General features: G+C 62.8%; 426 protein-coding genes, 2 tRNA genes and 2 pseudogenes (1 of these 430 cut by a window edge). 253 read left to right on the forward strand and 177 right to left on the reverse strand.

Features of this window, described 5'->3' with window-relative positions; translation table 11 throughout:
* The 3 genes in view from C4K27_RS04520 to tldD are tightly spaced (at most 58 nt apart) and all read left to right on the forward strand, a layout consistent with a single transcriptional unit that may run on beyond the window.
* Positions 1-598: the final stretch of a YhdP family protein gene (locus tag C4K27_RS04520; RefSeq protein WP_053259649.1), read on the forward strand. It extends 3,206 nt beyond the left edge of the window; only the last 598 of its 3,804 coding nucleotides appear in the window; its start codon lies off the left edge, out of view; the stop codon is at positions 596-598.
* Positions 599-656: 58 nt separating this feature from the next.
* Positions 657-1,496, forward strand: coding sequence for a carbon-nitrogen hydrolase family protein (locus tag C4K27_RS04525; RefSeq protein WP_053259650.1), 840 nt, complete (start codon positions 657-659; stop codon positions 1,494-1,496).
* 27 nt (positions 1,497-1,523) lie between these two features.
* Positions 1,524-2,966: a metalloprotease TldD gene (tldD, locus tag C4K27_RS04530; RefSeq protein WP_053259651.1), complete on the forward strand. Its 1,443-nt coding sequence runs from the start codon at positions 1,524-1,526 to the stop codon at positions 2,964-2,966.
* Between the two features lie 48 nt (positions 2,967-3,014).
* On the opposite strand, the gene yjgA is transcribed toward tldD, so the two are convergent.
* Positions 3,015-3,536, reverse strand: coding sequence for a ribosome biogenesis factor YjgA (gene yjgA, locus C4K27_RS04535; RefSeq protein ID WP_007929901.1), 522 nt, complete (start codon positions 3,534-3,536; stop codon positions 3,015-3,017).
* A 108-nt stretch (positions 3,537-3,644) separates the two neighbouring features.
* On the opposite strand from yjgA, the gene pmbA reads away from it, so the two are divergent.
* From pmbA to C4K27_RS04565, 6 genes are all read left to right on the forward strand, one after another.
* Entirely contained in the window at positions 3,645-4,991 is a 1,347-nt protein-coding gene (gene pmbA, locus C4K27_RS04540) for a metalloprotease PmbA (protein ID WP_053259652.1), read from the forward strand.
* 174 nt (positions 4,992-5,165) lie between these two features.
* Positions 5,166-5,561: a hypothetical protein gene (locus C4K27_RS04545; protein WP_007929895.1), complete on the forward strand. Its 396-nt coding sequence runs from the start codon at positions 5,166-5,168 to the stop codon at positions 5,559-5,561.
* Positions 5,554-6,930 (forward strand): class II fumarate hydratase, encoded by a 1,377-nt coding sequence (locus tag C4K27_RS04550; protein ID WP_053259653.1) that lies wholly within the window; start codon positions 5,554-5,556, stop codon positions 6,928-6,930. Before C4K27_RS04545 ends, C4K27_RS04550 begins: the two co-directional genes overlap by 8 nt.
* A gap of 27 nt (positions 6,931-6,957) precedes the next feature.
* Complete coding sequence (locus C4K27_RS04555) at positions 6,958-7,407, forward strand: DUF2753 family protein (RefSeq protein WP_053259654.1); 450 nt, start codon at positions 6,958-6,960, stop codon at positions 7,405-7,407.
* A 1-nt stretch (position 7,408) separates the two neighbouring features.
* A complete protein-coding gene (locus tag C4K27_RS04560) occupies positions 7,409-8,020 on the forward strand; it encodes a superoxide dismutase (protein WP_009042191.1) in 612 nt (203 codons plus the stop codon).
* Between the two features lie 32 nt (positions 8,021-8,052).
* Entirely contained in the window at positions 8,053-8,946 is an 894-nt protein-coding gene (locus C4K27_RS04565) for a ZIP family metal transporter (RefSeq protein ID WP_053259655.1), read from the forward strand.
* A gap of 31 nt (positions 8,947-8,977) precedes the next feature.
* On the opposite strand, the gene C4K27_RS04570 is transcribed toward C4K27_RS04565, so the two are convergent.
* The 10 genes from C4K27_RS04570 to C4K27_RS04615 form a co-directional block, all read right to left on the reverse strand.
* Positions 8,978-9,250: an HPr family phosphocarrier protein gene (locus tag C4K27_RS04570; RefSeq protein WP_007929877.1), complete on the reverse strand. Its 273-nt coding sequence runs from the start codon at positions 9,248-9,250 to the stop codon at positions 8,978-8,980.
* 16 nt (positions 9,251-9,266) lie between these two features.
* Entirely contained in the window at positions 9,267-10,124 is an 858-nt protein-coding gene (rapZ, locus tag C4K27_RS04575) for an RNase adapter RapZ (protein WP_009042193.1), read from the reverse strand.
* Positions 10,125-10,126: 2 nt separating this feature from the next.
* On the reverse strand, positions 10,127-10,591 hold the full coding sequence (gene ptsN, locus C4K27_RS04580; protein ID WP_007929873.1) for a PTS IIA-like nitrogen regulatory protein PtsN: 465 nt from the start codon (positions 10,589-10,591) through the stop codon (positions 10,127-10,129).
* 12 nt (positions 10,592-10,603) lie between these two features.
* On the reverse strand, positions 10,604-10,909 hold the full coding sequence (gene hpf / locus C4K27_RS04585; protein ID WP_007929872.1) for a ribosome hibernation-promoting factor, HPF/YfiA family: 306 nt from the start codon (positions 10,907-10,909) through the stop codon (positions 10,604-10,606).
* A gap of 79 nt (positions 10,910-10,988) precedes the next feature.
* Entirely contained in the window at positions 10,989-12,482 is a 1,494-nt protein-coding gene (locus C4K27_RS04590; protein ID WP_009042194.1) for an RNA polymerase factor sigma-54, read from the reverse strand.
* A gap of 182 nt (positions 12,483-12,664) precedes the next feature.
* Complete coding sequence (lptB, locus tag C4K27_RS04595) at positions 12,665-13,390, reverse strand: LPS export ABC transporter ATP-binding protein (RefSeq protein WP_007929870.1); 726 nt, start codon at positions 13,388-13,390, stop codon at positions 12,665-12,667.
* Positions 13,390-13,938 (reverse strand): lipopolysaccharide transport periplasmic protein LptA, encoded by a 549-nt coding sequence (gene lptA / locus C4K27_RS04600; protein WP_009042195.1) that lies wholly within the window; start codon positions 13,936-13,938, stop codon positions 13,390-13,392. Before lptA ends, lptB begins: the two co-directional genes overlap by 1 nt.
* Positions 13,925-14,497, reverse strand: a complete 573-nt coding sequence (gene lptC, locus C4K27_RS04605) for an LPS export ABC transporter periplasmic protein LptC (protein ID WP_053259656.1) — start codon at positions 14,495-14,497, stop codon at positions 13,925-13,927. Before lptC ends, lptA begins: the two co-directional genes overlap by 14 nt.
* 8 nt (positions 14,498-14,505) lie before the next feature.
* Positions 14,506-15,030: a KdsC family phosphatase gene (locus tag C4K27_RS04610; protein WP_007929867.1), complete on the reverse strand. Its 525-nt coding sequence runs from the start codon at positions 15,028-15,030 to the stop codon at positions 14,506-14,508.
* A complete protein-coding gene (locus C4K27_RS04615) occupies positions 15,030-16,004 on the reverse strand; it encodes a KpsF/GutQ family sugar-phosphate isomerase (RefSeq protein ID WP_007929866.1) in 975 nt (324 codons plus the stop codon). Before C4K27_RS04615 ends, C4K27_RS04610 begins: the two co-directional genes overlap by 1 nt.
* A gap of 275 nt (positions 16,005-16,279) precedes the next feature.
* Between C4K27_RS04615 and C4K27_RS04620 the strand changes: the two genes are divergently transcribed.
* The 10 genes from C4K27_RS04620 to hisC all read left to right on the forward strand — a co-directional run bounded on the left by C4K27_RS04620 (position 16,280) and on the right by hisC (position 24,243).
* Complete coding sequence (locus C4K27_RS04620) at positions 16,280-17,089, forward strand: ATP-binding cassette domain-containing protein (RefSeq protein ID WP_009042197.1); 810 nt, start codon at positions 16,280-16,282, stop codon at positions 17,087-17,089.
* Entirely contained in the window at positions 17,089-17,886 is a 798-nt protein-coding gene (gene mlaE, locus C4K27_RS04625; protein WP_007929864.1) for a lipid asymmetry maintenance ABC transporter permease subunit MlaE, read from the forward strand. The genes C4K27_RS04620 and mlaE overlap by 1 nt, the downstream gene beginning before the upstream one ends.
* Positions 17,886-18,353, forward strand: a complete 468-nt coding sequence (mlaD, locus tag C4K27_RS04630; RefSeq protein WP_007929863.1) for an outer membrane lipid asymmetry maintenance protein MlaD — start codon at positions 17,886-17,888, stop codon at positions 18,351-18,353. The genes mlaE and mlaD overlap by 1 nt, the downstream gene beginning before the upstream one ends.
* 10 nt (positions 18,354-18,363) lie before the next feature.
* The gene (locus C4K27_RS04635; RefSeq protein ID WP_009042198.1) at positions 18,364-19,017 is read left to right on the forward strand and encodes an MlaC/ttg2D family ABC transporter substrate-binding protein; all 654 of its coding nucleotides are present in this window, start codon (positions 18,364-18,366) and stop codon (positions 19,015-19,017) included.
* Positions 19,014-19,319, forward strand: a complete 306-nt coding sequence (locus C4K27_RS04640) for an STAS domain-containing protein (protein WP_053259657.1) — start codon at positions 19,014-19,016, stop codon at positions 19,317-19,319. Before C4K27_RS04635 ends, C4K27_RS04640 begins: the two co-directional genes overlap by 4 nt.
* Before the next feature lie 114 nt (positions 19,320-19,433).
* Positions 19,434-19,685 (forward strand): BolA family protein, encoded by a 252-nt coding sequence (locus C4K27_RS04645; protein WP_007929860.1) that lies wholly within the window; start codon positions 19,434-19,436, stop codon positions 19,683-19,685.
* A gap of 22 nt (positions 19,686-19,707) precedes the next feature.
* On the forward strand, positions 19,708-20,973 hold the full coding sequence (gene murA, locus C4K27_RS04650; RefSeq protein ID WP_007929859.1) for a UDP-N-acetylglucosamine 1-carboxyvinyltransferase: 1,266 nt from the start codon (positions 19,708-19,710) through the stop codon (positions 20,971-20,973).
* Between the two features lie 127 nt (positions 20,974-21,100).
* Positions 21,101-21,736 carry an ATP phosphoribosyltransferase gene (gene hisG / locus C4K27_RS04655; protein ID WP_007929858.1) on the forward strand — a complete coding sequence of 212 codons (636 nt, stop codon included), beginning with the start codon at positions 21,101-21,103 and terminating at the stop codon, positions 21,734-21,736.
* Between the two features lie 123 nt (positions 21,737-21,859).
* Positions 21,860-23,188: a histidinol dehydrogenase gene (gene hisD, locus C4K27_RS04660; RefSeq protein WP_007929857.1), complete on the forward strand. Its 1,329-nt coding sequence runs from the start codon at positions 21,860-21,862 to the stop codon at positions 23,186-23,188.
* A 2-nt stretch (positions 23,189-23,190) separates the two neighbouring features.
* A complete protein-coding gene (gene hisC, locus C4K27_RS04665; RefSeq protein WP_053259658.1) occupies positions 23,191-24,243 on the forward strand; it encodes a histidinol-phosphate transaminase in 1,053 nt (350 codons plus the stop codon).
* A 53-nt stretch (positions 24,244-24,296) separates the two neighbouring features.
* On the opposite strand, the gene algW is transcribed toward hisC, so the two are convergent.
* Positions 24,297-25,451, reverse strand: coding sequence for a Do family serine endopeptidase AlgW (gene algW / locus C4K27_RS04670; RefSeq protein ID WP_007929855.1), 1,155 nt, complete (start codon positions 25,449-25,451; stop codon positions 24,297-24,299).
* A gap of 102 nt (positions 25,452-25,553) precedes the next feature.
* Between algW and C4K27_RS04675 the strand changes: the two genes are divergently transcribed.
* From C4K27_RS04675 to cysN, 3 genes are all read left to right on the forward strand, one after another.
* Positions 25,554-26,312 (forward strand): Nif3-like dinuclear metal center hexameric protein, encoded by a 759-nt coding sequence (locus tag C4K27_RS04675; protein WP_009042201.1) that lies wholly within the window; start codon positions 25,554-25,556, stop codon positions 26,310-26,312.
* 249 nt (positions 26,313-26,561) lie between these two features.
* Positions 26,562-27,479 carry a sulfate adenylyltransferase subunit CysD gene (cysD, locus tag C4K27_RS04685; protein ID WP_007929849.1) on the forward strand — a complete coding sequence of 306 codons (918 nt, stop codon included), beginning with the start codon at positions 26,562-26,564 and terminating at the stop codon, positions 27,477-27,479.
* Positions 27,480-27,491: 12 nt separating this feature from the next.
* The gene (gene cysN / locus C4K27_RS04690) at positions 27,492-29,390 is read left to right on the forward strand and encodes a sulfate adenylyltransferase subunit CysN (protein WP_053259659.1); all 1,899 of its coding nucleotides are present in this window, start codon (positions 27,492-27,494) and stop codon (positions 29,388-29,390) included.
* Positions 29,391-29,553: 163 nt separating this feature from the next.
* Here the strand turns inward: cysN and C4K27_RS04695 are convergent, their stop codons facing one another.
* The 3 genes from C4K27_RS04695 to C4K27_RS04705 all read right to left on the reverse strand — a co-directional run bounded on the left by C4K27_RS04695 (position 29,554) and on the right by C4K27_RS04705 (position 32,958).
* Entirely contained in the window at positions 29,554-30,465 is a 912-nt protein-coding gene (locus C4K27_RS04695; RefSeq protein ID WP_007929847.1) for a 1-acylglycerol-3-phosphate O-acyltransferase, YihG family, read from the reverse strand.
* Positions 30,458-32,557 carry a phosphate acetyltransferase gene (gene pta, locus C4K27_RS04700; protein ID WP_053259660.1) on the reverse strand — a complete coding sequence of 700 codons (2,100 nt, stop codon included), beginning with the start codon at positions 32,555-32,557 and terminating at the stop codon, positions 30,458-30,460. Before pta ends, C4K27_RS04695 begins: the two co-directional genes overlap by 8 nt.
* Before the next feature lie 62 nt (positions 32,558-32,619).
* Complete coding sequence (locus C4K27_RS04705) at positions 32,620-32,958, reverse strand: DUF3565 domain-containing protein (RefSeq protein ID WP_081002212.1); 339 nt, start codon at positions 32,956-32,958, stop codon at positions 32,620-32,622.
* Between C4K27_RS04705 and C4K27_RS04710 the strand changes: the two genes are divergently transcribed.
* The 3 genes from C4K27_RS04710 to C4K27_RS04720 all read left to right on the forward strand — a co-directional run bounded on the left by C4K27_RS04710 (position 32,927) and on the right by C4K27_RS04720 (position 35,324).
* The gene (locus tag C4K27_RS04710) at positions 32,927-33,412 is read left to right on the forward strand and encodes an FKBP-type peptidyl-prolyl cis-trans isomerase (protein ID WP_007929845.1); all 486 of its coding nucleotides are present in this window, start codon (positions 32,927-32,929) and stop codon (positions 33,410-33,412) included. The genes C4K27_RS04705 and C4K27_RS04710 overlap by 32 nt on opposite strands.
* Positions 33,413-33,547: 135 nt before the next feature.
* Positions 33,548-34,030, forward strand: coding sequence for a glutathione peroxidase (locus tag C4K27_RS04715; RefSeq protein ID WP_009042206.1), 483 nt, complete (start codon positions 33,548-33,550; stop codon positions 34,028-34,030).
* A gap of 190 nt (positions 34,031-34,220) precedes the next feature.
* Complete coding sequence (locus tag C4K27_RS04720) at positions 34,221-35,324, forward strand: NADH:flavin oxidoreductase (RefSeq protein WP_053259662.1); 1,104 nt, start codon at positions 34,221-34,223, stop codon at positions 35,322-35,324.
* A 91-nt stretch (positions 35,325-35,415) separates the two neighbouring features.
* Here C4K27_RS04720 and C4K27_RS04725 read toward each other — a convergent pair whose 3' ends face one another.
* Together C4K27_RS04725 and cysZ are read right to left on the reverse strand one after the other, a co-directional pair.
* On the reverse strand, positions 35,416-36,615 hold the full coding sequence (locus tag C4K27_RS04725; protein ID WP_053259663.1) for a glycosyltransferase family 4 protein: 1,200 nt from the start codon (positions 36,613-36,615) through the stop codon (positions 35,416-35,418).
* Between the two features lie 40 nt (positions 36,616-36,655).
* Positions 36,656-37,411, reverse strand: coding sequence for a sulfate transporter CysZ (gene cysZ, locus C4K27_RS04730; protein WP_053259664.1), 756 nt, complete (start codon positions 37,409-37,411; stop codon positions 36,656-36,658).
* A 312-nt stretch (positions 37,412-37,723) separates the two neighbouring features.
* On the opposite strand from cysZ, the gene trxB reads away from it, so the two are divergent.
* The gene (trxB, locus tag C4K27_RS04740) at positions 37,724-38,680 is read left to right on the forward strand and encodes a thioredoxin-disulfide reductase (RefSeq protein WP_007929833.1); all 957 of its coding nucleotides are present in this window, start codon (positions 37,724-37,726) and stop codon (positions 38,678-38,680) included.
* 165 nt (positions 38,681-38,845) lie between these two features.
* Here the strand turns inward: trxB and C4K27_RS04745 are convergent, their stop codons facing one another.
* The 6 genes from C4K27_RS04745 to C4K27_RS04770 all read right to left on the reverse strand — a co-directional run bounded on the left by C4K27_RS04745 (position 38,846) and on the right by C4K27_RS04770 (position 41,968).
* The gene (locus tag C4K27_RS04745) at positions 38,846-39,184 is read right to left on the reverse strand and encodes a HopJ type III effector protein (protein ID WP_053259665.1); all 339 of its coding nucleotides are present in this window, start codon (positions 39,182-39,184) and stop codon (positions 38,846-38,848) included.
* Positions 39,177-39,473, reverse strand: coding sequence for a DUF1244 domain-containing protein (locus C4K27_RS04750; protein ID WP_053259666.1), 297 nt, complete (start codon positions 39,471-39,473; stop codon positions 39,177-39,179). The genes C4K27_RS04745 and C4K27_RS04750 overlap by 8 nt, the downstream gene beginning before the upstream one ends.
* Positions 39,474-39,567: 94 nt before the next feature.
* Positions 39,568-39,939, reverse strand: coding sequence for a dihydroneopterin triphosphate 2'-epimerase (folX, locus tag C4K27_RS04755; RefSeq protein ID WP_007929829.1), 372 nt, complete (start codon positions 39,937-39,939; stop codon positions 39,568-39,570).
* Positions 39,940-39,941: 2 nt separating this feature from the next.
* Positions 39,942-40,502, reverse strand: coding sequence for a GTP cyclohydrolase I FolE (gene folE, locus C4K27_RS04760; RefSeq protein ID WP_007929828.1), 561 nt, complete (start codon positions 40,500-40,502; stop codon positions 39,942-39,944).
* A 21-nt stretch (positions 40,503-40,523) separates the two neighbouring features.
* Entirely contained in the window at positions 40,524-41,234 is a 711-nt protein-coding gene (gene folM, locus C4K27_RS04765; RefSeq protein WP_053260043.1) for a dihydromonapterin reductase, read from the reverse strand.
* Positions 41,235-41,395: 161 nt separating this feature from the next.
* On the reverse strand, positions 41,396-41,968 hold the full coding sequence (locus tag C4K27_RS04770) for an antibiotic biosynthesis monooxygenase (RefSeq protein ID WP_053259667.1): 573 nt from the start codon (positions 41,966-41,968) through the stop codon (positions 41,396-41,398).
* A gap of 213 nt (positions 41,969-42,181) precedes the next feature.
* Between C4K27_RS04770 and C4K27_RS04775 the strand changes: the two genes are divergently transcribed.
* A complete protein-coding gene (locus C4K27_RS04775; RefSeq protein WP_053259668.1) occupies positions 42,182-43,141 on the forward strand; it encodes a MerR family transcriptional regulator in 960 nt (319 codons plus the stop codon).
* Positions 43,142-43,172: 31 nt separating this feature from the next.
* Here C4K27_RS04775 and C4K27_RS04780 read toward each other — a convergent pair whose 3' ends face one another.
* Both C4K27_RS04780 and C4K27_RS04785 read right to left on the reverse strand, forming a co-directional pair.
* Entirely contained in the window at positions 43,173-43,778 is a 606-nt protein-coding gene (locus tag C4K27_RS04780; protein WP_009042216.1) for a hypothetical protein, read from the reverse strand.
* A gap of 55 nt (positions 43,779-43,833) precedes the next feature.
* Positions 43,834-44,307, reverse strand: coding sequence for a PAS domain-containing protein (locus C4K27_RS04785; protein ID WP_053259669.1), 474 nt, complete (start codon positions 44,305-44,307; stop codon positions 43,834-43,836).
* A 156-nt stretch (positions 44,308-44,463) separates the two neighbouring features.
* Between C4K27_RS04785 and C4K27_RS04790 the strand changes: the two genes are divergently transcribed.
* Positions 44,464-44,919, forward strand: a complete 456-nt coding sequence (locus tag C4K27_RS04790; RefSeq protein WP_053259670.1) for a flavodoxin — start codon at positions 44,464-44,466, stop codon at positions 44,917-44,919.
* Here the strand turns inward: C4K27_RS04790 and C4K27_RS04795 are convergent.
* Positions 44,900-45,796: a LysR family transcriptional regulator gene (locus tag C4K27_RS04795; protein WP_007929807.1), complete on the reverse strand. Its 897-nt coding sequence runs from the start codon at positions 45,794-45,796 to the stop codon at positions 44,900-44,902. The genes C4K27_RS04790 and C4K27_RS04795 overlap by 20 nt on opposite strands.
* Before the next feature lie 110 nt (positions 45,797-45,906).
* Here C4K27_RS04795 and C4K27_RS04800 point away from each other — a divergent pair, with 110 nt between their 5' ends.
* The 8 genes from C4K27_RS04800 to C4K27_RS04835 all read left to right on the forward strand — a co-directional run bounded on the left by C4K27_RS04800 (position 45,907) and on the right by C4K27_RS04835 (position 56,447).
* On the forward strand, positions 45,907-46,293 hold the full coding sequence (locus C4K27_RS04800; RefSeq protein ID WP_007929806.1) for a CidA/LrgA family protein: 387 nt from the start codon (positions 45,907-45,909) through the stop codon (positions 46,291-46,293).
* Positions 46,283-46,969: an LrgB family protein gene (locus tag C4K27_RS04805; RefSeq protein ID WP_053259671.1), complete on the forward strand. Its 687-nt coding sequence runs from the start codon at positions 46,283-46,285 to the stop codon at positions 46,967-46,969. The genes C4K27_RS04800 and C4K27_RS04805 overlap by 11 nt, the downstream gene beginning before the upstream one ends.
* Before the next feature lie 154 nt (positions 46,970-47,123).
* Positions 47,124-47,906, forward strand: coding sequence for a class II aldolase/adducin family protein (locus tag C4K27_RS04810; RefSeq protein WP_053259672.1), 783 nt, complete (start codon positions 47,124-47,126; stop codon positions 47,904-47,906).
* Complete coding sequence (locus C4K27_RS04815; RefSeq protein ID WP_053259673.1) at positions 47,906-48,808, forward strand: alpha/beta fold hydrolase; 903 nt, start codon at positions 47,906-47,908, stop codon at positions 48,806-48,808. Before C4K27_RS04810 ends, C4K27_RS04815 begins: the two co-directional genes overlap by 1 nt.
* A gap of 214 nt (positions 48,809-49,022) precedes the next feature.
* The gene (locus C4K27_RS04820) at positions 49,023-49,934 is read left to right on the forward strand and encodes an SDR family oxidoreductase (RefSeq protein WP_007929802.1); all 912 of its coding nucleotides are present in this window, start codon (positions 49,023-49,025) and stop codon (positions 49,932-49,934) included.
* Positions 49,935-50,569: 635 nt separating this feature from the next.
* Positions 50,570-52,363 (forward strand): DUF1302 domain-containing protein, encoded by a 1,794-nt coding sequence (locus C4K27_RS04825; RefSeq protein WP_053259674.1) that lies wholly within the window; start codon positions 50,570-50,572, stop codon positions 52,361-52,363.
* A 24-nt stretch (positions 52,364-52,387) separates the two neighbouring features.
* A complete protein-coding gene (locus tag C4K27_RS04830) occupies positions 52,388-53,755 on the forward strand; it encodes a DUF1329 domain-containing protein (protein WP_053259675.1) in 1,368 nt (455 codons plus the stop codon).
* Positions 53,756-53,903: 148 nt separating this feature from the next.
* A complete protein-coding gene (locus tag C4K27_RS04835) occupies positions 53,904-56,447 on the forward strand; it encodes a LuxR C-terminal-related transcriptional regulator (RefSeq protein WP_053259676.1) in 2,544 nt (847 codons plus the stop codon).
* 161 nt (positions 56,448-56,608) lie between these two features.
* Here the strand turns inward: C4K27_RS04835 and C4K27_RS04840 are convergent, their stop codons facing one another.
* Entirely contained in the window at positions 56,609-57,400 is a 792-nt protein-coding gene (locus C4K27_RS04840; RefSeq protein WP_007930806.1) for an IclR family transcriptional regulator, read from the reverse strand.
* A 166-nt stretch (positions 57,401-57,566) separates the two neighbouring features.
* On the opposite strand from C4K27_RS04840, the gene hmgA reads away from it, so the two are divergent.
* The 4 genes from hmgA to C4K27_RS04860 all read left to right on the forward strand — a co-directional run bounded on the left by hmgA (position 57,567) and on the right by C4K27_RS04860 (position 62,443).
* Entirely contained in the window at positions 57,567-58,871 is a 1,305-nt protein-coding gene (gene hmgA / locus C4K27_RS04845) for a homogentisate 1,2-dioxygenase (RefSeq protein WP_007930807.1), read from the forward strand.
* Between the two features lie 3 nt (positions 58,872-58,874).
* A complete protein-coding gene (gene fahA, locus C4K27_RS04850; RefSeq protein WP_053259677.1) occupies positions 58,875-60,179 on the forward strand; it encodes a fumarylacetoacetase in 1,305 nt (434 codons plus the stop codon).
* Positions 60,180-60,194: 15 nt separating this feature from the next.
* Positions 60,195-60,833, forward strand: coding sequence for a maleylacetoacetate isomerase (maiA, locus tag C4K27_RS04855; protein WP_053259678.1), 639 nt, complete (start codon positions 60,195-60,197; stop codon positions 60,831-60,833).
* 230 nt (positions 60,834-61,063) lie between these two features.
* Entirely contained in the window at positions 61,064-62,443 is a 1,380-nt protein-coding gene (locus tag C4K27_RS04860; protein ID WP_053259679.1) for an MFS transporter, read from the forward strand.
* 197 nt (positions 62,444-62,640) lie between these two features.
* On the opposite strand, the gene C4K27_RS04865 is transcribed toward C4K27_RS04860, so the two are convergent.
* Positions 62,641-63,444 carry a SirB1 family protein gene (locus C4K27_RS04865; protein WP_053259681.1) on the reverse strand — a complete coding sequence of 268 codons (804 nt, stop codon included), beginning with the start codon at positions 63,442-63,444 and terminating at the stop codon, positions 62,641-62,643.
* 183 nt (positions 63,445-63,627) lie between these two features.
* Between C4K27_RS04865 and C4K27_RS04870 the strand changes: the two genes are divergently transcribed.
* The 4 genes from C4K27_RS04870 (at position 63,628) to C4K27_RS04885 (ending at position 67,934) form a co-directional block, all read left to right on the forward strand.
* The gene (locus C4K27_RS04870) at positions 63,628-64,647 is read left to right on the forward strand and encodes a Leu/Phe/Val dehydrogenase (protein WP_007932382.1); all 1,020 of its coding nucleotides are present in this window, start codon (positions 63,628-63,630) and stop codon (positions 64,645-64,647) included.
* A 99-nt stretch (positions 64,648-64,746) separates the two neighbouring features.
* Positions 64,747-65,841 carry a pyruvate dehydrogenase (acetyl-transferring) E1 component subunit alpha gene (gene pdhA / locus C4K27_RS04875; protein WP_053259682.1) on the forward strand — a complete coding sequence of 365 codons (1,095 nt, stop codon included), beginning with the start codon at positions 64,747-64,749 and terminating at the stop codon, positions 65,839-65,841.
* Complete coding sequence (locus tag C4K27_RS04880) at positions 65,834-66,820, forward strand: alpha-ketoacid dehydrogenase subunit beta (protein ID WP_053259683.1); 987 nt, start codon at positions 65,834-65,836, stop codon at positions 66,818-66,820. The genes pdhA and C4K27_RS04880 overlap by 8 nt, the downstream gene beginning before the upstream one ends.
* Before the next feature lie 10 nt (positions 66,821-66,830).
* A complete protein-coding gene (locus C4K27_RS04885; RefSeq protein ID WP_053259684.1) occupies positions 66,831-67,934 on the forward strand; it encodes a dihydrolipoamide acetyltransferase family protein in 1,104 nt (367 codons plus the stop codon).
* 350 nt (positions 67,935-68,284) lie between these two features.
* Here the strand turns inward: C4K27_RS04885 and C4K27_RS04890 are convergent.
* Positions 68,285-68,542 (reverse strand): annotated as a pseudogene (locus C4K27_RS04890) (YebG family protein); the annotation flags it as partial.
* A gap of 341 nt (positions 68,543-68,883) precedes the next feature.
* On the opposite strand from C4K27_RS04890, the gene C4K27_RS04895 reads away from it, so the two are divergent.
* A complete protein-coding gene (locus C4K27_RS04895) occupies positions 68,884-69,384 on the forward strand; it encodes a phosphate-starvation-inducible protein PsiE (protein WP_009042237.1) in 501 nt (166 codons plus the stop codon).
* On the opposite strand, the gene C4K27_RS04900 is transcribed toward C4K27_RS04895, so the two are convergent.
* From C4K27_RS04900 to C4K27_RS04910, 3 genes are all read right to left on the reverse strand, one after another.
* Positions 69,381-69,698, reverse strand: a complete 318-nt coding sequence (locus C4K27_RS04900) for a DUF3509 domain-containing protein (RefSeq protein ID WP_007932393.1) — start codon at positions 69,696-69,698, stop codon at positions 69,381-69,383. The two genes, C4K27_RS04895 and C4K27_RS04900, sit on opposite strands and share 4 nt — an antisense overlap.
* 218 nt (positions 69,699-69,916) lie before the next feature.
* Positions 69,917-71,218 (reverse strand): serine/threonine transporter, encoded by a 1,302-nt coding sequence (locus C4K27_RS04905; protein WP_053259686.1) that lies wholly within the window; start codon positions 71,216-71,218, stop codon positions 69,917-69,919.
* A 215-nt stretch (positions 71,219-71,433) separates the two neighbouring features.
* Positions 71,434-72,810 carry an L-serine ammonia-lyase gene (locus C4K27_RS04910; RefSeq protein WP_053259687.1) on the reverse strand — a complete coding sequence of 459 codons (1,377 nt, stop codon included), beginning with the start codon at positions 72,808-72,810 and terminating at the stop codon, positions 71,434-71,436.
* Between the two features lie 135 nt (positions 72,811-72,945).
* Between C4K27_RS04910 and C4K27_RS04915 the strand changes: the two genes are divergently transcribed.
* Both C4K27_RS04915 and C4K27_RS04920 read left to right on the forward strand, forming a co-directional pair.
* A complete protein-coding gene (locus C4K27_RS04915; RefSeq protein WP_023969654.1) occupies positions 72,946-73,893 on the forward strand; it encodes a LysR substrate-binding domain-containing protein in 948 nt (315 codons plus the stop codon).
* 212 nt (positions 73,894-74,105) lie between these two features.
* On the forward strand, positions 74,106-74,513 hold the full coding sequence (locus C4K27_RS04920; protein WP_007932409.1) for an HPF/RaiA family ribosome-associated protein: 408 nt from the start codon (positions 74,106-74,108) through the stop codon (positions 74,511-74,513).
* Between the two features lie 175 nt (positions 74,514-74,688).
* On the opposite strand, the gene fecA is transcribed toward C4K27_RS04920, so the two are convergent.
* The 3 genes from fecA to C4K27_RS04935 form a co-directional block, all read right to left on the reverse strand.
* Complete coding sequence (gene fecA, locus C4K27_RS04925) at positions 74,689-77,049, reverse strand: TonB-dependent Fe(3+) dicitrate receptor FecA (RefSeq protein WP_053259688.1); 2,361 nt, start codon at positions 77,047-77,049, stop codon at positions 74,689-74,691.
* A gap of 243 nt (positions 77,050-77,292) precedes the next feature.
* On the reverse strand, positions 77,293-78,258 hold the full coding sequence (locus tag C4K27_RS04930) for a FecR domain-containing protein (RefSeq protein WP_053259689.1): 966 nt from the start codon (positions 78,256-78,258) through the stop codon (positions 77,293-77,295).
* Complete coding sequence (locus C4K27_RS04935) at positions 78,255-78,743, reverse strand: sigma-70 family RNA polymerase sigma factor (RefSeq protein WP_053259690.1); 489 nt, start codon at positions 78,741-78,743, stop codon at positions 78,255-78,257. Before C4K27_RS04935 ends, C4K27_RS04930 begins: the two co-directional genes overlap by 4 nt.
* A 220-nt stretch (positions 78,744-78,963) precedes the next feature.
* Between C4K27_RS04935 and C4K27_RS04940 the strand changes: the two genes are divergently transcribed.
* The 4 genes from C4K27_RS04940 (at position 78,964) to dacB (ending at position 82,753) form a co-directional block, all read left to right on the forward strand.
* Positions 78,964-79,269 (forward strand): DUF3649 domain-containing protein, encoded by a 306-nt coding sequence (locus tag C4K27_RS04940; RefSeq protein ID WP_053260044.1) that lies wholly within the window; start codon positions 78,964-78,966, stop codon positions 79,267-79,269.
* Positions 79,266-80,840, forward strand: a complete 1,575-nt coding sequence (locus tag C4K27_RS04945; protein ID WP_053259691.1) for a PepSY-associated TM helix domain-containing protein — start codon at positions 79,266-79,268, stop codon at positions 80,838-80,840. The genes C4K27_RS04940 and C4K27_RS04945 overlap by 4 nt, the downstream gene beginning before the upstream one ends.
* Positions 80,841-81,164 carry a DUF3325 domain-containing protein gene (locus C4K27_RS04950; protein WP_053259692.1) on the forward strand — a complete coding sequence of 108 codons (324 nt, stop codon included), beginning with the start codon at positions 80,841-80,843 and terminating at the stop codon, positions 81,162-81,164.
* Between the two features lie 140 nt (positions 81,165-81,304).
* The gene (gene dacB / locus C4K27_RS04955; protein ID WP_053259693.1) at positions 81,305-82,753 is read left to right on the forward strand and encodes a D-alanyl-D-alanine carboxypeptidase/D-alanyl-D-alanine endopeptidase; all 1,449 of its coding nucleotides are present in this window, start codon (positions 81,305-81,307) and stop codon (positions 82,751-82,753) included.
* Between the two features lie 133 nt (positions 82,754-82,886).
* Here the strand turns inward: dacB and C4K27_RS04960 are convergent, their stop codons facing one another.
* Complete coding sequence (locus tag C4K27_RS04960) at positions 82,887-83,762, reverse strand: helix-turn-helix domain-containing protein (protein WP_053259694.1); 876 nt, start codon at positions 83,760-83,762, stop codon at positions 82,887-82,889.
* A 260-nt stretch (positions 83,763-84,022) separates the two neighbouring features.
* On the opposite strand from C4K27_RS04960, the gene C4K27_RS04965 reads away from it, so the two are divergent.
* Positions 84,023-84,994 (forward strand): DMT family transporter, encoded by a 972-nt coding sequence (locus tag C4K27_RS04965; RefSeq protein WP_053259695.1) that lies wholly within the window; start codon positions 84,023-84,025, stop codon positions 84,992-84,994.
* A 200-nt stretch (positions 84,995-85,194) separates the two neighbouring features.
* Here C4K27_RS04965 and C4K27_RS04970 read toward each other — a convergent pair whose 3' ends face one another.
* Both C4K27_RS04970 and C4K27_RS04975 read right to left on the reverse strand, forming a co-directional pair.
* Positions 85,195-86,169 (reverse strand): 2-hydroxyacid dehydrogenase, encoded by a 975-nt coding sequence (locus C4K27_RS04970; protein WP_053259696.1) that lies wholly within the window; start codon positions 86,167-86,169, stop codon positions 85,195-85,197.
* Positions 86,170-86,413: 244 nt separating this feature from the next.
* On the reverse strand, positions 86,414-87,382 hold the full coding sequence (locus C4K27_RS04975; protein WP_007930066.1) for a LysR family transcriptional regulator: 969 nt from the start codon (positions 87,380-87,382) through the stop codon (positions 86,414-86,416).
* A 262-nt stretch (positions 87,383-87,644) separates the two neighbouring features.
* Between C4K27_RS04975 and C4K27_RS04980 the strand changes: the two genes are divergently transcribed.
* From C4K27_RS04980 to C4K27_RS04995, 4 genes are all read left to right on the forward strand, one after another.
* Positions 87,645-89,156 (forward strand): efflux transporter outer membrane subunit, encoded by a 1,512-nt coding sequence (locus tag C4K27_RS04980; RefSeq protein ID WP_053259697.1) that lies wholly within the window; start codon positions 87,645-87,647, stop codon positions 89,154-89,156.
* A 66-nt stretch (positions 89,157-89,222) separates the two neighbouring features.
* A complete protein-coding gene (locus tag C4K27_RS04985; RefSeq protein ID WP_053259698.1) occupies positions 89,223-91,427 on the forward strand; it encodes an FUSC family protein in 2,205 nt (734 codons plus the stop codon).
* Positions 91,417-91,617, forward strand: coding sequence for a DUF1656 domain-containing protein (locus C4K27_RS04990; RefSeq protein ID WP_007930063.1), 201 nt, complete (start codon positions 91,417-91,419; stop codon positions 91,615-91,617). Before C4K27_RS04985 ends, C4K27_RS04990 begins: the two co-directional genes overlap by 11 nt.
* Positions 91,618-91,627: 10 nt before the next feature.
* Positions 91,628-92,488, forward strand: coding sequence for an efflux RND transporter periplasmic adaptor subunit (locus tag C4K27_RS04995; RefSeq protein ID WP_053259699.1), 861 nt, complete (start codon positions 91,628-91,630; stop codon positions 92,486-92,488).
* A 72-nt stretch (positions 92,489-92,560) separates the two neighbouring features.
* Here C4K27_RS04995 and C4K27_RS05000 read toward each other — a convergent pair whose 3' ends face one another.
* The 5 genes from C4K27_RS05000 to C4K27_RS05020 form a co-directional block, all read right to left on the reverse strand.
* Positions 92,561-93,583: an SEL1-like repeat protein gene (locus C4K27_RS05000; RefSeq protein ID WP_238437440.1), complete on the reverse strand. Its 1,023-nt coding sequence runs from the start codon at positions 93,581-93,583 to the stop codon at positions 92,561-92,563.
* Between the two features lie 279 nt (positions 93,584-93,862).
* Positions 93,863-94,894, reverse strand: a complete 1,032-nt coding sequence (locus C4K27_RS05005; RefSeq protein WP_053259701.1) for an SEL1-like repeat protein — start codon at positions 94,892-94,894, stop codon at positions 93,863-93,865.
* A 154-nt stretch (positions 94,895-95,048) separates the two neighbouring features.
* Entirely contained in the window at positions 95,049-96,044 is a 996-nt protein-coding gene (locus C4K27_RS05010) for an SEL1-like repeat protein (protein ID WP_238437439.1), read from the reverse strand.
* Positions 96,045-96,266: 222 nt separating this feature from the next.
* Complete coding sequence (locus C4K27_RS05015) at positions 96,267-97,091, reverse strand: SDR family oxidoreductase (RefSeq protein ID WP_009042258.1); 825 nt, start codon at positions 97,089-97,091, stop codon at positions 96,267-96,269.
* A 36-nt stretch (positions 97,092-97,127) separates the two neighbouring features.
* Positions 97,128-97,592, reverse strand: a complete 465-nt coding sequence (locus C4K27_RS05020; protein ID WP_053259703.1) for a hypothetical protein — start codon at positions 97,590-97,592, stop codon at positions 97,128-97,130.
* A 193-nt stretch (positions 97,593-97,785) separates the two neighbouring features.
* Here C4K27_RS05020 and C4K27_RS05025 point away from each other — a divergent pair, with 193 nt between their 5' ends.
* From C4K27_RS05025 to C4K27_RS05045, 5 genes are all read left to right on the forward strand, one after another.
* Positions 97,786-98,193, forward strand: a complete 408-nt coding sequence (locus C4K27_RS05025; protein WP_081002213.1) for a PAAR domain-containing protein — start codon at positions 97,786-97,788, stop codon at positions 98,191-98,193.
* Positions 98,190-98,732, forward strand: coding sequence for a DUF4123 domain-containing protein (locus tag C4K27_RS05030; RefSeq protein WP_053259704.1), 543 nt, complete (start codon positions 98,190-98,192; stop codon positions 98,730-98,732). Before C4K27_RS05025 ends, C4K27_RS05030 begins: the two co-directional genes overlap by 4 nt.
* The gene (locus tag C4K27_RS05035) at positions 98,720-99,106 is read left to right on the forward strand and encodes a hypothetical protein (RefSeq protein WP_053259705.1); all 387 of its coding nucleotides are present in this window, start codon (positions 98,720-98,722) and stop codon (positions 99,104-99,106) included. The genes C4K27_RS05030 and C4K27_RS05035 overlap by 13 nt, the downstream gene beginning before the upstream one ends.
* A 365-nt stretch (positions 99,107-99,471) precedes the next feature.
* The gene (locus tag C4K27_RS31560) at positions 99,472-99,927 is read left to right on the forward strand and encodes a Tox-REase-5 domain-containing protein (RefSeq protein ID WP_053259706.1); all 456 of its coding nucleotides are present in this window, start codon (positions 99,472-99,474) and stop codon (positions 99,925-99,927) included.
* Between the two features lie 14 nt (positions 99,928-99,941).
* Positions 99,942-100,655, forward strand: coding sequence for an Imm52 family immunity protein (locus C4K27_RS05045; RefSeq protein ID WP_007930050.1), 714 nt, complete (start codon positions 99,942-99,944; stop codon positions 100,653-100,655).
* A gap of 112 nt (positions 100,656-100,767) precedes the next feature.
* Here C4K27_RS05045 and C4K27_RS05050 read toward each other — a convergent pair whose 3' ends face one another.
* The 16 genes from C4K27_RS05050 to yaaA all read right to left on the reverse strand — a co-directional run bounded on the left by C4K27_RS05050 (position 100,768) and on the right by yaaA (position 121,601).
* Positions 100,768-101,043, reverse strand: coding sequence for a hypothetical protein (locus C4K27_RS05050; protein ID WP_238437438.1), 276 nt, complete (start codon positions 101,041-101,043; stop codon positions 100,768-100,770).
* A gap of 229 nt (positions 101,044-101,272) precedes the next feature.
* A complete protein-coding gene (locus tag C4K27_RS05055; RefSeq protein WP_053259708.1) occupies positions 101,273-101,665 on the reverse strand; it encodes a hypothetical protein in 393 nt (130 codons plus the stop codon).
* Complete coding sequence (locus C4K27_RS05060) at positions 101,659-102,858, reverse strand: hypothetical protein (protein WP_081002214.1); 1,200 nt, start codon at positions 102,856-102,858, stop codon at positions 101,659-101,661. Before C4K27_RS05060 ends, C4K27_RS05055 begins: the two co-directional genes overlap by 7 nt.
* Positions 102,859-103,236: 378 nt before the next feature.
* Positions 103,237-104,688 (reverse strand): mannose-1-phosphate guanylyltransferase/mannose-6-phosphate isomerase, encoded by a 1,452-nt coding sequence (locus tag C4K27_RS05065; protein ID WP_007930049.1) that lies wholly within the window; start codon positions 104,686-104,688, stop codon positions 103,237-103,239.
* 193 nt (positions 104,689-104,881) lie between these two features.
* Positions 104,882-105,538, reverse strand: coding sequence for an alginate O-acetyltransferase AlgF (locus tag C4K27_RS05070; protein WP_053259711.1), 657 nt, complete (start codon positions 105,536-105,538; stop codon positions 104,882-104,884).
* A gap of 16 nt (positions 105,539-105,554) precedes the next feature.
* The gene (locus tag C4K27_RS05075) at positions 105,555-106,730 is read right to left on the reverse strand and encodes an alginate O-acetyltransferase (RefSeq protein ID WP_007930047.1); all 1,176 of its coding nucleotides are present in this window, start codon (positions 106,728-106,730) and stop codon (positions 105,555-105,557) included.
* Positions 106,731-106,741: 11 nt separating this feature from the next.
* Positions 106,742-108,307, reverse strand: a complete 1,566-nt coding sequence (locus tag C4K27_RS05080) for an MBOAT family O-acyltransferase (RefSeq protein ID WP_053259712.1) — start codon at positions 108,305-108,307, stop codon at positions 106,742-106,744.
* A gap of 212 nt (positions 108,308-108,519) precedes the next feature.
* The gene (locus tag C4K27_RS05085; protein WP_053259713.1) at positions 108,520-109,644 is read right to left on the reverse strand and encodes a mannuronate-specific alginate lyase; all 1,125 of its coding nucleotides are present in this window, start codon (positions 109,642-109,644) and stop codon (positions 108,520-108,522) included.
* A gap of 7 nt (positions 109,645-109,651) precedes the next feature.
* Positions 109,652-111,100 (reverse strand): alginate O-acetyltransferase, encoded by a 1,449-nt coding sequence (locus tag C4K27_RS05090; RefSeq protein ID WP_007932828.1) that lies wholly within the window; start codon positions 111,098-111,100, stop codon positions 109,652-109,654.
* Positions 111,101-111,111: 11 nt separating this feature from the next.
* Positions 111,112-112,716, reverse strand: coding sequence for a mannuronan 5-epimerase AlgG (algG, locus tag C4K27_RS05095; protein ID WP_053259714.1), 1,605 nt, complete (start codon positions 112,714-112,716; stop codon positions 111,112-111,114).
* A gap of 26 nt (positions 112,717-112,742) precedes the next feature.
* The gene (locus tag C4K27_RS05100) at positions 112,743-114,230 is read right to left on the reverse strand and encodes an alginate export family protein (RefSeq protein WP_007932832.1); all 1,488 of its coding nucleotides are present in this window, start codon (positions 114,228-114,230) and stop codon (positions 112,743-112,745) included.
* Positions 114,227-115,759 carry an alginate biosynthesis TPR repeat lipoprotein AlgK gene (algK, locus tag C4K27_RS05105; protein ID WP_053259715.1) on the reverse strand — a complete coding sequence of 511 codons (1,533 nt, stop codon included), beginning with the start codon at positions 115,757-115,759 and terminating at the stop codon, positions 114,227-114,229. The genes C4K27_RS05100 and algK overlap by 4 nt, the downstream gene beginning before the upstream one ends.
* Before the next feature lie 26 nt (positions 115,760-115,785).
* A complete protein-coding gene (locus C4K27_RS05110; protein ID WP_053259716.1) occupies positions 115,786-116,955 on the reverse strand; it encodes an alginate biosynthesis protein Alg44 in 1,170 nt (389 codons plus the stop codon).
* 35 nt (positions 116,956-116,990) lie between these two features.
* Positions 116,991-118,472, reverse strand: coding sequence for a mannuronan synthase (gene alg8 / locus C4K27_RS05115; RefSeq protein ID WP_009042274.1), 1,482 nt, complete (start codon positions 118,470-118,472; stop codon positions 116,991-116,993).
* Between the two features lie 219 nt (positions 118,473-118,691).
* Positions 118,692-120,008: a nucleotide sugar dehydrogenase gene (locus C4K27_RS05120; protein ID WP_009042275.1), complete on the reverse strand. Its 1,317-nt coding sequence runs from the start codon at positions 120,006-120,008 to the stop codon at positions 118,692-118,694.
* A gap of 813 nt (positions 120,009-120,821) precedes the next feature.
* Positions 120,822-121,601 carry a peroxide stress protein YaaA gene (gene yaaA / locus C4K27_RS05125; RefSeq protein WP_053259717.1) on the reverse strand — a complete coding sequence of 260 codons (780 nt, stop codon included), beginning with the start codon at positions 121,599-121,601 and terminating at the stop codon, positions 120,822-120,824.
* 226 nt (positions 121,602-121,827) lie between these two features.
* Between yaaA and C4K27_RS05130 the strand changes: the two genes are divergently transcribed.
* The 6 genes from C4K27_RS05130 (at position 121,828) to C4K27_RS05155 (ending at position 127,213) form a co-directional block, all read left to right on the forward strand.
* Positions 121,828-122,952 (forward strand): polysaccharide deacetylase family protein, encoded by a 1,125-nt coding sequence (locus C4K27_RS05130; protein WP_053259718.1) that lies wholly within the window; start codon positions 121,828-121,830, stop codon positions 122,950-122,952.
* A 348-nt stretch (positions 122,953-123,300) separates the two neighbouring features.
* Positions 123,301-124,695: a PhoH family protein gene (locus C4K27_RS05135; protein WP_007929389.1), complete on the forward strand. Its 1,395-nt coding sequence runs from the start codon at positions 123,301-123,303 to the stop codon at positions 124,693-124,695.
* Positions 124,696-124,960: 265 nt separating this feature from the next.
* Positions 124,961-125,434, forward strand: a complete 474-nt coding sequence (gene moaC, locus C4K27_RS05140) for a cyclic pyranopterin monophosphate synthase MoaC (protein ID WP_007932096.1) — start codon at positions 124,961-124,963, stop codon at positions 125,432-125,434.
* On the forward strand, positions 125,431-125,673 hold the full coding sequence (gene moaD / locus C4K27_RS05145; RefSeq protein ID WP_007932097.1) for a molybdopterin converting factor subunit 1: 243 nt from the start codon (positions 125,431-125,433) through the stop codon (positions 125,671-125,673). The genes moaC and moaD overlap by 4 nt, the downstream gene beginning before the upstream one ends.
* A gap of 1 nt (position 125,674) precedes the next feature.
* Positions 125,675-126,127, forward strand: a complete 453-nt coding sequence (gene moaE / locus C4K27_RS05150; protein WP_053259719.1) for a molybdopterin synthase catalytic subunit MoaE — start codon at positions 125,675-125,677, stop codon at positions 126,125-126,127.
* A 309-nt stretch (positions 126,128-126,436) separates the two neighbouring features.
* Complete coding sequence (locus C4K27_RS05155) at positions 126,437-127,213, forward strand: ABC transporter substrate-binding protein (protein WP_009042280.1); 777 nt, start codon at positions 126,437-126,439, stop codon at positions 127,211-127,213.
* Positions 127,214-127,306: 93 nt separating this feature from the next.
* On the opposite strand, the gene C4K27_RS05160 is transcribed toward C4K27_RS05155, so the two are convergent.
* The 5 genes from C4K27_RS05160 to C4K27_RS05180 form a co-directional block, all read right to left on the reverse strand.
* Positions 127,307-127,933 carry a helix-turn-helix transcriptional regulator gene (locus C4K27_RS05160; protein WP_053259720.1) on the reverse strand — a complete coding sequence of 209 codons (627 nt, stop codon included), beginning with the start codon at positions 127,931-127,933 and terminating at the stop codon, positions 127,307-127,309.
* Between the two features lie 86 nt (positions 127,934-128,019).
* Entirely contained in the window at positions 128,020-129,147 is a 1,128-nt protein-coding gene (locus C4K27_RS05165) for an NAD(P)/FAD-dependent oxidoreductase (protein ID WP_053259721.1), read from the reverse strand.
* Positions 129,148-129,274: 127 nt separating this feature from the next.
* A complete protein-coding gene (locus C4K27_RS05170; protein WP_053259722.1) occupies positions 129,275-130,228 on the reverse strand; it encodes an ornithine cyclodeaminase family protein in 954 nt (317 codons plus the stop codon).
* 215 nt (positions 130,229-130,443) lie between these two features.
* Positions 130,444-131,922: an ATP-dependent RNA helicase RhlB gene (rhlB, locus tag C4K27_RS05175; RefSeq protein ID WP_053259723.1), complete on the reverse strand. Its 1,479-nt coding sequence runs from the start codon at positions 131,920-131,922 to the stop codon at positions 130,444-130,446.
* A 95-nt stretch (positions 131,923-132,017) separates the two neighbouring features.
* Complete coding sequence (locus C4K27_RS05180; protein WP_007932106.1) at positions 132,018-132,674, reverse strand: alpha/beta hydrolase; 657 nt, start codon at positions 132,672-132,674, stop codon at positions 132,018-132,020.
* Between the two features lie 467 nt (positions 132,675-133,141).
* Here C4K27_RS05180 and C4K27_RS05185 point away from each other — a divergent pair, with 467 nt between their 5' ends.
* The 4 genes from C4K27_RS05185 (at position 133,142) to C4K27_RS05200 (ending at position 137,304) form a co-directional block, all read left to right on the forward strand.
* Positions 133,142-134,173, forward strand: a complete 1,032-nt coding sequence (locus tag C4K27_RS05185; protein WP_007932108.1) for an amino acid ABC transporter substrate-binding protein — start codon at positions 133,142-133,144, stop codon at positions 134,171-134,173.
* 66 nt (positions 134,174-134,239) lie between these two features.
* Positions 134,240-135,421 carry an amino acid ABC transporter permease gene (locus C4K27_RS05190; RefSeq protein ID WP_053259724.1) on the forward strand — a complete coding sequence of 394 codons (1,182 nt, stop codon included), beginning with the start codon at positions 134,240-134,242 and terminating at the stop codon, positions 135,419-135,421.
* Between the two features lie 10 nt (positions 135,422-135,431).
* The gene (locus tag C4K27_RS05195) at positions 135,432-136,529 is read left to right on the forward strand and encodes an amino acid ABC transporter permease (RefSeq protein WP_053259725.1); all 1,098 of its coding nucleotides are present in this window, start codon (positions 135,432-135,434) and stop codon (positions 136,527-136,529) included.
* A gap of 10 nt (positions 136,530-136,539) precedes the next feature.
* Positions 136,540-137,304, forward strand: a complete 765-nt coding sequence (locus C4K27_RS05200; RefSeq protein ID WP_007932116.1) for an amino acid ABC transporter ATP-binding protein — start codon at positions 136,540-136,542, stop codon at positions 137,302-137,304.
* 60 nt (positions 137,305-137,364) lie between these two features.
* Here the strand turns inward: C4K27_RS05200 and C4K27_RS05205 are convergent, their stop codons facing one another.
* The gene (locus C4K27_RS05205) at positions 137,365-137,838 is read right to left on the reverse strand and encodes a type II toxin-antitoxin system MqsA family antitoxin (RefSeq protein WP_053259726.1); all 474 of its coding nucleotides are present in this window, start codon (positions 137,836-137,838) and stop codon (positions 137,365-137,367) included.
* A complete protein-coding gene (locus tag C4K27_RS05210; RefSeq protein WP_053259727.1) occupies positions 137,835-138,146 on the reverse strand; it encodes a type II toxin-antitoxin system MqsR family toxin in 312 nt (103 codons plus the stop codon). The genes C4K27_RS05205 and C4K27_RS05210 overlap by 4 nt, the downstream gene beginning before the upstream one ends.
* Positions 138,147-138,310: 164 nt before the next feature.
* Here C4K27_RS05210 and C4K27_RS05215 point away from each other — a divergent pair, with 164 nt between their 5' ends.
* From C4K27_RS05215 to C4K27_RS05230, 4 genes are all read left to right on the forward strand, one after another.
* Complete coding sequence (locus C4K27_RS05215; RefSeq protein ID WP_007932122.1) at positions 138,311-138,970, forward strand: FadR/GntR family transcriptional regulator; 660 nt, start codon at positions 138,311-138,313, stop codon at positions 138,968-138,970.
* Entirely contained in the window at positions 138,960-140,279 is a 1,320-nt protein-coding gene (locus tag C4K27_RS05220; protein WP_053259728.1) for a CynX/NimT family MFS transporter, read from the forward strand. The genes C4K27_RS05215 and C4K27_RS05220 overlap by 11 nt, the downstream gene beginning before the upstream one ends.
* A 99-nt stretch (positions 140,280-140,378) precedes the next feature.
* Positions 140,379-140,849 carry a nuclear transport factor 2 family protein gene (locus tag C4K27_RS05225; protein WP_053259729.1) on the forward strand — a complete coding sequence of 157 codons (471 nt, stop codon included), beginning with the start codon at positions 140,379-140,381 and terminating at the stop codon, positions 140,847-140,849.
* A gap of 51 nt (positions 140,850-140,900) precedes the next feature.
* Positions 140,901-141,215 carry a GIY-YIG nuclease family protein gene (locus C4K27_RS05230; protein WP_053259730.1) on the forward strand — a complete coding sequence of 105 codons (315 nt, stop codon included), beginning with the start codon at positions 140,901-140,903 and terminating at the stop codon, positions 141,213-141,215.
* 19 nt (positions 141,216-141,234) lie between these two features.
* Here the strand turns inward: C4K27_RS05230 and C4K27_RS05235 are convergent, their stop codons facing one another.
* On the reverse strand, positions 141,235-142,656 hold the full coding sequence (locus tag C4K27_RS05235; protein WP_053259731.1) for a hypothetical protein: 1,422 nt from the start codon (positions 142,654-142,656) through the stop codon (positions 141,235-141,237).
* Positions 142,657-142,808: 152 nt separating this feature from the next.
* On the opposite strand from C4K27_RS05235, the gene C4K27_RS05240 reads away from it, so the two are divergent.
* Positions 142,809-143,744 (forward strand): glutathione S-transferase family protein, encoded by a 936-nt coding sequence (locus C4K27_RS05240; RefSeq protein ID WP_053259732.1) that lies wholly within the window; start codon positions 142,809-142,811, stop codon positions 143,742-143,744.
* Positions 143,745-143,824: 80 nt separating this feature from the next.
* Here C4K27_RS05240 and C4K27_RS05245 read toward each other — a convergent pair whose 3' ends face one another.
* The gene (locus C4K27_RS05245) at positions 143,825-144,178 is read right to left on the reverse strand and encodes a glutaredoxin family protein (protein ID WP_009042296.1); all 354 of its coding nucleotides are present in this window, start codon (positions 144,176-144,178) and stop codon (positions 143,825-143,827) included.
* Positions 144,178-145,182, reverse strand: a complete 1,005-nt coding sequence (yejK, locus tag C4K27_RS05250; RefSeq protein ID WP_007932136.1) for a nucleoid-associated protein YejK — start codon at positions 145,180-145,182, stop codon at positions 144,178-144,180. The genes C4K27_RS05245 and yejK overlap by 1 nt, the downstream gene beginning before the upstream one ends.
* 395 nt (positions 145,183-145,577) lie before the next feature.
* Between yejK and C4K27_RS05255 the strand changes: the two genes are divergently transcribed.
* Positions 145,578-145,859, forward strand: coding sequence for an HU family DNA-binding protein (locus C4K27_RS05255; RefSeq protein WP_007932138.1), 282 nt, complete (start codon positions 145,578-145,580; stop codon positions 145,857-145,859).
* Between the two features lie 102 nt (positions 145,860-145,961).
* On the opposite strand, the gene rlmF is transcribed toward C4K27_RS05255, so the two are convergent.
* The 5 genes from rlmF to C4K27_RS05280 form a co-directional block, all read right to left on the reverse strand.
* Entirely contained in the window at positions 145,962-146,987 is a 1,026-nt protein-coding gene (gene rlmF / locus C4K27_RS05260; RefSeq protein ID WP_053259733.1) for a 23S rRNA (adenine(1618)-N(6))-methyltransferase RlmF, read from the reverse strand.
* A 215-nt stretch (positions 146,988-147,202) separates the two neighbouring features.
* Entirely contained in the window at positions 147,203-150,049 is a 2,847-nt protein-coding gene (locus C4K27_RS05265; protein ID WP_053259734.1) for a valine--tRNA ligase, read from the reverse strand.
* A gap of 217 nt (positions 150,050-150,266) precedes the next feature.
* The gene (locus C4K27_RS05270) at positions 150,267-150,722 is read right to left on the reverse strand and encodes a hypothetical protein (protein WP_053259735.1); all 456 of its coding nucleotides are present in this window, start codon (positions 150,720-150,722) and stop codon (positions 150,267-150,269) included.
* 7 nt (positions 150,723-150,729) lie between these two features.
* A complete protein-coding gene (locus tag C4K27_RS05275; protein ID WP_007932146.1) occupies positions 150,730-151,158 on the reverse strand; it encodes a DNA polymerase III subunit chi in 429 nt (142 codons plus the stop codon).
* Positions 151,159-151,215: 57 nt separating this feature from the next.
* Positions 151,216-152,706, reverse strand: coding sequence for a leucyl aminopeptidase (locus tag C4K27_RS05280; RefSeq protein WP_053259736.1), 1,491 nt, complete (start codon positions 152,704-152,706; stop codon positions 151,216-151,218).
* Positions 152,707-153,017: 311 nt separating this feature from the next.
* Here C4K27_RS05280 and lptF point away from each other — a divergent pair, with 311 nt between their 5' ends.
* From lptF to pdxJ, 8 genes are all read left to right on the forward strand, one after another.
* A complete protein-coding gene (gene lptF, locus C4K27_RS05285) occupies positions 153,018-154,136 on the forward strand; it encodes an LPS export ABC transporter permease LptF (protein WP_007932149.1) in 1,119 nt (372 codons plus the stop codon).
* Positions 154,129-155,190, forward strand: a complete 1,062-nt coding sequence (lptG, locus tag C4K27_RS05290) for an LPS export ABC transporter permease LptG (protein WP_053259737.1) — start codon at positions 154,129-154,131, stop codon at positions 155,188-155,190. Before lptF ends, lptG begins: the two co-directional genes overlap by 8 nt.
* A gap of 168 nt (positions 155,191-155,358) precedes the next feature.
* Entirely contained in the window at positions 155,359-157,158 is a 1,800-nt protein-coding gene (gene lepA / locus C4K27_RS05295; RefSeq protein WP_007932152.1) for a translation elongation factor 4, read from the forward strand.
* 5 nt (positions 157,159-157,163) lie between these two features.
* Complete coding sequence (lepB, locus tag C4K27_RS05300) at positions 157,164-158,018, forward strand: signal peptidase I (protein WP_007932153.1); 855 nt, start codon at positions 157,164-157,166, stop codon at positions 158,016-158,018.
* A gap of 213 nt (positions 158,019-158,231) precedes the next feature.
* The gene (gene rnc / locus C4K27_RS05305; protein WP_009042306.1) at positions 158,232-158,921 is read left to right on the forward strand and encodes a ribonuclease III; all 690 of its coding nucleotides are present in this window, start codon (positions 158,232-158,234) and stop codon (positions 158,919-158,921) included.
* Positions 158,914-159,816, forward strand: a complete 903-nt coding sequence (era, locus tag C4K27_RS05310; protein WP_007932155.1) for a GTPase Era — start codon at positions 158,914-158,916, stop codon at positions 159,814-159,816. Before rnc ends, era begins: the two co-directional genes overlap by 8 nt.
* 122 nt (positions 159,817-159,938) lie before the next feature.
* On the forward strand, positions 159,939-160,628 hold the full coding sequence (gene recO / locus C4K27_RS05315; RefSeq protein ID WP_007932161.1) for a DNA repair protein RecO: 690 nt from the start codon (positions 159,939-159,941) through the stop codon (positions 160,626-160,628).
* A 127-nt stretch (positions 160,629-160,755) separates the two neighbouring features.
* Positions 160,756-161,499: a pyridoxine 5'-phosphate synthase gene (gene pdxJ, locus C4K27_RS05320; RefSeq protein WP_007932164.1), complete on the forward strand. Its 744-nt coding sequence runs from the start codon at positions 160,756-160,758 to the stop codon at positions 161,497-161,499.
* A gap of 121 nt (positions 161,500-161,620) precedes the next feature.
* On the opposite strand, the gene mltF is transcribed toward pdxJ, so the two are convergent.
* Complete coding sequence (gene mltF / locus C4K27_RS05325) at positions 161,621-163,081, reverse strand: membrane-bound lytic murein transglycosylase MltF (protein WP_053259738.1); 1,461 nt, start codon at positions 163,079-163,081, stop codon at positions 161,621-161,623.
* A 287-nt stretch (positions 163,082-163,368) separates the two neighbouring features.
* Between mltF and purL the strand changes: the two genes are divergently transcribed.
* The gene (purL, locus tag C4K27_RS05330; RefSeq protein WP_053259739.1) at positions 163,369-167,265 is read left to right on the forward strand and encodes a phosphoribosylformylglycinamidine synthase; all 3,897 of its coding nucleotides are present in this window, start codon (positions 163,369-163,371) and stop codon (positions 167,263-167,265) included.
* A 5-nt stretch (positions 167,266-167,270) separates the two neighbouring features.
* Positions 167,271-167,582, forward strand: a complete 312-nt coding sequence (locus tag C4K27_RS05335; protein WP_007927731.1) for a YqfO family protein — start codon at positions 167,271-167,273, stop codon at positions 167,580-167,582.
* Between the two features lie 77 nt (positions 167,583-167,659).
* Here the strand turns inward: C4K27_RS05335 and nagE are convergent, their stop codons facing one another.
* The 7 genes from nagE to C4K27_RS05370 form a co-directional block, all read right to left on the reverse strand.
* Positions 167,660-169,378, reverse strand: a complete 1,719-nt coding sequence (gene nagE, locus C4K27_RS05340; RefSeq protein ID WP_053259740.1) for an N-acetylglucosamine-specific PTS transporter subunit IIBC — start codon at positions 169,376-169,378, stop codon at positions 167,660-167,662.
* 26 nt (positions 169,379-169,404) lie between these two features.
* Positions 169,405-171,927: a phosphoenolpyruvate--protein phosphotransferase gene (gene ptsP, locus C4K27_RS05345; protein ID WP_053259741.1), complete on the reverse strand. Its 2,523-nt coding sequence runs from the start codon at positions 171,925-171,927 to the stop codon at positions 169,405-169,407.
* A gap of 30 nt (positions 171,928-171,957) precedes the next feature.
* Positions 171,958-172,980, reverse strand: a complete 1,023-nt coding sequence (locus C4K27_RS05350; RefSeq protein ID WP_125737967.1) for an SIS domain-containing protein — start codon at positions 172,978-172,980, stop codon at positions 171,958-171,960.
* Positions 172,961-174,067, reverse strand: coding sequence for an N-acetylglucosamine-6-phosphate deacetylase (nagA, locus tag C4K27_RS05355; RefSeq protein ID WP_053259743.1), 1,107 nt, complete (start codon positions 174,065-174,067; stop codon positions 172,961-172,963). Before nagA ends, C4K27_RS05350 begins: the two co-directional genes overlap by 20 nt.
* A gap of 44 nt (positions 174,068-174,111) precedes the next feature.
* Positions 174,112-174,843, reverse strand: coding sequence for a GntR family transcriptional regulator (locus C4K27_RS05360; RefSeq protein WP_009042314.1), 732 nt, complete (start codon positions 174,841-174,843; stop codon positions 174,112-174,114).
* Positions 174,844-175,138: 295 nt separating this feature from the next.
* Complete coding sequence (locus C4K27_RS05365) at positions 175,139-175,642, reverse strand: L,D-transpeptidase family protein (RefSeq protein WP_007927719.1); 504 nt, start codon at positions 175,640-175,642, stop codon at positions 175,139-175,141.
* 47 nt (positions 175,643-175,689) lie between these two features.
* Positions 175,690-176,241: an NUDIX hydrolase gene (locus C4K27_RS05370; protein ID WP_053259744.1), complete on the reverse strand. Its 552-nt coding sequence runs from the start codon at positions 176,239-176,241 to the stop codon at positions 175,690-175,692.
* A gap of 147 nt (positions 176,242-176,388) precedes the next feature.
* Between C4K27_RS05370 and C4K27_RS05375 the strand changes: the two genes are divergently transcribed.
* The 5 genes from C4K27_RS05375 to purT all read left to right on the forward strand — a co-directional run bounded on the left by C4K27_RS05375 (position 176,389) and on the right by purT (position 179,627).
* Entirely contained in the window at positions 176,389-176,988 is a 600-nt protein-coding gene (locus C4K27_RS05375; protein ID WP_007927715.1) for a CoA pyrophosphatase, read from the forward strand.
* A gap of 66 nt (positions 176,989-177,054) precedes the next feature.
* Entirely contained in the window at positions 177,055-177,579 is a 525-nt protein-coding gene (locus C4K27_RS05380; RefSeq protein ID WP_007927713.1) for a gamma carbonic anhydrase family protein, read from the forward strand.
* A complete protein-coding gene (locus tag C4K27_RS05385; RefSeq protein ID WP_053259745.1) occupies positions 177,576-177,788 on the forward strand; it encodes a DUF1289 domain-containing protein in 213 nt (70 codons plus the stop codon). The genes C4K27_RS05380 and C4K27_RS05385 overlap by 4 nt, the downstream gene beginning before the upstream one ends.
* 86 nt (positions 177,789-177,874) lie before the next feature.
* Complete coding sequence (locus tag C4K27_RS05390; RefSeq protein ID WP_053259746.1) at positions 177,875-178,342, forward strand: VUT family protein; 468 nt, start codon at positions 177,875-177,877, stop codon at positions 178,340-178,342.
* Positions 178,343-178,445: 103 nt separating this feature from the next.
* Entirely contained in the window at positions 178,446-179,627 is a 1,182-nt protein-coding gene (purT, locus tag C4K27_RS05395) for a formate-dependent phosphoribosylglycinamide formyltransferase (protein WP_007927694.1), read from the forward strand.
* Between the two features lie 96 nt (positions 179,628-179,723).
* Here the strand turns inward: purT and C4K27_RS05400 are convergent, their stop codons facing one another.
* The 3 genes from C4K27_RS05400 to C4K27_RS05410 all read right to left on the reverse strand — a co-directional run bounded on the left by C4K27_RS05400 (position 179,724) and on the right by C4K27_RS05410 (position 183,487).
* On the reverse strand, positions 179,724-181,040 hold the full coding sequence (locus C4K27_RS05400) for an MFS transporter (protein WP_053259747.1): 1,317 nt from the start codon (positions 181,038-181,040) through the stop codon (positions 179,724-179,726).
* Between the two features lie 383 nt (positions 181,041-181,423).
* Positions 181,424-182,662, reverse strand: a complete 1,239-nt coding sequence (locus tag C4K27_RS05405) for a transporter associated domain-containing protein (protein WP_053259748.1) — start codon at positions 182,660-182,662, stop codon at positions 181,424-181,426.
* A 12-nt stretch (positions 182,663-182,674) separates the two neighbouring features.
* Positions 182,675-183,487 (reverse strand): cytochrome C assembly family protein, encoded by an 813-nt coding sequence (locus tag C4K27_RS05410; protein ID WP_007927682.1) that lies wholly within the window; start codon positions 183,485-183,487, stop codon positions 182,675-182,677.
* 199 nt (positions 183,488-183,686) lie between these two features.
* Here C4K27_RS05410 and ffh point away from each other — a divergent pair, with 199 nt between their 5' ends.
* The 6 genes from ffh to C4K27_RS05440 all read left to right on the forward strand — a co-directional run bounded on the left by ffh (position 183,687) and on the right by C4K27_RS05440 (position 187,761).
* Positions 183,687-185,063, forward strand: coding sequence for a signal recognition particle protein (gene ffh, locus C4K27_RS05415; RefSeq protein WP_007927681.1), 1,377 nt, complete (start codon positions 183,687-183,689; stop codon positions 185,061-185,063).
* A gap of 248 nt (positions 185,064-185,311) precedes the next feature.
* On the forward strand, positions 185,312-185,563 hold the full coding sequence (rpsP, locus tag C4K27_RS05420) for a 30S ribosomal protein S16 (protein ID WP_007927680.1): 252 nt from the start codon (positions 185,312-185,314) through the stop codon (positions 185,561-185,563).
* A gap of 5 nt (positions 185,564-185,568) precedes the next feature.
* Entirely contained in the window at positions 185,569-186,105 is a 537-nt protein-coding gene (gene rimM / locus C4K27_RS05425; protein ID WP_007927679.1) for a ribosome maturation factor RimM, read from the forward strand.
* A gap of 2 nt (positions 186,106-186,107) precedes the next feature.
* Positions 186,108-186,860 carry a tRNA (guanosine(37)-N1)-methyltransferase TrmD gene (gene trmD, locus C4K27_RS05430; RefSeq protein ID WP_053260045.1) on the forward strand — a complete coding sequence of 251 codons (753 nt, stop codon included), beginning with the start codon at positions 186,108-186,110 and terminating at the stop codon, positions 186,858-186,860.
* A 45-nt stretch (positions 186,861-186,905) separates the two neighbouring features.
* Complete coding sequence (gene rplS, locus C4K27_RS05435; RefSeq protein WP_009047143.1) at positions 186,906-187,256, forward strand: 50S ribosomal protein L19; 351 nt, start codon at positions 186,906-186,908, stop codon at positions 187,254-187,256.
* Between the two features lie 91 nt (positions 187,257-187,347).
* Positions 187,348-187,761 (forward strand): acyl-CoA thioesterase, encoded by a 414-nt coding sequence (locus C4K27_RS05440; protein WP_007927676.1) that lies wholly within the window; start codon positions 187,348-187,350, stop codon positions 187,759-187,761.
* A gap of 69 nt (positions 187,762-187,830) precedes the next feature.
* On the opposite strand, the gene C4K27_RS05445 is transcribed toward C4K27_RS05440, so the two are convergent.
* Positions 187,831-189,636, reverse strand: coding sequence for a cation:proton antiporter (locus C4K27_RS05445; protein WP_053259749.1), 1,806 nt, complete (start codon positions 189,634-189,636; stop codon positions 187,831-187,833).
* Positions 189,637-189,743: 107 nt separating this feature from the next.
* Between C4K27_RS05445 and xerD the strand changes: the two genes are divergently transcribed.
* The 6 genes from xerD to C4K27_RS05475 all read left to right on the forward strand — a co-directional run bounded on the left by xerD (position 189,744) and on the right by C4K27_RS05475 (position 199,594).
* On the forward strand, positions 189,744-190,640 hold the full coding sequence (xerD, locus tag C4K27_RS05450; RefSeq protein WP_009042324.1) for a site-specific tyrosine recombinase XerD: 897 nt from the start codon (positions 189,744-189,746) through the stop codon (positions 190,638-190,640).
* A gap of 207 nt (positions 190,641-190,847) precedes the next feature.
* The gene (locus C4K27_RS05455) at positions 190,848-191,579 is read left to right on the forward strand and encodes a thioredoxin fold domain-containing protein (RefSeq protein WP_007927673.1); all 732 of its coding nucleotides are present in this window, start codon (positions 190,848-190,850) and stop codon (positions 191,577-191,579) included.
* 131 nt (positions 191,580-191,710) lie between these two features.
* On the forward strand, positions 191,711-193,015 hold the full coding sequence (locus C4K27_RS05460) for a homoserine dehydrogenase (RefSeq protein WP_007927672.1): 1,305 nt from the start codon (positions 191,711-191,713) through the stop codon (positions 193,013-193,015).
* Positions 193,016-193,119: 104 nt separating this feature from the next.
* Positions 193,120-194,529 (forward strand): threonine synthase, encoded by a 1,410-nt coding sequence (gene thrC, locus C4K27_RS05465; protein ID WP_053259750.1) that lies wholly within the window; start codon positions 193,120-193,122, stop codon positions 194,527-194,529.
* A 154-nt stretch (positions 194,530-194,683) separates the two neighbouring features.
* The gene (locus C4K27_RS05470; RefSeq protein WP_053259751.1) at positions 194,684-198,259 is read left to right on the forward strand and encodes an ATP-binding protein; all 3,576 of its coding nucleotides are present in this window, start codon (positions 194,684-194,686) and stop codon (positions 198,257-198,259) included.
* A 90-nt stretch (positions 198,260-198,349) separates the two neighbouring features.
* Complete coding sequence (locus C4K27_RS05475) at positions 198,350-199,594, forward strand: EAL domain-containing response regulator (protein WP_053259752.1); 1,245 nt, start codon at positions 198,350-198,352, stop codon at positions 199,592-199,594.
* 7 nt (positions 199,595-199,601) lie between these two features.
* Here the strand turns inward: C4K27_RS05475 and C4K27_RS05480 are convergent, their stop codons facing one another.
* Positions 199,602-200,264, reverse strand: a complete 663-nt coding sequence (locus C4K27_RS05480; RefSeq protein WP_007923029.1) for a response regulator — start codon at positions 200,262-200,264, stop codon at positions 199,602-199,604.
* A gap of 475 nt (positions 200,265-200,739) precedes the next feature.
* On the opposite strand from C4K27_RS05480, the gene C4K27_RS05485 reads away from it, so the two are divergent.
* A complete protein-coding gene (locus C4K27_RS05485; protein ID WP_053259753.1) occupies positions 200,740-201,024 on the forward strand; it encodes a DUF3509 domain-containing protein in 285 nt (94 codons plus the stop codon).
* A gap of 166 nt (positions 201,025-201,190) precedes the next feature.
* On the opposite strand, the gene C4K27_RS05490 is transcribed toward C4K27_RS05485, so the two are convergent.
* Both C4K27_RS05490 and C4K27_RS05495 read right to left on the reverse strand, forming a co-directional pair.
* Entirely contained in the window at positions 201,191-202,060 is an 870-nt protein-coding gene (locus C4K27_RS05490; protein ID WP_394325634.1) for a TIGR02285 family protein, read from the reverse strand.
* A 66-nt stretch (positions 202,061-202,126) separates the two neighbouring features.
* Positions 202,127-203,326, reverse strand: a complete 1,200-nt coding sequence (locus C4K27_RS05495; RefSeq protein ID WP_053259754.1) for a CaiB/BaiF CoA transferase family protein — start codon at positions 203,324-203,326, stop codon at positions 202,127-202,129.
* Positions 203,327-203,475: 149 nt separating this feature from the next.
* Between C4K27_RS05495 and C4K27_RS05500 the strand changes: the two genes are divergently transcribed.
* The 3 genes from C4K27_RS05500 (at position 203,476) to C4K27_RS05510 (ending at position 207,187) form a co-directional block, all read left to right on the forward strand.
* The gene (locus tag C4K27_RS05500; protein WP_007923023.1) at positions 203,476-204,015 is read left to right on the forward strand and encodes a YaeQ family protein; all 540 of its coding nucleotides are present in this window, start codon (positions 203,476-203,478) and stop codon (positions 204,013-204,015) included.
* Positions 204,016-204,076: 61 nt separating this feature from the next.
* Positions 204,077-205,786, forward strand: coding sequence for a single-stranded-DNA-specific exonuclease RecJ (gene recJ, locus C4K27_RS05505; RefSeq protein WP_053259755.1), 1,710 nt, complete (start codon positions 204,077-204,079; stop codon positions 205,784-205,786).
* 294 nt (positions 205,787-206,080) lie between these two features.
* On the forward strand, positions 206,081-207,187 hold the full coding sequence (locus C4K27_RS05510) for an NADH:flavin oxidoreductase/NADH oxidase (protein WP_009042333.1): 1,107 nt from the start codon (positions 206,081-206,083) through the stop codon (positions 207,185-207,187).
* Positions 207,188-207,403: 216 nt separating this feature from the next.
* Here the strand turns inward: C4K27_RS05510 and C4K27_RS05515 are convergent, their stop codons facing one another.
* Positions 207,404-209,023, reverse strand: a complete 1,620-nt coding sequence (locus tag C4K27_RS05515) for a glucan biosynthesis protein D (protein ID WP_053259756.1) — start codon at positions 209,021-209,023, stop codon at positions 207,404-207,406.
* Positions 209,024-209,214: 191 nt separating this feature from the next.
* On the opposite strand from C4K27_RS05515, the gene C4K27_RS05520 reads away from it, so the two are divergent.
* Positions 209,215-209,748 carry a GNAT family N-acetyltransferase gene (locus C4K27_RS05520; protein WP_053259757.1) on the forward strand — a complete coding sequence of 178 codons (534 nt, stop codon included), beginning with the start codon at positions 209,215-209,217 and terminating at the stop codon, positions 209,746-209,748.
* A gap of 62 nt (positions 209,749-209,810) precedes the next feature.
* On the opposite strand, the gene C4K27_RS05525 is transcribed toward C4K27_RS05520, so the two are convergent.
* On the reverse strand, positions 209,811-210,107 hold the full coding sequence (locus C4K27_RS05525) for a hypothetical protein (RefSeq protein ID WP_053259758.1): 297 nt from the start codon (positions 210,105-210,107) through the stop codon (positions 209,811-209,813).
* 166 nt (positions 210,108-210,273) lie between these two features.
* On the opposite strand from C4K27_RS05525, the gene C4K27_RS05530 reads away from it, so the two are divergent.
* Positions 210,274-210,702, forward strand: a complete 429-nt coding sequence (locus C4K27_RS05530) for a hypothetical protein (protein WP_238437436.1) — start codon at positions 210,274-210,276, stop codon at positions 210,700-210,702.
* 128 nt (positions 210,703-210,830) lie between these two features.
* On the opposite strand, the gene C4K27_RS05535 is transcribed toward C4K27_RS05530, so the two are convergent.
* The 7 genes from C4K27_RS05535 to C4K27_RS05565 form a co-directional block, all read right to left on the reverse strand.
* Positions 210,831-212,255, reverse strand: coding sequence for a gamma-aminobutyraldehyde dehydrogenase (locus tag C4K27_RS05535; protein ID WP_053259760.1), 1,425 nt, complete (start codon positions 212,253-212,255; stop codon positions 210,831-210,833).
* A gap of 142 nt (positions 212,256-212,397) precedes the next feature.
* Positions 212,398-213,225, reverse strand: a complete 828-nt coding sequence (locus tag C4K27_RS05540; protein ID WP_053259761.1) for an ABC transporter permease — start codon at positions 213,223-213,225, stop codon at positions 212,398-212,400.
* Positions 213,215-214,162, reverse strand: a complete 948-nt coding sequence (locus C4K27_RS05545; RefSeq protein WP_007927996.1) for an ABC transporter permease — start codon at positions 214,160-214,162, stop codon at positions 213,215-213,217. Before C4K27_RS05545 ends, C4K27_RS05540 begins: the two co-directional genes overlap by 11 nt.
* Before the next feature lies 1 nt (position 214,163).
* Positions 214,164-215,201, reverse strand: a complete 1,038-nt coding sequence (locus tag C4K27_RS05550) for an ABC transporter ATP-binding protein (RefSeq protein ID WP_053259762.1) — start codon at positions 215,199-215,201, stop codon at positions 214,164-214,166.
* Between the two features lie 161 nt (positions 215,202-215,362).
* A complete protein-coding gene (ydcS, locus tag C4K27_RS05555; protein ID WP_053259763.1) occupies positions 215,363-216,514 on the reverse strand; it encodes a putative ABC transporter substrate-binding protein YdcS in 1,152 nt (383 codons plus the stop codon).
* Positions 216,515-216,601: 87 nt separating this feature from the next.
* A complete protein-coding gene (locus C4K27_RS05560; protein WP_081002215.1) occupies positions 216,602-218,092 on the reverse strand; it encodes a gamma-aminobutyraldehyde dehydrogenase in 1,491 nt (496 codons plus the stop codon).
* 104 nt (positions 218,093-218,196) lie between these two features.
* Positions 218,197-219,111 (reverse strand): LysR family transcriptional regulator, encoded by a 915-nt coding sequence (locus C4K27_RS05565; protein WP_037035125.1) that lies wholly within the window; start codon positions 219,109-219,111, stop codon positions 218,197-218,199.
* Positions 219,112-219,301: 190 nt separating this feature from the next.
* Here C4K27_RS05565 and C4K27_RS05570 point away from each other — a divergent pair, with 190 nt between their 5' ends.
* The 15 genes from C4K27_RS05570 (at position 219,302) to C4K27_RS05640 (ending at position 235,700) form a co-directional block, all read left to right on the forward strand.
* The gene (locus C4K27_RS05570; RefSeq protein WP_053259765.1) at positions 219,302-220,027 is read left to right on the forward strand and encodes a tellurite resistance TerB family protein; all 726 of its coding nucleotides are present in this window, start codon (positions 219,302-219,304) and stop codon (positions 220,025-220,027) included.
* Between the two features lie 232 nt (positions 220,028-220,259).
* The gene (locus C4K27_RS05575) at positions 220,260-221,882 is read left to right on the forward strand and encodes a methyl-accepting chemotaxis protein (protein WP_053259766.1); all 1,623 of its coding nucleotides are present in this window, start codon (positions 220,260-220,262) and stop codon (positions 221,880-221,882) included.
* Positions 221,882-222,418 carry a chemotaxis protein CheW gene (locus C4K27_RS05580; protein ID WP_053259767.1) on the forward strand — a complete coding sequence of 179 codons (537 nt, stop codon included), beginning with the start codon at positions 221,882-221,884 and terminating at the stop codon, positions 222,416-222,418. Before C4K27_RS05575 ends, C4K27_RS05580 begins: the two co-directional genes overlap by 1 nt.
* A complete protein-coding gene (locus C4K27_RS05585) occupies positions 222,415-223,686 on the forward strand; it encodes a CheR family methyltransferase (protein WP_053259768.1) in 1,272 nt (423 codons plus the stop codon). Before C4K27_RS05580 ends, C4K27_RS05585 begins: the two co-directional genes overlap by 4 nt.
* Positions 223,683-224,363: a chemotaxis protein CheW gene (locus C4K27_RS05590; RefSeq protein ID WP_053259769.1), complete on the forward strand. Its 681-nt coding sequence runs from the start codon at positions 223,683-223,685 to the stop codon at positions 224,361-224,363. Before C4K27_RS05585 ends, C4K27_RS05590 begins: the two co-directional genes overlap by 4 nt.
* Positions 224,360-226,696, forward strand: coding sequence for a hybrid sensor histidine kinase/response regulator (locus C4K27_RS05595; protein ID WP_053259770.1), 2,337 nt, complete (start codon positions 224,360-224,362; stop codon positions 226,694-226,696). Before C4K27_RS05590 ends, C4K27_RS05595 begins: the two co-directional genes overlap by 4 nt.
* Entirely contained in the window at positions 226,693-227,706 is a 1,014-nt protein-coding gene (gene cheB, locus C4K27_RS05600) for a chemotaxis response regulator protein-glutamate methylesterase (protein ID WP_053259771.1), read from the forward strand. Before C4K27_RS05595 ends, cheB begins: the two co-directional genes overlap by 4 nt.
* A 48-nt stretch (positions 227,707-227,754) precedes the next feature.
* Positions 227,755-228,756: a response regulator gene (locus tag C4K27_RS05605; RefSeq protein WP_007927977.1), complete on the forward strand. Its 1,002-nt coding sequence runs from the start codon at positions 227,755-227,757 to the stop codon at positions 228,754-228,756.
* Between the two features lie 108 nt (positions 228,757-228,864).
* Positions 228,865-229,960, forward strand: a protein-coding gene (gene prfB, locus C4K27_RS05610; protein ID WP_097136878.1) for a peptide chain release factor 2 whose coding sequence is annotated in 2 segments (ribosomal slippage) — positions 228,865-228,936 and positions 228,938-229,960 — 1,095 coding nt in all. Because the reading frame shifts where the segments join, the coding sequence is not laid out codon by codon here.
* 110 nt (positions 229,961-230,070) lie between these two features.
* Entirely contained in the window at positions 230,071-231,570 is a 1,500-nt protein-coding gene (lysS, locus tag C4K27_RS05615) for a lysine--tRNA ligase (RefSeq protein ID WP_007927975.1), read from the forward strand.
* 101 nt (positions 231,571-231,671) lie between these two features.
* Positions 231,672-232,388, forward strand: coding sequence for a TetR/AcrR family transcriptional regulator (locus tag C4K27_RS05620; RefSeq protein WP_007927974.1), 717 nt, complete (start codon positions 231,672-231,674; stop codon positions 232,386-232,388).
* 63 nt (positions 232,389-232,451) lie between these two features.
* Positions 232,452-232,997 carry a hypothetical protein gene (locus C4K27_RS05625; protein WP_053259772.1) on the forward strand — a complete coding sequence of 182 codons (546 nt, stop codon included), beginning with the start codon at positions 232,452-232,454 and terminating at the stop codon, positions 232,995-232,997.
* A 33-nt stretch (positions 232,998-233,030) separates the two neighbouring features.
* Positions 233,031-234,308 (forward strand): flavohemoglobin expression-modulating QEGLA motif protein, encoded by a 1,278-nt coding sequence (locus C4K27_RS05630; protein WP_053259773.1) that lies wholly within the window; start codon positions 233,031-233,033, stop codon positions 234,306-234,308.
* 151 nt (positions 234,309-234,459) lie between these two features.
* Positions 234,460-235,377 (forward strand): alpha/beta hydrolase, encoded by a 918-nt coding sequence (locus C4K27_RS05635; RefSeq protein WP_053259774.1) that lies wholly within the window; start codon positions 234,460-234,462, stop codon positions 235,375-235,377.
* The gene (locus C4K27_RS05640; protein ID WP_009042358.1) at positions 235,374-235,700 is read left to right on the forward strand and encodes a PA3694 family proteiin; all 327 of its coding nucleotides are present in this window, start codon (positions 235,374-235,376) and stop codon (positions 235,698-235,700) included. The genes C4K27_RS05635 and C4K27_RS05640 overlap by 4 nt, the downstream gene beginning before the upstream one ends.
* Before the next feature lie 108 nt (positions 235,701-235,808).
* Here the strand turns inward: C4K27_RS05640 and C4K27_RS05645 are convergent, their stop codons facing one another.
* The 3 genes from C4K27_RS05645 to C4K27_RS05655 form a co-directional block, all read right to left on the reverse strand.
* Positions 235,809-236,597 carry a lipotoxin F family OmpA-related lipoprotein LptF gene (locus C4K27_RS05645; RefSeq protein WP_053259775.1) on the reverse strand — a complete coding sequence of 263 codons (789 nt, stop codon included), beginning with the start codon at positions 236,595-236,597 and terminating at the stop codon, positions 235,809-235,811.
* A 53-nt stretch (positions 236,598-236,650) separates the two neighbouring features.
* Positions 236,651-237,064: a DUF4398 domain-containing protein gene (locus tag C4K27_RS05650; RefSeq protein WP_007927961.1), complete on the reverse strand. Its 414-nt coding sequence runs from the start codon at positions 237,062-237,064 to the stop codon at positions 236,651-236,653.
* A gap of 286 nt (positions 237,065-237,350) precedes the next feature.
* Positions 237,351-237,695, reverse strand: a complete 345-nt coding sequence (locus tag C4K27_RS05655) for a hypothetical protein (protein ID WP_007927959.1) — start codon at positions 237,693-237,695, stop codon at positions 237,351-237,353.
* A 240-nt stretch (positions 237,696-237,935) separates the two neighbouring features.
* Here C4K27_RS05655 and ppc point away from each other — a divergent pair, with 240 nt between their 5' ends.
* From ppc to C4K27_RS05685, 6 genes are all read left to right on the forward strand, one after another.
* On the forward strand, positions 237,936-240,566 hold the full coding sequence (ppc, locus tag C4K27_RS05660; protein ID WP_053259776.1) for a phosphoenolpyruvate carboxylase: 2,631 nt from the start codon (positions 237,936-237,938) through the stop codon (positions 240,564-240,566).
* A gap of 289 nt (positions 240,567-240,855) precedes the next feature.
* Positions 240,856-241,503: an adenylate kinase gene (adk, locus tag C4K27_RS05665; protein WP_007927955.1), complete on the forward strand. Its 648-nt coding sequence runs from the start codon at positions 240,856-240,858 to the stop codon at positions 241,501-241,503.
* Between the two features lie 98 nt (positions 241,504-241,601).
* Complete coding sequence (gene tsaB / locus C4K27_RS05670) at positions 241,602-242,276, forward strand: tRNA (adenosine(37)-N6)-threonylcarbamoyltransferase complex dimerization subunit type 1 TsaB (RefSeq protein WP_053259777.1); 675 nt, start codon at positions 241,602-241,604, stop codon at positions 242,274-242,276.
* 185 nt (positions 242,277-242,461) lie between these two features.
* Positions 242,462-242,764, forward strand: a complete 303-nt coding sequence (locus C4K27_RS05675) for a hypothetical protein (protein ID WP_053259778.1) — start codon at positions 242,462-242,464, stop codon at positions 242,762-242,764.
* Positions 242,764-243,624, forward strand: coding sequence for a DUF72 domain-containing protein (locus tag C4K27_RS05680; protein ID WP_053259779.1), 861 nt, complete (start codon positions 242,764-242,766; stop codon positions 243,622-243,624). The genes C4K27_RS05675 and C4K27_RS05680 overlap by 1 nt, the downstream gene beginning before the upstream one ends.
* Positions 243,625-243,656: 32 nt before the next feature.
* On the forward strand, positions 243,657-244,484 hold the full coding sequence (locus tag C4K27_RS05685; RefSeq protein ID WP_053259780.1) for an isocitrate lyase/PEP mutase family protein: 828 nt from the start codon (positions 243,657-243,659) through the stop codon (positions 244,482-244,484).
* Between the two features lie 63 nt (positions 244,485-244,547).
* Here the strand turns inward: C4K27_RS05685 and C4K27_RS05690 are convergent, their stop codons facing one another.
* Positions 244,548-245,168: a hypothetical protein gene (locus C4K27_RS05690; protein ID WP_053259781.1), complete on the reverse strand. Its 621-nt coding sequence runs from the start codon at positions 245,166-245,168 to the stop codon at positions 244,548-244,550.
* Positions 245,169-245,262: 94 nt separating this feature from the next.
* On the opposite strand from C4K27_RS05690, the gene C4K27_RS05695 reads away from it, so the two are divergent.
* Complete coding sequence (locus C4K27_RS05695) at positions 245,263-246,045, forward strand: class I SAM-dependent methyltransferase (RefSeq protein ID WP_009047192.1); 783 nt, start codon at positions 245,263-245,265, stop codon at positions 246,043-246,045.
* Between the two features lie 71 nt (positions 246,046-246,116).
* Here C4K27_RS05695 and C4K27_RS05700 read toward each other — a convergent pair whose 3' ends face one another.
* On the reverse strand, positions 246,117-246,761 hold the full coding sequence (locus tag C4K27_RS05700) for a TetR/AcrR family transcriptional regulator (RefSeq protein ID WP_053259782.1): 645 nt from the start codon (positions 246,759-246,761) through the stop codon (positions 246,117-246,119).
* Between the two features lie 93 nt (positions 246,762-246,854).
* Between C4K27_RS05700 and C4K27_RS05705 the strand changes: the two genes are divergently transcribed.
* Positions 246,855-247,955 (forward strand): efflux RND transporter periplasmic adaptor subunit, encoded by a 1,101-nt coding sequence (locus tag C4K27_RS05705; RefSeq protein ID WP_053259783.1) that lies wholly within the window; start codon positions 246,855-246,857, stop codon positions 247,953-247,955.
* Positions 247,956-247,961: 6 nt separating this feature from the next.
* The gene (locus C4K27_RS05710; protein WP_053259784.1) at positions 247,962-251,027 is read left to right on the forward strand and encodes an efflux RND transporter permease subunit; all 3,066 of its coding nucleotides are present in this window, start codon (positions 247,962-247,964) and stop codon (positions 251,025-251,027) included.
* 115 nt (positions 251,028-251,142) lie between these two features.
* Here the strand turns inward: C4K27_RS05710 and C4K27_RS05715 are convergent, their stop codons facing one another.
* The 3 genes from C4K27_RS05715 to plsB are packed head-to-tail and all read right to left on the reverse strand — an operon-like array spanning position 251,143 to position 254,815.
* Positions 251,143-251,832, reverse strand: coding sequence for a DUF4197 domain-containing protein (locus C4K27_RS05715; protein WP_053259785.1), 690 nt, complete (start codon positions 251,830-251,832; stop codon positions 251,143-251,145).
* A 27-nt stretch (positions 251,833-251,859) separates the two neighbouring features.
* Positions 251,860-252,258: a YbaY family lipoprotein gene (locus C4K27_RS05720; protein ID WP_053259786.1), complete on the reverse strand. Its 399-nt coding sequence runs from the start codon at positions 252,256-252,258 to the stop codon at positions 251,860-251,862.
* Positions 252,259-252,310: 52 nt separating this feature from the next.
* Positions 252,311-254,815 carry a glycerol-3-phosphate 1-O-acyltransferase PlsB gene (plsB, locus tag C4K27_RS05725; protein ID WP_053259787.1) on the reverse strand — a complete coding sequence of 835 codons (2,505 nt, stop codon included), beginning with the start codon at positions 254,813-254,815 and terminating at the stop codon, positions 252,311-252,313.
* 244 nt (positions 254,816-255,059) lie between these two features.
* Here plsB and C4K27_RS05730 point away from each other — a divergent pair, with 244 nt between their 5' ends.
* On the forward strand, positions 255,060-255,269 hold the full coding sequence (locus tag C4K27_RS05730; RefSeq protein WP_007927922.1) for a cold-shock protein: 210 nt from the start codon (positions 255,060-255,062) through the stop codon (positions 255,267-255,269).
* A 94-nt stretch (positions 255,270-255,363) separates the two neighbouring features.
* On the opposite strand, the gene C4K27_RS05735 is transcribed toward C4K27_RS05730, so the two are convergent.
* From C4K27_RS05735 to C4K27_RS05750, 4 genes are all read right to left on the reverse strand, one after another.
* Positions 255,364-255,741, reverse strand: a complete 378-nt coding sequence (locus C4K27_RS05735) for a hypothetical protein (RefSeq protein ID WP_007927921.1) — start codon at positions 255,739-255,741, stop codon at positions 255,364-255,366.
* An 83-nt stretch (positions 255,742-255,824) separates the two neighbouring features.
* Positions 255,825-256,634 (reverse strand): putative RNA methyltransferase, encoded by an 810-nt coding sequence (locus C4K27_RS05740; RefSeq protein ID WP_007927919.1) that lies wholly within the window; start codon positions 256,632-256,634, stop codon positions 255,825-255,827.
* Positions 256,634-257,785 carry a succinyl-diaminopimelate desuccinylase gene (dapE, locus tag C4K27_RS05745; protein ID WP_053259788.1) on the reverse strand — a complete coding sequence of 384 codons (1,152 nt, stop codon included), beginning with the start codon at positions 257,783-257,785 and terminating at the stop codon, positions 256,634-256,636. Before dapE ends, C4K27_RS05740 begins: the two co-directional genes overlap by 1 nt.
* A 199-nt stretch (positions 257,786-257,984) precedes the next feature.
* A complete protein-coding gene (locus C4K27_RS05750; protein ID WP_053259789.1) occupies positions 257,985-260,579 on the reverse strand; it encodes a glycosyltransferase in 2,595 nt (864 codons plus the stop codon).
* Between the two features lie 263 nt (positions 260,580-260,842).
* Between C4K27_RS05750 and tcdA the strand changes: the two genes are divergently transcribed.
* Positions 260,843-261,652, forward strand: coding sequence for a tRNA cyclic N6-threonylcarbamoyladenosine(37) synthase TcdA (gene tcdA / locus C4K27_RS05755; protein WP_009042375.1), 810 nt, complete (start codon positions 260,843-260,845; stop codon positions 261,650-261,652).
* A 145-nt stretch (positions 261,653-261,797) separates the two neighbouring features.
* On the opposite strand, the gene C4K27_RS05760 is transcribed toward tcdA, so the two are convergent.
* The 4 genes from C4K27_RS05760 to C4K27_RS05775 form a co-directional block, all read right to left on the reverse strand.
* Positions 261,798-262,208 (reverse strand): SufE family protein, encoded by a 411-nt coding sequence (locus C4K27_RS05760; RefSeq protein ID WP_007924086.1) that lies wholly within the window; start codon positions 262,206-262,208, stop codon positions 261,798-261,800.
* Positions 262,205-263,410, reverse strand: a complete 1,206-nt coding sequence (locus C4K27_RS05765) for an aminotransferase class V-fold PLP-dependent enzyme (RefSeq protein ID WP_053259790.1) — start codon at positions 263,408-263,410, stop codon at positions 262,205-262,207. Before C4K27_RS05765 ends, C4K27_RS05760 begins: the two co-directional genes overlap by 4 nt.
* A 140-nt stretch (positions 263,411-263,550) precedes the next feature.
* Complete coding sequence (dapD, locus tag C4K27_RS05770; RefSeq protein ID WP_007924084.1) at positions 263,551-264,585, reverse strand: 2,3,4,5-tetrahydropyridine-2,6-dicarboxylate N-succinyltransferase; 1,035 nt, start codon at positions 264,583-264,585, stop codon at positions 263,551-263,553.
* Between the two features lie 34 nt (positions 264,586-264,619).
* Positions 264,620-264,928 carry an arsenate reductase gene (locus tag C4K27_RS05775; protein WP_238437447.1) on the reverse strand — a complete coding sequence of 103 codons (309 nt, stop codon included), beginning with the start codon at positions 264,926-264,928 and terminating at the stop codon, positions 264,620-264,622.
* Between the two features lie 280 nt (positions 264,929-265,208).
* Between C4K27_RS05775 and C4K27_RS05780 the strand changes: the two genes are divergently transcribed.
* The gene (locus C4K27_RS05780) at positions 265,209-266,855 is read left to right on the forward strand and encodes a Na+/H+ antiporter (RefSeq protein ID WP_053259791.1); all 1,647 of its coding nucleotides are present in this window, start codon (positions 265,209-265,211) and stop codon (positions 266,853-266,855) included.
* A gap of 112 nt (positions 266,856-266,967) precedes the next feature.
* On the opposite strand, the gene dapC is transcribed toward C4K27_RS05780, so the two are convergent.
* From dapC to map, 3 genes are read right to left on the reverse strand one after another with little or no spacing between them, the layout of a single operon-like run.
* Complete coding sequence (dapC, locus tag C4K27_RS05785; RefSeq protein WP_053259792.1) at positions 266,968-268,167, reverse strand: succinyldiaminopimelate transaminase; 1,200 nt, start codon at positions 268,165-268,167, stop codon at positions 266,968-266,970.
* A gap of 39 nt (positions 268,168-268,206) precedes the next feature.
* The gene (locus C4K27_RS05790) at positions 268,207-270,909 is read right to left on the reverse strand and encodes a [protein-PII] uridylyltransferase (RefSeq protein WP_053259793.1); all 2,703 of its coding nucleotides are present in this window, start codon (positions 270,907-270,909) and stop codon (positions 268,207-268,209) included.
* Positions 270,910-270,955: 46 nt separating this feature from the next.
* Positions 270,956-271,738, reverse strand: coding sequence for a type I methionyl aminopeptidase (map, locus tag C4K27_RS05795; protein ID WP_009042382.1), 783 nt, complete (start codon positions 271,736-271,738; stop codon positions 270,956-270,958).
* Between the two features lie 407 nt (positions 271,739-272,145).
* On the opposite strand from map, the gene rpsB reads away from it, so the two are divergent.
* The 23 genes from rpsB to ispD all read left to right on the forward strand — a co-directional run bounded on the left by rpsB (position 272,146) and on the right by ispD (position 298,435).
* On the forward strand, positions 272,146-272,886 hold the full coding sequence (gene rpsB / locus C4K27_RS05800; RefSeq protein WP_007924078.1) for a 30S ribosomal protein S2: 741 nt from the start codon (positions 272,146-272,148) through the stop codon (positions 272,884-272,886).
* A gap of 204 nt (positions 272,887-273,090) precedes the next feature.
* Positions 273,091-273,957: a translation elongation factor Ts gene (tsf, locus tag C4K27_RS05805; protein WP_007924077.1), complete on the forward strand. Its 867-nt coding sequence runs from the start codon at positions 273,091-273,093 to the stop codon at positions 273,955-273,957.
* 208 nt (positions 273,958-274,165) lie between these two features.
* The gene (gene pyrH, locus C4K27_RS05810; RefSeq protein WP_007924076.1) at positions 274,166-274,909 is read left to right on the forward strand and encodes a UMP kinase; all 744 of its coding nucleotides are present in this window, start codon (positions 274,166-274,168) and stop codon (positions 274,907-274,909) included.
* Positions 274,906-275,463, forward strand: coding sequence for a ribosome recycling factor (gene frr, locus C4K27_RS05815; protein ID WP_007924074.1), 558 nt, complete (start codon positions 274,906-274,908; stop codon positions 275,461-275,463). The genes pyrH and frr overlap by 4 nt, the downstream gene beginning before the upstream one ends.
* Before the next feature lie 14 nt (positions 275,464-275,477).
* On the forward strand, positions 275,478-276,233 hold the full coding sequence (uppS, locus tag C4K27_RS05820; RefSeq protein WP_053259794.1) for a polyprenyl diphosphate synthase: 756 nt from the start codon (positions 275,478-275,480) through the stop codon (positions 276,231-276,233).
* Positions 276,233-277,039, forward strand: a complete 807-nt coding sequence (locus C4K27_RS05825; RefSeq protein WP_053259795.1) for a phosphatidate cytidylyltransferase — start codon at positions 276,233-276,235, stop codon at positions 277,037-277,039. The genes uppS and C4K27_RS05825 overlap by 1 nt, the downstream gene beginning before the upstream one ends.
* On the forward strand, positions 277,036-278,226 hold the full coding sequence (gene ispC, locus C4K27_RS05830; RefSeq protein WP_053259796.1) for a 1-deoxy-D-xylulose-5-phosphate reductoisomerase: 1,191 nt from the start codon (positions 277,036-277,038) through the stop codon (positions 278,224-278,226). Before C4K27_RS05825 ends, ispC begins: the two co-directional genes overlap by 4 nt.
* A gap of 54 nt (positions 278,227-278,280) precedes the next feature.
* Positions 278,281-279,633 (forward strand): sigma E protease regulator RseP, encoded by a 1,353-nt coding sequence (gene rseP / locus C4K27_RS05835; RefSeq protein ID WP_053259797.1) that lies wholly within the window; start codon positions 278,281-278,283, stop codon positions 279,631-279,633.
* Positions 279,634-279,707: 74 nt separating this feature from the next.
* On the forward strand, positions 279,708-282,095 hold the full coding sequence (gene bamA, locus C4K27_RS05840; RefSeq protein WP_053259798.1) for an outer membrane protein assembly factor BamA: 2,388 nt from the start codon (positions 279,708-279,710) through the stop codon (positions 282,093-282,095).
* Positions 282,096-282,140: 45 nt separating this feature from the next.
* On the forward strand, positions 282,141-282,644 hold the full coding sequence (locus C4K27_RS05845; RefSeq protein ID WP_007924063.1) for an OmpH/Skp family outer membrane protein: 504 nt from the start codon (positions 282,141-282,143) through the stop codon (positions 282,642-282,644).
* 3 nt (positions 282,645-282,647) lie between these two features.
* Positions 282,648-283,703: a UDP-3-O-(3-hydroxymyristoyl)glucosamine N-acyltransferase gene (gene lpxD / locus C4K27_RS05850; RefSeq protein WP_053259799.1), complete on the forward strand. Its 1,056-nt coding sequence runs from the start codon at positions 282,648-282,650 to the stop codon at positions 283,701-283,703.
* 109 nt (positions 283,704-283,812) lie between these two features.
* Positions 283,813-284,253, forward strand: coding sequence for a 3-hydroxyacyl-ACP dehydratase FabZ (gene fabZ / locus C4K27_RS05855; protein ID WP_007924058.1), 441 nt, complete (start codon positions 283,813-283,815; stop codon positions 284,251-284,253).
* Complete coding sequence (gene lpxA, locus C4K27_RS05860; RefSeq protein WP_007924057.1) at positions 284,250-285,026, forward strand: acyl-ACP--UDP-N-acetylglucosamine O-acyltransferase; 777 nt, start codon at positions 284,250-284,252, stop codon at positions 285,024-285,026. The genes fabZ and lpxA overlap by 4 nt, the downstream gene beginning before the upstream one ends.
* A gap of 2 nt (positions 285,027-285,028) precedes the next feature.
* Positions 285,029-286,159, forward strand: coding sequence for a lipid-A-disaccharide synthase (gene lpxB / locus C4K27_RS05865; protein ID WP_053259800.1), 1,131 nt, complete (start codon positions 285,029-285,031; stop codon positions 286,157-286,159).
* A gap of 11 nt (positions 286,160-286,170) precedes the next feature.
* Positions 286,171-286,803, forward strand: coding sequence for a ribonuclease HII (rnhB, locus tag C4K27_RS05870; protein ID WP_007924054.1), 633 nt, complete (start codon positions 286,171-286,173; stop codon positions 286,801-286,803).
* A 212-nt stretch (positions 286,804-287,015) separates the two neighbouring features.
* Positions 287,016-290,540: a DNA polymerase III subunit alpha gene (gene dnaE, locus C4K27_RS05875; protein WP_053259801.1), complete on the forward strand. Its 3,525-nt coding sequence runs from the start codon at positions 287,016-287,018 to the stop codon at positions 290,538-290,540.
* A gap of 140 nt (positions 290,541-290,680) precedes the next feature.
* Positions 290,681-291,628, forward strand: coding sequence for an acetyl-CoA carboxylase carboxyltransferase subunit alpha (locus C4K27_RS05880; protein WP_053259802.1), 948 nt, complete (start codon positions 290,681-290,683; stop codon positions 291,626-291,628).
* A gap of 119 nt (positions 291,629-291,747) precedes the next feature.
* Positions 291,748-293,076 (forward strand): tRNA lysidine(34) synthetase TilS, encoded by a 1,329-nt coding sequence (gene tilS / locus C4K27_RS05885; RefSeq protein WP_053259803.1) that lies wholly within the window; start codon positions 291,748-291,750, stop codon positions 293,074-293,076.
* 274 nt (positions 293,077-293,350) lie between these two features.
* Positions 293,351-294,982, forward strand: coding sequence for a CTP synthase (locus C4K27_RS05890; protein WP_007924045.1), 1,632 nt, complete (start codon positions 293,351-293,353; stop codon positions 294,980-294,982).
* 5 nt (positions 294,983-294,987) lie between these two features.
* On the forward strand, positions 294,988-295,833 hold the full coding sequence (gene kdsA, locus C4K27_RS05895) for a 3-deoxy-8-phosphooctulonate synthase (RefSeq protein ID WP_053259804.1): 846 nt from the start codon (positions 294,988-294,990) through the stop codon (positions 295,831-295,833).
* Between the two features lie 157 nt (positions 295,834-295,990).
* On the forward strand, positions 295,991-297,280 hold the full coding sequence (gene eno / locus C4K27_RS05900) for a phosphopyruvate hydratase (RefSeq protein WP_053259805.1): 1,290 nt from the start codon (positions 295,991-295,993) through the stop codon (positions 297,278-297,280).
* A gap of 172 nt (positions 297,281-297,452) precedes the next feature.
* The gene (gene ftsB / locus C4K27_RS05905; protein ID WP_007924039.1) at positions 297,453-297,731 is read left to right on the forward strand and encodes a cell division protein FtsB; all 279 of its coding nucleotides are present in this window, start codon (positions 297,453-297,455) and stop codon (positions 297,729-297,731) included.
* Complete coding sequence (gene ispD / locus C4K27_RS05910) at positions 297,728-298,435, forward strand: 2-C-methyl-D-erythritol 4-phosphate cytidylyltransferase (RefSeq protein ID WP_053259806.1); 708 nt, start codon at positions 297,728-297,730, stop codon at positions 298,433-298,435. The genes ftsB and ispD overlap by 4 nt, the downstream gene beginning before the upstream one ends.
* A 121-nt stretch (positions 298,436-298,556) precedes the next feature.
* On the opposite strand, the gene C4K27_RS05915 is transcribed toward ispD, so the two are convergent.
* Positions 298,557-299,453: a LysR substrate-binding domain-containing protein gene (locus C4K27_RS05915; protein ID WP_007924036.1), complete on the reverse strand. Its 897-nt coding sequence runs from the start codon at positions 299,451-299,453 to the stop codon at positions 298,557-298,559.
* Between the two features lie 106 nt (positions 299,454-299,559).
* Here C4K27_RS05915 and C4K27_RS05920 point away from each other — a divergent pair, with 106 nt between their 5' ends.
* The 8 genes and pseudogenes from C4K27_RS05920 to rpoS all read left to right on the forward strand — a co-directional run bounded on the left by C4K27_RS05920 (position 299,560) and on the right by rpoS (position 306,756).
* Positions 299,560-300,672 carry an S-(hydroxymethyl)glutathione dehydrogenase/class III alcohol dehydrogenase gene (locus C4K27_RS05920; protein ID WP_007924035.1) on the forward strand — a complete coding sequence of 371 codons (1,113 nt, stop codon included), beginning with the start codon at positions 299,560-299,562 and terminating at the stop codon, positions 300,670-300,672.
* Between the two features lie 88 nt (positions 300,673-300,760).
* On the forward strand, positions 300,761-301,606 hold the full coding sequence (gene fghA / locus C4K27_RS05925; protein ID WP_053259807.1) for an S-formylglutathione hydrolase: 846 nt from the start codon (positions 300,761-300,763) through the stop codon (positions 301,604-301,606).
* 52 nt (positions 301,607-301,658) lie between these two features.
* A complete protein-coding gene (ispF, locus tag C4K27_RS05930) occupies positions 301,659-302,132 on the forward strand; it encodes a 2-C-methyl-D-erythritol 2,4-cyclodiphosphate synthase (protein ID WP_007924033.1) in 474 nt (157 codons plus the stop codon).
* Positions 302,129-303,187, forward strand: a complete 1,059-nt coding sequence (truD, locus tag C4K27_RS05935; protein ID WP_053259808.1) for a tRNA pseudouridine(13) synthase TruD — start codon at positions 302,129-302,131, stop codon at positions 303,185-303,187. The genes ispF and truD overlap by 4 nt, the downstream gene beginning before the upstream one ends.
* A complete protein-coding gene (surE, locus tag C4K27_RS05940) occupies positions 303,175-303,924 on the forward strand; it encodes a 5'/3'-nucleotidase SurE (protein ID WP_007924030.1) in 750 nt (249 codons plus the stop codon). Before truD ends, surE begins: the two co-directional genes overlap by 13 nt.
* Before the next feature lie 41 nt (positions 303,925-303,965).
* Positions 303,966-304,601, forward strand: coding sequence for a protein-L-isoaspartate(D-aspartate) O-methyltransferase (locus C4K27_RS05945; protein WP_172963011.1), 636 nt, complete (start codon positions 303,966-303,968; stop codon positions 304,599-304,601).
* Between the two features lie 209 nt (positions 304,602-304,810).
* Positions 304,811-305,644: a peptidoglycan DD-metalloendopeptidase family protein gene (locus C4K27_RS05950; protein ID WP_007924027.1), complete on the forward strand. Its 834-nt coding sequence runs from the start codon at positions 304,811-304,813 to the stop codon at positions 305,642-305,644.
* A gap of 106 nt (positions 305,645-305,750) precedes the next feature.
* Positions 305,751-306,756: pseudogene (gene rpoS, locus C4K27_RS05955) on the forward strand (RNA polymerase sigma factor RpoS).
* Between the two features lie 500 nt (positions 306,757-307,256).
* Here the strand turns inward: rpoS and fdxA are convergent.
* Both fdxA and mutS read right to left on the reverse strand, forming a co-directional pair.
* Positions 307,257-307,580, reverse strand: a complete 324-nt coding sequence (gene fdxA, locus C4K27_RS05960) for a ferredoxin FdxA (protein ID WP_007924025.1) — start codon at positions 307,578-307,580, stop codon at positions 307,257-307,259.
* A 142-nt stretch (positions 307,581-307,722) separates the two neighbouring features.
* On the reverse strand, positions 307,723-310,302 hold the full coding sequence (mutS, locus tag C4K27_RS05965) for a DNA mismatch repair protein MutS (RefSeq protein WP_053259809.1): 2,580 nt from the start codon (positions 310,300-310,302) through the stop codon (positions 307,723-307,725).
* Between the two features lie 187 nt (positions 310,303-310,489).
* Between mutS and C4K27_RS05970 the strand changes: the two genes are divergently transcribed.
* The 43 genes from C4K27_RS05970 (at position 310,490) to recX (ending at position 344,541) form a co-directional block, all read left to right on the forward strand.
* The gene (locus C4K27_RS05970; protein WP_164486162.1) at positions 310,490-311,224 is read left to right on the forward strand and encodes a LexA family transcriptional regulator; all 735 of its coding nucleotides are present in this window, start codon (positions 310,490-310,492) and stop codon (positions 311,222-311,224) included.
* Between the two features lie 554 nt (positions 311,225-311,778).
* Positions 311,779-312,207, forward strand: coding sequence for a tail fiber assembly protein (locus tag C4K27_RS05975; protein ID WP_081002217.1), 429 nt, complete (start codon positions 311,779-311,781; stop codon positions 312,205-312,207).
* A 143-nt stretch (positions 312,208-312,350) separates the two neighbouring features.
* Positions 312,351-312,698 carry a phage holin family protein gene (locus tag C4K27_RS05980; RefSeq protein ID WP_007924020.1) on the forward strand — a complete coding sequence of 116 codons (348 nt, stop codon included), beginning with the start codon at positions 312,351-312,353 and terminating at the stop codon, positions 312,696-312,698.
* A gap of 183 nt (positions 312,699-312,881) precedes the next feature.
* Positions 312,882-313,646 carry an N-acetylmuramoyl-L-alanine amidase gene (locus C4K27_RS05985; RefSeq protein WP_053259810.1) on the forward strand — a complete coding sequence of 255 codons (765 nt, stop codon included), beginning with the start codon at positions 312,882-312,884 and terminating at the stop codon, positions 313,644-313,646.
* 233 nt (positions 313,647-313,879) lie between these two features.
* Complete coding sequence (locus C4K27_RS05990) at positions 313,880-314,404, forward strand: hypothetical protein (RefSeq protein ID WP_053259811.1); 525 nt, start codon at positions 313,880-313,882, stop codon at positions 314,402-314,404.
* A gap of 3 nt (positions 314,405-314,407) precedes the next feature.
* Positions 314,408-315,016, forward strand: a complete 609-nt coding sequence (locus C4K27_RS05995; RefSeq protein WP_007924013.1) for a phage baseplate assembly protein V — start codon at positions 314,408-314,410, stop codon at positions 315,014-315,016.
* A gap of 14 nt (positions 315,017-315,030) precedes the next feature.
* Complete coding sequence (locus C4K27_RS06000) at positions 315,031-315,363, forward strand: phage baseplate protein (protein WP_007924012.1); 333 nt, start codon at positions 315,031-315,033, stop codon at positions 315,361-315,363.
* Positions 315,360-316,355 (forward strand): baseplate J/gp47 family protein, encoded by a 996-nt coding sequence (locus tag C4K27_RS06005; RefSeq protein WP_053259812.1) that lies wholly within the window; start codon positions 315,360-315,362, stop codon positions 316,353-316,355. The genes C4K27_RS06000 and C4K27_RS06005 overlap by 4 nt, the downstream gene beginning before the upstream one ends.
* On the forward strand, positions 316,352-317,086 hold the full coding sequence (locus C4K27_RS06010; protein WP_053259813.1) for a phage tail protein I: 735 nt from the start codon (positions 316,352-316,354) through the stop codon (positions 317,084-317,086). The genes C4K27_RS06005 and C4K27_RS06010 overlap by 4 nt, the downstream gene beginning before the upstream one ends.
* Positions 317,083-317,613, forward strand: coding sequence for a phage tail protein (locus C4K27_RS06015; protein WP_053259814.1), 531 nt, complete (start codon positions 317,083-317,085; stop codon positions 317,611-317,613). The genes C4K27_RS06010 and C4K27_RS06015 overlap by 4 nt, the downstream gene beginning before the upstream one ends.
* A 113-nt stretch (positions 317,614-317,726) precedes the next feature.
* On the forward strand, positions 317,727-318,347 hold the full coding sequence (locus C4K27_RS06020) for a hypothetical protein (RefSeq protein WP_053259815.1): 621 nt from the start codon (positions 317,727-317,729) through the stop codon (positions 318,345-318,347).
* 9 nt (positions 318,348-318,356) lie between these two features.
* Positions 318,357-318,608: a tail fiber assembly protein gene (locus tag C4K27_RS06025; RefSeq protein ID WP_053259816.1), complete on the forward strand. Its 252-nt coding sequence runs from the start codon at positions 318,357-318,359 to the stop codon at positions 318,606-318,608.
* An 85-nt stretch (positions 318,609-318,693) separates the two neighbouring features.
* The gene (locus C4K27_RS06030) at positions 318,694-318,915 is read left to right on the forward strand and encodes a hypothetical protein (RefSeq protein ID WP_053259817.1); all 222 of its coding nucleotides are present in this window, start codon (positions 318,694-318,696) and stop codon (positions 318,913-318,915) included.
* Positions 318,916-318,917: 2 nt separating this feature from the next.
* The gene (locus C4K27_RS06035; protein ID WP_053259818.1) at positions 318,918-320,084 is read left to right on the forward strand and encodes a phage tail sheath protein; all 1,167 of its coding nucleotides are present in this window, start codon (positions 318,918-318,920) and stop codon (positions 320,082-320,084) included.
* Positions 320,084-320,590, forward strand: coding sequence for a phage major tail tube protein (locus C4K27_RS06040; RefSeq protein WP_009042415.1), 507 nt, complete (start codon positions 320,084-320,086; stop codon positions 320,588-320,590). The genes C4K27_RS06035 and C4K27_RS06040 overlap by 1 nt, the downstream gene beginning before the upstream one ends.
* A gap of 153 nt (positions 320,591-320,743) precedes the next feature.
* Complete coding sequence (locus C4K27_RS06045; RefSeq protein WP_053259819.1) at positions 320,744-321,355, forward strand: phage tail assembly protein; 612 nt, start codon at positions 320,744-320,746, stop codon at positions 321,353-321,355.
* A 128-nt stretch (positions 321,356-321,483) separates the two neighbouring features.
* Positions 321,484-323,673, forward strand: coding sequence for a phage tail tape measure protein (locus C4K27_RS06050; protein ID WP_053259820.1), 2,190 nt, complete (start codon positions 321,484-321,486; stop codon positions 323,671-323,673).
* Positions 323,673-324,056: a phage tail protein gene (locus tag C4K27_RS06055; RefSeq protein WP_009042419.1), complete on the forward strand. Its 384-nt coding sequence runs from the start codon at positions 323,673-323,675 to the stop codon at positions 324,054-324,056. Before C4K27_RS06050 ends, C4K27_RS06055 begins: the two co-directional genes overlap by 1 nt.
* Positions 324,049-324,261, forward strand: a complete 213-nt coding sequence (locus C4K27_RS06060; protein WP_009042420.1) for a tail protein X — start codon at positions 324,049-324,051, stop codon at positions 324,259-324,261. Before C4K27_RS06055 ends, C4K27_RS06060 begins: the two co-directional genes overlap by 8 nt.
* A gap of 9 nt (positions 324,262-324,270) precedes the next feature.
* Positions 324,271-325,287 (forward strand): phage tail protein, encoded by a 1,017-nt coding sequence (locus tag C4K27_RS06065; RefSeq protein WP_053259821.1) that lies wholly within the window; start codon positions 324,271-324,273, stop codon positions 325,285-325,287.
* Between the two features lie 139 nt (positions 325,288-325,426).
* The gene (locus C4K27_RS06070) at positions 325,427-326,011 is read left to right on the forward strand and encodes a phage tail terminator protein (protein WP_053259822.1); all 585 of its coding nucleotides are present in this window, start codon (positions 325,427-325,429) and stop codon (positions 326,009-326,011) included.
* A complete protein-coding gene (locus tag C4K27_RS06075; RefSeq protein WP_025806664.1) occupies positions 326,008-326,190 on the forward strand; it encodes a DUF2635 domain-containing protein in 183 nt (60 codons plus the stop codon). The genes C4K27_RS06070 and C4K27_RS06075 overlap by 4 nt, the downstream gene beginning before the upstream one ends.
* Entirely contained in the window at positions 326,190-327,686 is a 1,497-nt protein-coding gene (locus C4K27_RS06080) for a phage tail sheath subtilisin-like domain-containing protein (protein WP_053259823.1), read from the forward strand. Before C4K27_RS06075 ends, C4K27_RS06080 begins: the two co-directional genes overlap by 1 nt.
* Before the next feature lie 66 nt (positions 327,687-327,752).
* Positions 327,753-328,100: a phage tail tube protein gene (locus tag C4K27_RS06085; protein WP_007923973.1), complete on the forward strand. Its 348-nt coding sequence runs from the start codon at positions 327,753-327,755 to the stop codon at positions 328,098-328,100.
* On the forward strand, positions 328,097-328,393 hold the full coding sequence (locus C4K27_RS06090; RefSeq protein WP_007923972.1) for a phage tail assembly protein: 297 nt from the start codon (positions 328,097-328,099) through the stop codon (positions 328,391-328,393). Before C4K27_RS06085 ends, C4K27_RS06090 begins: the two co-directional genes overlap by 4 nt.
* Before the next feature lie 130 nt (positions 328,394-328,523).
* The gene (locus tag C4K27_RS06095) at positions 328,524-330,476 is read left to right on the forward strand and encodes a phage tail tape measure protein (protein ID WP_081002218.1); all 1,953 of its coding nucleotides are present in this window, start codon (positions 328,524-328,526) and stop codon (positions 330,474-330,476) included.
* Positions 330,463-331,701, forward strand: a complete 1,239-nt coding sequence (locus C4K27_RS06100; RefSeq protein ID WP_053259824.1) for a DNA circularization protein — start codon at positions 330,463-330,465, stop codon at positions 331,699-331,701. The genes C4K27_RS06095 and C4K27_RS06100 overlap by 14 nt, the downstream gene beginning before the upstream one ends.
* A 3-nt stretch (positions 331,702-331,704) precedes the next feature.
* The gene (locus C4K27_RS06105; RefSeq protein WP_053259825.1) at positions 331,705-332,745 is read left to right on the forward strand and encodes a phage baseplate assembly protein; all 1,041 of its coding nucleotides are present in this window, start codon (positions 331,705-331,707) and stop codon (positions 332,743-332,745) included.
* Between the two features lie 64 nt (positions 332,746-332,809).
* A complete protein-coding gene (locus tag C4K27_RS06110) occupies positions 332,810-333,319 on the forward strand; it encodes a phage baseplate assembly protein V (protein WP_009042427.1) in 510 nt (169 codons plus the stop codon).
* The gene (locus C4K27_RS06115) at positions 333,319-333,717 is read left to right on the forward strand and encodes a phage GP46 family protein (RefSeq protein WP_053259826.1); all 399 of its coding nucleotides are present in this window, start codon (positions 333,319-333,321) and stop codon (positions 333,715-333,717) included. Before C4K27_RS06110 ends, C4K27_RS06115 begins: the two co-directional genes overlap by 1 nt.
* Positions 333,707-334,747 (forward strand): baseplate J/gp47 family protein, encoded by a 1,041-nt coding sequence (locus tag C4K27_RS06120; RefSeq protein WP_009042429.1) that lies wholly within the window; start codon positions 333,707-333,709, stop codon positions 334,745-334,747. Before C4K27_RS06115 ends, C4K27_RS06120 begins: the two co-directional genes overlap by 11 nt.
* Positions 334,735-335,334 carry a YmfQ family protein gene (locus tag C4K27_RS06125; RefSeq protein ID WP_053259827.1) on the forward strand — a complete coding sequence of 200 codons (600 nt, stop codon included), beginning with the start codon at positions 334,735-334,737 and terminating at the stop codon, positions 335,332-335,334. The genes C4K27_RS06120 and C4K27_RS06125 overlap by 13 nt, the downstream gene beginning before the upstream one ends.
* A gap of 11 nt (positions 335,335-335,345) precedes the next feature.
* Positions 335,346-336,200, forward strand: coding sequence for a glycine-rich domain-containing protein (locus C4K27_RS06130; RefSeq protein ID WP_053259828.1), 855 nt, complete (start codon positions 335,346-335,348; stop codon positions 336,198-336,200).
* 4 nt (positions 336,201-336,204) lie between these two features.
* The gene (locus tag C4K27_RS06135) at positions 336,205-336,846 is read left to right on the forward strand and encodes a hypothetical protein (RefSeq protein ID WP_053259829.1); all 642 of its coding nucleotides are present in this window, start codon (positions 336,205-336,207) and stop codon (positions 336,844-336,846) included.
* A gap of 306 nt (positions 336,847-337,152) precedes the next feature.
* Positions 337,153-338,703, forward strand: a complete 1,551-nt coding sequence (locus C4K27_RS06140) for a hypothetical protein (RefSeq protein ID WP_053259830.1) — start codon at positions 337,153-337,155, stop codon at positions 338,701-338,703.
* A gap of 1 nt (position 338,704) precedes the next feature.
* On the forward strand, positions 338,705-339,175 hold the full coding sequence (locus C4K27_RS06145) for a tail fiber assembly protein (protein WP_274326939.1): 471 nt from the start codon (positions 338,705-338,707) through the stop codon (positions 339,173-339,175).
* A gap of 394 nt (positions 339,176-339,569) precedes the next feature.
* A complete protein-coding gene (locus tag C4K27_RS06150; RefSeq protein ID WP_081002219.1) occupies positions 339,570-340,634 on the forward strand; it encodes a phage tail protein in 1,065 nt (354 codons plus the stop codon).
* 6 nt (positions 340,635-340,640) lie between these two features.
* Complete coding sequence (locus tag C4K27_RS06155) at positions 340,641-341,243, forward strand: tail fiber assembly protein (RefSeq protein ID WP_053259831.1); 603 nt, start codon at positions 340,641-340,643, stop codon at positions 341,241-341,243.
* 21 nt (positions 341,244-341,264) lie between these two features.
* Positions 341,265-341,828, forward strand: a complete 564-nt coding sequence (locus C4K27_RS06160) for a glycoside hydrolase family 19 protein (RefSeq protein WP_053259832.1) — start codon at positions 341,265-341,267, stop codon at positions 341,826-341,828.
* Positions 341,810-342,346, forward strand: coding sequence for a lysis system spanin subunit (locus tag C4K27_RS06165; protein WP_053259833.1), 537 nt, complete (start codon positions 341,810-341,812; stop codon positions 342,344-342,346). Before C4K27_RS06160 ends, C4K27_RS06165 begins: the two co-directional genes overlap by 19 nt.
* A gap of 82 nt (positions 342,347-342,428) precedes the next feature.
* A complete protein-coding gene (locus tag C4K27_RS06170) occupies positions 342,429-342,929 on the forward strand; it encodes a CinA family protein (RefSeq protein ID WP_053259834.1) in 501 nt (166 codons plus the stop codon).
* A gap of 83 nt (positions 342,930-343,012) precedes the next feature.
* On the forward strand, positions 343,013-344,065 hold the full coding sequence (gene recA, locus C4K27_RS06175; protein ID WP_007923942.1) for a recombinase RecA: 1,053 nt from the start codon (positions 343,013-343,015) through the stop codon (positions 344,063-344,065).
* Between the two features lie 8 nt (positions 344,066-344,073).
* Complete coding sequence (recX, locus tag C4K27_RS06180; RefSeq protein ID WP_007923941.1) at positions 344,074-344,541, forward strand: recombination regulator RecX; 468 nt, start codon at positions 344,074-344,076, stop codon at positions 344,539-344,541.
* A gap of 45 nt (positions 344,542-344,586) precedes the next feature.
* Here recX and C4K27_RS06185 read toward each other — a convergent pair whose 3' ends face one another.
* Positions 344,587-345,702 (reverse strand): LOG family protein, encoded by a 1,116-nt coding sequence (locus C4K27_RS06185; protein ID WP_007923940.1) that lies wholly within the window; start codon positions 345,700-345,702, stop codon positions 344,587-344,589.
* 482 nt (positions 345,703-346,184) lie between these two features.
* On the opposite strand from C4K27_RS06185, the gene C4K27_RS06190 reads away from it, so the two are divergent.
* Entirely contained in the window at positions 346,185-346,379 is a 195-nt protein-coding gene (locus C4K27_RS06190; protein ID WP_007923939.1) for a hypothetical protein, read from the forward strand.
* 1 nt (position 346,380) lies between these two features.
* On the opposite strand, the gene C4K27_RS06195 is transcribed toward C4K27_RS06190, so the two are convergent.
* Positions 346,381-346,803 (reverse strand): PA3611 family quorum-sensing-regulated virulence factor, encoded by a 423-nt coding sequence (locus tag C4K27_RS06195; RefSeq protein WP_009042441.1) that lies wholly within the window; start codon positions 346,801-346,803, stop codon positions 346,381-346,383.
* A gap of 189 nt (positions 346,804-346,992) precedes the next feature.
* Between C4K27_RS06195 and C4K27_RS06200 the strand changes: the two genes are divergently transcribed.
* The 3 genes from C4K27_RS06200 to C4K27_RS06210 all read left to right on the forward strand — a co-directional run bounded on the left by C4K27_RS06200 (position 346,993) and on the right by C4K27_RS06210 (position 349,125).
* The gene (locus C4K27_RS06200) at positions 346,993-347,703 is read left to right on the forward strand and encodes a tRNA-uridine aminocarboxypropyltransferase (protein WP_009042442.1); all 711 of its coding nucleotides are present in this window, start codon (positions 346,993-346,995) and stop codon (positions 347,701-347,703) included.
* A gap of 333 nt (positions 347,704-348,036) precedes the next feature.
* Entirely contained in the window at positions 348,037-348,687 is a 651-nt protein-coding gene (erdR, locus tag C4K27_RS06205) for a response regulator transcription factor ErdR (RefSeq protein ID WP_007923933.1), read from the forward strand.
* A gap of 75 nt (positions 348,688-348,762) precedes the next feature.
* On the forward strand, positions 348,763-349,125 hold the full coding sequence (locus C4K27_RS06210; RefSeq protein ID WP_053259835.1) for a diacylglycerol kinase: 363 nt from the start codon (positions 348,763-348,765) through the stop codon (positions 349,123-349,125).
* On the opposite strand, the gene C4K27_RS06215 is transcribed toward C4K27_RS06210, so the two are convergent.
* A complete protein-coding gene (locus C4K27_RS06215; RefSeq protein WP_007923931.1) occupies positions 349,122-350,048 on the reverse strand; it encodes a LysR family transcriptional regulator in 927 nt (308 codons plus the stop codon). The genes C4K27_RS06210 and C4K27_RS06215 overlap by 4 nt on opposite strands.
* A 135-nt stretch (positions 350,049-350,183) precedes the next feature.
* On the opposite strand from C4K27_RS06215, the gene fpr reads away from it, so the two are divergent.
* Positions 350,184-350,963 carry a ferredoxin-NADP reductase gene (fpr, locus tag C4K27_RS06220; protein ID WP_007923929.1) on the forward strand — a complete coding sequence of 260 codons (780 nt, stop codon included), beginning with the start codon at positions 350,184-350,186 and terminating at the stop codon, positions 350,961-350,963.
* Positions 350,964-351,035: 72 nt separating this feature from the next.
* Here the strand turns inward: fpr and tsaA are convergent, their stop codons facing one another.
* The 5 genes from tsaA to rimO all read right to left on the reverse strand — a co-directional run bounded on the left by tsaA (position 351,036) and on the right by rimO (position 355,032).
* On the reverse strand, positions 351,036-351,731 hold the full coding sequence (gene tsaA, locus C4K27_RS06225; RefSeq protein ID WP_053259836.1) for a tRNA (N6-threonylcarbamoyladenosine(37)-N6)-methyltransferase TrmO: 696 nt from the start codon (positions 351,729-351,731) through the stop codon (positions 351,036-351,038).
* Between the two features lie 62 nt (positions 351,732-351,793).
* Positions 351,794-352,255 carry a YehS family protein gene (locus tag C4K27_RS06230; protein ID WP_007923927.1) on the reverse strand — a complete coding sequence of 154 codons (462 nt, stop codon included), beginning with the start codon at positions 352,253-352,255 and terminating at the stop codon, positions 351,794-351,796.
* Positions 352,256-352,321: 66 nt separating this feature from the next.
* Positions 352,322-353,032: an rRNA pseudouridine synthase gene (locus C4K27_RS06235; RefSeq protein WP_053259837.1), complete on the reverse strand. Its 711-nt coding sequence runs from the start codon at positions 353,030-353,032 to the stop codon at positions 352,322-352,324.
* 82 nt (positions 353,033-353,114) lie between these two features.
* A complete protein-coding gene (locus C4K27_RS06240) occupies positions 353,115-353,588 on the reverse strand; it encodes a GNAT family N-acetyltransferase (RefSeq protein WP_007923925.1) in 474 nt (157 codons plus the stop codon).
* Positions 353,589-353,694: 106 nt separating this feature from the next.
* The gene (rimO, locus tag C4K27_RS06245) at positions 353,695-355,032 is read right to left on the reverse strand and encodes a 30S ribosomal protein S12 methylthiotransferase RimO (RefSeq protein WP_007923924.1); all 1,338 of its coding nucleotides are present in this window, start codon (positions 355,030-355,032) and stop codon (positions 353,695-353,697) included.
* A 331-nt stretch (positions 355,033-355,363) separates the two neighbouring features.
* On the opposite strand from rimO, the gene C4K27_RS06255 reads away from it, so the two are divergent.
* Positions 355,364-357,265: a potassium transporter Kup gene (locus tag C4K27_RS06255; protein ID WP_053259838.1), complete on the forward strand. Its 1,902-nt coding sequence runs from the start codon at positions 355,364-355,366 to the stop codon at positions 357,263-357,265.
* A gap of 202 nt (positions 357,266-357,467) precedes the next feature.
* On the opposite strand, the gene C4K27_RS06260 is transcribed toward C4K27_RS06255, so the two are convergent.
* The 4 genes from C4K27_RS06260 to C4K27_RS06280 form a co-directional block, all read right to left on the reverse strand.
* Complete coding sequence (locus C4K27_RS06260; RefSeq protein WP_053259839.1) at positions 357,468-358,763, reverse strand: virulence factor family protein; 1,296 nt, start codon at positions 358,761-358,763, stop codon at positions 357,468-357,470.
* Positions 358,763-361,411: a bifunctional lysylphosphatidylglycerol flippase/synthetase MprF gene (gene mprF, locus C4K27_RS06265; RefSeq protein WP_053259840.1), complete on the reverse strand. Its 2,649-nt coding sequence runs from the start codon at positions 361,409-361,411 to the stop codon at positions 358,763-358,765. Before mprF ends, C4K27_RS06260 begins: the two co-directional genes overlap by 1 nt.
* A 279-nt stretch (positions 361,412-361,690) precedes the next feature.
* Positions 361,691-361,767, reverse strand: a tRNA-Met gene (locus C4K27_RS06275).
* Between the two features lie 187 nt (positions 361,768-361,954).
* Positions 361,955-362,031, reverse strand: a tRNA-Met gene (locus C4K27_RS06280).
* A gap of 298 nt (positions 362,032-362,329) precedes the next feature.
* Between C4K27_RS06280 and dinB the strand changes: the two genes are divergently transcribed.
* Positions 362,330-363,394, forward strand: a complete 1,065-nt coding sequence (dinB, locus tag C4K27_RS06285) for a DNA polymerase IV (RefSeq protein ID WP_009042451.1) — start codon at positions 362,330-362,332, stop codon at positions 363,392-363,394.
* A gap of 65 nt (positions 363,395-363,459) precedes the next feature.
* Here dinB and C4K27_RS06290 read toward each other — a convergent pair whose 3' ends face one another.
* The 4 genes from C4K27_RS06290 to C4K27_RS06305 all read right to left on the reverse strand — a co-directional run bounded on the left by C4K27_RS06290 (position 363,460) and on the right by C4K27_RS06305 (position 368,251).
* Entirely contained in the window at positions 363,460-364,413 is a 954-nt protein-coding gene (locus tag C4K27_RS06290) for a hypothetical protein (protein WP_007923917.1), read from the reverse strand.
* A gap of 17 nt (positions 364,414-364,430) precedes the next feature.
* Entirely contained in the window at positions 364,431-366,146 is a 1,716-nt protein-coding gene (locus C4K27_RS06295; protein ID WP_007923915.1) for a proline--tRNA ligase, read from the reverse strand.
* Between the two features lie 129 nt (positions 366,147-366,275).
* Positions 366,276-367,853 carry an AmpG family muropeptide MFS transporter gene (locus tag C4K27_RS06300; protein WP_007923912.1) on the reverse strand — a complete coding sequence of 526 codons (1,578 nt, stop codon included), beginning with the start codon at positions 367,851-367,853 and terminating at the stop codon, positions 366,276-366,278.
* Positions 367,854-367,897: 44 nt separating this feature from the next.
* On the reverse strand, positions 367,898-368,251 hold the full coding sequence (locus tag C4K27_RS06305) for an MGMT family protein (protein WP_009042455.1): 354 nt from the start codon (positions 368,249-368,251) through the stop codon (positions 367,898-367,900).
* 164 nt (positions 368,252-368,415) lie between these two features.
* On the opposite strand from C4K27_RS06305, the gene C4K27_RS06310 reads away from it, so the two are divergent.
* On the forward strand, positions 368,416-369,423 hold the full coding sequence (locus C4K27_RS06310) for a DUF481 domain-containing protein (protein WP_053259841.1): 1,008 nt from the start codon (positions 368,416-368,418) through the stop codon (positions 369,421-369,423).
* 104 nt (positions 369,424-369,527) lie between these two features.
* Here the strand turns inward: C4K27_RS06310 and C4K27_RS06315 are convergent, their stop codons facing one another.
* Complete coding sequence (locus C4K27_RS06315; protein WP_242627804.1) at positions 369,528-370,910, reverse strand: toxin-antitoxin system YwqK family antitoxin; 1,383 nt, start codon at positions 370,908-370,910, stop codon at positions 369,528-369,530.
* 161 nt (positions 370,911-371,071) lie between these two features.
* The gene (locus tag C4K27_RS06320; protein ID WP_002554837.1) at positions 371,072-371,281 is read right to left on the reverse strand and encodes a cold-shock protein; all 210 of its coding nucleotides are present in this window, start codon (positions 371,279-371,281) and stop codon (positions 371,072-371,074) included.
* Between the two features lie 352 nt (positions 371,282-371,633).
* Here C4K27_RS06320 and dcd point away from each other — a divergent pair, with 352 nt between their 5' ends.
* Both dcd and C4K27_RS06330 read left to right on the forward strand, forming a co-directional pair.
* The gene (gene dcd / locus C4K27_RS06325; RefSeq protein WP_007923906.1) at positions 371,634-372,200 is read left to right on the forward strand and encodes a dCTP deaminase; all 567 of its coding nucleotides are present in this window, start codon (positions 371,634-371,636) and stop codon (positions 372,198-372,200) included.
* A gap of 105 nt (positions 372,201-372,305) precedes the next feature.
* Positions 372,306-372,512, forward strand: a complete 207-nt coding sequence (locus C4K27_RS06330) for a hypothetical protein (RefSeq protein WP_007923905.1) — start codon at positions 372,306-372,308, stop codon at positions 372,510-372,512.
* 77 nt (positions 372,513-372,589) lie between these two features.
* Here C4K27_RS06330 and C4K27_RS06335 read toward each other — a convergent pair whose 3' ends face one another.
* The 7 genes from C4K27_RS06335 to C4K27_RS06365 form a co-directional block, all read right to left on the reverse strand.
* Positions 372,590-373,354, reverse strand: a complete 765-nt coding sequence (locus C4K27_RS06335) for an ABC transporter ATP-binding protein (protein ID WP_009042458.1) — start codon at positions 373,352-373,354, stop codon at positions 372,590-372,592.
* A gap of 13 nt (positions 373,355-373,367) precedes the next feature.
* Positions 373,368-374,486 carry a succinylglutamate desuccinylase/aspartoacylase family protein gene (locus C4K27_RS06340; RefSeq protein WP_053259843.1) on the reverse strand — a complete coding sequence of 373 codons (1,119 nt, stop codon included), beginning with the start codon at positions 374,484-374,486 and terminating at the stop codon, positions 373,368-373,370.
* A 20-nt stretch (positions 374,487-374,506) separates the two neighbouring features.
* Positions 374,507-375,217, reverse strand: a complete 711-nt coding sequence (locus C4K27_RS06345) for an ABC transporter permease (protein ID WP_009042460.1) — start codon at positions 375,215-375,217, stop codon at positions 374,507-374,509.
* Positions 375,214-375,942, reverse strand: a complete 729-nt coding sequence (locus tag C4K27_RS06350; RefSeq protein ID WP_009042461.1) for an ABC transporter permease — start codon at positions 375,940-375,942, stop codon at positions 375,214-375,216. The genes C4K27_RS06345 and C4K27_RS06350 overlap by 4 nt, the downstream gene beginning before the upstream one ends.
* A gap of 56 nt (positions 375,943-375,998) precedes the next feature.
* Complete coding sequence (locus C4K27_RS06355; RefSeq protein ID WP_053259844.1) at positions 375,999-376,781, reverse strand: transporter substrate-binding domain-containing protein; 783 nt, start codon at positions 376,779-376,781, stop codon at positions 375,999-376,001.
* Positions 376,782-377,100: 319 nt separating this feature from the next.
* Positions 377,101-379,524, reverse strand: a complete 2,424-nt coding sequence (locus tag C4K27_RS06360) for a penicillin acylase family protein (protein WP_053259845.1) — start codon at positions 379,522-379,524, stop codon at positions 377,101-377,103.
* Between the two features lie 184 nt (positions 379,525-379,708).
* Positions 379,709-380,353 (reverse strand): glutathione binding-like protein, encoded by a 645-nt coding sequence (locus C4K27_RS06365; RefSeq protein ID WP_053259846.1) that lies wholly within the window; start codon positions 380,351-380,353, stop codon positions 379,709-379,711.
* A 147-nt stretch (positions 380,354-380,500) separates the two neighbouring features.
* Here C4K27_RS06365 and C4K27_RS06370 point away from each other — a divergent pair, with 147 nt between their 5' ends.
* On the forward strand, positions 380,501-381,061 hold the full coding sequence (locus C4K27_RS06370) for a cysteine hydrolase family protein (RefSeq protein WP_053259847.1): 561 nt from the start codon (positions 380,501-380,503) through the stop codon (positions 381,059-381,061).
* Between the two features lie 107 nt (positions 381,062-381,168).
* Here C4K27_RS06370 and C4K27_RS06375 read toward each other — a convergent pair whose 3' ends face one another.
* The 4 genes from C4K27_RS06375 to C4K27_RS06390 form a co-directional block, all read right to left on the reverse strand.
* Complete coding sequence (locus C4K27_RS06375) at positions 381,169-381,369, reverse strand: SEC-C metal-binding domain-containing protein (protein WP_007923047.1); 201 nt, start codon at positions 381,367-381,369, stop codon at positions 381,169-381,171.
* Positions 381,366-381,860, reverse strand: coding sequence for an LEA/WHy family protein (locus C4K27_RS06380; protein ID WP_053259848.1), 495 nt, complete (start codon positions 381,858-381,860; stop codon positions 381,366-381,368). The genes C4K27_RS06375 and C4K27_RS06380 overlap by 4 nt, the downstream gene beginning before the upstream one ends.
* 326 nt (positions 381,861-382,186) lie before the next feature.
* On the reverse strand, positions 382,187-382,663 hold the full coding sequence (locus C4K27_RS06385) for a YchJ family protein (RefSeq protein WP_053259849.1): 477 nt from the start codon (positions 382,661-382,663) through the stop codon (positions 382,187-382,189).
* A 4-nt stretch (positions 382,664-382,667) separates the two neighbouring features.
* Positions 382,668-383,165, reverse strand: coding sequence for a DUF6231 family protein (locus tag C4K27_RS06390; protein WP_007923053.1), 498 nt, complete (start codon positions 383,163-383,165; stop codon positions 382,668-382,670).
* Positions 383,166-383,360: 195 nt separating this feature from the next.
* Between C4K27_RS06390 and C4K27_RS06395 the strand changes: the two genes are divergently transcribed.
* The 4 genes from C4K27_RS06395 to C4K27_RS06410 all read left to right on the forward strand — a co-directional run bounded on the left by C4K27_RS06395 (position 383,361) and on the right by C4K27_RS06410 (position 386,023).
* Positions 383,361-384,053 (forward strand): PA1041 family peptidoglycan-binding anchor lipoprotein, encoded by a 693-nt coding sequence (locus C4K27_RS06395; protein WP_007923054.1) that lies wholly within the window; start codon positions 383,361-383,363, stop codon positions 384,051-384,053.
* A gap of 102 nt (positions 384,054-384,155) precedes the next feature.
* The gene (locus C4K27_RS06400; RefSeq protein WP_053259850.1) at positions 384,156-384,875 is read left to right on the forward strand and encodes a PA1041 family peptidoglycan-binding anchor lipoprotein; all 720 of its coding nucleotides are present in this window, start codon (positions 384,156-384,158) and stop codon (positions 384,873-384,875) included.
* Between the two features lie 118 nt (positions 384,876-384,993).
* Entirely contained in the window at positions 384,994-385,272 is a 279-nt protein-coding gene (locus tag C4K27_RS06405; protein WP_007923058.1) for a DUF1145 domain-containing protein, read from the forward strand.
* Entirely contained in the window at positions 385,265-386,023 is a 759-nt protein-coding gene (locus C4K27_RS06410) for a hypothetical protein (RefSeq protein ID WP_053259851.1), read from the forward strand. Before C4K27_RS06405 ends, C4K27_RS06410 begins: the two co-directional genes overlap by 8 nt.
* Positions 386,024-386,141: 118 nt before the next feature.
* Here the strand turns inward: C4K27_RS06410 and C4K27_RS06415 are convergent, their stop codons facing one another.
* On the reverse strand, positions 386,142-386,606 hold the full coding sequence (locus tag C4K27_RS06415) for a CopD family protein (protein ID WP_053259852.1): 465 nt from the start codon (positions 386,604-386,606) through the stop codon (positions 386,142-386,144).
* Positions 386,607-386,705: 99 nt separating this feature from the next.
* On the opposite strand from C4K27_RS06415, the gene dinG reads away from it, so the two are divergent.
* From dinG to pdxH, 5 genes are all read left to right on the forward strand, one after another.
* Positions 386,706-388,850 carry an ATP-dependent DNA helicase DinG gene (gene dinG / locus C4K27_RS06420; RefSeq protein WP_007923064.1) on the forward strand — a complete coding sequence of 715 codons (2,145 nt, stop codon included), beginning with the start codon at positions 386,706-386,708 and terminating at the stop codon, positions 388,848-388,850.
* A gap of 95 nt (positions 388,851-388,945) precedes the next feature.
* Entirely contained in the window at positions 388,946-391,357 is a 2,412-nt protein-coding gene (locus C4K27_RS06425) for a beta-galactosidase (protein ID WP_053259853.1), read from the forward strand.
* 220 nt (positions 391,358-391,577) lie between these two features.
* Positions 391,578-392,723 carry a serine hydrolase domain-containing protein gene (locus C4K27_RS06430; protein ID WP_053259854.1) on the forward strand — a complete coding sequence of 382 codons (1,146 nt, stop codon included), beginning with the start codon at positions 391,578-391,580 and terminating at the stop codon, positions 392,721-392,723.
* A gap of 140 nt (positions 392,724-392,863) precedes the next feature.
* Positions 392,864-394,036: an OmpA family protein gene (locus C4K27_RS06435; protein WP_053259855.1), complete on the forward strand. Its 1,173-nt coding sequence runs from the start codon at positions 392,864-392,866 to the stop codon at positions 394,034-394,036.
* A gap of 31 nt (positions 394,037-394,067) precedes the next feature.
* Entirely contained in the window at positions 394,068-394,715 is a 648-nt protein-coding gene (gene pdxH / locus C4K27_RS06440) for a pyridoxamine 5'-phosphate oxidase (protein ID WP_007923081.1), read from the forward strand.
* A 13-nt stretch (positions 394,716-394,728) separates the two neighbouring features.
* Here pdxH and C4K27_RS06445 read toward each other — a convergent pair whose 3' ends face one another.
* Positions 394,729-394,965: a hypothetical protein gene (locus C4K27_RS06445; RefSeq protein ID WP_053259856.1), complete on the reverse strand. Its 237-nt coding sequence runs from the start codon at positions 394,963-394,965 to the stop codon at positions 394,729-394,731.
* A gap of 173 nt (positions 394,966-395,138) precedes the next feature.
* On the opposite strand from C4K27_RS06445, the gene C4K27_RS06450 reads away from it, so the two are divergent.
* The gene (locus tag C4K27_RS06450) at positions 395,139-395,603 is read left to right on the forward strand and encodes an outer membrane lipoprotein (protein WP_007923357.1); all 465 of its coding nucleotides are present in this window, start codon (positions 395,139-395,141) and stop codon (positions 395,601-395,603) included.
* Between the two features lie 79 nt (positions 395,604-395,682).
* Here C4K27_RS06450 and nhaA read toward each other — a convergent pair whose 3' ends face one another.
* Positions 395,683-396,870, reverse strand: coding sequence for a Na+/H+ antiporter NhaA (gene nhaA / locus C4K27_RS06455; protein ID WP_053259857.1), 1,188 nt, complete (start codon positions 396,868-396,870; stop codon positions 395,683-395,685).
* Positions 396,871-397,194: 324 nt separating this feature from the next.
* On the opposite strand from nhaA, the gene C4K27_RS06460 reads away from it, so the two are divergent.
* A complete protein-coding gene (locus C4K27_RS06460) occupies positions 397,195-398,289 on the forward strand; it encodes a PLP-dependent cysteine synthase family protein (protein WP_053259858.1) in 1,095 nt (364 codons plus the stop codon).
* 66 nt (positions 398,290-398,355) lie between these two features.
* Here the strand turns inward: C4K27_RS06460 and C4K27_RS06465 are convergent, their stop codons facing one another.
* The 3 genes from C4K27_RS06465 to C4K27_RS06475 form a co-directional block, all read right to left on the reverse strand.
* On the reverse strand, positions 398,356-399,969 hold the full coding sequence (locus C4K27_RS06465) for an NAD(P)/FAD-dependent oxidoreductase (protein WP_053259859.1): 1,614 nt from the start codon (positions 399,967-399,969) through the stop codon (positions 398,356-398,358).
* 110 nt (positions 399,970-400,079) lie between these two features.
* Positions 400,080-400,763, reverse strand: coding sequence for a COG3650 family protein (locus tag C4K27_RS06470; RefSeq protein ID WP_053259860.1), 684 nt, complete (start codon positions 400,761-400,763; stop codon positions 400,080-400,082).
* 166 nt (positions 400,764-400,929) lie between these two features.
* Positions 400,930-401,529 carry a short chain dehydrogenase gene (locus C4K27_RS06475; RefSeq protein WP_053259861.1) on the reverse strand — a complete coding sequence of 200 codons (600 nt, stop codon included), beginning with the start codon at positions 401,527-401,529 and terminating at the stop codon, positions 400,930-400,932.
* 106 nt (positions 401,530-401,635) lie between these two features.
* Between C4K27_RS06475 and C4K27_RS06480 the strand changes: the two genes are divergently transcribed.
* On the forward strand, positions 401,636-402,544 hold the full coding sequence (locus C4K27_RS06480) for a LysR family transcriptional regulator (protein WP_053259862.1): 909 nt from the start codon (positions 401,636-401,638) through the stop codon (positions 402,542-402,544).
* A gap of 169 nt (positions 402,545-402,713) precedes the next feature.
* On the opposite strand, the gene C4K27_RS06485 is transcribed toward C4K27_RS06480, so the two are convergent.
* The 9 genes from C4K27_RS06485 to C4K27_RS06525 all read right to left on the reverse strand — a co-directional run bounded on the left by C4K27_RS06485 (position 402,714) and on the right by C4K27_RS06525 (position 410,524).
* Positions 402,714-403,217, reverse strand: coding sequence for a DoxX family protein (locus C4K27_RS06485; protein WP_053259863.1), 504 nt, complete (start codon positions 403,215-403,217; stop codon positions 402,714-402,716).
* A gap of 2 nt (positions 403,218-403,219) precedes the next feature.
* The gene (locus C4K27_RS06490) at positions 403,220-404,005 is read right to left on the reverse strand and encodes an HvfC/BufC N-terminal domain-containing protein (protein WP_053260049.1); all 786 of its coding nucleotides are present in this window, start codon (positions 404,003-404,005) and stop codon (positions 403,220-403,222) included.
* Positions 404,002-404,886 carry an MNIO family bufferin maturase gene (gene bufB / locus C4K27_RS06495; RefSeq protein WP_238437528.1) on the reverse strand — a complete coding sequence of 295 codons (885 nt, stop codon included), beginning with the start codon at positions 404,884-404,886 and terminating at the stop codon, positions 404,002-404,004. The genes C4K27_RS06490 and bufB overlap by 4 nt, the downstream gene beginning before the upstream one ends.
* A 28-nt stretch (positions 404,887-404,914) precedes the next feature.
* Complete coding sequence (locus tag C4K27_RS06500; RefSeq protein ID WP_007926622.1) at positions 404,915-405,220, reverse strand: BufA1 family periplasmic bufferin-type metallophore; 306 nt, start codon at positions 405,218-405,220, stop codon at positions 404,915-404,917.
* Positions 405,221-405,522: 302 nt separating this feature from the next.
* A complete protein-coding gene (locus C4K27_RS06505; RefSeq protein WP_007926621.1) occupies positions 405,523-406,224 on the reverse strand; it encodes an ABC transporter ATP-binding protein in 702 nt (233 codons plus the stop codon).
* Positions 406,225-406,992, reverse strand: a complete 768-nt coding sequence (gene livG, locus C4K27_RS06510; protein ID WP_009047385.1) for a high-affinity branched-chain amino acid ABC transporter ATP-binding protein LivG — start codon at positions 406,990-406,992, stop codon at positions 406,225-406,227.
* Positions 406,989-408,245 (reverse strand): high-affinity branched-chain amino acid ABC transporter permease LivM, encoded by a 1,257-nt coding sequence (locus C4K27_RS06515; protein ID WP_009042486.1) that lies wholly within the window; start codon positions 408,243-408,245, stop codon positions 406,989-406,991. Before C4K27_RS06515 ends, livG begins: the two co-directional genes overlap by 4 nt.
* The gene (livH, locus tag C4K27_RS06520; protein ID WP_007926616.1) at positions 408,242-409,165 is read right to left on the reverse strand and encodes a high-affinity branched-chain amino acid ABC transporter permease LivH; all 924 of its coding nucleotides are present in this window, start codon (positions 409,163-409,165) and stop codon (positions 408,242-408,244) included. The genes C4K27_RS06515 and livH overlap by 4 nt, the downstream gene beginning before the upstream one ends.
* A gap of 231 nt (positions 409,166-409,396) precedes the next feature.
* On the reverse strand, positions 409,397-410,524 hold the full coding sequence (locus tag C4K27_RS06525) for a branched-chain amino acid ABC transporter substrate-binding protein (protein WP_053259865.1): 1,128 nt from the start codon (positions 410,522-410,524) through the stop codon (positions 409,397-409,399).
* Between the two features lie 339 nt (positions 410,525-410,863).
* Between C4K27_RS06525 and C4K27_RS06530 the strand changes: the two genes are divergently transcribed.
* On the forward strand, positions 410,864-411,175 hold the full coding sequence (locus C4K27_RS06530) for a DUF2288 domain-containing protein (protein ID WP_007926613.1): 312 nt from the start codon (positions 410,864-410,866) through the stop codon (positions 411,173-411,175).
* A 327-nt stretch (positions 411,176-411,502) separates the two neighbouring features.
* On the opposite strand, the gene C4K27_RS06535 is transcribed toward C4K27_RS06530, so the two are convergent.
* Complete coding sequence (locus C4K27_RS06535; protein WP_007926612.1) at positions 411,503-413,686, reverse strand: hypothetical protein; 2,184 nt, start codon at positions 413,684-413,686, stop codon at positions 411,503-411,505.
* 192 nt (positions 413,687-413,878) lie between these two features.
* Here C4K27_RS06535 and C4K27_RS06540 point away from each other — a divergent pair, with 192 nt between their 5' ends.
* A complete protein-coding gene (locus C4K27_RS06540) occupies positions 413,879-414,775 on the forward strand; it encodes an NAD(P)-dependent oxidoreductase (protein WP_053259866.1) in 897 nt (298 codons plus the stop codon).
* On the opposite strand, the gene C4K27_RS06545 is transcribed toward C4K27_RS06540, so the two are convergent.
* Together C4K27_RS06545 and C4K27_RS06550 are read right to left on the reverse strand one after the other, a co-directional pair.
* Positions 414,666-416,954, reverse strand: coding sequence for a putative bifunctional diguanylate cyclase/phosphodiesterase (locus tag C4K27_RS06545; protein ID WP_053259867.1), 2,289 nt, complete (start codon positions 416,952-416,954; stop codon positions 414,666-414,668). The two genes, C4K27_RS06540 and C4K27_RS06545, sit on opposite strands and share 110 nt — an antisense overlap.
* Positions 416,955-417,097: 143 nt before the next feature.
* Positions 417,098-417,457, reverse strand: a complete 360-nt coding sequence (locus tag C4K27_RS06550; protein ID WP_007926609.1) for a YkgJ family cysteine cluster protein — start codon at positions 417,455-417,457, stop codon at positions 417,098-417,100.
* Positions 417,458-417,794: 337 nt separating this feature from the next.
* On the opposite strand from C4K27_RS06550, the gene C4K27_RS06555 reads away from it, so the two are divergent.
* Positions 417,795-419,141 carry a spinster family MFS transporter gene (locus C4K27_RS06555; protein ID WP_053259869.1) on the forward strand — a complete coding sequence of 449 codons (1,347 nt, stop codon included), beginning with the start codon at positions 417,795-417,797 and terminating at the stop codon, positions 419,139-419,141.
* 75 nt (positions 419,142-419,216) lie between these two features.
* Here C4K27_RS06555 and rapA read toward each other — a convergent pair whose 3' ends face one another.
* Entirely contained in the window at positions 419,217-422,063 is a 2,847-nt protein-coding gene (gene rapA, locus C4K27_RS06560; protein ID WP_007926606.1) for an RNA polymerase-associated protein RapA, read from the reverse strand.
* A 219-nt stretch (positions 422,064-422,282) separates the two neighbouring features.
* Between rapA and C4K27_RS06565 the strand changes: the two genes are divergently transcribed.
* From C4K27_RS06565 to ccoM, 3 genes are all read left to right on the forward strand, one after another.
* Positions 422,283-422,630, forward strand: a complete 348-nt coding sequence (locus tag C4K27_RS06565; protein WP_053259870.1) for a hypothetical protein — start codon at positions 422,283-422,285, stop codon at positions 422,628-422,630.
* A gap of 227 nt (positions 422,631-422,857) precedes the next feature.
* Complete coding sequence (locus C4K27_RS31155) at positions 422,858-423,016, forward strand: hypothetical protein (protein ID WP_023968072.1); 159 nt, start codon at positions 422,858-422,860, stop codon at positions 423,014-423,016.
* A 145-nt stretch (positions 423,017-423,161) separates the two neighbouring features.
* The gene (gene ccoM, locus C4K27_RS31565; protein ID WP_007926603.1) at positions 423,162-423,278 is read left to right on the forward strand and encodes a cytochrome c oxidase subunit CcoM; all 117 of its coding nucleotides are present in this window, start codon (positions 423,162-423,164) and stop codon (positions 423,276-423,278) included.
* Positions 423,279-423,435: 157 nt separating this feature from the next.
* On the opposite strand, the gene C4K27_RS06570 is transcribed toward ccoM, so the two are convergent.
* Both C4K27_RS06570 and C4K27_RS06575 read right to left on the reverse strand, forming a co-directional pair.
* Positions 423,436-424,911, reverse strand: a complete 1,476-nt coding sequence (locus tag C4K27_RS06570; protein ID WP_007926602.1) for an inorganic phosphate transporter — start codon at positions 424,909-424,911, stop codon at positions 423,436-423,438.
* Between the two features lie 353 nt (positions 424,912-425,264).
* Positions 425,265-425,465, reverse strand: coding sequence for a hypothetical protein (locus C4K27_RS06575; protein ID WP_009042495.1), 201 nt, complete (start codon positions 425,463-425,465; stop codon positions 425,265-425,267).
* Positions 425,466-426,098: 633 nt separating this feature from the next.
* Here C4K27_RS06575 and pcaR point away from each other — a divergent pair.
* From pcaR to pcaC, 11 genes are all read left to right on the forward strand, one after another.
* Complete coding sequence (gene pcaR, locus C4K27_RS06580; RefSeq protein WP_007926599.1) at positions 426,099-426,941, forward strand: pca regulon transcriptional regulator PcaR; 843 nt, start codon at positions 426,099-426,101, stop codon at positions 426,939-426,941.
* 309 nt (positions 426,942-427,250) lie between these two features.
* Positions 427,251-428,597 (forward strand): 4-hydroxybenzoate transporter PcaK, encoded by a 1,347-nt coding sequence (locus tag C4K27_RS06585; protein WP_053259871.1) that lies wholly within the window; start codon positions 427,251-427,253, stop codon positions 428,595-428,597.
* 312 nt (positions 428,598-428,909) lie between these two features.
* Positions 428,910-429,767 (forward strand): CoA transferase subunit A, encoded by an 858-nt coding sequence (locus C4K27_RS06590; protein WP_009042497.1) that lies wholly within the window; start codon positions 428,910-428,912, stop codon positions 429,765-429,767.
* Positions 429,764-430,546 carry a CoA-transferase subunit beta gene (locus tag C4K27_RS06595; RefSeq protein ID WP_172833204.1) on the forward strand — a complete coding sequence of 261 codons (783 nt, stop codon included), beginning with the start codon at positions 429,764-429,766 and terminating at the stop codon, positions 430,544-430,546. Before C4K27_RS06590 ends, C4K27_RS06595 begins: the two co-directional genes overlap by 4 nt.
* On the forward strand, positions 430,543-431,748 hold the full coding sequence (pcaF, locus tag C4K27_RS06600) for a 3-oxoadipyl-CoA thiolase (RefSeq protein WP_173613334.1): 1,206 nt from the start codon (positions 430,543-430,545) through the stop codon (positions 431,746-431,748). Before C4K27_RS06595 ends, pcaF begins: the two co-directional genes overlap by 4 nt.
* Before the next feature lie 29 nt (positions 431,749-431,777).
* Complete coding sequence (gene pcaH, locus C4K27_RS06605) at positions 431,778-432,482, forward strand: protocatechuate 3,4-dioxygenase subunit beta (RefSeq protein WP_009042500.1); 705 nt, start codon at positions 431,778-431,780, stop codon at positions 432,480-432,482.
* Position 432,483: 1 nt separating this feature from the next.
* Positions 432,484-433,050, forward strand: coding sequence for a protocatechuate 3,4-dioxygenase subunit alpha (pcaG, locus tag C4K27_RS06610; protein ID WP_053259873.1), 567 nt, complete (start codon positions 432,484-432,486; stop codon positions 433,048-433,050).
* A 130-nt stretch (positions 433,051-433,180) separates the two neighbouring features.
* Complete coding sequence (locus tag C4K27_RS06615; RefSeq protein ID WP_007926588.1) at positions 433,181-434,476, forward strand: MFS family transporter; 1,296 nt, start codon at positions 433,181-433,183, stop codon at positions 434,474-434,476.
* Between the two features lie 47 nt (positions 434,477-434,523).
* Complete coding sequence (locus C4K27_RS06620; protein WP_053259874.1) at positions 434,524-435,888, forward strand: 3-carboxy-cis,cis-muconate cycloisomerase; 1,365 nt, start codon at positions 434,524-434,526, stop codon at positions 435,886-435,888.
* A gap of 11 nt (positions 435,889-435,899) precedes the next feature.
* Positions 435,900-436,700, forward strand: coding sequence for a 3-oxoadipate enol-lactonase (gene pcaD, locus C4K27_RS06625; RefSeq protein WP_053259875.1), 801 nt, complete (start codon positions 435,900-435,902; stop codon positions 436,698-436,700).
* A gap of 10 nt (positions 436,701-436,710) precedes the next feature.
* A complete protein-coding gene (pcaC, locus tag C4K27_RS06630; RefSeq protein WP_007926582.1) occupies positions 436,711-437,103 on the forward strand; it encodes a 4-carboxymuconolactone decarboxylase in 393 nt (130 codons plus the stop codon).
* A 222-nt stretch (positions 437,104-437,325) separates the two neighbouring features.
* On the opposite strand, the gene C4K27_RS06635 is transcribed toward pcaC, so the two are convergent.
* From C4K27_RS06635 to emhA, 4 genes are all read right to left on the reverse strand, one after another.
* A complete protein-coding gene (locus tag C4K27_RS06635) occupies positions 437,326-438,591 on the reverse strand; it encodes an OprD family porin (protein WP_053259876.1) in 1,266 nt (421 codons plus the stop codon).
* A gap of 299 nt (positions 438,592-438,890) precedes the next feature.
* A complete protein-coding gene (gene adeC, locus C4K27_RS06640; protein WP_053259877.1) occupies positions 438,891-440,351 on the reverse strand; it encodes an AdeC/AdeK/OprM family multidrug efflux complex outer membrane factor in 1,461 nt (486 codons plus the stop codon).
* A complete protein-coding gene (emhB, locus tag C4K27_RS06645; RefSeq protein ID WP_053259878.1) occupies positions 440,348-443,494 on the reverse strand; it encodes an efflux RND transporter permease subunit EmhB in 3,147 nt (1,048 codons plus the stop codon). The genes adeC and emhB overlap by 4 nt, the downstream gene beginning before the upstream one ends.
* Before the next feature lie 3 nt (positions 443,495-443,497).
* Entirely contained in the window at positions 443,498-444,655 is a 1,158-nt protein-coding gene (gene emhA / locus C4K27_RS06650) for an efflux RND transporter periplasmic adaptor subunit EmhA (protein ID WP_009042509.1), read from the reverse strand.
* A 264-nt stretch (positions 444,656-444,919) separates the two neighbouring features.
* On the opposite strand from emhA, the gene emhR reads away from it, so the two are divergent.
* Together emhR and C4K27_RS06660 are read left to right on the forward strand one after the other, a co-directional pair.
* Entirely contained in the window at positions 444,920-445,552 is a 633-nt protein-coding gene (gene emhR / locus C4K27_RS06655; RefSeq protein WP_053259879.1) for an efflux system transcriptional repressor EmhR, read from the forward strand.
* Between the two features lie 162 nt (positions 445,553-445,714).
* Positions 445,715-446,602 (forward strand): DMT family transporter, encoded by an 888-nt coding sequence (locus tag C4K27_RS06660; protein ID WP_009042511.1) that lies wholly within the window; start codon positions 445,715-445,717, stop codon positions 446,600-446,602.
* A 77-nt stretch (positions 446,603-446,679) separates the two neighbouring features.
* Here C4K27_RS06660 and C4K27_RS06665 read toward each other — a convergent pair whose 3' ends face one another.
* From C4K27_RS06665 to C4K27_RS06675, 3 genes are read right to left on the reverse strand one after another with little or no spacing between them, the layout of a single operon-like run.
* Positions 446,680-447,729, reverse strand: a complete 1,050-nt coding sequence (locus C4K27_RS06665; RefSeq protein WP_007926565.1) for an alkene reductase — start codon at positions 447,727-447,729, stop codon at positions 446,680-446,682.
* A 28-nt stretch (positions 447,730-447,757) separates the two neighbouring features.
* Positions 447,758-448,924: an MFS transporter gene (locus C4K27_RS06670; protein WP_007926564.1), complete on the reverse strand. Its 1,167-nt coding sequence runs from the start codon at positions 448,922-448,924 to the stop codon at positions 447,758-447,760.
* Between the two features lie 13 nt (positions 448,925-448,937).
* Positions 448,938-449,252, reverse strand: coding sequence for an ArsR/SmtB family transcription factor (locus C4K27_RS06675; protein WP_007926562.1), 315 nt, complete (start codon positions 449,250-449,252; stop codon positions 448,938-448,940).
* Positions 449,253-449,283 lie beyond the last annotated feature (31 nt).

The raw sequence follows: 449,283 nt of genomic DNA on the forward strand, positions 1-449,283 counted from the left end.
GGCGGACGTGCTCAAGGGCTGGGGCTTTGCGCCGACCGTGACCAGTGAAGAGTTCCACCTGGATGTGGACGGGCGCTGGCCTGGCTCGCCGGCCTGGGTCGGGCCCAAGCGGTTCTCGGGCAGCCTGGATGCGACCCTGCGCAAAGGCCAGTTCGTGGAAGTCGAAGGCGGGGCGCAGGCCTTGCGGGTATTCGGCCTGCTGAACTTCAATTCCATCGGCCGGCGCTTGCGCCTGGACTTCTCCGACCTGTTCGGCAAGGGCCTGAGCTACGACCGGGTCAAGGGGTTGCTGGTGGCCAGCAACGGTGTCTACGTGACCCGCGAACCCATCACCCTGACCGGGCCGTCGAGCAACCTGGAGCTCAATGGCACCCTGGACCTGGTGGCCGACCAGGTGGATTCGAAGCTGCTGGTGACGCTGCCGGTGACCAACAACCTGCCGATCGCCGCGCTGATCGTCGGTGCGCCGGCGGTCGGCGGGGCGCTGTTCCTGATCGACAAGCTGATCGGCGACCGGGTGTCGCGCTTCGCCAGCGTCCAGTACAGCGTCAAGGGGCCCTGGAAGGACCCGAAAATCACCTTCGACAAACCTTTTTGAAAAACCGCGGCCCGGGCCTATGGAGTAGCATGGCCACATATCCAACCTGGAGTGCGCCATGTCCCTTGCGGTGATTCAAATGGTCAGCCAGAGCGACGTTCTGGCCAATCTACAGCAGGCGCGCCAACTGCTGGAGCAGGCCGCTGCCGGCGGTGCGCGGCTGGCTGTATTGCCGGAGAACTTCGCCGCCATGGGGCGCCGTGATGCGGCGGCCATCGGTCGGGCCGAGGCCCGGGGCGAAGGCCCGATCCTGCCCTGGTTGAAACAGACCGCCCGCGACCTCAAGTTATGGATAGTCGCCGGCACCTTGCCGCTGCCTCCGGTGGACCAGCCGGAGACCAAGGCCCGGGCCTGCTCGCTGCTGATCGACGAGCACGGCGAGCAAGTGGCGCGCTACGACAAGCTGCATCTGTTCGACGTGGACGTGGCCGACAATCGCGGCCGTTACCGGGAGTCGGATGACTATGCTCATGGAGAGCAGGTGGTGGTGGCGGATACGCCGGTGGGCCGGGTTGGCCTGACTGTGTGCTACGACCTGCGTTTTCCGGAGCTGTACAGCGAATTGCGAGCCGCCGGGGCGGAGCTGATCAGCGCTCCTTCGGCGTTTACCGCCGTGACCGGCGCGGCGCATTGGGACGTATTGATCCGCGCCCGGGCCATCGAAACCCAGTGCTACCTGCTGGCGGCGGCGCAAGGCGGCATTCATCCGGGACCCCGGGAGACCTTTGGCCATGCGGCCATCGTCGACCCCTGGGGTCGGGTGCTGGCGCAGCAGGATCAAGGCGAGGCCGTGCTGCTGGCCGAGCGCGACAGCAGCGAACAGGCGTCCATCCGGGCGCGCATGCCGGTGGCCAGTCACCGGCGCTTTTTCTCGCAAGGCGCGCAGCGACTTGCTTAAGAACGACGAATTTAAGGCGTAAAGCATATGAGCGGGTTGTTATCTTCAGTCAGTGAACACCTTCTGGCGCCCGGTGGCGTGACCCTGGAAAGCCTGCAGGGCGTGCTCGGCGATCTGGCCGGCCCGGGTATCGATGCCGCCGACCTGTATTTCCAGGGGCAGATTTCCGAGTCCTGGTCGCTGGAAGACGGCATCGTCAAGGAAGGCAGCTTCAATCTGGACCAGGGCGTTGGCGTGCGGGCGCAATCGGGTGAGAAAACCGGTTTTGCCTACAGCAATGCCATCACCCTCGAAGCGCTCGGCCTGGCTGCCCGGGCCGCACGCTCGATTTCCTGCGCCGGGCAGAACGGTACCGTGCAGGCCTTTACCACCCAGGACGTGGCCCAGCTGTATGCGCCGGACAACCCCCTGGAAGTCATCAGCCGCGCGGAAAAGGTCGAGCTGCTCAAGCGTGTCGACGCCGCGACCCGTGCTCTCGATCCACGTATCCAGCAGGTCAGCGTCAGCATGGCCGGGGTCTGGGAGCGCATCCTGGTGGCCTCCACCGATGGCGGCCTGGCGGCGGATGTGCGGCCTTTGGTGCGCTTCAACGTCAGCGTGATCGTCGAGCAGAACGGTCGCCGCGAACGTGGCGGCCATGGCGGCGGCGGGCGTACCGACTACCGTTATTTCCTCAGTGAAGACCGTGCCATGGGATACGCCCGTGAGGCATTGCGCCAGGCCCTGGTCAACCTGGAAGCCATCCCCGCGCCAGCCGGCACCTTGCCGGTGGTACTGGGTTCCGGCTGGTCCGGCGTGCTGTTGCACGAAGCAGTGGGGCATGGCCTGGAAGGCGATTTCAACCGCAAGGGCAGCTCGGCCTACAGCGGCCGCATGGGCGAGATGGTGGCCTCGAAACTCTGCACCATCGTCGACGACGGCACCCTGGCCGGGCGGCGCGGCTCGCTGAGCATCGACGACGAAGGCACCCCGACCGAATGCACCACCCTGATCGAGAACGGTGTGCTCAAGGGCTACATGCAGGACAAGCTCAATGCCCGCCTGATGGGCGTGGCCCGCACCGGCAACGGTCGTCGCGAATCCTATGCGCACCTGCCGATGCCGCGCATGACCAACACCTACATGCTGGGTGGCGAAAGTGATCCGGCGGAAATCATTGCTTCGGTGAAAAAGGGCATCTATTGCGCCAACCTGGGTGGCGGTCAGGTGGACATCACCAGTGGCAAGTTCGTGTTCTCCACCAGTGAGGCGTATCTGATCGAAGACGGCAAGATCACCGCGCCAGTCAAGGGCGCGACCCTGATCGGCAACGGGCCGGAAGCCATGAGCCGGGTGTCGATGGTCGGTAACGACCTGGCGCTGGACAGTGGTGTGGGGACCTGTGGCAAGGATGGGCAGTCGGTGCCGGTGGGTGTCGGCCAGCCGACCTTGAAGATCGATGCGATCACCGTGGGTGGCACGGGCGCTTAAGAAGTGAAGCGGCGGGTGAGTTGCCGGGCAACCCACCCGAGTCGAGGCTCAGCGCAGGCCGCGTTGAGTCTCGTCCAGCTCGCGGATGTATTTGAAGATTTTACGGCTGGAGGCAGGCGGCTTGTTATGGGCCACCTCATGCTGGGCCTGACGGATCAGGGAGCGCAGCTGCTGACGATCCGCTTGCGGATAGTCGGTGACGAACTTTTCCAGGACCGCGTCATCGCCCGCGATCAAGCGATCGCGCCAGCGCTCCAGGCCATGGAAACGTTCGTTGTACTGGCGAGTCGAGGCGTCGAGTTGGTCCAGCAGCACCAGGATCGCGCTGGTGTCCTGATCGCGCATCAGCTTGCCGATGAATTGCAGGTGGCGTTTGCGCGCGATATGGGCGACATGCTTGGGTGCATCCGCCAGGGCCCGGCGCAGAGCGTCGGTCAACGGCAGTTTGTTCAGCAAGTCGGGCTTGAGTGTTGTAAGGCGCTCGCCGAGGTCAACCAGAGCATGCAGCTCGCGTTTGACCTGGGATTTGCTTTTCTCCCCATCGAGGGAGTCGTCGTAAGAATCAACCATGGTGGCAGTCCGCAAAGAAACGCCGCCATGATAACCAGTCGGGGGCCGCTTGTCCGGCCCGGTCGCTCGAAGGCCTTAACCGAAAGCAGAATTTGAGTGGAGAAAACCATGAGTGCAGCACAAAGCGTCGGCCCGCAGGCTTTGCCGGCACTGCAGGAACAAGTCGAGCAGATCATCGCCGAGGCCAAGCGCCAGGGTGCCAGTGCCTGCGAAGTGGCGGTTTCTCTGGAGCAGGGCCTGTCGACTTCGGTTCGCCAGCGGGAAGTGGAAACCGTCGAGTTCAATCGCGACCAGGGCTTTGGCATCACGCTCTATGTCGGCCAGCGCAAGGGCTCGGCCAGCACCTCGGCCAGTGGTCCCGAGGCGATTCGCGAAACCGTCGCCGCGGCCCTGGCCATCGCCAAACACACCTCGGAAGACGAAAGCTCGGGGTTGGCCGATGCCGCCCTGATGGCCCGGGACGTGCCGGACTTCGACCTGTTCCACGCCTGGGACATTACCCCGGAGCAAGCCATCGAGCAGGCGCTGGCCTGTGAGGCTGCGGCTTTTGCCGCCGACAGCCGGATCAAGAACGCTGACGGCACTACCCTGAGCACCCACCAGGGCTGCCGCGTATACGGCAACAGCCACGGTTTTATCGGCGGTTATGCGTCGACTCGGCACAGCTTGAGTTGCGTGATGATCGCCGAGGCCGACGGCCAGATGCAGCGTGACTACTGGTATGACGTCAATCGCCAGGGCCATCTGTTGACGGACCCGGTGACCATCGGCCAGCGCGCCGCGCAACGTGCTGCGAGCCGCCTGGGCGCCCGCCCGGTGCCGACCTGCGAAGTGCCGGTGCTGTTTTCCGCGGAACTGGCCGGCGGCCTGTTCGGCAGCTTCCTGGGGGCGATTTCCGGCGGCAACCTGTACCGCAAATCGTCCTTCCTCGAGGGCGCGCTGGGGCAGCGACTGTTCCCCGAGTGGCTGACCATCGATGAGCGTCCGCACTTGATGCGCGCCCTGGGCAGTTCGGCGTTCGACGGCGATGGCCTGGCCACTTACGCCAAGCCTTTCGTCGAGAACGGCGAACTGGTGTCCTACGTGCTGGGGACTTATTCCGGGCGCAAGCTCGGCCTGCCCAGCACCGCCAACGCCGGTGGCGTGCACAACCTGTTCGTGACCCATGGCGAGGAAGACCAGGCGGCCTTGCTGCGCCGCATGGGCCGGGGCCTGCTGGTCACCGAACTGATGGGCCACGGGCTGAACATGGTCACCGGCGATTACTCCCGGGGCGCGGCCGGTTTCTGGGTGGAAAATGGCGAAATCCAGTTCGCTGTCCAGGAGGTGACCATTGCCGGCAACATGCGCAACATGTTCAAGCAGATCATCGCTGTCGGTAACGATCTGGAGCTGCGCAGCAACATCCGCACCGGTTCGGTATTGATCGAACGCATGACGGTCGCTGGCAGCTAAGTCGTAACGGCGTCAGCGAAAGCGCGCGTCCCGTCCGGGGCGCGCGCTTTTTTATTGCCCGGCTTTTGAACACTGACCAACCCTAGCCACCTGTGCAGGGACGCTTGGTCTTGAGCTTGTTTTGATTCTCAATATCATATAATAATAAATCTCATTATCGAATGAGCCCAGGTCATGAGTTCTGCCTTGCACGAGCAGCCTTATCTCGAAAGCTGGCGTTGGATGAGTCGCCAGATCCGTTGTGCCCTCGATCCGGACGAGCCGCGGCTGATCGAGCATTACCTGGCCGAAGGGCGCTATCTGGCGTGTTGCACCGCCACCTCGCCCTGGCTGATCGCTGAAACCTCATTCCGCCTGCTGCTCGATACCGCCACCGATACCGCGCTGCCCTGGCATTGGCGCAGCCAGTGCCTGGACCAGGCGTGGCGCCCGTTGCGTGACCTGGAACGCCTGTCTTTCTGCAAATGCCGGCTCAAGCGCTGGCAAAGCCATGCCTGGCAACTGGCGACCTGCTCGTTGCTGCCATCCATTCCTCTTATCGAACTGGTGCAAGGATTTCCCGATGAGTAATACCCGTATCGAACGCGACAGCATGGGCGAACTGCATGTTCCGGAGCAGGCGCTGTATGGCGCGCAAACCCAGCGCGCGGTGGATAACTTTCCCATCAGCCACCAGCGCATGCCGGCGCAGTTCATCCGTGCGCTGATCCTGGCCAAGGCGGCCGCGGCCAAGGCCAACGTCGAACTCAAGCAACTGAGCGAATCCCAGGGCAAGGCCATAGTCGATGCTGCCCAGGGCTTGCTGGAAGGCGACTTCATGCAGCATTTCCCGGTGGATATCTTCCAGACCGGGTCCGGCACCAGTTCCAACATGAACGCCAACGAAGTCATTGCCACCCTGGCCAGCCGTTTGCTCGGCGAACCGGTCAACCCCAACGACCATGTGAACTGCGGGCAGAGCAGCAACGACATCATCCCGACCACCATCCACGTCAGCGCCGCGCTGGGCTTGCACGAACAACTGCTGCCGGCGCTGGTGCATCTGGTGCAAGTCATCGAGCGCAAGGCGGTCGAGGTCCATCCCTTCATCAAGACCGGCCGCACTCACTTGATGGACGCGATGCCAGTGCGTATGAGCCAGGTGCTGGAAGGCTGGGCGCAGCAGCTCAAGGCCAATATCGGTCACCTGCAGGATCTGCTGCCGAGCCTGCAATCCCTGGCGCAGGGCGGCACGGCCGTGGGCACCGGGATCAACGCTCACCCGCAATTCGCCGCGGGCTTCAGCCGGCAATTGAGCAGCCTGACCCAGGTGCAGTTCACCCCGGGCAAGAACCTGTTCGCCCTGATCGGCTCCCAGGACACCGCGGTGGCGGTCTCGGGCCAGCTCAAGGCTATCGCGGTCACCTTGATGAAGATCGCCAACGACCTGCGCTGGATGAACTCCGGGCCGTTGGCCGGCCTCGGCGAAATCGAGCTGGAAGGGCTGCAACCGGGGTCTTCGATCATGCCCGGCAAGGTCAACCCGGTGATTCCGGAGGCCACGGCGATGGTGGCGGCCCAGGTGATCGGCAACGACACCACGATCACGGTGGCGGGGCAGTCGGGCAACTTCGAGCTGAACGTCATGCTGCCGATCATCGCCCAGAACCTGTTGAGCAGCATCGAGTTGCTGGCCAATTCCAGCCGCCTGCTGGCGGACAAGGCGATTGCCAGCTTCAAGGTCAACGAGCTCAAGCTCAAGGAGGCGCTGTCGCGCAACCCGATCCTGGTCACGGCGCTCAACCCGATCATCGGCTACCAGAAGGCCGCTGAAATCGCCAAGACCGCCTACAAGCAGGGGCGCCCGGTGATCGATGTCGCCCTTGAACACACTGATCTGTCACGCAGCCAGCTGGAGATCCTGCTCGACCCGGAAAAACTCACCGCGGGCGGCGTGTAAATCCCGACATTGCTTTGGAGGTTCACCATGGAGCACTGGAAACGCACGATCGAAAGGGCAAACCGTTTCTTCATGCAGGGCGACCTGGTGGATGCCCGCGAGTATTACTTGCAGGCCCTGGCCCTGGCGCAGGTGTTGTTCGAGCGCTGGAGCGATGCCGACGAAGCGGTGGCGGCCTGTGTCATCTCCCATCACAACCTGGCGGACCTGCACCTGCGCCTGAACCAGCCGGAGGAGAGCGCGGAGTACCTCTGCGCCATCCATCAGCGGTTGTTGCAGACCGTGCAGGACAGCCGCCTGGCGCCGGCGCTGCGGGAAGCCGCGCTGCGCCAGAGCAGCAAGACCTATGTCGAGTTGCTCAACTTCATCAGTGAGCACGGTGAATACCCCCGTACGCATCGCCTGCTGGAGAGCAATGTCGCGCAATCGACTGCCGGCACCGCGACCCCGAATGCCCCTCATTACGGAGCACATTGAGATGTCCTTTACCTTGCCTGCATTGCCCTACGCCTACGACGCCCTGGAACCGCACATCGATGCGCAGACCATGGAAATTCACTACACCAAGCATCACCAGACCTACATCAACAACCTCAACGCGGCCGTGGAAGGCACCGAATGGGCCGACTGGTCGGTGGAAAAACTGGTGGCCGGGGTCCAGCAATTGCCGGAGAAGCTGCGTGCAGCGGTGATCAACCAGGGCGGTGGTCACGCCAACCATTCGTTGTTCTGGGCGGTGATGGCGCCGAGCGGCGGAGGCAAGCCGAACGGTGCGCTGGGCCAGGCGATCGACGAGCAGCTGGGCGGTTTCGAGAGTTTCAAGGAGGCCTTCACCAAGGCCGCGCTCACGCGTTTCGGCAGCGGTTGGGCCTGGCTCAGCGTGACCCCGCAAAAGACCCTGGTCGTCGAGAGCAGCGGCAACCAGGACAGCCCATTGATGAACGGCAATACCCCGATTCTCGGTCTGGACGTGTGGGAGCACGCCTATTACCTGCGTTACCAGAACCGGCGGCCGGAATACATCAATGCGTTCTACAACGTGATCAATTGGCCTGAAGTAGCCCAGCGCTATCAGGCCGCACTGGTTTGAGCCCCCTCCTATAAAAAGACCTAAGGCTGACTATGGGCACTGAAACACTGACGATCAGCAGCGGGCGGATGTTTCGTTACGCATTCGGTTCGCTGTTGCTGTTGGCGGGTACTGCATTGCTGGTTGCCCAGGGCTTGTCCTGGCTGGATCTGGAGCCGCGCTTGTTGCGTGCATTGCAGGGTGGGGCAGTCTGTGCCCTGGGAACCGCGCTGGGGGCAGTGCCAGTGTTGGTCATTCGCAAGATGCCGCTGGCGCTGAGTGACACCCTGTTGGGATTCGGCGCCGGGGTGATGCTGGCGGCTACGGCCTTTTCGTTGATCGTGCCCGGGATCGCCGCGGCGGAAAAGCTCGGACTGTCGCCCTGGGCGTCGAGTGGTCTGATCAGCTTCGGCATCATGCTCGGTGCCTTGGGGTTGTTTCTGGTGGACCGCAAAGTCTCGGGGGGCAACCCGGAGAAACTGGTGGGCACCCTTGAGCATCCGGTCATCCCGCCGCGAATCTGGCTGTTTGTGTTTGCCATCATCGCCCACAACATTCCCGAAGGAATGGCCGTAGGTGTTTCCGCGGGTGGAGGCATGCCGGAGGCGGACAGCCTGGCCATGGGCATCGCCTTGCAGGATGTGCCGGAAGGGCTGGTGATTGCTTTGGTGCTGGCTGGCGCCGGCATGTCCAGGGGCAAGGCATTCCTGATCGGCGCCGCTTCAGGCCTGGTGGAGCCGGTGTTCGCGTTGCTTTGTGCGTGGCTGGTGAGCCTGGCCGAGATGCTATTGCCGCTCGGGTTGGCGTTGGCGGCGGGGGCGATGCTGCTGGTGGTGACCCACGAAGTGATTCCCGAATCACGACGCAACGGTCATGAGAAGCTGGCCAGCCTGGGCTTGTGTGTCGGCTTTTGCCTGATGATGGTCATGGATACGGCGCTCGCTTGAGTGCCTTTGCGGCAGGCTTGCCTTGCCGACCTTACTCGCCTTCGTCGAAGAAGTTGTTGATCAGTGCCACCAGCGCTTCCAGCGCCTCCTGCTCCTGTTCGCCTTCGGTCTTCAGATGAATCCTGGTGCCCTTGCCGGCGGCCAGCATCATCATTGCCATGATGCTTTTGCCGTCGACCATCGATTCCGGCGTTCTCCCTGCGCGGATCTGGCAAGGAAACTGACCGGCCACGCCGACGAACTTTGCTGAGGCACGGGCATGCAGGCCCAGTTTGTTGATGATTTCAATTTCCAGAGCAGGCATCGCGGGGTAGATCCTTTCAGCTAAGGTCGCGGTGGCGAACCTGGACGTTCTTCAGGGACTTTTGCAGGACTTGGCCCAAGCGTTCGGTCAGGTAGACCGAGCGATGGTGGCCGCCCGTGCAGCCAATGGCAATAGTGACGTAGGCGCGGTTGCTGGCGGCGAAACGGGGCAACCATTTCAGCAGGTAGCTGGAGATGTCCTGGAACATTTCCTCGACGTCCGGCTGGGCGGCCAGGTATTCGGCAACCGGCTGGTCGAGCCCGGACTGGGCGCGCAACTCGGGTTTCCAGTACGGGTTGGGCAGGCAGCGCACATCGAACACCAGGTCGGCATCGACCGGCATGCCACGCTTGAATCCGAAAGACTCCACCAGAAAGGCGGTGCCCGGCTCCGGTTGGTTCAACAGGCGCAACTTGATGGTATCGCGCAGTTGATACAGGTTCAGGTTGGTGGTGTTGACCTTGAGATCGGCCAGGTCGGCGATCGGTCCCAGCAGGTGGCTTTCGTCCTGGATCGCCTCGGCCAGCGAGCGATTGTTGCTGCTCAAGGGGTGGCGGCGGCGGGTTTCGGAAAAGCGCTTGAGCAGGGTTTCTTCGTCAGCGTCCAGGTACACCACATCGCACTGGATATGCCGGCTGCGGACTTCCTCGAGCAGTTCGGGAAAGCGCGACAGGTGGCTTGGCAGGTTGCGGGCGTCGATCGACACGGCGACCAGTGGCTGTGTCAGTTCGGTATGGATCAGCGCCCGCTCGGCCAGTTCGGGCAACAGCCCGGCCGGCAGGTTGTCGATGCAGTAATAACCATTGTCCTCGAGTACATCGAGGGCGGTGCTTTTACCTGAGCCGGACCGGCCGCTGACGATGATCAAGCGCATGATTACTGACCGTTCTGTTCGTCCAGGACAACCTTGTACAAGGCTTCGTTGCTGGTGGCGCTGCGCAGCTTGTCGCGCACTTCTTTGCGGTCCAGCATGCTGGCAATCTGCCGGAGCAGTTCCAGGTGCGCATCGGTGGCGGCTTCCGGGACCAGCAGTACGAACAGCAGGTCGACCGGTGCGCCGTCGATGGCGTCGAAATCGATGGGAGCGTCCAGGTGCATCAGGGCACTGATGGGCGACTCACAGCCTTTGAGGCGGCAGTGTGGGATGGCAATGCCGTTGCCAAAACCGGTAGAGCCCAGCTTTTCACGGGCAATCAGGCTTTCGAAGACATCTTGCATCTCCAGATCGGGCACTTCGCGGCTGATCAGGTTGGCAATTTGTTCGAGGGCGCGTTTTTTACTGCCGCCCGGCACGTTCACCAGGGAACGGCCGGGGGTCAGGATGCTTTCAAGTCGGATCATGGGAGGGGAGTGTTAGCGACCCGTGCCTTGGAGAAGGTGGAGTTGCTTTTCCTTATGCTTTTTCAGTTGGCGGTCAAGCTTGTCCGTGAGCAAGTCGATTGCGGCATACATGTCGTCATGTTCTGCATTGGCGACGACTTCCCCACCATGGATGTGCAGCGTGGCCTCGATTTTCTGCTTCAGTTTTTCGACGGCCAGCGTTACCTGCACATTGGTAATCTTGTCAAAGTGCCGCTCAAGTCGGTCGAGTTTTTCGCCGATGTAAGCGCGCAGAGGTTCGGTCACTTCCAGTTGGTGTCCACTGATGTTGACTTGCATACAGCTTCTCCTTCGTTGCCAGTGCATAAAGCGGCAGGTCGATTGACCTGCCACTGGAACGCTGTGGCGAGCCCGGCGGCTACATCAACCGCTTCCGTTCGCTGGAAGGCGCGATCCCCAGGGATTCACGGTACTTGGCGACGGTACGACGGGCTACCTGAATGCCTTGTGCCTCCAGTAAACCAGCGATCTTGCTGTCACTCAACGGCTTTTTCTGATTTTCCGCGGCGACCAGTTTTTTGATGATCGCGCGGATCGCCGTGGACGAGCATTCACCGCCTTCGGAGGTACTTACGTGGCTGGAGAAAAAGTATTTCAGTTCATAAATGCCCCGTGGGGTATGCATGAATTTTTGCGTGGTCACCCGTGAAATCGTCGACTCGTGCATGCCGACTGCTTCGGCGATGTCATGCAGGACCAACGGTTTCATCGCCTCATCGCCGTACTCGAGGAAGCCGCGCTGATGCTCGACGATCTGGGTGGCGACTTTCATCAGGGTTTCGTTACGGCTCTGCAGGCTCTTGATAAACCAGCGGGCTTCCTGCAGCTGGTTGCGCATGAAGGTGTTGTCGGCGCTGGTGTCGGCGCGCCGCACGAAGCCGGCGTACTGTGGGTTGACGCGCAGGCGCGGCACGGACTCCTGGTTCAGCTCCACCAGCCAGCGTTCGTTGTCCTTGCGCACTATGACGTCGGGGACCACGTATTCGGCTTCGGTGGACTCGATTTGCGAGCCCGGCCGTGGGTTGAGGCTCTGTACCAGTTCGATGACTTGGCGCAGTTCGTCTTCCTTGAGCTTCATGCGCCGCATCAGCTGGCTGTAGTCGCGGCTGCCGAGCAGGTCGATGAAGTCGCTGACCAGGCGCTTGGCTTCAGTCAGCCAAGGGGTCTTGGCAGGCAGCTGGCGCAGTTGCAGCAGCAGGCATTCACCCAGGTTGCGGGCACCGATGCCGGCGGGCTCGAATTGCTGGATACGATGCAGGACAGCCTCGATTTCGTCGAGTTCGATGTCCAGTTCCGGATCGAAGGCTTCGAGAATTTCCTCGAGGGTTTCGTCCAGATAGCCCTGATTGTTGATGCAGTCGATCAGGGTCACGGCGATCAGGCGATCGGTGTCGGACATGGGCGCCAGGTTCAACTGCCAGAGCAGATGGCTCTGCAGGCTTTCGCCGGCCGAGGTGCGGGTGGTGAAATCCCACTCGTCGTCATCGTTGCTGGGCAGGCTGCTGGCGCTGGTCTGGTAGACGTCTTCCCAGGCGGTGTCGACCGGCAGGTCGTTGGGAATGCGTTCGTTCCATTCGCCGTCCTCGAGGTTGTCCACCGTCGGGGCGGTTTCCTGGTAGGAGGGTTCCTGGATATCGGTATTGGGTTTCTGCTCGGCGTTGTCGGCCAGCGGATCGGTGTTATCGAAGTCGTCGCCTTCTTCCTGGCGCTCGAGCATCGGGTTGGACTCCAGGGCCTCCTGGATTTCCTGTTGCAGGTCCAGGGTCGACAATTGGAGCAGGCGGATGGCCTGTTGCAGCTGCGGTGTCATCGTCAGCTGCTGGCCCATTCTGAGGACTAGCGATGGTTTCATGGCAGGGGCTTAACACCTTATTCGCCGGCGCACATGCGCCATCCACTACAGGGCGCGTGAGCGCCAAACATAAGCAAATTATATGCCTGAAACTGAAGTGTTTGCCTAGAGCGCTGTAACAATAAAAACAGCAGGGTTTTATTGGGGCGGGCGCTCTGGCGACCAGCCAAACACCTCAGGGCTTACAGGCGGAACTCATGGCCCAGGTAAACTTCCTTGACCAGCTCGTTGGCGAGGATGGTTTCGGCGTCGCCTTCGGCGATCAGTTGACCGTCGTTGACGATGTAGGCGGTTTCGCAGATATCCAGGGTTTCACGGACGTTGTGGTCGGTGATGAGCACGCCGATACCCTTGGCCTTCAGGTGATGAATGATCTGCTTGATGTCGCCTACCGAGATCGGGTCCACGCCGGCGAAAGGTTCGTCGAGCAGGATGAACTTGGGGGCGGTGGCCAGGGCGCGAGCGATTTCCACGCGGCGACGTTCACCGCCGGAAAGGCTCATGCCCAGGTTGTCGCGAATGTGGTTGATGTGGAACTCCTGCAGCAGGCTTTCCAGCTCCTGGCGACGGCCGGCCTTGTCGAGCTCCTTGCGGGTCTCGAGGATGGCCATGATGTTGTCGGCCACCGAAAGCTTGCGGAAGATCGAGGCTTCCTGCGGCAGGTAGCCGATCCCGGCGCGGGCGCGGCCGTGCATTGGCTGGTGGCTGACATCTAGGTCGTCGATCAGGATGCGACCCTGATCGGCCTGGACCAGGCCGACGATCATGTAGAAGCAGGTGGTCTTGCCGGCGCCGTTGGGGCCGAGCAGGCCGACGATCTGGCCGCTGTCGATGGACAGGCTGACGTCACGCACGACCTGGCGGCTCTTGTAGCTCTTGGCCAGGTGCTGAGCTTTCAGAGTTGCCATTACTGGGCCTTTTGCTCGTCAGTTTTCTTTTTCGGCTGGATGACCATGTCGATCCGTGGGCGCGACTCGGTGACCTTGCTGCCGGTGGCGCGACCGGCGCTGGCCAGCTTCTTGTTGGTGTCGTAGACGATTTTCTCACCCTGGGTGATGTTGCCGTCCTTGTCGACGACTTTGGCGCGGTCGATCAGTACGACGCGGTTCTGCGCGGCGTGGTACTGGATGGTCACACCGTAGCCCTGGACCGGCTTGGTGTCGCCCTGGGTTTGAATCTGCTCGAAGTAGGCCAGGTTGCCCACCGAGGTCACCACGTCGATATCACCGGTCTGGGTGCGGGTGATGGTCACGGTATTGCCGGTGACCTTCATCGAGCCCTGGGTGATGATCACGTCGCCTCTGTAGGTGGCTACGCCATTCTTGTCGTCCAGTTGAGCGTCGTCGGCCTGGATGCGGATCGGTTGCTGGCTATCGTTCGGCAGAGCCCAGGCGCTCACGCTTCCCAGTGCTGCGCCCAGACCGAGCAAAATAGGGAGGGTTTTAACGAGCCTCATACTGTCCTCTTACGTTCGATAGCAGGTTCATCCTGCCGTCTTTCAAATACGCTTTCATTCCCTTGCCAGTCGTCACGCCGCCGGCGCCGTCGATTCTAACGTCTTGATCGGTCTGCGCATATTGCTTCTGCGGGAATACTGTCATGCGGGTCGTGGTGATCAGCAGGTTGCGATTTTTCTCGTCGGTGCGCGAAACCCGTACCGAATCGATCAACTCGACCTCGGTGCCGTCCGGGTTGACTTCGCCGCGCTCGCTCTGGACATGCCATGGGAAGGTGGTGCCGCGATACATCTGCAGGTCCGGCTTGGTCAGCAGGGTCACCTCGGTGGCCTTGAGGTGCTCGACCTTGTCGGAAGTCATTTCGTACTGCAGTTTGCCGTCGGGGAGGTACTGCACGCTACGGGCGTTGATGGCGTAGTAGTCAATGGCGCTTTCGTCGACCTGCGCGACCGGCTTGTCGAGGAAGCGTTCCGGGCTGATGTTCCAGTACCCCACCGCCAGGAACAGCACGGTGATGATGCCGAAGATCAGTATGTTGCGAATCTTTTTGCTCAGCATGGGAGGCTCTATAAGTAGGCGGCGTGGGCCGCTTCAAGGCTGCCTTGGGCGCGCAGGATCAACTCGCAGAACTCGCGGGCGGCGCCTTCGCCGCCACGGGCCTGGGTGACGCCATGGGCGTGTTCTCGGACAAAACTGGCGGCATTGGCGACAGCCATGCCCAGGCCGACCCTGCGGATCACCGGCAGATCGGGTAGGTCGTCGCCCAGGTAGGCGACCTGCTCATAGCTTAGGCCCAGTTGGGCAAGAAGCCCGTCCAGCACCACCAGTTTGTCTTCGCGACCCTGAAACAGGTGGGGAATCCCCAGGTTTTTCGCCCGACGCTCGACCACCGGCGTCTTGCGGCCGCTGATGATCGCCGTCTGCACGCCGGTGGCCATCAGCATCTTGATGCCCTGGCCGTCGAGGGTGTTGAAGGTCTTGAATTCGCTGCCGTCTTCGAGGAAGTACAGGCGACCGTCGGTCAGTACGCCGTCGACGTCGAATACCGCCAGCTTGATGTTCTTGCCGCGTTGCAGCAGATCCGTGCTCATTACATGACTCCCGCGCGCAGCAGGTCGGACAGGTTGAAGGCGCCGATCGGGCGATCGTCCTTGTCCACCACGACCAGTGCGTTGATTCGATTGTCCTCCATGATCTTCAGGGCTTCGGCCGCGAGCATTTCGGCGCGGGCGGTCTTGCCGTGAACGGTCATGACTTCATCGATAGTGGTGTGGTGGATGTCGATGGTGCGGTCCAGGGTGCGGCGCAGGTCGCCATCGGTGAAGACCCCCGCCAGACGCCCGTCGGCCTCGACAATGACGGTCATGCCCAGGCCCTTGCGGGTCATTTCCATCAAGGCGTCCTTGAGCAGCGTGCCACGCTGGACCTGCGGCAGTTGCTCGCCGGCATGCATGACGTTCTCGACTTTCAGCAGCAGGCGCCGGCCCAGCGCGCCGCCCGGATGGGAGAAGGCGAAGTCTTCGGCGGTAAAGCCGCGGGCTTCCAGCAGCGCCACGGCCAGGGCGTCGCCCATGACCAGGGCGGCGGTGGTCGAGGAGGTCGGAGCCAGGTTCAGCGGGCAGGCCTCTTGCTCGACCTGGACGTTGAGGTTGACCTCGGCGGCCTTGGCCAGTGGCGAATCAGGGTTGCCGGTGATGCTGATCAACTGGATACCCAGGCGCTTGATCAGCGGCAACAGGGTCACGATTTCATTGGTCGAGCCAGAGTTGGATAGGGCCAGGATCACGTCGTCCCGGGTAATCATGCCCATGTCACCATGGCTGGCTTCGGCCGGATGGACAAAAAACGCGGTGGTGCCAGTGCTGGCCAGGGTGGCGGCGATCTTGTTGCCGATGTGCCCGGACTTGCCCATGCCGACCACTACTACGCGGCCTTTGCTGGCCAGAATCATCTCGCAAGCGCGTACGAAATCTGCGTCGATATGTGGCAGCAAGCCTTGTACGGCTTCTATCTCGAGGCGGATGGTGCGTTGTGCCGATTGAATCAGGTCGCTGGATTGGCTCATGTCAGAAATCGTATAGCCTGATGAAAAGGCGGCGATTATAGCGGTAATGATCGATTCCCTCACGCAAGTTCGTCAGCCTTTGTCCTTCTATAGGTAGGAATTGTCCTGTAAAGCCTGTTTTAGGCTGTCGTGATCCTGAACGCGGATGGCTTCGGCCTTGGGGGCTCCGTATCAGCAGTGATATAGTTCGCCGCCAGTTCGGCCTGCCCTGGGTGCATGTACTCCCGGCAGGGAGCCAAGCGTCCGAGTGAGAGGCTGCATCGCAAGGAGTTTAGATGAGTGCCGATAACGCCTACGCGGTCGAGCTGAAGGGACTGTCCTTCAAGCGCGGTGCGCGCAGCATCTTCAATAATGTCGATATCCGTATTCCGCGGGGCAAGGTCACCGGCATCATGGGGCCTTCCGGTTGCGGCAAGACCACGCTCCTGCGGTTGATGGGCGCGCAATTGCGTCCCAGCAGCGGTGAAGTCTGGGTCAACGGCCAGAACCTGCCCAAATTGTCGCGCGGCGATCTGTTCGACGCCCGCAAGCAGATGGGCGTGCTGTTCCAGAGCGGCGCGCTGTTCACCGATCTCGATGTGTTCGAGAACGTCGCCTTTCCGCTGCGCGTTCATACCCAGCTGCCGGATGAAATGATCCGCGATATCGTCCTGCTCAAGTTGCAGGCGGTCGGGTTGCGCGGTGCCATCGACTTGATGCCCGACGAGCTGTCCGGTGGTATGAAACGTCGTGTGGCCCTGGCCCGGGCCATCGCCCTGGACCCGCAGATCCTCATGTACGACGAGCCGTTCGTAGGCCAGGACCCCATTGCCATGGGCGTGCTGGTGCGCCTGATCCGTCTGCTCAACGACGCGCTGGGTATCACCAGCATCGTGGTTTCCCACGACCTGGCGGAAACCGCGAGCATCGCCGACTACATCTATGTGGTGGGCGATGGCCAGGTGCTGGGGCAGGGCACGCCCGACGAGCTGATGGATTCCGATAACCCGCGGATCCGCCAGTTCATGAAAGGCGACCCCGACGGTCCGGTACCCTTTCACTTTCCAGCGCCGGACTACCGCGCAGATCTTCTGGGGAAGCGCTGATGCGCAAAGTATCTTTATTGGAGCGAATTCGTCTGTTCGGCCACTCGGGCATCGACGTTCTCGCGGTGCTCGGGCGTTCGAGCCTGATGCTGTTTCATGTGTTGTTCGGCCGCGGCAGTATCGGCGGCGGCTTCGGCCTGCTGGTCAAGCAGTTGCATTCGGTGGGCGTGATGTCCCTGGTGATCATTGTGGTCTCCGGGATATTCATCGGCATGGTACTGGCGCTGCAGGGCTTCAATATCCTGTCCAGCTACGGTTCGGAGCAAGCGGTGGGGCAGATGGTGGCCCTGACCTTGTTGCGTGAGTTGGGGCCGGTGGTCACGGCATTGCTCTTCGCCGGCCGGGCCGGTTCGGCGCTGACCGCGGAAATCGGCAACATGAAAGCCACCGAGCAGCTCTCCAGCCTGGAGATGATCGGTGTCGACCCGCTCAAATACATTATTGCGCCACGGCTGTGGGCCGGTTTCATTTCCCTGCCGTTGCTGGCGATCATTTTCAGCGTGGTGGGCATCTGGGGCGGTTCGTGGGTGGCCGTCGACTGGCTGGGAGTCTATGAAGGTTCCTACTGGTCGAACATGCAAAACAGCGTGACGTTCAGCGATGACGTGCTCAATGGCATCATCAAGAGCATCGTTTTCGCCTTTGTCGTGACCTGGATCGCCGTATTCCAAGGCTATGACTGCGAGCCCACTTCAGAGGGGATCAGTCGTGCCACTACCAAGACCGTTGTGTACGCCTCGTTGGCTGTACTCGGCCTGGACTTTATTCTGACCGCCTTGATGTTTGGAGATTTCTGATGCAAAACCGCACCCTGGAAATCGGTGTCGGCCTTTTCCTGCTGGCTGGCATCCTGGCTTTGCTGTTGCTTGCCTTGCGGGTCAGTGGCTTGTCCCCGACCTCGAGCACCGATACTTATAAACTTTACGCATATTTCGACAATATCGCCGGTTTGACGGTCAGAGCTAAAGTGACCATGGCCGGTGTGACCATCGGCAAGGTCACGGCTATCGATCTGGACCGCGACAGTTTCACCGGTCGGGTCACGCTGCAGTTGGAAAAACGCGTAGATAACCTGCCGACCGACTCCACTGCATCTATCCTGACCGCTGGGTTGCTCGGCGAGAAATACATTGGTATCAGCGTCGGCGGCGAAGACACGTTGCTCAAGGATGGCGGGACCATCCACGACACCCAGTCTTCACTGGTGCTTGAGGACCTGATCGGTAAATTCCTGCTCAATACCGTTAGCAAAGACGCCAAATGAGGATTTTTTCATGATCTCTACCTTGCGACGTAGCCTGTTGGTATTACTGGCGGCGTTGCCGTTGATGGCTCACGCCGTGGCGGCGCCTTCCGCGCATGATCTGGTACAGGACACCACCAACCGTCTGCTGGCCGACCTGGCCGCCAACAAAGAAAAGTACAAGCAGGACCCGCAGGACTTTTATGCGGCGCTGAACAGCATCGTGGGGCCGGTCGTGGATGCCGAAGGCATTTCCAAGAGCATCATGACGGTCAAGTACTCGCGTAAAGCCACGCCGGAACAGATGCGCACCTTTGAAGAGAACTTCAAGAAGGGCCTGTTCCAGTTCTATGGCAACGCTTTGCTGGAGTACAACAACCAGGGCATCGTCGTTGACCCTGCCAGGGACGAGTCGGGTGACCGTACCAGCGTCGGCATGACGGTCAAGGGCAGCAACGGTGCGATCTATCCTGTGTCGTACACGCTGGAGAAGATCAGCGGTGAGTGGAAGCTGCGCAACGTGATCATCAACGGCATCAATATCGGCAAGCTGTTCCGCGATCAGTTCGCCGATGCCATGCAGCGCAACGGCAATGACCTGGACAAGACCATCAACAACTGGGCTGGCGAAGTGGCCAAGGCCAAGGAATCGACCGAAAACTCTCCAGAGAAGGTCGTGAAATGAGTGAGTCGGCCGTCCGTCTGGGTGAAGCCGGCGAACTGCTGATCAGCGGTGTGCTGGACTATCGTTCCGGCCCGGGCCTGCGCAAGCAGGGGCAGGCCCTGATCGCCTCCAGCACCGCGGCGGCGCTGGTGCTCGACTGTTCTGCGGTGGAGAAGTCCAGTAGCGTCGGCTTGTCGTTGCTGCTGGCCTTCATGCGCGACGCCGCGGCAGCCGGCAAGGCCATCAGCATCCGTGCGTTACCTGAAGACATGCGCGAAATCGCCGAAGTTTCCGGTTTGACCGAGCTGCTGGCGCAGCCTTAGTAACCATCGACAAGCAAGCCCCCCGTCAGAGTCCTGCTATGCGGGGTTCGCAGGCGCGGGGCTTTTTTGTATGATGTCCGACCCGCGCGCACAGGGCGCCGATTGAGGTTGAGCATGCAGGCCAACGAAGTGAAGAGCTTCCTTGAAGGAAAGCTGTCCGAGACTCTTTCATCCGTTCAGGTAGAAGTTGAGGGCGAAGGCTGCAACTTTCAGCTGAATGTGATCAGTGACGAACTGGTGGCCTTGAGTCCGGTCAAGCGTCAGCAGAGCATCTATGCCCATTTGAACCCGTGGATCGCCGATGGCAGCATCCATGCGGTCACTATGAAATTTTTCAGCAGCGCGGCTTGGGCCGAGCGCACCTGAGCCCAAGGGCGTCGAGATTCTTATGGATAAATTGATTATTACCGGCGGCGTTCGTCTTGATGGCGAAATCCGCATTTCCGGGGCAAAGAACTCTGCCCTGCCGATTCTGGCTGCAACCCTGCTGTGCGATGGCCCGGTCACGGTCGCCAACCTGCCGCACCTGCACGACATCACCACCATGATCGAGCTGTTCGGTCGCATGGGCATCGAGCCTGTGATCGACGAGAAACTCAGCGTCGAAATCGACCCGCGCACCATCAAGACCCTGGTCGCGCCGTATGAACTGGTCAAGACCATGCGTGCCTCGATCCTGGTGCTGGGCCCGATGGTTGCCCGTTTCGGCGAAGCCGAAGTCGCGCTGCCTGGCGGTTGCGCCATCGGTTCGCGTCCGGTCGACCTGCACATCCGCGGCCTGGAAGCCATGGGCGCGGTGATCGACGTCGAAGGCGGCTACATCAAGGCCAAGGCGCCTGAAGGCGGCCTGCGCGGCGCGCACTTCTTCTTCGATACCGTGAGTGTGACCGGTACCGAGAACATCATGATGGCAGCGGCCCTGGCCAAGGGCCGCAGCGTGCTGCAGAACGCCGCCCGCGAGCCGGAAGTGGTCGACCTGGCGAACTTCCTCAACGCCATGGGCGCCAAGGTTTCCGGCGCCGGTACCGACACCATCACCATCGACGGTGTCGAGCGCCTGCACTCGGCGACCTACAAGGTCATGCCGGACCGTATCGAGACCGGCACCTACCTGGTCGCCGCCGCCGTGACTGGCGGTCGCGTGAAGGTCAAGGACACCGATCCGACCATCCTCGAAGCCGTCCTGGAAAAGCTCAAGGAATCCGGCGCCGAAGTCACCACCGGCGAGGACTGGATCGAGCTGAACATGCACGGCAAGCGTCCGAAGGCGGTCAACGTGCGTACCGCGCCGTACCCGGCGTTCCCGACCGACATGCAGGCCCAGTTCATCTCCCTCAACGCCATTGCCGAAGGCACTGGCGCGGTGATCGAGACCATCTTCGAAAACCGCTTCATGCACGTCTACGAGTTGCACCGCATGGGCGCGAAGATCCAGGTCGAAGGCAACACCGCCATCGTCACCGGTACCGAAATCCTCAAGGGCGCGCCCGTCATGGCCACCGACCTGCGGGCTTCGGCCAGCCTGGTGATCTCGGCCCTGATGGCCGAAGGCGACACCCTGATCGATCGCATCTACCACATCGACCGTGGTTACGAGTGCATCGAAGAGAAGCTGCAGATGCTCGGCGCCAAGATCCGCCGCGTACCGGGCTAGTTTGCGTGATGGGCACAGGGACGTGCCCCAAGGTTTCGTTCCAAGTCGAGCCTGTGTTCAGGCTCGATGCGTGTCTGGCGCCATTTGTGACCGGGCATGAGTATCCTGATAAGGACTTACGTTTCCCATGTTGACCATCGCACTGTCCAAGGGCCGCATCCTTGATGACACCTTGCCGCTTCTGGCCGAAGCCGGCATCGTGCCCACCGAGAATCCGGACAAGAGCCGCAAGCTGATCATCCCCACGACCCAGGCCGATGTGCGCTTGCTGATCGTGCGCGCCACCGACGTGCCGACCTATGTCGAACATGGTGCCGCCGACCTCGGCGTTGCCGGTAAAGATGTGCTGATGGAATACGGCGGCCAGGGCCTGTACGAGCCGCTGGACCTGCAGATCGCTCAGTGCAAGCTGATGACCGCCGGTGCCATCGGCGCGGTCGAGCCCAAGGGCCGACTGCGTGTCGCCACCAAGTTCGTCAACGTTGCCAAGCGTTACTACGCCGAGCAGGGTCGTCAGGTCGACATCATCAAGCTGTACGGCTCGATGGAGCTGGCGCCGCTGATCGGCCTGGCGGACAAGATCATCGACGTGGTCGACACCGGCAACACCCTGCGGGCCAACGGCCTGGAGCCCCAGGAGCTGATTTCCATGATCAGTTCCCGCCTGGTGGTCAACAAGGCCTCCATGAAAATGCAGCACGCCCGCATCCAGGCACTGATCGACACCCTGCGCAAAGCAGTGGAGTCGCGACACCGCGGTTGATTCACTCGCGCGGCGCCAGCCGCGCCCGTCTATCCGTGTCATAGCCAATTTTCTCAGGTGCCCGCGCGAATGGACTGGTAGCTTAGGGTGCCTGAGCATTAGCCATTCAATGAGGCCCTCGCTATGACCGCTCCCACTGCAATTCGCCGACTCAACGCTGCTGACCCGGATTTCGCGCATCATCTGGATCATCTGCTGAGCTGGGAAAGTGTGTCTGACGACTCGGTCAATCAGCGGGTGCTGGACATCATCAAAGCGGTGCGCGAGCGCGGCGACGCGGCGCTGGTGGAATTCACCCAGCGTTTCGACGGCCTGCAAGTGGCATCCATGGCCGACCTGATCCTGCCGCGCGAGCGCCTGGAACTGGCCCTGACCCGGATCACCCTGGCCCAGCGCGAAGCCCTGGAAAAAGCCGCGGCGCGGGTGCGCAGCTACCACGAAAAACAGAAACAGGACTCCTGGAGCTACACCGAGGCCGACGGCACGGTGCTGGGCCAGAAGGTCACGCCGCTGGACCGCGCCGGCCTGTATGTGCCGGGTGGCAAGGCGTCTTATCCCTCCTCGGTGTTGATGAATGCCATCCCGGCCAAGGTGGCGGGCGTCACCGAGGTGGTGATGGTGGTGCCGACCCCGCGTGGCGAGGTCAATGAACTGGTGCTGGCCGCGGCCTGCATCGCCGGCGTCGACCGGGTGTTCACCATCGGTGGCGCCCAGGCCGTTGCCGCCCTGGCCTACGGTACCGAGAGCGTGCCGCAGGTGGACAAGGTGGTCGGCCCGGGCAACATCTATGTGGCCACCGCCAAGCGTCACGTGTTCGGCCAGGTGGGTATCGACATGATCGCCGGCCCTTCGGAGATCCTGGTGGTATGCGACGGCCAGACCGACCCAGACTGGATCGCTATGGACCTGTTCTCCCAGGCCGAGCACGACGAAGACGCCCAGGCGATCCTGGTCAGCCCGGACGCCGCGTTCCTCGATCAGGTCGCCGCCAGCATCGCCAAGCTGCTGCCGACCATGGAGCGCGCGCAAATCATCAATACCTCGATCAACGGCCGTGGCGCGCTGATCCAGGTGCGCGACATGCAGCAGGCCATTGACGTGGCCAACCGCATCGCTCCGGAGCACCTCGAGCTGTCCGTCGCCGATCCCCAGGCCTGGCTGCCACAGATCCGCCACGCTGGCGCGATCTTCATGGGCCGTCACACTTCCGAGGCCCTGGGCGACTACTGCGCGGGCCCGAACCACGTGTTGCCGACTTCCGGCACGGCGCGGTTCTCCTCGCCGCTGGGGGTGTATGACTTCCAGAAACGTTCGTCGATCATTTTCTGCTCGGAGCAGGGCGCTTCCGAACTGGGCAAGACCGCCTCGGTGCTGGCCCGTGGCGAGTCGCTGAGCGCCCACGCCCGCAGTGCGGAATACCGGATCATCGCTGACCAGGAACAGGGGCAATAAGCATGAGTAAATTCTGGAGTCCGTTCGTCAAGGACTTGGTGCCCTACGTGCCGGGCGAACAGCCGAAGCTGACCAAACTGGTCAAGCTCAACACCAACGAAAACCCTTACGGTCCGTCGCCCAAGGCGCTGGCCGCGATGCAGGGCGAACTGAACGACAACCTGCGCCTGTACCCGGACCCCAACAGCGACCTGCTCAAGCAGGCGGTGGCCCGCTATTACGGGGTACAGAGCAACCAGGTGTTCCTCGGCAACGGTTCCGACGAAGTGCTGGCGCACATCTTCCACGGCTTGCTGCAGCACGACCGGCCGCTGCTGTTCCCGGATATCAGCTACAGCTTCTATCCGGTGTATTGCGGCCTGTACGGCATCGACTTCGAGGCGCTGCCGCTGGATGAGCAGTTCCAGATCCGCCCAGCCGATTACGCCAGGCCGAATGGTGGGATCATCTTCCCCAATCCGAACGCGCCGACCGGTTGCCTGCTGGCCCTGGAGGCCGTCGAGCAGATCCTCAAGGCCAGCCCGGATTCGGTCGTGGTGGTGGACGAGGCGTACATCGATTTCGGCGGTGAAACCGCCATCAGCCTGGTGGACCGCTATCCGAACCTGCTGGTGACCCAGACCCTGTCCAAGTCCCGTTCGCTGGCTGGCCTGCGGGTCGGCCTGGCGGTGGGGCACCCGGACCTGATCGAAGCTCTGGAGCGGATCAAGAACAGCTTCAACTCCTACCCGCTGGATCGCCTGGCGATCGTCGGGGCCGCGGCGGCGTTCGAGGATCGCGAGTACTTCGCCAAGACCTGCCAGCTGGTGATCGATAGCCGCGAGCAGGTGGTGGCGCAGTTGCGCGCCAAGGGCTTTGAAGTGCTGCCGTCGGCCGCCAACTTCATCTTTGCCCGCCATCCGCAGCACGACGCAGCGACCCTGGCGGCCAAGCTGCGGGAGCAGGGGGTGATTGTCCGGCACTTCAAGCAGGAGCGGATTGCCCAGTTCCTGCGGATCAGTATCGGCACGCCGGAGCAGAACCAGGCCCTGATCGACGGCCTGGGCGAGCTGTAAGCCCTATCGCGAGCCAGCTCGCTCCAATAGGAGAGAGCTGGCTCGCGATGCCTTTACTCTTTTTCCTTGACCGGCGCCGGTGGCGGGCGCAGGCCGATTTCAGCGGTGAGCTTGAGCTCCTTGCCGTTGCGCATCACCTGGATGCTGACCTTGTCGCTGGGTTTGATCCGCGCCACCTGGTTCATCGAGCGACGGCCATCGCCGGCCGGTTCACCATCGATGCTGAGAATCACGTCACCCAACTGCATGCCGGCTTTTTGCGCCGGACCGTCGCGGAAAATCCCCGCCACCACGATGCCCGGGCGCCCGGACAAGCCGAACGATTCGGCCAGTTCCTGGGTCAGCGGCTGCACCTCGATACCCAGCCAGCCACGAATCACCTGGCCGTGTTCGATGATCGACTTCATCACCTCCATGGCCAGCTTGATCGGGATGGCGAAGCCAATGCCCTGGGAACCGCCGGACTTGGAGAAGATCGCCGTGTTGATCCCGGTCAGGTTACCGTTGGCATCCACCAGCGCGCCGCCGGAGTTGCCCGGGTTGATCGCCGCGTCGGTCTGGATGAAGTCTTCGTAGTTGTTCAGGCCCAGCTGATTGCGCCCGGTGGCGCTGATGATGCCCATGGTCACGGTCTGGCCGACCCCGAACGGGTTGCCGATGGCCAGGGTCACGTCGCCGATGCGGATGCTGTCGGAGCGTCCGACGGTGATCGAAGGCAGGTTCTTCAGATCGATCTTGAGGACCGCCAGGTCGGTTTCCGGATCGCTGCCGATCACATGGGCCAGGGTTTCACGACCGTCCTTGAGCGCCACCACAATCTGTTCGGCGCCGGCGGTCACGTGGTTGTTGGTCAGCAGATAACCTTCGGGACTCATGATCACCCCGGAACCCAGGCTCGATTCCATGCGCTGCTGCTTGGGCAGGTTGTCGCCGAAGAAGCGGCGGAACTGTGGGTCCTCGAACAACGGGTGCGCCGGTTTGTTGATGACCTTGGTGGTGTACAGGTTGACCACCGCCGGCGCGGCGATCGCCACGGCATCGGCATAGGACACCGGGCCTTGTCGAAGCGCCTTGGTTTGTGGGGCTTGCTGCAGGTTGACGTCCAGGCTGGGCAGGCCGACCCATTGCGGGTAGCGCTGAATTATCAGCAACGCGATAAGCACGCCGGCCAACAGTGGCCAGCCAAAAAAACGCAGAGCCTTGAGCATTGAGCAAGTCCTGAGAGGTTGCAGGCCGCCCGGGACGGCCCATAATGTCGCGCATTATACGAGGCCGCGCGCGCCTCTGAACGGGATATTTAGGAGTCTTTTATGGCCGTTGCCCTGAGCACTCTGGTAGAGGAAGCGGACCGCTACCTGGGCAGTTCGCGAATCGCCGATTACTGCCCCAATGGCTTGCAGGTCGAAGGCCGGCCACAAGTGATGCGCATCGTCAGCGGTGTCACGGCCAGCCAGGCATTGCTTGATGCCGCGGTGGAGGCCAATGCCGATCTGGTGCTGGTGCATCACGGTTATTTCTGGAAAGGCGAGAACCCCTGCATCACCGGCATGAAGCAGCGCCGGCTGAAAACCCTGCTCAAGCACGATATCAGCCTGCTGGCCTATCACCTGCCGCTGGACCTGCACCCGGACGTCGGCAACAACGTGCAGCTGGCGCGGCAGCTGGATATCACCGTGGAAGGTCCGCTGGACCCGGACAACCTGAAGATCGTCGGGCTGGTCGGCTCCCTTGCCGAGCCCATGACCGCGCGGGACTTCGCGCGCAAGGTTCAGGAGGTGATGGGGCGCGAGCCGCTGGTGGTCGAAGGCAGCAAGATGATCCGGCGTGTCGGCTGGTGCACCGGCGGTGGCCAGGGCTACATCGATCAGGCGGTGCTGGCCGGGGTCGATCTGTACCTGAGCGGTGAGGCCTCGGAGCAGACCTTCCACAGCGCCCGGGAAAACGACATCAGTTTCATCGCTGCCGGTCATCACGCCACCGAGCGTTACGGCGTGCAGGCGCTGGGGGATTACCTGGCCCGCCGCTTCGCCCTCGAACACTTGTTCATCGACTGCCCGAACCCTATATAAAGCCTTGTCCTGTAGCCGCTGCCGCAGGCTGCACCAAGGCCCGCAGGGCTTTCAAGAGCACGCCTGCTGCGCAGTCGATCGCCGCCTGCGGCAGCGGCTACAGAGAGGCGTAAACACAGCAAACAGGCGGGTATATTCATATACCGTTTCGATCTAGCTGGCGTCCTGATTAGAAGAGGTCGCTGTGCTAGCATGCCCCGCTCGAACACGGCCCGCAGGCCGTCCATAAGAAAGCTTTCGTGAGTAGCCATGGTCGACAAACTGACGCATCTGAAACAGCTGGAGGCGGAAAGCATCCACATCATCCGCGAGGTGGCCGCCGAGTTCGACAACCCGGTGATGCTGTACTCCATCGGTAAAGACTCCGCCGTGATGCTGCACCTGGCGCGCAAGGCGTTCTTCCCGGGCAAGCTGCCGTTTCCGGTGATGCACGTCGACACCCAGTGGAAATTCCAGGAGATGTACAAGTTCCGCGATCGCATGGTCGAAGAGCTGGGCCTGGAACTGATCACCCACGTCAACCCGGAAGGCGTTGCGCAGGGCATCAACCCCTTCACCCACGGCAGTGCCAAGCACACCGACATCATGAAAACCGAGGGCCTCAAGCAGGCGCTGGACAAGTACGGTTTCGATGCGGCGTTCGGCGGTGCCCGGCGTGACGAAGAGAAATCCCGGGCCAAGGAGCGCGTGTACTCGTTCCGCGACAGCAAGCATCGCTGGGACCCGAAGAACCAGCGCCCCGAGCTGTGGAACGTCTACAACGGCAAGGTCAACAAGGGCGAGTCGATCCGCGTCTTCCCGCTGTCGAACTGGACCGAGCTGGACATCTGGCAATACATCTATCTGGAAGGCATCCCGATCGTGCCGCTGTACTTCGCCGCCGAGCGCGAAGTGATCGAGAAGAACGGCACCCTGATCATGATCGACGACGAGCGCATCCTCGAGCACCTCTCCGACGAGGAGAAGGCCCGCATCGTCAAGAAGAAGGTGCGTTTCCGTACCCTTGGCTGCTACCCGTTGACGGGCGCGGTGGAGTCCGAGGCCGAGAGCCTGACGGACATCATTCAGGAAATGCTCCTGACGCGAACTTCCGAGCGCCAGGGCCGGGTCATCGATCACGATGGCGCCGGTTCCATGGAAGACAAGAAACGTCAGGGCTATTTCTAAGTAGGGTCTAACATGTCGCATCAATCCGAATTGATCAGCGAGGACATCCTCGCCTACCTGGCCCAGCACGAACGCAAAGAACTGCTGCGCTTCTTGACCTGCGGTAACGTCGACGACGGCAAGAGCACCCTGATCGGGCGCCTGCTGCACGATTCGAAGATGATCTACGAAGACCATCTGGAAGCCATTACCCGCGACTCGAAAAAAGTCGGTACCACCGGCGACGACATCGACCTGGCGTTGCTGGTCGACGGCCTGCAGGCCGAGCGCGAGCAGGGCATCACCATCGATGTCGCCTATCGCTACTTCTCCACCGCCAAGCGCAAATTCATCATCGCCGACACCCCCGGCCATGAGCAGTACACCCGCAACATGGCCACCGGTGCTTCCACCTGTGACCTGGCGATCATCCTGGTGGATGCCCGCTACGGCGTGCAGACCCAGACCCGTCGCCACAGCTTCATCGCCTCCCTGCTGGGCATCAAGCACATAGTCGTGGCCATCAACAAGATGGACCTCAAGGACTTCGACCAGGGCGTGTTCGAGTCGATCAAGGCCGACTACCTGAAGTTCGCCGAAGGCCTGAAGATGAAGCCCACCAGCCTGCACTTCGTGCCGATGTCGGCCCTCAAGGGCGACAACGTGGTGAACAAGTCCGAGCGCTCGCCGTGGTACACCGGCCAGTCGCTGATGGAAATCCTCGAGACCGTGGAAGTGGCGGGCGACCGCAACTTCAGCGACCTGCGCTTCCCGGTGCAGTACGTCAACCGTCCGAACCTGAACTTCCGTGGTTTCGCCGGGACCCTGGCCAGCGGCATCGTGCACAAGGGCGACGAAGTCGTGGTGCTGCCGTCGGGCAAGAGCAGTCGGGTGAAATCCATCGTCACCTTCGAAGGCGAGCTGGAGCATGCCGGCCCGGGCCAGGCCGTGACCCTGACCATGGAAGACGAGATCGACATCTCCCGTGGCGACCTGCTGGTACATGCCGACAACGTACCGCCGGTGACCGACAGTTTCGAAGCCATGCTGGTCTGGATGGCCGAAGAGCCGATGCTGCCGGGCAAGAAATACGACATCAAGCGCGCCACCAGCTACGTGCCGGGCTCCATTGCCAGCATCGTCAACAGGGTCGACGTGAACACCCTTGAAGAAGGTCCGGCCAGCGCCCTGCAGCTGAACGAGATCGGCAAGGTCAAGATCGCTCTTGACGCGCCGATCGCCCTCGACGGTTACGACAGCAACCGCACCACCGGTGCGTTCATCGTCATCGACCGCTTGACCAACGGCACTGTCGGCGCCGGCATGATCGTCGCCCAGCCTGTGGTGCATGGCAGCAGCACGCATCATGGCAAGCTGGCCCATGTCGCCACCGAGGAGCGTGCCCAGCGCTTCGGCCAGCAACCGGCCACCGTGCTGTTCAGCGGCCTGTCCGGCGCCGGCAAGAGCACCCTGGCCTACGCGGTCGAGCGCAAGCTGTTCGACCTGGGCCGCGCGGTATTCGTCCTCGACGGCCAGAACCTGCGTCACGACCTGAACAAGGGCCTGCCCCAGGATCGCGCCGGGCGTACCGAGAACTGGCGGCGTGCCGCGCACGTGGCGCGCCAGTTCAACGAAGCCGGCCTGCTGACCCTGGCGGCGTTCGTTGCGCCGAGTGCGGAAGGTCGTGAACAGGCCAGGGACCTGATCGGCAAGGAACGTCTGTTGACGGTCTACGTCCAGGCCTCGCCGGCGGCCTGCGCCGAGCGTGATCCGCAGGGCTTGTACGCCGCAGGCGGGGATAACATCCCGGGCGAGTCCTTCCCGTACGACGTGCCGCTGGATGCCGATCTGGTGATCGATACCCAGTCCGTGTCGCTGGAAGAGGGCGTCAAGCAAGTGCTGGAACTGCTGCGCAAGCGTGGCGCGATCTAAGCTTTAGCGGCCAATGAAAAGCCCGCCGTCGAGTGATCGACGGCGGGCTTTTTTGTGGCCTTGAGAAAGCTATCGCGGGCAAGCCTCGCTCCTACAGACGCAAGCGTGTTGCTTCTGTGTAGGAGCGAGGCTTGCCCGCGATGAGGCCCTTGCAGGCGCCCCGTTATTTGCCTGGATACTCCCGATGCATCTGTTCCAGCAGCGCATCCTTGTTCTGCCACAGCTGGTTGATCCAGCCCTGGAACTCCAGGCGGTACACGCCATCCTGATCGTAGTTCTTGCCGATGAACTGCGGCGGGATCGGCAACTCCTCGAAATGCACCACCACCTCGTTGACCTTGCCGCACAGCAGGTCCCAATAACCCGGCTGGCCCGCCGGATAATGAATGGTGACGTTGACGATGGATTCCAGCTGCTCGCCCATGGCGTCCAGCACGAAGGCGATGCCGCCGGCCTTGGGCTTGAGCAGGTAGCGGAACGGTGAGGCCTGTTGCGCGTGCTTGGCCTGGGTGAAGCGTGTGCCTTCGACGAAGTTGAAGATGCCCACCGGGTTGTCGCGGAATTTCGCGCAGGTCTTGCGAGTGGTCTCCAGGTCCTTGCCCTTTTTCTCCGGGTGTTTTTCCAGGTAGGCCTTGGAGTAGCGCTTCATGAATGGGAAGCCCAGGGCCCACCAGGCCAGGCCGATCACCGGCACCCAGATCAGCTCCTGCTTGAGGAAGAACTTCAGCGGGCGGATACGCCGGTTGAGCACGTATTGCAGGACCATGATGTCGACCCAGCTCTGGTGGTTGCTGGTGATCAGGTACGAGTGCCGGTAGTCCAGGCTGTCGAGCCCGCTGAGGTGCCAGCGGGTGTGCCCGAGCAGGCTCATCCAGGCCTTGTTGTTGCTGATCCAGGCTTCATGGATGTGGCTCATCAGCCAGTCGGTGAAGCGCTGGGCCGCAGGGAAGGGCAGCAGCAACTTGAAGATCGCCACCACGAACAGCGGGGTGCAGCAGACGATGGTGTTGAGCGCCAACAACAGCGAGGCGATCACGCCCCGCAGCGGTGCAGGTAGAAAATCCAATTTACACATCCAGGGGTCGGTTGGCGGCTTGAATCGCGGTCAGGGCGATGGTGTAGACGATGTCGTCGACCTGGGCGCCGCGCGGCAAGTCGTTCACCGGCTTGCGCAGGCCTTGCAGCATCGGCCCGAGGCTGACGCAGTCGGCGCTGCGCTGCACGGCCTTGTGGGTAGTGTTGCCGGTGTTCAGGTCGGGGAACACGAACACTGTGGCCTTGCCCGCGACCAGGCTGTTGGGCGCCAGTTGCTGGGCCACGACCTCGTTGGCCGCGGCATCGTATTGCAATGGACCGTCGATCAGCAGCGAGCTTTGGGCTTCATGGGCCAGCAAGGTGGCTTCGCGGACCTTCTCCACTTCTTCGCCACTGGCCGATTCACCGCTGGAATAGCTGATCATCGCCACCCTCGGGGTGATGCCGAACGCGGCCGCCGAGTCGGCGCTTTGCAGGGCGATCTCGGCCAGCTCGCTGGCGCTCGGGTGCGGGTTCATCACGCAGTCGCCGTAGACCAGCACCTGCTCGGGAAACAGCATGAAAAACACCGACGACACCAGGGTGCAGCCCGGCGCGGTCTTGATCAACTGCAGGGCCGGGCGGATGGTATTGGCGGTGGAGTGGATCAGGCCGGACACCAGGCCATCGACTTCGTCCAGGGCCAGCATCATGGTGCCGATCACTACTGGGTCTTCCAGTTGCTGTTCGGCCATCGGCGCGTTGAGGCTCTTGCTCTTGCGCAGCGCCACCATCGGCTCGACGTAACGCTCGCGGATCTGATCCGGGTCGATGACTTCCAGGCCGGGCGGCAGCTCGATGCCCTGGGCCCGGGCGACCGCCTCGACATCCGCCGGCTTGGCCAGCAGCACGCAACGGGCGATGCCGCGCGCCTGGCAGATCGCCGCGGCCTGCACGGTCAGCGGCTCGCTGCCTTCGGGCAGGACGATGCGCTTGTTGGCTTCCTGGGCGCGCTGGATCAACTGATAGCGGAACACCGCCGGCGACAGGCGCATTTCCCGCGGTGTGCCGCAGCGCTGGTGCAGCCACTTGGCGTCCAGGTGGCTGGCGACGAAGTCGGTGATGATCTCCGCGCGCTCGCGGTCGTCGATGGGGATTTCCTTGTTCAGGCCGTTCAACTGGTTGGCGGTGTCGTAGGAGCCGGTGCTCACCGACAGCACTGGCAGGCCGGCATTCAAGGCGCCGCGGCACAGCTCCATGATCCGCGGGTCGGGCAGGGTGTCGCTGGTCAGCAGCAACCCGGCCAGGGGCACGCCGTTGATCGCGGCCAGGCTCACGGCGAGGATGATGTCGTCGCGATCGCCGGGCGTCACTACCAATACGCCGGGCTTGAGCAGTTCCACGGTGTTACGCATGGTGCGCGCGCAGATGATGATTTTGGTCATGCGCCGGCTTTCGTAGTCGCCGGCGTTGAGCACCTGGGCGCCCATCAGGTCGGCGACGTCGCGGGTGCGCGGCGCGTTCAGTTCCGGCTGGAAGGGGATGCAGCCGAGCAGGCGGAAGTCGCCGCTGCGCAGCAGGGGCGAGTGCTCTTTCAGGCGGGCGGAAAAGGCTTCCATGCTTTCGTCGGTCCGCACCTTGTTGAGGATCACCCCCAGCACTTTCGGATCGCGCGGGCCGCCGAACAGCTGCGCCTGCAACTCCACGCGACCGGACAGCTCGGTGAGCACTTCGTTTTCCGGGGCCGATACCAGGATCACCTCGGCATCCAGGCTTTTCGCCAGGTGCAGGTTGACCCGCGCGGCATAGCTGGCGCTGCGGGTCGGCACCATGCCTTCGACCACCAGCACGTCCTTGCCGACGGCCGCCTGCTGGTACAGGGTGATGATTTCTTCCAGCAGTTCGTCCAGCTGGCCGTCGCCGAGCATCCGTTCGACATGGGCCAGGCCCAGCGGCTGCGGCGGTTTCAGGCCATGGGTGCGGGCCACCAGCTCGGTCGAGCGTTCAGGGCCGGTATCGCCTGGGTGAGGCTGGGCAATGGGTTTGAAGAAGCCGACCTTGAGGCCGGCTCGTTCCAGGGTACGCACCAGCCCGAGGCTGATGGAGGTCAGACCCACACCAAAATCGGTGGGCGCGATAAAAAAAGTTTGCATGCGGATTCTCGACGGGTGCATGGCCACGGTGAGTCGCTTATGTTTACTGCTCTACCGGAAATTCAGGCGCCAAGGTTAGCGCTAACCGAGCCTTGTGCGCACCAACCGCAGGCAAAGGGCTGGCCTATTTTTTCCGCACGCTTGAGCGGATCCAGGATCCAGGCCCGGGATTGCCAGGGCGGCTGGTGGCGCAGGTGCTGGGTATGGCCACAGGACAGCTCGACGACCCAGTGGCCGTCTTCATCCTGATGAAAGCCGACGATCGTCGAGCCTGGCGTCAGGTTCCGTTTGTCCGGGTTCCGTTCGCTTTCGGGCGATTGCTTCGCTAAACTTGGACGTTCTTCATTCTTATGCAAAAGGTCTCGCCCCATGCTGATCGCCGCCAACAAGGCTGTCTCCATCGACTATACCCTCACCAACGACGCTGGTGAGGTCATCGACAGCTCCGCCGGCGGCGCACCGCTGGTCTACCTGCATGGTGCAGGAAACATCATTCCAGGCCTGGAAAAGGCCCTGGAAGGCAAGAACGTCGGCGACGAGCTGAGCGTTGCCGTTGAGCCGGAAGATGCCTACGGCGAATACGCCGCCGAGCTGGTCAGCACCCTGAGCCGCAGCATGTTCGAAGGCGTCGACGAACTGGAAGTGGGCATGCAGTTCCACGCTTCCGCTCCGGACGGCCAGATGCAGATCGTCACCATCCGCGACCTGGATGGCGACGACGTGACTGTCGACGGCAACCACCCGCTGGCCGGCCAGCGCCTGAACTTCAAGGTCAAGGTTGTCGACATCCGTGACGCCAGCCAGGAAGAAATCGCCCATGGCCACGTCCATGGCGAAGGTGGCCATCACCACTGATTTCTGCGCTAAGCTCAAGTCTGACTGGAGAGGCGCCCGAGGGCGCCTTTTTAGTCGGCGGCTTTTATCGTCGGGCAACAGGCGGTACTGTCGAGTGGCTGTTTTCTGCAAGAACACGGGAATTTGGAGTTCGTCATGAGTGCTTTTCACGACCTTAAATTGAAAGCCCTGGATGGTCAGGAGCTACCGCTCGCGCCTTTCAAGGGGCACGTCGTGCTGGTGGTCAACGTCGCCTCCAAGTGTGGTCTGACACCACAATACGCGGCGCTGGAGAACCTCTACCAGCAATACAAAGGCCAGGGGTTCAGCGTGCTGGGCCTGCCGTGTAATCAGTTCGCCGGGCAGGAGCCGGGCTCCGAGCAGGAGATCCAGGAATTCTGCAGCCTCAACTACGGGGTGACCTTTCCGTTGAGCAGCAAGCTGGACGTCAACGGTCCGGAGCGCCATCAGTTGTACCGTCTGCTGGCGGGCGAAGGGGCGGAATTCCCGGGCGACATCACCTGGAATTTCGAGAAATTCCTGCTGGGCAAGGACGGCCGCGTCCTGGCGCGTTTCTCCCCACGCACCGCGCCCGACGATTCGACGGTCATCCAGGCCATCGAAAAAGCCTTGAGCTGAATCTGCACGCCGGGCCCCGCTGCCCGGCCGGTTTTACCGCGCGTTCCTCCGCTTTGGCACCTTAATCACCCCGATCAATAGTGCTGGGCGTTGCCTGGGGCACGGAATATTATCACCATCATAAGGCCGTCGGTGTCCCCGCCCGACTTGCCATTTCCCGCGATTAAGACCGTCAGCCCTGGAGTACCGCATGCCCGTTCAAGCCTTGTTCAAACCCTTTCAGCTGGGTGCCCTGGAGCTGTCGACCCGGGTGGTGATGGCGCCGATGACCCGCTCGTTTTCCCCGGGTGGCGTGCCGAACTCGAAAGTCATCGAGTACTACCGTCGTCGCGCCGCGGCCGGGGTCGGCCTGATCATCACCGAAGGCACCACGGTCGGGCACAAGGCCTCCAACGGCTATCCGAACGTTCCGCGCTTTTATGGCGAAGCGGCCCTGGCCGGCTGGAAGAAGGTGGTGGACGCGGTGCACGCCGAAGGCGGCAAGATCGTTCCGCAGTTGTGGCATGTGGGCAATGTGCGCCGCCTGGGCACCGAGCCGGACGCCAGCGTGCCGGGTTACGGCCCGTCGGAAAAACTCAAGGATGGCCAGGTGGTGGTCCACGGCATGACCCGGGACGACATCGGCGAAGTGATCGCCGCCTTCGCCCAGGCCGCCAAGGATGCCCAGGACATCGGCATGGACGGCGTGGAGATCCACGGCGCCCACGGTTACCTGGTCGACCAGTTCTTCTGGGAGGGCAGCAACCAGCGTACCGACGAGTACGGTGGCGACCTGGCCCAGCGTTCGCGGTTTGCCATCGAGCTGATCCAGGCCGTGCGCGCCGCGGTGGGCCCTGGCTTTCCGATCATCTTCCGTTTTTCGCAGTGGAAGCAGCAGGACTACAGCGCCCGCCTGGTCCAAACCCCCGAGGCCCTGGGCGAGTTCCTCAAGCCGCTGGCGGATGCCGGCGTGGACATCTTCCACTGCTCCACCCGGCGTTTCTGGGAGCCGGAGTTCGAGGGTTCTGAGCTGAACCTGGCCGGCTGGACCCGTCAGCTCACCGGCAAGCCGACCATTACCGTGGGCAGCGTCGGCCTCGACGGCGAGTTCCTGCAATTCATGGTCAACACCGACAAGGTGGCGCAGCCGGCGAGCCTGGAAAAGCTCCTGGAGCGTCTGAACAACGACGAATTCGATCTGGTAGCGGTAGGGCGCGCGTTGCTGGTGGACCCGGACTGGGCGCAGAAGGTGCGGGACGGTCGCGAGCAGGACATCCTGCCGTTCAGCCGTGAGGCGTTGATGACGCTGGTCTGAGTGCAGCCGGGAAACGTTATCGCGGGCAAGCCTCGCTCCTACAGGATCACGAGGCTTGTCCGCGATGCTTTTGGCCCTGATGTTTTCAGCGCTAGGGCAACAACCGCCCCTCAGGCACCACCACTTCTTCCGTGCAGGCGCCTCGCAGCTGGGTTTCAAACTGCTCGATGATCGCCGCCCAGCCCTGGCGACTGGCGTGCTGGCGGGCATTGAGGCGCACCCGGCGCAAGGTCTCGGGATCTTCCAGCAGCCAGCTGGCGGCATCGCAGAACGCGCATTCGTCCCCGGGCATCGCCAGCACACCGTTGTAGCCATGGCGAATATGCTGGGCCGCCGCGGCCTGGTCGTAGGCCACCACGGCCAGCCCCGAGGCCAGGGCCTCCAGCACCACGTTGCCGAAGGTTTCGGTCAGGCTCGGGAACAGGAACAGATCCCCCGACGCGTAGTGACTGGCCAGCGCTTCGCCGCGTTGCGAGCCGCAGAACACCGCGTCCGGCAACTCCCTCTGCAGGACCGCGCGTTGCGGGCCATCGCCCACCACGATCAATTTCATGGACTGCTGTGGATAAGTGTCCTGCAGCTGAGCGAAGCAGCGTTTGAGCAGGCCCAGGTTCTTCTCCGGCGCCAGGCGGCCAACGTGAATCACCGCGATATCGTCGTTGCCCAGGCCCCAGCCTTGGCGCAGTTCGTTGAGGCGCTTGGCCGGGTGGAACAGCTGGCTGTCGACCCCGCGCGACAGCAGCGCCAGGCGTTCGAAGTTGCGCCGCTCCAGCTCCAGGCGCTGGCTGGCGCTGGGCACCAGGGTCAGCTTGGAACGGTTGTGGAACCAGCGCAGGTAGTGGGTCAGCAGGCGGGTTAGCAAACCCAGGCCGTACTGGCTGGAGTACTGCTGGAAGTTGGTGTGGAAACCGCTGACCACGGAAATCCCCAGGCGCCGCGCCGCCCGCAGCGCGGACAGGCCCAGCGGGCCCTCGGTGGCGATGTACAGCACATCCGGGCGATGACGTTTCCAGCGCCGCAACAGCTTGTGCATCGACGACTGGCCCCATTGCAGCCCCGGATAACCCGGCAGCGGCCAGCCACGGCACAGCAGCAGGCCCTCGTCGCTGATCCGGCTCTGATCGGCGCCCTGACGTGGGCGGATCAGTTCCACCTGGTGTCCACGGGCGCGCAATCCATCGCACAGGCGGCCAAGGGTATTGGCCACGCCATTGATTTCCGGTGGGAAGGTTTCGGTGATCAGAGTGATATGCAGAGCTGTCGTCATGGCCTCAGTGTCAGCCGAGGCCATGTCGTCATTGTGACGTTGCGATGATGGATTTGTGACCCGCTCAGCGCTGCTGGGTCACCAGGCTTTCCGCGCCGCGCTCACGCACCCAGAACAGCGTCGCCCCGGCCACCGCCGCCGGCATCATCAGGATGTTGACCACCGGGATCAGCAGCACCAGATAGACGATCCCGCCAAAGCTCATGCTCTGCCAGCGCTTTTCCCGCAGCCAGGCGAGCATCTCGTTCCAGCCCAGCTTGTGGTTGTCCGCCGGGTAGTCGATGTACTGGATCGCCATCATCCATACGCCGAACAGCAGCCACAGCGGCGCGGCCACCAGGTTCACCACCGGAATGAAGGACAGGATGAACAGGCCGATGGCCCGCGGCAGGAAATAACCCAGCTTGCGCATTTCCCGGGCCAGGGTGCGCGGGATCATGGCCAGCAGTTCGGCCCAGCTGAAGGGCGGGAAATCGTCGGTGCCACGGACCACCACTTCGACTTTCTCCGCGAGAAACCCGTTGAAGGGCGCGGCAATCACGTTGGCCAGCATGGTGAAGGTGAAAAACACCATCAGCAGCACCAGCACCACGAACAGCGGCCAGAGGATGTAGCTGAGAAAGCTCAGCCAGTCCGGCAGGGACGGCATCAGGGTGTCGACCCACAGGCTGAACTGATGGCCGGCGAAATAGATCAATCCGACGAACAGCACCAGGTTGATGGCCAGGGGCAAAAGGACGAACAGACGCAGGCCGGGGCTGAGCACCAGCTTGAGGCCTTCGCGCAGGTATTGCGGGCCGGACAGAACAGGGGCGGGCATAGGGAGCTCCGTGCAGGGGGAAAACGCGCCGACCTTACCGGCTTTGCCCCACCGGCGAAAGCGCGGTCGCAAGGTCGACATCAACTGTAACAAAGGCGCCGGTAAATACGCCGATACCGGATAGAGACCTCCTATGAGCTGGATTGTTAAACCGTATTTCCTTAATCTTCGCTCCCTCTATACGCTGCACCCATTATTTTTCGGACGGGCGAACCTGAAGCCTTCCCCAAGTGCTTTCGCCGTCCTTTTTTATTCCAGCCGGCAATCCGGCGTTCCGCGCCAGTGATCCGGGCCGGTCGATAGGAGTGAGTCATGTCTGATGTACGTCATTCGCGTGTGATTATTCTCGGTTCCGGCCCTGCCGGTTACAGCGCCGCGGTCTATGCCGCCCGCGCCAACCTGAAGCCGCTGCTGATTACCGGCATGCAGGCCGGCGGTCAGCTGACCACCACCACCGAAGTCGACAACTGGCCGGGCGACGTCCACGGCCTGACCGGCCCGGCGCTGATGGAGCGCATGCGTGAACACGCCGAGCGTTTCGAGACCGAAATCGTCTTCGATCACATCAATGCCGTGGACTTCGCCGCCAAGCCTTATACCCTGACCGGCGATAGCGCGACCTACACCTGCGACGCCCTGATCATCGCCACCGGCGCCAGCGCCCGTTACCTGGGCCTGCCTTCGGAAGAGGCGTTCATGGGCAAGGGTGTGTCGGCCTGCGCGACCTGCGACGGTTTCTTCTATCGCAACAAGCCTGTGGCCGTGGTCGGTGGCGGCAACACCGCTGTCGAAGAAGCCCTGTACCTGGCCAACATCGCCAGCAAGGTCACCCTGATCCACCGTCGCGATACCTTCCGCGCCGAGAAGATCCTGATCGACAAGCTCAATGCCCGGGTTGCCGAAGGCAAGATCGAACTCAAGCTGAACGCCAACCTGGACGAAGTGCTGGGCGACAACATGGGTGTCACCGGCGCGCGCCTGAAGAACAACGACGGCAGCTTCGACGAAATCAAGGTCGACGGTGTGTTCATCGCGATTGGCCACACCCCGAACACTTCGCTGTTCGAAGGCCAGCTGGAGCTGAAGGACGGCTACCTGGTCGTGCAGGGCGGCCGTGAAGGTAATGCCACCGCCACCAGCATCGCAGGCATCTTCGCCGCCGGCGACGTGGCCGACCACGTGTACCGCCAGGCCATTACCTCGGCCGGCGCCGGCTGCATGGCCGCCCTGGACACCGAGCGTTACCTGGACGACCTGCAGAACGCTTGATTCTCAGACCGTTGCAATGAAAAAACCGGCCCAGGCCGGTTTTTTTGTGTCTGTTGTTTCCGTAGGAGCGAGCGGGCGGCGATCCGACTTGCCCGCGATAGGCTCCACGCGGTCTATCTGCAGCACCGCGTTGTCTGGATCGCGGGCAAGCCTCGCTCCTACAGGTCAGCGGCGCTTGAGTGGCTGCTGGGCAAACTTCACACCCGCCAGGCCATGGGCGATCAGCGCGCGGATATTGCCATGGTCGCTGCCTTCAGGGGTGGCCAGCACCGAGCGGTAATGCTCACCGAACGCCAACAGCGCTTCTTCGTCGCTCAAGCCTTCCAGCAGGGCCAGGCCCAGGGTCTTGCACGAACCTTCGTTCTGCCCGGCGGCGTTTTCCACGCCACCGTTGTTGAAGGCTTGTGGCTGGTAGTCGTAGCCCGCGGCGATAAAGGCCAGGGTGTCGGCGAAGGCGTGCTCGCCGCTCTTGAGGCTGGCGCGCAGGGTGTTCAGGTCAGTCATGGGGTTTTCCTTTGGCGAACGCCGCTTGCTGCTCGGCGCTGGCTTCTTTCTGGTAGAGGTTCTTCCACTCGGCGTAGGGCATGCCATACACCACTTCACGGGCGTCATCGAGGCTGACCTCGATCTGGCGCTCGTCGGCCTCGGCCTTGTACCACTTGGACAGGCAGTTGCGGCAGAAGCCGGCGAGGTTCATCAGGTCGATGTTCTGCACGTCCTTGCGGCTGTCCAGGTGTGCGACCAGGCGGCGGAAGGCGGCGGCTTCGAGTTCCAGGCGTTGTTGGGGGGTCATAAGGCTCACTGCATAGATAGGGAGGGGAATAGCGACAAGTTACAAGCGGCAAGCTGCAAGTCAAAGCAGCTCGGCGTTTACTTGCAGCTTGTCGCTAACGACTGGCCGCTAGCGTGATCGACACCGACTCGGCGAAACGCAGGGCGTGGGGTTTGTCGACTTCGACCTCGGCGTACAGCACCGATTCGTTGGCCATGATCAGATCGAGGATTTCCTGGGTCAGGCGCTCGAGCAGGGCAAAGCGGTTGCCCTCCACGTGGGCGATGATCGCCTTGGTGATGGTGCGGTAGTTCAGCGCATGGTCGATGTCGTTGTCGCGCACGGCTTCTTGCGCGGCATACAGGATGGTCAGGTTGATCAGCACATCCTGCTTGTTGAGGATCTCGTCCTCGTTGATTCCGATGAAGGTCCGCAGGCACAGGTCCTTGACCCGGATGCGAGCCATTCCTGGCTGAAGTTGTGGCATTGCTACTTGCTCCGTCCGATCAATTGCAGGAATTCCTGGCGCGTGGTGCTCGAGTCGCGAAAGGCGCCGAGCATCACCGAAGTGTGCATGGTCGAGTTCTGCTTCTCGACTCCGCGCATCATCATGCACATGTGCTGGGCTTCGACGACCACCGCGACGCCGGCGGCCTGGGTTACCCGCTGCACCGCGTCGGCGATTTCCCGCGTGAGGTTTTCCTGGATCTGCAGGCGGCGGGCGAACATGTCGACGATCCGGGCGATCTTCGACAGGCCCAGCACCTTGCCGGTGGGAATATAAGCCACATGGGCCTTGCCGATGAAGGGCAGCAGGTGATGTTCGCACAGGGAATAGAGTTCGATGTCGGCGACTATGACCATTTCATCGTTGTCGGAGGCGAACAGCGCGCCATTGACCACCTCGTCCACCGACTGGCTGTAGCCATGACACAGGTACTGCATGGCCTTGGCCGCGCGTTGCGGGGTGTCGAGCAGGCCTTCGCGCTCGGGGTCTTCGCCGAGACCCTTGAGGATCTCGCGGTAGTGCTGGGGCAGGGAAAGCGTCATGCAACGTCCTCGCGGGAAGCCTTACTTGAGGTGCCGCCCGCCGTTGACGGTCAGGGTCGTGCCGGTGACATAAGGGTTGTCGAGCAGATAACGCAGGCTCTGGTAGACCACCTCGCAACCGGGTTCGATGCCCAGGGCTGACTTGGCCAGGGCCTTGGCGCGGTACGCCGCGTCGTCGTCGGGATTGAACATTAACAGAGCCGGGGCGATGCCGTTGACCTTGATCGTCGGGGCATATTTCGCCGCGAAGGACAGGGTCAGGCTGTCGAGGCCGGCCTTGGTGGCGCAATAGGCGATGTGCTTGCTGCTGCCGCGGCGCGTGACGTCGTCGCCGATGTGCACGATGTCGGCGGGGCTGGAGCGCCGCAGCAGGTCGGCGCAATGCAGGTTGATCAGGTAGGGCGCGAGCATGTGCACGCTGAACATGTCGGCGAAGGCCGCGCTTTCCTGGCCGGGCGTTTCCTCCAGCCATTGCGAGGCGTTGTGCACGATCGCCCGCAGGCTGTCGGTGTGCTCGTGCAATTGGCTGATGAAGGCCTGGATCCCGGCTTCGCAGGAGAAGTCAGCGAACAGGGCTATCGCGCCACGCTCGCGCAAGGCCTGCACGCCGGGGCGTTCGGTGCGATAGCTGATGATCACCCGGTGACCGTCTTCCAGCAGGCGCAACGCGCAATGCAGGCCGACACGCTGGCCGGCGCCGGTGATCAGGATCGGGGCAGGGGAAGTAGTCATGAACGGCTCGCGTCGCAGGTAGAGCAAAACTATACCAGCGCGGGGCGGGGTTCGCCCAAGCCGCTGCAGGAGCGAGCGGGCGGCGATCCGACTTGCCCGCGATGATGGCGCCGCGGTCTGTCTGGCAGACCGCGTTATCATTCATCGCCGGCCAGCCGGTGCTACACGTGGCTCTGTGGGGAAGGTGCTGCCGGCAGCGGACGGGGCGGCGTGCTGTTCAGCCAACCGGACAACAGGCGGGTGGACAGCGGAATGAACCAGTAGACCATCAGCGGCGTCAGGGCCAGGGTACTGACGAGCACGCGCGGCGCCAGGCTGAGTTCGCCCAGCAACGGGCTGAGGATGAAGTTGAAGATCAGCGACACCGGGAAGAACGCCAGCCAGATGGCCACCGCCTGCTTCCAGCGCGGAGGGCGCTGGCCGGCCGCGCCGAACCAACCGTCGATGCCGCTGACCCGGTGTTCATGGGGATGGGCGAACAGGTCGCTGCCGCGGGCCAGCCAGGCGGTGCGCGAGGCGGAGTGCTCCCAGACGTGCAGGGTCTGCTCGTCGGCGAAGCGGAAGATGATCTGGAATTCGTCATCGTCGGGCGGCGGAGCGAGCACGCCGGAGCCGAGATAACCGGGGAAGTCGGTGGCCAATTGTTCGCCTTCGCGCAGCCAGGCGATCAGGTCCTGGTAACGGCCATCGGCGACACGCCGGGCGACCATCAGGGTGACGGGTGAGGTAGACATTATGTATCTCCGTAAAACCAATGCGCTGCCTGGGTAAGGCCGTACGCCGGACGCAGCACCGGGGTGTTGGGCTGCGTCTTGAAAGCAAGCAAGGATTATTCCTGATTGTGACAAATACACCAGAGGCAGCGGTCGCTTTGCCCTGTGTTGAAGAACTGTCACCGATGGGGAGTAGAATGGCCGTCACTTTATCCATCGGTGTTTTCTGCCCAGATGCCCGTTATTACTGAACTTTCCCGCCCGACACAGCCCCTCGACCAGCCCTCGCAGGACGATCTGTTTCCGATCCGGGAAGTTTCACGGCTCACGGGGATCAACCCGGTGACCCTGCGGGCCTGGGAGCGTCGTTATGGCTTGATCCAGCCGACACGCACCGAAAGTGGGCATCGTCTGTATTCGATGCACGATGTCGAGACGGTCCGTGAGATCCTCGGCTGGATCGATCGTGGGGTCGCGGTCAGCAAGGTCGGCAAGATCCTCGCCAAGACCCGGGCCGCCCGCGAGGCGCCGCAGGCCATGCCGGGCGACAGCGCATCGGGCGATTACCTGCAGTGGCAGGGGCAACTCAAGCGGGCGGTCGGCGGCTTCGACGAGCCGCACCTGGAGCGGCTGTACGGCCAGATCTTCTCCAGCTATTCGCTGTCGGTGGTGTTCCAGGACATCCTCATGCCGTTCTGGCGGCAGCTGGCGCAGCACCAGGAACCTTACGGCCACACCAGCGAATGGCTGTTCTTCGATCACTTCCTGCGTTCGCGGGTCTCCCAGCGCCTGCTGTTACAGCGCGGCCAAGCGCTGCGCCCGGTGCTGCTGGCGGCGCTTGCCGGGCAATGCCGGGAGCTGGAATTGCTGGTGGCGGCGCTGATGCTGGGCAGTGCCGAGTTGGAAGTCCGGGTGTTGGCGCTGGGGCAGCCGTTCGACGAGCTGACCCTGGTCTGCGAGAAGATCAAGCCCCAGGCGCTGGTGCTGTTTTCCAATCACGCGCCGGCTCCGGAGCTGCCTCGACGCTTGAACCGCCTGGCGCTGACCCTGGAGTGTCCGCTGATGTTGGCGGGAGATGTCGCCGAGCTTGCTCAGGACAGCCTGAGCGCTTCGCCGGTGGGCTGCCTGGGGAGTGACGGGCGTTTGATGATGCAGCGCCTGCGGCAGTTTCTCAGCGGTACGCTCGATACCTGAGCGCATACCCAGGCAGCTAAAAGCTGCGATTTCAGATATGCAGGTTGGGGTGTGCCAGGCGGTGCTGTTGCAGGATGAACTGGCGCAGGCGCTCGGTTTCATCCGTGTCGCTCTGGTTCAACCGATAGGCATAGAAGCCGGCGTCGGTCTGGCGTTCGAGGCGGCCGCGCAGGGCGATGCGCTCGTAACCCGATGGGCTGAACCACTGGGCGAACTGCTTTGGCGCTTTGGCCCGGTTGCGGATTTCCAGCAACACGCTGTTGAACGACACCTCATGCACCCACAGCGCAGTGGGCTGCCCCTTGGCGTTTTCCAAGGCCACCGGCTCCGCCAGCGTCAGGCGCCAGGGGCGGACCCTCGGCCCATCCTCGAAGATGCTCGGCACGCCCAGGCGCAGATGCAGCGCGTGGAACTCGTCTTCCACCAGGTGCAGGGGAAAGCTCATCTGCTGGTTTTCAAAGTGCGCCTGAATGGTCACTTGCTCATTGGCCGCCAGGCGGGTGAGCAGGTCGCGGATCTGTGAGCCCCCATTCACCAGCAGGCTCGAGTTCGCATCCCGCATGTTGAGTTGCGGGTTGTGCTGCATGGTCTGAATGAAGTCCAGTTCATCCTGGGTGAGGAGAGCGTCACGGCGCATGATGTTGCTCGAAGGAGAAGGTGACAAAATCATTGGTGATTAAGCGTACTGACAACTAATTCGGCATCTTGTTAGAGCCGCTCGTCGCCTGGTAAACGGCGAGTTCCGCGCGGGTTTCGGCCAGCTCCTTTTCCACCTGCGCCAGCCGTTGCTGGGCCTTGACCTGGGCCGTCACATCTTTCTGCACCCCGACAAAATAGGTCAACTGGTCGCTTTCGTTGAACACCGGGGTGATCGACAGTTCGTTCCAGAAGTGACTGCCGTCCTTGCGGTAGTTGCGCAGCACCTGGCGGCAGGGCTGGCCGCTATCCAAGGCCTGGCGAATCAGCGGGATTGCCGGCTGGTCACGGTCGCCCGACTGGAGAAAGCGGCAATCCTGATACAGCACCTCGTCGGCGCTGTAGCCGGTGAGCCGTTCGAACGCCGGGTTGACGTAGATGATGATGTTGTCTTCGCCTTCCTGTTCGGCCACGACAATCCCGTCGTTGGAGGCGTTGATCACCAGTTGCAGCAGATGGGCGTTGATCATCGGAGGCTTTCCGCAGTCGATCGGCAGGTGGCGGCAATTCTAAGACATGGCGCGAAGCTGTCCACTGGCCATTATGGGTAAATCGCGCTACAAGGCTGGATTTTTTCGCGCAACTGTTAATATCCCAGTCTTTTACTCAGCTTCAGGATCAGATTGATGAAAGTCGCCATCCTTTCCGGCTCTGTGTACGGCACGGCTGAAGAAGTCGCCCGGCACGCCGCCAAACTCCTCAATGCCGCAGGTTTCGAGGCCTGGCACAACCCGCGCGCGACTCTGGCGGATGTCCAGGCGTTCGGCCCCGAGGCGTTCCTGGCCGTGACCTCGACCACCGGCATGGGCGAGCTGCCGGACAACCTGCTGCCGCTGTATTCGGCCATTCGCGATCAACTGCCGGCGGCCTGGCGCGGTTTGCCCGGCGCGGTGATCGGCCTGGGCGATTCGAGCTATGGCGACACCTTCTGTGGCGGTGGCGAGCAGATGCGCGAACTGTTCGCCGAGCTGGGCGTGCGTGAAGTGCTGGCAATGCTGCGCCTGGACGCCAGCGAAAGCGTGACCCCGGAAACCGACGCCGAGCCTTGGCTGGCCGAGTTGATCAGCGCTCTGCGCGGCTGACCGGCCGCTCGCGCAAAAGCGCCAGCCAGGCTTGTGCGGCCTTGGACAGATAGGCGCCCTGGCGCCAGATGAAGGCGATGTCCCAGCGCAGGTAGTCGGGCGCTTGCAGCGTCAGGCGTACCACGCCGGGCCGCACCAGGCCGCGCGCCACCACGCTGGGCAACAGCACCACGCCTTGCCCGGCGGCCACCAGGGCGGCGAGAAAGTCCGCCTGGCCGCTGCGGCCACCTTCCTTCGGGGTGAACCCCACCTGCTGACAGGCCTGCAACAGCCGGTCGTTGAGCACGAAACTGCGCTGATAAAGCAGGAACGGCGTATCCGCCAGTTCCTCCAGGCGCACCTGGGCCTTGATCGCCAATGGATGATCGGCCGGTAGCAAGGCATCCAGAGGTTCGTCGCAGAAAGGCTGGTAGGCGAAGGTCGGGTCCTTGGGCGTCAGGCTGCCGCCGATCTCCAGTTCGCCGTTGAGCACCGCCTGCTCGATATTCAGGCTGCCGCCTTCAAGCAACTGCACGCTGATGTTCGGGTAGCGCCTGCGGTACTCGGCGAACAGGCCGGCGAACAGTGCGTCGCTGCCCAGCAGGGGCAGGCCCAGGCGCAATTCCCCGCGGGCCAACAGGCTCAGGTCGTCCAGCTCGCTGAGCAACTCATTGCGCAGGCGCAGCATGCCTTCGGCGCGTTGCAGCACCACGCTGCCGGCGGCGGTGAGGTGAATGTGCGAGCCCTGGCGATCCAGCAATGGCGTGCCCAGGCTCTGCTCCAGCTGGGCGATCTGCTTGCTCACCGCCGACTGGCTGATGTGCAGGGTCTTGGCGGCCTGGGTGAAGCCGCCCTGGTGAATCACTTCGACAAAACTGCGCAGTTGTTTGAAGTCCATGTTTTGGGTCCGTGCTCTTAATTCCATTCTGGAATGGCTTCCAGTCTAACAATTCGCTTCGGTGATGGCAGGCGCTTGCCTAAAATGCAGGCCTGCGAGGACCGAATTCCATGAACGCTTCCACCTTGAAACACCTGGGTCGCCTGTTATCCGAACTGGCGGTGTTGCTGGCTATTTATCTGTTCGGCTGCCAGCTGGCCGGGTGGCTGGCGTGGCCGATTCCTGGCGGGGTGATCGGCCTGGCCCTGCTGTTGCTGGCGTTCGCCCTGGGCTGGGTCAAGCCGGCGGCGCTGCAAATGGGCGCGGGCCTGCTGATGGCCGAGATGCTGCTGTTCTTCATTCCGGCGCTGATGAGCCTGCTGGACTACGGCGGCCTGCTGCGCCAGGACGGCTGGCGGATCCTGCTGGTGATTGGCGTCAGTACGCTGATGGTGATGCTGGTCACCGCGTTCACGGTGGAATGGGTGTGCCGCTGGAGAATGCGCCATGACGCTTGAGCCCATGCCGATGTTCTGGCTGCTGCTGACGCTCGCGGCCTATCTGTTCAGCCGCTGGATCTACCGGCGCACCGGGCGCTACCTGCTGTCGCCGCTGATCCTGGTGCCGGCCCTGTTGCTGGCGATCGCCGTGCCGCTGCACACCGCCTATGCCGAATACGCCGCCAATACCCATTGGCTGATGCTGGTGCTGGGGCCGGTCACCGTGGCTTTCGCAGTGCCGATCTGGCAGCAGCGGCAGCTGTTGGTGCGGCATTGGTCGGCCTTGCTCCTGGGCATGCTGGCCGGCAGCGCGGCGTCCATCGTCAGCTCCTTCGGCCTGGCGCGGGTGCTGGCCCTGGACAGCTCGGTGACTCTGTCGCTGGTGCCGCGTTCGATCACCACGCCCTTCGCCATGCCGCTGGCCCATGACCTGGGCGGCGTGCCCGAACTGACGGCGGTGTTCGTGATGTTCACCGGGGTGTTCGGCGCCATGCTCGGCGGTGTCCTGCTCAAGTGGCTGCCGCTGCGCAGCGCCCTGGCTCGCGGTGCTTTGTTCGGGGTCGGCGCCCACGGCGCCGGGGTCAGCCGCGCCCATGAAGTCGGCGGCGAAGAGGGCTCGGTGGCTGGGTTGGTGATGGTCCTCACGGGCCTGCTGAACCTGTTCGCCGCCCCTTTATTGGCGTCGTTGCTTTGACGTTTGACCTGTGCCGATTGCAACTAAAATAACCACTGACCCGCTCGGTCAGTAAGCTGGCTGCCAAGGCAACTACCTGAACCCGAGGGGCTGACTAGACTGATCCCCACGTCCAAAAAATAATAAAAAAACTGCCGTCACTGAGGTCCTTGCCGTGAGCCTATCCTCCGTTCAATCGACATCGAGTGTGAAAGACCAGGTCAGCACCGCCGAATGGCAAACCCGCGTCGACCTGGCCGCCTGCTACCGCCTGGTGGCGATGCATGGCTGGGACGATCTGATCTTCACCCACATCTCCGCCAAGGTCCCTGGCACCGAAGATTTCCTGATCAACCCGTTCGGCCTGATGTTCCATGAGATCACCGCCTCCAGCCTGGTGAAGGTCGACCAGGCCGGCAACAAGCTGATGGACAGCCCCTACGAGATCAACCCCGCCGGCTACACCATCCACAGCGCCGTGCACGAAGTGCGGCACGATGTTGCCTGCGTGCTGCACACCCATACCGCGGCCGGGGTCGCGGTGTCCGCGCAGCAGCAGGGGGTGTTGCCCATCAGCCAGCAATCGCTGTTCGTGCTGTCGAGCCTGGCCTATCACGCCTATGAGGGCGTGGCCCTGAACCACGAGGAAAAGGCCCGGCTGCAGGCCGACCTCGGCGACAGCAATTTCCTGATGCTGCACAACCACGGTCTGCTGACCTGTGGCGGCACCATCGCCGACACCTTCCTGATGATGTTCACCTTCCAGCGCGCCTGCGAGATCCAGGTGCTGGCGCAGAACGGTGCGGCGCAACTGATCGCCATCGAGCCGCAGATTCTGGCCGGGGCCAAGGCGATGATCGCCGGGGTCACCAAAAGCGCTCAAGGCATGGGCGGCGCGCTGGCATGGCCGGCACTGCTGCGCAAACTCGATAAACAAGACGCGGGTTATAAACTCTGATGCCTATGGCCGAGATTCCTCTGTGCGTGTGGCGCAAGCGCGGACATAGCTTCGCGTTTCGCGGCCATGCCATTCGCTACTGGACCGCGGGGCAGGGCGAGCCACTGCTGCTGATCCATGGTTTTCCCACCGCCGCCTGGGACTGGCATTACCTGTGGCAGCCCCTGGCGCAGCGCTATCGGGTGATCGCTTGCGACATGCTGGGGTTTGGCGATTCGGCCAAGCCGCGGGACCACGAGTACAGCCTGCTGGAACAGGCGGACCTGCAGCAGGCCTTGCTCGAGCATCTGGGGGTCGATAGCCCCGTGCATCTGCTGGCCCACGACTATGGCGACAGCGTCGCCCAGGAAATGCTCGCCCGGCACTACGAAGAGCGTTGCGACATGGCCAGCTGTGTGTTTCTCAACGGCGGCCTGTTCCCGGAAACCCATCGCCCGGTGCTGACGCAGAAGTTGCTACTCAGCCCGCTGGGCTGGATGCTCGGCCGCGCCTTCAGCCGTGAGGGCCTGGCCAAGAGTTTCAGCCAGATTTTCGGCCCGCAGACCCGGCCCAGCGAAAGCGTGCTGGATGACTTCTGGAGCCTGGTGGAGGCCAATAACGGACCGCGGATCCTGCACAAGTTGATCGGCTACATTCCCGAGCGCCGGGTGCAGCGCGACCGCTGGGTGAGTGCGATGCAGCGCGGCGAGGTGCCGCTACGGGTGATCGACGGCGCGGTGGATCCGATTTCCGGGGCGCACATGGTCGAGCGCTACTGCCAACTGATCCCCGCACCGGATACCGTGCTGCTGGCCGGGATCGGTCACTACCCGCAGACCGAGGCCCCGGTCCAGGTGCTCAAGCATTATCTGGCCTTTCGCGAAAGCCTGGAGTTTCCACCGCGAAAACTGGCCTGCTCCTGAGCGCCCCGCGCTGTCCGTAGCTACCGCGGTTCTGCGGCCTTGGCCTGTGCATGCCAGACGCCGATGCGGCCCACGCCGTGGTTCCCCCTCGATCATCCCCCTGCCTTATTGCGCACCATTCAGCTTCAGCCGTGTTTATTGTGACCGCCAGCCGCGTGCCTGACACTCGAAGCCATTGTCCGTCTGTTGTCCATCTGGCCTGTGGGAGTTCGGTATGAGTGAGTCTGTGCGCTTCGAGAATAAAGTCGTGATCGTCACCGGTGCCGGCGGCGGTCTGGGGCAGGCTCATGCATTGCTGTTCGCCCGGCACGGGGCGAAGGTCCTGGTCAACGACCTGGGCGGTTCGACCCAGGGCGAGGGCGCCAATGCCTCGGCGGCCGACCGGGTGGTGGCGCAGATTCGCGAAGCCGGCGGCATCGCCGAGGCCAACCACGATTCGGTGACCGACGGCGACAAGATCGTGCAGAACGCCCTGGATGCCTTCGGCCGGGTGGATGTGGTGGTGAACAACGCCGGCATCCTGCGCGACAAGACCTTCCACAAGATGGAAGACGCCGATTGGGACCTGGTGTACCGCGTCCATGTCGAAGGCGCCTACAAGGTGACCCGCGCCGCCTGGCCGCACATGCGCGAGCAGGGTTATGGCCGGGTGATCTTCACCGCGTCCACGTCCGGCATCTACGGCAACTTCGGCCAGTCCAACTACGGCATGGCCAAGCTCGGCCTCTACGGCCTGACCCGCACCCTGGCCATCGAAGGTCGCAAGAACAACATCCTGGTCAACGCCATCGCGCCAACCGGCGGCACGCGGATGACCGAAGGGCTGATCCCGCCCCAGGTGTTCGAGCAACTCAAGCCGGAGCTGGTCAGCCCGCTGGTGGTGTACCTGGGCAGCGAGAATTGCCAGGAGACCTCCGGCCTGTTCGAGGTCGGTGGTGGCTGGATGGGCAAGGTGCGCTGGGAGCGCAGCCTGGGCCTGGGCTTCGATCCGCGTGAAGGTTTTTCCCCCGAAGATGTCGCCGCCCACTGGCAGCAGATCTGCGACTTCGAGGGCGCGGCGCACCCCAAGGACAACATCGAAGCCTTGAAAGAGATGATGCAGAACCTGCAGAAATACGCGATCTGAAGCCGCGCCCGCCAACCCGAACAGCCGCGGTCTGCGCGGCTGTTTGCCTTATGCCTTCATCACTGCCTTCGGCCTGATCCTGGCGCCGTTAGCCCATCGCCTGTTGCAGCGTTTCCATTGTCACGGCGAGCAGACACCTTGAGCATCGACCTGGCTTTCTACCGGGCATAAAAAAGGCCGCTGCAAGGCAGCGGCCGAAGGAAGACGTTAGATCAAGGAGCAACAAATCAACGTCAGTGAACACCCGGTGAAGATCTGAATATCGTTGCTTCAAACCTTCTGAATCCTCTTGCCCCCAAGGTGGCGTGATCACACCTCTGGGCGACTCTGCGTGGCTGTTTGCCGTGAGAGCGAGGCCAGAATAAGGGCTGGCCGCGCAATGAAAAATAGCGATTGTGGACAAGGACTGTTACAGCCTGGGCAATAGTAGTGCACGCCGTGGGGACATGCCCTGCAAGGGCGCAATCCATCCACCTGATACCCGTCCATCCAGCCCGTCGATGCACCGCGCAAAGGCCCGGCTGGCGAGGGCATTCATCCTTTCGGGCGACAACGCGAATACCTCCTTGGTGCGCTTATCGCTCCTGTGCGCCGGCAGTAGGGTGAGGCCTTCTGTCACTCACCGGGGAAGACGCATGACAAGAACAACAATGCGCGCCATCTTCACACCGCGGGCGCTGGCCGTCGCGGTGGCCTTGGGGGGCTGCGCCCAGGCGCAGGCCGTTTCATTCAACATCGGGGAGATCGAGGGGCAGTTCGATTCTTCGCTGTCCATCGGCGCCAGCTGGGGCATGCGCGATGCCGACAAGGACCTGGTGGGTGTGTCCAACGGCGGTCGCGGGCAGTCTTCCACCGGCGACGACGGGCGTCTGAATTTCAAGAAGGGCGAGACCTTTTCGAAGATCTTCAAGGGCATCCATGACCTTGAACTGAAGTACGGCGACACCGGCGTCTTCGTCCGTGGCAAATACTGGTACGACTTCGAACTCAAGGACGAGGACCGCGAGTTCAAGCCCATCAGCGACCACAACCGCAAGGAGGGCGCCAAGTCGTCCGGCGGGCAGATCCTCGATGCCTTCATCTATCACAACTACTCCATCGCCGACCTGCCGGGCACCGTGCGCGCCGGCAAGCAGGTGGTCAGCTGGGGCGAAAGCACCTTCATCGGCAACTCGATCAACAGCATCAACCCGATCGACGTCTCGGCGTTTCGACGCCCGGGTGCCGAGATCAAGGAAGGCCTGATCCCGGTGAACATGCTGTTCGCTTCCCAGGGCCTGACCGACCAGTTGACCGTGGAAGGTTTCTATCAGCTGGAGTGGGACCAGACCGTGGTCGACAACTGCGGCACCTTCTTCGGCAACGACGTGGTGGCGGACGGCTGCACCACTGGCTACACCGTCGGCAGCCCGGCGATCCGCCCGCTGCAACCGATTGCCGCGGCGTTCGGCCAGGGCTTCACCGTGGCCCCCGAAGGCGTGGTGATCGGCCGCGCCGGCGACCGCGATGCCCGCGACTCCGGGCAGTGGGGCACCGCCTTGCGCTGGCTGGGCGACGACACCGAGTACGGCCTGTACTTCATGAACTACCACGCGCGTACCCCGACGGTTGGCACCATCACCGCCGGGAGCAGCACCCTGGCGAGCATCCCGGGGATCGTCAGCACCGCCAACCGTATCGCCCCGGGCACCGGTTCGGCCCTGGCCCAGAGCGTGATGCTCGGGCGCGGCCAGTACTACCTCGAGTACCCGGAAGACATCCGCCTGTACGGCGCCAGCTTCTCCACCACGCTGCCCACCGGCACCGCCTGGACCGGCGAGATCAGCTACCGGCCCAACGCCCCGGTGCAGATCAACACCAACGACCTGACCCTGGCCCTGGTCAACCCCATCGCCGGTGGCCTGGCGTCGCCGGTGCGGACCTCGGCGGGCGCCGACAACACCGGTTACCGGCGCAAGGAAATCACCCAGGTCCAGAGCACCCTGACCCAGTTCTTCGACCAGGTGCTGGGTGCCGACCGCCTGACCCTGGTGGGCGAGGCGGCGATCGTGCATGTCGGTGGCCTGGAGTCGAAAAGCCAGCTGCGCTACGGCCGCGATTCGGTCTACGGCCAGTACGGTTTCGGTGGCGATACCGACGGTTTCGTCACCGCCACGTCCTGGGGTTATCGCGCCCGGGCGATCCTCGATTACAACAACCTGATCGCCGGGATCAACCTCAAGCCCAACCTGTCCTGGTCCCACGACGTCAATGGCTACGGGCCCAATGGCCTGTTCAACGAAGGCGCCAAGGCGGTGAGCCTCGGGGTCGATGCTGACTACCGCAACACCTACACCGCCAGCCTCAGTTACACCGACTTTTTCGGCGGTGACTACAACACCCTCAAAGACCGCGACTTCCTCGCGTTGAGCTTCGGCGTGAACTTCTGATCCGCCCTGAAGAAGGACAACTTTATGCGCAAGACGATTTTGCAATGCGGTGCCCTGGCCTTGACCCTGCTGGCGGTCAACGTGATGGCGGCGGTCACCCCGCAGGAAGCGGACAAGCTCGGCACCAGCCTGACCCCGCTCGGCGCGGAAAAGGCCGGCAATGCCGACGGCTCGATCCCGGCCTGGACCGGCGGCATCGGCAAGAACGCCGGGGCGGTGGATGCCAAGGGCTTCCTCGCCGACCCGTTCGCCAGCGAGAAGCCGCTGTTCACCATCACCGCGGCCACTGTCGACAAGTACAAGGACAAGCTCTCCGATGGCCAGGTGGCGATGTTCAAGCGCTACCCGCAAACCTACAAGATCCCGGTCTACCCGACCCACCGCACGGTCGGCCTGCCGGCGGACATCTACGAGTCGGCCAAGCGCAGCGCGCTGACCGTCACCTCGATCAACGAAGGCAACGGCCTGGCCAATTTCACCGGCAACCGCTACTACGCCTTCCCGATTCCGAAGACCGGCGTGGAAGTGCTGTGGAACCACGTCACCCGTTATCACGGCGGCAACCTGCGCCGGATCATCACCCAGGCCACGCCGCAGACCAACGGCAGCTACACACCGATCCGCTTCGAGGAAGAGGTGGCGGTGCCGCAGCAGATCCCCGACCTGGACCCGGAGAAAGGCGCCAACGTGCTGACCTTCTTCAAGCAGGCGGTGACCGCTCCAGCGCGCTTGGCCGGTAACGTGCTGCTGGTGCACGAAACCCTCGACCAGGTGAAGGAACCGCGCCTGGCGTGGATCTACAACGCCGGCCAGCGCCGTGTGCGTCGCGCCCCGCAAGTGGCCTACGACGGGCCGGGCACCGCCGCCGACGGCCTGCGCACCTCGGACAACTTCGACATGTTCTCCGGCGCGCCGGACCGCTACGACTGGAAGCTGGTGGGCAAGAAGGAGATGTACATCCCCTACAACAGCTACAAGCTGGATTCGCCGAGCCTCAAGTACGACGACATCATCAAGGCCGGGCATATCAACCAGGACCTGACCCGCTACGAGCTGCACCGGGTCTGGGAAGTGGTCGGCACGCTCAAGCCGAGCGAGCGGCATATCTACGCCAAGCGCCACATGTACATCGACGAGGACAGCTGGCAGGTGGCGCTGGTGGACCACTACGACGGGCGTGGCCAGCTGTGGCGGGTGGCCGAAGGGCATGCGCAGTTCTATTACAACGCCCAGGTGCCGGCCTACACCCTCGAAGCGCTGTACGACATCATCGCCGGGCGCTACCTCGCCCTGGGGATGAAGAACGAAGAGAAGCACAGCTTCGAGTTCGGTTTCGCTGCCAAGGCCGCCGACTACACCCCGGCCGCCCTGCGCGCAACCGGCGTCCGGTAAGGCCCGGGATACAAACGATGGCAAAAGGCGACCGATCGGTCGCCTTTTTTATGGGCGCGGATCAGCGTGCTGAATACTTCTCAACAAGCACCGGCGACAAGGCTAGGGTGGGGGCACGCAGGCTAAAACTATAAAAAGGCACGCCGCCATGACCGCCATGACCCCTTGTCCTGGATTCCTGCCCCGTTTGTCGTCCCATCACCTGTCCCGCAGCCGTCTGAGTGCCCCGCTCCTGGCATCGCCCGCCCGGGTGAAACTGCTTTGTGCGCCGGCCGGCAGCGGCAAGACGGCCCTGCTCGCCGAATGCCTGTTGCAGGCGCCGGCCGGGTGCCGGGTGTGCTGGTTGCCCCAGGCCGGGGCGGCGCAGACACCGCAGCAACTGTGCGGCGAGCTGGCGCGGGCGCTGGGCCTGGCCGCATCGGACGAAGCCGCCGTGCTGGACCATCTGGCGCAGGTGCAGACCCCGACCTGGCTGTTCCTCGATGATTACTGCCGGGTCGCCGCGCCGCCGCTGGACCTGCTGCTCGACCGCCTGCTGGCGATCAGCAACCCGGCGCTGACCTGGTGGCTGGGCGGGCGCCGCCGGCCGCAATGCAACTGGCCGCGGCTGCTGCTCGACGACCAGCTCTACGAATGCACGGGGCCCGAGCTGGCGTTCACCCAGGAGGATATCGAGCGACTGCTGCAACAATTGCCGCAGCCTTTGTCGATCCACACCGCCAGCCGGATTTTCCAGCGCAGTGCCGGCTGGTGCGCCGGGGTGCGCATCGCCCTGCTCGAAGGCAGCGAGCTGGTGGCCACGCCGTGCCGGCAGGGGCGGCCCAATACCCTGCTGGAATACCTGGAGCACGAGTTGTTCAGTGTGTTGCCGGCGGAGCTGTCCGAGGTCTGGCATGTGCTGGCGCACCTGCCGCGCTTCAATGCCGCGTTGTGCGAGCACTTGTTCGGCGCCGGGGAGGGTGCCCAGTACCTGCGGACATTGCAGGAACTGGGCTGCTTCATCGAACCCTGGGAGGCTGCGCCGGAGTGGCTGCAAGTGTTCGCGCCCCTGGCCCGGCTGATGCGCGACGAGCCCTGGCCGGCGGGACGCTCCTGGCATCGCCGCGCCTGCCAGTGGTTCGCCGCGCAGGAGGACTGGCAGGCGGCGTTCGAGCAGGCGTTGCTGGCGCAGGAATACGAAGTGGCGGCCAGCCTGTTGCAGCACTTCAGTTTCGAGCACCTGTTCGAGCAGCAGAATGTGGTGTTGCTGTTGCGTTTGCATGAGCAGCAGGGCGAGGAGCTGCTGCTCGGCAGCCCGCAGTTGGTCGGGCTGTTGACGGCGGCCTTGCTGTTCGCCGGGCGTTTCGACCAGGCGCAACACTGCGTGGCGCAGATGGCGCGTTTCACGCCGCAGCCGACGGCCTCCGGGCAGCGGCAACTGGTGGCGCGCTGGCAGGCGCAGCAGGGCTGGCTGCTGCATCTGCAAGGGTTGATGGAACCGGCGCGGATGCATTTTCTCGAGGCGCTGAGCGAACTGCCGGCCCATGCCTGGCCGACCCGCCTGATGTGCCTTTCGGGCCTGACCCAGCAGGCCTTGCTCCGGGGCGAACTGGACGTGGCGCAGATGCTCAACCGCGAGGCGCTGTGCCTGGCCCGGGCCCAGGGTTCATTGCTGTTCGAAGCGCTGTTGGAGCTGGACCATGCCCAACTGCTGGAGCAGCGTGGGGCGCCCCACAGGGCGCAGAGCCTGCTGGACGATGTGCAGCAATTGTTGAGTCGCCAGGCTTATCGGGTCGGCCCGCTGCTCGGTCGTATCGCCTTGCGCCAAGGGCGCCTGGCCTTGCGCCAGGGGCAGGCGGAACAGGCCGCCGGGCATTTCCAGATTGGGCTCGAACGCTGTCTGCTCAGTCATGACAAACGCGCGTTGTACGGGTTTCTCGGCCAAGCGTTCCTGGCCGCCAACCAGGGCGACTATGCCCACGCGTTTGTACGCCTGCGCGATGCCGAGCGGCTGATGCAGCAACGGCAGATCCCGGACACGGTGTACCGCGCCGTGCTGCTGCAGGTCAGCAGCGTGTTCTGGTTGCAGCAGGGGCGGCCGGAACTGGCCCAGGAGGCCTTGAGCCGGGTGCTGCGTCACTACCGCGGGCCCCAGGCGCGCCAGGCGCCACCGGCCACCCTCGAGCTGATTCCGCGTATCGAGTACCTGCTGGTGCTGGCCGAGGTGTACCTGCAGCGTGCCGAGGCACCGGTGGCAAACTTGCAGCGCCTGCTCGAACAGGCCCGGCAACGGGGCATGCTGTGCCTGCAGACCGAGTTGCACCTGGCCCTGGCCGAGGTCGCTTTCCTGCTGGGGGATCGGGTGTTGTCCGCCCGTGCCTTGCAGGAGGGGCTGGAACTCGGTGCCCGGTGCTACCTGCACCAGGCGCTGCATGAATTGCGTCTGCGTCAGCCGCGGATGTTTGATGTCCAGCCGGTGGCCGAACCCGAAGCGCCCATGCCGCTGCCGGCGGCAGGGGAGAGCCCGCTGAGCCAGCGGGAGCTGGAGGTGCTGCAACTGATCGCCCTGGGCAGCTCCAACCAGCAGATCGCCGAGCAATTGTTCATTTCCCTGCACACGGTGAAGACCCATGCGCGGCGCATTCACAGCAAGCTCGGGGTGGAGCGCCGCACCCAGGCCGTGGCCAAGGCCAAGGCGTTGGGATTGATGTAGTGGTCGGACAGATATCAGGGCCGCCAACTTGACAACGCGGCCTCCCGCCAAACCGCGCGGCCTGCTTTGACGACGGCAGCGGCTACAGGGTTTGTAGCCGCTGGCGCAGCCTGCGATCGGTCGCGCAGCGGCCGCCAACCTGACGACTTGGTGTATCCGCTCTAGGGTTGGTAACCCATGCGCCAGCTCACCGCCTGGGACGCGGCCAGCAGGCGTTGCGCCGCCGGGCCGTTTTCGTCGGCGTGGAACAGCGAGGTCGGGCCGACCACCGTCAGCACGGCGGCGACCTTGCCGGTGGCGTCGAACACCGGCGCCGACAAGGCATCCACGCCGGGCATCAGCAGGCCGTGCACATGGTGCAGGCCGCGCTGGCGGATCTGCTCGCACAGGGCGGCATAGGCCTGCTCGTCCGCCAGCGCATGGGGCGCGTGGGCCTTGAGTTCCTGCTCGCGCAAATCGACGGTTTCGCGATTCGGCAGGTAGGCGCCGAACACCAGCCCGGTGGACGAGCTGAGCAAGGGCAGCACCGAGCCCAGTTGGGTCACCACCGTCACCGCGCGCACGGCGGGTTCGATATGCACCACGGTCGCGCCCTGGTTGCCCCATACCGCGAGGAAGCAGGTCTCGTTCAATTCATCGCGCAACTCGGCCAGGGGCAGGGCGGCGACCTTCAGTACATCCATGCTGCCCAGCGCCGCCATGCCGACCCGCAAGGCCTCGCGGCCCAGGCCATAGTGGTTGGTGGCGGTGTTCTGTTCGGCGAAGCCACTGGCGATCAGCGCCTGCAGGTAACGGTGGACCTTGCTCGCCGGCATCTGTACATGTTCGGCCAGGCGCGACAGTGAGGTCGCCGGCGACAGCTCGGCCAGGGCCTTGAGGATGTCGGTGCCGACCTCGGCCGAGCGGACTTTCTGTTTACCGTTGCTGTCGCTGGTGCTGCGCGGCTTTTCCATGGAGGTGGTGTGATCCCGGGACGAATGGGCGTCTTTATAGCTTGACGGTCAATACCAATCAAATTACGTTATCCGTAATTGGATTACGATAAAAATAACGCTGGCGTGCCGAGAGCTCTCCCCATGGAGTCGCAGGCCGCTGCCAACTCCACTTCCAGGAGGCTCCATGAACCTCGATTCCACGGCGTCCGGGCTTGCGTACCAGTCGGGCTTCGGCAACCAGTTTTCCAGCGAGGCCCTGCCAGGCGCCTTGCCCGTCGGCCAGAACTCCCCGCAAAAAGCCCCTTACGGCCTCTACACCGAACTCTTCTCCGGCACGGCCTTCACCATGGCCCGCAGCGAAGCGCGGCGCACCTGGATGTACCGTATCCAGCCATCGGCCAACCACCCAGCCTTCGCCAAGCTGGATCGCCAGCTGGCAGGCGGGCCGCTGGGCGAGATCACGCCCAACCGGTTGCGCTGGAACCCGCTGGATATTCCGAGTGAGCCGACCGACTTCATCGACGGCCTGGTGAACATGGTCGCCAACTCGGCAGCGCAGAAACCGGCCGGGATCAGCATCTACACCTACCGCGCCAACCGCTCCATGGAACGGGTGTTCTTCAATGCCGACGGCGAGTTGCTGCTGGTGCCCGAACAGGGCCGCCTGCGCATCGCCACCGAGCTTGGGGTGCTGGAAGTCGAACCGCTGGAGATCGCGGTATTGCCCCGCGGCCTGAAGTTCCGCGTCGAACTGCTGGACCCGCAGGCGCGCGGCTATATAGCCGAAAACCACGGCGCGCCCCTGCGCCTGCCCGACCTGGGGCCGATCGGCAGCAACGGCCTGGCCAACCCGCGGGACTTCCTGACCCCGGTCGCCCACTACGAAGACCTCAAGCAGCCGACCACCCTGGTGCAGAAATTCCTCGGCGAGCTGTGGGGCTGCGAGCTGGATCATTCGCCGCTGAACGTGGTGGCCTGGCACGGCAACAACGTGCCGTACAAATATGACCTGCGCCGTTTCAACACCATCGGCACCGTCAGCTTCGATCACCCGGACCCGTCGATTTTCACCGTGCTGACCTCGCCCACCAGCGTGCACGGCCTGGCCAACCTCGACTTCGTGATCTTCCCGCCGCGCTGGATGGTGGCCGAGAACACCTTCCGTCCGCCGTGGTTCCACCGCAACCTGATGAACGAATACATGGGCCTGATCCAGGGCGCCTACGATGCCAAGGCCGAAGGTTTCGTGCCCGGCGGCGCTTCGCTGCACAGCTGCATGAGCGCCCACGGCCCGGATGGCGAAAGCTGCACCAAGGCCATCAACGCCGAGCTGCAACCGGCCAAGATCGACAACACCATGGCCTTCATGTTCGAGACCAGCCAGGTGCTGCGTCCTAGCCAGTTCGCCCTGGAATGCCCGCAATTGCAGAACGACTACGATGCTTGCTGGGCCTCGCTGCCCGCCACCTTCAACCCGAATCGGAAATAACCCATGAATCAGCCAACCATCACCCGCAGCTGGGTTGCCTCCGCCAACGACCATGCCGACTTCCCTCTGCAGAACCTGCCGCTGGGGGTGTTCAGCCACAAGGGGTCGGCGCCACGCAGCGGCGTGGCCATCGGCGAGCACATCTTCGACCTGGAAGCGGCGCTCGACGCCGGGCTGTTCGAGGGCCCGGCCAAGGCCGCGGCGCAAGCCACCCGTGGCGGCCAGTTGAATGCCTTTTTCGAACTGGGCCGTCCGGCCCGCGTGGCCCTGCGCGAACGCCTGTTGGAATTGCTCGGCGAAGGCAGCAGCCTGCGCGGCAAGGTCGAGGCCCAGGGCGCGAAACTATTGCCCCTGGCCGCCGATTGCCAGATGCACTTGCCGGCAAGGATCAATGACTACACCGACTTCTATGTCGGCATCGAGCACGCGCAGAACGTCGGCAAGCTGTTCCGCCCGGACAACCCGTTGCTGCCGAACTACAAATACGTGCCGATCGGTTACCACGGCCGCGCTTCCACCATCCGTACTTCCGGTGCCGACGTACGCCGGCCCAAGGGCCAGACCCTGCCCGCCGGCCAGAGCGAGCCGATCTTCGGCCCATGCGCGCGGCTGGACTACGAACTGGAGCTGGGCATCTGGATCGGCCAGGGCAATGAGCTGGGCGAGCCGATCGCCATTGGCGACGCCGCCGAGCACATCGCCGGCTTCTGCCTGCTCAACGACTGGTCGGCGCGGGATATCCAGGCCTGGGAATACCAGCCGCTGGGCCCGTTCCTGTCGAAAAGCTTCATCACCAGCATCTCGCCCTGGGTGGTGACGGCCGAAGCCCTGGAGCCGTTCCGCCGTGCCCAGACGCCACGTCCCGAAGGCGACCCGCAGCCGCTGCCGTACCTGCTGGACAAGCGCGACCAGGCCGCCGGTGGTTTCGATATCGAGCTGGAAGTGCTGCTGCTCACTGACGCGATGCGCGAGCAAGGCCTGCCGGCTCACCGCCTGACCCTGAGCAACACCCAGTACATGTACTGGACCGTGGCGCAGATGGTCGCCCACCACAGCGTCAACGGCTGCCAGTTGCAGGCCGGCGACCTGTTCGGTTCGGGCACCCTGTCGGGCCCGCAAAGCAACCAGTTCGGCAGCCTGCTGGAAATCACCGAAGGCGGTAAGAAACCGATCGAACTGGCGTCCGGCGAAGTGCGTAAATTTCTTGAGGACGGTGATGAAATCATCCTGCGCGGCCGCTGCCGCCGCGAGGGTTTCGCCTCCATCGGTTTCGGCGAATGCCGCGGTAAAGTCCTGCCTGCCCGTTAAGAAGAGGTGCGCGTCATGGAGCTCTATACCTACTACCGTTCGACCGCGTCCTACCGGGTGCGCATCGCGCTGGCGCTCAAGGGCCTGGACTACCAGGCGCTGCCGGTCAACCTGCTGGCGGCCGGCGGCGGTGCGAACCGCCAGCCGCAATACCTGCAGATCAACCCGCAAGGCCGCGTGCCGGCCTTGCGCACCGACGACGGCGAGCTGCTGATCCAGTCGCTGGCCATCGTCGAATACCTGGAAGAACGTTATCCACAGGTGCCGCTGCTCTCCCAGGAGCTGGCGGCCCGCGCCCACGAACGGGCGGTGGCGTTGCTGATCGGCTGCGATATTCATCCGCTGCACAACTCCAGCACGCAGAACCTGCTGCGCCAGTGGGGCTACGATGAGGCGCGGGTGCTGGAGTGGATCGGCCACTGGATCAGCACCGGCCTGGCGGCGGTCGAGCAGTTGATCGGCGAGCAGGGGTATTGCTTCGGCGAGCAACCGGGGCTGGCCGACACCTTCCTGATTCCCCAGCTGTACGCGGCCGAGCGCTTCAAGGTGCCATTGGACGCCTACCCGCGGATTCGCCGGGTCGCCGCCCTGGCCGCCGAACATCCGGCGTTCCAGAAGGCCCATCCGGCCAACCAGCCCGATACGCCCGCCTGACCTGTGTAGCCGGTGCCGCAGGCTGCGATCGACCGGAGCGGTCGCGAAGATCTCAGGATCGCTGAAGGCCTTCGGCCTTATCGCAGCCTGCGGCAGCGGCTACAGGAGACAGGTCTGCGGGAGCAGTTTGCTCCCGCGCCTGAAGATGTACACAAGACCGATCCTTGTCGCTCAAGAGCAATGACGGTCTGCCGGCTCCCATAACCATAAAAAACAGCAGGTACCTTGCGATGCACAATCAGATTGCCAGCTTCCGGGCGGCCCTCGACGCCCGTCCGGTGTCGCGTTATCAGTGGTTGCTTCTTCTGCTCCTGGCCCTGTTGCTGGTCACCGACGGCTACGACGCCCAGGTGCTGGGTTATGTGGTGCCGGCCCTGGCCCAGGATTGGGGCCTGGAAAAGGCCGCGTTCGGTCCGGTGTTCAGCGCCAACCTGCTGGGCCTGACCCTGGGCTCGCTGGCGGTGACGCCGCTGGCGGACCGGTTTGGCGTGCGGCGGATTCTGCTGGCCTGTGTGCTGGTCTACGCCAGCCTCACGGTGATGATGGTGTTCGCCGATTCGCTGAACAGCCTGATGGTCGCGCGTTTTATCTGCGGCATCGGCATGGGCGGGGCGATGCCCAGCGCCATGGCGCTGATGTCGGAATATTCGCCGCCGCGCCTGCGCACCCTGATGGTGACCCTGGCCGCCTGCGGTTTCTCTTTCGGCGGCGCGGCCGGCGGTTTTGTCGCCGCGGGTTTCATCGACCGCTTCGGCTGGCAGGCGGTGTTCCTCGCCGGCGGCGTCACGCCGTTGCTGCTGTTTCCCTTCCTGGCCTGGTTCCTCCCCGAATCGTTGCCGCGCCTGCTGCGCGATCAGCCGCCTTATGCCCGCCTGCGCAGGGTCACCGCGCGCATGTTGCCGGACTGGCAACCACCGGCCGCCTCGGCCGCGCAGAACCAAGCCGAGCAGGGCAGCAAGCTCACGGTGATCGAGCTGTTCCGCCACGGTTATGCGCGCCCGACGCTGCTGATCTGGTCGACCTTTTTCGTCAGCCTGATCCTGCTGTATTTCATGATCAGCTGGTTGCCGTCGCTGCTGCTGGAAAGTGGCCTGGGGTTGAACGAAGCGAACCTGGTGACCTCGATGTTCCTGTTCGCCGGCACCCTGGGGGCGATCTGCATGGCCTGGTTCGCCGACCGCCTGCAACGCAAGGTACGGCTGCTCTCGGTGGTGCTGGCCGGGGCGGCGCTGTGTACCCTGCTGTTGGGCCTGAACCACGACAACCCGCGTTACCTGGTGGCCTTCGTCTTCGCCGCCGGCTTCTGCATCATCGGTGGCCAACTGACCCTCAACGCCTTCGCCAGCAACTTCTACCCGGCCCATGTCCGCGCCACCGGCACCGGCTGGGCCCTGGGCGTCGGCCGCTTCGGCTCGATCCTCGGCCCGCTGTTCGGCAGCCTGCTGCTGGCGATGCACATCCCGGTGCAGCAGATCTTTTTCTTCTGCGCGATTCCGGCGGTGATTGCGGCGCTGCTGATCATCCAGGTGCGCTCGCCCGAAGGCCTGCCAGCGAGCACGCCCGAACCCATGGACTCGCTGGTCGCGAAGCTCGCCCGCGACCAACGTTAACGCTTGCCCCTGTAGGGGCCTTGCTGGCGATAGCGTCCGGCCTGATACACCGCGTCGTCTTCATCGCCGGCAAGTCGGATCGCCGCCTGCTCGCTCCTACAGAAACACTGCCCGTCTCTGTAGGAGCGAAGCTTGCTCGCGATGGCGCCCGGTTTGGCACACCACGTCATGTCCATCGTCGGCAAGAATGGTGGATGTCAGTGCACGATGCTATTGGGCGGCAGGTGCCCCAGGCGTTCGGTCAGGCGCAGGCGCTGGATCGGGTCTTCGCTGAGCAGCAGGGCGTGCTCCAGGTCGAAGCGTTCGGCGTTGGGGCAGTCCAGGTGCTGGTAGAGGCTGGCGCGGGCCAGGTAGTCGGAGGCGCTGCCATTGCCCAGTTCCAGGACCCGCTCGGCATCGATCAGCGCATTGAGGTGGTCGTCGTGGCTCAGGTGCAACTGGCGCAGGTTGCGCGACAGGCGCTGGAGCATTTGCTGTGGGCTGGCTGTGGCCAGGTGCTCGGCGGCCAGCTTGATGTTCGGCCCGTACTGGCGCTCCAGCAGTTCACGGCAGTCGTTGGGGTACAGGCGGCGCCCGCCGCAAGGGTCGAGCAGGTGATCGGCACCGGGCACGCGCAATAGAAAGTGCCCGGGGAAGTTGACCCCGACCATGGGGATCTCCAGGCGCCGCGCCAGCTCCAGGGCGATCAGCCCCAGCGCCAGCGGTTGCCCGCGCCGGGTGTGCAGCACCTTGTCCAGCAGCGCCGCCTGCGGGCGCAGCGGCAAGAACTCGTCCTGCTGGAAGCCCAGGTCGTTCATGCGCCGCAGCAGCGGCTGGCCCAGTTCGCTGACCGGCAGCAGCGGCAAGCCTGCGCTGACCCGCTGTTGCAGTTCCTTGAAGTCTTGCAGCAACTGCTCGGGCGATACCTCTTTGTCGTGCTCGGCGGCGATCCACAGCGCCGCCTCGAAAAGGGCGGGCGGGGACTGTTGCAGGCAGGCGAAAAAAGCTTGACGCGGGTTCATCGAAATCTCCGGCGAATGCCTCGTTTTAGCCCCGTCGCGGGCGTTCGTCCAGTGCCGCACACATGCCGTAGCAGGTTATTTCCTAAAGCCCGGAAAGGCACCGGGCTTATTCCCGCGCGCTCCAGCAATTTTCATGCACAAGCCTATACTGGCGACTACAAGAAGTGATTCGGGAGCCCGACGATGTTCGCTCTCATGCAAAGCACTCGCCTTGAATCGCTGCACCTGAGCGTTGACCCGGCCACCGGGTTGAAGGCGGTGATTGCCATTCATAGCAGCCGCCTGGGGCCTGCCTTGGGAGGTTGTCGTTACCTTGCCTACCCCGACGACGAAAGTGCCGTGGTCGATGCCGTGCGCCTGGCCCAGGGCATGAGCTACAAGGCCGCCCTGGCCGGCTTGCCCCACGGTGGCGGCAAGGCGGTCATCATCCGTCCGCCACACGTCGAAAGCCGTGCCGCGCTGTTCGAAGCCTTCGGTCGCTGCGTCGAGCAACTCGATGGCCGCTACATCACCGCCATCGACAGCGGCACCTCGGTCGCCGACATGGACTGCATCGCCCAAACCACCCAGCACGTCACCAGCACCACCGCTTCCGGCGATCCGGCACCGCATGCCGCCATGGGGGTGTTCGCCGGCATCCGCGCCACCGCCATGGCCCGCCTGGGCAGCGACAACCTTGAAGGCTTGCGGGTGGCGATCCAGGGCCTGGGCAATGTCGGCTTCGCCCTCGCCGAGCAACTGCATGCCGCGGGCGCCGAACTGCTGGTCAGCGATATCGACTCCGGCAAGGTGCAACTGGCCATGGAGCAACTGGGCGCCCATCCGATCGCCAACGAAGCCTTGCTCAGCACCCCGTGCGACATCCTCGCGCCCTGCGGGCTGGGCGGCGTGCTCAACAGCCACAGCGTGGCGCAACTGCGCTGCTCGGCGGTGGCCGGTTCGGCCAACAACCAGCTGACCAACCTGCAGGTCGCCGATCAGCTGGAAAACCGCGGCATCCTCTACGCGCCGGATTACGTGATCAACGCCGGCGGGCTGATCTACGTTTCGCTCAAGCATCGCGGTGAAGACCTGGCGACCATCACCGCCCACCTGTCGAAGATCAGCCAGCGGCTCACCGAGGTCTTCGCCCATGCCCAGGCTGAAAAGCGCTCCCCGGCGCGGGTGGCCGACGACTTGGCGGAGCGCGTGCTGTACCGCTAGGCGCGAGGGCCTTACCCGGCCATTTCGCCCTGTAAGCCCCGCGCCACAAGCGCGAGGCGCAACAACTGCACGCTGACCCGGCGTGCCAGGAGCCATGTGATGCCGCACAAGGTTGCACTTCCCTATACCCGCTATTTGTCCCCGGACGGCCAGTTGCTCGGCGACCTGCCGGCCTGGGCCGACGACTTCAATCTGCTGACCCGGCTCTACCGGCAGATGCTCTTGACCCGCCTGTTCGACCAGAAAGCCGTGGCCCTGCAACGCACCGGACGCATCGGCACCTATGCGCCGACCCTCGGTCAGGAAGCCATTGGCGTGGCCATCGGCAGCCTGATGCGGCCCGAAGACGTGCTGGTGCCCTATTACCGCGACACCGCCGTGCAACTGATGCGCGGGGTGCGCATGGAGGAGATCCTGCTGTACTGGGGCGGCGACGAGCGCGGCAGTGATTTCGCCGACCCGGCGGTGGCCGAGGATTTCCCGATCTGTGTGCCGATCGCCACCCAGGCCCTGCATGCCTGCGGCGTGGCCAGCGCATTCAAGATCCGTGGCGAGCACCGGGTGGTGGTGACCACCTGTGGCGACGGCGCCACCAGCAAGGGCGACTTCCTCGAAGCCCTCAACGTGGCGGGCACCTGGCAGTTGCCGGTGGTGTTCGTGGTCAACAACAACCAGTGGGCGATCTCGGTGCCACGGCGCATCCAGTGCGGCGCGCCGACCCTGGCACAGAAGGCCATCGGCGCCGGCTTCCACGGCGAGCAGGTCGATGGCAACGACATGCTCGCGGTGTACGACCGGGTGCGGGCAGCCCTGGAACGTGCCCGGCATGGCAAGGGACCGGTGCTGCTGGAGTGCCTGAGCTATCGCCTGGGCGACCACACCACCGCCGACGATGCCACGCGCTATCGGGCCGCGGATGAGGTCAAGCAGGCCTGGCTGGAAGAACCGGTCAAGCGCCTGCAACGCTTCATGGTCGGGCAGGGCGTCTGGGACGGAAACCGCGAGCAGGCGCTGATGGTGGAATGCCAGGCGCTGGTGCAGCGTGCTGTGGATAACTTCGAGGCGGCGGGCACCCAGGCCCCCGAGTCGGTACTGGACTACGTCTACGCACAGTGGCCGGCGGCCCTGGCCGAACAGCGCGAGGTGTTCCTCGAACGGCTGGCGCGGCGTGCGGGAGGTGCGGACCATGAGTAACGGCACATTCAGCCTGCTGGAAGCGGTGAACCTGGCGTTGCACCGGGCCATGGCCGAGGACGAGAACGTGATTGTCCTGGGTGAGGACGTCGGTGTGAACGGCGGGGTGTTCCGCGCCACCCTGGGGCTGCGCGACAGTTTTGGCTTCAAGCGGGTGATCGATTCGCCGCTGGCGGAAACCATGCTCGGCGGGCTGGTGGTGGGCATGGCCGCCCAAGGCCTGAAGCCGGTGGTGGAAATCCAGTTCATGGGCTTTATTTACGCGACTATGGAGCACCTGGTGTCCCACGCCAGCCGCATGCGCAACCGCACCCGCGGACGCATCACCTGCCCGATGGTGTTGCGCACGCCCATGGGCGCGGGCATTCGCGCACCGGAACATCACAGTGAAAGCACCGAAGCGTTGTTCGCCCACATTCCGGGGCTGCGGGTGCTGGTGCCGTCCTCGCCGGCGCGGGCCTACGGCCTGCTGCTGGCGGCCATCGACGATCCCGACCCGGTGCTGTTCCTCGAGCCGACCCGCCTCTACCGCATGAACCCGCAACCGCTGGTGGACGACGGCAAGCGCCTGCCGCTGGACAGTTGCTTCACCCTGCGCGAAGGCAGCGACATCACCCTGGTCAGCTGGGGCGCGAGCATCGTCGAGACCCTGCAGGCCGCCAGCGCGCTGGCCGAGCAGGGCGTGTCGGCAGAGGTGATCGACGTCGCCTGCATCAAGCCGCTGGACCTCGACACCCTGGAAGCCTCGGTGCGCAAGACCGGGCGCTGCGTGATCGTGCATGAGGCGCCGCGCACCTGCGGCGTCGGCGCGGAAATCGCCGCCAGCCTCTACGAGCGGGTGTTGCTGGAATTGCAGGCGCCGATCCTGCGGGTCACCGCGCCGGACATTCCACCGCCGCTGTATCGCCTGGAGTCGCTGTACATCCCCGGCGTCGAAGACATTCTTCACGCCTGCGACAGCACCCTGAACTTCGCCTGAGGAGGCTGCGATGAAATATTTCAAACTGCCCGATCTGGGCGAAGGCCTGCAGGAAGCGGAGATTGTCGAATGGCACGTCAGGGCCGGCGATGCGGTCAAGGCCGATCAGTTGCTGGTGTCGGTGGAAACCGCCAAGGCCCTGGTGGACATTCCCGCGCCCTATGACGGCGTGGTGGCGAAAACCTATGGCGCGCCGGGTGACATCCTGCATGTCGGCGAACCCTTGCTCGGCTACGAAGGCGAGGCGGATGCCGGCACCGTGGTCGGGCGCCTCGAAGGTGGCGGGGCCAGCCAGGAAGACCGGTTTTTTGTCGGCGCCGCGCCCTCGACCCGCGAGCATATGGCGGTCCGCGCCACGCCAGCGGTGCGCCAACTGGCCCGGCAACTGGGTGTGGATGTGAATGCCTTGAGCGGTTCGGCCAAGGATGGGCTGATCAGCCGCGGCGATGTGGAAAGCGCCGCGCAGCAGGAACGGGAGCGGTTCGGCGGTGACCGGCTGCGCGGGGTACGCCGGAGCATGGCGCTGAACATGGCCCGCTCCCACGCCGAGGTGGTGCCGGTGACGATTTACGGCGATGCCGACCTGCACCGCTGGGGCCAGGCCCGCGATCCGCTGATCCGCCTGGCCAAGGCGCTGGCGGCGGCCTGCGCGGTGGAGCCGGTGCTCAACAGCGCGTTCGATGGCAAGAGCCTGTCGATCAAGCAGCACCAGCACCTCGACCTGGGCATTGCGGTGGACACCCCCGATGGCCTGTTCGTGCCGGTGCTGCGCAATGTCGGCCAGCGCGACGCGGCGGACCTCAAGGCCGGAGTGACGCGCCTGCGCGCCGACGTGCAGGCGCGCTCGATTCCGCCCCAGGAGATGATGGGCGCGACCCTGACCCTGTCCAACTTCGGCACCCTGTTCGGCCGTTACGCCAACCCGGTGGTGGTGCCGCCGCAAGTGGCGATCCTCGCTGCCGGGGTGATCCGCGACGAACCGGTGGCCCTGAACGGCGCGGTGGTGGTGCATCCGCTGCTGCCGCTGTCCCTGACCTTCGATCATCGGGTGGTCACCGGCGGAGAGGCGGCGCGGTTTTTCAAGGCGCTGGTAGAGGCGCTGGAGCAACCCTAGGGTCTGTACGAAAAGTGGCTGCGCGCTGGGCGCCTTCGGCGCTACGCGGGCCATGCTGCGTTAAAAACAGGCTCGTGCGCGAGTCCGATCGGAATGCTCATGTAGGTCCCTACAGTCGAACGCGACCCCGGCCGTTCCTCGCCTATTTTTGCCTTGCCTGACCTTCGCTCGCCGACTTTTCGTACGGACCCTTAGTTTTCCACAGGCATGAAAAAGGCCCTGGGCGCAAACCCAGGGCCTGTTCAATTCGAGCCTGCTTACTTGGCGGCTTTGCTTGCCTTGGCAGGCTTGGCCGGTGCTGTGGGTTCCGCGGCTTCGGGCGCTGCCAGCGGAGCCTCTGGCTCGGCCGCCGCAACCGGCGCGCTGAGCAGTTCGGACAGGGCGTCCGGCTGGCTCTTGAAGGCCTTGGCGAACACATCGCGGTTCTTCGCCATGTAGATCCCGGCTTCTTCCACCTGTTGCTCGCTCAGGGACGGCACCGCTTTTTGCAACACTTGCGCCAGCAATTCAGCCAGTTCGAGCATTTTGTCATGACGGTCAGCTTCGGCTTTATCCATGAACAAGCGCTCCAGATCTCGGCTGCTGCGGTATACCACTTCGACGGCCATTCACCACCTCACATGCCTTCACGATAATGGGTATTTGCTACTACTGTATTTATATACAGGCGAGAAGAATAAGCGAATCCTTATGCTTTGAATAGTGGCTTTTTAATCTAGACGGGTTTCAGGGTTTGTCAGGTGATTACGCGTCGATCCCCATCGCGGGCAAGTCGGATCGCCGCCCGCTCGCTCCTACAGCGAAGACGCCCTTGAAAGCCCCCACAGAAGTGTCCAGCCGACCCCGGCCGCCATCTCATTCCCCAGACGCTGGCCTTTTTTCTGCATGCAGAACAACCGTCACGTCCAACCCGCATCATCCGGTCGAGTCGACCTAAGGAAAAACCATCGTGAAAATCAATTGGGCCGAGAAACTGCGGCAGAACGTCCATCAGCTGGCCGAGTCCCTGGGCAACCTGTTCGTCGAGACCTTTCACTACCTGGCGCTGTTCGCCATCGGCGCGGTGACGGCCTGGGCGGCGGTGATGGAGTTTCTCGGGATGCTCGAAGAAGGTCATATCAAGATCGATGACATTCTCCTGCTGTTCATCTACCTCGAGCTGGGCGCCATGGTCGGCATCTACTTCAAGACCAACCACATGCCGGTGCGCTTCCTGATCTACGTGGCGATCACTGCGCTGACCCGCCTGCTGATCTCCAACGTGTCGCACCACAACCCGCCGGACCTGGGGATCATCTACCTGTGCGGCGGCATCCTGCTGCTGGCGTTCTCGATCCTGGTGGTGCGCTACGCCTCGTCGCAGTTCCCCTCGGTGAAAATCGAACACCCGCAACGCAAAGTCGGTGCGGGTTCCAGCGAGCACCCGGAAGTCGAGAAGGGCGAGCTTTAAATCGCCACGCTCAGGGGCGGCCGGCCCTTGGCGGCCGGCAGCGGCAGCTTGAAGCTGTCGCTGTTGGTCATGGCTTCGAGGATGGCCACGGCGCTGTGGCCCTGCTCGATGGCGATGCCGAACTGAATGCTTTGCACCAGGCGCTTGAGCCGCTGCGGATCGTTGCGCTGCTCGGCGCTGATCATGCGTTTGGCCACGACCCGGCCGGCCTTGGACAGGGTCAGCATGATGCTGCCGTCCAGACCCTGGATGCTCAGGTTGACCCGGTATTCCGGGGCGAAGGCATCGGTAATCAGCTGAAAGGGGTTGTCCATGTGCGTCACCGCCTGATTGTATCGTGCAGTCATTGACCGGCCGGGATCGGGATTAGTTCGCATTTCCAGACCACTGGCAGGCCGTTCGCTGAGGTTTGATAACGTCCGTATTCCTCGGGTCTTGCAAAGCAAAGGGCATGCCGGGAAAAGCGCCGCCCAATAAACCCGGGGGCGAAAAAAAACGGACCAATAGGTCCGTTTTTCTTTGGCTACCCGTTTCAGGGCATGAACGAATAAATGATCGCTGACAGTGCGATCAGACCGATCAGCACCACGAACAGATTCGACAGCTGGCCTGAATACTGGCGCAGCGATGGCACTCGCCGGATCGCGTACATCGGCATCAGGAACAGCAGGCAGGCGATCACCGGTCCGCCCAGGGTTTCGATCATGCCGAGGATGCTCGGGTTGAAGGTGGCCACGGCCCAGCAGGTGAGGACCATGAACAGCGCGGTGCAACGCTCCAGCCAGCGCGACGACAGGCTCCGGCCGCGGCTGCGCAGGCTTTTCACGATCAGCCCCTGGAAACCTTCGCTGGCGCCGATGTAGTGGCCGAGGAAGGATTTGGTGATCGCCACCAGCGCGATCAGCGGCGCCGCATAGGCGATCACCGGCGTCTGGAAGTGGTTGGCCAGGTACGACAGGATCGAGATGTTCTGCGCCTTGGCCGCGGCCAGGTCGGCCGGCGACAGGGCCAGTACGCAGCTGAAGCAGAAGAACATCACCGTCAGCACCATCATGCCGTGGGCCACGGCGAGGATGCCGCTGCTCTTGCCTTCGGCCTGGGCGCCGTAGTGGCGCTTCTGGTCGACGGCAAAGGCCGAGATGATCGGCGAATGGTTGAACGAGAACACCATCACCGGGATCGCCAGCCACAGGGTTTTGAGGAACAGCGGCATGGACATGCCGTCATTGGCCGAGGCGAAGAAGGCGCCGTTCCAGTTCGGGATCAGGCTGAGGGCCAGCAGCAACAGCGCGGCGACAAAGGGATAGACCAGCACGCTCATGGCCCGCACGATCACGCCCTGGCCGCAGCGCACGATGGCCATCAGGCCGAGGATCAGCACCAGCGACAGGATCGCCCGTGGCGGCGGCGTCATGTGCAGCTGGTGCTCCATGAAGCTGCCCAGGGTGTTGGTCAGCGCCACGCTGTACACCAGCAGGATCGGGAAGATGGCGAAGAAGTAGAGCAGGGTGATCAGCTTGCCGGCGCCGATGCCGAAGTGCTCTTCCACCACTTCGGTGATGTCGCCGGAGCGCCCGGACAGCACGAAGCGGGTCAGCCCGCGGTGGGCGAAGAAGGTCATCGGGAAGGCCAGCAGCGCCAGCACGATCAGCGGCCAGAAGCCGCCGACTCCGGCGTTGATCGGCAGGAACAGGGTGCCGGCGCCGATGGCGGTGCCGTACAGGCCGAGCATCCAGGTGGTGTCGTGCTTGCTCCAGCCCTGGCTGGCGGTCGTGGTGTCGCGGGCAGTCTCTACGGCAGGGTTTTCGGCAGCGGGTGTTCGTACATCGGTCATCGGTATTGCCTCGTTATTATTCTTGCTCGGGCTCACGTAGTACAGGCGGTCAGGCCGTTTGAAAACGTAGCGAGCGAAGGCAAGACAAGGCAAAAACAGGCGAGGAACGGCCGGGGTCGCGTTCGACTGTAGGGGCCTACATGAGCATTCCGAGCCTGTTTTTAACGCAGTATTGCCGAGCGCAGTCGTTTTCATACGGCCTGGGGGAATGCTCCTCAGCACTCCACCCAGCTCACGGCCAGGCCGCCCCGTGAAGTTTCTTTGTATTTGTCGTGCATGTCGGCGCCGGTATCGCGCATGGTGCGGATCACCCGGTCCAGGGAAATGAAGTGTTTGCCGTCGCCGCGCAGGGCCATCTGGGTGGCGTTGATCGCCTTCACCGCGGCGATCGCGTTGCGCTCGATGCAGGGCACCTGCACCAGGCCGCCGACCGGGTCGCAGGTCAGGCCGAGGTTATGTTCCAGGCCGATTTCGGCGGCGTTTTCCAGTTGCTCCGGGGTGGCCCCAAGCACCTCGGCCAGGCCCGCGGCGGCCATCGCGCAGGCGGAACCCACCTCGCCCTGGCAGCCGACTTCGGCGCCGGAGATCGAGGCGTTTTTCTTGCAGAGAATGCCCACCGTGGCGGCGCCGAGGAAGAAGTCGATCACGTCGTCGTCCGACGCTTCGGGGTTGAACTTCATGTAGTAATGCAGCACCGCCGGGATGATCCCCGCCGCACCGTTGGTCGGCGCCGTCACCATGCGCCCGCCGGCGGCGTTTTCCTCGTTCACCGCCAGGGCGAACAGGTTGACCCACTCCATGGCCGACAGGGTCGAGCTGATGACGTTGGGCTTGCCGATTTCCAGCAGGTTGCGATGCAGCTTGGCCGCGCGGCGCGGGACATCCAGGCCGCCGGGCAGGGTGCCTTCGTGGCGCAGGCCCTGCTCGACGCATTCGCGCATCACCGCCCAGATGTGCAGCAGGCCGCTGCGGATTTCGGCGTCGCTGCGCCAGGCCCGTTCGTTGGCCATCATCAGTTCCGAGACCCGCAGCTGGTGCCGTTGGCACAGGGCCAGGAGTTCCACCGCGTTGTTGAAGTCGTAGGGCAGTTCGACGCCGTTGGCCGCCGGGGCGCCTTCGGCCACTTCGGCTTCCTCGACGATAAAACCGCCGCCCACCGAGTAGTAGGTCTGCCGCCACAGCAGGCCGTCCGCAGCAAAGGCTGACAGCGACATGGCATTGGGGTGGTAGGGCAGGCTTTCGTCGAGCAGCAGCAGGTCGCGCTGCCAGTCGAAGGCGATGCGCGAGCGGCCGCCGAGGCTCAGCTCGCCGCTTTCGCGCAGTTGCTGGATGCGCGGGCCGATGCTGCGCGGGTCGATGCTGTCGGGCCATTCGCCCATCAGGCCCATGACGCAGGCACGGTCGGTGGCATGGCCGACGCCGGTGGCGGACAAGGAGCCGTACAGGCGGATTTCCACCCGCTGCACCTGTTCCTGCAACCCTTGCTCGAACAGCCCCTGGGCGAAGGTTGCGGCAGCGCGCATCGGGCCGACGGTGTGGGAGCTGGATGGGCCGATACCGACTTTGAAGAGATCGAAAACACTGATAGCCATGCTAAAGCCTTACAAGCAATGGAAGAGAAATCGCTGCCATTTTTTGTAGGCCGAGCGTCAGGTCGGCGATACTGCCTAGCTCGGTCAAGACTGACCAACGAATTTTCCTAAGACAGCCTTTAGCAGGACTAAACGATGAGTCGTCAGTTTCATGCCCAGACCTACGTCTGGCTGCATGTGTTTTCCTGTGCCGCGCGGCACTTGTCGTTCACCCGTTGCGCGGAAGAACTGCACATCACCCCGGGAGCGGTCAGCCAGCAGATCCGCCTGCTGGAAGAGCGGCTCGGCTTTCGCCTGTTTCACCGCCGTGCCCGTGGGGTGGAACTGAGCGCCGAGGGGCAGCGGCTGGCGATCACGGTGAACGAGGCCTATGGCAGCATCGACGCCGAATTGCGCCGGCTGGATGCCGGAATGATCAGCGGCACCTTGCGCCTGCGCTCGATCCCGTCGTTTCTCGGCAAATGGCTGACCCCGCGTTTGCCCCGGCTGCAGCAGCGTTTTCCGGATATTCAGCTGCGGCTGGTGGCCGAGGACAGCAGCGTGGCCTTGCACGAAGGCGATTTCGACCTGGCCATCGACCTCAACGACGGCAGCTATCCGGGGCTGTTATCCACAGCCCTGCTGGATGAACAGATCTTTCCGGTCTGTGCCCCGGGGCTGTTGCGCGGGCGGCCGCCGTTGCACGGCCCGGCGGACCTGGTGCATTTCCCGTTGCTGCACGACATCACCGCCTGGCGCGGCAGCTATGAGTACGCGGAGTGGGAGTTCTATCTCAATGCCATCGGCTTCGAGGGCGCGGATGTGCGGCGCGGGCACACCTTCAATCGCAACCACCTGACCATCGAGGCGGCGATCGCCGGGATGGGGGTGGCGATTGCCCGGCGTACCCTGCTCAACGATGAGCTGGAGCGCGGCACCTTGATCGTGCCGTTCGGCCTCGCGGTGCCCAATCACAAGCGTTATGTGCTGCTGTATGCGCCGGGTGCGCTGAGCCATCCGGGCGTGCGCGCGGTGCACGACTGGCTGGTGGAGGAGGCGGGGATTTTTCGCAGCCAGCACCCTCTGGGAGAGGGACAGCTGTGAGTGAAAAAGGCCGGGGACAGGGGCGACCCAACTCCCGACATTAACAGCGCTTTTGCTCCTTGTCCGGCTTTATTTGCGAATAGATATTTATCTTTTTTTAGGGCTTGAATTGTTCCGCGCTCTGCCCAACTCTGTAACCAAGAGGCCGCAAAAAGTACGCCCTCAGGGGCACGCGGTTCCTCTCGCGAGCTAGCTGAAATAAGGGAAGAACTATGCAAATCCAGGTCAATAGCGATAACCATATTCAAAGCAGCATCCGACTGGAGGAGTGGGTACGTACTACCATTGAGAGCACGCTCGAACGCTACGAGGAGGACCTGACCCGAGTCGAGGTTCACCTGCGGGACGAGAACGGCGACAAGCCCGGTCCCCACGATTTGCGCTGCCAACTGGAGGCGCGGCCAAAGGGCCATCAACCGATTTCCGTGACCCACAAAGCCGAATCCCTGGAACTGGCCATCGAAGGAGCGGCCACCAAGCTGGAGAATTCCCTGGAACACCTGTTCGGCCGGTTGCGCAACAAGCGCGCCGCGGCAGCGCCAAGCGCCCGCGAAGGCCAGGCCGACGCCTTGCTTGAAGAGGAATTCCTGGAAAACGAACAGGCCGCGCTCAATAGCTGACGGCTGACTTCTCCACAGACAGGGCCTGCAATTGCAGGCCCTTTTTTGTGCGCCACGTTTCTGCAGGAGCGAGCGGGCGGCGATCCGACTTGCCGGCGATGAAGACGCCGCGGTGTGTCAGGCCGGACGCTATCGCGAGCAAGCTTCGCTCCTACTGCCAGGCGGTGGCCGTCGATCAGAACGCCACGGAGGTCTGTACGTACAGGGTCCGCGGTTCGCCCACGTACTTGCCTTTGTTGTTGTCGTCGAACGAGCGGGTGAAGTACTGGTGGTTGAAGATGTTCTTCACCCCGACCGCCACGCTCAGGTCCGACAGTTGCGGGCCGAAGTCGTAGGCGGCGCGGCTGCTGAACAGCATGTAGCCGGGAATCCGCCCGGTGCTGCCGTCGGCGCTTTCGGCCCAGGTGTTGGCGTTGTCGGCGAACTGGCTGCTCTGGTAGCTGCTGTCGAAGTTCAGCTTCCACGGCCCTTCGGTGTAGCCAATGCCGAGGGTGCCCTTGTGCTTGGACGAGAACGGCACACGGTTGCCCTTGTTCGGCCCGTCCTCACGGATGGTGGCGTCAACGTAGGCGTAGGTGGCGTACAGATCGAAACCGGCCAGTGCCGGGCTCAGGCCGTCCAGCGCGTAATTGACGCTGGTCTCGATGCCCTGGTGACGGGTTTCGCCGCGGGCGATCACCGAGTCGTTGGTCTGGTTGCTGTCGTACTGGTTGTCGAAGTTGATCAGGAACGCGCCGATCTCCGCCCGCAGGGCGCCGTCGTCATAGCGGGTACCCAGTTCCCAGGTGCGGGCCTTCTCCGGTTTCACTTCGCCGCTGCTCACGCGGTTGGGCATCTGGCTGTACTGCACGCTGCCGAACGAACCCTCGGTGTTGGCGTAGAGGTTCCAGCTGTCGGTCAGGTGGTACATCACGTTCAGCGCCGGCAGCGCGGTGTTGTAGTCGCCCTTGTATTTGACGTTGGTCAGGTTGTTGGTCTGCTGGGACTCGATCATCTCGTAGCGGATGCCCGGGGTGAGGGTCCACTTGCCGATGTCGATGCGGTCGTCGACGAAGAATGCATTGGCCTCGGTGCCGCCGCGGGTATCGCGGTCGTTGCGGCTGCTGGTGCTCGGCAGTTGCTGGTTGGCGCTGATCGGCGTGCGGTAGCGCAACTCGTGGCCGGCCTCGTTGATGTAGCGGTAGCCGATGCCCAGCTCATGGCTGGTCGGCCCCAGGTCGAAGCCTTGGGCGAAGCGGGTTTCGACGCCGCGCACCCAGTATTCGCGCGGTGACAGCGACAGGAAGCTGCCCTGGTCCAGGTAGCCGCTGCGCAGGGTCTTGGTGAAGAAGCTGTTGACGGTGAATTCGCGACGATCTTCCTGGTAGCGATAACCGAAGTTGATCAGCGTGCGGCGGCCCCAGAACTTGTCATACGGGCGGGTCGACTGATAGGGATCGGCCTTGTAGTCGGCGACGTTCAGGCCGCCGGGCATGTCGGCCTCGCCCTCGTAGTACTGGGCCATGGCGTTGAAGCTGTTGGCGTCGTCGAGCTGGTAATGGCCCTTGAGGATCAGGTCGTCGATTTGCGTGTCGCTGTGTTCGCGCCAGTCACCGCCACGGGTGCCGGAGTACAGCAGGGCGCCGCCCAGGCCGTTGTCGGCGGTGCCGCCGGCCAGCAGGTTGCCGGTGGTCTTGAAACCGTCGTGGCTGGAGGACGGGCTGGTCTCGGTCTGGAAGCCGCCCTTGACCGTGGGCGCATCGGGAATGGCGCGGGTCACGAAGTTGACGATGCCGCCGACGTTCTGCGGGCCGTAACGCACCGCGCCACCGCCACGCACCACATCCACCGCGTCCATGTTGCCCATGCTGACCGGGGCGAAGGACAGCTGCGGCTGGCCATAGGGCGCGAAGGGCACCGGAATGCCGTCCATCAGTACCGTGGAGCGCGAGGCCAGGCGCGGATTGAGCCCGCGAATGCCGAAGTTCAGCGCCATGTCGTGGCTGCCGGTGCCGTTGTTTTCCGGGGCGTTGACCCCGGGGATGCGGTTGAGCACGTCGCGGGCCTGGGTCGCGCCCTGGCGTTCGAATTCTTCGCGGCGGATCACGTCCCGCGCACCCGGGTGTTCGAAGACGTTGCTCTGCGCCGCGTCGCCCAGCCAGTCGCCGACCACGCTGGAGGCGCCCAGCTCCAGGGCCGCCGGTGCGCCCTCGGCGCTCACCGGTTGCAGGCTGAAGGCATTGCCGCCTTCGGCGCGGGCTTGCAGGCCGGTGCCCTTGAGCAAGGCATTCAGACCTTCTTCGGTGGTGTAGCGGCCTTCCAGGCCCTGGCTTTGCACGCCGCTGGTGACCTGGGAGCCGAAGGAAATCAGCACACCGGCTTCACGGCCGAACTGGTTCAGGGCGTTTTCCAGCGACGCCGCCGCGATGTGGTAATCGCGCGTCGGGCCGTCGGCGGCGATGGCCAGCGGCAGGGCGGAAAAGCTCAGGCTGGCGCCCAGCAGCAACTGGCGCAGGGTACGGGCAAGGGGCGTAAGGCGAGTGGGGCGCTGGGGCATGGACATCGATCCTGAGAAGGTTGCAGTCAAAGGGGGCTTTCCTTCTCTGTCACGCGAGTGCTGGAAAACGGCTCACACAAAATGAAAATAATTCGCACGTCGGAAAAAACATTGAATCGACGCTGATTTGTAGCCGCTGCCGAAGGCTGCGATCGACCGGAACGGTCGCGGCGATCCGGCGGGCGCAGAAGGTCCTTCGGACCTTATCGCAGCCTGCGGCAGCGGCTACAGAGGCGATAGGTTTCAGGCGCGGGCCTCGACCGTGACCCAATAACGGGTGAAGCGCCGGACTTTCACCGGCAGGCTGATTTCCAGCAGGTCGAGGATCCGTTCGCTGTCGTCCAGTGGGTAACTGCCGGAGATCAGCAGGTCGGCGACCCGTGGATCGCAGTTGAGCTGGCCGCGACGATAGCGGCCCAACTCGTCGAGGAAGTCCGCCAGGCGCATATGGGCGGCCACCAGCATGCCCTCGCTCCAGGCGCCGCTGCCGGCGTCCAGCGGCCGCGGGTTGTCCCAGGCGCTGCGGGTGAAGCTCAATTGTTGCCCCTTGCTTACCTGCAATGGCGCTGCCGAATAATCCGATGGGCTGAGGCTGACGTTGCCCTCGAACACCGCCAGCTGGGTGCGCTGGCTGAACTGGCGCAGGTTCAAGCGTGCGCCTTGCGGGCGCAGCAGGCCGTGGGCGCTCTGGATCAGCAGCGGCCGGCGGTCAGTCGCGGCGGTCAGCAGGATCTCCCCGGCCAACAGCCGGATCAGCCGTTGCTGGCCATCGAAACTCACGTCCACCGCGCTGTCGGTATTGAGCTGCAGCTGGCTGCCGTCGCTCAGTTGCAGCGTGCGCCGCTGGCCCACCGGGCTGCGGTAGTCGGCCATCAGCGGGGTCAGCGGATTGTGTTCGCGCAAGCCCCAGGCCGTGGCGGAACCGGCGCCGAGGATCAGCAGCAGTTTCAGCGCCTGGCGCCGGCTGGAGGACTTCGGCGCGTTGAGCGCGGCATGGGCCAGGGGCGAAGACAGGCCGCGCAGCCGCTGGTTGACCCGCTGGATATGTTCCCAGGCCCGTTGATGTTCGCTGTGGGCGTCGTGCCACTGCTGCCAGGCCAGTTGCTGGCGCGGGCTGAGCGGCCCCGCCTGCATTTCGAGCAGCCAGTGCACAGCCTGTTCGGCGACCTGGGCGCCGATGTCCGGCGGGCGGGGGAGTGCAGCGTTCATAGGGCGAAGTAGCAGCGCAGGGCTGCCTTGTGCAGGTGGCGCTTGACCGTGGCGATGGAAACCCCCAGCTCGCGGGCGATCTCGCCGTGTTTCAGGCCATCGACCTGGGCCAGCAGGAACGCGCGTTTCACCAGGCGTGGCAAACCGTCGAGCAACTGGTCCAGCTCCATCAGGGTCTGCAGGATGATCGCCTTGTCCTCCTCGGACGGCGCCAGCAGTTCCGGCATCTGCGCCAGCGTGTCGAGGTAGGCCCGTTCCAGGTCCTGGCGCCGATAGTGGTTGCACAGCACCCGTTTGGCGATGGTGGTGAGGAACGCCCGTGGCTCGACGATCGACGGCGTTTCCCGGGCGCTGAGCACCCGCATGAAGGTGTCCTGGGCCAGGTCGGCGGCGCTGTCGGGGCAGCCGAGCCGACGCCGCAACCAGCCGTTCAGCCAGCTGTGATGGGCGTGATAGAGGACTTCGACGGTAGAGGAGTGAGCCAAGCCGAACGCTCCGGCAGCATGAAAATGCTTAAGAGAACAAGAATTGTTCGCATTGTAGTGGCCGGGCATGGCATTGGGCAATCAACCCGGACCGACGGAAGAGCCCTCGGTGGATTGGTGATTTTTTGCACATGAGAATATTTATCATTAATATTGCGTCGACTTGAGCCCGCGTGAGGTATTTGCCAATGCCGGGCTGTCCTGGTTTCAAGGTCGAAACATGAAAAGCAAAGTTGCTGCGATCCCTTTTTCCTATCGTCTGGCCGTGACTTCGCGGGTGCTGGCCGCGGTGTTTGGCGGTTACCTGCTGGCGGCGTTGTCCAGCATTTGCCTGACCCTGCTGCTCCCTGTGTCCCGCGCCGATGCGGTATTCGGCGGCATGATGGCGTCCTTCCTGTTCTACCTGGTGGCGGTGCTCTGGTGCTTTGCCTGCCGCACGGCCTGGCAGGCCTGGTTCGGGTTGCTGCTGCCGGCGCTGGTGTTGGCGGCGATTTCTGCGTTGGCGTATTGGATGAATCTCTCATGAAGGAGGGATTTCGCCAGTCCATGGCCTGGTTGCACACTTGGGTCGGACTGGTATTCGGCTGGCTGCTGCTGGCGATTTTCCTGACTGGCACCCTGGCCTACTTCAAGGATGAAATCAGCCATTGGATGCAGCCCGAAGTGCCATCGCGCTCGGTCAGCAACGAGACCAGCGTGATCCTCGCCCAGAGCTACTTGCAGCAGCACGCCCAGGGCGCCTCGCGCTGGTTCATCAACTTGCCCGACGCCCGCGAGCCGGTGTTGTCGGTGATGTGGCAATTTCCGGGCAAGCCCGGCGAGCGCGGCGCCTTTACCCAGAAACTGCTGGACCCGGCCACCGGCGCCGAGCTGCAGGCCCGCGATACCCGCGGCGGCGAATTCTTCTACCGCTTCCATTTCCAGTTGCAGATGCCCTATCCCTGGGGCCGCTGGCTGTCCACCGCGGCGGCCATGCTGATGTTCGTCGCCTTGATCAGCGGCATCATCATCCACAAGAAAATCTTCAAGGACTTCTTTACCTTCCGCCCTCGCAAGGGCCAGCGCTCCTGGCTCGACGGGCACAATGCGGTGGGTGTGCTGGTGCTGCCGTTCCACCTGATGATCACCTACAGCAGCCTGGTGATCTTCATGTCGATGGTCATGCCGGCGAGCATCCTGGCCACCTACGGCGAAGACAGCCGGGCACTGTTCAATGAGGCGTTTCCCGCCACCAGCAACGCACCGGCCGCGGGCCGGCCGGCGCCGCTGGTGCAGCTCGAACCGTTGTTGCAGCAGGCCCGCGAGCAGTGGCCGGGCGGCCGCGTGGGGCGTATCACGGTGAACAATCCCGGGGATGCCCATGCCTCGGTGAATGTCATGCGCCACGGTGGCGATCAGGTGGTTCGCGATTTTGGCAGTGCGGTTTCGTTCGACGGCGTCAGTGGCAAGCTGCTGCAGGTTGCCCCGCCGCAGTCGCCGATCGTTGCTATTCGAGGCGGTTTCTACGGGCTGCACATGGGCCTCTTCGCCGGGCCGCTGCTGCGCTGGCTGTACTTTATCTGCGGCCTGGCCGCCACCGCGATGATCGGCACCGGGCTGGTGATCTGGCTCGGCAAGCGCCAGCTCAAGCATGCCAAGAGCGGCGTGACGCCCTTCGAGTTGCGGCTGGTGGAAGTGCTGAACATCGCCAGCATGTCCGGCCTGGTGCTGGCTGTCGCCGCCTTCTTCTGGGCCAACCGCCTGTTGCCGGTGAGCCTCGCCGGGCGGGCGGACTGGGAAGTGAACAGCTTCTTTATCGTCTGGGGCCTGAGCCTGCTGCACGCCGCGCTGCGTCGCGGGCGCAAGGCCTGGGTCGAGCAGTTGGGCGCGGCGGCGTTGCTGCTGGCCAGTGTGCCGCTGCTCGATGCGCTGACGGTGCCCGATGTGCTGGATGGTTTCCTGGTGCACGGCGACTGGGTCCGGGCCGGGTTCGACCTGACCTGCCTGGTGGCGGGGCTGTTCCTGGCCTGGGCGGCCTGGAAGATGTCGCGTCCTGTCGCCCAGCCTGCCGTTGCCGCCCGCTCGCGACGGACCACCCTTGAAACCGAGGTGAATTGAATGCTCCTGGCGCTGCTGCTGTGTTACCCCGGGTTTGCCGGGTTGTGCCTGTCGATGGACCGTCACCACGCCGAACTCCTGGGCTACAAACCCACGGCCTGGCGCCGCAGTGGCCTGCGCTTCGGCGGCTGGTTGCTGCTGGCGGGTTCGCTGTGGGCGGCGATCGCGGCGGCCGGTTGGGCTTTCGGCTTGGTGCAGTGGTGCGCGGCCTTGATGCTCAGCGCCTTGTCGCTGGTGCTGTTGTTGCCCTATCAGCCGCGTCTGGCGCTGCTGGCGGCCGGGCTGGGGTTGCTGGTCAGCCCGCTGGCCGCGTTGGCGCAATGAGCGCTGCGCAACGCCCGGCCTGAGGCGTCGGCTGCGATTGTTCGTTGACACGCGCCCCTCGCCAATCGTTATCTGGGCGCCCGCCGCAGCCGCAAGGCTGTCGGCGGTGGGTTCGAGGTCATCAAGGAAATACCTTTCTCATGGGTTCAGTACATCGTTTTTACACTCGCGGGCTGGGGTTGTTCCTGGCCTTGTCGCTGGCGGCTTGCGCCAGTCATCCCGGCGCCCGGTACGCCGCCAACCTGGATCAGGTCCTGGCCGACCCGGCGCTCCAGGGCGCTACGGTATCGCTGACGGTGCGCGATGCCGAGAGCGGTGCGGCCTTGTATCAGCACAACCCCGACAGCCGCCTGATCCCGGCTTCGAGCCTCAAGCTGCTGACCACCGCCGCCGCGCTGGACGTCCTCGGCCCCGACTACCGTTTCGCCACCGCGGTGCTGGGCGACGGTGCGCAACAGGGCGAGCGGCTGCACGGCAATCTCTACCTGCGCGGCTCTGGCGACCCGAGCATGCAGGCCAAGGATTATCAGGAGCTGGCGGCGGCGGTGGCGCGTACCGGCATTCGTCAGGTCGCGGGTGACCTGGTGCTCGACGACACCGCCTTCGATGACCAGCGGCTCGGCGTCGACTGGGCCAGCGACGATGAAAGCCTGTATTACGCGGCGCAGATTTCCGCGCTCAATATCTCCCCCAACGACGACTTCGACGCCGGCAGCGTACTGGTTGCGGTAACGGCCCCGACGGTGCCAGGAGCGCCGCTGGCGGTGCGCGTCAGCCCGGAAAACCGGCTGATGAGCCTGCGCAACCAGGGCCGGGTCGGGGCGGCAGACAGCCTGCAGGTCGGCCGTGAGCATGGCAGCAATCTGCTGCTGGTCAGTGGCGCCTTGCCGCCGGGGCAGTCGCGGCGCAACTGGGTCAGCGTGTGGGAGCCGACCCGGCTGGTGGCGGACGTGTTCCAGCAGGTCCTGGCCGAGCAGGGCGTGATGGTGCAGGGCCAGGTGCGCCTCGGCCAGCCCACGGCGCCCGCGGCCCGGGTGCTGGCCAGCCACTCGTCGATGCCGCTGGCGGGCCTGATCACGCCCTTGCTCAAGCTGTCGAACAACAACATGTCCGAGGTGCTGCTCAAGGCCATGGGCCGCAAGACCGCCAATGCCGGCACCGCCGCTGCCGGGGTGGCGGCCATCGAGGGCTTCCTGCGGCGCCAGGGCCTGAGCCCGCAAGGATTGGTGCAGGTGGACGGTTCCGGGCTGTCGCGGCGTAACCAGATTTCCAGCCAGAGCCTCAGCGACCTGTTGCTGGTGGCGCGCAAGCAGCCCTGGTTCGCCACCTGGTACGCGGCGCTGCCGGTGGCTGGCGATGCCCAGCGCATGACCGGCGGCACCCTGCGTTATCGCCTGCAAGGCACCGGGGCTGTGGATAACCTGCACGCCAAGACCGGCTCGATGCAGGGCGTGTCGTCGCTGTCCGGGTATCTGCGAGCGGCCGATGGTCGCCGGTTGGTGCTGGTGATGCTGTCGAACAACTACCGTGCCGACGGCGCGCAGATCAAGGCCCTGGAAGACCGGGTGACGCGGGTGCTGTTGCAGTAAAAGCCTGGAACGACGGAGGGTAACCGATACACCGTCTTCGCGGGCAAGCCTCGCTCCTACAGGCGCCGCGTTCGTAGGAGCGAGGCTTGCCCGCGAAAAGGTGCGACGCGGTACGCCTGCCGATCACTCGCCGTCAGCCGAGAAACGCCTGGCGATATTCCCCGGGCGTGCCACCCAGGGCCTGGCGAAAGCGGTTGGTGAAGTGGCTGGCGCTGGCGAAGCCGCAGGCCAGGGCAATCTCGCCCAGGGGCAGGCGGGTGCCGCGCAGCAGGTCGCGGGCATGCTTCAGGCGTCGCGCCAGCAGGTATTGATGGGGTGGCAGGCCGAAGCTTGCGCGGAACATCCGCGCGAAGTGGTATTCCGACAAGGCGCAGCGCGCGGCCAGTTGCCCGAGGCTGATCGGCTCGGCCAGTTGGCTGTCGATGTATTCCACCAGTTGCCGACGCTGATGCGCCGCCAGCCCGCCCTTGAGGCGCAGGCCCTGGCGCTGGCCGACCTGGGTCAGCAGGGCATGGCTGAGCATCTCGTGGGCCAGGCTGCTGGTCAGCAGGCGCTCGCCGGGTTCGTCCCAGTTCAGCTGGATCAGTTGCCGAAAACGCTGGGCCTGCTGCGGGTCGTCGAGGAAGGTGGTTTCCTGCAATTGCAGCTCGCGGGGTTCGCGGTCCAGCAGGGTCACGCAGCCCAGGGCGAATTGTTCCGGGCTGAAATACAGGTGGGCCAGGCGGATCCCGCCATTGATCACCCAGGCAGACTGGTGCTCGGCGGGCAGGATGCACAGCTTGTCCGGGCCGCCCTTGGTCCCTGGCTGGCCGCGGCGAAAGGTCCCGGTGCCGCCGGCGATGTAGCACGACAGGGTGTGATGGCTCGGCGCTTCGTAGTCCTGGGCGTCGTGATGGTTGCTCCACAAGGCTGCGGCCAGGCCGTCACCGAGCTCGGCGCTGTGCTCCAGGCGAGCATTGGGCGAGCGGTTCAGGGCTTGAAAGACTTGCAGGGTTTCCAGTGCGGGCATGGCGGTCAGGTCTGAAATTGAACGGCATTCTGTAGCCGCTGCCGATAGGCTGCGATAAGGCCGAAGGCCTTCAGCGATCTCAAGGGCACGTCTCCTGCGGAGCCGATCGCAGCCTGTCGGCAGCGGCTACACGATGTTCTGCATCCTACTCCGTGGGCGGCGCGCTGCCAGCCCGGCAACCGACAAAAGCGCAAGTTTATGCAAGCGCCAGGGCACGCAATGGCCTGAGACTGGGTTGCCCTGCACAGGAGTCCCGCGCCATGAACCTCTCGCTTTATCTGCTCACCGTCCTGATCTGGGGCACCACCTGGATTGCCCTCAAGTGGCAGCTTGGGGTGGTGGCGATTCCGGTGTCCATCGTCTATCGCTTCGCCCTGGCGGCCCTGGTGCTGTTCGTCATGCTGCTGCTCAGCCGCAAGCTGCAGGTGATGAACCGCCGCGGGCACCTGATCTGCCTGGCCCAGGGGCTGTGCCTGTTCTGTATCAACTTCATGTGCTTCCTGCACGCCAGCCAGTGGATTCCCAGCGGCCTGGTGGCGGTGGTGTTTTCCACGGCGACCCTGTGGAACGCCCTGAATGCCCGGGTGTTCTTCGCCCAGAAGATCGCCCGCAACGTACTGCTGGGCGGGGCGTTGGGGCTGCTGGGGCTGGGCCTGCTGTTCTGGCCGGAACTGGCGGGGCATAGCGCCAGCCCGCAAACCCTGCTCGGCCTGGGCCTGGCGCTGTTGGGCACCTTGTGTTTCTCGGCGGGCAACATGCTTTCCAGCCTGCAGCAGAAAGCCGGCCTCAGGCCGCTGACCACCAACGCCTGGGGCATGGCCTATGGCGCGGCGATGCTGGCGGGCTATTGCCTGGTCAAGGGCATCCCTTTCGATATGGAGTGGAACGCGCGCTACATCGGCTCGTTGCTGTATCTGGTGATCCCGGGGTCGGTGATCGGCTTCACCGCCTACCTGACCCTGGTCGGCCGCATGGGCCCGGAGCGGGCGGCCTACTGCACCGTGCTGTTCCCGGTGGTGGCGCTGAATGTCTCGGCCTTCGCCGAAGGTTACCAGTGGACCGCCCCGGCGCTGGCCGGGCTGGTCCTGGTGATGCTGGGCAACGTGCTGGTGTTCCGCAAGCCCAGACTTGTGCCTGCATCTGCATCCGGATTTGAATCTGAATCTGTAGCCGCTGCCGAGCCTGCGAGGCTGCGAACGGCGGCGCAGCCGTCGCAAAACCAGGCGACCTGATTCTGCAGGTCTATCGCTGAAGGTCCTGCGGACCTTTTCGCAGCCTCGCAAGCTCGGCAGCGGCTACAGGGTGTATGGGCGGCAGGGCTTCTGTAGGAGCGAAGCTTGCTCGCGATGGCGGCACCTCAGGCACAGCGCGTGGTTCCTGGAGCGGGCAATCGAGCGTCGGCCGGCCGCTCCTACAGAGGACAGCGCGGGTATCAGCCTTTCCACACCTGCGGGTTGACCAGGTCCTGTGGGCGCTCGCCGAGCAGGGCGCTGCGCAGGTTGGCCAGGGCGCGGTTGGCCATGGCGTCGCGGGTTTCATGGGTGGCCGAGCCGATGTGCGGCAGGGTCACGGCGTTTTTCAGCTGGAACAGCGGCGACTCGGCCAGCGGTTCCTTCTCGTAGACGTCCAGGCCGGCGCCGCGAATGGTGCCGTTCTGCAGGGCTTCGATCAGCGCCGGCTCGTCCACCACCGGGCCGCGGGAGATGTTCACCAGGATCGCGCCCGGCTTCATCAGCGCCAGTTCGCGGTGGCTGATCAGGTGCTTGGTCTTTTCGCTCAACGGCACCACCAGGCAGACGAAATCCGCTTCGGCCAGCAACTGCTCGAGGCTACGCAGCTGCGCGCCCAGCTCCTGTTCCAGCGCGGCCTTGCGGCTGTTGCCGCTGTAGATCACCGGCATGTTGAAGCCCAGGCGACCGCGTCGGGCGATGGCCGCGCCGATGTTGCCCATGCCGACGATGCCCAGGGTCTTGCCATGCACATCGCAACCGAACAGCGGTGCGCCGACGCTGGCCTGCCATTGCCCGGCCTTGGTCCAGGCGTCCAGTTCGGCGACGCGCCGGGCGCTGCTCATCAGCAGGGCGAAGGCCAGGTCGGCGGTGCTTTCGGTGAGCACGTCCGGGGTGTTGGTGAGCATGATCCCGCGTTCGTTGAAGTAGGCCAGGTCATAGTTGTCGTAGCCCACCGAGACGCTGGAGACCACTTCCAGCCGGCTGGCGTTTTCCAGTTGCGCGCGGCCCAGCTTGCGACCGACGCCGATCAGACCGTGGGCGTGGGGCAGGGCTTCGTTGAATTGCGCGCCGATGTCGCCCTGCTTGGGGTTGGGCACTATCACCTCGAAGTCCTGGCGCAGGCGCTCGATCATGTCCGGAGTGATGCGGCTGAAGGCAAGTACGGTCTTTTTCATCGCGGGAAAGCTCGTCAGGCAGAGGAGAATGCCAAGCAAGCTAACATTCCCCACGGGCTTTTTGTAGCGGCTGCGGCAGGCCGTGGGGGCGAGAAGGTTCTGGGAATGTAGCCGCTGCCGAAGGCTGCGATCGGCTCCGCAGGAGACGTGCTCTTGAGATCGCCGAAGGCCTTCGGCCTTATCGCAGCCTGCGGCAGCGGCTACAGGGATGGGGGAAGCATGACAAAGCCCCGAAGGGCTTGGCTCAAGGGGCCAGGCGCACGCCGCTGAGTCCGCCGCTCAGTTCATAGGCCGTCAGCTCCGCCTGATGGGCGGCGAGAATCTCCGGCAGGGTGTTGCGCAGGTACTCGACCCAGGTCTTGATCTTGGCGTCCAGGTACTGGCGCGACGGGTAGATGGCGTACAGGTTCAGCTCCTGGGAGCGGTACTTGGGCATGACCCGCACCAGGGTACCGTTGCGCAGGCCCTCGATGGCCGCATACACCGGCAGCACGCCCAGGCCCATGCCGCTGGTGATCGCGGTTTTCAGCGCGTCGGCGGAGTTCACCAGGAACGGCGAGCCGTTGAGGGTGACCCCTTCCTGGCCCTCGGGGCCGTCGAACAGCCACTTGTCCAGGGCGATCACCGGGCTCACCAGGCGCAGGCAGGCGTGGTTCGACAGGTCGCTGGGGCTGCTCGGGCAGCCGTTGGCTTTCACGTAGGCCGGCGAGGCGCAGACGATGCTGTAGGTGATGCCCAGGCGCTGGGAGACGAAACCCGAGTCCGGCAGCTCGCTGGCCAGCACGATGGACACGTCGTAACCCTCGTCCAGCAGGTCCGGCACGCGGTTGGCCAGGGTCAGGTCGAAGGTCACGTCCGGGTGCGACTTGCGGTACCGGGCGATGGCGTCGATCACATAGTGCTGGCCGATGCCGGTCATGGTGTGCACTTTCAACTGCCCGGACGGCCGCGCGTGGGCATCGCTGGCCTCGGCCTCGGCTTCTTCGACGTAGGCCAGGATCTGCTCGCAGCGCAGCAGGTAGCGCTTGCCGGCCTCCGTGAGCGCGATGCGGCGAGTGGTGCGGTTGAGCAAGCGGGTTTGCAGATGGGCCTCCAGATTGGAGACCGCGCGCGAGACATTCGCCGTGGTGGTGTCGAGCTGGACGGCGGCAGCGGTGAAGCTGCCGGCTTCGGCGACACAGCTGAAGGCACGCATGTTTTGCAAAGTGTCCATGGGGTGCTCTCTGGGGAGATGGCAAATTGTGACACGAAGTAACAGATTGTTGGCTATTGCACCAAGGGATTATCGCGCGAACGGTAATAAAGATTCACAGGAATCCCAGCTTATCGCCGTAAAGCCCGCCGCCTAGAATTGCGCCGATCTGTAGGGGCCGGCTGCCGGAGCACGTGCAATGCGGTGGCTCAGTGACACCGTCTCGCGAGCAAGCTCGCTCCTACAGGGATCCGCCTTCTCCCTATTTCAGGAATTCGCAGCAGTGCCGCGTCGCATCAGCAGAGAGCTGAAGACTCTCAGTGTTTGGGCTTTATCGTTAGCAATCAGCGGCTGCATCGGAACCGGGGGCATTGCCCCACAGGGCAAGGCACTACCGGCCAATACACTGGCCACCGACGAGGCGATCCAGAGCGCCGCGCGCGACGCCCGCTGGCCCGCCGCCCAATGGTGGCAGGCCTATGGCGATGCGCAGCTGAACCACTGGGTGACCCTGGCCGTGCAGGGCAGCCCGAGCATGGCCATGGCCGCCGCCCGGGTGCGCCAGGCGCGTGCCATGGCCGGCATCGCCGAGTCGGCCGAGTCGCTGCAGATCAAGGGCGACGCCACCCTCAAGCGCCACAACTGGCCCACCGACCAGTTCTACGGCCCGGGCGAACTGGCCAACAGCACCACCTGGGACAACAACGCCGCGCTCGGCTTCAGCTACGCCCTCGACCTCTGGGGTCGGGAAAGCAATGCCAGCGAGCGTGCCGTGGACCTGGCGCACATGAGCGCCGCCGAGGCGCGCCTGGCCCAGCTGGAACTGCAGAACAATGTCGTGCGCGCCTATATCCAGCTGTCGCTGCAATACGCCCAGCGCGACATCGTCCTCGCCACTCTGAAGCAGCAGGAACAGATCCTCGAACTGGCGCAAAAGCGCCTGGCCGGCGGCATCGGCACCCACTTCGAAGTCAGCCAGGCGCAGACTCCGCTGCCGGAAACCCATCGCCAGCTGGACGCCCTGGACGAAGAAATCGCCCTGGGTCGCAACCAGATCGCTGCCCTGGCCGGCAAGGGACCGGGGGCGGGCGCGCAGTTGCAACGGCCGAGCCTGTCCCTGGCCGCGCCGCTGAAACTGCCGTCGGCCCTGCCCGCCGAACTGCTTGGCCAGCGCCCGGACGTGGTCGCCAGCCGCTGGCAGGTGGCGGCCCAGGCCCGCGGCATCGATGTCGCCCACGCCGGCTTCTACCCCAACGTCGACCTGGTGGGCAGCCTCGGCTACATGGCCACCGGCGGCGGGGCGCTGGAGTTCCTCACCGGCAAGAAGCTCAACTACAACGTCGGCCCGGCCATCAGCCTGCCGATCTTCGACGGCGGCCGCCTGCGCGCCGAGCTGGGCGAGGCCGCGGCCGGTTATGACATCGCCGTGGCCCACTACAACCAGACCCTGGTCAACGCCCTGAAGAACATCTCCGACCAGTTGATCCGCCGCGAGTCCATGGACAAGCAGGCCGAGTTCGCCGCCGAGTCGGTGGCGTCGGCGCAGAAGACCTACGACATCGCCATGGTCGCCTTCCAGCGCGGCCTCACCGACTACCTCAATGTGCTCAATGCCCAGGGCATGCTGTTCCACCAGCAGCAGATCCAGCAGCAGGTCCAGGCCGCGCGCCTGAGCGCCCATGCCGAGCTGGTGACGGCCCTGGGCGGCGGCCTGGAGGCGGGGCGCGATGTGCCCGAGGACAGCCGGACCCAACCGAGCAAGACCCCGGCGGCGCTGGCCATCTTTGACCATTAAAAGCTGATCATTAAAAGCCAACCCCCAAGAGCCGACCCCCAAGTGCTGATCACCGAGTAAGCCCCCATGACTCCCTTGCCTGCACCCTTGCGCTGGCTGTACTCCCTTGAATGGCGCCGGGGTTTCTTCGACTGGGCACGCAGCGACGGCGTGACCTGGGTCTATATCTTCAAGGTCCTGGCCGCCGCGTTCCTCACCCTGTGGCTGGCCATGCGCCTGGAGTTGCCGCAACCGCGCACGGCAATGATCACCGTGTTCATCGTCATGCAGCCGCAGAGCGGCCAGGTGTTTGCCAAGAGCTTCTATCGGTTTCTCGGCACCCTGGCCGGGTCGGCGGTGATGGTGGCGCTGATCGCCCTGTTCGCCCAGAACACCGAACTGTTCCTTGGGTCGCTGGCGATCTGGGTCGGCATCTGCTCGGCCGGCGCTGCGCGTTATCGCAACTTCCGCGCCTACGGCTTCGTGCTGGCCGGCTACACCGCGGCGATGGTCGGCTTGCCGGCCCTGGCCCATCCGGACGGGGCCTTTATGGCGGCGGTATGGCGGGTGCTGGAAATCTCCCTGGGGATTCTCTGCTCGACCCTGGTCAGCGCCGCGATCCTGCCGCAGACCGCCAGCGCGGCGATGCGCAACGCCTTGTACCAGCGCTTCGGGGTGTTCGCCCTGTTCGTCACCGACGGTTTGCGCGGCCGCAGCCAGCGCGACGCGTTCGAGAGCGGCAACGTGCGTTTCATCGCCGAAGCGGTGGGCCTGGAGGGCCTGCGCAGCGTCACCGTCTTCGAAGACCCGCACATGCGTCGGCGCAACGGCCGCCTGAGCCGTTTGAACAGCGAGTTCATGGGCATCACCACCCGTTTCAACGCCCTGCACCAGTTGCTCGAACGCTTGCGCAGCAGCGCCGCCGAGTATGTGCTGGCGGCGACCAAACCGGGGTTGCAGGACCTCGCCGAACTGCTGGACGGCTTCTCCGGCCGTGCCCTGACCAGCCCCGATGCCGCGCGCCTGGCCGAGCAGTTGGCGAGCTACAAGGCCGAGCTGCCGGCGCGGGTGCGCAGCATGCGCGCGCTGTTCCAGGAACATGAGCCGAGCGATGCCGAGCAGCTGGATTTCCACACCGCCTATGAGCTGCTCTATCGCTTCGTCGACGAGCTGCACAGCTACGCCCAGACCCACGCGTCCCTGGCCGAACACAGCCATGAACGCGAGCGCTGGGACGAGCCCTTCACCCCGCAGACCAACTGGCTGGCCTCGGCCGCCTCGGGGATCCGCGCCTCGTTCATCCTGATCGTGCTCGGCAGCTACTGGGTCGCCACCGCCTGGCCCAGCGGCGCCACCATGACCCTGATCGCGGCGGCCACCGTCGGCCTCTCGGCCGCCACGCCGAACCCGAAACGCATGGCCTTCCAGATGGCCTGCGGCACCTTGATCGGGGCCGTGGTCGGCTTCGTCGAGATGTTCTTCGTGTTCCCCTGGATCGACGGTTTTCCACTGCTGTGCGTGATGCTGGCGCCGGTGATCGTGCTCGGTTCGTTCCTCGCTTCCCGCCCGCAGTACGCCGGGGTCGGCCTGGGGCTGCTGATCTTCTTCAGCACCGGTTCGGTGCCGGACAACCTGACCGTCTACAACCCCTACGCCTTCATCAACGACTACATCGCCATGGTCATGGGCATGCTGGTCTGCGCCGCCGCCGGGGCGATCATCCTGCCGCCCAACAGCCGCTGGCTGTGGCGCCGCCTGGAGCAGGACCTGCGCGGCCAGGTGGTATACGCCATCAGCGGCAAGCTCAAGGGCCTGGCGTCGAGCTTCGAAAGCCGCACCCGCGACCTGCTGCACCAGGCCTATGGCCTGGCGGCAGGGCAGCCGCAGGTGCAGCGCGAGCTGCTGCGCTGGATGTTCGTGGTGCTGGAGGTGGGCCACGCCATCATCGAGCTGCGCAAGGAGCAGGCGATCCTCCCGGTGCACCCGGCCTACGCCGAATCCCAGCCGTGGCGCCAGGCGATCCGGGTCATGGGCCGTTCGCTGGTGCGGCTGTTCCTGCAACCGAGCCAGAGCAATCTTGCGCGCTCGCTGGTCGCGGTCGATCACGCGATCGGGCGGGTCCAGGCCAGCGACGAACCCTTCGCCCCGCACTTCGATACCTCGGTCTTGCGCCGGGTGAAGAGCTACCTGCACTTCATCCGCAGCTCATTGCTCGACCCGCAATCGCCGCTGGCCGCCTACGCCGCACAGCCCGTACAGGCCCCGACCCAAGGACTTGAACATGCCTCGTGAAATCGCCTTCCACGGCGTGTACATGCCGACCATGACCCTGATGTTCTTCATTGCCGCGGCCCTGGCCTGGGCCCTGGACCGCTTCATCTCGGGTTATGACCTGTACCGTTTTTTCTGGCACCCGGCGCTGCTGCGCCTGAGCCTGTTCTGCTGTCTGTTCGGCGCCATGGCGCTGACTGTCTACCGTTGAGAGTCCTTTGATGAAAAAGTTTTTCAGCCTGCTCGCGACCCTGCTGGTGCTGGCCCTGGCCCTGTGGATCGGCCGCACCCTGTGGGTGCATTACATGAACACGCCGTGGACCCGCGACGGCCGGGTGCGCGCCGACATCATCAACGTCGCCGCCGACGTCACCGGGGAAGTGGTGGACGTGCCGGTGCGCGACAACCAGCTGGTGAAAAAGGGCGACCTGCTGATGCAGATCGACCCCGAGCACTACCAGATCGCGGTCAAGCAGGCGCAGTCGCTGGTGGCTTCGAGAAAGGCCACCTGGGAGATGCGCAAGGTCAACGCCCACCGCCGCGCCGACCTGGACAACCTGGTGATCTCCAAGGAGAACCGCGACGACGCCAGCAATATCGCCGACTCGGCCCTGGCCGACTACCAGCAGGCCCAGGCGCAACTGGAGGCCGCCGAGCTCAACCTCAAGCGCACCCAGGTACGCGCCGCGGTGGACGGCTACGTGACCAACCTCAACGTGCACCGCGGCGACTACGCGCGCATCGGCGAGCCGAAGATGGCGGTGGTCGACATGAACTCGTTCTGGGTCTACGGCTTCTTCGAGGAAACCAAGCTGCCCCATGTGCGTGTCGGCGATAAGGCCGAGATGCAGCTGATGAGCGGCGAGGTGCTCAAGGGCCATGTGGAGAGTATTTCCCGCGGCATCTACGACCGCGACAACCCGGAAAGCCGCGAGCTGATCGCCGACGTCAACCCGACCTTCAACTGGGTGCGCCTGGCCCAGCGCGTGCCGGTGCGCATCCATATCGACGAGGTGCCGGAAGGCGTGTTGCTGGCGGCGGGGATTACCTGCACGGTGGTGGTGAAGGAGGATGGGGAGTAGCCCGCCTCACAGGGGTATTTGTGGCCAAGGCCGGGTTGTGGCAAGCAGGCAAGCTCCTCGCCACAGGTCTGGTTAGCGGTAGGTTTTGTTGACGATCGACAGTGCCTGCTCGATGGTTTCGGCGACGGACAGTTCATCGTCCTTCATCACCGCGACGATTTTCTTGTCCTGCGCGATGTCCACGCCGGGCTTTTTCAGTTGAGCCTGGCGATTCACCACGATGTAGCTCAGGACATGGCCACGACCCTTGACGAACGGCAGGTCGATGGCTTTGAACATGCTTTGCTTGACGTAGTTGTAACGCTCGGCGGACGACAGGCCCTTAAAGGTGTCCGGGTAGTCTTGATAGATCTCGGCAGAGTAACGGCCGACGTCTTCTTCCCGCGCTTCGGCGTACAGGGCTTGTTTGCTGGTGACCTGGCCGGTGAGTTGGGTGTAGCGCTGGTCACCGTCGGTGATCTGTGCGGCGCTCATCCTGGCTTTCAAGGCATCGGCTGCGGTGGTGTCATCGGCCTTGGCCATGATTCGGGTCCAGGCATAGGCGGCGCTCAGGTTGCCTTGTTCCTCGTACTTTTCAATCAGGTCCTTCTGCGCTTCGGGGTAGCCGTGCCGGGCCGAGCGCTCCAGCCAGCGCAGGGCCAGGGCCGTGTCCTGTTTGGCGCTGGTATGGCCGTAGTTGTAGGCCTGGTACAGGCCATATTCGGCGCACCAGTCGTTCTGCAGCGCCGAGTAAGCCATGTAGTTGAAGGATTCGGTATTGCGCTGTTCATCGGTTTTGCTTTCATCCTGACCGGCAATCATCGACAGGTAGCAGAACGCGCGAGGGTGTTTCGGCGCGGCCAGCACCATGCAGGTTTTCGCAGCATCGAGCTCCTGGTTTTCGTACAGCAGGAAGCCGACGCCGAACAGAATGTCGCTGTCCATTTGTGCATTGCACTGTTCGTTGCTGGCAACAGTTGGCAATACGTTTTGCAGGGTCAACTTGGGCAGTGTGTCGTTGAGGGACGATTCTTTATCGGCGGTTTTATCGGATGCGGTGGTGCAGCCGGTCAGCAACACCACCAATGCCATTGGCAGCACGTTGAACAGTTTCAATGGATATTCCCTGATCTGCGATTGAATGAAGAGGCGCATGGAATGAAGCAGGGACAGGACGGGAGAGGAGGGAGCTTGAGCAGTTCCGTGCTTCAGTGTCGATGCCAGCGATTCCATGCTGTGTTGAGCGCAAGCGCTCAAGAGGCGCGCATTCTACTGGGATTGCGAGGGCGCACAACCGAAACCGCAGCATCTGTTTGGCCACGGCAAAGGACTCTTGGGCCTCGCGCACGCGACACCTCGGCGGCGCTTCAAAAGAAGTAGCGCCAGCCTCTCAAGCTATTGCTTGCGCTTAGCCAGGATGGTTTTGGCCTTGGCCACGGTGTCTTCCACGCTCAGGTCATCATTAACCAGCAAGGCATGCAGTGCCGGGTCCTGCCACAGGTCCACGGCCGGCCCGGTACTTTGCACAAGGCGGGAAATCAAGGCGTAGGCCACCACTTGGCCGCGCGTGTGGAACTTTGGGTAGAGGTCCTGCATGTCCACCAACTGGGCCACGAAAGCACGCCGTTGCATAGGGGACATGCCCTCGAACACCTCCGGGTGGCTGTAGTAAAGATCCCCTGAGCTCAGGGCGATGATGTCCTTGCGCAGCGCCTGGTTGATATCCTTTTCGGGGGTGAGTTGGCTGAGCAGTTGGGTGTAGTGCTGCTCGCCCTCGGCCATTTGCCGAGGGCTCATTTTGCGCTTCACTGCCTCGATTGTTTTTGTCTCATTCAGGACCCTGGCCCAGGCATAGGCCACCGGGAAATTGTCCTGTTCGCTGCTCCAGCGCACCATGTCCTGTTGCGACTCCTGGTCGCCGTGCCGAGCGGCGCGCTCAAGCCAGCCCATGGCCAATTCCTTGTTCGGTGGATGGCCCAGCTTGCCAACGCTGTAGATGTCGTACAGGCCTGCTTCCGCGCAGGATTCATTGTGCTTGGCGGCGTAGGCGATATAGTCGAAGGCTTCGCTTTTGTCATAGTCGTTTTGCCTGGCGCCGACAATGCTGCCCAGGATGCACAAGCTCGTGGTGTAGCGGGGGGCGGCCATGATCAGGCAGCTGCGGGCCATTTTTATTTCCTTGCTCGCCAGCAAGGTACGGCCTGCGCCATACAGCACCTCGTCCTCATTGATCAGTCGGATGCCGAGGCCGAGCAGCAATTCGCTGTCCATCTCCGGCGTGCAGTACTGGTTGGCCTCGACCTTGGGCAGGATCTGCTCGAGGCTCAAGTCCGGCAGGGAATTATTGAGTTTTTCGTCCGGTGACGAGGCATTGCAGCCCAGCAGCAGAGTGAAGATAGCCAAGGGCAGCAGGCTACGAGATTTCAATGGAGAGTCCCTGAGGTTCAATCGTAAAAGGGAGGACGCCAAGAGGGCATGAGCAGGGGTGGGGTGCAGCCGTTCCGTGCTTGAGGTGCCGCTTCCTTGCGATTGGAGTGCGGGCATTCTACGGGCATCGGCGCGGCCGGCGGTGTTCCCGCTGTTACAGGGCGGCCTGGCCGAGGATCACGTAGGCTTTCTTCACGGCATCCGCCACTTCCAGCTCTTTATCGCTGAGCAGTTCCACGATCTGCGGGTTCTGCAGCACATCTACGCCGGCCTGCTTCAACTGGGCCTGCCGCGCGATGATCACATAGGCGTACAGCTGGCCACGGGTGCTGAACTCGGGACGGCCGCTCACCGTGGCCACGGCCTGCTCCATGAGGGCATGACGCTCGGCCACCGACAGGCCCTTGAAGGTCTCGGGGTATTCCATATGGATGTTCGCCGAGTACACCGCGATGTTTTCCTCGCGGGCTTCCTTGCGCACCGCGTCCTTGCTGGTGACGTGCTTGCCCAGTTGCTCGAAGCCTTGTTCGCCTTCGCTGATTTGCTGCGGGTTCATCCGTTGTTTCAAGGCGTCGATCTGTGCGCTGTCATCCAGGACCCTGGCCCAGCTGTAGGCCAGCGGCAGATTGTTCTTGTTGCTGTGCAGGCGCACCAGGGTCTGTTGCGCGTCCGCGTCGCCATGGCGCGCGGAGCGCTCCAGCCAGCGCAGGCCCAGGTCGCTGTCCGGGGTCTGCCCGCGCATGCCGTAGGTGAAGTTCTGGAACATGCCGAACTCGGCACAGGAGTCGTTCTTCCGCGCGGAATAGGCCATGTAGCCGAAGGCTTCGCGGTCGCGCTCGGCGCTGTCCTTGCTGCTGTCCTGTTCCGCGATGCTCGCCAGGTAGCACAGGGCCCGGTCGTGGGTGGGCGCGGCCATGATCAGGCAGCTGCGCGCCTGCTCGGGTTTATCGTCGTTGTACAGCTGGTAGCCGATGCCATACAGCAGATCGCTGTCCAGCTTGGGGTTGCAGTATTCGTTGGCGACGGCCGGCGGCAACAGCTCCTTGAGGCTGAGCTGGGGCAGGGTGGCGTTCAGCTCCTCGTCTGGCGACGGTGTGCAGCCGATAAGCGCGGTGGCCAGTACCAGCGGCAGCAAGTGTTGAGGTTTCAATGGATATTCCCTGATCGACGATTGAGTGACGGCGAGCATGGAAAGGAGAGGGGGCGTTTCAGGGGTTCGCCAGCGATCCATGCGGCCTGATCGAGGCTGTGGGAGCCTCGAGTGCGCGCATTCTACTGGGATTGGGAGAGGGTACAACCTAGGCGACTAAAAGACGTTTTCTGGAACTCGTGGGAAGCGGCCGGGCGACGTTCCGCGGCCGGTGATTGGCCGTTACAGTTTTGCGCCCAGGCCAAAACGCTTCATCAGCGCCTTCTCCAGCAAACCCTTGGGCAACAGACTGGCCATCAAGGGCAAGGCCCGGCTGCCATTACCGATCCGAACCAAGCGTGGCGGTTTGTCCTGCTGCACGGCCCTGAGCAGCCTGGCGGCAAATTCGCTGGCGGGCGTTGGGTGGTCCTGGGAGGCCCTGGCCCGTGCGCGGATGCCTTCGCGCAACGGCCACCAGGGCGATCGTTCGGTCAACAGCTGTTCGGCTTCGTGCCCGGCATTCTTGGCAAAGCTCGAAGCGATGGCGCCGGGCTGGACCTCCATCACGCGGATGCCGAACGGCGCCAGCTCCATGCGCAGCGCATCGCTCAAGGCATGCACCGCCGCCTTGGAGGCGCAGTAGGCACCGGCAAAAGGCGTCACCAGGACGCCCGACACACTGCCGATATTCACCACCAGCCCGCGGCTGCGGCGCAGCACCGGGAACATGGCCCGGGTCACGCCGACCAGGGCGAACACATTGGTTTCGAACTGTCGTTGCATGGCCTCGACACCGCCATCGAGCAGCGGGCCCATGGCGCCGTAGCCGGCGTTGTTGATCAGCAGGTCGAGGCCGCCATATTGCTGGTTGATGCGTTCGCCCAGGGCGGTGAGCGCCGGGCCGTCGTTGACGTCCAGTTGCACCGCGTCAAAACCCGCGGCTCGCAGCATGGCCACGTCCTCGGCCCTGCGGGCGGTGGGCAGGACGGTGAAACCGGCGGCCTTGAAAGCATCCGCCAGGGCGCGGCCGATGCCGCTGGAACAACCGGTGATCAGCGCAACGGGCATGGCGCGGTCCTTGTGCAAAAAGAGGGAAGGGGGGAATCAGTCGGAGAAACTGCCCTGCAAGCGTTCGGCGCGAAACTCCAGGGTTTGCGGGCGGTAGCCGGGGCGCAGCGGCGGCAGGGGCAGGCAGTCTTCCCAATTGGCGCCCGCCTGCAACTCGCCGGGGCCGCGATAACGCGGAGCGGTGTACTGGTTGTCGGCCAGGTTCACGGTGTCGCCCGGGGCGTAGGCGGCGACGCGCCAGCGCAGTTCGGTCAGCGGCACATCGTTACCGTTGTTCATCTTCAGCAGCAGCGGACGATCCGCCGGGCAATGCTCGGGGGCATAGCTGATGCGCAACTCCAGGCGCGCCAGCTGCTGGGCTTCGCGGTTGTCCAGCCAGACCACCCACACCGCCACCAGGCCCAGCCCGACAGCGGCGGCCATGGACACCGGCAAGGCCTTGGCGGGGTAACGGACCAGCAGGATCAGCCAGGTGATAACCAGCAGAACGCCGATGAACATGAGGTGAACCTCGGGGGGAAATAGAGCAGTCATCCTACCTAAGCGTAGGTGGGATTGGCCAACCCTGATCCCAGGACGGAGAGGGCGCAGTGGCGCGGCATTTCGGAAAGATTTTGAAAAGGATTGGGGATTGTCTGTTTTTCGAGCATTCGGCAGAGTCGGTTTTCTCGCCAGTTTCGATAGGGAAGTTGAAATGTCTGGGAAACCTGCCGCGCGCGTTGGCGATCCAACCGCCTGCCCTTTGCCTGGTCACGGTACCAATCCGATAACCAGTGGCTCGCCTGATGTCCTCTTTGACCACCTGCCCGCCGCACGGGAGGGTGACCCGACCGCTTGCGGTTCAGCATTGAACGCCAATGTCATTCCCAACGTACTGATCAACGGAAAGCCAGTCGCTGTCCTGGGTTCCCTGGGCAGTCACGGCAATGTGGTTATGGGTGGTTCGGGGACGATCATCATCGGCAACAGTGGCGGCGGTGCGGTGTCCTCCGCAGTAGCCGCACTCCCCTCCGTACCCGGATTATGTTTGAAGTGCCTGCTGCTGGCCGCTCAGCGCAATCAGACCTTTGTCCCGCTGGAAGTACTGGGGAGCAGCGCATGAGGCGTGTCGGCTCTTTATTCTGGCAGCTCTCGGAACCCTCCGGGCCGTCGTCCAGACTGCTTGCCCTTATCGATGGCGCCCGCTATCTGACGTTGAACAAACGCCTTGAAGAGGCGGGCGACAGCATCCGTTTTCACTGGCTCCTGAGCGCTGGCGCACTGGATGAAATTCGCCATGCCGGCCCGGTACTGGTTGAGTTTCCAGACTCCAGGAGCGGTTTGCACGGGGCATTCGGCAACTGGCTGATTACGCGGGACCAGCAGACGCCGATGGTCTCCTGGCTTTGGAGTGATCAGCCTTTCGACATCCTGCGCGATTATCACCAGGGCTTGTTGTTCAGCCAAATGCCGGATGGGCGACGAGCACTGTTTCGTTACTACAGTCCCGAGGTCAGGCGTGCGCTGGATAAGGTGATATCACCCTCCCAGATCCAGCAGATCATGCGTCATGTCCAGGACTGGCTGGTCTGGCAACCCCTGCAAGGTTGCTATCTCAGCTACGGTGTCGAGCAGGTAGGGGAGCACGCATGTTTGAGTTGAGTGCCGAGCAGCTTTCACAACTGGATGACATTCGTCAGAACGAAGTGTTTGAGCGGTTGTTACTGGAACTACAGCAGGAGAACCCTGAGTGGTTGTCCAGAAAGGGCCTGATGCCGGCTCTACAGATGTTGAAAGACCTGCGTGAGCGTGCGTGGAGTTTTGGCATCAGGGAGCCCGAGTCCGTCGAGCATTTTTTGCGGCATGGATTGACCTTTACCGACTTTGACAAGCAGCCGGCCTTTATCGAGTTCATGAACAGGCCTGTAGCGGATAGCCCCGAACGGCGATTCGAGGATTACGAGGATATCGTGGCGTTCAGGATGAACATGCAGCACTGGCGGGATATGCAAGCCGCCGGGGAGATTCGACCATGAGTGGACTGGGGATTCTGCCAAGTACAGGGCCCATGGTTATTCGCGTGGCGCCTCGCTTGGGGCCACGTTTACCGTTCGAGATTCCAGCCCCGCCTCCCAGGCTGCCGATGCCCGCTCCTCGGCCAATGCCGATGCCGGCGCCCAGGCCCACTCAGCCACTGCCTGCGCCCAGGCCAATCCCGCAGCCCGTCCCTTTGCCGCAGACGCAACCCCAGGCAAAACCCAGGGTAGATGCGCCTCCGACGACCGCTGAGCGGACTCGGGAAGCCGAGCGCGACTGTAAGGTCAAGCGGGACAAGGACTGTGTGAAATGCCCACCCGAACAGGGAACCATGACGATACCCAATAACGGCAAAGGTCATAGTATGTCCGCCCAGTCCGCGCTCTATCAGGCGTGGGTGACTGCTTTCCCGATGCCTTACGAGTGGTGGTGGAACAATACCTGGTGGGATGGTTTCGACAAACCGCGTTGCACCTTGCTGGAAGCCAAGGCCAATTACGCGTTCATGTTCATTCCGCTTATCGGGCTGCCGCGCCCTTGGGCCAATGTGGAGAAAACCCTGATTACTCCTGCCGAGATACATTCCCTGAAAGCCCGGCCCAGCCCGCCGGTTTCGGTTGAATGGCATTTCCTGCAAAGGGTGGTCTATGAGTATTGTGCCGAACAGTATGCGGAGAAGGGGCTCGCCAACCTGACCGCCTACTGGAACCCGATGCCGGGCACCAAGGATCATGATGAGTACATCAAGCAACGTGCAAAAGAGCAGAAAGAGTGGGATGAGTACCGCCGTGAAAATCCCGACCGTGTTTTTGAAGCCTGACTGAGGATGAGCGCTTGTTCAGAAAATTTTCATTCGTTCTGCGTTTCGACAAACAGAAGATCTCAGCGGTCTCGCATGAGGCGCAGTTGGAAAGGGCCGAGCGCTTTCTCAAAGGCCTTGGCGAGATTCATCCTCTGCTGCGGGACTGGTATCTGCAGGGCGGTTCCAGGGAGGAGTCGCTGCGCAAGCGGATCAATGACGACTTCGAGTCTCTGCGTGAAGAGGCCCGGAGCAACCATAACGACGACTTCCCCACGAAATTGCAGTTTTCCGTGTGGAATGGCTTGGATGATCCCCTGAAGGGCGGGTTGGCCTTTCATTACAACGCACACGACCTGGATTCAGTCGCCAGCATGCGCTTCGAAGATGGCGGGGCGCTTGTGGCAGCCATTCCCGATGTGAAACCGGTAGTGATCAGGGTGATTCAGTTGGCTGTTGAACTGTGGCCTGAACTTGACTGGTGTGTGCTGGCGCCAAAAGACCACTATTTGCGCACCAAGGTGTTCAAGGACCGGCAGACCGTCGGCTGGGTCGGGTTTTGTCCACACGTGTTGCGGGCTGGGGATTTTCCGAGCGCCGACCAGCTCATCGACATTCCAAAACGCGGCACGCTGATCGTGAGTTGTCCACAGGTGATGGATGAGGGCAAACGGGCTGATGTCCAGCGAGTTGCGGAGATCGATATCAAGTTGGTGGAGCTGGGGTATTTACCGCTGTTCATGAACTAGCTCGGTGGGCCTCGCCCGGGCACAAAAGAATCCCTTCATCCAGCCGGCTGCCGATAGGAACCACAGCCAGCTGGAAGGTGCTGCGACAGTGCTACCGTACCCGCGCGTCACGTCAGTGCTTAGTCAGTTTCAACAGCGCATACATAGTCGAGCCCCAGACCAGAAGCACGACATCCATCCAGTTTCTGATGGTCAGCAGGCGCTGGAGATGGGGAGGGAAGTTGTCTATGTCTTCCGAGGAAAGGAAGCCTCTGTGAACCGCAGGGCCAGGCCAAAGCATCGATCCTCGAACGGCGGTCAGCATTACAAAATGGGTGAACCATCCCTCGTAGGGAAGGCTCTCGGCCCAGCGATAAAAGTGTTGGCTACGCTGCAGGGCTTCCAGCATTTTTCTCAGGTAGCGACGGCTCAGGTAGCAGCTGAATGAGAGGTTTATTACGCACAGTAGAAGCGGACTGGCGACCAGTACGAGGCCTAACCATGAATACCAAAAACTCTTTGCCATCATGGTCGGATTACCCCGTAAATAACTTCCTCAGTTCTTTCCCGGCTCATCACCTGAATAACTGTCTTGGATGCCTTCATCCCACAAGACGTGTAAAGCTCCATAGAGGTCATCAGCTATTCAACTTCAAAAACGTATACACAATGGCTGTCCATAGGATCACAACGCCGTCCAACGTGTTTTTTACAGTCAGAAGGTGTTTCAGTCGTGGAGGGAAATTGCGTACATCCTTTGCACAAAGAAAGCCTCTACGAACTCCGGCGTTAGGGAAGAGCATCATTCCTCGAACGCTGACAAACATCAGAATGCGCTCGAACCATCCCTGATAGGGAAGCTTGTCGAGCCATCCATAGAAGTAAGAACTCTCCTGCATGGCTACCAGCATCTCTTTCAAGTGGCGGCGACTCAGGTAGTAGCTGAATGTAAGACTTGCAAGAGCTAGCAGAACTGGACAGAGGAGCAGTACAAGCGCGATCCCTGAATACCAGAATTTCTCATCTACCATGGCTGCGCGCGCTCATAAATGATTTCCCCAATCCTCTCCCCAATCACATCACCAGAATCTGTTCCCAGGGATGCTCCTACGCCTACCAAGGTTGCAACACATAGCACTCCGCCAATTGCGGTAGAGGCCCCGAGAGCAGCACAAATAAATCTGCTTCCTGCCATTGCGGTTTCAGTACCCAGTATTCCTCCCGCGGTTGACCCCGCAAACTTCCCCGTCTCAGTAAACATAACCTTCCTGCAACTCTCATCCCCCGCCCCCGCCTGACAAACCTCCTGAACCTTCAACACCGACGAAACCCCACCCAGCGCAATCCCCACATACCCACCCATCTGCATGTACTTCGCCGCGCGGCTGACCGATTTTACGTGGGCGACATAGCCCGGTATCTGCCCGGGCCCACCGGCCTTGTCCCATTGATGGGCCAGGCTGCGGCTGGAGAGGCCGAGGGCGGTTTTCAGCTTGGGGTGGTCGCCCAGGGTGGTGTAGCCGCGCAGGCGGGTGGAGTTCAGCAGTTGCGCGTCCAGCTGCGCCAGCAGGCGCCGGCGGCGGGCGAGGAATTCGGGGGATCTGAGGAGGCCGTGTTGGCGGTAGCTGTCCTGATGCAGGCGTTCCATGTCTTGCAAGGTCTCGCGTAGTTTGTCCAGGTGTTTGCCCATCACCGAGGTGCCGATGCCCAGCCAGGTCGAGGCCTGGCCGGTAAAGCCGGCGATCTCGGCCTGATGGCGGACCATAAAGTCGGCTTCGTCGGGCGTCAGCGGTTCGAGGGCGATCTTAACCTGTTCGGCGGCCTGCATGAGTTGCGCTTCCTCGTAGGTGCAGGCGTGGTTGGCGGGGGCGCTGAGCACGATCAGACTGCCGGCCTTGACCGTATCGCCAAGGCCTGGATTGAGGGCCAGGTATTTGGCCAGAACGTCGGATGAGGGGTTGTCGAACAGGCGGCGCTGCAACTCGCTCGGCGGCATGCTCCGGGGCACGATGTAGAAGCCTGGGGCGACAGGCGTAGAGGGTTGGACCTGTGAGGGTTTCGCAGGAGTGTCGAGGCCTTGAGGCGTGGTCAGTATCGAGGTGTTCTTTGTACGTGCGCCCGGCAGCGGTGGATTCGGGTTGGCCGGGCGCAGTACGCGCGGCATCGGTGTCGGTTCGCCGCGCGAATCGGTGGTGTATTTGTTGCCGGAGAGTTGCTCGGCCATCGCTGTGTTCGCTGTGTGTTTGAGCCTCGCGAAACACTAATGAGCGGTATGGATGGAGTCGTTGAGAGCTATCTGAAACGCCCTGCGGTGTTTTCGAAATGTCGGGTAGGAATTGGTGAAACGACTGTAGCCGCTGCCGCAGGCTGCGATCGACCGCGAAGCGGGCGCAGGATTTTGAGATCGCTGAAGGCCTTCGGCCTTATCGCAGCCTGCGGCAGCGGCTACAGGAGATCCTCGTTCAGGCGCGCGGACATAAAAAATCCCCCGGCTAACCGGCTGCGGATAGGGGACGCAGTCGGTCGGACGGGGGGCAAGGACTTGCTGGCAACGACTCCCTGCTTTTACTTGCAGCTTGCCGCTTGGAACTTGTCGCTGTGATTACTGGGCGATGGTTTTCACCGAGATACCGCGTTCCACCGGGGTGGAGCGGCCGTAGATGTCTTCGAAGCGTTCGATGTCGTCTTCGCCCAGGTAGCTGCCCGATTGCACTTCGATGATCTCCAGGGGGATCTTGCCCGGGTTGCGCAGGCGGTGCACCGAGGCGATCGGGATGTAGGTGGACTGGTTTTCGGTGAGCAGGAACACGTTCTCGTCGCAGGTGACTTCGGCGGTGCCGCTGACCACGATCCAGTGTTCGGCGCGGTGGTGGTGCATCTGCAGGGACAGGCACGCGCCCGGCTTGACCGAGATGTGCTTGACCTGGAAGCGCCCGCCCATGTCCACCGAGTCGTAGGAGCCCCACGGACGGTAGACCTCGCAGTGGTTCTGGGTTTCGCTGCGGCCCTGTTCGTTGAGGGTGTTGACCATCTGTTTGACGCCTTGGACCTTGTCCTTGTGGGCGATCATCATGGCGTCCTTGGTTTCCACGACCACGATGTTTTCCAGGCCGATCACCGACACCAGCTTGCCGTTGCCGTGGATCATGCAGTTGCGGCTGTCCTGGATCACCACGTCGCCCTTGCTGACGTTGCCGTTGACGTCCTTTTCATGCACGTCCCACAGCGACGACCAGCAGCCCACGTCGCTCCAGCCGGCGCTCAGCGGCACCACGCAGGCGCGCTGGGTCTTTTCCATCACCGCGTAGTCGATGGAGTTGTCCGGGCAGCAGGCGAAGGTGGCCGGGTCGACGTCCACGGTGTCGGCGTCCTGGGCACTGCGTTCCAGGGTCAGCAGGCAGGTGTCGTAGATGTCCGGGTCGTGCTTTTTCAGCTCTTCGAGGAAGCGGCTGGCGCGGAACAGGAACATGCCGCTGTTCCAGAAGTAGCCACCGGCCTCGACGAACTCGGCGGCGCGCTTGACGTCGGGTTTCTCGACGAAGTGCGAGACGCGGCTCACGCCTTCCGGCAGCAGCGCATCGTTGGTCGACTTGATGTAGCCATAACCGGTTTCCGGCTTGGTCGCCGGCACGCCGAACAGCACCATCTCGCCACGCTCGGCGGCCACGGTGGCCAGGGCCAGGGCGCGTTGCAGGGCTTTCTGGTCTTCCAGCACGTGGTCGGCCGGCAGCACCAGCATCAGTTCGTCGCGACCTTCGTTGACCAGCATCATCGCGGTCAGGGCCACGGCCGGCGCGGTGTTGCGGCCGAACGGCTCCATCAGGATGCGCTGGGCTTCGAGTTTGCGCGCCGCCAGTTGCTCGTTGACGATGAAGCGGTGGTCCTTGTTGCAGACCACGATCGGCGTGTCCATGCCTTCGAACACCAGGCGCTCGAGGGTTTGCTGGAACAAGGTGTGTTCGCCGGTCAGGGCGAGGAACTGTTTAGGGAATTGCTTACGCGAAAGCGGCCAAAGACGTGAGCCACTACCACCTGACAAGATCACCGGAATCATGTTGTTACTCCTTCAAATACCGTTTGGGTTAGAGCTACTGCGTTCTGTCGTTTCACTCTCTTGTTTTTGTTCCTGTCCGGATTGGTCAATCGATCCTCCGTAGGAGCCAGGCTTGCCGGCGATGGCGTTCTCAAGGGCCTCATCGCCGGCGAGCCTGGCTCCTGCAGGGGAGCGTCAATCCGGAAAATTCATATCAGCGCGTCGAGACCGGGCGCTTGACCCAGACTGGCGACAGGCTGCTGCCATTACCGGTGACGTAGAGCACCGCGGCTTCGCCGCGCTCCAGGGCGACCGGCTTGAGGTCGCTGACTTTTTTCTCGCCCTCATACAGCGCGAAGCTGACTTTCACCGGGTTGATTTCACGTTCGCCACGGCCCTTGGCGGCCACCGACTGGACCACGTCGGTCTTGCCGTCGGCAGTCTTCAGGGTCAGGGCCTTGTCGCTCAGGTTCTGCACCCGGACCAGGGACTTCTGCTTGTTCTTGAACGGCGGCTCTTCGATCAGTTGCGGCTGGCCGCTGGCGTTGTTGACCAGGGTGTAATAGTGGTCGGCGGCGAGTTTCACCGGCACGCTCTGGCTGCCGACCTTGGCGGTGTAGTCGCCGCCGGGCATGAAGCTGAAGTCACTGCTGGCCAGCGGCGCGACGTCGCTGAGGCTGGTGCTGCCGACGGTGGCGCTGACTTCCTGGTTGCTGGCGTTGTAGATACGCACGAAGGACGAGCCTTTGGGCGCAGTCGGGCCGTACAGCGCGGCGTCGCCACCGGCGAAGGCGGGCAGGGACAGGACGCTCATGCCGGCAGCCAGTGTGATTGCCTTGGCGAGACGACGCGGAGTGATAGTGAAAGTCATGGGTGTCACCTCTCTTTCAGTTTTGCGCCCGATCGGGCGTCTCGGATTTGTTGAGTGCAGCTACGTTCTGTTGGCGGGCGCCGGCTTGTTTGAGCTCTGCGACCCACTGCGGGTCGGCGTCGCCGATTTCGTTATTGACCGGCAGATATCGTTCGGGGAACTCCCAGATCAGCACCTGGGGCGGGCTGTTCTTGAAGGCATCGCTTTTCAGGTAGCTGAGCATCGGCAACACCGGGCCGTGGCCGTCTTCGGCGTAGCTGACCACGTCGCTGTGCAGGGCCTGCTTAAGCGCGCCGACGAAGTTCCAGTTCGGGTTGGCGCTGTAGCTGGTGCCCACCAGGGCCACCGGCACTTCGTTGTCGGCGAACAGTGCGTCGTCGGCGGCCGGCTGATCGTCGGCGGCGCGGGTCACGCGTTTTTGCAGCGGCTCCTTGGCCGGCATCAGGTTTTCGAACAGCGGGTCCAGGGGCAGGAACAGGCGCAGGTCGCCCTTGTGCACCACGGTCTGCTCGGCTTCGGTGACGAAGCGTTGCGGCTGACCCATCAGCGGTGCCTTGTCGGCGATCGCCTTGGCCAGCTGGTTGGCGGCGACTTCGGCGCCGGCCGGGGTCCAGTGGGTGTCGGTGCGCAGGAACACTTGCTGGCCGTTCTGCTTGGCCTGTTGCAGCGGGCCCAGCAGGTCGGGGGCGAGGATCTTGTCGGCCGCCACCCGGGCGTGGAAGTCCTGGTAGAGGTTGGCGTGGATGCTGGCCGGCTGGACGTCGCCCAGGTGTTCCGGGTACAGGCGCACCTTGGCCGGCACGATCGCCATCACCAGTTTCACGCCTTTCTCTTTCAGGGCCTGGCGCACGCCTTCGACCAGCGCGTAGTTGCCTTGCAGGTTGAGTTCTTCGTTGACGATCGGGTGGAACTCTTCATCGCTGTACAGCCACTGGTCGCGGCCGAGCACCACGCCCGGACGACCTTCGTTGAACAGCTTGAAGTCCAGGGCCGCCCACAGGTTGGTGCCCAGGCGCTTGATCGGGAACTCGTCGTCGTAGTGGGTTTCCACGGCCTTGGCCCAGCGACCGTTGAGCACGGTGGCGTCGTTGTTGGTGCTGAAGCCGAAGAAGCTGCGCACCGACCACAGACCCAGGACCATCAGGGTCACCAGGAACAGGGCAATGTAGAAGACGCGTAATGAGCGGGTCATGGTCAGATCCCTCAGAACTGGAAGTAAAGGAACGGCGAGAAGCTTTGCGCCGAGAGTTTGAGAATCGAAGCGATGAACAGCAGCAGCACCAGGGCGCGCATCACGTAACGCGGCCAGTCGGCGACCCAGTAGGCCGGCTGGACCTGGGCTTCGACGCCCACGGTGTAGCCCGGCTGGTGGATGCTGTCCGGCTTGTCCCCCGGTACGGCCTTGATCAGCCCCGGCTGGGCGGTGGCCGGACCGTCGGCCTCGGTGTTGATTTCAGGCTTGCTCTTGACCGGCGTCGGGTTGCGATACAGGTCACGCAGGCCGAAGAACGCCAGGGTGGCGTAGGCCACGACCAGGGTTGCCACTTGCAGGCCGGTGAGGCTGGCGCGGTTGAGTTCCGACAGCGACCAGTCGCCGAAGCTGAACATGGCGCCGTACATGCGACCGGCGACATGCAGGTTCTCGGCGCGGAAGATCACCCAGCCCATTACCACCAGCAGGAAGGTCAGCGCCCAGCGGATCGGGTTCAGGCTGCGCGGCGAAGTGTTGATGCCAAGCATTTTCTCGATCGCCAGCCACATGCCGTGCCAGGCGCCCCAGACCACGTAGGTGATGTTCGCGCCGTGCCACAGGCCACCGAGCAGCATGGTCAGGAACAGGTTGCGATAGGTCATCAGTGTGCCTTTGCGGTTGCCGCCCAGGGTGATGTACAGGTAGTCGCGCAGCCAGGTGGACAGGCTGATGTGCCAGCGCCGCCAGAACTCGGTGATCGACTGGCTGATGTAGGGCTGCTTGAAGTTTTCCATGAAGCGAAAACCCATCATCAAGCCCAGGCCGATGGCCATGTCGCTGTAGCCGGAGAAGTCGAAGTACAGCTGCGCGGTGTAGGCCAGGGCGCCCAGCCAGGCGTCGCCCGTGGTCGGGTTCTGCAGGGCGAAGCAATGGTCGGCGACCACCGCCAGGGTGTCGGCGATGAACACTTTCTTGATGAAGCCCTGCATGAAGCGCGTGCAGCCTTCGGAGAACTTGTCCAGGGTGTGGGTGCGGTTGTTGAACTGGTCGGCCAGGTCGCGAAAACGCAGCACGGGGCCGGCGATCAGGTGCGGGAAGATCGCCACGAACGCCGCGAAGTCGATCAGGTTGCGGGTGGCCGGGGTGTCGCCGCGGTAGACGTCGATGATGTAGCTGATGGACTCGAAGATGTAGAACGAGATACCGATCGGCAACAGCACATGGGTCAGGATGAACGGCTCCAGACCGAACGAGGTCATGATCGCGTTGATGCTGTCCACGCCGAAGTTGGCGTATTTGAAGTAGCCGAGGATGCACAGGTCGACCGCCACGCCGAGCAGCAGCCAGCGCTGGGCCGGCTTGGTGCGTACACCGGCGGCGCCGACTTTCAGGCCGATCCAGTAGTTCCACAGGGTGACGCCGGCGAACAGCGCCAGGAAGTCCACCCGCCACCAGGCATAGAACACGTAGCTGGCGATCAGCAGCAGCAGGTTGCGATAGCGTTGCCCGCTCAGGTAGTACAAGCCGAGAAAGATCGGCAAGAACAGGAACAGGAACACATTGGATGAGAAAACCATCCCGATCTCTCCATGTTTGACCAACAGTAAAGGGCCAGAGCCCCCCCAAACCCCCCCGTGAAAAACCGGGGGCGGCGTATTGCATTCGTCCGTAGCCACTGCCGAGGTACGAGGCTGCGATCGGCCGCGAAGCGGTCGTGCTCTTGAGGACCTCGGAAGGCTCTTCGAGCCTTGTCGCAGCCTCGTGCCTCGGCAGCGGCTACAGGTGTCGCTTACGAACCCTTGTTGCCCTTCTCGTGCGAGGGGTCGTAGACCTTGGTCAGGTCGCCACCCAGGCGGAAGGTCTTGAACGGTTGCATCTTGTGCTTGCGTTCCAGTACATCCGGGGCGCAGGTGTAGAGGCTGCAGAAGGGTTCGAGCCAGGCGAATTTCGAGTCGACCTTGAGGTCGGTCATGTCCTGTTCCTTGCCGTTCTTTTCCTCGAACTCGTCCGGGTCTTTCACCCCGGCCAGCACCCGCTCGCCCAGGCGTTTCAGGGCGCCGTTGTTCTCCTGGCGCAGGTCGACGCCGTTGACCTGGGCGAAGCTGGCGATCATCGCCAGCGGCGGCAGGGCGTAGTTGTGATAGGCCAGGGCGCGTTGCTGGCGCTTGAGTTCGTTGGGCAGGAAGCCGTCGGCGTCGACCTGATTGGCGCCGACTTTGTATTCCTTCACCGCCCAGTCGAACAGATCGCGGCGGTTGGTCGCCACGGCGGTGGCCATCACCGACCAGGCGGCCCAGTACGAGTGGTTGTTGGTCTGCTCCAGCGGCAGGTTGTCCCAGTCGCTGACCACCTGGTCGGCCATCTTGCTGAACCAGGCCTCGATCTGCTGCGCCTGCTGCTGGTGAGTGTCCAGCGGATGGGAGTCGGAGAACTTCAGGCGCAGGTAGGCCGAAGCCATGCTGCCCAGGGCCCATTTGCGCATGGACTTGCCGGTGTGGTTGAAGTCCTTGGACATCAACGCATCGGCCTGGGCCCAGGCGCTCAGCCAGCTCAGGGTGCAGTCCAATTGTTCCGGACGGCCGTCGCGCATGAACTGCATCACCCGCTTGCTGGTGCCGCGCTCGATCTTGGTGATGTCGGCGGTGCTGTCGCGAAAGGCCTTTTCCGATTGCACATTGAGGGTCGCGCGAGCCTTGTCCGAACCTTCGTACTTGCTGCGAAATTGCAGCGAGCCAGTGTAAGGCGCGGGCATGGCGTCGCAGCCTTCGCTGTGGTCGCCGCTCTTGAATTTATCCACCGGCGCGTAATAACCCTGGGGCGGGCGCAGTGGGGCCGCGGCCTGGGTTGCGCCTGCGAACATCGCCAGGCTCAACAGGCTCGGTGCCAGTAACTGTTTCAGCGTTTTGCTTTGCATAGGAACCTCATTGCCCGATTTGCGCGGTGCGTTGACCGGCATCCGGGAATACGTTGCGTTTGCAAATTTTCGCTTCGACTTTCTGTGCCGCGGCGCCGGCTTCCGGACCCTGGACTTCGACTGCCAGCAGGTTCTGCGAGGCCCAGTCTTCGTCGGTGCGCAGTTCAAAGGCGAAACGCCCGTCGGTGTCGGATGTTTCCGGTTTGTCGATCTTGATGTCCTCGTGGCGCCCGTTCATGTACCAGAGGGTGGCTTGCAGGGTTTTCACCGAGGTGTCGGCGAAGCGGATATCGACCTGGTGGCTGCTGTTGCGCAGGTCCATGTTCTTGCTGTTGACCATCAGCTCGTTCTTGCCGGGCTTGAGGGTGGCGCTGGCGCTCATTTGCGCCGGCTTGCCTTCGCAGCCGTTGTCGAGCAGGGCCATCATCTGCCGGTAGATGGTTTCCTGGTCCAGGCGGTACAGCGGCGAGAATTCCCAGATCAGGATCTTCGGTGGCTTGGTCTGGAATTCCTCGCTGCCCAGGTACTGCAGCATGGAGCCTTCGAAGCCGCCGCCGGGGAAGGCGACGTTGAGAATGTCGGCGCCGATCTCTTCCTGCAGGAAGCCGGCGAAGTTGTAGTTCTTGCCGCTGTGGCTGGTGCCCACCAGGGTGATCTCCGGGTTGCCGGAATCGCCGAACAGGTCGCCGTCGCCGGCCTCGCCCTTGGGTTCGGTGGTGAACTGGTCCATGTACTGGATCGCGTAGCTGGTGCCGCAGAGCTGGCCGGCCATGTTGTGCAGGGTGCCGGTCTTGCCCATGCGCCCGGACTTGTGGGTCTCGAACTCACGCTTGGGAATGTCGGCGAAGGCCGGCAACTGCTTGACCTTCTGCGCCACGATCTTCGCCGTGCGCTGGGCGCCGTACGGAGTCCAGTGCTGATCGCCGCGGAAGTAGAAGTCGTGGGCCGGCAGGGTCTCCGGCAGTTGCTCGTTGGTCAGCGGCGACAGGTCCGGTACCACGTAGCCCATCTGGGCGAAACGGCCGAGCATGCCCTGGTAGTTTTTCAGTGCCTTGTCGTAGTCGAAGCTGGCCTTCTCCTGTGGGTTGAGCTTGTTGCGGTTCACCAGGCCGCGGGTCGGCTGGTACACCAGCACCAGCTCCACGCCCTTGCTCTTGAAGGCGTCGTGCAGCTGTTGCAGGCGGCGATAACCTTCCGGCGTGGTGTTGAATTCGGTGCGCAGGTCTTCCTGGGTACGGAACAGCCAGTCGCCCTGGGCTTGCACCAGGGTGGTGAAGTTCTGCTGGTAGCGGGTGGTGTAGTTCTTCGCGTCATGGGCCGCCGGGCACAGGTTGCAGCAGGGCTCGGCGGTGAACTTCGGTGCCTGGGTTTCATCGGCGCGAGCGCTGTTACTGGCGGCGAGAATGCCCGCGGTCAATGCCGAGAGGCTCAAGAGTTTGATCAGGTGTGGGCGCATGACAGTCATCCTCAATCGCGCATTTCGGTCTGGCGTTCGACAGGGTCGATCAGCACGGCTTTCTGCTGGCGCACCAGCAGGTCAAGAATTTCGTCCTGGCGCTCGCCGAGGATCCCCGAGAAGCTGATGCCGCTGCTCTTGGTCGGGGCGAGCATGGACACGCGGTACAGCTCGACGCTCAACGGCGAGTCGATGGACATCGGGCCGCTGCCATTGGCAGCCAGCTCGCCGCCGACCACGATCAGCGACACCTGGGCGTCGAACGGGTCGAGCTTGATGTCGCGGTCGGTGTCGGAGAGGTCCTTGATGTGGCCGTAGATGCCGGTCAGGCCGTTGGCCATGGCGACGTTCTCGTACAGGCGGATGTTCACGCTGTTGCGAATGCGGATGCCATGGCGCCGGTTGCTGATCACCTTGTTGCCCCACAGCAGGTTGTCGGCACTCTCATAGAGGGTGATGCCGTCGGTGTGGTTGCGGTAGATCTCGTTGTCGGCGATCAGGTTGTTCACGCTGTTACGGTCGATCACCAGGCCCGAAAGGTTGTTCTCGTAGCTGCGGTTGTTGAAGATGAAGCTGTCGTTCACTTCCCGGGAAATGATGATCCCGTGCTTCTTCTTGGTCCCGTAGACGGTGTTGTAGGCGATGATCAGCCGGTGCGAACGGTCGTGGGGGTCGATGCCGTAGACGATGTTGTCCTTGTAGGTGTTGCCCTTGACCACGAAGTCGCGGGTCTCGTAGCAATAGAAGCCGTACCACATGTCCGAGAACTCAGAGCCGATGATCCAGCCGGTGGGTTCGGGGCGCTTGAGCACCTTGGCCATGTTCGGCGTGTACTGGGAAATACTCACGCCGTAGGACTTACTGTTGGCGTAGCCGAAGCTGGCCATCTTGCTGTTGACGATGTAGGTCTCGGTGCCGCCCCAGGCCAGCAGGAACGGACGGAATTCCTTGGGCGAGTTGAACGTCGCCGGGCCGTTGTCCTTCTCGCGCCAGCCGGTGACCTTGGTGTCGCGCACGAACAGCTGGCCGTCGTTGACCAGGAACGAACCGCCTTCCTGGGACAGGCGCAGTTCCTGGGTCTGCTGGTCGATTTCCAGGATGCCCTTGCGCCCGACCACGATCGGCAGCCGCGCCAGGTAAACGCCCGGCGAGGTTTCGCTGATGTACTGCTTGGGCAGCTTCTTCGCCAGCTCCTTGAGGTTGACGTAACCGTCGTCGATGAAGATCGCCTGGGGGATGCCGTGCTGGCGCACCACCCATTCGGCCATCTTGTTGTCACCGCCGATAAAGTCCTTCAGCGCGTCTTCCTGCATCATGCGGCGCACGCTGATCTTGCCGGGCTTGCTGCGCACGATCTTCGCCGCCGCCGCTTCGGCGGTGTAGCCGGAGAGGTCGGGCAGGGCCGGCTTGGCCAGGTTCAGCGGCGCGGTGGGCGCGCTGCTGACGGTGTAGGTCTTGGCCTGTTGCAGCTCCTTGGCCACGGTCGGCAGCTTGCCGGACGTAGCGGCCGGGGCCGGTTCGACGTTGGCGAAGACGGCGCTGCTGGCCAGCAGCATGGCGCTGGCCAACAGGCTGATCGAGCCTCTTATCGCTGGGCTGTTCATCGGGCTGTTCATCTCAGGCACTCCCTTGGCGGCTCGCATCAGAAGCGCCAGATCACGTCGACAAAGGCGCGGTGCATGTACGAGTCGACGTTCTTGCCATAGGCATCGCCCGGCTTGAACACGCCGCCACGAAAGCGCACCAGCGCCGAAGGCTCGTCGATCGACTGGCTGAGCGCGGCCGGCAGCAGGCCTTGCTTGAAGTACTTGGTGACCACCAGGTCCACTTCCTGGCCAAGGTCTTTCTCGCCATCGCGCAGCGGCAGGGACGAGCTGGAGAGCAGGGCGCCGGTGGCGTCGTCGTAGTTGTTTTCCACGGCGTTGATACCGTTGCTGCCCACCGGCTTGTTGCCGTCCACGCGCCAGAACTTGTGGTAGATCAGGCTGGCGTCGTATTCGTCGGCGAGCATCCAGGAACCGAACAGGGTGGCGGTCTGCATGTTGTTCATTTCGCCGCGGAAGGCTTCGCCGAAACGGTGCACCCGCGAGCGGGTCCCGGTGTAGTTCGAGCGGTTGCTTTCCAGTCCGTTCTGTTCGTAGTCGCCGCTGGCGCGGGCGTAGGCCGCGCCGACCTGCCATTTCGGGTCAAGGCGCAGGCGCACGCCGAGGTCGGTGGCCCAGCCGTCGAGGCTCTCGCCGCTCTTGGCCTGGGCCGGGCGGGTGCCGTCGGCGTTCAGCGCGTTGACCTTGTCGCGGTCGCCGCTCATGCCGGTGATGCTCGCCCAGTAGTTGACGGTGTTGGTGTTGCGCCAGTTGTAGGCGTCGCTGTTGGCTTCCAGGCCAAGCCAGGTCAGGTCACCGTTCTGGCGCTTGTCCAGGGAGTCGGTGGCTTCGCCCGGGACCGGGTAGTCGAGCTTGCCGTCGTCGTGGCTGTGGTGAGCGCGCACGCCAGCCCAATGCCCCGGGGTCCACTGGTAGGCCACATCGCCGTAGACATGCAGGCGATCCTTGTCTTCCGGCGCCAGCTCCTTGAGGTCGGTGCGGTACTCGCTGAAGCGCTCGGCGATGCCGACGTTGGCGCGCAGCAGGGTGGTGTCGAAGGTCCAGTTCAGGGCTTCGATGTTGGTGTCGCGCCATTGGCCGTCGTCGTTGCGCAGGCGCTGGCGACCGAACTTCAACTGCTCGCCCGGGTAGGGGGTGAGGCCGCTGTAGCCGATCCAGAACTCGCGCATCGCCAGGTAGTTCTTCTTGCTCTTGCGGTCGCTGTTGTTGCTGCTTTCGGTGCTGGCGCCGTCGGACTGCTGCAGGGTGTCGGTCTCGATGATATCGGTCGAGGTCACCGCCTGGCCCATGGCGTAGGCGCTCCAGTTGCCGCTTTCGCCGTAGACCCAGGGCCGCAGGTCGAGGCCGACGCCGTTGACGTCGCCGCCGCCCAGGGTGCCGAGGTCACGGTCGTCTTCGGACTGGCCGGTGATCTTCACTTCCAGGCCGAAGTTCTTGCTCTCGGTGATGGCCGCGAGCGTCGGACAGGACCAGATCAGGGCGAAGCTCAGGCCGATACCGGCCTTCACGAATGGATTCAACTTCATAGGGATTCCTCACCGTCTTCTTCCTGCAGCGCGTGCAGTTCCAACGTGTTCTGGCTCAAGGCGCCACGCACGGCCTGCTCCTGTTGCAGCAGGCGTTGGGCCTCGGCGCGTTGGCCTGGCGGCAGTTGGGCTTCGAGTTGTTGCGCAAGCTCGTTGGCTTGCGGGGTGTCCTGGGTCTTGGCCAGCTGGCTGAAGACATAGGCGTTGAGCGGGTCGGGCTTGGTGCCCTTGCCCTGGGAGAACAGCTGGGCGATGGCGAAGTCGGCGCTGTTCTGGCCGTTGCGCGCGGCGGTCAGCAGGTGGTCCAGGGCTTTTTGCGGATAGACCTGGCCCAGGTAGCCGCGGCGGTAGATCTGGCCGAGGTAGTAATCGGCGGCGACTTCCTTGCCCTGGGCCTTCTTGAAGTGTTCTTCGGCGACCTTGGCGTCGGCCGGGACCATCTTGCCTTCGTAGTAGAGCTTGCCCAGCAGCAGTTCGGCGCGGGGCTGGTCGGCGGCGCGACCGTTGTCCAGGTACTGCATCATCTTGTCGACGTCGCCGAGTTCAGGGAAGTCGTAGAGCAGCTGCGCCAGGGTGACCCAGGAGGCGGGGTAGGCGGGAGCGATCGGCTCCAGCAGCGCCTGCGCGGTTTTCTCGTCGGTCTTGCCCAGGCTCGCATCGCCCAGCACCCGGGCCACGCTGTCGACCCGTTGCGCGCTGATGGCGCCGCGGGCGTGGCCGGCCTGCAGCTGTTTGAGCAGCTCGGCCTGTTGCTCCGGCTGGCCGCGTTTCTGGTACACGGTGGCCAGTTCGACGTAGCAGATATCGGTGACGTTCAGAGCCGCCTTGCAGATGGTTTCCACCTCGGCCAGGTGCTGGTCGTAGGTACCCTGGGTGCGATACAGCAGCACCTGGGCCAGGCCGGCTTCCGGGTAGCCGGCGCTGCGCCATTGGCTGATCTGCTGCTGGGCGTTGACCTTGGGGAAGCTCTGCGGATATTGCAGGTAGAGCATCGCCAGCGGGATCAGGGTGTTGCCTTCACCATTGGCGAAGGCCTTTTTCAACAGGCCTTCGGCTTCGTGGTGCTCGGCTTCGGTGGAGCCGGGCTTGGCCACCAGCAGGCGACCCAGGCGCGCCTGGGCCCGCGGCGAAGTGTCGGCCGCGGCGCGGTAGGTCGCCTCGGCTTGCTTGATCTTCGCCGGGTCGCGGGTTTCCATCTGGATATCGGCCAGGCCGACCTGGGCGTCGCTGTAACCCAGGTCCGCCAGCTGCCGGTAGTTCTGCTCCGCGAGCACGGTGTCGCCGCGCTTCAGGGCTTCGTTGGCCAGGCGCTGGTCGGGCAGGCCGGCGCAACCGGCCAGGGCCATGGCGGTCACCAGAGGCAACAGCAATGCCGAACCCTGTAGCCGCTGCCGCAGGCTGCGATCGGCCGCGTAGCGGACGGGTTCCGGACGGCGCGCTGTGTTCGCCAGACCGCATTCATCCCCTTCACGAGTGCGTTGCACTCGATCGCAGCCTGCGGCAGCGGCTACAGGGGCCGTTTTCGTCATCGGGAGTGGGGTATGAATATTCATGGTTAGAGACCGGCAGCCATGGCTTTGTCGATCAGCCAGTTCACAGACGGGCCGCGATCGCTGCTGACTTCCACCGGGCGGCCGGCGAAGGCGCTGCTCAGCGGGGCGTCGGGCTTGATCTGCACGCGAATGTCCGAAGACAGGTCGCTGCTGTTGAGGCTGGTGCTGCTGACGATGGTGCCGCTGCGTACGTCGTCTTCGCCGGCGATCTGGAAGCTGACCTTGGTCCCCGGACGCACGTCGGCGAACTGGCGGTAGGAGAAGCGCGCTTCGACGTTGGCCTGGCTGTTACGCGGGACCAGCTGGAAGATCACGTCGCCCTTGCTGGCGTACTGGCCGTCGGCAACCATTTGCTGGGCCACGGTGCAGTCGCAGGGCGAGGTCAGGGTGCCGGTCATCTGCTTGCCGAACAGTTCCTCGACCTTGGCCGGTTGCAGCTGGTCTTCGTTCAGATGGCCCTTGAGCACGTCGAGCATGCTGGTGCTGAAGGTCGCCAGCGGGGCGCCCTTGGCGGCCACGCCGTCGGCCTGGATCAGGCTCTGCACGGTGCCGTCGCGCGGCATGGTGACGTTCATCCCCGGCGCGCTGACCAGGCCGGCCTGGGCGTGGCTGACGAAGTACATGCCGTACACTGACTTGAGGATGAAGCCGAAGGCCGCCAGGCCAACGACGAAGATCCCGGCGCTGAAGGTCACCGCGCGCAGGCGGCCCAGGGCGCTCATGCCGTGGCCGGCGTCCTTGTTCTTGCGCGCCTTGGTGAAGTTGTCGCGCTGCAGGGTGGCGAGCACGTCGCCCATGGTCACGATGTCGCCGGCCAGGTGCGAGGTGATCAGCTGGCGCAGGGTCGAGATGTCCTGGGGCTCGAGGTTCTGGAACTGGCAGCCGACCCGGCCGCTCTGGCGATCCACGGAGCGCACCTGCAACTCCACGTCCATGGCCAGCCCGAGGTTGTCGATGACGAACTGCAGGCGACCCTTGTGCACGTCGCCGACCTTGATCGGCAACTGCCCGCAGTTGAAGCTCAGGCCGCCGGCGGAGAGGTCGATGACCCGCGCCTCGACCGGGGTCCGGTCGGGGCCGAAGAAGCGCAGCTTGGCCGGGATCTTGACCCGGGCGTGTTGGCGTTGGGCTTCGGATTCATGCACTACATTGACGTTCACGGCGGTGTTCATAAGGGCGATTTCCTAGTTAATTCAGGCAAGGCGGGTCAGACCATCAGCAGCAGCGCGGCGACGAAAATGCTGCCGGCGGAGAAGGTCATGGTCCGAGACGACCAGGTGTTGAACCAACGTTGAAAGCTGGCGAGGTCACGGGACAGAGCAGTCGGTTGGCGGGTCCAGGACTGTTGGTCGAGGCGGAAGAACACGTAGATCTTCACCAGGGCCCCGACGATCTGGTTGTAATAGAGGATCAAAGGGTAGGCCGGGCCGATCCGGTGCCCCGAACAGGACAGCAGCAGGGTCAGCAGCAGGCGGGTGATACCGATCCACAGCAGGTACACCAGGATGAAGGCGGTGCCGTACTTGAAGCTGGCGATCAGGGCCACGGTCAGGCCGAGCAGGGAGGTCCACATCGACACGCGCTGGTCGAACAGCACCACGCTGGTGAACAGGCCCAGGCGCTTGAGACCCAGGCCCAGGGCCCGGGAGTTCTGCCGCAGGTTGTTGCCGTACCAGCGGAACATCAGCTTGCGGCTGGCCTTGATGAAACTCTTCTCTGGCGGGTGTTCCACGGTGTTGATCGCCGCATCGGGCACGTAGAAGGTGTCGTAGCCCAGGCGCATCAGGCTGAACCAGCTGGACTTGTCGTCGCCGGTGAGGAACTTGAAGCGGCCCAGGCGCCAGTGTTGCAGCGAGTCGCTTTCCACGTCGGCGATGAAGTCCGGGTTGGTGACCACGCTGGCGCGGAACACCGACATGCGTCCGGTCATGGTCAGCACGCGCTTGGACAGGGCCATGGAGCACATGTTGATGTGGCGCTGGGCGAAGCGCAGCTTGTGCCATTCGCTCATGATGTAGCCGCCGCGCACTTCGCAGAACTCGTTGGTGGTCAGGCCGCCGACGTTGCCGAACAGCTGGAACCAGGGCACGGTCTTGCGCACCACGCCTTCGCCGAGCACGGTGTCGCCGTCGATCACCGCTACCACGGCGCGGTCGTCCGGCAGGTGGCGGGAGATGGCGCGGAAACCGAAGGCCAGGCCGTCGCGCTTGCCGGTGCCGGGGATGCGCACGAAGTCGAGCTTGACGTGGGCTGGCGGGTTCATGCGGGCCCAGAGGCTTTTCACCAGCAGCTCGTCGGACATCTCCACGATCGAGCAGACCACGGTGGTAGGGAAGCCGCAGTCGATGGCTTCACGGATCACCGAGCCATAGACCTGGGCGGTGGTCAGGGCGTCGATCCGGAAGCTGGTGACCATCAGGTACACGTGGGACGGATCGGCGGCCTTGCCCAGCTTGCGGACCTTGCGGCGCAGGTGCGGGTAGACCACGTAGAGAAACAGCATGCCGCGCACGAAATGCGTGGCACCCATCGAGTAGCGCCAGATACCCACGGCGCCAATCAGGAAGATGAAGTCCTTCGATTCGGAGTCGAATGTGGACGCGGGCAACGCCAGGGCGAGACCCATCAGTAAACTCAAGAAAAACAGCCAACCTGCGGCCTGAAGTAGGCCGTGCTTTAGCCTGTGCATAATCTGCATCCGTCTCGATCTCGGGCGAGCCTGTGGGGTGGCCCGATGGGGTTAAGGCAGGCAAAAAAGCCAAAGGGGGCACATTCCTGTAGCCGTTGCCGGAGGCTGCGATAGGTCCGCAGGACCTCCGGCGGTTGCAGGTACGTCGCGACCCTTCGGGTTCGATCGCAGCCTGCGGCAGCGGCTACAGGAACGGGGGACTGCCCCCGATACCGCTGGTTACCAGCAGATACCTTCGGTCCGGCCGCTCGCGCTGGTGGCCTTGGACATGAACCCGACCAGGTCGATGACCTGCTTGCCATGCGGCACGTCTTCGGCCAGGGCACGGAACTTCTCGTCGCGGTTGCCGAGGATGATCACGTCGGAGTTGTCGATCACCGAGTCGAAGTCCGCGTTGAGCAGGGACGAGACGTGGGGGATCTTGGACTCGATGTAGTCTTTGTTGGCACCGTGGACGCGGGCGTACTCGACGTTGCTGTCGTAGATGCTCAGGTCGAAGCCCTTGCCGATCAGCATTTCCGCCAGCTCCACCAGCGGGCTTTCGCGCAGATCGTCGGTACCGGCCTTGAAGCTCAGGCCGAGCAGGGCGACTTTGCGCTTATCGTGGCTGGAGACGATGTCGAAGGCGTTCTGCACCTGGGACTCGTTGCTGCGCATCAGCGAGTTGAGCAGCGGCGCTTCGACGTCCAGGGAACCGGCGCGGAAGGTCAGGGCGCGCACGTCCTTGGGCAGGCAGGAACCGCCGAAGGCGAAGCCTGGGCGCATGTAGTACTGGGACAGGTTGAGGGTCTTGTCCTGGCAGACCACGTCCATCACTTCACGACCATCGACGCCGACGGCCTTGGCGATGTTGCCGATCTCGTTGGCGAAGGTGACCTTGGTGGCGTGCCACACGTTGCAGGTGTACTTGATCATCTCGGCGACAGCGATGTCCTTGCGGATGATCGGTGCGTCGAGTTCTTCGTACAGCGATTGCAGGACGTCGCCCGAGGCCTTGTCGAATTCGCCGATCACGGTCATCGGTGGGAAGTCGTAGTCCTTGATCGCGGTGCTTTCACGCAGGAACTCAGGGTTGACCGCGACGCCGAAGTCGACGCCGGCCTTCTTGCCGGAGCAGTCTTCGAGGATCGGGATCACCACGTTGGCGACAGTGCCCGGCAGTACGGTACTGCGCACCACGATGGTGTGGCGGGAGGTCTTGTCGCGCAGGACAAAACCGATCTCGCGGCATACCGCTTCGATGTAGTTGAGTTCCAGGTCGCCGTTCTTCTTGCTGGGCGTGCCGACACAGATCATCGACAAGTCAGTGTCGCGAATCGCCTCGGCGAAGTTGGTGGTTCCGCGCAGACGACCGGTTTGAATACCTTGCGCCAGAAGTTCACCCAGACCCGGTTCAACGATCGGCGATTTACCGGCGTTGATCATGTCGATCTTGTCCTTGGCAACATCGACGCCAACGACCTCATGGCCCCGTGCAGACAGGCAACCGGCACATACCGCGCCGACGTAACCCAAACCAAATATGCTGATGCGCATCGCATTTACCTCTGTGTTATTCACGCCATTAGATGGCCGGAGTTAATGTTTGCCAGCTGTAATTACGCACTCGGAAGTTCAACGAACAGGCGTTGAGATATCCAGTGCAGGCAGACTAAGTTCCGAGTGTCTAAATAAGTGCACTCAAGTTGTGCGCAACTTGGCCTTGTTGTAGGGGCTGCCCTTAAATGTTGCCGTCCTTCCTGCTGGAAGGCAGCTCCGAGGTTGGCGATAATCCTGATTTATAGGAGCAGGCCCATGATAATCAGGTAGTTACACGCTCCCGGAAGCGCTTTAAGGCGGGCTATGCCATGGCCTTGTAGGGGATAGTAATGGTGCATTATCTCCTGTGTATTGACCCTGAGTTCGAGTTCCTGAGCAGTAGGTCAGGACAATATGACAACTTCGCTACTGTCGTTGGATCCCATGTAAGTCATCTCCTACAAACTCGCTGAGAATCGTTACCGGTGGTATGAGCGGTGGTTCAGGACATAGTTCCAGACCGCTGATCCTGTTTTCTGAAATTTCTTGAAATATTGCAAAAGATGGCACTGCTTTCATATTGATAGCACTTACCATTTCAGCCTTTAGTTATGGGGAGTTAAAGCGCGGGGATATTTTTATGCCACTACCGCTAAAAAATTTGTGTGCCACTACTGAAAAAAATGACCTCTGTCGAGTGAAACAAAAGTTATAAATTCAGAAGAAAATATTTTGGCGCCAATTGTTTGGCGTTTTGGCGGGAGTCAAAGAGGAAAGTGACCGCTCGTCGACGCACTCGTTTGCGCGAAACCAGTGCATCGACCGCGTGCGTTATTCCGGTGCGTGATCGCGCAGGAAAACCAGATTATCGGGTTTCGACTGTTCGGCGCTGTAGCGGTAACCCTGGACATCGAACTGCTTGAGGGCCGCCGGGTCGTTGATGCGTTCTTCTATGACGAAGCGGCTCATCATGCCCCGGGCCTTCTTGGCGTAGAAGCTGATGATCTTGTACTGGCCGTTCTTCAGGTCCTTGAACTCGGTATTGATGATCCGGGCGTTCAGGGCCGTGCGCTTGACCGCCGAGAAGTATTCGTTGGAAGCCAGGTTGAGCAGCAGGTCGTCGCCTTGTTCGGCCAGGGCTTCGTTGAGCCATTCGCTGATGCGCGTGCCCCAGAAGGCGTACAGGTCCTTGCCGCGGGCGTTGGCCAGCTTGGTGCCCATTTCCAGGCGATAGGGCTGCATCAGGTCCAGCGGGCGCAGCAGGCCGTACAGGCCGGAAAGCATGCGCAGATGCTGCTGGGCGTAGTCGAAATCGGCTTCGCCCAGGGTTTCGGCATTCAGGCCGGTGTACACGTCGCCCTTGAACGCCAGCAACGCCTGCTTGGCGTTGGCCGGAGTGAAGGCCGGGGTCCAGCTGCCGAAGCGCGCGGCGTTGAGGCCGCCGATCTTGTCGGAGACGTGCATCAGTTCGCTGATTTGCGCCGGGCTCAGTTCGCGCAATTGCAGGATCAGTTCCTGGGAGTGATCGAGGTACTGCGGCTGGGTGAAGCGTTGAGTGACGGGCGGGGTCTCGAAATCGAGGGTCTTGGCGGGTGAAATCACCATCAGCATGAAGTCGTCTCCTGTAAGCGTCGGGGGATTCTAGGGGCTTGGGCGCTTTGACTCCACCTATGAAGGCAATAGGGCATGCCGCCGGTCGTCCGTCGATCGGCGATGGCCTGCTGCGGGGAGGCGCGTGTCCGCTCTCTATAAAGGGAAGGGGAGCGGCCTAGGCAATAGGGCCGAGAGGCCGGCATCGGCTATAGTGCCGCGCGGGTTTTGTTATGGAGACATCCCTTTGCGCAGCGCGTTTTTTCTTTCGATCTGGCTGTTGAGTTTCGGCGCCCTGGCGGCGCCGAACGAGGTGGCGACCCTGGATCGCAGCACCTGGCCGGAACAGCTCGGCAACCCGACCCTGTTCGACGTGGCGTCGCGGGCGGAGATCCTCACCTTCGCCCGTGCCCTGCTGGACAGCGAGGCCTGGGATGAAGCCTCGTTGAAGCAGCGCCTGGGCCTGCGGATCATCAACATGGCGTCGATCGATACCGTCCGCCAGCGGCTCTGGCAGCAGTTGCTGAGCAATTACAACTTCGCCCAGCAGAGCTGCGACCAGGACGCTTCCTTCTGTTTCCTGGTGGAAGACATGGACACCCTGCGCGAGCAGGCCGGCAAGTTCCAGTTGGGCGATGACTCCTATTACGCCCGCTGGGCCGAACCGAGCCGGGCCTTCCATGAGCAATATCTGGACGAGCTGCTGCGCAAGGCCGCGCTGTTTCCCCAGACCGCCAGCGAGATCGAGCGTTTTGGCGACTACGAGCGCAATGGCGACGAGCTCAACGACCGGCTGTTTTTGTTGACCTTCGACAGCGCCGCCAATCTCGCCCCGGACAACACCCCCTGGCTGACCGAATACCTGCGCAAGTCGAACATGAACGGCACCTTCTTCGTGCTTGGCAGCGAGTTGCAGAGCCGCCTGGAGCAGCGTTCGGTGGCCAGCCTGCAGGCTCTGTATTCGCAGCAGTGCGTGGGTGTGCTGGGCTGGGAGTATCGTTCCCACAGCCATTGGCAGGATTGGCAGGACTCGATCGAGCGCAGCGTCGAGCTGGCCAAGGGCAAGCTGCCGGAAAACTACGTGCCGCTGTTTCGCCCGCCCTACGGTCAGCGCCGGGCGGATGCGCAGGCCTTCTTTAATGCACAGGGCTTGCAGGTGGCGCTGTGGGACATCGATCCGCAGGACGGCGCCGGCAAGCTCAAGGGCGAACAGAGCGGCCAGCGGGTGCTGACCCTGATGCTGTTGTGGCGGCACGGGGTGATCAATTTCAACGCCCGGCAGGATGCGGTGAAGACGGCATTGCCCTGGTTGCTGACGCAGACGGCGCAGAGCGGAATCGGTTGGGAGGATTGTCAGGACGCGTTTCGCTAAAAATGACGAAAGGTCCGTATTTACGGGGGGAGAGGAGGTTTTTGCCGATTTTGGCCAGGATTTCGAGGCAGGCGGACTTCCGACTTTAACGGTGCCGGGGCAGCGCGCCAAGGGCTATTCGTCACTCTGCAAAATAAACTTAAAAAAAGCGTCAAAGTGCTTTTTCCTGTCACAGGTTTTGGAGTATTACGAAGTCAGACCGCCGAAACCTGCAACACAGGTGGCGTCTCCCAAGACTCCTTTTGTGTGCACTTCACTCGAACCCCTGCGGGTGAATTCGACGGTCAATTCGAGGCGCAGCACCGCCATGGTATTGCGTCGACTGGCCCCCACATAAGGTGACCGAGTATGGATGACCACGGACGTAGCCCTTCCTCCAACCAGCCAATCCTTTATGTACTCGATACCAATGTATTGATTCACGATCCAAACGCCCTGCTGAACTTCGAAGAACACCATGTGGCGATCCCGATGATCGTCCTGGAGGAACTCGACAAGCTCAAGAGCGGCCATCACAGCGTTGCAGCGGAATGCCGCCAGGCCATTCGCCTGATCGACAAGACCCTGGGTGAGGCTTCGCCTGAAGACGTCGAGCTGGGTGTGCCTATCCAGCGTGGCAAGAGCGGCCCCAAAGGCCTGCTGTCGATCCTCATGAGCAAGCGCTCCGAGCCCAACAGCCTGCTGCCGGAAAACCTCAACGACAACATCATCATCAACCAGTTGATCGACCTGCACGCGCGCGACAAGGAGCTGCGCGTGGTGCTGGTGACCAAAGACATCAACATGCGCCTCAAGGCGCGCGCCTGTGGGATCGCCGCCGAGGACTACAGTACCGACCAGTTGGTCGACGACGTGGCTTTGCTGCCCAATGGCTTCCACAACATGACCGGTTCCTTCTGGGACCGCGTGAGCAAGGTGGAAACCCGCCAGGATCACGGCCGCACCTGGCACCAGGTGCAACTCACCGACAACCTGCCGGCGGTGCACATCAACGAGTTCATCATCGACGAACAGGGTTTCGTCGGCTGGATCAAGGAGATTCGCGCCGATGTGCTGCTGATTCTCGACCTGCATCAGGAACCCCTGTTGCACCAGGAAGCCTGGGGCCTGAAACCGCGCGACATCTATCAAGGCCTGGCGCTGTTCGCCCTGCTCGATCCGGACATCCACCTGGTCAACCTGTCCGGGGCTGCCGGTTCAGGCAAGACCATCCTGGCCCTGGCCGCAGCCATCGAGCAGACCATGGTCAGCAAGCGTTATCGGCGCATCATCGCCACCCGCAGCGTGCAGGGGCTGGACCAGGAGATCGGCTTCCTGCCGGGCACCGAAGCGGAAAAGATGGAGCCCTGGCTCGGCGCCATCACCGACAACCTCGAAGCCCTGCACATGGATGACGAAAGCACCCATGGCAGCGTCGACTACATCCTCAGCAAGGTGCCGCTGCAGTTCAAATCCCTCAACTACATTCGTGGCCGCAGCTTCCAGCAGAGCCTGATCCTGATCGACGAATGCCAGAACCTCACCCCGCACCAGATGAAAACCATCATCACCCGTGCCGGCGCCGGTTCCAAAGTGGTGTGCCTGGGCAACCTGGCGCAGATCGATACCCCTTACCTGTCCGCGACCAGCTCCGGGCTGACCTACCTCACTGAACGCTTCAAGGACTTCCCCAACGGGGTGCACATCACCCTGCAAGGGGTGCCACGCTCGATTCTGGCCGAATACGCCGAATCCCATCTGTAACCCTCGTCAGACGGGCGGCCGCGAGGCCGCCCGTTTTTTTGTGCCTGGATGAAACTTCTGTAGCCGCTGCCGCAGGCTGCGATCGGATGCGCAGCAGACGCCAGAGGACTTGTTGCGTTTCACCGGTAACCCTGGGGAAGTCCGGAGCACGTCCGCTACGCGGCCGATCGCAGGCTGCGCCAGCGGCTACAAGGATTGCGTAATCAAACGTGCGGAAATTTGACCCTCGGGTTTACAATCGCCTTTCCTGATCAGGAGTAAGGCTGTGCTGACTCATCTCGATTCCCAAGGTCGCGCCAATATGGTCGACGTCACCGACAAAGCCGTGACGTCCCGCGAAGCCACGGCCGAAGCCCGGGTGCGCATGCTCCCGCAAACCCTGCAAATGATCGTCAGCGGCGGTCACCCCAAGGGTGATGTGTTCGCCGTGGCGCGCATCGCCGGCATCCAGGCGGCGAAAAAGACCAGCGATCTGATCCCCCTGTGCCATCCGCTGATGCTTACCAGCGTCAAGGTCGAGCTCAGCGCCGAAGGCGAGGACAGCGTGCGCATCGTTGCCCGCTGCAAGCTGGCCGGGCAGACCGGGGTGGAAATGGAAGCCCTGACCGCCGCCAGCGTCGCCGCCCTGACCATCTATGACATGTGCAAGGCCGTGGACCGCGGCATGACCATCGAAGGCGTGCGCTTGCTGGAGAAGCTGGGCGGCAAGAGCGGTCATTACCAGGCGGGTGAACAATGAACCTGACCGTGAAATTTTTCGCCCGCTATCGCGAGGCGCTGGGCGTGGATTCGCTGCGGGTCGCCGGCGATTTCGCCACGGTCGACGATGTGCGTGCCCTGCTGGCCCAACGCGAGGGCGCCGAAGTGCTCAGCGAGCAGAACCTGATGTGCGCCCGCAACGAAGACCTGTGCCAGCTCGACGAGCCAGTGAGCGACGGCGACGAAGTGGCGTTTTTTCCTACCGTGACCGGGGGCTGACATGGCGATTCGTGTGCAATCGGGCACCTTCGATCCGGGGGCGGAAGTCAACGCGATGCATGCGGCGAATGTCGGCGTCGGCGCGGTGGTGAGCTTTGTCGGCTACGTGCGTGATTTCAACGATGGCCTGGATGTGGCCGGGATGTTTCTCGAGCATTACCCGGGCATGACCGAAAAGGCCCTCGGCAAGATCGCCGCCGAGGCCGAACAGCGCTGGCCGCTGCTCAAGCTGGAAGTGCTGCATCGCATTGGCGCGCTGGAGCCGGGCGAGCCGATCGTCTTCGTCGGCGCCGCCAGCGCCCACCGCCAGGCGGCATTCGACGCCTGTGCCTTTGTCATGGACTACCTGAAAACCCGCGCGCCGTTCTGGAAGAAGGAAACCACCGCCGATGGCCCGCGCTGGGTGGAAGGTCGCGACAGCGATCACGCGGCGGCGGATCGTTGGAAAGAATGATTGCCTGATTCATCCGTATTGACCGCAAGTCCTCATCGAGGGCAGGCCTCGCTCCTACAGAGGATTGCATGGCTTCTGTAGGAGCGGCCGGTCGATGCTCGATTGCCCGCGATAGGCCCTCAGCTGCACCCTCCATTTCCCTGTTTTCCCATTTCTGTCTCTCGACCAAAGGCCAGCTGAGCCACATCCGCTGCGTTGACGAAATATACGTAAAAGTCCAGTATGGATTTACAAGTACAAACAAGGCTCCACCGTTTCACTCCTTTCTTCTGTCTTGCCAAACCAACAACAACCCGCGAGAGAACGAATATGAAGAAACTCCCCCTCATCAGTGGCCTGGCCCTGAGCCTGTTGGCGTGCAGCAGCCTGTTTGCCGCCGAGAAAACCCTGCGCATCGGCATCGAGGCGGCTTATCCGCCGTTCGCCTCGAAAACCGACAAGGGCGAGATCGTCGGTTTCGACTACGACATCGGCAATGCCCTGTGCGCGCAGATGCAGGTCAAGTGCCTATGGGTCGAGGGTGAATTCGACGGCCTGATTCCCTCCTTGAAAGTGAAGAAGATCGACATGGCGCTGTCCTCGATGACCATCAACGAAGACCGCAAGAAGTCGGTCGACTTCACACACAAGTACTACTTCACTTCCTCGCGGCTGGTGATGAAGGAAGGCGCCACGGTCGATGACCAATACGCCAGCCTCAAGGGCAAGAACGTCGGTGTGCAACGGGCGACCACCACTGACCGCTACGCCACCGAAGTGTTCGAGCCCAAGGGCATCAACGTCAAGCGCTACAGCAACAACGAAGAGATCTACATGGACCTGGCGGCCGGGCGCCTCGATGCGATTTTCGCGGACACCATCCCGCTGAATGACTTCCTGTCGATGCCGCGCGGCAAGGGCTATGCGTTTGTCGGGCCGGAACTGAAGGACCCGAAATACGTGGGTGAGGGCGCGGGAATCGCGGTGCGCAAGGGTAATACCGAGCTGGTCAGCCAGTTGAATAGCGCCATCGATGGCATTCGCGCCAGTGGCGAATATCAGAAGATTTCCGAGAAGTACTTCAAGTCCGACATCTACGGCGACTGATGTCGTGTGGCGTTCGTGAGGACGCCATCGCGGGCAAGCCTCGCTCCTGTGGTTTGTAGGAGCGAGGCTTGCCCGCGATGCTTTTAGAGGCTGTCAGCCCTTCAATTCCTTCAGGTGCTTGTACACCGTCGCCCGCCCCATGTTCAGCACGTTGGCCACATAGTTGGCGGCGCTTTTACCCTTGAACGCGCCTTCGGCGTGCAGCGCCAGCACCAGTTCGCGCTTGTGTTCGCGGGTCAGCAGGTTCAGGCCCAGTTGACGTTCGCGCAGCCAGTTGTGCAGGAAGGTGTTGATGCGCTCCTGCCAGTCGTCGCGAAACAGCGAGTCTGGTTGCGGGATCAGTTTGCTCGGCGAGAGGAACAGGTCCAGCGCCGCCTTGGCATTCTCGAACAGCGAAATATTCAGGTTGATGCACAGCACCGCCAACGGCTGGCCGCTGCCGTCGCGCAGCACGCTGCTGAGGCTGCGGATCTTCTGGCCGTCCCAGTTGAGCTTTTCGTAGGGGCCGATATTCCGCTCATTGGCGTCCTCGCCGAGCATGTCTTCGAGGGCGGAGTCGTCGCCCACTTCGCGCTTGGAGATGTTGTTGGCGATGTAGTCGATCTTCTGCGTGCGCAGATTGTGGATGACCACCTCGGCATGGGGGAAGAACAGCGTGGCGATGGCATCGGCGATCGCCCGGAAGTTATCCAGGACAGGGTCCTGCGCGGGTGAGGTCATGGGTGGTTCTCCAGGCGGTGTCAGCGCCCTGCGAGGCAGGGTGCTGCGAGTGTGCCGCAATCGTTGGGGCGCGTCACTGAGCGGGGTCAGCCGAGGCGGACGGGGGAGAGCATGGCGGCGTCCAGACCAAAGCGCGCCAGTTGCTCCGGCAAGGCTTCGCCACGCACCAGGGCAGCGCTGGCCTGGCCCATGGCTGGCGAGGTCTGGATGCCGTAGCCGCCTTGCGCGGCGACCCAGAACAGGCCCGGTACCTGGGGGTCGAAGCCGGCCAGCAGGTCGCCGTCGCTGACGAAACTGCGCAGGCCGGCCCAGGTGCGGGTCGGACGGCGAATGGTCAGGGTGGTGGCCTCTTCGATCTGGTAGATGCCCATGGCGATGTCCAGTTCTTCCGGCTGTACGTCGTGGGGCTCCACCGGGTCGGCGTTGGCCGGCGAGCCGAGGAACATGCCGGCGTCGGGCTTCATGTAGAAGGATTCGTCGAGGCTCACCAGCATCGGCCAATGGTGGATATCGACGCCTTCGGGGCCGGCGAAGATAAAGGCTGCGCGGCGTTTCGGCTGCAGGCCCAGGGGCCGGGCGCCGGCCATGGCGCCGACCTGGTCGGCCCAGGCGCCGGCGGCGTTGATCAGGATGGGCGCGCTGAAGGTCTGGCCGGCGGTCCGTACCTGCCACTGGCCTTGTTCGTCGCGGCTCAGCCCCAGCACTTCACAGTCGGTACGCACCTCACCCTGGTTGCGCCGGATGCCGCGCAGGTAACCCTGGTGCAGGGCGTCGGTGTCGATGTCGCTGGCGCTTGGGTCGTAGAGGGCGCCGTGGACCTTCTCGCGACGCAGGATCGGCAGGCGCGCGCAGGCTTCGTCGGCGCTCAGCAGCTGCATTTCCGGCACCGTGGCCTTGGCGCTCAGGTACTGGTTGTTCAGCTCGCTGGGGTCGCCGGTGAAGTCCACGGTCATTTCGCCGCGCGGGGTCAGCAGCGGGTGCTCGCAGAACCCTTCCGGCGGAGCATCGAAAAAGTCCCGGCTAGCCAGGGTCAGGGCGCGTACCTGGGGTGTGCCATAGGCGGCGGTATAGAGCGCCGCGGAGCGCCCGGTGGAGTGGTAGGCCGGATGCGATTCGCGTTCCAGCACCAGCACCCGGCCATGGCGCGACAGCCAGTAGCCGGTGGAGGCACCGGCAATGCCGCCGCCGATGATGATGAAGTCTGCCTGGGTCATTCGAGCCTCCAAAAAAGGGGATAACGCGCGTCTGTAGGAGCGAGGCTTTCCCGCGATCGATCCTGAGCCTGTCACCGTGGTTCGCTCGGGGCCGTCGATCGCGAGCCAGCTGGTGTTCCATTGGTATTTAGTGAGTGCACTGCAAGCGGTACAGCGCATTGGCCAGGGCGATGTCTTCCAGGCCCAGGCCGATGGAGCGGAAGAACACGTGGCGCCCCGGCTCCGGTCGTTGCGCCAGGTCGCTGAGCAGTTCGGGCAGGTCGCCGAGAATCGCCGCCTTGTCCCAGCCATGCCGTTCGCCGGCGATCAGCATCTCGCCGGCCGAGCCGGGGGTGGTCTGACGATAGTCGCAATACACCTGCATGTCCTTCAGCGCGGCGGGCGGCACTTCATGGGCCCGTGGCGCGTTGGTGCTGATGGAGGTGATCAGCGCCGGTTTGCGCAAGGTGCGCGGGTCGATCACCGGGCCGGCGGAGGAGGTGCAGAGCATGATGACGTCGGCGTCCTGCAGGGCGTCATCGAGCTGGCTGGCGACCTGCAGGCGCGGGTCGAGGGCCTTCAGGCGCGCGATGTCCTCGGCGGATTTTCCGGCCAGGCCAGGGGAGTACAGGCGGATGGATTGCCACTCGCGCAGGGCTTGCACGTAATGCAGGTGGGCCTGGGCCACGGGGCCGCTGCCAATGATCGCCAGGTGCCTGGCGTCGGCCGGCGCCAGGGCGTCGACGGCCACGGCGGTGGTGGCCGCGGTGCGCGCGGTGGTCAGTTCGCCAGCGTCACAGAGCAGCAGCGGCTGGCCGCTGTCCATGGACATCAGCAGGGTCCAGGCGGTGACCAGCGGACCTTCGGCGCGGACGATATAGGGCGAGGTCTTGACCCCGTAGACCCGGTCTTCGGCCAGCACGCCCAGGTAATTGATAAAGTCCCCGGCGCCCTGGGGAAACTCCACCAGTTGCTGCGCCGGCTGCACGGCAAGCCCGGCGGCCAGGTCGTGGAACAGCTTGCGCAAAACCTGCGGCACGTCGACCTGCGCCAGCAACTGGCGGGCTTGAGGCTGGGTAATCACGCAATGCGTGCTGGACATGCGGGTGCTCCCAAGAAATAAACTAATTTGTCCATTATGGACTTTTAGTTTTGCCGAGCAATATCCAGGCGAAAAAAAACGCAGCCCGTGGTCGGGCTGCGTTTTTTGCGAGCAGGCTTGTATCTGTAGGAGCGAGGCTTGCCCGCGAGGCGTCATTGCTGACACCGTGCGTTATCGTTCATCGCGAGCAAGCTTCGCTCCTACAACGATGCTGCTCAGGCTTTCGGGCGTTTGCGTTCCACGGGGCGCAGCAGCTCGGTCGGCGGCATTTCGCAGCTGATCTTGCGACCCAGCAGCGCCTCGATCGACGGCAACTGATAGGAGTCGTCCTCGCCGGCGAAGCTGATGGACACGCCGTCGGCGCCCGCCCGGCCAGTGCGGCCGATACGGTGCACGTAGTCGTCCGGCACTTCCGGCAGGGTGAAGTTGATCACGTGGCTGATGCCGTCGATGTGAATGCCACGCCCGGCGACATCGGTGGCCACCAGTACGCGGATCTTGCCTTCGCGGAAGCCTTCCAGGGTCTTGATGCGCTTGTGCTGCGGCACGTCGCCGGACAGCTGGGCGGCGTTCACGCCGTCGCGTACCAGGCGTTCCTCGATGCGCCGCACTTCATCCTTGCGGTTGGCGAAGACCATGACCCGTTCCCAGCCGTTGTCGTTGACCAGGTTGTACAGCAGCTTGTACTTGTCGGCGCCGGCCACCGCGTAGATATGCTGTTCGACGTTGGCGTTGGCCACGTTCTCGGCTTCGATCTCGACGATCGCCGGGTCGGTGGTCCACTGCTTGGCCAGGTTCATCACGTCGTCGGTGAAGGTGGCGGAGAACAGCAGGGTCTGGCGTTCGCTTTTCGGCGGGGTCTGGCGAATGATCTGGCGTACCTGGGGGATGAAGCCCATGTCGAGCATGCGGTCGGCTTCGTCCAGCACCATCACTTCGACCATGTCCAGGTGCACGTCGCCGCGCTGGTTGAAGTCCAGCAGGCGGCCCGGGGTGGCCACCAGAATGTCGCAATGCCGGGCTTCGAGGTGCTTGAGCTGTTTGTCGAAGTCCATGCCGCCGACAAAGGTCATCACGTTGAGACCGGTGTATTTGGTCAGGCTGGCCGCATCCTTGGCGATCTGTACCACCAGTTCGCGGGTCGGCGCGATGATCAGCGCCCGCGGCTCGCCCATGTAGCGCTCTTTCGGCGGTGGGGTCTGCAGCAGCTGGGTGATGATCGAGATCAGGAACGCGGCGGTCTTGCCGGTACCGGTCTGGGCGCGGCCGATGGCGTCTTTGCCGGCCAGGGTGAACCCCAGTACCTGCGCCTGGATCGGCGTGCAGTAGGGGAAACTCAGGTCGTGGATCGCGTGCATCAGTTCCGGCGCGAGTTTGAAGTCGTGGAAACGGGTCTTGCCTTCCTGCGGTTCGACGACGAAGTCTTCCAGTTTCCAGGTGCTTACCGGTGGTTTCGGCGCGCGTGGGCGGCGCGGCTGCTCGGCCTTGGGCTTGTCGCTGCGCGGCGCGGTCTGGGCCGTCGGGGCGGCTGGGGCCACCGGCTCTTGCCTGGCCATGGAGGCGGGCGCGGTCCGTTCCGGCTGATGGCCGTCGGTACGGCTGCTGGGGCTGGAGGAAGATGGGCTGGAGCCTGGCGCGAGCTGCTCAGCCTCGCTTTTACCGAAGATTTTCTTGAGTGCTTTGAGCACGGTCATCTCATCAATTGGTTAAGGAATGTACGCCGGGCAGTGTAATGCAAGAATCGGGCGCGGCGTAGTGGATTGCTCAACGGGCTACCTAACTTATCGATTCAGCGCAAACGCTCGCCGAGCCAGGCGCCGATATCGCGAATTTCTTCGGGTAACACTTCGTGGCCCATTGGGTATTCCTGCCATGTCACGGTGACACCATGGTGTTTCAGGTACTCGTAGGCGGTGCGACCCATGGCGTTCTGTACCACTTCGTCGTACTGGCCGTGCAGGCACAGGGTCGGAATCCGCTGCTGGCTGGCCGACAGTTCCAGTTCATCGCTGAAGGTCGGGGCATAGGTGGAGAGGGCAAGCACGCCACCCAGCGGGCCCTGCCATTTAAGGAAGGCGGTGTGCAGGACAACCGCGCCACCCTGGGAAAAACCGGCGAGGAAAATCCGCGAAGGGTCTATTCCGCTGGCGCGCTGTTCTTCGATCAGGTCGGTCAGGCGTTTGGCCGACTCGTCCAGCTGTTCGCGGTTGATCGCGCGCGCCGGGCTCATGGCCAGAATGTCGTACCAGCTGGGCATGGCATAACCGCCATTGATGGTCACGGCGCGGGTCGGTGCCTGGGGCAGGACGAAGCGGGTGGTCAACAGGCTTTCCTGCAGCGCTTCGGCCACCGGCAGGAAGTCGTAGCGGTCGGCGCCCAGGCCATGGAGCCAGATCACACAGGCGTCGACGGGCTTGCTGGGCTGAAGAATCAAGGGCTCGGTCATGGTTGCTCCAAATATGTGCGCACGCGCCCAAGCGGGGCGTGATCGAGGTGCGCGGTCGGTTGATCAGTGAAGAAGATGTCGCAAGGCTGCAAGTTTTGCTCTTGACCCCGGGCTGAACCGCTTTAGCCGGCACTCTGGTATGGGCTTTGCTATAGCCGTTGCGTGAAGTGATTGCGTTCACCCTGCCGGTAACACTATCAGGCTACTGGCGGGTGTGGGATAGCAAAGATCCGATGATGGACGTTCGCCAGTGGCCGCTACGGGCTTCGCGAACATGCAAGGGCTACAGCCCGTTCGGTCGCTTGGTGAGTATGGGTTTTCTCTTAAATGGATTTTCTCCTACTAGACTCATAGCTAAAGTCCTACGCCGCTTGACCCTATAAAAAGCCAACACGGGTCAACAGTGCCTCATAAGGGTGCGGCAGGACTCAAGCTCCGACACAACAAGAGCAAAACTGGAGGTTTGAATGAAGATGTTGAAATCCACCCTGGCTGTGGTCACGGCCGCCGCGGTACTGGGTATGAGCGGCTTCGCGCAGGCGGGTGCGACCCTGGATGCGGTGCAGAAGAAAGGCTTTGTGCAGTGCGGTGTGAGCGACGGTCTGCCGGGCTTCTCGGTACCGGACGCCACCGGCAAGATCCTCGGCATCGACGCCGATATCTGCCGCGCCGTGGCCGCCGCGGTATTCGGCGACGCGACCAAAGTGAAATTCAGCCAGTTGAACGCCAAGGAGCGTTTCACCGCGCTGCAATCGGGCGAAATCGACATCCTGTCGCGCAACACCACCATGACCAGTTCCCGCGACGCGGGCATGGGCCTGAAATTCCCGGGCTTCATCACCTACTACGACGGCATCGGTTTCCTGGTGAACAACAAGCTGGGCGTCAAGAGCGCCAAGGAACTGGACGGCGCGACCATCTGCATCCAGGCCGGCACCACCACCGAGCTGAACGTGTCCGACTACTTCCGCGGCAACGGCCTGAAATACACCCCGATCACCTTCGACACCTCCGATGAAAGCGCCAAGTCGCTGGAGTCCGGGCGTTGCGACGTGCTGACCTCCGACAAGTCCCAGCTGTTCGCCCAGCGCAGCAAGCTGGCTTCGCCGAAGGACTATGTGGTTCTGCCGGAAACCATTTCCAAGGAACCGCTGGGCCCGGTCGTGCGTAACGGCGACGACGAGTGGCTGGCCATCATCCGCTGGACGGGCTACGCCATGCTCAACGCCGAAGAGGCCGGCATCACCTCGAAGAACGTCGAAGCTGAAGCCAAGTCCACCAAGAACCCTGACGTTGCGCGTCTGCTGGGTGCCGACGGCGAATACGGCAAGGACCTGAAGCTGCGCAAGGACTGGGTGGTACAGATCGTCAAGCAAGTCGGCAACTACGGCGAAGTGTTCGAGAAGAACCTCGGCAAGAGCACTCCGCTGGAGATCGATCGCGGCCTGAACGCGCTATGGAACAACGGCGGCATTCAATACGCACCACCAGTGCGCTGATGGTTCTATCGCCCGGCGGGCCAACCGCCGGGTGATGTTCTTGTTCCATTATTTCCGGGGCACTTCATGCAAAACTCAATCGGCGCACCTAAGCAGAGGCTCAGTCTCAGCGATCCACGAGTGCGTGCGTGGCTATTCCAGATCATCACCGTCGTGGCCGTGATCTCGCTTGGCTGGTACTTGTTCGATAACACGCAAACCAACCTTCAGCACCGGGGGATTACCTCCGGCTTCGACTTTCTCGAGCGCAGCGCCGGCTTCGGCATCGCTCAGCACCTGATCTCCTACACCGAAGCGGACAGCTATGCCCGGGTGTTCGTGATCGGCCTGCTCAACACCCTGCTGGTGACGTTCATCGGCGTGATCCTGGCGACCATCCTCGGTTTCATCATCGGTGTGGCGCGCCTGTCGCAGAACTGGATCATCAGCAAACTGGCGACCGTGTATGTGGAAGTGTTCCGCAACATTCCGCCGCTGCTGCAAATCCTGTTCTGGTATTTCGCGGTGTTCCTGACCATGCCGGGGCCGCGCAACAGCCACAACTTCGGCGACACCTTCTTCGTCAGCAGCCGGGGCCTGAACATGCCGGCGGCCCTGGTGGCCGACGGCTTCTGGCCGTTCGTGATCAGCCTGGTGGTGGCGATTGTCGCCATCGTGCTGATGTGCCGCTGGGCCAACAAGCGCTTCGAAGACACCGGCGTACCGTTCCACAAGTTCTGGACCGGCCTGGCGCTGTTCCTGGTGATCCCGGCACTGTGCATGCTGGTGTTCGGCGCCCCGCTGCACTGGGAAATGCCCGAGCTCAAGGGCTTCAACTTCGTCGGTGGCTGGGTGCTGATCCCGGAACTGCTGGCCCTGACCCTAGCCCTGACCGTCTACACCGCGGCGTTCATCGCCGAGATCGTGCGTTCGGGGATCAAGTCGGTGAGCCACGGCCAGACCGAGGCGGCCCGTTCCCTCGGCCTGCGCAACGGCCCGACCCTGCGCAAGGTGATCATCCCGCAAGCCCTGCGGGTGATCATTCCGCCACTGACCAGCCAATACCTGAACCTGGCGAAGAACTCATCCCTGGCGGCGGGTATCGGTTATCCGGAAATGGTTTCGCTGTTCGCCGGTACCGTGCTCAACCAGACCGGCCAGGCCATCGAAGTCATTGCCATCACCATGAGCGTGTACCTGGCGATCAGCATCAGCATTTCCTTGCTGATGAACTGGTACAACAAGCGCATTGCGCTGATCGAGCGGTGAGGAAACGCGCATGAGCACTCATACTTTCAAACCCGACATGCCACCGCCGAGCAGCAGCATCGGGATCGTGGCGTGGATGCGGGCACACATGTTCTCCAGCTGGATCAACACCCTGCTGACCCTGTTTGCCTTCTACCTGATCTACCTGGTGGTGCCGCCGATCCTCAGCTGGGCGATTTTCGACGCCAACTGGGTGGGCACTACCCGTGCCGACTGCACCAAGGAGGGCGCCTGCTGGGTGTTCATCCAGCAGCGCTTCGGCCAGTTCATGTACGGCTACTACCCGGCGGACCTGCGCTGGCGCGTGGACCTGACCGTGTGGCTGGCGGTGATTGGCGTGGCGCCCTTGTTCATCGCCCGGGTTCCGCACAAGGCCATTTATGGCCTGAGCTTCCTGGTGCTGTACCCGATCATTGCCTACTTCCTGCTGCATGGCGGTCTGTTTGGCATGGTCAACGTCGCCACCAGCCAGTGGGGCGGCCTGATGCTGACCCTGGTGATCGCCACCGTCGGCATCGCCGGCGCCTTGCCGCTGGGCATCGTGCTGGCCTTGGGGCGACGCTCGAACATGCCGGCGATTCGTGTGGTCTGCGTGACCTTCATCGAGTTCTGGCGTGGCGTGCCGTTGATCACCGTGCTGTTCATGTCCTCGGTAATGCTGCCGCTGTTCCTGCCCGAAGGCATGAACTTCGACAAGCTGCTGCGGGCGCTGATCGGGGTGATCCTGTTCCAGTCGGCCTATATCGCCGAAGTGGTGCGCGGCGGGTTGCAGGCGATTCCCAAGGGACAGTACGAAGCGGCCGCGGCCATGGGCCTGGGCTACTGGCGCAGCATGGGCCTGGTAATCCTGCCGCAAGCCCTGAAGCTGGTGATCCCCGGCATCGTCAACACCTTCATCGCCCTGTTCAAGGACACTAGCCTGGTGATCATCATCGGCCTGTTCGACCTGCTCAACAGCGTGAAACAAGCCGCCGCCGACCCGAAATGGCTGGGCATGGCCACCGAAGGCTATGTCTTCGCGGCCCTGGTGTTCTGGATTTTCTGTTTTGGTATGTCCCGCTACTCCATGCATCTGGAGCGTAAGTTGGACACAGGCCACAAGCGTTAGGAGTATCTCCATGAGTGAAGCGATCAAAAAGCCTGTGAGCCCTGAAGGCATTATTCAGATGCAGGGCGTGAACAAGTGGTACGGCCAGTTCCACGTGCTCAAGGACATCAACCTCAACGTCAAGCAGGGCGAGCGTATCGTCCTGTGCGGGCCTTCGGGCTCGGGCAAGTCCACCACCATCCGCTGCCTGAACCGCCTGGAAGAACACCAGCAGGGCCGCATCGTGGTCGATGGCGTGGAGCTGACCAACGACCTCAAGCAGATCGAGGCGATCCGTCGTGAAGTCGGCATGGTGTTCCAGCACTTCAACCTGTTCCCGCACCTGACCATCCTGCAGAACTGCACCCTGGCGCCGATGTGGGTGCGCAAGATGCCCAAGCGCAAGGCCGAGGAAATCGCCATGCATTACCTGGAGCGCGTACGCATTCCGGAGCAGGCGAACAAGTACCCGGGCCAGCTCTCCGGCGGTCAGCAGCAGCGCGTGGCGATTGCCCGGGCGCTGTGCATGAAGCCGAAGATCATGCTGTTCGACGAGCCGACGTCGGCCCTCGACCCGGAAATGGTGAAAGAGGTTCTGGACACCATGATCGGCCTGGCCGAAGACGGCATGACCATGCTCTGCGTGACCCACGAAATGGGCTTCGCGCGCACCGTGGCCAACCGGGTGATCTTCATGGACAAGGGTGAAATCGTCGAACAGGCCGCGCCTAACGACTTCTTCGACAACCCGCAGAACGAGCGGACCAAGCTGTTCCTGAGCCAGATTCTGCACTGATCCAGGTACCGTCTTGAAAATGAACCCGGCCTGGCGCCGGGTTTATTTTTGCCTGGGATTTCACGACGTCGCGACGCGTGCCTGGTGCGGATCGTTGTCGGCCGCGGGCGCTTGTTGTTCGCTGAGTGCCTGCACGTCGGCCATCAGTTGCGGATGACGATCGAGCAGGCGCATCAACATGAACAGCGGCTGGGGCGGGGCGACCTCGCCGCGTTCGTAGCGGGAGAAGGCGTTGTGCCCGCCGCCGGAGAGCAGCTTTACCGCATCCTTCTGCGAGAGGTGCAGCTTGCGGCGGATGCGTTTCATCTCGCTGGCCATGAACTGCCGGCAATCTTCCAGCAATTGGTCGCCGGCGCTGGCGTAGCGTTCGGCGCTGGCCGGGTCGAATTCGACTTCCCCACAGGCCTGGCACTCCCAGCCATCCAGGCCGTCGATTTGCCGCAGCAGGTGCTTGTAATCGATCAGCTCGCTGCGGTTCTCGAACGGCTGCATGCCGGCCGGGGCACCGCAGCTGACGCATTGTCTTTGTTTCATGGGTGTTTCTCCTTGAAGGAGATCACTGGGGGACCGCCGCCGGGGCGGTAAGTGACGTTGATGTACAGCTCCACGGAATCGATGTGCGTGTAATACACGTCCTGCCAGATTCGATGATCGAGATAGCTGGTCGTCGATTTGTAGAGCATTTTCCCCAGCAGCCCGGCAATCACCTGCTGCATGTCCCGGCAGGTCAGGCCGAGGTGCCGGCCGCTGACCAGGGCGGTTCGGGTAAAGGCGGCTGCCCCCAGCCGGGCGACATCCGCCTTGATCACCGACAGGTCGTAATGAGGTGTGTGCTTTTCCATAAGACACCTGGAGTCGAGATTAAATTACCCTTAAAGGGTTTTTTGGCAATCGGATTTCCTTTCCGCTTGCTACATGCATGCATCGGCTTTGTTGTTCACCCACGCGAAGCTGACTAATATGCCAAAAAAATTCATCCGATGATTGGATGAAAAGGCGATGGCACATGACAGAAAATTCTCCTTTGATTAAACGTTCCCTGGTCGATCAGGCCCTGGAACAGCTGCGCCAGCGCATCAATGACGGTGTATGGAGCATCGGCCAGCGCCTGCCGACCGAGCCGGAGCTGGCGGCAGAGCTGGGCATCAGCCGCAATACCGTGCGCGAAGCCATGCGAGTCCTGGCGTTTTCCGGCCTGGTGGAGATTCGCCAGGGCGACGGTAGTTACCTGCGTGCGGTGGTCGATCCGCTGGACACCCTCAAGGCCCTGTCCCAGTGCTCCCTGGAGCAGGCGCGCGAAACCCGGCAGATCATCGAGACGGAGGCCATCGGCTTGGCGGCCCTGCGGCGTACCGACCAGGACCTGCTGGCGTTGCGCGAAGCCCTGGCTCTCAGCGGCGATCACTATCACGGCGATCTGGAGAGCTATATCGCCTGCGACCTGGTGTTTCACGGGCGCCTGGTGGACGCCGCGCATAACCCCACCCTCAGCGAGCTGTACCGCTATTTCTCCAGCGTGGTCGGCGCGCAACTGCGCCAGACCCTGAACATCCATCCCCGGCGCCAGGCGGTGTTCGATCTGCACATCGACCTGCTGGACGCCGTCGAGCAGCGCGACCCGGAGCGGGCCAAGGCCATTTCCCGGCAGCTGATCAATGAACCTTGAGACTGAGAGCGCCATGTCCAGCCACCAGGCCAATAACCCGCCACCTATTGCTGTCCCTCGACGCGAGGCCGAGCTCGAAGAGTTGTTGATCGACGCCGAAGCCGACGATGCCGAGGTCCAGCAGAGCCACCCGGCGCCGAGTCGCCCGTGGCTGTTGCTGCTGGGGCTGATCCTGGTGGCGCTGAACCTGCGTCCGGCGCTGTCGAGCATGGCACCGCTGCTCAGCGAGGTGTCGCACAGCCTCGGGCTGTCGGCGGCCCAGGCCGGCCTGCTGACCACCTTGCCGGTGCTGTGCCTGGGCCTGTTCGCCCCCCTGGCCCCGGTGCTGGCGCGGCGCTTTGGTGCCGAGCGCGTGGTGCTTGGCATCCTGCTGACGCTGGCGGGCGGGATCATCCTGCGTAGTTCCCTGGGAGACGTCGGACTGTTCGCCGGCAGCATCCTAGGTGGTGCCAGCATCGGCGTGATCGGGGTGTTGCTGCCGGGCATCGTCAAGCGCGACTTCGCCAAACACGCGGGCACCATGACCGGCGTCTACACCATGGCCCTGTGCCTGGGCGCGGCGATGGCCGCGGGGGCGACCGTGCCCTTGAGCCAGCACTTCGATAACAGCTGGGCGCTGGGCCTCGGCTTCTGGGTGCTGCCGGCGCTGGTAGCGGCGCTGTTCTGGCTGCCCCAGGTCGGCAAGCGGCAGGGCGCGCACCATGTGGCCTATCGGGTGCGCGGCTTGCTGCGCGACCCGCTGGCCTGGCAAGTGACGCTGTACATGGGTCTGCAATCCTCGTTGGCCTACATCGTATTCGGCTGGCTGCCGTCGATCCTTATCGGTCGCGGCCTGAGCCCGACCCAGGCGGGGCTGGTGCTGTCCGGCTCGGTGATCGTCCAGCTCGCCAGTTCGCTGGCCGCGCCCTGGCTGGCAACGCGGGGCAAGGATCAGCGCCTGGCGATCGTAGTGGTGATGCTGCTTACCCTCGGCGGCCTGTTCGGCTGCTTGTATGCCCCGCTCGATGGCCTGTGGGGCTGGGCGATCCTGCTGGGCGTGGGGCAGGGCGGTACTTTCAGCCTGGCGCTGACCCTGATAGTCCTGCGTTCGAAGGACGCCCATGTGGCGGCCAATCTGTCGAGCATGGCCCAGGGCTTTGGCTACACCCTGGCCTCCATGGGGCCGTTCGCGGTCGGCCTGGTGCACGACTGGACCGGTGGCTGGACGGCCCTGGGCTGGATTTTCGCGGTGATCGGCCTGGGGGCCATAGTCGCCGGCCTGGGGGCCGGGCGTTCGCTCTATGTGCAGGTCGAAAGCGAAAAAATCTGATCCGTCCCACTGTCGGTATTTGCGCGGCGAATGCCGATAGTGTTTCCCGGGTTTGCAGACTATCGTGCAGGCATCTTTCCCCGAGTCGGAGCCTGTTTCATGAGTGACGCCCACCGCGCCTTGATCACTGAGTTCTATAGCGCCTTCCAGCGCCTGGATGCCGAGGCCATGGCCGCCTGCTACACCGAGGATGTGCTGTTCAGTGATCCGGCGTTCGGCGAACTGCGCGGCCGCGATGCCGCTGACATGTGGCGCATGCTCACCACCCGGGCCAAGGATTTCTCCCTGGTCTTCGACAAGGTCCGCGCTGACCAGCGCAGCGGCGAAGCCCACTGGGTGGCGACTTACCTATTCAGCCAGACTGGCAATACCGTGGTCAACGATATCCAGGCGCGTTTTGTGTTTCGTGACGGCAAGATCTGCGAGCACCACGATCATTTCAATATGTGGCGCTGGGCCCGCCAGGCCCTGGGGACCAAGGGCCTGATCCTCGGCTGGACCCCGCTGCTGAAAAACGCCGTGCGCGCCCAGGCTCGCAAAGGCCTGAAAGCCTTCCAGGCCGGCCGCTGAATCTTCGCCTCTGGTAAGATCGCGGCTTGTTATCCACACGCCGCGATCACCGTGACCCGCCCCAGCCCATCCCCCGCCAGCGATTCCGAGCCTGTCTCTGTGGTGAGCAAACCCTGGTTTGTCTACCTGGTGCGCGCCGCCAACGGCGCCCTGTACTGCGGCATCAGCGACGACCCGGTCAAGCGTTTCGCCAAGCACCAGAGCGGCAAGGGCGCGCGCTTCTTCCTCTCCAGCCCGGCCGTCGCGCTGGTCTACACCGAGGCCTGCCGCGACAAGAGCGAAGCCCTGCGCCAGGAGCGGCTGATCAAGAAACTCCGGAAAAGCGCCAAGGAGTGCCTGGTGGCCAGTTGGGATTTGGCTACCTGATCCTGTCAGAGTCGGGGGCTCAACCCTGAAGCCAGCGCAGCAGGGCTTTCAGATTGTTCAGAACCGGGTTGTTACTTTGTAGTGCTTGGCTCCAATCGATGGTGATCGCCGCCAGGGCCACTTGAAGAAGAGCCAGGCCGCCGACGATCCAAGAGTAGAAACGATTGAACTTCAGGTTTTCAAATTGCACCTGATCGTTGCTGAGTGACTTTCGTTGCGCGATACGTTTTTTCAGTAACTCGACTTTCTCAGTCAGGCTTTGCAGTTCATTTTCTGCTTCGGTTCGGAAAGCCCGATAATGGTACTGTTCGGCGAGTCGAGTTATAGCCTCTATTTTTTCCTCGATGCGCCCAATTTCTATACTTGCTTGTAGTAAAGAGCCTAGGCTTTCTGAAGTGTTCTGGGTAATGGTTGAAAGGACAGGATTTACCGCATCTCGACACTGAACGTATTTGTGTTCAATCTCCCTTATGAGTGAAAGATACAGGTGGGAGCTTAAGTGGTCTGTTAGATTGTAAGTGTCATCTATGTTGTCGACAAAAAAAGCGTTCATTTTTAATTTGTTGGACCAGAGATCATAGATGTAACTGGCGTCGCTTGTGGTGTCTTTATAGTAACTGCAGCCAACTCCTGATGAGCTGATCAGGGCATAGTGATCTTGCTCGTTGGTAATGTCGTAGGAGTCAATGTAGTGAACATCTATCCCACTCTTGAGTTGGCCCGTGGTTATCTTGATTCGTGCGCCTGTCTTGATGCCCAGGGGGGTGAGCAGTTTCTCGACGATTTGATGGGCGTCATCTACGAGAACACCGATCCCTTCGATCAAATGTTCATGTATATAGTCGATTGAGCGACTAATACGAAAGTTTTTTGAAAAGGGATTTATTGTTCTAAATTGGAAGTACTCTACTCGGTCGAGAATGTCTACTTTACATAGTCTTTTTTTGGAATCGGGTGTGAAGGAGAAATCGAAAGATAAATAATTGACGCTGTTAGTCAGTTGGATAAGCGTTATAGTGCAGTCCCTGAACGCATCAGGTCTTACCGATATTCGGTCTACATGAAAGCGATAGGTGTCGTTGAATGGGATATAGGTGGAGTGTTTAATTGGAAAGTCTGGCGCTTCAGTATGGGGAGTTGAAGTCTCTGGATCGTTTTTATCATGCAGGAATTCTTTTTTTTGAATCCATTCGATAAGGGCTGTCAATTCGGTAGGCGTGATGGGGCAGATGACATTTATTGAGCTCCACCGGCCATTTCCATCAAGAATACCAGCGCTTTGGTAAGAGACCGCATCCGAAACTTGAAAAAATAGGTTACCCAAATATGGACTGAAGTGATTTCTGAATGTGCGGGTGAAAAGCCTCGGGAACCTATTAACGCAGAAAAAGAGAAAACGGGTGTAGTACACCAGTACGGGTTTCATGTTCTTAATGGCCAAAGGCTGGATTCCCTATCATGCTCAGGCGGCTGGTCTGGTGAAGCACGGTGCCCGATCAATGTCGGTGATGGATGATGATCGGACAGGGTATATAGGCTGCCCGGTCTTTGCACGCTAAGCTGGTTCTTCCTACTTATCCGGTGGACCCCAGCATGTCAGAGTTGATTCTGCATCATTACCCGACCTCGCCTTTCGCGGAAAAAGCCCGCCTGTTGCTAGGCTTCAAGGGCTTGTCCTGGCGCTCGGTGAAGATCTCGCCGGTGATGCCCAAACCCGATCTCACCGCGCTCACGGGTGGTTATCGCAAGACCCCGGTGTTGCAGGTCGGTGCCGATATCTATTGCGACACGGCGCTGATCGCCCGGCGGCTGGAGCAGGAAAAGGCCTCGCCGGCACTGTTTCCCGAAGGTCGGGAAATGGTCAGCGCGACCTTCGCGGCCTGGGCCGATTCGGTGGTGTTCCAGCATACGGTGAGCCTGGTGTTCCAGCCTGAGTCGGCGGCCGTGCGTTTCGGCCATCTGCCGCCGGAAGCGGTCAAGGCCTTCATGACCGACCGCGCCGGGCTGTTCAGCGGCGGCAGTTCTACCCGTGTGCCGCTGGAGTTGGCCAAGCATCAATGGCCGACGCTCATGGCGCGCCTGGAGCTGCAGTTGCAGCGTGAGGAGGGCGACTTCCTGTTCGGTGAGCCGTCGATTGCCGACTTTGCCATGGCCCACCCCCTGTGGTTCCTCAAGGGCACGCCGGTGACTGCGCCGCTGGTGGACGCCTATCCGGCGGTGTCGGCGTGGCTGGCCCGGGTACTGGGGTTCGGTCATGGTGCTTCGAGTGCCATGACTTCCGAAGAGGCACTTGAAGTGGCGCGCAGGGCTACACCGGCAGCCTTGCCGGATGAAGCCTTCATCGATCCGAACGGTTTCCAGGCTGGCCAGCAGGTGCGGATCGCGGCGACCGACTATGGCGTCGATCCGGTGGAAGGGGAGTTGCTATTTGCCGGGCGCGAGGAGCTGATCCTGCGCCGCGAAGACCCACGCGGCGGATTGGTGCATGTGCACTTCCCGCGTTTCGGGTTCCGTATCGAGGCGCTATAAGGCGGCAGGTCTATCGCAAGCAAGCTCGTTCCGACAGAGGTTGTTCGGCCCTTGTAGGAGCGAGCTTGCTCGCGATGCGTTTAGCGTTGCAACGCCGCCATGATCCCGTCGGGGTCATAGGTACGGATCAAGGTGCCATTGACGTCCAGGATCGGAATTCCGGCGCCGCCCAACTCGGTATAGGCCTTGCGCGCCTCGGCATCCTTCTCGATATCGAACTCGCGAAAGGCAATGCCCTTCTGATCGAGAAAGCGCCGGGTGGCCTTGCAGTAGCCACACCAGTCGGTGGCGTAGAGCACCACTCGGGCATTGGCCCGGACCTGCTCCGAGGCGGCCTGCGAGGGGTTGAACAGGTGCTCGAGCTTGCCCCAGTTCTGGTACGCCACGACCACCAGCAGGATCAGCAGGAATTTCTTCAGCACGCCCTGCAGCATCAGTTGCGGCGCTTGAGCTGATCGGTCAGTTGGGTCGGCAGACCCTTGATGATCAGGGTCCCGGCTTCTTCGTCATACTCGATCTTCGAGCCCAGCAGGTGCGCCTCGAAGCTGATGGACAGGCCTTCGGCGCGGCCGGTGAAGCGGCGGAACTGGTTGAGGGTGCGTTTATCCGCCGGGATTTCCGGCGACAGGCCGTAGTCCTTGTTGCGGATGTGATCGTAGAACGCCTTGGGGCGGTCCTCGTCGATCAGCTCCGAGAGTTCTTCCAGGCCCACGGGTTCGCCGAGCTTGGCCTGGCTGCTGGCGTAGTCCACCAGGGCCTTGGTCTTTTCCCGGGCGGATTCTTCCGGCAGGTCTTCGCTTTCGACGAAGTCGCTGAACGCCTTGAGCAGGGTACGGGTCTCGCCCGGGCCGTCGACGCCTTCCTGGCAGCCGATGAAGTCGCGGAAGTACTCCGAGACTTTCTTGCCGTTCTTGCCCTTGATGAACGAGATGTACTGTTTCGACTGTTTGTTGTTCTGCCATTCGGAGACGTTGATCCGCGCAGCCAGGTGCAGTTGGCCCAGGTCCAGGTGGCGCGACGGGGTCACGTCCAGCTCGTCGGTCACCGCCACGCCTTCGCTGTGGTGCAGCAAGGCGATGGCCAGGTAGTCGGTCATGCCTTGCTGGTAATGGGCGAACAGCACGTGGCCGCCGACCGACAGGTTGGATTCTTCCATCAGCTTTTGCAGGTGCTCGACCGCGACTCGGCTGAAGGCGGTGAAGTCCTGGCCGCCATCAAGGTATTCCTTCAGCCAGCCGCTGAAGGGAAACGCGCCGGACTCCGGGTGGAACAGACCCCAGGCTTTGCCCTGTTTGGCGTTATAGCTTTCGTTGAGATCGGCGAGCATGTTCTCGATGGCCGCGGATTCAGCCAGTTCGGAATCGCGGGCGTGCAGAACTGCGGGTGTGCCGTCGGGTTTTTTGTCGATCAGGTGGACGATGCAATGGCGGATCGGCATGGGCTTCTCGGCTGGTTGGCGGGAGAGGGCGTGACTCCCCGAAAAAGTGCCCAGTGTACCGCACCCGCTGGTTTTGGCGCTGTTTGAAGGGTGTGGAAGGCGGCCTGGGTCAAGCTTATGCATTTTTTTACGGATTTAGAGCAATAAAGCTGACCAAATGGCTAGGTAGAGGCGGATATTTCCCCGTCTCTGTGCTAGTTTTGCCCCGTCTTACGCGATGTCTCGGCGTTAAGCGTGCATTCAGCATTTGTCAGGTCGAACCAAACCCTGATTTCGGTATCTATAACCCCGATCTTTCGTGGTTGTGACCGGGGTGCCAGATCCACAAGATCTGGCTCGATGGCTGACACTGCACTCTGCAATCCAAATGAATTTGATAGGGAAGGAACACCACAATGGCTATTACTAAAGACCAACTGATCGCTGATATCGCTGAAGCTATCGACGCGCCGAAAACCACCGCGCGTAACGCTCTGGACCAACTGGCCCAGATCGTTGCTGATCAATTGGAAAATGGCGGCGAAATCACTCTGCCAGGTATCGGCAAACTGAAAGTGACCGAGCGTCCTGCCCGTACTGGCCGTAACCCATCGACTGGCGCTGCCATCGAAATCGCTGCCAAGAAAGTTATCAAGCTGGTTGTGGCTAAAGGCCTGACCGACTCGATCAACAAGTAAGACTGCAGTAAGACCGTGCCTCGGAACGCTTCCGGGCACGGTTTTCAGGCTCTAAGGCCGCAACGATTTACGCAAGGTAAATCGCCGTTTTGCCCCTCGTATCTATCCCTTTTGAACCCAACGCTCCTGGCGCCAGGCCTGTTGCTGTGCCTTGTCCTTGAAGGTCCAGGCGACGAAGCGGCTCTGTTTTTGCCCCTGTGACATTTCCACCACCTGGCTCTCCAGGGCTCCAGCTTTTTTCAGCGCGACCTGAATCGCCGGCAGGTTCGAGGCTTTCGACACCAGGGTGCTGAACCACAGCACCTGTTGCGCCACCTGGGCGCTTTCGCCGATCAACTGGGTCACGAAGCGCGCTTCGCCACCTTCGCACCACAATTCCGCCGCCTGGCCGCCAAAGTTCAGTACCGGCAGCTTGCGCTTGGGATCGGCCTTGCCCAGCGCTCGCCATTTGCGCTGGCTGCCGCGCGTGGCTTCCTCCAGGGAGGCATGGAAGGGCGGGTTGCACAGGGTCAGGTCGAAGCGTTCGTCGCTTTCCAGCAGCCCCAGCAGGATCTGCTTGCGGTTGCTCTGCTGGCGCAGGCCGATGGCCTTGTTCAGGGCGTTGGCCTGGACGATCGCCTTGGCGGCGGCGAGAGCGGTGGTGTCGATGTCGGAACCGAGGAACTGCCAGCGGTAATCGCAGTGGCCGATCAGCGGGTAGATGCAGTTGGCGCCGACCCCGATGTCCAGCACCCGCACCGCCGCGCCGCGGGGAATTACGCCTTCGTTACGCTCGGCCAGCAGGTCGGCCAGGAAATGCACATAGTCGGCACGACCGGGGACCGGAGGGCAGAGGAAGTCGGTCGGAATATCCCAATGGGCGATGCCGTAGAACGCCTTGAGCAATGCCCGGTTGAACACCCGCACCGCCGCCGGGTTGGCGAAGTCGATGCTCTCCTTGCCATAAGGATTGATGATCACGAAAGCCCCCAGCTCCGGGGTGCTCTTGATCAACTGGGGAAAGTCATAGCGGCCTTGATGGCGATTGCGCGGGTGCAGGCTGGCCTTTTCCCGTGGCGCGACGGCCTTGGCCGGAGCTGCAGGTTGAGGCTTGGTGCGCGAAGCTTTGGGAGGGCGGGGGGCAGTCATGGGCGAAATCGGTTCGGGTATGGCTCAAAGTGGCGCACATTGTCCCATATCTGCCCGGGCGACGTAGCCTCTGTAGGAGCCGCCAAGGATAACGCGGTGTGCCAGGAATAACGCTTCGCAGGCAAGCCTCGTTCCTGCAGAGGCATTAGCTTTTCGGCCGGGCACAAAAAAGGGAGCCCCTTGCAGGGCTCCCTTTTTTACCGCTCGGATCGCCGTTACAGGCTGGAAATCCGCGCGTGCTGCTCGGCCAGCTTGCCCAGGGCCTGTTCGGCCTCGGCCAGTTTGGCGCGCTCCTTGTCGATGACTTCGGCCGGGGCCTTGTCGACGAAGGCGGCGTTGGACAGCTTGCCGCCGACCCGCTGGACTTCGCCTTGCAGACGCTGGATTTCCTTGTCCAGGCGCGCCAGTTCCGCGCCCTTGTCGATCAGCCCGGCCATCGGCACCAGCACTTCCATCTCGCCGACCAGGGCGGTGGCGGACAGCGGTGCTTCGTCGCCGGCCTTCAGCACGGTGATCGATTCGAGTTTGGCCAGCTTCTTCAGCAGGGTCTCGTTTTCGCTCAGGCGACGCTGGTCTTCGGCGCTGACGTTCTTCAAGAACAACGCCAGTGGCTTGCCCGGGCCGATGTTCATTTCGGCACGGATGTTACGGGTGCCGAGCATCAGGCCCTTGAGCCATTCGATGTCGTCTTCGGCGGCCTGGTCGATGCGTGCTTCATTGGCCACCGGCCAAGGCTGCAGCATGATGGTCTTGCCTTCGGCCCCGGCCAGCGGCGCCAGGCGCTGCCAGATTTCTTCGGTGATGAACGGCATGAACGGGTGGGCCAGGCGCAGCGCCACTTCCAGTACGCGCACCAGGGTGCGGCGGGTGCCGCGCTGGCGCTCGACCGGCGCGTTTTCGTCCCACAGTACCGGCTTGGACAATTCCAGGTACCAGTCGCAGTACTGGTTCCAGATGAACTCGTACAGCGCCTGGGCCGCCAGGTCGAAGCGGAACTGGTCCAGCTGGCGGGTCACTTCGGCTTCGGTGCGCTGCAACTGGGAGATGATCCAGCGGTCGGCCAGCGACAGCTCGTAGGCTTCGCCGTTCTGACCGCAGTCTTCGCCCTTGTCCAGCACGTAGCGCGCGGCGTTCCAGATCTTGTTGCAGAAGTTGCGATAACCTTCGACGCGGCCCATATCGAACTTGATGTCGCGGCCGGTGGACGCCAGCGAGCAGAAGGTGAAGCGCAGGGCGTCGGTGCCGTAGCTGGCGATGCCGTCGGCGAACTCCTGGCGGGTCTGCTTCTCGATCTTCTTCGCCAGTTGCGGCTGCATCATGCCGGTGGTGCGTTTCTGCACCAGGGTTTCCAGATCGATGCCGTCGATGATGTCCAGCGGGTCAAGGACGTTGCCCTTGGACTTGGACATCTTCTGGCCCTGGCCGTCGCGTACCAGGCCGTGGACGTACACGGTCTTGAACGGAACCTGCGGCGTGCCGTCTTCGTTCTTCACCAGGTGCATGGTGAGCATGATCATCCGGGCGACCCAGAAGAAAATGATGTCGAAACCGGTCACCAGCACGTCGGTCGGGTGGAAGGTCTTGAGGAACTCGGTCTGCTCCGGCCAGCCCAGGGTGGAGAAGGTCCACAGGCCCGAACTGAACCAGGTGTCGAGGACGTCGTTGTCCTGTTGCAGTGCAACCTCAGGCCCGAGGTTGTGCTTGGCGCGCACCTCGGCTTCGTCGCGGCCTACATAGACCTTGCCCGACTCGTCGTACCAGGCCGGGATGCGGTGGCCCCACCACAGCTGGCGGCTGATGCACCAGTCCTGGATGTCGCGCATCCAGGAGAAGTACATGTTTTCGTACTGTTTTGGCACGAAGGCGATGCGGCCGTCTTCCACGGCGGCAATGGCCGGCTCGGCCAGGGGCTTGGTGGAGACGTACCACTGGTCGGTCAGCCACGGCTCGATGATGGTGCCGGAGCGGTCGCCTTTCGGCACTTTCAGGGCGTGGTCGTCGACGCTGACCAGCAGGCCGGCGGCGTCGAACGCAGCGACGATTTCCTTGCGCGCCTGGAAGCGGTTGAGACCGGCGAACTCGGCCGGGATCTTGCCGTCGATGCTTTCGTTCAGCGTACCGTCCAGGTTGAACACCTGGGCGGCCGGCAGCACTTCGGCGTTCTTGTCGAAGATGTTCAGCAGCGGCAGGTTGTGGCGCTTGCCGACTTCATAGTCGTTGAAGTCGTGGGCCGGGGTGATCTTCACGCAGCCGGTGCCGAATTCAGGGTCGCAGTAATCGTCGCCGATGATCGGGATGCGGCGGCCCACCAGCGGCAGTTCGACGAATTTGCCGATTAGTGCCTTGTAGCGTTCATCGTTCGGGTTAACGGCCACGGCGGAGTCGCCGAGCATGGTTTCCGGACGGGTGGTGGCAACGATCAGGTAGTCCAGGCCTTCAGCGGTCTTGGCGCCGTCGGCCAGCGGGTAGCGCAGGTTCCACAGCGAGCCTTTCTCGTCGTGGTTTTCCACTTCGAGGTCGGAGATCGCGGTGTGCAGCTTGGTGTCCCAGTTGACCAGACGCTTGCCGCGGTAGATCAGGCCGTCTTCGTGCAGGCGCACGAAGGCTTCTTTAACGGCTTCGGAGAGGCCGTCGTCCATGGTGAAGCGCTCGCGGCTCCAGTCGACGGACGAGCCCAGGCGGCGGATCTGACGGCTGATGTTGCCGCCGGACTGATCCTTCCACTCCCAGACTTTCTCGAGGAATTTTTCCCGGCCCAGATCGTGGCGATTCTGGCCTTGGGCTTCGATCTGACGCTCCACCAGCATCTGGGTGGCGATACCGGCGTGGTCGGTACCCGGCTGCCACAGGGTGTTGCGGCCCTGCATGCGGCGGAAGCGGATCAAGGCATCCATGATTGCGTTGTTGAAGCCATGGCCCATGTGCAGGCTGCCAGTGACGTTCGGTGGCGGAATCATGATGGTGTACGAGTCGCCCGCGCCTTGCGGGGCGAAGTAATTCTCTGACTCCCAGGTCTGGTACCAGGAAGTTTCAATGGCGTGCGGCTGGTAGGTCTTATCCATGCGCGGCGGGACCCTATTGGCATTTATTCAGGAAAAGCCGGGAAGTATAGCGGGGATGAGCCGATGCGCGTAGAGCAGGCTGACGGCGGGAGGGCGAAAGTTGCCCACTGAACGGGGTTTTTGCTTGCCGCCAGGGTGTCATCACGGGCAAACCTCGCGCCTACAGACGCTGGGTGGCCTGTAGCGGCGAGGTTTGTCCGCTGAATAAGGCAGGGGATCAGGCGTCGTACTGGCTCAGCAAACGTTCCATCCGCGCATCGAGGCGGCGCTTGATCTCGGTTTCGATGTGCGGGGCGAAGTCGTCGATCACGTCTTGCATGATCAGTTGCGCGGCGGCGCGCAGTTCGCTGTCCAGGTGCAGCAGGGCATCCTGGCTCTTGGGTGCTGGCGCGGGTTTCGGTGTCGGTGTAGGGGCTGGCGCGGCAACTACGGGGGCAGGTTGCGGTTCGACCACCGGAGCGGGAGCCGGTTGTGGTTCTGCCGGCGCCTCTTCGTGGGTTTCGACGGCAGGCTTGCCGCCGACCATGTCGAACAGCAGAGGAATCTGCACTTCGCCGTCGACGGTCTCGGTCAGCAGCGGAGGTTGCAGGTCGTCATCGCCGAGCAGTTGGCGGATGGACTCGAGGTCATCCAGCAGGTGCGCGGACTTTTGCAGCGGTTTGGGAGTGTCCATCGATGGCTCAGAGTCGCTGTAAACGGTGATCTTGCAGAGGATAGCCCTGTTCGCGGTAGAAACGGAAACTCTCGCGAGCGGCCTGGCGGATAGTCGGGTCTTCCACCACCACTTCGGCGATGCGGGCGAAACGCTGGGCAAATGCCGGGACTTTCAGGTCCAGGTTGACCAACAGGTCATGGTGCTCGCCGGGGTCATCGCCCAGGCCGAGAACGATCAGGCCATCCGGTTCGCTTTCGGCGGGGCCGTGGGGCACGAAGGTTTCGCCCTTGAAGCGCCACAACCGGGCATCGAGCTCATCGCGCTGGGCCGCGTCGCTGCAATGCAGGTAGATGCGGTGCCCCATGCGCCAGGCCTTGTCGGTGAGCTTGCAGGCGAAATCGAGGCGCGCCGAAGGATCCGCGCTGGGAAGGATATAGAAGTCGACTTTGGTCATTGCGGTTCCTGAACCCGGGAGTGCGCCGCGTGTGGGCGCACCCCGAGGTCATAGGTTTCAGGCTTTGGCGCGGTCCAGCAGGTACTGGGTCAGCAGAGGAACCGGACGGCCAGTGGCGCCCTTGTCCTTGCCGCCGCTGGTCCAGGCGGTACCGGCGATATCCAGGTGCGCCCAGTTGTACTGCTTGGTGAAGCGCGACAGGAAGCAGGCAGCGGTAATGGTGCCGGCTTTCGGCCCGCCGATGTTGGCGATGTCGGCGAACGGGCTGTCCAGCTGTTCCTGGTACTCGTCGAACAGCGGCAGTTGCCAGGCACGGTCGTCAGCCTGGACGCCGGCGCTCAGCAACTGGCCGATCAGTTCGTCGTTGTTGCCCAGGAGGCCCGAGGTGTGGGAACCGAGGGCGACCACGCAGGCGCCGGTCAGGGTGGCGATATCGATCACCGCCTGTGGCTTGAAGCGCTCGGCGTAGGTCAGGGCATCGCACAGCACCAGGCGGCCTTCGGCGTCGGTGTTGAGGATTTCAACGGTCTGGCCGCTCATGGTGGTGACGATGTCGCCCGGACGCGAAGCGGTGCCGCTCGGCATGTTCTCGGCGCAGGCCAGGATGCACACCAGGTTGATCGGCAGCTTGAGTTCCAGCACGGCGCGCAGGGTGCCGAACACGCTGGCGGCGCCACCCATGTCGTACTTCATTTCATCCATGCCGGCGCCAGGCTTGAGGCTGATGCCGCCGGTGTCGAAGGTGATGCCCTTGCCGACCAGGGTGTACGGCTTCTCGGACTTCTTGCCGCCGTTGTATTGCATGACGATCAGGCGCGGCGGCTGGGCGCTGCCCTGGCCCACGGCATAGAACGAACCCATGCCCAGTTCCTTGATCTTCTTCTCGTCGAGGACTTCGACTTTCAGGGCCTTGAATTCCTTGCCCAGGGCCTTGGCCTGTTCGCCGAGGAAGGTCGGGTGGCAGATGTTCGGCGGCAGGTTGCCCAGGTTGCGGGTGAATGCCATGCCGTTGGCGATGGCCTTGGCGTGGGCCACGGCGCGCTCGACTTCGGCCTGCGCGGCCTTGATGGTCAGCAGGGTGATTTTCTTCAGGGCGCGCGGTTCGGCTTTCTGGCTCTTGAACTGGTCGAAGCTGTATTCGCCGTCCACCAGGGTTTCCGCCAGCAGGCGGGTCTTGCCATAGCTGTCGCGGCCCTTGACCACCACTTCGTCCAGCGCCAGTGCGGCATCGCTGCCACCCAGGCCCTTGAGGGTATTGAGGATGCCACTGACGATCTTGCGGAACGGGCGGTCGCCCAGTTCGGCGTCCTTGCCAGTGCCGACCAGCAGGACGCGTTCGGCCTTCAGGTTTGGCAGGGCGTGCAGCAGCAGGCTCTGGCCGACCTTGCCGTCCAGGTCGCCGCGCTTGAGTACCGCGCCGATGGCGCCGCCACTGAGCTCGTCGAGTTGTTTGGCAACGCTGCCGAGCTTACGGCCTTCGCCGACGGCGACCACCAGGGTGGCGGTCTTCAACGTTTCCGGGCTAACGCTTTTTACAACCAGTTCCATGTCCGGGTCCCTGAATTAATGGTCAAAGAGCGCAGGGCCAATGCCGTGCGCCAGGCTTGTCATGTATGCAGCTTTTATAAGGAAGAGGCGTCGGCAGCGGCCAACGACAGGGCCGCCAGTTTGAACCCCGGCGGTCGAGGCTGACAACCCTCCCATGAGCGAACTTCGCCGCTTTAGAGGCCTGCGTGAGCATGCGCAGTGACAGGCGCATGCAATCACAGGATAATGCGCCATCTTTTTCGGCGGCTCGGCTTCACGGGCCGTGTTTGCTTGTTTGGCCGCCTTAGCCTGACAACCCTGGAGTGTCTGGTTTGATCGTCTTCCGTTATCTATCCCGCGAAGTGTTGCTGACCCTGAGCGCCGTGAGCGCTGTACTGCTGGTCATCATCATGAGCGGACGTTTCGTCAAATACCTCGCGCAAGCGGCCTCGGGCGCACTGGACCCGGGCTCGCTGTTCCTGATCATGGGGGTCCGCATGCCGGGCTTCCTGCAATTGATCCTGCCCCTGGGGCTGTTTCTCGGCATTCTGCTGGCCTATGGCCGGCTGTACCTCGAAAGCGAAATGACTGTGCTTTCGGCCACCGGCATGAGCCAGCAGCGCTTGCTGGGCATGACCATGATTCCGGCGACCCTGGTTGCCTTGATCGTGGCCTGGCTGAGCCTGAGCCTGGCGCCTCAGGGCGCCAACCAGTTCCAGCTGATCCTCAACAAGCAGGATGCGCTGACCGAGTTCGATACCCTGGTGCCAGGCCGTTTCCAGGCCCTCAACGACGGCACGCGGGTGACCTACACCGAGCAGTTGTCCGATGACCGGACCAACCTCGGTGGCGTGTTCATTTCGGAAAAACGCCTGAGCCAGGACAAGAAGGACCAGGGCATCTCGGTGCTGGTGGCGGAGAAGGGGCACCAGGACGTTCGTCCGGACGGCAACCGCTATCTGATTCTGGAAAACGGTTATCGCTACGACGGTAATCCGGGCCAGGCCGATTACCGGATCATCAAGTACGACACCTACGGCGTGTTGCTGGCCAAGCCGGATGTCAGTGAAGAAGTTACCGACCGTGACGCCATGCCGACCCGCGATCTGATCGGCAACCCGGACCTGCGCGCCCATGCCGAGCTGCAATGGCGTATTTCCCTGCCGCTTCTGGTGTTTGTCGTGACCCTGATGGCGGTGCCGCTGTCCCGGGTCAATCCGCGCCAGGGCCGTTTCCTCAAGCTGTTGCCGGCGATTCTTCTTTATATGGCTTACCTGACCATCCTGATCGCGGCCCGTGGCTCGCTGGAAAAAGGCAAGCTGCCGCAGGCGCTGGGCCTGTGGTGGGTACACGGACTGTTTCTATTGATTGGCCTCGGGTTGCTGTACTGGGAACCCTTGCGCCTGAAACTGGCGAGCCGCCGCAGCATGAAGGAGGTGGCTCGTGGTTAAGCTCGATCGCTACATCGGTAACAGTGTCCTGCTAGCCATCCTGGCGGTACTGGGGATCATTCTCGGCCTGGCATCGCTGTTCGCCTTCATCGACGAGATGGGCAGTGTCAGTGACAACTACACCGTGATGGATGTGTTGAGTTTCGTGGTCATGACGGCGCCTCGCCGGCTCTACGAAATGCTGCCGATGGCGGCCCTGATCGGCTGCCTGATCGGCCTGGGCAGCCTGGCCAGCAACAGTGAGCTGACCATCATGCGGGCCGCTGGCGTGTCCATCGGGCGGATCGTCTGGGCGGTGATGAAGCCGATGCTGTTCCTGATGGTGGCGGGTGTGCTGATCGGCGAGTACGTCGCTCCTGCAACGGAAAGCCAGGCGCAGGCCAGTCGTGCGCTGGCCCAGGGTTCGGGCGACGCGCAAAGTTCCAAGCGTGGCCTGTGGCACCGCCAGGGTGAGGAGTTCATCCACATCAACGCCGTGCAACCCAACGGCCTGCTGTATGGCGTGACCCGTTATCACTTCGACGATCAGCGGCACATGTTGTCCTCGAGCTTCGCTCGCCAGGCCCGTTTCGAAGAAAACTACTGGCTGCTGAGCGACGTCACCACCACCTATTTCCGCGAGGGCAGCACCGAAGTCATCAACGTCCCGCAGGAACGTTGGGATGTGGCCTTGAGCCCGCAATTGCTGAGTACTGTGGTGATGGCGCCGGAGTCGCTGTCGATCAGCGGTCTGTGGGGGTATATCCATTACCTGGCCGACCAGGGCCTGAACAACGGTCGCTACTGGTTGGCGTTCTGGGTCAAGGTGCTGCAACCGCTGGTCACCGCGGCCCTGGTATTGATGGCGATCTCGTTCATTTTCGGTCCGCTGCGTTCCGTGACGCTCGGCCAGCGGGTGTTCACCGGCGTGCTGGTGGGGTTCACCTTCCGCATCGCCCAGGACCTGCTGGGGCCGTCGAGCCTGGTATTCGGTTTCTCGCCGCTGTTCGCGGTGCTGGTTCCCGCCGGGATCTGTGCCCTGGCCGGGGTCTGGCTGTTGCGCCGGGCCGGCTGACCGGCGCCAATGCCGCCAGTCTTACGCAAAACGCCCCTGTCGAAAGACCGGGGCGTTTTGCGTTTGCGCGCCCCTGACAGGCGAACGTGACGCTTGCGTCGTCTATCAGGTACAATTCCCGGCTATTTTTCGGCGGGCTATGCCTGCAGCCTTTTTGAGTGTTGATCCGTGAGTGATTTGAGTCATATCCGCAATTTCTCCATCATCGCCCACATTGACCATGGCAAGTCGACTCTGGCCGATCGCTTCATCCAGATGTGCGGCGGCCTGGCCGAGCGTGAAATGGAAGCCCAGGTCCTGGACTCCATGGACCTTGAGCGGGAACGCGGGATCACCATCAAGGCCCACAGCGTTACCCTCTATTACAAAGCCCGCGACGGCATCACCTACCAGCTGAACTTCATCGACACCCCTGGCCACGTGGACTTCACCTATGAAGTCAGCCGGTCGCTGGCCGCCTGTGAAGGCGCCTTGCTGGTGGTCGACGCCGGCCAGGGCGTGGAAGCGCAGTCGGTCGCCAACTGCTACACCGCCATCGAGCAGGGCCTGGAGGTCATGCCGGTGCTGAACAAGATCGACTTGCCACAGGCCGATCCGGACCGGGTCAAGGAAGAGATCGAGAAGATCATCGGTATTGATGCCACCGACGCCGTGACCTGCAGCGCCAAGACCGGCCTGGGTGTCGACGAGGTGCTGGAGCGCCTGGTCACCACCATTCCCGCGCCGACCGGCAACATCGAAGATCCGCTGCAAGCGTTGATCATCGACTCCTGGTTCGACAACTACCTGGGCGTCGTGTCCCTGGTTCGCGTGCGCCATGGCCGCGTGAAGAAGGGCGACAAGATCCTGGTGAAATCCACCGGCAAGATCCACCTGGTGGACAGCGTCGGTGTATTCAACCCGAAACACACCGCCACCACCGACCTGAAGGCCGGTGAAGTAGGCTTCATCATCGCCGGTATCAAGGACATTCACGGTGCGCCGGTAGGTGACACCCTGACCCTGAGCTCGACCCCCGACGTCGAAGTGCTGCCCGGCTTCAAGCGCATTCAGCCGCAGGTCTACGCTGGCTTGTTCCCGGTCAGCTCCGACGACTTCGAAGACTTCCGCGAAGCCCTGCAAAAGCTCACGCTGAACGACTCGTCGCTGCAATACACTCCGGAAAGCTCCGACGCACTGGGCTTCGGCTTCCGTTGCGGCTTCCTCGGCATGCTGCACATGGAAATCATCCAGGAGCGCCTGGAGCGCGAATACGACCTGGACCTGATCACCACGGCGCCGACGGTGATTTTCGAACTGCAACTGAAGAATGGTGAGACGATCTACGTCGATAACCCGTCGAAGTTGCCGGATCTGTCGTCCATCGAAGATATGCGCGAGCCGATCGTGCGGGCCAATATCCTGGTGCCGCAGGAGCACCTGGGTAACGTCATTACCCTGTGTATCGAGAAGCGCGGCATACAGCACGACATGCTGTTCCTCGGCAGCCAGGTCCAGGTGACCTACGACCTGCCGATGAACGAAGTGGTCCTGGACTTCTTCGACCGCCTCAAATCCACCAGTCGTGGCTATGCTTCGCTGGATTATCATTTCGATCGCTACCAATCGGCTAATCTGGTCAAGCTGGATGTGCTGATCAACGGTGAGAAGGTCGACGCCCTGGCATTGATCGTGCACCGTGACAACGCGCACTACAAAGGGCGTGCGTTGACCGAAAAGATGAAGGAACTGATTCCTCGGCAGATGTTCGACGTGGCAATCCAGGCCGCCATTGGTGGGCAGATTGTGGCGCGGACAACCGTCAAGGCGCTCAGAAAGAACGTACTGGCCAAATGCTACGGTGGTGACGTTAGCCGTAAGCGCAAGCTGTTGGAAAAGCAGAAGGCCGGTAAGAAACGCATGAAGCAAGTGGGTAACGTGGAGATTCCACAAGAAGCCTTCCTTGCTGTGCTCAGGTTGGATAGTTAGGTCCTATGTCGCTAAATTTCCCGCTGTTGCTGGTCATCGCCGTCGCCGTCTGCGGTCTGTTGGCGTTGCTCGATCTGGTCTTTCTGGCGCCGCGTCGGCGTGCCGCCATTACCAACTATCAGGGCAGCGTCAGCCAGCCGGATGGACTGGTCATCGAGAAACTGAACAAGGAGCCGATGCTGGTCGAGTACGGCAAATCGTTCTTTCCGGTGCTGTTCATTGTGCTGGTGCTGCGTTCGTTCCTGGTGGAACCGTTTCAGATTCCTTCGGGATCGATGAAACCGACCCTGGATGTGGGCGACTTCATCCTGGTGAACAAGTTTTCTTACGGGATCCGCCTGCCGGTGATCGACAAGAAAATCATCGAGGTCGGTGATCCGCAGCGCGGCGATGTGATGGTGTTCCGCTACCCGAGCGATCCGAACGTCAACTACATCAAGCGTGTGGTCGGCCTGCCGGGCGACGAAGTGCGCTACACCAGCGACAAGCGCCTGCTGGTCAACGGCCAGTCGGTCGCCGAGCAACTGGTCGGCTCCGAGCCGGGTACCCTGGGCAGCGCGGAGCTCTACAAGGAAAAACTCGGCGCCGCCGAGCACCTGATCCGCAAGGAAATGAGCCGCTACCGGGCCACCCCGGATCGTCAATGGACCGTGCCTGCCGGGCACTACTTCATGATGGGCGACAACCGCGACAACTCGAACGACAGCCGCTACTGGGATGACCCAAGCATTCCCAAGGACCTGCTGGGCATGGTTCCCGACAAGAATATCGTCGGCAAGGCCTTCGCAGTCTGGATGAGCTGGCCCGAACCGAAACTCAGCCACCTGCCGAATTTCTCGCGGGTTGGCCTGATCAAGTAATCAAACACGGCGCTGTTGAACACAGCGCCGAATGCTTTTCTGGATCTTGTAGAACACCGGCCCGCCAGGTTCGGCAGCCTCCCAGGCGTCACCAGAAGCAGCAGTCAACGATATTCAGGATGTGGATTTGAACACAGCGTTAATTGCCACAGGCACCTCGTGCCTTGTCTCCAAGGTGGTGAAATTCAACCACGAACTCAGCGTGGGTAAACCGTGAGCGTTTCTTTGAGCCGTCTCGAGCGTCAGCTCGGTTACACCTTCAAGGACCAGGAACTGATGGTTCTGGCCCTCACTCACCGCAGTTTTGCCGGGCGCAACAACGAACGCCTGGAATTCCTCGGTGATGCCATTCTCAACTTCGTCGCCGGCGAAGCGCTGTTCGAGCGTTTTCCCCAGGCTCGCGAAGGCCAGCTGTCGCGTCTGCGCGCGCGCCTGGTGAAGGGTGAAACCCTGGCCGTACTGGCCCGTGGTTTCGATCTGGGCGAATACCTGCGCCTGGGCTCCGGTGAGTTGAAAAGCGGCGGCTTTCGTCGTGAGTCGATCCTCGCCGATGCCCTGGAAGCGCTGATTGGTGCGATCTACCTGGATGCCGGCATGGAGGTCGCGCGCGAGCGCGTGCTGTCTTGGCTGACGTCCGAGTTCGACAGCCTGACGCTGGTCGACACCAACAAGGACCCCAAGACCCGCCTGCAGGAATTCCTGCAGTCGCGTGCCTGTGAACTGCCCCGCTACGAAGTGGTGGATATCCAGGGTGAGCCCCATTGCCGGACGTTCTTCGTCGAATGTGAAATCACCCTACTGAACGAAAAAAGCCGAGGTCAGGGTGTGAGCCGTCGCATTGCCGAACAGGTAGCGGCCGCCGCAGCACTGATTGCCCTGGGCGTGGAGAATGGCCATGACTGATACAACCGCAACACGCTGTGGCTATGTCGCCATCGTCGGCCGTCCGAACGTGGGCAAGTCCACGCTGCTGAACCATATCCTGGGACAGAAGCTGGCCATTACCTCGCGCAAGCCGCAGACCACTCGGCACAACATGCTCGGCATCAAGACCGAAGGCGCCATCCAGGCGATCTACGTCGACACCCCGGGCATGCACAAGAGCAACGAGAAGGCGCTGAACCGCTACATGAACAAGACCGCCTCGGCGGCCTTGAAAGACGTCGACGTGGTGATCTTCGTCGTTGACCGCACCAAGTGGACCGACGAAGACCAGCTGGTGCTGGAGCGTGTGCAGTACGTGCAGGGCCCGGTGATCCTGGCGATCAACAAGACCGACCGCATCGAGGACAAGGCCGAGCTGATGCCGCACCTGACCTGGTTGCAGGAGCAGTTGCCGAATGCCGAGATCGTCCCGGTATCGGCCCAGCAAGGCCACAACCTGGAAGCCCTGGAAGGCCTGATCGCCAAGCACCTACCGGAAAACGATCACTTCTTCCCGGAAGACCAGATCACCGACCGCAGCAGCCGTTTCCTCGCCGCCGAACTGGTGCGCGAAAAGATCATGCGCCAGCTGGGTGCCGAGCTGCCGTACCAGATCACCGTGGAAATCGAAGAGTTCAAGCAGCAGGGCAAGACCCTGCATATTCATGCCTTGATCCTCGTCGAACGCGACGGCCAGAAGAAAATCATCATTGGCGACAAGGGTGAGCGCATCAAGCGCATCGGCATGGAAGCGCGCAAGGACATGGAGCTGCTGTTCGACTCCAAGGTCATGCTCAACCTGTGGGTCAAGGTCAAAGGTGGTTGGTCCGACGACGAGCGCGCCCTGCGTTCGCTGGGCTACGGCGACCTGTAATCCTGCCCCGTCGCCGGCGCCTCGTTCCTGCAACGTGCAGGGCGAGCCGCTGGCGATAAAGGTTCAACGAACCTTCCCGTGGACCTGTCACTTTCTCAAGCCTTGAGATCCCCCCGACACCTATGTCCAGTAACGCTCCCATCGGCCAGCCCGCTTATGTCCTGCACAGTCGCGCCTATCGCGAGAGCAGTGCATTGGTGGACTTCCTCACGCCCCAGGGGCGGCTGCGCGCGGTGTTGCGCGGCGCGCGGGGCAAGGCCGGGACCCTGGCGCGGCCGTTCGTGCCGCTGGAAGTCGAATTTCGTGGGCGCGGCGAGCTGAAAAACGTCGGGCGCATGGAAAGCGCGGGAACCTCCACCTGGCTCAACGGCGAAGCGCTGTTCAGCGGCCTCTACCTCAATGAGTTGCTGATCCGCCTGCTGCCCGCCGAAGACCCGCATCCGGCGATCTTCGAGCACTATGCGGCAACCTTGCTGGCTTTGGCCGAGGGCAGGGCCCTTGAGCCCTTGCTGCGCGCGTTCGAATGGCGCCTGCTGGACGACCTGGGCTACGGCTTCGCCCTGGACATGGATATCCACGGCGCGCCGATTGAGGCGCAGGGCATGTACCGCCTGCAGGTGGATGCTGGTCTGGAGCAGGTTCACCTGTTGCAACCAGGCCTGTTCAACGGCACCGAGCTGCTGGCCATGGCGCAAGCCGACTGGAGCGCCCCCGGCGCGCTGGCGGCGGCCAAGCGCCTGATGCGCCAGGCCCTGGCGGTGCACCTGGGCGGTCGGCCCTTGGTCAGTCGCGAATTGTTTCGCAAGCCCTAGTCGTCCCATTGCGCCAATACGCTCGAATCCTGCCTGGCTTGCTCGTGCGACCGAAAGCCGGCAGTTATTTTCGCCAGCGGACACTATATGCTGTGCACCGAATCTCTAACTCCTCAGGAGCGCTTCCGTGACCACCAGCAATCGCATTCTTCTTGGCGTGAACATCGACCACGTAGCCACCCTGCGTCAGGCTCGGGGCACCCGTTACCCTGACCCGGTCAAGGCGGCGCTGGACGCGGAAGAGGCGGGGGCCGACGGCATCACCGTGCACCTGCGCGAGGACCGCCGGCATATCCAGGAGCGCGACGTGCTGCTGCTCAAGGACGTGCTGCAAACCCGCATGAACTTCGAGATGGGCGTCACCGAGGAAATGATGGCGTTCGCCGAGCGCATCCGTCCGGCGCACATCTGCCTGGTTCCGGAAACCCGCCAGGAGCTGACCACCGAGGGCGGCCTGGATGTCGCCGGGCAGGAAGCGCGGATCAAGGCGGCGGTAGAGCGGCTGTCGAAGATCGGCGCCGAAGTGTCACTGTTCATCGACGCCGATGAGCGGCAGATCGCCGCCTCTCGCCGCGTGGGCGCGCCCGCCATCGAGCTGCACACCGGGCGTTATGCCGATGCCGAAACGCCGAGCGAGGTGGCCGAGGAGCTGCGGCGTGTGGCCGACGGCGTGGCTTTCGGCCTGGGCCAGGGCCTGATCGTCAATGCCGGCCACGGCCTGCATTACCACAACGTCGAGGCGGTCGCGGCGATCAAGGGCATCAACGAGTTGAACATCGGCCATGCGCTGGTGGCCCATGCGCTGTTCGTCGGTTTCAAAGGCGCAGTGGCGGAGATGAAGGCGCTGATCCTGGCGGCGGCCAAGGCCTGACGGAGACTCTGTAGCCGCTGCCGCAGGCTGCGATCGACCGGAACGGTCGTGGCGATTTTACGGTTGTTCAGGTCCTGCGGACTTGTCGCAATCGTCGGCAGCGGCTTTCTACGCAGAGGGTTTAAAGCGGCGGGGTTTCCTGGGTCGGCTTGGTCTTGTCCACGCCCGGCACGTGCAGGTTGCCCTCGGCCACCTGGTCGCCTTCCAGCTGCGGCTGTGTAACCCAGGTCAGAATGTCGTAGTAGCGACGGATGTTGGCGACGAAATGCACCGGCTCGCCGCCCCGGGCGTAGCCATAGCGGGTCTTGCTGTACCACTGCTTCTGCGAGAGACGCGGCAGCATCTTCTTCACGTCCAGCCACTTGTTCGGGTTCAGCCCTTCCTTTTGCGCCAGCTTGCGGGCGTCGTCCAGATGGCCGCTGCCGACGTTATAGGCGGCGAGGGCGAACCAGGTGCGGTCCGGCTCTTCGATCTTGTCGTCCAGTTGATCCTTCATGTACGCCAGGTACTTGGCGCCGCCCTGGATGCTTTGCTTGGCGTCCAGGCGGTTGGATACGCCCATGGCCTGGGCGGTGTTCTGGGTCAGCATCATCAGGCCGCGCACGCCGGTCTTGGAGGTGACGCTCGGTTGCCACAAGGATTCCTGGTAACCGATGGCCGCCAGCAGGCGCCAGTCGACCTTTTCTTCCTTGGCCGAGGCCTTGAAGTGCTTCTCGTATTTGGGCAGGCGCTGTTGCAGGTGCTGGGCAAAGGTGTAGGCGCCGACATAACCCAGGACGTCCACATGCCCGTAATAACGGTCCTTCAGGCGCTGCAGGGTGCCGTTCTTCTGCACCTTGTCGAGGAAGGCGTTGATTTCGTTGAGCAGGCTGTTGTCTTCGCCGGCGGCCACGGCCCAGCTCTGGTTGCTGGCATCGCCAAGGTCGAAGGCCACGCGGATATTGGCGAAATACACCTGGTTCATCGCCACTTCGTTGGAGTCCACCAGGGTCAGGTCGATCTGCCCCTCGTCGACCATACGTAGCAGGTCGACCACTTCGACCTCGTCGGACTCTTCGTATTGAATGCCGGGGTATTTCAGCTTGAGTGCGGCCAGTTGTTCGGCGTGGGTGCTGCCCTTGAGGACCATGATCTTCTTGCCGACCAGATCGCCCGCGTCAGTAGGGCGGGACTGGCCGTTGCGGTAGATGATCTGCGGGGTGACTTCCAGATAGGTGTGGGAAAACCGGACTTGCTGCTTGCGTTTCTCGCTGCTGACCAGACCGGCAGCAGCCAGCACCGGGCCGTTAGGTTTACCCAGCTGGTCGAAGAGGTCGTCGAGGTTGTCCGCGGTTTCGATCTTCAGCGTCACCCCCAGGTCGTCGGCGAAACGTTTCACCAGCTCGTATTCGAAGCCGGTTTCACCGTTGCGATCCTGAAAGTAGGTGGCCGGGCTGTTACGGGTGACCACCCGCAGCACGCCATCCTCCTTTACTCGCTCGAGCGTGCTGGGTTTCTCAACGCAGGCACTGAGCATCAGGAAGAGTCCGGTTGCGATGAGCCATCGGGCACAGCGCGGACGTAAAGCCATAGGGGAAAACATCTGCGCAGTATACGCAAAGGACAACAACCGCCATATCTCGACAGCGAAGGGCTTGTCTGCTAGAGGTTCCAGCCCCCGGCCAGGGCCCTCGGGAATGGGCCTTCGGGGCCCGTGGAGAGGGGTGAAATAACCCTGCTGAATGGTCCTGACGAGCCTTTGTCACAGGGTGCTGCGCGCGGGCCGACGTCTGGCTGCGCTCGGGCGTGCCGTTTCGGGTGCCGTCGCGGGCGGTTTACGCTAGAATGCACGGCCTCAAAGCACACCCCCTTCCCGAGGCTGTCCCGAAGATGTTGATCCTGCGCGGCGCTCCTGCCCTTTCTGCCTTTCGCCACAGCAAACTCCTTGAGCAACTGAGCCAGAAGGTTCCAGCTGTCAGTGGCCTGTATGCTGAATTCGCTCACTTCGCCGAAGTTACCGGCGTCCTGACCGGCGACGAACAGCAGGTGCTTGCGCGCCTTCTGAAGTACGGCCCAAGCGTACCGGTGCAAGAACCTACCGGTCGTCTGTTCCTGGTGCTGCCGCGTTTCGGCACCATCTCGCCATGGTCGAGCAAGGCCAGCGATATCGCCCGCAACTGTGGCCTGAGCAAGATCCAGCGCCTGGAGCGCGGCATTGCCTTCTATGTGGCCGGTGAATTCAGCGACGCGCAAGCGCAGTTGATCGCCGACACTCTGCACGACCGCATGACCCAGATCGTGCTGGGCAACCTGGAGCAGGCTGCCGGCCTGTTCAGCCATGCCACGCCGAAGCCGCTGACCGCCATCGATATCCTCGGTGGTGGCCGCGCCGCGCTGGAACAGGCCAACACCGAACTGGGCCTGGCCCTGGCCGAAGACGAAATCGATTACCTGGTCAACGCCTTCCAGGGCCTCAAGCGCAACCCGCATGACATCGAACTGATGATGTTCGCCCAGGCCAACTCCGAGCACTGCCGTCACAAGATCTTCAACGCCAGTTGGGACATCGACGGCCAGAGCCAGGAAAAAAGCCTGTTCGGCATGATCAAGAACACCTATCAGATGCACAACGAAGGTGTGCTGTCGGCTTACAAGGACAACGCCTCGGTGATTGTCGGCAATGTCGCCGGCCGTTTCTTCCCGAACCCTGAAACCCGCCAGTACGGCGCGGTGCAGGAGCCGGTGCACATCCTGATGAAGGTCGAGACTCACAACCACCCGACCGCCATCGCCCCGTTCCCGGGCGCATCCACCGGTTCCGGTGGCGAGATCCGCGATGAAGGTGCAACCGGGCGTGGCGCCAAGCCAAAGGCCGGCCTGACCGGTTTCACCGTATCCAACCTGCAGATCCCGGGCTTCGAACAGCCGTGGGAAGTGCCGTACGGCAAGCCTGAGCGCATTGTCACCGCGCTGGACATCATGATCGAAGGCCCGCTGGGCGGCGCCGCGTTCAACAACGAATTCGGTCGTCCGGCCCTGACCGGCTACTTCCGTACCTTCGAACAGTCGATCGCCACCCCGCACGGTGATGAAGTGCGTGGTTACCACAAGCCGATCATGCTGGCCGGCGGCATGGGCAACATTCGCGAAGAGCACGTCAAGAAAGGCGAGATCGTCGTCGGCTCCAAGCTGATCGTCCTCGGCGGCCCGGCGATGCTCATCGGCCTGGGTGGCGGCGCCGCTTCCTCCATGGCCACCGGCACCAGCTCGGCGGATCTGGACTTCGCTTCCGTTCAGCGTGAAAACCCGGAAATGGAGCGCCGTTGCCAGGAAGTCATCGACCGTTGCTGGCAGCTGGGCGACAAGAACCCGATCAGCTTCATCCACGACGTCGGCGCGGGCGGTCTGTCCAACGCCTTCCCGGAACTGGTCAACGACGGCGACCGCGGTGGCCGTTTCGAACTGCGCAACATTCCAAACGACGAGCCGGGCATGGCCCCGCACGAAATCTGGAGCAACGAATCCCAGGAACGCTACGTTCTGGCCGTCGGCCCGGCCGACTTCGAGCGCTTCCAGGCCATCTGCGAACGTGAGCGTTGCCCGTTTGCCGTCGTCGGTGAAGCCACCGCCGAACCGCATCTGACGGTCACGGACAGCCACTTCGGCAACAGCCCGGTGGACATGCCACTGGAAGTGCTGCTGGGCAAGGCGCCGCGCATGCACCGTTCGGTGGTTCGCGAAGCCGAGCTGGGCGACGATTTCGACCCGTCGAGCCTCGACATCGGCGAAAGCATCGAGCGCGTCCTGCATCACCCGGCCGTCGCGAGCAAAAGCTTCCTGATCACCATCGGCGACCGCACCATCACCGGCCTGGTGGCCCGTGACCAAATGGTCGGCCCATGGCAGGTTCCGGTGGCCGACGTGGCCGTCACCGCCACCAGTTTCGACGTCTACACCGGTGAAGCCATGGCCATGGGCGAGCGTACTCCGCTGGCGCTGCTGGACGCCCCGGCGTCGGGCCGCATGGCCATCGGCGAAACCCTGACCAACATTGCCGCGTCGCGCATCAACAAGATCTCCGACATCAAGCTGTCGGCGAACTGGATGTCCGCCGCCGGCCACCCGGGCGAAGACGCACGGCTGTACGACACCGTGAAAGCGGTCGGCATGGAACTGTGCCCTGAGCTGGGCATCACCATTCCAGTGGGCAAGGACTCGATGTCCATGGCCACGCGCTGGAACGACAACGGTGAAGAAAAAACCGTGACCTCGCCGATGTCGCTGATCGTGACTGGTTTCGCGCCTGTGGCGGACATCCGCCAGACCCTGACCCCGCAACTGCGCATGGACAAGGGCACCACCGATCTGGTCCTGATCGACCTCGGTCGTGGCCAGAACCGCATGGGCGCCTCGATCCTCGCCCAGGTGCACGGCAAGCTCGGCAAGCAGGCCCCGGACGTCGATGACGCCGAAGACCTGAAAGCCTTCTTCGCGGTGATCCAGGGCCTCAACGCCGACGGTCACCTGCTGGCTTACCACGACCGTTCCGACGGTGGCCTGCTGACCAGCGTGGTGGAAATGGCCTTCGCCGGTCACTGCGGCCTGAACCTGAACCTCGACGCCCTGGCCGAGAGCTCGGCCGAGATCGCCGCCATCCTGTTCAACGAAGAACTGGGTGCGGTGATCCAGGTGCGCCAGGACGCAACCCCGGATGTGCTGGCGCAGTTCAGCGCCGCCGGCCTGGGCGACTGCGTGGCGGTGATCGGCCAGCCGGTCAACAACGGCCATATCAACATCACCTTCAACGGCGAGAATATCTTCGCCGGCGAGCGTCGCCTGTTGCAGCGCCAGTGGGCTGAAACCAGCTACCAGATCCAGCGCCTGCGGGACAACGCCGACTGCGCCGAGCAGGAATTCGACGTCCTGCTGGAAGAAGACAACCCGGGCCTGAGCGTCAAGCTGAGCTTCGACGTCAACCAGGACATCGCCGCGCCTTACATCAAGAAAGGTGTGCGTCCCCAGGTTGCCGTGCTGCGCGAGCAGGGCGTCAACGGCCAGGTGGAAATGGCCGCGGCGTTCGACCGTGCCGGCTTCAACGCGATCGACGTGCACATGAGCGACATCCTCGCCGGTCGCGTCGACCTGAACGACTTCAAGGGCATGGTCGCCTGCGGCGGCTTCTCCTACGGCGACGTACTCGGCGCCGGCGAAGGCTGGGCCAAGTCGGCACTGTTCAACAGCCGTGCCCGCGACGCCTTCCAGGGCTTCTTCGAGCGCAGCGACACTTTCACCCTCGGCGTGTGCAACGGTTGCCAGATGATGTCCAACCTGCACGAGCTGATCCCGGGCAGCGAGTTCTGGCCGCACTTCGTGCGCAACCGGTCCGAGCAGTTCGAGGCCCGTGTGGCGATGGTCCAGGTCCAGGAGTCGAACTCGATCTTCCTGCAGGGCATGGCCGGTTCGCGTATGCCGATCGCCATCGCCCACGGAGAAGGCCATGCGGAATTCGAAAGCGCAGAAGCGCTGCTTGAAGCCGACCTGTCCGGTTGCGTGGCCCTGCGTTTCGTCGACAACCACGGCAAGGTCACCGAAAGCTACCCGGCCAACCCGAACGGCTCGCCGCGCGGGATCACTGGCCTGACCAGCCGCGACGGCCGCGTCACCATCATGATGCCGCACCCTGAGCGGGTATTCCGCGCCGTGCAGAACTCCTGGCGTCCGGAAGAGTGGAACGAAGATGCGGCGTGGATGCGCATGTTCCGTAACGCTCGCGTGTGGGTGAACTAAGACCCGTGTACAAGCTCAGCTTTTTCGTCCCGCCCAGCCACGTGGATGTGGTCAAGAACGCCGTATTTGCCGCCGGTGGCGGACGGATCGGCGCTTACGACCAGTGCGCGTGGCAGGTGCTGGGCCAGGGCCAGTTTCGCCCGTTGGACGGCAGCCAGCCGTTTCTCGGGCAGACCGGCCTGGTCGAGCAGGTGCAGGAATGGAAAGTCGAGTTGGTGGTGGCCGACGAGTTGATCCGTAGCGTGGTGATGGCCCTCAAGCAGAGCCATCCCTACGAGACACCGGCTTATGAAGTCTGGCGTCTGGAAGACTTCTAAGGCCCGCCCATGAAAAAGCCCGCTGAACCGGTAACGGTCAGCGGGCTTTTTTGTGCCTGCTCTCCGGCAGGAGAGGGTCAGACCTTGACGCTGACCTCGCTGCGGTTGATCAGGCTATCCAGTGCTTGGCTCAGGCTCGCGGCCTTTTCCCCGAGCAGCAGGTGCCAGACGCCATCGTCGAGCTGGCTGGAACCCTGGCAGCCGAGGTTCTTCAGCTGGCATTCCGACAGCGCCTTGTTGTCGCCCAGTTGCACCCGCAGACGGGTCATGGCCACGCAGTCCAGTTGCAGCACATTGTCGCTGCCACCGAAGGCGTCCAGCCATTTCACGGCTTCCTGGGGCGCAATGCTCACCGCTGGCGGTGCTTCGAAGGCGGCGGCAGGGCCTGGCTGTTCCAGTGGCTTGCCGCCGCTGGGCATGGCCAGGCGGATTTCATCGGCGATGCTGTCGGCCAGCGGACCGACCACCACCTGCAGGCTGCCGCCCTTGCCGGGACGCACCACGGCCATGGCGCCAAGAGCCTTGAGGGCACTGTCCGATGCTTTGCTGCGGTCGGCCAGTTCCAGGCGCAGGCGGGTGGTGCAGGCACCGACGGTTATCAGGTTGTCCGCGCCGCCCAGGGCCTGGATATAGGCACCGGCGCGCTGATTGTTGGTCATGGCGGCTTTTTCGGTGCCCGGGGTGTCCTCGCGGCCCGGGGTTTTCAGGTTGAAGCGTTTAATGCAGAAGTCGAACACCAGGTAGTAGATCACCGCGTACAGCAGGCCCACCGGGAATACCAGCCAGCCGTTGGTGGAGCGGCCCCAGCCGAGGGCCATGTCGATGGCGCCGCCGGAAAAGGTGAAGCCCAGGTGGATGTTCAGCAGGTTGGTCAGGGCCATGGACAGGCCGGTCAGCAGGGCATGCACCAGGTACAGCATGGGGGCGAGGAACATGAAGGCGAACTCGATCGGCTCGGTGACCCCGGTCAGGAACGAGGTCAGGGCCATCGACAGGAAAATCCCGCCCATCACCTTGCGCCGCTCCGGCAGCGCATTGCGGTACATGGCCAGGCACGCCGCCGGCAGGCCGAACAGCATCATCGGGAACATGCCGGTCATGAACTGGCCGCCCTTGGGGTCGCCGGCGAAGTAGCGGGTCAGGTCGCCGGTGACCACGGCGCCGGTGGCCGGGTCGGTGAAGCTGCCGAAAATGAACCAGGCCATGTTGTTCAGGATGTGGTGCAGGCCGGTGATGATCAGCAGGCGGTTGAACACACCGAAAACGAAGGCACCGAGGCTGCCGCTTTCCATCAGCAACTGGCCGAAGCTGTTGATGCCGTGCTGGATCGGCGGCCAGATCAGGCCGAACACCACCCCCAGGCCGACGGCGCTGAAGCCGGTGACGATCGGCACGAAGCGCCGCCCGCCAAAGAACGCCAGGTATTCCGGCAGCTTGATGTCCTTGAAGCGGTTGTACAGGGCACCGGCCAGCAGGCCGCTGATGATCCCGGCGAGCATGCCCATGTTGATGCTGGCATCGAGCACCTTGAGGGTTGCCACCATCACCAGGTAACCGATGGCCCCGGCCAGGCCGGCGGTGCCGTTGTTGTCCTTGGCGAAGCCCACGGCGATGCCGATGGCGAAGATCAGCGCCAGGTTGGCGAAGATGGTCTGGCCGGCATCGTGGATGATCGCGATGTTCAGCAGGTCGGTGTCGCCCAGGCGCAGCAGCAGGCCGGCGATCGGCAGGATCGCGATCGGCAGCATCAGGGCGCGGCCCAGGCGCTGCAGGCCTTCGATGAATAATTGGTACATGGCGTGTCTCCCGGTGTTCTTGTTATTCAGCTCAGGGGCCAGTGTTGGTGGCAGGCATGACGCACCGCCGAGGCACTGCTCAGGTTCAGCAGGTCATGGCTGAGGCGTCGGCATTGCGCAGCGTCCAGTTGGCGGACCCGCTCCTTGATTTCGCCCACTTGCGGTGGGCTCACCGACAGCTCGCTGACCCCCAGGCCGATCAGCACCGGCGTCGCCAGCGGGTCGGAGGCCAGGGCGCCGCACACGCCGACCCAGCGCCCATGCCTGGCCGCGCCGGCGCAGGTCTGGGCGATCAGCCGCAACAACGCCGGGTGCAGCGCATCGACCCGGGCGGCCAGGCCGGCATGGTCACGGTCCATGGCCAGGGTGTATTGCGACAGATCGTTGGTGCCGATGGAGAGGAAGTCGGCGTATTCGGCCAGTTGCTCGGCGAGCAGGGCGGCGGCCGGGACTTCGATCATCACCCCCAGCTCCGGGCGCTGGCTGATCCCCAGCTCGGCGCACAGGCAATCGATGCGTTCGCGGATATGCAGCAGTTCGTCGAGCTCGCTGACCATCGGCAGCAGGATGCGGCAGCGTTGCAGCGGGCTGACCTGCAGCAGGGCCCGCAGTTGCTGGTCGAGCAGTTCCGGGCGGGCCTGGGCCAGGCGAATGCCGCGCAGGCCCAGCACCGGGTTGGCTTCCACCGGCAGCGGCAGGTAGTCCAGTTGCTTGTCGCCACCCACGTCGATGGTGCGGATGATCACCGACTTGTCGCCCATGGCGTCGAGCACGGCCTGATAAGCCAGGCGCTGCTCCTGTTCGTCGGGGGCGGTATGCCGGTCGACAAACAGAAACTCGGTACGCAGCAGGCCGACGCCATCGGCACCGTTGGCATGGGCGCCCTGGGCTTCCTGGCTGGAGGCGACATTGGCGGCGACCTCGATCGCCTGGCCATCGAGGGTCCTGGCCGGCAGTTGGGCCTGTTGCTGTTGTTGCTCGCGGCGTTGCTGGCGGAGCAGATGGTTCTGCCGCACCTGTTCGATACGCGTGCTGTCCGGTGTCAGTTCCAGGCGCCCGTGGTCGGCATTCAGCACCACTTGCTGGCCTTGCGGTACATCGAGAAGCTCCGAGCCCAGGGCCACCAGGCAGGGCAGGCCCTTGCCGCGCGCCAGGATCGCCACATGGGAGGTGGCGCCGCCGGCCGCCATGCACAGGCCGGCAGCGCCTTGCTCGCTCAGTTGCAGCAGGTCGGACGGGGTCAGTTCGTGGGCCGCGACTATGGCGCCGGCCGGCAACTGGTAATGCCAGGCCTCGCCGAGCAGGGCGCGCAGGACCCGCTGTTGCAGGTCGCGCAGGTCGTTGGCGCGTTCGGCGAGCAGGGCATTACCCAGTTGCAGCAGGACCTCGCACTGTTCGCCGATGGCGTCGCTCCAGGCGTGGGTGGCGGCGCGTCCCTGGCCGATGCTCTGGCGGGCGGCGTCCAGCAGCGCCGGGTCTTCGAGTAGGGCCAGATGGGCGGCGAAGATCGCTTCTTCCTGGTTGTCCTTGCGTTGCCGGGCGTGCTCCAGGGTGCAGCGAATGTCGCTGCGAACCTTGTCCAGGGCCAGGTCCAGCGCCTGCAGTTGCTCCTGGGGCAGGTGATCGCCGCTGTCTTCGGGCAGGGTCATGGCGGTCAGGTGAAACAGCGGCCCGCAGACCAGCCCGGGGGCGGCGCAGACGCCCTGGATTACCCCGGCTTCGGCGGGGCGCTGGGGCGCGACGGCCTTCACCGCTGGCGCCGCGGCATGGGCGTCTTCGGCCAGCGGGGTGGCGAGGGCGTCCAGCAGCGCCAGCAGGGCGGCCTTGCAGTCCTTGCCCTGGCAACTGACCCGCACCTCGTCCTGCTCGCCGACCCCCAGCCCCATCAGGCTGACCAGGCTGTCGCAGGACGCCGACTTGCCGTTGAAATGCAGGTGCGCCTTGCTGCCGAAGCCCTGGGCGGTCTGGCGTATCAGCGCGGCCGGCCGGGCGTGCAGGCCGCCGCGATGATTGACCCGGGTCTGGCCTTCTACCTCGTCGGTCGAGGTGTCACCCGCTTCTGCCTGGGCCGTATTGGCCGCGCGTGGAACGATGTGCAGCAGCGGTTCGCCGACTTTCACCGATTTCAGGGTGATGGGCAGGGTCTGGAAGTGTTCGCCGTTGGTCAGGATTATCAGGCTGATCAGGCTTTTGCTATTGCGCGCGACCTGGTCGAGATCGAAGCGCAGCAGGGCCTGGCCGCTGCTGACCCGGGCGCCTTCCTGCACCAGCATGGAGAAACCCTCGCCTTGCAGCTGGACCGTGTCCAGGCCCAGGTGCAGCAGCAGTTCCGCGCCATTGTCGGCACGCAGGGTTACCGCGTGGCCGGTGCGGGCGGCATGCACCACCACGCCGGCGCAGGGGGCGTGCAGGGTGTTGTTCAGCGGGTCGATGGCGATCCCGTCGCCCATGGCGCCGCTGGAAAACACCAGGTCGGGCACCCTGGCGAGGGTGAGCACCGGGCCGCTCAAGGGGGCGCCGAGCGTCAGGTCTTTATTGTTGTTGTGCATGGCGCAGTACTCATCCGTTGAAGGAAAGGCTCAGTGGGTGCGGGTCACTTTGCTCAGGTGCCGTGGCTGGTCCGGGTCCATGCCCCGGGCCTCGGCAAGGCTTGCGGCCATGCCGTAGAAACTCTGGATCGCCAGGATCGGATCGAGTGCCGGGTGTTCGGCCCGGCCCAGGGTCAGGTCGCGTTCGACGATGTCGTCCGGCGCCGCCAGCAGCACCCGGGCGCCACGCTGGCGCATATCGGCGGCGAGGCTGATCAGGCCAGCCTGCTCCGCTCCCCGTGGGGCGAACACCAGCAGCGGGTAGTTGTCGCCGATCAGCGCCATCGGGCCGTGGCGAACTTCCGCGCTGCTGAAGGCTTCGGCCTGGATCGCCGAGGTTTCCTTGAGTTTCAGCGCCGCTTCCTGGGCGATGGCGAAACCGGCGCCACGGCCGATCACCATCAACCGTTGGCTATCGCGCAAGGCCTCGACGGCCGGGCTCCAGTCCTGGGTCGTGGCTTCGCGCAGCCCCTGGGGCAGGGCGAGGCCGGCTTCCAGCAACTGCGCGTCCTGTTTCCAGTGAGCGATCAGGCGGGCGCTGGCGCTGAGGGTGGCGATAAAGCTCTTGGTTGCCGCCACGCTGCGTTCGGCGCCGGCGTGCAGCGGCAGGCAGAACTCGCTGGCGGCTTCCAGTGGGGTGTCCTGGGCGTTGACCATAGCCACGCTCAAGGCCCCGCGTTTGCGCAGCAGGCGCATGCTGTTGACCAGGTCGGGGCTTTGCCCGGACTGGGAAAAGGCGAACGCCGCCTGGCCGCTGACCCGCAGCGGCGCCTGTTGCATGGTCACCACCGACATCGGCAGGGACGCGACCGGGAAACCCAGCTGCTGCATGGTCAGGTAGGCGAAATAGCTGGCGGCATGGTCGGAGCTGCCGCGGGCGACGGTCATCACCACTTGCGGTGGCTGGCGGTTCAGGCGCCCGGCCACCTCGATCAGTTGCGGGTCCAGGTGCTGCAACTGGCCTTCGACGGCCGCGGCGGCGGACAGCGCCTCTTCAAGCATTTTTGAAGTCAATGTCTTCTCCTTCGACCATCACGGCGGTCAGTGTGAGTGAGCGGTCCAGGCACACGCAGTCGGCCCAGCTGCCGACCTGCAAGCGCCCGCGTTCGGCCAGGCCGAGATAATCGGCGGGAAACTGTGACAAGCGTTGCGAAGCCTCGGCCAGGGGCAGGCCGATCTTCACCAGGTTGCGCAAGGCCTGGTCCATGGTCAGGGTGCTGCCGGCCAGGGTGCCGTCCGGCAGGCGCACGCCGCCCAGGCATTTGGTCACGGTGTGGCTGCCGAGCTTGTATTCGCCGTCCGGCATGCCGGCCGCCGCGGTGGAGTCGGTGACGCAGTACAGGCAGGGGATCGAGCGCAGGGCCACGCGCATGGCGCCGGGGTGCACGTGCAGCAGGTCGGGGATCAGTTCCGCGTACTGGGCGTGGGCCAGGGCGGCACCGACTATGCCCGGCTCGCGGTGATGCAGCGGGCTCATGGCGTTGTACAGGTGGGTGAAGCTGGTGGCCCCGGCGTCGAGCGCGGCCACGCCTTCCTCATAGCTGCCCAGGGTGTGGCCGATCTGCATGCGGATGCCGCGGGCGCCGAGGGCACGGATCAGCGCGTCATGGCCGGCGATTTCCGGGGCGATGGTGATCACCCGGATCGGCGCCAGGCGCAGGTAGGCCTCGACTTCGGCCATCAGCGCGGTGTGGGCGAAATTGGGCTGGGCACCGAGCTTGCCCGGGTTGATGTACGGGCCTTCCAGATGCACACCGAGTACCCGGGCGCTGCCGCTGGGGCGCTGTTCGCAGTATTCGCCCATGGCGCCCAGGACCCGGGTGATCTCCTCGGTCGGCGCGGTCATGGTGGTGGCCAGCAGCGAGGTGGTGCCAAAACGCACGTGGGTGCGGGTGATGGTCTCGAACGCCGGGGCGCCTTCCATGATGTCCTTGCCGCCGCCGCCGTGCACATGCAGGTCGATGAAGCCCGGCAGCAGGTAGGGCAGGTCGTTGTCCGCCGGGTCGCAGGGGCTGCCTTCGATGCCGGTGACCTTGCCGTCCCGGTGGTTCAGGCGGCCGCGAATCCAGCCTTGTGGGGTGAGGATGTTGTGTTCGGACATGGGCAGCTCTCTGGGACGAATTCTTGGCGACTCGGCGGCCAGGCTCAGCGACGCAGCTCGGCGACAAAGTCGTAATAGTCGTTGCGGCAATAGGTGTCGGTGACTTCGATCGGGGTGTTGTCTTCGAGGTAGCCGACACGGGTCATCAGCAGCATCGCGGTGCCGGGGGCGATACCCACCAGGGCGGCGAACTCGGCGCTGGCGTTGATCGCCTGGATGTGCTGCAGGGCACGCACCACCGGGCGGCCGATGCCATCGAGGTAGGCGTAAAGCGAGTCGCCCACGGCATCCGGCTGGGCAATGATCGTGGCCGGCAGGGTGCTCATTTCGATCGCCATCACCGTGTCGTCGGCTTTGCGCAGGCGCTTGAGGCGCGCCACCTTGTCGTTCGGCGACAGGCCGAGGCGGATCAGTTCTTCGTGGGTCGGCGTGGTGATTTCCCGCTCCAGCCATTGGGAACCGGGCACGAAGCCCTTGAGACGGAGCATTTCGCTGAAGCCCGACAGCCGCGACAGCGGTTGTTCCAGGCGCGGGGTAATGAAGGTGCCGGAGCCCTGGCTGCGGCGGATCAGGCCTTGTTCGAACAGCACTTCCAGGGCCTTGCGCGCGGTGACGCGGGAGATATTGAGCATCTCGCTCAGGTTGCGTTCCGAGGGCAAGGCCTGTTCGGCTTTCCACTGTCCGGCATGGATCGCGGCTTCAAGGTTGCGCGCCAGTTGCAGGTACAGCGGGGTCGGCTGGGTATCGTCAGGGCGCAGGGCCAGGATGTGGTTCATCTGTCGAGATTCCGATGCGTTATTGGTTTGTTGTCGCCCGGTAATGTGGCAAAAACTAATACCACTTAAATACCATGTCAACGCCAGTAGTGTGACGATGACGCACGAAAGCAGGCGCTTTATGGGCGTTGGCGGGGATGGTTTGGGAAAGTGGTATTAGGGCGGTCTGGCCGTGAACGCGAAAATCGCAGGGGCGGCGGTTTTTCGAACGGGAATTGGTATTCACCTTTCGAAGCCGGCGCGGCCTGCGATTTTTTTTGTAACGGAGGTGTTTTAGCGGCGTTTCAGCGAGGAGTCAGGGGCGGATTTCGATCATCGTGCCGTCCGGGACCAGGCCCCAGACTTCGCGCATGTCGACGTTGCGCATGGCGATGCAGCCGTCGGTCCAGTCCAGGGTATGGAAGTACTGCTCCGGGTAGTCTTCGCTGTCCGGAGTGCCGTGGATCATGATCATGCCGCCGGGCTCCACGCCCTCGCGGCGCGAGCGGGCGGAATCGCTGATGTTCGGGTAGGAGATATGCATGGCCAGGTTGAAGCGGTCGCTGGTCTTGCGCCAGTCCAGCCAGTAGAAGCCTTCCGGAGTGCGCTTGTCGCCTTCCATGAGCTTCGGCCCCTTGGGTCGTTTACCCAGGGAAATGCGGTAGGTCTTGATGGGTTTGCCGTCGTTGATCAGTTGCAACTGATGGGCCGACTTGAGGACCAGGACTTTTTCGATGACCTTGCCGTTCAGGGTATCCGTCGCGGAGGCGTGGGAGACCGCGATAACCGAGTAGCAGAAAAGAGCGAGCAACCAGCGCATGAAACGATATCCCTAAGAGTACACAGGTGCCGCGTACGTTTTGTTGTTTAAGTGAGGGCAGGCTGAGCCAGGGGCGGAATGGACTCGGAACGCACGGGGTAGTCCTCGTTTCGCCGGTCAGCGAAGAAACATTCTAAGGTACGCCCGACCGTGCGAAAAGCCAGCTCGGACCAGGGAATGTCGGCTTCTTCGAAAAGCCGGACTTCTAGGCTCTCTGTGCCGGCGGCGAAATCCAGGTCCGCCAGTTCGGCGCGGAAGAAGACATGCACCTGGCTGATGTGCGGGACGTCGATCAGGGTATAGATGCTCAGGTTGCGGACCCGGGCGCAGGCTTCCTCGAACGTCTCGCGAATCGCCGCCTGTTCGACGGTCTCGCCGTTCTCCATGAATCCGGCCGGCAGCGTCCAGTAGCCACGACGCGGCTCGATCGCGCGCCGGCACAGCAGCACCTGGGTACCCCAGGTAGGCAGGCACCCGGCGACTATGTTCGGGTTCTGGTAATGGATGGTCTGGCAGTTGTCGCAGACAAAACGCAGGCGCGAATCGCCTTCGGGAATGCGCTGGGTGACCGGGTGACCGCACTGGCTGCAGAATTTCATGCTGGGTATCCGAAAAGGCTGCACCTATCTTGGCGTGCGCGGGGCTTTGTCGGCAAGTTGTCGTTACGCGACATGGCGTGGATCGGGGCTTGGGCGGTCGGTTTGTTTGGTGCATGATGCAAGGTAGTCGACAGATCGAGAAGACTCATGCTGGACGAGCTACTGCACCGGGTAAGCAACCATACGCCGCGACCGCTGGAGACGGATCGACGTTTCCCCGAGGCCGCCGTGCTGGTGCCCATTACCCGCAGTGACGAGCCTGAGCTGGTGCTGACCCTGCGCGCCAAAGGATTGTCCACCCACGGCGGCGAAGTGGCGTTCCCCGGCGGCCGCCGCGACCCGGAAGACCCCGACCTGGTTTTTACCGCCCTGCGCGAAGCCGAAGAGGAAATTGGTCTGCCTCCAGGGCTGGTGGAGGTGATCGGCCCTTTAAGCCCGCTGATTTCCCTGCACGGGATCAAGGTCACGCCCTATGTCGGGGTGATTCCCGATTACGTCGAGTACCTGGCCAATGACGCCGAGATCGCCGCGGTATTCAGCGTGCCGTTGGAGTTTTTCCGCCAGGACCCGCGCGAGCATACTCACCGCATCGATTATCAGGGCCGCAGCTGGTACGTGCCGAGCTACCGCTTCGGCGAGTACAAGATCTGGGGCCTGACGGCGATCATGATCGTCGAGCTGATCAACCTGCTGTATGACGCCCAGATCAGCCTGCACCAACCGCCCAAAAGCTTTATCAATATTTGAAGCCATCGCTCGTATGGCCTGACCCCCACTGTGTATATGAACCTGCCTGGCCTTGAGGACAACAATATGAAATACCGCCTGGGCGACGCCCGTGTCGAAACCCACCCGCAAAGCTGGGTCGCACCCAATGCCACGCTGGTGGGCAAGGTCAAGCTGGAGGAGGGGGCCAACGTCTGGTTCAACGCGGTGCTGCGTGGCGACAACGAGCTGATCCTGATCGGCAGGAACAGCAACGTGCAGGACGGCACGGTGATGCATACCGACATGGGCTTTCCGCTGACCATCGGCACCGGCGTGACCATTGGCCACAACGCCATGCTGCATGGCTGCACCGTCGGCGACTACAGCCTGATCGGCATCAACGCGGTGATTCTCAACGGCGCGAAGATCGGCAAGAACTGCATCATCGGCGCCAACTCGCTGATCGGCGAAGGCAAGGAGATCCCTGACGGTTCGCTGGTGATGGGCTCGCCGGGCAAGGTGGTCCGTGAACTGACCGAGCAGCAGAAGAAGATGCTCGAAGCCAGCGCCGCGCACTATGTGCATAATTCCCAGCGTTACGCCCGCGATCTGGCCGAGCAAGAACAATGACCAAACCCGAAAAACCCGTCCGTTCGCCCTGCGTGAGCATTTGCGCGCTGGACGATGACGATATCTGCACCGGTTGCCAGCGCACGGTGAGCGAGATCACCCGCTGGAGCCGCATGGACAACGCCGAGCGCCGCGAGGTGCTGGCGCTGTGTCATGAGCGCGCCAAGTCCAGCGGGGTGCTGTGGATGATCGGCACCCAGTCCGGCTAGACGGCTATCTCGGGCCAGCTCCCGTCTGGCCCATCCCATCCGCCTGAAGTACCCTGTGCGCCTTACTGACAGGTACTTTTCACCCCATGCTCTTCCTGATCGCCTATATCGGCAGTGTCGTACTGATCAACTACGCTTTTTCTACCGCTCCGCACCTGGACATCATCTGGTCGGCCTGGGGCGGGCTGGTGTTCGTCCTGCGGGACATGGTGCAGACCCGCTTCGGCCATGGCGCGCTCGTCGCCATGCTGGTGGCGCTGGTGCTGTCCTACGTGACCTCCGACCCGGCCATCGCCCTGGCCAGCGCCACGGCGTTCGCGGTCTCCGAGTGCATCGACTGGCTGGTGTTCAGTATCACCAAGCGCCCGCTGCACGACCGCCTGTGGATAAGTTCGGCGTTGAGCATTCCCTTGGACACCTTTATCTTTTTCGGCCTGATCGATGCATTGACCCCGGGCGTGATCCTCACGGCGCTGGGGTCGAAGTTCGCCGGCGTGACCGTGGTCTGGCTGGCCATGGCCTGGCGTTTGCGCAAGGCGGCGTGCGCCAGCTGAGGCCAAAGCGCGCGGTTCATGTAAAATGCCGCGCTTTCTTCCCCATGGGCCGCCTGCCTGGTGTGCGACCCTCGATGATCCGCTCCTTTTTGAGGACTTTCAGATGACCCGTATCGGAACTCCATTGTCGCCAACCGCGACCCGCGTTTTGCTGTGTGGCTGTGGTGAGTTGGGCAAGGAAGTGGTGATCGAGCTGCAACGCCTGGGCGTTGAGGTGATTGCCGTGGATCGCTACGCCAATGCGCCGGCGATGCAGGTCGCCCATCGCAGCCATGTGATCAACATGCTCGACGGTGCCGCGCTGCGTGCAGTGATCGAGGCGGAGAAGCCGCACTTCATCGTGCCGGAGATCGAAGCCATCGCCACCGCCACCCTGGTGGAGCTGGAGTCCGAAGGGTTCACCGTGATCCCGACCGCCCGGGCCGCCCAGTTGACCATGAACCGTGAAGGCATCCGTCGCCTGGCCGCCGAAGAACTGGACCTGCCGACCTCGCCTTACCACTTCGCCGATACCTTCGAAGACTACCGCAAGGCGGTGGACGACCTGGGCTTCCCTTGCGTGGTCAAGCCGGTGATGAGTTCCTCGGGCAAGGGCCAGAGCCTGCTGCGCAGCGTCGACGACGTGCAGAAGGCCTGGGACTACGCCCAGGAAGGCGGGCGTGCCGGCAAGGGCCGGGTGATCATCGAAGGTTTCATCGATTTCGATTACGAAATCACCCTGCTGACCGTGCGCCACGTTGGCGGTACCACCTTCTGCGCGCCGGTCGGCCACCGCCAGGAGAAGGGCGATTATCAGGAGTCCTGGCAGCCCCAGGCCATGAGCCCGAAAGCCCTGGCCGAGTCCGAGCGCGTGGCCAAGGCCGTGACCGAGGCCCTGGGTGGCCGTGGCCTGTTCGGCGTCGAGCTGTTCATCAAGGGCGACCAGGTCTGGTTCAGCGAAGTGTCGCCGCGTCCCCATGACACCGGCCTGGTGACCCTGATTTCCCAGGACCTGTCGCAGTTCGCTTTGCATGCGCGGGCGATTCTCGGCCTGCCGATCCCGTTGATCCGTCAGTTCGGCCCGTCGGCTTCGGCGGTGATCCTGGTGGAAGGCCAGTCGACCCAGACCGCTTTCGCCAACCTGGGCGCGGCCCTGAGCGAGCCGGATACGGCCCTGCGCCTGTTCGGCAAGCCCGAAGTCAACGGCCAGCGCCGCATGGGCGTGGCCCTGGCGCGCGACGAGTCGATCGAGGCCGCGCGGGCCAAGGCGACTCGCGCTTCCCAGGCGGTCGTTGTAGAGCTGTAAAAAACATCGCGGCAAGTCAGATCGCCGCCCGCTCGCTCCTACAGAAGAGCGCGATCTTCTTCTGTAGGAGCGAGGCTTGCCCGCGATAACAATCTCTCAGCCGACCTGGTTCAGGTCGTTATTGCGCGTTTCCTTCAGGCACAGCACAGCGATCAGGCTGAGCACCGCTGCCGCCGACACATAGCCGCCAACCCAACTCAATCCCCCCATCGCCACCAGCTTCTGGGCGAAGAACGGTGCCGCCGAGGCGCCGACGATGCCGCCCAGGTTATAGGCCGCCGATGCGCCGGTATAACGCACGTGGGTCGGGAACAGCTCGGGCAGCAGGGCGCCCATCGGGGCGAAGGTCACGCCCATCAGGAACAGCTCGATGCACAGGAACAGCGCCACGCCCCAGGTCGAGCCCTGGGTCAGCAGCGGTTCCATGGTGAAGCCGGAGAGAATCGCCAGCAGGCCGCCGATGATCAGCACCGGCTTGCGTCCATAGCGGTCGCTGGCCCAGGCCGACAGCGGCGTGGCCGCGGCCATGAACAGCACTGCGAAGCACAGCAGGCCGAGGAAGGTTTCGCGGCTGTAGCCGAGGGTCGCGACGCCGTAGCTCAGCGAGAACACCGTCGAGATATAAAACAGCGCGTAACACACCACCATCGCCGCAGCGCCCAGCAGCACCGGCAGCCAGTACTGGCTGAACAGCTCGACCAGCGGCATCTTGACCCGCTCCTGGCGGGCGATGGCGTTGGCGAATACCGGGGTTTCGTGGAGTTTCAGGCGCACATACAGGCCGACCAGCACCAGGGCGGCGCTGAGCAGGAACGGGATGCGCCAGCCCCAGGAGCGGAACTGTTCGTCGCTCAGGCTCATGGCCAGGGTCAGGAACAGGCCGTTGGCCGCGAGAAAACCGATCGATGGTCCCAACTGCGGGAACATCCCGAACCAGGCGCGTTTGCCTTTGGGCGCGTTTTCCGTGGCGAGCAGCGCGGCGCCGCCCCATTCGCCGCCCAGCCCCAGGCCCTGGCCGAAGCGCAGCAGGCACAACAGGATCGGTGCCCAGGCGCCAATGCTGTCATAGCCGGGCAGCACGCCGATCAGCGTGGTGCACACGCCCATCAGCAGCAGCGATGCCACCAGGGTCGACTTGCGGCCGATCCGGTCGCCGAAGTGGCCGAACAGCGCCGAGCCCAGGGGGCGGGCGAGGAAGGCAATGCCGAAGGTCAGGAACGCCGAGAGCATCTGGGCGGTGCCGGACGTCTGCGGGAAGAATACCGGGCCGATCACCAGCGCGGCGGCAGTGGCGTACACGTAGAAGTCGTAGAACTCGATGGCGGTGCCGATAAAGCTGGCGGTGGCCACGCGGCTGGCGGAGTTGGTCGGCTGGGCAGGCACGGAGGCGCTGTAAGTGGTGCTGGTCGTCATGCGGTTATCCCTGACAGTCATGTGCTCCATGGGAGCGAATTATTATGGTCGAACACCCAGGGATGTGGGTTTGGCGCGGGCGCGGCTCGGGGTGGGAGCGAAACCTGCCAGAAGCGGGCGGAGCAGGGCAGAAGCCGCTGGGTGCGGGTAGCACGCGGGTGCTGCGGGGCTTGGGTAAGCGGATCGATTATAGGAAGGCCCCTAACGATCAAACAAGCGGGACTTGAAACCCTGTAGCCGCTGCCGAGCCTGCGAGGCTGCGATCGACCGCGAGTCGGTCGCAAACCCTGTATCCGCGTTCTGTCTGATACAGCGTATTGGCAGGTTTTGCGCCGGCTGCGCCGTCGATCGCAGGCTGCGCCAGCGGCTACAGGGCTACAGGGCTACAGGGCGGGCGCGGTGAGCGGCTTGGTGTGCCAGATCAGCACGCGACTGACCCGGTTGTCCTCGGTTTCGAGGATTTCCAGGCGGTAGCGGCCGATCTTCAGGCAAACGGCGCTGTCGGGAATGGTCTCCAGCGCTTCGGTGACCAGGCCGTTGAGGGTTTTCGGGCCGTCGCAGGGCAAGTGCCAGCCCAGGCTCTTGTTCAGTTCGCGAATCGAGGCCGCGCCTTCGATCACGAAACGTCCGTCGGCCTGGGGATGGATATGCGGGTTGTCGAGGCTGTGTTCGCTTTCGAATTCGCCGACGATTTCTTCGAGGATGTCTTCCAGGGTGACGATGCCCAGCACTTCGCCGTACTCGTCCACCACCATGCCCAGGCGGCGCTGCTGCTTGTGGAAGTTCAGCAGTTGCAGCTGCAGCGGGGTGCTTTCCGGCACGAAGTAAGGTTCGTGGCAGGCCGCCAGCAGCGCCTCCTGGGTCAGGCTGGCATCCGCCAGCAGGTGACGGATCTGGCGGGTGTTGAGGACCGCCTCGACCTGGTTGATATCGCTGTGGAACACCGGCAGGCGGGTGCGCTTGGACAGGCGCAGCTGCTCGATGATGTCGGCGATGGGGTCGTCGAGGTTGATCCCGTCGACCTCGCTGCGCGGCACCAGGATGTCATTGACGGTGATGTTGTCCAGGGCATGGATGCCCGACACCGGGTGCGGACGGCCGTTGGCATGTTCCTCGGCGCCGTCCGGGTCGGCGGCCTGCTCGTCTTCGCTCTGCTTGACGGCGCCGGCCTTGCGGGTGAAGGGGCGCAGCAACAGCTGGCTGATGCTGTCGAGCAGCCAGGCCGCGGGGTAGATGATCTTCAGCGGCACGCCCAGCAGGGTATTGCCCAGGCTGAGGATCGCATCCGGATAACGGGTGGCCAGGGTGCGCGGGAGGTAGTCGGCGAGTACCAGTAACACGCTGGTGGCGAGCAGGCAGGCCAGCCAGGGGCCGTTTTCCGCCCACTGCAGGAGCGCCAGCAAGGTACTGATGATGACCGCCAGCACCCGGCACAGGGTGTTGCAGAGAATCAGGCTGTCGCGCGGGAAGCTCAGGCGCGCCAGCGGTTTGTCGCCGGAGCGCGAAGCGGTGCGCAGGCTCAGCAGGTGTTGCTGGGCGGCTTCGATGGCGGTGAACAGCCCCGACCACAGCACCAGCAAGGCCAGGACCACGAGCATCGGCTCTATGGGCAGGTTGTCCATTATCGCCGCTCGTCAGATATGCAGGATGTATTCACGGACCAGCTTGCTGCCGAAGTACGCCAGCATCAGCAGGCAGAAGCCGGCCAGGGTCCAGCGAATCGCCTTGTGTCCGCGCCAGCCGAGGCGGTTGCGGCCCCACAGCAGCACGCTGAACACCACCCAGGCCAGGCAGGCCAGCAGGGTCTTGTGCACCAGGTGCTGGGCGAACAGGTTCTCGACGAACAGCCAGCCGGAGATCAGCGACAGCGAAAGCAGGGTCCAGCCGGCCCAGAGGAAGCCGAACAGCAGGCTCTCCATGGTCTGCAGCGGCGGAAAGTTCTTGATCAGCCCGGACGGGTGCTTGTGCTTGAGCTGGTGGTCCTGCACCAGCAGCAACAGGGCCTGGAACACGGCGATGGTGAACATGCCGTAGGCGAGGATCGACAGCAGGATATGGGCGAGGATGCCTGGCTCTTCGTCGATCACCGGCACCGTGCCGGTGGGCACGAACTGCGCCAGCAGCACGGTCAGCGCCCCCAGCGGAAACAGCAGGACCAGCAGGTTCTCCACCGGAATGCGCGAGCAGGCCAGCAGGGTCAGGGCAATCACCGCGGCGGCGATCAGGCTGGCGGCGCTGAAGAAGTCCAGGCCCAGGCCCACGGGCGTCATCAGGTGGGTCAGGAGGCTGGCGCTGTGAGCGAGCAGGGCAAGGATGCCGAGCGAGACCAGCAGGCGCTTGTTCGTCTTGGCGGCTTGAGCCAGACGAGTGCCTTGATAGAGGGTCGCAGCGGCATAGAGACAGGCGGCGGCGAGGGTGGTTAGCAAGCTGGGTGACAAGGGGAGCATAAATCCTGTTAGGCAAGCCCGAAAGTCGTTGAGTTTGGCATAGAACCGCCATCACACGAAAGACCGTGCAACCAGACGGCGGCTGTGCGTCGCACGCAGTCTTCGCTATAATCCGCGACCTGCCCACGGAGCACCTCTTTAATATAGGGGCCCCGAGCCGCCATTACCTCGGTCTACTTAGGGCCTGAAAGGATCGCGCATGTTTGAAAACCTAACCGACCGTCTCTCGCAGACGCTGCGCCATGTCACCGGCAAGGCCAAGCTGACCGAGGACAACATTAAAGACACCCTGCGCGAAGTGCGCATGGCGTTGCTCGAAGCCGACGTCGCCCTGCCGGTGGTCAAGGACTTCGTCAACTCGGTGAAGGAACGTGCGGTTGGCACTGAAGTGTCGCGCAGCCTGACCCCCGGCCAGGCGTTCGTGAAGATCGTCCAGGCCGAACTCGAAAGCCTGATGGGCGCGGCCAACGAAGATTTGAACCTGAGCGCCGTGCCGCCTGCCGTCGTGCTGATGGCCGGTTTGCAGGGCGCCGGCAAGACCACCACCGCCGGCAAGCTCGCGCGCTTCCTTAAAGAGCGCAAGAAGAAGAGCGTGATGGTGGTATCCGCCGACGTTTACCGTCCGGCGGCGATCAAGCAGCTCGAAACCCTGGCCAACGACATTGGCGTGACCTTCTTCCCGTCCGACCTGAGCCAGAAGCCGGTCGCGATCGCCGAAGCGGCTATTAAAGAAGCCAAGCTCAAGTTCATCGACGTGGTCATCGTCGACACCGCCGGTCGTCTGCACATCGACGCTGACATGATGGACGAGATCCAGGCGTTGCACGCGGCGGTCAAGCCGGTGGAAACCCTGTTCGTGGTCGACGCCATGACCGGCCAGGACGCTGCCAACACGGCCAAGGCCTTTGGCGACGCACTGCCGCTGACCGGCGTGATCCTGACCAAGGTCGACGGCGATGCCCGTGGCGGTGCCGCGCTGTCGGTGCGTGCGATCACCGGCAAGCCGATCAAGTTCATCGGTATGGGCGAGAAGAGCGAAGCGCTCGAACCGTTCCACCCTGAGCGTATCGCTTCGCGCATCCTCGGCATGGGCGACGTGCTTAGCCTGATCGAGCAGGCCGAACAGACCCTCGACAAGGAAAAAGCCGACAAGCTGGCGAAAAAGCTGAAAAAAGGCAAAGGCTTCGACCTCGAAGACTTCCGCGATCAGCTGCAACAGATGAAGAACATGGGCGGCCTCGGTGGTCTGATGGACAAGCTGCCGAATATCGGTGGCGTGAACCTGGCGCAAATGGGCAATGCCCAGGGCGCGGCCGAGAAGCAGTTCAAGCAGATGGAAGCCATCATCAACTCCATGACCCCGGCCGAGCGCCGCGACCCCGAGCTGATCAGCGGTTCGCGCAAGCGTCGGATCGCCATGGGTTCCGGCACCCAGGTGCAGGACATCGGTCGCTTGATCAAGCAGCACAAGCAGATGCAGAAGATGATGAAGAAATTCTCCGCCAAGGGCGGGATGGCGAAAATGATGCGCGGCATGGGTGGAATGTTGCCCGGCGGCGGCATGCCGAAGATCTGAAGAATCCGCGCCGGCAGCCATGCCGGCGTTTCCCGCGGGGACGCGGGACCTCCAGCAAACCCGCGCTTGGCGGGAGCTGACTCGCCGTTGTTGCCAACGGCCCTATAGCAAATCTGGATGGCAGCCGGTAGGCGCCGGAAAAAGTCATTTGCAAAAGTCCGGATATTCCTTAGAATATGCGGCCTTTCGGGCACCCATGCCCGCTGTGCATTTAGATTTGCAGCACCGACTACAGGAACGATGTTCACATGCTAACAATCCGTCTTGCCCTTGGCGGCTCCAAAAAGCGCCCGTTTTACCACTTGACCGTGACCGACAGCCGCAACCCACGCGACGGTTCGCACAAAGAACAAGTTGGCTTCTTCAACCCGATCGCTCGTGGTCAAGAAGTCCGCCTGTCCGTGAACCAAGAGCGCGTAGCCTACTGGCTGAGCGTTGGTGCACAACCGTCTGAGCGCGTTGCTCAGCTGTTGAAGGAATCGGCTAAGGCTGCAGCCTGAACCCTATGAACGCGACGCCTGCTCCTGCTGATGATTTGATCGTTATCGGCAAAATCTACTCTGTTCACGGCGTTCGCGGCGAAGTGAAGGTTTATTCCTTTACTGATCCGATTAAAAACCTGTTGGATTACAAAACCTGGACGCTCAAGCGCGAAGGTAGCGTGAAACAGGTTGAGCTGGTCAGCGGACGCGGGAATGAAAAATTCCTGGTCGCAAAGCTCAAAGGTCTCGATGATCGTGAAGAAGCGCGTCTTCTGGCTGGTTATGAGATCTGCGTGCCGCGCAACCTGTTCCCTGAACTGACCGACGGCGAGTACTACTGGTACCAGCTGCAAGGTCTCAAGGTCATCGACACTCACGGACAACTGTTCGGGAAGATCGATCACCTGCTGGAGACCGGCTCGAACGATGTAATGGTGGTCAAGCCTTGCGCTGGCAGCCTGGATGATCGCGAACGCCTGTTGCCCTATACCGAGCAATGCGTGTTGGCCGTCGACCTGGCAGCGGGCGAGATGAAGGTGGATTGGGACGCGGACTTCTGAACGTGGCTAGCCTGCGCGTAGAAGTGATCAGTTTGTTTCCCGAGATGTTTTCCGCCATCAGCGACTACGGCATAACCAGCCGCGCGGTGAAACAGGGGCTCTTGCAGCTGACCTGTTGGAATCCGCGAGACTACACCACGGATCGACATCACACTGTGGACGATCGCCCATTTGGCGGTGGCCCGGGCATGGTGATGAAGATCAAGCCCCTGGAAGATGCTCTGGTTCAGGCCAGGCAGGCAGCCGGGGAGGGCGCGAAGGTGATTTACCTGTCGCCCCAAGGCCGCAGACTGACTCAGTCGGCGGTACGCGAGTTGGCGAATGAGGATGCATTGATCCTGATTGCCGGTCGTTATGAAGGCATTGACGAGCGTTTTATTGAAGCTCATGTCGATGAAGAGTGGTCGATTGGCGACTATGTACTCTCCGGTGGCGAGCTGCCGGCGATGGTCCTGATTGATGCGGTTACGCGACTGCTGCCCGGAGCTTTAGGGCATGCGGATTCCGCGGAGGAGGATTCCTTCACGGATGGTCTGCTGGATTGCCCGCACTACACCCGACCGGAGGTGTATGCGGATCAGCGTGTTCCCGACGTGTTGCTGAGTGGCAACCACGCACACATCCGGCGTTGGCGTTTACAGCAGTCCCTTGGTCGGACCTATGAACGACGCGCCGATCTTCTGGAAAGCCGCTCGCTTTCTGGAGAAGAGAAGAAGCTGCTCGAGGAATACATCCGCGAGCGGGACGATAGTTAACAACGTATCGATGGTAGATCTGACGATTTACCTTAGGAGCACAGCATGACCAACAAAATCATTCTTGCACTCGAAGCAGAGCAGATGACCAAAGAGATCCCAGCCTTTGCCCCGGGCGACACCATTGTCGTTCAGGTGAAAGTGAAGGAAGGCGATCGTTCCCGTCTGCAAGCGTTCGAAGGCGTTGTAATCGCCAAGCGTAACCGCGGCGTGAACAGTGCATTCACCGTTCGTAAAATCTCCAACGGTGTTGGCGTAGAGCGTACTTTCCAGACCTACAGCCCGCAAATCGACAGCATGGCTGTCAAGCGTCGCGGTGACGTACGTAAAGCCAAGCTGTACTACCTGCGCGACCTGTCGGGTAAAGCAGCTCGCATCAAGGAAAAACTGGCTTAAGTCCAGCTTCCGATGCAGAAAAAAGCAGCCTACGGGCTGCTTTTTTGTTGCCCGTCATTTATCCCCGAATTGTGTTTCAGGCAGTAGAACCATGAGCCCCCGCGAGCAAGAAATCCAACGCCGGACCGAGCTGTCGGTGACCCGCGTGACCAAGGCGGTATTCCCGTCGACCACCAACCACCACAACACCCTGTTCGGCGGCACGGCGCTGGCCTGGATGGACGAAGTGTCGTTCATCGCCGCGACCCGTTTCTGCCGGTTGCCGCTGGTCACCGTGTCCACCGACCGTATCGACTTCAATCACCCGATTGCCGCCGGCTCCATCGTCGAGTTGGTGGGACGGGTGGTGAAGGTCGGCAATACCAGCCTCAAGGTCGAGGTTGAGGTGTTCGTCGAGAGCATGAGCTGCGATGGGCGAGAGAAGGCCATCCATGGCCTGTTCAGCTTTGTCGCTATCGATGATGACAAGCGCCCGGTACCGGTGCTGCCGGGGTTTGTCGACTGATCGCGAGCAAGCCTCGCTCTTGTGGGATTTCACCGTTCTGTAGGAGCGAGGCTTGCCCGCGATGGGCTATCAGGCCGCCGTATCCTTCTGAATCAACGCCACCAGGGTCCAGCCCGCGGAGGGCTTGAGGGCGCTGCCTGGCGTCAGCACATGCACCCAGCCGCTGTTGTCGCGAGCGAACAGCAGGGTCGCCCGCTCACCATGCAGCGCCTGGTAATCCTCCCAGCCAAAACCTTCGGTCAGGTTGGTGCTGTACAGCTCCGCACCCTGTCCCAGCAGGCTGGCCAGTTTGCTGTAGGACAGCGTCTCGTTACCCAGCAGGTGCCCGCGATGTTCATGGCTGGCCCGGTGCTTGTCGGTGCGCCGGCTTTCCTGGCTGTTGGCCAGGCCGAACAGGCGCTGATGGCCGAAGTCGTGGCGAAAACGCATGGAGGCCAGGGTGTTCAATTCGCCGGAGGGCGACAGCGCCAGCAGATGGCCAAGCCCCACCAGGTCCAGATGGGCATCGGCATGTTGCGATGCCGGGTTGCCGAAATAGGTCGGCAGGCCGTCCATGCGCGCGGCACGGATGTTTTCCCAGCTCGAGTCGGTCAGCAGCACGCGGCTGCCCAGTTGTTGCAGGGCCTTGCCGATGGCTCGCGCCGGAGCGTTCGCGCCGACGATCAGGAAGCCGCTTGGCGCCGGTTCCGCGACCTTCAGCAGACGTGCCAGCGGCCGCGCAGTGGCACTTTGCAGCACCACGGTGCCGATGATCACGGCAAAGGTCAGCGGTACCAGCAGCAGCGCCCCTTCATGACCAGCTTGGTCCAGGCGAATGGCGAAGATCGCCGAGACCGCCGCGGCAACGATGCCTCGAGGCGCGATCCAGGCCAGCAGGGCCCGCTCGCGCCAGCTCAGGTTCGAACCAGCGGTGGACAGCAGCACGTTCAATGGCCGGGCGATGAACTGGATCACCAGCAGCAGAATCAACACCAGCGGCCCCAGGGCGATCAGGGCATGCAGGTCCAGGCGCGCCGCCAGCAGGATGAACAGCCCGGAAATCAGCAGCACACTGAGGTTTTCCTTGAAGTGCAGGATGTGCCGGACGTCGACGTCCTTCATGTTGGCCATCCACATGCCCATCAGGGTCACGGCCAGCAGGCCGGACTCATGCATCATCTGGTTGGCGCCGATGAAGATGCCCAGCACCGCCGCCAGCGTGGCCAGGTTGTGCAGGTATTCCGGCAGCCACTGGCGGCGCATGATGGTCCCCAGCACCCAGCCGCCGACGATGCCGAACAGGCTGCCGCAGAGGATCACCCCGCCGAAGGTCATCAGGCTGTGCTGCAGGCCCTGGCCCTCGGCGCTGGCGATGATGAAGCTGTAGACCACTACCGCCAGCAGGGCACCGATCGGGTCGATGACGATGCCTTCCCAGCGCAGGATGTTGGCGATCGACGCCTTGGGCCGCACCACCCGCAGCATGGGCACGATCACGGTGGGTCCGGTGACCAGGGTCAGGGTGCCGAACAGCAGCGCCAGCAACCAGTCGAAGCCCAGCAGCCAGTGCGTGGCCAGGGTGATCACCGCCCAGGTCGAAAGGGCGCCGATGGTCACCAGCCGGTGCACCACCTTGCCGATCTCGCGCCACTCCGACAGGTGCAGGGTCAGGCTGCCTTCAAACAGGATCAAGGCCACCGCCAGCGACACCAGTGGCATCAGCAGCGGTCCGAACAGTTCCTGCGGGTCGAGCCAGCCCAGGACCGGGCCGGCGAGAATGCCGCTCAACAGCAGGAACAGAATGGCCGGCAGTTTCAGGCGCCAGGCCAGCCATTGGCAGCCCACTGCCGCCACGCCTATGCCGCCAAAGGCCAACAGAATCTGTTGTTCGTTCATTGAAGCTCCCTGTTCCTTGAAATAGCGGGCTATGAAAGACTAGCGACCCTCTGCACAGTTCACTATTTATTTGCGCCCGGCCTCAAGGCCGCGCCTTTCGAGTATTTATGCCTGCCATCGACCATCCCCTGATAGACCGTTTCCTCGATGCGCTATGGCTGGAAAAGGGCCTTTCGGACAACACCCGCGAGGCCTATCGCAGTGACCTGGCGTTGTTCAACGGCTGGCTGCAGGAAAAGGGGCTGGAGCTGGTGAATGCCGGCCGCGAGCTGATTCTCGACCACCTCGCCTGGCGGGTGGAGCAGGCCTACAAGCCACGCTCGACCGCGCGTTTTCTCTCCGGGGTGCGCGGCTTCTATCGTTACCTGCTGCGGGAAAAGCTGATTGCCGTGGACCCCACGCTGCAAGTCGACATGCCGCAGTTGGGGCGGCCGTTGCCCAAGTCTTTGTCGGAGGCCGATGTCGAGGCCCTGCTGGCCGCTCCCGACCTGAGCGAGGCCATCGGCCAGCGCGATCGCGCCATGCTTGAAGTCCTGTATGCCTGCGGCCTGCGGGTGACCGAGCTGATCAGCCTGACCCTGGAGCAGGTCAACCTGCGCCAGGGCGTGTTGCGGGTGATGGGCAAGGGCAGCAAGGAGCGCCTGGTGCCGATGGGCGAGGAAGCGATTGTCTGGGTCGAGCGCTACATGCGCGATGCCCGTGGCGAGCTGCTCGGCGGGCGGCCCAGCGATGTGCTGTTCCCCAGCCAACGTGGCGAGCAGATGACCCGGCAGACCTTCTGGCACCGGATCAAGCATCAGGCCAAGGTCGCCGGGATCGGCAAGTCGCTGTCGCCGCATACCTTGCGACATGCCTTCGCCACCCATCTGCTCAACCACGGCGCCGACCTGCGGGTGGTGCAGATGCTGCTGGGCCACAGCGATCTGTCGACCACCCAGATCTACACCCATGTCGCCCGGGCCCGTTTGCAGGACCTGCATGCCAAGCACCATCCCCGCGGTTGAGTGAGGTGTCGGTCGCCGCGAACGCCGGCTGCGGCGACCCGGGAGCGGTTCCGCGCCGATCGGCAAATGACCGGCTTGGCTCAGCGGGAGCCCGCCAGGCGGGCCTTATGTGGTAGGCTTTGCCGGTTTACAAAGTGGGCCGTTATGACCCGGTGTTCCAGTACGGGCGTTCTGACCGTCCCATTTGTCCGCCTTCAGGAGTTCCCAATGCGCGTGACCCAGATAATCGCCGCGGCAGCCATTGCGTTGGCCAGTACCTTTGTTATGGCCGATGACGCCGCCGAAAAAGCGATTCGTAAAAGCCTCCAGGGCCTGCAACTCGAAGTCCCGGTAGAAAGCATCAGCGCCAGCCCGCTGCCCGGTGTCTATGAAGTCAAGCTCAAGGGCAGCCGCGTGCTGTACGCCAGCGCCGACGGCCAGTTCGTGATGCAGGGCTACCTGTTCCAGCTCAAGGACGGCAAGCCGGTCAACCTGACCGAAAAGACCGAGCGCCTGGGCGTGGCCAAGCTGATCAACGCCATTCCGGTCGCTGAAACCGTGGTCTACCCGGCTATCGGCGAAACCAAGACCCACATCACCGTCTTCACCGACACCACCTGCCCGTACTGCCACAAGCTGCACGCCGAAGTGCCTGAGCTGAACAAGATGGGCGTGGAAGTGCGTTATGTCGCCTTCCCGCGCCAGGGCCTGGGTTCGCCGGGCGACGAGCAATTGCAGGCGGTCTGGTGCTCGGCCGACAAGAAAGCGGCCATGGACAAGATGGTCGATGGCAAGGAAATCAAGGCCGCCAAGTGCGCCAACCCGGTTTCCAAGCAATTCGCCCTGGGCCAGTCGATCGGGGTGAACGGCACGCCGGCCATCGTTTTGGCCGACGGCCAAGTGATTCCGGGCTACCAGCCTGCGCCACAAGTCGCCAAACTGGCGCTGGGCGCGAAATAATCCTGCGTCGTCGAGCCTTTGACGATCATGACGCGGCGGTTGTGGCCGACGCGTCATTAATAGAGAGCCGTGTGGTTTGCGGCTGTTTTCCACGGCCGACCTAGTGTCGGCCGTTTCATGGGGAGTTCAGAGTGAATCCGGTCAAAGTGGGCATCTGTGGGCTGGGTACCGTCGGTGGCGGTACCTTCAATGTACTTCAGCGTAACGCCGAGGAAATTGCTCGTCGTGCCGGGCGTGGAATCGAAGTGGCACAAATTGCCATGCGCACGCCAAAGCCTCAGTTCCAAACGACCGGTATTGCGATTACCAACGATGTGTTCGAAGTGGCCACGAACCCTGAGATCGACATCGTCATAGAGCTGATGGGCGGCTATACCGTTGCCCGCGAGCTGGTACTCAAGGCCATCGAGCATGGTAAACATGTGGTCACCGCCAACAAGGCGCTTATCGCCGTACACGGTAACGAAATTTTCGCCAAGGCCCGTGAGAAGGGTGTGATCGTGGCGTTCGAGGCCGCCGTGGCGGGTGGTATTCCAGTCATCAAGGCGATCCGCGAAGGCCTGTCGGCCAACCGTATCAACTGGGTGGCCGGGATCATCAACGGCACTGGCAACTTCATTCTCACCGAAATGCGCGAGAAGGGTCGCACCTTCGAAGACGTGCTGGTCGAGGCCCAGGCCCTGGGTTACGCCGAAGCCGACCCGACCTTCGACGTCGAAGGCATCGACGCCGCGCACAAGCTGACCATCCTGGCGTCCATCGCCTTTGGTATCCCGCTGCAGTTCGACAAGGCCTACACCGAAGGCATCACCAAGCTGACCACCGCCGACGTGAACTACGCCGAGGCCCTGGGTTATCGCATCAAGCACCTGGGCGTGGCCCGCCGCACCGATGCCGGCATCGAGCTGCGCGTGCACCCGACGCTGATCCCGGCCGATCGTCTGATCGCCAACGTCAATGGCGTGTTCAACGCGGTGATGGTCAACGGCGACGCCGTCGGCTCCACCCTGTACTACGGCGCCGGCGCCGGCATGGAGCCGACCGCTTCGTCGGTGATCGCCGACCTGGTGGACGTGGTTCGCGCCATGACCAGCGACCCGGAAAACCGTGTGCCGCACCTGGCCTTCCAGCCGGACTCGCTGTCGGCGCACCCGATCCTGCCGATCGAGGCCTGCGAAAGCGCCTACTATCTGCGGATCCAGGCCAAGGATCACCCGGGCGTACTGGCCCAGGTGGCGAGCATCCTGTCCGAGCGCGGCATCAACATCGAGTCGATCATGCAGAAAGAGGTCGAAGAACACGACGGCCTGGTGCCGATGATCCTGCTGACCCACCGTGTGGTGGAACAGCGCATCAACGATGCGATCACCGCGCTGGAAGCCCTGCAGGGCGTGGTCGGTCCGGTCGTGCGGATCCGTGTCGAACATCTGAATTAATTCAGCGGCAAGCGCCAAGCCGCAAGCTGCAAGTAAAAGCCGATTCGCTTTGACTTGTCGCCTGTCACTTGAAGCTTGCAGCTCCACACCAAAGGTTTGCTTATATGCGTTACATCAGCACCCGCGGCCAGGCACCGGCCCTGAATTTCGAAGACGTCCTGCTGGCCGGCCTGGCAAGCGACGGCGGTCTGTACGTACCGGAAAACCTGCCACGTTTCACCCAGGAGGAAATCGCTTCCTGGGCCGGCCTGCCGTATCACGAGCTGGCGTTCCGGGTGATGCGCCCGTTCGTCACCGGCAGCATTCCGGATGCCGACTTCAAGAAAATCCTTGAGGAAACCTACGGCGCTTTCTCCCACAACGCCATCGCTCCGCTGCGCCAGCTGAACGGCAACGAGTGGGTCCTGGAGCTGTTCCACGGCCCGACCCTGGCGTTCAAGGACTTCGCCCTGCAGCTGCTGGGTCGCCTGCTGGACTACGTGCTGGAGAAGCGCGGCGAGCGCGTGGTGATCATCGGCGCCACTTCCGGTGATACCGGTTCGGCCGCCATCGAAGGCTGCAAGCGTTGCGACAACGTCGATATCTTCATCCTGCACCCGCACAACCGTGTGTCCGAAGTGCAGCGCCGGCAGATGACCACCATCTTCGGCGAGAACATCCATAACATCGCCATCGAAGGCAACTTCGACGACTGCCAGGAAATGGTCAAGGCCAGCTTCGCCGACCAGGGCTTCCTCAAGGGCACCCGCCTGGTGGCGGTGAACTCGATCAACTGGGCGCGGATCATGGCCCAGATCGTCTACTACTTCCACGCAGCCCTGCAACTGGGAGGCCCGGCGCGTTCGGTGGCGTTCTCGGTGCCGACCGGCAACTTCGGCGATATCTTCGCCGGTTACCTGGCCCGCAACATGGGCCTGCCGATCAATCAGTTGATCGTCGCCACCAACCGCAACGACATCCTGCACCGCTTCATGAGCGGCAACCAGTACGTCAAGGAAACCCTGCACGCGACCCTGTCGCCGTCGATGGACATCATGGTCTCGTCGAACTTCGAGCGCCTGCTGTTCGACCTGCACGGTCGCAACGGTGCCGCGCTGGCCGGGCTGATGGACTCCTTCAAGCAGGGTGGCGGTTTCAGCGTCGAGCAGGAGCGCTGGACCGAAGCGCGCAAGCTGTTCGACTCCCTGGCCGTGGACGACGCCCAGACCTGCGAGACCATCGCCGAAGTCTTCGCCCAGACTGGCGAAGTGCTCGACCCGCACACCGCGATCGGCGTCAAGGCCGCCCGTGAGTGCCGTCGCAGCCTGGATATCCCGATGGTGGTGCTGGGCACCGCGCATCCGGTGAAGTTCCCGGAAGCGGTGGAGCAGGCCGGGATCGGCAAGGCCCTGGAATTGCCGGCGCACCTGTCCGATCTGTTCGAGCGCGAAGAGCGTTGCACCGTCCTGGCCAACGACCTGAAGGCCGTCCAGGCCTTCGTCAGCCAGCACGGCAATCGCGGCAAACCGCTCTGATCGACTGACATCGATCGTCAACAAGGCCCGTCTCTGACGGGCTTTGTCTTTTTATACACAGGCTGTTTATCGCGGCGTGCCTTCAATGACGGAGCTTAAGGACGGAGCTCAAGGACAGGGCGGCGACGCGTCGAGGATCACCCACAGGATACTTATGTTGCTGCGCCCGGTTTTGTGCACATTGATGGTTTTGGCGACGCTGGCCCTGGCCCCGTGCCTGATGGCGGCGCAGAACCTGCCCTTCAAGCTGGTGCCAGCCTTCGTCGAACTGGAGCCGCTCACCCTGGCCCCGGTCGAACGGCAATGGCTGGCGGGCCGTGGCACCTTGAAGGTGGGCATTTCGATCGATGACTACCAGCCGATCGACATCACGCGCGACCGCAATCGTTACCAGGGTATCAGCGCCGACTACCTGAGCCTGGTCGGCGAACGCCTGGGCATGCCCATGGAGGTGTTGGGGTTCTCCGAGCGCGAGCAAGCGGTCGAGGCGCTGCGCAATGGCACGATCGATATTCTCACCAGCGCCAACGGTTACGAGCGCGGGGTTGCCGGTCTGCACTTTTCCAGCGACTACATGCCTGACCGGGCGGTGGTGGTCGTACGCCGGGACGAGGCCCAGATCCCCGAGGACCTGGCCGGCAAGAAAGTGGTGCTGCTGGAAGGGTATGCGGACGCGAAGGTCGCCCACGCGGCTTATCCCCACAGCCAGATCATTCTCTCGCCCAATCTGTACAGCGGCCTGGAAGCGCTGAATCAGGGGGATGTCGATGCCTTTATCGGCAATGAAGTGATCGTCCGTGCCTACAAGGCGCTGCGTCCTTACCTGGGGTTGCAGGTCCGCACCGGCAGCCGGCTGCCGCCGATCGGCTTTGCCTTCGCCACGCGCCAGAGCGACCCGTTGTTGAGCCGCCTGATCGAGCGAGCGCTGGAGAGCATCGACGATTCCACGGACCGGGAAATCCTGGCCCGCTGGACTACCGGGCTGGGCGCCAGCACCGGCGACGAGCGGATCAAGTTGAGCAAGGCGGAGCGCGCCTGGCTGCTCGAACATCAGCATGTGGTGGTGGCTTCCCAGCAGTACCCACCCTACGTGTTCAAGGACAAGGACGGCCAGTGGACCGGGCTGAACATCGACCTGCTCAACCGCATTTCGAGAATGACCGGCCTGCAGTTCATCCAGGAGGAAAGCTTTTCCACGACCCATACCCTGGACCTGCTGCTCAAGGGCCGGGCCCAGATGAACACCACCTTGTCGGCCAATGACGAGCGCTGCGGCTTCCTCGACTTCACCCACCCCTTTGGCGGTTCGGCCTGGGTGTTCGTGGTCCGCGTCGAGGACATCCAGCTCAACACCTTCAGCCAGTTGGCGGGCAGGGTGCTGGCGCTGCCGGCCAAGCATGCGCTGGAGAGCTACGTCCGGCAGAACTACCCGAAGGTCCGCCTGCGTTCGGTCGCTACCTACCAGGAGGCGCGGGCCCTGGTGGCCAATGGCGAGGCCGACGCGACTATCCAGAATGAAGTCGAGGTGCAGGGGTATCCGGCGAACGGGCTGCGCATCGGCCGCAGTGTCGAAGGCAAGTGGTCGGCCGACGAGTTGTCGGTGCGCCGGGACCAGCCCGAGCTGCTGAGCATTCTGAACAAGGCCCTGGAAGCCTTCCCGGTGGCCGAGCTCAGCGCCATCCGCCTGAAATGGCTGGGGGTGACCCCGGTGCCGGTGCCCATGTGGCAGCGGGTGCCAGTGTGGATCTACTGGGTCACCTTCACCGCCATCCTGTTCGGCCTGCTGTCCCTGGCCTGGAACACCCGGCTCAAGGGGCAGATCCGCCAGCGCCTGCAAGCCGAGCAACGACTCAACGACCAGGTGGCGTTCAAGCGCGCCTTGCTCGACGGTATCCCCAACCCGATCTTCGTCCGCGACCTGGCCGGGCGCCTGATCACCTGCAACAAAAGCTACGAAACCCAGACCGGCATGCGCCTGGAACAGATCAAGGGGCTGTGCCTGACCGAGCTGGATGTGTTGCCCGAGGCCACGGCCCGGCAGTTGCACCGCGAGTTCCTGGAGCAGCTGGAGTCCCAGGAGTCGGTGTTCGTCGACCGTCAGATCGAGTCCAGAAGGGGCCCGGTGCATGTCTATCAATGGACGGTGCCGTTCTACAGCGCCCAGGGTGAGTTGCAGGGGTTGCTGGGGGGCTGGATCGATATCACCGAGCGCAAGCGCCTGGAGGAAGAGCTGCTGCAAGCGCGTCGCGCGGCGGATCAGGCGAACTACGCCAAGAGCGCCTTTCTCTCGACCATGAGCCACGAAATACGCACGCCGATGAATGCGATCATCGGTTTGCTGGAACTGGAAAAGGAACAGGCGCGCCTGCGCGGCATGCCGTTTTCCGATGCGCTGCGCGTGGCCTACCAATCGGCGCAGGAGCTGGTCGGCCTGATGGGCGATAACCTCGACCTGGCCAAGATCGAGGCCGGGCACATGCAGCTGGCGCCGCAGACCGTGGCCCTGCGAGGCTTCTTCGAAGACATACAGCAATTGTTCGAGGTCACCGCGCGCAACAAGGGGCTGCATCTGACGCTGGCCTTCGACAAGGCGGCGGACGGTTTCTACTGGCTCGACCCGCTGCGCCTGCGCCAGGTGCTGCACAACCTGCTGAGCAATGCCCTGAAGTTCACCCAGGCCGGTGAGGTGCGGGTGTCCGTGGAGCGCCAGGCCGATGAACATGGCGCCGACCGTTTGTGCATCAGCGTGGCCGACACCGGGTCGGGCATCAGCCCCGAGAAGCAGGCGAGCCTGTTCGATCCGTTCATCCAGGCCCATCTGCAGACGACGCCGGAGCAGGGCGGCACCGGCCTGGGCCTGAGTATCTGCAAGCAACTGGTGGAGCTGATGGGCGGGCGCATTCTGCTGCAAAGCCAACCTGGCGCGGGAACCACCGTGACCCTTGAGCTTTACCCGGAACAGGTGGTCGAGGATTTCAGCCAGTCGCCCCAGGTGACTCGCGAGCGCCCGCAGAGCCGTCGCATGTCGGTGCTGGTGGTCGACGACGTGCGCGCCAATCGCATGGTGCTCAGCCAGCAACTGATGTTCCTCGGGCACAAGGTGGTGGCGCTTGACAGCGCCGAGGCGGCGCTGGCGCGCTGGCAGGGCGAGGCGTTCGACCTGGTGATGACCGACTGCCACATGCCGGGCATGAGCGGTTATCAGCTGAGCGAAGCGATACGGCAGATCGAGGCCCGGGAAGGGCGTGACGCCTGCCCGCTGATCGGTTGCACGGCCAATGCCTTCGAGGATGAGCAGCAGCGCTGCGAGCAGGCCGGCATGGATGAACTGCTGGTCAAGCCGGTGACCCTGGACCGGCTGGCGCAGATGCTTGCGCGCTTCTTGCCGCCGCCGTCCTTCGACATCCAGACCCTGCGCTCCATGACCCAGGCGGACGAGCCGATCCTGCAACGCATGCTGCGCGAGCTGTGGAGCAACCTGGGGCAGGAGCAGGCGGCCCTGGAGTCGGCGGTGCTGGAGCAGGACTGGGCGCGTATCGGCGCGTCCACGCACCGCCTCAAAGGGGTGTGCTGCCTGATCGATGCGCTGCCGCTGGCCCAGGTCTGCATCGACCTGGAGGCCGTTGCCCGGGCCCACTCGACGGCGGTGCTGGCGGAGCACTGGCTGCGCCTGAAGGAGGCCATCGGCTGCTTGCGCAGCGATATCGAGCCGCATCTGGGTAGCGATTAAGACTTGTCTTATGGGGCGGCCTGCTCGCTGCGATTAACGTACCGGCCCGCTGCGGATTCTCGCCGCTCTCGCCGTATCGGAGGTCGTTCCATGCACAGGTTGAAAGTGCTCGTTCTTGAAGACAATTCGTTCCAGTTGATGGCCCTGCACCAGATGCTCAACGCCAATGGCGTGTTCAACGTGTTGAATGCCGAAAGCGTTGCCGCCGCCCGGCAATCCCTGGACAGCAAGGGGCCGGTGGATATCGCCATCTGCGATCTGTACCTGGAGCAGGCCGACGGGCTGGAACTGATTCGCTACCTGGCAGAGCAGCAACGGGCGAGGGCGCTGATCATTCTCAGCGACGCGCAAGCGGATGTCCGCGAAGGCGCCGCGGCGATGGCCCGGCAGCAGGGCCTGAATGTGCTGGGCTGTCTGCCCAAGCCGGCCTCGGTGACCCTGGTCAATGAACTGCTGGGCCTGTACCAGCAATGTTTCGAGCCTGGGCCGCAAGACTTGTCGCTGGCCCAGGTGCGCGAAACCCTGGCCCTGGATGTGTTCCAGCCGGAGGTGCCGACCGCCGAGGAAGGGCAGGCGGCGGTACAGCGCCATGGGGTCGCGCATTTCCAGCCGGTGGTCAGCCAGGACGGCGAGGTCCTGGGCGTCGAGGCGCTGGCGCGTTGGCAGCACCCGGAACACGGCTTGATGCTGCCCGCCGAGTTCCTGCCAGTGATCGAATTCGCCGGCCTGGAGGAAGCCTTCACCTGGCTCATGCTGGAGCAGGCCCTGCAATTGTCGGCCGGAGTGCGCCTGGTCATGGGCCGTTCGCTGGCGATCTCGGTGAATATCCCGGTGGGCATGCTGGAACTGCCGAACTTCGCGCGCCAGCTGGAAACCCTGCTACGGCGTTTTGAAGTGCCGGCACGCCTGCTGACCCTGGAAATTGTCGAGACCACCGAACTGGAAACCGATATCGCCCATGTGGAGGCCCTGCTGCGCCTGCGCATGATCGGCTGCAAGCTGTCGATTGGCGACTTCGGCACCGGCGGCACCAGCCTGCAGCGCCTGTTGGAATTGCCGTTCACCGAGCTGAAGATCCCGCCGGCCTTTGTCTGCGGGCTGGCTGGCGATGAGCGCAAGGCGGCCGTGGTGGCCGGCGCCATGAGCATGGCCCGGCGCATGTCGCTGGGCGTGGTGCTGGCGGGTATCGAGAGCGCCGCCGACTACCAGGCGGCCAAGAAGCTGGGGCAGGCGCGCCTGCAAGGCTGTTTCATCGCCGAGCCCATGAGCGCCGTCGCCGTGCGCCAGTGGATCGCCCGGCGCTTGCATGACGACCTCGACGAGCAGGCCGGCTGAGCCGGGCTCAGGCGAGCCCGTGTTCCTGCACGTAGATGTACAGCGCCGCGGCGCTGGACAGGCCGAGCTTGCGCATGGCGCTGACCTTCTGGGTGCTGACGGTCTTTTTGCTGCGGCTGAGCTTCGCGGCGATTTCCCCGACCGTCAGCCCGGCCGCCAGCAGGCGGATGACCTCGAGCTCGCGGGGCGACAGCTGTTCTCCGGACAACAAGCGATCCGGTCCGACCTCGCCCGCCAGGCTGAGAAGTTGCTGGATGGCCTGGGCGACAAACACCTTGTCGCGGCGCACATGGCTGATCGCCGCCGGCAGCTCGTCGGCCAGGCTGGCCTTGCTCAGCAGCCCCGAGACGCCCAGGTCGAGAATCGAACGGAACAGCCCGGCATTGTTGAGCATGGTCACCACCACGATCGGCAGCTGGGGATGATGCCGGCGCAGTTGCTCGATCAGGCGCAGGCCATCGTTCTGCTGTTCGCCCGGCATCATGAAGTCTGTGACCAGTACGTCGCAGGGACAGCTTTGCAGCAGTTCGCCGAGGGCGGTCGGGGAGCTGGCTTCGCCGACGATCTCCAGGTTGTCGTCGCGCTCCAGGACGGCCCGCAGGCCGATGAGGAAAATCGGGTGATCGTCGGCCAGGACGATCCGCAGTTTTTTATTGGACGTTTGATTCAAGACTCGCTCCGGTGAGAAGGCAGCATTTCGGACAGGCCCTGCAACCGGGCAACCGTCATCGCTGCGCCGCCGGGCTTTGCCAACCGCTCGAGGAGAGGGCCCCCATGGCCACACCCCCACCTGCCAGAAAGACCTGCGCCAGGCCTGAAAATCCGCCTCGGGAGCAGGTCGCGATGCCGGTTCGGATCGACCCTCGGCGCTATTCCTGCCAACAGGCGGTATTGCGCTACAAGAAGGTCGAGGCGCTGATCGATCAACCGGCACCGTCGCGTTCGTTTCTGGTTTGAGTGCCGATTCTAGTCTGATCCGGGCTGTTTTTTATCTGTCATGTTTTGCGGGCATGCTGGATCGACTCAGGTCGGCAACCGCCAGCGGTTGCGAACTTTCTTCTCTGGGCGATGGTCACTTGAATGCCAGAAAGCTACCGGCATTGGTGTATTCGAGCCTTAATTCCAGCTATTGAGTGGTGATCGAGATGGAAAGTATCAGCCTATTGTTGGGTGAAGCTTTGAGCCCGTATCAGGTAACTCTGACCCCGCGCGCGCAGGGGGAATGCCTGGTAACCCTGAAGAATGCCTTGGGGGCCATCGTGGTCGAGCGCGAGTTCAGCCAGGCCCAGTTGACCGACAAGCGCCAGTTGACCGATGTCGTCGACGGTCTGCATCGCGACGTATTGATCGCCGAAGGCCGTCTGGAACCCTGTGTCATCGCGGCCTTGCGCAATGTGGCCCGGGAGAAGACGTTCGACAGCGCACGCTGACTGGAATTTTCGGGAACCTTCGCAGCAAGCCATCAGTCAGACCCTTGGCAACAGGATCGAGCATTGTGCTCCGGTGCTTGTCGCCTGTTGCGCGGGTCTGGTTTCAGGCCACGTTTAACCCCGAGTCGTCTCCCCACTGCTCGGGGTTTCTTTTTGCCCGGATTTTTTATCGCTGCGGCGTGTCGCGGAAAAACGCCAGGGCATCGCTGCGGTATTGCTCGCGCTGCGACGGTTCCAGCCACTGGGCATAAAGCTCCAGCAAGGTGTGCGGGCGCAGTTCGAGCAGCGCCCGGTTGATGCGCTCCACCGCCTGCCGGCCCTGCGCTGTGTTCGAGCAGCCGACGTTCACTGACTGGTACCTGGGCATGCCCTGGATCGGGTAGAACTCCAGCTCATCGGGATCGATCCCTTGCTGTTGCGCCTGGAAACGGATTTCTGTCTGGTAACCGATCAAGGCTTTCAGGCGCCCGTGGCGTTGCATCTGCAGCAGGTTGCCGATGGCGCTGTTGCCGTAGTGGGCCATCAGCGCGCCGAGCGGAGCCTGTTTGAGCAGGCTGTCGATCGGTTCGCCATAACTGCGCTCGGCCACCACGCCCACATTGTGCAGGGGGCTGACCAGCAGTGCGCCCAGGTCGATCTGGCCGTCATGGATAAACGGCAGCAGGTCGGGACGGTCCTGGCGCCGTACCGCCAGGCCGTTGCTGAATATACGAAAAGTGGTGATGGAAAACGCCAGCCATTGTGCTCGCTGCGGGGTGAACAGCAGCGCCGGATCGCAGACGAAGGGCAGTTCCCGGAGCATCTGCATGGCCCGGGCGCGGTTGACGTGCACGAACTGATGGTCGTACTCCGGCAGGCTGGCCATCAGCACGGGCAGGGCCTGATCGATCACGCCCAGGCCTTTTTGCGGACCTTCGAAAATCGTCATCGGCGGCAGGTCGCGCAACACCCAGATCAGCGTGTCCCGGGCCTGGCTGGCCGGTGACCAGGCGCCGAGCGCCAGCAGCATCGACAACAGGCGTATGCCACGAATCATTCGCCTGCTACGGCATGGGGTCATCAGGCTGCTGATCCTTGTCGGTAAAAGGCATCGTTTTTCAAACTAGATCGCGCCGTTGTCACGCAGGCTTTTGATCTGCTGCTCGTCGTAGCCCAGGGCGCCCAGTACCTGGGCATTGTGTTCGCCGAGCGCGGGGCCGACCCATTCGGACGAGCCCGGGGTGTCCGAGAGTTTCGGCACGATGCCGGGCATCTTGAATGCCTTGCCGTCCGGCAGCTTGGCCTGGAGGAACATTTCCCGGGCGAGAAACTGCGGATCGCTGAACATGTCCTCGGCGCTGAAGATGCGGCTGGCAGGGACTTGTGCCTGGTTCAGCAATTCGAGCACAGGCTCCAGCGGCAGCGAGTTGACCCAGCGATCGATGACTCCGTACAGCTCGTCGCGCCGGCTGTCGCGGCCGTCGTTGCTGGCCAGGGCCGGGTCGTTGGCCAGGTCGTCGCGGCCGATCAGCAGCATGAAGCGCTTGAAGATCGCATCGCCGTTGGCGCCGATCTGCACATGCTTGCCATCGGCGCTGGTGTGAATGGAGGAGGGCGTGATGCCGGGCATAATGTTGCCGGTGCGTTCGCGGATGAAGCCGAAGACATCGAACTCCGGGACCATGCTTTCCATCATGGCGAAGATCGCTTCGTACAACGCCACGTCCACCACCTGGCCCTGGCCGCCGTTGACCTCACGGTGCCGCAGGGCCATCAGCGCGCCGATCACGCCCCACAGGGCGGCAATCGAGTCGCCGATGGAAATGCCGGTGCGCACCGGCGGACGGTCCTCGAAACCGGTGATGTAGCGCAGCCCGCCCATGGATTCGCCGACCGCGCCGAAACCGGGCTGGTCCTTCATCGGCCCGGTCTGGCCGAAGCCGGACAGGCGCACCATCACCAGCTTGGGGTTGAGGGCGTGCAGGGTGTCCCAGCCCAGGCCGAGTTTTTCCAGGACCCCGGGGCGAAAGTTCTCGATCAGGATGTCGGCCTCGGCCAACAGCTTCTTCAGCACCTCCAAGCCGTCCGGGTGCTTGAGGTTCAGGGTCAGGGACTTTTTGTTGCGCGCCTGGACGAACCACCACAGGGATGTGCCTTCATACAGCTTGCGCCACTTGCGCAGCGGGTCGCCGCCGTCCGGCGATTCGACCTTGATCACCTCGGCGCCGAATTCGGCGCAGATGCGCGAGGCGAACGGGCCGGCGATCAGGGTGCCGAGTTCGACGACTTTCAGGCCGGCAAGGGGTTTGGCGGTAAGCGGCATGGAAGATCCTTGTAGGACAAAGATTGGACGGTAGAGCGTTTTAACATAGCCCGGCGTTCCCTCGCCAAAGGATGATGGTGCGCGATTCGTGGATTGGCGCGTGCATCGGTTAGACTTGCCGCCTTTCCTCGTATCAAGAAGCCCCGTCCATGGCCCAGCCGTCTACCACCTACAAGTTTGAATTGAACCTGACTGACCTCGATCGCGGGGTGTACGAAAGCGTCAAGCAAACCATCGCCCGCCATCCGTCGGAAACCGAAGAGCGCATGACCGTGCGTCTGCTGGCCTACGCCCTTTGGTACAACGAACACCTGTCGTTCGGTCGTGGCCTGTCGGAAGTGGATGAGCCGGCCCTGTGGGAAAAAAGCCTGGACGACCGCGTGCTGCACTGGATCGAAGTCGGCCAGCCGGACGCCGAGCGCCTGACCTGGTGTTCGCGCCGTACCGAGCGCACCAGCCTGCTGGCCTACGGCAGCCTGCGTGTGTGGCAGACCCGCGTAGTGGACGCGGTGAAGAACCTGAAGAACCTCAATATCGCCGGCGTGCCCCAGGACGTCCTGGAAGTCCTGGCCAAGGACATGCCGCGCGTTATCAAGTGGGACGTGATGATCAGCGAAGGCACGATCTTCGTCACCGACGATCGCGGCCAGCACGAAGTCCAGCTGGAATGGCTGTTGGGCGAACGCTGAGTTCGCTACGCCGCGCTGTTTCGCCGTATCCCCCGTATCGAAGAGAAGCTTCTGTCACCCCATGCGTATCGAACCTCGTGAGTTGCCCGCCACCCTGCCGTTTCTCGGTGATCTGCCGCCGTTGCTGACCCGCCTGTACGCCGCCCGTGGCGTGCAGTCCGAGGCCGAGCTGGACAAGAGCCTGGCGCGGCTGATCCCGTTCCAGCAGCTCAAGGGCATCGAGGCGGCAGTCGATTTGCTGGTGACGGCGCTGGAGCAGCGCGAACGCATCCTGATCGTCGGCGACTTCGACGCCGACGGCGCTACCGCCAGTACCGTGGGGCTGCTCGGCCTGCGCCTGCTGGGCGCGGCCCATGTCGATTACCTGGTGCCGAACCGTTTCGAATATGGCTACGGCCTGACCCCGGAAATCGTCGCGGTGGCCCTGGAGCGCAAGCCCCAGCTGCTGATCACCGTGGACAACGGCATCTCCAGTGTCGAGGGCGTGGCGGCGGCCAAGGCGGCCGGGCTGAAAGTGCTGGTCACCGACCACCACTTGCCGGGCCACGAGTTGCCGGCGGCCGACGCCATCGTCAACCCGAACCAGCCCGGCTGCGAGTTCCCGAGCAAGGCGCTGGCCGGCGTCGGGGTGATCTTCTATGTGCTGATGGCGCTGCGCGCCCGCCTGCGCAGCCTTGGCTGGTATGAAGCCAAGCCGCAGCCGAATATCGGCGAGCTGCTGGATCTGGTGGCGCTGGGCAGCGTGGCCGACGTGGTGCCGCTGGACGCCAACAACCGCATCCTGGTGCACCAGGGGCTGGAGCGGATTCGCGCCGGGCGCGCGCGGCCGGGGATCAAGGCGATCCTCGAAGTGGCCAAGCGCGAGGCGTCGCGTATCACCTCCACCGACCTGGGCTTCATCCTTGGCCCACGGTTGAATGCCGCCGGTCGCCTGGACGATATGAGCCTGGGCATCGAATGCCTGCTCAGCCATGACATGGCCCTGGCGCGGGAAATGGCCAGCCAGCTGGACGAGTTGAACCAGGACCGCAAATCCATCGAGCAGGGCATGCAGCGCGAAGCCCTGGCCCAGCTCAAGGACTTGCCGGTGGAGTCGATGCCGTTCGGCCTGTGCCTGTTCGAGCCCGACTGGCACCAGGGAGTGATCGGGATTCTCGCTTCGCGGCTGAAGGAGCGTTACCACCGGCCGACTATCGCCTTTGCCGACGCCGGCGAAGGCATGCTCAAGGGTTCGGCGCGTTCGGTGCCGGGCTTTCATATCCGCGATGCCCTGGACGCGGTGGCGGCCAAACATCCGGACCTGATCAGCAAGTTCGGCGGTCACGCCATGGCTGCTGGCCTGTCGCTGCCGGAGCAGAATTTCCCGGCCTTCGCCGAGGCCTTCGATGCCGAGGTGCGCCGCCAGCTGCGCGAGGAAGACCTGACCGGGCGCCTGCTGTCGGACGGCACCCTGGCGGTGGAAGAGTTCCACCTCGAACTGGCCCGCGCCCTGCGCCATGCCGGGCCCTGGGGCCAGCACTTTCCCGAGCCGCTGTTCCATGGCGTGTTCCAGCTGGTGGAGCAGCGGGTCGTCGGCGAGCGCCACCTCAAGGTGGTGCTGCGCAGCGAATGCGGTTCGGTGAAGCTCGATGGCATTGCCTTCGGCATCGACCGCGATATCTGGCCGAACCCGACCATCCGCTGGGTGGAACTGGCCTACAAGCTAGACCTCAACGAGTTCCGCGGCCAGGAAACGGTGCAACTGATGATTGCCCATATCGAACCGCGCTGATCCGCGCGGACGCTTTCGCGGGCAAGCCTCGCTCCTACGAACGGTGGGCGCTGCTTCTGTAGGAGCCAGGCTTGCCGGCGAAGAGGACGCTGCGGTGTACCAGGCCGGGCACTGACAAAGTGCATCGGAACCCTGCTGGTCGCGCCGTTGTCGACTAGGCTCTAAACACTGCTTGATTGGCCTTGTGACGTTTTGTCCTTTTTCTCCCGCGGGGGCGGGCGCTGTTCCTTTCCAGTCACTCGTCGACTTTTCAAACAGAACCCTGGAGCCTGACCACTGATCGAGAGGTGCCCCATGAGTCTGCTGCTTGAGCCCTATACCCTTCGTCAACTGACCTTACTCAACCGCATCGCGGTATCGCCCATGTGCCAGTACTCCAGCGTAGATGGACTGGCCAATGACTGGCACCTGGTGCACCTCGGCAGTCGTGCCGTGGGCGGCGCCGGACTGATTTTCACCGAGGCCACGGCGGTCACCGCTGACGGGCGCATCACCGCCCAGGACCTCGGCCTGTGGAACGACGAACAGATCGCACCCTTGCAACGCATCACCCGGTTCATCACCGCCCAGGGCGCGGTCGCCGGCATCCAGCTGGCCCACGCCGGACGCAAGGCCAGCACCCATCGGCCATGGCTGGGCAAGCATGGCAGCGTCAAGCCCGAGGAGGGCGGCTGGGTCCCGGTTGGCCCTTCGCCGATTGCCTTCGACCCGCAACATACGCCGCCGACCCAGCTCGACGAAGGGCAGATCGCCGCGATCGTCCAGGCCTTCGTCGATTCGGCCAAACGCGCCCTGGTCGCCGGTTTCAAGGTGGTCGAAGTGCATGCTGCCCATGGCTACCTGCTGCATCAATTCCTCTCGCCCCTGAGCAATCAGCGTCGCGACCAGTACGGTGGCTCCTTCGATAACCGCATTCGCCTGGTCCTGCAGGTGTGCGAGGCGGTGCGGGCGGTCTGGCCGGAAGAATTGCCGCTGTTCGTCCGGGTGTCGGCCACCGACTGGGTGGAGGACGGCTGGAATCCGGACGAAACCGTCGAGCTGGCATGCCGCCTGAAAGCATTGGGGGTGGACCTGATCGATGTCTCGTCGGGCGGCACCGCGGTCAACGCCGAAATCCCCACCGGCCCGGGCTACCAGACCCGCTTCGCCGAACGGGTGCGCAAGGAGTCGGGGATCGCCACCGGCACCGTGGGCATGATCACCGAGCCGGCCCAGGCCGAGCATATTCTGCGCACCTGCCAGGCCGACATCATCTTCCTCGCCCGGGAGCTGCTGCGCGACCCGTACTGGCCGCTGCATGCCGACGACGACCTGAGCGGGCACAAGGCGATCTGGCCGGCGCAGTACCAGCGCGCGACCCATCGCGACCAGCCGATTCACGAGTCGGATCTGCGCGAGTGAGCTGCGCGGAGGCATAAAAAAACCGGCCTGTGAGGGCCGGTTTTTTTATGCCGTGTCGTGTAACCGCGAGCTGTAGCCGCTGCCGCAGGCTGCGATGGGCCGCGTAGCGGACCGCCTCTGGACACAACGGTCGATCGCTCCATCCGAGGCGCCCGTTTACGACCGGTTCCCGGTCGATCGCAGCCTGCGGCAGCGGCTACAGGCGATAGTGCTTGCTCAGCTGTACTTGCGCTTGTCCGGTGCCGGCGGGAAGTACTGGTACAGCCAGGTTTCGCTCAGGGTGCGATCGTTGCTGCGAATGAACAGCCGCAGTTCCACCGGATCGACGCTGTCGTTGGTCGGGTACCAGTCGAAGAGCACGCGATAACCCTGGATCTCGTCCAGCTTCAGCACGTGGAAATCCTTGACCTGACCGTTCGACGCAGTGACCACCGGCTCGATGCCGGTGCCCTCCGGCAGCCGCTCCAGCCCGCCGCCGTTGAAGTCCACGGCGAAGCGCCGGGCCCAGACCGGCGGATAATGCTCGCCCGGGGCCCAGCCCTCGACGAAGCCGCCCATGCCCGAACGGGTGGCGTTGACCCGCGCCAGCGGCGTGCCCACCGGTGGCAGGGCGCTCCAGTACAGCTTGTAGCCGTAGTTCAGCGAATCCCCGGCGGCCAGCGGTGTTTTCGGGGTCCAGAAGGCCACGATATTGTCCAGGGTCTCGCCGGTGGTGGGGATCTCCAGCAGGTCGACCGAGCCTTCGCCCCAGGCGGTGGTCGGCTCGACCCACAGGCTCGGGCGCCGGCTGTACCAGTCCACGGTGTCCTGATAGTTGGCGAACTCATGGTCGGTCTGCACCAGGCCGAAACCCTTCGGGTCCTTGTCGGCGAAGGCGTTGAACTGCAGGGTCGCCGGGTTGTTCAGCGGGCGGCAGATCCACTCGCCGTTGCCGCGCCACATGGCCAGGCGGTCCGAATCGTGGATCTGCGGATGGATGGTGTCGCACATGCGCCGCTCATGGGTGCCGCAGCTGAACATGCTGGTCATCGGCGCGATGCCCAGTTGTTCGATGGCGGTGCGGGCGTTGACGTACGCATCGACGTCCATCACCACGCGCTCGGCCTGGCAGTCGATGTCGAAGCGGTAGGCGCCGGTGGCGCTGGGCGAATCGAGCAGGGCATAGACCACGAAACGGGTGCTGTCCTTGTCCGGGGTCTCGAACCAGAACTGGGTGAAGTCGGGGAATTCTTCACGCTTCTTGGCGTAGGTGTCGATCGCCAGGCCGCGGGCCGAGAGGCCGTACTGGCCGGTCTTGTCCACCGCGCGGAAATAGCTGGCGCCGAGGAAGGACACCACATCGTGCCTGTCCAGCTCCGGGGCCTTGAACAGCTTGAAGCCGGCAAAACCCAGGTCGCCCTTGAGCTGCGCGGTGTCGACGCTGGTGTTCTGGTAGTTGAACAGCGACGGGCGGAAATGCACTTCCCGCGCCTGCCGGCTCTTGGCGTCGACGCTGTGCATGCGCACCGGCTGCTTGAAGCCCATGCCGACGTGGAAGAACTGCACGTCCAGCTGGCCGTTCAGCTCCTTCCACAGCGAGTGGTTGCCGTCGTACCGGATCGCGTTGAAGTTCTGCGGGGTCATGGTTGCCAGGGTCGGCGGCAGCACCTGCTTGGTGTCCACGTAGGGTTTACCGGCCAACTGCTTGGCCCGGGCCTTGAGAATCTCGAAATCGAAGGCCTGCGCCTCGCCGTCGGCGGCGCCCGCCCAGGCCCGGGTGGCCAGCAGACCCGTGGCCGACAGGCCGGTGTAGGCGGCCAGCGCCATGGATGCTTTCAGAAGATGCCTGCGATGCATAAGTGAACCTTGTCAGGAGATCCCGAGCCCTTCCTGGCTGCGCTGGATCGGAAATGGAGGTTCGGTCATGCCTTCGGCCAAACACAACGGACTTTTAACAGCGGGCGGATAGAATAATCGGTTCGCCCGAGGCAAAAAATGCCCCGCGTGTATCGATACGTAAAACCACGGACGGCTTCAGGAAAACCAAGATGCTCAATGAACGCCCTTTGACCCCGCAAGACATCCCGCTGTTCAAACTGATTGATCGTGCAGAGCTGATCGAGGCGTTCTACCGCCTGCAGGACGGGCAACTGCTGGGTTATCCCCAGCGCGAGGTGGTGACCGGCTGGCCGCCCGGCGAAGCCGAGCATGACGCGCGGGTCTTGCAGGCGTGTGAACAGCGCGGCGGCTGGCTGTATGGGGTGTTCGACGAACACCGGCTGGTGGCCGCGGCGGTGGTCGATTGCCTGGTGATCCACAACGCCGGCCTGCAGCTGCGGCAGTTGAAGTTCCTGCATGTCAGCCAGGCGTATCGCGGGCGCGGCCTGGGCCAGCGCTTGTTCGGCCTGGCCGCCGAGCAGGCACGGCGCATGGGCGGCGAGGGGCTGTATGTCTCGGCCACGCCGTCGCGCAACACTGTGGATTTCTATCGCCGCCTGGGCTGCGAGCTGTTGGCGGCCCCCGATCCAGAGCTGTATCGCCTGGAGCCCGAGGATATCCATCTGTACCTCAGGTTGCCCTGATTTTCAGCGGGTTGGCACCAGGTCGGCCGGTTGGATGAACGGCATCAGTGATTCGTGGGCTCCTACTGACTCAAGGGCATGAGCCACGGCACGGCACACAGCACCAGCACGCAGCCCAGCCACAGGCCCAGCCAGCAATAGTGGGCCGGCATGCCGCAGGCGTGCCAGCCTTTGGCGGCGGCATACACCAGGCTGACCTGGATCAGCACCAGGGACAGGACCCCGGTGGGGATCGCCAGGGCCGAGATAAAAGGCGCGGCGACGGCGCCGGTCAGTACCAGGCCGAGTTGCAGGGCGGCGAACGGCAGCACCAGCCAGACGGCCACTTGCAGCATCAGGCTGACGATTCGCGAGGGCATGGGCGCATCCTGGCTGCCGGAGGAATTTCAGCGCTGCGGGCTGCGAAGCCAGGCGCTTTGTGGCGGCGGATGGTGCCGCAACTTGATCGGCTTGGCCAGACCTCGTTCAATAGCCGCCTTTCAAGGAGATCGGGCAAATGAATTGCAGTTTTTCGGCGGGCGCGCGATGAAGTACAGGAAGGCGCTGACGGTGCTGGTTTTACTGCTGTTCGCCTGCGCGCTGGTGTTCGTCTGCGCCTTGAACACCGTGCTTGAGCGCAAGCCCTATTCGAGCACCAGCCCCTCCGGCCGTTACCTGCTGCAGCATGCCTCGGCCGGTGGCCTGCTGGTGCCCTTCGGCGGCCTGGGCTACTTGCAAATCATCGACCTCAAGGAGCCGCAACGGGTCTATCGCACGCCCTTGATCGAAGACTGGTCGCTGGACCTGCGGATGTACGAGGACGACAACAGCATCAGCATCTTTGGCCTGGAGTTCATCAAGGCCAGCAAGACCTACATCCTTCAGTGGCCGGACTGGGAGCACCACTGGCTCGATAGGTTCATCAGCAACACGCCCTACGAGTTCTGTGCTGAAACCGACGGTAATTGCTATTAGCCGGGCCGGCGGAGGCGCCGCCGGGCCTGGCCACATCGTTGTTTCATGCGTGTCGTGACCATCGCGGGCAAGCCTCGCTCCTACGAACCTGTACAACCCGTAGGAGCGAGGCTTGCCCGCGATGCCGGTCAGTGCTTGAACATCACATGGCGCACGACGGTGTAGTCCTCCAGCCCGTACAGGGACATGTCCTTGCCGTAGCCGGAGAGCTTCTGCCCGCCGTGGGGCATTTCGCTGACCAGCATGAAGTGGGTGTTGACCCAGGTGCAGCCGTATTGCAGGCGTGCCGAGAGGCGGTGGGCGCGGCCGACATCGGCGGTCCACACCGAGGAGGCCAGGCCGTACTCCGAGTCGTTGGCCCAGCCCAGGACCTGGGCCTCGTCGGTAAAGCGGGTGACCGAGACCACCGGCCCGAACACTTCGCGGCGGACGATTTCGTCGTCTTGCCGGGCGTCGGCCAGCACCGTCGGTTCGAAGAAGAAGCCGTTGCCGTCCACCGCCTTGCCGCCAGTGACCAGGCGGATGTGCGGCTGGGCGATGGCGCGCTCGACGAACCCGGCCACGCGGTCGCGGTGCTGGGCGCTGATCAGCGGGCCCAGTTCGGTGCCCGGGTCGCCCTGCAGGCCGTACTGGATGCTGGCGACCGCCGCGCCGAGCTTCTCGACGAAGCGCTCATAGATACCCTCCTGGGCATAGATGCGGCAGGCAGCGGTGCAATCCTGGCCGGCGTTGTAGAAACCGAAGGTGCGGATGCCTTCCACGGCGGCGTCGATGTCGGCGTCGTCGAAGATGATCACCGGTGCCTTGCCGCCCAGTTCCATGTGCAGGCGTTTGACGCTGTCGGCGGTGCTGGAAATGATGTTCGAGCCGGTGGCGATGGAGCCGGTGAGCGACACCATGCGCACCTTCGGATGGGTCACCAGCGGTTGGCCCACGGTGGCGCCGCGGCCGAACACCAGGTTCAGCACGCCGGCGGGAAAGATCGCCGCCGCCAGTTCGGCCAGGCGCAGGGCGGTCAGCGGGGTCTGCTCCGAGGGCTTGAGTACCACGGTATTGCCGGCGGCCAGGGCCGGGGCGATTTTCCAGGCGACCATCATCAGCGGGTAGTTCCACGGCGCGATGGAGGCGATCACCCCCACCGGGTCGCGACGGATCATCGAGGTGTGCCCCGGCAGGTATTCGCCGCCGGCCGAACCGCTGAGGCAACGGCTGGCGCCGGCGAAGAAACGGAACACGTCGGCAATCGCCGGGATCTCGTCGTTCAAGGCCGCGCTCAGCGGCTTGCCGCAGTTGTCCGACTCCAGCCGGGCCAGCTCCTCGCCATGGGCTTCGATGCTGTCGGCCAGCTTGAGCAACAGCAGCGAGCGTTCTTTCGGCACGGTTTGCGACCAGCTCTGGAACGCCGCGTCGGCGGCGCGCACCGCGGCATCGACCTGGGCTTCGCTGGCCTCGTTGATTTCCACCAGCACCTTGCCCAGCGCGGGGTTGAAAACCGCCTGGGCAGGGCCTTCGCCGCTGACCAGTAGGCCGTTGATCAAGAGTTTGGTTTGCATGGCTGTTCTCCTGAAATATCTGTTGGATGTTCTGCGATCTGTAGCCGCTGCCGCAGGCTGCGATAAGGCCGAAGGCCTTCAGCGAACCGGAGGGCGCCACGACCCTGCGGGTCGATCGCAGCCTGCGGCAGCGGCTACAGGGTTATTTCCCGCCACTGCCCGCCACGCTTTCGCCGCCGCGGGTCAGGTAATAGGCGCCGAGGATCGGCAGCATGGTCACCAGCATCACCAGCATGGCGACGACGTTGGTCACCGGTACATCCCGCGGCCGGCTGAGCTGGTTGAGCAGCCACAGCGGCAGGGTGCGTTCATGGCCGGCGGTGAAGGTGGTGACGATGATTTCGTCGAACGACAGGGCGAACGCCAGCATGCCGCCGGCCAGCAACGCCGAGCCGAGGTTCGGCAGGATGATGTAGCGGAAGGTCTGCCAGCCGTCGGCGCCCAGGTCCATCGAGGCTTCGATCAGGCTGTGGGAGGTGCGGCGCAGGCGGGCGATCACGTTGTTGTAGACAATCACCACGCAGAAGGTCGCGTGGCCGACGATGATGGTGAACATCCCCGGCTCGATCCCTAATGTCTTGAAGGTTGCCAGCAAGGCGATGCCGGTGATGATCCCGGGCAGGGCGATGGGCAGAATCAGCATCAGCGAAATCCCCTGTTTGCCGAAGAACTCCCGCCGGTACAACGCCGCCGAGGCCAGGGTGCCGAGGACCATGGCGATCAGGGTGGCGATGGCGGCGATCTGCAACGACAGTTTGATGGCCTCGAGCACGTCAGGGCGGGCGAAGGCCACGCTGAACCACTTCAGGGTGAAGCCCTGGGGCGGAAAGCTGAAGGCCGCGTCTTCGGTATTGAAGGCGTAGAGGAAGATGATCAGGATCGGGAAATGCAGGAACAGCAGCCCGCCCCACGCGGCAAGGCGCAGGCCCAACGAGGCGTGTTCTCCATGCTTGGCTGAGTCAGAGTGCATCGAAGGCCCCCAGGCGTTTGACGATGGACAGGTAAATGGCGATCAGCACGATCGGCACCAGGGTGAAGGCGGCGGCCATCGGCATGTTGCCGATCGCCCCTTGCTGGGCGTAGACCATGCTGCCGACGAAGTAGCCGGGTGGGCCCACCAGCTGCGGCACGATAAAGTCGCCCAGGGTCAGGGAGAAGGTGAAGATCGAGCCGGCGGCGATGCCCGGCACCGACAGCGGCAGGATCACCTGCATGAAGGTCTGGCGCGGCTTGGCGCCGAGGTCGGCGGAGGCTTGCAGCAAGGACGGCGGCAGGCGTTCCAGGGAGGCCTGGATCGGCAGGATCATGAACGGCAGCCAGATGTAGACGAACACCATGAAGCGCCCCAGGTGTGAGGTCGACAGGGTGCTGCCGCCGACCCCGGGAATCCCCAGAATGAACTGCAACAGCGGCTCCAGCCCCAGGTGCTGGACGAACCACTGGGCCACGCCGCCCTTGGCCAGCAGCAGGGTCCAGGCGTAGGCCTTGACGATGTAGCTGGCCCACATCGGCAGCATCACCGCGATGTAGAAGAACGCCTTGGTCTTGCCGCTGGTGTAGCGCGCCATGTAGTAGGCGATGGGGAAGGCGACTACGGCGCTGGCGAGCGATACGGCGATGGCCATGCTCAGGGTGCGCAGGATGATGTCGAAGTTCGACGGCTGGAACAGCGCGGCGAAGTTGGCCAGGGTCAGGTCCGGGGTGACCGCCATGGTGAAGTCGTCGAAGGTGTAGAAGCCCTGCCAGAGCAGGATCAGCAAGGAGCCCAGGTAAATCGCGCCGAACCAGAGCAGCGGCGGCACCAGCAGCAGCGCCAGGTACAGGTTCGGCCGTCGGTACAGCAGGTTGGAAAAGCGCCGCAGCGGCGAGCCGCCGGGGCTTTGGGAAGTGATCGCCAGGGTGTTCATGTCACACCCCGCTCGCCAGGGTATCGGCCAGCGGGATCATCGCTGCGCGGGCCCAGCGCGCGCTGAGGCGTTGCCCGGTCTGGTGCTGGGCGCCGCTGTCCAGCCATTGGTCGTTGGCCCGGCTGATGCTGAGGGTCTGGCCGTTGTCCAGTTGCAGTTCGTAGCGGGTGGCGCTGCCCTGGTACTGGATATCGTGCAGCAGGCCGCTGACTTCGATCTCGTGGCTGGGCAGCGGGCCTTCGGCGAAACGCACATGTTCCGGGCGGATCGAGAAGGGCCGCTGGCTGCCGCTCAGGCGTTCGGCCAGCTCGCCGCGAATCACGTTGGAGGTGCCGACGAACTCGGCGACGAAGGTGGTGGCCGGTTTCATGTACAGGTTGCGCGGGCTGTCGACCTGCTCGATGCGGCCCTTGTTGAACACCGCCACGCGGTCGGACATCGACAGGGCTTCGGTCTGGTCGTGGGTGACGAAGATGAAGGTGATGCCGAGCTGGCGCTGCAGCTTCTTCAGTTCGCCCTGCATCTGTTCGCGCAGTTTCAGGTCCAGCGCCCCCAGGGGTTCGTCCAGCAGCAGGACCCGCGGCCGATTGACCAGCGCCCGGGCCAGGGCCACGCGCTGGCGCTGGCCGCCGGACAGCTGCACCGGCTTGCGCTCGCCGTAGCCTTGCAGGGCGACCATGGCCAGGGCCTCTTCGGCGCGCTTGAGGCGTTCGGCCTTGGCGACGCCTTTGACTTTCAGGCCGTAGGCCACGTTGTCGCGCACGTTCATATGGGGAAACAGCGCGTAATCCTGGAACACGGTGTTGACGTCGCGCTGGTAGGGCGGCAACCCGGTGGCTTCGGCCCCGTGGATGTGGATCGAGCCGGCGCTCGGCTGTTCGAAACCGGCGATCAGGCGCAGGCAGGTGGTCTTGCCCGAGCCGGAAGGGCCGAGCATGGAAAAGAACTCGCCGTCCTGGATATCGATGGACACCCGGTCAACGGCCTTCACCTCGCCGAACTGCCGGGAAACGTTGGTGAACTGGACTGCAAGCGTCATGGTGCGGTGCTCCGGGAAAGCGCGGAATCAGGTTTGGCGAAGAGCGCAGGAACCTGTAGCCGCTGCCGAAGGCTGCGATCGACCCCGAAGGGGGCGCAGGATCTTGAGATCGCTGAAGGCCTTCGGCCTTATCGCAGCCTGCGGCAGCGGCTACAGGGAACTCACCTGCCGCCCATGATTGCGATGTAATCCTGGGTCCAGCGGCTGTACGGCACGAACTTGCCGCCCTCGGCCTGCGGGGTTTTCCAGAAGGCGATCTTGTCGAACTGGTCGAAGCCGTTGGTCTTGCAGCCCTCGGCGCCCAGCAGTTGGCTTTCCTGGCAGGCCGCCGGCACGGCTGGCAGCGAGCCGAACCAGGCGGCGACATCGCCCTGGACCTTCGGCGTGAGCGACCAGTCCATCCATTTGTAGGCACAGTTGGGGTGCTTGGCCTCGCTGTGCAGCATGGTGGTGTCGGCCCAGCCGGTGGCCCCTTCCTTGGGAATGGTCGAGGCGATCGGCTGTTTCTCGTTGATCAGGCCGTTGACCTGATACGGCCAGGAGCTGGCGGCGACCACGCCTTCGTTCTTGAAGTCGCTCATCTGTACCGTGGTGTCGTGCCAGTAGCGGTGGATCAGCGGTTGCTGGGCGCGCAGCAGGTCGAGCACCGCCTTGTACTGGGCCTCGGTCAGTTCGTAGGGGTTCTGGATCCCCAGTTCCGGTTTCGTGCTCTTGAGGTACAACGCGGCATCGGCGATGTAGATCGGCCCGTCATAGGCCTGCACGCGGCCCTTGTTGGGCTTGCCGTCCGGCAGGTTCTGCGCGTCGAACAGCACGCTCCAGCTGGTCGGTGCCTGCTTGAAGACCTTGGTGTTGTACATCAGCACGTTCGGGCCCCACTGGTAGGGCGTGCCGTAGGTCTGCTTGTCGACCACGTACCAGGGCGCGTCCTTGAGGCGCGGGTCGAGGTTTTTCCAGTTGGGAATCAGCGCGGTGTTGATCGGCTGCACGCGCTTGCCGACGATCAGCCGCAGGGAGGCGTCGCCGGACGCGGTGACCAGGTCGTAGCCGCCCTTGGCCATCAGGCTGACCATCTCGTCGGAGGTGCCCGCGGTCTTGACGTTGACCTTGCAACCGGTCTCCTTCTCGAAGCCGGTGACCCAGTCGTAGTTCTTGTCGCTCTCGCCACGTTCGATGTAGCCGGGCCAGGCCACGATATCCAGCTGGCCTTCGCCGGCACCGACGGCCTTGAGCGGTTCGGCGGCCTGGAGGCTGGCGCTGGCCAGCAGGGCGGTGGTGATTGCACTGAGCAGTGCGGTCTTGTGCACGAACATGGGGAAACCCTCTTCTTCAAATTATGGTCGGGGCAGTTGTGAGCGTGGTGGAGCGCGCCCTAAGGGCTTGTTATTAGCTTAGTGCCGTTATTCCAGGTCATTGCCGTGGCGGGCCATGATGTGGCGCACCACGCTGTAGTCCTGCAGCGAATCGCTGGACAGGTCCTTGCCGTAGCCGGAGCGTTTCAAGCCGCCGTGGGGCATTTCGCTGGCCAGCATGAAATGGCTGTTGATCCAGGTGCAGCCGTATTGCAGGCGGGCTGCCACCTGCATGGCCTTGTCCAGGTTCTGGGTCCAGACCGATGAGGCCAGGCCGTATTCCGAGTCGTTGGCCCAGTCCACTGCCTGCGCCAGTTCGTCGAAACGGGTGACGGTGACCACCGGGCCGAACACTTCGCGCTGGACGATTTCATCCTGCTGCCGACAGCCGGCCAGCAGGGTCGGCTGGTAATAGAAGCCGGCGCCCGAATGCACCGCCGCGCCGGTCACCCGTTCGATATGCGGCTGGCCCAGGGCGCGTTCGACGAAGCTGGCCACGCGGTCGCGCTGGCGAGTGCTGATCAGCGGGCCGATCTCGTTGTCGGCATCGCGCTTGCCGGCGAACCGCAGGCTGCTCACGGCGGCGCCCAGTTCGGCCACCAGACGGTCATGGATCCCGCCCTGGGCATAGATCCGGCAGGCCGCGGTGCAGTCCTGCCCGGCGTTGTAATAGCCGTAGTTGCGCACGCCCTCGACCACGGCCTGCAGGTCGGCGTCGTTGCAGACGATCACCGGGGCCTTGCCGCCCAGTTCCAGGTGCGTGCGTTTCAGGGTTTTCGAGGCGGCCTGGAGGATCTTCTGCCCGGTGACGATATCGCCGGTCAGCGACACCATGCGTACCTTGGGGTGGCTGACCAGGTGGCTGCCCACGCCTTCGCCACCGCCGCAGACAATGTTCAGCACGCCGCGCGGCAGCAGTTCGGCCAGGGTCGGCGCCAGGGCCAGGATCGACAGCGGGGTATGCTCCGACGGCTTGAACACCAGGGTATTGCCAGCGGCCAGGGCCGGGGCGATCTTCCAGGCGGCCATCATGATCGGGTAGTTCCACGGCGCGATGGACGCCACCACGCCGATAGGGTCGCGCCGCACCATGCTGGTGTAGCCCGGCAGGTACTCGCCGGCGAGCTGGCCGGTCTGGCAGCGCACGGCGCCGGCAAAGAAGCGGAATACGTCGACGGTGGCGCCCAGATCGTCCTGGCGCGCCAGGTGCAGCGGCTTGCCGCAGTTCAGCGATTCCAGGCGGGCCAGGTGGTCGGCCTGCTTTTCCACGGCATCGGCAATCGCCAGGAGGATGTTCGAGCGTTGCTGGGGCGTAGTGCGCGACCAGTCGGTAAAGGCGCGGTGGGCGGCGAGGATCGCGCCTTCCACCTGTTCGCTGCTGGCCTCGGCGATCCGGGTCAGCACTTCGCCGGTGGCCGGGTTGAGGATAGGTTCGACAAGCCCCTGGCCGGCGACCAATTCGCCATCGATCAACAAAGCGGTGGACAACGGAGTCTGCGCGCCAGCCATTTTCCGGGTTCTCTTTTCTTGTATGGCCATGGTGCTCTCCAGTGACGGAGGCCCGGCCCTCTCTGGACGGATGATCAGAGACTAGTGGCGGGGCCGGTGCTCGACAAATACCAAATACTGAATGCAGCGTTCGATTAAATAGATGGCTTGCGCCCGCCGTGGGGCTGTTCACGAGCCACGGTCAGGAACGGGTCGACCAGCGCCGGGCGCGCCGTGCCCCGGCGCCAGGCCAGGCCGACATCGAGGGTCTGGCTGAGGTCGGCGATGGGCCGGGCTTCGATGATGTCGCCCTCCAGCGACCAGGGGCGATAGGTCATGTCCGGCTGGATCGACACCCCAAGCCCGGCCGCCACCAGGCTGCGTACTGCTTCGGTGGAGGCGGTGCGCAGGGTGATGCGCGGTTGCAGGCCGGCACCGGACCACAGGCGCTGGGCATTGCGGTCCATTTCATCGACGTTGAGCTGGATCAGCGGCTCGCGAGCGACATCCGCCAGGCTGATGCTGTCGTGTTCCAGCAGCGGGTGCTGGGCGGGCAGCCACAGGCGGTGGGGGGAGTGGGTCAGCACTTCGGTCTGCAGGGCGTGGCGGTCTTCGAGATTGGAGAGGATCAACACCCCGACGTCGATTTCGCCGCTGACCAGCAAGTGCTCGATGTAGGGGCGCTCATCCTCCATCACGCGGATTTCCACATTGGGGTAGGCGCGCTGGAAACGCGTGAGCAAGTCCGCCAGGTAGTAACCGGCGACCAGGCTGGTCACGCCGACGATCAACTGGCCGGCCACCTGGTCGGTGCTCTGTTGCAGGCTGCGCTTGGCATTGTCGACCGTGGCCAGGATCAGGTGCGCCTGGCGCAGGAACTGGTGGCCCTGGTGAGTCAGGGTCATGCCCTTGGCATGGCGGTTGAACAGGTTGACGCCGATTTCCTGTTCGAGCTGCTGGATCGCCAGGGTCAGAGTCGACTGGGAAATGAACACCGCCTGGGCGGCGGACGAGATCGAGCCGGTCTCGGCCACGGCGATAAAGTGACGGATCTGGCGCAAGGTCATCATGGGCAATCACCGGTCAGGCGGTTTTATCGATTTTTTCGAGTGTATATCTTTTTAATCGAAGGGCTGCCCAGGCGTATGGCCGGGCCCGGCGAAGCAACATCTGGAAGCACACTCGAGCCCAGGATCGGGGCACTTCGATCTAGGCTGGTGGCCTTATTGATTCGATCAACTCAAGTTGCTGGAGGTTTGGATGAACACCCGTGGATTGCTCGATCAATTGCTCAAGTCTGGTCAGGACCTGTTGCAGAACAAGGCCGGGGCGCAGCAGAACAAGGCATCCGCTGCCGACAAGGGCGCGCTGGGCGGGTTGCTCGGTGGCGGTTCCGGCGGGCTCGGCAGCCTGTTGTCCGGTGCTGGCGGCGGGGCGTTGGCGGCCGGCGCCATGGGCCTGCTGCTGGGCAATAAAAAAGCCCGCAAATTCGGTGGCAAGGCGCTGACCTATGGCGGCCTGGCGGCGCTGGGCGTGATCGCCTACAAGGCCTACGGCAACTGGCAGGCGCAGCAGGCCGGCGCGCCGAAAAGCGAGCCGCAGACCCTCGACCGCCTGCCCGCGCAACAGGTCGAACAACACAGCCAGGCGATCCTCAAGGCGCTGGTGGCCGCGGCCAAGGCCGATGGCCATATCGACGAGCGCGAGCGCGCCCTGATCGAAGGTGAGTTCACCCGGCTGGACAACGATCAGGAGCTGCAGCACTGGCTGCACGCCGAACTCAACAAACCCTTGGACCCGGCGGATGTGGCGCGGGCCGCCGGCACCCCGGAAATGGCCGCGGAAATGTATGTCGCCAGCGTGATGCTGGTGGACGAGGAAAACTTCATGGAAAAGGCCTATCTGGATGAGTTGGCGCGTCAACTCAAGCTGGAGCCGGGGTTGAAACTCGAACTGGAAAAACAGGTGCGCCAGGCCAATCTTTGACGCCAGTCGGGCGTGCGCTGGAGAAAGCTTCGCACGCCCTCTTTGATGGCTAAAATGCCCTCTGCTTGTGCCGGATCATCACTGGCGGCGCTCGAGTCATCTGGCGGAAAGTAGCCCTCCAGAGCGGACCCTGCCTTTCGCTCTGAGTGAGACGTGGTGCGCAATACGCTGATAAATGATGGCACGCCCTCGGCTATACTCCCCACCATTTGAATGGCCCCGAGGACTGACTGTGAAGAACTGGACGTTGCGCCAACGCATTTTGGCGAGCTTTGCGGTGATTATCACCATCATGCTGCTGATGGTCATAGCCTCGTACTCCCGTTTGTTGAAGATCGAGGCCGGCGAAGACCGCATGCGCTCCGATGCCATTCCCGGGGTCTATTTCAGTTCGATGATTCGCGGTTCGTGGGTCGACAGTTTCCTGCATACCCAGGAAATCATCGGCCTGAACGAAGGCAAGGGCGTCAGTGCCAAGGACGAGGCCGATTTCAAAAGCTTCGAGCAACGCCTGCAGAAATACATGGCCAGCTACAAGGACACGCTTCGCGGTGAGACCGACCAGCTGGAGTTCGACGAGTTTGAAAAACGCCATCAGGAATTTCTCAAGATCCAGGCCATGGTCCTGGATCTGCATCGGCGTAATCAGGAAGCCGAGGCTGTCCGCGTGTTCCATGACCAGTTGACGCCCACCTGGATCGCCGGTCGGATGAAACTCAACGACATTATCGACGAGAACAAGGGGGTCGCCGATTCGGCCGCCTTGCAGATCGACGATGCGGTGGCCGCGGCCAAAGTCACCATGGGCGTTTCCCTGCTGGTGGCGGTGCTGGCGGCGGGCCTGTGTGGCCTGTTGCTGATGCGCGCGATCATGGCGCCGATGAACCGTATCGTGAAGATCCTCGACGTCATGCGCACGGGCGATCTGACCAGCCGCCTGAACCTGGATCGCAAGGACGAATTCGGTGCCGTGGAAACCGGCTTCAACGACATGATGACCGAGCTCAACTCCCTGGTGTCCCAGGCGCAGCGCTCCTCGGTCCAGGTCACCACCTCGGTCACCGAGATCGCCGCCACCTCCAAGCAGCAACAGGCGACCGCTACCGAGACCGCGGCGACCACCACCGAAATCGGTGCGACCTCCCGGGAAATCGCGGCTACCTCTCGCGATCTGGTGCGCACCATGACCGAAGTCTCCACCGCCGCCGACCAGGCTTCGGTGCTGGCCGGCTCCGGCCAGCAGGGCCTGGCGCGGATGGAAGAAACCATGCATTCGGTGATGGGCGCGGCCGACCTGGTCAACGCCAAGCTGGCGATCCTCAATGAGAAGGCCGGCAACATCAATCAGGTGGTGGTGACCATCGTCAAGGTCGCCGACCAGACCAACCTGCTGTCGCTCAATGCCGCAATCGAAGCCGAGAAAGCCGGCGAGTACGGGCGCGGCTTTTCCGTGGTAGCCACTGAGGTGCGGCGCCTGGCGGACCAGACCGCGGTCGCCACCTACGATATCGAGCAAATGGTCCGGGAGATCCAGTCGGCGGTCTCGGCCGGGGTCATGGGCATGGACAAGTTCTCCGAAGAAGTGCGCCGCGGCATGGCCGAGGTGCAGCAGGTCGGCGAGCAGCTGTCGCAGATCATCCATCAGGTCCAGGCCCTGGCGCCGCGGGTGTTGATGGTCAACGAGGGCATGCAGGCCCAGGCCACCGGTGCCGAGCAGATCAACCACGCCCTGGTGCAACTGGGCGATGCCAGCAGCCAGACCGTCGAGTCGCTGCGCCAGGCCAGTTTCGCCATCGATGAACTGAGCCAGGTGGCGGTGGGGCTGCGCAGCGGCGTCTCGCGTTTCAAAGTCTGATGAACGAGCTCGCAGCGAAAGGCGGCGCAGGGACGGCGACGAAAGACACGCTGTTCCTGGTGTTCCGCATCGGTACCGAACGTTACGCCTTGCAGGCCATCGAGGTGGTCGAGGTATTGCCGCGCCTGCAACTCAAGCCGATTCCCCGGGCGCCGTCCTGGGTGGCCGGGGTCTTCGCCCATCGCGGCGCGGTGGTGCCGGTGCTCGACCTGAGTGCCCTGACCTTTGGCGAGCCGGCGCAGGAACGCACCAGCACCCGCCTGGTGCTGGTGCATTACCGCCCGCAGACGGCACAGCCCGCGCAGTTGCTGGGGCTGATCCTCGAGCAGGCCACTGACACCCTGCGTTGCAACCCGCAGGACTTCAAGGCCTACGGCCTGGATAACCGCAATGCGCCGTACCTGGGCCCGGTCTACGAAGACGCCCAGGGCCTGCTGCAATGGGTGTGTGTCGACGATCTGCTGGATGCCGAGGTGCGTGCGCTGCTGTTTCCCTCGCCGCCGCTGGATCTGGCGTTGCTCGGGGAGTCGTCATGAGCAGCGACCAGCGATTTTTCGATTTTCTCAAGGAGCGCATCGGTCTCGATGTGGCCTCGGTGGGCCCGGCGATCATCGAGCGCGCGGTGCGCCAGCGCAGCATCGCCCAGCAGGCGCCCAGCGCCGACCATTACTGGCAGACCCTGCAAGGCTCGCGGGATGAACAGCAGGCCCTGATCGAAGCAGTGATCGTTCCGGAAACCTGGTTTTTCCGTTACCCGGAATCCTTCGCGACCCTGGCCAAACTCGCTCGCTCGCGGCTCGCCGAACTCAAGGGCATGCGCGCCTTGCGCATCCTCAGCCTGCCGTGTTCCACCGGCGAGGAGCCGTACTCGATTGCCATGGCCCTGTTCGATGCCGGGCTGGCCCCTCATCAGTTCAAGGTCGAGGGGTTCGATGTCAGCCCGCTGTCGGTCGAGCGGGCCAGGCAGGCGGTGTATGGCAAGAACTCCTTTCGCGGCCAGCACAGCGATTTTCGCGAACGGCATTTCACCGCCGAAGATGAGCGCTACAGCCTCAGCGAGCGGGTGCGCGAGCAGGTGCGCCTGCAGGTCGGCAACCTGCTGGACCCGACCTTGCTGGCCAATGAGCCGCCCTACGATTTTGTCTTCTGTCGCAACCTGCTGATCTATTTCGATCAGCCGACCCAGCGCCAGGTGTTCGAAGTGCTCAAGCGCCTGACGCATGTCGACGGCGTGCTGTTCATCGGCCCGGCCGAAGGCAGCCTGCTGGGTCGCCTGGGCATGCGCTCGATCGGCATTGCCCAGTCCTTTGCCTTCAGCCGGCATAACGAACCCGAGCCCGAACCCGCGCCGGCCTTTGTCCCAAGCGCATTGCCGGCGCGCCAGCCGGTGCGCGGCATCGCGCCGCCCGTGCGCAGCCGGCCGTTTTCCAGTGCGGTGGCGAGCCAGCGCCCTGCGCCGACCAGACCGGCCAGCGATGCCGCGACGTTGCTGGCGAGCATCGCGGCCCTGGCCAACGAAGGCAAAAGCGCAGAGGCCCGGGTGGCTTGCGAGCATTACCTGGACACCCACGAGCCGGTGGCGCAGGTGTTCTATTGGCTGGGGCTGCTCAGCGACGTGGCGGGCGGCGCCCTGGAAGCCCAGGGTTTCTATCGCAAGGCCCTGTACCTGGATCCGCAGCACGCCGAAGCGCTGGCGCACCTGGCCGCCTTGCTGGCTTCCCAGGGAGACGTCGCCGGTGCCCGTCGATTGCAGGAGCGCGCGGCCCGCAGCGGCCGTGCAGCAGACAGTGAGCGTAAATCATGAGCGGCTCTGTTTCGTTGAACGTGACCCACGAAGATGCGCAGGCCATCGACGATTGCTGGAACCGTATCGGTATCCACGGCGACAAGAGTTGCCCGTTGCTGGCCGGGCATGTGCATTGCCGCAATTGCTCGGTGTATTCCGCCGCGGCCACCCGCCTGCTCGACCGCTATGCGTTGCAGCAGGAGCGCCATGAGCACGCGGTCGAGGCCGATACGGATGTCGTCACCCGTTCGTTATTGATGTTCCGCCTGGGCGAGGAATGGTTGGGCATTGCCACCCGTTGCCTGGTGGAAGTGGCGCCGCTGCAGCCGATCCATTCCTTGCCGCACCAGCGCTCGCGGGCCTTGCTGGGCGTGGCGAATGTGCGTGGTGCGCTGGTGGCGTGCCTGTCGTTGGTGGAGCTGCTGGGGCTGGACACCACCAGCACGGTCGTGTCGGGGGCGCGGGTGATTCCGCGGATGCTGATCATCGCCGCCCAGGGCGGCCCGGTGGTGGTGCCGGTGGACGAGGTGGAGGGCATCCATGCCATCGACGAGCGCACCCTGGACGCCGCCGCGGTTTCCGGCCAGCAGGCCAGTGCCAAGTACACCCGTGGCGTCCTGCAATGGAAGGGCCGCAGCCTGCGTTGGCTGGATGAAGAGCAGTTGCTGTCCGCCGTGACCCGGAGCCTGACATGACCCCTGATCAAATGCGCGACGCCTCGCTGCTCGAACTCTTCAGCCTGGAAGCCGAAGCCCAGACCCAGGTGCTCAGTGCCGGCCTGCTGGCGCTGGAGCGCAATCCGACCCAGGCCGACCAGCTGGAAGCCTGCATGCGCGCTGCCCACTCGCTCAAGGGCGCGGCGCGGATCGTCGGGGTCGACGCCGGGGTCAGCGTGGCCCATGTGATGGAAGATTGCCTGGTCAGCGCCCAGGAAGGGCGACTGTACCTGCGTCCCGAACATATCGATGCGCTGCTGCAGGGCACCGATTTCCTGATGCGCATCGCCACGCCGGGCAGCGAGGTCAGTGAGCAGAACATTGCCGCCTACGTGGCGCTCATGGAACAGTTGGTCGGCTCGCCGGGCGCGGCGCCTGCGGGCGTTGTCCTGCCCCGGATCGAGCCGCACCTGCCGCCCATGGCCGAGCTGCAAATGCAGGCTCCGCGGGTCGAACCCGAACCACAGGTCCCGCCGTTCGAGATGCCGCAGGAGGTATTGCAGGAGACGCTGCAAGAGACAGCCGCGGCGATTACGCACAAGGGCAAGAAGCTCGCCGAGGGGGGCGAACGGGTGTTGCGGGTCACGGCCGAACGCCTGAACAGCCTGCTCGACCTGTCGAGCAAGTCGCTGGTGGAAACCCAGCGCCTGAAGCCGTACCTGGCGGCCCTGCAGCGCCTCAAGCGCCTGCAGAGCAACGGCCTGCGCGCTTTGGAAAACCTCAATGGGCATCTCAAGGAGCAGGTGCTGGGCCTGGAGGCCCTCGAAGCCCTGGAAGATGCGCGGCGCCTGCTGGCGGAATCCCAGCAGGTGCTGACGGAGAAAACCGCCGAGCTGGATGAATTCGGCTGGCAGGCCAGCCAGCGCGCCCAGGTGCTCTACGACACCGCGCTGGCCTGTCGCATGCGGCCGTTCGCCGATGTGCTGGTGGGCCAGGTGCGGATGGTTCGCGACCTGGGGCGCAGCCTGGGCAAACAGGTTCGCCTGGAGGTCGAGGGCGAGAAGACCCAGGTCGATCGCGACGTGCTGGAAAAGCTCGAGGCGCCGCTGACCCACCTGCTGCGCAACGCGGTCGATCACGGCATCGAAACGCCCGAGCAGCGGCTGCTGGCGGGCAAGCCGGCCGAGGGCCTGATTCGCCTGCGCGCTTCCCACCAGGCCGGGCTGCTGGTGCTGGAGCTGAGCGATGACGGCAATGGCGTCGACCTGGAACGGGTGCGCCAGAGCATCGTCGAGCGCCAGCTGTCCCCCGCCGAGACCGCTGCCCAGCTGAGCGAAGAAGAGCTGCTGACCTTCCTGTTCCTGCCGGGCTTCAGCCTGCGGGACAAGGTCACCGAGGTCTCCGGTCGCGGTGTCGGCCTGGACGCGGTGCAGCACATGGTGCGTCAGTTGCGCGGCGCGGTGCAGCTGGAGCAGGTGGCGGGGCAGGGCAGTCGTTTCCACCTCGAAGTGCCGCTGACCCTGTCGGTGGTGCGCAGCCTGGTGGTGGAGGTCGGCGAAGAGGCCTATGCCTTCCCGCTGGCGCATATCGAACGCATGTGCGATCTGGAGCCCGACGACATTGTCCAGCTGGAAGGACGCCAGCATTTCTGGCACGAAGGCCGCCACGTCGGCCTGGTCGCGGCCAGCCAGTTGCTGCAACGTCCGGCGGGGCAGAACAATGAGTCCACGCTCAAGGTCGTGGTGATTCGCGAGCGCGACGCGGTCTACGGCGTGGCGGTCGAGCGTTTCATCGGCGAGCGGACCCTGGTGGTGCTGCCACTGGACGACCGCCTGGGCAAGGTCCAGGACATTTCCGCCGGGGCCTTGCTTGATGACGGCTCCGTGGTGCTGATCGTCGACGTCGAGGACATGCTGCGTTCGGTGGACAAGCTGCTCAATACCGGCCGCCTGGAACGCATCGCCCGGCACAACCGCCATCAGGCCGAGACGGCGCGCAAGCGCATCCTGGTGGTCGATGACTCGCTCACCGTGCGTGAGCTGCAACGCAAGCTTTTGCTCAACCGTGGTTATGACGTAGCGGTCGCCGTCGACGGCATGGATGGCTGGAACGCCTTGCGTTCGGAAGACTTCGACCTGCTGATCACCGACATCGATATGCCCCGAATGGATGGGATTGAATTGGTCACACTCCTGCGCCGTGACAATCGCCTGCAGTCGTTGCCGGTGATGGTGGTTTCCTACAAGGATCGCGAAGAGGACCGGCGCCGTGGACTGGATGCCGGGGCCGACTATTATCTAGCCAAAGCCAGTTTCCATGATGACGCCCTGCTGGATGCGGTGGTGGAGCTGATTGGAGGAGCGCGGGCATGAAAATCGCGATCGTCAATGACATGCCCATGGCCGTGGAGGCCCTGCGCCGGGCCCTGGCCTTCGAACCCGCGCATGAAGTGGTGTGGGTCGCGACCAATGGCGCCGAGGCGGTCGAGTACTGCGCCCAGCTGACGCCCGACCTGATCCTGATGGACCTGATCATGCCGGTGATGGACGGCGTGGAGGCGACCCGCCGGATCATGGCCGAAACCCCTTGCGCTATCGTGATTGTCACGGTGGATCGCCAGCAGAACGTGCATCGGGTGTTCGAGGCCATGGGACATGGTGCGCTGGACGTGGTCGATACACCGGCCCTGGGGGCCGGCAATGCGCAGGAAGCGGCGGCGCCCTTACTGCGCAAGATCCTCAATATCGGCTGGCTGATCGGCCAGCAGCGTGGCAGCCACGTGCGTTCGGCACCGGTGCCGATGCGCACCATGGCGCAACGCCAGGGCCTGGTGGCGATCGGTTCGTCCGCCGGTGGCCCGGCGGCGCTGGAAGTGTTGCTCAAGGGGCTGCCCGCCGACTTTCCGGCCGCCATCGTGCTGGTGCAGCACGTCGACCAGGTGTTTGCCGCGGGCATGGCCGAATGGCTGAGCAGCGCCTCCAGGCTCAAGGTGCGCCTGGCCCGCGAAGGTGAGCCACCGCAGAGCGGCACGGTACTGCTGGCCGGGACCAATCACCATATCCGGCTGTTGAAGAACGGCACCCTGGCCTACACCGCCGAGCCGGTAAACGAGATCTATCGGCCATCGATCGATGTGTTTTTTGAAAGTGTCGCCAGTTACTGGAATGGCGATGCGGTCGGCGTACTGCTGACCGGCATGGGCCGCGATGGCGCCCAGGGCCTGAAACTGATGCGCGACCAGGGTTATCTGACCATCGCCCAGGACCAGGAGAGTAGTGCGGTGTATGGCATGCCCAAGGCGGCCGCTGCCATCGACGCTGCCGTAGAGATTCGCCCACTGGACAAGATCGCTCCACGATTGCTGGAGATATTTGCCAAATGACCGACAAACGCAGCTGTCCTGGCCAGGTAGCAACTCAGGTGACAACCCATGAATGATTTACAGCTCGACGATTTTAAAACCGATGAAAATGCTGCGATGGTGCTGCTGGTCGACGACCAGGCAATGATCGGTGAGGCTGTGCGGCGTGGGTTGGCGAATGAAGAAAACATCGACTTCCACTTTTGTGCCGACCCGCACCAGGCCATTGCCCAGGCGATCCGCATCAAGCCGACGGTGATCCTGCAGGACCTGGTGATGCCCGGCCTGGACGGGCTGACGCTGGTGCGCGAGTACCGCAACCACCCGGCGACCCAGAACATTCCGATCATCGTGCTTTCGACCAAGGAAGACCCGCTGATCAAGAGTGCGGCCTTCGCCGCCGGGGCCAACGATTACCTGGTCAAGCTGCCGGACAATATCGAACTGGTGGCGCGCATCCGTTACCACTCGCGCTCCTACATGACCCTGTTGCAGCGGGACGCGGCCTATCGCGCACTGCGGGTCAGCCAGCAGCAGCTGCTCGATACCAACCTGGTGCTGCAGCGCCTGATGAACTCCGATGGACTGACCGGCCTGTCCAACCGCCGGCATTTCGACGAGTACCTGGAACTGGAGTGGCGCCGGGCAATGCGCGACCAGACCCAGTTGTCGCTGCTGATGATCGATGTCGATTACTTCAAGTCCTACAACGACAACTTCGGTCATCTGGAAGGCGATGAAGCCCTGCGCAAGGTGGCGACGGCGATCCGCGAAGCCAGCAGCCGACCGTCGGATCTGCCGGCGCGTTACGGCGGGGAGGAGTTTGCCCTGGTGCTGCCGAACACCTCGCCTGGCGGGGCGCGGCTGGTGGCCGAGAAACTGCGCCAGACCGTGGCCGCGCTGAAGATTCCGCATATCGCGCCGACCGAAGGGGCGAGCCTGACCATCAGCATTGGTCTGTCCACCATGACGCCGCAGCCGAGCACCAGTTGCCGGCAATTGATCTCGGCCGCCGACAAAGGCCTGTATCTGGCCAAGCACAATGGCCGCAATCAGGTGGGGATCGAGTGAAAAAAACCGCCACCGCGGGGGCCTAAAGCCGCCAGGCGGGCTGCCGCACCAGCTTGATTACGTTATACTCGCCGGCTTTCAAAAGTTCGCCAACGAGTGCTGCCTGCCATGGAAATCAACCCGATCCTTAACACTATCAAGGACCTGTCCGAGCGCTCCGAAACTATTCGGGGGTATCTTTGACTACGATCAAAAGCATGAGCGTCTGACCGAGGTCAACCGCGAGCTTGAAGATCCGAACGTCTGGAACAAGCCTGAATACGCCCAGGAACTGGGCCGCGAGCGCTCCGCGCTGGCACAGATCGTCGAGACCCTGGACGAGTTGTCCGGTGGTCTGGCCGATTGCCGCGATCTGCTGGAGATGGCCGTCGAAGAGAACGACGAAGGCGCGGTAGGCGATGTGGTCGCCGAACTGACCCGTCTCGACGAGGCCCTGGCCAAGCTGGAATTCCGTCGCATGTTCAGCGGCGAAATGGACATGAACAACGCCTACCTGGACATCCAGGCCGGCTCCGGCGGCACCGAAGCCCAGGACTGGGCCAACATCCTGCTGCGCATGTACCTGCGCTGGGCCTCCAAGCGTGGCTTCGACGCCACCATCATGGAACTGTCCGAAGGCGAAGTCGCCGGGATCAAGGGCGCCACCGTGCACATCAAGGGCGAGTACGCCTTTGGCTGGCTGCGCACCGAGATCGGCGTGCACCGCCTGGTGCGCAAGAGCCCGTTCGACTCCGGCGCCCGCCGCCACACCTCGTTCTCGGCCGTATTCGTCTCGCCCGAGATCGACGACAAGGTGGAAATCGAGATCAACCCGGCGGACTTGCGCATCGACACCTATCGTTCCTCCGGTGCCGGTGGCCAGCACGTAAACACCACCGACTCGGCCGTACGTATCACCCACGTACCGACCAACACCGTGGTCAGCTGCCAGAACGAACGTTCCCAGCACGCCAACAAGGACACCGCCATGAAGATGCTGCGGGCCAAGTTGTACGAGCAGGAAATGCAGAAGCGCAACGCCGCTTCCCAGGCGCTGGAAGACACCAAGTCCGACATCGGCTGGGGTCACCAGATCCGCTCCTACGTGCTCGATGCCTCGCGGATCAAGGATCTGCGTACCAACATCGAACGCAGTGACTGCGACAAGGTGCTCGACGGCGACATCGACGAATACCTGGTGGCCAGCCTGAAATCGGGGCTGTAAGCCGCGACACCCATGCCGCGGGCACGGCGCGCTTCTGTAGGAGCGAGGCTGGCCCGCGATCCCTTGCCACAGGCAAGGGGCAACGTACCTGTGATGGAAAATTTAAAGACATGAGCGACCTACAACTCGACCAGGCCCTGCAACAGGAAGAAAACACCCTGATCGCCCTGCGCAAGGAAAAGCTTGCTGCCGAGCGCGCCAAGGGCAATGCCTTCCCGAACGACTTCCGCCGCGACAACTACTGCAACGACCTGCAGAAGCAATACGCGGACAAGACCAAGGAAGAGCTGGCCGAGGCTGCAATCCCGGTCAAGGTTGCCGGTCGCATCATGCTCAACCGTGGCTCGTTCATGGTGATCCAGGACATGACCGGGCGGATCCAGGTCTACGTCAACCGCAAGACCCTGCCGGAAGAAACCCTGGACGCGGTCAAGACCTGGGACCTGGGCGACATCATCGCCGCCGAAGGCACCCTGGCCCGTTCCGGCAAGGGCGACCTGTACGTCGAGATGACCCAGGTACGCCTGCTGACCAAGTCGCTGCGTCCGCTGCCGGACAAGCACCACGGCCTGACCGACACCGAGCAGCGCTATCGCCAGCGCTACGTCGACCTGATCGTCAACGAAGACGTACGCGAAACCTTCCGCGTACGTTCGCAAGTCATCGCCCATATCCGCAGCTTCCTGATGAAGCGTGATTTCCTGGAAGTGGAAACGCCGATGCTGCAGACCATTCCCGGCGGTGCGGCGGCCAAGCCGTTCGAGACCCACCACAACGCCCTGGACATGGAAATGTTCCTGCGTATCGCCCCGGAGCTGTACCTCAAGCGCCTGGTGGTCGGTGGCTTCGAGAAAGTGTTCGAGATCAACCGCAACTTCCGTAACGAAGGCGTTTCGACCCGGCACAACCCTGAATTCACCATGTTGGAGTTCTACCAGGCCTACGCCGACTACGAAGACAACATGGACCTGACCGAAGAACTGTTCCGCGAACTGGCGCAATTGGTCCTGGGCAGCACCGACGTGCCGTACGGCGACAAGGTGTTCCACTTCGGCGAGCCGTTCGCCCGCCTGTCGGTGTTCGACTCGATCCTCAAGTACAACCCCGAGCTGACCTTTGAGGACCTGAACGACATCGACAAGGCTCGCGCCATCGCCAAGAAGGCCGGTGCCAAGGTGCTCGGCTTCGAAGGCCTGGGCAAGCTGCAGGTGATGATTTTCGAAGAGCTGGTCGAGCACAAGCTGGAGCAGCCGCACTTCATCACCCAGTACCCGTTCGAAGTCTCGCCGCTGGCCCGTCGCAACGACGAGAACCCGAACGTGACCGACCGTTTCGAGCTGTTCATCGGTGGCCGCGAAATCGCCAACGCCTACTCCGAGTTGAACGACGCGGAAGACCAGGCCGAGCGTTTCATGGCCCAGGTGGCCGACAAGGACGCCGGTGACGACGAAGCCATGCACTACGATGCCGACTTCGTTCGCGCCCTGGAGTACGGCATGCCGCCGACCGCCGGTGAAGGTATCGGCATCGACCGCCTGGTGATGCTGCTGACCAACTCCCCGTCGATCCGCGACGTGATCCTGTTCCCGCACATGCGGCCGCAAGCGTAAATATGTTGAATAAAAAGCCGCCGCTAACAGGCGGCTTTTTATTGTCTGTGTGGCACTGACGTACTGCTTTTTTCATTTTTTATGTGAGAGGAATACCTGTCGTGAACCGTGCAATTGCTCAAGAAGGTGCAGCTGGCATCGCCACTGCGGTCGCTGAAAGTGTTCAGTACCAAGGCCGCAAGGCCAGCCGACAGGGCAGTGAGCAACGTCGCCAGGATATTCTCGACGCGGCCATGCGCATCGTCGTGCGCGATGGCGTGCGCGCCGTGCGTCATCGCGCGGTCGCCGCCGAAGCCGGTGTGCCGCTGTCGGCCACCACCTACTACTTCAAGGATATCGATGACCTGCTCACCGATACCTTCGCCCAATACGTCGAGCGCAGCGCCGCCTTCATGGCCAAGCTGTGGGCCAACAACGAGGGCTTGCTGCGGGAGATGGTCGCCTATGGCGACGGCAGCCCGCAGTCCCGCGCGCAACTGGCCGATGACATTGCCCGTCTGACCGCCGATTACGTGCAGCGCCAACTGCACAACCGCCGCGAGCATCTGATGGCCGAGCAGGCGTTTCGCCAGGAAGCGCTGCTCAACCCGCGCCTGGCGCTGCTGGTGCGTTCCCACCAGCAGATCCTGCTGCAGGGCACCTGCCAGTTTTTCCAGGTATTGGGTTCCCGCGAGCCGCAACAGGATGCCAAAGTGTTGACGTCTATAATCGGACGGATGGAATATCAGGGCCTGCTCAACGGGGCAGAGCCTCTGGCCGACGAAGACATGCTGGGCATTCTGACCCGGTACATGCACCTGGTATTGGCCTCGGTGTGATCCGCCCGCCCGAACGCAGGCTGCGCTAGCGGCTACGGGTCGACTGCTGATAGGGAGTGTTGAATGAAAGCCTGGCGCGTTGTGATCGCCTTGTCGTTCCTGCTGCTCAGCGGCTGCCTGGTGTCCTTCAAGGAACCCTTGCCGGCCGACCAGGCGGCGCCCGCGGCGCTGCTCGGCAAATGGACCAGCAAGAATGCCTGGGGCGAACCGCTCACCCTGCAACTGAGCCGCATCGGCAACAACCGCTACAAGGCCGTCACTTCCGTCATGGCCAAGCCGCAGCAGCACGATACTTATGAGTTCACCGTTTCCCGCCACGGCAGCCGCTGGTATCTCTCGGCGGCGGTGCCCCAGGCGCTCGGTGGGCACTTCACCATCGCCGGTTTCGAGTTGACCGACGAACACGAGCTGGTGCTCTACCAGCTCGATCTCGAGCAGATCAATCAGGCCCGCGGGCAGAACGCCCTGCGGGGCGAACCGTTCGACACCAAGGACGGCGAGGGCGTGCTGATCGACAGCGCGCTGCCACAGGTTTTCGCCTATCTGGACGATCCCGCCAACTCCGACGTGTTCGTCGAGGCGGCGCGCTTCCAGCGGGCAGGCAAGTAAACGCAGTACAGACGTTTTAACGGGAGTTTTGGGGTGGACGATTACCAGCAGACGATACGCACCTTGTCCGATCGCATTGTGCTGGCACAGACGCCGATCCGCGTACTGGATGCGGTGAAGTGGGATGACAACATCCGCAAAGGTTTCCTCAAGGCCAAGGGCAAGGAAATGCCGGCGGTGGACCGCGCCTATTACGAAGGCCGGCCGCTGTCTTTCGACTCCAGCGCGGTGAAGCTGGAGTTCCAGAACATCGAGCGTGACATCACCCGCCAGCTGGGCCAGTTCAACCCGGTGGGGCAGATCATGCGGCGCATGTGCAAGGAGTACCGCATGGTGGTGCGGATGCTCGAGGCCCGTGGCACCGAGGACTTCGGGCTGATTTCCCAGGAACTCTACGGCGCGGCCTCCGACGCCTTTCATGCCGGCGACCCGACCCTGGCCGACCTGGGCCTGATGCTCTCGGATTACCTGAACAATATCGACGGCCGTGGCGATCTCAAGGACGAACCCAAGACCCTGAGCGCCAAGGAAGCGGTGAACCTGCTGCAAAGCCGGCTGAACAAGGTGTTCGGCGAGGCCGAGGAAACCATCCGGGTCTTCGAGTCCGATGGCATAGTCGCGGACGCGGCGGCCGGCGCCGACTACATCAAGATCCGCGCCGACGCGCTGTTCAACGATCGCGATGTGCGCGCCCTGGAAGTCCACGAAGGCCTGGTCCACGTGGGCACAACCCTCAACGGCCTGAACCAGCCGATCTGCACCTTCCTGTCCAAGGGCCCGCCCTCGTCGACCGTGACCCAGGAAGGCCTGGCGATCCTGATGGAGATCATTACCTTCGCCTCCTACCCGAGCCGTCTGCGCAAGCTGACCAACCGCACTCGCGCCATTCACATGGTGGAGGAGGGCGCGGACTTCATGCAGGTGTTCGAGTTCTTCCGCGAGCAGGGTTTCGAAATGGCCGAAAGTTATGGCAATGCCAGCCGGGTGTTCCGCGGTTCGGTGCCGACGGGCCTGCCATTCACCAAAGACTTGTCCTATCTCAAGGGCTTCATCATGGTTTACAACTACATTCAGTTGGCCGTGCGCAAGGGCAAGCTCGAGCAGATACCTTTGCTGTTCTGCGGCAAGACCACCCTGGAGGACATGCGGACCCTGCGCCAGTTGGTCGACGAAGGCCTGGTGGTGCCGCCCAAGTACCTGCCGGACCAGTTCCGCGACATGAACGCGCTGTCGGCCTGGATGTGCTTCTCCAACTTCCTCAATCACCTGAGCCTGGACCGGATCGAGGCGGATTACTCGAACATCCTCTGACGCATACCCTGTAGGAGCGGCCGATCGACGTTAGATTGCCCGCGATAAAGGCGCCGCGGTTTTTCCGAGCCACCGCGCCATCGGTTATCGCGGGCAAGCCTCGCTCCTACGGAAGTATCCTTTTCATCCCCTGTCGCGAGGCTTCAAACGGATGCGAGTCCTCAGCATTGTCTGCCTGCTGCTGACCCTGAGCGGTTGCAGCTCGCTGCTGTTCTATCCCGAGCGGGGCCTGCCGTTCACCCCGGACAAGGCCAGGCTCGACTACCGCGACGTCACCCTGACCACCGCCGACGGTACGCGCTTGCACGGCTGGTGGCTGCCGGCCAAGGCCGGGGTGCCGGTCAAGGGCACGGTGCTGCACCTGCACGGCAATGGCGGCAACCTGTCCGGGCACCTCGGCGGCAGCTGGTGGTTGCCGGAGCAGGGCTACCAGGTGCTGCTGGTGGACTACCGTGGCTACGGGGTGTCGCAAGGCAAACCGAGCCTGCCGGCGATCTACCAGGACGTCGACGCGGCCTTCCAGTGGCTGGACCGGGCGCCCGAGGTCCAGGGCAAGCCGCTGATTGTCCTGGGCCAGAGCCTGGGCGGCGCCCTGGCCATCCACTATCTGGTGGAACAGCACCCGGAGCGCCAGCGCCAGCTCAAGGCCATAGTCTTCGACGGGGTGCCGGCCAGTTACCGCGAGGTGGGTCGTTTTGCCCTGAGTACGTCCTGGATGACCTGGCCGTTCCAGGTGCCGCTGTCCTGGCTGGTGCCGGATGGCGACAGTGCGATCAAGGCCATCGCGCGCCTGGATGGCGTGCCCAAGCTGATCTACCACAGCATCGACGATTCCCTCGTACCGCTTTCCAACGGCATCCGTCTGTATCAAGCTGCGCCCCCGCCCAGGGTGCTGCAGCTGACCCGAGGCGGTCATGTGCAGACCTTCGCCGACCCGGTCTGGCGCCAGGTGATGTTGCGTTACCTTGAGGACCCGCAGCATTTCAACGGCCTGCGCCGCCTGGGCGAAATCCCCAATTACCCCACACCTTTGAATCCAGTCGTAGAACCTCCAGAGAGTCCGCAATGAGCGAAGAACGTAACGCCATCCCCCTGATCATCACCGGTATCTGCAGCATCCTCGGCACCGTGGCGTGCCTGTGGTACTACGGCTACCTGCATTTCGCCAAGCCGGAGGATGCGCTGCTGCTCAACGATTTCACCATGCTCAAGACCGTGCCCGGCGAAGACTACAAGGTGTCCCTGGAGCCGGCGGCCGAGGTGGCGCAATGCATCGATGGCGTGCTGGTGCTGTTCGACACCGAGCAGAAGGGGCTGACGGGCGTGCTGATCAACAACAAGAAGCGCGCCGTGCGCTGCATGGGCCAGGAAACCCCGAAGCTGGAGCAGTGACCGGTCGGCATGCCAGCGCAAGCCGCGATCCGGTTGCCGGATAAAAAAGCCCCGCCGGTCAAGGCGGGGCTTTTTATTGGCTGCGCGGTTTATCGCGCGGGGCCGGGCTTAGTTGGCGCTGATGGCCGAACGTGGCGCGACCGGCTGGTTGTCGTTGGAAATGGTCACTTCCACGCGACGGTTCATGGCGCGCCCGGAAACACTGCCGTTGTTGGCAACCGGATATTCCTTGCCATAACCCTGGGCGACGATGCGTGCCGGATCGACACCCATCTTGATCAGGGCGACCTGTACCGAAGTGGCGCGACGCTCGGACAGCGACTGGTTGTAGGCCGCGCTGCCGGTGCTGTCGGTGTAGCCCTCGACTATCACTTTGCGATCAGGGTTGTCGCGCAGGAACTGCGCCAGCTTGTTGATGTTGACCAGGCCGCTGGATTTCAGGTCGGCCTTGTTGGTGGCGAACAGTACGTCACCGAAGGTCACCAGCGTACCGCGGTCGGTCTGCTTGGCGTTGAGGCTCGATTGCAGTTGCTTGATCTGTGCGTCACGGGCATCCAGAAGCGCCTTGGCGCGCTGGTCGCCGGCGTCCTTGAGCTGGGTTTCCGCGGTGCGCAGGGCGATGGTCTGCTTGGCCACTTCAATCCGCTGGTTGGTCAGGTAGGCCAGTTGGTCGACCTTCTTTTCGTCCTCCTTGTTCAGGTAGGCCTTGTCGGCCTTGTCCAGCCATTCGCTGGCGTCCTTGGTCTCCAGGGCCGCCACCTTGGTGGCCTGCGGGTTGGTCTGCAGGGCGGAGTAGTTGGTCCGGGCGTTTTCCAGGTTGGCGTTAGGCGGGGTGGAGCATGCCGCCAGCGCTACGCTCAGGGCCAACAGGGCAGGGATCATCAGTTGTTTGCGCATAATGGTTTCGTCCTTTTATCGATTGCGAATACGTGGGAATCGGCGCCCGCGGCTCATTGCACGCTGCGCATGCCTTCCTGACGTAGTTCCTGAACGCCTTTCTGAGAGTCCTTCAATGCCTGTTCGGCCTTGGCTGCCTGAGCCTTGCGCTCGGCGACGCGGGCGTCCCATTCGGCCTGCTCGGCCAGACGCCGGGCTTCGTCGTAGTTCTTGTCGTGCATGGCGAGCTCGGCTTGCTTGAGCTTGTCCTGAGCCGATTTCATTTCCACCGCGGCAAATTCGGTACCGCCTGCGCTGACTGCGCTGTTGACCGCAGATTGCGTCACCGCGTATTGCTCGCTTGGCGGATTACCGGCGCAACCGGCCAGGACCAGGCTGCTACCGAGAGCCAGCGCGGCCAGTTTCAGCCCGCGCAGAGAGGTTGACGAGGATTTGGCAGTGCTGATCTTCATGGTCTTCAACTCCATTGGATAACTCCTGAAAAACATCAAAATCCATCCCGGTTCCGACGCCGTAACGCTGAGTGACGACAAGGCTGGGGGCGTTGAAAATGAAACGGCCGTTCCAGTGATGGTTATTGGCTGTGACCCGAGGCTTTTTTGAATAGTTCAGAGAAGATGGCCTATCGCCCGGAAATTTCCTGACTGTGTGGACAAGGCTCTAAATAAGGAACTTTTGCCGTGCGCAGGGGTACTCCTGACCCGATCCGGGGTCAGGAATAACGCTCTTATCGGTGAGAAATGCAGGCGTGGATCAGTGTTTCTGCTCGTCTGCCTGAGCCGACAGATCGTGCAGATAACGCCGCGACAGGGCGAGAAAACGCGGGGTAGGGCCGATGTCTTCGTAGAGTGGATCGCCTTCTTCGTCGGTGGCGACCACATGCTGGCCCTGGACATAAGGGAAGCTGGTCTCGAGTTCCTCCAGGGCGGCCCCGATCAGCTCGCCGAGCAGTTCCTCGGTCCGGCGCTTGGGGTACATCTCGGAAATCGCCGCCAGGCGTGCGGCGGCTTCGACATCCAGATAGATCGTGTAGCCGGTCTGGGTCAGGCGACCCTTGGCGTTTTCTTCCCAGTGTTGCGCGAGCTCACGGATTTTCATGGCAACCTCAATGAACACCTGCTTGTGGCAGGGCTTGGTGAGTGACCGGCCTGTGCCGGCGCTAAGCCGTTGTGCGGCTTACTCTTGAGACTAGCTCCATCGTGCAAGGTTTAAAGGCGCTTCGTCGTGCACCGGCGTTGCCCGCAGCCGTTCGCGTCAAGACCGCCCTTGCTAATAGCCATGTGCTGGCGGCACTCTTGGGGCTTACCAGGAGCCCCGAGTCCGCTGGAGAACAGGTAGATGACCGATATTGATGCGCGCTTGCGCGAAGATGTTCACCTGCTGGGTGAGCTGTTGGGCAACACCATTCGTGAACAGTATGGCGAGGGTTTCCTCGACAAGATCGAACAGATTCGCAAGGGTGCCAAGGCCGACCGACGCGGTTCGCTGGATGCCGAACTCAGCGCCAGCCTCAACCAGCTCAGCGAGGAAGAGCTGCTGCCGGTGGCGCGGGCGTTCAACCAGTTCCTCAACCTGGCCAACATCGCCGAGCAGTACCAGTTGATTCACCGTCGCGAGGAGTCGCAGCCGGCACCGTTCGAGTCGCGGGTGCTGCCGGAACTGCTGGCGCGCCTGCGGGCCGAAGGCCATGGTGCCGAGGCGCTGGCCCGGCAGTTGGGACGGCTGGAGATCGAGCTGGTGCTGACCGCCCACCCCACCGAAGTCGCCCGCCGCACGCTGATCCAGAAATACGATGCCATCGCCGCGCAGTTGGCTGCCCAGGACCATCGCGACCTGACCTCGGCCGAGCGCGCGCAGATCCAGACACGCTTGCAGCGGCTGATCGCCGAGGCCTGGCACACCGAAGAAATCCGCCGGACCCGGCCGACCCCGGTGGACGAAGCCAAGTGGGGCTTCGCGGTGATCGAGCATTCGCTGTGGCAGGCCATCCCCAACTATTTACGCAAGGCCGACCAGGCCCTGCATGCGGCCACCGGCATGCATTTGCCGCTGGAGGCGGCGCCGATCCGCTTCGCTTCGTGGATGGGCGGCGACCGTGACGGCAACCCCAATGTCACCGCGGCGGTGACCCGCGAGGTGCTGTTGCTGGCGCGCTGGATGGCCGCCGACCTGTACCTGCGCGATGTCGATCAACTGGCGGCCGACCTGTCCATGCAGCAAGCCAACGCGACATTGCGGGCACTGGCCGGCGACAGCGCCGAGCCGTATCGCGCGGTGCTCAAGCAATTGCGCGAGCGCCTGCGGGCCACCCGCAACTGGGCCCAGGCCTCGTTGAGCGGTAGCGTGCCGGCGACTGCCCAGGTGCTGCAGAACAACCGCGAGCTGCTGGACCCGCTGGAGCTCTGCTACGAGTCCCTGCACGAATGCGGCATGGGCGTGATCGCCGACGGTCCGTTGCTCGACTGCCTGCGCCGCGCGGTGACCTTCGGCCTGTTCCTGGTGCGCCTGGACGTGCGTCAGGACTCCTCGCGGCACACCGCGGCCATGACCGAAATCACCGACTACCTGGGCCTGGGCCGCTATGGCGACTGGAGCGAGAAGGAGCGCATCGATTTCCTGATGCGCGAACTGGGCAGCCGTCGTCCGCTGCTGCCCGGTTATTTCAAGCCCTCGGCCGACACCGCCGAAGTGCTGGCGACCTGCCGGGAAATCGCTGCGGCCCCGGCGGCTTCGCTGGGTTCCTATGTGATCTCCATGGCCGGCGCGGCATCCGATGTGCTCGCCGTGCAACTGCTGCTCAAGGAAGCGGGCGTGCTGCGGCCGATGCGCGTGGTGCCGCTGTTCGAAACCCTGGCCGACCTGGACAACGCCGGCCCGGTGATCGAGCAGTTGCTGCTTCTGCCAGGCTATCGTTCGCGCCTGCAGGGCCCGCAGGAAGTGATGATCGGTTATTCCGACTCGGCCAAGGATGCCGGCACTACCGCTGCCGCTTGGGCGCAGTACCGGGCCCAGGAAAAACTGGTGGATATCTGCCGCGAGCAGCAGGTCGAGCTGCTGCTGTTCCATGGTCGCGGTGGCACCGTGGGGCGTGGCGGCGGCCCGGCCCACGCGGCGATCCTGTCGCAGCCGCCGGGTTCGGTGGCGGGGCGCTTCCGTACCACCGAGCAAGGGGAAATGATTCGTTTCAAATTCGGCCTGCCGGACATCGCCGAGCAGAACCTCAATCTCTACCTGGCGGCGGTGCTGGAAGCGACCTTGCTGCCGCCGCCCCTGCCGCAGCCGGCATGGCGCGACCTGATGGACGAACTGGCCGACGATGGGGTGAAGGCCTATCGCGCGGTGGTGCGGGAGAACCCGCAGTTCGTCGAGTATTTCCGCCAGTCCACGCCTGAGCAGGAACTGGGGCGCCTGCCACTGGGCAGCCGGCCGGCCAAGCGGCGTGCCGGTGGCATCGAAAGCCTGCGGGCCATCCCGTGGATTTTCGGCTGGACCCAGACCCGCCTGATGCTGCCGGCCTGGCTGGGCTGGGAAACCGCCTTGAGCAAGGCCCTGGAGCGCGGGGAGGGCGAGTTGCTGGGGCAGATGCGCGAACAGTGGCCGTTTTTCCGCACGCGCATCGACATGCTGGAGATGGTGCTGGCCAAGGCCGACGCGGATATCGCCCGTTCCTACGACGAACGATTGGTCGAACCGGCGCTGCTGCCATTGGGTGCGCATTTACGCGACTTATTGTCGCAGGCGTGTTCGGTGGTCTTGGGGCTGACCGGTCAGTCGCAGTTACTGGCACATAGCCCCGACACCCTGGAGTTCATTCGCTTGCGCAATACCTACCTGGACCCGCTGCATCTATTGCAGGCCGAACTGCTGGCCCGTTCGCGGCGCCAGGACGGCGCCCAGGACAGCCCGGTGGAACAGGCGCTGCTGGTGTCTGTGGCGGGGATTGCCGCCGGTTTGCGCAATACCGGCTAAGGTAATTGCTGGGGTTTTCAGTGGCTTGGCACGCTACTTCGAGCGCTGGCCCGAGAGGGCTGGCGACCGTCGCCAGGCGACACTTTGTTATGGGGTTGCGACCAGCAATACCCTGTCGCCAGGGCATAAAGGCGGCGGGTTGCTCCGACTTTCGGCTGCTTGTGTGCGCTGTGTCGGCTGTGTATCTTGATCAGCCTTTGGCCGTTTGGGCGGCCACTATCCCATTTCCGAGATTGGCCCCACGAGGCGAATCCGAGCGTTTCTAAATAAAAAATTGAGGAGCACATCGATGCGCGTAATTCTGCTGGGAGCTCCCGGGGCCGGTAAAGGTACTCAGGCAAAGTTCATCACCGAAAAATTCGGCATTCCGCAAATCTCCACCGGCGACATGCTGCGCGCAGCGGTCAAGGCCGGCACCGAGCTGGGCCTGAAAGCCAAGAGCGTGATGGACGCCGGTGGTCTGGTCTCCGATGACCTGATCATCAACCTGGTCAAGGAACGCATCAGCCAGGCCGATTGCGCCAAGGGTTTCCTGTTCGACGGCTTCCCACGCACCATTCCTCAGGCCGAAGCGCTGGTCAAAGCCGGCGTCGAGCTGGACAACGTGGTCGAGATCGCCGTCGACGACGAAGAGATCGTCCAGCGTATCGCTGGCCGCCGTGTGCACGAAGCCTCGGGCCGCGTTTACCACACCGTCTACAATCCGCCGAAAATCGCCGGTAAAGACGACATCACCGGTGAAGACCTGGTCCAGCGTAAAGACGACACCGAAGAAACCGTGCGTCATCGCCTGTCGGTCTACCACTCCCAGACCAAGCCGCTGGTGGAGTTCTACCAGAGCCTGGCCGCCAGCCAGGGCAAGCCGAAGTACAGCCACATCGCGGGCGTCGGTTCGGTCGAGTCGATCACCGGCAAGGTGCTCGAAGCGCTGAGCTGATCAGTCGTACCAGCTTGATCTTCAACGGCCCGCTTGCGGGCCGTTGCTGTTTATAATGCGTCACTTTTTTCAACTTCCTCTGCCTTATGGATACATCGATGAGCACCTTGCTGGCCCTGGACACCGCGACTGAAGCCTGCTCGGTCGCCTTGCTGCACGACGGCAAGGTGACGAGCCACTACGAGGTGATCCCGCGCCTGCATGCACAGAAGCTGCTGCCGATGATCCAGAAGCTGCTGGCCGATGCCGGCACCAGCCTGCAGGCCGTCGATGCCATTGCCTTCGGTCGCGGGCCTGGGGCCTTTACCGGTGTGCGGATCGCCATCGGCGTGGTCCAGGGCCTGGCCTTCGCCCTGGAGCGCCCGGTGCTGCCGGTGTCGAACCTGGCGGTGCTGGCGCAGCGCGCATTGCGCGAACACGGCGCGACCCAGGTGGCCGCCGCCATCGATGCGCGAATGGATGAGGTCTACTGGGGCTGCTACCGCGAAGTGGCGGGCGAGATGCGCCTGGCAGGGGCCGAAGCGGTGCTGCCGCCGGAAGCCGCTGCGTTGCCGGCGGACGCCAGCGGCGACTGGTTCGGCGCGGGCACCGGCTGGGGCTACGCCGAGCGTATCGGGGTCAATCTCAGTGGCCAGGACGCGGGCATGCTGCCCCACTCCGAAGATTTGCTGACCCTGGCGCGCTTTGCCTGGGAACGCGGCGAGGCGATCCCGGCGGACGAGGCGCAACCGGTGTACCTGCGGGACAAGGTGGCGACGCCAAAAGCGCGCTGACAGGCCGCTGCAGAGCTGTTCGCCACCACGAGCCCGCGTGGCGAGCGTGTCAATCGTCAGGTTTTCGTGCCAGTTTCCGGTGGCTTTTAAACCTTTTGCATTTTCTGTGTTCTAGTTATCACTCGGCATTTGCGTAGTCGGCGAGGTGCCGCTAAATTGCCATCATCGATATCGAGCATGTGATTATGCGCATAGACGGCATTTCCTCTCAGTCCTACCCCATCAAGCGCAAGCCTCGCAAAGGCAGCGTGCTGCTGGACGACTCCCTCGAGGACGCAGATGCCGTCGAAGTCCAGCCCGAGACTTCAGCCCAGGCGCGCTCCCAGGCTTCCGCCGGGCGCACCAGCAACCTGCCCGCCCGTCCGCAGGACATGATCTTCCACCGCGCCATGAAAAGAAGCGTGGCCAATGCCCTGGCCAGTTACCTGACCACCGCCGGTTTCGTCGATTGGGATATGGAAGTGGTGGGTCTCGACCTGCACATCTGATGTTGCTGCCTTATTACCTCGGTTGTCCTTCCTGGAGCGAAAACGCCTGGCGTGAGTACCTGTACCCGGAAAGCGCGCGGCCGACGGATTTTCTCGGCCTGTATTGCCAGGTCTTCAATGCCGTGGAAGGCAATACCACCTTCTATGCGCGCCCCGCCGAGGCCACGGTGCAGCGCTGGGCGCAGACCATGCCCGAACATTTCCGCTTCACCGCCAAGTTTCCCGGCGACATCAGCCATGGCGGCGACCTGCGCGAACAATTGGGCGCGGCCGAGAGCTTCCTGCAGTTGCTCAGCCCACTGGGCGAACGTGTTTCGCCGCTGTGGCTGCAACTGCCCGCAAGCTTCACACCGCAGCGCCTGGCGGAACTGGCGGGCTTTATCGACGCCCTGGAGCGGCCGTTGGCGGTGGAAGTCCGGCATCGGGATTTCTTCGCCAAGGGCGATGCCGAGCGCATGCTCAACCGCCTGCTGCTGGATCGTGGCGTGGAGCGCATCTGCCTCGACCCGCGCGCCTTGTTCAGTTGTACTTCCAGCGAGCCGTCGGTGCTCCATGCGCAATCGAAGAAACCCAAGGTACCGCCGCGCCCGGCCGCCTTCACCCAGTTTCCCCAGGTGCGCTTTATCGGTCATCCGGAGCTCGAGGCCAACGATCCATTCCTGGTGCCCTGGATCGACAAGGTCGCCGGCTGGATCGAGGAAGGGCGAACCCCCTACATCTTCCTGCACACCGCCGATAACCGCCTGGCCGCCGAGCTGGCGCGGCGTTTCCATGCGCGCCTGATGGAGCGCCTGCCTGGATTGCCGGCCTTGCCTGAGCTATACAGAGAGCCCGCCGCGGAGCAACTCGGCTTGCTCTGAGCGGGATCATTTCCCTGTCCAGGAGTCCGCCAATGGATGCGCAAACCCTTCGTGCCCAAACCTTCAAGGCCCTGCATGAGCGTGATCGGGCTTTCGTGATTCCCAACCCCTGGGACGCGGGCTCCGCCAAGATGCTGGCCAGCCTCGGCTTCGAGGCTCTGGCGACCACCAGCGCCGGTTTGGCTTTTTCCCTGGGGCGCCCCGACGCCGAAGGTGCCTTGTCCCTGGAGGACACCCTGGGTAACGTTCGCGCCATAGTCGGCGCCAGCAGCCTGCCGGTGGCGGTGGACCTGGAGAACGGTTTTTCCGACAGCCCCGAAGGCTGTGCCCGGACCCTGCGCCAAGCGGCCGCCTGCGGGGTGGTGGGCGGCTCCATCGAAGACGCCACGGGCCGGGCCGATGATCCGATCTATGACTTCAAACTGGCGGTCGAGCGTATCGAGGCGTCGGTCGCCGCAGTGCGGCAATTGCCTTTTCCCTTTGTGCTCACGGCACGGGCGGAAAACCTGCTGCATGGCCGGCAGGACCTGCCGGACACCCTTCGCCGCCTGCAAGCCTATGCCGAGGCCGGCGCCGATGTGCTGTATGCGCCTGGGTTGCGCTCGGCCGAGGAAATCATCGCCGTGGTCCGCGCGGTGGCGCCCAAACCGGTCAACGTGCTGATGTCGGGCGGCCTGAAATTGACCCTGGCGCAGTTGAGCGAGCTGGGGGTGAAGCGGATCAGCGTCGGTTCGGCCCTGGCGCGGGCCGCCTATGGCGCCTTCTATCAGGCGGCGCAGGAAATCCGCGACCACGGCAGCTTCGACTTTGCCGACCAGGCTTTGCCGTTCGGGCAGATCAATCAGTTGTTCAAGGACTGAGCGGTCGGGTTGCCGCTGGGCGCCATTGCCGGTAGTGGATCTGTCGGTGAAACCGGCTTGAGGTCAGGCGGCGATCCGCAGGTTCTGCAGGATCAGCGGACGCGCCCAGCCGGTATCGAAATCGAACTGTTTCTGTTGCTCGATGAGCTCTTGCGGCGGGAAGGGCGGGAAGGGTTTGTCCAGCAGCTCCAGTTCGAATTCGGCGATCGGCAGGTGCAACGGCCGCGGTTGCGGCGCCGGGCCCGGCTCGGGCAGGGGCTGGCCGGCATTGAGGACAATGGGGCGTACCCAGCCGCTTTCGAAGTCTTGCTGGTGTTGCTGGGCGGCGATTTCTTCCGGTGGGAACGGCGGAAACGGTTTGTCCAGCAGCTCGGTCTCGAACTCGGCGATCGGCAGGAACAACGGTTCCGGCGGGCGGATCTCGGTGTCCTGGACGTCGCAATGACGCTGGGTAACGATTTGCGCCAGCAGGTCGCTGCCGCCATGGGGTTCGGTCGGGCCGTCCACGGCCACCGGAGAATTGTCGTCAGTGACCTTCGTGCCATCGCCGCGTTGCTCGGCCAGCGCCTGGGCAAAAAAATCCTGCCACAGATGGCTGACGCCGCTCAGTGCCTGGGAATTTTTTAGGCCGTAATCGCCGTGGGGCGATATGACGCCAATGGATAGGCTTCGAATGTCTGACATTTCTCTCGGGTCGACGCTCAGCTCTGGCAAAATGCCGGATAGTTCTTTTATCGGCAGTTTTTGCCGATCATTAATTTTTTGAGCGTGTTTTCAGATGAGTGAGCAACCAGCGGCCTGCCGTATCAAAGTCGAGGCCTTGGCCGAGGCATTCCAGCCGCAGGCCGCGCATTGGGCCGAGCGACTGGGGCTGCCATTGCAGATCGACGAGGCGGAGTTCGCCCTGCAGGTCGGCGAGCAGGGCTTGCAACTGCAGCAGCTCGGCGCCGATGCGCCAGGGCCGGTGCGGGTGGACTTTGTCGAGGGTGGCGCGGCGCACCGGCGGCTGTATGGCGGCGGTAGCGGGCAGATGATTGCCAAGGCGGTGGGGATTGCCCAGGGCGTGCGCCCGCGGATCCTGGATGCCACGGCGGGGCTGGGCAAGGATGCGTTCGTCCTGGCCAGCCTCGGCTGCGAGATGAGCCTGATCGAGCGCCAGCCCTTGATCGGCGCCTTGCTCGAAGACGGCCTGGCCCGGGCGGGAGAGGATTTCGAGGTGGCGCCGATCGTGGCGCGCATGCACCTGCTCAAGGGCAACTCGATCGAGGTGATGCGCAATTGGGAGGGCGAGCCTCCCCAGGTGATCTACCTGGACCCGATGTTCCCGCATCGGGAAAAGACCGCGCTGGTGAAAAAGGAAATGCGCCTGTTCCGCCCACTGGTCGGGGACGACCCGGACGCCCCGGCGCTGCTGGAGGCCGCCCTGGCCCTGGCCAGCCACCGGGTGGTGGTCAAGCGCCCGCGCAAGGCGCCGTGCATCGCAGGCCCCAAGCCGAGCCATGCGCTGGATGGCAAATCCAGCCGTTACGATATCTATCCGAAGAAGGCGCTCAAGGCCTGATCTTTATCGGGCCTTTCGGCTGTCTATAGCGAGCAGGGACCGGGCGTCCCGCTCGCTCCGTTGGCACAACCTCAGGCCGACCCCGGCCGATACGCCCGCATGAACAACCCCACCACTTCCCGCACATGCTCCTCGGCGGCTTCGTCGCTCAGCGGCTCGCCGCAGTCGTAGAGCAGACGAAAGTTCGCCGCGCCCTTGAGCAGGCAGAAGAAGTGCTCGGCGGCATTGCGCGGTTTGTCGATGCGCAGGGCACCGCTCTGGTCAATCCTGGTCAGCAGCCGCTCCATGCCTTGCACCATGCGCTGCGGTCCGGCCTCGAAGAAGATCTGCGAGAGCTTCGGATCCTGGCTGCCCAGGGCCATGATCAGGCGATGCAGGTTCAAGGATTCTTCGCTGTTGATCAGCAGGTGAAAGCCCCGGCCAATGTTCAGCAACACGCTTTCGATCGGCATGCCGGCCGGCAGCTCGAAAATCAGCGTCGGCAACTGCTCCTCGCATTTGGCCATCACCGCGGCGGAGAACAGGGTCTCCTTGTCGTTGAAATGGCTGTACACCGTCAGCTTGGAAACACCGGCTTCGGCGGCTACCGCGTCCATGCTGGTGTTGGCGTAGCCATTGCTCAGGAACAGCGCTTTCGCGGCTTCGAGGATGGCCTGGCGTTTTGCCAGGTCCTTGGGGCGGCCGGGGCCGTTTGAGGTGGAAAGATTGTCGGACATTCTTCGCTTTAATACTGGACTGGTGAGTTTGCTATTAATAACATGCCCGCCAGTATAATTATTCGAAGCACCCTTAGCGAAAGGTCCCCCGCCATGTTCCGCTATGCCTTACCCCTCGCGTTGCCCGTCAGCCTGGCCGTTCTGCTGTCCGCGTGCGGACATGAAGAAACGGCGCAAACCACCGTTCGCCCGGCCATAGTGGTGCAGCCAGAGCCTGCGGCGCAGGCCATGGACAGCTACCCCGGCGAGGTCCGCGCGCGTTACGAACCGGACCTGGCGTTCCGGATTGGGGGCAAGGTCAGCCGACGACTGGTCGATGAGGGGCAGCGGGTGAAAGCCGACCAGCCATTGGCCGAGCTCGATCCGCAGGACGTGCGGCTGCAACTGGAAGCCACCCGGGCCCAGGTGGCGGCGGCCGAAGCCAACCTGAACCTGGTGCGCTCCGAGCGTGACCGCTACAAGACCCTGATGGATCGGCAACTGGTTAGCCGTTCCCAGTACGACAACGCCGAGAATCTATATCGCTCCGGCCTGGCCCGGCTCAAGCAGATCAAGGCCGAGTTCGACGTGGCCAGCAACCAGGCCGGTTACGCCGTGCTGCGCGCGCCCCAGGACGGTGTCGTGGCCCGGCGCACGGTCGAGGTCGGGCAGGTGGTCGCCGCCGGCCAGACCGTCTTTACCCTGGCTACCGACGGCGAGCGGGAAGTGCTGATCAGCCTGCCGGAGCAGGGTTTCGGCCGTTTCCGCATCGGCCAGCCGGTGTCGGTGGAGTTGTGGAGCCAGCCCGACCAGCGTTTCGCCGGGCAGATCCGCGAGCTGTCGCCGGCCGCCGACCCACGCTCCCGTACCTTCGCTGCCCGCATCGCCTTTACCGCCGGCAAGGTCCCGGCCGAACTGGGGCAGAGTGCCCGAGTGTTCATTCAGACAGCGGGCAGTGTGCCGCTGTCGGTGCCGCTGTCGGCGGTGACCGCGGAAAACGGTGCCGCCTATGTCTGGCGGGTCGACGCCAACAACATTCTGAAAAAGACCCCGGTGCGCCTTGGCGCCTTTGGCGAAAAGAGCGTGCCGGTGCTCGAAGGCCTCGGGGTCAGCGACTGGGTGGTGGCGGCGGGTGTGCATGTGCTCCATGAGGGGCAGCAGGTGCGCCCGGTGGATCGCTCCAACCGCGTGGTCAATCTGGCGGCCAAGGAGTAATCCCCGATGGGTTTCAATCTTTCCGAATGGGCGTTGCGCAACCGCCAGATCGTGCTGTTCCTGATGCTGTTGCTGGCCATTGTCGGGGCGTTGTCCTACACCAAGCTGGGCCAGAGCGAAGACCCGCCCTTCACCTTCAAGGCCATGGTGATCCGCACCAACTGGCCGGGCGCCACGGCCCAGGAGGTTTCCCGGCAGGTCACCGAACGCATCGAAAAGAAATTGATGGAAACCGGTGAATACGAGCGCATCGTCTCGTTTTCCCGCCCGGGCGAGTCCCAGGTGACCTTCATGGCGCGCGACTCGATGCACTCGAACCAGATCCCCGAGCTCTGGTATCAGGTACGCAAGAAGATCAGCGATATTCGCCATACCCTGCCGCCGGGTATCCAGGGCCCGTTCTTCAACGATGAGTTCGGCACCACCTTTGGCAATATCTATGCGCTGACCGGCGACGGTTTCGACTACGCAGTGCTCAAGGATTACGCCGACCGCATCCAGATCCAGCTGCAGCGGGTCAAGGACGTGGGCAAGGTCGACCTGCTGGGCTTGCAGGACGAGAAGGTCTGGATCGAGCTGTCGAACGTCAAGCTGGCGACCTTGGGTCTGCCCCTAGCGGCGGTGCAGCAGGCCCTGGAGGAGCAGAACGCGGTGTCCACCGCCGGCTTCTTCGAGACCAGCAGCGAGCGTCTGCAATTGCGGGTGTCCGGTAATTTCCAGAGCGTCGAGCAGATCAGTAACTTCCCGATCCGGGTGGCCGACCGCACCTTCCGTATCGGTGATGTGGCGGATGTGCATCGCGGCTTCAACGATCCACCGGCGCCGCGCATGCGTTTCATGGGCCAGGACGCAATCGGCCTGGCCGTGGCGATGAAGGATGGCGGCGACATCCTGGTGCTGGGCAAGGCCCTGGAACTGGAGTTCGCCCGGATCCAGAAAAACCTCCCCGCCGGCATGGAGCTGCGCAAGGTCTCCGACCAGCCGGCCGCGGTGAAGACCGGCGTCGGCGAGTTCGTCCAGGTGCTGGTGGAAGCCCTGGCGATCGTGCTGCTGGTGAGCTTCTTTTCCCTCGGCGTGCGCACCGGCATGGTGGTGGCCCTGGCGATTCCGCTGGTGCTGGCGATGACCTTCGCCACCATGTACTACCTGGGGATCGGCCTGCACAAGATCTCCCTCGGCGCGCTGGTGCTGGCCCTGGGCCTGCTGGTGGACGACGCGATCATCGCGGTGGAGATGATGGCGATCAAGATGGAGCAGGGCTACGACCGGCTCAAGGCCGCCAGCTACGCCTGGACCAGCACGGCGTTCCCGATGCTCACCGGCACCCTGATCACCGCCGCGGGTTTCCTGCCGATCGCCACGGCGCAGTCCGGCACCGGCGAATACACCCGTTCGATCTTCCAGGTGGTGACCATCGCCTTGCTGGCCTCATGGATCGCCGCGGTGGTGTTCGTACCCTACCTGGGCGAGAAGCTGCTGCCGGACCTGGCCAAGCTGCATGCGGCCAAGCACGGCAGCGCCGACGGCCAGCCCGATCCGTACGGCACGCCGTTCTATCAGCGGGTGCGGCGGATGGTGGAATGGTGCGTGCGCCGGCGCAAGACCGTGATCGCCTTGACCGTGCTGCTGTTCATTGCCTCGGTGATGCTGTTCCGCTTCGTGCCGCAGCAGTTCTTCCCGGCTTCCGGGCGCCTGGAGCTGATGGTCGACCTGAAACTGGCCGAGGGCGCATCCCTGAGCAACACCGCCGATCAGGTCAAGCGCCTGGAGGCGATGCTCAAGGATCACGCCGGCATCGATAACTATGTGGCTTACGTCGGCACCGGTTCGCCGCGTTTCTACCTGCCCCTGGACCAGCAACTGCCGGCGGCGAGTTTTGCCCAGTTCGTGGTGCTGGCCAAGACCATCGAGGAGCGTGAAAGCCTGCGCAGCTGGCTGATCGAAACCCTCGACGAGCAGTTCCCGGCCCTGCGTTCGCGGGTCACCCGCCTGGAGAACGGCCCGCCCGTGGGCTACCCGGTGCAGTTCCGCGTCACCGGCGAGCACATCGAAGAGGTGCGGGCCCTGGCGCGCAAGGTGGCGGCCAAGGTCCGCGAGAACCCCCACGTGGTCAACGTGCACCTGGATTGGGAAGAACCGAGCAAGGTGGTCTACCTCAATATCGATCAGGACCGTGCGCGGGCCCTGGGCGTGAGTACCGCCAACCTGGCGAAATTCCTGCAAAGCTCGCTGACCGGTTCCAGCGTCAGCCAGTACCGCGAAGACAACGAGTTGATCGAGATCCTGCTGCGCGGGACCTTGCATGAACGCACCGAGCTGTCGCTGCTGTCGAGCCTGGCGGTGCCCACCGACAACGGCAAGAGCGTGGCGCTGTCGCAGGTCGCGACCCTGGAGTACGGCTTCGAGGAAGGCATCATCTGGCACCGCAACCGCCTGCCGAACGTCACCGTGCGGGCCGACATCTATGGCAAGGAACAGCCGGCGACCCTGGTGCAGCAGATCCTGCCGACCCTGGAGCCGATCCGCGCCGAACTGCCGGACGGTTATCTGCTGGACGTCGGCGGCACCGTGGAAGACTCGGCGCGTGGGCAGAACTCGGTGAAGGCCGGCGTGCCGCTGTTCATCGTGGTGGTGCTGACCCTGCTGATGCTGCAACTGCGCAGCTTCTCGCGCACGGCGATGGTGTTCCTCACCGCGCCGCTGGGGCTGATCGGTGTGACCCTGTTCCTGATGGTGTTCCGTCAGCCGTTCGGCTTCGTGGCGATGCTCGGGACCATCGCGCTGTCGGGGATGATCATGCGCAACTCGGTGATCCTGGTGGATCAGATCGAGCAGGACATCGCTGCCGGGCTCACGCCGTGGCAGGCGATCATCGAGGCGACGGTCAGGCGTTTCCGGCCGATCGTGCTGACCGCGCTGGCGGCGGTGCTGGCGATGATCCCGTTGTCACGCAGCGTGTTCTTCGGGCCGATGGCGGTGGCGATCATGGGCGGGCTGATTGTCGCGACGGCGCTGACCCTGCTGTTTCTGCCGGCGTTGTATGCGGCGTGGTTCCGGGTCAGGAAAACCTGATTCGCCTGTAGGAGCGAGGCTTGCCCGCGATCTAGACGCCGCGGTGTGTCAGGCACACCGCGGCGTCTAGATCGCGGGCAATCGAGCGTCGACCGGCCGCTCCTACAGGTAGGGGTTACAGGGTACCGAAGACTTTTTTCGCCAGGCTGGTGGCCGCTGCCGCCGGGTTCTCGCGAATGGTCGCTTCCTGTTTGCCGATCATCTCGAACAGGCCGTTGAGCGCCTGTTCGGTCACGTAGCTTTCGATATTCGCGTTCTTCGCATCCAGCACGCCGAAGGTGGCGGCCTGGCCGGCGAAGGCGTTGTACTGCTTGGCCAGGCCCACCTGGTCGGTGGCCTGCTTGACGATCGGCAGGAACTTCACGCGGATCTGTTCGCGGCTGGTCTTGCTCAGGTACTGGGTGGCGGAATCCTTGCCACCGCTGAGAATGCCCTTGGCGTCCTCCACGCTCATCTTCTTCACGGCATCCACCAGCAGCGCCTGGGCCTGCGGCACGGCGGCCTCGGCGGCCTTGTTCATGCTGGTCTCGAGTTCCTCGACCTGGGCGCCCATGCCGAACTGCTTCATTTTCTTCGCCACTTTGCCGAGGTTGCCCGGCAGTTCGATGCGCACATCCGGGTTGTTGCTGAAACCGCCGGCGGTGCCCAGTTGTTTGACCGCGACCTGGGCTCCCTGGGTCAGGGCATCCTTGAGGCCGCCGGTGGCGTCTTGCTGCGACAGGTCGCCGAGGGACAGCGCCAGGGCACTGGCACAGATCAGCAGACCGGCGCACAGGCTGGTGAAGCGAAGGGAAGAACGGAGCATGGCAGCTTCCTTGTTCGAGAAAAGGGATTAGCGAACCGCGTCGACGCGGATTTTCAGCGGTTGCGGATCGCTGCCGTCGAGTTTCACCCCGTTGTGCTCGGTGGTGACGAACAGCAGTTTGCCAGCCACTTCGATCCGCGCGCTGACCGAATAACGGTGCCCGGGTTTGACCTGGGCCGGGTCGTAGCTGAGGTGGAAGGGCAGCGGCACCTGGCCTTTGACCGGGCCTTTCTGTTCGGCCAGCAGCACCGCGGGGGCGTCGGCCAGCGACACGTCCTGCAGGCTGACGCTCAGGGTGGCGGCTGGCGGCAGGGCGATGCGTTGCAGGTAGAAGACTTCGCCATCGAGGCTGGCTTTGCTGGCAGGTTGCATGCTGTTACAGGCCCCGAGCAGGGTGGCAAGGGCGAGCAGGGTGAACTTTTTCATGTTGGATCTCCGTATCGGGGGGCGCCAGAAACCGCCTGGCGCCGATAAGAATCTAGTCGCTTTGCTGCGGTGCGGCGACCTGCTCGGCGGCATCTTCGCTGCGATGCAGGGCCACCTGGCGGATCGACAGGCGAATCTCCGCCGGCAGCACGCGCTTGGCCGCGCCCTCGGCCAGTTCGCCGAGCAGTTCGTGGTAGCTCAGCTTGCCGGCCTCGTCGCGGCGCAGCACGTCCTGCTCCAGCAAGGTCTGGATGAAGTGGCGGAACAGGCTCTTGTCGAAGAACTCCGGGGCATTCAGGCCATGCAGGATCGACAGGCGCTGGGCCATGACCGTGCACAGGTCTTCCAGCTCTTCGGCGCTGATGCTGCGCTGGCCGCTGTTGAGCAGCAGCGAGATGGCCATGTAGAAGCGCTGTAGGGTCTGGGCGATGCTCTTGGACAGCAGGGTCAGCAGCACGAAATGCCGCGAGCTTGGGGCCGGACGCAGGTACAGCTCCTTCTCGAAGCGCAGCAGGCCTTGCTCGACGAAGGCCTCCAGCCATTGGTCGATCACCCCGTCCAGCTCGTCCAGGGACCAACGGATGAACAGCTCCGACTGCAGGTAGGGGTACAGCGCCCGGGTGTAGCGCAGGATCTGTTCGCGGCTCATGCGCGACGAGCTCTGGAAGAAGCTCGCCAGCAACGCCGGCAGGGCGAAGATGTGCAGCACGTTGTTGCGGTAGTAGGTCATCAGGACGGCGTTCTGCTCGTCTAGGTAGAGGATCTTGCCCAGGGCATCGCTCTGCTCGGACAGCAGGTCCATGTCCTTCACATGCTCGATCAAGGCCCGGCCATCGCCTTCCGGCAGGGTGGTGTGGGGCGAGTAGGGAACCTTGCGCAGCAGTGCCAGGTACAGGTCCAGGACCCGGGCCATGGCGCGGTCGTCGAGGGCCAGGCGGCTGGTAGACAGCAGCGCCAGGGCCACCAGGTTGACCGGATTGATCGCCGCCGCCTCGTTCAAGTGCTGGGCGACTTTTTCACCCAGGCGGTTGGTGGTTTCGTTGAGCCAGGCCGGCTTGAACTGCGGACCCAGCTCCTGGGCGCGCCAGCCTGGCTGTTCCTGGTCGAGGAACTCGGCCAGCTTGATCGGCTCGCCGAAGTTCACCGCCACCTGGCCGAAACGCTGCTTGAGGGCGCCGATGACCTTGAAGATGTCGAAGATCGACTCTTTCTTCTTGCTCGCGCCGCGCAGTTCGCCCAGGTAGGTGCGGCCTTCCAGCACGCGCTCGTAGCCGATGTACACCGGGACGAAGACGATCGGCATGCGCGAGGAGCGCAGGAAGCTGCGCAGGGTGATGGCCAGCATCCCGGTTTTCGGTTGCAGCATGCGCCCGGTGCGCGAGCGTCCGCCCTCGACGAAGTACTCCACCGGGAAACCCTTGGTGAACAGGGTGTGCAGGTATTCGTTGAACACCGAGGTGTAGAGCGGGTTGCCCTTGAAGGTGCGGCGCATGAAGAACGCTCCACCCCTTCGCAGCAGGCTGCCGATCACCGGCATGTTCAGGTTGATCCCGGCGGCGATGTGCGGCGGAGTCAGGCCGTTGCGAAACAGCAGGTAGGACAGCAGCAGGTAGTCGATGTGGCTGCGGTGGCAGGGCACATAGATCACTTCGTGGCCCGGGGCGACTTTCTGCACGCTTTCGATGTGGTTGACCTTGATCCCGTCGTAGATCTTGTTCCAGAACCAGCTCAGCACCACTTCGAGGAAGCGGATCGCGGTGAAGGTGTAGTCCGAGGCGATCTCGTTGCCATAACGCAGGGCCACGGCCTTGGCCTTTTCCGGGGAGATCTTTTCCCGTTCGGCTTCGTCGAGGATCGCCTGCTTGACCAGTGGCTGGTTCAGCAGGCCCTTGACCAGGTTGCGCCGGTGGGAAATGTCCGGGCCGATCACCGCGGCCTTCAGGTTGCGAAAGTGCACCCGCAGGATGCGCTGGGCCATGCGCACGGTGCGCTCGTGGCCCTTGTTGTGTTCGATCAGTTCGCGTAGGTGAATCGGCGCGGAAAATTGCACCCGGGTCTTGCGGCCCAGGATCATGATGCTCAGCAGCCGGCGCAGACGCCCGGTGACTGCCCAGCTGTCGGCGAACAGCAGTTTCCATGGGCTCGATTCGCTGTCGGGCGATTGACCCCAGAACACGCTGACCGGAATGATCTGCGCGTCTTCGGCGGCATTCTGGCTCAGGGCGCTGACCAGACGGGTCAGGGTTGGTGGCGCGCCGCGCTTGTCCTGGCGGCCGAGCCAGTCCGGGGCCGGGGTCAGGTAGAAAAACGCGGCGGGTTCCAGCAGGTTACCCACCGAGACCGGCAGCACCGGGCGCGGCAACCCGGCCTTGGTGCACTCGGTATCGACCACGGCAAGGTCGGTGAGCGAAGGGTTTTGCAGGACGTAGAACACCGGACGACTGCGGTCGAGGTTGAGGGTGAAGGACGACTGGTTGATCGTCTCCGAGCGAACCCAGAGGTACAACAGTCGGCGCAAGGTGCCAAACACAAGACGGCGGAACGGGGAGCGGGTCATACGGCTTCTGCTTTAGTGGAAAAAACCGAGCAGTTGCTCGGGGCGGCTAGTGTGCCGGATTCACCGAAAATCGGCAAAAAAGCGGCAAACAAGATTGAGTTGAGAGTTTTTCTGCCTGTCATATACTCGCCCGACTGACGCCTGGGCATGCGGGGCCCATCAATAGAAACCCAGGTCCAGGCGAAAGTTCTCACGGCTTCGTTTCAGTAAGCCGACTGATAATAAAAAGACGGAGGATGGATTGATGGCAACTCGCGAGACCGGCAGCGTGAAGTGGTTCAACGACGCCAAGGGCTACGGCTTCATTCAGCGTGAAGGTGGTGCTGATGTATTTGTCCACTACCGTGCTATTCGTGGTGAAGGCCACCGCTCGCTGACCGAAGGGCAGCAGGTTGAATACGCCGTGGTAGAGGGGCAGAAGGGTTTGCAGGCAGAGGATGTAGTCGGCTTGTAAGCGCTGTGCCTTGTAGGAGCGAGGCTTGCTCGCGATAGCGTTGTGTCAGGTAAAGCGCTATCGCGGGCAAGCTTCGCTCCTACAGTAAGCAGAATCAGGCGGTACGCCAGGTAATCTCTTCTTCCCCGTCGGCGCTGATGCGAATCCAGCGGTCGGCCGATTCCTCACCTTCTTCCTCGACCCAGCTGCCCGGTGCGCAGCGCACTTCGACGTTCAGCGCGGCGAAGGCGGCGCGGGCGCAGGCGATGTCGTCGTCCCACGGCGTCTGGTCGCTTTCCAGGTACAGGCTGTTCCATTTGCCCACGGCTTTCGGCAGCCAGGTCACTGGCACGCTGCCCGCCTTGCATTTGTAGGTCTGGCCTTTCTGCACCCAGTCGCTGCACGGGCCCAGGGCCGCACCGAGCCAGGCGGCGATGGCCTTGTGGTCGACGTCGGCGTCTTTCAGGTAAATCTCGATATCCGGTTGGCGCATGGATGTCCTCACTGCGGGTCTGAAAAATCCATTCGCGGATTTATTCGGCCTCGAGTTGCTGCTCGAGGCCGTGGATTAATGGGTTATTGCAGCACGAAGTAATCGTAGCGCATCGACACGCTGACCTCGAAGGGCTCGGCCTGCTCGATCACGCTGGCCCGGCGTTCGGCACTGGCGCGCCAGCCGTGGGGCGTCATGGCCAGCAGGTTGGCGCGATCCTGCGGATTGCTCAGCGTCAGCTTGAAGTCCAGGGTTTCACTGTGTTGCAGCGCCATGCCCGCGGGCACCAGCGCCAGGTGTTTGTCGTCGGTGTATTCGCGGACCTCGTCGTACAGGCGCTCGCGCAATTCCATCAGGTGGCCGCTGGTCGGTCCGACCTTCATCAGTCCGCCGCCAGGGCTGAGCAGGCGCTTGGCTTCCTGCCAGTCCAGCGGGCTGAAGACACTGGCGAGGAACTGGCAACTGGCATCGGCCAGGGGCACCCGGGCCATGCTGGCGATCAACCAGGTCAGCTGCGGGGCACGGCGGCAGGCGCGCTTGACCGCTTCCCGGGAGATGTCCAGGGCATAACCGTCCGCCTGGGGCAGGGCTTCGGCGATCTGGGCGGTGTAGTAACCCTCGCCGCAACCGATATCGACCCAGCGCTGCGGGGCGCGCTCGGCGGCCAGTTCGGCCAGGCGCCTGGCCACCGGGGCGTAATGGCCGGCATTGAGAAAGTCGCGGCGGGCTTCGACCATGGCCTGGTTGTCGCCCGGGTCGCGGCTGTTCTTGTGCTGCACCGGCAGCAGGTTCAGGTAACCCTGGCGGGCGCGGTCGAAGCGGTGCCCGGCCGGGCACACGACACCGTTGTCGACGGCGCTCAGGGGCGCCGCGCAGATAGGGCAGGCAAGCATCAGGCGAGCAACTTGATCAGGGTCTGGTAGTAGATTTCGGTCAGCACGTCGAGGTCGCTGGCCAGCACGCGCTCGTTGACCTGGTGGATGGTGGCGTTGACCGGGCCCAGCTCGACCACCTGGGTGCCGAGGGTGGCGATGAAACGCCCGTCGGAGGTGCCGCCGCTGGTGGAGGCCTTGGTCTCGCGGCCGGTGACGTCCTTGATGCTGGCCGACACAGCGTCGAGCAGGGCGCCCGGTTCGGTGAGGAACGGCAGGCCCGACAACGCCCACTCCACATGCCAGTCCAGGCCGTGCTTGTCGAGGATGGTGGCCACGCGCTGTTGCAGGCCTTCGACCGTGGATTCGGTGGAGAAGCGGAAGTTGAACACTGCCACCAGCTCGCCAGGGATCACGTTGGTCGCGCCGGTGCCGGAATTCAGGTTGGAAATCTGGAAGCTGGTGGGCGGGAAGAAGGCATTACCGTCGTCCCAATGTTCCGCGGCCAGTTCGGCCAGGGCCGGGGCTGCCAGGTGGATCGGGTTCTTGGCCAGGTGCGGGTAGGCCACGTGGCCCTGCACGCCGCGCACCGTGAGTTTGGCACCGAGGGAGCCGCGACGGCCGTTCTTGACCACGTCACCGACCAGGCTGGTGCTCGACGGCTCGCCGACGATGCACCAGTCCAGGCGCTCCTTGCGCGCCGCCAGGCGCTCGACCACCGCCTTGGTGCCGTGGTGGGCCGGGCCTTCTTCGTCGCTGGTGATCAGGAAGGCCACCGAGCCTTTGTGGTCCGGGTAGTCGGCGACAAAACGCTCGGCCGCCACCAGCATCGCCGCGAGGCTGCCTTTCATGTCCGCCGCGCCGCGCCCGCAGAGCATGCCGTGCTCGTCGATCAACGCGTCGAACGGGTCGTTCTGCCAGGCCTGGACCGGGCCGGTCGGTACCACGTCGGTATGGCCGGCGAAACACAGCACCGGGCCTTCGTGCTTGCCGTGGCTGGCCCAGAAGTTATCCACATCCTCGATGCGCATCGGCTCCAGCTTGAAGCCGGCATCGCCCAGGCGCTGCATCATCAGCTTCTGGCAGTCGGCGTCGACCGGCGTCACCGACGGGCGGCGGATCAGGTCACAGGCGAGTTGCAGGGTCGGCGAAAGGTCGGCGTGGGCCGTCATGGGGAAACTCCGGTGCAAGGCGTTATGTGTAGGCGCGAGGCTTGCCCGCGATGGAAAACCTGAGGTGTCTCAGGCAAACCGCGTCGTGGCTATCGCGGGCAAGCCTCGCTCCTACGGTAATGGGGCAAGGCGCGCAAAATGGCGGATATCTTAAAGCAAAACGGCGGCCAGAGGCCGCCGTTTAGTGCTTTGCCGCGATTTATGCAGCCGCCACCGGTGCGCTTTCGGCAAGCGGTTTTGGCAGCGACGACAGGAAGGCCATGACCAGTGCCGCCACATACGGCAGCGACTGCACCAGCAACATGGTCACCCAGAAGCGCATGTCGTTGCTCGGCAGGCCGCCCTGCACCAGGTAGATGCCCAGCGCCGCGCCCCACAACAGCAGCATGATGAACAGCTCTTCCCGGGCTTCCGAGATCGCCACCCAGAAGCCGTGGTTGTCGGCGTTCTTCGGCGTGCGGAAGAACGGAATGCTACTGGTGAAGAAGCCGTACAGCACCGCCTTGGCGATGGTGTGGGACAACGCCAGGCCCGCCACGGCCGCGCAGAACGCGTCCTTGAGGTTGACCCCGACCGCCCGGCGGTAGAGGAAGATGATCTTGCCGACCTTGAACACGAACAGCGCCAGGGGCGGGATCGCGAAGATCAGCAACGGCGGATCGACGCGCTGCGGCACGATGATCATCGCCGCCGACCAGAGCAGGGCGCCGAGGGTGAAGAAGATGTTCATGCCGTCCGCCACCCACGGCAGCCAGCCCGCGAGGAAGTGGTAGCGCTGGCCACGGGTCAGCTCGGTGTCCTTGCCGCGCAGCAGGCTGGCGGTATGGCGCTTGATGATCTGGATCGCCCCATAGGCCCAGCGGAAACGCTGTTTCTTGAAGTCGATGAAGGTATCCGGCATCAGGCCCTTGCCGTAGCTGGTGTGGTAATACGCCGCCGACAGGCCTTTCTCGAACACCCGCAGGCCCAGCTCGGCGTCTTCGCAGATGCACCAGTCGGCCCAGCCCAGTTCTTCCAGGACCGAACGGCGGGTCATGGTCATGGTGCCGTGCTGGATGATCGCGTCACGGTCGTTGCGGGTGACCATGCCGATATGGAAGAAGCCTTTGTACTCCGCGTAGCAGAGCTTCTTGAAGGTGCTTTCGTTCTGGTCGCGGTAATCCTGCGGCGATTGCACCACGGCGATCTTCGGGTCGGCGAAGTGCGGCACCATGTGCTTGAGCCAGTTGCGATCGACGCAGTAGTCCGAGTCGATCACCGCGATCACTTCGGCGTCCTTGGCGGTGTGCGGGATCAGGTAGTTCAGCGCGCCGCCCTTGAAACCGGCCAGGGGCGCGACGTGGAAGAACTTGAAGCGCGGGCCGAGGGTTTCGCAATAGGCCTGCACCGGCTCCCAGACCGCCGGGTCCTTGGTGTTGTTGTCGATGATCAGGACTTCGAAGTCCGGATAGTCGAGGTTGGCCAGGGCATTGAGGGTCTGTTTGACCATCTCCGGCGGCTCGTTGTAGCACGGCACATGAATCGAGACTTTCGGCCGGTAGTTGGAGTCGCCTTCGACCGGCAGGAACTCGCGCCGGCGCTTGTGCACCCAGACCGCCTCGGCCAGTTCATGGGCCTCGGTGAGCAACACGATGAACACCCCGAGCGCACCCAGGGCGAGCAGGAAGCCCACCGTCAGGCTGAACCAGGTGCTGTATTGCTGGCTGTAGTCGTAGCCGATCCACACCAGTACCGAGCCGCAGAGGAAGGCGATGAAGGTCAGGAAGGTCCGCCCGCGTTGGCGCAGGGCCGATCCGTCGATCATCAGCAGGGTCAGCGACAGCAGCGCCAGGACCACCGAGCCGATGGCCAGCACGCGCCATTGCGGGATCGCCACCACCGGGCCTTCGAAGTTGAATTTCTGCTGGCGCGCGGCGTTGAACACGCCCCAGTAGGCGCCTACCGAACCTTCGTCGCTGGCCTTCCACGGCTGGTCGAAGGCTTCGATCACGAAGTAGTTGTAGCCCTGGCGGTTGAGCTTGTTGACCAGGTTACGCAGGTAGATCGCCTGGTCCGCCGGGCTGGCGTCGGCGCCACCACGCATGCGGCCGTTGCTCGGCCAGCCCACCTCGGACAGCAGCAGCGGTTTTTTCGGGAACATTTGTTTCAGGTCGCGGGCGCGGTCGAGGACGAACTGCCCGGCCTTGTCCATCGGGATGAATTCCCAGTAGGGCAGGACGTGCGCGGCGATCAGGTCGACGTGCTGGGCCAGTTCCGGGTGTTCCTCCCAGACGTGCCACTGTTCGGAGGTGGTGACCGGCACCTTGACCGCGGCCCGTACGCGATCGAGCAGGACGCTCAACTGGTCGGCGGTGATTTCCTTGCGGAAGATCGCTTCGTTACCGACCACCACGCGCACCACACTGCGCGAGTTGTTGGCGATGTCGATGGCGCGGGTGATTTCACGCTCGTTGCGCTCCAGGTCCGGGCTGATCCAGATCCCGAGGGTCACGCGCAGGCCGAACTCTTCCGCCAGCTTGGGGATGTTCTCCAGCGTGCCGTCGACCGAGTAGGTCCGAATGTTGTCGGTCAGCTTGCTCATGATCTCCAGGTCGCGACGCATTTCGTCGTCGGTCGGGAACTGGTCTTTCTGCGGGAACTGGCCCAGCTGGAAAGGCGAGTAGGAAAAGCCGGAGATTTGTGCAGGCCAATTGGGGGCGGAAACCGGGCGGTTGACCAGTGCCCAGAAGCCGGTGAACAGGGCGGCGATTGCCAGAACCACCACCAGGTTGAGTCCAAATTTACGCGATGACATAGCTATTTCGGGTTCCAAAGGGTGTGGAACGGGGGAACGGTCGGCATGCGCCAAGCGGCGCGCATCCTACACTGGCCTTCGACTGAGCGTACAGCGCACAGGGGAAAGCCGCAGGTTGGGCAATTCAACTTGATTTAAGTTCTCGGCGACGAAATTTTCAGATTGTTCCCTCATTAAAGCAGTCCCGACTGCCATTCATAGGGCAAAGATGCTCTTGACGGACATCGGCCCTATAATGCGCGCCGGTTTTTGGGGTAATGGTCATGAGTACAGAAGATCCGCGGTTTGCTGGCGTCGCCCGGTTGTATGGCATCGAGGGGCTGGAACGCTTGCGTGCCGCCCATGTGGCGATCGTCGGGGTCGGTGGGGTCGGCTCCTGGGCGGCGGAAGCCATAGCCCGTTGTGGCGTGGGCGAGATCTCGCTGTTCGACCTGGACGACGTCTGCGTCAGCAACAGCAATCGGCAGCTGCACGCCCTCGACAGCACGGTCGGCAAGGCCAAGGTCGAGGTCATGGCCGAGCGCCTGCGCGGGATCAATCCGGCCTGCACCGTGCATGCGGTGGCGGACTTCGTCACCCGCGAGACCATGGCCGAATACATCACGCCGAACATCGATTGCGTGATCGACTGCATCGACAGCGTCAACGCCAAGGCGGCGCTGATCGCCTGGTGCAAACGGCGCAAGATCCAGATCATCACCACCGGCGGCGCGGGCGGGCAGATCGACCCGACGCTGATCCAGGTCTGCGACCTGAACCGCACCTTCAACGACCCGCTGGCCTCGAAAGTGCGCTCGACCCTGCGGCGCGACTACGGGTTTTCCCGCACCGTGACCCGTCACTACAGCGTGCCTTGCGTGTTTTCCACCGAGCAGCTGCGCTACCCGAAACCGGACGGCAGCATCTGCCTGCAGAAGAGCTTTGTCGGCGATGGCGTGAAACTCGACTGCGCCGGCGGTTTTGGCGCGGTGATGATGGTCACCGCGACTTTCGGCATGGTCGCGGCGACCAAGGCGGTGGACAAACTGGTGGCTGGTGTGCGGCGCCCGGCGGACAGAGTCAAACCCATCTGACGCAATAGATTCCTGTAGCCGCTGCCGCAGGCTGCGATAAGGCCCGAAAGGGCTTCCGGGGGCCTCAAGAGCACGTCTCCTGCGGAGCCGATCGCAGCCTGCGGCAGCGGCTACAGAGATTCGGGTCGGGTAGATCGCGATTGGATCAGTAGTTGCCAGCCAGCTCGCGCATCCGCTGCAATACTGCGTTCAGCCCATTGCTGCGCGACGGCGACAGCTGGCGCGACAGGCCCAGTTGATTGAACCAGTCCGGCAAGTCCACCCGTTGCAGTTCCTCGGCGGACAAGCCGTTGACCCGCGCCAGCAGCAGGGCCACCAGGCCACGGATCAGGCGTGCATCGCTGCTGGCAGCGAACTGCCAGTGACCGTCCTGCAAGGTGCCCACCAGCCAGACCTGGCTTTCACAGCCATGCACCCGATTGGCCTCGACCTTGTCGGCGTCGCTCAGCGGTGCCAGGCGTTCGCCCCATTGCATCAGCAAGCGTGCGCGCTGTTCCCAACCGGGAGCGCCCTGAAAGCTGTCGAGGGCCGCCAGGGCCTCGGCGGGCAGGCTCATCGCAACAGCTCCAGCGCCTGATCAAGGGCCTCGAAGAAGCGTTCCAGGTCCTCGGAGTCGTTGTACAGCGCCAGGGATACGCGGGTCGCACCGGCCAGGCCGAAGCTTTTCAGCAGTGGCATGGCGCAGTGATGCCCGGCGCGCACGGCGATGCCCTGTTCGGTCAGCAGGTGAGCCAGGTCGGCGTTGTGCACGCCATCGACTACGAAGCTGACCAGCGCCAGCTGCGGCTTGCCCAACAGGCGCAGGCCTTTGCGGGCCAGCAGGCCGTGCAGCAGGTAGTCGTGCAGCGCGGCTTCATGGGCGCTGACGGCGTCCTGGTCGAGACCGCTGAGGTAATCCAGGGTCGCGCCCAGACCAATCACGCTGGCGATCGGCGGCGTACCCGCTTCGAAACCCAGCGGGGCGGGGCGGAAGCTGGCGTGCTGGTATTCGGCTTGCTGGACCATCTCGCCACCAAACTGCCAGTGACGCAGGCCTTGCAGCGCCTCGGTGCGCCCGTACAGCACGCCGACGCCGTCCGGGCCGTAGAGCTTGTGGCTGGAGAACACATAGAAATCGCAGCCCAGCGCCTGCACATCGTGGCGGCCGTGGACCACGCCCTGGGCGCCGTCGACCACGGTCAGGGCGGCGTGCGCCTTGGCCAGGGCCAGCAACTGCGGCAGGGGCTGCCAGGCACCGAGCACGTTGGACAGCTGGCTGACGGCCAGCAGCCGGGTGCGCGGGCCGATCAGGCGGGCCGCGGCGTCGAGATCGATCAGGCCGTCGTCGTCCAGCGGCAGAACCACCAGGTTGAGGCCGCGACGGTGCGCCAGTTGCTGCCAGGGCAGCAGGTTGGCGTGATGCTCCAGGGCGCTGATGACGATTTCGTCGCCCGGGTTGAATTGGTGTTCCAGGCCATAGGCCAAGAGGTTCAGCGCGGAGGTCGCGCCGTGGGTAAAGATGATCTGCCCGCTGTCACCGCTGTTCAGCCACTGCGCCACCTTGTGCCGGCTGTTCTCGAACGCCTGGGTGGCGTGAGCGCCGGGCAGGTGCTGCGCGCGATGCACATTGGCCGCGCCATTGACGTAGTAGTGGGCCAGCGCATCCAGCAGGGCTTGGGGTTTTTGCGTGGTGGCGGCGTTGTCCAGATAGGTCTGGTCCTGCCGTTGCAGGGCGGCGATGGCCGGGAAGTCGGCACGCCAGGGAGAAGGAATCATCATGCTATCGGGCCCTGGTGAACATGGGCGGGTATACGCCGGACCTGTAACCGGTAGGAGCGAGGCTGCCCGCCAAGGGGGCCTCGAGGCAGCCCAAAGCTTCGCGGGCCAGCCTCGCTCCTACAGGTAGAGGTGCGTGACGCTTAGTTGTGAGCGTGCAGCGCTGCGTTCAGTTCGATGGCCGATTTGTGGGTCTTGCACTCCACGGCACCGGTCTCCGAATTGCGACGGAACAGCAGGTCAGGCTGGCCGGCCAGTTCGCGGGCCTTGACCACCTTGACCAGCTGGTTGTTCTCGTCCAGCAGCGCCACCTTGGTCCCGGCGGTCACGTACAGGCCCGATTCCACGGTGTTGCGGTCGCCCAGTGGGATACCGATACCGGCGTTGGCGCCGATCAGGCAGCCTTCGCCGACCTTGATCACGATGTTGCCGCCGCCCGACAGGGTGCCCATGGTCGAGCAACCGCCGCCCAGGTCCGAACCCTTGCCGACGAACACGCCGGCGGACACCCGGCCTTCGATCATGCCCGGGCCTTCGGTGCCGGCGTTGAAGTTGACGAAACCTTCGTGCATCACGGTGGTGCCTTCGCCCACATAGGCGCCCAGGCGGATACGCGCGGCGTCAGCGATACGCACGCCAGCCGGTACCACGTAGTCGGTCATTTTCGGGAACTTGTCCACCGAGAACACTTCCAGCAGCTCGCCACGCAGGCGGGCTTCCAGTTGACGCTCGGCCAGTTCGCCGAGGTCCACCGCGCCCTGGTTGGTCCAGGCCACGTTCGGCAGCAGCGGGAAGATCCCGGCCAGGTTCAGGCCGTGCGGCTTGACCAGGCGGTGGGACAGCAGGTGCAGCTTCAGGTAGGCCTCCGGGGTGGAGGTCAACTGGGCGTCTTCGGCCAGCAGGGTGGCGACCAGCGGCTTGTGGCTCTCGGCCAGGCGGGTCAGCAGCGCGGCCTGGGTGGCGTCGATGCTTTTCAGGGCGTCGGCCAGTTCTGCGGCCTGGGTGGTGGTGAAGGTGATGGCCTGGTTGCCTTCGCTGTAACCCAGCACCGGGGCGATGGCGGCAACGATTTCCGCGGACGGCTTGAGCAGGGGCGCGGCGTAAAACACTTCCAGCCACGCGCCTTGACGGTTTTGAGTGCCGACACCAAAGGCCAGGCTGAACAGGGTAGTGGACATGCTGTTACCTCTTACAAAATTGAGCGGGCAGGCGTTATTTGATTTCTGCCGCGTAGATATCGGGCTTGAAGCCAATCAGGGTTCGGTCGCCGAGATCGAGCACCGGGCGCTTGATCATCGAGGGTTGCGCGAGCATCAGTTCGATCGCTTTCGCCTGGTCGAGATCGGCTTTGCGTTCGTCGTCGAGTTTGCGAAAGGTCGTGCCCGCACGGTTCAGCACCACCTGCCAGCCGTGCTCGTTGCACCACTGGGCCAGGTGTTCGCGGTCGATTCCGGCCGCTTTGTAGTCATGGAAGTCATAGCTGACAGCGTGTTCATCGAGCCAGGTGCGCGCCTTTTTCATGGTGTCGCAGGCTTTGATGCCGAAAAGGTGCAACGTTTTGCTTGAAGCGGTCAAGGAATTGCCCCCTTTTGAGATGCTGGAGTTAAAGGTCACGGATTATGCCATGCCCGCGGCGGTTCGGCGTCGGCGAAGGCCCGGCTTTGTAGCTTTGTGTGACAGCGGCATAGGCCGCTTGCGACTTTTGTGCAGCGGCGAGGCCCCAGCTTAAGCGGCTAATATGGCACTTCGACGGTAACCTGTTGCCTGAAGTCCGCTGCTGATCGATTGGGAAAACCGCTTTATGCAAACCGCTTATACCGTCCTTATCCTGCTGATGCTGGTGAGTCTCTCGCGGCTGGTCGGACGGGTGATTCCGTTGCCGTTGCCGCTGCTGCAGATCGCCGCCGGGGCCTTGCTGGCCTGGCCCACCCTGGGGCTGCACGTGGCCCTGGACCCGGAACTGTTTCTGTTCCTGTTCCTGCCGCCGCTGCTGTTCTCCGATGGCTGGCGCATGCCCAAGCGTGAGCTGTGGCGCCTGCGCGGGCCGATTCTGACCCTGGCCGTGGGCCTGGTGCTGTTCACCGTGGTGGGAGCCGGTTATTTCATTCACTGGTTGCTGCCGACCATTCCCTTGCCGGTGGCCTTCGCCCTGGCGGCGGTGCTGTCGCCGACCGACGCCGTGGCGGTCTCGGCGATTTCCCAGAACCGCCTGCCGACGCCCTTGATGCACATGCTGCAGGGCGAGGCGCTGATGAACGACGCATCCGGCCTGGTGACCTTCAAGTTCGCCCTGGCGGCAGCCGTGACCGGGGTGTTTTCCCTGGCCAATGCCAGCCTGACTTTTGTCCTGGTGGCCGTCGGCGGCCTGGCGGTCGGCGTGGCCCTGAGCTGGCTGGTGGGGCGCTTGCGGGCCTGGATGATCGCCCGCGGCTGGGACGACCCGGCGACCCATGTGGTGTTCATGCTGTTGCTGCCGTTCGCCGCCTACGTGCTGGCCGAGCGCCTGGGAGCCTCGGGCATCCTCTCGGCGGTGGCGGCGGGGATGATGCAGAGCTGGCTCGATCTGTTGCCCCGGCAGACCAGCACGCGCTTGCTCAACCGCAGCGTCTGGTCGCTGCTGGAGTTCGCCTTCAACGGCCTGATCTTTCTGCTGTTGGGCCTGCAACTGCCGGACATCATCAAGGCCGTGGTCAGCCACGAAACCACCTTGTGGCCGACCCTGTTCTATCGCTGCCTGGATGTGGGAGCGATCTTCCTGGTATTGCTGGTGCTGCGGTTCATCTGGGTGCAAAGCATCTGGCGCCTGTCCGGCCTGTTGCGCCGCTGGCGTGGCAAGGGCGAACTGACCCTGGTGCCGACCGCGCGTTCCTGCTGGTTGCTGACGGTGGGCGGGGTACGCGGGGCGGTGACCCTGGCGGGCGTCATGTCGGTGCCGCTGTTGCTGGGAGCGGGCGAGGCTTTTCCCGAGCGCGACCTGCTGATCTTCATTGCCGCCGGGGTGATCCTGTTGTCGCTGGTGGCCGCCTGTATCGCCTTGCCGCTGTTGCTGCGGGGCATCCAGAAGAGTCCTGACGACAAGCGGCATGCCGAAGTGCGTGACGCCTGGCGCAAAACCGCCGAGGCGGCGATCCATGCCCTGGAGGCCGAGGAAGTGGCCGATGGGGCCGGCTCGCCGGATGCGGCCCAGGCGGCGCTGGCCACCGAGCTCAAGGGGCGGCTGATGTCGGAGTATCGCCATCAACTGGAGGTGTTCAACGATTCCGCCGAGGCCCAGGCGCTGGCGTTTCAGATGGACTTGCTGGAGCGCAAATTACGTTTGAAGGCGCTGCGGGCGCAACGGCTGGAGTTGTATCGGTTGAGCCGCCAGCACCAGATCGGCGACGACGTGTTGCGCGAGGTATTGGGCGAGCTGGACCTCAGCGAGGCCAATCTGGGGCAGGTGAAATAACGTCTGTCTTCTTGTAGGAGCGAAGCTTGCTCGCGATGAACGATAACGCGGTGTATCAGTTGTACGGCGTCGTTTCTATCGCGGGCAAGCCTCGCTCCTACGGGGGGGGGAGTTACTTACGACGCTGAACGAAATCGCGGATCCGCTCGGCGGCTTCCACGCATTCGGCCAATGGCGCCACCAGGGCCATGCGCACCCGACCGGCTCCCGGATTGCTGCCGTCAACATCGCGCGACAGGTAGGAGCCCGGTACCACGGTCACGTGTTCCTGTTCGTACAGGTCACGGCAGAACGCCGTGTCGTCGCCCGCCACGTTCGGCCACAGGTAGAAGCTACCGTCCGGGCGCTGCACGTCGAGTACCGGCGCCAGGATCTCCAGCACCGCATCGAACTTCTCGCGATACAGCGCGCGGTTGGCGCGCACATGCACTTCGTCGTTCCAGGCGGCGATGCTGGCCAGCTGGGTCTGAACCGGCATGGCGCAGCCATGGTAGGTGCGGTACAGCAGGAAGCCCTTGAGGATCTCCGCGTCGCCGGCGACGAAGCCGGAGCGCAGGCCCGGCAGGTTGGAGCGCTTGGACAGGCTGTGGAACACCACGCAACGCTTGAAGTCCTGGCGTCCCAGCTCGGCGCAGGCACTGAGCAGGCCGGGAGGCGGGGTCTGCTCGTCGAAGTACAGCTCGCTGTAGCACTCGTCGGCGGCGATCACGAAATCGTACTGGTCGGCCAGGGCGATGAGTTTCTTCAGGGTTACGATCGGGATCAGCGCGCCGGTCGGGTTGCCCGGCGAGCACAGGAACAGGATCTGGCAACGCTGCCAGATCTCGGCCGGTACCGCGTCGAAGTCCGGATTGAAGCCGTTTTCATCCAGGCACGGCAGGTAGTGCGGCTTGGCGCCGGCGAGGAAGGCCGCGCCTTCGTAGATCTGATAGAAGGGGTTCGGGCTGACCACCAGCGCGTCGTCGCCACGGTTGACCACGGTCTGGGTGAAGGCGAACAGCGCCTCGCGGGTGCCGTTGACCGGCAGCACATTGCGCGCCGGGTCGATCCAGCCGTCGGGCACGCCAAAACGCCGTTCGCACCAGCTGGCGATGGCTTCGCGCAGGGCTGGAAGCCCCAGGGTCGTCGGATACACGGCCATCTGGTCGAGGTTATTGGCCAGGGCCTCGGCGACAAAGCTCGGCGAGCGGTGCTTGGGTTCGCCGATGGACAGCGCGATAGGGCGCTTGGCCGGGTTGGGCTGGACGCCGCCGAGCAGGGCGCGGAGTTTCTCGAACGGGTAGGGCTGCAGCTGGTTCAGAGCGTTGTTCATCGGTGCAGTGTCTCACTCAAAGCGGGTCGTGGCGCGTGGTCAGAAGTTCAGGCGCGTCAAGGCGGTAGGCGGTTCGTGGCTGACGCTCAGCTGTTCGACGATGGCGTCCTGCAGTCGGCTGCACAGCTGGGGATCGGACAGTTGCTGGTTGTGCGCGTCGGTAATGAAGAACACGTCTTCCACGCGCTCGCCCAGGGTCGCGATCTTGGCGTTTTGCAGCGACAGGTCGAACTCCAGGAAGATCTTGCCGATGCGCGCCAGCAGGCCGGGGCGATCGGGAGCGCTCAGTTCGAGCACGGTGACCGGGCGCTGGGCATCGTTGTGGATAGTCACTTGCGGCGGGAAGGCGAAGTGCTTGAGCTGACGCGGTACCCGACGCTGGATGATGGTCGGGTAGTCGTCAGGATTGCGCAGGGCCTCGGTAAGGCCGTCGCGGATCTGTTTGACGCGTTGCGGGTTGTTGCCGATCGAGCCGCCGTCATTGTCGAGCACGATATAGGTGTCGAGGGTGAACTGGCTGCTCGAGGTGATGATCCGGGCGTCATGGATGTTCAGGTTCAACTGGTCCATCGCGGCCACGGTCACGGCGAAGAAATCGTGCTGGTCCGGGGCGTAGATGAAGATCTGCGTGCCACCCTCGAATTCGCGCTGGGTGGTTTCCTTGATCAGCACCAGCGGGCCGCCGTCGGCCGGCTGCTGGAGGATCGCATCGCTGTGCCAGGCCACATCGCCGGCGGTGTGGCGCAGGAAGTAGTCGTCACCCAGTTGCGCCCAGAGCTGCTCGACGTCGTCCGGGTCGGTGCCGGCGCGGACCAGAATGTCCAGGGCCGCGCTTTGCGTCTGGCGGATCTGCTCTTCGCGGTCCACCGGGTTTTCCAGGCCGCGGCGCAGGGCGCGCTTGGTCTCGGTGTAGAGCTGGCGCAACAGGCTGGCGCGCCATGAGTTCCACAGCGTCGGGTTGGTCGCGTTGATGTCGGAAACCGTCAGCACGTAGAGATAGTCCAGGCGGGTCTGGTCGACCACGACCTGGGCGAAGTCATGGATGACCTGCGGGTCGGACAGGTCCTTGCGCTGGGCGGTGGTCGACATCACCAGATGGTTCTGCACCAGCCAGACGATCAGGCGCGTGTCCCACAGTGGCAATTGGTGGCGGATGCAGAAGGCTTCCGCGTCCACGGCGCCGATATCCGAGTGGTCACCGTGCCGGCCCTTGCCAATGTCATGGTAGAGCCCGGCGAGGTAGATCAGTTCGGGCTTGGGCAGCTTGGCCATGAGCTTGCTGGCCAGCGGGAATTTCTCCGAAACCTGGGTGTACTGCAGTTTGCGCAGGTGTTTGATCAGGTTTAGGGTGTGGGCGTCGACCGTATAGATGTGGAACAGGTCATGCTGCATCTGCCCGACGATATGGCCGAACTCCGGCAGATAACGCCCGAGAATGCCGTAGCGATTCATCCGCCGCAGGTTGCGGTGGATGCCGATCTCGCACTTGAACAGCTCGATGAACAGGCTGGTATTGCGAATGTCGTGGCGGAAATCGTCGTCGATCAGGTGGCGATTTTCGCGCAGCAGGCGAATGGTGTCGGCGCGTACGCCCTTGATCTCCGGGTGCTGGGCCATGAGCACGAAGATTTCCAGCATGGCGAACGGCGTACGGCGGAACACGTTGGCGTTGATCGCCTCGATGTAGCCGTCGTGCAGCTGGAAGCGCGAGTTGATCGGCTGCGGCGGCGCTTCGTCTTCCGGTGCGAGGATGACTTCCTCGAAATGCTGGATGATCAGGTCGCTGAGCTGGGCGATGCTCATCACCACCCGGTAGTACTGCTGCATGAAGCTTTCGATGGCCTGCTTGGCATCGTTGCCCTCGAACCCCAGCAGCTTGGCGATCGAGCGCTGGTGATCGAACAGCAGGCGGTCTTCGGCACGCCCGGCGAGCATGTGCAGGGCGTAGCGGACTTTCCACAGGAACTCCTGGGACGAGGCCAGCAGCGCGTTCTCGCTTTCCACCAGGAAACCTTCGCCGGCCAGGGCCCGCAGGTTCAGCGTGCCGTACTGGCGGCGGGCGACCCAGAGGATGGTCTGGATGTCACGCAGGCCACCGGGCGAGCCTTTGACGTTGGGTTCCAGATTGTATTCGGTGTCGTTGTACTTGTGGTGCCGCGCTTTCTGTTCGGCGCGCTTGGCCAGGAAGAAGTCCTTGCTCGGCCACATGTGCGCCGTGCTGGTGACGTCGAGCATACGCTGGCGCAGGCGTTCGGGGCCGCAGATGGTGCGGCTTTCCATCAGGTTGGTAACCACCGTCAGGTCGGCGCGGGCCTCTTCGGCGCATTCCTCCACCGAGCGCACGCTTTGCCCGACTTCCAGGCCGATGTCCCAGAGCAGGGTCAGGAAGCGTTCGATGGAGTCGCGGAAAATCTCGTGGTCGGCGCTGTCCAGCAGGATCAGCAGGTCGATGTCGGAGTAGGGGTGCAGCTCGCCGCGACCGTAGCCGCCGACCGCCACCAGGGCGATGTCGGCGTCGTCGCTCCAGTCGAACTGGTCCCAAGCCTTTTGCAGGATGTTATCGACGAACCAGGCGCGGTCCTCGATGAGCCGGCGGATATCCCGTCCGCTGCGAAAGCGCTCGTCGAGCACTTCGCGTGCCTGGCGAATGGCTTTCTTGAAGGCAGCGATAGGGCTTGCCTTCAGGGCCAGTTCCGCCTGGAACTGGCCGCGGTCGAACAATTCGGGATCCACCTGCGGCATCGATTGGCTTTCCTTTCTATCTATAGGTCAGGGCGCACTGCGTGGATCAGGCCGAGACGCGCGCGATGGTGTCATCACTGCGCAGGGTGAAGATCTCGTAGCCGGTCTCGGTCACCAGCAGGGTGTGTTCCCACTGCGCGGAGAGCTTGCGGTCCTTGGTGATCGCGGTCCAGCCGTCGCCCAGCACCTTGGTGTCGGCCTTGCCCTGGTTGATCATCGGCTCGATGGTGAAGGTCATGCCGGCTTTCAGTTCCATGCCGGTGCCGGCGCGGCCGTAGTGCAGGATCTGCGGCTCTTCGTGGAACACCTTGCCGATACCGTGGCCGCAGAACTCGCGCACCACCGAGAAACCGTTCTTTTCAGCGTGCTTCTGGATGACTTCGCCGATGTCGCCCAGGCGGCAGCCCGGCTTCACCAGTTCGATGGCCTTGTACATGCATTCCTGGGTGATCTGCGACAGGCGCTCGGCCCAGACCGGCACGGTGCCGACGTGGAACATGCGGCTGGTATCGCCGTGGTAGCCGTCCTTGATGACGGTGACGTCGATGTTCAGGGTGTCGCCATCCTTCAGCGGCTTCTCGTTCGGGATGCCGTGGCACACCACGTGGTTGATCGAGGTGCAGATGGACTTGGGGAAGCCCTTGTAATTCAACGGCGCGGGAATTGCATGCTGCACATTGACGATGTAGTCGTGGCAGATGCGGTCCAGCTCTTCGGTGGTCACGCCGGGTTTGACATGCTCGGCAATCATTTCCAGCACTTCGGCGGCCAGTTTGCCGGCGACACGCATTTTTGCGATGTCCTCGGGAGTTTTGAGGGTGACGGTCATACAGGCTCTCTTGACGCTCAGTGGCGCGGATAAACACGAAATGGCTTGAAAGCGGTGTATCGAAGGCAGATCCCGTTGTGGGGTCGCCGCGCTTTCAAAAGCCTCAAAAGTGCGATTCTAACAGAGCCCTGGGGCAAATCTGAGGCTCTGTGCGTCGCTTCTTTCTATAACAGTGGAGCATTCTGGCCCGATTCCAAGGGGGGAGCAAAAAAGCCCTCCGGGGGAAATGAGAATCCGGGTTCCGTTTTTACCCTTCTTATGGTATAAAATGCGCCGCTTTCCGGGGATGCCCCGAAAAGCCTAAACCCACACACGTGTCGACACGATGACCTGGGTGCCCTCAGCACAAGCTGTTGGTTGGTCATTGGGATACGTGGAGGCCTAACCCGACTTATTAAGGAACTATCATGTCCCAAGTCAACATGCGCGATATGCTGAAGGCCGGTGTGCACTTCGGTCACCAAACCCGTTACTGGAATCCGAAAATGGGCAAGTACATTTTCGGCGCGCGTAACAAGATTCACATCATCAACCTTGAAAAAACCCTGCCAATGTTCAACGAAGCTCTGACTTTCGTAGAGCGTCTGGCCCAGGGCAAAAACAAGATTCTGTTCGTCGGCACCAAGCGTTCCGCTGGCAAGATCGTTGCTGAAGAAGCAGCACGTTGCGGTTCGCCGTACGTCGATCACCGCTGGTTGGGCGGCATGCTGACCAACTACAAGACCATCCGTGCTTCCATCAAGCGTCTGCGTGACCTGGAAGTTCAGTCGGAAGACGGTACCTTCGCCAAGCTGACCAAGAAAGAGGCGCTGATGCGCACTCGCGATCTGGAAAAGCTGGATCGTAGCCTGGGTGGTATCAAGGACATGGGCGGTCTGCCTGACGCACTGTTCGTGATCGACGTTGACCACGAGCGCATCGCGATCACCGAAGCCAACAAGCTGGGCATCCCGGTCATCGGCGTTGTCGATACCAACAGCAGCCCGGAAGGCGTTGACTACATCATCCCAGGCAACGATGACGCCATCCGCGCCATCCAGCTGTACATGGGTTCGATGGCTGATGCCGTGATCCGTGGCCGCAACAACGTTGCTGGCGGCACCGAAGTATTCGCTGAAGACGCTCCAGCGCCGGCAGCTGAAGCCTGAGTAACTGACGCTTAGCGTTTACTCAGTACGCAAAAAGGGGGCTAGGCCCCCTTTTTGCCACCTCGAAAATCATTTGCCGATGGCGCCCCTGCAGTTCTTGTCATGTGTGGCGGCTATCAAGGGTTTTCGAGAGCGCAGCTCAAGAATTGATCGCCCGTTGAGTCGGGTGGAATGGTTGAAAACCTATCCAAGAGGAATTTGAAAATGGCAGAGATTACTGCAGCGTTGGTTAAAGAACTGCGCGAGCGTACCGGCGAAGGCATGATGGACTGCAAGAAAGCCTTGACCAAGGCTGGCGGCGACATCGAGAAAGCCATTGATGACATGCGCGCTTCGGGCGCCATCAAGGCTGCCAAGAAAGCAGGCAACATCGCTGCTGAAGGCGCCATTGCCATCAAGGACGACGGTAAAGCCGCCGTTCTGCTGGAAGTCAACTCGCAGACCGACTTCCTGGCTCTGCAGGACGACTTCAAGGCATTCGTTGCTGCCAGCGTCGAAAAAGCTTTCGCTGACAAGCTGACCGATGCCGCTCCGCTGATCGAAGCTCAAGAAGCCGATCGTCTGGTCCTGGTTGGCAAGACTGGCGAGAACGTCAACATCCGTCGTCTGGCTCGCGTTGAAGGTGACGTGGTCGGTACTTACCTGCACGGTAACAAGATCGGTGTTGCGGTTGTCCTGAAAGGCGGTTCCGTAGAACTGGCCAAGGACATCGCCATGCACGTGGCTGCAAGCAACCCTGAGTTCCTGCTGCCATCGCAAGTTTCCGCTGAAGCCATCGAGCGCGAAAAAGCTGTGTTCCTGCAGCTGAACGAAGACAAGATGAAAGGCAAGCCAGCCGAAATCGTTGAAAAAATGATCGGTGGCCGTATCAGCAAGTTCCTGGCCGAAGCCAGCCTGGTTGAGCAAGCTTTCGTCAAGGATCCAGAAGTCACCGTAGGTGCCCTGGCCAAGAAAGGCGGCGCAGAAATCGTTTCGTTCACCCGCTTCGCGGTAGGTGAAGGTATCGAGAAGAAAGAAGACAACTTCGCTGAAGAAGTTGCCGCACAACTGGCTGCTGCCAAGCAACAGTAAGACGGTTTTTCAACTGTCGCCCGAAAGAGGCTGCCCGCTCACGCGCGCAGCCTCTTTTCAAATGGGGTAACCAATTTATTGGGTTGCCTTCGGAACCGGTTTACAAAGTCGTGTTCTGATGGCGCTGTGACAGCGTCAAGCTAGAGTGAACGCAGGCTGCAAACAGCTTGCAGAGAATTTTTAAAATACGCCGCAGGAGAGATTCGCAATGGCTCAGCAGGGCAGTGGTTATCAAGCTCGCTATAAACGCATTCTACTCAAGCTTAGCGGCGAGGCCCTGATGGGCTCGGAAGAGTTCGGGATCGACCCTAAGGTGCTCGATCGCATGGCGCTGGAAGTCGGCCAGCTGGTGGGCATCGGTGTTCAGGTCGGCCTGGTCATCGGTGGTGGCAACCTGTTCCGTGGCGCGGCGCTCAGCGCGGCAGGCATGGATCGGGTAACAGGCGACCACATGGGCATGCTGGCCACTGTGATGAACGGCCTGGCCATGCGCGACGCGCTGGAACGTGCGAATATCTCGGCGATCGTCATGTCGGCCATTTCCATGGTGGGTGTGACCGATCACTATGACCGTCGCAAGGCGATGCGCCATCTGAACTCCAAGGAAGTGGTGATCTTCGCTGCCGGTACCGGCAACCCGTTCTTCACGACCGACTCCGCAGCATGCTTGCGGGCGATCGAGATCGATGCCGACGTAGTGCTCAAGGCAACCAAGGTTGACGGTGTGTACACCGCAGACCCATTCAAAGACCCGCATGCCGAGAAGTTCGATCATCTGACCTACGATGAAGTGCTGGATCGCAAGCTGGGTGTCATGGATCTGACGGCGATCTGCCTGTGCCGCGACCATAAGATGCCGTTGCGCGTATTTAACATGAACAAGCCCGGCGCCCTACTGAACATCGTGCATGGCGGCGCTGAAGGAACCCTGATCGAGGAAGGCGAACAATGATCAACGAAATCAAGAAAGACGCTCAAGAGCGCATGAAGAAGTCCCTGGAGTCGCTGGCTCACGCGTTTGGCCAGATCCGCACCGGCAAGGCGCACCCGAGCATCCTGGGTAGCGTGATGGTGCCTTACTATGGCACTGACACCCCATTGAGCGGTGTGGCCAACGTTACCGTGAAAGACTCTCAGACCCTGCAGGTGGTGCCATTCGAGCGCAACATGCTTGGGGCAATCGACAAGGCCATCGGCAGTGCTGGCTTGAACCTCAATCCGACCAATCTTGGCGAGCTGCTGCTGATCAAAATGGCGCCGCTGACTGAAGAAACCCGCAAAGGCTTCACCAAGCAGGCGCGTGCTGCTGCTGAAGATGCCCGTGTTGCCGTGCGCAATATTCGTCGCGATGCCTTGGGCGATCTGAAGAAGCTGTCCAAGGACAAGGAAATCAGTGAAGACGAAGAGCGTCGCGCCGGAGCTGAGATCGACAAGCTGATCAAAGAGTTCGAGGCTCAGATCGCTAAGGCGACTGACGAGAAAGAAAAGGACCTGATGGCCGTATAAGGGTCGGGCTTTAAATGGACAAGACCAAGCAGAGTGCGCCGTCCTCGGTGCCGCGCCATGTCGCGATCATCATGGATGGCAACAATCGCTGGGCAAAAAAACGCTTCATGCCCGGCGTCGCCGGGCACAAGGCGGGTGTCGATGCTGTTCGCGCGGTGATCGAGGTGTGCGCCGAGGCCAAGGTCGAGGTGCTGACCCTGTTTGCCTTCTCCAGTGAGAACTGGCAGCGGCCGGCCGATGAAGTCAGCGCCTTGATGGATCTGTTCTTCAAGGCATTGCGCCGCGAGGCCAAACGCCTCAATGAAAACAACATCAGCCTGCGCATCATTGGCGATCGTTCGCGTTTCCATCCTGAGTTGCAGGCGGCAATGCGCGAGGCGGAGGCGATGACTGCGGGTAGTGACCGCTTCATTCTGCAGATCGCTGCCAACTATGGCGGTCAGTGGGATATCGCCCAGGCCGCTCAGCGCCTGGCGCGGGAAGTTCAGGCGGGGCACCTGCGTCCTGAGGACATTACCCCTGAGTTGTTGCAAACCTGCCTGGCGACTGGCGAACTGCCATTGCCGGACCTGTGCATTCGTACGGGTGGCGAGCACCGCATCAGCAATTTCCTGCTCTGGCAGCTGGCTTATGCTGAGCTGTACTTCTCCGACCTGTTCTGGCCGGACTTCAAACACGATGCCATGCGCGCTGCGCTGGCCGATTACGCTTCTCGCCAGCGCCGCTTCGGTAAAACGAGCGAGCAGGTCGAAGCTGGAGCCCGGGTTTAATGCTCAAACAACGAATCATTACTGCGCTGATCCTGCTGCCGATCGCCTTGTGCGGTTTTTTCCTGCTCGAAGGTTCTGCCTTCGCCCTGTTTATTGGGCTGGTGGTGACCCTCGGGGCTTGGGAGTGGGCGCGCCTGGCGGGTTTCGAGGCTCAGTCGACCCGTATTGCCTATGCAGTAGTGGTCGCTGCGCTGTTGTTCCTGATGCAGCTGTTGCCAGGTATCGCGCCTTGGGTGCTGGGGGCTGCGGTGCTCTGGTGGGGGCTGGCGACTTTCCTGGTGCTCACCTATCCGCGTACCCGTGAGCATTGGGCCGGTGCCGCGGCCAAGCTGGTGATCGGCCTGCTGATTCTGCTGCCGGCCTGGCAAGGCCTGGTCTTCATCAAGCAGCAGCCTTTGGGTAACTGGTTGATCATGGCGGTGATGGTGCTGGTCTGGGGGGCTGATATCGGTGCCTACTTCTCCGGCAAAGCGTTCGGCAAGCGCAAGCTGGCGCCACAGGTCAGCCCGGGCAAGAGCTGGGAGGGAGTGTACGGCGGCCTGCTGCTGAGTCTGGTGATCACTGCGGCGGTCGGTCTGGTTGCGGGCTGGTCCGTCGGGCAGATCATTCTAGGCTTGCTCGGAGCGGCTATCGTGGTGTTCATCTCGGTGGTCGGCGACCTGACCGAAAGCATGTTCAAGCGCCAGGCCGGGATCAAGGACAGCAGTAACCTGCTGCCTGGGCATGGCGGCGTGCTCGATCGTATCGACAGCCTGACCGCGGCCATTCCGGTATTCGCCGTGCTGTTGTGGATGGCTGCATTGTGAGTCGCCCACAGCAGATTACGGTTCTCGGAGCCACCGGCTCTATCGGCCTCAGTACGCTGGATGTCATTGCCCGTCATCCCGAGCGTTATCAGGTCTTCGCCTTGAGCGGTTTCAGTCGTCTGGCTGAGTTGCTGGCGCTATGCATCCGTCACGCTCCCCGTTTTGCCGTCGTCCCGCATATCGCTGCCGCGCGTAGCTTGCAGGAGGACTTGCGCAATGCCGGTTCGCGCACCCGTGTACTGGTGGGCGAAGAGGGGTTGTGTGAGGTGGCGTCCGACCCTGAAGTCGATGCAGTCATGGCGGCTATCGTCGGTGCTGCGGGCTTGCGTCCGACCCTGGCTGCCGTCGAGGCCGGCAAGAAAATTCTCCTGGCCAATAAAGAAGCACTGGTCATGTCCGGCGCGCTGTTTATGCAGGCGGTGGGCAAGAGCGGTTCGGTATTGCTGCCTATCGACAGTGAACACAACGCCATCTTCCAGTGCATGCCTGCGGACTTTTCCCGTGGGTTGAGCAATGTGGGGGTGCGGCGTATTTTGCTGACCGCATCCGGTGGCCCGTTCCGCCAAACTCCGCTGGCCGAACTGGAGCAGGTAACGCCCGAGCAGGCGTGTGCCCACCCCAACTGGTCCATGGGGCGCAAGATATCCGTCGATTCGGCCAGCATGATGAACAAAGGCCTCGAATTGATCGAGGCGTGCTGGTTGTTTGATGCCAAGCCCGCCCAGGTCGAGGTGGTGATTCATCCACAAAGCGTGATTCATTCGCTGGTCGACTACGTGGACGGTTCGGTGCTGGCCCAGTTGGGCAACCCGGATATGCGCACGCCGATCGCCAATGCCCTGGCTTGGCCGGAGCGGATCGACTCCGGCGTGCCACCCCTGGATCTGTTCGCCGTGGCACGCCTGGATTTCCAGGCGCCTGATGAACAGCGGTTCCCTTGCTTGCGTTTGGCGCGCCAGGCCGCGGAAGCTGGCAACAGCGCTCCGGCCATGTTGAACGCGGCCAACGAGGTGGCTGTTGCCGCGTTTCTCGAACGGCGCATCCGCTACCCCGAGATCGCGAGTATCATCGAAGAAGTTTTAAGCCTCGAGCCGGTTGTTGCAGTCGATGAACTGAGCACCGTGTTCGCGGCGGACGCCAAAGCCCGTGCCCTGGCTGAGCAGTGGCTGGGTCGCAACGGCCGGTAAGGATTGCGACAAGCCTGAGCGTATCGGCACTGGATAGGATTGCGGAGAAAGTAGATGAGCGCGCTCTATATGATTGTCGGCACCCTGATCGCCCTGGGTGTGCTGGTCACCTTCCATGAATTCGGTCACTTCTGGGTGGCGCGTCGTTGCGGCGTCAAGGTTCTGCGTTTCTCCGTGGGCTTCGGCATGCCGCTGCTGCGTTGGCATGACCGGCAGGGTACCGAGTTCGTGATTGCCGCCATTCCGCTGGGCGGCTACGTGAAGATGCTCGACGAGCGCGAGGGTGAAGTGCCTGTCGATCAGCTTGATCAGTCGTTCAATCGCAAGTCGGTGCGTCAGCGTATCGCCATCGTTGCCGCCGGTCCTGTCGCCAACTTCCTGCTGGCGCTGGTGTTCTTCTGGGGGCTGGCGATGCTCGGTAGCGAGCAGGTGCGTCCGGTCATCGGCAGTGTCGAGGCTGGAAGCATTGCCGCCAAGGCCGGCCTGAGTTCCGGCCAGGAAATTGTTGCAATCGATGGCGAACCCACCGTGGGGTGGTCGGCGGTCAACCTGCAGCTGGTTCGGCGTCTGGGCGAAAGCGGCACCTTGCAGTTGTTGGTTCGCGAGCAGGGTTCGACTGCCGATTCGCCCCGCGAGCTGGTGCTCGACAATTGGCTCAAGGGGATCGATGAGCCGGATCCTATTCGTTCCCTGGGGATTCGCCCCTGGCGTCCGGAGCTCGCCCCCGTTCTGGCCGAGCTCGACCCGAAAGGCCCGGCCCAGGCAGCTGGCCTGAAAGCCGGCGATCGTTTGCTGGCGCTGGATGGTCAGCCGCTGACCGATTGGCAACAGGTCGTCGACTGGGTGCGTGTACGTCCTGATACCAAAATTGTGCTGCGCGTCGAGCGTGATGGTGCTCAAATCGACGTCCCGGTGACCTTGGCCGCGCGCGGTAAAGAGAAAGTTGCCAGTGGTTATCTGGGGGCTGGGGTGAAGGCAGTCGATTGGCCGCCGGAAATGCTTCGCGAGGTCAGTTATGGCCCGCTGGCTGCGATTGGCGAAGGTGCCCGGCGTACTTGGACCATGAGCGTGCTGACCCTCGACTCACTGAAGAAAATGTTGTTCGGCGAGCTCTCGGTAAAAAACTTGAGTGGACCGATAACCATTGCTAAAGTGGCGGGCGCTTCTGCCCAGTCGGGCGTTGCTGATTTCTTGAATTTCCTTGCTTATCTGAGTATTAGCCTAGGGGTTCTGAACTTGCTGCCCATTCCTGTACTGGATGGGGGGCATCTGTTGTTTTATCTGATCGAGTGGGCGCGTGGTCGTCCCTTGTCGGATCGGGTGCAAGGTTGGGGGATACAGATCGGTATCAGCTTGGTGGTCGGGGTGATGTTGCTTGCCTTGGTCAACGATCTGGGTCGTCTGTAACGCTTCGCTGAATTGCGAATCTGCCGCATTTTGCGGCAGTTTCTTTATTGCCAGTTGGAATAAGAAAGGACTTCATGAAACGTCTGCTGCTAACTGCGGTTCTCTCCGTATTGATGATCGCCGAAGTTCACGCCGAGTCCTTCACTATCTCCGATATCCGCGTCAACGGCCTCCAGCGGGTCTCCGCGGGTAGCGTCTTTGGGGCCTTGCCGCTGAACGTCGGTGAGCAGGCGGACGATCGTCGTCTGGTGGAATCCACTCGTGCGCTGTTCAAAACCGGCTTCTTTCAAGATATCCAGCTGGGCCGCGATGGCAATGTCCTGGTCATCACGGTAGTCGAGCGTCCATCCGTCGCCAGTATCGAAATCGAAGGTAACAAGGCGATTTCCACTGAAGACTTGATGAAAGGCCTCAAGCAATCCGGTCTCGCGGAAGGAGAAATCTTCCAGCGTGCGACCCTTGAAGGTGTTCGTAACGAACTGCAGCGCCAGTATGTAGCCCAGGGCCGCTACTCGGCCACCGTCGATACCGAAGTGGTTCCGCAGCCGCGCAACCGTGTGGCGTTGAAGGTCAACATCAACGAAGGCACCGTCGCTGCGATCCAGCACATCAACGTCGTGGGCAACACCGTGTTCCCGGACGAAGACCTGGTCGAACTGTTCGAACTCAAAACCACCAACTGGCTGTCGTTCTTCAAGAACGACGACAAGTATGCGCGTGAAAAACTTTCCGGTGACCTGGAGCGCCTGCGTTCCTACTACCTGGACCGTGGCTATATCAACATGGATATCGCTTCGACCCAGGTATCGATCACCCCGGACAAGAAACACGTCTATATCACTGTGAATGTCAACGAAGGCGAGAAGTACAGCGTTCGTGACGTGAAGCTCAGCGGTGACCTGAAAGTGCCTGAAGACCAGGTCAAGTCGCTGCTGCTGGTCGAGAAGGGCCAGGTGTTCTCGCGCAAATTGATGACCACCACTTCCGAGCTGATCACCCGCCGCCTGGGCAACGAGGGTTATACCTTCGCCAACGTCAACGGTGTTCCGCAGCCTCACGACGAAGATCACACGGTCGATATCACGTTCGTGGTCGATCCTGGCAAGCGTGCCTATGTGAACCGCATCAACTTCCGCGGCAACACCAAGTCCGAGGACGAAGTGCTGCGTCGTGAAATGCGTCAGATGGAAGGTGGCTGGGCTTCGACTTACCTGATCGACCAGTCCAAGACCCGTCTGGAGCGTCTGGGCTTCTTCAAGGAAGTCAACGTCGAAACCCCGGCCGTGCCAGGTGTCGACGACCAGGTAGACGTCAATTACGCAGTAGAAGAGCAGGCTTCCGGTTCGATCACCGCCAGCGTCGGTTTCGCCCAGAGCGCCGGTCTGATCCTCGGTGGTTCGATCACCCAGAACAACTTCCTGGGTACCGGTAACAAGGTCAGCATCGGCCTGACTCGCAGCGAATACCAGAGCCGTTACAACTTCGGTTATGTCGACCCCTACTGGACTGCCGATGGTGTGAGCCTGGGTTATAACGCGTTCTATCGCACCACTGACTACGACGACCTCGATGTCGACGTGGCGAGCTATGCGGTAGACAGCCTGGGTGCCGGCGTCAGCGTTGGCTACCCGATCAGCGAGACTTCGCGTCTGACCTTCGGCCTGACCGCGCAACAAGACAAGATCAAGACCGGTCGCTATACCGTCGACGAAATCTTCGACTTCGTGAACCGTGAAGGCGACAACTACCTGAACTTCAAGGCTTCGGCCGGCTGGTCCGAGTCGACCCTGAACAAAGGTGTCCTGGCGACCCGTGGTCATTCCCAGAGCCTGGTGCTGGAAGCCACCACCCCAGGTAGCGACCTGTCGTTCTTCAAGCTCGACTACCGCGGCCAGTTGTTCCAGCCGCTGACCGACACCTACACCATGCGCCTGCACACCGAACTGGGTTATGGCGACGGTTATGGTTCGACCGACGGCTTGCCGTTCTATGAAAACTACTATGCTGGTGGTTTTAACTCGGTTCGTGGTTTCAAGGACAGCACCTTGGGTCCTCGCAGTACTCCGAGTCGTGGTGTGGGTGCGACAGGCAACGCCGGTACCTCGCTTGACCCGGACCAGGATGCCCTGCCATTCGGTGGCAACGTGCTGATCCAGGGTGGTGTCGAGGTGTTGTTCCCGATGCCGTTCGTCAAGGATCAGCGTTCGCTGCGGACTTCCGTGTTCTGGGATGTGGGTAACGTATTCGACTCCAAGTGCGAGAAGACCACCAACACCAACGGCACGCCGTCCAATACACAGTGTAACGACATCAGCCTGAGCAATCTGGCCAGTTCCGTGGGTGTCGGCGTGACATGGGTAACCGCTCTGGGCCCGCTGAGCTTTGCTCTGGCGATGCCGATCAAGAAACCTGACGACGCTGAAACCCAGGTGTTCCAATTCTCCCTCGGTCAGACTTTCTAAGAGTCCGACCCAAGATAACGACAATGGATTTTGTAGGAGTGCATCGTGCGTAAGTTGACTCAATTGGTTCTCCTGGCGACTGTCCTGGTAGCAGGCCCGGCCTTCGCCGACATGAAAATCGCCGTGCTGAACTATCAGATGGCACTGCTGGAATCCGATGCTGCGAAGAAATACGCAGTGGATGCCGAGAAGAAGTTCGGCCCGCAGTTGAACAAGCTGAAAACCCTGGAAAGCAGTGCCAAGGGCATTCAGGATCGTCTGGTTGCCGGTGGCGACAAGATGCAGCAAGGCGAGCGTGAGCGTCTGGAACTCGAATTCAAGCAGAAAGCCCGTGACTTCCAGTTCCAGTCCAAGGAACTGAACGAAGCCAAAGCCGTTGCCGATCGTGAAATGCTCAAGCAACTGAAGCCGAAACTCGACAGCGCCGTGGAAGAAGTCATCAAGAAAGGTGGTTTTGACCTGGTGTTCGAGCGTGGCGCAGTGATTGATGTCAAACCTCAGTACGACATCACTCGCCAGGTTATCGAGCGCATGAATCAGCTGAAGTAACCCATGACAGCGACTATAAAGCTCGGCCAGCTGGCCGAGTTCCTCGGAGCCACCCTGCGTGGCTCCGCAGAGAAAGAAATCACTGGGCTAGCCACCTTGCAGGAGGCTGGCCCAGCTCAGTTGAGCTTTTTGGCAAATCCCCAATACCGTAAGTATCTGGCTGACAGTCAGGCAGGCGCCGTGCTGCTGAAGGCGGCGGATGCCGAAGGTTATGCCGGTGATGCCCTGGTCGTGGCCGATCCCTACCTGTCGTACGCGCGGATTTCCCACCTGTTCGATCCCAAGCCCAAGGCGCCGGCCGGTATTCATCCGACTGCGGTCATTGCCGAGGATGCTGTGGTCGACGCAGCGGCCAGCGTTGGCGCGTTTGCGGTTGTCGAGAGCGGCGCGCAAATTGCTGCGGGCGTCACGATCGGTGCTCATTGTTTTATCGGTGCTCGTTGCCAGATCGGCGAGGGCGGCTGGCTGGCTCCACGCGTGACGCTTTATCACGATGTGCGTGTCGGCAAGCGTGTGGTCATTCAGTCTGGTGCGGTACTGGGCGGCGAAGGTTTCGGTTTCGCCAACGAGAAGGGCATCTGGCAGAAGATCGCGCAGATTGGTGGTGTCACCATTGGCGACGATGTCGAGATCGGCGTGAATACCGCTATCGATCGCGGAGCGCTGGCCGATACCGTCATCGGCAATGGCGTGAAGCTGGATAACCAGATTCAGATTGCCCACAACGTCCAGGTCGGTGATCACACCGCCATGGCAGCCTGTGTCGGTATTTCCGGCAGCACCCGGATCGGTAAGCACTGCATGCTCGCCGGCGGTGTCGGGCTGGTTGGCCACATCGATATTTGCGACAACGTTTTCCTGACCGGGATGACCATGGTGACCCACTCGATTACCGAGCCGGGTGCCTACTCTTCCGGTACAGCCATGCAGCCTGCTGCCGAGTGGCGCAAAAGCGCGGCACGCATCCGTCAGCTCGATGATCTCGCGCGACGCCTGCGGCAACTGGAAAAGCGCGTTGGGGAAGTGACCCCCGACGGTAAAGCTTCATCAGATGGCTGATACCATTTCCATATCAAGTGTGCACAGCCGTTAGACTGCCTCCTTGATTTGCTAGAGGAGTGTGCGTTAGTCGCACGCTCCCAATCTTTACTACAGGCTTCCCCCCGAAATGATGGACATCAACGAGATTCGCGAATACCTGCCTCACCGTTACCCGTTCCTGTTGGTGGACCGGGTAGTGGACCTGGATGTTGAGGGCAAGTGCATTCGTGCCTACAAGAATGTCAGCATCAACGAACCTTTCTTCAATGGTCACTTCCCCGCGCATCCAATCATGCCGGGCGTGCTGATCATCGAAGCCATGGCTCAGGCTGCGGGCATTCTTGGTTTCAAGATGCTGGACGTGAAGCCGGCCGATGGCACCCTCTATTACTTCGTCGGTTCCGACAAGCTGCGCTTCCGCCAGCCGGTGCTGCCGGGTGACCAGTTGATCCTGGAAGCCAAGTTCATCAGCTGCAAGCGCCAGATCTGGAAATTCGAATGCCAGGCTTCGGTCGACGGCAAGCCAGTCTGCTCCGCTGAAATTATCTGTGCGGAACGCAAACTATGAGTTTGATTGACCCTCGCGCAATCATCGATCCGACGGCCATTCTGGCCGACGACGTTGAGGTTGGCCCGTGGTCGATCGTTGGTGCCGGTGTGGAAATCGGCGAGGGTACGGTGATCGGGCCTCATGTAGTTCTCAAAGGCCCGACCCGGATCGGTAAGCACAATCGTATCTACCAGTTCTCCTCGGTAGGCGAAGACACTCCCGATCTGAAGTACAAAGGCGAGGAAACCCGCCTGGTGATTGGTGACCACAACGTCATTCGTGAAGGCGTGACCATTCATCGCGGCACTGTCCAGGATCGTTCCGAGACCACCCTCGGCGATCACAACCTGGTCATGGCGTACGCCCATATCGGTCACGACAGCGTGATCGGCAACCATTGCATCCTGGTCAACAATACGGCGTTGGCCGGCCATGTGCATGTGGACGACTGGGCGATCCTGTCCGGTTTCACCCTGGTTCACCAGTACTGCCATATCGGCGCCCACAGCTTTTCCGGCATGGGTACGGCGATCGGCAAGGATGTTCCGGCCTTTGTCACAGTGTTCGGCAACCCGGCCGAGGCACGCAGCATGAACTTCGAGGGCATGCGTCGTCGTGGTTTCAGCGAAGACGCGATTCACGCCCTGCGTCGAGCCTATAAAGTGGTGTATCGCCAAGGCTTGACCGTCGATCAGGCGCTCGTCGAGTTGGCAGAAGCTGCTGCACAGTTTCCCGAAGTCGCGGTATTTCGCGACTCGATCCAGTCTTCGACCCGCGGCATCACCCGTTAATCATGAGCAAACTGCGTATTGCGCTGGTGGCTGGCGAAGCTTCCGGCGACATTCTTGGCGCCGGTTTGATGCGCGCGCTCAAGGCCCAGCATCCCGCCGTTGAATTCATCGGTGTCGGTGGCCCGCTGATGCAGGCCGAAGGGCTGACCTCTTACTTCCCGATGGAGCGCCTGGCGGTCATGGGGCTGGTGGAAGTCCTGGGGCGCTTGCGCGAACTGCTGGCCCGGCGCAAGAAGCTGGTTCAGACCCTGATCGCCGAGAAGCCGGACGTGTTTATCGGTATCGATGCCCCCGACTTCAACCTCAACATCGAACTCCAGTTGCGTCAGGCCGGCATCAAGACCGTGCATTACGTCAGCCCCTCGGTCTGGGCGTGGCGGCAAAAGCGCGTGCTGAAGATCCGCGAAGGTTGCGACCTGATGCTGACGCTATTCCCGTTCGAAGCCAAATTCTATGAAGAGAAGGGCGTGCCGGTGCGGTTCGTTGGGCACTCCCTGGCTGACGCCATTCCGCTGGAGGCTGACCGGGCCGCGGCTCGCACTGAGCTGGGCTTGCCCGAGGGCCCGCTGGTGGCCCTGATGCCGGGCAGCCGTGGCGGTGAAGTCGGGCGCCTGGGAGCCTTGTTCCTCGATGCGGCACAGCGCCTGCGCGCCTTGCGTCCTGGGGTGCGTTTCGTCATGCCTTGCGCGAGCCCCGAGCGACGCACTCAGTTGGAAGAGCTGCTGGCCGGTCGCGACCTGCCGCTGACCCTGCTCAATGGCCAGTCGCATCAGGCGCTGGCGGCTTGCGACGCGGTATTGATCGCTTCTGGCACCGCGACCCTTGAGGCGCTGCTGTACAAGCGCCCGATGGTCGTTGCCTATCGCCTGGCGCCGCTAACCTTCTGGATTCTCAAGCGTATGGTCAAGAGCCCTTATATTTCCCTGCCGAACCTGCTGGCCCAGCGCCTGCTGGTTCCCGAGCTGCTGCAGGACGACGCCACTGCTGAGGCCCTGGCCCAGACCCTATCGCCCTTGATCGAAGGCGGCCAGGAGCAGACCCGCGGGTTTGACGAGATCCATCGTACCCTGCGCCGAGATGCCTCCAACCAGGCGGCTGAAGCGGTGTTGAACCTGATTGGCAAACCGGCATGAGTAACGAAAAGATGCAGATGGGACTGGATTTCTCGCTGGTGGCCGATGCCGAAGACCTGGTGGCCGGTGTCGACGAAGTAGGGCGCGGCCCCTTGTGCGGCGCGGTGGTCACGGCTGCGGTCATCCTCGATCCAAGCCGGCCGATTCTCGGCTTGAACGACTCGAAGAAGCTCACCGAGGCCCGTCGTGAAAAGCTCTACGACGAGATTTGTGAGAAAGCCCTGAGCTGGTGCATTGCCCGCGCCGAAGTCGAGGAGATCGACGAGTTGAATATCCTGCATGCCACCATGCTGGCCATGCAGCGCGCGGTAGAGGGGCTGAGTGTGACCCCGAAACTGGCGATGATCGACGGTAACCGTTGTCCGAAACTGTCGATGCCTGCCGAAGCCGTGGTCCAGGGTGATAGCAAGGTGCCTGCGATCGCCGCGGCGTCGATTCTGGCCAAGGTCAGCCGGGATCGCGAGATGGCGGCGTTCGAGCTGATCTACCCCGGTTATGGCATAGGCGGACACAAGGGCTATCCGACGCCCGTTCATCTGGAAGCGCTGGCCCGCCTGGGGCCGACGCCGATTCACCGGCGCTCGTTCGCGCCGGTACGCCAAGCCTACGAAGCCCGTGAGAACGTGGGCGAGATTCAGTCCTGAGGCTGATGTTTTAGCGAAGGCCCGGTACAATCCGGCTGTTTTAGAGGGCGAAGAGCGAAGGTAAGACAAGGCGAACGGTGGTGATAAAGCGCAGTTGACGTTAGTCAATGAGCATTTTGAGCCGCTGTTCAACGCAGTATTACCGAGCTCGACCCCTTTAAATCGCCGGATTTCCGGGCCTTGTTGTTTTCGCGCTTTCTTACAGGATCACTATGCCGGCTTCATTCGTTCATCTACGCCTGCACACTGAATATTCCCTGGTTGACGGTCTGGTGCGGATCAAACCGCTGGTCAAGACGTTGGCCGGCATGGGCATGCCCGCCGTGGCGGTTACCGACCAGAACAACATGTGTTCCCTGGTCAAGTTCTACAAGGCGGCCATGGGCACCGGGATCAAGCCGATCTGTGGCGCCGACTTGTGGCTGTCGAACAAGGATCCCGAGAATCCACTGAGCCGCATCAGCCTGCTGGTGATGAATGCCGTGGGCTATCGCAACCTGACTGAGCTGATTTCCCGCGGCTTCATCGATGGCCAGCGTAATGGCCAGATCATCATCGAGCGCGAGTGGGTGGCCGAGGCCGCCGAAGGCCTGATCATGCTCTCGGCCGCGAAAGAGGGTGAAATCGGTATTGCCCTGCTCGCTGGTGACCTGCAAGAAGCGCAAACCCTGGCACGCGAGTGGATGGCGGTGTTCCCGGATCGTTTCTATCTGGAAGTGCAGCGTACCAACCGTCCCAACGACGAAGAGCAGTTGCACGCAGCTGTGGCCCTGGCGGACAAGATCGGCGCGCCGCTGGTGGCGACCAACGATGTGCGGTTCATCAAGCGCGAAGACTTCGAGGCCCATGAAACCCGGGTCTGCATCGGTGAAGGCCGTGCCCTCGACGACCCGCGCCGTTCGAAGAACTACAGCGACCAGCAGTACCTGAAAAGCGCCGAGGAAATGGCCGAGCTGTTCAGCGACCTGCCCGAGGCCCTGGAAAATACGGTCGAGATCGCCAAGCGCTGCAATATCGAAGTGAAGCTGGGCAAGCACTTCTTGCCTGACTATCCGATTCCCGATGGCATGACCATCGATGAGTATTTCCGCAAGGTGTCGTTCGACGGGCTGGAAGAGCGCCTCAGCGTGCTGCTGCCCAAGGACACCACCGAAGACTATGAAGCCAAGCGCCAGGTGTATGTCGACCGGCTGAATTTCGAGCTGGATATCATCATCCAGATGGGGTTCCCCGGTTACTTCCTGATCGTTATGGACTTTATCCAGTGGGCCAAGAGCAACGGTGTGCCGGTGGGACCAGGCCGAGGGTCGGGTGCCGGCTCCCTGGTGGCCTATGTGCAGAAGATCACCGACCTCGACCCGCTGGCCTACGACCTGCTGTTCGAACGTTTCCTCAACCCGGAACGGGTTTCCATGCCCGACTTCGACGTCGACTTCTGCATGGACGGTCGTGACCGGGTCATCGACTACGTGGCCGAGAAATATGGCCGTAACGCGGTAAGCCAGATCATCACCTTCGGTTCCATGGCCGCCAAGGCGGTGGTGCGTGACGTGGCGCGGGTGCAGGGCAAGTCTTACGGCCTGGCTGACCGTTTGTCGAAGATGATTCCCTTCGAAGTCGGCATGACCCTGGAAAAAGCCTACGAGCAGGAAGAAATCCTGCGTGACTTCATCAAGGTCGATGAAGAAGCGGCGGAAATCTGGGAAATGGCGCGCAAGCTCGAGGGCGTGGTGCGTAACGTCGGCAAGCACGCCGGTGGTGTGGTTATCGCCCCGACCAAGCTGACCGACTTCTCGCCGATCTACTGCGACGAAGCCGGTGATGGCCTGGTAACCCAGTTCGACAAGGACGACGTCGAGGCCGCCGGCCTGGTGAAGTTCGACTTCCTCGGCCTGCGGACCCTGACCATCATCAAGTGGGCGATGGAGACCATCAACCGCGAGCAGGTCAAAAAGAACCTGCCCGATGTCAACATCGACTTCATCCCGCTGGACGACAAGAAGACTTACGAGCTGTTGCAGAAGGCCGAGACCACTGCGGTGTTCCAGCTCGAATCCCGAGGCATGAAAGAGCTGATCAAAAAGCTCAAGCCCGACTGTCTGGAAGACCTGATCGCACTGGTAGCGTTGTTCCGTCCTGGTCCGTTGCAATCAGGCATGGTGGACGACTTCATCAACCGTAAGCACGGTCGCGCCGAACTGGCCTATCCGCATCCGGACTACCAGTACGAGGGCCTGCGGCCGGTACTGGCGCCGACCTACGGCATCATTCTGTATCAGGAACAGGTGATGCAGATTGCCCAGGTGATGGCGGGCTACACCCTTGGCGGGGCCGACATGCTGCGTCGTGCCATGGGTAAGAAAAAACCCGAGGAGATGGCCAAGCAACGCGGCGGCTTCATCGAAGGTTGCGCCAACAACAATATCGATGCCGACCTGGCGGGCAACATCTTCGACCTGGTGGAAAAGTTCGCCGGCTACGGTTTCAACAAGTCCCACTCGGCCGCCTACGGCCTGGTGTCCTACCAGACTGCATGGCTCAAGACGCATCACCCGGCGCCTTTCATGGCCGCGGTACTGTCCGCGGATATGCACAACACCGACAAGGTGGTGGTGCTGATCGAAGAAGTGCGCAGCATGAAGCTGCGCCTCGATGCTCCAGATGTGAACAGTTCCGACTTCAAGTTCACCGTTAATAACGACGGCCGCATCGTCTATGGCCTGGGAGCGATCAAGGGCGTGGGCGAGGGGCCGGTGGAGGCGATCGTCGAGGCTCGTGCCGAAGGTGGCCCGTTCAAGGACCTGTTCGACTTCTGCAGCCGGGTCGACCTCAAGCGCATCAACAAGCGTACCCTCGATGCCTTGATCCGCAGTGGTGCCCTGGACCGCCTGGGGCCCTACTTCCACGACGAAATCAAGGCTTACCAGGCCAACATCGACCGCAACCGCGCGGTGCTGTTGTCGGCCCTGGAGGAAGCAGTCAAGGCGGCCGAGCAGACCGCGCGTACCGCCGACAGTGGCCACGCCGACCTGTTCGGCGGGGTCTTCGTCGAAGAAGATGCGGACGTCTACGCCAATCATCGCAAGGCCAAGGAACTGACCCTCAAGGAGCGCCTGAAAGGGGAGAAAGATACCCTCGGCCTGTACCTGACCGGGCACCCGATCGACGAATACGAAGGTGAGATCCGCCGTTTCGCCCGCCAGCGCATTGTCGACCTGAAGCCGGCGCGCGATACCCAGACCGTCGCGGGCATGATCATTGCCCTGCGGGTCATGAAGAACAAGAAGGGCGACAAGATGGGGTTCATTACCCTTGATGATCGTTCGGGGCGGATCGAGGCTTCGCTGTTCGCCGAGGCCTTCCATTCGGCCCAGTCCCTGCTGCAGACCGACGCGATGGTGGTGGTCGAGGGCGAGGTCAGCAACGACGACTTCTCCGGCGGCCTGCGCCTGCGGGTCAAGCGGGTGATGAGCATGGAAGATGCGCGCACCAACCTGGCGGAAAGCCTGCGCCTGAAGGTGCATACCGAAGCCCTCAAGGGCGATCAGCTACGCTGGCTGGGGGAGTTGTGCAAACGCCATCGCGGCGCTTGCCCGATCTCCATGGAGTACACCAAGGAGGACGCCAAGGCCTTGCTGCAGTTCGGCGAAGCCTGGCGGATCGATCCGGCGGATGCCTTGATTCAAGCCCTGCGTGACCAGTTCGGGCGAGACAACGTCTTCCTCCAATACCGTTGACGGTCTGGCGCCATAAAAGTGCGCCGATCTCGACCCGAATTTTTAATCTCGACCTGAACGCGCCTCTCCCTTAAGGTAGGGCGCGAATAGACAACCGGCCGGCCCAAGCTCTCTTGGACGTCGACCCAAGACGGACGCCTATGAACCCGAATTTTCTTGATTTCGAACAGCCGATCGCCGACCTGCAAGCCAAGATCGAAGAGTTGCGCTTGGTCGGTAATGACAATTCGCTGAATATCGGCGATGAGATCTCCCGCCTGCAAGACAAGAGCAGCACCCTGACCGAGGACATCTTCGGCAAGCTGACCAGCTGGCAGATCGCACGCCTGGCGCGTCATCCGCGTCGTCCGTACACCCTGGACTACATCGAGCACATCTTCACCGAGTTCGACGAACTGCATGGCGATCGCCACTTCTCCGACGACGCTGCGATCGTCGGCGGCGTTGCCCGCCTGGACGACCAGCCGGTCATGATCATCGGTCACCAGAAAGGCCGTGAAGTGCGCGAGAAGGTCCGCCGCAACTTCGGTATGCCGCGTCCTGAAGGCTATCGCAAGGCCTGCCGCCTGATGGAAATGGCCGAGCGCTTCAAGATGCCGATCCTGACCTTCATCGACACTCCGGGCGCCTACCCGGGCATCGACGCCGAAGAGCGTAACCAGAGCGAGGCCATTGCCTGGAACCTGCGGGTCATGGCACGCCTGAAAACCCCGATCATCGCCACCGTGATCGGTGAAGGTGGTTCTGGCGGTGCGCTGGCCATTGGTGTCTGCGATCAGCTGAATATGCTGCAGTACTCCACTTACGCGGTAATTTCGCCGGAAGGCTGCGCCTCGATCCTGTGGAAAACCGCCGAGAAAGCGCCGGATGCCGCCGAAGCCATGGGCATCACCGCCGAACGCCTGAAAGGCCTGGGCATTGTCGACAAGGTCATCAGCGAGCCACTGGGTGGCGCGCACCGTGATCCGGCTGCGGCGGCCGCGCTGATCCGCACCGAGCTGACTTCCCAACTGGCGATGCTCAAGAAGATGGATAACGACACACTGCTGGCGCGTCGTTACGATCGCCTGATGAGCTACGGTCTCTGATAGATCGACGCTCCTTGTAGGGGCGGGCTTGCTCGCGAAATGGGCGCCTCGGCCATTCAGGTCGAGGCTTTTCAGGCATTGCGAGCACGCTCGGTCTCTACTCAGGATCCGCTCCATTCATGAGCCCATTCGATACAGCCCTCACGCAAAAACTGCTGCAACGCCTCCTGCCCTGGCTGGATCGATCGGCCTGGCGCATCGCATTCTCTGGTGGCCTCGATTCCACCGTCCTGCTGCACCTGCTGGCCCAACTCAGGCAGCGACACAGTCTTCCCCCTTTGACTGCCATACACGTGCATCACGGCCTTCAGGCTGCGGCTGACGCCTGGCCGGAGCATTGCCGGGCCCAGTGCGAGGCTTTGGCTGTGCCGTTGCAGGTAGTGGCGGTGCAGGTGCAACCAGGAGCCAGTCTCGAGCGCGCGGCGCGGGAAGCGCGTTATGCCGTGTTCGAAGAGGTAACCGGCTGCAATGAGTTGCTGCTGACGGCCCAGCACCGCGACGATCAGGCGGAAACCCTGTTGTTCCGTCTGCTGCGTGGGGCCGGAGTCAGGGGGCTGTCGGCCATGCCGGCGTCGCGTGCGTTGGGGCAGGGGCATTTGCTGCGGCCTTTGCTCGACGTCTCCCGCGACGAACTGGAGCGCTACGCTCGGGATCACCAGTTGCACTGGATCGACGATCCCTCCAACCAGGACCGGCAGTTCTCCCGCAATTACCTGCGCCATCGGGTATTCCCGTTGCTGACCGCCCGCTGGCCACAAGCTGCCAGCAGCATGGCGCGTAGCGCGGCGCATTTGCGCGAGGCCCGGGAGTTGCTGGATGAGCTGGCCATTATCGATCTGCAAGAGGCGGTCAAGGGCGTTGAGTTCGAGTGGCTGGGGTTGCCGTCCCTGGCGCTGGCGCCTTTGCTCGGCTTGTCGCAGGCGCGCCAGCGCAATGCCCTGAGTCACTGGTTGAGCCGCTTCACGCCGCTGCCGGACAGCGATCACTGGGTGGGCTGGCAGACGCTGCGCGATGCCGCGGGCGACAGCCGTCCGGTATGGCGGCTGGGGCAGGGCGAGTTGCAGCGGGCGGCAGGGCGCGTCTGGTGGTTGTCGGATAGCTGGCTGCACCCCGTACTGTCTGCACCGAGTTGGGTCGATACCGCTGCGCCTCTGCCGTTGCCAGGTAATGGTCAACTGCAACTCATCGGTGGCGCGCCGCAAGGACCTTTGCAAGTGCGCTACCGTCAAGGAGGGGAGGTGATGCAACTGCCAGGACGCGGCCACCGCGACCTCAAGCGTCTGCTCAACGAGGCAGGTCTGCCAGCCTTCGTCCGTGGCAGATTGCCGCTGCTGTATCGAGGCGAAGAATTGCTCGCGGTGGCGAACCTGCCAGGTCTTGACGCAAATGCCCATGAAGGTTGGCAATTGCATTGGCAGCCGCCTTCGAGCGATCAAGGTTTGAGCTGAAAGTCCCTTTCCGGTAGACTACGCTCCCTTCTTGATACAACTTCTGTGGATTCGCCTGAATTGCAGGAGTTGCCGATTACCAAGCAGTCTTTGCTGGGCGATTCCAAAAAATGTGTAGCGAGCAACGTACCGGTGTTTTCTCTTCCGGTCTGTCCCAACGCGGCGGTTTTTTTGAAAGGTGCACTGTGATTAATGCAGGTGATCGGGGGCTTCGGCCTTCCTTCGCTTTCCCCGGCGGCTCGGACCGCTTTAACGCAGACTTCTAGGGTTTTTCATGACGCGCTACATATTCGTCACGGGCGGTGTTGTTTCTTCATTGGGGAAAGGCATTGCCTCGGCTTCATTGGCGGCCATCCTGGAGGCGCGGGGACTTAAGGTCACCATGCTCAAGCTGGACCCGTACATCAACGTCGACCCGGGCACCATGAGCCCGTTCCAGCACGGTGAAGTGTTCGTCACCCACGACGGCGCCGAGACTGACCTGGACCTGGGCCACTACGAGCGGTTCATCCGCACGACCATGACCCAGAACAACAACTTCACCACCGGTCGCGTCTACGAGCACGTGCTGCGCAAAGAGCGCCGTGGTGACTACCTGGGCGCCACCATCCAGGTGATTCCGCACATCACCGACGAGATCAAGCGCCGCATCATCAAGGGCGCCGGCGATGCCGACGTGGCCCTGGTAGAAATCGGCGGCACCGTGGGCGACATCGAGTCGCAACCGTTCCTCGAGGCCATCCGCCAACTGCGTGTCGAAGTCGGTTCCAAGCGCGCGATGCTGATGCACCTGACCCTGGTTCCGTACATCGCCACCGCTGGCGAGACCAAGACCAAGCCAACCCAGCACTCGGTGAAAGAGCTGCGTTCGATCGGCCTTCAGCCTGACGTGCTGATCTGCCGCTCCGACCATCCGGTGGATGTGTCCTCGCGTCGCAAGATCGCGCTGTTCACCAACGTTGAAGAGCGCGCGGTGATCTCCCTGGAAGACGTCGACACCATCTACAAGATCCCGGCCGTGCTGCACGCCCAGGGTCTGGACGATTTCGTCGTCGAGCGTTTCGGCCTGCAATGCAACGGTGCCGATCTGTCCGAGTGGGAAAAGGTGGTCGACGCCAAGCTCAACCCCGAGCACGAAGTCACCATCGCCATGGTCGGCAAGTACATGGAGCTGCTGGACGCCTACAAGTCGCTGATCGAAGCGATGAGTCACGCCGGCATCACCAACCGCACCAAGGTCAACCTGCGTTATATCGATTCCGAAGACATCGAGAATCAGGGCACCGCGCTGCTTGAAGGCGTCGATGCGATCCTGGTTCCAGGCGGCTTCGGTCTGCGTGGCGTGGAAGGCAAGATCACCGCCGTCCAATACGCTCGCGAAAACAAAGTGCCGTACCTGGGTATCTGCCTGGGCATGCAAGTGGCCGTGATCGAGTTCGCTCGTAACGTCATGGGCTGGAAAGACGCCAACTCCACCGAGTTCGATCGCGCCAGCGGTCACCCGGTCGTCGGCCTGATCACCGAGTGGGCTGATGCCACCGGTGCCGTCGAAACCCGCACCGAAGCTTCCGACCTGGGTGGCACCATGCGTCTCGGCGCTCAGGAATGCCTGCTCGAAGCTGGCTCCAAGGTGCACGATTGCTACGCCAAGGACGTGATCGTCGAGCGTCACCGTCATCGCTACGAAGTGAACAACAACCTGCTGCCGCAGCTGATCGACGCCGGTCTGAAGATTTCCGGTCGTTCCGGCGATGGCGCGCTGGTTGAAGTGGTCGAGGCGCAGGATCATCCATGGTTCGTCGCCTGCCAGTTCCACCCTGAGTTCACCTCGACTCCGCGTGACGGCCATCCGCTGTTCAGTGGCTTCGTCAAGGCGGCTTTGGCTCAACACCAGAAGAAGGCGTAACCCCGATGGCACAGAAGATCATCCGCGTTGGCGACATCGAGATTGCCAACGACAAGCCCATGGTGCTGTTCGGCGGCATGAACGTGCTGGAAAGCCGTGACATGGCCATGCAGGTCTGCGAAGAGTACGTGAAGGTCACCGAAAAGCTCGGTATCCCTTACGTGTTCAAGGCCAGTTTCGACAAGGCCAACCGGTCTTCTGTGACCTCTTATCGTGGTCCTGGCCTGGAAGAGGGCATGCGCATCTTCCAGGACATCAAGCAAGCCTTCGGCGTGCCGATCATCACCGACGTCCACGAGCCGCACCAGGCCGCGATCGTCGCCGAGGTCTGCGACATCATTCAGTTGCCGGCCTTCCTGTCGCGCCAGACCGACCTGGTGGTCGCGATGGCCAAGACTGGTGCGGTGATCAACATCAAGAAAGCCCAGTTCCTCGCGCCCCAGGAAATGAAACACATCCTGAGCAAATGCGAGGAGGCGGGTAACGATCAGTTGATCCTCTGCGAGCGTGGTTCGAGCTTCGGCTACAACAACCTGGTGGTGGACATGCTCGGCTTCGGCATCATGAAGCAGTTCGAATACCCGGTGTTCTTTGATGTGACCCACGCGCTGCAAATGCCCGGCGGTCGCGCCGATTCGGCTGGCGGTCGCCGTGCCCAGGTCACCGACCTGGCCAAGGCCGGCATGAGCCAGTCCCTGGCCGGCCTGTTCCTGGAAGCCCACCCGGACCCGGACAACGCCAAATGCGACGGTCCATGCGCCCTGCGCCTGGACAAGCTCGAACCTTTCCTGGCTCAGCTCAAGGCCCTGGACGAACTGGTTAAGAGTTTTCCGACGGTAGAGACCGCGTAAAACCGATTTCTCCGGTAAAGTACCGCACGATTAATTGCTCAGGCCCGCGGGCCTGAGCCTTATCGTCTGCAAGTCTGCCTCCTGTTCCCTGCTTGCCGACGGTAAAGAGATTCCCTTCAGCTGCGTCGTTTTCGTCAACTTTGGAGTGTTTACAACAATGGCAAAAATCGTCGACATCAAAGGTCGTGAAGTTCTCGACTCCCGTGGCAACCCCACCGTCGAAGCGGACGTGCTTCTCGATAACGGCATCATCGGCAGCGCCTGCGCGCCGTCCGGTGCCTCCACCGGCTCGCGTGAAGCGCTGGAGCTGCGTGATGGCGACAAGAGCCGTTACCTGGGCAAGGGCGTACTGAAGGCCGTAGCCAACATCAATGGTCCGATCCGTGACCTGCTGCTGGGTAAAGACCCAAGCGACCAGAAATTCCTCGATCAGGCGATGATCAAGCTGGACGGTACCGACAACAAGGCAACCCTGGGCGCCAACGCGATCCTCGCCGTTTCCCTGGCCGCGGCCAAGGCAGCAGCACAGGACCAGGACCTGCCGCTGTACGCGCACATCGCCAACCTGAACGGCACACCGGGCGTCTACTCGATGCCAGTGCCGATGATGAATATCATCAACGGTGGCGAGCACGCCGATAACAACGTCGACATCCAGGAATTCATGGTGCAGCCGGTGGGCGCCAAGTCCTTCTCCGAAGGCCTGCGCATGGGCACCGAGATTTTCCATCACCTCAAGGCTGTGCTGAAAGCCCGTGGCCTGAGCACCGCCGTGGGTGATGAAGGTGGTTTCGCGCCGAACCTGGCTTCCAACGAAGACGCGCTGAAAGTGATCTCCGAAGCCGTGGCCAACGCCGGTTACAAGCTGGGCACCGACGTGACCCTGGCTCTGGACTGTGCAGCCAGCGAGTTCTTCGAAGACGGCAAGTACAACCTGTCCGGCGAAGGCCAGGTGTTCACCGCTGAAGGTTTCGCCGACTACCTGAAAGGCCTGACCGAGCGCTACCCGATCATCTCCATCGAAGACGGTCTGGACGAGTCCGACTGGGCTGGCTGGAAGATCCTCACCGACAAGATCGGCGAGAAGACCCAACTGGTGGGCGACGACCTGTTCGTGACCAACACCAAGATCCTGAAAGAAGGCATCGACAAGAAGATCGCCAACTCGATCCTGATCAAGTTCAACCAGATCGGCACCCTGACCGAAACCCTGGAAGCCATCCAGATGGCCAAGGCTGCCGGTTACACCGCAGTGATTTCGCACCGTTCCGGCGAAACCGAAGACTCGACCATTGCCGACCTGGCCGTGGGCACCTCGGCTGGCCAGATCAAGACCGGTTCGCTGTGCCGTTCCGACCGCGTGTCCAAGTACAACCAATTGCTGCGTATCGAAGAGCAATTGAATGGCAAGGCCAAGTACAACGGCCGCAGCGAGTTTCGCGGTTAAGCGGTAGATGGTACAAAGACACCGGATTGGGTCAGAAAAATCGCATCAGCGAGGTTTTTGCCACTAATCTGATGCCTTAAGAGCACAAGCCTGGTTCTTCCAGGCTTCGTGCTGTCAGTAGGTTCGAAGTTGTTGGCATGGCTGTCTTTTTTCACTGGATACCCGATATTCGATGCGCAGTCCCAATTGGTTGTTCCTCGTCTTGCTCTTGCTGCTGGCTGGCCTGCAGTACCGCCTCTGGGTGGGGAATGGCAGCTTGGCGCAGGTAACCGACCTGACTCAGCAAATTGCCGATCAGCGCGCTGAAAACGAGCGCTTGCTGGAGCGCAATCGTGTACTCGACGCGGAAGTCATGGAATTGAAGAAAGGCATGGAGACCGTGGAAGAGCGGGCTCGTCATGAACTGGGCATGGTCAAGGAGGGCGAAACCCTCTACCAGTTGGCCCAATGATCCAGTCGTTACCGGCCTTCTGGGCCGTGATTCCTGCCGCGGGCGTCGGTGCCCGCATGGCCGCGGACCGTCCCAAGCAATACTTGCAACTGGGCGGGCGCACTATTCTCGAACACAGCCTCGGCTGTTTCCTCGACCATCCTTGCCTGAAGGGGCTGGTGGTCAGCCTGGCGCTTGACGATCCTTACTGGCCGACCCTGGCCTGTGCCCACGACCCAAGGATCCAGCGGGTCGAAGGCGGTGCGGAGCGTTCCGGATCGGTCCTCAATGCCTTGCTCCATCTGCATGCCCAGGGCGCTGCGGATGAAGACTGGGTGCTGGTTCACGATGCCGCACGACCGAACCTGTCCCGTGATGACCTGGACAAGCTGCTGAGTGAACTGGCGGATGACCCGGTGGGCGGCCTGCTCGCGGTGCCGGCCCGTGACACTCTGAAGCGGATCGACAAGCACGGACGGGTGCTGGAAACCGTGGACCGCAGCCTGATCTGGCAAGCCTATACGCCGCAGATGTTCCGTCTTGGCGCCTTGCATCGCGCCTTGGCCGACAGCCTGGTGGCGGATGTGGCGATTACCGATGAAGCGTCGGCGATGGAATGGGCCGGCCAGGCGCCACGCCTGATCGAAGGGCGTTCGGACAACCTCAAGGTGACCCGTCCGGAAGACCTGGAGTGGCTGCGCCAGCGTTGGGCCAATCGCCGCTGAGCGTAGCTTTTCGCGGGCCCCTGTAGCCGCTGCCGCAGGCTGCGAACGGCCCGGAACGGGACGCGTTTTTGTAGTCGTCATGTACTTCAAGCCGATCGCAGCCTGCCGCAGCGGCTACGGATCAATCCTTGTACTCCGGCCGTTTGGCCAACCCCTCCTTGAGATAGTCCACCAGCTTGCGCACCTTGGGCGACAGATGCCGTTGTTGCGGATACAGCGCCCACACCGCGGTATTCGGCGGCTGATGCGCCTCGAGCAGGGAAATCAGGCTGCCCTGATGCAAATGCTCCAGCACGTAATAATCCGGTAGCTGGCAGAGGCCAACCCCCTGTAGCGCTGCATCCAGCACGGCCTGCCCGCTGTTGCAGCGCCAGTTGCCTTGCACCCGCTGGGAGAACTCGCGGCCGTCCTGCTCCAGTTGCCAGATGTCCGAGCTGCCGATCAGGCAGTTGTGGCGACTCAATTCCGACAGGCTGTGGGGGCGGCCGTAGCGTTCCAGGTAGGACGGTGAGGCGCAGAGGTACATGCGGCGTGGCGCCAGGCGGGTCGCCACCAGTCGTGAGTCCTGCAGGCGACCGAGGCGAATGGCCAGGTCCAGACCTTCGTGCACTAGGTCCAGGGGCCGGTTGCTCAGTTCGATATCCACCCGCAGTTGCGGATAAAGGCCCATGAAACTGGTGACCAGCGGCACGATAAACCGCTCACCGTAGGCCACCGCACAGGTCATGCGCAGCATGCCCTTGGGCTCGCTGGTCAGGTCGCCGACGGCGCGCAATGCCTCTTCGCGCCCGTCCTGCAGGCGCTGGCAATGCTGCAAGAAAGTCTGCCCGGCCTCGGTCAGGGTCACTCGGCGGGTACTGCGATACAGCAGGCGGGTCTGCAGCCGTTCTTCCAGGCGGACGATCTGCCGGCTGATATGGGAGGACGACACCCCGAGGCGCTCCGCGGCGGCGGTGAACTGGCTGCACTCGGCCACGGCGACGAATTCGTCGATGCCTTCCCAGCGGTTCTCGTTCATGGTGATTATCCCTGTACAGCAATAATGTTTTGCTTTTGTTCGGATTATTCATCGTCAGGCGCTGTTTTACACTCCCTGTCTCGTTTTTATTCGCTGGAGACCCAGGATGATCAAGTCGCGCGCTGCCGTTGCCTTCGAGGCCAAGAAACCCCTTGAGATCGTTGAGGTCGATGTCGCCATGCCCAAGGCTGGCGAGGTGTTGTTGCGGGTCGTCGCTTCCGGCGTGTGCCACACCGACGCCTACACCCTGTCCGGGGCCGATCCGGAAGGTATCTTCCCGTCGATCCTCGGTCACGAAGGCGGCGCCGTGGTCGAGGCCATCGGCGAGGGCGTGACCTCGGTGGCCGTGGGCGATCACGTGATCCCGCTGTACACCCCGGAATGCGGCAAGTGCAAATTCTGCCTGTCGGGCAAGACCAACCTGTGCCAGGCGATCCGAGCTACCCAGGGCAAGGGCCTGATGCCGGACGGCACCACCCGTTTCTCCTATAAAGGCCAGCCGATTTTCCACTACATGGGCACCTCGACCTTTTCCGAGTACACCGTGTTGCCGGAAATCTCGGTGGCCAAGATCCCTAAAGAAGCACCTCTGGAAAAGGTCTGCCTGCTGGGTTGCGGCGTCACCACCGGGATCGGCGCGGTGATCAATACCGCCAAGGTCAAGGCTGGCGACACCGTGGCGATCTTCGGCCTGGGCGGCATCGGCCTGTCGGCGGTGATCGGTGCCGTGAAAGCCAAGGCTGGCCGGATCATCGCCATCGACATCAACCCGGCCAAGTTCGAGATCGCCAAGCAGCTGGGCGCCACCGATTGCGTGAACCCGAAAGACTTCGACCGGCCGATCCAGGAGGTCATCGTCGACATGACCGACGGCGGCGTGGACTTCTCCTTCGAGTGCATCGGCAACGTGCAGCTGATGCGTGCCGCATTGGAATGCTGCCACAAGGGCTGGGGTGAGTCGGTGATCATCGGCGTGGCCGGTGCCGGCCAGGAAATCTCTACCCGTCCGTTCCAGCTGGTTACCGGACGCGTCTGGCGCGGTTCGGCGTTCGGTGGCGTGCGTGGCCGCTCCGAGTTGCCAAGCTATGTGGAAATGGCCCAGAGCGGTGAAATCCCGCTGGACACCTTCATCACCCACACCATGGGGCTGGAGGACATCAACAAGGCCTTCGACCTGATGCACGAAGGCAAGAGCATCCGCACCGTCATTCATTTCTAAGGAGCAGTGGCAAGCTGCAAGCCGTCAGTTGCAAGCAGGTTCATCCCCTCTTGCCGCTTGAAGCTTGCAGCTTGCGACTGAAATACCCATGACTCTGGAAAACCTGTCCTGCCAGAAAAGCTTCGGCGGCTGGCACAAACGCTACAAGCATCATTCCCAGGTGCTGGGCTGCGACATGGTGTTCGCCGTGTACCTGCCGCCGCAGGCAGAGCAGGGCGGCAAGCTGCCGGTGCTGTACTGGTTGTCCGGCCTGACCTGCACCGACGAGAACTTTATGCACAAGGCCGGTGCCCAGCGCCTGGCCGCCGAGCTGGGGTTGATCATCGTCGCGCCGGACACCAGTCCGCGTGGCCCAGGCGTGCCGGGCGATCCGGATGGCGCCTGGGATTTCGGCCTGGGGGCCGGGTTCTATCTGAATGCCACCCAGCAGCCCTGGGCCGAGCATTACCGCATGCATGACTATGTAGTGCAGGAGCTGCCGGCATTGGTCGAGGCGCATTTTCCGGCTTCGGACAAGCGTGGCATCAGCGGGCACTCCATGGGCGGCCACGGTGCTCTGGTCTGCGCGTTGCGCAATCCGGGACGTTACCAGTCGGTATCGGCTTTTGCGCCGATCAGCAACCCGATGGATTGCCCGTGGGGGCAGAAAGCCTTTTCCCGTTACCTGGGCGAAGAGCGCTCCCGCTGGCGCGAATGGGATGCCAGCGTGCTGATCCAGGAGGCCAGCGAAAAGCTGCCGTTGCTGGTAGACCAGGGCGATCGTGACGATTTCCTGGCCAATCAGCTCAAGCCCGAAGTGCTGCAACAGGCGGCGAAAGCCGCGGGTCATCCGCTGACGTTGCGCCTGCAACCCGGCTACGACCACAGCTATTTCTTCATCGCCAGCTTCATTGGCGACCACCTGCAGCATCATGCGCGCGCTCTGAGCGGCTAATGTCCGCCAAAGCAGGTAGAATCACGCCCTGACTCAATCAGGGCGTTTTTTTATGCGTATTGGCCACGGCTACGATGTGCACCGTTTCGCTGAAGGCGATTTCATCACTCTGGGCGGCGTGCGTATTGCACACAGCTTCGGGCTGCTCGCCCACTCCGACGGCGACGTGCTGTTGCATGCTCTGAGCGATGCCTTGCTGGGTGCTGCCGCACTGGGCGACATCGGCAAACATTTCCCGGACACCGATCCGCAGTTCAAGGGCGCCGACAGCCGTGCGCTGTTGCGTCATGTCGTCGCACTGATCCATGCCAAGGGCTGGAAGGTCGGCAACGTCGATAACACCATCGTGGCCCAGGCGCCGAAGATGGCTCCCCATATTGAAACGATGCGCGCGCTGATTGCCGCGGATCTGCAAGTCGAGTTGGATCAAGTGAACGTCAAGGCCACCACCACCGAAAAGCTCGGCTTCGTCGGGCGCGAAGAAGGCATCGCCGTGCATTCCGTTGCCTTGTTGCTGCGCGCATGAACGAACTGCAACTGTTGGGCCCGCGGGCCTATGGCGAAGCCCTGGGTAGCGCGGTACTGAAGGCCACCGCCGAAGACTTCCAGGTCGACGAAGTCCTGGACATTCCCCTGACCGGCGAAGGCGAACACCTGTGGTTGTGGGTGGAAAAGCGCGGCTTGAACACCGAAGAAGCGGCGCGGCGGATTGCCAAGGCCGCGGGTGTGCCGTTGCGCACCGTCAGCTATGCCGGCTTGAAGGATCGCCAGGCGCTGACCCGGCAGTGGTTCAGTGTGCAGTTGCCCGGCAAGGCGGATCCCGATCTGTCGGCGGCTGAAAACGACACGCTGAAGATCCTCAAGCTGACCCGCCACAAGCGCAAGCTGCAACGCGGCGCCCATGCGGCCAACGGCTTTACCCTGCGCCTGACCGAATTGAAGGCAGACAAGGCGGGGATCGAGGAGCGCCTGCAATCGATCGCCAAACACGGCATCCCCAATTATTTCGGCGCCCAGCGTTTTGGCCATAACGGCGGTAACCTGGTCGATGCCCGTGATTGGGCCGCCCGCAAGGCCTTGCCGGAGAAGCGCAATGTACGTTCGCGGCTGCTTTCCACCGCGCGCAGCTATCTGTTCAACCGGGTGCTGGCGGCGCGCGTGGCCGATGGCAGCTGGCAACGGGCCCAGGTCGGCGACCTGCTGGCCTTCACCGACAGCCGCAGTTTTTTCCCGGCCGGCGAAGCCGAATGCAGCGATCCGCGCCTGGCCATCCTCGACTTGCACCCGACCGGCCCGCAGTGGGGCGAAGGCGAATCGCCTGCCGCCGGGGCGACCCAGCTGCTGGAACAGCAGGTGGCTGCCGACGAAGCGGATCTGCGCGATTGGTTGATTAAAGCCGGAATGAGCCACGAACGTCGCATCCTGCGGCTGCCCATTGGCGGGTTGACGTGGCATTATCCCGAGCCTGACATTCTGCAACTGGAATTCGTCCTGCCGGCCGGATGCTTCGCCACCGTATTGGTGCGTGAACTCGTCGATCTGGTGCCGGTGGGGCAGACGGACAGCCCATGCGTATTCTGATTTCTAACGACGATGGTGTAACAGCACCCGGTCTCGCCGCGCTTCATGCTGCGCTGGCGGATTACGCCGAGTGTGTGGTGATCGCCCCGGACCAGGACAAAAGCGGCGCCAGCAGCTCGCTGACGCTGGACCGGCCGTTGCACCCGCACACCTTGAGTAACGGTTTCATCAGTATCAATGGCACCCCCACCGATTGCGTGCACCTGGGCCTCAACGGGCTGCTGGAGCGCGATCCGGACATGGTCGTGTCCGGAATCAACCTCGGGGCGAACCTGGGTGACGACGTGCTGTATTCCGGCACCGTCGCCGCAGCCCTGGAAGGGCGTTTCCTGAACCTGCCGGCGTTTGCCTTTTCGTTCGTTTCGCGTCAGGTGGATAACCTGCCGACGGCTGCCTATTTCGCCCGCAAACTGGTCGAGGCCCACGGGCAGCTGGATCTGCCACCACGTACCGTGCTGAACGTGAACATTCCCAATCTGCCCCTTGATCATATTCGCGGCATTCAGCTGACCCGCCTGGGCCATCGCGCCCGTGCGGCGGCGCCGATGAAGACGGTCGACCCGCGCGGCAAGGCCGGTTATTGGATTGCTGCGGCGGGGGACGCCGAGGACGGTGGCCCGGGTACGGACTTCCACGCCATCATGCAGGGCTATGTGTCGATCACGCCGTTGCAGCTCGATCGCACCTTCAATGATGCCTTCAGAAGTCTTGATGGCTGGCTGGAGGGGCTGCGCTAATGGCTCGCGAACAGGACGATTTGTTGCGTCGCGGTATCGGGATGACCTCCCAGCGTACCCGCGAACGCCTGATCCAGCGTCTTTACGATGAAGGCCTGTCCAACGCCCAGGTACTGGAAGTCATTCGGCGTACACCGCGGCATCTGTTCGTCGACGAGGCCCTGGCGCATCGCGCCTATGAAGACACGGCCCTGCCGATCGGGCACAACCAGACGATCTCGCAGCCTTATATGGTGGCGCGCATGAGCGAGTTGCTGCTGGCGGCTGGCCCGTTGGACAAGGTGCTGGAGATCGGCACCGGGTCGGGTTACCAGACGGCGGTATTGTCGCAACTGGTGGAGCGGGTGTTCTCGGTCGAGCGCATCAAGGTGTTGCAGGATCGGGCCAAGGAGCGTCTGGTCGAGCTGAACCTGCGCAACGTGGTATTCCGCTGGGGTGACGGCTGGGAAGGCTGGCCGGCACTGGCGCCGTACAACGGGATCATCGTGACGGCGGTCGCCACCGACATCCCCCAGGCCCTGCTGGACCAATTGGCGCCCGGTGGCCGGATGGTGATTCCAGTCGGTGCCGGCGAAGTGCAGCAACTGATGCTGGTCATTCGTGAGGAGCAGGGGTTTTCACGGCAGGTTCTCGGCTCGGTTCGCTTCGTTCCCTTGCTCAACGGGCCATTGGCCTGAGCATTTGTTTGGAACGGGTGAATTCTGTTTGATCGGCTTGGTCTTACAGCTTGATCAATCGGTTAAGTAACCTTGAACCCTGATCGATATGCTGGTGCCTGCTGATTTCGCTTTGCCGGGAATAAAGCGTGGGTGGCCGGTTATACTTGCGACATTTCATGCCTGAGCCAGGCACTAATTATCTTCAACCACCACAAAGGGAGCGGCGGGTGAGTCTCACAGTCATTGCGCAGCGTATGGGTACAACAAGCTTTCAGCGACTGGTGATTGGCCTTGTCTTGAGTTCTCTGTTGGTCGGCTGTTCGAGCAATAAGTCGAGCAGCGCCCGGGTCGTCGATCGCACCAGCGCGGTACCGCAGCGCCCGACGGTGACCACGGGGCAATACACGGTTCGTCGCGGCGACACCCTGTTCTCCATCGCCTTCCGTTATGGCTGGGACTACAAGGCCCTGGCCGCGCGCAACAATATTGCCGAGCCGTACACCATTCACCCGGGGCAGACCATCCGCTTCGACGGCCGCTCGGGCTCGGCCCCGACAGCCGTGGTTACAAAGTCGGCTTCCAGTGCATCTTCTTCAAGTAAAACCACGGTAATTCGTCGTCCGGCAGGGGCTGCGCCAACGATTGCGAGCCAGCCCGCGCCGGCTCCATTACCGCCTGCAGGCCCCGCGCCAAAGGGCTGGGGCTGGCCTGCGAACGGTATTCTGATTGGAAAATTCTCTTCAAACGGTAGTTTGAATAAAGGCATTGATATCGCCGGGGATTTGGGACAGCCTGTTTTAGCTGCGTCTGATGGGACGGTGGTTTACGCCGGGAGTGGCTTAAGGGGCTACGGCGAACTGGTCATCATCAAACACAGCGATACCTACGTCAGTGCTTACGGCCACAGCCGTAGGCTGTTGGTTCGGGAGGGGCAGCAGGTCAAAGTCGGACAGACAATTGCCGAAATGGGATCAACTGGTACAGACCGGGTGAAACTGCACTTTGAGATTCGCCGACAAGGTAAACCTGTAGATCCACTGCAATTCCTGCCACGTCGTTGATCCGTTACCAAGCCTGTTCCGTCACGTAGAGGGAACAGGTTCCAGCGTTGCCAAGGATAAAGGCGTCGCTTGAGCCTGAGGTCGAACTCACCAAAGGACTATAACAATGGCTCTCAGTAAAGAAGTGCCGGAGTTTGACATCGACGATGAAGTTCTCCTTATGGAGACGGATATCGCCACTGATTCGATGTCGAATGAGGGATCTGCTGTACCTTCAGTTCGTGCCAAATCCAAACACTCCGCTTCATTGAAACAACACAAATACATTGATTACACGCGAGCGCTCGACGCGACGCAGCTGTATCTCAATGAAATCGGCTTTTCCCCATTGCTCTCTCCGGAAGAAGAAGTTCATTTTGCGCGTCTGTCGCAAAGTGGCGATCCGGCCGGGCGCAAGCGCATGATTGAAAGCAACCTGCGTCTGGTGGTGAAAATCGCCCGACGTTATGTCAATCGTGGGCTTTCGCTGCTGGACTTGATCGAAGAGGGCAACCTCGGTCTGATCCGGGCGGTGGAGAAGTTCGATCCGGAGCGCGGTTTCCGCTTCTCGACCTATGCCACCTGGTGGATCCGTCAAACCATCGAACGGGCAATCATGAACCAGACCCGGACTATCCGGCTGCCGATTCATGTGGTCAAAGAGCTCAACGTCTACCTGCGGGCAGCACGGGAGCTGACACAGAAACTCGACCATGAACCCTCCCCTGAAGAAATCGCCAACCTGCTGGAGAAACCGGTAGGTGAGGTCAAGCGCATGCTGGGCTTGAACGAGCGGGTTTCTTCAGTCGACGTCTCGCTGGGTCCGGATTCGGATAAAACCCTGCTGGACACCCTCACCGACGATCGTCCTACCGATCCGTGCGAGCTGCTGCAGGATGACGACCTGTCGCAAAGCATCGATCAGTGGCTTTCCGAATTGACCGACAAGCAGCGTGAAGTGGTGGTTCGCCGCTTCGGCTTGCGCGGCCACGAGAGCAGCACCCATGGAAGATGTGGGCCTGGAGATCGGGCTTACCCGAGAGCGGGTACGCCAGATCCAGGTCGAAGGTCTCAAGCGTCTGCGTGAGATCCTCGAGAAGAACGGCCTCTCCAGCGAGTCGCTGTTCCAGTAACGGCACGAGCGATCCTGCCGTGAAAAGCCCCGACACGTTCGGGGCTTTTTATTGGGTAATCGATAGGAGCCAGATGAAATAGGCAGGCGCGCGTTCAATAGCTGAAAGAGCATGTAAGTAAAGGCTGACTCTTTCGTAAGTGTTCGGTTTTTATGCGGTATGAAAGTTGTCCGTTTGATCTGAGGTTTTTAGTTATCTTATTGATTTATAACAACTTATTTTAATGTTTAGAACAATGTCCGACACGTTTTCTACCTGTCAGTGCCATTGCTCTGTCATGGAAACTCTCTAATATCAGCCCTGTGTCGACGGATAGACACAGCCATCAAGGATGATGGTCAGGACATCGCAGGACGCGATTCATCAGGACGATGAAAAGGAACACAGGGACTAGGGAAAAAAGGTGGGCGGGTCATACCGCCCCTTTTTTTGCCTGCGTAAAAGTGAATCCGGAACAGCAAAAAGGCCCGCAACGGGCCTTTTTGGGGAACGCGAGGTAATCAGCGTTCGAGATCCTTGATCTTGCCTTTGACGCCATCCCACTCTTCGGCATCGGGCAGGGAATCTTTCTTTTCAGTGATGTTGGGCCAGATCTCGGCCAACTCAACGTTCAACTGAATGAATTCCTGCATCTCTTCTGGAACTTCGTCCTCGGAGAAGATCGCTACAGCGGGGCATTCAGGCTCGCACAGCGCGCAATCAATGCACTCATCCGGGTGAATCACCAGGAAGTTCGGGCCTTCGTAAAAGCAGTCCACCGGACAGACTTCTACGCAGTCGGTGTACTTGCACTTGATGCAGTTGTCGGTGACGACGAAGGTCATTTCTAATTCTCTCCTCAGGCGGCGGCAGCGGAGCCCCTTCAGGACGGGGTCGCCAGGTTCGGGAGCGATAGTCTGCGGACCAGGCTAATAGTCCGCAGCATCCCAAACCGCGCGAGATTCTAACAGCTTGAAAGCATCAGCGTTAGATGCGTGTCTTCAATGTATAGAGCATTTCCAGTGCCTTGCGCGGGGTCATGTCGTCCAGATCGAGCTTGGCCAGGTCATCGAGGACCGGGTGCGGCAGGCTGGCGAACATGTCGCTTTGCTGCGGGACTGAAGGCTTGCCCGGTACCGGAGACGGCGCTTCATGGGGCAGGCTGGTGGTCTCCAGGCGACTCAGGTGCTCGCGGGCGCGGACGATCACATCGCTCGGAACCCCCGCCAACTGGGCCACGGCCAGGCCATAGCTCTGGCTGGCAGGGCCTGGCAGCACGTGGTGCAGGAACACGATGCGTTCGTTGTGCTCGGTGGCGTTGAGGTGCACGTTGGCCACCAGAGGTTCGCTTTCCGGCAGGACGGTGAGCTCGAAGTAGTGGGTGGCGAACAGGGTGTATGCCCGCACCTGGGCGAGACGTTCTGCCGCAGCCCAGGCCAGGGACAGACCATCGAAGGTACTGGTGCCGCGACCCACTTCGTCCATCAGCACCAGGCTGCGCTCGGTAGCGTTATGCAGGATGTTGGCGGTTTCGCTCATTTCCACCATGAAGGTGGAACGACCGCCGGCCAGGTCGTCACTGGAGCCGATCCGAGTAAAGATCCGGTCCACCAGAGACAGCTCGCAGCTCGCTGCCGGCACGAAGCTGCCGATATGGGCCAGCAGCACGATCAGCGCGGTTTGCCGCATATAAGTGGATTTACCACCCATGTTCGGGCCGGTGATCACCAACATCCGGGTCTGATCGTCGAGGCTCAGGTCGTTGGCCACGAACGGCGTGGTCAGGACCTGCTCGACCACAGGGTGGCGACCCTGGGTGATGCGCATGCATGGCTCGCTGACGAAGCGCGGGCAATTGAGGTCGAGATTCAGCGCTCGCTCGGCCAGATTGCTCAGCACGTCCAGCTCAGCCAACGCCCCCGCGGTGTCCTGCAGCGGCGGCAGGTGACCGATCAGGGTCTCCAGCAAGGCTTCGTAGAGCATCTTCTCGCGGGCCAGGGCGCGGCTCTTGGCGGACAGCGCCTTATCCTCGAAGGCCTTGAGCTCCGGGGTGATGAAGCGTTCGGCGCCCTTGAGGGTCTGGCGGCGGATGTAGTCCGCCGGGGCCTGTTCTGCCTGTTTGCTTGGCAATTCGATGAAGTAGCCGTGAATCCGGTTGTAGCCAACTTTCAGATTGGCCAGGCCGGTACGGGCCTTTTCCCGGGCTTCCAGGTCGATAAGGAACTGGCCAGCGTTTTCGCTCAGCGATTGCAGCTCGTCCAGCTCGGCGTCGTAACCGGTCTTCAGCACGCCGCCATCGCGGATCACCGCCGGCGGGTTGTCGATGATGGCTTTCTCCAGCAGCGCGGCCAGTTCCGGATAGGTGCTGGTGGTCACGGCCAGTTGGCTCAGGTGCTCGGCTTCGAGCTCGGTCATCGCCACTTGCAGTTCCGGCAACGCCGCCATGGCATCGCGCAGGCGCGCCAGGTCGCGGGGGCGGGCGTTGCGCAGGCCGATACGGGCGAGGATCCGCTCGATGTCGCCGATTTCCTTGAGCTGCGGTTGCAGCCTTTCGAAACGGTAACCATCCAGCAGGCAGCCAATCGAAGTCTGCCGCGCCTGCAGGACTTTCAAGTCGCGCAGCGGGCGGTTCAGCCAACGGGTCAGCAGGCGGCTGCCCATGGCGGTCTGGCAACGGTCGACCACAGATTGCAGGGTGTTGTCGCGGCCGCCGGCGAGGTTGGTGTCCAGCTCCAGGTTGCGCCGGCTGGCGCCGTCGAGCACCACAGTGTCGTCCAGGCGTTCGTGGCGCAGGCTGCGCAGGTGGGGCAGGGCGGTGCGCTGGGTTTCCTTGGCATAGCTCAGCAGGCAGCCGGCGGCGCCGATGGCCAGGGTCAGGTTCTCGCAACCGAAACCCTTGAGGTCCTGGGTGGAGAACTGCTGGCACAGGCTCTTGTGGGCCGAGTCGCGTTCGAAGTCCCAGGGCGCGCGACGGCGCACGCCACGGCGTTTTTCCGCCGGCAGGCCTTGTGGCCAGTCGTCCGGGATCAGCAGTTCCACCGGGTTGATGCGTTCCAGCTCGGCCAGCAGGTTTTCCCAGCCCTTGATTTCCAGGACCGTGAAATTGCCGCTGGTGATGTCCAGCACTGCAAGGCCGAACAGGCGCTCGTCGCCCAGCACCGCCGCGATCAGGTTATCCCGGCGTTCGTCGAGCAGGGCCTCGTCGCTGACGGTCCCTGGGGTGATGATCCGCACCACCTGGCGCTCCACCGGGCCCTTGCTGGTGGCCGGGTCGCCGACCTGTTCGCAGATCACCACCGACTCGCCGAGCTTCACCAGCTTGGCCAGGTAACCTTCGGCGGCGTGATAAGGAATCCCGCACATCGGAATCGCCTGGCCAGCCGACTGCCCGCGCGCGGTCAGGGTAATGTCCAGCAACTTGGCGGCCTTCTTTGCGTCTTCATAGAATATTTCATAGAAGTCGCCCATGCGATAGAACATCAGCTGATCGGGGTGCTGGTTCTTGAGGCGCCAGTACTGCTGCATCATCGGCGTGTGGGAGGACAGATCGGTGAGCGCTTTATTCATCGGGTCGTCAGGTTGATTCGTTGAAAGGGTGGGCAAAAGCAGAGGGCATGGGCCCGGCTTTTTCGCGATGGGCGCAAGGTTACCATGGGCGGTCCGACCTTCGCAGGGATGAACCCGGCAGGATTTCGGGTGTTTTATGCATGAATATGCATTTTAGCATTTGCTGTCGGCGAAAATAACCCGCAATATGCGCATTATGCAAAAGCGCAACGTTTCTACCGTCTTAAGAGAGCTGCTCGATCGCGATGGCATTTCCCCCACGGAACTCCATCGGCGTACCGGTGTGCCTCAATCCACCCTTTCGCGGATCCTCAGCGGCAAGATTGTCGATCCTTCGGACAAACACATCTCGCGGATCGCCGAGTACTTCCAAGTGAGCACTGATCAACTGCGCGGGCGCGCGGCTGTCGCTCCTGCCCGGTCGGCCGATCCGCATTCGGAACTCAAGGACATAAGTCTGTGGGACGACGATACCCCCGTCGATGACGACGAGGTGTCGGTCCCCTTTCTTCGCGAGGTTGAATTGGCTGCGGGATCAGGAAGATTCGTCATCGAGGAAAGCGAGCGCTCCAGCCTGCGCTTCGGCAAGCGCAGCCTGCGGCACAATGGCGTGCAGTTCGACCAGGCCAAATGCGTGACGGTCCGCGGCAACAGCATGCTGCCGGTGCTGCGCGACGGTGCCACGGTGGGGGTCAATGCCGGCAAGTGCGGTATCGGCGACATCATCGACGGCGACCTGTATGCCATCAACCACAACGGTCAGCTGCGGGTGAAGCAGCTCTATCGCCTGCCTTCCGGCATTCGCCTGCGTAGCTTCAACCGCGACGAACATCCGGATGAGGACTACAGCTTCCAGGAAATGCAGGAAGAACAGATCGTCATCCTCGGTCACGTCTTCTGGTGGGGCATGTACGCCCGTTAACCGCAGCCCATAATGCCAAAGCCCGCCATCGAGCGGGCTTTTTTGTGCCTGTGGAAAACCCTCCACGCCTTTATTTATGCGGTGTTCATGCGCAGGTGCATTTGTCGCGCATAAATAAATGCATTTGTGCATTGACTGTATATGCGTACATGCATATTATTCGTTCCAAGCCGCCCGACAGCGGCGAGCAACACCGCTCTTTAGTGGCAAAAGCAAAGGCAGCGATGAACCGGCCTCGACGGTTCAGAGGGTTGGCAACTGACCCGGGTGTGCAGCGTAAAGCACCGTGAACAGTTATCCGGCGGGCAGGGACCGCGGTCGGAAAAACAATTTGAATAGACTCGTACCGCGCCAGTAGCGCCGAAAAGTCAGCTTCCTTTTTGTTCACAGGATGAAAGGAAGGCGAAGGATCGCATTCTGAAAAGCCCAGCGGATTGCCGGGCTTTTTGGAATGCCTACCCGATGTAACTGCCCCATTCAAGAAAGTTAGTGGGTATGCAGGTACGCAGAACGTAAGAACAGCATTCGCTATTAATTGCCAGTAGGAAGAACAAATGAATCGTTATGCCTTCATTCGAATTGACTATTCAAAACCATTTCCCAAAGTTCTACAGATTTTGGACTCTGAGGAAGCTCCCACTACCTATCCAGAAGGTGCAACGGGCATATGGGTTGATGTAACAGGTAACACAACAGTCCAAGTGGGATGGAAGGCTTTAAACCTGACAGGTGAGTGGGTTTTCAGTGAGCCAACCTATCAAGACTATGTAGATGAAGTAACTAGGCATATGGAAAGTCTGCTTAGTGAAGCTGTTAGTTGGCTGAGGTTGAATCCCTTGCAGTATAAGTTGGATCTTGGTGTCGCCACTCCAGCAGATGAAGCGTCATTGCTTGCTTACAAGCAGTACTACATTGCTGTCAGCGAAGTGAAAAACCAACCCAACTATCCGTACACGATCAACTGGCCAGTAGCTCCCTTCTAATTAATAGCGGCTATCAGGCCAAGAGCTGAGAGTGCATTACTGAAAATCCCAGCTTCAGTGCCGGGGTTTTTGGAATGCCTACCTCAAGAGAAAACGTTTGAACCCAATATTCATCACTCATCAATCACTCCTGGAGGCGTGACATGACAAACGAGCAACAAGCGTTGCTGGACATGCCCATCTGGCTTGTCATCGTCCTTGCCCTGGTGGGTGGGGTGTCCGGCGAAATGTGGCGCGCCGACAAGGAGGGCGCCCGCGGCTGGTTGCTGCTGCGGCGCCTGGCCCTGCGCTCCGGGGCCTGCGTGATCTGCGGGGTCTCGACCATCATGCTGCTGTACGCCGCTGGCGTATCGATCTGGACCGCCGGCGCCTTCGGTTGCCTGACCGCCATGGCGGGCGCCGATGTGGCCATCGGGCTCTACGAGCGCTGGGCGGCCAAGCGGCTCGGTGTGTGTGAGGTGCCGCCCAAGGATCCCCGTTCGGACGCCTGAACAACCGCCGCAAGCATTCGTTCATTCATTAAGTCGACCCTGCCGCCTTATCCACGTGGATATCTACCCGCCTGACGCAGGACGCGTACTCGTATTGAACGGCACTCAATCAACCCTCCCGGCCGGGAGGTGCCAGATACGGCCCAGCGTCGTACACCCATCCGTTTCAAAGAGAGGCAAACCATGATCCCAATCGACTACAACAGCTACCGCACCCTCGCGCCCTACAACAAGCGGGTGCGTTTCCTGGTGCTGCATTACACGGCGCTGAACTTCGAGGCATCGGTCAAGGCGCTGACCACTGGCGCGGCGAGTGCCCATTACCTGATCCCGGCGCTGCAGGACCCGACGTATCAGGCCGCGGGCTTCCAGGAACAACGAATCTTCAACCTGGTGGCCGAAGAAGACCGCGCCTGGCATGCCGGTGTCAGTGACTGGGCCGGTCGCAGCGGCTTGAACGACACCTCCATCGGCATTGAGATCGTCAATGAGGCCACCGATGTCAATGGCGTCTTCACGTTCCCGGACTACGAACGCTCCCAGGTCGAGGCGCTCAAGCAACTGGCCCTGAATATTCTCCAGCGTTATCCGGACCTGTCGCCAAAAAACGTGGTGGGCCACTCCGATATCGCGGTGGGCCGCAAATCCGATCCGGGCCCCAAGCTGCCCTGGAAAGAGCTCTACAAAGCCGGGATTGGCGCCTGGTACGACGAGCCGACCAAGAGGAAATACGTCCAGCAATTCCGCGCCGCGGGACTACCCGAACGTGCCGAAGTGCTCAAGGCTTTCGCCACCTACGGCTATGGCGTGCCGGCCCAGGCAACGGATGACTTCTTCCAGTCGCTGGTGCGGGCGTTCCAGATGCACTTCAGGCCGAAGAACTACACCGGGAAACTGGACGTGGAAACCTGCGCGATTCTTTATGCGCTGAATGAGAAGTACGCCTGACTCGATCAAGGCGAATCACTCGCAGGGCAGGGGCTCCATCGAAGGTGATGCCGGACCTCAGCGAAGTCTCGTGAGCCATCTGTTGCATCACCGATCCCGTCCCTGACGTCGCTCGCCGACCTGGCGATCGAGAATCCTGCCCAAATCGACATTCGCTGTTCCTCCATCTCGCGCGACATCCGCAGCGCTCCTGCACAACTTCAACCCCTGCTATCTGAACAGGAGGCCTCTCTATGCCCACAGTCATCGACAAGCCGTCGCAGCTGTTTTTCGCCATTGCCGAGACCCTGCGAGGGGCTGGCCTTGGCCTCAAGGTTGGCAGTCACCAGGACTTTGATGGAGTGCTCGATCAAGCCTGGGTGTTGATTGCGATCGAGCGCGATGCCCCGGGCATGCGCAGCCAGGAAGGGCGTGTCGCCCATGTCCTGACAGTCTCGCTGCAAGCCGTGGCGGCTGTGGGGGCCGAGCGGTCCGGGTTCGAGCCTTGTGATCTGGCGAGCGCGCTGAAGGACCTGGCCACGGATAACCGCTGGGGTCTGCCGGCAGCGCAGTGCGACTTGCCGATGAACCTCGAGGGCCTGCCCTCGACCCTGATTCGCGGTGAGCAGCAGCACGCGGCCTGGACGCTGTCGTTCACCCAGACGCTGTACCTCGGGCAGCCCTTGCTGGACGACCCGACCGGCATACCGAAGTTCGCCCGTACCTGGGAAGTCTCGAACATCGATGACCCCGACCAATACCAAGCACTGGAGGGCTGAGCCATGTTTGACGAGCTGCTGCGCATGCAGCTGGGCCCGATCATCGAGCGGCTGGCCGAGATGGAAACCGAACTCGATGACTTGCACCGGCGGGCGGAAAACCACTGCCGTATCGGTGTGTGCCAGGCGGTCGATGCGGCCAGCAACACCTGTCGGGTCAGCCACGGAGAGCTGCTGACCCCGGCGATCCGTTTCTTCAACCCCAGCGCCGGCGCGCAAAGCGAATCGCGCATTCCCTCCGTGGGCGAGCAGTGCCTGCTGTTCAACTACGGTGGCGGCGACGGTGGCGCGCAGTCGGTGGCGCTGTTCGGCCTCAACTGCGACCGCTTTCCACCGGTGTCGACCCTGGCCGCGCTGACCCGCCGCCAATACGCCGATGGCACCCAAAGCAGTTATGACGATGCCGGTCATGTCTTGAGCTGGAGCAATGGCCCGACCGCGCTCACCGCTTCCCGCGAGGCGGTCGAGTTGAGCATCGGGCCCGCCCGGCTGGCGATGAGACCAGAGGCGATCGAGCTGCGGCTGGGCGCGGTGGGCATCTTGCTCGACAGCGCCGGCATCCACTTCAGCGGCCCCTTGGTGGAACACCAGGGCCGCGTTATCAGCCCTTGATTAAGAGGCTTCCCATGATTGGAGTCGATAGAAACACCGGCGCCGCGGTCGATGACTGGCTGCAGTTCGTGCAGCGCGCGACCCGCGCCCTGACCACGCCGCTGGGCACGCGGCAGAAGCGCCCGTTGTACGGCTCGCTGATTCCCGACCTGCTGGGCCAGAACCTCGGCGATGACTTGCTGATCCTCGCCCAGAGCCATGCCGCGCAGGCGTTCTACAACGAGCAGAACGGCATCGGCGATTTCGAGCCGCAGGTCATAGTCGCCAGCCGGCGCGGCGCCGGGTTGCTGTTGCGTTTCGCCGGCACCTGGAAAAACCGCCAACAGACGTTCGAGGTCGTGACATGAGCATGCTGATACCTGGCGAACACCAGTTGGCCGAGCCGGCCATTGTCACCGTCGAAGAATTCGAGCCACTGCTCGCCGAGTTCAAGACCTTCGTCGTCGATTACGTGGCCCAGCGTTCCCCCGCCAATGCGCAGAAACTCCAGGCCAGCCTGGCCAATGAAAGCGAGCTGCTGACCCTGGCGCTGGAGGCCTTCTGTCTGCGCCTGCAAACCCATGAGCGCAAGTACAACGCCCGCATCAAGCAGATGCTGGCCTGGTGGGCCACCGGCAGCAATCTCGATGCACGGCTGGCGGACATGGGCCTGGAGCGGCAGTTGCTCGACCCGGGCGATCCGGCGGCCTTTCCGCCGGTGCCCGCGGTCTACGAAAGCGACCAAGATGCGCGCCTGCGCTACTACCTGGCGCCCCACGCGCCGGCCGCCGGTTCGCGCATGCAGTACCGCCGCGAAGTCTTCACCCTCGGCGAGCGGCCGACAGTGAAGGTGGACTCCACCGAGGCGGGCGTGGTGACCGTCACCTACACCTTCGACCCGGACGGTTTCGCCGCTCAGGTCAAGGATGGCAACGGGCGCCGTACCGCACCGGGCGAAGTCCAGGTCACGGTGCTCTCGCGGGAAGGCGACGGCACCCCATCCGAGGACCTGCTCGAAGGCGTGCGCAAACACTTTGCCCGGCCGGACGTGAAGCCGGAAACGGATCGGGTGACGGTGCAGGCGGCACAGATCAAGCCCTACAAGATCCGCGTGGTGGCCAAGATCAACCCGGGGCCCGATTCGGGACTGACCCAGCTCGCCACGCAGCAGCAATTGCAGGCGTACGCCGACAGCTGCCATCGCCTGGAAGGGCGGGTGGATCCGAGCTGGATTGATTACACGCTGCATACGGCAGGAGCGGTACAGCTGGAGATTCTCGAGCCGGTGCAACCGATCGTGACCACGGCTTTCCAGGCGCCGTATTGCACGGAGGTTGAAGTGGAGGTGCGTACCCTATGAGTGACGACACTGTTCGCTTGAGCCTGCTGCCGGCCAACAGCTCAGCGCTGGAAAAGGCCCTCGATCTCGGTTTCGCCCGCTTGCTCGAACGTGTGGACCCGCCTTTTCCCGAACTGATGAGGCCTACCCAGACTCCTTTGGACTTCTTGCCTTATCTGGCGGCAGATCGCGGGGTCAGCGAATGGGATGCGGGAGCCAGTGAGGCCGAAAAGCGCCTGACTGTTTCGCTGTCCTGGCAGATCCAGCGGCAGGCCGGGACCAACAAGGCATTGAGTCATGCCGTCGAGTCCCTGGGCTTCATGCCCAACATCGCGGCCTGGTACGAGCAGCGACCGCAGGGGCATCCCTATACCTTCGATGTGCAGGCAATCATTGTCCGCGACTGGTCCAGCGGTGATCACAATCGCTTGATACGCCGCATCAACGCCGCCAAGAGCGAGCGCGACGACGGCACTATCACCATCGTCCATCAAACCACGGGTGGGTTGCGACTGGCCGCTGGCGCCGATCCTGGCCTGAGCATCAGCGATGACAGCCAGCCTGGGGCCTTGCCCGAGGTCAAGTTGCACGGATCGCTGAGCATGAGTTGCGTTGCATATACACCGCTGAGCGATGGCGAACTCTGTCTTGACGGAGCACTGCCTGAATTCGGGCTCGGCGCTCGGTTTAACAGTGCCGGGGTTTCCCTGCACTACACCATTAACGACTACGACCTCAGGGCGCAGCTATGACAGAAGACATTACGCGCTTGGTTCGCTTCACTTCCGCCGGTCTGGATGAAGTGTTGGCGGCAAAGAACCAAGGCTTGAAAGGTGAGATCACTCACATCGGCGCCGGCACCGGTCGCTACAACCCGGACGGCACGGAAACAGCCCTGCGTAACGAGCGCCAGCGAGTGGCGATCGTGGACTACGAGGACCTGGGCTCGCGCCAATTACGGATGGCGGCGCTGTTCGAGGGGGCGGATGAATACGAGATCGGCGAGTTCGGTTTCTACCTGGCCAGCGGCACCCTGCTGGCGGTGTATTCGGTGGCTGGCAAGTTGCTGACTTACAAGGCTGCTGCTGCACGGGTGCTGCAAAAGTTCACGCTGGATATTTCGCCGTTGCCGGCAGACAGCGTGACGGTGGTGGTGGGGGCTGAAAACCTCAATATCTTGATAAGCGAGGAGATCACTGCTCTTGCGACTGCGAATATCGACAATATGGCGCGCCATGTTGATTTGATGTTTCGTGTCATGTCGCTGGAAGCCAAATAAAAAGAGTAGGTGGCAATGGCTGTTCTTTTTGAAGTTTATTTTATAAGTAAGTCTGCAACGGGTGTACCTGTTCTTGGGTGCGCAAGCTGATCAATAGCACAAGGATTTTAAACGTGAGTCTAGAAACTACAGTCGCATCGTTGGTGACGGCGGCAAATAACTTGACCTCTGTCGTCAATGGGAAAATTGGCAGCATCAACAGCACCATGACCACGGCTTTGGCTCAATTCAATGAGTGGCGAAGCCAGAAAGATATTGACGGTGACCCCGCGGCGCTAGGCACCCTTCGCCGTAATATGTTGCAAGGACACGTCTATGGTACGGGAGGCTTGCAGGGGACTTCGGTGGAGGGTGATTTCGTATCGACCGACCTGGGCACCATCACAAATGTGTATATGCATTTCCAGGTGCCTTTGAATATCAATGTGAACTCGGAAATGTTCTGGTTCAATATCAAGGGCTACAGTTACGGGACCGCAAAGATTATCGACGAGACACTGGTAGGTTATTGCTATCAGCCAACCCGGTCTCTGCAAAATGTATCAACATTCGGAAATATGACACCTGCTGTTTATGTCGATACCAACGGCAATATTGTGATGCGCATTCTCCTTCCGAATATTTATTTCACAACTGTGCGCATCGATACCATGCGTGTGGGTAATGGCCGTTTGTTCAAGCAGGGTGACCTGAAAACAAAATTGTCATTGGCTGAAACCGTTGTTTTTAGTTAAGGAACCGAAATGACCGATACAACCGTAAGTACAGAACTTCCGCTGGCGCTGCCGACACCTGAAATCGAATGGGCCGCCATTCGTACCCGCCGGGATCAGCTTCTGCAGGCTACTGACTTTACTCAACTGGCGGATTACCCGGTCACTGAGGCCCAGCGAGCTGAAGTAGCGGCGTACCGCAAGGCGCTGCGGGACATCCCCCAGCAGGAAAAAGATCCCACCAAACTGGTTTGGCCTGAACTGCCAGACTTCGTGAAGTAACACCCACCGCGAAAGCGGTTTTTTTTCGCCCGCACAAAGCCCCATAGAGGGGCTTTGGCGCTTTTGCGTCTGGAGAAACTCATACATGTCCATCCGCCAAACCTACACCGTCCTCGTGCCATTCCCCACCGGCGGCGGCCACTGGTCGAAGGTCGATCAGCAGCTCGACCTGCTCGACGTCGAGGCCAGCGCCTTGCGTGCCGCCGGCCGCCTGGAACTGACCAGCGTCCTTGCGGCGCGCCAACCGGCCGAAGCGGCCACCCCATCCACCGCGGCCAAAAAGGCCGCTGCCAAGAAGGCTGAATAACCATGGCTGAGGTTCTGAACTTCGAGCACAACGGCATTACCGTCAATGCCACCGAATCCCCCGAGGCCATGGGTGGCCTGGGTGACAACGTCATCGGCCTGGTCGGCACCGCGCCGAAGGCCGACCCGCTGATTCCGCGCAATGCGCCGTTCCGCATCAACAGCTTCACCACCCAGGCCCTGCTGGACCCGACCGGCGCTGAGTCGGGCACCCTGTTCCAGGCGGTGTACCAGATCCTCAAAGTGGTCAAGGTCCCGGTCTATGTGGTGATCGTCGAAGAGGGCGCGACCCCGGCCGACACCGTCAACAACGTGATCGGCGGCGTCGACGCCACCACCGGCCGCAAGCTCGGCCTGGCAGCCCTGGGCAGTGTCCCGGAAGACCTGACCATCATCGGCGCGCCGGGCTTTACCGGCACCAAGGCGGTGGCCGGTGAGTTCGCTGCCTTCGGCAAGCGCATCAAGGCCCGTGTGGTGCTCGACGGCAAGGATGCCGCGGTTGCCGACCAAGTGACCTACAGCAAGGAACTGGGCGGTGCGGACCTGGGTTTCGACCGCTGCCTGGTGGTGCACAACATGCCGGCCGTGTACTCCAAGGCGGCGAAGAAGAACGTGTTCCTGGCGCCGTCGAGCCTGGCCATCGCCGCGCTGGCCAAGGTCAAGCAGTGGGAGAGCCCGGGCAACCAGGTGACCTTCGCCGAAGACGTCTCGCGCACTGTGGAATACAACATCCTCGACACCTCGACCGAGGGCGACCTGCTCAACCGCTACGGCGTCAGCTACTACGCCCGCACCGTGCTCGGCGGCTTCTCGCTGCTGGGTAACCGCTCCATCACCGGCAAATTCATCAGCTATGTCGGCCTGGAAGACGCCATCAGCCGCAAGCTGGTCAAGGCCGGGCAGAAAGCCATGGCCAAGAACCTGACCAAGTCCTTCATGGATCAGGAGGTCAAGCGCATCAACGACTGGCTGCAGACCCTGGTCGCCGACGAAACCATCCCGGGCGGCAGCGTGTACCTGCACCCCGAGCTGAACAGCGTCGAGAAGTACAAGAACGGTACCTGGTACGTGGTCATCGACTACGGCCGCTACGCGCCGAACGAGCACATGGTGTATCAGCTCAACGCCCGCGATGAAATCATCGAGCAGTTCCTGGAGGATGTTCTCTAATGTTTACCAACCGCGTAAGACAGGCCATCGCGGCCACCCTGCAAGGCCTGCCGTTGTCGGCGACCGTGGAAGAGTTCACCCCGCCGAAGATCGAGTTCGAAATGGAAGCGATGACCGGTGGGCGCTTCATCGCCGAAGAAATGGCCAAGAGCGGCAAGGCACTCACCGCCACCCTCAAGCTGCAGGGGCTGGGGCCGGAAATCATGCTGGCGCTGGGCGTGAAGCTGGGCGACGACATCCTGCTCAATGTCCGCGAGGCGGGCCAGGACCAGGATGGCAAGACCTGGTTCACCTACCACACCGTGGGCGGCAAGCTGAAATCCCTGGCCGAAACGGCCATGAAGATGAATGAAAAACCCACCACCACCCTGGAACTCGCCTGCCGTACCTACAACCGCATCGAGAACGGCGTGCCGGTGATCGACATCGACGTGCGCACCCAGAAGTTCGTGCTCAGCGGCGTCGACATTCTCGGCGACGCCCGTCGCGCGGTGCTGATGCCGTAACCCCCCTTGGCAACACCCTTTGCAATACCCCCTGCAACACTCTTGTAGGAGCGAGCTTGCTCGCGATGGCAATGCAACAGCCACATCACAGTCGTCGCTCAATCCCCAATCGCGAGCAACTCGCTGCTACCCCCTTTATCAAGGAATTCATTCATGTCCTGGACGCCTCCGCTCCATGTCCTGTTGTGCCCGATCACCGCCGACGATGAGTCGCAGATCGCGCAGATTCAGCTCAAACCATTGTTTTATGCCGCGCAAAAAGAGGCCCTGGCCCGCGCCGGCGATGATGAGGACGATCAGTTCTTCGAGCTGGCGAAGCTGGCCACCGGGTTGTCGGCCAATGAGCTCGACCAGCTCAAGCGGCCGGACTACGTGAGCATCGCGCAGTACGTCCATGACATGTCGACACGCCCGGCTGCGTACTTCCTCCAGCAGGGCGCCGAGTTTGAAACGGCCAGCGACATCCCTGGCGACGCCTCGGCGCAGGGCGACCTGGACCAGGTGAACCTGCTGTTGCCACTTGAAGTGGCGGGCCAGCGCCTGACATCCCTGACCCTGGAAATGCCCGCGTTGCGAGCGACCAAGGTGATGAAGAAGCTCAAGACCACCAAGGAGCGCGCCGAATTCATCACCGCGCATTGCACCGGCCTGATGCTGCCCGACCTGGCGCTGCTCAGCGTGCCTGACTGGACGCAGTTGCAAGAGCGCATCGACGATTTTTTAAACAAACCGGCGGCCTTCTTTCGGAGCGCGACATCGAAGTGATTCTCGATGTGGTGCCGCTCATTTACTCGGTAAGTGAGGCGGAAATCCTGGAGTGGGACGCTGGCAAGGCCTTGCGCCGCTACGACATCGCGATCACTCGCCTTGGCGTGAAAGAGGAGTAGAGCGAAATGGCGAACAATCAGTTTTCGCTCAAGAACGCCACCGTGCAACAGCACGGGCTGGCGCCCGTCGGCGTCATGCAGCCAGGCGCCCCCGTGACGAGCCCGGCGGATGCCGGCCTGTCATCCGGCAGCTTTATCCTGGCCTTGAATGCCGCCAGCGTGGACATTCGCCTGCTGACCACGGCCATCGACTCGTTGAAGTTGACGCTGTCGTCGCAACGTTCGTTGCCGCTGGCATTCGCCGGCAGCGCCAAGGCCGAGGCTAAAGCCCCCGACAAGGCCGCAGGCGGGCTTCAAGCGCCTGACCTGTTCAAGTCGGCGATGGCGATGGATGCGGCGCTGGCCGATCTGGGGAGGGTGGTTTACCTCCCTGGCAATGAGCGCGATGAACTCGCGCAAGATAATTACCGCATGGCCAGTTATCGAGGGGTCGCCGCGGGTGGAACCACGGCCGTCGACCTGGCGAAGCTCGAATACGCCGCGGCCAAGGCCGGGATCGACAACGACAAGGGCGCCTCTGCACGGCAAACCCTGACGACATTCGCCGGAGATGCCGCGCTTACGGCAACCGCGTTCAAGATGCCTCCCAAGGATACCGGGGACATGATGGCCGGCTGGCGCACCTCGATGAAGCTCGATCGCACCCAGGCGCTCGATCTGGCGGATGCGATCAACCACCTCGGCAAGCGACCAGGAGATGCAGAGGCGGCCGACATCGGGACGATCCTGCAACGGCATGGTGCTGCCGCCACGACGGCGGGGCTTGCCCCGGAGCAGGCGGCGGCACTGACGACGGCCTTGCTCAACACCGGCACGCAAAAGGCCGATGCGGGAGCCGCGCTGAAAGGCATCACTGCCGTGCTGGGCAAGGGCGAACCGAAGTCCCAGGCGCAGCAAGCGGCCTTGCAACGGTTGAATATCGACCCGCTGAAGCTGGAGGGGGCGGGCGCCCTGACCGACCTGCTCAAGGCGCTGCAAGCGCCCGATTTGTCGAGCCGGGAGCGCTCCACGCTGGCCGGCGCGCTGTTCGGTGGCGCGGATGAAGCAGCGTTGCGCCTGTCGCAACAGCTGCCTGAAGTTCAAAAGGCATTGGCGCAGGTCGCCGACAAGCAGCAGTACGCCACCTCGGAGCTGGGCGACAAGGGCTCGGTACGCCAGTCCGCATCGGCCCAGGCGAATACCTTCGACGCCCGCTTGAACCGGATGAACAGCGCGTTCGGTTCCGCTCTCGCGCCGGTGGCGGAAGGGGCGATGGTGCCTATCGGTGGGGTGGTCGATGGCTTGAGCAGCCTGGCTACGGAGTTTCCGAAGATCGCTGCCGGCCTGGCCTTGGCGGGGGCCGCCATCGCACCGGTGGTGGGCCGCCTGCTCAAGTCGGTGCTGGACGAAGTCTTTACCCAGGTAGCGAAAAAGCTGTTGAGCCTGGCGGCTCCGAGCCTGCCGTCGAGTATTGGCAAGCTGTTCGGCGAGGGCGGGGCCTGCTGTGGTGGCCCTTCGGGCGGCGGTGAAAGCCGCGGCCAGAATAGACAAGAGCGAAGGCGACAGGAGAGGCAAGCAAAGAAAGAGCAGCAAAAGAAACAAGCCAATACGGCAAAACCCGCCCCCAAAAACACCTCTGCAACTGCGCCACGCGCCGGGCTGATGTCGCGCATTGGCCGTGGGTTGAGAGGCAGTTTTGCCGTCGTGCGTTCCGTGTCCGGCCGGGTGGCCAGTCGGCCGCTCAACCTGCTCAGGGCCGGCCTGAATGTGTTCAGGGGTGTGCGTAACCGCGACCCCGGGGCCATTGGTTCCGGCTTGGGCACCCTGGGTGGCTCCTGGGCCGGAGGTGCATCCGGTGCCGCGCTGGGCGCGGCCCTGGGCAGCGTCGTGCCGATCCTCGGCACGGCTGTCGGCGGGTTGGTCGGCGGCGCCATTGGCGGATGGCTGGGCGGCGAGGCGCTCGGCCGGCTCGGCGGCGAGGCGGGGAACCGCCTGAAGTCGCCGGATGAGGTGAGCAAGAACCTGGTGGCCAGCTCGGCTTCCAGCCAGCAGGTCACTTTCGCCCCGGTCGTCAATATCTATGGCCAGGATCAGGCCACCTCCAGGCAACTGGTGGACATGGTGATCCAGCAAATGCAGATGCAGGTCATGCCCCTGATGATGAGCAACCCGCTCGCGGTACGGCGCGACGCGGCCCTGACCGATGGAGTGATGTGATGCGACAGCAGATGGCATTGGGCAATTTCATTTTTGGCCTGTCCGCCGGGTTCGCCTATGAGCGGCTTGAGCGCAAGACGGACGGTGGCTGGGCCAGTATCGACATCGTCACCAGCAAGCCGAAGTCGCAGCAGGTGGGGCAGAAGCTGGAAACGCTGCAGATCAGTGGCAAGTCGATGTACGCCACGGGCATGGCGCGCCTGGACCAGCTGCGCGAGTTGCAGGCCGCCCGTGTGCCCTTGCCGCTGGTGGACGGTATCGGCCGCAACTGGGGGCGCTGGCGGGTCAACCTGGTGACGGAGGTGCAGACCTCCATCATCGATGACGGCACGGCGCTGGTGATCAACTGGACCATCAACCTCGAGGAATTCGTCAATGCGTAGGGTTCGAAGTATTGCCGGCGATTCGGTCAACCTGCTGCTCTACCGCGAGGTGGGACGTTGCGACGATGCAGTCGAGGAAGCGCTCTGGCGCCTCAATCCGCTGCTGGCCGAGAAGGGCCCGGTGCTGCCGGCGGGTGTCTGGGTGATCGTGCCCGAGATCGAGTCTCGGCCGGTGGCTGCAACGCCCGTCTCGGCCTGGGACTAAGGAGGCGCCATGACCCTGGGATTCACCCCGAGCATTGAGCTCTACGGCGCCAATGCCGCACGCTTCAACGAACGACTGATCAGCTGGACGCACATCGACGCCGCGGGCATCGAGTCCGACCAGCTCTCGCTGACCCTCGATATCGAAGGCCTGGAAGGGCTCCCCGAGCTGGGCGGGAAGGTCGGCCTGCGGGTGGGCTATCTGGAGTCGGGGCTGGTGGATCGTGGCGAGTTCGTCATCACCCGCCGCACGCCCAACCTGTTTCCGCCACGCCTGACTCTGGTGGCCACGGCCGCCCCCTTCAAGGTGGCGGATACGACCGGCTTCAAGCAGCGCCGCTCCGCCAGCCATGGCCCCACGACCCTCGGCGCGCTGTTTCGCCAGCTGACCTCGCGCCACGGTTTTTCACCGCGAGTGGCGCCTGAACTGGACTCGATCCCGATCCCGCATGTCGATCAGTGCAACGAGACCGACATGGGCTTTCTGACGCGTATTGCCCGCCCGCACGATGCCGTCACCAAACCGTTCAACGAGATGTATGTGCTGGCGCTGCGCGGGCAGGCGAAGTCGCTCTCCGGAAAGATCCTTTCGCCGGTGCGTTTGAGCGTGACCCGGGATAACCGCCCGGGAGATACGGCATTCATCTCGGCCAGCATCGATGAAAACGGCCGGGCCAAGCACAAGGGCTGCAAGGCCACCTGGTGGGATTCAGCGGCCGGCAAGGAGCGTGTGGTCAGCCTGGGGCAGGCTCCTTTCCAGGTCCTGCGCCAGCGTTACCCAGCAGAGGGCGAGGCCCGCGGCGCAGCCCAAGGCGCCATGCGCCGCATCGAGCGCGAAGCGATCAAGTTGAAGATCGACTGCCCCGGTGATCCGGCGCTGTCGGCCGAGGGGCTGGTGTCGCTGGACAACAGCTGGCCGGGGTTCATGCAGGGCACCTGGTCGATCGACAAGGTGACTGCCAGCGGCAATCGCGAAAAAAATTATCGCTGCCTGATCGAGGCTACCTGCCTGGAGCAACAGCCCTAGTTACCGGGCCTTGCCCGGCCGTTCTGATCTTGCGCGCCGTTGTTTCCACTCCATCCTGTTGCCCGGGCGCCCGCTGCCTGGGCGATCGCTTGTGGCCGCGCCTGAAGGTTTCCCATTCACCCCGTTGTGGAGCTTCTTCATGAAGATCACTCCGATCCTCACGCAACTGCGCGATCACTGCCCCGGCCTGGCCAATCAGGTGGCCGTCGGCGTCGATCTCGCGCTGCTGCAAAGCAATACCGCGTTGCCCACCCCCAGTGCCCATGTGACGCCGATCGCCGATCTGGCCAGCCCGAGCACCGGGCAGAACGTTACCCGCCAGGCCATCCGCGACCGCTTGGCGATCACCCTGGTGCTGGACGCCAGCGACGGCCGGCAGGCCCTGGAGCAACTCGAAAGCCTGCGTGCCGAGTTGTGGCGGGCGCTGGTGGGGTTCAAGCCGGGCGCGGACTACAACCCGATCGAATACGACGGCGGCGAGCTGGTTTCGCTCAGCGCCACGCGGTTGTTCTATCAGCTGCGCTTTTTCGCCGAGTTCCAGCTGGGACGCAACCTGGCCAGCCAGCCGGCGGAAACCTGGTGCGAGCGTGAACTGGACGGCCTGCCGTCCTTTACCGGGGTCACGGTGCGGGTCGATGCCATCGATCCGGCGGACCCCAACCTGCAACACCCGGGGCCCGACGGGCGCCTGGAACTGACTTTCTCTGGAGACGTAACGCAATGAGCAACCGCATCACTGTGCTGCCGGCCGCGGGCCGCGCCGTGCCGGACCCCGAAGCCGGCGACCTGCTGCCGCTGGAAGGCCGTGAAGTCGACGACAACGCCTGGTGGCGCCGGCGTCTGGCCGATGGCGATATCACCCTCAAGGCCGCGAAGGCGGCCAAACCACAAGGAGCCAAATAATGGCGATCGGATTCAGCAATATTCCGGCGGACATTCGTGTGCCGCTGTTCTACGCCGAGATGGACAATTCGGCGGCCAATAGCGCTTCTTCGGCGATGCGCCGACTGATCGTGGCCCAGGTCAACGACAATGTCGCGCCGGCCGAAACCGGCAAGCTGGTGCTGGTGTCCAGCGTCGCGCTGGCCAAGAGCATCGGCGGTCAGGGCTCGATGCTCGCCTCCATGTACGAGACCTGGCGCAAGACCGACCCGGTCGGTGAGATCTGGTGCCTGCCGCTGCACAACGTCGAAGGCAGCGTGGCCAAGGCCGAGCTGAAGTTCACCGGCACCGCCAGCGCCAGCGGCGTGCTCAACCTGTATGTCGGTGGTGTGCGGGTTCAGGCCGCCATCGTCAATGCCGCCACCGCGGCTCAGGCCGCCAGCGCGCTGGCGCTGAAAATCAATGCCGCCGCCGACCTGCCGGTGAGCGCCGCGGCGGTCGAAGGCACCCTGACCCTGACCGCCAAATGGACCGGCGACAGCGCGAACGACATCAGCCTGCAGCTCAACCGCCTGGGCAAGAGCAATGGTGAAGAAACCCCGGCTGGCTTGAGCGTGACGGTCGGCAAAATGGCCGGCGGCGCCGGCGTGCCGGATCAGGTCGCTGCCCTGGCGGCCCTGGGCGATGAACCTTTCGAGTTCATCTGCATGCCGTGGACCGACACCGCGACCCTCAACGCCTGGCAAGCCGTCATGGATGACAGCACCGGTCGCTGGTCCTGGGCCAAGCAACTGTTCGGTCACGTCTACAGCGCCAAGCGCGGCACCGTCGGCACCCTGGTGGCGGCAGGGCAAGCACGCAACGACCAGCACATCACCATCCAGGCCCTGGAGCCGGGCGTACCGCAGCCGTTCTGGGTGCAGGCCGCGGCACTGGCCGCGCGCACCTCGGTGTTCATCTCCGCCGACGCCAGCCGTCCGACCCAGAGCGGCAGCCTGCCGGGTGTCGATCCGGCGCCGGCCAGCGAGCGTTTCACCCTGACCGAGCGTCAATCGCTGCTCAGCTACGGCATCGCCACCGCCTACTACGAAGGCGGTTACGTGCGCATCCAGCGTTCGATCACCACCTACCAGAAGAACGCCTACGGCCAGGCCGACAACTCCTACCTGGACAGCGAAACCATGCACCAGTCGGCCTTTATCGTGCGCCGCCTGCAAAGCGTGATCACCAGCAAGTACGGGCGCCACAAACTGGCCGCCGACGGTACCCGCTTCGGCGCCGGCCAGCCGATCGTGACCCCGAGCACCATTCGCGGTGAGCTGATTGCCCAGTACGCCAAGCTCGAACTGGAAGGCCACGTGGAGAACGCCGAGCTGTTCGCCGAGCACCTGATCGTCGAGCGCGACAGCCAGGACCCGAGCCGGGTCAACGTGCTGTTCCCGCCGGACTACATCAATGGCCTGCGAGTGTTCGCGCTGCTCAACCAATTCCGTCTGCAGTACGACGCGGCGGCCTAAGCCGAGCCTCTTTCACTGCGCTTTTCCAGCCCGCCTGGTGCGGGCTCATTTTTTGGGAGAAACACCATGGGTCAACTGATTGCGGGCACCTGCTACGTCAAAGTGGACGGCGCTCAACTGACCATCAACGGCGGCTGCGAAGCGCCGCTGATGTCCGTGAAACGGGAAACCATCGTGCCGGGTTTCTACAAGGAAACCGACATTGCCCCGTCCTTCAAGGTCACGGCGCTGCACACCCCGGACTTCCCGCTCAAGCAGCTGGTGGCCGGTTCCGACATGACCGTCACCTGCGAGTTCAGCAACGGCAAGGTCTACGTCCTGGCCGGCGCCTACCTGGTGGAAGAGCCGGTTTCCAAGGGTGACGACGCGAGCATCGAACTGAAGTTCGAAGGCATCAAGGGGACCTGGCAATGAGCGATAGCGTAAAGCTGCGTGTGGCCATCGAAGCCCACGGCGAACCACTGACCGAACTGACCCTGCGCCGCCCGACGGTGCAGGAGGTGCGGGCGATCAAGGCGCTGCCGTACAAGATCGACAAGAGCGAAGAAGTCAGCCTCGACATGGACGTCGCGGCCAAGTACATCGCGGTCTGTGCCGGCATCCCTCCGTCCTCGGTCAACCAGCTCGACCTGGCCGACCTCAACGCCCTGAGCTGGGCGGTCGCGAGTTTTTTCATGAGTGCGGCATCGGAGCCATCAGCGACCTGATCGCGGTTGCCTATGACCTGGCCTGGTTCTGGAAGGTTGACCCCGAACAGATGATGGCCAGGCCACTGGATGTGCTCCGGGAGTCCCTGGAGCACGCGCAACGGATCAATGCGATGCAGCAGGTGCAGTGATGGCGAACATCAATCAAAGCTTGAATCAGACGAGCATCAAACAGCGCCTGAGCGTGACCAATGTGCAGACCACGGTGAACATGCTGGTGGTCATGCAAGGCATGCAGAAACTGGACGCCGAGCTGGGCGAGGTGCGTTCGAAAGTCAGCCGCTTCAAGAAAAGCATCGAAGACAGCGGCCTGGGCGGGCTGGATTTTTCCGGCCTGATCAAGGGCGGTGGCCTGGCCGCGCCTTTCGTGGCGGGGGTCAATTCCGCCATCGAATTCGAGAACCAGGCGGCGCGGGCCAAGCTGGTGGCGCAGGGCATCGAACCGCCCAAGGATGTGCTGGGCGAGACGGGCACTAACCTGAAGGCGTTCAGCGACAGCGTCGACGACATCTCGCAAAAGTTCGGCAGCGCGCTGCTGCCGGCGGTCAACTCGGTAGTGACCGCCGTGCAACCGCTGCTGGGCTTTGTGGCCAAGGTCATTGAAAGCAACCCGCAGCTGGTCCAGGGCCTCGCCGCCGGCGCCTTGGCCTTCACCGCGATCCGCGGCGCCATGACCCTGGCCTCGTCCGCCGTGACCCTGTTCAGCAGCGGCCTGCTGGCCTCGCCCATCGGCCTGATCGCCCTGGGGATCGCGGTGGCGGCGGGCCTGATCGTGGCCAACTGGGAGCCGCTGTCGGCGTTTTTTGTCACCCTCTGGGCGGGCATCAAGGACGCCGCCGTGCAACTGATGGCGGGGTTGAAGACGGTCTTCGGCTGGACCCCGCTGGGGATGGTGATCGCCAATTGGGGATCGATCACCGGCTTTTTTGCCGGCCTCTGGGAACAGCTCAAGACGATGGCCGCGTCCGTGGTCGATTTCTTCAAGCAGGTGTTTTCCTGGACGCCGCTGGGGCTGGTGATTGAAAACTGGACGCCCCTGAGCGGCCTGTTTTCTGCGCTGTGGGAGTTGCTCAAGGCGCTGTCCGTTCCGGCGATGGACTTCCTCAAAGGCCTGTTCGCCTGGACGCCATTGGGGATGGTGATCAACAACTGGGGCGCGATCAGCGGTTTCTTCGCCTCGCTCTGGGCCGGCCTGCAAGGTCCGGCGCAGCGGGTCAAGGCCTTCTTCATCGGGCTGTTCGACAGCTCGCCACTGGGGCTGGTGATCAACAACTGGGGCGCGATCAGCGCTTACTTCGCTTCGCTCTGGGCCGGCCTGCAAGGTCCGGCGCAACAGGTGAAGGACTTCTTCGTCATGTTGTTCGACACCTCGCCACTGGGGATGGTGATCAATAACTGGGGCACGATCAGCACCTACTTCGACGCCATCTGGGCAACCCTGAAAAGCGCGGCGCAGGTCATCAAGGACTTTTTGGTCACCCTGTTCGAGTGGTCGCCCGTGGGGCAGATCATTGCCAACTGGCAACCCATCAGCGATGTGTTCGCGGCCCTCTGGGAGGTGTTGAAAGCCCTGGCGGCGCCGGCCATCGAATTCATGCGTGGCCTGTTTGAGTGGTCGCCCCTGGGACAGATCATCAAGAACTGGGAGCCGATCACCGAATGGTTCAGCGGCCTGTGGCAACGGCTGCAGGCGGTGATCGCACCGATCAGGGAACTGTTCGACGGTGGTTTCGCCGGTTTCGTCGCCCGCGTCACCGGCAAGGTGGAAAACCTCACCGAGGCGCAGCGGCAAACCAATGCCGAAGGCAAAGGCGCGCTGGCGCCAGCGTTCTTCGGTGGCGGCCAGCCGGCGCCGGGTTCTTCGGCGCTTTCCGCCGGCCTGCCGCAAAGCTCCACCTCGCTGCTGCAGCAGAGCGCGGCCAACAACCGCACGCAATTGCAGGGCGGTCTGACGGTGAGCTTCGAAAACGCCCCGGCGGGCCTGCGTACCAGTGCGCCGCAAATCAACCAACCCGGCGTGGCGCTGTCGTCGCGTGTCGGCTACCGCTCACTTTCGCTAGGAGGTTCCAATGAGCTGGCGTGATCGTTTGTTGCCGGCGTCGTTTCGTGGCGTCGGGTTCTGGGTCGACCAGGCGAAAACCCCGGTCGGCCACAAGGGCCAGTTGCACGAGTACCCGCAGCGTGACCTGCCGTTCTACGAGAGCCTGGGGCGGCAGGCGCGGACCCACGACCTGACGGCGTTCATCGTCGGCGCCGATTGCCTGGAGCAGCGCGACAAGCTGCTCCAGGCGCTGGAGCAGGGCAGCGGTGAGCTGGTGCACCCGTGGCTGGGGCGCCTGCAGGTCAAGGTCGGCGAATGCGAGATGACCCAGAGCCGCCAGGACGGCGGCCTGGTGACCTTCACCCTGAAGTTCTACCCCGACCAGCCGTTGCAGTTCCCCAGCGCCACGGTCAACACCCGCCAGCTGTTGCTGGTGTCGGCCGACAGCCTTATCGGCTCGGCGGTGCGCCGCTTCGAGGAGGCCATGACCCTGGTCAAGGCCGCGCGCATCGGCATCGCCGACCTGCGCAACAGCCTCAAGGAGGTCTACCAGACCATCGAGCAGGAGCTCAAGCCGCTGATCGACACCTACCGCGATCTCAACCTGCTGGTGCGGGCGATCAAGGACTTGCCCAAGGAAGTGAGCGCCGAGTTCAAGGGCTTGCTGGGGGACATCAAGGACCTCAAGGACTATGCGCGCAACGGTTACCGCGGCGTGCTGGCCAACGTTTCGCAGCAGGTCGAGGCGGTGAAGAAGATCGACACGCCGAAACTCACCACCGGCAAGGACACCACCGCCGCGGCGCAAGCCATGGCGGACCTGGTGCAGGACGCCGTGCTGGTGCGGATCGCCCAGGCCGTGGCCTCGCTGCCGGTGGCGACACCGGCGGTCAAGCTGAGCGGCACGCCGCCTTTGGCCAAGCAGGCGATCCAGCCGGTGACCCGCGCGGAAGTGCCGGTGGCCGACGAGGTGCTGGCGCTGCGCAACGCGATCAACGAGGCGATCTGGCAGGCCGCGGAAAAAGCCGACGCCCTGCATTACGAGGTGCTCAACGGTCTGCGCCAGCTGGTCTACGGCCACCTCACCGCGGTGGCTTCGTCCGGCGTGCGGCTGGTGGTCAAGAACCCGATGCAGAGCCTGCCGACGGTGGTGCTTGCCTATCGGCTGTTCGGCGATGCCACCCGGGCGGCCGAAGTGCAGCAGCGCAACGGCGTGGCCCATCCCGGCTTCCTGCCGCCGACCAACGTCAAAGTGGCGGGGGAGTGAGCCATGGGCAACTTCGATAACCGGGTGCTGTTGACGGTGGACGGCCAGGATTACGGCGGCTGGAAAAGCGTCGAAATCAGCGCCGACCTGGAGCGGCAGTTTCGCACCTTCAAGCTCGACGTGACCTGGCAATGGCCGGGCCAGACCCTGGACCAGCGCATCCGTCCCGGCGCCAAGTGCCAGGTGCGCATCGGCGCCGACCTGTTGCTCAGCGGCCATGTGTTCAAGGCGCCGATCAGCTATGACGGTCGGCAGATCGGCCTGAGCATCGAGGGCAGTTCCCTGACCCAGGACCTGGTGGATTGCGCGGCGATCAACCAGCCCGGCCAATGGCGCGAGCAGAGCCTGCTGAAAATCGTCCAGGCCCTGGCCGCGTCCTACGGCGTCGGGGTGGTCAGCGAGATCGCGGAAACCACGCGGCTGAGCAGCCACAGCATCGTGCCTGGGGAAACCGTGTTCCAGTCCATCGACCGCCTGCTGACCTTGTTCCGGGTGTTCTCCACCGACGATGCCGAAGGCCGGGTGCTGTTGGCCCGGCCGGGCAGCGGCGGGCGCGCGGTGGATGTGCTGGAGTTGGGCAAGAACATCCTCTCGGCCAGCGCGCCGATGGACTTCAGCCAGGTGTTTTCCGAGTACCGGGTGATCGGCCAGCACAAGGGCAACGACCAGAAAAGCGGCGCCGCGGTCAGCGAAGTGTCGGGCGTGGCCAGCGACGGCACGGCCAAGCGCAAGCGGGTCACGGTGATCAACGAACCGGCCCAGCTGACCCAGGAGCTGGCCCAGCAACGGGCCGACTGGGAAAGCGCCATTCGCACCGGCAAGGCCCTGACCAGCACCTACAAGGTGCAGGGCTGGCGCCAGAGCAACGGCGAGCTGTGGCGCCACAACACCCTGGTCCGGGTGATCGATCCGGTGCTGGGTTTCGACCAGGACCTGCTGATTTCCAAGGTCACCTACTCGCTCTCCGAGCAGGGCTCGATCACCACCCTGCAGGTGGCGCCGCCCCATACCTTCGACGCCAGTCCGGTGCCCCCCAAAACCTGATGCCGCCCTATCCGCAGGAGTCGCTCCTGCAGAAAGCGCAGGCTTCGCCGCCAAGGACATTTCCATGAGCCTACTGACACGCCTGTTGGCGCGCGGCACCGTCGTGCTCGCCAACTCGGCCAACAAACTGCAATCGCTGCAAATGCGCCTGACCGCCGGCGAAGTGAACGACGACATGGAGCACTTCGAACCCTACGGCTTCACCAGCAACCCGCTGGCCGGCGCCGAAGGCATCGCCACCTTTCTCGGCGGCGATCGCTCCCATGCCATCGTGCTGGTGGTCGCCGACCGCCGTTTTCGCCTCAAGGCCCTGGCCCCCGGCGAAGTGGCGATCTACACCGACGAAGGCGACAAGATTCATTTCAAGCGTGGGCGGATCATCGACATCGAGACCGCCACCCTCAATATCCGCGCCAGCAGCGCGGTGCATATCGACACCCCGACCCTGACCCAGACCGGCAAGATCGTCTCCCAGGGCGACCAGGTTGCTGGCGGCATCAGCCAGATCCAGCACGTGCATGGCGGCGTGCAGTCGGGTAGCGGGCAGACCGGCGCGCCGGCGGGAGGCCAATGATGTTTATCAGCCAAGACCTGCACCGCGCACTGACCCGTGCCGTGCTGATCAGCCTGTTCACCTGGCGTCGCGCGGCGGACGACGACCCGCTGGACGACGAGGAGCGCTTCGGCTGGTGGGGCGACAGCTTTCCCACCATGGCCGACGACCGCATCGGCTCGCGGTTGTGGCTGCTGCGGCGGGTCAAGCTCACCCGCCAGACCCAGCTCGACGCCGAGTTCTATGCCCGCGAAGCCCTGCAATGGCTGATCGACGATGGCCATTGCAGCGCGGTCGAGATCATCAGCGAACGTCTCGACGACCAGCGCCTGAACCTGCGCACGACGCTGGTCCTGGCCAACGGTGAACGCCTGGACATCAACCCCGATAACAGTTGGCAGGTGACCTATGCCCTTTGATACCCCTTCGCTGCCGGTGCTGATCAAGCGCACCCAAAGCGACCTGGCCAGCGATGCGCTGCGCCAGTCCGATGCGCAAGTGCTGGCCCGTACCCTCGGTGGCGCCGCCTATGGCCTCTACGGCTACCTGGACTGGATCGCCGATCAGATCCTGCCGGACAAGGCCGACGAGTCGACCCTGGAACGCATCGCCGCGCTGCGTCTGAACCAGCCGCGCAAGGCCGCCCAGGCGGCCAGCGGTTCGGTGAGCTTCACGGCGGCGGCAGGCGCGGTGCTGGACGTCGATACCCTGCTGCAGGCCAGTGACGGCCGCACCTACAAAGTCACCGCCGCCCGCACCACCAGCGCCGGCAGCAACAGCACCACCGTCCAGGCCCTCGACGCCGGCACCCTGGGCAATGCCGAGGCCGGCCTGAACCTGATCCCGGTGCAACCGATCCAGGGCATCGGCAATACCTTCACCGTGCTCGCCCCCGGCCTGAGCGGCGGCGTCGCCGCGGAAAGCCTGGAATCGCTGCGCGCCCGGGTGATCCGCTCCTACCGCATCATCCCCCACGGCGGCTCGGCCCAGGACTATGAGACCTGGGCGCTGGAGTGCCCGGGGATTACTCGGGCGTGGTGCCGTGGCAGCTACCTGGGGCCGGGCACCGTGGGGCTGTTCGTGATGCGCGACGACGATGCGCAACCGATCCCGAATGCCGAGCAACTGGCGGAGGTAAAGGCTTACATCGAACCGTTGCGTCCGGTGACGGCCGAGTTGCATGTGCTGGCGCCGCAGCAGTCGCCCGTGACCTACAGCCTGCGCTTGTCGCCGGACACCAGTGCGGTGCGCGCGGCGGTCGAGGCCCAGTTGCGCGATCTGCACAACCGTGAGGCCGGCCTGGGCGACACCTTGCTGATCAGCCATATCCGCGAGGCCATCAGCAGTGCCGCCGGCGAGAACGATCACCGGCTCAGCGCGCCGGCCGCGGATGTTCCCGCCGCCAGTAACCAGTTGCTGACGTTCGGAGGTTGCGTATGGCTGGAGTAAGAACCGCCGCGCAATACCAGAGCCAGCTGCGCAGCCTGCTGCCCAGCGGCCCGGCCTGGGACCCGGAGCGGGTGCCGGAGCTCGAGGAGGTGCTTGAAGGCGTGTCCCAGGAACTGGCCCGCCTCGACGCCCGCGCCGCCGACCTGCTCAACGAAATGGACCCGGCCGGTGCCAGCGAACTGGTACCGGACTGGGAGCGGGTGATGAACCTGCCCGACCCCTGCCTGGGCCCGACCCCGTTGTTCGACGACCGCCGCCTGGCCGTGCGCCGGCGACTGCTGGCCGTCGGCAGCCAGGCGCTCGCCTACTACATCGAGATCGCCCGTAGCCAGGGCTATCCGAACGCCACCATCACCGAGCTCGAAGCCCCGCGCATGGGCCGCGCACGGTTTGGTGACGCGCATTTCGGCACCTGGCAGGCGCAATTCATGTGGACGCTCAACACCGGTGGACGACTGCTCCTGGGCCGGCGCTTTGGCGCGAGTTACTGGGGCGAGCGTTTCGGCATGAACCCGGGCTCGGCCCTGGAATGCCAGATCCACCGCAGCGCGCCGGCCCATACGCGGGTGCATATCAATTATGACTAGGGGATAGACCGATGGATTATCCGAAGAGTGTGCCCAGTGCCGGGTTGGTCAATGGCAGGTTCGTCGATGAGAACCCGCTGACCGGCACCCCGGGATCGCTGATTCCGGCGGACTGGGGCAATGGGGTGACCCAGGAACTGCTGGCCGTGATCACGGCGGCCGACCTGACGCCCAGCGAGGCGAACCTGACGCAGCTGTTGAGCGCGATTCGCAGCATCAGCCGCAAGAGCGCGGGGCTCGGCATTCAGCGCTTCACCGCCAATGGCAGCTTCACCGTGCCGGAGGGGGTGACGAAGATCTGGCTGAGTGGGTGTGCGGGTGGGGGCGGTGGCGGCGCCTGCCCGGGAGGCACGAGTGCGACTGCTTCCGGTGGTGGCGGGGGCGGTGCCGGGCAGCCGGTTATCCGCTTTCCTGTCTCCGTGACGCCGGGACAGGTCATTCCTGTGGTGATCGGGGCGGCCGGGGTGGGTGGCAATGGCGCGGTATTGGCGACCAGTGGGGGCAATACATTGGTCGGCACAGCCGGCTCCCTGCTGTCGCTGTCTGGCGGGAACGGAGCTCCCGCTGGGGTCAATCTCCCCGGCTATGTCCCTGGTGCCCCGGGCGGACCGGGTTTTCCTGCGGGAGGTGATGCCACGGATGTTTCATCCAGCACTGTCGCCGGCATTGGTGGTCCGGGGGCAAGTGGTCCGTATGGTGCGGGTGGGGGGATCTCCAGATCCGGCACAACTTCCGGGTACGCGGGCAAGCCCGCCTACGGTTATGGCGCGGGTGGTAGCGGCGCGGGTGGCTATTACATCGCGGGTACTGGCCTTGCACAACCTGGTGGGAATGGCGCCCCAGGTTTCATGCTGATTGAGTGGTGAGCATATGAGCAAACAAATTCTTTATTGCGTGACATCGGGGACGGTCATCGATTGGCAGGACCTCGATCAATTTGCTTATGCCGCGCCTGCGCCCGCGATGAAGGTGCTGCCGGTCACTGCCGAACAATGGAAGCAGAAAGATGCGCTGCATTTCGTACTGGATGGCGACCTGACTCGGGTCGATGGACCTCCACCCTCCGCTGCTCATTACTGGGACGGTAGCCAGTGGTCGCTGGACTCCCTGAAGGCCGCGACCATCGCCGAACAGGAGGCGGAGCAACTTTGCCGGCGAGTGGACGCGGAGGCTGACACCGCCCGGCAGATGATCAGTGGCGATCCGCTCAAGGCCGCGGAGTATGCCCAGGCCGCCAGTGAAGCCCAGGCTTTCAAGGAGGCCGGCTACCCGAAAAAAGCAGTGCCTCTCGCGGTAAGCGCCTGGGTGGTGAAAGGCCGTACCGCCAGGGAAGCGGCCGACCAGATTCTCGCCAAGGCCGCCGAGCTCAACAGCAAGCTGCTCGCACTTCGCACGCTGCGATTGCAGGCAAAAGAGCGCATCCGGGCTCAGGCCAGCAAGGGCAAGCAGGAGGCTGCGAAAGACGCCTGCGAGGCAGCGATCGAGGCGATTCGCAAGGTTGCCGGCGACTGAACGGGAACGCCGTGTTGCGTTTCAAGCAGCCGTCCAAGGTCGCCCAGGTGGCCAGCGGTTCGCCGAGCTTCAGTGCTATGGCCTGCTCGCCATAGGTAGCCAGAGCACGGAAATAGCCCGCAGCCGAGCACTTCTGTTATCGGGCTCCATGCGCCTCGCGTGGGACGCTCAATCTTTTCGGTATCTGGAAGGCGCAATTCCCTTGACCCCTCAACGCCGGCGGACGCTGCCACTGGGGCGACGTTTCGGCTCCAGTGCTCCGGCCCATGGGCTGGCGAACATCAATCATGACTAGAGAATAGAGCAATGGATTATCCAAAGAGCACGCCCGGTGTCGGGCTGCTGAATGGGAAGTTTGTCGACGAAAACCCGGTGGCAGGTACCCCGGGATCATTGATTCCCGCTACCTGGGGCAATGCGGTTACCCAGGAAATCCTGAACGTCATCAAATCGGCCGGCCTGGTCCCCGACGAGGCATCGACCACTCAGTTGCTGCAGGCGATCCAGAGTTTCGCTGCCCGGGATTTCAAGGACTCCGTACGTGTTGCCACCACCGGCTCCGTTGCCTTGAGCGGTCTGCAAGCCATCGATGGCGTGCAGCTCACGGTCGCCGATCGTGTACTGGTCAAGGACCAGCCTAATGCGGCGCAGAACGGGCTTTATATCGTTTCGGCCGATTCCTGGTCACGAGCACCGGATGCGGCGCTGGATTATCAGGTGACGTCCAACTTTATTGTCGGGACGGATGAAGGACAGGTTAACAAGTCGCGTATCTGGCAAATGACCACCACGGGGCCGATTACCGTCGGGGCCACGCCTCAGGTTTTCGAACTGATGGCCGGGGCTACCGGTGTAGCTGCCGGGGAGTATCGGAAAGTAGTGGTCAATGCGCGTGGTCAGGTCACTTCGGGATCGAACCCGACGACCCTGGATGGTTATGCGATTACAGATGCTTACAGCAAAACGGCGGCGAACAATACCTTCGTCAAGCAGGGCGGGGTCGGTACCCAATTAACCAACTCGGTCTATATCGGCTGGGATGGGCAGAACGTTCTTATCCAGGTCGATGCCACCAACTTCGGCAGCCTGTGGTGTTCGCGAAACTTCGACCCTGCGAAAAAGGCCGATGTTTCCGAGGTGTACAACAAGACGGCGACCAATGGGTTGCTGGATGCCAAGATCAGTTCCGATGCCTGCTCTATTGCCGGTTTTGCCAGCGGCAATTCGGCATCGCCGTATATGCGCAATAAAAACAACAACGAGTATGTGGGGCTGGCCAGGGCTGCGACTACTTTGGGTGGTTATGGCATTACCGACGCATATACCGCGACTCAGGTTAATTCCTTTTTAGGGGAGCGTGTCCTGAGGGATGGGATTACCTATGCCGGTTTTGCAAGTAATGATCCGAACACTCCCTACTTCAGAAGGGCTTCCGATAATGGTGTTTATGCTCTTCAACTTAAGCTCGGCTACACCCCTGTACGCCAGGGCGGGGGGAATGGTCAGACTTCTAATGTGGTAATGCTGGGCTGGTCCGACGGCTCGGGTCTCAAGGCGCAAGTCGATGCTACCGATCTTGGGGCTATCTGGACCGACCATATTGGTAACTGGAAGGCGGTAGCTGCGCAGGCCACGGCCGGTACGGGCGCGGTTGGCTCCTATGCGCTCCTGCTTCTTGGCGGCGGTGGCGGCACCGGGCCTAGCTCTCTCGTGGCGGGTGTGAATTGCAGGTACGCCGCTTCGGATGGCAATGACTGGGGCGGTGCGCCTGCTGGCACCTGGCGAATTATGGGGGGCGTCAGAAATACGGACGGCGCCAGTTCCGACTCTACAACTCTGTGCTTGAGGGTTTCTTGACATGATGAAAGTACTAAGTGCTCGCACACCTTGCTGGAATGACCAGGCTCATACAACGCTCAACTTGCATGTGATATTCGAAGACACCAAGGACACACTTGGCGAAATCATATTCACCGCCTCTCCTGAAGATCCGGAACCTCATGGCCGGGAGTTGTTTGAACGTGCAGTCGCTTTGGAATTTGGTGATATCGCCGAGCCGGGGGTGGAAATGATAAAGAGCAATGTTCTGTTGCAACGCGCCGAGCTGACCGCAGTTGCCAACTCCGTAATAGAGAAATTGCAGGCTGACCTGAATATCCTGCAGGACTCCGTGGAGCTTGAAATTGCCACGGATAAGGAAAGCGCGGCCTTGGCCACCAAGAAAGTCTCCCTGAGTGCCTGGAAAAAGTACCGGGTGCTGCTGTCGCGAGTACAGGAGCAAGAAGGGTTTCCAACGGCTGTGGAGTGGCCCGAGGCTCCCGGTGAGTGAGGTCAGCTTGCAGACGTTTGCGTTCGAGGACTTTCATCCATGCTGATTACTGAACCCGCTTTGCGAACGCCATATCGATGAACAGCTGATTAATCGAAATACAACGCTTTCCGAGGCTCAGCTTTATGAGTTTCTGAATTGTATTCAGTCTTTACGTGACTGGCCTCACTCCCCATTTTTCAAAATCCAGAAAGTCGTCCAGCGCCACCGGAGTGATTACCGGAATATTAGTGTTTTTATTAGGAATGATTGCTGGCCTTTCTACCCAGATGTACTGGTTGAATCGTTTTTATCCGATGGCATTGTTGGGTGAAGGATGTTTTATAGGTACTAGCCCTAACGGAGGGGAGTTGTCTGGGTAATATCAGTCATATTCGAGGCAGAAGGTTAAATAATGGATTATCCGAGTAGTGTTCCAAGTGTTGGCTTGGTAGATGGCCGATTTATCGATGAAAATGTCATTTCTGGTGTTCCAGGATCACTGATTCCTGCAGCATGGGGCAATGGTGTAACTCAAGAGATACTGGCGGTAGTAAAAAGCGCAGGAATAGCACCGGATGAGAACGACAACGCTCAGTTGCTGAAGGCATTGCAGGTTATTGTTGGTAAAGCAAGCCCGATGCTTTCAGTCGTGAAAAATATTGCAGTTTCCAGATTGCTGGAGTCTGACGAACTGGGTTTGTTACTCATCAATGGTGCGGCAGATACAGTGTCGATAACACTTCCTCCCAGCAACGAAGGTTTAGGTGTGCGTGACGTTATTGTGCGTCGCGTGGATAACAGCGGTAACCGCCTGGTAGTGCAATGTTCGGGGACTGACAACATCAAGTTCCACACCCATTTGCGTCCTGCTGGTTATCCCTTCCTGGTGCTTATGGGGGCAGGGGATTGGTGGCACCTACGCAGTGATGGTGCTGGAAGTTGGTGGCCGGTAGGTCGGTTCGATAGCACGCCTCTGGGGCGCCCGGTCTTTGAAACGACGACTGCTTTCAGCCCCGGTGGTTATGGCGCCTTGAACGGGGCGATTCTCAGTCGGGCCGAATGGCCCTGGCTGTGGGATCACGCCAAGGTGTCGGGAATGATGTGGACCGAGGCGACGCGAGTCGGTGCAGAAGGTGGCTGGAGCAGCGGTGATGGAACACTGACATTTCGGGGGCCCGAAGGGCGGGGTGAGTTCCTGCGGGTTCTGGACGAAGGGCGCGGAATCGATCCGGGTCGTAATCCTGGCGTTGTCCAGCGAGACCAGAATCGGGCGCACATCCATACGCCGACGGCCGTGGCAGTGGGGGAGGGAGCTGCGAATGGAGCGGTCTTCCAGACTTCGGTCTGGTCTCTGAGATACACGCTGCCCTACCAGTTGGTGGGGACCACACCTGTGGGGACCGGTTTATCCAACGAAGGAGGCGCAGAGGCGCGTCCCCATAACGTTGCCTATCCTGGCCGGTTGAAACTGATCTGAGACGAAATGATGAACTACCTGATTGATGCATCGGGGGCTCTGATCGGCCCTGTTGAGTTTCCCCTTATTCCTGGCTTGGGCATTCAGTTGCCAAATAATGCTGTAACTCTGGACCAGCAGCTCGATGAGCCAATGTCTGGTCATGTATGGGCCCTTATCGGAGGCTGGCCTCAACAAGTTCTTGATTTGCGTGGTGTGGTCTACAGCACCGATACAGGTGAATCCGTGGAGTGGTCCGAGGTGGGTGACCTGCCAGAAGGATTTACGAAAACGGCGCCTCCGGGACCGTACTTTAGTTGGAGCGAGGGTTCCTGGCAGCTTGATGTAAAAGCACAACAGGCAGCGGCAACACTCGTCGCTCAAAGTGAGCGGGACAAACAATTGGCTGAGGCGACGTTGCGCATGGCGCCACTTCAATACGCCCTTGAACTGGGAGAAGCCTCATCCGAGGAACAATCTGCCTTACTGGAGTGGAAGCGCTATTGCGTTGCCTTGAACCGTATCGAGCAGCAGCCGGGTTATCCGCTTGAAATTGAGTGGCCAGTGCTAACTCTGGATGCCCCCCGTGGCCGGTTGAATGCCTTGCGATCTTTCTTCCGTGCCAAATGAACCCAAGTCAGGGAGACACTAATGTCTGTGACCGAGGGACAACTCCTCAAAATCATGCCCAACGCCCGCTCCCAAGCGGGCGTTTTTGTTTCTGCGCTTAACACCGCCATGCTGAACCGCCATATCAACACGCCCAAACGCATGGCCGCCTTCCTCGCGCAGGTCGGTCATGAGTCGGGGCAGTTGCGTTATGTGCGGGAGCTGGGCAATGACCAGTACCTGAGCAAATACGACACCGGCAGCCTGGCGGCCCGTCTGGGCAATACCCCGGAGGCCGATGGCGACGGCCAGAAATACCGTGGCCGGGGTCTGATCCAGGTCACCGGTCGCGACAACTACCGGCAATGCAGCCTCGGATTGTTCGGTGACGAGCGTTTACTGGCGTTGCCCGAATTGTTGGAACAGCCGCAGTGGGCCGCCGAGTCGGCCGCCTGGTTCTGGCAGCAGAACGGCCTTAACGAACTGGCCGACCGCGACCAGTTCAACAGCATCACCCGTCGTATCAACGGCGGCCTGAACGGGCTGGAGGATCGCCTGCAACTCTGGGCGCGGGCGCGGGAGGTGTTATGCCAGCCTTCGGCCTGATGCCTCTGTCTTCCCGGGCAATGGCTGTCGTCGTGTTGCTGGCCGTGGTGGCCGGCGTCGCGGGGACGCTGGCCTGGCAGGTCCAGGAGTGGCGTTTTGGCCGGCAACTGGCGGAGCAGGCCAGGCTGCACGGCGAAGCGCTGAATCAGTTGAACCTGGCGGCTGCTGCCCGGCAGCGGGACGAGCAGGATAAACGCCTGGCCTTGGAGCAACAGCTGCAAGCCAGCGACCAAACCCATTACCGAGCCTTGAGCGATGCACAACGTGATCAAGGTCGCCTGCGCGACCGTCTTGCCACTGCTGATCTGCGCCTGTCAGTCCTCCTCGCCGCCGATGACAGCGCCGCCGGCTGCACAGTGCCTGCCACCCCCACCGCCGGCGGCCTGGTTCATGGAGCCTCGCGAGCCCGACTTGACCCGGCGCATGCTCAACGAATTATCGGCATCACCGATGCCGGCGACCGGGGACTGATCGCCCTGCAGGCGTGCCAGGCCTACGTCAGGGCGTTGAACCGCTAAACATTTTGATCCGTTCCGTGCCTTGCAAGCGCGTATCGCTCGTGTACGGTAAGACCTCCGTCAACCCGATCAGGAGAGGACCGTGAACGAAATCACCCAGCTTGCCGCTGAACTTGGCAGGCGCCTGCAGATTCTGAACACCCACGTCACCACGGCCGAATCCTGTACCGGTGGCGGGATTGCCGAGGCCATCACCCGCATTCCCGGGAGTTCGGCCTGGTTCGAAGCGGGTTATGTGACCTACTCCAATCGGCAGAAGACCCAACAGCTGGCGGTGCCGGAAGCACTGTTCGCTTCCGTCGGCGCGGTCAGCCGCGAGGTGGTCGAGGCGATGGTGCGGGGCGCGCAGGGCAAAAGCAGGGCGCGTTTTGCCGTGGCGGTCAGCGGCGTGGCCGGCCCGGATGGCGGTTCGCCGCAGAAGCCGGTGGGCACCGTATGGCTGGCCTGGGGCGTGGGAGAGTCGGTAACGGCCGAGTGCCGACACTTTGCCGGGAATCGGGACGATGTCCGCCGACAAACGGTGAAGGCCGCGCTAGAGGGCTTGCTGCAACATGCCGCGGCAGAAATCTCAAAACAGGGGTAGGCGATCCACGAACGCTGTGGAATAATACTGGCTACTTATACAGGTGTTGGCCGTCAGGCCTTATTGATTACGTGAGGACTTTAATGGACGACAACAAGAAGAAAGCCTTGGCTGCGGCCCTGGGTCAGATCGAACGTCAATTCGGCAAGGGTGCCGTAATGCGTATGGGCGATCACGACCGCCAGGCGATCCCGGCCATTTCCACTGGCTCTCTGGGTCTGGACATCGCACTCGGCATCGGCGGCCTGCCAAAGGGCCGTATTGTCGAAATCTACGGTCCGGAATCGTCCGGTAAAACCACCCTGACCTTGTCCGTGATTGCCCAGGCACAGAAGATGGGCGCCACTTGCGCCTTCGTCGACGCCGAGCACGCACTGGACCCGGAATACGCCGGCAAGCTGGGGGTCAACGTTGACGACCTGCTGGTTTCCCAGCCGGACACCGGTGAACAGGCACTGGAAATCACCGACATGTTGGTGCGCTCCAATGCCATCGACGTGATCGTGATCGACTCCGTGGCAGCACTGGTGCCCAAGGCCGAGATCGAAGGCGAGATGGGCGACATGCACGTGGGCCTGCAGGCCCGCCTGATGTCCCAGGCGCTGCGCAAGATCACCGGCAACATCAAGAACGCCAACTGCCTGGTGATCTTCATCAACCAGATCCGTATGAAAATCGGCGTGATGTTCGGCAGCCCGGAAACCACCACCGGTGGTAACGCGCTGAAGTTCTACGCTTCGGTTCGCCTGGATATCCGTCGTACTGGCGCGGTGAAGGAAGGTGACGAAGTCGTCGGTAGCGAAACCCGGGTCAAGATCGTCAAGAACAAGGTGGCTCCACCGTTCCGCCAGGCTGAATTCCAGATCCTGTACGGCAAGGGTATCTACCTGAACGGCGAGATCATCGATCTGGGCGTGCTGCACGGTTTCCTCGAGAAGTCTGGTGCCTGGTACAGCTACCAGGGCAACAAGATCGGTCAGGGCAAGGCCAACTCGGCCAAGTTCCTGCAGGACAACCCGGAAATCGGTAATGCCCTCGAGAAGCAGATTCGCGACAAGCTGCTGGCTCCGACCGCTGATGTCAAAGCTTCGCCGGTCAACGAGACCATCGATGACATGGCCGACGCGGATATCTGATCGATCCGATGACCGCCGTACTCGATACCCTCGTCGCGGTGCGGCGAACCGCAATGGACCTGCTCGCTCGACGCGAGCACGGTCGAGTCGAGCTGACGCGTAAACTGCGTCAGCGCGGCGCTTCTCCCGAGATGATCGAAACAGCCCTTGACCGTTTGACGGAAGAGGGACTGCTATCCGAATCCCGCTACCTCGAAAGTTTCGTTTCCTATCGTGCCCGTTCCGGCTACGGCCCCATGCGTATTCGCGAAGAACTCAGCCAGCGCGGTTTGCAGCGTGCCGATATCGAACTCGCCTTGCGTGAGAGCGGCATCGACTGGCAAGCACAACTGGAGGATGTCTGGCGGCGCAAGTTTGCCGGGCATTTCCCGATAGATGCCAAGGAGCGTGCCAAACAAGGCCGCTTTCTGGGGTATCGGGGATATTCTATGGACATGATCGGCCGCTTGTTGAGCGGCCGAAGGGTGGACGATTGACCTGTAGGGCCCGCGAGTCGAATGCGCGGGCCGCTGCTTCTCCGCTCAAGTGACCTTGATCGGCTCTCTGTTGCGTTGTGGCGTCCTGGCCTGATTCATCGCCCAGTTTTCCGGCAGGTTAATGAAGTCGATCAGTTCGCGCAGGCGACCATTGTCGCGGGCGTTGAAGGTGAACGACAGGCGTGCCAGATGGCTGAACTCCGGTTCGTTGTGCTCTTCCACGTTGTAAGCATGTTGATGGAAGCGATCGCTCAGGCACAGGTCGGCGAAAGCCGTCTGCATCTGCTCGAGCGCCGGTTCGCTGAGCTTGTGATTCATGCGAATGACAAACTGATGTTTCAGCCAGCGACTGGAGTGGAAGTTGCTGTAGAACTGGTTGATTTCCTCCACCGCCTCCTCGGTGTTGTGCGCCAGGCGCATCAGCTTCATGTCGGTTGGCAGGATGTAGCGGTTGTTCTCGAGCTGGTTGTGGATAAAGTCCAGCGCTCCTTGCCAGAAGGTCCCTCCCGGGACATCCAGCAGCACCACCGGTACCAGCGGGCTCTTGCCGGTCTGGATCAGGGTCAGTACTTCCAGCGCTTCATCGAGCGTGCCAAAGCCACCCGGGCATAACACCAGGGCATCGGCTTCCTTGACGAAGAACAGCTTGCGGGTAAAGAAGAAGTGGAAGGACAGCAAGTTCTCGGTGCCGTCCACCGTTGGGTTGGCATGCTGCTCGAAGGGCAGGGTGATATTGAACCCCAGGCTGTGATCGCGACCGGCACCTTCGTGGGCCGCGGCCATGATGCCGCCGCCGGCACCGGTGATGACCATCAGGTCGGAGCGGGCCAGGGCCGCGCCGAGTTCTCGCGCCAGGCCATACAGCGGGTGTTCGATCGGCGTGCGCGCGGAGCCGAATACCGTCACCTTGCGTCGCCCCTTGAACTGTTCCAGCACGCGAAAAGCATGTTCCAGTTCGCGCAGGGCCTGCAGGGTGATTTTCGCGTTCCAGCGGTTGAGATCGTCCTGGGCCATGCGCAGGACGGTGAGAATCATGTCGCGATAAAGAGGAATGTTGGGGCTGTTGGGAGCGATCAGGTTGAGTTGTTCTTCGACCTTGCTGAGGTCGATACCGTTGCTCTGAAAATGACGACTGAGGAGGTCATTCGGTTCGTAAGGCATTCAACTTCTCCTTCTGCACAGAACCTTTGACACGAACGAAGTATTCGTTGGTATCACGACACTGCATGTGTCGCTGTCAGCCCGGCTTTGGCGGCTGATTCGCCAGGGTGGAAAAACCCTGACGTGGCCAGCGGGCCATCCATACAGGTTCTGCTATTCCTTGATTTAGAAAGCATGTGCACTGCAAGACGCGCTTGGGCGGCCTCCGGATCCACCCAGGAAAATTCAGCATGAACACTTTGAAATCTAGACCTTCATGATGATTCGCGCTGACTTGATCATGGGCCTTGAAAGTCGGGGCTGGCAATCACTTATTAGCGGTGGCGTGCAGCGTTTTCACCGCCTGTCTGAGCGCATGCCGACCGGTGGAGGCTCTGATTTACTAAGTTACAACGCTAGCAAGACAGCTTGGCGTCAAAGGGCAGGATGCACAGGGCGGGGTTGTCGCGCAGGTAATGGCGAGTGGGGCACGGAGGCTGGTCATGCACAAAGTCGTACTGGAAATAGATGCGCAGCTGTATCAACTGCTGAAGTCAGCGGCAGACGCCAATCATCTGACTCTTGAAGAGGAATGCCGACGCCGGCTTGAAGGTGGGGAGCGCCGTTCGAGCTATTTGCAGGCCCTGTTGGCGGAGCTGCGGGCCGATGATCAACAGCGGCACGCAGCGGGGCACTGAATTACTTTTTCTTCTTCGTCGGGGCCGGGCAGTCCGACTCCTGGAAGCGCGCCGAGGCGACCGGGCGGTTGGTGCGGTTCTCGGTGAATTCGTAGCGCATGATCGCGCCCTTGGCCATCAGCTTGCGGTAGTTCGGGTCACGGCAAACGCTGGCACCCAGTTGCAGGTAGACCGCCTTGGGGTTGGCGCGCATTTTTTCCGCGTGTTCGGCCTGGACGCTGAGGTGGTTGATCAGCTCCTTGCCTTCGACGGTATAACCCTGGTCGAGGATGTTCTCGTTGACTTCCCGAGGCGTGCCGACGTTACTTTCCTCGGCGGTTTTCTGCAGGGTCTTGTTCAGTTCGAAGTCTTGCAGCGATGCAGCCTGGGCACTGAACGGCAAGGCCAGCAGAAGGGCGGCGGTGGGAACGATAAAGCGCAACATGAAACTCTCCTGGTTCAGTGACTGATGCTTCGACCAGTCACGCGACTGTGCGTTCAGTGGCGGCGAATTATAGGGGAGCGAGGGTAGGCGGTACAGGTTTGAGCAGAGAGCTCTGATAAACTTGTGCGAATTTTCAGTTTTCCGAGTTCTTTTCGTGTCGATTCCTTCTTTCTGCCAGGGCGGCTTCTAATGAGTCATGCCGTATCCCGCCTGCGTGCCCAACGTCTTGCGCGTGCCGTCAGACCTTTTACCGCCCGGGGTTCCCGGGCGGAGCGCTGTGCGGGCTGTCGGGTGATTCCCAGCCACTGCATGTGCGCCTGGCGCCCCAAGGTTTCCGCGCAGTCGGCGATGTGCCTGATCATGCATGACGTTGAACCCATGAAGCCGAGCAATACCGGCTGGCTGATCGCTGATGTCATAGAAGACACCATGGCGTTCCCCTGGTCGCGAACAGAAGTCGACCCACAATTGCTGGCCTTGCTGGCCGATCCCCAGTGGCAGCCTTATGTGGTGTTCCCTGGAGAGTTCGTCGCGCCACAGCGGGTGGTGAACGAAGTCCGCCTGGAGGCGGGCAAGCGCCCGCTGTTTATCCTGCTGGATGCGACCTGGAGCGAAGCGCGCAAGATGTTTCGCAAAAGCCCTTATCTTGAACACTTGCCGGTATTGAGCCTGGAGCCCGAGCAGTTGTCGCGCTACAAGCTGCGGCGCTCCAAGCGCGATGACCATTTCTGTACCGCGGAGGTTGCGGCGCTGTGCCTGGAGTTGGCCGCGGACCGGCAGGCCGGCGAAGTGCTGGATGCTTATCTGGATGTGTTTAGCACCCATTATCTGTCGGCCAAGTTCCAGCTTGAGATCGACCCTGACGACGAGACGCACACGCGCCTCAAGCCTTTTCTGTAATACCTGAGGCAAGGGACTGGAGTTTTTTCGGCCGGAGCGGTGCCACCAGCATCCCGCTCAGCATCGAGGCGCAGCCGTGCGGGCATGGCTTTGTATGATGGCACTGTTATTAGTTAGCAAGCTAAGATGCCGCACAGCCCGAAGCTTGACCACCCCGGCTTCGCTGGGCATGCTTGGCGCCGATTAGGGCGCGACCGATCTTTGAAACGCCGCATTTCCGGGCTCTTGGCGTTGATCGTGCTCTTTGGGTGCAGCATTCTGGCTGACACCTGTGTTGCCTTGGCGAGGACCGAATGTATCGGTGCTCCCATAAAAAACAGGATCATTTGAAAAATGGCCACATACGAAATCCTGATTGCCGATGACCACCCCCTCTTTCGTAGCGCACTGCATCAAGCGGTGACCCTGGGCCTCGGCCCGGATGTCCGTCTGGTGGAAGTGGCGAGCATTGCCGAACTGGAAGCCCGCCTGACCGAAAAGGCCGATTGGGACCTGGTGTTGCTGGACCTGAACATGCCTGGCGCTTACGGCTTTTCCGGCCTGGTGCTGTTGCGCGGTCAGTACCCGCAGATTCCGGTGGTGATGGTGTCGGCACAGGAAGAAGCATCGGTGATGGTGCGTTCACGCGAATTTGGCGCCAGCGGTTTTATTCCCAAGTCCAGTTCTCTCGAAGTCATTCAACAGGCCGTACGCAGCGTGCTTGACGGCGATGTCTGGTGGCCGCCACAGGCCTTCGAAGAGGTCAGCGTCTCCGCCGAGGCCAAGGCGGCCAGCGAAGGCCTGGCGAGCCTGACGCCACAACAGTTCCGTGTGCTGACCATGGTCTGCGAGGGTTTGCTGAATAAGCAGATTGCTTATGAACTGAGCGTTTCGGAAGCCACCATCAAGGCCCATGTGACGGCAATCTTCCGTAAGCTGGGGGTGCGGACCCGCACTCAGGCGGCGCTGCTCCTGCAACAACTTGAGTCAATTTCCAGCCAGTAACTGGCTCTTTCTTCACGCTTTTTTGACTTTTGTTGAACTAGCTTTCCCATTCCTTATTGTTCTAGTTGCCTATTTATGTCGCCTTTCAAAGGTCAAACCGGTCTTAAACGCATCCTCAATGCCTCGGGATACTCCTTCGATGGCCTGCGGGCCGCCTTCACCGGCGAAGCTGCGTTTCGTCAGCTGGTGCTGCTCAACGCGATTCTGATCCCGGTGTCTTTCCTGCTGAATGTCAGCCGGGTCGAGCGGGCGTTGCTGATTGCTGTCTGCCTGCTGGCGCTGATTGTCGAACTGCTCAATTCGGCGGTCGAGGCGGCGATCGACCGCATCTCCCTGGATCGCCATCCACTGTCGAAAAATGCCAAGGACATGGGCAGCGCCGCGCAACTCGTGGCCTTGAGCATGATTAGCGTGGTCTGGGCGGTGATCCTTATCTAAGGAATGCTCGGCAGCACGATCTCGTCGCTGCGCTGCACCCCGGCGGTAAAGGCGCGGCAGAGTTCGAGGAACTCGCGCATCGCCGAGGTCTGATATTTCTGTTTGTGCCAGATGAAATAGAACTGCCGGGCCAGGTCCAGGTCCGGCGTCTCTACCGGCACCAGGCTGCCACGCCGGAAAGCGTCGCGCAGCGCCAGCCTGGAAATGCAGCCAATCCCCAACCCCGACTCCACCGCGCGCTTGATCGCTTCGGTGTGTTCCAGTTCGAGCCGGATATTCAGCGCGCTGCGGTGATGACGCATGGCCTGGTCGAAGGTCAGGCGCGTGCCCGAGCCCTGTTCCCGCAGAATCCAGGCTTCGTGGGTCAGCTCCTCCATGCTCGCATGGCCGCGTTTGGCCAAGGGGTGCTGCGGGGCGCAGAACACCACCAGCTCATCCTCGACCCAGGTTTGTACTTCGATATCCGGGTGGCTGCAGTCGCCTTCAATTAGACCCAGGTCAATTTCGTAGTGGGCGACCTGTTGCACGATATGCGCAGTGTTCTGCACATGCAGTTTGACCTGGCTCTCCGGGTGGACCTGCATGAAGCTGCCGATCAACAGGGTCGCCAGGTAGTTGCCGATGGTCAGGGTCGCGCCCACCGACAACGAGCCGAAGCCGGATTTGCCGTTGAGCAGGTCTTCGATTTCCTTAGCCTGGTCCAGCAACGCCACCGCCTGCGGCAGCAGCTGTTTGCCCAGGGCGTTGAGGCTCAGGCGCTTGCCGGCGCGATCGAACAACTGGCAACTGGATTGCCGTTCCAGTTCGGTGATCGAAGTGCTTGCCGCGGATTGGGAAAGGGCCAGCAGGCCGGCAGCACGAGAAACGCTCTCTTGCTGGGCGACGGCGACGAATACTTGCAGTTGACGGAGAGTAAATCGCATATCGATATAACCGATAACCCTTATCTTAATAATCCAGTTAACAGATATTGTCGCCGCCATTAGAATGCTGTGCAATTGCGCTCGGCTCGCTTGTCGCAGAGCAGGCGCCGACAACTTTCCAGGAGTCCCCCGTACATGAGCAACATGAACCACGAGCGTGTCCTCAGTGTTCATCACTGGAACGACACTCTGTTCAGCTTCAAGTGCACCCGCGATCCGGGCCTGCGCTTCGAGAACGGTCAGTTCGTGATGATCGGCCTGCAACAGCCCAATGGCCGCCCGCTTATGCGCGCTTACTCGATTGCCAGCCCGAACTGGGAAGAGCATCTCGAGTTCTTCAGCATCAAGGTTCCCGATGGCCCGCTGACTTCCCAGCTGCAGCATTTGAAGGAAGGCGACGAGATCATCATCAGCAAGAAGCCTACCGGTACCCTGGTACTGGACGACCTGAAGCCTGGCAAGCACCTGTACCTGCTCAGCACCGGCACCGGCCTGGCGCCGTTCATGAGCGTCATCCAGGATCCGGAAACCTACGAGCGTTTCGAGAAAGTGATCCTGTGCCACGGCGTGCGTTACGTCAACGAAGTCGCCTACCGCGAGTTCATCACCGAGCACCTGCCGCAGAACGAGTTCTTCGGCGAAGCGCTGCGTGAAAAACTGATCTACTACCCGACCGTGACCCGTGAGCCGTTCGAGAACGAAGGCCGCCTGACCGACCTGATGCGCAGCGGCAAGCTGTTCAGCGACATCGGCCTGCCGCCGATCAACCCGCAGGACGACCGCGCCATGCTGTGCGGCAGCCCGAGCATGCTCGACGAGACCAGCGAAGTGCTCAACAGCTTCGGCCTGACCGTTTCGCCACGCATGCGCGAGCCGGGTGACTACCTGATCGAGCGCGCTTTCGTCGAGAAGTAAGCGACTCGCAGCACAGAAAAAGCCCGCGTTGCCTGAGAAGGCAACGCGGGCTTTTTCGTTTCCGGCTTCCGGTCAGCGCGCGGGGACCACTTCCAGGACCTGGATCAGGCCCGGCTGGGGGTAGTGCCAGCGCACGTCCAGATCCCAGAACTGCGCGCCGTATTCGCGTTCCGGGGTGGGCGTCTGGTAGGCCGGGCGTGGGTCCTGGGCCAAACATTGCTCGATCAGCTCCACCAGCGGCTCCTGCAGGCGTTGAGCGTGCGTATGAGCCTGTTGCAGGGCGTTGTCGCTCCACTGCACCGGGATCAGCTGCGGCGCCGCGCTGGCGATGCTGTTGCTCGCGCTGTCGATGATGTCGGCGTAAGGCACGTAGGGCTTGATATCGAGAATCGGCGTGCCGTCCAGCAGGTCGATGCCGGAGATCCACAGGCGGTTGGCCTCGACCTTGTCCAGCTTGACCACCGACTGGCCAATGCCGTTGGGCCGGTGAGTGGCGCGGGTGGCGAAGACCCCCATGGACTTGTTGCCACCCAGGCGCGGCGGGCGGACCTTGAGCCGCGGTTTGTCTTCCAGCGCCTGGTGAAACAGGAACAGCAGCCAGACGTGGCTGACCTGTTCCAGGCCCTGCACTGCGTCGCCCTGGTCGAAGGGCGCCACCAGCTCCAGCACGCCACGGGCCGCCGGGGCCAGTTGCGGCTGGCGCGGGATGGCGAACTTTTCCTTGAAGCAGGAGCGCACGAAGCCGATGGGGGAAACGCTGTAGGTCATTTTGCAAGCCTCAAGTTGCAAGCTTCGAGCTACAAGCTTTGAACTTGCAGCTTGTAGCTGTCTTAAGCCCTGACGCGCAGGGTCAGGCCCTTGAGGAAGTTGCGCAGCAACTGGTCGCCGCACGGGCGGTAGTTGGTGTGGCCGAACTTGCGGAACAGCGCGCTCAGCTCTGGCTTGGACACCGGGAAGTCGGCGGCCTTGAGGATGGCGTGCATGTCGTCTTCCTTCAGCTCGAAGGCGACCCGCAGCTTCTTCAGGATGATGTTGTTGGTCACTGGCAGTTCGATCGGCAGCGGCGGACGGCTTTCGTCCTTGCCTCGCTTGAAGATCACCAGGCCGTCGAGAAAGTGCGCCATGACCTCGTCCGGGCAATGCACGAAACCTTCTTCCTCGTCCTTTTTCAGGTAGCCGACTATGTCGTCCAGGCTCACGTCAAAGCCGGTGAGCTTGATGATCTCGACGACCTTCTTGTCGCTGATGTCGAGCATGTAGCGCACGCTGCGCAGTACATCGTTATGAATCATGTCTACAGTCCTGGTCTGTTCACGTTGAGCGCCGCATGCACACGCGGCGTCTGAATGGGTGTCGGCCTAGAATTTCTCTTTGGCGGACAGGTAGCGCCATTGCCCGACCGGCACCTTGCCGATGGAAACCCCACCGATACGGATGCGGCGAATGGCGACCACCTTCAGGCCTACCGCTTCGCAGAGCTGGGCGATCACGCCCGGTTGCGGGTTCTTCATGGCAAAGCGCAGGCGGTTTTCGTTCTGCCAGCTGGCCTTGACCGGCGGCAGTTCGCGGCCCTTGTAAGTCAGGCCATGGTTCAGGCGGTTGAGGCCGTGGGCGACCATCTCGCCTTCCACCTCGACCACGTATTCCTGCTCGATCTTGGCCGCATCGGCGGTCAGCTTGCGCAGGATCTTCCAGTCCTGGGTGAACACCAGCAGGCCGCTGGCATTGGCTTGCAGGTCGGCGCTGGCGGTCAGGCGCAGGAAGTGGCCCTTGAGCGGCCGTTTGCCGAAGCGGTGCTCCTCGGACAGGCTGGTGGCGCTCAGCGACTGCATGGCGCTGTCGACGTCCTGGCCGGCCGGCACGTTCAGCAGCAGGGTCACCGGCTCCGGCGCGGTGGCCTTGGCCTGTGGGTCGAGTTCGACTTTCTGGGTGTCGACCTTGAACTGCGGCTCGTCGATGACCTCGCCATCCACGGTGACCCAGCCGCCCTCGATGAACAGCTCAGCCTCCCGGCGGGAGCAGCCGACGAGTTCGATGAGGCGTTTGGAGAGACGAATCGGGTCAGTCATGACAGGGGCCGTAACAAAAGGGGGCAGGCATTGTACCTGCCCGGCGCCGGTTAATCGCGGGTCCATTTGCCCGCTGTGGCTTTTAGCCGCGCAGTGCCTGCTGCTGGGGCTGTTTCAAACGCATGTGCAGCAGCGGATAGGGCTGGCCCATGCCGTCGTGCTCGGAGCGGCCGATGACCTCGAAGCCCTGCTTGAAGTAGAAGCCCAGGGCTTGCGGGTTCTGCTCGTTGACGTCGAGTTCGTCGGCGTTCAGGTGTTCGATGGCGTACCTGAGCAATTGCTTGCCCAGGCCCTGGCCGCGATGGGCGGGATCGATGAAAAGCATCTCGATCTTGCCGGCGGCGACCCCGGCGAAGCCGGTGATGTGCTGGCGCTGGTCCCGGGTGCAGATCAGCATCACCGCATCCAGATAACGGTTCAGCACCAGGTTTCTCAGCAGTTCGATGTAGCTGTCCGGCAGGAAGTCGTGGGTGGCGCGCACCGAGTCTTCCCAGACCCGGGCCAGTTCCGGGTAGTCGCTGTGTTTCGGGGTGTGGATGACCGAATGATGGCGCATGCCGCCTGCTCCTTTGTGGTGACGCATCCGTGGTCCTGAGCAAACGATAGACGTAAAAAAGCCCCGCATCTCGCGAAGAGAGCGGGGCTTTGCGGTTTTTTACGCCTTACAGGACTTCGGCCCACAGGTCGTATTCGTCGGCGTCGGTGACCCGGCACCAGACCTTGTCGCCTGGCTTGAGGTCGCCGGCACCGTCGATGAACACGTTGCCGTCGATTTCCGGGGCGTCGAAGAAGCAGCGGCCCACGGCGCCCTGTTCGTCGACTTCATCGATCAGCACTTCGATTTCCTTGCCGATGCGCTGTTGCAGGCGCGCCGAGCTGATTGCCTGCTGGTGCGCCATGAAGCGCTCCCAACGGTCCTGCTTGACCTCGTCCGGGACCACTTCCAGGTCCAGGTCGTTGGCCGGCGCGCCTTCCACCGGCGAGTACTGGAAGCAGCCGACGCGGTCGAGCTGGGCTTCGGTCAGCCAGTCGAGCAGGTACTGGAAGTCTTCTTCGGTTTCGCCGGGGAAGCCGACGATGAAGGTCGAGCGGATGATCAGCTCGGGGCAGATCTGGCGCCAGTTCTTGATCCGGGCCAGGGTCTTGTCTTCGAAGGCCGGGCGTTTCATCGCCTTGAGCACTTTCGGGCTGGCGTGCTGGAACGGGATGTCCAGGTACGGCAGGATCTTGCCGGCGGCCATTAGCGGGATCAGCTCGTCCACGTGCGGGTACGGGTAGACGTAGTGCAGGCGGACCCAGACGCCCAGGGTGCTGAGGGCTTCGCAGAGCTCGGTCATGCGGGTTTTCACCGGCGCGCCGTTCCAGAAGCCGGTGCGGTACTTGACGTCGACGCCATAGGCGCTGGTGTCCTGGGAGATCACCAGCAGTTCCTTGACCCCGGACTTGACCAGGCGCTGGGCTTCGTCCAGCACATCGCCCACCGGGCGGCTGACCAGCTTGCCGCGCATCGACGGGATGATGCAGAAGCTGCAGCTGTGGTTGCAGCCTTCGGAAATCTTCAGGTACGCGTAATGGCGCGGAGTCAGCTTGATGCCTTGTGGCGGCACCAGGTCGATCAGCGGGTTGTGGTCCTGTTTCGGCGGCACCACTTCGTGCACCGCGCTGACCACTTGTTCGTACTGCTGCGGGCCGGTCACGGCCAGCACGCTTGGATGCACATCGCGGATATTGCCTTCTTCCACGCCCATGCAGCCGGTGACGATGACCTTGCCGTTTTCCTTGATGGCTTCGCCGATCACTTCCAGGGACTCGGCCTTGGCCGAGTCGATGAAACCGCAGGTGTTGACCACCACGACGTCGGCGTCCTGGTAGGTGGACACCACGTCATAACCTTCCATACGCAGTTGCGTGAGGATGCGCTCGGAATCGACCAGCGCTTTCGGGCAACCCAGGGAAACGAAGCCGACCTTGGGGTTGGCTGGCGCGGTAGGGGTGGACATGTCTAACCTCGGTATAGGTGTCGGGCCGCTCGGCGATCTGGATAAAACCGCTGGCGACGAACGGGCGCTAGGGGCGCCTCTGATCAAAAAGTGCGCAATTCTAGCGATGGCCGACGCACTTGACCAGCTTTATGCAGGGAAATACGACGAGTGCTGCGCTATGCTTCGCGCCGTTGCGCCCAGGTGAATTCTTATAGTCAACAGAACGTCTGTAACTGTAAGTAAAAGGGCGCATGCTGCATTGGCATTCACGAGAGTCTTGCAAACTTGGCGTTGTCTTGAATGTCATGCCTTTTATAAGAAGCCCCGATCTGGGTAGTAGGAGTGGTGGATGGGTCAGGCAAGTAGTCAGGCGGTAGGCGGCGAGCATTCCAGGGCCAGGCCTCTGGGGATGCTGGTGGCGGCGGTCGGGGTGGTTTATGGCGACATTGGGACCAGCCCGCTTTATACCTTGAAGGAGGTATTCGCGGGGCATTACGGGGTTCCGGTCAACCACGACGGTGTATTCGGCATTCTTGCATTGATCTTCTGGTCGCTGGTCTGGGTGGTCTCGATCAAATACGTGTTGTTCATCCTGCGGGCCGACAACCAGGGCGAGGGCGGGATCATGGCCTTGACCGCCCTGGCCCGACGGGCGTCGACGCCCTATCCGAGGCTGCGGGTGGTCCTGGTCATCCTGGGCCTGATCGGTGCGGCCTTGTTCTACGGCGACAGCATGATCACCCCGGCGATTTCCGTATTGTCGGCGGTGGAGGGGCTGGAGATTGCCTTCGACGGGCTCGAACACTGGGTCGTCCCGATGGCGTTGATCGTGCTGGTGGCGCTGTTTCTGATCCAGAAACACGGTACCGATCGCATTGGCAAGCTGTTCGGGCCGGTGATGGTCCTGTGGTTCGTGACCCTGGGCGGGCTGGGGATCTACGGCATCGCCCAGCATCCGGAAGTGCTGCAGGCGCTGAACCCGGTCTGGGGCGTGCGGTTCTTCATCGTGCATCCGGGCATGGGCGTGGCCATTCTCGGCGCGGTAGTGCTGGCATTGACCGGTGCCGAAGCGCTGTACGCCGACATGGGCCACTTCGGGCGCAAGCCGATCGCTCGCGCCTGGTTCGCCCTGGTGCTGCCGGCGCTGGTGCTCAACTATTTCGGCCAGGGCGCCTTGCTCCTGGAGAACCCGGAAGCGGCGCGTAACCCGTTCTATCTGCTGGCGCCGAGCTGGGCCCTGATCCCGCTGGTGGTCCTGGCGACCCTGGCTACCGTGATCGCCTCCCAGGCGGTGATCTCCGGCGCGTTCTCCCTGACCCGCCAGGCGATCCAGCTGGGTTATATCCCGCGCATGTACATCCAGCACACCTCCAGCGCGGAGCAGGGGCAGATCTACATCGGCGCGGTGAACTGGGCGCTGATGGTCGGGGTGATCCTCCTGGTACTGGGCTTCGAGTCTTCCGGCGCACTGGCTTCGGCCTACGGCGTGGCGGTGACCGGGACCATGCTGATCACCAGCATCCTGGTGTCGGCGGTGATGCTGTTGCTGTGGAAGTGGTCGCCGGTGCTGACGGTGCCGATCCTGCTGGGTTTCCTGCTGGTGGACGGGCTGTTCTTCGCCGCCAACGTACCGAAGATCTTCCAGGGCGGTGCTTTCCCGGTATTGGCGGGGATTGTGCTGTTCGCCCTGATGACCACCTGGAAACGCGGCAAGGAACTGTTGATGGACCGCCTCGGCGAGGGCGCGTTGCCGCTGCCAATCTTTATCAACAGCATCCGTGTGCAGCCGCCGCATCGGGTCCAGGGCACCGCGGTGTTCCTCACTGCGCGCTCCGACGCCGTGCCCCATGCGCTGTTGCACAACCTGCTGCATAACCAGGTGCTGCACGAGCAAGTGGTGCTGCTGACCGTGGTCTATGAAGATATCCCGCGGGTGCCGACGCAACGGCGCTTCGAGGTGGATTCCTATGGCGAAGGCTTCTTCCGGGTGATCCTGCACTTCGGTTTCACCGACGAGCCGGACGTGCCTGAAGCGCTGAAACTGTGCCATTTGGACGAGCTGGACTTCAGCCCGATGCGCACCACCTACTTCCTCAGCCGCGAGACGGTCATCACCTCCAAGATCGTCGGCATGGCGCGCTGGCGCGAGACGCTGTTCGCCTTCATGCTCAAGAACGCCAACGGCAACCTGCGCTTCTTCAAGCTGCCGGTGAACCGCGTGATCGAGTTGGGTACGCAGATCGAGATGTAAGCTGGCGCGACAGCAGAAGCCCTCGTCACCTTAGCGGTGACGGGGGCTTTTTTGTTGGAGGAGGGCGCTTGCTCGCGATGGCGCTCTACCTGACAGCCCGCGCTGATCGCGAGCTAGCTCCGCTCCCGCAGAGGAGGATTTCACGGATGAAAAAGCCCCTGGTGCCGGTTGGCAGCGGGGGCTTTTGTCTGGGCCATTCAGATCACTCGTCGGCGACCTTGTCCTTGCCCTGGCGTTTCTCGATGACGTTGACCAGGCGCTGGGCCAGGGCCGGGTAGTTTTCGTCGAAGTGATGGCCGCCCGGCAGTTTCATGGCTTCGCCGACGGCGGTCTTGTCGGTGCAACCGCTTTCGTCGACTTCTTCCTCGCCGTAGATGCATACCACCTTGGCCGCTGGCAGCTTGGCCATTTCCGGGCCGGTGGCGGCTTCCTTGCCGGCGTTGCCCAGCCAGCCTTCGACTTCGATCTCGAAGCTGCCGGTGCGGGCGAAGGCCAGCAGGATAATGGCGTCGACTCGCTGCTGCTCGGCTTCCGGCAGGCGGTTGTAGATGGCTGGCAACACGTCGGCGCCGAACGAATAGCCGGTCAGCACGAAGCGCTTGGTGCCCCATTTCTGCCGGTAGTGCTGCATCAGTTCGGTCAGGTCGGTGGCGCTCTGCTCCGGGGTCTTGTGCTGCCAGTAGTAGCGCAGGGTGTCGATGCCGACCACCGGGTAGCCGATCTTGGCCATCTCGCCGGCCACGTCACGGTCCAGGTCGCGCCAGCCGCCGTCGCCGGAGAGGAACAGGGTCACGGTGTCCTTGGCCTGGCCGGCCGGCACTTCGACCACCGGGATATTCAGGCCGCCGTTGTCCGAACCTACCAGCAGCTTGCGCAGCTCGTTGTTCAGCACCTGAGGCAGGTGAATGTCGTAGTCGCTGATGCTGGTGCTGGCATTGGGGGTGTCACGCACGAAGCCGGCGCTTTCGTCATCCGGGTTGTCGTTCCAGGCCACCAGCCAGTGGCCGTGGGCCAGGGTCTTGGGCAATGGATCGGTGCAACCCGGTGCCGGGTTGATGGTAAAGCCCACCGATACGGCCTGGGCCTTGTCGTCGTTCTGGGTGGCGATCCAGCGCCAGGCCAGGGCGGCACCAGGGCCGATGCCGCTGACCAGGGTCGCCGGGCCCGCGAGTTGGCCAAGGGCGGTCTGCAGGGCTTGTTCCTGCAGCTTGCAGTCGTCCTTGGGCAGGATCACCTGGACGATCTGCGCCGCGCCGCCGCGGCTCAGGGCCAGGAGTTGGGTATCGCTCAGGGCTTCGTCGGCGAGGACGGCCACGGCGACCCGGGCCTTGGCCTGGGCGGCCGGGGTGACACGGGTCAGGGTCGAGCCATCGGTCTGGGCCAGGTGTTCCAGGGTCGGTTGTGGTGCCGGACGATTCCAGTACCAGTAGCCGCCTCCTGCTATCAGGGCAAGCACCACCAGAGTGGCTAATACATACCGCCAGGAGCGTTGAATCATCAGCGTTTCACCAATCCAGTCAGGCCGCCCGCAATCAGGGCGGCGGTATCGGCCAGTGCCACCAGCGGATCCAGTCCGGCGGGCACGGCCATGTAACGAGGTTCCCAGTCAGGCTGGAATTTATCTTTGAAACGGCGCAACCCTTGGAAGTTGTACAGCTGCTCACCCCGACGGAAAACCATCGATCCAAGGCGCTGGGTCAGTGGCGCGCCACGCCGGGGTTGCAGACCCGACAACGGCACCATGCCCAGACTGAAGCGGGCATACCCATGGTTTTTATAATGCTGGATCAGGCCGACCATCATAAATTCCATGGTCAGCTTGGGAGCCTCCGGGTGGGCGCGCATCAGGTCGAGGCTGGCCAGGTCATGGCTGTAGGTCTCGAGCAGGTTGGCGAAGGCCACCGGACGTCCTTCAAAACGGATGATCGCGATACGGAAATGCTTGAGGTAGTCCTCGCTGAAACGCCCGAGGGAGAAGCCTTTCTCGCGGACATTCTTGCCGGTCAGCCAGGCATCGGAAATGGCTTTCAGCTCGTCCATCGGCGCCTGCCCGGCCTCATGGATTTCCAGCGACAGACCGTCGCGGGTACCGCGGTTCCAGGTGTAGCGCAGGTCCTTCATCTCCTTGCCCTTGGCTTCGAGGTCAAAGCGGTTCAGGTCGACCCGGGCTTCTTCGCCAAGCTTGATCGCGGTCAGGCCGATGTCCATGTAGTACGGCAGGTTTTCCGCGCGCACCTGGTAGAACACCGGACGCGCATGGTGGACGTCGCACAGGTCGCGGAACTGCCAGATCATCTCGGCCCGTTGCTGGGTCGGCCCGATCGGGTCGTACAGCGCCACCAGGCTGCGGCCGCGCCGGGCATACATGAGGAAGGCGTCATCGTTGGGATGGAACAGCAGGGCCTTGTCGCCGGTCAGGGACAGGCCGCCGTCGGGCTGGGAAGAGGCCATGAGGATCTTCGCCGCGCGGCCCAGCTCCTCGCCATTGGGCAGGTGAATCACCGGGCGCGCGGTGCGCAGCAGCCAGGTCAGGGACACCACCACCAGCAGCACCGCGGCCCCCAGCAGCGAGCGCAGGCCCCGTGGGGCATCGGCGTCGAGGGTGAACTGCCACCACAACTGATGGCTGTAGGGCACGTCCTGATAGGCGAACAGCAGCAGCCAGATCGATGCGCCCAGCACACAGACGCTGGCCACCAGGTACAGCGGCGAGAACGGCAGTTCGGTGAGGCGGCTCGGCCGGTAGAAGGAGCGCCGGAAGACCGCCAGCAGGCTAGCGGTCAGGGTCATCAGGCTGGCTTCTTCCCAGTCGAAACCCTTGAGCAGCGAGAGCACCGCACCGACCAGCAGCAGGATGGTGGTCAGTATCCAGGCCGCGGACAGGCGCCGGCGCAGGCCCTGGGCCAGCAGCAGGCAAAGCACCCCGACCAGGCTGGCGCCGAAGTGCGAGGCATCCACCAGGCGGTGCGGGATCAGAAAACCGATGTGTTGCAGGCGGGTGTCGATTTCCGGGGTCACGCCGGAAAACAGCAGCACCACGCCGGACAGGAACACCAGCACCGCGAGGATCGGTGCGGCCAGGCCCGAGGCCACCCGCAGCGATTGACGGGTCTGGAACAGGCGCTGGGCCTCATTGATCAGCAGCAGGACGCAGGCCACCAGCATCGGCAGGATCACGTAGATCAGCCGGTACAGCAGCAGGGCGGCGGCCAGTGGCGCCGCACCGAGCTTGTCGGCGAAGGCGGCCAGCAGAATCGCTTCGAACACCCCGACGCCGCCGGGTACATGGCTGAGCACGCCGGCCGCCAGGGCCAGCAGGTAGACCAGCAGGAAGGCGCCGAAGGGCGGTGCCTCGGGCAGCAGCAGATAGAGCACTGTGGCTGCGGCGGCGACGTCGAGGGCGGTGATCAGCAGTTGCAGGAGCGTCAGGCGGCGTCCAGGCAGGCGCAGGGTACGGCGCCCGGCCTTGACCAACAGGTTGTCCGGCAGTGGCTGTTCAGGCAGGCGGCGCCGGTAGATACCGATGACCAGGATCGCGCAGAGCAGCAGTACGGCGCCGGCAATGCTGGCCAGCAGGCCTTCGGAGAGGCGCAGGGCGGCGGAGGTGGCGGGCAGGTTGCTCAGGGTCGCCAGGGCAGCGAGCGGTGGCAGGGCGCAACCCAGGGACAGGCTGGCAAAAAGCGTCATATGGGCGACGTCGCCGGCACCTACGCCATGCCGGGCATAGAGGCGGTAACGCACCGAACCACCGGAGAGCAGCGACAGACCGATGGCGTTGCCGATGGCAAAGGCGGTGAAGCCCCCTAGGGCCAGGGTGCGCGGCGGCAGGTTCACCCCGGCGTAGCGGCTGGCGGACCATTCGTAGCCGAGCAGGATGACGAAACCGACCACGGTCGCGGCCAGGGCGCCGAGCAGGGCCGGCTTGGGCACGTCGAGGATCGAATCATGCAGGGCATACAGATCCAGCTCGCTGAGCAGGTGACGACAGGCAATCAGGGCGATGCCGAACAGCAGCAGGGTCACGACCATGCCGATGGGCTGGCGGTATTTGCTCAATAGCTCCAGCCAGCGCAAGCGGGTGGCCGCAACCGGTTGGTTCGCTGTAACGGTATCGGTGTCTTGTGAGTCAGACGAGTTGGCGCGCATCAATCACCTCGTGGATTGTGCGCGACAGGATGGGGGTATCCAGCCAAGTTACCAATCCCTGCAGAAAAAATAGTTTCAAATATTAACGCGTCTCACCATGGCCCTGCGAGCCCGGACAGCCAGCGTTTTCAAGCGGCTGCCTGGCAATGAGCATAGCGGGTTGGAAAGAGTGGGGGAGGTGACTGACGGTTCACGGGAGGTTGCCAGGTCATTGTTGCGAAAAGATTTTTTCGACAGATACAAAAAAGGCCACTCTTTCGAGTGGCCTTTCTTGTTGTTTGGTTGCGGGAGCCGGATTTGAACCGACGACCTTCGGGTTATGAGCCCGACGAGCTACCAGGCTGCTCCATCCCGCGTCTGTGTGGCGGCATTCTACAGACGAACGCCGGAGTGTCAACCGTTAATGATCCATTGAGTCAAATAAGTGTTGAATGACTCGCAAGGCGGGTTAAGTCCCGGTACTGCAAAGGGTTTTGTTTTGCGTGACAACAAAACGGGCGCGCACAAAAAAGGCCACTCTTTCGAGTAGCCTTTTTTGATGTTTGGTTGCGGGAGCCGGATTTGAACCGACGACCTTCGGGTTATGAGCCCGACGAGCTACCAGACTGCTCCATCCCGCGTCTGTGTGGCGGCATTCTACAGAGGATCGCCGGCCTGTCAACCGATTGGCCGAAAAAACTGTTCTCGTTCAATTGCTTAGCTTGAAAATGCAGCCCCTGGATCGGCCCTGAGGGCATGCTGCACAAGGCTTTCAGCTCTATTGAGGGGCTTTGACCGATTGAGAAAATAAATTCATCTTCCGATTTTTCTGGTGGTAGGCAGGAGAAATCAAACTACTGGTGCTATATACAGTTCTCGGTGAGATACTGTCGCCCTGTCTTGTGATCGATCTCTTGCTTCCATGAACTCTGCCTTTATATGACGCAGCGCAAAATCATCCACATCGACTGCGATTGCTTCTACGCCGCCATCGAAATGCGCGACGACCCGCAATTGGCCGGTAGGCCGATGGCGGTGGGCGGCTCGGCGGAGCGACGCGGGGTGATCGCCACTTGCAACTATGAGGCCCGCGCTTTTGGCGTGCGTTCGGCCATGTCCTCGCGGCATGCGCTGACGCTGTGCCCCGACCTGCTGATCGTCAAGCCGCGCATGGAAGCCTACCGGGAAGCGTCGAAAGAGATTCATACGATCTTTCGCGACTACACCGACCTGATCGAGCCTTTATCCCTGGATGAGGCCTACCTGGACGTTTCCGACAGCCCCAACTTCGCCGGCAGCGCCACGCGCATCGCCCAGGACATTCGTCGCCGGGTCTCCAACCAGCTGCATATCACGGTGTCGGCCGGGGTGGCGCCAAACAAGTTCCTGGCCAAGATCGCCAGCGACTGGAAAAAGCCCAACGGCCTGTTCGTGATCACCCCGGACCAGGTCGAGGACTTCGTTTCGGCCTTGCCGGTCAACAAGCTGCATGGCGTGGGCAAAGTCACGGCCGACAAGCTGGGACGCCTGGGCATTGTCAGCTGCGAGGCATTGCGCGAATGGAGCAAGCTGGCGCTGGTGCGCGAGTTCGGCAGTTTTGGCGAGCGGTTGTGGAACCTCGCCCGGGGCATCGATGAGCGACCGGTGCAGAACGACAGCCGTCGGCAGTCCATCAGCGTGGAAAACACCTACGACGTTGATCTGCCCGATCTGCAGAGCTGCCTGGATAAACTCCCGGAACTGATGCAGACCCTGGCCGGTCGGATCGAGCGAATCGACAGCAGCTATCGTCCGGGCAAGCCCTTCGTCAAAGTGAAGTTTCACGATTTCACCCAGACCACGCTCGAACAGGCGGGGGCAGGGCGGGACCTGGAGAGTTATCGGCAGCTTTTGACCCAGGCGTTCAAGCGCGGGGACAGGCCGGTGCGGCTATTGGGGATTGGTGTGCGTTTGCAGGATCTGCGTGGCGGGCATGAGCAGCTGGAGTTGTTCAGCCGTTCCTGAAACAGCATCGCGAGCCAGCCCACCCCCGCAGTGCGGAAACAGGCTGGCTCGCGATGGTTATCTGATCAATGGGCGCCGGGGTCGGCGACCAGGCGGCCGGCGTTCTTGGTCAGCGACTTGAGAAATTCGCTTTGCAGTTCCGGATCGTTGCGGGTCAGCTCGATCAGGCTCTGCTCCAGTTCGCTGGCTTCTTCTTCCAGGCCCAGTTCGGAGAGACGCTTGACCCGGTGCACCCACTGGCTCACTTCGTCATCTTCGAGGTCGTCGTAGATCAGGTTGTGCGCTTCCAGCAGCTTGCCGCGCAGGGTGTTGCTGATGGCCAGCGACGAGTCGGAATGCACGTCGTCCTGGGCATCCGCGACGCTGATCTGCAGCTTGCCGATGTGGTTCAGGTCCTGTTCGGAAAACGGGCTGTCCAACAGGTTCAGGCGCAGTACGCCGTTGCGGTCGGTGCTCAGCTCGTGGGTTTCCTTACCGGCCTTGACCTGTACCGGGCGTTCGCTCCAGGGCAGGCTCGAATACTCCACGCGCTTGTCGCGCTGGACTTCATCGATCCCCGCCAGGTTCTGCTGCGCCCGACCGTGGGACTGCACGTTCATGAACGGGTTGAGCCCGGCCACGCCGTAGCTGATCCAGTCCTTGGTGACGCTGTCCGGCAGGTTGCCCAGGGCAAACACATTGACCACGTTGGCGCCGACACCCGCGACCACGGCTACCGCGCCCAGCGGGATCTCGTAGAGCTCCCGCCAGGGTTGATAGGGCGTGTAGCGATCGTAGCGACGCGTGACTTCGAACTCGGTGACTTCGAAGGTCTTCTGCTCGTGGATGCGTACCCGGCGTTGCGGCAGCTCAAGCACCTTAGGCTCACCGACATCGATCTGCAGGCTGTGATCGAGCAATTTGCGCTCGACACGTTCCTCGTGCTCGCTGCGTTGCGACATCTGGTTGGCACAGCCGCTGAGCAACAGGGCGCCGCACAAGGCGGCGCCACCGAGGCTTAAGGTGTTTCGCTTGAACATGACTTCTCTATCTGGTTTCAGCGACGGATACGGGCTTGGAGGAAGGACAGCACGTCAGCCACCGGCAGCGCTTGCGCCTCGGCTTCGGTACGGCTCTTGTATTCCAGGTTGCCTTCGGCGAGGCCGCGGTCGCTGACCACGATCCGGTGTGGAATGCCGATCAGCTCCATGTCCGCGAACTTGATGCCCGGGCTGGTCTTCTTGTCGCGGTCGTCCAGCAGCACTTCGAAGCCGGCGGCGGTGAGTTGCGCGTACAGCTTGTCGGTGGCTTCGCGAACCTGCTCGGTTTCATAGCGCAGCGGTACCAGGGCGATCTGGAACGGGGCCAGGGTGTCGCTCCAGATGATGCCGTTCTCGTCGTTGTTCTGCTCGATGGCCGCGGCCACCACGCGGGACACGCCGATGCCGTAGCAGCCCATTTCCAGGGTGACCGGCTTGCCGTTCTCGCCCAGCACTTCGCACTTCATCGCCTTGCTGTACTTGTTGCCCAGCTGGAAGATGTGCCCGACTTCAATGCCGCGCTTGATTTCCAGGGTGCCCTTGCCGTCCGGGCTTGGGTCGCCAGAGACGACGTTGCGCAGGTCGGCCACGGTCGGGACCGGCATGTCGCGTTCCCAGTTGAAGCCGAAGTAGTGCTTGTCGTCGACGTTCGCGCCGATACCGAAGTCGCTCATCAGGGCCACCGAGCGGTCGACGATGATTGGTAGCGGCAGGTTCAGCGGGCCCAGGGAGCCGGCGCCGGCGCCGATGGCGTCACGCAGTTCAGTTTCCGAAGCCATCACCAGCGGGCTGGCGACGCCAGGCTGGTTGGCAGCCTTGATTTCGTTCAGCTCGTGGTCGCCACGGATGATCAGGGCGATCAGCTTGCCGGCTTCCTCGGCGTGCACCACCAGGGTCTTGACGGTCTTTTCGATCGGCAGGTTGTAGCCTTCCACCAGCTGCGCGATGGTTTTCGCGTCAGGGGTGTCGACCAGGCGCAGTTCTTCGCTCGGCGCCGGGCGCGAGGTTTCCCGTGGCACGGCTTCGGCTTTCTCGATGTTCGCCGCGTAGTCGGAGCCGTTGCTGAAAACGATATCGTCTTCGCCGGACTCGGCCAGTACGTGGAATTCGTGGGAGCCGGCGCCGCCGATGGAGCCGTTGTCGGCTTCGACCGGACGGAACTTCAGGCCCAGGCGGGTGAACACGTTGCAGTAGGCCTGGTGCATGCGGTCATAGGTGACCTGCAGCGATGCCTGGTCGGCGTGGAAGGAGTAGGCGTCCTTCATGATGAACTCGCGACCGCGCATCAGGCCGAAGCGTGGGCGGATTTCATCGCGGAATTTGGTCTGGATCTGGTACAGGTTGATCGGCAGCTGCTTGTAGCTGCTCAGTTCGTTGCGGGCCAGATCGGTGATCACTTCTTCGTGGGTCGGACCGGCGCAGAAGTCGCGACCGTGGCGATCCTTGAAGCGCAGCAGTTCAGGGCCGTACTCCTCCCAGCGACCGGATTCCTGCCACAGTTCAGCCGGCTGCGTGCTCGGCATCAACACTTCAAGCGAGCCGGCGGCGTTCATTTCTTCACGAACGATGGCTTCGACCTTGCGCATCACCCGCAGGCCCATCGGGAGCCAGGTGTACAGGCCCGAGGCCAGTTTGCGGATCATGCCGGCGCGCAGCATCAGCTGATGGCTGATCACGACCGCATCGGAAGGCGTTTCTTTCTGTGTGGCGAGCAAAAATTGACTGGTGCGCATGGTAGGCCGTTGTCGGTTGCTGAAGACTAGAAATGACGAAGCATTGTACGGGCGAGAACCGTTGGCGTACAGGATTGCGGCCGGGGGAGGTCGGGGCGCCGGATGAATGCCGGTATGCCCCGGGGTTTCCTAGGGTTCTTCGCTGACAGCTGTAGCGGGTGGCGTGGCCGGCGGTGTGGCTTCGGGCGCTTGCGGCGGTTCGGCGCGGCGGTTTTCCTGGAACCAGTGCAGGGCGATCAGGACCAGGGTCGGCACGCCGAGCAGGGCAGTGATCAGGAAGAAGTCGTGATAGCCGAACTTCTCCACCATGACCCCCGAATAACCGCCGATCAGGCGCGGCAACAGCAGCATGATCGAGCTGAGCAGGGCGTACTGGGTCGCCGAGAACTTCAGGTTGGTCAGGCTCGACAGGTAGGCGACGAAGGCCGAGGTGGCCAGGCCCGAGCTGAAGTTGTCCAGGGAAATGGTCACCACCAGCATCTGCAGGTTGGGGCCCATGTCGGCCAGCATCAGGAACAGCAGGTTGGTCGCGGCCGAGGCGGCGCCGCCGATGAACAGGATCGGCAGGATGCCGAAGCGCACGATCAGCAGGCCGCCCATGCCGGCGCCGACCAGGGTCATGATCAGGCCGAAAATCTTGCTGACGCTGGCGATCTGGTCCTTGGTGAAGCCCTGGTCGATGTAGAACACGTTGGCCATCACGCCCATCACCGTGTCCGACATCCGATAGGTGGCGATCAGGCCCAGCAGCAGCAGGGCTTGCCAGCGGTAGCGCAGGATGAAGTCGTTGACCGGCGTCAGCACCGGGGCCAGGCCGCGGCGGCCCATGGCCGACAGGCACAGCGAGGTCAGGATGATATAGAGAATGGCGCGCAGGAACGCTCGGTCTTCCAGTAGCAGGTCCAGCAGGCTGGCGCCTTCGAACAGCACGCTGGCGAAGTCGGTGTTGTAGAGCTGGGTGAACATCGCCGGCACGGACACCAGCAGCACGATCAGCACGAATACCGACACCAGCTGGTGCACGAAACTGTAGCGTCCGGCCGACAGCTGGGTGCGCAGCGGCACCGGCGGTTCGCGCATGAACAGGGTGGTCAGCAGGGCCGGGATCATCAGCACGCCGAACAGCACGTAGGTGCCGGTCCAGGCCGCGTGTTTATAGCTGAAACCGGTGGAGCCGAAACCTTCGGCGAAGAACAGGGCGCCAGCCGTGGCCAGCAGGGCGGCGACGCGGTAGCCGGACATATAGGCGGCGGCCAGGGCGGCCTGGCGGCTGTCTTCGGCGATTTCCAGGCGGTAGGCGTCCACCGCGATGTCCTGGGTGGCAGAGGCGAAGGCGACGATAACCGCAATGGCGATCAGCCAGGACAGGTGCTTTTGCGGATCGCAGAACCCCATGCCGATCAGCCCGAGCAGCACCAGCGATTGCGACAGGACCAGCCAGGAGCGGCGGCGTCCGAGTTTGCCCAGCAAGGGTAGGCGCCATTGGTCGAGCAAGGGCGACCAGACCCATTTGAAGGCGTAGGCCAGACCGATCAGGCTGGCGTAGCCAATGGTTTCGCGAGCCACACCGGCTTCGCGCAACCAGACTGAAAGTGTCGAAAACACCAGCATGTAGGGCAGGCCGGCGGCGAAACCAAGCAGCAACAGCACGAGCGTCGAGGGGCTGGCATAGGCGGCGAGCGCGGCGCGCCAGGTTTTACGGGGCATGGGCTGGAGTCTGCCTCAAGAATTACGGAAACAAAGCGCGCACTCTAACCGCTGTGCTCTACCGGACGCCAGCCATGGCGCCGAATATCCACACGATTGTTCAGGATCGAGACACCTTCCATACGCAGTCGCGCGCGCTGTTCGTCGCCCGAAGCGCTGCCCACGGGCAGGCTGATGCGCCCGCCCGCGCCCAGTACGCGGTGCCAGGGCAGGGTGGTGTCGGCGGGCAACTGGCTGAGGGTGCGTCCCACCCAGCGCGCGGCGCGACCCAGGCCCGCCATTTCCGCCAGTTGCCCATAGCTGACTACCTTGCCTTCCGGGACTTGGGCCAGGGTCAGGTAGAGCGCCGTGCGTCGGATTTCGGCGGGGCTTTGGTCGGCGTCGAGCGGTTCGATCACGTTCGGGTTTCCTGATGCAGGCCTGTAAACCGTCTGTAGGACAAAGGGTTTATTAACAATTGAGAATTGAACTCACTATAGATAGTCGAGTCAGTCCCTACCTGAGGTTTTATTCATGTGGATAATGCCGGTTTTTTTCGCGAACTCGAGCCTTGTATCTGTTTATGTTGTCCAGAACCCTGCTGTGCCTTGCCGTTTTCAGTACCGCCACGCCTTTGCTCGCCGATACCGTCTGGTTGAAGAACGGTGACCGTCTGAGCGGCAAGATCAAAGTGTTCGACGGTGGCAAGTTATTGATCCAGACCGAGTATGCCGGGGCCATCCCGATCGACTGGAAGCAGGTCAAGACGCTGGAGAGCGATCAGGAACTGCTGGTCAAGCAGGATGCCTACACCGGCGAGAAGGCCAAGTCCCTGCACGCGGCGGAAGACGGCAAGGTCACCCTGGCCAATGGCGAGGCGCCGAAGACTGTCGAGCTGGCGAGCATCCAGCAGATCATGAAGCCCAAGCCGGTGGTCGAGGACCTGGTATGGAAGGGCAATGTCGACATAGCGCTGGATTATCAGCGGGCGGAAAAGGACACCGACGACTACGACATCGACTTCAAGACCTCGGCGCGCCACGGCAAATGGCGGCACACGGCGGAAGGCGAGTACAACCGCGAATTCCAGAACGATGTGGTCACCACCGACAACTGGCGCGGCGAATACGCACTGGACCGCTTCCTCACCGATAAATGGTTCTGGCAGGGGCGGTTGAATTACAAGCGTGACAAGGTCGAGGAGCTGGCGCGCCAGCGCGTGGTGGGTACCGGTCCGGGTTACCAGTTCTGGGATAACGAATTGGGTGCGTTCTCCCTGGGTTCGCTGCTCAACCGCACCGACTACGAGTACAAGGATGGCGGCAAAGACAACTTCTATTCCCTGGCCATGAAGTGGGACTACAACCGTTACCTGATTGGCAAGCGGGTCGAGTTGTTTACCAATGGCGAGGTGGGGCGGCCGCTGTCCAATATTGCCGATTACGCCCTGGATGCCGAGATCGGCCTGCGCTACAAGGTCACGGAATGGGCGTCGCTCAACCTCAAGGCCGAACGGGACATCATCAGTGGCACCAAGGACAGCAATCTCAACAAGACCCGCTACACCGCGGGGTTTGGCGTCGCCTGGTAAGCTCGCAGGCCTGGAAATGAAAAAGTCCCGCGGTTTGCACTCGCGGGACTTTTTGTTTGGCAGCGGGAAGAGGGCTGTCTCAATAGCGCTGCGTTATGTCAGCCTCAACTGCATGCACCTTGACGGGTGCCCGTCTGGTACTGGCATTCGCTCTGCAGGCTGCCGTCCTCGTTCCAGAGACGCATCCAGCCATGCTCTTTGCCATCCAGGTAATCGGTCGATGATTCCATCTGACCGCTGTCGTACCAGGTGACGGCGGGGCCTTCGAGTTTCGCGTCCTTGTAGACCTTGTGCTCCTTGAGCTGGCCGTTGTCGTACCAGGTCTTGAAGTCGCCCTGCTCGCGGTGCTGTTCATCCCATTGCCACTGAAGCGTCTGCACGCCCTGTTCGCTCCAGAGGGCATAACTGCGCTGGGTGCCGTGTTCGTCGTTGAATTGCTTCTGCTTTACCTTGCCGTTGGGGTGGTACTGGATTTGCCAACCCACGGGCTGGTTGTCCACGAAGTCGACTGTGCTTTCCAGTGTGCCGTCAGGGTAATAGGACGGGCTGGGGCCGACTTTCTTGCCGGCAACGAACTGCCCGCTGTCTTTGATCTTGCCATCCGGGTAATAGCTGGTGATCGGGCCGTCCGGCAGATTCGCCCGGTAGGTGATGCGCCCGACCCGCTTGCCGTTCTCGTCGTATTCCAGGTATTCGCCGTCGACGCGTTTGCCCTGGCGCCAGTTATAGGACTCGGCGACTTTTCCATTGTCGTGGTAGGTGCTCTGCCAGCCCTCGAGGAGGCCGTCCCTATAGTTCGAGCGTTTAACCACGACACCGCTCTCGGAGTAGGTCAGCGCTTCTCCCTGGCGTTTGCCATTGAGGTCATAGCCAGCGCTGTGGCGGACCTGGCCGTCCGGATAGTAGGTTTTCGAGGTGTGAACAGCCTTGCCCGAAACGAAGTCTTCGGTGCTGACGAAATAGTCCCGGCGCAGGGTGCCTGATTCGACATAGAAGATTTTCGCGTTCCAGGCTTTTTGCCGCTTGTCGTAGCTCATCGGCATCGTCAGGAAGTACGAGGCCTGGCCTTGGCCCGTCGGCGAATAACGCTCGTCGAGGTAGAGCTTGCCGTCGACCTGGGATGCAGTCAGCTCGCCGCATTCCTCGGTGGTGCAGGGCCGGACCTTTTCGAAAAAGGCTCGTTTTCCGTCGCAGTCTGAGAGGGTCAGCAGGAGTGGGGTCTGGTCATCGATCAGTTGCTGGATTTCTTCCAGGGCCTGGCCGAACGACTCCGCGGGGATGCCTGAGGATTCAGGGGTGAGGTAAACCTCGTTGCTGCCGCAACGATGGGCGCTGGAAAGCTCCAGCAGTACCGCGCGTCGCAACTCGGGTTGTTGCTGCGAGTCCTTGGCAATGTAGCTGGCGCCGCTGTCCATGCCGACGATGATCGTTGGATGGTCGGGGCGAGGTGTGGCGTTGAGTGCGAGAGGGAGGGCGAGTGTGAGCACCGCTGCGCTCAACAACTTCCGGTGTCTGAACGGCATCCTGCAGTTTCCATATGATTGTCCGAGGGGGCGGATCATATAGCCTGGGTGCCATTAAGCAAAAACATCCGGGCACAAAAAAGCCCCGCTTTGAGGGCGGGGCTTTTTTACTGTTTCAGTACAAGTTAGATAACTTGAACTTCTTCAGCTTGCATGCCTTTCTGACCGCGGGTAGCGATGAAAGAAACCTGTTGGCCTTCTTTCAGGCTTTTGAAGCCGTCGGATTGGATAGCTTTGAAGTGTACGAACAGGTCGTCACCGGATTGTGGAGTGATGAAGCCGAAGCCTTTTTCATCGTTGAACCACTTAACGGTACCGGTTTGGCGATTAGACATGGTGTATCTCCTTGGACAAAGTTAACTGCGACTCAGGAAAAGCCCTGGCCGAGACTGAGTGCAAAGAGCAGGAAAAATTCTTGGAGATGGTTGGATCGAAATTCAACATCGTGTAGAGATTCTCAGTGACACAAGCAGCACAGTGGCGCCACCTTAACCCTTTTTCCGGAACCTGCCAATGTTCTTTGCGAAGGATTCGCGCTTTTAGTGACTGGCGGTGCCGTACATACCTTCCAGCCCGCAAGTATTGCGGCTTTCAGCGAGAAAAGCGGCCCAGACTTTGAACCCGCAGGCGCACCCCGGTAAGATGCCGGACAGAATTTTTCCACCTCGCTATTTCAGGACACCCGCCATGAGCATCAAATCGGACAAGTGGATTCGCCGCATGGCGCAAGAGCACGGCATGATCGAGCCTTTCGTGGAGCGCCAGATGCGCGGCGAAGGCGCGGAGCGGCTGATTTCCTTCGGCGTGTCGAGCTACGGCTACGATGTGCGTTGCGCCGATGAGTTCAAGGTGTTCACCAATATCAATTCGGCCACCGTCGATCCGAAAAACTTCGACGCCGGCAGCTTCGTCGACATCAAGAGCGACGTGTGCATCATTCCGCCGAACTCCTTCGCCCTGGCCCGCACCGTCGAGTACTTCCGTATTCCGCGCAACGTGCTGACCATCTGCCTGGGTAAAAGCACCTACGCCCGTTGCGGCATCATCGTCAACGTCACCCCCCTCGAGCCTGAGTGGGAAGGTCACGTGACCCTGGAGTTCTCCAACACCACCACCTTGCCGGCGAAGATCTACGCCAACGAAGGCGTGGCGCAGATGCTGTTCCTGGAGTCCGACGAAGAGTGCGAAGTGTCCTACAAGGACCGTGGCGGCAAATACCAGGGCCAGCGTGGCGTGACCCTACCGCGTACCTGAGTCGTTCATCTGACAAATAGCGGGAATTCCTCAGCGGGCAGATACTCTAACCAGAGACTGCCCCGGTTTGCGCACAGCGGACCGTGCTTAGCTCAGGAGTGCCTCATGAAGATCGATCCGCTTATAAGCGCCACACTTGCCAGACTTGAGCCCAATCAGGTCGGCGTCCTGGCCTGGTCATTGCTGGCGCACCCCAGCGCGGCAGGCGGCATTCCCGGTCAACCCGACCCGGACACCCCGCAACCCGCCGAGCCGACCGAACCTGGCGAACCGACCTTGCCGGACGAACCGCCTCCCGCTCCTGTCGCCTGACTGACGCCAACTCATAAAAAAGGCCAGCCCGCCGGACTCCACCGGCGGGCTGGCCTTTGTCCATAGTGGCGCCTGGCTTACTTCAGGTTACCGCTGAGGAACTGCTGCAAGCGCTCGCTCTTCGGATTGCCCAGCACCTCTTCCGGCGCGCCTTCCTCTTCCACCAGGCCCTTGTGCAGGAACAGCACCTGGCTCGACACCTTGCGGGCGAAACTCATTTCATGGGTGACCATGATCATGGTCCGGCCTTCCTCGGCCAGGCCCTGGATCACCTTGAGCACTTCGCCCACCAGCTCCGGGTCGAGGGCCGAGGTGGGTTCGTCGAACAGCATCACTTCCGGCTCCATCGCCAACGCCCGGGCAATTGCCACCCGCTGTTGCTGGCCACCGGAGAGAAAGGCCGGGTACTGGTCGGCCACACGGGGGAGCAGGCCGACCTTGTCCAGGTAGCGCCGGGCGCGGTCTTCGGCGTCCTTCTTGCTGATCCCCAGCACCCGGCGCGGCGCCATGGTGATGTTCTCCAGCACCGTCATGTGGCTCCACAGGTTGAAATGCTGGAACACCATGGCCAGACGGGTGCGAATCCGTTGCAGCTCGTCGGCGTCGGCCACGTGCATGCCATGGCGGTCCTTGACCATGCGGATCGGCTGGCCATCCAGGCTCATGGCGCCGTCGTCCGGGGTTTCCAGGAAGTTGATGCAGCGCAGAAAGGTACTTTTGCCCGAGCCGCTGGCGCCGATCAGGCTGATGACGTCGCCGGTCTTCGCCTTGAGCGAAACACCTTTGAGCACTTCATTGTCGCCATAGCATTTATGCAGGCCTTCAATGGTCAGTTTGTACATGGGGCATGCATCCTCAAGGCGAAAGTAGGTAGCCGCTGCGATAGGCTTCGCGGCCAGCGACATGGGCGATCACCATGCCGGCGGTGGCCATGCGGCGCAGCGAGCGGGCGTAGAGCAGGCCGGCGCAGCTGCAATGAATGGGGGTGACGCGATCGTTGATCGGGTCGATGACTTCGGCCACCTGTTGCCCGGCTTCGAGGTACTCCCCGGGCAGGGCGGTGAACACCAGCAGGCCGCCCACGGGCGTGGCCACAGGTTCTACGCCGGCCAGCGGGGTGGCAGGGTAGGGCAACTCGGGCATGGGCGGAGCCTCGCCGGCGATAGCGCCGAAATGGCTCAGATAATCCAGTATGGCTTGGCAATCCCGGCTGGCCAGGTCGTGGTTGACGTCGCCCTGGCCGCGCAGCTCGACGGTGACCGAGAAGCTGCCGTGGGGAATGGCGAAGCGCTCGCCGAAACGCTGCTGCAATTGCCACCAGAGCAGGGTGAAGCACTCGTCGAACGACTGGCCGCCGGAGTTGGTGGCCAGCAGGCAAGCTTGCGAGCCGATATAGCGGGCCAGCGGTTCGACCTGCGGCCAGGCCTCGGGCGTGGTGTACAGATGGGCCACGGCTTCGAAATCGCAATGCAGGTCCAGCACCATGTCCGCGTCACAGGCCAGGCGCTGCAGGGCCAGGCGCTGGGACTGCAACTGGGTGCCGGCGGTCTGCCGCGCCAGGGCGTTGCGCAGGCTGGCGCGGATGATTTCACGGTTATGCCGCGGATCGTCGCCCAGTTGGCCTTCGATGTCGTTGCCGACCTCTTCGCCGAGGTCGAGGAACCAGCGATTGAAGTTCTGCCCGCTTTCCAGCTCGTAGCGGCCCAGCGGCACGTCCATCAGCACCTGTTCCAGGCCGGCCGGGTTGGCCACCGGGACCAGGACGATTTCGCTGCGCAGGCGGCCCTGGGTCTCCAGTTCCGCCAGGCGTGCCTTGAGGAGCCAGGCCACGAGCATGCCCGGCAGTTCATCGGCGTGCAGCGACGACTGGATGTAGATCTTGCCTTCGGCCCGCTCGGGGCCGAAGTGAAAGCTGTGGATCTGGCGCGAGGTCCCCGGTAGCGGGGCGAGCAGATCATGAGTCTGTTGGCGCATGGATGATGATTTGCCTTGTTCTAGTGAGTCGGCCCGAGGAAGGCCAGCCAGCGGCGTTCGGCGAGGCGGAACAGGCCGACCAGGGCGAAGGTCACGGTGAGGTAGATCAGCGCGGCGATGCCGAAGGACTCGAAGGTCATGAAGGTGGCCGAGTTGGCGTCGCGGGCGACTTTCAGCACATCCGGGATGGTTGCGGTGAAGGCCACGGTGGTCGAGTGCAGCATCAGGATCACTTCGTTGCTGTAGTAGGGCAGCGAGCGGCGCAGGGCCGACGGCATGATCACATAGGCGTACAGCTTCCAGCCGCTGAGGCCGTAGGCCTTGGCCGCCTCGACCTCGCCATGGGCCATGCTGCGGATCGCCCCGGCGAAAATCTCCGTGGTGTAGGCGCAGGTGTTCAGGGCGAAGGCGAGGATGGTGCAGTTCATCGCGTCGCGAAAGAACGCATCGAGCACGGGCTGGGCGCGGATCGCGGCGATGCTGTAGATCCCGGTGTAGCAGATCAGCAGCTGGATATAGAGCGGCGTGCCGCGAAACAGATAGGTGTAGAACTGTACCGGCCAGCGTAGGTAGAGCTTGGGCGAGACCCGGGCGATGGACAGCGGGATCGACACCAGGAAACCGATGAAGATCGAGGCGCTGAGCAGCCACATGGTCATGGCCAGGCCGGTGATGTTGTAGCCGTCGCTGTAGAGGAAGGGTCTCCAGTATTCCTGCAGGAGCTCGATCATCGCACCGCCTCCCGCGAGCCCGCGGCATAACGGCGTTCGAGCCAGCGCAAGACGATGTTGGAGGCGCTGGTGATGACCAGGTAGATCAACGCCGCCAGGACCAGGAAGTAGAACAGCTGATAGGTGCTCTTGCCGGCATCCTGGGCCGCCTTGACCAGGTCGGCCAGGCCGATGATCGACACCAGCGCGGTGGCCTTGAGCATCACCATCCAGTTATTGCCGATACCTGGCAGGGCAAAACGCATCATCTGTGGAAACACCACGAAGCGAAAACGCTGGCCGCGCTTGAGGCCGTAGGCGGTGGCGGCTTCTATCTGCCCGCGCGGCACGGCGAGGATGGCGCCACGGAAGGTTTCGGTGAAGTACGCCCCATAAATGAAGCCCAGGGTGATGACCCCGGCGCTGAACGGGTCGATCTCGATGTATTCCCATTCCATGAAGTTGGTGAAGGTGGTCAGCCAGGTTTGCAGGCTGTAGAAAATCAGCAGCATCAGCACCAGGTCCGGTACGCCGCGGATCAGCGTGGTGTAGAGCTGGGCGGGCAGGCGCAGCAGGCCCAGCCGCGAGAGTTTGGCGCTGGCGCCGAGCAGGCCGAGCAGGACACTGAGTAACAGCGACAATACCGAGAGTTTGATGGTCATCCAGGTGCCTTCCAGCAACAACGGACCGAACCCCTTGAGGCTGAAGGCGGAAAGCCCAAGGGTTTGCAGAAGTTCTTCGAACATAAATCAGAGACCTGTGGCGATAAAAAAGGCGCCCATCGAGGATGGGCGCCAGGACCTTATTTACCGCTGTAGAGATTCAGATCGCCAAAGTGCTTTTTCTGAATGGTGGCGTAGGTGCCATCGTCGTGTAACGCTTTGATACCTTTATTCAGAAGGTCCTTGAGCTCTTTGTTACCTTTGGAGATACCGATAGCTGTCTTGGCCGGCAGCAGCGGGCTGTCCACTGGCTTGCTCACTTCGTAGTCGGCGCCTTGTGGCGACTTCAGGAAGCCCAGCTCGGCTTGCAGCATGTCCTGGATCGACGCATCGAGACGCCCGGAGATCAGGTCGGCATACACCTGGTCCTGGTTCTGGTAGGCCTGGGTTTTCACTCCGGCCTTGTCCAGCACGGCCTTGGCGTAGGCTTCCTGGATGGTGCCCTGCTCGTAGCCGACAGTCTTGCCCTTGAGCGAGGCGGTGTCTTCGGTCAGGCCGGAACCTTTCTTGAACACGAAGGAAGTCGGGCCGGAGAACAGTTCGTTGGAGAAGTCGATGACTTTCTCGCGGGCCGGGGTGACGGTCATGGATGAGATCACACCGTCGAATTTATTGGCTTTGAGGCCCGGGATCATGCCGTCGAAGTCGCTTTCGACCCATTTGCACTTGACCTTCAGTTCGGCACAGATGGCATTGCCCAGATCGATGTCGAAGCCGGCCAGGCTGCCGTCGGCGGCCTTGGATTCAAAAGGTGCGTAGGACGGGTCAACGCCGAAGCGCAGTTCCTTGTATTCCTTGGCCAGCGCGGAACCGGCGGCCATGCAGAGAGCCAGTGCAGAAAGGGTCAGCAATGCTTTTTTCATTATTCAATCCCTAAAAACCAATATGAGCGCTTGTGGCGCATTAGTACTGTTACTGCAAAGCGTCAGACTTAATGAAAGTAGCAATTTCCGAACCAGAGTCCCGAACAAGTGTTTTAAAAGGTGGTGCGAGAGCCTGCCATGGGGCGGCCGCGCCCCAAAAAAGAGCGTGTGGGAGGCCTTGCATCAATAGGGCGCGTGGGAGATTTCGAGTAGGAAAGGGCGCGGCTGCCGAGAGCGTGGCAGGGCCGGATCGGTGAGGGGATTGAAGCGTTACCGGGCGCAAGCCCGCCCCTTGTGCAGAGGGGCGGGCTGGCCAGTGTTACTTGCCTGGCGCCAGGGTCAGGCGGGTCTTGCCGTAGAGGCGGTCGAAGTTCTGCGGTTGCAGCGGCAAGCTCAGGTACTGACCCTTGAGCCAGGCGTCGATGCCGTTCAGGTAGTTCGGGCTGGCCGGGTTGCCGGACTGGCCGCTGCTGTTGATGACGCTCAGCGGTTCGCTCTGGCCGAAATCGACGATCAGCCGTAGCGCCGGAGCCTGGGTCACATTGAAGTCCTGGCCCCAGCGGTACGGCGAACTGTTCAGGGTGCTGTGATCGCCACCGGCCTGCAATGGCCCACGAATCACCTGGCCACTGGCGTTCTTCCAGTTGTAGCTGTGCAGCTTGCCCCACTGCCAGGCCCGGCGGTCGCCACCCAGCTGACTTTCACCGGCGCTGATGGCGGCGGCCAGGCTGCGGGCGAGGATCGCCGGCTTGTCTTCTTTCTGCGGGGTGCGGCTGTCATCCCAGAACGGGCTGTCTTCCTGGCCCAGCAGGTGGTCGGCCTGGGCCGAGTAGGACAGCGCGCCGTTGGCCACCAGGGCTTTCCAGGCCGGGCTGGACTCCGGGCCCAGTTTGTCGAGGAAGATCTGCCGGGCGCTTTCCTGCAGGAACAGCTCATAGATCGCCGCATCGGCCGACACCGGGCTGAGTTTGCCGTCGAACGCCATCAGGTGGCTGTAGGCCTCGCGGGCCTTGCTGCGGTCTGCTTCGGGCAGGGCGTCGATGGCTTTCTTCAGGGGCTGCGCCATGCCGGGGGCTTCGAACATCTTCTTCAGCTTGGCGGCGAAGGGAGTGGTTTGGTCGTACTGCATGGCGATCATGCTGCGCCCGTCGTGCTTGCCGCTGCCGGCCAGCTCGGCCAGGCGTTCGCCACGCTCGGGGTAGTACCAGGAGTTGGACAGCTGCATGCCATAACCGTGGGGGATGATCCGCTGGTTGGCGGTGCCCAGCCAGCCTTGTGCCGGGTCCTGGTCATAGGGATGTAGCATCGGGTCGGCATAACCGTCCCAGTCGTAACGGCCTTCCCAGCCCGGCGATGGCAGCAGGCCTTCGCCTTCACGGCGGTTGGGGAAGCGGCCGGTGACCTGCCAGCCGATATGGCTGGCATCGGCGAACAGCATGTTCAGGCCGATGGCGCGGATCTCGCGGCTGGCGTCGGAAGCCCGCTCCACGTTTTGCGCCCGCGTCAGGTCGAAGAACGCATCCAGGCTCTTGTCGTCCGCAAGGTTCGGCTGTTGCAGGGCCAGGCCGTAGCCGGCGTTGAGGTTGCTCGAGCTGTTGAGCAGGGCGCCATGACGGGTTTCATAGACCGCCTCGCGAATCGGCCGCTGGCCTTTGACGAAGTAGGTTTCGTTGCGCACCACGGCCGGCAGCCATTTGCCGTTGGCTTCGTAATACAGCGCATTGCCCTGGCGCTTGAGTTTTTCCAGGAACAGGTCCTGGTTGTCGCCGGCGACCGAGGTCATGCTCCAGGCCACCTGGCCGTTGAAGCCCTGGACGATCATCGGCAGGCCGGCGATCGAAGCGCCCGCGGCCTGGTACTTGGGCGCGCGGATCTGCACCAGGTTCCATGCCGGCGAGTGGCTGTCGGCGGCCAGCAGGCTTCTGCCGCTGCGGCTGCGCTGTGGCGCGATGGCCCAGTTGCTGGCGCCGGCCACGCTCAGCGGGTTGAGTTCGCCGAGCTTGCCGGCGGCGCTGCTGATTTCGCTCAGGCCCGGGACATTCAGGTTGAGACCCTTGAGTTTGTCGCTCTCGGCCAGCGGCAGTGCTTCGTCCGGGTAGCTCGGGGTCAGCCAGGCGAGCTTGTCGGCGCCGACTTTCTGCGCCAGCACCAGGGCGTTGATTTCTTCCGGCAGGTTGGCCGACTGGCTGAAGTTCAACAGGCAGAAAATCAGCGCCGAATCTTCCGGCTTCCAGTATTCGGGCTTGTAGCCGGTGGCGGCCAGGTCCGGCGGCAGCTTGTCGCGGTAGCGGAACAGGTAGGCGTTGACCCCGCGGGCGTAAACCTCGAAGAAGCGCTTGATCCGTGGGGACGAGGCCTTGTACAGCTCGCCGGCACTGTTCTTCAGGTTGACCGCGCGCATGTAGCGGTCGACATCCAGCGCATCGGCGCCGGACATCTCGGCCAGCCGGCCCTGGGCCAGCAGGCGCAGGGTCACCATCTGGTTGATCCGGTCGCTGGCGTGCACGTAACCCAGGGCGAACAACGCATCGTGGAAGGTGTTGCTTTCGATCAGCGGCATGCCCATGGCATTGCGCCGCACCGAAACGTTCTGGGCCAGGCCCTTGAGCGGTTGCACGCCGGAGGTCGGCGGCAGGCTGTCCTGGGTGTTCCATGACTGGCAACCGGCCAGGCTGAGAACGCCGGCCACTGCCGCGGCAACGCCGAACCGGGGAAGAAAATGTGAGAAGGCTGGCGAGGCCATGGCAAAGCTCCTGCGGGGGGTAGCGTCGATAAAGGCGCTACGTTAGTGAGCAGGCGAGTGCCGCGCAAGCGGGGGCCGAGAGTATTTCTGCGTTGCCGGATAAATAGCCCGCGCCGGCCGCCCGGTGGCTGCCCGAAGCGGAGCAGCCACCGGGGTTTTCCGGCCGGCGATGGGCTGTCGGGCCTCAGGATTTGGGTGGGTTGATCCGGGCGGCGATGGCGTAGGCGCGCGCGGTCGCCGGGCGATCGAGGATGCGGTTGAACCAGCGGTGCAGGTTGGGGAAGTCTTCAAGGTTCTGGCTTTGCCACTTGTGGGAAACGACCCATGGATAGATCGCCATGTCGGCAATGCTGTATTCGCTGCCAGCGACGAAATCCCGGTCGGCCAGGCGTCGGTCCAGCACCCCGTACAAGCGCGCGGTTTCATCGACGTAGCGTTTGATCGCGTAGGGGATTTTCTGCGGGGCGAACTGGCTGAAATGGTGGTTCTGCCCGGCCATCGGCCCCAGGCCGCCCATCTGCCAGAACAGCCACTGCAGGGCTTCCTGGCGGCCACGCAGGTCCTTGGGCAGGAACTGCCCGGTCTTTTCCGCGAGGTACAGCAGAATCGCCCCGGACTCGAACAGCGACAGCGGCGCGCCGCCGTCGGCCGGCTGATGGTCGACGATGGCGGGGATCCGGTTGTTCGGCGCGATCTTCAGGAACTCGGGCTTGAACTGTTCGCCCTGGCCAATGTTGACCGGGTGCACGCTGTAGGGCAGGCCGGTTTCCTCGAGGAACAGGGAAATCTTGTGGCCGTTGGGGGTGGTCCAGTAATACAGATCGATCATGGAACTCTCCAGGTAAACGAAGGACATTCTGCTACGGATAGCAAACAGCGGTATTCGGTGGTCCGGTCTACGTTCGACGGCTTGCCTGTCGGGAGAGGTGATGTTGAAGTGCGTGGAATTCAATGACCCAAGGTGAGAAAAGTCAGCATGGAGCTTCAGACCAATGCGGCGCTGATCCTGATCGATCAGCAACAGGGCATCCTGCATCCCCGGCTCGGGCGGCGTAACAACCCCGAGGCCGAGGAACGCATCGCCGAGTTGCTGGCTTACTGGCGCCAGACGGCGCGGCCGTTGATCCATGTGCAGCACCTGTCCCGCAGCGAGCAGTCGGTGTTCTGGCCGGGGCAGTCGGGAGTGGAGTTTCAGCAGCGGTTCATGCCGCTGGGCGCTGAAGCGGTGATCCAGAAGCAAGTACCGGATGCCTTCTGCGCCACGACCCTGGAGGCCGATTTACGCAAGGCCGGGATCGGCCAGCTGGTGATCGTCGGCGTGGCGACCCACAACTCGGTGGAGTCGACGGCGCGGACCGCCGGCAACCTGGGGTTCGATACCTGGGTGGTGGAAGACGCCTGCTACACCTTCGACAAGGCCGACTTTTTCGGCCAGGCCCACAGCGCCGAGGAGGTGCATGCCATGTCGCTGGGCAATCTGCATGGTGAGTACGCGACGGTGACCACGACCCAGCAGATCCTTCACTCGCCCTTGTAGGCGCGAGCTTGCTCGCGATCAGAACGTCTTGGCACCGCAAGGTCCGAGGCGCCTGCATCGCGAGCAAGCTTCGCTCCTACAGAAGGTAAAGGCAGGGCGTTACGCCATCAGGCGCCGTGGCACTTCTTGAATTTCTTGCTGCTGCCACATGGGCAAGGGTCGTTGCGGCCGACATCTTTCAAGGCGTTGCGCACCGGCTCCTGGTGAGCGTGGTTGCAATGCGGACCGTGAACATGGCCGTGGTCGTGATCGTGGTGGTCATGATCGTGGTTGCAGTCAGGGCCATGGACATGGGGTTGCTGGGTCATCGAGGTTGCTCCGGAATAAAATCGGCGGGAATTATCTCGCCTTTGCGCGCCAGGTGCACGTCATGGCCGATGAATAATCCGGTTTCCAGCAAACCGTCCAGACGATAGGGGATTGGTTGCTGCGGTTCCTTCAGCCATTTCACCACCTGGCGAATCTGCGGCCACAGGTTGGTGCGCACGGGGACCTGGAAGTAGGCGCTGTGCTTGGGGCCGATGGTGAACCAGTGTTCATGCTCACCCTCCGCCAGCAACACGTCGCCGAGATGAACCCGGTATTCCAGGGCGCGGACGGTCAGGTCGGCATCGTTGGGGTTGTCGACCCGAAAGTGTAAGAGCAGGCGCTGCTCCAGCAAATTAGCCTTGATCACCTCGACCTTGACCAGGTGCACCTGCGGGTCGAGGGTGTCGTCGACGAACCACGAGGCACAGCCCGAAAGCGCCAGCACCGTGAGCAGTCCGAGGGTCCGTAGTGCGCGCAGCTGAACGACCATGGGGGGTTACTCCGTTTGAACTCCCAGTCTAGGCTCTGTACGAAAAGTGGCTGCACGCTGGGCGCCTTCGGCGCTACGCAGGCCATGCTGCGTTAAAAACAGGCTCGTGCGCGAGTCCGATCGGAATGCTCATGTAGGCCCCTACAGTCGAACGCGACCCCGGCCGTTCCTCGCCTGTTTTGATTCGCTGCGCTCACCCTTCGGGTCAGCCCTTGGCTGTTACTCCCGCTGGTCGTTGCGCCTTGCCTGACCTTCGCTCGCCGACTTTTCGTACAGACCCATGGCAACCATGGAGCGCACGCGAGGACAGGCTCAGGGGCGGGTATTCAGCTGGTGAAGTAGCTGGCGCAGCACTTCTTGAATTTCTGCCCGCTGGCGCAGGGGCAGGCGTCGTTGCGGCCGGCCTTGAGTTGCACGGTCGGGTCGATGAAATACCAGTGCCCGTTGTTCTGCACGAAGGATGAGCGTTCGCGATGGCTGTGTTCGCCATGGCTGTCGTGCCAGCGCGCGGTGAAGGTGACAAAGGCGTGTTCCGGCTGGCCGCCGAAGACTTCCGAGCTTTCGACCTCCAGGCCCAGCCAGGTGCTTTGCGCGCTCCAGTCGCCGATGGACTGGCGATCCAGGCCGCTCTGTTGCGCCGGCAGCGTGGTGGCCACCAGGTAGTCCACCAGGCCCAGCACGTAGGCGCTGTAGCGCGAGCGCATCAGGGCCTCGGCGCAGGGCGCGGGGTGGCCGGCGTGGTAGTGGCCGCAGCAGGCGTCCAGCAGGTTGCCGCTGCCGCAGGGACAAATAGAAGTACTCATTGCATTACCACCAATACTTTCCGAAGTTTTCCGGATTCGCCCAGAACCTGGAGTTGAGCCAGTCGGGCACTTGTTTGTATTCAAGCAGATCGTAGGTGAACAGGGTCAGGACCTGTTCGTCGCGCTGGAAACGTTCGCTGGCCTGCAGGGCCAGGGAGAAAAAGTCGGTCTCCTGCCAGCCGCAGGCGTTCAGGTCGGCCAGTACCGCGATACGGCTGGCGTTGAGGTTGCGGATCCCACCGAGCAGGTTCAGGCCGTCGCGCTTGGGCAGGTGCTCCAGGCAGTCGACCGCCAGCGCCAGGTCGAAACGGCGCGCCGCCAGTTCCGCCGGCAAGGGGCCGGGCGCGGTCTGGGCAATGACGGTTTCGGGGTGTGCCTGGCGAAACGCCTCCAGGGCCGGAAACCCGCTGGCACCGATCAGCAGCAGCTGTTGCGGGGCGTAGCGATCGAGCAGGGCGGCCAGGGCCTGCTGGGGCGTGCGCGAAGAAATACCTGCGGTCATCGAAGTTCCTCACTCTTTGAGTGGCAAAGACTAGCCTGCCCGGACCCGCGGGCCTAGAGCCGTTTTGTCTGAAATGACAGCCGATCCTGGGCAAATCCAGGGGCAAAGCCCGCCGGCCTGATGCTGGCGGAGATTTAAAGCCAGGTCTTTACTCCCCCAATCGGTTCTAAGCCGATTCCCTCAGGAGATAACTAGATGAGCATAGTTCGGACAGCATTACCCTTGGTTCTGCTAACCAGTGTGTTGACTGGTTGCGCAGGTTTGCAGAAAACCGATTGGCCGACCTGCGCCGCTGTCGGGGGTGTCGGTGGGGCCGCGTTGGGCGCGATTGAAAGCTCGTCCTGGGCAGGCTACGGCGCCTTGCTGGGGGCTGGTGTCGCGGCCGGTTATTGCTGGGTGCACGGTGATGGCGACGAAGACGGCGATGGCGTGCCGGACAGTCGCGACAAGTGCCCAGGCACGCCTAAAGGCGTGCAGGTGGACGCCAACGGTTGCCCGCCAGAGCCTGTAGCAGTGGTCGAGGAAGCGGTGGTGGTCAAGGAAGAGACCATTGTTATCCGTGATGTGCACTTCGAATTCGATTCGGCCAGGCTGACCGCTGCCGACAAGGCCAAGCTCGACACCATCGCCACGCGCCTGAAGCAGGAAGCGCCAAGTGCGCAACTGCGGGTGACCGGGCACACCGACAGCGTGGGCAGCGATGCCTACAACCAGCGCCTCTCGGAAAAACGCGCGCGCTCGGTGACCGAGTACCTGATCAGCGCGGGTGTACCCCGCAGCAGTTTCGTTTCGGTCGTCGGTGCTGGCGAAAGCCAACCGGTCGCGGATAACAAGACTGCCGATGGCCGGGCGATGAACCGTCGCACGGAAATCAAAATCAACCGCTGATTGCCCGGCGTGATTGCCTGGCATGGGCGGCTTGTGCAGCCGCTCATGCGGGTCTTTACTCCTGTGTGACCGGTATGGGCCGGTGACACAGGAGCATTCATGATGAGTCTTCTCTCGCGAGCCGCCTTGCCGGTTCTACTGCTCGGCAGCCTGCTCACAGGTTGTGCTACCCACAGCGACGGCACTGCCCCCCTCAACCAGCGTACGTGGCCAGTCTGCAGCCTGCTCGGCGGCCTGGTGGGCGGCGGCCTGGGCGCCATTGAAAGCGGTGGCTGGGCTGCGGGTGGCGCGGCACTCGGCCTGGTGACCGGCGGCTTGATCTGCTACGCCCAGGATGGTGACAAGGACGATGACGGCGTGTTCGACCGCCGTGACCGTTGCCCGGATACCCCGGCCAATACCCCGGTCGACAACCGCGGCTGCCCGCTGCCGCAATACCCGGCCGCACCGGCAGCCGAGCCGGCGGCGCAGTCCGAGGTGATCACCCTCAGCGATCAGGGCGATGTGCTGTTTGCCTTCGACTCGGCGCAGTTGACCCCCGAAGCCCAAAACCAGTTGCAAGGGCTGCTGGCCAAGCTGCAGGGCGCCGACGTGCAGAGCATCAAGGTCATCGGTCACACCGACAGCCAGGGGACGGATGAATACAACCAGAAACTCTCCGAACGCCGCGCCAGCAGCGTCGTCGCCTTCCTCCTGAGCCAGGGCCTGACGCCGGACAAACTGACCAGCCAGGGCAAGGGCGAGAGCGAGCCGGTCGCCGATAATGCCACCGAAGAAGGGCGGGCGCAGAACCGCCGGGTGGAGCTGCATATTCAGCGTTGAGCACCAGGCGCCAGGGCGGCTTGGCAGGGGGCGGCGGGAGAATTTTCGCCGCCCTCTGGCTTATTCCGCGCCGAAGTCGGTACTGTGCGCGCAAAGAAAAATTCGCAAAGGGGGGCATATGAAGGTGTTTTGGGGGCTGGGCAAGCTGTTGACGCTGCTGTTCTGGTTGCTGGTGCTATTTAATCTGGTCAGCCCGCTGATCAATCCGATTCATCTGTTGCTCAATCTGGCAGGCAGCCTGTTGCTGCTGACCCATCTGATGGAGTTGCTGCTGTTCAACGGCAGCCTCAAAGGCCGCGCCCACCCTTGGCGCGATCGCCTGCAGATTCTCCTGACCGGCATTTTCCATCTGCAGACCTTCAAGGCGGCGAAGCCCGCGGAGGCCGGTCATGCGTAAGCTCTGCCTGCTCGCGGTACTGTGCAGCCCGCAGGTTTTGGCCCAGGTGGTGACAGTCGAGACCCACTCCCTGATGCGCCTGCCCAACACCACCAGCAGCCTGCGACTGGAACGCCTGGAAGTGGCCGACTACGGCACCTTGCTGATTCCGTCCACGGTCACCGAGGTCAAGGTCGGCGAGTTGCGCCTGGGGCGCGAAGCGCGGATCGCTATCGTTCCAGCTGAACAAAGCCTGCAACTGGACGTCGACCATGCCGATCTGGAGGCCGGCAGCCAGATCACCTCTCGCGGGGCTCCGGGGACCTATGAGAAGGCGGCCAAGCCCGGACGCAACCTGACGCTGCGCATCACCTCGCTGCAGGCCGGGGAGCTCTCGGTGGATGCGCGCGGTGGCACCGGCGCGCCGGGTTATGTCGGCCTCGATGGCGCCAACGGCGAGGAGCCGGGTTGCACCTGGGGCCAGGCCGGGCGTGGCGCCGATGGCGACAACGGCGGTGATGGCCAGCCGGGGGCGGCGGGTGCCCAGGTGCGGGTCGAGCTGCCGCGGGATTACCCGGCGGAGCAGATCAAGGTCTTAGTCGATGGTGGGGCCGGCGGTGTGGCCGGTGCGGGCGGCAAACCCGGGGCCGGTGGCAAGTCCAAAGGCTGCTTCGTCTATCGCGCCGACGGTGGCAAGAGCGGCCGTCCTGGTGCCGAAGGCCATGCAGGGCCGGCAGGCCCTGCGGGTTCGGTAACCGTGCAACGCCTGTAGGCGGTCTTCGAACAGGCGCTGCTGACTCTGAGGCTATCGCGGGCAAGCCTCGCTCCTACACGATTGTGCTGTCTGTAGGCGCGAGGCTTGCCCGCGATGCTTTTTCCGGTATCCGCTTTTAGAACATCGGCCGGGCCGCCGCCACCGCCACCAGCAACAGGCCAATGATCAGATTGATCCCCACCAATTTCCGAATATTGCCCAAGGTCGTGGCCCCCGTCGGCCAGTCCTCGGCCGCCACCGCCTGACGCAGCGTTGGTAACTGCAGCGACTGGATCCGGATAAACAGCGCGGTCATCACCACATACAGGCCCATCATCACCTGCACATAACGCGGCGCGGTCTCGAAGCCGCTGAAACGCAGGTGGATCAGGCCGACGCCGCTGATCGGCAACAGCACCACCGCGACCCAGACCCAGACGAAAAACCGTGGGAACACCTCGCTCCACAGCTTCAACCGCGCCGGCCCCTCAAGGGCCGCCACCGCCGCGGGGCGCAGCACCATCCAGGCGAAAAACATGCCGCCGACCCAGACCATGGCGGCCAGGACATGCAGGGTGTAGGCAAGGGCAAAGGCTGTCATTCGGGTACTCCGTTCTGCGCGGGATGAATTAGCGGGGTATGATAGCGGCCGATCCGAACCACTGAAAATTTATCCAGCGTTTCTCGCGCCCGAAGAACCATGATCAGCAACGAACTCAAAACCACGATCCAGGGCGCCTACTCGCGTTTTCTCGAAGCCAAGAGCCTGAAACCGCGTTACGGCCAGCGCCTGATGATCGCCGAAGTGGCCAAGGTCCTGGGCGATGTCGACACCGATGACGAAGGCCGTCGCTCCGGCGACCCGGCCGTGGTGGCTGTGGAAGCCGGCACCGGTACCGGCAAGACCGTGGCCTACAGCCTGGCCGCGATCCCGACCGCCAAGGCCGCCGGCAAGCGCCTGGTGATCGCCACCGCCACCGTCGCCCTGCAGGAGCAGATCGTCTACAAGGATCTGCCCGACCTGATGCGCAACAGTGGGCTGAACTTCACCTTCTCCCTGGCCAAGGGCCGTGGCCGCTATATGTGCCTGTCCAAGCTCGACATGCTGTTGCAGGAAGGCCACGCGCAAACCGCCACCGCCCAGTTGTTCGAAGAAGAAGGCTTCAAGATCGAGGTCGACGAGGCCAGCCAGAAGCTGTTCACCAGCATGATCGAGAAGCTCGCCGGCAATAAATGGGACGGCGACCGTGACAGCTGGCCCACCGCCCTGGAGGACTCTGACTGGGCGCGCCTGACCACCGACCATAGCCAGTGCACCAACCGCCATTGCCCGAACTTCGGCCAGTGCGCCTTCTACAAGGCCCGCGAAGGCATGGGCAAGGTCGACGTGATCGTCACCAACCACGACATGGTCCTGGCCGACCTGGCCCTGGGCGGCGGCGCGGTATTACCGGACCCGCGCGACACCCTCTATGTGTTCGACGAAGGCCATCACCTGCCGGACAAGGCCATCGGCCACTTCGCCCATTACACTCGCCTGCGCTCCACCGCCGACTGGCTGGAGCAGACCGCCAAGAACCTCACCAAACTGCTGGCCCAGCACCCGTTGCCGGGCGATCTGGGCAAGCTGATCGAGCAGGTGCCGGAGCTGGCGCGGGAGATCAAGACCCAGCAGCAGTTCATGTTCACCGCCTGCGAACAACTGGCCGACTTCAAGACCGGCGAAGACATGGAAGGCCGCGAGCGGCCGCGCCATCGTTTTGTCGGCGGGCTGATCCCCGACCATATGCGCGAAATGGGCATCGAGCTGAAAAAAGGCTTCTCGCGCCTGACCGACCTGTTCACCCGCCTGACCGACCTGCTCAAGGAAGGCATGGACGGCGAGGTCAATATCGGCATCGCCAGCAACCAGGCCGAAGAGTGGTACCCGCTGTTCGGCAGCCTGCTGTCCCGCGCTTCGGGCAACTGGGAACTGTGGACCGCCTTTACCACCGAAGACCCGGAAGACAACCCGCCGATGGCACGCTGGCTGACCCTGGCGGAAAGCGGCTCGCTGTTCGACATCGAGGTCAACGCCAGCCCGATCCTCGCCGCGGAGATGCTCCGTCGCAACCTGTGGAACGTGGCCTATGGCGCGCTCGTGACCTCCGCCACCCTGACTGCCCTGGGCTCCTTCGATCGTTTCCGCATGCGTGCCGGGCTGCCGAAAAAGGCCGTGACGGCGGTGGTGCCCAGCCCGTTCCATCACGCTGACGCCGGGGTGCTGCGGGTCCCCGACCTGCGCGCCGACCCACGGGATGCGCCGGCCCACACCGCGGCGATCATCCGCGACCTGCCGGAGCTGGTGGAAGGCTCGCGGGGCACCCTGGTGCTGTTCTCGTCGCGCAAGCAGATGCAAGACGTGTTCGACGGCCTCGACCGCGACTGGCGCAAGCAGGTGTTCATTCAAGGCAACCTGTCGAAACAGGAAACTTTGAACAAGCACAAGGCGCGGGTCGATGGCGGCGATTCCAGCGTGCTGTTCGGCCTGGCCAGCTTTGCCGAGGGTGTGGACCTGCCCGGCGCTTACTGCGAGCACGTGGTGATCGCCAAGATCCCGTTCTCGGTGCCGGACGATCCGGTGGAGGCCGCGCTGGCCGAGTGGATCGAAGCCAGGGGCGGCAATCCGTTCATGGAAATCTCGGTGCCGGACGCCTCGCTCAAGCTGGTCCAGGCCTGCGGTCGCCTGCTGCGTACCGAACAGGACCGCGGCACCATCACCCTGCTGGACCGGCGCCTGGTCACCCAGCGTTATGGCAAGGCTATTCTCAATGCGTTGCCGCCGTTCCGCCGGGAAATTTCCTGAGCGCGGCCGGTCTGTGGGCCGGTCGCGTTGTCCACTGCATATCCCTCTGATTGCACACAGGCCGCTCATCGGCCGTTAAGGAGCACCAGGTCCCTATGATTCGCCGTTCGTTACCCGCTGTCTTTGCTCTGCTGTTCGCCACGCCGCTGCTCGCCGCGCCCGCGGGGCAACAGACGCTGTTCAACTTTGTCCGGCCTGCCGATGTGGTACAGGTGGCGACAGTGGATGCCAGCCTGCCGCAAGCCAACGCGGAGCAGACAGCCGAGGGCGAAGTGCTGCGCCGGGTGACCTTCAATCCGGCGATTCAACCCAGCCTGCGCCTGACCCCGCAGACCGGTGCCTGGGACTGGTCGCAGTCCGGGGTCATGAGCCTGCGGATCCAGAGCGCGATGAACTGGGCCCTGACCCTGTACGTGAAGATCCAGAGCAATGACGGCAAGACCCTGGTCAGTCGCATCGACCTGCCGGCCGGCCCGGCGCAGACCCTGCTGGTGCCGCTGGTTGCCAGTTCTCCGCTGAGCCAGGGCATGAAGGCCGGTCCGCCGATGCCGATGACCTTCGAAGGCCAGCGCGTACTGCTGACCAGCAGCGAAGGCGAGCTGGACCGCAGCCAGGTGGTCTCGGTGACCTTGTCCATGGATCAACCGAAAGCCGCCCAGAGCATCTTGCTCGAACGTTTCGGCGTACAGGACGGCGAGGCGGTGGCCAAGGCGGCCTACGGTGGTCTGGTGGATGCCTATGGCCAGTCGACCCGCGCCAAGTGGCCGGAAAAGATCGCCAGCGACGAGCAGCTCAAGGCTGCCGCGAGCAAGGAACAACAGCAACTGAAAACCTGGCTGGCCGAACGTGAGCGCGCCTCCCTGGACACCTTCGGTGGCTGGAGCAACGGGCCGGCCTTCAAGGCCAGTGGTTTCTTCCGTACCGAGAAGCGCGATGGCCGCTGGTATCTGGTGACGCCCCAGGGGCATCCATTCTATTCCCTGGGGGTCAATGCGGTCGCGGCGGACAACAGCCAGACCTACGTCGCCGGTCGTGAGTGGATGTTCGCGACACTGCCCAACGTCGGCGAGCCGCTGGCCGGTTATTACGGCGAAGGCGACAACCGCGGCGGCAATGGCGCCGACCAGGGCCGCGCCTACAACGCGGGTCGCTGGTACGACTTCTATGGCGCCAATCTGCAGCGCACCTACGGCGTGCCTTGCACCCCGGGCAGCGAAACCAAGGCCGGTGTGGCGGATGCCGCCAAGGCCGACGCCCTGGAGGCCCAGGCCGAGCCGCCAGCCGCGCCAGCTTGCCCTGCCGCGGCCCTGGACCAGAAACGCTGGGCCAGCCACACCCTGGATCGCCTGCAAGCCTGGGGTTTCAACACCATCGGCAACTGGAGCGCGCCGGCGCTGGGCCTGAACGACCGTGTGCCCTACACCTTGCCGCTGTCGATCGTCGGCGACTATGCAAGCATCAGCACCGGCACCGACTGGTGGGGCGGCATGCCTGATCCGTTCGATCCGCGTTTTGCCATGGCCACCGAGCGCGCCGTGGCCATTGCCGCCCGCGATCACCGCGACGATCCCTGGCTGATCGGCTACTTTGCCGACAACGAACTGGCCTGGGCCGGCCCCGGCGATGACCCCAAGTCGCGTTATGCCCTGGCATACGGCACGTTGCGCATGACCACCGATGTCCCGGCCAAGCGTGCGTTCCTCAAGCAACTGCGCGACAAGTACCGTAACCAGGAGGGCTTGTCGAAGGCCTGGGGCATCAACCTGACCGCCTGGGAACTGATGGAGGACCCGGGGTTCGAGCCGCCTTTGCCTAGCCCGGAACATCCGGAGATTGAAGCCGACTTCAAATACTTCCAGAAGGTCTTTGCCGACACCTACTTCAAGACCATTTCCGATTCGCTGAAGTGGCACGCGCCGAATCATCTGCTGCTGGGTGGACGCTTCGCCATCAGCACCCCCGAGGCCGTGGCGTCCTGCGCCCAGTATTGCGATGTGTTGAGTTTCAACATGTACACCCTCAAGCCACAGGACGGTTACGACTTTGCCCGGCTGAACACGCTGGACAAGCCGGTCCTGATCACTGAGTTCAACTTCGGCTCCCGGGATCGCGGCCCATTCTGGGGTGGCGTGACCGAGCTGGTGCGGGAGGAGGATCGCGGCCCGGCCTATGCTCAATTCCTCAAGCAGGCGTTGAACGAGCCGTCGATTGTCGGCGTGCACTGGTTCCAGTACCTCGATCAACCGGTCACCGGCCGTCTGCTGGACGGCGAGAACGGCCATTTCGGCCTGGTGGGCATCACCGATGTGCCATTCCAGGGTTTTGTCGACAGCGTGCGCAAGAGCAACCTGCAGGCCCTTGAGCAGTTGGGCAAGGAAGCCGGGAAGGCCAAGGCAGAGGCCGACAAGACCGCTGGTCATGCCGATGGTGGCAAGCCGGGCCATGATGGCAAGGGCGCAGGGCAGGGCGGCGGCCATGCGGGTGGTCATTCGGCGAATGGCCATTGATCGCTGAGCCAGGCCTTTAGGGTACGGCTTCCCTTGTGCGGGCCGGTCCGCCTCTACACTCACTTGTAGGAGCTGGCCGGCCCGCGCTACGTTCAATGTCCGTCGATTTTCTGAACAATTCTTCCGGTGGATCGCCACCGGGCTCGCTTCTGTTCCCAAAACCCTCAAGGGCTGGAACAATGCGCACCACTTTGTAGAGCATGGTCTGGGGGAGTCACGGGTGCAGATTCAGGGTCATTACGAGCTTAAATTCGAGGCGGTGCGCGAAGCCTTCGCGGCACTCTTCGAGGATCCCCAGGAGCGCGGCGCGGCGTTGTGCATTCAGATCGGCGGGGAAACCGTGCTCGACCTCTGGGCCGGCACCGCCGACAAGGACGGCAGCGAGGCCTGGCACAGCGATACCATCGCCAACCTGTTTTCCTGCACCAAGACCTTTACCGCGGTCACCGCCCTGCAACTGGTAGCCGAAGGCAAGTTGCAGCTGGACGCGCCGGTTGCCCGGTATTGGCCTGAGTTCGCCGCGGCCGGCAAGGAAGCGGTCACCCTGCGGCAGTTGCTCTGCCATCAGGCCGGGCTGCCGGCCTTGCGTGAGCTGCTGGCGCCGGAAGCGCTCTACGACTGGCAAACCATGGTCGATGCCCTCGCGGCGGAGGCTCCTTGGTGGACTCCGGGTGAAGGTCATGGTTATGCGGCCATTACCTACGGTTGGCTGGTGGGTGAGCTGCTGCGTCGGGCTGACGGGCGTGGTCCCGGCGAGTCCATCGTGGCACGGGTCGCCAGGCCGCTGGGGCTGGATTTCCATGTCGGCCTGGCGGACGAGGAGTTTTACCGCGTGGCACACATCGCCCGGGGCAAGGGCAATATCGGCGACGCTGCCGCGCAGCGCCTGCTGCAAGTGACCATGCGCGAACCCACGGCCATGACCACCCGGGCGTTCACCAACCCGCCGTCGATCATGACCAGTACCAACAAGCCGGAATGGCGGCGCATGCAACAGCCAGCGGCCAATGGCCATGGCAATGCCCGCAGCCTGGCCGGGTTCTACAGCGGCCTGCTCGATGGCAGCCTGCTGGAAGCGGACATGCTCGAAGAGCTGACGCGCGAACACAGCGTCGGCATGGACAAGACCCTGTTGACCCAGACCCGTTTCGGCCTGGGTTGCATGCTTGACCTGCCGCAGGTGGCCAACGCGACCTTCGGTCTCGGCCCACGCGCCTTCGGCCATCCGGGAGCGGGTGGCTCCATCGGTTTTGCCGATCCTGAGTACGATGTGGCCTTCGGTTTTGTCACCAATACCCTGGGGCCATACGTGCTGATGGATCCAAGAGCGCAGAAGTTGGTGAGGGTTCTGTCGGATTGTCTGTAAAAAAGTTGCTGTCAGGATTTTTTTTGCCTAAACATGAGTAAAGGCATCAGAAAGGAACCCTGTGGCTTTTATACTTTCAAAGCGTCTGTTTGTACGGTTCGTAGAGACCGTAATTTTTGATCTCATTTTGTGGATATCCCATGTCGTCGAACAAGTCTTTAGCCTTGGCTCTTTGCCTCACTGTCACCGGTTGTGCACAAACTCCACAAAATGACGCAGAAGGAGGGCACTGGTGGTCTTTCGGTTCCGATAAGGCCGCCAGCAAGGAAGCGGTGCAACCGGTAGCAAAAGCAGCTGCCAACGAAGTTTCCGCGGCCAAGTCCGCCGCCACATCCACCGCCAAGTCTGCGACCGCTCCTGCAGCGGCCAAGGTCGAAAACGCAACCGCTTCCGCCGCTGCTCCGGCCGCCAAGGCCGAGACCACCAACTGGTGGTGGCCGTTCCCTTCCAAGGACACGAGCAAAGACGCAGTCAAAGAGCCAGTAGCCGACGCCAAGGCCAAGGCGGACGCCGCGACCGCGGCTCCGAAGGTCGCCAAGACCGAGACCGGCAACTGGTGGTGGCCGTTCAATCAGCAGCCCACGTCTCCGACCAAGGCAGATGTTAAAGACATCCCGATGCCGGATCCAAAAATCACCCAGGCCTGGCTGGACGACTACGAGCCACGCCTGCGTGAAGCCATCAAGGACAGCCGCCTGCAACTGGAACGTCGCGAGAACACCCTGGTGGTGACCGCCCCGGTTGACGGTTCGTTCAACCCGGATCGCCCGGCCATGTTGCTGCCGGTCACCCTGAGCCCGTTCACCCGCGTGGCCAAGGCCGTGGGTACCGACGCCAAGACTTCCGTGCTGGTACTGGGCCATGCCGACACCACCGGTGCCGCGGCGGCCAACCAGAAGCTGAGCCGTGACCGTGCGCAGTCCGTCGCCGCGATTTTCAGCCTCACCGGCCTGAAGCGCGATCGCCTGATGCTGCGTGGCATGGGTTCGGTGATGCCTCGTGCGGCCAACGACAGCGCCGAAGGGCGTGCGCTGAACCGTCGGGTGGAAATCATCGTCACCCAGCGCAGCACCATGCTGGCCCTGCTGAGCAAGTACAACCAGCCGACTCCATCCGAGGCTGAACTGGTTGCCGTGCAGGATGTGAAGTCGGTCGTTCCTGCTGCTTCCTCGAAGAAAGCCGTCGCTGCGAAGAAAGCCGCTCCGGCGAAAAAAGCCCCAGCCAAGAAGCCTGTAGCGAAGAAAGAAACCGCCAAGAAAACCACCACTGCCAAGGCTCCAGCCAAGGCAGCGACCGAACAGGCGAAGAACTGATTCATCAGGCATCGGGCAAAAGGAACCTGCAATGACCCAGGGACTGGCGGACATGCGCCGCGACTACACCCGTGACGGACTGACCGAAGCCCAGGCTCCGGTCGAGCCCTTCACGCTGTTTCACCGGTGGTTCGCGGAGGCGGTGAAAACCGAGCAGCCGCCGGTCGAGGCCAATGCCATGACCCTGGCGACCGTTGACGAAGAGGGGCGCCCCCATTGCCGCATCCTGCTGCTCAAGGGGCTGGATGCACAGGGGTTCACCTTTTTCACCAACTACGACAGCGCCAAGGGGCAGCAACTGGCCGCACGGCCTTTTGCCGCCATGACCTTCTTCTGGCCGGCCCTGGAGCGTCAGGTGCGTATCGAAGGGCGGGTGGTCAAGGTCACCGCCGAGGAGTCCGATGCCTACTTCCAGGTCCGCCCGCTGGGCAGCCGCCTGGGCGCCTGGGCATCGCCGCAGAGCCAGGTGATCGCCGATCGCCAGGAGCTGGAAGCCTTGCTCAAGAACACCGAGGAGCGCTTCAGCGATACCCAGCCCCATTGCCCCGAGCACTGGGGTGGTTATCGCCTGTTACCGGAGCGCATCGAGTTCTGGCAAGGGCGCGCCAGCCGTTTGCACGATCGCTTGAACTACCGCCTGCAAGGTGCCGACTGGGTGCGTGAGCGCCTGGCCCCCTGAACCAGGAATCAGGTCATTCGCCGGGATAACCGGCCGCGGCGGCTTCTAGCCACCGTGGCAGGTCCCGGCGTTTTACTTTCTGGCGATGGGCATTCGCCAGCTGTTGCAGCATGAAGGATTTCTTCTTCTCGTCCCCGCCGGCCAGCGACAGCGCCAGGTCCCGGTCCATCCAGCGCTTGATCCGTACATACAGCCACCAATGGAAGTACAGGCCGGCAACGGTGGTCACGACGATGATGAAGTAATCCATGGAAAATCCTTTGGCCGGTGGCGCAACTCGGGAAATAAGCGCTACCGTGTGAAGAGTTTTTATATTCAAGCAGTCTGTACTGCTGCTGAATGGAACACATTTTATCCGGGCGACGCCGTGACAGGCGTCAAGCTGCGGAGTTTAATGATTATCTGTCCTTTGGAGTTGATCCTATGCGTAAGTCTGTTTTGCTGGTTGCTTCCTTTTCCACGATGGCCATGTTGCTCACCGGTTGCCAATCCAATCTGTCCGGTGACTCTTACTCCCGTGACGAGGCGCGTCGCGTACAGACCGTTCGCATGGGCACCATCGAATCCCTGCGCCCGGTGAAAATCGAAGGCACCAAGACCCCGATCGGTGGCCTCGCTGGCGCAGCGGTCGGCGGCGTTGGCGGCAGCGCCATCGGCGGCGGCAAAGGCAGCATCGTGGCGGCGGTCATCGGTGCGGTGGCGGGCGGCCTGATTGGTTCCGCCACCGAGGAAGGCCTGACCCGTACCCAGGGCGTGGAAATCACCGTGCGTGAAGACGACGGCAGCATGCGTGCCTATGTACAACAAGTTGAGCAAAACGAAGTGTTCCGCGTTGGCGAGCGCGTACGCATCATGAGCGTCAATGGCACCAGCCGTGTCGCCCACTAAGCGTTAACCGCGACAAAACAAAACCCCGGCCAGGCAACTGGTCGGGGTTTTGTGTTTTCAGCCCTGGCAACGCCGGCGGTTATGCCGGCAGTTGTGGGTTCTTGCGGCTGGCTGCGGCCGTCACCGCGTAGCCGATCAGGGCGGCGAAGAGCGAGCCGGTGAGGATGCCCATGCGGTCCATGCCGGCGTATTCGCTGCTGCCGGGCACAAAGGCCAGGGAACCCACGAACAGGCTCATGGTGAAGCCGATCCCGCAGAGGATCGCCACGCCCAGCACCTGGCCCCAGTTGGCGCCGCCGGGGAGGGCGGCCAGCCCCATCTTCACCGCCAGCCAGGTCAGGCCGAACACGCCGACGGTCTTGCCCAGCAGCAGGCCGATGGCGATGCCCATGGGCACATAGTGGGTGAAGCTTTCCACGGTGATGCCCTGCAGCGACAGGCCAGCATTGGCGAAGGCGAACAGCGGCAGGATGCCGTAGGCGACCCACGGATGCAGCGCATGTTCCAGGCTCAGCAGCGGCGAAGGCTCGGCATTGCGGGTGCGCAGCGGGATGCAAAACGCCAGGGTCACGCCGGCCAGGGTCGCGTGGACGCCACTCTTGAGCACGCAGACCCAGAGGATCAGGCCGATGATCATGTACGGCCCGAGCTTGACCACCCCCAGGCGGTTCATCGCCACCAGCGCCGCGAGGCAGGCAGCCGCGAGTACCAGCGACAGGGTCGACAGGGCGCCGGAGTAGAAAATCGCGATGACGATGATGGCCCCCAGGTCGTCGATGATCGCCAGCGTCATCAGGAACAGCTTCAGCGACACCGGAACCCGCTTGCCCAGCAGGGCCAGCACTCCGAGGGCGAAGGCGATGTCGGTGGCCATGGGGATCGCCCAGCCGCTGAGCGCCGGCGGGTTGTCCTTGTTGAGGAACCAGTAGATCAGCGCCGGCACCACCATGCCGCCGATGGCGGCGGCGCCCGGCAGGACGATCTGCGAAGGCTTGGACAGGTGGCCGTCGAGGAGTTCGCGCTTGACCTCCAGGCCGATCAGCAGGAAGAACATGGCCATCAGGCCGTCGTTGATCCACAGCAGCAAGGGCTTGGCGATTTTCAGGGCGCCGATCTGGGCGACCACGGGAGTGTCCAGCAGGCCGTTGTACAGCCAGGACAGCGGTGAGTTGTTGATGATCAGGGCAAGCATGGCAGCGGCAATCAATAACAGACCGCTGGCAGCTTCCAACTGAAAGAAACGCGTGAAAGTGCTACGCAGAGGCAAGGTCGCTCTCCATCAAAAAACTAAAAAGGTGGCACACCCTAACCCGTACTGTTAGTTGTTAAAACAAAAGTTATATTCTTTTTTGTTATATACAGTGCGGCAGCGGCCTGCTGGAAAACCAGCCTAGCAGTTGTGTATCCAATTGATTCAAAACTGTACCTGTGAGAGACCGGGGATGTTTCCTAACATGTCCGGCCCCAGCCCGACGTGCCGGGGACTTTTGCCTGTTGCAGCGCCTGATTTTCCTTGTGCCTGGATCGCCTATGCTGGGTGCACTTCATCTTTCTGCGTCCTGTGTGGCGTTCGAGCCAACGAGAAAACACCATGAGCGACAACCGTCAGTGGGCCCGCGAGGCCATCCGGATCATCGAAGCCGACTTCCAGCGCAGCGCCGACACCCACCTGATCCCCTTGCCCCTGCCGGGCCTGCCGGGCATCGAGCTGTATTTCAAGGACGAGTCCAGCCATCCCACCGGCAGCCTCAAGCATCGCCTGGCGCGTTCGTTGTTCCTCTATGCGCTGTGTAACGGCTGGCTCAAGCCCGGGGCGCCGGTGATCGAGGCGTCCAGTGGTTCGACGGCGATTTCCGAGGCCTATTTCGCGCGCCTGCTGGGCTTGCCGTTCATTGCGGTGATGCCGGCCACCACGTCCCAGGAAAAGATCGCGCAGATCGCCTTCTACGGCGGCAAGAGCCACCTGGTGCAGGACCCGACGCAGATTTACGCCGAGTCGGAACGCCTGGCCCGGGAGGGCGGCGGGCATTTCATGGACCAGTTCACCTATGCCGAGCGCGCCACCGACTGGCGGGCGAACAACAACATCGCCGAGTCGATCTTCCAGCAGCTGCGCTTCGAGCGTTACCCGGAGCCCAAATGGCTGATCTCCAGCCCGGGTACCGGCGGCACCACCGCCACCCTGGGGCGTTATGTGCGGTATCGCCAGCATTGCACCCGGGTACTCTGCGCCGACGCCGAGCGTTCGGTGTTCTTCGATTACTACCAGAGCGGTGATGCCAGCCTGCGCCTGGATTGCGGTTCGCGCATCGAAGGGATCGGCCGGCCACGGGTCGAGGCGTCGTTCCTGCCCAAGGTGATCGATGCAATGATCAAGGTGCCGGATGCCCTGTCGCTGGCGGCCATGCATTACCTGGCGCAGCGCCTGGGGCGGCGGGTGGGCGGTTCCAGCGGTACCAACCTGATCGGCGCGCTGATGGCGGCGCAGCAGATGAAACAGGCCGGGGAGAGTGGCTCGATCGTCGCCATCCTGTGTGACGGTGGCGAGCGTTATGCGACCACCTATTACGATCAGGACTGGCTGGCCGCTCAGGGCTACGAATTGAGTGAGTTGATCGAGAGCGTGGCGGCGAGTGTGGAACGTGGCGAGGCGTTGCCGGCCAGCGTATTGCGCGCCGGCATCTGAGGCTGCAAGCCCGCTCCTTGGGGAGCGAGCCTGCCTGTGAAAAGGCCCCTGTAAAGGGGCCTTTTTTTACGCCTCGATCCCGAGGATATTGCGCGCCACCGCTTCGGCGATGCGGATCCCGTCGACACCGGCCGACAGAATGCCGCCGGCATAACCTGCGCCTTCACCGGCCGGGTACAGGCCCTTCACGTTCAGGCTCTGCATCGATTCGTCGCGGGTAATGCGCAGCGGCGACGAGGTGCGGGTCTCGATCCCGGTCAGTACCGCGTCATGCAGGGAGTAACCCTTGATCTGCCGCTCGAAGGCCGGCAGCGCTTCGCGGATCGCCTCGATGGCGAAGTCCGGCAGGGCCAGGGCCAGGTCGCCCAGGGCGACGCCCGGCTTGTAGGACGGCTCGACGCTGCCCAGGGCGGTGGACGGCTTGCCGGCGATAAAGTCGCCGACCAGTTGCGCCGGTGCTTCGTAGTTGCTGCCACCGAGCACGAAGGCGTGGGATTCCAGGCGTTCCTGCAGCTCGATACCGGCCAGCGGGCCGCCCGGGTAATCCACTTCCGGGGTGATGCCGACCACGATGCCGGAGTTGGCGTTGCGCTCGTTACGCGAGTACTGGCTCATGCCGTTGGTGACCACGCGGTTCGGCTCGGAGGTCGCTGCCACCACGGTGCCGCCCGGGCACATGCAGAAGCTGTAGACCGAACGGCCGTTCTTCGCGTGGTGCACCAGCTTGTAGTCGGCGGCGCCGAGCTTCGGGTGACCGGCGTACTTGCCCAGGCGCGCGCTGTCGATCAGCGACTGCGGGTGTTCGATGCGGAAACCCACGGAGAACGGCTTGGCCTCCATGTACACGCCACGGCCGTGGAGCATGCGGAAGGTGTCGCGGGCACTGTGGCCGAGGGCCAGGATCACGTGTTTCGAGTGAATCTGTTCGCCGCTGTTCAGTTCGACGCCGACCAGTTGGCCGTCTTCGATCAGTACGTCGGTCACCCGTTGCTCGAAGCGCACTTCACCGCCCAGGGCGATGATCTGCTGGCGCATGTTCTCGACCACGCCGGTCAGGCGGAAGGTGCCGATGTGCGGCTTGCTGACGTAGAGGATCTCTTCTGGCGCGCCGGCCTTGACGAACTCGTGCAGGACCTTGCGGCCGTGGTGTTTCGGGTCCTTGATCTGGCTGTACAGCTTGCCGTCGGAGAAGGTCCCCGCGCCGCCTTCGCCGAACTGCACGTTGGATTCCGGGTTGAGCACGCTTTTGCGCCACAGGCCCCAGGTGTCCTTGGTGCGCTGGCGCACTTCCTTGCCGCGCTCGAGGATGATCGGCTTGAAACCCATCTGCGCCAGCAGCAGGCCGGCGAAAATCCCGCAGGGGCCGAAACCCACCACGATCGGGCGCTGTTCCAGGTCGGCGGGCGCCTGGCCGACGACCTTGTAGCTGACATCCGGCGCTGGGTTGACGTTACGGTCGTCGGCGAACTTGTGCAGCAGCCTGGCCTCGTCGCGCACGTTCAGATCGAGGGTGTAGATGAAGCACAGCTCGGACGACTTCTTGCGCGCGTCGTAGCTGCGCTTGAACAGGGTGAAGTCGAGCAGGTCCTCGCTGGCGATGCCCAGGCGCTGCAGGATGGCAGGGAGCAGGTCTTCATCGGGATGGTCGATCGGCAGCTTGAGTTCGGTGATTCGTAACATGACAGGGTCCGGTTCGCGGGACGCACCAATGCGTCAGGGCGGTTTTACAAACCGGCGATTATAAGCCGCAAAGCCCGGACCCCGTGAGGTTAAAACGGTTGCCCGTCGCCTCAGTCGCTGCGCGAGCCGCCGAAATAGGCGCAACCGCGCTGGACCTGGCCATCGACCCGCAGTTCCGCGGTCAGGTGCTGCACGCTGCCGGTCTTGCTGTCCACGCAGCGCTGCGGCGCGACCCAGAGTTCGACGTGGCGGTTGTTGGCTTCGCTGCTGAGGTTGAAACGGCCGTCGCCCAGTTGCTCTTCCAGGTAGGGCAACGCCAGCGCCGGCTGGCCGGCGCGTTCGATGCGCATGCCCTTGGCGCTGACGTCGACGTTCCAGTCCGGGGCCTTGCCACTGGCCCGCAGGATCAGGCGCGGGAAGTCGGGATCGCGGCAGGCGTCGTTCGAGCGTTCGACGCGATACAGCTGGCTCAGCGCCACTTCACTGTCGGCGCCGCCGGACTTGCTCGGGGAGAAATGCCCGCGCAGGTCGGCGAACAGCGTGCCCTGCTGGTCGGCCAGGCTGGCGGCTTCCTGGAGGATGCTGGTACCGCCGTTGTCCTTGACCACATAACGCTGCTCGCCGACGCAGGGCTTGAACAGCAACTGGCCGTCGGCGGCGGTCAGCGTGCCCTGCATGCGGGTCTGGCCGGCCTGGGACTGCGTCCGGGACTGGCCATCGAACATCGACAGCATCTGGCAACCGGCAAACAGGGGGAGCAGGGCAATACAAACAAAGGAACGGGCGGCACGCATCGTCGGGTCTCCAATCAAGTGCCGCCACGTTACGCAGCCTGACCGTTCATCACAACCCGGGATCCACTCATGTCTCTGTAGGAGCCAGGCTGCCGGCGATCCAGGCGCTGCGGTATGCCGGGTGCAGCGTTATCGCGAGCAAGCTGCGATCCTGCAGAGGCGTGGGTTAGCCGACGACAAAGGTCTGGCCAGTCTGCAGGCCTTCCACGCTCTTGGCGTAGGCCAGCGCCACATCGGCGCCGGGAACCGGTTTGTAGCCACGGAAGTACGGGGCGTAGCTGTCCATGGCTTCTTCCAGCACGGTGGGGCTCACCGAGTTCACCCGCAGGCCGCGTGGCAGTTCGATGGCGGCGGCGCGGACGAAGCCGTCGATGGCGGCATTGACCAGGGCCGCCGAGGCGCCGCTGCGGATCGGGTCGCGGTTGAGGATGCCGGAGGTGAAGGTGAACGAGGCGCCGTCGTTGGCGAACTCGCGGCCGATCAGCAGCAGGCTGACCTGGCCCATCAGCTTGTCCTGCAGGCCCAGGGCGAAGTGCTGGGCGCTCATCTCGCCCAGTGGCGCGAAGCTGACATTACCGGCGGCGCAGATCAGCGCGTCGAATCTGCCGGTTTGCTCGAAGAGCGCGCGGATCGAGGCGCTGTCGCTGATGTCCACCTGGAAATCACCGCTGGTGCGGCCGATGCGGATGACTTCATGACGTTGCGACAGCTCTTTGTCGACGGCCGAACCAATGGTGCCGCTGGCGCCGATCAGAAGGATTTTCATGGGGTGGTTCCTCGCGTGGGTTGAACGAGGTTGCAGTCTAGTGCTGGTTTTTCCCGTTGATTAGCGCGCTAATGGGCAACCTTTGGTTTTCAAATGGAAACAATCCATGAGTGAGATGGATGACCTGGCGGCGTTCGCCGTGCTGATCGAGGCTGGCAGTTTTACCCTGGCCGCCCAGCAACTGGGGTGCAGCAAGGGGCAATTGTCCAAGCGCATCAGCGCCCTGGAGGCACAGTTCACGGTGGTGCTGTTGCAGCGCACCACACGGCGCTTGAGCCTGACCGCGGCGGGCGCCGCCTTGTTGCCCCAGGCCCAGGCGCTGCTGGTTCAGGTCGAGCGGGCGCGCCAGGCGCTGGCGCGGCTCAAGGACGACATGGCCGGGCCGGTGCGGCTGACGGTGCCGGTGTCCCTGGGCGAGACCTTCTTCGAAGGCCTGCTGCTGGAGTTTTCCCGGCAGTACCCCGAGGTGCAGATCGAGCTGGAGCTGAACAACAACTACCGCGATCTGTCCCGGGACGGTTTCGACCTGGCGATCCGTTCGGAAGTGGCCAATGACCAACGACTGGTGGCCAGGCCGCTGCTGGCCTGGCACGAGATGACCTGTGCCAGCCCGGTTTACCTGGAACAGTATGGCGAGCCACAGGCGCCCAGGGACCTGGCCGAGCATCGCTGCCTGCTCAACAGCCATTACAGCGGCCGTGAGGAGTGGCTCTATCACCAGCAGCACGAACTGTTTCGGGTACGGGTTTCGGGACCTTTCGCCAGCAATCACTACAACCTGCTGAAAAAGGCCGCGCTGGTGGGGGCGGGGATCGCCCGGCTACCGTCCTACCTGCTGCAGGCGGAACTGGCCGACGGGCGTTTGCGCGGGCTGCTGCGCGACTACCAGACCCGCAGCATGCCGATGTACCTGGTGCATCCGTATCAGGGTGGGTTGCCCAAGCGCACCCAGGTCCTGGCCGATTACCTGATCGGCTGGTTCAAGCGCAGCGGCGAAGCGCTGGATCGCCTTTGACCTGACGGTGTGCGCCTGTAGCCGCTGCCGCAGGCTGCGATAAGGCCGAAGGCCTTCAGCGATCTCAAGACCTTGCGTCCCCTTCGGGGCCGATCGCAGCCTGCGGCAGCGGCTACAGCGGCTACAGCGGCTACAGCGGCTACAGCGGCTACAGCGCTACAGCGGCGGCTCAGCGATAGCGGCGGGCGATCAGGTGGTCGATGGACAGCTTGCCGGGGCCGCGGGCCATCAGGTACAGCAGCACCGCCGCCCAGGTGCCATGGGTCGGGTAGGCGTCGGGGTAGACGAACAACTGGATGGTCAGGGTCATGCCCAGCAGCGCCAGGGCCGAGAAGCGCGTGGCGAAACCGACCAGGAGCAGCAGCGGGAACAGATGCTCGGCGAATGCCGCCAGGTGTGCGGCCAGTTCAGGGGAGAGCAGCGGTACCTGGTACTCGCTCTGGAACAGCGGAATGGTCGAGTCGGCCAGGCGCGGCATGCCTAGCTCGAACGTCCCGGAGAACAGGTCGATGGCCAGGCCCTCGATTTTGGTCTGGCCGGACTTCCAGAACACCGCGGCAATGGAGAAGCGCGCGATAAAGGCGATTAGGCTGTGGGGAATACGCTCCAGCAGCTGGATGAGTCGGTTCACCCCATGGCTGAGCGGGTGGTGATTGGTGCAGTGGGTGTGCATGTTCAGACCTCGGAATGGGGGGACAGGCGAGTGATGGCGCCGCGACCGATCAGCAGCGCCAGGGCTTGGCTCGGCTCGAACGCCGGATCGACAGCCAAGGCATTGGCCGCGGCGGCTTGCAGTGGCTGCGAGTGGCGCAGGGCATGGATGAAGCAGGCGACCCCGGCGTCGATGGCGAACACCTCGACCTCCAGGTCGTGACGCAGCACCAGGGCGTCTTGTCCTTGGCACAGGTCGATGCTCTTTAGGTCGACGCCTTGCCAGTCGCCATCGCCCTGGTGGGCGGCCCATACATCGACCACCGGATAGGGCGAGTTCAGCAGGCTGAGCGAGGGATGCAGTTCCAGGCGCAATTGCCCCAGCGTTTGCGGCTCGGCCATGGCCGTCGCGAGCTGCGCCAGTGGCACCGGGCAGGTGTCGGCGGCGTGATAGGCGGTGACCCGCAGGCGTTCCAGGCGCGCGACATCGGCCAGGTAAGGCACGCCGGCGGCGGGAGGGAAACCGCCGATGAAATCGGCGAAGTCATGGCCATAGTCGCTGAGCACGGCGCTGGTGGGCGGGAAGCGCCTGACGTAGAGCGCGGCCATGGCCCGGAAGAACTCATCGCCCACCAGTTGCGCCACCACCGGATAGGCATCGGCCAGGGCGTTGATCAACGAGCTCTGCACATTGTTGCGGTACACCGCGAAGCGGCTGGCCGGGTCGGCGCCGTTGCCGCAGTACAGGTCCGCAGGGCAGGGTTGCTCGGAGTCGAACAGGGCGCTGGCGAAGCTGGCTTGTGTGTTCACGGCAGCCTCCTGGCGCATTGCAGCAGCTCATCCGCCTGGCGTACTTCAGCGTGCAGCACGGAAAACGCCGGCACCTGGTTGTCGCGCTCGATCAGGGTCGCGGTCGCTCCGATCCGTTCCAGCAGCCGCAGGTACAGCGCCCATACGGCGTTATCGATCGGCGCGCCGTGATCGTCGATCAACAGCCGGTCGCCCAGGCTGTCGGTGTCTTCGGCAAACCCGGCCAGGTGGATCTCGCCCACCGCGTGCAGCGGCAGGGCATCGATATAGGCCAGCGGATCGCGCCGGTGGTTGATGCACGACACGTAGACATTGTTCACGTCCAGCAACAGGCCGCAGCCGGTGCGGCGTATCACCTCGCGGATGAATTCGGCCTCGGCCATGCTCGACTGGCGAAACTCCAGGTAGGTCGCCGGGTTCTCCAGCAGCATGGGGCGGCGCAATGTGCTCTGCACCTGGTCGATGTGTTCGCAGACGCGGTTCAGGGTCGGCCGGTCATAGGCCAGGGGCAGCAGGTCATTGAGAAACACCGGGCCATGGCTGGACCAGGCCAGGTGTTCGGAAAAGGACTGGGGTTGATACCGCTCGATCAGCACGGCCAGGCGTTTCAGGTGCTGTTGGTCCAGCGGACCTTCGGCGCCGATCGACAGGCCGACGCCGTGCAGCGACAGCGGATACTGTTCGCGGATCAGCCCCAGGTAGTGATGGAACGGCCCGCCAGCGACCATGTAGTTTTCCGCATGGACTTCAAAGAAGCCGATATCGGGCTGTTCCTTCAGGACCTGGCGAAAGTGCTCGGTCTTGAGCCCCAGCCCGGCGCGTTGCGGCAGGCTGGAGACGGTCGCCTGAGTGGCGGGATGGAGGGGGAGTGGTACGGCCATGTTCATCATCGACACTCAGGCAGGTTGCTTACGACTTGGCTTTGTAGGCTTGCAGTTGGCCGAAACCGGTAGGCGAGGTGCTGCTGGCGGTTTTCTCGCAGGTGCCTTTAGGAACCAGCTTCCAGGCGTTGGCCTGGTGGTCGACCTTGGCGGTACCGGCACAGGTGGTGCCCGCGCCTGCCGCGCAATCGTTCTTGCCTTTCATGGCGACGCCAAAGCATTTCTCCATGTCGTCGGCGGCCTGGGCGGTGGTCGGCAGCGCGGCGATGCTCAAGGCAGAACCGAGGGCCAGGGCCAGGGCGGCGGCGGACAGGGTGCGAGTGGTAGCGGTCATGGTGTTTCTCCAGAAAAGGTAGTGGTGTAGGCAGGCATTCGTGCCTGCTTACCCCTCTAGAGAAAGGTCGCTGGGGTTTGTTACAGCCCTGGTGAAAAAAATCCAGTTGTAGCCGCTGCCGCAGGCTGCGATCGACGGCGAAGCCGGCGCAATCACTGGCAGCGCGGTGTACCGAGCCTTCCGAGTGCTCAGCCTGTGCGGGGCGTTGCCCCGATCGCAGCCTGCGGCAGCGGCTACAGGAGGGGCGATTTCCAGGCGAAAAAAAACGGCCCCGCAGGGCCGTTCTTGTTTGCAGCAAGTGCTCAGCCGCCCAGATAGGCTTCGCGCACCTTGGGGTCGGTCAGCAGGGCTTCGCCGGTGCCTTGCATCACCACCCGGCCGTTTTCCAGTACATAGGCACGGTCGGCGATCTTCAGCGCCTGGTTGGCGTTCTGTTCCACCAGGAACACCGTCACGCCGTCACGGCGCAGCTGTTCGATGATGTCGAAGATCTGCTGGATGATGATCGGCGCCAGGCCCAGGGACGGTTCGTCGAGCAGCAACAGCTTGGGCTTGCTCATCAGCGCGCGGCCGATGGCGAGCATCTGCTGTTCGCCGCCGGACATGGTGCCGCCGCGCTGGTTGAAGCGTTCCTTGAGACGCGGGAACAGGCCCAGGACTTTGTCCATCTGCTCCTGGTAATCGCCCTTGTCGGTGAAGAACCCGCCCATGGCCAGGTTCTCCTCCACGGTCAGGCGGGCGAACACCCGACGACCTTCCGGCACCACGGCAATGCTCTTGCGCATGATCTGCGCCGAGGTTTGCCCCACCAGTTCCTCACCCAGGTAACGGATGCTGCCGCTGTGGGCCTGCGGCGAACCGCAGAGGGTCATCAGCAGGGTGGATTTGCCGGCGCCGTTGGCACCGATCAAGGTGACGATCTCGCCCTGGCGGATCTCGACGTTGACGCTGTGCAGCGCCTGGATCTTGCCGTAGAAGGTGGAAACGTTTTCGAACTGCAGCATTTACGCTTCCCCCAGGTAGGCTTTGATCACTTCAGGATTGTCGCGGATCTGTTCCGGCGTGCCGTCGGCCAGGGGCGTGCCCTGGTTGATCACGACGATGTGGTCGGAAATGCTCATGACCAGCTTCATGTCGTGTTCGATCAGCAGCACCGTGGCGTTGTGCTCTTCGCGCAACACGCCGATCAGCGCCTTGAGGTCTTCGGTTTCCCGCGGGTTGAGGCCGGCGGCCGGTTCGTCGAGCATAAGGATCCGCGGACGGGTCATCATGCAGCGGGCGATTTCCAGGCGCCGTTGCTGACCGTAGGCCAGGGTGCCGGCGGGACGGTTGGCGAACTCTTTGAGGTTGACCTTTTCCAGCCAGTACTCGGCGTATTCCATGGCCTCGCGCTCGCTCTTGCGGAACCCCGGGGTCTTGAACAGGCCGGCCAGGAAGTTGGTGTTCAGGTGACGGTGCTGCGCGATCAACAGGTTCTCGACCGCGGTCATGTCCTTGAACAGCCGCACGTTCTGGAAGGTGCGTACCACGCCCTTGAGGGCGATCTTGTGCCCGGGCAGGCCCTGGATCGGCTCGCCGTCCAGCAGGATGCTGCCGGCGGTGGGCTGGTAGAAGCCGGTCAGGCAGTTGAACACCGTGGTCTTGCCGGCGCCGTTCGGGCCGATCATCGATACCACTTGTTTCTCTTTGACGGTCAGGGCCACGCCGTTGACCGCCAGCAGGCCGCCAAAGCGCATGCTCAGGCCCGTTACTTTGAGGATCTCACGGCTCATTTGCGCAGCTCCATGTGGGGACGTTGCATGGGCAGCAGGCCTTGAGGACGCCAGATCATCATCAGCACCATCATGGCGCCGAACATCAACATGCGGTATTCGCTGAATTCGCGCATCAGTTCAGGCAGCAGGATCATCACGGTGGCCGCCAGGACCACGCCCAACTGCGAGCCCATGCCGCCCAGCACGACGATGGCGAGGATGGTCGCGGACTCGATGAAGGTGAAGGACTCCGGCGTCACCAGGCCCTGGCGCGCGGCGAAGAAGCTACCGGCGAAACCGGCGAAGCAGGCACCCAGGGTGAAGGCCGACAGCTTGATCACGGTCGGGTTCAGGCCCAGTGCGCGGCAGGCGATTTCGTCTTCACGCAGGGCTTCCCAGGCACGTCCCAGGGGCATGCGCAGCAAGCGGTTGATGACGAACAGGGCGAACAGCGCCAGCAACAGCGCGACCAGGTAAAGGAAGATCACCTTGTTGATCGAGTTGTATTCGATGCCGAAGTACTCGTGGAAGGTCTGCAGGCCCTCGGCGGCCCGGCGTTCGAAGGTCAGGCCGAAGAACGTCGGTTTATCGATGTTGCTGATACCGTTCGGACCACCGGTGAGGTCGGTCAGGTTACGCAGGAACAAGCGGATGATCTCGCCGAAGCCCAGGGTTACGATCGCCAGGTAGTCACCGCGCAGGCGCAATACCGGGAAGCCCAGCAGGAAGCCGAAAGTGGCCGCCATCAGGCCGGCGATAGGCAGGCAGATCCAGAAGCTCAAGCCGTAGTAGTGCGACAGCAGCGCGTAGCTGTAGGCGCCCACGGCGTAGAAGCCGACGTACCCCAGGTCCAGCAGGCCGGCCAGGCCGACCACGATGTTCAGGCCCAGGCCGAGCATCACGTAGATCAGCACCAGGGTGGCGATGTCCACCGCGCCGCGGGAGCCGAAGAACGGCCAGACCAGCGCACCGATGATCAACGCAATGATGATCCAGCGCTGGGTGGTCGGCAGGGTCAGGAAGTTACTGGCCTTGGCCGGGATCACCGGCATGTTGGGCGAGGACTTCCAGGCCGCGCTGATCTGCTGGTCGAACAGCACCCGCAGGAACATCAGCACCGAACACGCGGCGATGATCATCAGGGTGGTGGGGCTGGTGCCATGGACTTCCAGGTTGATGCCGACGATGGTCAGTTTCAAACCGAGTATCGGGTAGGCGACGGCCCACACCAGCAAGGCGCTGAAGAACGCCTGTCGAAGATTCCTAGTCATACTTTCTCAACCTCCGGACGGCCCAGCAGGCCGGTTGGCCGGAACAACAACACCAGAACCAGCAGGCCGAACGCCACGACGTCCTTGTACTGGTCGCCGAAGATATCGGCACCGAAGGCTTCCGCCACCCCAAGTACCAGACCGCCCAGCATGGCGCCCGGAATGCTGCCGATGCCACCCAGTACCGCGGCGGTGAAGGCCTTGAGGCCGACCAGGAAGCCGGCGTTGGGGTTGATCACGCCGTATTGCATGCTCAGCAGCACGGCCGCGATCGCCGCCAGCGCGGCACCGATCACGAAGGTCAGGGCGATGATGTTGTTGGTGTTGATACCCAGCAGGTTGGCCATCTTGATGTCCTCGGCGCAGGCACGACAGGCGCGGCCCAGGCGGGAACGGGAGATGAACAGGGTCAGGCCGAGCATGGCGATCAGGGTCACCACGAACACCACGATTTGCATGTAGGAGATCAGCACTTCATGTGCGCCACCTGGCCCGATGGAGAAGTTGCCCGGGATCAGGTTGGGGATGGATTTGTCCTTGGAGTCTTGCGCCAGTAGAACCGTGTTCTGCAGGAAGATCGACATGCCGATGGCCGAGATCAGCGGGATCAGACGGTTGCTGCCGCGCAGGGGGCGGTAGGCGATCCGTTCGATGCTGTAGCCATAGGCACTGGTAACGACGATGGTCGCGATGAAGGCCGCGGTCATCAAGAGCGGGACACTGTCGAGTCCCATCATGGTCAGGCCCGCGATGGCGATGAACGCCACATAGGAACCGATCATGTACACCTCGCCGTGGGCGAAGTTGATCATTCCAATGATGCCGTAAACCATCGTATAGCCGATGGCGATCAGGGCATACGTGCTGCCAACGGTGAGACCGTTAACCAGCTGTTGGAAAAAGTGATAGAGGTCAGGCATTACAGCGCTCCTAAAAACCTGATACGCATTTCACTGGTGGAGTCATTTTCCCGCCTGTGCCCCGTGGATCTGCATCCACTTCGGGTCAGGTTTTGCCAGCGAACCGCTGATGACGGTTTTGAGATTTTCAGGTGGGCGGGCTTCCGGATCACGGAAAACAGGCCCAATACGTTCGCAAAACAAAGCCCACGGCACGCCGTGGGCTTTATTGGCAGTCAGTCAGACAGGGCCTTATTGAGGCGAGACTTCGGTTTTAGGTTTGCCGAAGTGCCACTCGTAGACCACGAACTTGAAGTCTTTCAGGTCGCCCTTGGTGTCGAAGCTCAGGTCGCCGGTCGGGGTCTTGAACGTACCGGCGTGGATGGCTTCGGCCACTTTGGTGGCGTCTTCGGACTTGGCGGCCTTGATGCCTTCGGCAATCACTTGGACAGCCGAGTAGGAAGGGAACACGAACGGACCGCTCGGGTCTTCTTTCTTGGCCTTGAAGGCATCCGCCAGGGCCACGTTGGCCGGATCCTGGTCGAAGGATTTCGGCAGGGTCACCAGCAGGCCCTCGGAAGCGTCCTTGGCGATCTGCGAAATGGAGTCGTTACCCACGCCCTCCGGACCCATGAACTTGGCTTTCAGGCCTTTTTCCTGGGCTTGGCGCAGGATCAGGCCCAGCTCCGGGTGGTAGCCGCCGTAGTAGACGAAGTCGACGTTGGCTTGCTTGAGCTTGGCGATCATCGAGGAGAAGTCTTTGTCGCCAGCGTTGATGCCTTCGAACACGGCAACCTTGGTGCCTTTCTTCTCGAGGGTCTGCTTCACAGCGGTGGCGATGCCTTCACCGTATTGCTGCTTGTCGTGCAGCACGGCAACGATTTTCGGCTTCACGTGGTCGGCGATGTAGTTGCCGGCGGCAGGGCCCTGGGCGCTGTCCAGGCCAATGGTGCGGAACACCATCTTGTAACCACGGGTGGTGATGTCCGGGCTGGTGGCAGTGGGGGTGATCATGACCACGCCTTCGTCTTCGTAGATGTCCGAAGCCGGTTGAGTGGAGCTGGAGCACAGGTGACCGATCACGAACTTGACGCCGTCGTTGACGACTTTGTTGGCTACGGCGACGGCTTGTTTCGGATCGCAGGCATCATCGTATTCGACGGCCTGGAGCTGCTTGCCATCGACGCCGCCCTTGGCGTTGATTTGTTCGATGGCCATTTTGGCGCCACTGAACTGCATGTCGCCGTACTGGGCTACAGGGCCGGTCTTGGGGCCGGCGATGCCGATCTTGATGGTGTCAGCTGCGAACGAATGGCTGGCGACTCCGGCCAGAACCATAGCGGCAAACAGTTTGGAAATCTGCTTAGTAGCCTTATTCATAGTGCTCCACTCTTACTGTTGTAATTTTTATAGTCCTGGCGCCGTAGCAGCAGAACCGGGTCAGATATCTCTTGGATATCCCCGGAAAATGCCCCCGGCAACTGTACCGGTACAGTGTAGAGCGCCGATTGTTAGCCTGGGAAGCTGGCGCCGGGGGGCAAAATCAGGGGGTGTCGCTTTATTGAAAGAAAAAGACAGAATCGCGGCGGGGTTTTGACCGTATTCAGCGAGCAATCCCTGGCTCTCCTGCACTTCTCTATCGTTGACGCAATTGCAACCGGGTTTGTCTGCCAGAGCACCGACGTTATCATTGCGCCGATTTCTTTTCGGGACAGGCCCATGACTCAAGAACCTAGCACCCTCTATGCCAAGCTGCTTGGTGAAACCGCATCCATTACCTGGAAGGAGCTGGAACCGTTCTTCGCCAAGGGTGCCCTATTGTGGGTCGACGCCAGCCTGGATTTGATCGAGGCAGCCGAGGCCATGGCCGAGAACCAGGCCGAGAAAGTCTCTGCCTGGCTGGCCGCCGAGAAGGTGGGCAAGGTGTCTGCGACGCGGGCGCTGGATCTGGTGGAGCGCGATCCGCTGCTGTGGGCGGTGGTGGTTTCGCCGTGGATTCTGGTCCAGGAAAGGGCGCAGGGCGAAGACTGAGCACCAAAATAGTGCCTGGTTTTTCCGGTTGAAAGTGTGTAGCCGAGTAACCGCGATCAGGGTGATGGCAAGTTGCCCGTGGAGAAAGGCCCCACCCATTTCAGGCTGACGGTGACGTAAGCGGAATGGGAACAGTTTGCAAGGCAGCCCGAGGGCTGCCTGATTGTTTCAGGGGATTAACATCACTTCCCTGTAAACGCCATTTCCCCTGTAGGAGCGAAGCTTGCTCGCGATGGCGTCCAGCCAGTCGACATCGCTTCAGCTCGATGCCGCTGATCGCGAGCCATCGAGCGTCGACCGGCTGTTCCTACAGAAGAGGGGCAGCTGTTAGTAAGCCGTCCTGCCCGTATGGTTGTTCAGCGAGATGACCTTGGTCTTGCCGATGCGGTGGCGGTAGATCTCGCGCAGGTACTTGATGGCTTTCTTCACGCAATCGCGGGACAGGCGGATGTCGTTGATCGAGACGAACTTGTCCTTGTCGTTGATCAACTCGCGGTACTTCTTCTCGTACATCGGCTTGATCGCGTACCAGTTGGTATCGAGGATCTTCGCCGGGTTCTCGAACTCGTTGAGCAACTCGTCGATGCGGCTTTCATCGAATGCCTCGCTGACGATGAAGTCGAGGATCGAGTTGTCCAGGGTCTCGTCGAAGCGGTACGGGTTGCGGGCGAAGCAACGCTTGATAAAGGCCACGATCAGGGTCAGGAAGTCGTCCGACAGGCACGGGCTCTTGGCGATCAGGGTGGTCAGTGACAGGTTGGCCGAGGCGCCGATCACCAGGGCGTAACGCTTGAGGGTGGTATTGGGGAACAGGCTGTTGAGGTGGGTCTTGAGCCGGTTCAGGTCCATGTACGACAGCTTGTAGTCCTTGGGCAGGGAGACGATCGACACCACCGACGAGCAGTTCTTGAAGAAGTGCAGATCGTGCAGGGCGGCGGCGTCGTAACCGGAAGCCTTGTATTGCTCCAGCGCCGCGCGATAACGCTTGGACTCGATCGGCAGCAGGCTGATGCCTTCGATGGCCTGGGTCACCTTGTTGAAGTGCGGCAGGTCGATGGAGCGGAAGAACAGGTCGTCGATGTTCAGGCGCTGCGGCTCTTTCTCGAACACCTTGAACTTGTCACCGCTCGGCACCGGGGTTTCCGGGACCACGGACTCGGCGTAGGCGATCGCCACCGGGCCGGCCAGGCTCATGAACAGGTCGTTGGCATCCAGGCGGATGGTCTCGCCGATGTCGATGCCGGCGCGGCGGAAGTAGTTCTGGTCGTAATCGGTGGTCACCGCCTGGGCGGTGAGGATGTTGAAGATCTGTTGGGAGATGTACTGGTTGGCGTGCTTCTCCATGGCGTTGACGTCGATGTTCTGGATGTTGCCGTCATCGCTCTCTTCGGCATAACGCATGATGTCGTTGGAAATCAACATCATCGCGTTCCATGGGCGGATGCGCCCCATGACGCTGGCTTCGCTGCTGTCTTCGTTATCGAAGTTGTAGGAGAAGTCCCATTCTTCCGACAGGTATTTGCACAGCAAGCGTCCGGCGTTGATGTGCAACGCTTCGGACATCTCGCTGCGGTGGTCGGAGATGTTCGGCAGTACGCAGATGCCGCTGGTGAAGATCGGCTCGAAGACGAAGGAGTGGCCGCTCTTGCTGTCGTGCTCGTCGATCGGCTTGGTGTCGAACGTCTTGTTCATGTACGAGTACTGCTGGGCCAGGCCGAACTCCGAGGCCATGCCCGAACCGGTACCGCCGCCGGCGCTGAAGATCGAGAAGTATAGGCGCGACTGGTTGGCCTTGATGCCGCAGGAGTCGATCAGGTACGAGTGGATCATTTTCCAGTCGGGGCTGGAGAAGCGCTGCGTGTCCTTGTTGAGGATGATCTTGGCCAGGTACTGGCCGAGGATCGGCGCGTTGCCGGCGCCGCCGGCATGGACTTCCGAGAGGTCCATGATCTTCATTTTGCTGTAGTCGCGGATGAAGCCGCTTTTTTCGCCCTTGCGCGAGAAGCGGATGCGCCCGGCGATGTCCTTGTCCAGGTCGCCCAGCATCACCAGCGGCTCGACCAGGAACACCGGTTTGCTGGCCTTGCTCTGGCCCAGGCGCAGGTTGTGGCGGATCCACTGGGCGGGGCTGTAGCCCTTGTCGGCATAGGCCTTGTCGTCGGTGTTGAACTCGTTGAGGTAGAACTTGCGGGCGTTGTACACCAGCTCCGCGACATCCAGGGCGATGTTCGACCCGCAGCGGCCCAGGCCGATCAGGCAGACCGAGGGAAATTCCTGCTCGCGGCGCGCCTCGAGTTCGTCTTCCAGGTGCGGTGCGCGGGGAAATACCGAGTCGCGCAGGCCGTCGAGGTTGTCGAGGATGCGGTCGGTGTTGGTTTCGGTGAAGTAGAGGTATTGCTGGGGCGCCTGCGGGCGCGAGCTGGACAATGGCTTCGAATCTGAAAAGCTCTGGCTGCCCGGGGTCAGCGTCAGTTCGGATACTGCGTTGGCAGAATTGTTTTTAGAAGTCATTGTGCGCCGTGTGTCTGGACTGGTCGGCTCGGTGACAAGATATCAAAGAGCCATCAAGTGGGATCTCGCGACTTTACAGCGCGATATTGGCCCCAGCGATAGGGATAAGTCTGATGGCCGCTAGGGGGAATCCTTTCCTAAGCTCAGATAAATCGGCCAGTTTTTGGTGATCTTTAATCAAAAGGAGGCAAGATGATGGCAACGTTACCCACCCTCGGGTTCGCCGGTATTGGCCTGATGGGCTTGCCCATGTGTCGCCGTCTGCTGGCGGCGGGTTATCCCCTGGTGGTGTGGAATCGCAACCGGGAAAAATGCGCGCCGCTGCTGGAGGCGGGCGCGCAACTGGCGCAGACCCCGGCCCGGCTATGCGAGGCAGCGGACCTGGTGCTGCTGTGCCTGGCCAATACCGAGGTGGTGCGCGAGGTGGTGTTCGGTGCCGAGGGTATCGCCCAGGGAGCCCGGGCCGGCCAACTGCTGGTGGACCTTTCCAGCCTGGAGCCGACCACCACCCGGGAAATGGCCGCGCAACTGGCCAGCAGCACCGGCATGGGCTGGGTCGATGCCCCGGTGTCCGGCGGCACGCCCGGTGCCGAGGCCGGCAGCCTGGCAATCATGGTCGGCGGCGAGGCGGCGGATATCGAACGGGTGCGCCCGGTCCTGCTCAATCTGGGGCAACGGGTGACTCATATGGGCGGCGTCGGCGCCGGCCAGGTGACCAAGGCTTGCAACCAGATGATCGTCGCCTGCAATGCCCTGGTGATCGCCGAAGTGGTGGCGCTGGCCGAGCGTTCCGGGGTCGATGCGTCATTGCTGGCCGAGGCGCTGGCTGGTGGTTTCGCCGATTCCAGGCCGTTGCAGATTCTCGCCCCGCAGATGGCCGAAAGCCGCTTCGAACCGATCAAATGGCATGTGCGCACCCTGCTCAAGGATCTGGACGGGGCGGTGAAGTTCTCCCGCGAGCAGGGCTCGGCCACGCCGATCAGCGGATTGGCTGCACAACTGATGCGCCTGCATGGCGGCCAGGGCTATCTGGAGCAGGATCCCGCGACCCTGATCCGCCTGTATCGCGAACCGGCGTCAGAGGGCTGACCGCGGCGACGGCGGGCAGCATGCGCTGCTCGATCTCGTCGATCACCCCGGGCAACTCTTCCAGGGGCAGCGCCCGGCTGAGCAGGTAACCCTGAATGAAGTCGCAGCCGTATTGGGCGAGGAACTCGTACTGCTCCATGCTCTCGACGCCTTCGGTCACCACCTGCAGGTGCAGGGTATGGGCCATGACGATGATCGCCTGGACGATTTCCTTGTCCTGGGTCGACTGGGGCACGTCCTGGATGAACGACCGGTCGATCTTCAGGGTGTTGAGCGGCAGCCGCTTGAGGTAGGCGAGGGACGAATAACCCGTGCCGAAGTCGTCGATCGACAGCGACACCCCAAGATTGCGGATCTGCCGCAACAGGGCCACGGTGCTGTCGATGTTGCCCATCAGGGCGTTTTCCGTGACTTCCAGTTCCAGGCGCTGGGGCGCGACACCGGCGCTGCTCAGGGTGTTGGCGATCTCCTCGGCCAACTCCTCCCGCGCCAGGTTCAGGGCCGAGCAGTTCACCGCGATTTTCAGCTCGGCAAAGCCATGGCGGGACAGGGCGGCCAGGTCCTCGCAGGCCTTGCGCAGGACCCAGTTGTCCAGTTCGGCGATCAGCCCGTTGGCTTCTGCGATCCCGATGAAACGATCAGGGGCCAGCAGCCCGTGCAACGGATGCCGCCAGCGCACCAGCGCTTCGAGCTTGCTGACCTTGCGGCTGCCCAGGTCGTAGATGGGTTGGTAATACAGGGTCAATCCGGCTTCGTGGCGCAGGGCGTTGCGCAATTCTTCCTCCAGTTGCAGCTCCAGGCTCGCCCGGGTCTTCAGGTTGGTGCTGAAGAAATGCAGGCTGTTGCGACCGCTGCCCTTGGATTGATAGAGCGCCAGGTCGGCATGCTTGAGCAGTTCTTCGCAGGTTGTGCCATCGTCGGGAAAGACGCTGATGCCGATACTGGTGGTCATCACCATGCGCCTTCCTGCCAGCTCGATGGGCTCCTTCATCTTGCTCATGATGCGTTGCGCCATGTGCTGGGCTTCGTCGCGGTGGCTCAAGCTCATGAGGATGCAGAACTCGTCTCCACCGAAACGCGCCACTACGTCTTCATGGCTGCGGGTGGAGCTTTTGATATGGCCGGCAATCACCTTCAACAGTTGGTCGCCGGCATCGTGGCCGAGGCTGTCGTTGATCCGCTTGAAGTGATCGATGTCGAGGAACATCACCGCCAGCATGCCGCCCTGCACGGTCTTTTCGATGAGCTTTTCGGCGAACAGATGATTGAAGCCACGACGATTGATCAGGTTGGTCAGGGCGTCGTAATGCGCCACCTGTTGCAACGCCACCCGAGCCTGGTCCAGTTGGCTCAACAGGGTGTTGACCCGGCGCAGGTCCTGTTCCTTGTGCTGGAGTTTCTTGTCCGCCAGGGCCGCGCTGATGCTGCTGCCGATGATCAGCAGGGCGATGACGGCGATGGTCAGGCCCAGTTGCAAGGGGTTGTCATCCACCGCTATCGAAGGCGTACCCGCCACTGGCATCACCAGTTTCAGCGCCCACATGCCGGTGAAATGCATGGCGACTATGCCGCCCCCCAGCAGCAGGCTGGCCGCGTATTTGAGCATCTGGTGGAGCACGCCGCTGCCATTGCTCAGGTAGCGGGACAACAGCAAAGCGACCAGGCTCGCGCTGATGGCGATGGCAATCGACAGGCCGAAGAGGTCGGGTTGGTAGTAGGCCGTGGCTTGTGAGCGCATCGCCGCCATGCCGACATAATGCATGACGCAGATGCCCAGGCCGATCCAGATCGACGCCAGCAGGTAGCGCCACAGTTGCAGCTGGGTATGGCTGAGGGTCTTCATCGCCAGCCAGGATGCAATCACCGCGATCAGCAGCGACAGTAGGGTCATCGGCAGGTCGTAATGGGTTTCGATGGGGATTTGCAGTGCCAGCATGCCAATGAAATGCATGGCCCAGATGCCGCCGGCCAGGCAGAAGGCGCCGATCCAGAGCCAGCGTTGCTGGGCGGCTGCCAGGTCGACGTGGCGCACCCGTTCGGCCATGTCCAGGGTGGCGAAGCTGCCAGCGCAGGCCACCAGATAGGCGAGGATCACCAGCACGGGGTTGTGGCTGCAGGTGAGTAATACCTGCCCGCCTTCGGGGAGCTCGGTAAAAAAATGCAGACCAAGCCATTCCATCGCAGGCCCCGTTTCTTGAGTCATCCAGGGCCAGCCCTGATGGCTGACCAATGGGAGTGAGTATAGGAAGCCGAGGCAAGGCCGGGAGCGATGGTGGCAGATTGACTTAAATGATTTTGGAATTCATCCCATAGCCAATCGAGCTAAGCACTCTGTTCGAAGTACAGCGTCGGCTCCAGGGGCGCGAGCCCGAATGCCGCCCGCGCGGCGTCGCAATCGACGTTCTGTTGGCCATTTTCCCAGGACGCCTCGAACTCGCGGCAGGTGCTGGAACGCTGGTGATAGATCGAACAGCTGACTTCCTTGCCGACCTCGCCGGTCAGCGCGGTGCAGCGGGTCGGCTTGCAATCGGTACCGAGCATGGCGACCCGGCTGGGGCTGATGGACGCCACCAGATCGTCGGGGACCGTACCGCCGGAAGAGGCGCATTCACCCCAGAAAAAAGACACACGAAAGTGTGAACAGCAGGCACCGCAATTCAGACACGGACTGGCTTCGGACATGGGCGTATTCAAAGGGGAGGAGGTTGATGAGGGGGGCAGCAAGGCCGCTATTCTAGGCTTCGCAACGGCCTTGGGAAGGGGGCGCGCGAGGTATTTTTCAGGCCCTGCGCAAGCCCTTGAAAAATCGGGCTTTAGCCCCGGTATCCGGGGGCTTGCGGCGGTTTCGGCGGAGGCGCTGGCGTTGTTCGGGCGGCCGTCGAGCGCGGTCGACGACCTGTGCTTCGGATTGCCTGATATCAGCCTTACGAATCATTACAGACAACCGAGGCGGGGCTGACTAGATTGCAACTTCCAGGCTCGGTTGCGTCTGGCCGAATAACAATAAAGAGACCGACCCATGCAGAACTCGACCCAAGCGGCGAATGCCTGGCGCATTCTGTTCCTGTTGTTCCTGGCTAACCTGTTCAACTTCTTCGATCGCACCATTCCGGCCATCATCATCGAGCCGATCCGCATGGAGTGGCACCTGAGCGACTTCCAGATCGGCATCATCGGCACCGCTTTCACCATCGTCTACGCCATTGCCGGCCTGCCCCTGGGGCGCATGGCCGATACCGGGTCGCGCAGCAAGCTCATGGGCTGGGGCCTGGCGGTATGGAGCGGGCTGACCGCGGTCAACGGCCTGGTGGGCAGTTTCTGGAGTTTCCTCGTCGTGCGCATGGGTGTCGGCATCGGCGAAGCCAGCTATGCGCCGGCGGCCAACTCGCTGATCGGCGACCTGTTCCCGGCCCACCGCCGGGCCCGGGCCATGGGCATCTTCATGCTCGGCCTGCCCCTGGGCCTGTTGTTGGCGTTCTTCACCATCGGCGCCATGGTCAAGGCCTTCGACAGCTGGCGCGCGCCGTTCTTTATCGCCGCGGTGCCGGGGCTGTTGCTGGCGGTGTTCATGTTCTTCATCAAGGAGCCCAAGCGTGGGGCGGCGGAAGCCGTCAAGGTCTCCCAGGAACGCGTCGACCGGCCGATCCGCCGGGTGCTGGCGATTCCGACCTTTCTCTGGCTGGTGCTGGCCGGGCTGAGCTTCAACTTCGCCTCCTACGCCTGCAACTCGTTCCTGGTGCCGATGCTGCAGCGTTACTTCCTGATGCCCTTGCAGGAAGCCGCGGTGGCGACCGGGGTGATAGTCGGGGTGACCGGCCTGTTCGGCCTGACCCTGGGCGGCTGGGTCGCCGACAAGATTCACCTGCGTGTCGCCAATGGCCGGTTGCTGTTCGCCGCCTTCAGCATGTTGATCTCGACCCTGTGCACCGCCTGGGCCCTGCATGCCGGGCGCATCGAGATCGGGGTGTTCGTCGCGGTGTTCAGTGTCGGCTGGCTGTTCACCTACAACTACTATACCTGCGTTTATACGGCGATTCAGGATGTGGTCGAACCACGTCTGCGGGCGACGGCCATGGCGCTGTTCTTTGCCGGCCTGTATCTGCTGGGCGGAGGCCTGGGGCCGGTGGTGGTGGGGGCGCTGTCCGATCACTTCGCCTATGCGGCGATGTACGCCGCCGGAGCCGGGCAGATGACCGAGGCGTTCAAGGCGGTCGGCCTGCATGACGCCATGTACCTGATCCCGGTGGCGTTGTTGCTGACCATGCTGTTCCTGTTCCTGGCCTCGCGCTGCTTCGTGCGTGATGCGCAGCGGATGAAGGATGGATTGGTGCCGGGGGCGCCGACGGGGGCTGCGGTGGCGGCTTGAACAGTGCTTCTACAGAAGCCAATAAAAAAGGCCCGCATTGTGCGGGCCTTTTCATTTACCGGCAAAGCAGGGGGATCAGCCCGCCACCAGCACCCGGATCGCCTCCAGGCGCAGCGCGGCTTTCTCAAGCATGGCCAGGCCTTGTTCGCGTTGTTGGCGCAGGGCCACCAGTTCGCTGTCGCGCACGGTCGGGTTGACCGCCTGCAACGCGGTCAGGCGCGCCAGTTCTTCGTCGGTGTCGGCGGCCAGGCGCCGTTGCGCCTCGGCCACGCGCTCGGCGTGACGCGGGGCGATCTTCGCTTCGCCCGCGTTGATCTTCGGCGTCAGCTGGTCGCGCTGGGCCTGGATGAACTTGTTGGCGCTGGCCCGTGGCACGCTTTCCAGCTGGTCGTTGAGGGTCTCGAAGGCGACGCGCGCCGACAGGTCGTTGCCGTTGGCGTCCAGCAGGCAGCGCAGGGCGGCCGGTGGCAGGTAGCGGCCCAGCTGCAGCGAGCGCGGTGCCACCACTTCACTGACGTACAGCAGTTCCAGCAACACGGTGCCGGGCTTCAGCGCCTTGTTCTTGATCAGCGCCACGGCGGTGTTGCCCATGGAACCGGACAGCACCAGGTCCATGCCGCCTTGCACCATCGGGTGCTCCCAGGTGATGAACTGCATGTCTTCGCGAGACAGCGCCTGGTTGCGGTCGTAGGTGATGGTCACGCCTTCGTCGTCGCCCAGCGGGAAGCTGGCGTCGAGCATTTTTTCACTCGGCTTGAGGATCAGCGCGTTGTCCGAATGGTCTTCGCTGTCAATGCCGAAGGCGTCGAACAGGGTTTCCATGTAGATCGGCAGGGCGAACTGGTCGTCCTGCTCGAGGATCGCTTCCACCAGTGCATCGCCTTCGCCGGCACCGCCGGAGTTGAGCTCCAGCAGACGGTCGCGACCAGTGTGTAGCTCGGCTTCCAGGCGTTCGCGCTCGGTGCGCGCCTCGTCGATCAGCGCTTGCCACTCGCCGTCGTCGGCTTCTTCCAGCAGCGGCAGCAGGCGCGGGCCGAACTGATGCTGTAGGGCGTTGCCGGTCGGGCAGGTATTGAGGAAGGCGTTCAGCGCTTCGTGGTACCACTGGAACAGGCGCTCTTGCGGGCTGGTTTCCAGGTACGGCACATGCAGCTCGATCACGTGTTTCTGGCCGATCCGGTCGAGACGGCCGATCCGCTGCTCCAGCAGGTCCGGGTGCGACGGCAGATCGAACAGCACCAGATGGTGGGCGAACTGGAAGTTGCGACCTTCACTGCCGATTTCCGAGCAGATCAGCACCTGGGCGCCGAACTCTTCGTCGGCGAAGTAGGCGGCGGCTCGGTCGCGCTCGAGGATGTTCATGCCTTCATGGAACACCGTGGCCGGGATACCGGAGCGCACGCGCAGGGCGTCTTCCAGGTCCATGGCGGTTTCCGCGTGGGCGCAGATCACCAGGACCTTGGTGCGCTTGAGCATTTTCAGCTGGTCGATCAGCCACTCGACGCGCGGGTCGAATTTCCACCAGCGCTCTTCTTCGCTGGCGTCCGGCTGGGCCTGGAAGCTGACTTCCGGGTACAGCTCGGCGTGCTCGCCCAGCGGCAGTTCCAGGTACTCGTCCGGGCATGGCAGCGGGTACGGGTGCAGCTTGCGCTCGGGGAAGCCTTGCACCGCGGCGCGGGTGTTGCGGAACAGCACGCGGCCGGTGCCGTGGCGGTCCAGCAACTCGCGCACCAGGCGCGCACTGGCTTCAGTGTCGCCGTCGTTGACGGCAGCGAGCAGGGCTTCGCCTTCGTTGCCGAGGAAACTGTGGATGGTCTTGTGCGCTTCTGGCGACAGGCGTCCTTTATCCAGCAACTCCTGCACGGCTTCGGCCACCGGGCGATAGTTTTCGCTCTCGGCGCGGAAGGCGGCCAGGTCGTGGAAGCGGTTCGGGTCGAGCAGGCGCAGACGGGCGAAGTGGCTGTCCTGGCCCAGTTGTTCCGGGGTGGCGGTGAGCAGCAGGACACCGGGGATCACCTCGGCCAGCTGTTCCACCAGCGCGTATTCCGGGCTGACCTGGTCTTCGTGCCACACCAGGTGGTGCGCTTCGTCGACCACCATCAGGTCCCAGCCGGCGGCGAACAGCGCGTCCTGGGCCTTCTCGTCGTCCACCAGCCATTCCAGGGCCACCAGGGCGAGCTGGGTGTCTTCGAAGGGGTTGGCGGCATCGCTTTCGATAAAGCGTTCTTCGTCGAACAGCGCGACCTGCAGGTTGAAGCGCCGGCGCATTTCCACCAGCCACTGGTGCTGCAGGTTCTCCGGGACCAGGATCAGCACGCGGCTGGCGCGGCCCGACAGCAGCTGGCGATGGATCACCAGGCCGGCTTCGATGGTCTTGCCCAGGCCCACTTCGTCCGCCAACAGAACCCGCGGCGCGATACGGTCGGCGACTTCACGGGCAATGTGCAACTGGTGAGCGATCGGCTGGGCGCGCACGCCACCCAGGCCCCACAGCGACGATTGCAGCTGGCGGCTGGTGTGTTCCAGGGTGTGGTAGCGCAGGGAGAACCAGGCCAGGGGGTCGATCTGCCCGGCGAACAGACGGTCGCTGGCCAGGCGGAACTGGATGAAGTTCGAGAGTTGGGTTTCCGGCAGGGTGACGACTTCGTTCTGCCCGTTGAGGCCGTGGTAGACCAGCAGGCCGTCGACGTCGTCGACTTCGCGCACGGTCATTTTCCAGCCTTCGAAGTGGGTGATGGTGTCACCCGGGGAAAACCTCACGCGAGTGAGGGGCGCATTCCGTAGCGCATACTGGCGAGTGTCGCCAGTGGCCGGATAGAGCACGGTCAGCAAGCGGCCGTCCTGTGCCAGAACGGTGCCTAGACCTAGCTCGGCTTCGCTGTCACTAATCCAGCGTTGCCCCGGTTGATACTGCTGCGCCATGCTGCCTGACTCCCGCCTTGAAAAAGCCGACTATGTTAACGGATCGGCGGCCTCAGGCCAAAGAACTCTAACAAAAACAACTACGCTGGAAGGTAGCGTATCGGGCGCATTTGTCGGGGCTCGGGGCACTATCGGGTGACGACTGGGTCACAAGTTTGCGACCGATGGCTCAAGTCGCCCCCGCAGCAGCCGACAGCCTGCCGACAGGAGACCAATAATATGCTGCCCCCGATGCTGCCCTTGAGTGCCGTGCCCGTGACCTCCCAGCAGGATCCGATCCGGCCGCGCCCGGATATCCCGCCGGTGGTACCGGTGCAACAGAGTTCCAACGAAAGCACCATCGATCTGCGCAAGCGCGATGCCGAACAGTCGGCGCTGCTGCTGCGCGAAGAACAGCAGCGCCAGCAGCAAAGGCACAAACGCCAGCGCGAAGCCGAGGCTGCGGACGATCCCGAACTGCACCTGGCCGTGCCCGGGGACGAGTTGAATGCCGACAACACCGTGCCGGTGGCGCCGCTGATCGAGGACGCACCACGCCAGGGGCTGTGGGTCGACGTCGAGGTCTAGATGCTGTTCCTTGATGCCTGCGACAGTGGCGCGCAAGGGATCACAGGGTGCACTTCGCGCGATGCTGGTCAAACTGCGGATCCCCTTTAATTGCGCTTAATATCCGCCGATCACTGGTCAGGCGCCGCGTCACGCCGCATTATTGGCAAACCCGCAAGGGCCGCAGCCGCGCTATCGCTATATAGAGGCTCCGGTCGACATAGACCTGAACGATGCAAGCCAACGCCATGAGCCAAGACGACAACCTGATCGACCTGAATGCCGAACGTGCCAAGCGTGTGCATGACTTGAAGGAAAAGCGCCTGAACGAAGTGCGCCAGGCATTCGAGCAGGCAATGCCTTTGGGCAAGCCGAAGAAGAAACCGAAAAAGCCGAAAAAGCGCTGAACCGGGCGCGATCTGTTGATGTAAGTCAGTTATTTCCCCTCCCTGTCGTCCTGTCTGGGTCGACTATTGACCCCGGTCAATTTTCCCCGCCGCCTCTTTGGTTAACTTAGCCCCATCGCAACAGGGCAAGAGCAGGAGGCCAGTCATGTTTTTCGACAATGTGGTAATCGCCGGAGTGCTGACTGTCGGCCTCATGGTTCTGTTTTTCGCCGGGTTTGGATTTTTCATCTGGAAAGATGCGCATAAACGCAAAAAACCTTAAGTCTTTCCGGTAACGAGCACGCAAGGCATTTTGGGCAACTTCGGTTGCCCTTTTTTTTGCCTGTGTGTTTTGTGGCAAAGCCATCATTTATTTCAGGCACAAAAAAAGGTGCGACCCGAGGGGGGGGGCGCACCTTTTTTGTCGCGGACTGAACGAATCAGGTCCCGAGGGCTTTCGAGGCCAGCCAGAACAGACCGGCCGACAGCGCCACGGTTGCCGGCAGGGTCAGCACCCAGGCCAGCAGGATGGTGCGTATGGTGCCGCTTTGCAGGCCGCTTTTGTTGGCGACCATGGTTCCCGCCACGCCCGAAGACAGCACATGGGTGGTCGATACCGGCAGGCTGAAGATATTGGCCATGCCGATCAGGCCGGCGGCGGTGATCTGCGCCGACATGCCCTGGGCATAGGTCATGCCTTGCTTGCCGATCTTCTCGCCGATGGTCTGTACCACACGTTTCCAGCCGATCATGGTCCCCAGGCCGAGGGCCAGGGCCACGGCCAGGATCACCCAGAACGGCGCGTACTCGGTGGTGGCGGTCAGGTCTTTGCGCAACTTGTCCAGGTCAGCCTTTTCACGGGCCGCGAGGTGCGGCAGCTTGCCGACTTTCTTGGCGGTGTCATCCAGGCAGAGCAGGTAGCGACGCACTTCGATACGGCTTTCGGCCGGCAGTGAGTGATAGTCGGCGACACCCTTGAGGGTGCCCAGCAGCGCGGCGATGGTCGGTTCGGTCTGCTGCGGATTGCAGCGGAACTTGCCTGGCAGGTCGTCTTTCACGCTTTTGCCCAGGGCCAGGAACTCGCCCAGGGAGTCCTCGTTACGCTGATAGAACTGGCTCAGGTGCAGGGTGGCGTCACGGGTACGCTCGATCTGATAGGTGGTGCTGTTCAGGTCGAGCACGAACTGCGCGGGCACGATACCGATCAGTACCAGCATGATCAGGCCGATGCCTTTCTGGCCGTCGTTGGAACCGTGCACGAAGCTCACGGCCATGGCCGAGATCACCAGCACCAGGCGATTCCAGAAGGGCGGGTGTTTCTTGTCGTCGACCTTGCGGCGTTGTTCCGGGGTCTTGTGCATCTTCGAGATCGGGCGCCACCACTTCAGGCCGATCAGCACCAGGGCGGCAATCAGGAAGCCGGCCATGGGCGAGAACACCAGGGAAGCACCGATGTCGATCGCCTTCTGCCAGTTCACGCCATCGCCCAGCGGGATGTCGTTAAGCAGGGCATTGGCCAGGCCGACACCGAGGATCGAACCGATCAGGGTGTGGGAGCTGGAGGCGGGAATACCGAAGTACCAGGTGCCCAGGTTCCAGGTGATGGCCGCGGCCAGCAACGAGAAGACCATGGCCAGGCCGTGGCCGGTGTTGACATTGATCAGCAGCTCGACCGGCAGCAGATGGACGATGGCATAGGCCACGCCGACACCGCCCAGCAGCACGCCGAGGAAATTGAATACACCGGAAAAGAATACGGCCAGGTGCGGCGGCATGGCTTTGGTGTAGATAACAGTGGCAACCGCATTTGCGGTGTCATGAAAGCCGTTGATGAACTCGTAGGCGAGGACAAAAGCCAGGGCGAGCAAGAGGCTCACAAGCACCCAAGCATCCAGTCCGCTGAATAAATCGATCATGAAGGTTTTCTGACCCGGTCATAAGGGGGCGCGATTATGCCAGAAAACCCTGGTAATCGATGCACTAGGTGCTGGTTGGTAACATTCTTCAACGAAAAAGCCGGAGGCAGGCCAATGGCCATGCCTTTTTTCGGGGCATGGGCAAGCCATTGATTTTACTCGGGCTCATCCTCAAGGTCAGGAGCAAAACGCTGAGCCAAACGTCTCAAACGCTTGTATGAAATTTCAGTGCCATGACCCTTTTTGAGCCCTTTGGGGCCATTCGCTGCAACACGGCGGATGCCAGGCCGACCTTGCGATCGACCTTTATCTGCAAGGGCATCGAGCCGTGCGAAAGTTTCAGGCGAACAGCGTCACGGCTGGTCTGCCTTGAGCTCTTTTTCCATCTTTTGCAGTTCTTGGGTGAAGGCCTGGTCGAGAACGCTGGCGCGCTTGCGCCAGGGTTTGCGTTCCGGTTCAGGCTGGGCGGCGTAGGTGGTGACTTCGCCTCCGTAAACTTCCTTGTAACGTTGTTCCTGGCGCTCAAGTTCCGCGCGCAGTTCGTCTTTCGTCACAGTGTTACCTAATTGAGTTGAGATTATCCCGATGATACGCATTGCCTAGATCGGGTTTATCAAACCGCCTCGTACTCGACTCGATTAAAGGAGCCGGGATTGCGATGGGGCTCGCCAAACCGCTTCTTGTTGCATGCGGCCACGCCACCGGACAAGAACAGCTGTCGTAGCAACAGTTACTTTTTTGCAAACGCATTGGCCGGGCATATTGAGATGAGCGTCAAGCGCTTGCTGCAGGAGGCGTCATTTACTGTACGCAGCCTGATGATGCTGCCGAACGCAGAAAAGCGTCGGTGATCACTTTGCTCATTATAGCGGCGGCCATGAATAACTCTATCGGCAATAAGTTAAAAATCATCAACTTGATATCAGAGTTTTGTTACACGAAAGTTTTAATCCGGATGACGAGAGCAGTTCTGTAACAAGGCCTGACAAGTTGCCTGGACTAACGCGGAAGAAATGAGAGTTTTATTGGCGACGAAAAAGCGGCACATCGCATGGCAGGCACTTATCGCGATGGATTGCGATTATCGGTCGATGGTTCGATAATCGCCCAATGTTGGCCGTGCAGGCTTGTGCATCCTCTCCAGTACGGCTTGTAATAAGCCGGACTTCCGTCGCAGAGAACCTGAAATGAACGATCAATTGCGTAATTCCTTCGCTTCCGCCGCGCCGCCGATTGTCGCTTCGCCGGCCAAGCGGATTCAGGCGCTGACGGGTGATCCGGATTTCATGACCTCTCTGGCTCGCGGCCTGGCGGTGGTCCAGGCCTTTCAGGAGCGCAAGCGCCATCTGACCATCGCCCAGATCAGCCACCGTACGGAGATTCCCCGTGCCGCCGTGCGCCGCTGCCTGCATACCTTGATCAAGCTCGGTTACGCCACCACCGATGGCCGCACTTATTCGTTGCTGCCCAAGGTGCTGACGCTGGGGCATGCCTATCTGTCTTCCACACCGCTGGCGGTGTCGGCCCAGCCTTACCTGGACCGCATGAGCGAGCAACTGCACGAAGCCTGCAACATGGCCACCCTGGAAGGCGACGACATTCTGTACATCGCCCGTTCGGCCACCACCCAGCGCCTGATCTCGGTCGATCTCTCGGTGGGTGGGCGCCTGCCGGCCTACTGCACATCCATGGGGCGGATCCTGCTGGCGGCGCTGGATGACGCCTCGTTGCGCGAATACCTCGACCATGCCGACCTGCAAGCCAAGACCAGCCGTACCCTGCACACGCCGCAGGCGCTGCTCGAATGCCTGCAACAGGTCCGGCAGCAGGGCTGGTGCATCGTCGATCAGGAACTGGAACAAGGCCTGCGCTCCATCGCCGTACCGGTGTACGACGCTTCGGGCCAGGTACTGGCTGCGCTCAACGTCAGCACCCATGCCGGTCGCGTCAGCCGCGCCGAGCTGGAGCAGCGCTTCTTGCCGGGCCTGCTCAGCGCCAGTCGCGACCTCAGCGCCCAATTGTTCGCTTGAGGGCTGCCTGCTTAAGCTGTTCGATAAACGCACAGATACGCGCTTGCTGAATTGACGCTCTTTCCCTTGCCTCATTAATGTCGCGGCAGCGTCATCCGGCCACTGGAGCACTGCCTCTGCAATGGCCGCGTGACGCCCCCATAATAATGAAGAGGCCAACCCCCATGAGCATCGCCCGCGCGCCCAGCCGCGCTCCTCTATCTTGCCTTCGCCTGCCGACGGCCTGATCCCGCAAGACCCTTTTCGATCTGAACCGACCAGCTCTGGCTGGCACCTGTGCGCCTGCGTTTTTCGCGTGGAATAAAAATAATGAACCAGCCTCAATCCGCTGTAGGGAACTGCCTCGATGTGCAGTCCTTTATCAATGCCCAGCCGCTGTCGCGCTATCAGTGGCGTGTGGTGATCCTGTGTTTCCTGATTGTCTTCCTCGATGGCCTCGATACCGCGGCCATGGGGTTTATCGCGCCGGCGCTGTCCCAGGATTGGGGCATCGATCGCGCCAGCCTCGGCCCGGTGATGAGCGCGGCGCTGATCGGCATGGTCTTCGGGGCGCTGGGCTCCGGCCCGCTGGCTGACCGCTTCGGGCGCAAAGTGGTGCTGGTGGGGGCGGTGCTGCTGTTCGGTGCCTTCAGTCTGGCGTCGGCCTACAGCAGCAATGTCGACCAGTTGCTGGTGCTGCGTTTCCTTACCGGCCTAGGCCTGGGCGCCGGCATGCCGAATGCCACCACGCTGCTTTCCGAATACACCCCCGAGCGTCACAAGTCGTTGCTGGTGACCAGCATGTTCTGTGGTTTCAACCTGGGCATGGCCGGCGGCGGTTTCATTTCCGCCAAGCTGATCCCGGCGTTCGGCTGGCACAGTCTGTTGCTGATCGGCGGGATTTTGCCGTTGATCCTGGCAGTGGTGCTGCTGGTCTGGCTGCCGGAGTCGGCGCGTTACCTGGTGGTGCGCAATCGTGGCACCGACAAGGTGCGCAAGGCCCTGTCGCCGATCGAGCCGGGCACGGTCGGCCAGGCCGCGAGCTTCAGCGTGCCGGAACAGAAGACGGTGAAGGCGCGCAATGTGTTTGCGGTGATTTTTTCCGGGACCTACAGCGTCGGTACATTGCTGTTGTGGCTGACCTATTTCATGGGGCTGGTGATCGTGTACCTGCTGACCAGCTGGCTGCCGACCCTGATGCGCGACAGCGGCGCGAGCATGGAGCAGGCGGCTTTTATCGGTGCGCTGTTCCAGTTCGGCGGGGTACTCAGCGCGGTGGCGGTGGGCTGGGCCATGGACCGCTTCAACCCGCACAAGGTCATCGGCACCTTCTACCTGCTGGCCGGGGTCTTCGCCTACGCGGTCGGGCAAAGCCTGGGCAACATCACTTTGCTGGCGACCCTGGTGCTGGTCGCCGGCATGTGTGTCAACGGCGCGCAATCGGCGATGCCATCCCTGGCCGCGCGCTTCTATCCGACCCAGGGCCGCGCCACCGGTGTGTCGTGGATGCTTGGCATCGGTCGCTTCGGGGCGATCCTCGGGGCCTGGATGGGCGCTACGCTGCTGGGGCTGGGCTGGAATTTCGAGCAAGTGCTGACCGCGCTGGTGATCCCGGCCGCGCTGGCGACCACGGCGGTGGTGATCAAGGGCATGGTCAGCCATGCGGATGCGACCTGATCGAATCAGCAAGGCGCTCCTCAAGGGAGCGCTGAATACCTGTAGCCACTGCCGCAGGCTGCGATAAGGCCGAAGGCCTTCAGCGATCCTGAGATCTTCGCGACCGTTCTCCGAACGCGGCCCGGGTCGATCGCAGCCTGCGGCAGCGGCCACAGCACAATCGATAGTCAGACAACAATCTGTTCGATAAACGAACGCTCAGTCGATTATCGGATTGTTTGGGTTTTTCCCTCGGCTTAATCTTCAGTCACTCCGGCGCATCCTTCGGCGCCTTTTTCTTCCAGTCGCTCAATAACAATCGGGAGATCCCCCATGGCTGAAATCCTTTCGCTGCACGACGCGGTGAAGCAGTTCGTCAACGACGGCGATACCGTCGCGCTCGAAGGCTTCACCCACCTGATCCCCACGGCCGCGGGTCATGAAATCATTCGCCAGGGCAAAAAAGACCTGACCCTGGTGCGGATGACCCCTGACCTGATCTACGACCAGTTGATCGGTGCCGGTTGTGCCCGCAAGCTGATTTTCTCCTGGGGCGGCAACCCGGGCGTCGGCTCCCTGCATCGCCTGCGGGATGCGGTCGAGAAGCAATGGCCGCACCCCCTGGAAATCGAAGAACACAGCCACGCCGACCTGGCCAATGCCTACGTGGCGGGCGCCTCGGGCCTGCCGTTCGCGGTCTTGCGCGCTTATGCCGGTTCCGACCTGCCGAAGGTCAACCCGCTGATCAAGAGCGTGACCTGCCCATTCACCGGTGAAGTGCTGGCGGCGGTGCCATCGGTACGTCCTGACGTCACCGTGATCCATGCGCAGAAAGCCGACCGCAAGGGCAACGTGCTGTTGTGGGGCATTCTTGGCGTACAGAAGGAAGCCGCCCTGGCCGCCAAGCGCTGCATCGTCACCGTGGAAGAAATCGTCGACGACCTGAACGCCCCGATGAACGCCTGTGTGCTGCCGACCTGGGCCCTGAGCGCGGTCTGCCATGTGCCGGGCGGCGCCCATCCGTCCTATGCCCACGGCTATACCGAGCGCGACAACATCTTCTACCAGGCCTGGGACCCGATCGCCCGCGACCGTGAAACCTTCACCGCCTGGATCAACGAATACATCCGCGGCAGTGCTGACTTCAGTGAATTCCAGGCCAAGCTGGCCGCAGCAACGGGGGCCAAATAATGACTTACTCCACCAATGAAATGATGACCGTTGCCGCCGCCCGCCGCCTGCAGAACGGCTCGGTGTGTTTTGTCGGGATCGGCCTGCCGTCCAAGGCCGCCAACCTGGCGCGCCTGACCTCGTCGCCGGACGTGGTGCTGATCTACGAATCCGGCCCGATCGGCGCCAAGCCCAGCGTACTGCCGCTGTCCATCGGTGACGGCGAGCTGGCCGAGACCGCGGACACCGTGGTGCCGACCGGCGAGATCTTCCGCTACTGGCTGCAAGGCGGGCGGATCGACGTCGGTTTCCTCGGCGCCGCCCAGGTCGACCGTTTCGGCAACATCAACACCACGGTGGTTGGCGACTACCACCAGCCGAAAGTCCGTTTGCCGGGCGCCGGCGGTGCGCCGGAGATTGCCGGCTCGGCCAAGAGCGTGCTGATCATCCTCAAGCAGTCGTCGCGTTCCTTTGTCGACAAGCTCGACTTCATCACCTCGGTCGGTCACGGCGAAGGCGGCGACTCGCGCAAGCGCCTGGGCCTGCCAGGGGCCGGGCCGGTGGGGATCATCACCGACCTGTGCATCATGGAGCCGGAAGCCGGCACTCATGAATTCGTGGTGACCTCGTTGCACCCGGGCGTGACCCGCGAGCAGGTGGTCGCTGCCACCGGCTGGGCGATCCGTTTCGCCGACCAGGTGGCGGAAACCGCCGCCCCGACCGAGATCGAATTGACCGCCCTGCGTGACCTGGAAGCCCGCACCGCCGCGGCCCATGGCCAAACCCCGGGAGAAGCCTGATGCGCGAAGTGTTTATCTGTGACGCCATTCGTACCCCCATCGGCCGCTTTGGTGGCGGCCTGTCGACGGTGCGGGCCGACGATCTGGCCGCCGCGCCAATCAAGGCACTGATTGAGCGCAACCCGTCGGTGGATTGGAGCGCGGTGGACGAGGTGTTCCTCGGTTGCGCCAACCAGGCCGGCGAAGACAATCGCAACGTGGCGCGCATGGCGCTGCTGCTGGCCGGGCTGCCGGAAACCATTCCGGGCGTGACCCTCAACCGCCTGTGCGCTTCGGGCATGGATGCCATCGGCACCGCATTCCGCGCCATCGCCAGTGGCGAGATGGAGCTGGCCATCGCCGGCGGCGTCGAGTCGATGTCCCGCGCGCCCTTTGTCATGGGCAAGGCCGATACCGCCTTTTCGCGCAACATGAAGCTGGAAGACACCACCATCGGCTGGCGCTTCATCAACCCGCTGATGAAGGCCCAGTACGGCGTGGATGCGATGCCGCAGACCGCCGACAACGTCGCCGACGATTATCAGGTGTCGCGTGCCGACCAGGATGCGTTCGCCCTGCGCAGCCAGCAGCGCACCGCCGCGGCGCAGGCCGCCGGGTTCTTCGCCGAGGAAATCGTCCCGGTGCGTATCGTCCACAAGAAGGGCGAGACCCTGGTCGAGCAGGATGAGCACCCGCGGGCCGATACCTCGCTGGAAACCCTGGGCAAACTCAAGCCGGTCAACGGCCCGGACAAGACCGTCACCGCCGGCAACGCCTCGGGCGTCAACGACGGGGCGGCGGCGCTGATCCTGGCGTCGGCCGAGGCGGTGAAAAAGCACGGCCTGACCGCCCGTGCCCGGGTGCTGGGCATGGCCAGCGCCGGCGTGGCGCCACGGGTGATGGGTATCGGCCCGGTGCCGGCGGTGCGCAAGTTGACCGAACGCCTGGGCGTGGCGGTCAGCGATTTCGATGTGATCGAACTCAACGAAGCCTTCGCCAGCCAGGGCCTGGCAGTATTGCGCGAACTGGGCCTGGCGGACGACGCGCCACAGGTCAACCCCAACGGCGGCGCCATCGCCCTCGGCCATCCGCTGGGCATGAGCGGCGCGCGCCTGGTATTGACCGCGCTGCACCAGCTGGAAAAGACCGGTGGCAAGAAAGGCCTGGCGACCATGTGCGTGGGTGTCGGCCAGGGCCTGGCACTGGCCATCGAGCGCGTCTGACGCGCTTCTTATAAGAACGAGGAACGAGCATGACCGACAAGCCCGGTTACCGGCGCCCGCAACCAGGTACTCAGCCTGATTACCTGCACCCGGCCTACAAATCCACCAACACCCGCTCGCCGTCCAAGCCGCTGGTGTTCCTGCCCCATTCGCTGTCGGAAATCACCGGCCCGACCATCGGCGCCGATTACCTGCAGGACAAGGACAACGACCTGACCGCCCAGCATGCCGGCGAGCCCCAGGGCGAGCGCATCATCATCCACGGCCGGGTGCTGGACGAGAACGGCTTGCCGGTGCCGGGGATCCTGGTGGAGATCTGGCAGGCCAACGCCGCCGGTCGCTACAACCACGACCGCGACCTGCACGACGCACCGCTGGACCCGAACTTCACTGGCACCGGGCGTACTGTCACCGATGCCGATGGCTGGTACCAGTTCCAGACCATCAAGCCCGGTGCCTATCCCTGGGGTAACCACCACAATGCCTGGCGTCCGGCGCATATCCACTTCTCGCTGTTCGGCCCGAGTATCCTCACGCGCCTGGTGACCCAGATGTATTTCCCCGGCGACCCGCTGCTGGCCTACGACCCGATCTACAACTGCGTGCCGGACACTAGCGCCAAGGAACGCCTGATCGCCAGCTTCGACCTGGAGAAAACCATTCCGTCCTACGCCCTCGGCTACCGTTGGGACATCGTCTTGCGCGGCCGCGATGCCACGCCGATGGAGAAATAAGATGACGCTGACTGCGACCACATCCCACACCGTCGGCCCGTACTACCACATCGGCCTGACCTGGCTGAACCGCGAAGACCTGACCCAGGCCGAGACCCTCGGCGAGCGGGTGGCGATCAGCGGCCAGGTGGTGGATGGCAACGGCGATTTCGTCAACGACGCCATGCTGGAAATCTGGCAGGCCAACGCGGCCGGCAAGTACGACCACCCGGAAGACGATCAGGCCAAGGCCCTGGACCCGAACTTCCAGGGCTTCGGCCGGGTGCCGGTGGATGGAGAAGGGCGTTTCCGCTTCACCACCATCAAGCCGGGTACCGTACCTGGCCTGAAAGGCTCGACCCAGGCGCCGCACCTGGTTGTACTGGTATTTGCCCGGGGCCTGGTCAAGCACCTGCTGACCCGTATCTACTTCGACGGCGAGCCGGCCAACGCCGCCGATCCGCTGCTGGCCTGCGTGCCCGAAGAGCGTCGCGCCACCTTGCTGGCCAAGGCCGATGCGCCGGGCCACTACCAATGGAACGTGATCCTGCAGGGTACCGACGCGGAAACGGTGTTCTTCGATTATTGAGTGTGCCTGGGGGGAGTGCGGGCTGGTTCGCGATAAGGCTGAACCGGTCGCTTCCCCCAAGGTCGTCTTGCGGAACGGGACTGTTACAAAGTATGTCTAGACTCACCACGTCCCCAAAGAGTGAAAAGCCATGACAACGTTAACCAGTCACTACACGACCGAGGAGCGCAGCAAGAGGATCTTCGCGATCGTCGGCGCTTCCTCCGGCAATCTGGTCGAATGGTTCGACTTCTACGTCTACGCCTTCTGCGCGATCTATTTCGCCCCGGCGTTTTTCCCCTCCGACGACCCCACGGTGCAACTGCTCAATACCGCCGGCGTGTTCGCCGCCGGGTTCCTGATGCGTCCTATCGGCGGCTGGCTGTTCGGCCGGGTGGCCGACAAGCACGGGCGCAAGAATTCCATGATGATTTCGGTGCTGATGATGTGCGCCGGCTCCTTGGTCATCGCTTTCCTGCCGACCTACGCCAGCATCGGCGCCTGGGCGCCGGCGTTGCTGTTGATGGCGCGGCTGTTCCAGGGCCTGTCGGTGGGCGGTGAATACGGCACCACCGCGACCTACATGAGCGAAGTCGCGCTCAAGGGCCAGCGCGGGTTCTTCGCGTCCTTCCAGTACGTGACCCTGATCGGCGGGCAATTGCTGGCGGTGCTGGTGGTGGTGATCCTGCAACAGTTTCTCGACGAGGCGCAGCTCAAGGCCTGGGGCTGGCGGATTCCGTTCGTGATCGGCGCCATCGCGGCCCTGATCTCCCTGCTGCTGCGGCGCTCGCTGAAAGAAACCACCAGCAAGGAAATGCGTGAAGACAAGGACGCCGGCAGCGTGGCCGCGCTGTTCAAGCATCACTCGAAGGCCTTTGTCACCGTGCTTGGCTACACCGCCGGCGGCTCGCTGATTTTCTACACCTTCACCACCTATATGCAGAAATACCTGGTGAACACCGCCGGCATGCACGCCAAGACCGCCAGCTACATCATGACCGGCGCGCTGTTCCTGTACATGTGCATGCAGCCGCTGTTCGGCATGCTGGCGGACAAGATCGGCCGGCGTAACTCGATGCTCTGGTTCGGCGCGCTGGGCACGCTGTGCACCGTGCCTATCCTGCTGACCCTGAAAACCATCACCAGCCCGTTCCTGGCCTTCGTGCTGATCACCCTGGCCCTGGCGATCGTCAGTTTCTACACCTCCATCAGCGGCCTGGTAAAAGCCGAGATGTTCCCGCCGCAAGTGCGGGCGCTGGGGGTCGGCCTGGCCTATGCGGTGGCCAATGCGCTGTTCGGCGGTTCGGCGGAATACGTGGCCCTGGGCCTGAAATCCCTGGGCATGGAAAACACCTTCTACTGGTACGTGACGGCGATGATGGCGATTGCCTTCCTGTTCAGCCTGCGCCTGCCGAAGCAGGCGGCGTACCTGCACCACGATCTGTGACCTGTCCGCGTGCGTCCGTCGCGGACGCACGCCCCAAAGGATTGTTTATGAACACGCCGGCGAGCAACCAACTGTTCGATGCCTACTTCACCACCCGCGATATGCGCGCGGTGTTCTGCGACCAGGGGCGGGTCCAGGCCATGCTCGACTTCGAGGCCGCGCTGGCCCGGGCCGAGGCCCGGGTCGGGGTGATCCCGACCGCTGCGGTGGCGCCGATCGAGGCGGCCTGCCGGGCCGGGCTCTATGATTTTTCCGCCCTGGGCCAGGCTATCGCCACGGCGGGCAACTCGGCGATTCCACTGGTCAAGGCCCTGGGCAAACAGATCGCCAAGAGCGACGCCAGCGCCGAGCGTTATGTGCACCTGGGCGCCACCAGCCAGGATGTGATGGACAGTGGGCTGGTCCTGCAATTGCGGCAGGCGCTGAGCCTGATCGACAACGACCTGGCGCGTCTGGGCGGCATCCTGGCCGCGCAGGCCCAGCGCTATGCCACCACCCCCATGGCCGGCCGCACCTGGCTGCAACATGCCACGCCGGTCACCCTCGGTATGAAGATCGCTGGATGGCTGGGGGCAGTGAGCCGCAGCCGCGAGCGTCTGGCGCAGCTCAAGCCACGCCTGCTGGTGCTGCAGTTCGGCGGTGCCTCCGGCACACTCGCGGCCCTGGGCGAGCAGGCCCTGCCGATTGCCCAGGCCCTGGCCGAGGAGTTGCAACTGAGCCTGCCGGAACAGCCTTGGCATACCCAGCGCGACCGGCTGGTGGAGTTCGCCTCGGTACTCGGCCTGATCGCCGGCAGCCTCGGCAAGCTCGGCCGTGACATCAGCCTGCTGATGCAGACCGAGGCGGCGGAAGTCTTCGAGCCGTCGGCGCCGGGCAAGGGTGGTTCCTCGACCATGCCGCACAAGCGCAACCCGGTGGGCGCGGCGGTGTTGATCGGCGCGGCGACCCGGGTTCCCGGGCTGCTGGCGACGATGTTCAGCGCCATGCCCCAGGAGCACGAACGCAGCCTGGGGCTGTGGCACGCCGAATGGGAAACCCTGCCGGAGATCTGCTGCCTGGTGTCCGGCGCCTTGCAACAGGCGCTGCTGGTGGCCGACGGGCTGGAAGTCGACGCCGCGCGTATGGCCAGGAACCTCGACCTGACCCAGGGGCTGGTGCTGGCGGAAGCCGTGAGCATCGCCCTGGCCCAGCGCCTGGGCCGCGAGACCGCGCACCATCTGTTGGAGCAGTGCTGCAAGCGCGCGGTGGCCGAACAGCGGCATCTGCGCGCGGTGCTGGGGGATGAGCCGCAAGTGACCGCCGAGCTGTCGGCGGCGGAACTGGATCGCCTGCTGGACCCGGCGCATTACCTCGGCCAGGCACACGCCTGGGTCGAGCGCGCCGTGGCCGAACATTTAGCCTTGAACGCCTGAAGGAGACTGCCGTGGCATTCGTACAACTCGCCGATGGCGAATTGCATTACCAACTGGACGGCCCGGCCGATGCGCCGATGCTGGTCCTGTCCAACTCCCTGGGTACCGACCTGCACATGTGGGATATGCAGATTCCGGTCTTTACCAAGCACTTCCGGGTGCTGCGTTTCGACACCCGCGGCCACGGCAAATCCCTGGTCACCGAAGGCCCCTACAGCATCGAGCAGTTGGGGCGCGACGTACTGGCGCTGCTGGATGCCCTGCATATCCAGCGCGCGCATTTCTGCGGCCTGTCCATGGGCGGGCTGATCGGCCAGTGGCTGGGTATCAATGCCGGCGAGCGCCTGAACAAGCTGGTGGTATGCAACACCGCGGCGAAGATCGGCGACCCATCGGTATGGAATCCACGCATCGAAACCGTGCTGCGCGATGGCCAGGCGGCCATGGTCGCATTGCGCGATGCCTCGATCGCCCGCTGGTTCACCCCGGACTTCGCCGCGGCGCACCCGGACCAGGCCAAGCTGATCACCGACATGCTGGCGGCCACCTCGCCCGAGGGTTATGCCGCCAACTGCGCGGCGGTGCGCGATGCGGATTTTCGTGATCAATTGTCGGCGATCGAGGCGCCGACCCTGGTGGTGTCCGGCACTGAAGACGCAGTCACGCCACCTTCGGGCGGGCACTTTATCCAGGAGCGCGTGCGCGGCGCTGAATACGCCGAGTTCCATGCGGCGCACCTGTCCAACGTCCAGGCTGGCGCTGCGTTCAGTGAGCGGGTCGTGGCATTTTTGCTGGCCGACCAGCGTATTTAAGGAGCCCCCCGTGGACGAGAAACAACGTTACGCCGAAGGCATGCAAGTGCGTCGCGCGGTGCTGGGCGATGCCCATGTCGATCGCAGCCTGAGCACCCTGACCGAGTTCAACTCGGAGTTCCAAGAAATGATCACCCGGCATGCCTGGGGCGATATCTGGACGCGTCCGGGCCTGCCGCGCCATACCCGCAGCCTGATCACCATCGCCATGCTGATCGGCATGAACCGCAACGAAGAGCTCAAGCTGCACCTGCGTGCCGCCGCCAACAACGGCGTGAGCCGCGCCGAGATCAAGGAAGTGATCATGCAGAGCGCGATCTACTGCGGCATTCCGGCGGCCAACGCGACCTTCCACCTCGCCGAGTCGGTGTGGGACGAGCTGGGTGTCGAATCCCGCGGCTGATAACCCACGCCTATAAAGGAGCGCGGCGCCGAGCAACTCGGCGCCGCTGCGTTTTCCCTGTCGGAGCGAGCTTGCTCGCGATGAACCTGAGAGCACCACGTTCAGCCAGTCAGTACGCGCCATCGTTGACGATCATCGCGAGCAAGCTTCGCTCCTACAAAAACAAGGCCAGCCCCGGGGAATGGGGCTGGCCTTGTTTTTGGTGTGGGCGAGCGAGTGGGCTTACAGCAGGCTGATCGGGTAGCTGATGATCAGGCGGTTCTCGTCGAACTCGTTGGTGCTGAAGTCGCGGCGCATGGTCGAGTTGCGCCATTTGACGTTGAGATTCTTGAGCGTGCCGCTTTGCACGGTGTAGGCCAGTTCGCTCTCGCGTCCCCATTCCTTGCCGTCGGTGATGGTGCCGGTGTGCACGTTGTCGCCCTTGATGTAGCGGTTCATCAGGGTCAGGCCGGGGATGCCGACCGCGACGAAGTTGTAGTCATGGCGCAGCTGCCAGGATCTTTCCTGGGCGTTGTCGTAGCTGGCGTTGTAGCTGTCGTTGGCCAGGGTGCCGCCGCTGGTGCCGTTGACGCGCATCCAGGCGCTGTCGCCGGTGAGTTTCTGCAGGCCGACGTAGAAGGTGTGGCCGCCGTACTTGGCCGAGAACAGGCCCGACCAGGTCTTGTTGTCCAGGTCGCCGGCGCGGGCGCTGCCATCCTCCTTGCCATAGAAGAAGCCGATGTTGGCGCCCAGGGTCCAGTCGCCCAGCGGCTGGCTGTGGATCAGGTTGAGGTATTGCTGGCTGTAGATGTCCTTGAGCTGGGCGTTCCACACCCCGACCTGGGTGCGCTTGTCGTTGAAGCTGTATTCGCCGCCCTGGAAGTTGAAGCGGTCGGAGGTGAAGGCCGCTTTGCCGGTCATCGACATGTCGCTCATGCTGCTGTCGTCACGCGGGCTGTTGGCGCGGAACTGGCCGCCGTAGAGGGTCAGGCCGTCAATTTCCTTCGAGGTGATCTGGCCGCCGCGGAAGGTCTGGGGCAGGGAGCGACCGTCGTCCGAGCGCAGGATCGGCAGCACCGGCATCCATTCACCGATCTTGACCTCGGTCTGCGACAGGCGGGCCTTGAATGCCACGCCCGTGCGGCCGAAGTGGTCGGCCGGGCGCCCGTCGTGATCCAGCGGCAATAACTGGGTACCGCCGGTGCCTTTGCCGCCATCGAGCTTCAACGAGTACAGCCCCAGCACGTCCATGCCGAACCCGACGGTGCCTTGGGTGAAGCCGGATTTGGCGTCGAGGATGAAGCTCTGCGTCCATTCTTCAGCCTTGCCCTGGGCCTTGCCCGGGTTGGTGAAGTTGCGGTTGATATAGAAGTTGCGCAGGTTCAGGTTGACCTTGGCGTCTTCGAGAAAGCCGGACTCCGCGGCCATGACCGGCAGGGCCGTGCTGGCGATGCTGACGGCCAGCAGGCTGGGCAGCAGTGAATAGGGAGTGCGAGTGGATGGCTTCATGGATCGGGCTCTCTAATTGTTAGGGGTGAGGCTGGGCGCTGCCGCAACGTCAGGTTGCAGACAAGGTTGAAACCGGGAGGGTGGATGGAACGGAATCAGCCGGAGCGGGCAGGGCGCGGGGTCATGATGACGAACCTGTTGTTATTGGTTTTTGTAGGTGCGGGGAATGGTGCGTTGGATCAACGGCCCTGTTCAATTGGCCTTGGCGGGTTTTGGGCGATTAACGAACACAAGTGACGGCGGTCTTCGGCCCATAAAAAAACCCACTGCAAGGTGGGTTTTTTTCAAGCGTCATGCACTCAGAACAGCTTCAGTGGCGGTGCCTCTTTGCTCACTTCCGCTTGCTGCGAACCTTGCTCGTTCCAACCACCGCCCAGGGCCTTGTACAGGTTGACCTCGCTGGTCAGCTGCGCAAGCCGGTCGGTGATCAACGCTTGCTGCGCGCTGAACAGCGAGCGCTGGGCGTCGAGGAAGGTCAGGTTGCTGTCGACACCGATACGGTAGCGACGCTCGGCCAGGCGGTAGTAGTCCTGGTTGGCATTGACGAAGTCACGCTGGGCCTGCAACTGCTGGTTGTAGGTCTGGCGTGCGGCCAGGCCATCGGAGACTTCCTGGAAGGCGGTCTGGATGGACTTCTCGTACTGCGCGACGTTGATGTCTTTCTGGATTTTCGAGTAATCCAGGCTGGCGCGCAGGCTGCCGGCGTTGAAGATCGGGATATTGATCTGCGGCGCGAACGACCAGGTGCCCGAACCGCCCTTGAACAGGCCGCCCATATCCGGGCTCAAGGTCCCGGCATTGGCGGTCAGGCTGATGCTCGGGAAGAACGCCGCGCGTGCCGCGCCAATACTGGCGTTGGCGGCTTTCAGGTTGTGCTCGGCGGCGAGGATGTCCGGACGGCGTTGCAGCAGTTCCGACGGCAGGCCGGCGGGCAACTCGCTGAGCAGGTCGGCCGACAACGGCTGCGGGCTCGGCAGGTTGGCCGGGATCGAGGTACCCAGCAGCAGGGTCAGGCTGTTTTCGTCCTGGGCCACCTGGCGGGTATAACGCGCCAGTTGCACCCGGGCGTTTTCCACCGAGGTCCGCGCCTGGCTCAGGTCCAGGGCCGAGGCCACGCCGACTTCGTTGCTGCGTGAGGTCAGGCGGTAGCTCTCCTCGTAGGCCGCCAGGGTGTCCTGGGTCAGCTTGAGCAGTTCCTTGTCGGCCTGCCAGGTCAGGTAGGCGTTGGCCACGCTGGCCACCAGGCTGATCTGCGTGCTGCGCCGGGCTTCTTCGCTGGAGAAGTAGGTCTGCAAGGCCTGCTCGCTCAAGCTGCGAACGCGACCGAACAGGTCCAGCTCATAAGCGCTGACACCCAGGGTTGCCGAGTACTGGCTGGAGATGGCCGCTTCACCGGTCTGCGACAGCCGTGCCGGGGTGCGTTGACGGCTGCCGCTGCCGTTGGCCGAGATCGCCGGGAACAGGTCCGCGCGCTGGATCTGGTACTGCGCGGCGTAGGCGTCGATGTTCAGCGCCGCGACCCGCAGGTCGCGGTTGTTCACCAGCGCGGTCTGGATCAGCTGCTGCAGGGCAGGGTCATGGAAGAACTGCCGCCAGCCCTGTTCGGCGGCTGCCTGGTTGGCAGCCTCCGCAGGCGAATAGGCCGGCCCTTGCGGGTATTGCGCCGCGACCGGTGCTTGCGGCTGCTGATAATCCGGTATCAGCGAGCAACCACTCAGCACGGCGGCGGTGATTGCGAGGGAGAGTAGCGACTTGCTCATTGGCCAGCCTCTTCAGGAGTTTCGGTAGGTTGCGCTTCGAGTGCCTTGCGGCGGCTCATCGAGGACACGGTGACGAAGAACAAAGGCACCCAGAATATCGCCAGGACAGTCGCGGTGAGCATACCGCCAATCACCCCTGTACCGATCGCATGCTGGCTACCCGAGCCTGCGCCGGTGGAGATGGCCAGCGGTACCACACCGAGCACGAAGGCCAGGGAGGTCATGATGATCGGACGCAGACGCATGCGGCAGGCTTCGATCGCCGCATCCACCAGGCTGCGGCCCTGCTCGTGCAGTTCCTTGGCGAACTCGACGATCAGAATGGCGTTTTTCGCCGCCAGGCCGATGGTCACCAACAGCCCCACCTGGAAGTACACGTCGTTGGACAGGCCGCGCAGGCTGGTCGCCATCAGCGCACCGATGATCCCCAGCGGCACCACCAGCATGACCGCGATCGGAATCGACCAGCTTTCATACAGCGCCGCCAGGCACAGGAACACCATCAGCAGCGACAAGGCGTACAGCGCGGGAGCTTGCGAGCCCGACAGGCGTTCCTCGTAGGACAGGCCGGTCCAGGAGATACCGACACCGGCCGGCAGCTTCTTGGCGATGGCTTCGACTTCGGCCATGGCTTCACCGGTGCTGTAGCCCGGCGCCGGGGCACCCAGGACTTCCACCGCTTCCACGCCGTTGTAACGAGCCAGTTTCGGCGAACCGTAGATCCACGTGCCCTTGGCGAAGGAGGCGAACGGCACCATGGTCCCGGCGCTGTTGCGCACGTACCACTTCTTCAGGTCCTCGGGGCTCATGCGAGCGTTAGGCTGACCCTGGATGTACACCTTCTTCACCCGACCGCGGTCGATGAAGTCGTTGACGTAGCTACTGCCCAGGGCAATCGACAAGGTGTTGTTGATGTCGGAGATGGTCACGCCCAGGGCGCTGGCCTTCTCGTCATCGATTTCCAGCTGGTACTGCGGCTCGTCGTTCAGGCCGTTCGGACGCACCTGGGACAGGATCTTGCTTTGCGCCGCCATGCCGAGGAACTGGTTGCGCGCTTCCATCAGTTTCTCGTGGCCGATACCGGCGCGGTCCTGCAGGAACACGTCGAAACCGGTGGCGTTACCCAGCTCCAGTACCGCCGGCGGGGCGAAGGCGAACACCATCGCGTCACGGAAGCTGAAGAAGTGCTGCTGGGCCCGGGCCGCCAGGTTGAACACGCTGTTTTCCACGGAGCGTTCGTCCCACGGCTTGAGCATGATGAACGCCATGCCCGAACTCTGGCCACGACCGGCGAAGTTGAAGCCGTTCACGGTGAAGACCGAGGCCACGGTGTCCTTTTCCTTGTCCAGCAGGTAGGCGCGCATTTCATCGACTACCACCTGGGTCCGCTCGGAACTGGAACCGGCCGGGGTCTGTACCTGGGCGAACAGTACGCCCTGGTCTTCTTCCGGAAGGAACGCAGTCGGGATGCGGGCGAACAGCCAGATCATGCCGACCACGATCAGCACGTAGGCCAGCAGGTAAGGCGCCTTGTGCCGCAGGATGTTGCCCACGCCACGCTCGTAGCTTTTGACGCTGCGGTCGAAAGTGCGGTTGAACCAGCCGAAGAAGCCGCGTTTCGGCGCGGCGTGTTCGCCGTGGGGAATGGCCTTGAGCATGGTGGCGCACAGGGCCGGAGTGAAGATCAGGGCAACCAGGACCGACAGGGCCATGGCCGAGACCACGGTGATCGAGAACTGCTTGTAGATCACACCGGTGGAACCGCTGAAGAACGCCATTGGCAGCAGTACCGCCGACAGCACCAGGGCAATACCGACCAGGGCGCCCTGGATCTGGCCCATGGACTTCTTGGTCGCTTCCTTGGGTGACAGGCCTTCCTCGGCCATTACCCGCTCGACGTTTTCCACCACGACGATGGCGTCGTCCACCAACAAGCCGATGGCCAGCACCATGCCGAACATGGTCAGGGTGTTGATGCTGAAGCCGGCGGCCGCGAGGATGCCGAAGGTACCCAGCAACACCACCGGAACGGTCATGGTGGTGATGACGGTGGCGCGGAAGTTCTGCAGGAACAGGAACATCACCAGGAACACCAGCACGATCGCTTCGACCAGGGTTTCAACCACACCCTTGATCGACTCGGTCACCACCGGGGTGGTGTCGTACGGGAATACCACTTTCATCCCTTCCGGGAAGAACGGCTCCAGGTCGCTGATGGTCTTGCGCAGGGCCTTGGCGGTGTCCAGGGCGTTGGCGCCGTTGGCCAGTTTCACGGCCAGGCCGGAAGCCGGGGCACCGTTGAACTGGGCACTGACGGAGTAGTTTTCACCCCCCAGGCCGACATCGGCGACGTCGCCCAGACGCACTTGCGAGCCGTCCGCGTTGACCTTCAGCAGGATGGCCTTGAACTGCTCGGCAGTCTGCAGGCGGGTCTTGCCGATGATGGTGGCGTTCAGTTGCTGGCCTGGCAGGGCTGGCAAGCCACCGATCTGGCCGGACGACACCTGGACGTTTTGCGCCGCCACGGCGTTTTTCACGTCGACCGGAGTCAGGTTGAAGTTGTTCAGCTTGGCCGGGTCGAGCCAGATACGCATGGCGTACTGGGCACCGAACACCTGGAAGTCACCCACGCCCGCGGTCCGCGAGATCGGGTCCTGCATGTTGGACACGATGTAGTTCGACAGGTCGTCCTTGGACATGCTGCCGTCCTCGGAAACCACACCGATCACCAACAGGAAGTTCTTCACCGCCTTGGTCACGCGAATACCCTGTTGCTGCACTTCTTGCGGCAGCAGCGGGGTGGCCAGGTTCAGCTTGTTCTGTACCTGGACCTGCGCGGTGTCCGAGTTGGTGCCCTGCTCGAAGGTCGCGGTAATGGTCATGCTGCCGTCGGAGTTACTTTCCGAGGACACATAACGCAGGTTGTCGATACCGTTGAGCTGCTGCTCGATGACCTGGACCACGGTGTCCTGCACGGTCTGTGCGGAAGCGCCTGGGTAGGTCACGGAGATGGCGATCGCTGGAGGCGCGATGCTCGGGTATTGGTTGATCGGCAATTTGAGGATCGATAGAGCCCCGACCAGCATGATCACCAGGGCGATTACCCAGGCGAAAATCGGACGGTCGATAAAAAATTTCGACATGGTTTACTCCCCTTTGCCGCCTGCAGCTTTGTCAGTTGCCTGTGCAGTGGCCGGGTTTTTTGCTGGAACGTTGGTCGCTTCGCTGGCTTTGACTTCGACGCCAGGTCGGACGAATTGCAGCCCTTCGGTGATCAGGCGATCACCGGCCTTCAGGCCGTCCTCGATCAGCCACTGGTTGCCGACGGTGCGGCTGGCCTTGAGCTGACGCAGTTCAACCTTGTTGTCCGGACCAACCACCAGGGCGGTCGGTGTGCCCTTGAGGTCGCGGGTCACGCCTTGTTGTGGGGCGAGGATCGCCGCGGCATTCACGCCGGCCTGCAGTTGCGCGTGCACGAACATACCGGGCAACAGGGTGTGTTCCGGGTTAGGGAACACCGCGCGCAGGGTCACGGAACCGGTTGTTTCGTCGACCGACACTTCGGAGAACTCCAGCTTGCCGTCGAGCTTGTACTGGCTGCCGTCTTCCAGGGTCAGCTTGACCTTGGCGGCGTTGTCGCCAGCCTTCTGCAGGCGACCGCTTTCCAGCTCGCGGCGCAGCTCGAGCAGCTCGACCGACGACTGGGTGACGTCGACGTAGATCGGGTCGAGTTGCTGGATGGTTGCCATGGCGGTGGACTGACCGTTGCTGACCAATGCGCCTTCAGTGACCGAAGAACGGCCGATACGCCCGGAGATCGGCGACAGCACCTTGGTGTAGCGCAGGTCGATCTGGGCGCTCTGCAGCGCGGCTTCCGATTGCAGGCGGTTGGCGACGGCGGTGTCGTATTCCTGGCGGCTTACGGCTTGCTCGTCGACCAGCTGCTTGTAGCGATCGGAGATCGACTTGGTCGATTGCAGGTTGGCCTGGGCGCTCTTGAGGGTCGACTCATAGACCGACGGATCGATCTGATAGAGCTGCTGACCTTCCTTGACGTCGCCGCCTTCCTTGAACAGACGCTTGAGAATGATGCCGTTGACCTGAGGACGGACTTCGGCGATCCGGAACGCAGTGGTGCGCCCTGGAAGCTCGGACGTCAGGGTAAAGGCTTGAGGTTGCAGGGTGACTACGCCGACCTGAGGGGCTTGTGGGGCGGGAGCCGCCTCTTCCTTTTTACATCCGCTGAGCAGCGATGCCAGGGCGACGGCAGTGACCAGAGCGGTAACAGCTGGCTTGAGTTGCATGAAGATCCTCGGGTCAGGCGCGCAAAATGCGCACTCGAAAAGTGGAAGGGTAAAAAACGAGTGCTGAGTGGATAAGTAGCTTGCTAAGGAATATACTTACGTTCATGGTTGTTTGTAAATACCTTAGCGGCGTACCCATTCGGTTACAAAAGCCGTTGCAAGTGTCGAATTGTAGGCTGGGCAAACGGCACCCGAGATGCCGTTCCATATTTATTCAGATGAGCTTCATGCATCGCTGAAACATCCTGATCGAGGTTTACTGCCATGGTCCGTCGTACTAAAGAGGAAGCTCAAGAAACCCGCAAACAGATACTCGAGGCGGCTGAAAAAGCCTTCTACGAGCGCGGTGTGGCGCGTACCACCCTGGCCGATATCGCGGCGTTGGCCGGTGTCACGCGTGGAGCCATTTACTGGCATTTCAGCAACAAGGCGGATCTGGTGCAGGCCATGCTCGATACCTTGCGCGAGCCGCTGAATGAAATGGCCAGGTCCAGTGAAGACGAAGAGGAAGTCGATCCGCTGGGATGCATGCGCAAGCTGCTGATTCATTTGTTTCATCAAATTGCCCTGGACCCGAAAACCCGACGCATTAATGAGATTTTGTTTCACAAGTGCGAATTCACCGATGAAATGTGCGACTTGCGGCGCCAGCGTCGCGTGGCCAGCCTGGATTGCAACGTGCATATCGAGCTGGCGTTGCGCAATGCCGTGAAGCGGGGACAACTGCCCGAGAACCTCGATACTGCCCGGGCGGCCATCAGCATCCACGCCTATATTGATGGCATTCTTTATCAGTGGCTGTTGGCGCCGGACAGTTTCGAACTCCATAAGGAAGCGGAGCGCTGGATCGATACCGGATTGGACATGCTGCGCCTGAGTCCCAGCCTGCGTAATTGAGACAAAATGCGGAATTACGTCGGCAGATGTCAACGTTTGCGCGTTATAAAACGCGATGTTTCATTCGTCACGGCTCACCGGGATGCCTTTATATACGTGCCGACTTTATCTTGATAGATAGCGAGCTACGTATTTTGTAGGGAAATTGTTGCGAGTATGTGAATGAGTGTGAGTACCGCGGCTTACAAGGGCACCGAGCAACCGGTAAAAGGTATAGCACTGATTTGCCTGGCGGTTTTGCTGTTCGCCAGTCATGACACCCTGTCCAAATACCTGTCCGGGTTCTATCCCATCGTCATGGTGGTCTGGGCCCGGTATGTGGTGCACACGCTGTTGATGCTGGTGGTGTTCGTGCCGCGCAGCGGTTTCTCCGCCGTGGTGCGTACCAAGCGCCCGGGCCTGCAACTGTTGCGCGCCTTGTGCCTGATCGGCACCAGCCTGTTTTTCACCACCGGCCTGCGTTATATCCCCCTGGCCGAGGCCACCGCGGTTAACTTCCTCGCGCCTTTGCTGGTTACCGCCTTGTCCGTGCCGCTGCTGGGCGAGCGGGTGACCCGCAGCCAGTGGCTGGCGGTGCTGGCCGGTTTCGTCGGGGTATTGATCGTGATTCGTCCGGGCGGCGCCTTGTTCACCCCGGCGATCCTGCTGCCGCTGTGCTCGGCCTTGTGTTTCGGCTTCTACCAGTTGCTCACCCGCAAGCTCAGCGGGGTCGACAGCCCCACCACCAGCAACTTCCTCACCGGGATTCTCAACAGCCTGATCATGAGCGCGGCGCTGCCGTTCTTCTGGAGCACGCCGACCCTGGGGCACGCCCTGTTCATGATCGGCCTCGGTACTTGCGGCATGCTCGGCCACCTGTTGCTGACCCAGGCTTTCCGCCATGCCGCGCCGGCGATGCTGGCGCCATTCAGCTACGGGCAGATCCTGTTCGCCGGCATGTACGGCTACCTGATCTTCGATCACACCCCGGACAGCTTCGGCATAGTCGGGATCGCGGTGATCTGCCTCAGCGGCCTGGCCGTGGCCTGGGGCCAGCGCAAACGCGGCTGATCGCGCCCCTCCTACAGGTGAACGCGCATGAAAAAGCCCCGGCTCTTGCGAGTCCGGGGCTTTTTTATTGAAGCGTCTTACAGCGTCGGGTAGTCGATATAGCCGACCGGGCCCTTGGCGTAGAACAGCTCGGGACGCGCGTCGTTCAGCGGTGCATCGGCCTTCAGGCGGGCCGGCAGGTCCGGGTTGGCGATGAAGGGCACACCGAAGGCCACGGCATCGGCCTTGCCGCTGGCCAGCCAGGCGTTGGCGCTGTCTTTGGTGAAGCGTTCGTTGGCGATGTAGGGGCCGCCGAAGGCTTCTTTCAGTTGTGGGCCGAGGCTGTCGGCGCCTTCTTTCTCGCGTGAGCAGATAAAGGCGATACCGCGTTTGCCCAGCTCGCGGGCGAGGTAGGTGAAGGTTTCCGAGAGGTTCTCATCACCCATGTCGTGCAGGTCGGCACGGGGCGACAAGTGCACGCCCACACGGCCGGCGCCCCAGACTTCGATCGCCGCGTCAGTCACTTCCAGCATCAGCCGCGCTCGGTTTTCCAGGGAGCCGCCGTACTGGTCGGTGCGCTGGTTGGTGGAGCTTTGCAGGAACTGGTCGAGCAGGTAGCCGTTGGCGCCGTGGATTTCCACGCCGTCGAAGCCGGCGGCCTTGGCGTTCTCGGCACCGACGCGGTAGGCGTCGACGATGTCGGCGATTTCAGCGGTTTCCAGGGCACGCGGGGTCGGGAAGTCGGCCAGCGGACGCACCAGGCTGACGTGGCCCTTGGGCTGGATGGCGCTGGGCGCGACCGGCGCTTCGCCGTTCAGATAGCTCGGGTGGGAGATCCGGCCCACGTGCCACAGTTGCAGGAAGATCTTGCCGCCCGCGCCGTGAACGGCCTTGGTCACGTTGCTCCAGCCGCGCACCTGGTCGTTGGACCAGATGCCCGGGGTGTCCGGGTAACCCACGCCTATCGGGGTCACCGAGGTGGCCTCGCTGAGGATCAGGCCGGCGGAGGCGCGTTGTACGTAGTACTCGGCCATCAGCGCGTTCGGCACGCGGCCTTCGTCGGCGCGGCAGCGGGTCAGCGGCGCCATGATGATGCGGTTGGCCAGCTCGAGGTCGCCGAGTTTGATCGGATCGAAAATAGTCGTCATGAAATACACCCTTCTTTAGATGAACGTATCAGTTGGTGGCAGGAGCCAGTTCGGCATTGCCGCCCTGGCGAAAGGTAATCAGCGTCACCAGCAGGGCCAGGACCGCCAGCGCGGCGGCCGCCAGCGGCACGTTGACCAGGCCGTAGCCGTGGGCGATGACGCTGCCGCCGACCCAGGCGCCCAGGGCGTTGCCGATGTTGAAGGCGCCGATGTTCAGCGTGGACACCAGGTTCGGCGCGGCCTTGCCGAAGGTCACCACGTTGACCTGCAGGGCGGGCACCGCGGCGAAGCAGGCGGTGGCCCAGAGGAACAGGGTGACTTCGGTGGGGATCAGCGCGACGCTGGTCCAGGTCAGCACGGAGCTGGTCACGGCCATGGCGATCAGCACGCCGACCAGGGTTCCCGACAGGCTCTTGTCGGCCATCTTGCCGCCGATGATGTTGCCCAGGGTCAGGCCCAGGCCGATCAGCACCAGGGTCCAGGTCACGCCCTGGGGCGAGACGCCGGTCACCTCGCCCAGCAGCGGGGCGACATAGGTGAACAGGGTGAACACCGAGGCGGAGAACAGCGCGGTCATGCTCAGCGACAGCCAGATCCCGGCGCCCTTGAGGGCGATCAGTTCCGAACGCATGTCGAGCTTCTCTTCGTCGCGCTTGGCGGGCAGGAAGCGGATCAGGCCGATCAGGGCAATCACGCCGATCACGGTCACCGCCCAGAAGGTCGAACGCCAGCCGGCCTGCTGGCCCAGGGCGGTGCCCAGCGGTACGCCGAGCACGTTGGCCAGGGTCAGGCCGGTGAACATCAGGGCCACGGCGGAGGCACGCTTGTTGGCGGGCACCAGGCCTGCCGCGACCACCGAACCGATACCAAAGAAGGCGCCATGGCACAGGGCGGTGACCACACGGGCGAACATCAGCACGTCATAGTCACTGGCCAGCGCACACAGCAGGTTGCCGACGATGAAAATCCCCATCAGCGCTACCAGGGCGGCCTTGCGCGGCAGCCTGGCGGTGGCCAGGGCCATGAACGGCGCGCCGATCGCCACGCCCAGGGCGTAGCCGGTCACCAGCCAGCCGGCGCCGGGGATCGACACACCCAGGTCGTTCGCCACATCGGGCAGCAGGCCCATGATGACGAACTCGGTGGTGCCGATGGCGAAGGCGCTCAAGGCCAGGATGAGGAGCGAGAGGGGCATTGTCGGGTCCTTGTCAGTCTTTGATGCGAAGTTCTGCGGTCAGCTTCTCGAGGAAGGCCTGGATCACATCTTCGTTGCGTTTGAAAAAGTGCCACTGGCCGGCTTTCTGGCTGCTGATCAGGCCGGCCCGTTGCAAGGTCGCCAGGTGCGCGGAGACGGTCGACTGCGACAGGCCGCAGCGTTGGTCGATCTGTCCGGCGCAGATGCCGTACTCGTGGTTGTGGGTCTGATCGGGGAACTGGACCTTCGGGTCCTTGAGCCAGATAAGGATGTCTCGTCGTACTGGGTGCGCCAGGGCTTTTATTATTTCGTCGAGGTCGATGGACATGGCGGTGCTCGGTTTCCGTAAAACGTTATAT

The sequence above is a fragment of the Pseudomonas chlororaphis subsp. chlororaphis genome (assembly GCF_003945765.1).
Classification (GTDB): domain Bacteria; phylum Pseudomonadota; class Gammaproteobacteria; order Pseudomonadales; family Pseudomonadaceae; genus Aquipseudomonas; species Aquipseudomonas chlororaphis.

What these genes read in the sequence shown, in the direction of transcription:
- C4K27_RS04525 (WP_053259650.1), top strand. Translation starts at nt 657, where the DNA reads ATGTCCCTTGCGGTGATTCAAATGGTCAGCCAGAGCGACGTTCTGGCC.
- tldD (WP_053259651.1), top strand. Translation starts at nt 1,524, where the DNA reads ATGAGCGGGTTGTTATCTTCAGTCAGTGAACACCTTCTGGCGCCCGGT.
- yjgA (WP_007929901.1), bottom strand. Translation starts at nt 3,536, where the DNA reads ATGGTTGATTCTTACGACGACTCCCTCGATGGGGAGAAAAGCAAATCC.
- pmbA (WP_053259652.1), top strand. Translation starts at nt 3,645, where the DNA reads ATGAGTGCAGCACAAAGCGTCGGCCCGCAGGCTTTGCCGGCACTGCAG.
- C4K27_RS04545 (WP_007929895.1), top strand. Translation starts at nt 5,166, where the DNA reads ATGAGTTCTGCCTTGCACGAGCAGCCTTATCTCGAAAGCTGGCGTTGG.
- C4K27_RS04550 (WP_053259653.1), top strand. Translation starts at nt 5,554, where the DNA reads ATGAGTAATACCCGTATCGAACGCGACAGCATGGGCGAACTGCATGTT.
- C4K27_RS04555 (WP_053259654.1), top strand. Translation starts at nt 6,958, where the DNA reads ATGGAGCACTGGAAACGCACGATCGAAAGGGCAAACCGTTTCTTCATG.
- C4K27_RS04560 (WP_009042191.1), top strand. Translation starts at nt 7,409, where the DNA reads ATGTCCTTTACCTTGCCTGCATTGCCCTACGCCTACGACGCCCTGGAA.
- C4K27_RS04565 (WP_053259655.1), top strand. Translation starts at nt 8,053, where the DNA reads ATGGGCACTGAAACACTGACGATCAGCAGCGGGCGGATGTTTCGTTAC.
- C4K27_RS04570 (WP_007929877.1), bottom strand. Translation starts at nt 9,250, where the DNA reads ATGCCTGCTCTGGAAATTGAAATCATCAACAAACTGGGCCTGCATGCC.
- rapZ (WP_009042193.1), bottom strand. Translation starts at nt 10,124, where the DNA reads ATGCGCTTGATCATCGTCAGCGGCCGGTCCGGCTCAGGTAAAAGCACC.
- ptsN (WP_007929873.1), bottom strand. Translation starts at nt 10,591, where the DNA reads ATGATCCGACTTGAAAGCATCCTGACCCCCGGCCGTTCCCTGGTGAAC.
- hpf (WP_007929872.1), bottom strand. Translation starts at nt 10,909, where the DNA reads ATGCAAGTCAACATCAGTGGACACCAACTGGAAGTGACCGAACCTCTG.
- C4K27_RS04590 (WP_009042194.1), bottom strand. Translation starts at nt 12,482, where the DNA reads ATGAAACCATCGCTAGTCCTCAGAATGGGCCAGCAGCTGACGATGACA.
- lptB (WP_007929870.1), bottom strand. Translation starts at nt 13,390, where the DNA reads ATGGCAACTCTGAAAGCTCAGCACCTGGCCAAGAGCTACAAGAGCCGC.
- lptA (WP_009042195.1), bottom strand. Translation starts at nt 13,938, where the DNA reads ATGAGGCTCGTTAAAACCCTCCCTATTTTGCTCGGTCTGGGCGCAGCA.
- lptC (WP_053259656.1), bottom strand. Translation starts at nt 14,497, where the DNA reads ATGCTGAGCAAAAAGATTCGCAACATACTGATCTTCGGCATCATCACC.
- C4K27_RS04610 (WP_007929867.1), bottom strand. Translation starts at nt 15,030, where the DNA reads ATGAGCACGGATCTGCTGCAACGCGGCAAGAACATCAAGCTGGCGGTA.
- C4K27_RS04615 (WP_007929866.1), bottom strand. Translation starts at nt 16,004, where the DNA reads ATGAGCCAATCCAGCGACCTGATTCAATCGGCACAACGCACCATCCGC.
- C4K27_RS04620 (WP_009042197.1), top strand. Translation starts at nt 16,280, where the DNA reads ATGAGTGCCGATAACGCCTACGCGGTCGAGCTGAAGGGACTGTCCTTC.
- mlaE (WP_007929864.1), top strand. Translation starts at nt 17,089, where the DNA reads ATGCGCAAAGTATCTTTATTGGAGCGAATTCGTCTGTTCGGCCACTCG.
- mlaD (WP_007929863.1), top strand. Translation starts at nt 17,886, where the DNA reads ATGCAAAACCGCACCCTGGAAATCGGTGTCGGCCTTTTCCTGCTGGCT.
- C4K27_RS04635 (WP_009042198.1), top strand. Translation starts at nt 18,364, where the DNA reads ATGATCTCTACCTTGCGACGTAGCCTGTTGGTATTACTGGCGGCGTTG.
- C4K27_RS04640 (WP_053259657.1), top strand. Translation starts at nt 19,014, where the DNA reads ATGAGTGAGTCGGCCGTCCGTCTGGGTGAAGCCGGCGAACTGCTGATC.
- C4K27_RS04645 (WP_007929860.1), top strand. Translation starts at nt 19,434, where the DNA reads ATGCAGGCCAACGAAGTGAAGAGCTTCCTTGAAGGAAAGCTGTCCGAG.
- murA (WP_007929859.1), top strand. Translation starts at nt 19,708, where the DNA reads ATGGATAAATTGATTATTACCGGCGGCGTTCGTCTTGATGGCGAAATC.
- hisG (WP_007929858.1), top strand. Translation starts at nt 21,101, where the DNA reads ATGTTGACCATCGCACTGTCCAAGGGCCGCATCCTTGATGACACCTTG.
- hisD (WP_007929857.1), top strand. Translation starts at nt 21,860, where the DNA reads ATGACCGCTCCCACTGCAATTCGCCGACTCAACGCTGCTGACCCGGAT.
- hisC (WP_053259658.1), top strand. Translation starts at nt 23,191, where the DNA reads ATGAGTAAATTCTGGAGTCCGTTCGTCAAGGACTTGGTGCCCTACGTG.
- algW (WP_007929855.1), bottom strand. Translation starts at nt 25,451, where the DNA reads ATGCTCAAGGCTCTGCGTTTTTTTGGCTGGCCACTGTTGGCCGGCGTG.
- C4K27_RS04675 (WP_009042201.1), top strand. Translation starts at nt 25,554, where the DNA reads ATGGCCGTTGCCCTGAGCACTCTGGTAGAGGAAGCGGACCGCTACCTG.
- cysD (WP_007929849.1), top strand. Translation starts at nt 26,562, where the DNA reads ATGGTCGACAAACTGACGCATCTGAAACAGCTGGAGGCGGAAAGCATC.
- cysN (WP_053259659.1), top strand. Translation starts at nt 27,492, where the DNA reads ATGTCGCATCAATCCGAATTGATCAGCGAGGACATCCTCGCCTACCTG.
- C4K27_RS04695 (WP_007929847.1), bottom strand. Translation starts at nt 30,465, where the DNA reads ATGTGTAAATTGGATTTTCTACCTGCACCGCTGCGGGGCGTGATCGCC.
- pta (WP_053259660.1), bottom strand. Translation starts at nt 32,557, where the DNA reads ATGCAAACTTTTTTTATCGCGCCCACCGATTTTGGTGTGGGTCTGACC.
- C4K27_RS04710 (WP_007929845.1), top strand. Translation starts at nt 32,927, where the DNA reads ATGCTGATCGCCGCCAACAAGGCTGTCTCCATCGACTATACCCTCACC.
- C4K27_RS04705 (WP_081002212.1), bottom strand. Translation starts at nt 32,958, where the DNA reads ATGGAGACAGCCTTGTTGGCGGCGATCAGCATGGGGCGAGACCTTTTG.
- C4K27_RS04715 (WP_009042206.1), top strand. Translation starts at nt 33,548, where the DNA reads ATGAGTGCTTTTCACGACCTTAAATTGAAAGCCCTGGATGGTCAGGAG.
- C4K27_RS04720 (WP_053259662.1), top strand. Translation starts at nt 34,221, where the DNA reads ATGCCCGTTCAAGCCTTGTTCAAACCCTTTCAGCTGGGTGCCCTGGAG.
- C4K27_RS04725 (WP_053259663.1), bottom strand. Translation starts at nt 36,615, where the DNA reads ATGGCCTCGGCTGACACTGAGGCCATGACGACAGCTCTGCATATCACT.
- cysZ (WP_053259664.1), bottom strand. Translation starts at nt 37,411, where the DNA reads ATGCCCGCCCCTGTTCTGTCCGGCCCGCAATACCTGCGCGAAGGCCTC.
- trxB (WP_007929833.1), top strand. Translation starts at nt 37,724, where the DNA reads ATGTCTGATGTACGTCATTCGCGTGTGATTATTCTCGGTTCCGGCCCT.
- C4K27_RS04745 (WP_053259665.1), bottom strand. Translation starts at nt 39,184, where the DNA reads ATGACTGACCTGAACACCCTGCGCGCCAGCCTCAAGAGCGGCGAGCAC.
- C4K27_RS04750 (WP_053259666.1), bottom strand. Translation starts at nt 39,473, where the DNA reads ATGACCCCCCAACAACGCCTGGAACTCGAAGCCGCCGCCTTCCGCCGC.
- folX (WP_007929829.1), bottom strand. Translation starts at nt 39,939, where the DNA reads ATGCCACAACTTCAGCCAGGAATGGCTCGCATCCGGGTCAAGGACCTG.
- folE (WP_007929828.1), bottom strand. Translation starts at nt 40,502, where the DNA reads ATGACGCTTTCCCTGCCCCAGCACTACCGCGAGATCCTCAAGGGTCTC.
- folM (WP_053260043.1), bottom strand. Translation starts at nt 41,234, where the DNA reads ATGACTACTTCCCCTGCCCCGATCCTGATCACCGGCGCCGGCCAGCGT.
- C4K27_RS04770 (WP_053259667.1), bottom strand. Translation starts at nt 41,968, where the DNA reads ATGTCTACCTCACCCGTCACCCTGATGGTCGCCCGGCGTGTCGCCGAT.
- C4K27_RS04775 (WP_053259668.1), top strand. Translation starts at nt 42,182, where the DNA reads ATGCCCGTTATTACTGAACTTTCCCGCCCGACACAGCCCCTCGACCAG.
- C4K27_RS04780 (WP_009042216.1), bottom strand. Translation starts at nt 43,778, where the DNA reads ATGCGCCGTGACGCTCTCCTCACCCAGGATGAACTGGACTTCATTCAG.
- C4K27_RS04785 (WP_053259669.1), bottom strand. Translation starts at nt 44,307, where the DNA reads ATGATCAACGCCCATCTGCTGCAACTGGTGATCAACGCCTCCAACGAC.
- C4K27_RS04790 (WP_053259670.1), top strand. Translation starts at nt 44,464, where the DNA reads ATGAAAGTCGCCATCCTTTCCGGCTCTGTGTACGGCACGGCTGAAGAA.
- C4K27_RS04795 (WP_007929807.1), bottom strand. Translation starts at nt 45,796, where the DNA reads ATGGACTTCAAACAACTGCGCAGTTTTGTCGAAGTGATTCACCAGGGC.
- C4K27_RS04800 (WP_007929806.1), top strand. Translation starts at nt 45,907, where the DNA reads ATGAACGCTTCCACCTTGAAACACCTGGGTCGCCTGTTATCCGAACTG.
- C4K27_RS04805 (WP_053259671.1), top strand. Translation starts at nt 46,283, where the DNA reads ATGACGCTTGAGCCCATGCCGATGTTCTGGCTGCTGCTGACGCTCGCG.
- C4K27_RS04815 (WP_053259673.1), top strand. Translation starts at nt 47,906, where the DNA reads ATGCCTATGGCCGAGATTCCTCTGTGCGTGTGGCGCAAGCGCGGACAT.
- C4K27_RS04820 (WP_007929802.1), top strand. Translation starts at nt 49,023, where the DNA reads ATGAGTGAGTCTGTGCGCTTCGAGAATAAAGTCGTGATCGTCACCGGT.
- C4K27_RS04825 (WP_053259674.1), top strand. Translation starts at nt 50,570, where the DNA reads ATGACAAGAACAACAATGCGCGCCATCTTCACACCGCGGGCGCTGGCC.
- C4K27_RS04830 (WP_053259675.1), top strand. Translation starts at nt 52,388, where the DNA reads ATGCGCAAGACGATTTTGCAATGCGGTGCCCTGGCCTTGACCCTGCTG.
- C4K27_RS04835 (WP_053259676.1), top strand. Translation starts at nt 53,904, where the DNA reads ATGACCGCCATGACCCCTTGTCCTGGATTCCTGCCCCGTTTGTCGTCC.
- C4K27_RS04840 (WP_007930806.1), bottom strand. Translation starts at nt 57,400, where the DNA reads ATGGAAAAGCCGCGCAGCACCAGCGACAGCAACGGTAAACAGAAAGTC.
- hmgA (WP_007930807.1), top strand. Translation starts at nt 57,567, where the DNA reads ATGAACCTCGATTCCACGGCGTCCGGGCTTGCGTACCAGTCGGGCTTC.
- fahA (WP_053259677.1), top strand. Translation starts at nt 58,875, where the DNA reads ATGAATCAGCCAACCATCACCCGCAGCTGGGTTGCCTCCGCCAACGAC.
- maiA (WP_053259678.1), top strand. Translation starts at nt 60,195, where the DNA reads ATGGAGCTCTATACCTACTACCGTTCGACCGCGTCCTACCGGGTGCGC.
- C4K27_RS04860 (WP_053259679.1), top strand. Translation starts at nt 61,064, where the DNA reads ATGCACAATCAGATTGCCAGCTTCCGGGCGGCCCTCGACGCCCGTCCG.
- C4K27_RS04865 (WP_053259681.1), bottom strand. Translation starts at nt 63,444, where the DNA reads ATGAACCCGCGTCAAGCTTTTTTCGCCTGCCTGCAACAGTCCCCGCCC.
- C4K27_RS04870 (WP_007932382.1), top strand. Translation starts at nt 63,628, where the DNA reads ATGTTCGCTCTCATGCAAAGCACTCGCCTTGAATCGCTGCACCTGAGC.
- pdhA (WP_053259682.1), top strand. Translation starts at nt 64,747, where the DNA reads ATGCCGCACAAGGTTGCACTTCCCTATACCCGCTATTTGTCCCCGGAC.
- C4K27_RS04880 (WP_053259683.1), top strand. Translation starts at nt 65,834, where the DNA reads ATGAGTAACGGCACATTCAGCCTGCTGGAAGCGGTGAACCTGGCGTTG.
- C4K27_RS04885 (WP_053259684.1), top strand. Translation starts at nt 66,831, where the DNA reads ATGAAATATTTCAAACTGCCCGATCTGGGCGAAGGCCTGCAGGAAGCG.
- C4K27_RS04900 (WP_007932393.1), bottom strand. Translation starts at nt 69,698, where the DNA reads ATGGACAACCCCTTTCAGCTGATTACCGATGCCTTCGCCCCGGAATAC.
- C4K27_RS04905 (WP_053259686.1), bottom strand. Translation starts at nt 71,218, where the DNA reads ATGACCGATGTACGAACACCCGCTGCCGAAAACCCTGCCGTAGAGACT.
- C4K27_RS04910 (WP_053259687.1), bottom strand. Translation starts at nt 72,810, where the DNA reads ATGGCTATCAGTGTTTTCGATCTCTTCAAAGTCGGTATCGGCCCATCC.
- C4K27_RS04915 (WP_023969654.1), top strand. Translation starts at nt 72,946, where the DNA reads ATGAGTCGTCAGTTTCATGCCCAGACCTACGTCTGGCTGCATGTGTTT.
- C4K27_RS04920 (WP_007932409.1), top strand. Translation starts at nt 74,106, where the DNA reads ATGCAAATCCAGGTCAATAGCGATAACCATATTCAAAGCAGCATCCGA.
- fecA (WP_053259688.1), bottom strand. Translation starts at nt 77,049, where the DNA reads ATGCCCCAGCGCCCCACTCGCCTTACGCCCCTTGCCCGTACCCTGCGC.
- C4K27_RS04930 (WP_053259689.1), bottom strand. Translation starts at nt 78,258, where the DNA reads ATGAACGCTGCACTCCCCCGCCCGCCGGACATCGGCGCCCAGGTCGCC.
- C4K27_RS04940 (WP_053260044.1), top strand. Translation starts at nt 78,964, where the DNA reads ATGAAAAGCAAAGTTGCTGCGATCCCTTTTTCCTATCGTCTGGCCGTG.
- C4K27_RS04945 (WP_053259691.1), top strand. Translation starts at nt 79,266, where the DNA reads ATGAAGGAGGGATTTCGCCAGTCCATGGCCTGGTTGCACACTTGGGTC.
- C4K27_RS04950 (WP_053259692.1), top strand. Translation starts at nt 80,841, where the DNA reads ATGCTCCTGGCGCTGCTGCTGTGTTACCCCGGGTTTGCCGGGTTGTGC.
- dacB (WP_053259693.1), top strand. Translation starts at nt 81,305, where the DNA reads ATGGGTTCAGTACATCGTTTTTACACTCGCGGGCTGGGGTTGTTCCTG.
- C4K27_RS04960 (WP_053259694.1), bottom strand. Translation starts at nt 83,762, where the DNA reads ATGCCCGCACTGGAAACCCTGCAAGTCTTTCAAGCCCTGAACCGCTCG.
- C4K27_RS04965 (WP_053259695.1), top strand. Translation starts at nt 84,023, where the DNA reads ATGAACCTCTCGCTTTATCTGCTCACCGTCCTGATCTGGGGCACCACC.
- C4K27_RS04970 (WP_053259696.1), bottom strand. Translation starts at nt 86,169, where the DNA reads ATGAAAAAGACCGTACTTGCCTTCAGCCGCATCACTCCGGACATGATC.
- C4K27_RS04975 (WP_007930066.1), bottom strand. Translation starts at nt 87,382, where the DNA reads ATGGACACTTTGCAAAACATGCGTGCCTTCAGCTGTGTCGCCGAAGCC.
- C4K27_RS04985 (WP_053259698.1), top strand. Translation starts at nt 89,223, where the DNA reads ATGACTCCCTTGCCTGCACCCTTGCGCTGGCTGTACTCCCTTGAATGG.
- C4K27_RS04990 (WP_007930063.1), top strand. Translation starts at nt 91,417, where the DNA reads ATGCCTCGTGAAATCGCCTTCCACGGCGTGTACATGCCGACCATGACC.
- C4K27_RS04995 (WP_053259699.1), top strand. Translation starts at nt 91,628, where the DNA reads ATGAAAAAGTTTTTCAGCCTGCTCGCGACCCTGCTGGTGCTGGCCCTG.
- C4K27_RS05015 (WP_009042258.1), bottom strand. Translation starts at nt 97,091, where the DNA reads ATGCCCGTTGCGCTGATCACCGGTTGTTCCAGCGGCATCGGCCGCGCC.
- C4K27_RS05020 (WP_053259703.1), bottom strand. Translation starts at nt 97,592, where the DNA reads ATGTTCATCGGCGTTCTGCTGGTTATCACCTGGCTGATCCTGCTGGTC.
- C4K27_RS05025 (WP_081002213.1), top strand. Translation starts at nt 97,786, where the DNA reads ATGTCTGGGAAACCTGCCGCGCGCGTTGGCGATCCAACCGCCTGCCCT.
- C4K27_RS05030 (WP_053259704.1), top strand. Translation starts at nt 98,190, where the DNA reads ATGAGGCGTGTCGGCTCTTTATTCTGGCAGCTCTCGGAACCCTCCGGG.
- C4K27_RS05035 (WP_053259705.1), top strand. Translation starts at nt 98,720, where the DNA reads ATGTTTGAGTTGAGTGCCGAGCAGCTTTCACAACTGGATGACATTCGT.
- C4K27_RS31560 (WP_053259706.1), top strand. Translation starts at nt 99,472, where the DNA reads ATGTCCGCCCAGTCCGCGCTCTATCAGGCGTGGGTGACTGCTTTCCCG.
- C4K27_RS05050 (WP_238437438.1), bottom strand. Translation starts at nt 101,043, where the DNA reads ATGCTGGAAGCCCTGCAGCGTAGCCAACACTTTTATCGCTGGGCCGAG.
- C4K27_RS05055 (WP_053259708.1), bottom strand. Translation starts at nt 101,665, where the DNA reads ATGGTAGATGAGAAATTCTGGTATTCAGGGATCGCGCTTGTACTGCTC.
- C4K27_RS05060 (WP_081002214.1), bottom strand. Translation starts at nt 102,858, where the DNA reads ATGGCCGAGCAACTCTCCGGCAACAAATACACCACCGATTCGCGCGGC.
- C4K27_RS05065 (WP_007930049.1), bottom strand. Translation starts at nt 104,688, where the DNA reads ATGATTCCGGTGATCTTGTCAGGTGGTAGTGGCTCACGTCTTTGGCCG.
- C4K27_RS05070 (WP_053259711.1), bottom strand. Translation starts at nt 105,538, where the DNA reads ATGACTTTCACTATCACTCCGCGTCGTCTCGCCAAGGCAATCACACTG.
- C4K27_RS05075 (WP_007930047.1), bottom strand. Translation starts at nt 106,730, where the DNA reads ATGACCCGCTCATTACGCGTCTTCTACATTGCCCTGTTCCTGGTGACC.
- C4K27_RS05080 (WP_053259712.1), bottom strand. Translation starts at nt 108,307, where the DNA reads ATGGTTTTCTCATCCAATGTGTTCCTGTTCCTGTTCTTGCCGATCTTT.
- C4K27_RS05085 (WP_053259713.1), bottom strand. Translation starts at nt 109,644, where the DNA reads ATGCAAAGCAAAACGCTGAAACAGTTACTGGCACCGAGCCTGTTGAGC.
- C4K27_RS05090 (WP_007932828.1), bottom strand. Translation starts at nt 111,100, where the DNA reads ATGCGCCCACACCTGATCAAACTCTTGAGCCTCTCGGCATTGACCGCG.
- algG (WP_053259714.1), bottom strand. Translation starts at nt 112,716, where the DNA reads ATGAACAGCCCGATGAACAGCCCAGCGATAAGAGGCTCGATCAGCCTG.
- C4K27_RS05100 (WP_007932832.1), bottom strand. Translation starts at nt 114,230, where the DNA reads ATGAAGTTGAATCCATTCGTGAAGGCCGGTATCGGCCTGAGCTTCGCC.
- algK (WP_053259715.1), bottom strand. Translation starts at nt 115,759, where the DNA reads ATGACGAAAACGGCCCCTGTAGCCGCTGCCGCAGGCTGCGATCGAGTG.
- C4K27_RS05110 (WP_053259716.1), bottom strand. Translation starts at nt 116,955, where the DNA reads ATGAACACCGCCGTGAACGTCAATGTAGTGCATGAATCCGAAGCCCAA.
- alg8 (WP_009042274.1), bottom strand. Translation starts at nt 118,472, where the DNA reads ATGCACAGGCTAAAGCACGGCCTACTTCAGGCCGCAGGTTGGCTGTTT.
- C4K27_RS05120 (WP_009042275.1), bottom strand. Translation starts at nt 120,008, where the DNA reads ATGCGCATCAGCATATTTGGTTTGGGTTACGTCGGCGCGGTATGTGCC.
- yaaA (WP_053259717.1), bottom strand. Translation starts at nt 121,601, where the DNA reads ATGCTGATGGTGATTTCACCCGCCAAGACCCTCGATTTCGAGACCCCG.
- C4K27_RS05135 (WP_007929389.1), top strand. Translation starts at nt 123,301, where the DNA reads ATGGATGACCACGGACGTAGCCCTTCCTCCAACCAGCCAATCCTTTAT.
- moaD (WP_007932097.1), top strand. Translation starts at nt 125,431, where the DNA reads ATGAACCTGACCGTGAAATTTTTCGCCCGCTATCGCGAGGCGCTGGGC.
- moaE (WP_053259719.1), top strand. Translation starts at nt 125,675, where the DNA reads ATGGCGATTCGTGTGCAATCGGGCACCTTCGATCCGGGGGCGGAAGTC.
- C4K27_RS05155 (WP_009042280.1), top strand. Translation starts at nt 126,437, where the DNA reads ATGAAGAAACTCCCCCTCATCAGTGGCCTGGCCCTGAGCCTGTTGGCG.
- C4K27_RS05160 (WP_053259720.1), bottom strand. Translation starts at nt 127,933, where the DNA reads ATGACCTCACCCGCGCAGGACCCTGTCCTGGATAACTTCCGGGCGATC.
- C4K27_RS05165 (WP_053259721.1), bottom strand. Translation starts at nt 129,147, where the DNA reads ATGACCCAGGCAGACTTCATCATCATCGGCGGCGGCATTGCCGGTGCC.
- C4K27_RS05170 (WP_053259722.1), bottom strand. Translation starts at nt 130,228, where the DNA reads ATGTCCAGCACGCATTGCGTGATTACCCAGCCTCAAGCCCGCCAGTTG.
- rhlB (WP_053259723.1), bottom strand. Translation starts at nt 131,922, where the DNA reads ATGACCGTGCTCAAAGCACTCAAGAAAATCTTCGGTAAAAGCGAGGCT.
- C4K27_RS05180 (WP_007932106.1), bottom strand. Translation starts at nt 132,674, where the DNA reads ATGACCGAGCCCTTGATTCTTCAGCCCAGCAAGCCCGTCGACGCCTGT.
- C4K27_RS05185 (WP_007932108.1), top strand. Translation starts at nt 133,142, where the DNA reads ATGAAGATGTTGAAATCCACCCTGGCTGTGGTCACGGCCGCCGCGGTA.
- C4K27_RS05190 (WP_053259724.1), top strand. Translation starts at nt 134,240, where the DNA reads ATGCAAAACTCAATCGGCGCACCTAAGCAGAGGCTCAGTCTCAGCGAT.
- C4K27_RS05195 (WP_053259725.1), top strand. Translation starts at nt 135,432, where the DNA reads ATGAGCACTCATACTTTCAAACCCGACATGCCACCGCCGAGCAGCAGC.
- C4K27_RS05200 (WP_007932116.1), top strand. Translation starts at nt 136,540, where the DNA reads ATGAGTGAAGCGATCAAAAAGCCTGTGAGCCCTGAAGGCATTATTCAG.
- C4K27_RS05205 (WP_053259726.1), bottom strand. Translation starts at nt 137,838, where the DNA reads ATGAAACAAAGACAATGCGTCAGCTGCGGTGCCCCGGCCGGCATGCAG.
- C4K27_RS05210 (WP_053259727.1), bottom strand. Translation starts at nt 138,146, where the DNA reads ATGGAAAAGCACACACCTCATTACGACCTGTCGGTGATCAAGGCGGAT.
- C4K27_RS05215 (WP_007932122.1), top strand. Translation starts at nt 138,311, where the DNA reads ATGACAGAAAATTCTCCTTTGATTAAACGTTCCCTGGTCGATCAGGCC.
- C4K27_RS05220 (WP_053259728.1), top strand. Translation starts at nt 138,960, where the DNA reads ATGAACCTTGAGACTGAGAGCGCCATGTCCAGCCACCAGGCCAATAAC.
- C4K27_RS05225 (WP_053259729.1), top strand. Translation starts at nt 140,379, where the DNA reads ATGAGTGACGCCCACCGCGCCTTGATCACTGAGTTCTATAGCGCCTTC.
- C4K27_RS05240 (WP_053259732.1), top strand. Translation starts at nt 142,809, where the DNA reads ATGTCAGAGTTGATTCTGCATCATTACCCGACCTCGCCTTTCGCGGAA.
- C4K27_RS05245 (WP_009042296.1), bottom strand. Translation starts at nt 144,178, where the DNA reads ATGCTGCAGGGCGTGCTGAAGAAATTCCTGCTGATCCTGCTGGTGGTC.
- yejK (WP_007932136.1), bottom strand. Translation starts at nt 145,182, where the DNA reads ATGCCGATCCGCCATTGCATCGTCCACCTGATCGACAAAAAACCCGAC.
- C4K27_RS05255 (WP_007932138.1), top strand. Translation starts at nt 145,578, where the DNA reads ATGGCTATTACTAAAGACCAACTGATCGCTGATATCGCTGAAGCTATC.
- rlmF (WP_053259733.1), bottom strand. Translation starts at nt 146,987, where the DNA reads ATGACTGCCCCCCGCCCTCCCAAAGCTTCGCGCACCAAGCCTCAACCT.
- C4K27_RS05265 (WP_053259734.1), bottom strand. Translation starts at nt 150,049, where the DNA reads ATGGATAAGACCTACCAGCCGCACGCCATTGAAACTTCCTGGTACCAG.
- C4K27_RS05270 (WP_053259735.1), bottom strand. Translation starts at nt 150,722, where the DNA reads ATGGACACTCCCAAACCGCTGCAAAAGTCCGCGCACCTGCTGGATGAC.
- C4K27_RS05275 (WP_007932146.1), bottom strand. Translation starts at nt 151,158, where the DNA reads ATGACCAAAGTCGACTTCTATATCCTTCCCAGCGCGGATCCTTCGGCG.
- C4K27_RS05280 (WP_053259736.1), bottom strand. Translation starts at nt 152,706, where the DNA reads ATGGAACTGGTTGTAAAAAGCGTTAGCCCGGAAACGTTGAAGACCGCC.
- lepB (WP_007932153.1), top strand. Translation starts at nt 157,164, where the DNA reads ATGTCGCTAAATTTCCCGCTGTTGCTGGTCATCGCCGTCGCCGTCTGC.
- era (WP_007932155.1), top strand. Translation starts at nt 158,914, where the DNA reads ATGACTGATACAACCGCAACACGCTGTGGCTATGTCGCCATCGTCGGC.
- recO (WP_007932161.1), top strand. Translation starts at nt 159,939, where the DNA reads ATGTCCAGTAACGCTCCCATCGGCCAGCCCGCTTATGTCCTGCACAGT.
- mltF (WP_053259738.1), bottom strand. Translation starts at nt 163,081, where the DNA reads ATGTTTTCCCCTATGGCTTTACGTCCGCGCTGTGCCCGATGGCTCATC.
- purL (WP_053259739.1), top strand. Translation starts at nt 163,369, where the DNA reads ATGTTGATCCTGCGCGGCGCTCCTGCCCTTTCTGCCTTTCGCCACAGC.
- nagE (WP_053259740.1), bottom strand. Translation starts at nt 169,378, where the DNA reads ATGTACCAATTATTCATCGAAGGCCTGCAGCGCCTGGGCCGCGCCCTG.
- ptsP (WP_053259741.1), bottom strand. Translation starts at nt 171,927, where the DNA reads ATGCACAACAACAATAAAGACCTGACGCTCGGCGCCCCCTTGAGCGGC.
- nagA (WP_053259743.1), bottom strand. Translation starts at nt 174,067, where the DNA reads ATGTCCGAACACAACATCCTCACCCCACAAGGCTGGATTCGCGGCCGC.
- C4K27_RS05360 (WP_009042314.1), bottom strand. Translation starts at nt 174,843, where the DNA reads ATGAACCACATCCTGGCCCTGCGCCCTGACGATACCCAGCCGACCCCG.
- C4K27_RS05365 (WP_007927719.1), bottom strand. Translation starts at nt 175,642, where the DNA reads ATGCGCTGGTTGCTCGCTCTTTTCTGCTACTCGGTTATCGCGGTCTCC.
- C4K27_RS05370 (WP_053259744.1), bottom strand. Translation starts at nt 176,241, where the DNA reads ATGAAATTCTGCAGCCAGTGCGGTCACCCGGTCACCCAGCGCATTCCC.
- C4K27_RS05375 (WP_007927715.1), top strand. Translation starts at nt 176,389, where the DNA reads ATGCTGGACGAGCTACTGCACCGGGTAAGCAACCATACGCCGCGACCG.
- C4K27_RS05380 (WP_007927713.1), top strand. Translation starts at nt 177,055, where the DNA reads ATGAAATACCGCCTGGGCGACGCCCGTGTCGAAACCCACCCGCAAAGC.
- C4K27_RS05385 (WP_053259745.1), top strand. Translation starts at nt 177,576, where the DNA reads ATGACCAAACCCGAAAAACCCGTCCGTTCGCCCTGCGTGAGCATTTGC.
- C4K27_RS05390 (WP_053259746.1), top strand. Translation starts at nt 177,875, where the DNA reads ATGCTCTTCCTGATCGCCTATATCGGCAGTGTCGTACTGATCAACTAC.
- purT (WP_007927694.1), top strand. Translation starts at nt 178,446, where the DNA reads ATGACCCGTATCGGAACTCCATTGTCGCCAACCGCGACCCGCGTTTTG.
- C4K27_RS05400 (WP_053259747.1), bottom strand. Translation starts at nt 181,040, where the DNA reads ATGACGACCAGCACCACTTACAGCGCCTCCGTGCCTGCCCAGCCGACC.
- C4K27_RS05405 (WP_053259748.1), bottom strand. Translation starts at nt 182,662, where the DNA reads ATGGACAACCTGCCCATAGAGCCGATGCTCGTGGTCCTGGCCTTGCTG.
- C4K27_RS05410 (WP_007927682.1), bottom strand. Translation starts at nt 183,487, where the DNA reads ATGCTCCCCTTGTCACCCAGCTTGCTAACCACCCTCGCCGCCGCCTGT.
- ffh (WP_007927681.1), top strand. Translation starts at nt 183,687, where the DNA reads ATGTTTGAAAACCTAACCGACCGTCTCTCGCAGACGCTGCGCCATGTC.
- rpsP (WP_007927680.1), top strand. Translation starts at nt 185,312, where the DNA reads ATGCTAACAATCCGTCTTGCCCTTGGCGGCTCCAAAAAGCGCCCGTTT.
- rimM (WP_007927679.1), top strand. Translation starts at nt 185,569, where the DNA reads ATGAACGCGACGCCTGCTCCTGCTGATGATTTGATCGTTATCGGCAAA.
- rplS (WP_009047143.1), top strand. Translation starts at nt 186,906, where the DNA reads ATGACCAACAAAATCATTCTTGCACTCGAAGCAGAGCAGATGACCAAA.
- C4K27_RS05440 (WP_007927676.1), top strand. Translation starts at nt 187,348, where the DNA reads ATGAGCCCCCGCGAGCAAGAAATCCAACGCCGGACCGAGCTGTCGGTG.
- C4K27_RS05445 (WP_053259749.1), bottom strand. Translation starts at nt 189,636, where the DNA reads ATGAACGAACAACAGATTCTGTTGGCCTTTGGCGGCATAGGCGTGGCG.
- xerD (WP_009042324.1), top strand. Translation starts at nt 189,744, where the DNA reads ATGCCTGCCATCGACCATCCCCTGATAGACCGTTTCCTCGATGCGCTA.
- C4K27_RS05455 (WP_007927673.1), top strand. Translation starts at nt 190,848, where the DNA reads ATGCGCGTGACCCAGATAATCGCCGCGGCAGCCATTGCGTTGGCCAGT.
- thrC (WP_053259750.1), top strand. Translation starts at nt 193,120, where the DNA reads ATGCGTTACATCAGCACCCGCGGCCAGGCACCGGCCCTGAATTTCGAA.
- C4K27_RS05470 (WP_053259751.1), top strand. Translation starts at nt 194,684, where the DNA reads ATGTTGCTGCGCCCGGTTTTGTGCACATTGATGGTTTTGGCGACGCTG.
- C4K27_RS05475 (WP_053259752.1), top strand. Translation starts at nt 198,350, where the DNA reads ATGCACAGGTTGAAAGTGCTCGTTCTTGAAGACAATTCGTTCCAGTTG.
- C4K27_RS05485 (WP_053259753.1), top strand. Translation starts at nt 200,740, where the DNA reads ATGGAAAGTATCAGCCTATTGTTGGGTGAAGCTTTGAGCCCGTATCAG.
- C4K27_RS05490 (WP_394325634.1), bottom strand. Translation starts at nt 202,060, where the DNA reads ATGATTCGTGGCATACGCCTGTTGTCGATGCTGCTGGCGCTCGGCGCC.
- C4K27_RS05495 (WP_053259754.1), bottom strand. Translation starts at nt 203,326, where the DNA reads ATGCCGCTTACCGCCAAACCCCTTGCCGGCCTGAAAGTCGTCGAACTC.
- C4K27_RS05500 (WP_007923023.1), top strand. Translation starts at nt 203,476, where the DNA reads ATGGCCCAGCCGTCTACCACCTACAAGTTTGAATTGAACCTGACTGAC.
- recJ (WP_053259755.1), top strand. Translation starts at nt 204,077, where the DNA reads ATGCGTATCGAACCTCGTGAGTTGCCCGCCACCCTGCCGTTTCTCGGT.
- C4K27_RS05510 (WP_009042333.1), top strand. Translation starts at nt 206,081, where the DNA reads ATGAGTCTGCTGCTTGAGCCCTATACCCTTCGTCAACTGACCTTACTC.
- C4K27_RS05515 (WP_053259756.1), bottom strand. Translation starts at nt 209,023, where the DNA reads ATGCATCGCAGGCATCTTCTGAAAGCATCCATGGCGCTGGCCGCCTAC.
- C4K27_RS05520 (WP_053259757.1), top strand. Translation starts at nt 209,215, where the DNA reads ATGCTCAATGAACGCCCTTTGACCCCGCAAGACATCCCGCTGTTCAAA.
- C4K27_RS05525 (WP_053259758.1), bottom strand. Translation starts at nt 210,107, where the DNA reads ATGCCCTCGCGAATCGTCAGCCTGATGCTGCAAGTGGCCGTCTGGCTG.
- C4K27_RS05530 (WP_238437436.1), top strand. Translation starts at nt 210,274, where the DNA reads ATGAAGTACAGGAAGGCGCTGACGGTGCTGGTTTTACTGCTGTTCGCC.
- C4K27_RS05535 (WP_053259760.1), bottom strand. Translation starts at nt 212,255, where the DNA reads ATGCAAACCAAACTCTTGATCAACGGCCTACTGGTCAGCGGCGAAGGC.
- C4K27_RS05540 (WP_053259761.1), bottom strand. Translation starts at nt 213,225, where the DNA reads ATGCACTCTGACTCAGCCAAGCATGGAGAACACGCCTCGTTGGGCCTG.
- C4K27_RS05545 (WP_007927996.1), bottom strand. Translation starts at nt 214,162, where the DNA reads ATGAACACCCTGGCGATCACTTCCCAAAGCCCCGGCGGCTCGCCGCTG.
- C4K27_RS05550 (WP_053259762.1), bottom strand. Translation starts at nt 215,201, where the DNA reads ATGACGCTTGCAGTCCAGTTCACCAACGTTTCCCGGCAGTTCGGCGAG.
- ydcS (WP_053259763.1), bottom strand. Translation starts at nt 216,514, where the DNA reads ATGTTCGTGCACAAGACCGCACTGCTCAGTGCAATCACCACCGCCCTG.
- C4K27_RS05560 (WP_081002215.1), bottom strand. Translation starts at nt 218,092, where the DNA reads ATGGCCATACAAGAAAAGAGAACCCGGAAAATGGCTGGCGCGCAGACT.
- C4K27_RS05565 (WP_037035125.1), bottom strand. Translation starts at nt 219,111, where the DNA reads ATGATGACCTTGCGCCAGATCCGTCACTTTATCGCCGTGGCCGAGACC.
- C4K27_RS05570 (WP_053259765.1), top strand. Translation starts at nt 219,302, where the DNA reads ATGAACACCCGTGGATTGCTCGATCAATTGCTCAAGTCTGGTCAGGAC.
- C4K27_RS05580 (WP_053259767.1), top strand. Translation starts at nt 221,882, where the DNA reads ATGAACGAGCTCGCAGCGAAAGGCGGCGCAGGGACGGCGACGAAAGAC.
- C4K27_RS05585 (WP_053259768.1), top strand. Translation starts at nt 222,415, where the DNA reads ATGAGCAGCGACCAGCGATTTTTCGATTTTCTCAAGGAGCGCATCGGT.
- C4K27_RS05590 (WP_053259769.1), top strand. Translation starts at nt 223,683, where the DNA reads ATGAGCGGCTCTGTTTCGTTGAACGTGACCCACGAAGATGCGCAGGCC.
- C4K27_RS05595 (WP_053259770.1), top strand. Translation starts at nt 224,360, where the DNA reads ATGACCCCTGATCAAATGCGCGACGCCTCGCTGCTCGAACTCTTCAGC.
- cheB (WP_053259771.1), top strand. Translation starts at nt 226,693, where the DNA reads ATGAAAATCGCGATCGTCAATGACATGCCCATGGCCGTGGAGGCCCTG.
- C4K27_RS05605 (WP_007927977.1), top strand. Translation starts at nt 227,755, where the DNA reads ATGAATGATTTACAGCTCGACGATTTTAAAACCGATGAAAATGCTGCG.
- lysS (WP_007927975.1), top strand. Translation starts at nt 230,071, where the DNA reads ATGAGCGACCTACAACTCGACCAGGCCCTGCAACAGGAAGAAAACACC.
- C4K27_RS05625 (WP_053259772.1), top strand. Translation starts at nt 232,452, where the DNA reads ATGAAAGCCTGGCGCGTTGTGATCGCCTTGTCGTTCCTGCTGCTCAGC.
- C4K27_RS05635 (WP_053259774.1), top strand. Translation starts at nt 234,460, where the DNA reads ATGCGAGTCCTCAGCATTGTCTGCCTGCTGCTGACCCTGAGCGGTTGC.
- C4K27_RS05640 (WP_009042358.1), top strand. Translation starts at nt 235,374, where the DNA reads ATGAGCGAAGAACGTAACGCCATCCCCCTGATCATCACCGGTATCTGC.
- C4K27_RS05645 (WP_053259775.1), bottom strand. Translation starts at nt 236,597, where the DNA reads ATGCGCAAACAACTGATGATCCCTGCCCTGTTGGCCCTGAGCGTAGCG.
- C4K27_RS05650 (WP_007927961.1), bottom strand. Translation starts at nt 237,064, where the DNA reads ATGGAGTTGAAGACCATGAAGATCAGCACTGCCAAATCCTCGTCAACC.
- C4K27_RS05655 (WP_007927959.1), bottom strand. Translation starts at nt 237,695, where the DNA reads ATGAAAATCCGTGAGCTCGCGCAACACTGGGAAGAAAACGCCAAGGGT.
- ppc (WP_053259776.1), top strand. Translation starts at nt 237,936, where the DNA reads ATGACCGATATTGATGCGCGCTTGCGCGAAGATGTTCACCTGCTGGGT.
- adk (WP_007927955.1), top strand. Translation starts at nt 240,856, where the DNA reads ATGCGCGTAATTCTGCTGGGAGCTCCCGGGGCCGGTAAAGGTACTCAG.
- tsaB (WP_053259777.1), top strand. Translation starts at nt 241,602, where the DNA reads ATGAGCACCTTGCTGGCCCTGGACACCGCGACTGAAGCCTGCTCGGTC.
- C4K27_RS05675 (WP_053259778.1), top strand. Translation starts at nt 242,462, where the DNA reads ATGCGCATAGACGGCATTTCCTCTCAGTCCTACCCCATCAAGCGCAAG.
- C4K27_RS05680 (WP_053259779.1), top strand. Translation starts at nt 242,764, where the DNA reads ATGTTGCTGCCTTATTACCTCGGTTGTCCTTCCTGGAGCGAAAACGCC.
- C4K27_RS05685 (WP_053259780.1), top strand. Translation starts at nt 243,657, where the DNA reads ATGGATGCGCAAACCCTTCGTGCCCAAACCTTCAAGGCCCTGCATGAG.
- C4K27_RS05690 (WP_053259781.1), bottom strand. Translation starts at nt 245,168, where the DNA reads ATGTCAGACATTCGAAGCCTATCCATTGGCGTCATATCGCCCCACGGC.
- C4K27_RS05695 (WP_009047192.1), top strand. Translation starts at nt 245,263, where the DNA reads ATGAGTGAGCAACCAGCGGCCTGCCGTATCAAAGTCGAGGCCTTGGCC.
- C4K27_RS05700 (WP_053259782.1), bottom strand. Translation starts at nt 246,761, where the DNA reads ATGTCCGACAATCTTTCCACCTCAAACGGCCCCGGCCGCCCCAAGGAC.
- C4K27_RS05705 (WP_053259783.1), top strand. Translation starts at nt 246,855, where the DNA reads ATGTTCCGCTATGCCTTACCCCTCGCGTTGCCCGTCAGCCTGGCCGTT.
- C4K27_RS05710 (WP_053259784.1), top strand. Translation starts at nt 247,962, where the DNA reads ATGGGTTTCAATCTTTCCGAATGGGCGTTGCGCAACCGCCAGATCGTG.
- C4K27_RS05715 (WP_053259785.1), bottom strand. Translation starts at nt 251,832, where the DNA reads ATGCTCCGTTCTTCCCTTCGCTTCACCAGCCTGTGCGCCGGTCTGCTG.
- C4K27_RS05720 (WP_053259786.1), bottom strand. Translation starts at nt 252,258, where the DNA reads ATGAAAAAGTTCACCCTGCTCGCCCTTGCCACCCTGCTCGGGGCCTGT.
- plsB (WP_053259787.1), bottom strand. Translation starts at nt 254,815, where the DNA reads ATGACCCGCTCCCCGTTCCGCCGTCTTGTGTTTGGCACCTTGCGCCGA.
- C4K27_RS05730 (WP_007927922.1), top strand. Translation starts at nt 255,060, where the DNA reads ATGGCAACTCGCGAGACCGGCAGCGTGAAGTGGTTCAACGACGCCAAG.
- C4K27_RS05735 (WP_007927921.1), bottom strand. Translation starts at nt 255,741, where the DNA reads ATGCGCCAACCGGATATCGAGATTTACCTGAAAGACGCCGACGTCGAC.
- C4K27_RS05740 (WP_007927919.1), bottom strand. Translation starts at nt 256,634, where the DNA reads ATGCTTGCCTGCCCTATCTGCGCGGCGCCCCTGAGCGCCGTCGACAAC.
- dapE (WP_053259788.1), bottom strand. Translation starts at nt 257,785, where the DNA reads ATGACGGCCCACGCCGACCTTTCGCCGACCCTGCAACTCGCCTGTGAC.
- C4K27_RS05750 (WP_053259789.1), bottom strand. Translation starts at nt 260,579, where the DNA reads ATGTCATCGCGTAAATTTGGACTCAACCTGGTGGTGGTTCTGGCAATC.
- tcdA (WP_009042375.1), top strand. Translation starts at nt 260,843, where the DNA reads ATGAGTACAGAAGATCCGCGGTTTGCTGGCGTCGCCCGGTTGTATGGC.
- C4K27_RS05760 (WP_007924086.1), bottom strand. Translation starts at nt 262,208, where the DNA reads ATGAGCCTGCCCGCCGAGGCCCTGGCGGCCCTCGACAGCTTTCAGGGC.
- C4K27_RS05765 (WP_053259790.1), bottom strand. Translation starts at nt 263,410, where the DNA reads ATGATGATTCCTTCTCCCTGGCGTGCCGACTTCCCGGCCATCGCCGCC.
- dapD (WP_007924084.1), bottom strand. Translation starts at nt 264,585, where the DNA reads ATGTCCACTACCCTGTTCAGCCTGGCCTTTGGTGTCGGCACTCAAAAC.
- C4K27_RS05775 (WP_238437447.1), bottom strand. Translation starts at nt 264,928, where the DNA reads ATGAAAAAGGCGCGCACCTGGCTCGATGAACACGCTGTCAGCTATGAC.
- C4K27_RS05780 (WP_053259791.1), top strand. Translation starts at nt 265,209, where the DNA reads ATGCAAACCGCTTATACCGTCCTTATCCTGCTGATGCTGGTGAGTCTC.
- dapC (WP_053259792.1), bottom strand. Translation starts at nt 268,167, where the DNA reads ATGAACAACGCTCTGAACCAGCTGCAGCCCTACCCGTTCGAGAAACTC.
- C4K27_RS05790 (WP_053259793.1), bottom strand. Translation starts at nt 270,909, where the DNA reads ATGCCGCAGGTGGATCCCGAATTGTTCGACCGCGGCCAGTTCCAGGCG.
- map (WP_009042382.1), bottom strand. Translation starts at nt 271,738, where the DNA reads ATGACCGTCACCCTCAAAACTCCCGAGGACATCGCAAAAATGCGTGTC.
- rpsB (WP_007924078.1), top strand. Translation starts at nt 272,146, where the DNA reads ATGTCCCAAGTCAACATGCGCGATATGCTGAAGGCCGGTGTGCACTTC.
- tsf (WP_007924077.1), top strand. Translation starts at nt 273,091, where the DNA reads ATGGCAGAGATTACTGCAGCGTTGGTTAAAGAACTGCGCGAGCGTACC.
- pyrH (WP_007924076.1), top strand. Translation starts at nt 274,166, where the DNA reads ATGGCTCAGCAGGGCAGTGGTTATCAAGCTCGCTATAAACGCATTCTA.
- frr (WP_007924074.1), top strand. Translation starts at nt 274,906, where the DNA reads ATGATCAACGAAATCAAGAAAGACGCTCAAGAGCGCATGAAGAAGTCC.
- uppS (WP_053259794.1), top strand. Translation starts at nt 275,478, where the DNA reads ATGGACAAGACCAAGCAGAGTGCGCCGTCCTCGGTGCCGCGCCATGTC.
- C4K27_RS05825 (WP_053259795.1), top strand. Translation starts at nt 276,233, where the DNA reads ATGCTCAAACAACGAATCATTACTGCGCTGATCCTGCTGCCGATCGCC.
- rseP (WP_053259797.1), top strand. Translation starts at nt 278,281, where the DNA reads ATGAGCGCGCTCTATATGATTGTCGGCACCCTGATCGCCCTGGGTGTG.
- bamA (WP_053259798.1), top strand. Translation starts at nt 279,708, where the DNA reads ATGAAACGTCTGCTGCTAACTGCGGTTCTCTCCGTATTGATGATCGCC.
- lpxD (WP_053259799.1), top strand. Translation starts at nt 282,648, where the DNA reads ATGACAGCGACTATAAAGCTCGGCCAGCTGGCCGAGTTCCTCGGAGCC.
- fabZ (WP_007924058.1), top strand. Translation starts at nt 283,813, where the DNA reads ATGATGGACATCAACGAGATTCGCGAATACCTGCCTCACCGTTACCCG.
- lpxA (WP_007924057.1), top strand. Translation starts at nt 284,250, where the DNA reads ATGAGTTTGATTGACCCTCGCGCAATCATCGATCCGACGGCCATTCTG.
- lpxB (WP_053259800.1), top strand. Translation starts at nt 285,029, where the DNA reads ATGAGCAAACTGCGTATTGCGCTGGTGGCTGGCGAAGCTTCCGGCGAC.
- rnhB (WP_007924054.1), top strand. Translation starts at nt 286,171, where the DNA reads ATGCAGATGGGACTGGATTTCTCGCTGGTGGCCGATGCCGAAGACCTG.
- dnaE (WP_053259801.1), top strand. Translation starts at nt 287,016, where the DNA reads ATGCCGGCTTCATTCGTTCATCTACGCCTGCACACTGAATATTCCCTG.
- C4K27_RS05880 (WP_053259802.1), top strand. Translation starts at nt 290,681, where the DNA reads ATGAACCCGAATTTTCTTGATTTCGAACAGCCGATCGCCGACCTGCAA.
- tilS (WP_053259803.1), top strand. Translation starts at nt 291,748, where the DNA reads ATGAGCCCATTCGATACAGCCCTCACGCAAAAACTGCTGCAACGCCTC.
- C4K27_RS05890 (WP_007924045.1), top strand. Translation starts at nt 293,351, where the DNA reads ATGACGCGCTACATATTCGTCACGGGCGGTGTTGTTTCTTCATTGGGG.
- kdsA (WP_053259804.1), top strand. Translation starts at nt 294,988, where the DNA reads ATGGCACAGAAGATCATCCGCGTTGGCGACATCGAGATTGCCAACGAC.
- eno (WP_053259805.1), top strand. Translation starts at nt 295,991, where the DNA reads ATGGCAAAAATCGTCGACATCAAAGGTCGTGAAGTTCTCGACTCCCGT.
- ftsB (WP_007924039.1), top strand. Translation starts at nt 297,453, where the DNA reads ATGCGCAGTCCCAATTGGTTGTTCCTCGTCTTGCTCTTGCTGCTGGCT.
- ispD (WP_053259806.1), top strand. Translation starts at nt 297,728, where the DNA reads ATGATCCAGTCGTTACCGGCCTTCTGGGCCGTGATTCCTGCCGCGGGC.
- C4K27_RS05915 (WP_007924036.1), bottom strand. Translation starts at nt 299,453, where the DNA reads ATGAACGAGAACCGCTGGGAAGGCATCGACGAATTCGTCGCCGTGGCC.
- C4K27_RS05920 (WP_007924035.1), top strand. Translation starts at nt 299,560, where the DNA reads ATGATCAAGTCGCGCGCTGCCGTTGCCTTCGAGGCCAAGAAACCCCTT.
- fghA (WP_053259807.1), top strand. Translation starts at nt 300,761, where the DNA reads ATGACTCTGGAAAACCTGTCCTGCCAGAAAAGCTTCGGCGGCTGGCAC.
- ispF (WP_007924033.1), top strand. Translation starts at nt 301,659, where the DNA reads ATGCGTATTGGCCACGGCTACGATGTGCACCGTTTCGCTGAAGGCGAT.
- truD (WP_053259808.1), top strand. Translation starts at nt 302,129, where the DNA reads ATGAACGAACTGCAACTGTTGGGCCCGCGGGCCTATGGCGAAGCCCTG.
- surE (WP_007924030.1), top strand. Translation starts at nt 303,175, where the DNA reads ATGCGTATTCTGATTTCTAACGACGATGGTGTAACAGCACCCGGTCTC.
- C4K27_RS05945 (WP_172963011.1), top strand. Translation starts at nt 303,966, where the DNA reads ATGACCTCCCAGCGTACCCGCGAACGCCTGATCCAGCGTCTTTACGAT.
- fdxA (WP_007924025.1), bottom strand. Translation starts at nt 307,580, where the DNA reads ATGACCTTCGTCGTCACCGACAACTGCATCAAGTGCAAGTACACCGAC.
- mutS (WP_053259809.1), bottom strand. Translation starts at nt 310,302, where the DNA reads ATGAATAAAGCGCTCACCGATCTGTCCTCCCACACGCCGATGATGCAG.
- C4K27_RS05970 (WP_164486162.1), top strand. Translation starts at nt 310,490, where the DNA reads ATGCGCATTATGCAAAAGCGCAACGTTTCTACCGTCTTAAGAGAGCTG.
- C4K27_RS05975 (WP_081002217.1), top strand. Translation starts at nt 311,779, where the DNA reads ATGAATCGTTATGCCTTCATTCGAATTGACTATTCAAAACCATTTCCC.
- C4K27_RS05980 (WP_007924020.1), top strand. Translation starts at nt 312,351, where the DNA reads ATGACAAACGAGCAACAAGCGTTGCTGGACATGCCCATCTGGCTTGTC.
- C4K27_RS05985 (WP_053259810.1), top strand. Translation starts at nt 312,882, where the DNA reads ATGATCCCAATCGACTACAACAGCTACCGCACCCTCGCGCCCTACAAC.
- C4K27_RS05990 (WP_053259811.1), top strand. Translation starts at nt 313,880, where the DNA reads ATGCCCACAGTCATCGACAAGCCGTCGCAGCTGTTTTTCGCCATTGCC.
- C4K27_RS05995 (WP_007924013.1), top strand. Translation starts at nt 314,408, where the DNA reads ATGTTTGACGAGCTGCTGCGCATGCAGCTGGGCCCGATCATCGAGCGG.
- C4K27_RS06000 (WP_007924012.1), top strand. Translation starts at nt 315,031, where the DNA reads ATGATTGGAGTCGATAGAAACACCGGCGCCGCGGTCGATGACTGGCTG.
- C4K27_RS06005 (WP_053259812.1), top strand. Translation starts at nt 315,360, where the DNA reads ATGAGCATGCTGATACCTGGCGAACACCAGTTGGCCGAGCCGGCCATT.
- C4K27_RS06010 (WP_053259813.1), top strand. Translation starts at nt 316,352, where the DNA reads ATGAGTGACGACACTGTTCGCTTGAGCCTGCTGCCGGCCAACAGCTCA.
- C4K27_RS06015 (WP_053259814.1), top strand. Translation starts at nt 317,083, where the DNA reads ATGACAGAAGACATTACGCGCTTGGTTCGCTTCACTTCCGCCGGTCTG.
- C4K27_RS06025 (WP_053259816.1), top strand. Translation starts at nt 318,357, where the DNA reads ATGACCGATACAACCGTAAGTACAGAACTTCCGCTGGCGCTGCCGACA.
- C4K27_RS06030 (WP_053259817.1), top strand. Translation starts at nt 318,694, where the DNA reads ATGTCCATCCGCCAAACCTACACCGTCCTCGTGCCATTCCCCACCGGC.
- C4K27_RS06035 (WP_053259818.1), top strand. Translation starts at nt 318,918, where the DNA reads ATGGCTGAGGTTCTGAACTTCGAGCACAACGGCATTACCGTCAATGCC.
- C4K27_RS06040 (WP_009042415.1), top strand. Translation starts at nt 320,084, where the DNA reads ATGTTTACCAACCGCGTAAGACAGGCCATCGCGGCCACCCTGCAAGGC.
- C4K27_RS06045 (WP_053259819.1), top strand. Translation starts at nt 320,744, where the DNA reads ATGTCCTGGACGCCTCCGCTCCATGTCCTGTTGTGCCCGATCACCGCC.
- C4K27_RS06050 (WP_053259820.1), top strand. Translation starts at nt 321,484, where the DNA reads ATGGCGAACAATCAGTTTTCGCTCAAGAACGCCACCGTGCAACAGCAC.
- C4K27_RS06055 (WP_009042419.1), top strand. Translation starts at nt 323,673, where the DNA reads ATGCGACAGCAGATGGCATTGGGCAATTTCATTTTTGGCCTGTCCGCC.
- C4K27_RS06060 (WP_009042420.1), top strand. Translation starts at nt 324,049, where the DNA reads ATGCGTAGGGTTCGAAGTATTGCCGGCGATTCGGTCAACCTGCTGCTC.
- C4K27_RS06065 (WP_053259821.1), top strand. Translation starts at nt 324,271, where the DNA reads ATGACCCTGGGATTCACCCCGAGCATTGAGCTCTACGGCGCCAATGCC.
- C4K27_RS06070 (WP_053259822.1), top strand. Translation starts at nt 325,427, where the DNA reads ATGAAGATCACTCCGATCCTCACGCAACTGCGCGATCACTGCCCCGGC.
- C4K27_RS06075 (WP_025806664.1), top strand. Translation starts at nt 326,008, where the DNA reads ATGAGCAACCGCATCACTGTGCTGCCGGCCGCGGGCCGCGCCGTGCCG.
- C4K27_RS06080 (WP_053259823.1), top strand. Translation starts at nt 326,190, where the DNA reads ATGGCGATCGGATTCAGCAATATTCCGGCGGACATTCGTGTGCCGCTG.
- C4K27_RS06085 (WP_007923973.1), top strand. Translation starts at nt 327,753, where the DNA reads ATGGGTCAACTGATTGCGGGCACCTGCTACGTCAAAGTGGACGGCGCT.
- C4K27_RS06090 (WP_007923972.1), top strand. Translation starts at nt 328,097, where the DNA reads ATGAGCGATAGCGTAAAGCTGCGTGTGGCCATCGAAGCCCACGGCGAA.
- C4K27_RS06095 (WP_081002218.1), top strand. Translation starts at nt 328,524, where the DNA reads ATGGCGAACATCAATCAAAGCTTGAATCAGACGAGCATCAAACAGCGC.
- C4K27_RS06100 (WP_053259824.1), top strand. Translation starts at nt 330,463, where the DNA reads ATGAGCTGGCGTGATCGTTTGTTGCCGGCGTCGTTTCGTGGCGTCGGG.
- C4K27_RS06105 (WP_053259825.1), top strand. Translation starts at nt 331,705, where the DNA reads ATGGGCAACTTCGATAACCGGGTGCTGTTGACGGTGGACGGCCAGGAT.
- C4K27_RS06110 (WP_009042427.1), top strand. Translation starts at nt 332,810, where the DNA reads ATGAGCCTACTGACACGCCTGTTGGCGCGCGGCACCGTCGTGCTCGCC.
- C4K27_RS06115 (WP_053259826.1), top strand. Translation starts at nt 333,319, where the DNA reads ATGTTTATCAGCCAAGACCTGCACCGCGCACTGACCCGTGCCGTGCTG.
- C4K27_RS06120 (WP_009042429.1), top strand. Translation starts at nt 333,707, where the DNA reads ATGCCCTTTGATACCCCTTCGCTGCCGGTGCTGATCAAGCGCACCCAA.
- C4K27_RS06125 (WP_053259827.1), top strand. Translation starts at nt 334,735, where the DNA reads ATGGCTGGAGTAAGAACCGCCGCGCAATACCAGAGCCAGCTGCGCAGC.
- C4K27_RS06130 (WP_053259828.1), top strand. Translation starts at nt 335,346, where the DNA reads ATGGATTATCCGAAGAGTGTGCCCAGTGCCGGGTTGGTCAATGGCAGG.
- C4K27_RS06135 (WP_053259829.1), top strand. Translation starts at nt 336,205, where the DNA reads ATGAGCAAACAAATTCTTTATTGCGTGACATCGGGGACGGTCATCGAT.
- C4K27_RS06140 (WP_053259830.1), top strand. Translation starts at nt 337,153, where the DNA reads ATGGATTATCCAAAGAGCACGCCCGGTGTCGGGCTGCTGAATGGGAAG.
- C4K27_RS06145 (WP_274326939.1), top strand. Translation starts at nt 338,705, where the DNA reads ATGATGAAAGTACTAAGTGCTCGCACACCTTGCTGGAATGACCAGGCT.
- C4K27_RS06150 (WP_081002219.1), top strand. Translation starts at nt 339,570, where the DNA reads ATGGATTATCCGAGTAGTGTTCCAAGTGTTGGCTTGGTAGATGGCCGA.
- C4K27_RS06155 (WP_053259831.1), top strand. Translation starts at nt 340,641, where the DNA reads ATGATGAACTACCTGATTGATGCATCGGGGGCTCTGATCGGCCCTGTT.
- C4K27_RS06160 (WP_053259832.1), top strand. Translation starts at nt 341,265, where the DNA reads ATGTCTGTGACCGAGGGACAACTCCTCAAAATCATGCCCAACGCCCGC.
- C4K27_RS06165 (WP_053259833.1), top strand. Translation starts at nt 341,810, where the DNA reads ATGCCAGCCTTCGGCCTGATGCCTCTGTCTTCCCGGGCAATGGCTGTC.
- recA (WP_007923942.1), top strand. Translation starts at nt 343,013, where the DNA reads ATGGACGACAACAAGAAGAAAGCCTTGGCTGCGGCCCTGGGTCAGATC.
- recX (WP_007923941.1), top strand. Translation starts at nt 344,074, where the DNA reads ATGACCGCCGTACTCGATACCCTCGTCGCGGTGCGGCGAACCGCAATG.
- C4K27_RS06185 (WP_007923940.1), bottom strand. Translation starts at nt 345,702, where the DNA reads ATGCCTTACGAACCGAATGACCTCCTCAGTCGTCATTTTCAGAGCAAC.
- C4K27_RS06190 (WP_007923939.1), top strand. Translation starts at nt 346,185, where the DNA reads ATGCACAAAGTCGTACTGGAAATAGATGCGCAGCTGTATCAACTGCTG.
- C4K27_RS06195 (WP_009042441.1), bottom strand. Translation starts at nt 346,803, where the DNA reads ATGTTGCGCTTTATCGTTCCCACCGCCGCCCTTCTGCTGGCCTTGCCG.
- C4K27_RS06200 (WP_009042442.1), top strand. Translation starts at nt 346,993, where the DNA reads ATGAGTCATGCCGTATCCCGCCTGCGTGCCCAACGTCTTGCGCGTGCC.
- erdR (WP_007923933.1), top strand. Translation starts at nt 348,037, where the DNA reads ATGGCCACATACGAAATCCTGATTGCCGATGACCACCCCCTCTTTCGT.
- C4K27_RS06210 (WP_053259835.1), top strand. Translation starts at nt 348,763, where the DNA reads ATGTCGCCTTTCAAAGGTCAAACCGGTCTTAAACGCATCCTCAATGCC.
- C4K27_RS06215 (WP_007923931.1), bottom strand. Translation starts at nt 350,048, where the DNA reads ATGCGATTTACTCTCCGTCAACTGCAAGTATTCGTCGCCGTCGCCCAG.
- fpr (WP_007923929.1), top strand. Translation starts at nt 350,184, where the DNA reads ATGAGCAACATGAACCACGAGCGTGTCCTCAGTGTTCATCACTGGAAC.
- tsaA (WP_053259836.1), bottom strand. Translation starts at nt 351,731, where the DNA reads ATGACCTACAGCGTTTCCCCCATCGGCTTCGTGCGCTCCTGCTTCAAG.
- C4K27_RS06230 (WP_007923927.1), bottom strand. Translation starts at nt 352,255, where the DNA reads ATGATTCATAACGATGTACTGCGCAGCGTGCGCTACATGCTCGACATC.
- C4K27_RS06235 (WP_053259837.1), bottom strand. Translation starts at nt 353,032, where the DNA reads ATGACTGACCCGATTCGTCTCTCCAAACGCCTCATCGAACTCGTCGGC.
- C4K27_RS06240 (WP_007923925.1), bottom strand. Translation starts at nt 353,588, where the DNA reads ATGCGCCATCATTCGGTCATCCACACCCCGAAACACAGCGACTACCCG.
- rimO (WP_007923924.1), bottom strand. Translation starts at nt 355,032, where the DNA reads ATGTCCACCCCTACCGCGCCAGCCAACCCCAAGGTCGGCTTCGTTTCC.
- C4K27_RS06255 (WP_053259838.1), top strand. Translation starts at nt 355,364, where the DNA reads ATGGGTCAGGCAAGTAGTCAGGCGGTAGGCGGCGAGCATTCCAGGGCC.
- C4K27_RS06260 (WP_053259839.1), bottom strand. Translation starts at nt 358,763, where the DNA reads ATGATTCAACGCTCCTGGCGGTATGTATTAGCCACTCTGGTGGTGCTT.
- mprF (WP_053259840.1), bottom strand. Translation starts at nt 361,411, where the DNA reads ATGCGCGCCAACTCGTCTGACTCACAAGACACCGATACCGTTACAGCG.
- dinB (WP_009042451.1), top strand. Translation starts at nt 362,330, where the DNA reads ATGACGCAGCGCAAAATCATCCACATCGACTGCGATTGCTTCTACGCC.
- C4K27_RS06290 (WP_007923917.1), bottom strand. Translation starts at nt 364,413, where the DNA reads ATGTTCAAGCGAAACACCTTAAGCCTCGGTGGCGCCGCCTTGTGCGGC.
- C4K27_RS06295 (WP_007923915.1), bottom strand. Translation starts at nt 366,146, where the DNA reads ATGCGCACCAGTCAATTTTTGCTCGCCACACAGAAAGAAACGCCTTCC.
- C4K27_RS06300 (WP_007923912.1), bottom strand. Translation starts at nt 367,853, where the DNA reads ATGCCCCGTAAAACCTGGCGCGCCGCGCTCGCCGCCTATGCCAGCCCC.
- C4K27_RS06310 (WP_053259841.1), top strand. Translation starts at nt 368,416, where the DNA reads ATGTTGTCCAGAACCCTGCTGTGCCTTGCCGTTTTCAGTACCGCCACG.
- C4K27_RS06320 (WP_002554837.1), bottom strand. Translation starts at nt 371,281, where the DNA reads ATGTCTAATCGCCAAACCGGTACCGTTAAGTGGTTCAACGATGAAAAA.
- dcd (WP_007923906.1), top strand. Translation starts at nt 371,634, where the DNA reads ATGAGCATCAAATCGGACAAGTGGATTCGCCGCATGGCGCAAGAGCAC.
- C4K27_RS06330 (WP_007923905.1), top strand. Translation starts at nt 372,306, where the DNA reads ATGAAGATCGATCCGCTTATAAGCGCCACACTTGCCAGACTTGAGCCC.
- C4K27_RS06335 (WP_009042458.1), bottom strand. Translation starts at nt 373,354, where the DNA reads ATGTACAAACTGACCATTGAAGGCCTGCATAAATGCTATGGCGACAAT.
- C4K27_RS06340 (WP_053259843.1), bottom strand. Translation starts at nt 374,486, where the DNA reads ATGCGCCAACAGACTCATGATCTGCTCGCCCCGCTACCGGGGACCTCG.
- C4K27_RS06345 (WP_009042460.1), bottom strand. Translation starts at nt 375,217, where the DNA reads ATGATCGAGCTCCTGCAGGAATACTGGAGACCCTTCCTCTACAGCGAC.
- C4K27_RS06350 (WP_009042461.1), bottom strand. Translation starts at nt 375,942, where the DNA reads ATGTTCGAAGAACTTCTGCAAACCCTTGGGCTTTCCGCCTTCAGCCTC.
- C4K27_RS06355 (WP_053259844.1), bottom strand. Translation starts at nt 376,781, where the DNA reads ATGAAAAAAGCATTGCTGACCCTTTCTGCACTGGCTCTCTGCATGGCC.
- C4K27_RS06360 (WP_053259845.1), bottom strand. Translation starts at nt 379,524, where the DNA reads ATGGCCTCGCCAGCCTTCTCACATTTTCTTCCCCGGTTCGGCGTTGCC.
- C4K27_RS06365 (WP_053259846.1), bottom strand. Translation starts at nt 380,353, where the DNA reads ATGATCGATCTGTATTACTGGACCACCCCCAACGGCCACAAGATTTCC.
- C4K27_RS06370 (WP_053259847.1), top strand. Translation starts at nt 380,501, where the DNA reads ATGGAGCTTCAGACCAATGCGGCGCTGATCCTGATCGATCAGCAACAG.
- C4K27_RS06375 (WP_007923047.1), bottom strand. Translation starts at nt 381,369, where the DNA reads ATGACCCAGCAACCCCATGTCCATGGCCCTGACTGCAACCACGATCAT.
- C4K27_RS06380 (WP_053259848.1), bottom strand. Translation starts at nt 381,860, where the DNA reads ATGGTCGTTCAGCTGCGCGCACTACGGACCCTCGGACTGCTCACGGTG.
- C4K27_RS06385 (WP_053259849.1), bottom strand. Translation starts at nt 382,663, where the DNA reads ATGAGTACTTCTATTTGTCCCTGCGGCAGCGGCAACCTGCTGGACGCC.
- C4K27_RS06390 (WP_007923053.1), bottom strand. Translation starts at nt 383,165, where the DNA reads ATGACCGCAGGTATTTCTTCGCGCACGCCCCAGCAGGCCCTGGCCGCC.
- C4K27_RS06395 (WP_007923054.1), top strand. Translation starts at nt 383,361, where the DNA reads ATGAGCATAGTTCGGACAGCATTACCCTTGGTTCTGCTAACCAGTGTG.
- C4K27_RS06400 (WP_053259850.1), top strand. Translation starts at nt 384,156, where the DNA reads ATGAGTCTTCTCTCGCGAGCCGCCTTGCCGGTTCTACTGCTCGGCAGC.
- C4K27_RS06405 (WP_007923058.1), top strand. Translation starts at nt 384,994, where the DNA reads ATGAAGGTGTTTTGGGGGCTGGGCAAGCTGTTGACGCTGCTGTTCTGG.
- C4K27_RS06410 (WP_053259851.1), top strand. Translation starts at nt 385,265, where the DNA reads ATGCGTAAGCTCTGCCTGCTCGCGGTACTGTGCAGCCCGCAGGTTTTG.
- C4K27_RS06415 (WP_053259852.1), bottom strand. Translation starts at nt 386,606, where the DNA reads ATGACAGCCTTTGCCCTTGCCTACACCCTGCATGTCCTGGCCGCCATG.
- dinG (WP_007923064.1), top strand. Translation starts at nt 386,706, where the DNA reads ATGATCAGCAACGAACTCAAAACCACGATCCAGGGCGCCTACTCGCGT.
- C4K27_RS06425 (WP_053259853.1), top strand. Translation starts at nt 388,946, where the DNA reads ATGATTCGCCGTTCGTTACCCGCTGTCTTTGCTCTGCTGTTCGCCACG.
- C4K27_RS06435 (WP_053259855.1), top strand. Translation starts at nt 392,864, where the DNA reads ATGTCGTCGAACAAGTCTTTAGCCTTGGCTCTTTGCCTCACTGTCACC.
- pdxH (WP_007923081.1), top strand. Translation starts at nt 394,068, where the DNA reads ATGACCCAGGGACTGGCGGACATGCGCCGCGACTACACCCGTGACGGA.
- C4K27_RS06445 (WP_053259856.1), bottom strand. Translation starts at nt 394,965, where the DNA reads ATGGATTACTTCATCATCGTCGTGACCACCGTTGCCGGCCTGTACTTC.
- C4K27_RS06450 (WP_007923357.1), top strand. Translation starts at nt 395,139, where the DNA reads ATGCGTAAGTCTGTTTTGCTGGTTGCTTCCTTTTCCACGATGGCCATG.
- C4K27_RS06460 (WP_053259858.1), top strand. Translation starts at nt 397,195, where the DNA reads ATGAGCGACAACCGTCAGTGGGCCCGCGAGGCCATCCGGATCATCGAA.
- C4K27_RS06465 (WP_053259859.1), bottom strand. Translation starts at nt 399,969, where the DNA reads ATGTTACGAATCACCGAACTCAAGCTGCCGATCGACCATCCCGATGAA.
- C4K27_RS06470 (WP_053259860.1), bottom strand. Translation starts at nt 400,763, where the DNA reads ATGCGTGCCGCCCGTTCCTTTGTTTGTATTGCCCTGCTCCCCCTGTTT.
- C4K27_RS06475 (WP_053259861.1), bottom strand. Translation starts at nt 401,529, where the DNA reads ATGAAAATCCTTCTGATCGGCGCCAGCGGCACCATTGGTTCGGCCGTC.
- C4K27_RS06480 (WP_053259862.1), top strand. Translation starts at nt 401,636, where the DNA reads ATGAGTGAGATGGATGACCTGGCGGCGTTCGCCGTGCTGATCGAGGCT.
- C4K27_RS06485 (WP_053259863.1), bottom strand. Translation starts at nt 403,217, where the DNA reads ATGCACACCCACTGCACCAATCACCACCCGCTCAGCCATGGGGTGAAC.
- bufB (WP_238437528.1), bottom strand. Translation starts at nt 404,886, where the DNA reads ATGGCCGTACCACTCCCCCTCCATCCCGCCACTCAGGCGACCGTCTCC.
- C4K27_RS06500 (WP_007926622.1), bottom strand. Translation starts at nt 405,220, where the DNA reads ATGACCGCTACCACTCGCACCCTGTCCGCCGCCGCCCTGGCCCTGGCC.
- C4K27_RS06505 (WP_007926621.1), bottom strand. Translation starts at nt 406,224, where the DNA reads ATGCTGCAGTTCGAAAACGTTTCCACCTTCTACGGCAAGATCCAGGCG.
- livG (WP_009047385.1), bottom strand. Translation starts at nt 406,992, where the DNA reads ATGAGCCGTGAGATCCTCAAAGTAACGGGCCTGAGCATGCGCTTTGGC.
- C4K27_RS06515 (WP_009042486.1), bottom strand. Translation starts at nt 408,245, where the DNA reads ATGACTAGGAATCTTCGACAGGCGTTCTTCAGCGCCTTGCTGGTGTGG.
- livH (WP_007926616.1), bottom strand. Translation starts at nt 409,165, where the DNA reads ATGCCTGACCTCTATCACTTTTTCCAACAGCTGGTTAACGGTCTCACC.
- C4K27_RS06525 (WP_053259865.1), bottom strand. Translation starts at nt 410,524, where the DNA reads ATGAATAAGGCTACTAAGCAGATTTCCAAACTGTTTGCCGCTATGGTT.
- C4K27_RS06530 (WP_007926613.1), top strand. Translation starts at nt 410,864, where the DNA reads ATGACTCAAGAACCTAGCACCCTCTATGCCAAGCTGCTTGGTGAAACC.
- C4K27_RS06535 (WP_007926612.1), bottom strand. Translation starts at nt 413,686, where the DNA reads ATGACTTCTAAAAACAATTCTGCCAACGCAGTATCCGAACTGACGCTG.
- C4K27_RS06540 (WP_053259866.1), top strand. Translation starts at nt 413,879, where the DNA reads ATGATGGCAACGTTACCCACCCTCGGGTTCGCCGGTATTGGCCTGATG.
- C4K27_RS06545 (WP_053259867.1), bottom strand. Translation starts at nt 416,954, where the DNA reads ATGGAATGGCTTGGTCTGCATTTTTTTACCGAGCTCCCCGAAGGCGGG.
- C4K27_RS06550 (WP_007926609.1), bottom strand. Translation starts at nt 417,457, where the DNA reads ATGTCCGAAGCCAGTCCGTGTCTGAATTGCGGTGCCTGCTGTTCACAC.
- C4K27_RS06555 (WP_053259869.1), top strand. Translation starts at nt 417,795, where the DNA reads ATGCAGAACTCGACCCAAGCGGCGAATGCCTGGCGCATTCTGTTCCTG.
- rapA (WP_007926606.1), bottom strand. Translation starts at nt 422,063, where the DNA reads ATGGCGCAGCAGTATCAACCGGGGCAACGCTGGATTAGTGACAGCGAA.
- C4K27_RS06565 (WP_053259870.1), top strand. Translation starts at nt 422,283, where the DNA reads ATGCTGCCCCCGATGCTGCCCTTGAGTGCCGTGCCCGTGACCTCCCAG.
- C4K27_RS31155 (WP_023968072.1), top strand. Translation starts at nt 422,858, where the DNA reads ATGAGCCAAGACGACAACCTGATCGACCTGAATGCCGAACGTGCCAAG.
- ccoM (WP_007926603.1), top strand. Translation starts at nt 423,162, where the DNA reads ATGTTTTTCGACAATGTGGTAATCGCCGGAGTGCTGACTGTCGGCCTC.
- C4K27_RS06570 (WP_007926602.1), bottom strand. Translation starts at nt 424,911, where the DNA reads ATGATCGATTTATTCAGCGGACTGGATGCTTGGGTGCTTGTGAGCCTC.
- pcaR (WP_007926599.1), top strand. Translation starts at nt 426,099, where the DNA reads ATGAACGATCAATTGCGTAATTCCTTCGCTTCCGCCGCGCCGCCGATT.
- C4K27_RS06585 (WP_053259871.1), top strand. Translation starts at nt 427,251, where the DNA reads ATGAACCAGCCTCAATCCGCTGTAGGGAACTGCCTCGATGTGCAGTCC.
- C4K27_RS06590 (WP_009042497.1), top strand. Translation starts at nt 428,910, where the DNA reads ATGGCTGAAATCCTTTCGCTGCACGACGCGGTGAAGCAGTTCGTCAAC.
- pcaH (WP_009042500.1), top strand. Translation starts at nt 431,778, where the DNA reads ATGACCGACAAGCCCGGTTACCGGCGCCCGCAACCAGGTACTCAGCCT.
- pcaG (WP_053259873.1), top strand. Translation starts at nt 432,484, where the DNA reads ATGACGCTGACTGCGACCACATCCCACACCGTCGGCCCGTACTACCAC.
- C4K27_RS06615 (WP_007926588.1), top strand. Translation starts at nt 433,181, where the DNA reads ATGACAACGTTAACCAGTCACTACACGACCGAGGAGCGCAGCAAGAGG.
- C4K27_RS06620 (WP_053259874.1), top strand. Translation starts at nt 434,524, where the DNA reads ATGAACACGCCGGCGAGCAACCAACTGTTCGATGCCTACTTCACCACC.
- C4K27_RS06635 (WP_053259876.1), bottom strand. Translation starts at nt 438,591, where the DNA reads ATGAAGCCATCCACTCGCACTCCCTATTCACTGCTGCCCAGCCTGCTG.
- adeC (WP_053259877.1), bottom strand. Translation starts at nt 440,351, where the DNA reads ATGAGCAAGTCGCTACTCTCCCTCGCAATCACCGCCGCCGTGCTGAGT.
- emhB (WP_053259878.1), bottom strand. Translation starts at nt 443,494, where the DNA reads ATGTCGAAATTTTTTATCGACCGTCCGATTTTCGCCTGGGTAATCGCC.
- emhA (WP_009042509.1), bottom strand. Translation starts at nt 444,655, where the DNA reads ATGCAACTCAAGCCAGCTGTTACCGCTCTGGTCACTGCCGTCGCCCTG.
- emhR (WP_053259879.1), top strand. Translation starts at nt 444,920, where the DNA reads ATGGTCCGTCGTACTAAAGAGGAAGCTCAAGAAACCCGCAAACAGATA.
- C4K27_RS06660 (WP_009042511.1), top strand. Translation starts at nt 445,715, where the DNA reads ATGAGTGTGAGTACCGCGGCTTACAAGGGCACCGAGCAACCGGTAAAA.
- C4K27_RS06665 (WP_007926565.1), bottom strand. Translation starts at nt 447,729, where the DNA reads ATGACGACTATTTTCGATCCGATCAAACTCGGCGACCTCGAGCTGGCC.
- C4K27_RS06670 (WP_007926564.1), bottom strand. Translation starts at nt 448,924, where the DNA reads ATGCCCCTCTCGCTCCTCATCCTGGCCTTGAGCGCCTTCGCCATCGGC.
- C4K27_RS06675 (WP_007926562.1), bottom strand. Translation starts at nt 449,252, where the DNA reads ATGTCCATCGACCTCGACGAAATAATAAAAGCCCTGGCGCACCCAGTA.